319 protein-coding genes and 4 pseudogenes are annotated in these 378,150 nt (G+C 40.6%); 177 read left to right on the forward strand and 146 right to left on the reverse strand.

Annotated features, from left to right (window positions below; translation table 11 throughout):
- Positions 1-228: DUF3693 domain-containing protein (locus tag AOG27_RS12340; protein WP_235523697.1), on the forward strand; the 228-nt coding region annotated here is incomplete at its 5' end.
- A 102-nt stretch (positions 229-330) separates the two neighbouring features.
- Here the strand turns inward: AOG27_RS12340 and AOG27_RS12345 are convergent.
- A complete protein-coding gene (locus AOG27_RS12345; protein ID WP_054553327.1) occupies positions 331-894 on the reverse strand; it encodes a YSC84-related protein in 564 nt (187 codons plus the stop codon).
- Positions 895-1,028: 134 nt separating this feature from the next.
- Between AOG27_RS12345 and AOG27_RS12350 the strand changes: the two genes are divergently transcribed.
- Both AOG27_RS12350 and AOG27_RS12355 read left to right on the forward strand, forming a co-directional pair.
- On the forward strand, positions 1,029-2,240 hold the full coding sequence (locus AOG27_RS12350) for a tyrosine-type recombinase/integrase (protein WP_054553328.1): 1,212 nt from the start codon (positions 1,029-1,031) through the stop codon (positions 2,238-2,240).
- Positions 2,240-3,427 (forward strand): cation:proton antiporter, encoded by a 1,188-nt coding sequence (locus tag AOG27_RS12355; protein WP_054553329.1) that lies wholly within the window; start codon positions 2,240-2,242, stop codon positions 3,425-3,427. The genes AOG27_RS12350 and AOG27_RS12355 overlap by 1 nt, the downstream gene beginning before the upstream one ends.
- Positions 3,428-3,463: 36 nt before the next feature.
- Here AOG27_RS12355 and AOG27_RS12360 read toward each other — a convergent pair whose 3' ends face one another.
- Positions 3,464-6,508: an FAD-binding and (Fe-S)-binding domain-containing protein gene (locus tag AOG27_RS12360; protein ID WP_054553330.1), complete on the reverse strand. Its 3,045-nt coding sequence runs from the start codon at positions 6,506-6,508 to the stop codon at positions 3,464-3,466.
- A gap of 147 nt (positions 6,509-6,655) precedes the next feature.
- Between AOG27_RS12360 and AOG27_RS12365 the strand changes: the two genes are divergently transcribed.
- Positions 6,656-6,865, forward strand: a complete 210-nt coding sequence (locus AOG27_RS12365) for a PGPGW domain-containing protein (RefSeq protein ID WP_054553331.1) — start codon at positions 6,656-6,658, stop codon at positions 6,863-6,865.
- A gap of 80 nt (positions 6,866-6,945) precedes the next feature.
- Here AOG27_RS12365 and ppsA read toward each other — a convergent pair whose 3' ends face one another.
- Entirely contained in the window at positions 6,946-9,321 is a 2,376-nt protein-coding gene (gene ppsA, locus AOG27_RS12370) for a phosphoenolpyruvate synthase (protein WP_054553332.1), read from the reverse strand.
- A 152-nt stretch (positions 9,322-9,473) separates the two neighbouring features.
- Here ppsA and AOG27_RS12375 point away from each other — a divergent pair, with 152 nt between their 5' ends.
- A complete protein-coding gene (locus AOG27_RS12375; protein WP_054553333.1) occupies positions 9,474-10,283 on the forward strand; it encodes a pyruvate, water dikinase regulatory protein in 810 nt (269 codons plus the stop codon).
- A gap of 63 nt (positions 10,284-10,346) precedes the next feature.
- On the opposite strand, the gene AOG27_RS12380 is transcribed toward AOG27_RS12375, so the two are convergent.
- The gene (locus tag AOG27_RS12380) at positions 10,347-11,696 is read right to left on the reverse strand and encodes a class II 3-deoxy-7-phosphoheptulonate synthase (protein WP_054553334.1); all 1,350 of its coding nucleotides are present in this window, start codon (positions 11,694-11,696) and stop codon (positions 10,347-10,349) included.
- A 436-nt stretch (positions 11,697-12,132) separates the two neighbouring features.
- On the opposite strand from AOG27_RS12380, the gene AOG27_RS12385 reads away from it, so the two are divergent.
- Positions 12,133-13,008: a DNA replication terminus site-binding protein gene (locus tag AOG27_RS12385; RefSeq protein ID WP_054553335.1), complete on the forward strand. Its 876-nt coding sequence runs from the start codon at positions 12,133-12,135 to the stop codon at positions 13,006-13,008.
- A 59-nt stretch (positions 13,009-13,067) separates the two neighbouring features.
- Here AOG27_RS12385 and AOG27_RS12390 read toward each other — a convergent pair whose 3' ends face one another.
- Positions 13,068-14,282: a hypothetical protein gene (locus AOG27_RS12390; protein WP_054553336.1), complete on the reverse strand. Its 1,215-nt coding sequence runs from the start codon at positions 14,280-14,282 to the stop codon at positions 13,068-13,070.
- 769 nt (positions 14,283-15,051) lie between these two features.
- On the opposite strand from AOG27_RS12390, the gene AOG27_RS12395 reads away from it, so the two are divergent.
- The 5 genes from AOG27_RS12395 (at position 15,052) to AOG27_RS12415 (ending at position 23,501) form a co-directional block, all read left to right on the forward strand.
- The gene (locus AOG27_RS12395) at positions 15,052-16,290 is read left to right on the forward strand and encodes an AAA family ATPase (protein WP_054553337.1); all 1,239 of its coding nucleotides are present in this window, start codon (positions 15,052-15,054) and stop codon (positions 16,288-16,290) included.
- Between the two features lie 14 nt (positions 16,291-16,304).
- Positions 16,305-17,267 carry a hypothetical protein gene (locus tag AOG27_RS12400; protein WP_054553338.1) on the forward strand — a complete coding sequence of 321 codons (963 nt, stop codon included), beginning with the start codon at positions 16,305-16,307 and terminating at the stop codon, positions 17,265-17,267.
- 415 nt (positions 17,268-17,682) lie between these two features.
- Positions 17,683-20,826 (forward strand): DEAD/DEAH box helicase, encoded by a 3,144-nt coding sequence (locus AOG27_RS12405; protein WP_054553339.1) that lies wholly within the window; start codon positions 17,683-17,685, stop codon positions 20,824-20,826.
- 229 nt (positions 20,827-21,055) lie between these two features.
- Positions 21,056-22,522: a DNA recombination protein RmuC gene (gene rmuC, locus AOG27_RS12410; RefSeq protein ID WP_054553340.1), complete on the forward strand. Its 1,467-nt coding sequence runs from the start codon at positions 21,056-21,058 to the stop codon at positions 22,520-22,522.
- A 1-nt stretch (position 22,523) separates the two neighbouring features.
- Complete coding sequence (locus tag AOG27_RS12415; RefSeq protein WP_054553341.1) at positions 22,524-23,501, forward strand: hypothetical protein; 978 nt, start codon at positions 22,524-22,526, stop codon at positions 23,499-23,501.
- A gap of 29 nt (positions 23,502-23,530) precedes the next feature.
- On the opposite strand, the gene AOG27_RS12420 is transcribed toward AOG27_RS12415, so the two are convergent.
- Positions 23,531-24,235, reverse strand: a complete 705-nt coding sequence (locus AOG27_RS12420) for a hypothetical protein (protein ID WP_054553342.1) — start codon at positions 24,233-24,235, stop codon at positions 23,531-23,533.
- A gap of 126 nt (positions 24,236-24,361) precedes the next feature.
- Between AOG27_RS12420 and AOG27_RS12425 the strand changes: the two genes are divergently transcribed.
- Positions 24,362-24,937 (forward strand): DJ-1/PfpI family protein, encoded by a 576-nt coding sequence (locus AOG27_RS12425; RefSeq protein WP_054553343.1) that lies wholly within the window; start codon positions 24,362-24,364, stop codon positions 24,935-24,937.
- Here the strand turns inward: AOG27_RS12425 and AOG27_RS12430 are convergent.
- Positions 24,932-25,813, reverse strand: a complete 882-nt coding sequence (locus tag AOG27_RS12430; protein WP_054553344.1) for a LysR family transcriptional regulator — start codon at positions 25,811-25,813, stop codon at positions 24,932-24,934. The genes AOG27_RS12425 and AOG27_RS12430 overlap by 6 nt on opposite strands.
- A gap of 100 nt (positions 25,814-25,913) precedes the next feature.
- Between AOG27_RS12430 and AOG27_RS12435 the strand changes: the two genes are divergently transcribed.
- The 4 genes from AOG27_RS12435 (at position 25,914) to AOG27_RS12450 (ending at position 30,382) form a co-directional block, all read left to right on the forward strand.
- Positions 25,914-26,402 (forward strand): DUF2938 domain-containing protein, encoded by a 489-nt coding sequence (locus AOG27_RS12435; protein ID WP_054553345.1) that lies wholly within the window; start codon positions 25,914-25,916, stop codon positions 26,400-26,402.
- A 9-nt stretch (positions 26,403-26,411) separates the two neighbouring features.
- Complete coding sequence (tmpT, locus tag AOG27_RS12440; RefSeq protein ID WP_054553346.1) at positions 26,412-27,044, forward strand: thiopurine S-methyltransferase; 633 nt, start codon at positions 26,412-26,414, stop codon at positions 27,042-27,044.
- Between the two features lie 112 nt (positions 27,045-27,156).
- Positions 27,157-27,957, forward strand: coding sequence for a DODA-type extradiol aromatic ring-opening family dioxygenase (locus tag AOG27_RS12445; RefSeq protein ID WP_054553347.1), 801 nt, complete (start codon positions 27,157-27,159; stop codon positions 27,955-27,957).
- Between the two features lie 94 nt (positions 27,958-28,051).
- On the forward strand, positions 28,052-30,382 hold the full coding sequence (locus AOG27_RS12450) for a S9 family peptidase (RefSeq protein ID WP_054553348.1): 2,331 nt from the start codon (positions 28,052-28,054) through the stop codon (positions 30,380-30,382).
- Positions 30,383-30,509: 127 nt separating this feature from the next.
- Here AOG27_RS12450 and AOG27_RS12455 read toward each other — a convergent pair whose 3' ends face one another.
- Complete coding sequence (locus tag AOG27_RS12455) at positions 30,510-31,619, reverse strand: hypothetical protein (protein WP_054553349.1); 1,110 nt, start codon at positions 31,617-31,619, stop codon at positions 30,510-30,512.
- Positions 31,620-31,847: 228 nt separating this feature from the next.
- Complete coding sequence (locus AOG27_RS12460; protein WP_054553350.1) at positions 31,848-32,858, reverse strand: alpha/beta hydrolase family protein; 1,011 nt, start codon at positions 32,856-32,858, stop codon at positions 31,848-31,850.
- A 133-nt stretch (positions 32,859-32,991) separates the two neighbouring features.
- On the opposite strand from AOG27_RS12460, the gene AOG27_RS12465 reads away from it, so the two are divergent.
- The gene (locus AOG27_RS12465) at positions 32,992-33,498 is read left to right on the forward strand and encodes a hypothetical protein (RefSeq protein WP_054553351.1); all 507 of its coding nucleotides are present in this window, start codon (positions 32,992-32,994) and stop codon (positions 33,496-33,498) included.
- A 79-nt stretch (positions 33,499-33,577) separates the two neighbouring features.
- Here AOG27_RS12465 and AOG27_RS12470 read toward each other — a convergent pair whose 3' ends face one another.
- Positions 33,578-34,036: a GyrI-like domain-containing protein gene (locus AOG27_RS12470; protein ID WP_054553352.1), complete on the reverse strand. Its 459-nt coding sequence runs from the start codon at positions 34,034-34,036 to the stop codon at positions 33,578-33,580.
- 191 nt (positions 34,037-34,227) lie between these two features.
- Here AOG27_RS12470 and AOG27_RS12475 point away from each other — a divergent pair, with 191 nt between their 5' ends.
- The 6 genes from AOG27_RS12475 (at position 34,228) to AOG27_RS12500 (ending at position 38,928) form a co-directional block, all read left to right on the forward strand.
- Positions 34,228-34,854 carry a fused MFS/spermidine synthase gene (locus AOG27_RS12475; protein WP_054553353.1) on the forward strand — a complete coding sequence of 209 codons (627 nt, stop codon included), beginning with the start codon at positions 34,228-34,230 and terminating at the stop codon, positions 34,852-34,854.
- A complete protein-coding gene (locus AOG27_RS12480; protein WP_054553354.1) occupies positions 34,839-35,729 on the forward strand; it encodes a spermidine synthase in 891 nt (296 codons plus the stop codon). The genes AOG27_RS12475 and AOG27_RS12480 overlap by 16 nt, the downstream gene beginning before the upstream one ends.
- Positions 35,726-36,202, forward strand: a complete 477-nt coding sequence (locus tag AOG27_RS12485) for a TlpA disulfide reductase family protein (RefSeq protein WP_082389267.1) — start codon at positions 35,726-35,728, stop codon at positions 36,200-36,202. The genes AOG27_RS12480 and AOG27_RS12485 overlap by 4 nt, the downstream gene beginning before the upstream one ends.
- Positions 36,203-36,337: 135 nt before the next feature.
- Positions 36,338-36,814 carry a MarR family winged helix-turn-helix transcriptional regulator gene (locus tag AOG27_RS12490; RefSeq protein ID WP_054553355.1) on the forward strand — a complete coding sequence of 159 codons (477 nt, stop codon included), beginning with the start codon at positions 36,338-36,340 and terminating at the stop codon, positions 36,812-36,814.
- 4 nt (positions 36,815-36,818) lie between these two features.
- Positions 36,819-37,880 carry an HlyD family secretion protein gene (locus AOG27_RS12495; protein WP_054553356.1) on the forward strand — a complete coding sequence of 354 codons (1,062 nt, stop codon included), beginning with the start codon at positions 36,819-36,821 and terminating at the stop codon, positions 37,878-37,880.
- 13 nt (positions 37,881-37,893) lie between these two features.
- Positions 37,894-38,928: a DUF2955 domain-containing protein gene (locus AOG27_RS12500; RefSeq protein ID WP_054553357.1), complete on the forward strand. Its 1,035-nt coding sequence runs from the start codon at positions 37,894-37,896 to the stop codon at positions 38,926-38,928.
- Between the two features lie 25 nt (positions 38,929-38,953).
- Here AOG27_RS12500 and AOG27_RS12505 read toward each other — a convergent pair whose 3' ends face one another.
- Complete coding sequence (locus tag AOG27_RS12505; protein WP_054553358.1) at positions 38,954-39,271, reverse strand: hypothetical protein; 318 nt, start codon at positions 39,269-39,271, stop codon at positions 38,954-38,956.
- 135 nt (positions 39,272-39,406) lie between these two features.
- A complete protein-coding gene (gene arfB / locus AOG27_RS12510; RefSeq protein WP_054553359.1) occupies positions 39,407-39,820 on the reverse strand; it encodes an alternative ribosome rescue aminoacyl-tRNA hydrolase ArfB in 414 nt (137 codons plus the stop codon).
- 112 nt (positions 39,821-39,932) lie between these two features.
- On the opposite strand from arfB, the gene AOG27_RS12515 reads away from it, so the two are divergent.
- Positions 39,933-40,490 carry a hypothetical protein gene (locus AOG27_RS12515; protein ID WP_054553360.1) on the forward strand — a complete coding sequence of 186 codons (558 nt, stop codon included), beginning with the start codon at positions 39,933-39,935 and terminating at the stop codon, positions 40,488-40,490.
- A gap of 45 nt (positions 40,491-40,535) precedes the next feature.
- Here AOG27_RS12515 and AOG27_RS12520 read toward each other — a convergent pair whose 3' ends face one another.
- Genes AOG27_RS12520 through AOG27_RS12535 form a run of 4 tightly spaced genes read right to left on the reverse strand, consistent with a single transcriptional unit; the run spans position 40,536 to position 42,939 of the window.
- Positions 40,536-41,270 (reverse strand): phytanoyl-CoA dioxygenase family protein, encoded by a 735-nt coding sequence (locus AOG27_RS12520; protein WP_054553361.1) that lies wholly within the window; start codon positions 41,268-41,270, stop codon positions 40,536-40,538.
- A 3-nt stretch (positions 41,271-41,273) separates the two neighbouring features.
- The gene (locus AOG27_RS12525) at positions 41,274-41,855 is read right to left on the reverse strand and encodes a uracil-DNA glycosylase family protein (protein WP_054553362.1); all 582 of its coding nucleotides are present in this window, start codon (positions 41,853-41,855) and stop codon (positions 41,274-41,276) included.
- A gap of 19 nt (positions 41,856-41,874) precedes the next feature.
- On the reverse strand, positions 41,875-42,237 hold the full coding sequence (locus tag AOG27_RS12530; protein WP_054553363.1) for a VOC family protein: 363 nt from the start codon (positions 42,235-42,237) through the stop codon (positions 41,875-41,877).
- A 9-nt stretch (positions 42,238-42,246) separates the two neighbouring features.
- The gene (locus AOG27_RS12535) at positions 42,247-42,939 is read right to left on the reverse strand and encodes an aspartate/glutamate racemase family protein (protein WP_054553364.1); all 693 of its coding nucleotides are present in this window, start codon (positions 42,937-42,939) and stop codon (positions 42,247-42,249) included.
- 200 nt (positions 42,940-43,139) lie between these two features.
- Between AOG27_RS12535 and AOG27_RS12540 the strand changes: the two genes are divergently transcribed.
- The 3 genes from AOG27_RS12540 to AOG27_RS12550 are packed head-to-tail and all read left to right on the forward strand — an operon-like array spanning position 43,140 to position 45,414.
- Complete coding sequence (locus AOG27_RS12540; RefSeq protein ID WP_206004023.1) at positions 43,140-43,484, forward strand: hypothetical protein; 345 nt, start codon at positions 43,140-43,142, stop codon at positions 43,482-43,484.
- Positions 43,481-45,082 (forward strand): PepSY-associated TM helix domain-containing protein, encoded by a 1,602-nt coding sequence (locus tag AOG27_RS12545; protein ID WP_054553365.1) that lies wholly within the window; start codon positions 43,481-43,483, stop codon positions 45,080-45,082. The genes AOG27_RS12540 and AOG27_RS12545 overlap by 4 nt, the downstream gene beginning before the upstream one ends.
- Complete coding sequence (locus tag AOG27_RS12550) at positions 45,079-45,414, forward strand: DUF3325 domain-containing protein (protein ID WP_054553366.1); 336 nt, start codon at positions 45,079-45,081, stop codon at positions 45,412-45,414. Before AOG27_RS12545 ends, AOG27_RS12550 begins: the two co-directional genes overlap by 4 nt.
- Positions 45,415-45,626: 212 nt before the next feature.
- Here the strand turns inward: AOG27_RS12550 and AOG27_RS12555 are convergent, their stop codons facing one another.
- Entirely contained in the window at positions 45,627-46,160 is a 534-nt protein-coding gene (locus tag AOG27_RS12555) for a lipocalin family protein (protein ID WP_054553367.1), read from the reverse strand.
- A 104-nt stretch (positions 46,161-46,264) separates the two neighbouring features.
- Here AOG27_RS12555 and AOG27_RS12560 point away from each other — a divergent pair, with 104 nt between their 5' ends.
- From AOG27_RS12560 to ggt, 4 genes are all read left to right on the forward strand, one after another.
- Complete coding sequence (locus tag AOG27_RS12560) at positions 46,265-46,714, forward strand: YaiI/YqxD family protein (protein ID WP_054553368.1); 450 nt, start codon at positions 46,265-46,267, stop codon at positions 46,712-46,714.
- Positions 46,711-47,253: a DUF6942 family protein gene (locus tag AOG27_RS12565; protein ID WP_054553369.1), complete on the forward strand. Its 543-nt coding sequence runs from the start codon at positions 46,711-46,713 to the stop codon at positions 47,251-47,253. The genes AOG27_RS12560 and AOG27_RS12565 overlap by 4 nt, the downstream gene beginning before the upstream one ends.
- Positions 47,254-47,372: 119 nt before the next feature.
- Positions 47,373-48,185 carry a substrate-binding periplasmic protein gene (locus AOG27_RS12570; RefSeq protein WP_054553370.1) on the forward strand — a complete coding sequence of 271 codons (813 nt, stop codon included), beginning with the start codon at positions 47,373-47,375 and terminating at the stop codon, positions 48,183-48,185.
- A gap of 136 nt (positions 48,186-48,321) precedes the next feature.
- Positions 48,322-50,019, forward strand: coding sequence for a gamma-glutamyltransferase (ggt, locus tag AOG27_RS12575; RefSeq protein WP_054553371.1), 1,698 nt, complete (start codon positions 48,322-48,324; stop codon positions 50,017-50,019).
- Between the two features lie 9 nt (positions 50,020-50,028).
- Here the strand turns inward: ggt and AOG27_RS12580 are convergent, their stop codons facing one another.
- The 5 genes from AOG27_RS12580 to AOG27_RS12600 all read right to left on the reverse strand — a co-directional run bounded on the left by AOG27_RS12580 (position 50,029) and on the right by AOG27_RS12600 (position 56,260).
- Complete coding sequence (locus AOG27_RS12580) at positions 50,029-50,691, reverse strand: class I SAM-dependent methyltransferase (protein WP_054553372.1); 663 nt, start codon at positions 50,689-50,691, stop codon at positions 50,029-50,031.
- A gap of 9 nt (positions 50,692-50,700) precedes the next feature.
- Entirely contained in the window at positions 50,701-54,354 is a 3,654-nt protein-coding gene (locus AOG27_RS12585) for an SbcC/MukB-like Walker B domain-containing protein (RefSeq protein ID WP_054553373.1), read from the reverse strand.
- Positions 54,351-55,583 (reverse strand): exonuclease SbcCD subunit D C-terminal domain-containing protein, encoded by a 1,233-nt coding sequence (locus AOG27_RS12590; protein ID WP_054553374.1) that lies wholly within the window; start codon positions 55,581-55,583, stop codon positions 54,351-54,353. The genes AOG27_RS12585 and AOG27_RS12590 overlap by 4 nt, the downstream gene beginning before the upstream one ends.
- 69 nt (positions 55,584-55,652) lie before the next feature.
- Positions 55,653-55,889, reverse strand: a complete 237-nt coding sequence (locus AOG27_RS12595; RefSeq protein ID WP_054553375.1) for a hypothetical protein — start codon at positions 55,887-55,889, stop codon at positions 55,653-55,655.
- 137 nt (positions 55,890-56,026) lie between these two features.
- Positions 56,027-56,260, reverse strand: a complete 234-nt coding sequence (locus AOG27_RS12600; protein WP_054553376.1) for a hypothetical protein — start codon at positions 56,258-56,260, stop codon at positions 56,027-56,029.
- Between the two features lie 267 nt (positions 56,261-56,527).
- Here AOG27_RS12600 and AOG27_RS12605 point away from each other — a divergent pair, with 267 nt between their 5' ends.
- The 4 genes from AOG27_RS12605 to AOG27_RS12620 all read left to right on the forward strand — a co-directional run bounded on the left by AOG27_RS12605 (position 56,528) and on the right by AOG27_RS12620 (position 61,069).
- Positions 56,528-58,966 (forward strand): M1 family metallopeptidase, encoded by a 2,439-nt coding sequence (locus AOG27_RS12605; RefSeq protein ID WP_054553377.1) that lies wholly within the window; start codon positions 56,528-56,530, stop codon positions 58,964-58,966.
- Entirely contained in the window at positions 58,966-59,469 is a 504-nt protein-coding gene (locus AOG27_RS12610) for a DUF6702 family protein (RefSeq protein ID WP_054553378.1), read from the forward strand. Before AOG27_RS12605 ends, AOG27_RS12610 begins: the two co-directional genes overlap by 1 nt.
- 124 nt (positions 59,470-59,593) lie before the next feature.
- The gene (locus AOG27_RS12615) at positions 59,594-60,211 is read left to right on the forward strand and encodes an HAD family hydrolase (RefSeq protein ID WP_054553379.1); all 618 of its coding nucleotides are present in this window, start codon (positions 59,594-59,596) and stop codon (positions 60,209-60,211) included.
- Between the two features lie 132 nt (positions 60,212-60,343).
- Positions 60,344-61,069, forward strand: coding sequence for a YebC/PmpR family DNA-binding transcriptional regulator (locus AOG27_RS12620; RefSeq protein ID WP_054553380.1), 726 nt, complete (start codon positions 60,344-60,346; stop codon positions 61,067-61,069).
- A 371-nt stretch (positions 61,070-61,440) separates the two neighbouring features.
- On the opposite strand, the gene AOG27_RS12625 is transcribed toward AOG27_RS12620, so the two are convergent.
- Positions 61,441-63,615: a malate synthase G gene (locus tag AOG27_RS12625; RefSeq protein WP_054553381.1), complete on the reverse strand. Its 2,175-nt coding sequence runs from the start codon at positions 63,613-63,615 to the stop codon at positions 61,441-61,443.
- Positions 63,616-63,845: 230 nt separating this feature from the next.
- On the opposite strand from AOG27_RS12625, the gene AOG27_RS12630 reads away from it, so the two are divergent.
- The gene (locus AOG27_RS12630) at positions 63,846-65,447 is read left to right on the forward strand and encodes an isocitrate lyase (protein ID WP_054553382.1); all 1,602 of its coding nucleotides are present in this window, start codon (positions 63,846-63,848) and stop codon (positions 65,445-65,447) included.
- Between the two features lie 749 nt (positions 65,448-66,196).
- Here AOG27_RS12630 and AOG27_RS12635 read toward each other — a convergent pair.
- Positions 66,197-68,218, reverse strand: a complete 2,022-nt coding sequence (locus AOG27_RS12635; protein WP_054553383.1) for a prolyl oligopeptidase family serine peptidase — start codon at positions 68,216-68,218, stop codon at positions 66,197-66,199.
- Between the two features lie 162 nt (positions 68,219-68,380).
- Between AOG27_RS12635 and AOG27_RS12640 the strand changes: the two genes are divergently transcribed.
- The 3 genes from AOG27_RS12640 (at position 68,381) to AOG27_RS12650 (ending at position 70,718) form a co-directional block, all read left to right on the forward strand.
- Entirely contained in the window at positions 68,381-68,758 is a 378-nt protein-coding gene (locus AOG27_RS12640; RefSeq protein ID WP_054553384.1) for a VOC family protein, read from the forward strand.
- Positions 68,759-69,279: 521 nt separating this feature from the next.
- Positions 69,280-69,540 (forward strand): hypothetical protein, encoded by a 261-nt coding sequence (locus AOG27_RS12645; RefSeq protein WP_054553385.1) that lies wholly within the window; start codon positions 69,280-69,282, stop codon positions 69,538-69,540.
- Between the two features lie 197 nt (positions 69,541-69,737).
- Positions 69,738-70,718: a WD40 repeat domain-containing protein gene (locus AOG27_RS12650; RefSeq protein WP_054553386.1), complete on the forward strand. Its 981-nt coding sequence runs from the start codon at positions 69,738-69,740 to the stop codon at positions 70,716-70,718.
- A gap of 49 nt (positions 70,719-70,767) precedes the next feature.
- Here the strand turns inward: AOG27_RS12650 and AOG27_RS12655 are convergent, their stop codons facing one another.
- Genes AOG27_RS12655 through AOG27_RS12675 form a run of 5 tightly spaced genes read right to left on the reverse strand, consistent with a single transcriptional unit; the run spans position 70,768 to position 75,866 of the window.
- Positions 70,768-71,625: an aminotransferase class IV gene (locus AOG27_RS12655; protein ID WP_054553387.1), complete on the reverse strand. Its 858-nt coding sequence runs from the start codon at positions 71,623-71,625 to the stop codon at positions 70,768-70,770.
- A gap of 2 nt (positions 71,626-71,627) precedes the next feature.
- Positions 71,628-72,491 carry a glutamate cyclase domain-containing protein gene (locus tag AOG27_RS12660; protein ID WP_054553388.1) on the reverse strand — a complete coding sequence of 288 codons (864 nt, stop codon included), beginning with the start codon at positions 72,489-72,491 and terminating at the stop codon, positions 71,628-71,630.
- The gene (locus AOG27_RS12665) at positions 72,476-73,207 is read right to left on the reverse strand and encodes a 5-oxoprolinase subunit PxpA (RefSeq protein ID WP_054553615.1); all 732 of its coding nucleotides are present in this window, start codon (positions 73,205-73,207) and stop codon (positions 72,476-72,478) included. The genes AOG27_RS12660 and AOG27_RS12665 overlap by 16 nt, the downstream gene beginning before the upstream one ends.
- Positions 73,208-73,213: 6 nt before the next feature.
- Complete coding sequence (locus AOG27_RS12670; RefSeq protein ID WP_054553389.1) at positions 73,214-74,011, reverse strand: putative hydro-lyase; 798 nt, start codon at positions 74,009-74,011, stop codon at positions 73,214-73,216.
- A 46-nt stretch (positions 74,012-74,057) separates the two neighbouring features.
- Positions 74,058-75,866, reverse strand: coding sequence for a glycoside hydrolase family 3 protein (locus AOG27_RS12675; RefSeq protein WP_054553390.1), 1,809 nt, complete (start codon positions 75,864-75,866; stop codon positions 74,058-74,060).
- A gap of 350 nt (positions 75,867-76,216) precedes the next feature.
- Here AOG27_RS12675 and AOG27_RS12680 point away from each other — a divergent pair, with 350 nt between their 5' ends.
- Entirely contained in the window at positions 76,217-79,090 is a 2,874-nt protein-coding gene (locus AOG27_RS12680; protein WP_054553391.1) for an FAD-binding and (Fe-S)-binding domain-containing protein, read from the forward strand.
- A 50-nt stretch (positions 79,091-79,140) separates the two neighbouring features.
- On the opposite strand, the gene AOG27_RS12685 is transcribed toward AOG27_RS12680, so the two are convergent.
- On the reverse strand, positions 79,141-80,328 hold the full coding sequence (locus AOG27_RS12685) for an acyltransferase family protein (RefSeq protein ID WP_054553392.1): 1,188 nt from the start codon (positions 80,326-80,328) through the stop codon (positions 79,141-79,143).
- A gap of 195 nt (positions 80,329-80,523) precedes the next feature.
- Here AOG27_RS12685 and AOG27_RS12690 point away from each other — a divergent pair, with 195 nt between their 5' ends.
- Positions 80,524-82,149 (forward strand): sensor domain-containing diguanylate cyclase, encoded by a 1,626-nt coding sequence (locus tag AOG27_RS12690; protein ID WP_235523699.1) that lies wholly within the window; start codon positions 80,524-80,526, stop codon positions 82,147-82,149.
- A 52-nt stretch (positions 82,150-82,201) separates the two neighbouring features.
- Positions 82,202-82,903 (forward strand): M15 family metallopeptidase, encoded by a 702-nt coding sequence (locus tag AOG27_RS12695; protein WP_054553393.1) that lies wholly within the window; start codon positions 82,202-82,204, stop codon positions 82,901-82,903.
- 257 nt (positions 82,904-83,160) lie between these two features.
- On the opposite strand, the gene AOG27_RS12700 is transcribed toward AOG27_RS12695, so the two are convergent.
- Complete coding sequence (locus tag AOG27_RS12700) at positions 83,161-83,655, reverse strand: hypothetical protein (protein WP_054553394.1); 495 nt, start codon at positions 83,653-83,655, stop codon at positions 83,161-83,163.
- Positions 83,656-83,782: 127 nt separating this feature from the next.
- Between AOG27_RS12700 and AOG27_RS12705 the strand changes: the two genes are divergently transcribed.
- Positions 83,783-87,787, forward strand: a complete 4,005-nt coding sequence (locus AOG27_RS12705; protein ID WP_054553395.1) for a rhombosortase-dependent M36 family metallopeptidase — start codon at positions 83,783-83,785, stop codon at positions 87,785-87,787.
- Positions 87,788-88,111: 324 nt separating this feature from the next.
- On the opposite strand, the gene AOG27_RS12710 is transcribed toward AOG27_RS12705, so the two are convergent.
- Positions 88,112-90,277: a M3 family metallopeptidase gene (locus AOG27_RS12710; protein WP_054553617.1), complete on the reverse strand. Its 2,166-nt coding sequence runs from the start codon at positions 90,275-90,277 to the stop codon at positions 88,112-88,114.
- 432 nt (positions 90,278-90,709) lie between these two features.
- Between AOG27_RS12710 and AOG27_RS12715 the strand changes: the two genes are divergently transcribed.
- From AOG27_RS12715 to AOG27_RS12735, 5 genes are all read left to right on the forward strand, one after another.
- Positions 90,710-92,041, forward strand: coding sequence for a dihydroorotase (locus AOG27_RS12715; RefSeq protein WP_054553396.1), 1,332 nt, complete (start codon positions 90,710-90,712; stop codon positions 92,039-92,041).
- An 11-nt stretch (positions 92,042-92,052) separates the two neighbouring features.
- Entirely contained in the window at positions 92,053-92,937 is an 885-nt protein-coding gene (folE2, locus tag AOG27_RS12720; protein ID WP_054553397.1) for a GTP cyclohydrolase FolE2, read from the forward strand.
- Positions 92,938-93,082: 145 nt separating this feature from the next.
- Positions 93,083-95,242, forward strand: a complete 2,160-nt coding sequence (locus AOG27_RS12725) for a S46 family peptidase (protein WP_054553398.1) — start codon at positions 93,083-93,085, stop codon at positions 95,240-95,242.
- A gap of 264 nt (positions 95,243-95,506) precedes the next feature.
- Positions 95,507-95,716, forward strand: coding sequence for a cold-shock protein (locus AOG27_RS12730; RefSeq protein ID WP_054553399.1), 210 nt, complete (start codon positions 95,507-95,509; stop codon positions 95,714-95,716).
- A gap of 168 nt (positions 95,717-95,884) precedes the next feature.
- Positions 95,885-96,592, forward strand: a complete 708-nt coding sequence (locus tag AOG27_RS12735; protein WP_082389280.1) for a substrate-binding periplasmic protein — start codon at positions 95,885-95,887, stop codon at positions 96,590-96,592.
- A gap of 121 nt (positions 96,593-96,713) precedes the next feature.
- On the opposite strand, the gene AOG27_RS12740 is transcribed toward AOG27_RS12735, so the two are convergent.
- The 3 genes from AOG27_RS12740 to udk form a co-directional block, all read right to left on the reverse strand.
- Positions 96,714-97,442: a substrate-binding periplasmic protein gene (locus tag AOG27_RS12740; protein ID WP_082389269.1), complete on the reverse strand. Its 729-nt coding sequence runs from the start codon at positions 97,440-97,442 to the stop codon at positions 96,714-96,716.
- Positions 97,443-97,599: 157 nt separating this feature from the next.
- Positions 97,600-98,823 carry a NupC/NupG family nucleoside CNT transporter gene (locus AOG27_RS12745; protein ID WP_054553401.1) on the reverse strand — a complete coding sequence of 408 codons (1,224 nt, stop codon included), beginning with the start codon at positions 98,821-98,823 and terminating at the stop codon, positions 97,600-97,602.
- 18 nt (positions 98,824-98,841) lie between these two features.
- Entirely contained in the window at positions 98,842-99,471 is a 630-nt protein-coding gene (udk, locus tag AOG27_RS12750) for a uridine kinase (protein ID WP_054553619.1), read from the reverse strand.
- A 191-nt stretch (positions 99,472-99,662) separates the two neighbouring features.
- Between udk and AOG27_RS12755 the strand changes: the two genes are divergently transcribed.
- From AOG27_RS12755 to AOG27_RS12770, 4 genes are all read left to right on the forward strand, one after another.
- The gene (locus tag AOG27_RS12755) at positions 99,663-100,892 is read left to right on the forward strand and encodes a phosphopentomutase (RefSeq protein WP_054553402.1); all 1,230 of its coding nucleotides are present in this window, start codon (positions 99,663-99,665) and stop codon (positions 100,890-100,892) included.
- The gene (gene deoD, locus AOG27_RS12760) at positions 100,892-101,593 is read left to right on the forward strand and encodes a purine-nucleoside phosphorylase (RefSeq protein WP_036972525.1); all 702 of its coding nucleotides are present in this window, start codon (positions 100,892-100,894) and stop codon (positions 101,591-101,593) included. Before AOG27_RS12755 ends, deoD begins: the two co-directional genes overlap by 1 nt.
- A 189-nt stretch (positions 101,594-101,782) precedes the next feature.
- Positions 101,783-102,523 carry a ferredoxin--NADP reductase gene (locus AOG27_RS12765; protein WP_054553403.1) on the forward strand — a complete coding sequence of 247 codons (741 nt, stop codon included), beginning with the start codon at positions 101,783-101,785 and terminating at the stop codon, positions 102,521-102,523.
- A 71-nt stretch (positions 102,524-102,594) separates the two neighbouring features.
- Positions 102,595-103,302, forward strand: coding sequence for a nuclear transport factor 2 family protein (locus tag AOG27_RS12770; RefSeq protein ID WP_054553404.1), 708 nt, complete (start codon positions 102,595-102,597; stop codon positions 103,300-103,302).
- A gap of 174 nt (positions 103,303-103,476) precedes the next feature.
- On the opposite strand, the gene AOG27_RS12775 is transcribed toward AOG27_RS12770, so the two are convergent.
- The 3 genes from AOG27_RS12775 to AOG27_RS12785 all read right to left on the reverse strand — a co-directional run bounded on the left by AOG27_RS12775 (position 103,477) and on the right by AOG27_RS12785 (position 106,088).
- Positions 103,477-104,688: a type II toxin-antitoxin system HipA family toxin gene (locus AOG27_RS12775; RefSeq protein WP_054553405.1), complete on the reverse strand. Its 1,212-nt coding sequence runs from the start codon at positions 104,686-104,688 to the stop codon at positions 103,477-103,479.
- A complete protein-coding gene (locus AOG27_RS12780) occupies positions 104,678-104,977 on the reverse strand; it encodes a helix-turn-helix transcriptional regulator (RefSeq protein ID WP_054553620.1) in 300 nt (99 codons plus the stop codon). The genes AOG27_RS12775 and AOG27_RS12780 overlap by 11 nt, the downstream gene beginning before the upstream one ends.
- 220 nt (positions 104,978-105,197) lie before the next feature.
- The gene (locus AOG27_RS12785; RefSeq protein WP_054553406.1) at positions 105,198-106,088 is read right to left on the reverse strand and encodes a tetratricopeptide repeat protein; all 891 of its coding nucleotides are present in this window, start codon (positions 106,086-106,088) and stop codon (positions 105,198-105,200) included.
- Positions 106,089-106,359: 271 nt separating this feature from the next.
- Between AOG27_RS12785 and AOG27_RS12790 the strand changes: the two genes are divergently transcribed.
- Together AOG27_RS12790 and katG are read left to right on the forward strand one after the other, a co-directional pair.
- Positions 106,360-107,733, forward strand: coding sequence for a GAF domain-containing sensor histidine kinase (locus tag AOG27_RS12790; protein ID WP_054553407.1), 1,374 nt, complete (start codon positions 106,360-106,362; stop codon positions 107,731-107,733).
- A gap of 573 nt (positions 107,734-108,306) precedes the next feature.
- Positions 108,307-110,484, forward strand: a complete 2,178-nt coding sequence (gene katG, locus AOG27_RS12800; RefSeq protein WP_054553409.1) for a catalase/peroxidase HPI — start codon at positions 108,307-108,309, stop codon at positions 110,482-110,484.
- Between the two features lie 235 nt (positions 110,485-110,719).
- On the opposite strand, the gene AOG27_RS12805 is transcribed toward katG, so the two are convergent.
- From AOG27_RS12805 to AOG27_RS21600, 4 genes are all read right to left on the reverse strand, one after another.
- Positions 110,720-112,645 (reverse strand): hypothetical protein, encoded by a 1,926-nt coding sequence (locus AOG27_RS12805; RefSeq protein ID WP_054553410.1) that lies wholly within the window; start codon positions 112,643-112,645, stop codon positions 110,720-110,722.
- 136 nt (positions 112,646-112,781) lie between these two features.
- The gene (locus AOG27_RS12810) at positions 112,782-114,380 is read right to left on the reverse strand and encodes an ABC-F family ATPase (protein WP_082389270.1); all 1,599 of its coding nucleotides are present in this window, start codon (positions 114,378-114,380) and stop codon (positions 112,782-112,784) included.
- Between the two features lie 613 nt (positions 114,381-114,993).
- Positions 114,994-115,668 carry an IS110 family transposase gene (locus tag AOG27_RS21595; RefSeq protein ID WP_268795046.1) on the reverse strand — a complete coding sequence of 225 codons (675 nt, stop codon included), beginning with the start codon at positions 115,666-115,668 and terminating at the stop codon, positions 114,994-114,996.
- Positions 115,669-115,680: 12 nt separating this feature from the next.
- A complete protein-coding gene (locus AOG27_RS21600) occupies positions 115,681-116,028 on the reverse strand; it encodes a transposase (protein WP_200909096.1) in 348 nt (115 codons plus the stop codon).
- Positions 116,029-116,232: 204 nt separating this feature from the next.
- On the opposite strand from AOG27_RS21600, the gene AOG27_RS12820 reads away from it, so the two are divergent.
- Entirely contained in the window at positions 116,233-117,858 is a 1,626-nt protein-coding gene (locus tag AOG27_RS12820) for a methyl-accepting chemotaxis protein (RefSeq protein ID WP_054553411.1), read from the forward strand.
- A gap of 55 nt (positions 117,859-117,913) precedes the next feature.
- On the opposite strand, the gene AOG27_RS12825 is transcribed toward AOG27_RS12820, so the two are convergent.
- From AOG27_RS12825 to AOG27_RS12840, 4 genes are all read right to left on the reverse strand, one after another.
- Entirely contained in the window at positions 117,914-118,321 is a 408-nt protein-coding gene (locus AOG27_RS12825) for a hypothetical protein (protein ID WP_054553412.1), read from the reverse strand.
- Positions 118,322-118,333: 12 nt separating this feature from the next.
- Positions 118,334-119,479, reverse strand: coding sequence for a porin (locus AOG27_RS12830; protein WP_054553413.1), 1,146 nt, complete (start codon positions 119,477-119,479; stop codon positions 118,334-118,336).
- Between the two features lie 310 nt (positions 119,480-119,789).
- Positions 119,790-120,791 carry an alpha/beta fold hydrolase gene (locus AOG27_RS12835; RefSeq protein WP_054553414.1) on the reverse strand — a complete coding sequence of 334 codons (1,002 nt, stop codon included), beginning with the start codon at positions 120,789-120,791 and terminating at the stop codon, positions 119,790-119,792.
- Between the two features lie 346 nt (positions 120,792-121,137).
- Entirely contained in the window at positions 121,138-121,908 is a 771-nt protein-coding gene (locus AOG27_RS12840; protein WP_054553415.1) for an EAL domain-containing protein, read from the reverse strand.
- 677 nt (positions 121,909-122,585) lie between these two features.
- On the opposite strand from AOG27_RS12840, the gene AOG27_RS12845 reads away from it, so the two are divergent.
- The 4 genes from AOG27_RS12845 to AOG27_RS12860 all read left to right on the forward strand — a co-directional run bounded on the left by AOG27_RS12845 (position 122,586) and on the right by AOG27_RS12860 (position 124,832).
- Positions 122,586-123,605, forward strand: a complete 1,020-nt coding sequence (locus AOG27_RS12845) for a hypothetical protein (protein ID WP_054553416.1) — start codon at positions 122,586-122,588, stop codon at positions 123,603-123,605.
- Between the two features lie 59 nt (positions 123,606-123,664).
- A complete protein-coding gene (locus tag AOG27_RS12850) occupies positions 123,665-123,955 on the forward strand; it encodes a hypothetical protein (RefSeq protein ID WP_138618980.1) in 291 nt (96 codons plus the stop codon).
- A 165-nt stretch (positions 123,956-124,120) separates the two neighbouring features.
- Entirely contained in the window at positions 124,121-124,468 is a 348-nt protein-coding gene (locus AOG27_RS12855; protein ID WP_054553418.1) for a hypothetical protein, read from the forward strand.
- Positions 124,469-124,487: 19 nt separating this feature from the next.
- Positions 124,488-124,832, forward strand: coding sequence for a hypothetical protein (locus AOG27_RS12860; RefSeq protein WP_054553419.1), 345 nt, complete (start codon positions 124,488-124,490; stop codon positions 124,830-124,832).
- Between the two features lie 498 nt (positions 124,833-125,330).
- Here AOG27_RS12860 and AOG27_RS12865 read toward each other — a convergent pair whose 3' ends face one another.
- Positions 125,331-125,831 (reverse strand): lactoylglutathione lyase family protein, encoded by a 501-nt coding sequence (locus AOG27_RS12865; protein WP_054553420.1) that lies wholly within the window; start codon positions 125,829-125,831, stop codon positions 125,331-125,333.
- 95 nt (positions 125,832-125,926) lie between these two features.
- Between AOG27_RS12865 and AOG27_RS12870 the strand changes: the two genes are divergently transcribed.
- From AOG27_RS12870 to AOG27_RS12890, 5 genes are all read left to right on the forward strand, one after another.
- Positions 125,927-126,793, forward strand: a complete 867-nt coding sequence (locus AOG27_RS12870; protein ID WP_054553421.1) for a LysR family transcriptional regulator — start codon at positions 125,927-125,929, stop codon at positions 126,791-126,793.
- A gap of 198 nt (positions 126,794-126,991) precedes the next feature.
- Positions 126,992-127,585 (forward strand): class I SAM-dependent methyltransferase, encoded by a 594-nt coding sequence (locus AOG27_RS12875; protein ID WP_054553422.1) that lies wholly within the window; start codon positions 126,992-126,994, stop codon positions 127,583-127,585.
- Positions 127,586-127,840: 255 nt separating this feature from the next.
- Entirely contained in the window at positions 127,841-128,911 is a 1,071-nt protein-coding gene (locus tag AOG27_RS12880) for an HNH endonuclease (protein ID WP_419177734.1), read from the forward strand.
- Between the two features lie 412 nt (positions 128,912-129,323).
- The gene (locus AOG27_RS12885; RefSeq protein ID WP_054553424.1) at positions 129,324-130,196 is read left to right on the forward strand and encodes a nuclease-related domain-containing protein; all 873 of its coding nucleotides are present in this window, start codon (positions 129,324-129,326) and stop codon (positions 130,194-130,196) included.
- A gap of 152 nt (positions 130,197-130,348) precedes the next feature.
- Positions 130,349-131,074 carry a hypothetical protein gene (locus tag AOG27_RS12890; protein WP_054553425.1) on the forward strand — a complete coding sequence of 242 codons (726 nt, stop codon included), beginning with the start codon at positions 130,349-130,351 and terminating at the stop codon, positions 131,072-131,074.
- Between the two features lie 41 nt (positions 131,075-131,115).
- Here AOG27_RS12890 and AOG27_RS12895 read toward each other — a convergent pair whose 3' ends face one another.
- Complete coding sequence (locus tag AOG27_RS12895) at positions 131,116-131,970, reverse strand: LysR family transcriptional regulator (RefSeq protein ID WP_054553426.1); 855 nt, start codon at positions 131,968-131,970, stop codon at positions 131,116-131,118.
- A gap of 159 nt (positions 131,971-132,129) precedes the next feature.
- On the opposite strand from AOG27_RS12895, the pseudogene AOG27_RS21975 reads away from it, so the two are divergent.
- From AOG27_RS21975 to AOG27_RS12905, 3 genes and pseudogenes are all read left to right on the forward strand, one after another.
- Positions 132,130-132,273, forward strand: a pseudogene (locus AOG27_RS21975) (DUF2798 domain-containing protein); the annotation flags it as partial.
- Positions 132,270-132,551 (forward strand): putative quinol monooxygenase, encoded by a 282-nt coding sequence (locus AOG27_RS12900; RefSeq protein WP_054553427.1) that lies wholly within the window; start codon positions 132,270-132,272, stop codon positions 132,549-132,551. The pseudogene AOG27_RS21975 and the gene AOG27_RS12900, both read left to right, overlap by 4 nt.
- 610 nt (positions 132,552-133,161) lie before the next feature.
- Complete coding sequence (locus tag AOG27_RS12905; protein ID WP_138618960.1) at positions 133,162-133,857, forward strand: hypothetical protein; 696 nt, start codon at positions 133,162-133,164, stop codon at positions 133,855-133,857.
- A 237-nt stretch (positions 133,858-134,094) separates the two neighbouring features.
- Here AOG27_RS12905 and AOG27_RS21610 read toward each other — a convergent pair whose 3' ends face one another.
- Positions 134,095-136,479 (reverse strand): hypothetical protein, encoded by a 2,385-nt coding sequence (locus AOG27_RS21610; protein WP_054553429.1) that lies wholly within the window; start codon positions 136,477-136,479, stop codon positions 134,095-134,097.
- A 109-nt stretch (positions 136,480-136,588) separates the two neighbouring features.
- A complete protein-coding gene (dgt, locus tag AOG27_RS12915; protein WP_054553430.1) occupies positions 136,589-138,046 on the reverse strand; it encodes a dGTPase in 1,458 nt (485 codons plus the stop codon).
- A 219-nt stretch (positions 138,047-138,265) separates the two neighbouring features.
- Between dgt and AOG27_RS12920 the strand changes: the two genes are divergently transcribed.
- Genes AOG27_RS12920 through AOG27_RS12935 form a run of 4 tightly spaced genes read left to right on the forward strand, consistent with a single transcriptional unit; the run spans position 138,266 to position 144,984 of the window.
- On the forward strand, positions 138,266-139,678 hold the full coding sequence (locus AOG27_RS12920) for a glycerophosphodiester phosphodiesterase (protein ID WP_054553431.1): 1,413 nt from the start codon (positions 138,266-138,268) through the stop codon (positions 139,676-139,678).
- A 10-nt stretch (positions 139,679-139,688) separates the two neighbouring features.
- Positions 139,689-142,004: a carboxypeptidase-like regulatory domain-containing protein gene (locus tag AOG27_RS12925; protein ID WP_054553432.1), complete on the forward strand. Its 2,316-nt coding sequence runs from the start codon at positions 139,689-139,691 to the stop codon at positions 142,002-142,004.
- Positions 142,005-142,020: 16 nt separating this feature from the next.
- Positions 142,021-143,778 carry a hypothetical protein gene (locus tag AOG27_RS12930; protein WP_054553433.1) on the forward strand — a complete coding sequence of 586 codons (1,758 nt, stop codon included), beginning with the start codon at positions 142,021-142,023 and terminating at the stop codon, positions 143,776-143,778.
- Positions 143,779-143,790: 12 nt separating this feature from the next.
- Positions 143,791-144,984, forward strand: a complete 1,194-nt coding sequence (locus tag AOG27_RS12935; RefSeq protein WP_054553434.1) for an alkaline phosphatase family protein — start codon at positions 143,791-143,793, stop codon at positions 144,982-144,984.
- A gap of 177 nt (positions 144,985-145,161) precedes the next feature.
- On the opposite strand, the gene AOG27_RS12940 is transcribed toward AOG27_RS12935, so the two are convergent.
- The gene (locus tag AOG27_RS12940; protein ID WP_054553435.1) at positions 145,162-145,698 is read right to left on the reverse strand and encodes a hypothetical protein; all 537 of its coding nucleotides are present in this window, start codon (positions 145,696-145,698) and stop codon (positions 145,162-145,164) included.
- Positions 145,699-145,893: 195 nt separating this feature from the next.
- Here AOG27_RS12940 and AOG27_RS12945 point away from each other — a divergent pair, with 195 nt between their 5' ends.
- On the forward strand, positions 145,894-146,850 hold the full coding sequence (locus AOG27_RS12945; RefSeq protein ID WP_054553436.1) for an ATP-grasp domain-containing protein: 957 nt from the start codon (positions 145,894-145,896) through the stop codon (positions 146,848-146,850).
- Here AOG27_RS12945 and AOG27_RS12950 read toward each other — a convergent pair.
- From AOG27_RS12950 to AOG27_RS12965, 4 genes are read right to left on the reverse strand one after another with little or no spacing between them, the layout of a single operon-like run.
- The gene (locus AOG27_RS12950) at positions 146,847-148,169 is read right to left on the reverse strand and encodes an ATP-binding protein (RefSeq protein WP_054553437.1); all 1,323 of its coding nucleotides are present in this window, start codon (positions 148,167-148,169) and stop codon (positions 146,847-146,849) included. The genes AOG27_RS12945 and AOG27_RS12950 overlap by 4 nt on opposite strands.
- The gene (locus tag AOG27_RS12955; protein ID WP_054553438.1) at positions 148,169-148,852 is read right to left on the reverse strand and encodes a response regulator transcription factor; all 684 of its coding nucleotides are present in this window, start codon (positions 148,850-148,852) and stop codon (positions 148,169-148,171) included. Before AOG27_RS12955 ends, AOG27_RS12950 begins: the two co-directional genes overlap by 1 nt.
- A complete protein-coding gene (locus AOG27_RS12960) occupies positions 148,852-149,385 on the reverse strand; it encodes a hypothetical protein (protein ID WP_054553439.1) in 534 nt (177 codons plus the stop codon). The genes AOG27_RS12955 and AOG27_RS12960 overlap by 1 nt, the downstream gene beginning before the upstream one ends.
- Before the next feature lie 57 nt (positions 149,386-149,442).
- Positions 149,443-150,747 carry a DUF5666 domain-containing protein gene (locus tag AOG27_RS12965; RefSeq protein ID WP_054553440.1) on the reverse strand — a complete coding sequence of 435 codons (1,305 nt, stop codon included), beginning with the start codon at positions 150,745-150,747 and terminating at the stop codon, positions 149,443-149,445.
- A gap of 209 nt (positions 150,748-150,956) precedes the next feature.
- Here AOG27_RS12965 and AOG27_RS12970 point away from each other — a divergent pair, with 209 nt between their 5' ends.
- Positions 150,957-152,105, forward strand: a complete 1,149-nt coding sequence (locus AOG27_RS12970; protein ID WP_054553441.1) for a benzoate/H(+) symporter BenE family transporter — start codon at positions 150,957-150,959, stop codon at positions 152,103-152,105.
- A 60-nt stretch (positions 152,106-152,165) separates the two neighbouring features.
- On the opposite strand, the gene hemH is transcribed toward AOG27_RS12970, so the two are convergent.
- Both hemH and AOG27_RS12980 read right to left on the reverse strand, forming a co-directional pair.
- Positions 152,166-153,188: a ferrochelatase gene (gene hemH, locus AOG27_RS12975; RefSeq protein ID WP_054553442.1), complete on the reverse strand. Its 1,023-nt coding sequence runs from the start codon at positions 153,186-153,188 to the stop codon at positions 152,166-152,168.
- Positions 153,189-153,266: 78 nt separating this feature from the next.
- The gene (locus AOG27_RS12980; RefSeq protein ID WP_054553443.1) at positions 153,267-154,574 is read right to left on the reverse strand and encodes an HD domain-containing phosphohydrolase; all 1,308 of its coding nucleotides are present in this window, start codon (positions 154,572-154,574) and stop codon (positions 153,267-153,269) included.
- A gap of 95 nt (positions 154,575-154,669) precedes the next feature.
- Here AOG27_RS12980 and AOG27_RS12985 point away from each other — a divergent pair, with 95 nt between their 5' ends.
- The 3 genes from AOG27_RS12985 (at position 154,670) to AOG27_RS12995 (ending at position 159,205) form a co-directional block, all read left to right on the forward strand.
- Positions 154,670-155,617 (forward strand): sensor histidine kinase, encoded by a 948-nt coding sequence (locus tag AOG27_RS12985; RefSeq protein WP_054553444.1) that lies wholly within the window; start codon positions 154,670-154,672, stop codon positions 155,615-155,617.
- Positions 155,618-155,697: 80 nt separating this feature from the next.
- Complete coding sequence (locus AOG27_RS12990) at positions 155,698-156,348, forward strand: UPF0149 family protein (RefSeq protein WP_054553445.1); 651 nt, start codon at positions 155,698-155,700, stop codon at positions 156,346-156,348.
- 313 nt (positions 156,349-156,661) lie between these two features.
- Complete coding sequence (locus tag AOG27_RS12995; protein ID WP_054553446.1) at positions 156,662-159,205, forward strand: TonB-dependent receptor plug domain-containing protein; 2,544 nt, start codon at positions 156,662-156,664, stop codon at positions 159,203-159,205.
- Between the two features lie 191 nt (positions 159,206-159,396).
- Here the strand turns inward: AOG27_RS12995 and AOG27_RS13000 are convergent, their stop codons facing one another.
- The gene (locus AOG27_RS13000; RefSeq protein WP_054553447.1) at positions 159,397-159,717 is read right to left on the reverse strand and encodes a hypothetical protein; all 321 of its coding nucleotides are present in this window, start codon (positions 159,715-159,717) and stop codon (positions 159,397-159,399) included.
- 443 nt (positions 159,718-160,160) lie between these two features.
- Positions 160,161-162,038, reverse strand: coding sequence for a monovalent cation:proton antiporter-2 (CPA2) family protein (locus AOG27_RS13005; RefSeq protein WP_054553448.1), 1,878 nt, complete (start codon positions 162,036-162,038; stop codon positions 160,161-160,163).
- A 234-nt stretch (positions 162,039-162,272) separates the two neighbouring features.
- On the opposite strand from AOG27_RS13005, the gene arfA reads away from it, so the two are divergent.
- The 5 genes from arfA to AOG27_RS13030 all read left to right on the forward strand — a co-directional run bounded on the left by arfA (position 162,273) and on the right by AOG27_RS13030 (position 171,673).
- Positions 162,273-162,464, forward strand: a complete 192-nt coding sequence (gene arfA, locus AOG27_RS13010) for an alternative ribosome rescue factor ArfA (RefSeq protein ID WP_054553449.1) — start codon at positions 162,273-162,275, stop codon at positions 162,462-162,464.
- 463 nt (positions 162,465-162,927) lie between these two features.
- Positions 162,928-166,092, forward strand: a complete 3,165-nt coding sequence (locus AOG27_RS13015) for a glycosyl hydrolase family 18 protein (RefSeq protein WP_054553450.1) — start codon at positions 162,928-162,930, stop codon at positions 166,090-166,092.
- 52 nt (positions 166,093-166,144) lie between these two features.
- Positions 166,145-167,752, forward strand: a complete 1,608-nt coding sequence (locus AOG27_RS13020) for a lytic polysaccharide monooxygenase (RefSeq protein WP_054553451.1) — start codon at positions 166,145-166,147, stop codon at positions 167,750-167,752.
- A 65-nt stretch (positions 167,753-167,817) separates the two neighbouring features.
- Positions 167,818-170,451 carry a glycosyl hydrolase family 18 protein gene (locus tag AOG27_RS13025; RefSeq protein WP_054553452.1) on the forward strand — a complete coding sequence of 878 codons (2,634 nt, stop codon included), beginning with the start codon at positions 167,818-167,820 and terminating at the stop codon, positions 170,449-170,451.
- Positions 170,452-170,920: 469 nt separating this feature from the next.
- The gene (locus AOG27_RS13030; protein ID WP_054553453.1) at positions 170,921-171,673 is read left to right on the forward strand and encodes a substrate-binding periplasmic protein; all 753 of its coding nucleotides are present in this window, start codon (positions 170,921-170,923) and stop codon (positions 171,671-171,673) included.
- A gap of 18 nt (positions 171,674-171,691) precedes the next feature.
- On the opposite strand, the gene AOG27_RS13035 is transcribed toward AOG27_RS13030, so the two are convergent.
- The 3 genes from AOG27_RS13035 to AOG27_RS13045 all read right to left on the reverse strand — a co-directional run bounded on the left by AOG27_RS13035 (position 171,692) and on the right by AOG27_RS13045 (position 174,724).
- Complete coding sequence (locus AOG27_RS13035; protein ID WP_054553454.1) at positions 171,692-173,197, reverse strand: T6SS phospholipase effector Tle1-like catalytic domain-containing protein; 1,506 nt, start codon at positions 173,195-173,197, stop codon at positions 171,692-171,694.
- Between the two features lie 129 nt (positions 173,198-173,326).
- Complete coding sequence (locus AOG27_RS13040; protein WP_054553455.1) at positions 173,327-173,728, reverse strand: Hpt domain-containing protein; 402 nt, start codon at positions 173,726-173,728, stop codon at positions 173,327-173,329.
- Positions 173,729-173,782: 54 nt separating this feature from the next.
- Complete coding sequence (locus tag AOG27_RS13045) at positions 173,783-174,724, reverse strand: diguanylate cyclase (protein WP_054553456.1); 942 nt, start codon at positions 174,722-174,724, stop codon at positions 173,783-173,785.
- A gap of 145 nt (positions 174,725-174,869) precedes the next feature.
- Between AOG27_RS13045 and AOG27_RS13050 the strand changes: the two genes are divergently transcribed.
- Positions 174,870-177,185 (forward strand): EAL domain-containing protein, encoded by a 2,316-nt coding sequence (locus tag AOG27_RS13050; protein ID WP_235523701.1) that lies wholly within the window; start codon positions 174,870-174,872, stop codon positions 177,183-177,185.
- Between the two features lie 36 nt (positions 177,186-177,221).
- Here the strand turns inward: AOG27_RS13050 and AOG27_RS13055 are convergent, their stop codons facing one another.
- From AOG27_RS13055 to AOG27_RS13065, 3 genes are all read right to left on the reverse strand, one after another.
- Complete coding sequence (locus AOG27_RS13055) at positions 177,222-177,794, reverse strand: manganese efflux pump MntP family protein (RefSeq protein WP_054553622.1); 573 nt, start codon at positions 177,792-177,794, stop codon at positions 177,222-177,224.
- 85 nt (positions 177,795-177,879) lie between these two features.
- Positions 177,880-180,009: a hypothetical protein gene (locus AOG27_RS13060; RefSeq protein WP_054553458.1), complete on the reverse strand. Its 2,130-nt coding sequence runs from the start codon at positions 180,007-180,009 to the stop codon at positions 177,880-177,882.
- 120 nt (positions 180,010-180,129) lie between these two features.
- Positions 180,130-181,434, reverse strand: coding sequence for an NAD(P)/FAD-dependent oxidoreductase (locus AOG27_RS13065; protein WP_054553623.1), 1,305 nt, complete (start codon positions 181,432-181,434; stop codon positions 180,130-180,132).
- A 258-nt stretch (positions 181,435-181,692) separates the two neighbouring features.
- Between AOG27_RS13065 and AOG27_RS13070 the strand changes: the two genes are divergently transcribed.
- Positions 181,693-183,627, forward strand: a complete 1,935-nt coding sequence (locus AOG27_RS13070; protein WP_054553459.1) for a RecQ family ATP-dependent DNA helicase — start codon at positions 181,693-181,695, stop codon at positions 183,625-183,627.
- A 7-nt stretch (positions 183,628-183,634) separates the two neighbouring features.
- Here the strand turns inward: AOG27_RS13070 and AOG27_RS13075 are convergent, their stop codons facing one another.
- The 4 genes from AOG27_RS13075 to AOG27_RS13090 form a co-directional block, all read right to left on the reverse strand.
- On the reverse strand, positions 183,635-184,555 hold the full coding sequence (locus tag AOG27_RS13075) for a nucleotidyl transferase AbiEii/AbiGii toxin family protein (RefSeq protein WP_054553460.1): 921 nt from the start codon (positions 184,553-184,555) through the stop codon (positions 183,635-183,637).
- A gap of 1 nt (position 184,556) precedes the next feature.
- The gene (abiEi, locus tag AOG27_RS13080; RefSeq protein WP_235523702.1) at positions 184,557-185,123 is read right to left on the reverse strand and encodes a type IV toxin-antitoxin system AbiEi family antitoxin; all 567 of its coding nucleotides are present in this window, start codon (positions 185,121-185,123) and stop codon (positions 184,557-184,559) included.
- A 69-nt stretch (positions 185,124-185,192) separates the two neighbouring features.
- Complete coding sequence (locus AOG27_RS13085; RefSeq protein ID WP_054553461.1) at positions 185,193-186,560, reverse strand: TrkH family potassium uptake protein; 1,368 nt, start codon at positions 186,558-186,560, stop codon at positions 185,193-185,195.
- Positions 186,557-187,216, reverse strand: coding sequence for a potassium channel family protein (locus tag AOG27_RS13090; RefSeq protein WP_054553462.1), 660 nt, complete (start codon positions 187,214-187,216; stop codon positions 186,557-186,559). Before AOG27_RS13090 ends, AOG27_RS13085 begins: the two co-directional genes overlap by 4 nt.
- A 177-nt stretch (positions 187,217-187,393) precedes the next feature.
- Between AOG27_RS13090 and AOG27_RS13095 the strand changes: the two genes are divergently transcribed.
- The 3 genes from AOG27_RS13095 (at position 187,394) to AOG27_RS13105 (ending at position 190,355) form a co-directional block, all read left to right on the forward strand.
- Positions 187,394-188,698 carry a DUF4118 domain-containing protein gene (locus tag AOG27_RS13095; RefSeq protein WP_054553463.1) on the forward strand — a complete coding sequence of 435 codons (1,305 nt, stop codon included), beginning with the start codon at positions 187,394-187,396 and terminating at the stop codon, positions 188,696-188,698.
- Complete coding sequence (locus tag AOG27_RS13100; RefSeq protein WP_054553464.1) at positions 188,691-189,359, forward strand: response regulator; 669 nt, start codon at positions 188,691-188,693, stop codon at positions 189,357-189,359. The genes AOG27_RS13095 and AOG27_RS13100 overlap by 8 nt, the downstream gene beginning before the upstream one ends.
- Before the next feature lie 126 nt (positions 189,360-189,485).
- Complete coding sequence (locus tag AOG27_RS13105) at positions 189,486-190,355, forward strand: diguanylate cyclase (protein WP_161804351.1); 870 nt, start codon at positions 189,486-189,488, stop codon at positions 190,353-190,355.
- A gap of 1 nt (position 190,356) precedes the next feature.
- Here the strand turns inward: AOG27_RS13105 and AOG27_RS13110 are convergent, their stop codons facing one another.
- From AOG27_RS13110 to AOG27_RS13125, 4 genes are all read right to left on the reverse strand, one after another.
- Complete coding sequence (locus AOG27_RS13110) at positions 190,357-191,052, reverse strand: class I SAM-dependent methyltransferase (RefSeq protein WP_054553466.1); 696 nt, start codon at positions 191,050-191,052, stop codon at positions 190,357-190,359.
- A gap of 124 nt (positions 191,053-191,176) precedes the next feature.
- Positions 191,177-191,680: a GNAT family N-acetyltransferase gene (locus tag AOG27_RS13115; RefSeq protein WP_054553467.1), complete on the reverse strand. Its 504-nt coding sequence runs from the start codon at positions 191,678-191,680 to the stop codon at positions 191,177-191,179.
- 57 nt (positions 191,681-191,737) lie between these two features.
- Positions 191,738-192,355 (reverse strand): glutathione S-transferase family protein, encoded by a 618-nt coding sequence (locus AOG27_RS13120; RefSeq protein WP_054553468.1) that lies wholly within the window; start codon positions 192,353-192,355, stop codon positions 191,738-191,740.
- Positions 192,356-192,402: 47 nt separating this feature from the next.
- A complete protein-coding gene (locus AOG27_RS13125; RefSeq protein WP_054553469.1) occupies positions 192,403-193,434 on the reverse strand; it encodes an NADP-dependent oxidoreductase in 1,032 nt (343 codons plus the stop codon).
- Positions 193,435-193,600: 166 nt separating this feature from the next.
- Between AOG27_RS13125 and AOG27_RS13130 the strand changes: the two genes are divergently transcribed.
- Both AOG27_RS13130 and AOG27_RS13135 read left to right on the forward strand, forming a co-directional pair.
- Entirely contained in the window at positions 193,601-194,035 is a 435-nt protein-coding gene (locus AOG27_RS13130; RefSeq protein ID WP_054553470.1) for a hypothetical protein, read from the forward strand.
- An 11-nt stretch (positions 194,036-194,046) separates the two neighbouring features.
- Positions 194,047-194,889: an SMP-30/gluconolactonase/LRE family protein gene (locus AOG27_RS13135; protein WP_054553471.1), complete on the forward strand. Its 843-nt coding sequence runs from the start codon at positions 194,047-194,049 to the stop codon at positions 194,887-194,889.
- Here AOG27_RS13135 and AOG27_RS13140 read toward each other — a convergent pair.
- The 3 genes from AOG27_RS13140 to AOG27_RS13150 form a co-directional block, all read right to left on the reverse strand.
- On the reverse strand, positions 194,886-195,119 hold the full coding sequence (locus AOG27_RS13140; RefSeq protein ID WP_054553472.1) for a helix-hairpin-helix domain-containing protein: 234 nt from the start codon (positions 195,117-195,119) through the stop codon (positions 194,886-194,888). The two genes, AOG27_RS13135 and AOG27_RS13140, sit on opposite strands and share 4 nt — an antisense overlap.
- Positions 195,109-196,104 carry a hypothetical protein gene (locus tag AOG27_RS13145; protein ID WP_054553473.1) on the reverse strand — a complete coding sequence of 332 codons (996 nt, stop codon included), beginning with the start codon at positions 196,102-196,104 and terminating at the stop codon, positions 195,109-195,111. The genes AOG27_RS13140 and AOG27_RS13145 overlap by 11 nt, the downstream gene beginning before the upstream one ends.
- Positions 196,105-196,263: 159 nt before the next feature.
- Positions 196,264-198,999 (reverse strand): TonB-dependent receptor domain-containing protein, encoded by a 2,736-nt coding sequence (locus AOG27_RS13150; protein WP_054553474.1) that lies wholly within the window; start codon positions 198,997-198,999, stop codon positions 196,264-196,266.
- Positions 199,000-199,258: 259 nt separating this feature from the next.
- On the opposite strand from AOG27_RS13150, the gene AOG27_RS13155 reads away from it, so the two are divergent.
- Positions 199,259-200,464, forward strand: coding sequence for an anhydro-N-acetylmuramic acid kinase (locus AOG27_RS13155; RefSeq protein WP_054553475.1), 1,206 nt, complete (start codon positions 199,259-199,261; stop codon positions 200,462-200,464).
- Between the two features lie 3 nt (positions 200,465-200,467).
- On the opposite strand, the gene AOG27_RS13160 is transcribed toward AOG27_RS13155, so the two are convergent.
- Together AOG27_RS13160 and AOG27_RS13165 are read right to left on the reverse strand one after the other, a co-directional pair.
- Positions 200,468-200,944, reverse strand: a complete 477-nt coding sequence (locus AOG27_RS13160; RefSeq protein WP_054553476.1) for a hypothetical protein — start codon at positions 200,942-200,944, stop codon at positions 200,468-200,470.
- A 191-nt stretch (positions 200,945-201,135) separates the two neighbouring features.
- Complete coding sequence (locus tag AOG27_RS13165) at positions 201,136-201,927, reverse strand: helix-turn-helix transcriptional regulator (RefSeq protein ID WP_054553477.1); 792 nt, start codon at positions 201,925-201,927, stop codon at positions 201,136-201,138.
- A 147-nt stretch (positions 201,928-202,074) separates the two neighbouring features.
- Between AOG27_RS13165 and AOG27_RS13170 the strand changes: the two genes are divergently transcribed.
- The gene (locus tag AOG27_RS13170; protein ID WP_082389271.1) at positions 202,075-202,974 is read left to right on the forward strand and encodes a DMT family transporter; all 900 of its coding nucleotides are present in this window, start codon (positions 202,075-202,077) and stop codon (positions 202,972-202,974) included.
- An 8-nt stretch (positions 202,975-202,982) separates the two neighbouring features.
- Here AOG27_RS13170 and AOG27_RS13175 read toward each other — a convergent pair whose 3' ends face one another.
- Positions 202,983-203,867: a LysR family transcriptional regulator gene (locus AOG27_RS13175; RefSeq protein ID WP_054553478.1), complete on the reverse strand. Its 885-nt coding sequence runs from the start codon at positions 203,865-203,867 to the stop codon at positions 202,983-202,985.
- 110 nt (positions 203,868-203,977) lie between these two features.
- Between AOG27_RS13175 and AOG27_RS13180 the strand changes: the two genes are divergently transcribed.
- Genes AOG27_RS13180 through AOG27_RS13190 form a run of 3 tightly spaced genes read left to right on the forward strand, consistent with a single transcriptional unit; the run spans position 203,978 to position 206,473 of the window.
- Complete coding sequence (locus tag AOG27_RS13180; RefSeq protein ID WP_200909097.1) at positions 203,978-204,883, forward strand: DMT family transporter; 906 nt, start codon at positions 203,978-203,980, stop codon at positions 204,881-204,883.
- Positions 204,884-204,898: 15 nt separating this feature from the next.
- Positions 204,899-205,225: a gamma-glutamylcyclotransferase family protein gene (locus AOG27_RS13185; RefSeq protein ID WP_054553479.1), complete on the forward strand. Its 327-nt coding sequence runs from the start codon at positions 204,899-204,901 to the stop codon at positions 205,223-205,225.
- Between the two features lie 30 nt (positions 205,226-205,255).
- On the forward strand, positions 205,256-206,473 hold the full coding sequence (locus tag AOG27_RS13190; RefSeq protein ID WP_054553480.1) for an MFS transporter: 1,218 nt from the start codon (positions 205,256-205,258) through the stop codon (positions 206,471-206,473).
- 65 nt (positions 206,474-206,538) lie between these two features.
- Here AOG27_RS13190 and AOG27_RS13195 read toward each other — a convergent pair whose 3' ends face one another.
- From AOG27_RS13195 to AOG27_RS13215, 5 genes are all read right to left on the reverse strand, one after another.
- The gene (locus AOG27_RS13195; RefSeq protein WP_054553481.1) at positions 206,539-208,881 is read right to left on the reverse strand and encodes an arylsulfatase; all 2,343 of its coding nucleotides are present in this window, start codon (positions 208,879-208,881) and stop codon (positions 206,539-206,541) included.
- A 221-nt stretch (positions 208,882-209,102) separates the two neighbouring features.
- Complete coding sequence (locus AOG27_RS13200; protein ID WP_200909098.1) at positions 209,103-209,339, reverse strand: diguanylate cyclase domain-containing protein; 237 nt, start codon at positions 209,337-209,339, stop codon at positions 209,103-209,105.
- 149 nt (positions 209,340-209,488) lie between these two features.
- The gene (gene arsH / locus AOG27_RS13205; RefSeq protein ID WP_054553483.1) at positions 209,489-210,199 is read right to left on the reverse strand and encodes an arsenical resistance protein ArsH; all 711 of its coding nucleotides are present in this window, start codon (positions 210,197-210,199) and stop codon (positions 209,489-209,491) included.
- A 63-nt stretch (positions 210,200-210,262) separates the two neighbouring features.
- Entirely contained in the window at positions 210,263-210,799 is a 537-nt protein-coding gene (gene sigZ / locus AOG27_RS13210) for an RNA polymerase sigma factor SigZ (RefSeq protein WP_054553484.1), read from the reverse strand.
- A gap of 95 nt (positions 210,800-210,894) precedes the next feature.
- Complete coding sequence (locus AOG27_RS13215) at positions 210,895-212,469, reverse strand: arylsulfatase (RefSeq protein WP_054553485.1); 1,575 nt, start codon at positions 212,467-212,469, stop codon at positions 210,895-210,897.
- A 313-nt stretch (positions 212,470-212,782) separates the two neighbouring features.
- Here AOG27_RS13215 and AOG27_RS13220 point away from each other — a divergent pair, with 313 nt between their 5' ends.
- Positions 212,783-213,604: a hypothetical protein gene (locus AOG27_RS13220; RefSeq protein ID WP_228482476.1), complete on the forward strand. Its 822-nt coding sequence runs from the start codon at positions 212,783-212,785 to the stop codon at positions 213,602-213,604.
- A gap of 42 nt (positions 213,605-213,646) precedes the next feature.
- Complete coding sequence (locus tag AOG27_RS13225; RefSeq protein ID WP_054553486.1) at positions 213,647-214,123, forward strand: hypothetical protein; 477 nt, start codon at positions 213,647-213,649, stop codon at positions 214,121-214,123.
- 34 nt (positions 214,124-214,157) lie between these two features.
- On the opposite strand, the gene AOG27_RS13230 is transcribed toward AOG27_RS13225, so the two are convergent.
- The 3 genes from AOG27_RS13230 to AOG27_RS13240 all read right to left on the reverse strand — a co-directional run bounded on the left by AOG27_RS13230 (position 214,158) and on the right by AOG27_RS13240 (position 216,985).
- Positions 214,158-214,493, reverse strand: a complete 336-nt coding sequence (locus AOG27_RS13230; protein ID WP_054553487.1) for a hypothetical protein — start codon at positions 214,491-214,493, stop codon at positions 214,158-214,160.
- A gap of 465 nt (positions 214,494-214,958) precedes the next feature.
- Positions 214,959-215,996, reverse strand: a complete 1,038-nt coding sequence (locus tag AOG27_RS13235) for a methionine synthase (protein ID WP_054553488.1) — start codon at positions 215,994-215,996, stop codon at positions 214,959-214,961.
- Between the two features lie 11 nt (positions 215,997-216,007).
- Positions 216,008-216,985 carry a DUF1852 domain-containing protein gene (locus tag AOG27_RS13240; RefSeq protein ID WP_054553489.1) on the reverse strand — a complete coding sequence of 326 codons (978 nt, stop codon included), beginning with the start codon at positions 216,983-216,985 and terminating at the stop codon, positions 216,008-216,010.
- Between the two features lie 380 nt (positions 216,986-217,365).
- On the opposite strand from AOG27_RS13240, the gene AOG27_RS13250 reads away from it, so the two are divergent.
- The 3 genes from AOG27_RS13250 to AOG27_RS13265 all read left to right on the forward strand — a co-directional run bounded on the left by AOG27_RS13250 (position 217,366) and on the right by AOG27_RS13265 (position 221,903).
- A complete protein-coding gene (locus tag AOG27_RS13250) occupies positions 217,366-218,175 on the forward strand; it encodes a sulfite exporter TauE/SafE family protein (RefSeq protein ID WP_054553491.1) in 810 nt (269 codons plus the stop codon).
- Positions 218,176-218,305: 130 nt separating this feature from the next.
- The gene (locus AOG27_RS13255) at positions 218,306-219,442 is read left to right on the forward strand and encodes a serine hydrolase domain-containing protein (protein ID WP_054553492.1); all 1,137 of its coding nucleotides are present in this window, start codon (positions 218,306-218,308) and stop codon (positions 219,440-219,442) included.
- A gap of 499 nt (positions 219,443-219,941) precedes the next feature.
- Positions 219,942-221,903, forward strand: coding sequence for a TonB-dependent receptor plug domain-containing protein (locus AOG27_RS13265; RefSeq protein ID WP_054553494.1), 1,962 nt, complete (start codon positions 219,942-219,944; stop codon positions 221,901-221,903).
- Positions 221,904-221,942: 39 nt separating this feature from the next.
- On the opposite strand, the gene AOG27_RS13270 is transcribed toward AOG27_RS13265, so the two are convergent.
- The gene (locus tag AOG27_RS13270) at positions 221,943-222,854 is read right to left on the reverse strand and encodes a LysR family transcriptional regulator (protein ID WP_200909099.1); all 912 of its coding nucleotides are present in this window, start codon (positions 222,852-222,854) and stop codon (positions 221,943-221,945) included.
- A 97-nt stretch (positions 222,855-222,951) separates the two neighbouring features.
- Here AOG27_RS13270 and AOG27_RS21520 point away from each other — a divergent pair, with 97 nt between their 5' ends.
- Genes AOG27_RS21520 through AOG27_RS13285 form a run of 4 tightly spaced genes read left to right on the forward strand, consistent with a single transcriptional unit; the run spans position 222,952 to position 225,411 of the window.
- Complete coding sequence (locus AOG27_RS21520; protein WP_161804352.1) at positions 222,952-223,110, forward strand: hypothetical protein; 159 nt, start codon at positions 222,952-222,954, stop codon at positions 223,108-223,110.
- An 11-nt stretch (positions 223,111-223,121) separates the two neighbouring features.
- On the forward strand, positions 223,122-224,225 hold the full coding sequence (locus AOG27_RS13275; RefSeq protein WP_054553628.1) for an alkene reductase: 1,104 nt from the start codon (positions 223,122-223,124) through the stop codon (positions 224,223-224,225).
- The gene (locus AOG27_RS13280; RefSeq protein ID WP_152967146.1) at positions 224,222-225,169 is read left to right on the forward strand and encodes a polysaccharide deacetylase family protein; all 948 of its coding nucleotides are present in this window, start codon (positions 224,222-224,224) and stop codon (positions 225,167-225,169) included. Before AOG27_RS13275 ends, AOG27_RS13280 begins: the two co-directional genes overlap by 4 nt.
- Positions 225,166-225,411, forward strand: coding sequence for a hypothetical protein (locus AOG27_RS13285; RefSeq protein ID WP_054553496.1), 246 nt, complete (start codon positions 225,166-225,168; stop codon positions 225,409-225,411). Before AOG27_RS13280 ends, AOG27_RS13285 begins: the two co-directional genes overlap by 4 nt.
- An 87-nt stretch (positions 225,412-225,498) precedes the next feature.
- Here AOG27_RS13285 and AOG27_RS13290 read toward each other — a convergent pair whose 3' ends face one another.
- Both AOG27_RS13290 and AOG27_RS13295 read right to left on the reverse strand, forming a co-directional pair.
- Positions 225,499-226,497 (reverse strand): AraC family transcriptional regulator, encoded by a 999-nt coding sequence (locus AOG27_RS13290; protein WP_054553497.1) that lies wholly within the window; start codon positions 226,495-226,497, stop codon positions 225,499-225,501.
- Position 226,498: 1 nt separating this feature from the next.
- Positions 226,499-227,281 carry an SDR family NAD(P)-dependent oxidoreductase gene (locus tag AOG27_RS13295; RefSeq protein WP_054553498.1) on the reverse strand — a complete coding sequence of 261 codons (783 nt, stop codon included), beginning with the start codon at positions 227,279-227,281 and terminating at the stop codon, positions 226,499-226,501.
- Positions 227,282-227,457: 176 nt separating this feature from the next.
- Between AOG27_RS13295 and AOG27_RS13300 the strand changes: the two genes are divergently transcribed.
- The 8 genes from AOG27_RS13300 to AOG27_RS21460 all read left to right on the forward strand — a co-directional run bounded on the left by AOG27_RS13300 (position 227,458) and on the right by AOG27_RS21460 (position 233,996).
- A complete protein-coding gene (locus tag AOG27_RS13300; protein ID WP_054553499.1) occupies positions 227,458-228,222 on the forward strand; it encodes a metalloregulator ArsR/SmtB family transcription factor in 765 nt (254 codons plus the stop codon).
- A 9-nt stretch (positions 228,223-228,231) separates the two neighbouring features.
- Positions 228,232-229,254 (forward strand): ACR3 family arsenite efflux transporter, encoded by a 1,023-nt coding sequence (gene arsB / locus AOG27_RS13305; RefSeq protein WP_054553500.1) that lies wholly within the window; start codon positions 228,232-228,234, stop codon positions 229,252-229,254.
- Positions 229,255-229,267: 13 nt separating this feature from the next.
- Entirely contained in the window at positions 229,268-229,768 is a 501-nt protein-coding gene (locus tag AOG27_RS13310) for a dual specificity protein phosphatase family protein (protein ID WP_054553501.1), read from the forward strand.
- Between the two features lie 2 nt (positions 229,769-229,770).
- Positions 229,771-230,781, forward strand: coding sequence for an ArsJ-associated glyceraldehyde-3-phosphate dehydrogenase (locus tag AOG27_RS13315; protein WP_054553502.1), 1,011 nt, complete (start codon positions 229,771-229,773; stop codon positions 230,779-230,781).
- Positions 230,782-230,786: 5 nt separating this feature from the next.
- Complete coding sequence (gene arsJ, locus AOG27_RS13320) at positions 230,787-231,995, forward strand: organoarsenical effux MFS transporter ArsJ (RefSeq protein ID WP_054553503.1); 1,209 nt, start codon at positions 230,787-230,789, stop codon at positions 231,993-231,995.
- A 140-nt stretch (positions 231,996-232,135) separates the two neighbouring features.
- The gene (locus AOG27_RS13325) at positions 232,136-233,317 is read left to right on the forward strand and encodes a MerR family transcriptional regulator (protein WP_054553504.1); all 1,182 of its coding nucleotides are present in this window, start codon (positions 232,136-232,138) and stop codon (positions 233,315-233,317) included.
- Complete coding sequence (locus AOG27_RS13330) at positions 233,314-233,853, forward strand: GNAT family N-acetyltransferase (RefSeq protein ID WP_054553505.1); 540 nt, start codon at positions 233,314-233,316, stop codon at positions 233,851-233,853. The genes AOG27_RS13325 and AOG27_RS13330 overlap by 4 nt, the downstream gene beginning before the upstream one ends.
- A 5-nt stretch (positions 233,854-233,858) precedes the next feature.
- The gene (locus tag AOG27_RS21460; RefSeq protein WP_200909100.1) at positions 233,859-233,996 is read left to right on the forward strand and encodes a hypothetical protein; all 138 of its coding nucleotides are present in this window, start codon (positions 233,859-233,861) and stop codon (positions 233,994-233,996) included.
- Positions 233,997-234,045: 49 nt separating this feature from the next.
- Here the strand turns inward: AOG27_RS21460 and AOG27_RS13335 are convergent, their stop codons facing one another.
- Both AOG27_RS13335 and AOG27_RS13340 read right to left on the reverse strand, forming a co-directional pair.
- Positions 234,046-234,447: a hypothetical protein gene (locus AOG27_RS13335; RefSeq protein ID WP_054553506.1), complete on the reverse strand. Its 402-nt coding sequence runs from the start codon at positions 234,445-234,447 to the stop codon at positions 234,046-234,048.
- Entirely contained in the window at positions 234,422-235,306 is an 885-nt protein-coding gene (locus AOG27_RS13340) for an alpha/beta fold hydrolase (RefSeq protein WP_054553507.1), read from the reverse strand. The genes AOG27_RS13335 and AOG27_RS13340 overlap by 26 nt, the downstream gene beginning before the upstream one ends.
- 74 nt (positions 235,307-235,380) lie before the next feature.
- Here AOG27_RS13340 and AOG27_RS13345 point away from each other — a divergent pair, with 74 nt between their 5' ends.
- Positions 235,381-235,743: a MerR family transcriptional regulator gene (locus AOG27_RS13345; protein ID WP_054553508.1), complete on the forward strand. Its 363-nt coding sequence runs from the start codon at positions 235,381-235,383 to the stop codon at positions 235,741-235,743.
- Between the two features lie 127 nt (positions 235,744-235,870).
- Here AOG27_RS13345 and AOG27_RS13350 read toward each other — a convergent pair whose 3' ends face one another.
- Positions 235,871-236,770 (reverse strand): LysR family transcriptional regulator, encoded by a 900-nt coding sequence (locus AOG27_RS13350; protein ID WP_054553509.1) that lies wholly within the window; start codon positions 236,768-236,770, stop codon positions 235,871-235,873.
- 101 nt (positions 236,771-236,871) lie between these two features.
- Here AOG27_RS13350 and AOG27_RS13355 point away from each other — a divergent pair, with 101 nt between their 5' ends.
- From AOG27_RS13355 to AOG27_RS13370, 4 genes are all read left to right on the forward strand, one after another.
- Positions 236,872-237,771: a hypothetical protein gene (locus tag AOG27_RS13355; RefSeq protein ID WP_054553510.1), complete on the forward strand. Its 900-nt coding sequence runs from the start codon at positions 236,872-236,874 to the stop codon at positions 237,769-237,771.
- 63 nt (positions 237,772-237,834) lie between these two features.
- A complete protein-coding gene (locus AOG27_RS13360) occupies positions 237,835-238,803 on the forward strand; it encodes a hypothetical protein (protein ID WP_054553511.1) in 969 nt (322 codons plus the stop codon).
- Between the two features lie 467 nt (positions 238,804-239,270).
- Complete coding sequence (locus AOG27_RS13365) at positions 239,271-240,242, forward strand: calcium/sodium antiporter (RefSeq protein ID WP_054553512.1); 972 nt, start codon at positions 239,271-239,273, stop codon at positions 240,240-240,242.
- 36 nt (positions 240,243-240,278) lie between these two features.
- On the forward strand, positions 240,279-241,115 hold the full coding sequence (locus tag AOG27_RS13370) for a mechanosensitive ion channel family protein (RefSeq protein WP_054553513.1): 837 nt from the start codon (positions 240,279-240,281) through the stop codon (positions 241,113-241,115).
- 54 nt (positions 241,116-241,169) lie between these two features.
- Here the strand turns inward: AOG27_RS13370 and AOG27_RS13375 are convergent, their stop codons facing one another.
- On the reverse strand, positions 241,170-241,505 hold the full coding sequence (locus AOG27_RS13375; RefSeq protein ID WP_054553514.1) for a zinc ribbon domain-containing protein YjdM: 336 nt from the start codon (positions 241,503-241,505) through the stop codon (positions 241,170-241,172).
- Positions 241,506-241,677: 172 nt separating this feature from the next.
- Here AOG27_RS13375 and AOG27_RS13380 point away from each other — a divergent pair, with 172 nt between their 5' ends.
- The 5 genes and pseudogenes from AOG27_RS13380 to AOG27_RS13400 all read left to right on the forward strand — a co-directional run bounded on the left by AOG27_RS13380 (position 241,678) and on the right by AOG27_RS13400 (position 244,886).
- On the forward strand, positions 241,678-242,130 hold the full coding sequence (locus AOG27_RS13380; protein WP_054553515.1) for a TlpA family protein disulfide reductase: 453 nt from the start codon (positions 241,678-241,680) through the stop codon (positions 242,128-242,130).
- A gap of 82 nt (positions 242,131-242,212) precedes the next feature.
- Positions 242,213-242,799: pseudogene (locus tag AOG27_RS13385) on the forward strand (DUF4202 domain-containing protein).
- Between the two features lie 20 nt (positions 242,800-242,819).
- Complete coding sequence (locus AOG27_RS13390) at positions 242,820-243,335, forward strand: zf-TFIIB domain-containing protein (RefSeq protein WP_054553516.1); 516 nt, start codon at positions 242,820-242,822, stop codon at positions 243,333-243,335.
- A gap of 65 nt (positions 243,336-243,400) precedes the next feature.
- Positions 243,401-244,144 (forward strand): hypothetical protein, encoded by a 744-nt coding sequence (locus AOG27_RS13395; protein WP_054553517.1) that lies wholly within the window; start codon positions 243,401-243,403, stop codon positions 244,142-244,144.
- Positions 244,131-244,886 carry a hypothetical protein gene (locus AOG27_RS13400; protein WP_054553518.1) on the forward strand — a complete coding sequence of 252 codons (756 nt, stop codon included), beginning with the start codon at positions 244,131-244,133 and terminating at the stop codon, positions 244,884-244,886. Before AOG27_RS13395 ends, AOG27_RS13400 begins: the two co-directional genes overlap by 14 nt.
- A 96-nt stretch (positions 244,887-244,982) precedes the next feature.
- Here the strand turns inward: AOG27_RS13400 and AOG27_RS13405 are convergent, their stop codons facing one another.
- The 11 genes from AOG27_RS13405 to ndk form a co-directional block, all read right to left on the reverse strand.
- Positions 244,983-245,282, reverse strand: a complete 300-nt coding sequence (locus tag AOG27_RS13405) for a hypothetical protein (protein WP_054553519.1) — start codon at positions 245,280-245,282, stop codon at positions 244,983-244,985.
- A gap of 148 nt (positions 245,283-245,430) precedes the next feature.
- Complete coding sequence (locus AOG27_RS13410) at positions 245,431-245,811, reverse strand: VOC family protein (protein ID WP_054553520.1); 381 nt, start codon at positions 245,809-245,811, stop codon at positions 245,431-245,433.
- A 115-nt stretch (positions 245,812-245,926) separates the two neighbouring features.
- Positions 245,927-247,396 (reverse strand): ribosome biogenesis GTPase Der, encoded by a 1,470-nt coding sequence (der, locus tag AOG27_RS13415; RefSeq protein ID WP_054553521.1) that lies wholly within the window; start codon positions 247,394-247,396, stop codon positions 245,927-245,929.
- Between the two features lie 75 nt (positions 247,397-247,471).
- Positions 247,472-248,650: an outer membrane protein assembly factor BamB gene (bamB, locus tag AOG27_RS13420; protein ID WP_054553522.1), complete on the reverse strand. Its 1,179-nt coding sequence runs from the start codon at positions 248,648-248,650 to the stop codon at positions 247,472-247,474.
- 9 nt (positions 248,651-248,659) lie between these two features.
- Entirely contained in the window at positions 248,660-249,280 is a 621-nt protein-coding gene (locus tag AOG27_RS13425; RefSeq protein WP_054553523.1) for a YfgM family protein, read from the reverse strand.
- Between the two features lie 24 nt (positions 249,281-249,304).
- Complete coding sequence (gene hisS, locus AOG27_RS13430) at positions 249,305-250,579, reverse strand: histidine--tRNA ligase (RefSeq protein ID WP_054553524.1); 1,275 nt, start codon at positions 250,577-250,579, stop codon at positions 249,305-249,307.
- Between the two features lie 132 nt (positions 250,580-250,711).
- On the reverse strand, positions 250,712-251,830 hold the full coding sequence (gene ispG, locus AOG27_RS13435) for a flavodoxin-dependent (E)-4-hydroxy-3-methylbut-2-enyl-diphosphate synthase (protein ID WP_054553525.1): 1,119 nt from the start codon (positions 251,828-251,830) through the stop codon (positions 250,712-250,714).
- A gap of 5 nt (positions 251,831-251,835) precedes the next feature.
- Positions 251,836-252,720 (reverse strand): RodZ domain-containing protein, encoded by an 885-nt coding sequence (locus AOG27_RS13440; protein ID WP_054553526.1) that lies wholly within the window; start codon positions 252,718-252,720, stop codon positions 251,836-251,838.
- Entirely contained in the window at positions 252,717-254,504 is a 1,788-nt protein-coding gene (pilW, locus tag AOG27_RS13445; protein WP_054553527.1) for a type IV pilus biogenesis/stability protein PilW, read from the reverse strand. Before pilW ends, AOG27_RS13440 begins: the two co-directional genes overlap by 4 nt.
- Positions 254,505-254,618: 114 nt before the next feature.
- Positions 254,619-255,749, reverse strand: coding sequence for a bifunctional tRNA (adenosine(37)-C2)-methyltransferase TrmG/ribosomal RNA large subunit methyltransferase RlmN (locus AOG27_RS13450; protein ID WP_054553528.1), 1,131 nt, complete (start codon positions 255,747-255,749; stop codon positions 254,619-254,621).
- Between the two features lie 170 nt (positions 255,750-255,919).
- Positions 255,920-256,351 carry a nucleoside-diphosphate kinase gene (ndk, locus tag AOG27_RS13455; protein WP_036972405.1) on the reverse strand — a complete coding sequence of 144 codons (432 nt, stop codon included), beginning with the start codon at positions 256,349-256,351 and terminating at the stop codon, positions 255,920-255,922.
- A gap of 767 nt (positions 256,352-257,118) precedes the next feature.
- Here ndk and yegQ point away from each other — a divergent pair.
- On the forward strand, positions 257,119-258,504 hold the full coding sequence (yegQ, locus tag AOG27_RS13465; protein ID WP_054553530.1) for a tRNA 5-hydroxyuridine modification protein YegQ: 1,386 nt from the start codon (positions 257,119-257,121) through the stop codon (positions 258,502-258,504).
- A gap of 38 nt (positions 258,505-258,542) precedes the next feature.
- Here the strand turns inward: yegQ and AOG27_RS13470 are convergent, their stop codons facing one another.
- The 10 genes from AOG27_RS13470 to AOG27_RS13515 form a co-directional block, all read right to left on the reverse strand.
- Complete coding sequence (locus tag AOG27_RS13470) at positions 258,543-259,448, reverse strand: AraC family transcriptional regulator (protein WP_054553531.1); 906 nt, start codon at positions 259,446-259,448, stop codon at positions 258,543-258,545.
- A gap of 15 nt (positions 259,449-259,463) precedes the next feature.
- Entirely contained in the window at positions 259,464-260,084 is a 621-nt protein-coding gene (locus tag AOG27_RS13475) for a flavodoxin family protein (RefSeq protein ID WP_054553532.1), read from the reverse strand.
- A 108-nt stretch (positions 260,085-260,192) separates the two neighbouring features.
- On the reverse strand, positions 260,193-261,128 hold the full coding sequence (locus AOG27_RS13480) for an alpha/beta hydrolase (RefSeq protein WP_054553533.1): 936 nt from the start codon (positions 261,126-261,128) through the stop codon (positions 260,193-260,195).
- 57 nt (positions 261,129-261,185) lie between these two features.
- A complete protein-coding gene (locus AOG27_RS13485) occupies positions 261,186-262,100 on the reverse strand; it encodes an alpha/beta hydrolase (RefSeq protein ID WP_054553534.1) in 915 nt (304 codons plus the stop codon).
- 387 nt (positions 262,101-262,487) lie between these two features.
- Positions 262,488-262,901 carry an Rrf2 family transcriptional regulator gene (locus AOG27_RS13490; RefSeq protein WP_054553535.1) on the reverse strand — a complete coding sequence of 138 codons (414 nt, stop codon included), beginning with the start codon at positions 262,899-262,901 and terminating at the stop codon, positions 262,488-262,490.
- Between the two features lies 1 nt (position 262,902).
- Positions 262,903-263,823 carry a DMT family transporter gene (locus AOG27_RS13495; protein WP_235523703.1) on the reverse strand — a complete coding sequence of 307 codons (921 nt, stop codon included), beginning with the start codon at positions 263,821-263,823 and terminating at the stop codon, positions 262,903-262,905.
- A 98-nt stretch (positions 263,824-263,921) separates the two neighbouring features.
- A complete protein-coding gene (locus AOG27_RS13500) occupies positions 263,922-264,629 on the reverse strand; it encodes a helix-turn-helix domain-containing protein (RefSeq protein ID WP_054553536.1) in 708 nt (235 codons plus the stop codon).
- 62 nt (positions 264,630-264,691) lie between these two features.
- Positions 264,692-265,294 (reverse strand): LysE family translocator, encoded by a 603-nt coding sequence (locus tag AOG27_RS13505; RefSeq protein WP_054553537.1) that lies wholly within the window; start codon positions 265,292-265,294, stop codon positions 264,692-264,694.
- Between the two features lie 26 nt (positions 265,295-265,320).
- Complete coding sequence (locus AOG27_RS13510) at positions 265,321-266,151, reverse strand: AraC family transcriptional regulator (protein WP_054553538.1); 831 nt, start codon at positions 266,149-266,151, stop codon at positions 265,321-265,323.
- Positions 266,152-266,245: 94 nt separating this feature from the next.
- Positions 266,246-267,022, reverse strand: a complete 777-nt coding sequence (locus AOG27_RS13515) for a DeoR/GlpR family DNA-binding transcription regulator (protein ID WP_054553539.1) — start codon at positions 267,020-267,022, stop codon at positions 266,246-266,248.
- Between the two features lie 200 nt (positions 267,023-267,222).
- Between AOG27_RS13515 and AOG27_RS13520 the strand changes: the two genes are divergently transcribed.
- Complete coding sequence (locus AOG27_RS13520) at positions 267,223-268,371, forward strand: MFS transporter (protein WP_054553540.1); 1,149 nt, start codon at positions 267,223-267,225, stop codon at positions 268,369-268,371.
- 127 nt (positions 268,372-268,498) lie between these two features.
- Complete coding sequence (locus AOG27_RS13525; protein ID WP_054553541.1) at positions 268,499-269,353, forward strand: DUF417 family protein; 855 nt, start codon at positions 268,499-268,501, stop codon at positions 269,351-269,353.
- A gap of 38 nt (positions 269,354-269,391) precedes the next feature.
- Here the strand turns inward: AOG27_RS13525 and AOG27_RS13530 are convergent, their stop codons facing one another.
- From AOG27_RS13530 to AOG27_RS13560, 7 genes and pseudogenes are all read right to left on the reverse strand, one after another.
- On the reverse strand, positions 269,392-270,276 hold the full coding sequence (locus AOG27_RS13530) for an alcohol dehydrogenase catalytic domain-containing protein (RefSeq protein WP_054553631.1): 885 nt from the start codon (positions 270,274-270,276) through the stop codon (positions 269,392-269,394).
- 60 nt (positions 270,277-270,336) lie between these two features.
- Positions 270,337-271,143 (reverse strand): annotated as a pseudogene (gene dkgB, locus AOG27_RS21740) (2,5-didehydrogluconate reductase DkgB); the annotation flags it as partial.
- A gap of 9 nt (positions 271,144-271,152) precedes the next feature.
- Positions 271,153-272,055 carry a TIGR03571 family LLM class oxidoreductase gene (locus tag AOG27_RS13540; RefSeq protein WP_054553542.1) on the reverse strand — a complete coding sequence of 301 codons (903 nt, stop codon included), beginning with the start codon at positions 272,053-272,055 and terminating at the stop codon, positions 271,153-271,155.
- A gap of 169 nt (positions 272,056-272,224) precedes the next feature.
- Positions 272,225-273,427 carry a low temperature requirement protein A gene (locus AOG27_RS13545; RefSeq protein ID WP_054553543.1) on the reverse strand — a complete coding sequence of 401 codons (1,203 nt, stop codon included), beginning with the start codon at positions 273,425-273,427 and terminating at the stop codon, positions 272,225-272,227.
- A gap of 12 nt (positions 273,428-273,439) precedes the next feature.
- The gene (locus tag AOG27_RS13550; RefSeq protein WP_228482482.1) at positions 273,440-273,805 is read right to left on the reverse strand and encodes a hypothetical protein; all 366 of its coding nucleotides are present in this window, start codon (positions 273,803-273,805) and stop codon (positions 273,440-273,442) included.
- A gap of 9 nt (positions 273,806-273,814) precedes the next feature.
- On the reverse strand, positions 273,815-274,363 hold the full coding sequence (locus AOG27_RS13555) for a redoxin domain-containing protein (protein WP_054553544.1): 549 nt from the start codon (positions 274,361-274,363) through the stop codon (positions 273,815-273,817).
- A gap of 9 nt (positions 274,364-274,372) precedes the next feature.
- Positions 274,373-274,954, reverse strand: coding sequence for an NAD(P)H-dependent oxidoreductase (locus tag AOG27_RS13560; RefSeq protein ID WP_054553545.1), 582 nt, complete (start codon positions 274,952-274,954; stop codon positions 274,373-274,375).
- 127 nt (positions 274,955-275,081) lie between these two features.
- Between AOG27_RS13560 and AOG27_RS13565 the strand changes: the two genes are divergently transcribed.
- Positions 275,082-275,438, forward strand: a complete 357-nt coding sequence (locus AOG27_RS13565) for a winged helix-turn-helix transcriptional regulator (protein ID WP_054553546.1) — start codon at positions 275,082-275,084, stop codon at positions 275,436-275,438.
- Here the strand turns inward: AOG27_RS13565 and AOG27_RS13570 are convergent.
- On the reverse strand, positions 275,435-276,337 hold the full coding sequence (locus AOG27_RS13570; protein ID WP_054553547.1) for a LysR family transcriptional regulator: 903 nt from the start codon (positions 276,335-276,337) through the stop codon (positions 275,435-275,437). The genes AOG27_RS13565 and AOG27_RS13570 overlap by 4 nt on opposite strands.
- 110 nt (positions 276,338-276,447) lie before the next feature.
- Between AOG27_RS13570 and AOG27_RS13575 the strand changes: the two genes are divergently transcribed.
- Positions 276,448-277,416 carry an NAD(P)H-dependent oxidoreductase gene (locus tag AOG27_RS13575; protein WP_054553548.1) on the forward strand — a complete coding sequence of 323 codons (969 nt, stop codon included), beginning with the start codon at positions 276,448-276,450 and terminating at the stop codon, positions 277,414-277,416.
- Positions 277,413-278,477, forward strand: coding sequence for an ankyrin repeat domain-containing protein (locus AOG27_RS13580; RefSeq protein WP_054553549.1), 1,065 nt, complete (start codon positions 277,413-277,415; stop codon positions 278,475-278,477). Before AOG27_RS13575 ends, AOG27_RS13580 begins: the two co-directional genes overlap by 4 nt.
- An 84-nt stretch (positions 278,478-278,561) precedes the next feature.
- Here AOG27_RS13580 and AOG27_RS13585 read toward each other — a convergent pair whose 3' ends face one another.
- Both AOG27_RS13585 and AOG27_RS13590 read right to left on the reverse strand, forming a co-directional pair.
- Positions 278,562-279,623: a fatty acid desaturase family protein gene (locus AOG27_RS13585; protein ID WP_054553550.1), complete on the reverse strand. Its 1,062-nt coding sequence runs from the start codon at positions 279,621-279,623 to the stop codon at positions 278,562-278,564.
- Entirely contained in the window at positions 279,620-280,663 is a 1,044-nt protein-coding gene (locus AOG27_RS13590) for a flavin reductase family protein (protein WP_082389272.1), read from the reverse strand. The genes AOG27_RS13585 and AOG27_RS13590 overlap by 4 nt, the downstream gene beginning before the upstream one ends.
- A 323-nt stretch (positions 280,664-280,986) precedes the next feature.
- Between AOG27_RS13590 and AOG27_RS13595 the strand changes: the two genes are divergently transcribed.
- The 4 genes from AOG27_RS13595 to AOG27_RS13610 all read left to right on the forward strand — a co-directional run bounded on the left by AOG27_RS13595 (position 280,987) and on the right by AOG27_RS13610 (position 290,210).
- Positions 280,987-283,101 carry an EAL domain-containing protein gene (locus AOG27_RS13595; protein WP_082389273.1) on the forward strand — a complete coding sequence of 705 codons (2,115 nt, stop codon included), beginning with the start codon at positions 280,987-280,989 and terminating at the stop codon, positions 283,099-283,101.
- An 87-nt stretch (positions 283,102-283,188) separates the two neighbouring features.
- On the forward strand, positions 283,189-284,457 hold the full coding sequence (locus tag AOG27_RS13600) for an ABC transporter substrate-binding protein (RefSeq protein WP_054553551.1): 1,269 nt from the start codon (positions 283,189-283,191) through the stop codon (positions 284,455-284,457).
- Positions 284,458-284,466: 9 nt separating this feature from the next.
- Positions 284,467-286,725: an ATP-binding protein gene (locus AOG27_RS13605; RefSeq protein ID WP_054553552.1), complete on the forward strand. Its 2,259-nt coding sequence runs from the start codon at positions 284,467-284,469 to the stop codon at positions 286,723-286,725.
- Between the two features lie 20 nt (positions 286,726-286,745).
- Entirely contained in the window at positions 286,746-290,210 is a 3,465-nt protein-coding gene (locus AOG27_RS13610; protein ID WP_054553553.1) for an ATP-binding protein, read from the forward strand.
- A 296-nt stretch (positions 290,211-290,506) separates the two neighbouring features.
- Here AOG27_RS13610 and AOG27_RS13615 read toward each other — a convergent pair whose 3' ends face one another.
- Genes AOG27_RS13615 through exbB form a run of 5 tightly spaced genes read right to left on the reverse strand, consistent with a single transcriptional unit; the run spans position 290,507 to position 293,728 of the window.
- Positions 290,507-290,923 (reverse strand): YbaN family protein, encoded by a 417-nt coding sequence (locus tag AOG27_RS13615; protein WP_082389274.1) that lies wholly within the window; start codon positions 290,921-290,923, stop codon positions 290,507-290,509.
- Between the two features lie 13 nt (positions 290,924-290,936).
- Complete coding sequence (locus tag AOG27_RS13620) at positions 290,937-291,542, reverse strand: biliverdin-producing heme oxygenase (protein WP_054553554.1); 606 nt, start codon at positions 291,540-291,542, stop codon at positions 290,937-290,939.
- Positions 291,543-291,565: 23 nt separating this feature from the next.
- A complete protein-coding gene (locus AOG27_RS13625) occupies positions 291,566-292,420 on the reverse strand; it encodes an energy transducer TonB (protein ID WP_054553555.1) in 855 nt (284 codons plus the stop codon).
- Complete coding sequence (locus tag AOG27_RS13630; protein ID WP_054553556.1) at positions 292,420-292,851, reverse strand: biopolymer transporter ExbD; 432 nt, start codon at positions 292,849-292,851, stop codon at positions 292,420-292,422. Before AOG27_RS13630 ends, AOG27_RS13625 begins: the two co-directional genes overlap by 1 nt.
- Positions 292,852-292,855: 4 nt before the next feature.
- Positions 292,856-293,728 carry a tonB-system energizer ExbB gene (exbB, locus tag AOG27_RS13635; RefSeq protein WP_054553557.1) on the reverse strand — a complete coding sequence of 291 codons (873 nt, stop codon included), beginning with the start codon at positions 293,726-293,728 and terminating at the stop codon, positions 292,856-292,858.
- Positions 293,729-294,014: 286 nt separating this feature from the next.
- On the opposite strand from exbB, the gene AOG27_RS13640 reads away from it, so the two are divergent.
- From AOG27_RS13640 to AOG27_RS13780, 29 genes are all read left to right on the forward strand, one after another.
- Positions 294,015-294,518: a sigma-70 family RNA polymerase sigma factor gene (locus AOG27_RS13640; RefSeq protein WP_200909101.1), complete on the forward strand. Its 504-nt coding sequence runs from the start codon at positions 294,015-294,017 to the stop codon at positions 294,516-294,518.
- 6 nt (positions 294,519-294,524) lie between these two features.
- Entirely contained in the window at positions 294,525-295,490 is a 966-nt protein-coding gene (locus tag AOG27_RS13645) for a FecR family protein (protein ID WP_054553558.1), read from the forward strand.
- A gap of 101 nt (positions 295,491-295,591) precedes the next feature.
- Positions 295,592-298,096 carry a TonB-dependent receptor gene (locus AOG27_RS13650; RefSeq protein ID WP_054553559.1) on the forward strand — a complete coding sequence of 835 codons (2,505 nt, stop codon included), beginning with the start codon at positions 295,592-295,594 and terminating at the stop codon, positions 298,094-298,096.
- A gap of 17 nt (positions 298,097-298,113) precedes the next feature.
- Positions 298,114-300,048 (forward strand): choice-of-anchor tandem repeat GloVer-containing protein, encoded by a 1,935-nt coding sequence (locus AOG27_RS13655; RefSeq protein WP_054553560.1) that lies wholly within the window; start codon positions 298,114-298,116, stop codon positions 300,046-300,048.
- Positions 300,049-300,154: 106 nt separating this feature from the next.
- Positions 300,155-300,793, forward strand: coding sequence for a heme acquisition protein HasA (locus AOG27_RS13660; RefSeq protein ID WP_054553561.1), 639 nt, complete (start codon positions 300,155-300,157; stop codon positions 300,791-300,793).
- 54 nt (positions 300,794-300,847) lie between these two features.
- Positions 300,848-302,743, forward strand: a complete 1,896-nt coding sequence (locus tag AOG27_RS13665) for a hypothetical protein (protein WP_054553562.1) — start codon at positions 300,848-300,850, stop codon at positions 302,741-302,743.
- Entirely contained in the window at positions 302,740-304,452 is a 1,713-nt protein-coding gene (locus AOG27_RS13670; protein WP_054553563.1) for a type I secretion system permease/ATPase, read from the forward strand. The genes AOG27_RS13665 and AOG27_RS13670 overlap by 4 nt, the downstream gene beginning before the upstream one ends.
- On the forward strand, positions 304,449-305,732 hold the full coding sequence (locus AOG27_RS13675) for an HlyD family type I secretion periplasmic adaptor subunit (protein WP_054553564.1): 1,284 nt from the start codon (positions 304,449-304,451) through the stop codon (positions 305,730-305,732). The genes AOG27_RS13670 and AOG27_RS13675 overlap by 4 nt, the downstream gene beginning before the upstream one ends.
- Before the next feature lie 112 nt (positions 305,733-305,844).
- Positions 305,845-306,360 carry a sigma-70 family RNA polymerase sigma factor gene (locus tag AOG27_RS13680; RefSeq protein WP_054553565.1) on the forward strand — a complete coding sequence of 172 codons (516 nt, stop codon included), beginning with the start codon at positions 305,845-305,847 and terminating at the stop codon, positions 306,358-306,360.
- 5 nt (positions 306,361-306,365) lie between these two features.
- Positions 306,366-307,346 (forward strand): DUF4880 domain-containing protein, encoded by a 981-nt coding sequence (locus tag AOG27_RS13685; protein WP_054553566.1) that lies wholly within the window; start codon positions 306,366-306,368, stop codon positions 307,344-307,346.
- Positions 307,347-307,423: 77 nt separating this feature from the next.
- Complete coding sequence (locus AOG27_RS13690) at positions 307,424-310,126, forward strand: TonB-dependent receptor (RefSeq protein WP_054553567.1); 2,703 nt, start codon at positions 307,424-307,426, stop codon at positions 310,124-310,126.
- Between the two features lie 29 nt (positions 310,127-310,155).
- Positions 310,156-312,591 carry a PKD domain-containing protein gene (locus tag AOG27_RS13695; RefSeq protein ID WP_054553568.1) on the forward strand — a complete coding sequence of 812 codons (2,436 nt, stop codon included), beginning with the start codon at positions 310,156-310,158 and terminating at the stop codon, positions 312,589-312,591.
- A 372-nt stretch (positions 312,592-312,963) separates the two neighbouring features.
- Positions 312,964-314,082 carry a CRISPR-associated ring nuclease Csm6 gene (gene csm6 / locus AOG27_RS13700; protein ID WP_054553569.1) on the forward strand — a complete coding sequence of 373 codons (1,119 nt, stop codon included), beginning with the start codon at positions 312,964-312,966 and terminating at the stop codon, positions 314,080-314,082.
- 67 nt (positions 314,083-314,149) lie between these two features.
- Positions 314,150-317,593, forward strand: a complete 3,444-nt coding sequence (locus AOG27_RS13705; protein WP_054553570.1) for a DEAD/DEAH box helicase family protein — start codon at positions 314,150-314,152, stop codon at positions 317,591-317,593.
- Between the two features lie 54 nt (positions 317,594-317,647).
- The gene (locus AOG27_RS13710) at positions 317,648-319,228 is read left to right on the forward strand and encodes a type I restriction-modification system subunit M (RefSeq protein WP_054553571.1); all 1,581 of its coding nucleotides are present in this window, start codon (positions 317,648-317,650) and stop codon (positions 319,226-319,228) included.
- On the forward strand, positions 319,225-320,427 hold the full coding sequence (locus tag AOG27_RS13715) for a restriction endonuclease subunit S (RefSeq protein WP_152967147.1): 1,203 nt from the start codon (positions 319,225-319,227) through the stop codon (positions 320,425-320,427). Before AOG27_RS13710 ends, AOG27_RS13715 begins: the two co-directional genes overlap by 4 nt.
- Before the next feature lie 32 nt (positions 320,428-320,459).
- On the forward strand, positions 320,460-321,794 hold the full coding sequence (locus AOG27_RS13720) for a hypothetical protein (RefSeq protein WP_054553572.1): 1,335 nt from the start codon (positions 320,460-320,462) through the stop codon (positions 321,792-321,794).
- Positions 321,795-321,818: 24 nt separating this feature from the next.
- Positions 321,819-321,959, forward strand: a complete 141-nt coding sequence (locus AOG27_RS21525) for a hypothetical protein (RefSeq protein WP_161804353.1) — start codon at positions 321,819-321,821, stop codon at positions 321,957-321,959.
- Between the two features lie 454 nt (positions 321,960-322,413).
- Entirely contained in the window at positions 322,414-325,191 is a 2,778-nt protein-coding gene (locus tag AOG27_RS13730) for a hypothetical protein (RefSeq protein WP_054553574.1), read from the forward strand.
- Between the two features lie 106 nt (positions 325,192-325,297).
- Entirely contained in the window at positions 325,298-325,834 is a 537-nt protein-coding gene (locus tag AOG27_RS13735; protein WP_200909102.1) for a hypothetical protein, read from the forward strand.
- A 1-nt stretch (position 325,835) separates the two neighbouring features.
- Positions 325,836-328,841 carry an ATP-binding protein gene (locus tag AOG27_RS13740; protein WP_200909103.1) on the forward strand — a complete coding sequence of 1,002 codons (3,006 nt, stop codon included), beginning with the start codon at positions 325,836-325,838 and terminating at the stop codon, positions 328,839-328,841.
- Positions 328,842-328,855: 14 nt separating this feature from the next.
- Positions 328,856-329,506, forward strand: coding sequence for a hypothetical protein (locus tag AOG27_RS13745; protein ID WP_200909104.1), 651 nt, complete (start codon positions 328,856-328,858; stop codon positions 329,504-329,506).
- Entirely contained in the window at positions 329,507-329,983 is a 477-nt protein-coding gene (locus AOG27_RS13750; RefSeq protein ID WP_054553575.1) for a hypothetical protein, read from the forward strand.
- Positions 329,984-329,985: 2 nt separating this feature from the next.
- A complete protein-coding gene (locus AOG27_RS13755; RefSeq protein ID WP_054553576.1) occupies positions 329,986-330,801 on the forward strand; it encodes a hypothetical protein in 816 nt (271 codons plus the stop codon).
- Positions 330,802-331,011: 210 nt separating this feature from the next.
- Positions 331,012-332,577 (forward strand): DUF262 domain-containing protein, encoded by a 1,566-nt coding sequence (locus tag AOG27_RS13760; protein ID WP_054553577.1) that lies wholly within the window; start codon positions 331,012-331,014, stop codon positions 332,575-332,577.
- Positions 332,570-334,618, forward strand: coding sequence for a DUF262 domain-containing protein (locus tag AOG27_RS13765; protein WP_054553578.1), 2,049 nt, complete (start codon positions 332,570-332,572; stop codon positions 334,616-334,618). The genes AOG27_RS13760 and AOG27_RS13765 overlap by 8 nt, the downstream gene beginning before the upstream one ends.
- A 383-nt stretch (positions 334,619-335,001) precedes the next feature.
- A complete protein-coding gene (locus AOG27_RS13770) occupies positions 335,002-339,960 on the forward strand; it encodes an AAA domain-containing protein (protein WP_054553579.1) in 4,959 nt (1,652 codons plus the stop codon).
- A gap of 5 nt (positions 339,961-339,965) precedes the next feature.
- Complete coding sequence (locus tag AOG27_RS13775) at positions 339,966-341,363, forward strand: hypothetical protein (RefSeq protein WP_054553580.1); 1,398 nt, start codon at positions 339,966-339,968, stop codon at positions 341,361-341,363.
- A gap of 524 nt (positions 341,364-341,887) precedes the next feature.
- On the forward strand, positions 341,888-342,322 hold the full coding sequence (locus tag AOG27_RS13780) for a hypothetical protein (protein WP_054553581.1): 435 nt from the start codon (positions 341,888-341,890) through the stop codon (positions 342,320-342,322).
- A 54-nt stretch (positions 342,323-342,376) separates the two neighbouring features.
- Here AOG27_RS13780 and AOG27_RS13785 read toward each other — a convergent pair whose 3' ends face one another.
- Complete coding sequence (locus AOG27_RS13785) at positions 342,377-343,051, reverse strand: hypothetical protein (protein WP_054553582.1); 675 nt, start codon at positions 343,049-343,051, stop codon at positions 342,377-342,379.
- Between the two features lie 539 nt (positions 343,052-343,590).
- Here AOG27_RS13785 and AOG27_RS13790 point away from each other — a divergent pair.
- The 4 genes from AOG27_RS13790 to AOG27_RS13805 all read left to right on the forward strand — a co-directional run bounded on the left by AOG27_RS13790 (position 343,591) and on the right by AOG27_RS13805 (position 348,467).
- Positions 343,591-345,288, forward strand: coding sequence for an AAA family ATPase (locus AOG27_RS13790; protein WP_161804354.1), 1,698 nt, complete (start codon positions 343,591-343,593; stop codon positions 345,286-345,288).
- A gap of 58 nt (positions 345,289-345,346) precedes the next feature.
- Positions 345,347-346,312: an HNH endonuclease gene (locus tag AOG27_RS13795; RefSeq protein WP_054553584.1), complete on the forward strand. Its 966-nt coding sequence runs from the start codon at positions 345,347-345,349 to the stop codon at positions 346,310-346,312.
- Between the two features lie 15 nt (positions 346,313-346,327).
- The gene (locus AOG27_RS13800; RefSeq protein WP_082389277.1) at positions 346,328-347,302 is read left to right on the forward strand and encodes a WYL domain-containing protein; all 975 of its coding nucleotides are present in this window, start codon (positions 346,328-346,330) and stop codon (positions 347,300-347,302) included.
- Positions 347,303-347,363: 61 nt separating this feature from the next.
- Entirely contained in the window at positions 347,364-348,467 is a 1,104-nt protein-coding gene (locus tag AOG27_RS13805; RefSeq protein ID WP_235523704.1) for a cell division protein FtsZ, read from the forward strand.
- A gap of 69 nt (positions 348,468-348,536) precedes the next feature.
- On the opposite strand, the gene AOG27_RS13810 is transcribed toward AOG27_RS13805, so the two are convergent.
- Complete coding sequence (locus AOG27_RS13810) at positions 348,537-348,899, reverse strand: hypothetical protein (protein ID WP_054553586.1); 363 nt, start codon at positions 348,897-348,899, stop codon at positions 348,537-348,539.
- A 375-nt stretch (positions 348,900-349,274) separates the two neighbouring features.
- On the opposite strand from AOG27_RS13810, the gene AOG27_RS13815 reads away from it, so the two are divergent.
- From AOG27_RS13815 to AOG27_RS13825, 3 genes are all read left to right on the forward strand, one after another.
- Positions 349,275-349,520 carry a YfhL family 4Fe-4S dicluster ferredoxin gene (locus AOG27_RS13815; protein ID WP_054553587.1) on the forward strand — a complete coding sequence of 82 codons (246 nt, stop codon included), beginning with the start codon at positions 349,275-349,277 and terminating at the stop codon, positions 349,518-349,520.
- An 88-nt stretch (positions 349,521-349,608) separates the two neighbouring features.
- Positions 349,609-350,928: a methyl-accepting chemotaxis protein gene (locus AOG27_RS13820; protein ID WP_054553588.1), complete on the forward strand. Its 1,320-nt coding sequence runs from the start codon at positions 349,609-349,611 to the stop codon at positions 350,926-350,928.
- 277 nt (positions 350,929-351,205) lie between these two features.
- On the forward strand, positions 351,206-352,522 hold the full coding sequence (locus AOG27_RS13825) for a methyl-accepting chemotaxis protein (RefSeq protein ID WP_054553640.1): 1,317 nt from the start codon (positions 351,206-351,208) through the stop codon (positions 352,520-352,522).
- A 2-nt stretch (positions 352,523-352,524) separates the two neighbouring features.
- Here the strand turns inward: AOG27_RS13825 and AOG27_RS21465 are convergent, their stop codons facing one another.
- Both AOG27_RS21465 and AOG27_RS13835 read right to left on the reverse strand, forming a co-directional pair.
- Positions 352,525-352,776, reverse strand: a complete 252-nt coding sequence (locus AOG27_RS21465; RefSeq protein WP_054553589.1) for a TIGR03643 family protein — start codon at positions 352,774-352,776, stop codon at positions 352,525-352,527.
- 45 nt (positions 352,777-352,821) lie between these two features.
- Positions 352,822-353,706 carry a LysR family transcriptional regulator gene (locus tag AOG27_RS13835; protein ID WP_054553590.1) on the reverse strand — a complete coding sequence of 295 codons (885 nt, stop codon included), beginning with the start codon at positions 353,704-353,706 and terminating at the stop codon, positions 352,822-352,824.
- Positions 353,707-353,808: 102 nt separating this feature from the next.
- Between AOG27_RS13835 and AOG27_RS13840 the strand changes: the two genes are divergently transcribed.
- The 3 genes from AOG27_RS13840 to AOG27_RS13850 all read left to right on the forward strand — a co-directional run bounded on the left by AOG27_RS13840 (position 353,809) and on the right by AOG27_RS13850 (position 356,245).
- Positions 353,809-354,438, forward strand: coding sequence for an NAD(P)-dependent oxidoreductase (locus tag AOG27_RS13840; RefSeq protein WP_054553591.1), 630 nt, complete (start codon positions 353,809-353,811; stop codon positions 354,436-354,438).
- Between the two features lie 68 nt (positions 354,439-354,506).
- Entirely contained in the window at positions 354,507-355,529 is a 1,023-nt protein-coding gene (locus AOG27_RS13845; RefSeq protein ID WP_054553592.1) for a Kelch repeat-containing protein, read from the forward strand.
- A complete protein-coding gene (locus tag AOG27_RS13850; RefSeq protein WP_054553593.1) occupies positions 355,526-356,245 on the forward strand; it encodes an SIR2 family NAD-dependent protein deacylase in 720 nt (239 codons plus the stop codon). Before AOG27_RS13845 ends, AOG27_RS13850 begins: the two co-directional genes overlap by 4 nt.
- A gap of 34 nt (positions 356,246-356,279) precedes the next feature.
- Here AOG27_RS13850 and AOG27_RS13855 read toward each other — a convergent pair whose 3' ends face one another.
- Positions 356,280-357,872 carry a carboxylesterase/lipase family protein gene (locus AOG27_RS13855; RefSeq protein WP_054553594.1) on the reverse strand — a complete coding sequence of 531 codons (1,593 nt, stop codon included), beginning with the start codon at positions 357,870-357,872 and terminating at the stop codon, positions 356,280-356,282.
- Between the two features lie 253 nt (positions 357,873-358,125).
- On the opposite strand from AOG27_RS13855, the gene AOG27_RS13860 reads away from it, so the two are divergent.
- A complete protein-coding gene (locus AOG27_RS13860) occupies positions 358,126-358,737 on the forward strand; it encodes a MarC family protein (RefSeq protein ID WP_054553595.1) in 612 nt (203 codons plus the stop codon).
- Between the two features lie 40 nt (positions 358,738-358,777).
- Here the strand turns inward: AOG27_RS13860 and AOG27_RS13865 are convergent, their stop codons facing one another.
- Positions 358,778-359,776, reverse strand: coding sequence for a DUF4382 domain-containing protein (locus tag AOG27_RS13865; RefSeq protein WP_054553596.1), 999 nt, complete (start codon positions 359,774-359,776; stop codon positions 358,778-358,780).
- A 229-nt stretch (positions 359,777-360,005) separates the two neighbouring features.
- Between AOG27_RS13865 and AOG27_RS13875 the strand changes: the two genes are divergently transcribed.
- Complete coding sequence (locus tag AOG27_RS13875; RefSeq protein WP_054553598.1) at positions 360,006-360,446, forward strand: hypothetical protein; 441 nt, start codon at positions 360,006-360,008, stop codon at positions 360,444-360,446.
- A 37-nt stretch (positions 360,447-360,483) separates the two neighbouring features.
- Here AOG27_RS13875 and AOG27_RS13880 read toward each other — a convergent pair whose 3' ends face one another.
- The 6 genes from AOG27_RS13880 to AOG27_RS13905 form a co-directional block, all read right to left on the reverse strand.
- Complete coding sequence (locus AOG27_RS13880; protein WP_054553599.1) at positions 360,484-362,172, reverse strand: methyl-accepting chemotaxis protein; 1,689 nt, start codon at positions 362,170-362,172, stop codon at positions 360,484-360,486.
- A gap of 98 nt (positions 362,173-362,270) precedes the next feature.
- On the reverse strand, positions 362,271-362,780 hold the full coding sequence (locus AOG27_RS13885) for a GNAT family N-acetyltransferase (RefSeq protein ID WP_054553600.1): 510 nt from the start codon (positions 362,778-362,780) through the stop codon (positions 362,271-362,273).
- A 3-nt stretch (positions 362,781-362,783) separates the two neighbouring features.
- Positions 362,784-364,127: an N-succinylarginine dihydrolase gene (gene astB / locus AOG27_RS13890; protein WP_054553641.1), complete on the reverse strand. Its 1,344-nt coding sequence runs from the start codon at positions 364,125-364,127 to the stop codon at positions 362,784-362,786.
- Positions 364,128-364,175: 48 nt separating this feature from the next.
- A complete protein-coding gene (locus AOG27_RS13895; RefSeq protein ID WP_054553601.1) occupies positions 364,176-364,406 on the reverse strand; it encodes a helix-turn-helix domain-containing protein in 231 nt (76 codons plus the stop codon).
- 714 nt (positions 364,407-365,120) lie between these two features.
- Entirely contained in the window at positions 365,121-366,134 is a 1,014-nt protein-coding gene (locus AOG27_RS13900; protein WP_054553602.1) for a zinc-binding alcohol dehydrogenase family protein, read from the reverse strand.
- A gap of 93 nt (positions 366,135-366,227) precedes the next feature.
- Positions 366,228-366,659, reverse strand: coding sequence for a MarR family winged helix-turn-helix transcriptional regulator (locus AOG27_RS13905; protein WP_054553603.1), 432 nt, complete (start codon positions 366,657-366,659; stop codon positions 366,228-366,230).
- A gap of 123 nt (positions 366,660-366,782) precedes the next feature.
- Here AOG27_RS13905 and AOG27_RS13910 point away from each other — a divergent pair, with 123 nt between their 5' ends.
- A complete protein-coding gene (locus AOG27_RS13910) occupies positions 366,783-367,211 on the forward strand; it encodes an organic hydroperoxide resistance protein (protein ID WP_054553604.1) in 429 nt (142 codons plus the stop codon).
- A 27-nt stretch (positions 367,212-367,238) separates the two neighbouring features.
- On the opposite strand, the gene AOG27_RS13915 is transcribed toward AOG27_RS13910, so the two are convergent.
- Positions 367,239-368,972 carry a GMC family oxidoreductase gene (locus tag AOG27_RS13915; protein ID WP_054553605.1) on the reverse strand — a complete coding sequence of 578 codons (1,734 nt, stop codon included), beginning with the start codon at positions 368,970-368,972 and terminating at the stop codon, positions 367,239-367,241.
- Between the two features lie 151 nt (positions 368,973-369,123).
- Between AOG27_RS13915 and AOG27_RS13920 the strand changes: the two genes are divergently transcribed.
- Positions 369,124-371,247 (forward strand): methyl-accepting chemotaxis protein, encoded by a 2,124-nt coding sequence (locus AOG27_RS13920; RefSeq protein WP_054553606.1) that lies wholly within the window; start codon positions 369,124-369,126, stop codon positions 371,245-371,247.
- Between the two features lie 1,020 nt (positions 371,248-372,267).
- Here the strand turns inward: AOG27_RS13920 and AOG27_RS13930 are convergent.
- The gene (locus AOG27_RS13930) at positions 372,268-373,740 is read right to left on the reverse strand and encodes a diguanylate cyclase (protein ID WP_054553608.1); all 1,473 of its coding nucleotides are present in this window, start codon (positions 373,738-373,740) and stop codon (positions 372,268-372,270) included.
- A gap of 400 nt (positions 373,741-374,140) precedes the next feature.
- Here AOG27_RS13930 and AOG27_RS13935 point away from each other — a divergent pair, with 400 nt between their 5' ends.
- Positions 374,141-375,604 carry a DUF3360 family protein gene (locus AOG27_RS13935; RefSeq protein ID WP_054553609.1) on the forward strand — a complete coding sequence of 488 codons (1,464 nt, stop codon included), beginning with the start codon at positions 374,141-374,143 and terminating at the stop codon, positions 375,602-375,604.
- Between the two features lie 33 nt (positions 375,605-375,637).
- Here AOG27_RS13935 and AOG27_RS13940 read toward each other — a convergent pair whose 3' ends face one another.
- Positions 375,638-376,219, reverse strand: coding sequence for a TetR/AcrR family transcriptional regulator (locus AOG27_RS13940; RefSeq protein WP_054553642.1), 582 nt, complete (start codon positions 376,217-376,219; stop codon positions 375,638-375,640).
- Between the two features lie 102 nt (positions 376,220-376,321).
- Between AOG27_RS13940 and AOG27_RS13945 the strand changes: the two genes are divergently transcribed.
- Positions 376,322-376,864, forward strand: coding sequence for a carboxymuconolactone decarboxylase family protein (locus AOG27_RS13945; protein WP_054553610.1), 543 nt, complete (start codon positions 376,322-376,324; stop codon positions 376,862-376,864).
- A gap of 75 nt (positions 376,865-376,939) precedes the next feature.
- Here the strand turns inward: AOG27_RS13945 and AOG27_RS13950 are convergent, their stop codons facing one another.
- Positions 376,940-377,464, reverse strand: coding sequence for a hypothetical protein (locus tag AOG27_RS13950; RefSeq protein WP_054553611.1), 525 nt, complete (start codon positions 377,462-377,464; stop codon positions 376,940-376,942).
- 52 nt (positions 377,465-377,516) lie between these two features.
- Here AOG27_RS13950 and AOG27_RS13955 point away from each other — a divergent pair, with 52 nt between their 5' ends.
- Both AOG27_RS13955 and AOG27_RS21615 read left to right on the forward strand, forming a co-directional pair.
- A complete protein-coding gene (locus AOG27_RS13955; protein WP_054553612.1) occupies positions 377,517-377,876 on the forward strand; it encodes a DUF1294 domain-containing protein in 360 nt (119 codons plus the stop codon).
- A gap of 165 nt (positions 377,877-378,041) precedes the next feature.
- Positions 378,042-378,150, forward strand: a pseudogene (locus AOG27_RS21615) (transposase domain-containing protein); the annotation flags it as partial.

Genomic DNA, 378,150 nt, shown 5'->3' on the forward strand with positions numbered 1-378,150 from the left:
AAAAAAGGTAATCGTCGTCATTTAACTGCGAACCAGTGCATCGCAATGGCTAATGCTGTTGGTATGGATCAAAAAGAAGCTTTACTAAAACTTGCTATCGAAAAATCAAAATCCAAGGAAGAAGGTAAGATCTGGTCGGATATTGTAAAAAAGATTAGTGCGGCATGTGTAGCGCTAACACTTGTTGCAGGACTAGCAAACGCTCCAACTGAGGACGCTTTTGCGTAATAGCGGATAGCCCATAAATTACGTTATGTTAAATTGCTTAAACTAATGAAAAGTGGGAGTTAGGTTACTAACTAGCCCACTTTTAGAAGGGTTTAAAATAGCTTAATTTAGCTCAGAATCTACCCAAAACTTAGTGCCTTTAAGTACCGCTTGTAAAGCAAGGCCATTTTCGGTTAAGGAATAAACAGTTACTTGGTCGGCAATTGCTTCGGCAACTAAAGCACCACCTTTATCTTCATATTTTGCTGCTGCATCTGCATTTCCACCGAATGCCCAACCATGTTCAATAAAGCGATTTACTGCTGCTTGATTATGAAAAACCATCACAACATTAAAGTCTTTAACACCTAAACCTAAGCCTAAACCTGCTTCACCCATATTCATGTAAGTTGATTTACCGGTTAAGTTATTTTTTACTACACCATAACCACCGCCAAAACTGGCTAAAACAACATTTACATTGGCATTATCAAAAACCGCATAACCAGCAGAGTTAGCAATTTGTTGTTTAACATCAGGTTTTTGAGCGTAAAGCTCACTTAATGTATTGTTTTTCATGCTTTGTACTAAAGCACGTTTTTCATCGGGAGATGCACTTCCTGTTGTAGCACAACCGGTTAAAATTGTAGTGATTAAAACTAAACTAATAGCGATAAACTTTTTCATACATATTCCTTGAATATTAGTATGGCAATCTAGTTAATGTTGCAAATACTATAGATATATTAAGTCCAATACTAGACAGTATCGGACTTTATGGTAATCTTATAACTAGCTATTTTACAAGATATTACATCATTATGCTCGTTGCTCTCGTCGATACACTAAAACAACTGCGTTACCAAATTGCCCATCTTGAAGATGATACTCTTGCAACAGAATATCCAGAACTTGAACACTTTATACATCAAGTTGGATTGACTGTTGCTGAATCAAAAAATGACTTAGCTTTTGTTTATCAGTTTTTATATGTGTATGGCCGAAAATCAGAAGCCACATTTAATCGTTTTCGAAATGAGCTTGAGCGTTTTTGTTTATGGTCGTGGTTGTTTGCTGAAAAATCGGTATTTGATCTAAAACGTGAAGATATTGAAGCCTATGTTGATTTTATGGTTGAACCAGATTCAGCCTGGTTGTCAAGTTCAGTGCAATGGCGTTATAAAGATGAACAAGGCATAAGACGACTAAATACAAATTGGCGCCCTTTCATCAATAAAGAAAATATTGCTAGCCAACAAACACTCGCAGCTATGTTTACAGCTTTAAATGTTTTTTATAAGTTCGCAATTTTAGAAGAAAAAACCTTTGCTAACTTTGTACCGGTTGTTAAAAAGAATAGCCCTTACTTAGTTGTGCAATCGCAAATTAAAATTCCCGATACACTTAGTGATATTCAATGGGAATATGTTTTTGGTGTTACTCGTGATTTATGTGAACAACAACCTGATTTAGAAAGAAATTTATTCACACTTGCTTGCTTAAAAGGATTGTACTTACGAATATCTGAGTTATCCGAGCGCCCTCAGTGGTCACCCGTTATGTCACATTTTTGGCAAGATAATGATGGTTTTTGGTTTCTAAGAATTATGGGTAAAGGCAATAAATTACGTGATGTTACCTTAAGTGAAGATTTTATATCATATCTAAAACGTTATAGGCTTTACCGTGGTTTACCTGCCCTGCCCCGCGTTGATGAAGCTGAGCCGTTAGTTCATAAAATTCGTGGTAAAGGTGGAATGACTGTTCGTCAAATTCGTCGTTTGGTTCAGCAAAGTTTTGATTTAGCAAAACAATCTCTTTTAGATGACGGCTTTAAAGATGATGCGGAACAACTTGAAGCGGCCACTGCTCACTGGTTAAGACATACCGGTGCAACACACGATGCCCAAACAAGACCGCTAAAACATTTATCTGAAGATTTAGGTCATGCAAAAATTGCTACGACAGATCAAATCTATATTCAAACAAATATAAAAGAACGTGCAAAGTCCGGAATAAAAAGGAAAGTGTAATGGAATATACAATACTGGCATCAGTTGGCTTAGCTTTATTATTTTATTCACTGACGATTCGGCAATTAGAGCGAACAGAAATTACCGGGCCAATGTTTTTTGTGTTGGTCGGAATTGCAATGTCTTACTTTTTGCCGAGTGAGTTTAAGTTAGGCGAAGCCGGACTCAGTGACATTTTACCTTTGGTTGAATTAACCTTAAGTATTTTTTTATTTACCGATGCCGCCAAATCAAAACTTCCCGTATTAAAACATAGTTATCAGTACCCTAGCCTGTTACTTTTTGTTGCTTTGCCGATGACATTACTGTTAGGTGTAGCTGGCGGGTTGTTTTTCTTTTCGGAGTTATCACTTTTTCAATCTGCTTTGATTGCGGTAATCTTAACGCCGACTGATGCCGCGCTTAGCAAAGGAATTTTAGAATGCACATCGGTTCCAGAGAAAGTTCGCGAAGGAATAAATACGGAAAGTGGTTTGAACGATGGCCTTTGCGTACCCATCTTTTTAATTTTACTTTTATTAGCTCAAAATCCAGAAAGTGCTGTAACGACAATTGATACTTTACTTGTTTTTGCAAGAGAGTTAGGTGTAGCACTTATTGTTGCAGGCGTGTCGATGGCTGTGTTTATTCCACTTTTAAAAATAGCATTAGCACGTCATTACTTTGCAAATAATAGCAGTCCATTTTTATTGATTGGCTTAGTCATGGCTATTTTCTCTTTAACACAAAATTTTCATGGCAGTGGCTTTATTGCTGTTTTTGTTTCGGGGCTTTTATTTGATTACTTAGCACCTAAAAAAATTCGTTCAACACTAGTTAAAGACTCTGAGCATATCGCTGAATTTGTTGCGCTACTAATTTGGTGTTTATTCGGTTTTGTATGTGGTCACTTAATTGTGAATGATATCACTTGGTCAATTATTTTTTATGCGTTATTAAGTGTGACGATTTTTAGAATTGTGCCGGTACTCCTTTCACTTATGTTTACTAATCTAAATTTCAAAGACAAATTTACTTTTGCGTGGTTTGGTCCAAGAGGTTTGGCGTCTATCGTTTTCACTTTAATGGTGATGGATACAGTAATTGAAAACAAAGAACAAATTGCCACAGTAACATTAACAACCATTTTATTTAGTGTGTTCATTCATGGCATGAGTACCAAGCCCATAGCAAAAAGTTACCAATAAAAAAGGCGCGTTGAGCGCCTTTTTTATTTTTACAACTTAAAGTAGCTCTGCAATTAATTGCAGTGGATGCTTTGGTTTAAATTTTTCATAGCGCTTCACTTGGCTACGACAAGAAAAGCCAGTTGCTAAAATAGTTTCAGGCTCATTACTTGAAATAATTGGTTGCCAACTCATTTCATAAAGAGCCCGTGAATTTTCTTGGTTTTGTTTTTCATGGCCGTACGTTCCTGCCATACCACAACAACCCGTACTGGTAGTTTCAAGCTGTAAATTTAGATCAGCAAAAATGGTTTGCCAAACTTTAGATGCATTCGGCATTGCTGTTGTTTCAGTACAATGACTCAACAATTTAAATGGCGAACTCGTTGTAGTGGCAAGAGTAACTTGTTTAAAGCTTTGCGTTTGAAGCCATTCATGCGCAAGCTCAACTTTAAAATCTCCACGGTTCTCTTTTAAAATTGATACATATTCATCTCGGTAACACATAACCAAAGATGCATCGAGCCCAACTAAAGGAGCATTGATTTCACTGAGTGAATTTAAAAACTCAGCTGCATTTTTTGCTGTTGTTTTAAATTCATTTAAAAACCCTTTTACATGCTGAGCTTTACCATTAGGTTTAAATGGTAATAGCATAGGTTTTTTGCCTAACGCTTTAATGACTTTAATAAAGCTTTCGACTAATTCGGCTTCGTAAAAACTCGTGAATGGATCTTGTACTATCAGTACATATTCTGCTTGTTGTTCTTTTGAAAGCGAATTAAGTAATTCAAAATTAAATTGCTGATCTTTTGAAATACGTTTAGAAAGTTGCGGTACGCTTAAACTTGGCGTATCAACATAACCAATGGTATTTTTAATTAATCCTGAAACAAGTTTTGTATTTACTATTGGATTTACCACTTTAGCAAATTTTGCCATCACCGGCGCAGTTTGTTCGATGCCTGCTACTAAATAATCTTTTGCTGGTCGAGCATAATAACTGTGGTAAAAATTTAAAAAGCGTGAGCGAAATGTTGGTACATCAACTTTTATTGGGCATGCAGTAGTACATGCTTTACAAGCTAAACATTCATCCATTGATTCTTTTACTTCATGAGAGAAATCATAAACGCCTTTTTTCTTATCGCGACTATGTTGATAGCGCTCCCACCAAGTGATCACTTCACCATTAACTAATTCTTTTTCGACATTGAGTAAATCAATATTTTCAGACTCTTGAAGGCGCAACCACTCGCGCATTAAACTTGCGCGACCTTTAGGTGAATAACGGCGGTCACCTGTTACTTTATAAGATGGACACATTGGTGATTTTTCATCGTAGTTAAAACACAGACCATTACCATTACAGGTAATCGCGTTATTAAATTCTGTTTTAACATCGATAGAAATTTCTTTGTCGAACCAGGCACGCTTTTGATCGTCAACAGAAACGAGTGAGTCTTTACTTTCAATTGGCGTACAGATTTTACCTGGGTTTACTCTGTTATTTGGATCAAATGCCGCTTTGATTTTTCTAAGTTGTGTAAATAAATGCTCGCCGAAAAATTCAGGGCCATATTCACTTCGATACCCTTTGCCATGCTCTCCCCACATCAAGCCGCCATATTTGGCAGTCAGTTTAACGACTTCATCTGAAATATGGCGAAGCAATTTTTCTTGTTCAGGGTCACACATATCGAGTGCAGGTCGTACGTGTAAAACACCAGCATCAACATGGCCAAACATACCATATTGAAGGTTGTGGTTATCGAGAAGTTCACGAAACTCGACTATAAAATCGGCTAAGTTTTCTGGTGGTACTGCAGTATCTTCAGCAAAAGCTAACGGTTTTTGACTGCCTTTTACATTTCCTAAAAGGCCCACTGACTTTTTACGCATTGCATAAATTTTTAATATATCAGCTTTGTCATTCGTTAACTGATAACCGATCACGCCATTAGTTTGTTTTTCAACACATTCATCGAGTAGCTTACAAAGAGTGTCTACTTTATCTTTAATGTCTTCTGGTGAAACCGCATTAAACTCAACCATGTTGAGCCCTTGCATATCTTTGTTTTCAACATCGGTTATTAAGTCCGATACTGAATGCCAAATGATATCTTCTCGAGCAAGGTTAAGTACTTTGCTATCGACTGTTTCTACAGAAGTTGCATTTGCTGCAACTAGAAATGGTGAATGACGAAGTGCAGAATCAAAGCTATCGTATTTAATATTGATTAATGTTTTAAATTCAGCAATGGGCGTAATATTTAGTTTTGCTTCAGTAACTATACCTAATGAACCTTCGGAGCCAGTAATTAATCGGCTCATATCAAAGGTTTGTAAATCATCAGAAAAAATATGTTCTAAATCGTAGCCGGTCAGAAAACGGTTTAAACGTGGGAATTTTTCTAAAATAGCGTCTCGATTCTCAAGGCCAATATCAAGAACTGTTTTATATAACTTACCTACTGTCGTGTTTTGTTCAGCAATTACTTTTGCTTTTTCAATAGGCATAGGGGTTGTTGACATTTCAGTGCCATCAACAAGATAAGTTGTTAGGCCTAAAACGTGATCACTTGTTTTGCCATAAACCAAAGAGCCTTGACCTGATGCATCTGTATTTATCATTCCACCGATTGTTGCACGGTTACTTGTTGATAAATCGGGCGCAAAGAAAAAACCGTAAGGACGCAAAAAGTCGTTTAATTGGTCTTTTATTACACCCGTTTGCACGCGCACCCAGTTTTCTTCGACATTGATTTCTAAAATTTCACGCATGTAGCGAGATAAATCAACAACTATACCTGGGGTTAGCGATTGACCATTAGTACCTGTACCACCTCCGCGTGGACCAAAAGTCAGTGATAAAAACGGATCACGAGAAGCAATTTGCATAGCAAGTTGTATGTCTTTTGCTGACTTTGGAAAGATGACACCTTGAGGTACCTGTTGGTAAACGCTGTTATCGGTTGATAAACTTAAACGTGTAGAAAAGCTTGCATCGGTATCACCACTAAAACCTTGTTTTTGTATTGTATCTAAGTAATTAGAAACGAGTTCTGTGGTGGCTTGTTGTTGGCTTATTGTTGCTATCATGACGGTGATAAATTAAGGCATTTTGCAAATTATATCATGCTAATAGCTAAGATAAATTGAAGATTTTACAGTTTGTAACACTCTTTTTATCGATTTCGGGGGCATTACTTTTATACTGTGTATTAAAGCAGCAAATGAGATAGTCAGATGAAAAAAATTGCATTAATCAGTTTAGGTGCCTTGTGCATGTTATTGGGTTTAGTTTTTGTTATTATTCCCGGACCGTCGCTGATCTTCTTTATTGCAGGACTTTTCTGTTTATCTTTTTACTATCCTAAAGCGCGTGATTATTTAACCTTGTGCCAAAAGGCTCTGACTAAGTCATGTGCTTATATCGATAAAAAACTTGCTCGCTGATTTCTAATTGAGCTACAAAAATGCCAGCTAAGTGCTGGCATTTTTTATATCAGAATCTTTATTTTAATTAAATAAAGTACTTAGTCGGCTAATTTCTTAGCAAGATATAACCAAGTTTCTAATACTGTATCTGGGTTTAGAGAAACAGAATCAATGCCCTGCTCAACTAACCAAGCTGCAAAGTCTTCATGATCTGAAGGACCTTGACCACAAATACCTACGTATTTGCCTTTTGCTTTAGCTGTTTGAATAGCCATTGATAATAGTTTCTTGATTGCAGGGTTACGCTCATCGAATAGATGCGCAATTAAACCTGAGTCACGGTCAAGACCTAATGTTAACTGAGTTAAGTCGTTTGAACCGATAGAGAAACCATCGAAATACTCTAAGAACTCATCTGCAAGTAACGCGTTTGATGGTAATTCACACATCATGATTACTTTCAGACCATTTTCGCCACGTTTAAGACCATGTTCTTCAAGTAATTCAATAACGCGCTTACCTTCTTCAAGCGTACGAACAAATGGGATCATGATTTCAATATTAGTCATACCCATTTCGTTGCGAACACGTTTAATCGCTTCACACTCTAACGCGAAACAGTCACGGAAATCTTCAGAGATATAACGTGCTGCACCACGGAAACCAATCATTGGGTTTTCTTCTTCCGGCTCATATTGCTGGCCGCCAACAAGGTTTGCATATTCGTTTGACTTAAAGTCAGACATACGAACAATGACACGCTCAGGTGCAAACGCACAACCTAGTGTTGCAATACCTTCAACAAGCTTAGAAATATAGAATTCTACAGGTGATTCATAACCTGCCATCATTTCTGAGATTTCAGCTTTTAGCTCGTCAGATTGCGCATCAAAATTAAGAAGTGCTTTAGGGTGAACACCAATCATTCGGTTGATTACGAATTCAACACGCGCAAGGCCAACACCGGCATGAGGTAAGCGAGCAAAGTCGAATGCACGATCAGGGTTACCTACGTTCATCATAACTTTCATTGGTAATTCTGGCATTTCATCAACACGTGAAGTAAGTACTTCGTAATCTAAAATACCTTCGTAGATATAACCTGTGTCACCTTCGGCACACGATACAGTTACATCTTGGCCTGCTTTAATTAAATCAGTTGCATTACCACAACCAACAACTGCAGGAATACCTAATTCACGAGCAATGATTGCCGCGTGACAAGTACGTCCACCACGGTTTGTAACAATCGCAGCGGCACGTTTCATGATTGGCTCCCAGTCTGGGTCAGTCATGTCAGTAACTAGAATGTCGCCTTGTTGTACTTTGTCCATTTCATCAATTGAATCTAGTACGCGTACAGTACCTGAACCAATCTTGTGACCAATTGCACGGCCTTCAGCAACAACTGTGCTTGTACCATTTAATTGGAAACGCTCCATAACGTTAGCGTCTTCGTTTGAACGAACTGTTTCTGGACGTGCTTGAACGATGTAAAGTTTACCGTCGTTGCCGTCTTTTGCCCACTCGATGTCCATTGGACGACCGTAGTGCTTTTCAATAATAACAGCTTGCTTTGCAAGTTCTTGAACTTCAGCATCTGTGATTGAGAATTTGTTTGAAAGTGACGAATCTACGTCAACAATTTCAACTTGCTTACCATGTGATTCATCCGCTGAGTAAATCATTTGGATTGCTTTTGAACCAATATTACGGCGAACTACCGCTGGTTTACCGTTAGCTAGAGTTGGTTTATGTACATAAAATTCATCTGGGTTTACAGCACCCTGTACAACCATTTCACCAAGACCATAGCTTGAAGTTACAAATACAACATCTTCAAAGCCAGATTCAGTATCAATACTGAACATAACACCTGAAGCTGCTTTATCTGAACGAACCATGCGTTGGATACCAGCTGAAAGTGCAACACCACGGTGATCATAACCTTGGTGAACACGGTAAGAAATAGCGCGGTCATTAAATAGTGAGGCAAACACGTGTTTGATTGCAGTCATTACTGAATCAATACCACGTACGTTTAAAAACGTTTCTTGTTGTCCTGCGAATGAAGCGTCTGGCATGTCTTCTGCTGTAGCAGATGAGCGAACTGCAAATGAAACATCTTGTGATGCGTCGCCGTGTAGTTGGCTATATGCGTCGCGGATGGCTTGGTCTAGGTTAGGTTGGAATGGTGTATCGATAATCCATTGGCGGATTTCGGCACCGACTTTAGCGAGTGTATTTACATCATCCACATCCAATGTGTCTAAAATATCGTGGATTTTTGAGTTTAATCCAGATTGCTCTAGAAACTCATTGAATGCATCAGCGGTTGTAGCGAAACCACCTGGCACTTGAACACCAGCGTTAGCTAGGTTTGAGATCATTTCACCAAGTGAAGCGTTTTTACCGCCAACACGAGGAACATCTTGCATACCAAGCTCTTGATACCAGAGAACGTATTCTTGCACGGATCTTTCTCCATAAACAAATTGTAGTACTAACTGTGAGAGTTAAGAAAGAAAACCTTCTAAAAAGGTCGTAGTCATTCTACACTGGCAACAGACCTCACGTAAACCGTGAAGCCCCTATTTTGCAGATAAAGGTAATAAAAAGGTTAAATATGAGAACTGCATTTTATATTTCTGATGGAACAGCAATCACCTCTGAAGTCTTTGGTCATGCGACCTTATCTATGTTTCCTGTTGAGTTTAATCACAAAACAATTCCTTTTGTTGAAACAGAAAAAAAAGCAATTGAAGTTAAGAACTTAATTAATTCAACAGCGCAACGTGATGGAGAACAGCCACTCGTGTTCTTCACTTTTGTAAACCACGAGCTAAGTGAAATTATTAAATCGTCTTGCGCGGTGTGTTATGACTTTTTATCACAATACAGTGATAAAATTTCTCAAGAGTTAAAAGTTGCGCCAGTACCAAAGGTTCATAGAACGCATTCGATGCACGAGAAAAGTTATGATTTTCGTATTGATGCGGTTAACTATGCGTTGACCAATGATGATGGCGCTAACATTAAAAACTATGCTGAAGCCGACATTATTTTAGTAGGTGTTAGCAGAAGCGGTAAAACACCAACTAGTTTATACCTGGCATTACAATATGGTATCAAAGCGGCGAATTACCCGCTGACAGAAGATGATTTAGAAAGAGGCACCCTGCCTGAGTGTTTAAAAGCTTACAAACATAAACTTTTTGGTTTAACGATTGACCCTGTTCGCCTTGCCGATATTCGCCAGCGTCGTATGGCTAATTCAAAATATGCGTCTTTAAAACAGTGTCGTATCGAAGTGCGTGAAGTAGAAATGCTTTATAAAAAACAGAAGATTCAATTTTTAAATTCGACTCATCATTCAGTAGAAGAAATTTCTGCAAAGATTATATCTGATACTGGTCTTGAAAGACGTAAGTACTAACTTATTTTAGTATCGGACATTAAAGAAGGCTGCAATATGCAGCCTTTTTTGGATAACTTAGTGTTACTTACGTGTGTCTTTTAATAAATCAGCAACTAAGAAACCTAGTTCTAAAACTTGATCTGCATTTAGGCGTGGGTCGCACTGAGTGCGGTAGCGCTGTGCTAAATCTTCATCAGATAAGCCATATGCACCACCAGTACATTCAGTCACGTGCTGGCCAGTCATTTCAAGGTGAACACCACCTGGGTATGAACCTTCAGCTTTGTGTACTGCGAAGAACTGGCTAATTTCACGAAGAATATTATTAAAGCTACGTGTTTTATAACCTGAGCTCGCTTTCTCAGTATTACCATGCATTGGATCTGAGCTCCAAATAACTTTACGGCCTTCTTGTTGTACTTTACGTACTAGTGCCGGTAGTTTCTCTGGCAGTACATCAGCACCCATTCGCGTAATTAACGTTAAGCGACCTGGAATGTTATCTGGGTTAACTGCATCGATAAGTTTGATTAGCTCATCTGGGTCCATACCTGGCCCAACTTTCACACCAATTGGATTTTTAATACCTTTAAAGAATTCGATGTGTGCATGATCAAGTTGACGTGTACGTTCACCAATCCAAACAAAGTGTGCAGAACAATCGTACCAGTCACCTGATAAGTGGTCGCGGCGTGTTAGTGCTTCTTCGTAGCCTAATAATAATGCTTCGTGTGATGTAAATAAGTCTGTTTCTTTTAAGCTTGGTGCAACAGTTGAGTCGATACCGCACACTTCCATAAATTCAAGCGCATCTTGAATTCTGTCAGCTAGCTGTTGGTATTTCTCTTTAAGCGGATTTGCTGCAACAAAACCCATGTTCCAGCGGTTTACTTGATGTAAATCGGCTAAACCACCTTGCGCGAATGCGCGTAATAAATTTAGCGTTGCTGCACTGTGATGATATGCTGTCATCAAACGCTGTGGGTCGGGTACACGTGCTTGCTCAGTGAACTCGAAGTTATTGATGATATCACCACGGTACGAAGGCAGAGATACACCATCGATCGTTTCGTAATCTGATGAGCGAGGCTTAGCGTACTGACCTGCCATACGCGCAATTTTAACTACAGGGCATTTACCACCATAAGTTAAAACAACGGCCATTTGTAAAAGTGTTTTAAATGTATCGCGGATATTTGCTGCATTAAAGTCACTGAATGACTCTGCGCAATCACCACCCTGTAATAAGAAGGCTCTGCCTTCACATACAGCTTCTAGTTGTTTGTATAAGCTACGCGTCTCTTCGGCAAATACCAGAGGTGGTGCGCTTTTTAATTGCCCTTCAACTGATTTAAGGGCTTCTTGATCTGGGTACTCTGGCTGCTGAAGTATCGGCAGTTTTCTCCAGCTGTCTGGGTTCCACGATTGCATGTTGTTTCCTCATTCCTAACATAGACCATTTACGAAAACTAACTTATTGCACGTACTAAGTTCAAGGACAATATTCAGCTATTTACGATTATTTCGTTATTTGATAAACAGATTCGATATTAACTAGCAGATACTTAGCATCTTTCCATTTTGAAACAGTGAGTTATAGAGCTTTTTTTGTTTTAACAATTAACCCAAAGGCCAAGAACACATCTTACCTAGATTAAGACCTAGTGTAACCTCTGCTTTACACACTTATATTGAACAATTTATATCTAACATTGATCAAGTTGAAAACCTGTACTAAGTAACATAGTAAAGAACACATCATACTTAAATTAATTCATAAGTAAGGTCAGCTATGAAAATAAATTTATCTATTAATTTTCAGAGGATAAGGTTAAAATTGAATAAACGTTAAGTAAGATGTGTTCCTATGAGTACAAAGTTAGAGATACGCAGTCAGTTTGATTTAGTCAGTGAATTGACTCATTTGTTTTGTGAAGAATTAAAAGAAGTGGGTTTTGATAAGGCTTCATATTATCAACTGCCAGATATCGATGTAAACGACGAAAAGAAAGTTCCTTCTTCAATTAGTGTACATAAAATTGAAGGCGATGATGCTCATAAATTAATTCTAAATTCCTTTGGTGATTTTTATAAAAAGTCAGGATTAAGTAGTCGAGTATTAAAAAGGCATCCAGGTTTATTAGTTTTAAAAGATGTCGATAAGCAACATTTCATTGCAAGGATAAATCAATTAAATAAAGCCAAAGCTGATTTTAAAAATAGTGTTATAGCTATCGATAATAATGATGCGAGGTTTGAAGCTGTTCACAATGCTGTTCCAAATCTCATTACCCTTGCAGCATATCGTAAGATCCATTTTGAAACTGAATCGCCCTACTCTGTTCGTTTTACTTGGATGCACAAACACGCAACTAAAACGCTAACAAAAAAAATGGCCTTAGCAATGTTGGATAAATCGGCTAGTTATTCTAACCCAAGAATGATCGACCAACACGCTTGGCAAGCGCTAGTTGCACAAGAGCAAAGTCGTGTTGCAAGTTTAGGTGATAAAGAAAAATTGCGAATTCGTAGACCAACAAGAGTTAGCCCACAAGTTAATGTAAGATATACAGCTAAAAATCGATATCATGTTAGTGCTGCTTTACCTTTTATTTTGATAAACCCAGAACCAGACGTAAAACTGGGTACATTAACTGATTATCAAAAACCTGAAAGCCACCCTCGAAAAAGAGAATATGATTTCTTAGTTGATAGACTTTACTTAGAACAGGTGACAGATTGATTATGTTAAAAAGGCCACATATGTGGCCTTTTGTATATAGTAAGTAAGTATAAAAGAAATTAGTCTTCGACTATTTCTTCAATTTTATCTTCATCGATTAATACCGCATTCTCAACAATGCGTTTCCCACCTTGAATTTCGATTCGTTTATTATGCTTATTAAGCGTAAGAATCTCATCACAAAATTGATCAGATGGATGCATTTCATATGTGTAATCAATAATATTACCCGTTTTGTCATCTTTGACATTGGTAATGTTATATTCAGAGATTGCACCTTTCTCAATTAAGTCTTTCATTGTCGTAGTCATATCACGACGCAAAGCTTTTAATTTATTCTCGGTAATTTCGTCTGTTGAATAAATAGAGCCATATTTTTCCATAATCGATAATAGTCGGAAATGGTAGGTCTTACCCGGTGCCGCATAACGCCATAAATGATATAAACGAAGCATCATCCAACGAGATAAACCACGTTTTAATTCTTGAGCACTATTAAAGTAGTAACCTTTGTATTCAAGGTTATCGATCATGTTATGAACGAAGGCATTCAAACAAGCCACACATTTTACGTTACCACCTTGACCTTTTTTTCCACTAAAATGAAGTGACGATAAAAAGTTCATGTTCGATTCGTAAAATGAGTCATCAATATCAGAGTTACGCGTATCTGTTGCTGAATATTTGAAAGAAAGTTTAGAACCTTGTAATGCTTCTAATGATTCTTTGATTTGCGGATAAGGCATTGACTGGCCAACCGCTTTCAGTTCTTGCGCTAATTCATTCATTGAAAAAACAACTGCGTATTGAATGCCAGACTTAAAATTGATTTTTACAATTTTACCTTTAGAGGCTAAACGAATTAAGGCACGTTCGACTTTTTCTTCTCGATCAGATGGCCAAACAAGATATTCAACATCTTCACCATCTTTTCTTGTGCTTACTACCGCAGGTGTAATTTTGATTTCGCCATCATAAAGAATGCCGTCTACTTTTTCAGAGATTCTTCTTGTGACGATGGTTTTCTTTGGTGCTTCTTCAACCGGAAGCTTCTTATGACCAGAACGGACAAAACGTCCCCATAAATCATAATGATTAAATGTATTTGAGTAAGCTCTCAAACCATGTGCAGCATTTTCAATTGAAACACGCACATCTTTGTTGTCTGTAAATAGTGCAAGACTTTCATTATCTATTGCACTTTCCACCCCGTGGATCTGCCCGCGTAATGTATCGGGTAAGTTATCTACCGAGATGTTGACCTTTCGGCTCATTGTTCTTATTTCCAATTTTTCTTCGACAGTTAATAACAACACATAAAACTTCAAAAGTTAAATGTTTAAGTTAGTATAAACTTGATCCGATCATAATTTATTTCTTCGGATCAGTTTTATACTAACTGTTTCGTAATTGCTGATTTTCAGATCAGATTTTTACTAAGTTATAGTTGATAGGTCGCAATTTTACTAACTCAGTTCAATTTATGTCCTGTTAATCACCTTTTTAAAGCAAATTAACACGACAAAAATTGCTTTTTTAAAACAGCATGTGGATAAACAGCTCTTTAGTTAGCATAGATCTGATCTGTACCAACTATAGATCAGATCCATACCAACTTATTGAGCATTTTAGTTATCCTCTCAGTGTATAACTTTATAATTTAGTTAGTAAAAGTTTGATCTACACAAGCATTTTTGTGTGTAAAGCAGTGACTAAGCTGTGCATAAGTCGAAAGCTCATTTTTTGCTTAGTAATATGCTGATCTGCGAGTCATTATAGATCTGATCTTTACCAAGTAAAAACACGATCTGGCTTTTTAGTAAATATTCAATAAAATCAGTGATATATTTCACTATTTTAGCATCTTAACCTTATATACCTATATACTTAACCGATATTAAACTTACTTATTTATACTTAGCATCAGTAAAGTTACAAATTTTTATTAAATGTCTTATAAATAAAAGGTATGTCGTCTTAAATACTTGTTTACAGCAATTTGAATGGACATTATACTTAAAGCATAACTTTGAGGAAGAAAGTATGTCTATCAATAATAATGCGCTAGCCACTTACAGGTTACTAAAAGCGACAGCAGAAGTTGCTGAAAAATCGCTAGAAGGACGTATTCAACATTATCGTGCCCATTTAAAGTCTGAAGAAAAAGAACTTCGTACTTACACGCAAAAAGCAGCCGCTGACTTATTAGGCTGTAATAATCGCACCTTGAAACGACGTCATGATAATGGTGACTTTGATGAACTAAATATCAAACGTGGTGCTAATGGTCACTACGCATATACCTTAGTAAATATATTTGCTATGGCTGATATCATGGATATAAAGCCAGATCACCGTACCGTTGATGATAAATTACAAGTTATCGTTATTAACTCATTAAAAGGTGGTTGTGGTAAAACAACCAGCATGGTGAACATAGCCGCTGCACTTGCTACTACTAACATTAAACGATACAGAATTGGTATCATTGACCTTGATCCACAAGGTTCTTCATCAAGTTTTTTCCCGCCTAGTGAGCCAGACCCAATTACTGTGGGCGATTTAATGCGTGACTGTATTGAACTCGATGAAAACGAAACCTGGGATGAATTAGTATCAAACTCTTTCTTACCTACCCATATACCTAATATTCGTATTTTGCCTTCTGGTATGGATGACTTTTATTTTGAGCATGAAACAGCAACTTTATTAAAAGATAGCTCTAGTTATGATAAAACTCGTCACTATCATAAATTGCTCGAAAAAGTTATTGAACCGGTAAAAGATCAATTTGATATTATTCTAATTGATACAGCGCCTTCTCTTAACTTTTTGTTTTATAATGCATTAATGGCCTCTACCTCGATGCTTATTCCAGTTCATCCTGAAGCTGTAGACTTTGATGCAAACAATAAATACTTAAAACGATTAGGCGAGATTTACCATACAGTTGCTGCGCTTGGCCACCAAGGTTGGGATTTCATGCAATTCTTAGTGACTAACTATGTTAAAGGGAACCATTCACAGCGCGACATCGTTAAAGATGTTCGTAGTGCATTTGGTCGTCAAGTAATGAGTTACCCAATCAATCATAGTTCAGCAATTACCGCCAGCTCATCTTCTTTTAATACTATTTTTGATCAAAAAACGTCAGACAGCTTAGCTAGTCGTGAGTCACTACTTCGTGCGCAAGAAAATATCAAAGATGTGGTTGATGAACTAGAAATGTTGATCCGTTCTAATTGGCAGTCAACTCAATCAACGCTAAATTCAGCTAAGTAAGGTAATTAATAAAAATGGCTAAAAAACGTAAAAACGATACCAGCTTAGACCCTTTTTCAACGTCTATCGAAAGCAGTAGTTTAGATGCTTTGCTAGAACAGGCTTCTGCTGGTGATGTTATCAGTATGCCTGCTCCAAGTGATCCTACTCGTCAAATTACATTGGTTTGTAAGGTTATCGCAAGTTCAGAAATTGAAGCTAAAACAAAAGTTTATGGTAAAAACCGCCGTGTGCAATCATTATTAAATGAAAAGTCAGTTGCCGATATCCTACCTGCAATTGCCGAAGACGGTCGTAATCAGCACCCTGCCCTATGTTGGGATAAAGGTGACGAAATGCTTGTATTAGCAGGCTCTCGTCGTCGTAAAGCATGTATTTTAAGCAACTCTGATTACTTAGTTTTAAGCTCGGAAGACTTTACAGATCAAGATGCTAAAATACTTGCTGTATCATCTGATCAATACATTGCCCCGAGCCTATGGGAGCTTGGTCAAGCGTATCAACAAACCCGTGATGAGCTTATTGCTGAAGGTAAAAAAGGCTCTTATCGTGAGATTGCGGCAATTGAGGGGGTATCACACACAGCTATTGCTGATGCTATCAAAGCGTATGAGAACCTACCTTCAGAGGTTTTAAGCCTTTACCCAACAGCAAATCATGTCGGCCGTGAAGTAGCTAAAAAGCTTATTAGTGCCAAAGAACGAGATGAGCAGTTGTTTACCAAGCTTGTAAATGACGTTAGTAGTGATAGCGAATTATCGCAAATCAGTAGCGATGATAAACGCGCTCTAGCAATTACTAAGCTATTAACTGCTGAACCAGCAGCGCCTAGCCGTCGTGAAGCACTTATCGACAGTGAGTTTGTTAGCGTACAGCGTAATATTAAAAGCGGTGATTTATCTGTCAAAATCGATAATAAAGTGATGACAGACAAACGTTTAGAGCAACTAACTAAATTGTTAAATAGCTTTAATTAGTTAGTAAAATAATGATCTCTCACGCTTTTACAGTTAGTAAAAGCGTGATCTCCCCTCCCCTTTCGTTAGTAAAATAGTGATCTTTGGTTGGCTAATTTGGTCGTTATTACACTCTCAGATCAGTTTTTTACCAACTAATCGCCCCTTTACAGTTCTGTTACCCTGTAAATTTGTTTACTTAGTAAAAAATCGATCTGTAAAGCCCCTTCCTTGTTATTAACCTGTTTATATCTTGTGCGATTGTTGTTTGTTAAATGCTCAGTATGTCACTTTTCAACTTTGATTTTATTTTAAAGCACTTTTTTACTAACTAATCAGCTCCAACCAGTCCAATATTGCCCAATAGTGCTTTAGCTCTGGGCCGATAGATCATATACTGGCAGAATTATTTTTTGTTTTTACTGCCAAAAGCGTTATGTCTGCTAACTTATCCAAAAATGACTTATTAGCTATCTTTGAAGAAATCAAACAAGAGCAAGAAACTCAGTTTCCTCTGTCTGAGCGCTTCATTAAACAGCTGTTTAAGCCACATGTGTTAAGTAAAGCAAAAGAGTATCACCAGAACGGCCAAATCAATTGGTTAGAACATAACAGTGATTTTAGTGTTATTGATGCATCTATGTTTGGTAACGAAGGAAATACCTTCACTCAGCATATTGAGATCAGTAAATTACCAAGTGGCTTTTCGGTCGATTCGCATTGTACTTGTGGCTCTAAAACCAAATGCCGTCATATTGCGGCTGTGCTCCTAAAGCTGAAAATTGAACATTCAGGTGACTATGGCGAAGATTACATCATTAATGATTGGTTTAGTGAGCTAAAAACGCTTAAGCAAGTTGCTAGTGACAATGCCAAACAGGTTTTATTATTCGTCCTTGATGTAGAGAAGTCTGTAGTAACCCTTACCCCTAAAATTGCTAATTACGATCCTGAGCATAACTATACGCTTGGTCGTAACCTAACCGAGCAGCAGTTAAATAGTTTTGTAACTCCCACTGATTTATTAGAATCGGATTTTCGTTTATATAGCTGGATCCGTTCTCAAAATGCCCTTGGTAAATTAGAGCTAAAAGGCCAATGGGGTTTTGCAGCACTGCAGCAATTAATTGCTACTCAGCGTTTGTTTTTAGGTCGTTCGCGCCAAGCAATTAAAGCTGACAGTATGCAAGCGTTAGAGTTTGATTGGAAACAAAACAAAGACTTAACATCATTGAGCATGACGCTTGCTGGTCAAGATAATTGGTTATTGTTAAAAACAACCCCCCCTACTTACCTTGACCCTGAAAAGCTAAAAGTGGGCCGAATTCGTACTCCGTTAACGGCTGATGAAATAGCGTTACTAGCCAATATGCCTGCTATTCACACAGAGAACTTTGATCGCGTTTATCAACAGCTCAATGATAATTTTGGTGAAGGTGTGATCCCTCATGCATTTAAGGAAAGCAAAAAAAGCCTAGCTCGAACTGTATTCCCTGTCATCAGTATTAATAATGACGAGGGCACAATCCGCTTAGGATTGCAGTTTAATTATCAAAACTCTTTGTATGATTTAAGCCAGGCGCCAGCTGATATATTAAACCAGTCATTAGAAAACACCGTTGTAAATGAATTAACTAACCTTGGCTTTGAATTATGTAAAGGGGCTTTACAAACTGATTTTATCTTTAATAAACAATCAGTTATTCATGAGCACTGGTTAAAGTTTGAAATAATTCCAAACTTATTAAAACGCGGTTGGAAAATTAATGATGAGTTAGACGTAGGCAAAGTTCTAAAACAACTTTCACTGCAAGTTGAGCGAGGTAAAGGTCATCAGATAGTTAGTAAAATCGTGATCTCTGGTGTCAAAACTCAACAGTTGTTTGTCACTGATAACAATACCTATCAATCGCTTAATCGACAAAGTGAGCGCTTTTATTACTTTACTGTAGGAAAACGCTTTGCTGTGGTTGAAAAGGCCGCGATGATGCAGCTTAATGATTATCGTGAACGTTTTGAGCATATTAAAACCCGTGACGAAATCTTAATGCCTTTGTCGTTTTTGCCTAAGCTTATCGAGCAAAAAGCAATTAAGGTTAATATTGTTGACGATGCACTCGATGCTTATTTATCTGAACTGAATAGCTCACAACAGCTTATTAAAAAGTCCGATATTCAAGGCTTAAACTCTGGTGTGCAATTACGAGAGTATCAACAACACGGTATTGATTGGCTCAACTTTCTAAAACGTCACCAGCTTGGTGGTATTTTGGCTGATGACATGGGGCTAGGTAAAACCCTACAAGTTATTGCCTTTTTAGCTAATGCCAAGCAATCACCACAAGCAGGCCCCACGTTAATTGTTTGCCCAACCAGCTTGGTTGGTAACTGGCAAAGTGAAATTAATAAATTTGCCAGCAACTTAAAAATTACGACTGTCTTTGGTGCTGCGCGCAGCGACCAATTACAACAGTTGTCGCAAGCAGATTGTATCTTAACAACTTACCCACTATTAAAGCGGGACATTGCCTTTTATTCGCCGCTGTATTTTGAAAACATCATTCTTGATGAAGCGCAATATATCAAAAACGATGCCGCGCAGGTTTCGCGGTTAGTTAAGCGCCTTAATGCTGACTTTAAGCTCTGCTTAAGCGGCACGCCTATTGAAAATAACTTATTTGAGCTTAAATCTTTGCTCGACTTTGCAATGCCTTCTTTACTTGGTTCGCAAACACACTTCAAAAGCTATTTTCAAACGCCTATTGAGCGTGATAACGACGTTGCCCGTGCAGATGAACTTAAATCGTTGATCATGCCATTTATTTTGCGACGTACTAAAGCACAAGTAACGCAGGAACTACCAGAGAAAACTGAGCTAGTTAAAGAGTTTGAATTTGAAAGCAAACAAAAGGAAATTTACTCAGGTATCACTGAATCTTTAGAACAGAAATTAGTTGACCTATTTGCGCAGCAAGGTGTGCAAAAAAGTAAGCTTGCCTTTTTAGATGCATTATTAAAGCTAAGACAAATCTGCTGTCATCCAAAATTGATCGATCCTAGTTCACAGGCTGGCAGTGCTAAGCTTGAGTGGTTATCAAAGCATTTGCCTATTATGCTTAGCGAAGGACGTAAGGTGATTATATTTAGTCAATTCACCATGGCACTTGATGTGATAGCTGAGCGATTAAATGAACTTGGCATCCGCTTTAGTATGCTTACAGGGCAAACGCGACATCGCGACCGTGTAATTGAAGAGTTTACTCAAGGTGATACATCCGTATTCTTAATCAGCCTTAAAGCCGGCGGCACCGGATTAAACCTAACTCAAGCCGATACAGTGATTCATTTTGATCCTTGGTGGAACCCTGCCGTTGAAAAACAGGCGACAGATCGTGCCTATCGTATTGGCCAAACTAACCCTGTGTTTGTTTATAAATTGATTATGGCTAACTCAATCGAACAAAAAGTATTTAAAATGCAGCAGCATAAACAAGCCCTTGTTGATGCATTATTTACCGAGAAATCAATGAGTTTTACTCAGTTTGATGAAGAGCAAATGCTTGCACTGATAAAAAATTAAATTTTTTTAAAGTTTTTTTGAACTAATCAAATTTTGGGGCGTCTATTATTATGCTTGTTGTTAAATTGCAGTTTACATAAGCATTATGTTGATTTCCCATTTGGTTACTAAATTTTAGTAATGTTAGAGCCAGCTCACCTTGAGCTGGCTTTTTTTATGCCTAAACCCCCTACTCTGCTGAGCGCTAATTCGTTATGATGATGTGTCTTTAAGTTATTGAGTTTTCATTATGATTATAGAGCTAATTGCACAGATTAATTGGCAAAGTGGTGTGCTTGGTGCTGCTGTAGGTGCTGTTGCAAGTGGTGTTATTTTTGCCCTACAAAATAGTCGCTTAAAAAATCAGTTAACCGAACTTCAAAATAGCCAGCAAATCCTGCAAAATCATTTAGAACAAAAGCAGCTGCAACTTGAACAAAGCCAGCTTACACTTTCGCAGTTACAGCAAGATTACGCAGAACAACGTGATGAGTCTCAACACTTTAAAACCCGCTTTGTAGAACAAGAAAAACAAGCACAACAATATAGTCAGTTTTGGCGCAAGGTCGAAGCTGAGCTTGCTGATACAAAAGCTGCACTTAATCAGCGCGATGTTGATTTAAGTACCTTACGAAGCACTATAGAACAAAAAGAACTGCATTTTAAAGAGCAGCTTAGCCATATCAAAGAAAGCAAAGAGCAACTCAAAAAAGAGTTTGAAAACCTCGCTAATCAAATCCTTGAAGAAAAATCGCAACGTTTTAAAACCTTAAACCAAGAGAGTATTGAGCAACTTTTAAAACCGGTTCAGGGTGAGCTAAAAGGCTTTCGCGATAAGATGGAATTGATCCACGTTGAAGATCTAAAGCAGCGTGCAGCACTAAAAACTGAGTTATTGCATTTACAGGCTAAAAGCCAAGCTATCACCGAACAAGCTGATAGGCTGAGCACCGCATTACAAGGGCAAAAGAAAACCCAAGGTAATTGGGGGGAGTTAATGCTTGAAAATGTACTAGACAGCGCAGGGCTGCGTGCTGGAGTAGATTATCAGCGAGAAGTATCGTTTAACACCGAAGATGGCCGTTTACGACCAGATGTTGTGGTGTATTTGCCTCAGCAACGTCATTTAGTTATCGATGCTAAAACCTCTTTAAACGCGTATACACGCTATGTAAATGCCGATACAGAGCTTGAGGCGCAGCAAGCGCTTAAAGAGCATGTCACTGCGGTGCAATCACGTATAAACGAGTTAGCAAGCAAAGCCTACGACAGACTACCAGGTATTAACTCACCAGAAGTGGTGATCATGTTTGTCCCCATAGAATCTGCATTTGTTGAAGCGCTTAAGTACCAGAGTGATATTTATCAGCAAGCAATCGAAAAAAATATCTTAGTTGCAACTCCAACGACCTTATTGACTAGCTTGAATATCGTAAAACAATTGTGGCGTTTTGAAGAGCAAACTAAATACTCTAAAGAGCTTGCCGCCCGTGCTGAGCGTTTTTACAACAAGCTCAATAGTTTCCTAACCAGTATGGAAGGGGTTGGTAAGCAGTTAGACCGCGCCAAAGAAAGCTATGATAAAGCGTTTTCTCAGCTGTACCGCGGTAAAGGAAACTTGATTAAGCAGGCCTCTGAGTTCAAAGAGTTGGGGGTTTCTGTTCAAAAAGAGTTACCCACGGAAACTGTTGAAAAAGCCCAATTAGAGTTAGATTAATATGCAGGTTTTAAAGCGTATCGGGTTTGTTGTTTTGGCATCTGTATGTTTTGCAAGTACTGTCAAAGCTGCAAATTATGATTACGACAGCCAACTTAATAAAGCGTTACACGCTAATAAACTCGTTGCGATTGGTGATGTTCATGGCAGCGAGCATGTTGTTACTAGGCTTATTAAATACTTCGATGAGCCTAATAACTGGCAGCAGCTTGATGATCTTGTCGTTGAATTTGGCAATGCGCGGTATCAAGATTTAGCTGATCAATATTTGTTAAGCAAACAGAATATAAGCATTGATGACGTAAGGCACATTTGGCGAGACACCTTGTATTTTATGGCATGGCAATATGATGTTTATGAGCAATTAGTTTTAAAGTTAAAACAGCTTAATAGTACCCGTTTACATAAAGTTCGTCTTGTCCTTGCTGAGCCTGCAATGAATTGGCAAACCCTCTCTAAAGAGGATTGGCAAAAGCTAGAGCGTAGCCGTGAAACTGGCTATTTAGAGGCAATAAATCAGCATGTTGTCGCTAAGCAGCGCCGTGCAATCTTACTTTTTGGTGCATTTCACACCTTTAAGCAGCCAGTGGTTATAAGTACTCAAGCTTCGCCTTTTAATTCAGTTATTACATTACTTGAACAGCAAAAACCAGGTTCCACATACACTGTTTGGCCAGCGATGAAAAACGATGGTATTGCATCATCATACCCTGCGGATAGCTTGATCCCTTTATCGGCTAATAGTTCGTTGAATAAGCCGTTAGCGTCAATGTCTAAGCGCTTTGCTACAAGCAATAGTGTTAGCCTTGCGGATGTTGCGGACGCTTATTATGTGCTAAAAAACACAGATAGAAATGCGCCATTAAGTGATGCGGTTTTAAATGATCAGGCATGGCATAAAGAATTAAAACGCCGTGCAGAAATAGTATCACCAAGAAGTGCTAAACAAATCCACTCTTGGCTTAGCCAACATAACTAATAAAAAGCCAACGTCATGTTGGCTTTTTATTAGTTAATAAGTTCAGCTGACACGATATCGTTAAGCATCAAAAAGTGGTTAAGTACAGACTCTTCAAGTTCAAATACCTGCGCTATTTTTTCGCCACTTGCTGACATCCCCGTTTGCGCACCTGCAAACTCGATATGTAGCCCTAAACGTTTTAGGGTTTGGGTATCGTAACTATAAATAGCAGTATCACATTTCTCGGTAATACCTGGCATCATCCCTATGATAGTAACCGCTTGTTCAACATTGATGATATCGAAAAATTGTCGCTCTGCAGTTTGCCATTTAGCTATATAACTAGCTACCTCGGGCGGCTGCTCCATGGGCACGTATAATGGCTGTAATGAGCCGCCATGCCAGCCTACAACGGCTTGCTCTTCAACGAGGACATGTGGACTTGCGGTAACGATATAATTAGCGCAAGACGATGCACAAAGCTCGCGTACCACAACATTGAGTTGATATTCATGAACTAAGCCCCCGAAATGGAGACCTGCCATCACATCACCACCTTCGCTATTAATAATTAAAGTGTTGATTTGCTGATCGCTATTTACTAATAATTGTTCAAACTTTTCAACATTTTGCTTTGATGTTTCGCCCTGAAAATAAATAGTGCCCGGCGATACTTCAATAATTTCAGCAACGCTTTGCTGTGTTGTTTTACAACCAACCAGCAGCATGCTCAATAAGAATAAAAAACGCATTAACAATGCCTTGAAGTTTTGTTTGTATACAGTGCGCAATTTAATAATATGTCATTAACGAACTGCAAAAATGGCATAGTACGTTTTTTTACTTGAGAAATAAATCCACATAATAGGAACAATTGTATGAATATTGGAATTTACATCTATGATGATGCCGAAGTGCTCGATTTCTCAGGTCCGTTTGAGGTGTTTAGTACTGCCAAGCGCCTAGCGAATAATGACTGGCAAGTGAGTTTAATTTCCGAAAATGATAGGCTTGTACTTGCCCGTGGTGGTTATAGTGTAAACCCCCATTACAGCTTTGCTGATTGCCCTTCGCTTGATCTCCTTGTTGTGGTTGGTGGCGACCATACACGAGAGCTAGAAAAAGCAGAGGTTATTACTTGGTTAAAACACACAGCCACTAACACCAAGCGTGTTGCGAGTGTTTGTACAGGGGCGTTTTTGCTTGCCAAAACAGGGCTTTTAAACGGTAAAAATGTTACGACTCATTGGCAAGATCAACCTGAGCTGGCTGCTTTGTTTTCTGATCTCAATGTGATTGCAGATACTCGTTGGATCACCGACGGTAAGTTTACCAGCTCAGGAGGAATTTCTGCAGGCATTGATATGAGCCTAGCGTTAGTCGCTGAATTTATTAGTTACGAGAACGCCCTACTGACCGCCAAACAGATGGAATATCAATGGCAGACGTTATAATTGTTCAGCAATATAGTCGGTTATAAACTGTTTTAAACAGACAGCCTTTTTACTCAGTAAACGTGCGCTTGGCCAGATAGCGTAAATGTCGCGGTTTTCTCCTCGCCAGTGTGGCAGTACTTGAACTAGCTGCTGAGATTTTAATTCATCTATAACCTCAAACCGAGGTAACAAAGCGATACCTTGCTCATCACAAACTAAGTATTTTACAAATCCGGTATCGTTAAAAGTAGTAGCAAATCGGCACATGTGAGTATAAGTTGCATTCGTTTGTGTATTGGTTAGCTGCCACTTATTTCGCAACGTGGTACCAATTAACCTATGTTGTTTTAAATCAGCAGGCTCTTCTATGGCAGATGCCGAATTAAGGTATACTTTAGTGCTTACAAATAAGGTATCAACACTGCCTAACTTTTTCTGATGGAGCATAGAATCAGCCTGCGGCCCGACTCTTATTGCTAGATCAGCTTGGCTTTTACTCAGATCTTCAAGTTTATTATTAAGCAATAACTCAAGTTGAATATCAGGGTACTGTTTAGTAAATGCGAGCCACATCGGCTTTAAGAAACCATGACTAATATTCAGAGGTGCTAAAACTTTAAGCTTTCCTGATAATTGTGCTTTTTGATCATTGAGCTGGCGGTGAGTTTGTTCAAACTGCTCAATTAATTCAACATAACTTTGAAAATATACCTCTCCTGCTTGTGTTAACGTGCATTGCCTTGCTGAGCGATTTAAAAGCTGCTCGCCTAGGCGTTGCTCAAGCCGTTGCAAGCGCCTCGATACTGTTGCGGTAGGCAACGACAAGCTCTCAGCCGCATTACTTAGGCCGCCTTGTTTAACAATCTGTATGAATAGGGCAATATCGTCAATCATGTTCTCATTTATGCAATCATAGTTTGTTTATCTTGCTATTTTTAGCATTTTTGCAATTAGATATCATGTCTTTTATTAAATCATTTAAGAGCATCTAATTATGAGTGTTAATGATATTTATGTGATAACTTTTGTAGGCATAGCGGCGACTTTGTTCATTGATCTTTATGCTTTTTTGCTGGCTAAAGTGTTTAAGATACCGTCATTAAACTTTTGTTTAGTTGGCCGTTGGGGCTTGGGTTTATTAGCTGGAAAGTTTAAGCACCTGAATATAGCAACTAGTCCAGTTAAGCAGTTTGAGTGCGTGTTTGGCTGGTGTTTACACTACTTTATTGGTGTTTTATTTTCGTTTCTATTTATATTATTGGTCGGTATTGCTTGGCTTGAACAGCCCACCTTAATCGCTGCATGTATATTTGGATTAGCTAGCGTATCTATGCCATTTTTTGTTATGCAGCCCGCTTTAGGGATGGGGATAATGGCTACGAAAACAGCAAACCCACTTCAAGCCCGCTTAAAAAGTGCTGTAACTCACCTACTTTTTGGTGTCGGAATATATTTATCAGCTCAATTCATTCAATTTATTTAGGAGTATGTAATGGACGCAAAGCATTGGCATCAACGTTGGGAAAATAACGAAATTGGTTTTCATGAAGGAGACGTTAACCGTTATCTAGATCAGTTTTTTACTAACTTAAATTTACAGCAAGGCGATACTGTTTTTGTGCCACTGTGCGGAAAAACTCACGACATTCATTATTTGCTCGCGCAAGGTATGCGTGTTGTTGGGGCAGAACTTAGTGAGATAGCCATTAAGCAGTTATTTGATGAGTTAAAGCTAGAACCCGAAATTAGCCAACACGGCGAACTATTACGTTATCAAGGCGCAAATCTAACCGTTTGGGTAGGTGATATTTTTGCACTTACCGCGAATGAACTTGGCACTATCAACGCGGTTTATGACCGTGCTGCCTTAGTTGCGCTGCCAAAGCCCATGCGCATTCGCTATACCCAGCATTTACTAGAGTTGACCAATAGAGCTAAACAGTTAGTGGTGGTCTTTGAGTATCAGCAAAGTGAGTTTTCGGGTCCGCCGTTTAGTGTGGTCGCCGATGAGCTACATCAGCACTACGATGCTTTTTATCAACTAACATTACTGTGCAAAGAACCTCTCGAAGGTGGCTTAAAAGGGCAAGTCCCGGCTATGAACGTAGCTTGGCATTTAAGTTAGTACATACAAACTGGTGGTGTGTAAATTCACACCCTAGTTGTGCGTTTTTGTGGCTAGTTATTGTACCTCTGTGCGTGCACTATAGTGGTAAGCGTATTTAAGGAGTACATTTATGCAAAAGCCACGCGTTTTATTTGTTTCACATGGCGGCGGTCCTATGCCATTGCTTGGCGATCCAAGTCATGCCGATATGGTTACTTGCTTACAGTCTATTGCTGCAAAAATTCAAAAGCCGTCAGCTATTTTGATGGTGAGTGCGCACTGGGAAGCGAACCCTATTAGCATTACTTCGAGCGCAGCTCCTGAGCTAATTTATGATTACTATGGTTTTCCTGACCCTGCTTACAGTATTGAGTACCCAAGCCCTGGCGAACCAGCCCTTGCCGAAAAAGTACATCAAGCATTGGCAAAGGCTAATATCGATAGCACATTAAACCCATCTCGTGGCTTTGATCACGGTATGTATGTGCCTTTGAAGATTATGTATCCAGAGGCAGATATACCTTGTGTGCAATTGTCGTTACATCCAAGCCTTGAGCCAAGCTTACACCTAGCGATAGGTGAGGCTTTACAACAGCTTGATTACGATAATTTATTGATCATTGGTTCTGGCTTTACTTTTCATAATATGCGCGCATTTTTTACGCCTGAAACAGCTGAAATTAAAGCGCAAAATATCGCTTTTGAGCAATGGTTAGTCGATGTATGTGGCAATACTGAGCTGAGTGAGCAGCAGCGACAAGCTAAGTTATTAGAGTGGCAAATGGCCCCTGCGGCGCGTTTTAGTCACCCCCGTGAAGAGCACTTATTGCCGTTACATGTTTGCTATGGTGCGGCGATGCGCCCTTGTAGTGATATCTACGAACTACGTATTGCCAACAAGCAAGCCAGTATGTTCTTGTGGGACGATTGAGTTTAAGTTCAACCCCCCTGATAACACGATAAAAGCTCAGATTTTATAAGTTTATTTTGGTACGCTAGGTAAGTTAAAACCTAGGAACAACAAAATGAACTTAATAAAAACATCAACCCTTGCGTTTGCTGTGGTTGCGGGTTTAGGTTTGCAAGCATGCTCAAGTACAGAGCAAGCGAGCACGCCATCAGCAACAGTGAACGCAACGGCTAATCCGCTCTCGCTTGAACAAATTTATAAAGAAAAAGACTTTAAAGCTGAGCGTAGCACCTATTTTACGTGGCTCGATGATGGTACTGGTTATACGGTACTTGAAGAGCGCGAAAGCGATAAAAACAACCAAGACGACAAATCTAAAGACGATGAGCACGGCGTAAAAGGCAATGATATTGTATTTTATAACGCCGATGGCACGGGTCGTAAGGTACTTGTTAGCTACGAAAAATTAATTCCCAAAGGTGATAAAGAGCCACTCACCGTTGAAAGCTACCAATGGTCTAAAGATGGTAAATGGCTGATGGTTTTTACCAATGGCGAGCAAGTGTGGCGCTCACGTAGCCGTGGTGATTTTTGGCTTTTAAACCTCGAAACTGATTCGCTATATCAGTTAGGTGGCGAAAACATCGAAGCGAAAAAGCTGATGTTTGCTAAGTTTTCACCTGATAGCTCAAAAGTAGCTTACGTGCGTGATAACAACATCTACATGGAAAAAGTGGGCAGCAAGGCTATGACTGCTTTAACCACTGATGGTAACGACACCATTGTTAATGGTAATTTTGATTGGGTATACGAAGAAGAATTTACTATTCGTGATGGTTTCCGCTGGAGTCCAGACAACAAATCAATTGCCTATTGGCAGCTTGATACCAGTGGCGTTAAATACTTCACCATGATCAATAACACCGATGATCTCTACCCTACCCTTAAAGAGTTTCCGTATCCAAAAGCTGGCGAGATGAACTCAGCGGTTAAAGTGGGTGTGGTCAGTCTTAGCGACAAGAAAACCCGTTGGGCTGAACTAGGTGGCGATAATCGCGATCGTTATATTCCACGTATTAGCTGGGCAGGCACAGGTGAATCTTTGATGATCCAAGATCTTAACCGCCCGCAAAGCCACAATAAGGTTTGGTTATTCGACTGGCAAAAACAGCAGCTGACTAAAATTCTTGAAGATAAAGACGATGCCTTTATTGAGTGGTTTTATAAAGCAAACTGGTCAAAAGACGGTAAGTTCTTTATTTGGCACAGTGAGCGTGATGGCTGGCGTCATTTGTACCGTGTATCTCGCGATGGCAAAACGGTTGTTGATTTAACACCGGGCGAGTACGACATCATAGATATGTTAGCGCTCAACGAAGATAAAAACGTTATGTACTTTACTGCATCACCGGATGATCCAGGCCAGCGTTATTTATTCCGTACCTCGCTTGATGGTAGCACTAAACCTGTGCGCGTAACGCCTGCGTCATTCGATGGCTCAAACAGCTATTACATGTCTAAAGACACCTCTTGGGCGATGCATACCTTCTCTAAATTTGGCACCCCACCAATGAAAGAGATCATCAAAGTAAGCGATCACAGCAATGTGAAAACCTTAGTTGAGAACAAAGCATTAAAAGAGAAATTAGCGACTGAGCAGTTACCGACTCACGAGTTCTTTACGGTTAATGCGCGCGATGCTGTTGAGCTTGATGGTTACATCATGTTCCCAGCGAATATGGATAAAAGTAAAAAATACCCAATCGTTTTCTATGTTTACGGTGAGCCGTGGGGCTCAACAGTACAAGATCGCTGGGAAGGTAACAGTTACTTATACAAGTCGTATCTAACTCAGCAAGGCTTTATTGTTGCCTCAGTTGATAACCGCGGCACGCGCGCACCAAAAGGCAGAGATTGGCGTAAGTCTATCTACAAAAAAATAGGCTCTATTACCGTACGTGACCAAGTTGACGCCCTTGATGCAATGGCAAAACGTTGGGATGTCATTGATACCGACCGTGTTGGTGTATGGGGTCACTCAGGTGGTGGTAGTTCAACGCTTAATTTGTTATTCCGCCACGGTGATAAATATAAAGTTGGGATTGCCTCAGCCCCAGTGCCAGATATTCGCTTGTACGATACTATCTACCAAGAGCGCTATGCAGGTAACCCAAATACCGATCCTGAAAGTTACGACAATACGTCTCCGATCAGCTTTGCAAAAGACCTGCAAGGTAAGTTGCTACTGATCCACGGTACCGGAGATGATAACGTTCACTACCAAGGCTCAGAGCGCTTAATTAACGAATTAGTTAAGCACAATAAACAGTTCGAGTTTTTTTCTTACCCGAACCGTTCTCACAGCCTACGAGAAGGTAAAGGCACTACCCTGCACTATCACACTATGATGGCTAACTTCTTCGAAAAGCATTTACTTAACAAGTAAATATGCTCTATAAAAAATACCGCAGCTTAGAGGTTAAGCTGCGGTTTTTTTATGCAAACTGTAAACCCCCGTTACACAAAAACATTACGATGAATATGTATAAATTTTGATAAGGAAAAAGTTTTGTCTATTGTAATTCTAAAGTGACATGGTCTGAATTTTTATCAGCTTGACTTTGTTGGTGTAGGCGGTTGATCGTATATTTTTCTGAGGCACATTGTTCAGAGTCTAAATTCGATACGTAGTTTAAAATCTGATTTAATGCTGTGCTATTTTTTCGTACTTTTAACGCAAACTCCTCTGCGCTTATACAGCGTCTATTGTCATCATACATAATTTCTAGCGCTGGCTTTAATTCTTCAATAGTTTTCGCCTTACTAAAAAGAGATAAATACTTTTCTCGACCATTATTAACTATATTTTTTGAGTCTAATTTAATTGTTGCTATTTTATCGAGCCATTTATCATCAAAACCAAGTAAAACATAGTTAAGCAAATATTCGCTGTCCTCATCACAAACACCTGACTTAGCTGTGTGAGTTGCTAATTTTGCTCTCAGCTCTGAAGCTGCATCTAGCCAAAAAGATGTTGATTTATGAGTCTCTATTCCTATTGTATTAAGGACTGCTAACCGACGTGCTGAAAACAGTCCTGCACACATCCAACGTATACCGGTATTTACTGTTTTGGAGTGCCAATAGACTGCTTTTTCAAGATCTTGCTCCACAACAAATTCACCACTTTCGTAGCTGGATGCTAGTATATTCATACATCCAGCATGGCCTGCCTCCCCACACGTTGACCAGTAAAGATATGCTAAACTGTAATTATCTAATTGATGAGCTGAAATTTGTCCCGCAGTATATTCAAGGTCACCTAGATATGAGTCAGTTACTTCTTTTAAGTCATCTAAGTTATTAAGTAGTTTTTGTACTTGAGAAACATCGATAGGAAGTTTATTAAATTTGTACTTTCTATTAATAGCTTCGGCGGCATTTAACTGAGCGCGTAATATGATTGCAAAATCTTCAGGAGAAAATGTGATTTCTCGAGAGCCTGACTCAAGGATATCAATGTTATTTTGAAGGCGTTTTTCATCGATCTCTGTGATAGATTTATAAGAATGTAAATAATTGAAAGTATCATTAATTGCTACATTCACATCCTCAATAGTTACCGCAACGACTGCGCTTGAAAAAATACTGCAGCATAATGCAAAAAGCCATTTCCTTGTCATTTTTAGTTTCCTTAATAGAGACTCATTTATTGTTTTAGCTTGTTGATAGATAATATGTAATTGTCTATAAAGCCTGATTTGATAGTATTAAAAAATACTGACCATAACACCTTACTTAATAATAATCTTATCAAGATAAAATTTATTCAAGATTTTACCTTTTGATTCATAATGGCTTTAAAAAATTTGTTAGCTAGTTTGTTAGAGAGGGGTTTTGCCCCTTTAAACTTACAAATAGGTGTTAAACCAATTAACTAGTTCTGATTCTAGTTGTTCTTTATGGTTCATTAAAAAGTGATTGTCACCGTCATACACCACGAGTTTATGGGGTATTTGATGCTTATCTAGCGCTTTGGCAAATTGAATTGAGTTCTCGACCGATACTCGTTTATCTTCACTGCCATGAATAAGTAATATGGGCACTTTAGGCGATAGATTATCAACCCAGTTCATAACAGAGCGAGCTTCAAGCTCTGCTTGTTTGTTCTCTTTATAATTGGGAATACGACGCACATACACGTTTTTTTCCATGTTAGGTCTAAACGTAAGCTCTTTGACTAAATCGGTCGCCCCCGCAATGGTTGCAATAGCTTTAACCTTGTTTGTGAGTTGCATTGCAAGGTGGGTTTGCATGCCGCCTCTACTTACTCCTAACATACCAATACGGTTTTCATCTGCACTTGCTATGTGCGGAATAAAATCAATAAGCGCAAGTACGTCGTTAACGTCTCTGCCACCAAACTCATCTAAATCATCATTTTTAGTTGATGTACCGCGGTATTGGCTGCCGATAACCACAAAGCCTTGCTCTGCTAAAGGAAATAAATTACGCATCATTGCTGCAAAATAAACACTGCCAAAATTACCGTTACCGCCGCGGTTATAAATTAATACTGGAAGCTTATTCTTGATGACTTTAGGTTTGATGATATAACCAAGCACCTCAACATTATCGACCTGATATTTAAAATTATGGCAGGTTAAATTAGCTTTAAAGTTATCGAACATATCTTGTGGAAAGGTTTCTTCAAAGGCTTTAATGCGCTTTAAGTATGCTTCTTCGTTTTTAGCTTTGCGTTTATTCTTTTGCGCAATAAATTGATGCCACGAATCATAGTCAGCAAAGATACCTGTGAAGCAGTCTGTTTCTTTTGTTACGTGTTCATCATCGATAATTTTTGCTGCGCTGGTAGAAAAAACAGCGAGAAATAGGCAGGCAAAGAGTAGTAATTTATACACAACAACATCCTTATTGGTGAGTAAAAGTTACGAATCCACAGTAACTTAAATGATGGTTATTTGTATATAACTACTTTTTTACGTATCAAAACTTTTATATTATGAAAGTTAACTTATTGAATTGGAAGTCATAATGAGCAATAAACCGCCGCATATATTAGAGTTGCTACCTAAGCGTTACACCTTGTGGGGGTTATTATGCTTATCCTTGGTATTCGCTATATTTGTAATTATATGGTCTCGAGCTCCTGAATACCGGCCTTTGATACAAGATATGCGCTTAGTCAATGCCGTCAAGATAGTTGATGTACTGGACGTTGAAGAGATCCCTTACAAGGCTGATATTAAAAATCATATTTTGTACGTCGATGTTCTTCACTCAGACCAAGCAAAGCTAGCACTTGCTAAAGTAGGTTTCGTCTTTGATTATCCAAATAAAGATGCATTTAGTTCAATACCACAAGCATGTGCCTTACTTGAATCACAAGAAGTAAAGGAAAATAGGCCTATTTATCAAACTGAATGGTTTTTCCGATTAGTTCGCATGACAATGGCCGCGATAGTACTTATTACTTTAATCTTGGTAGTTGTACGACCCATTTTAAAGAATCTTATTCTTGAAGATAACAACAAGGATTAATATACCCTTTAGCAAATAAAAAGCCGCAACAAGCGGCTTATTTTGTAATGGGGCTTTACACTAAAAAATGGGTTTAGTGTTATTCAACCGAAATGAATACCTCAACTTCGTCACTGTTTTTATAAAACTCATAGTCAGTTTTATATGCTCGAATGTGCGGGCACTGTTCATTACTAAAGTACTGCCAAACTTGACCCCAAACATCGATAACGGTTTGTGGCATTGCCCCTTTGCCGCTAAAGCGAAGGTAGTTACCTGTGGCGAGTGTCGTTTGTTCTATCTCTGATGACGTGACTTGCAGATCAGTACACGCATATACATCAAACTCCCCTGTGACATCAGATTCATAATGAGTGTACACGCCATAAACTTGGCTCGATGGGGTTAATTTGGGCGCTATGTCTGTGTAAAACTGCTGCCATAAGCCAGCGATTTTGGCACCTTCACCACTCATTTCATTCATATTACAGGTGCGAACTTTGAGGCCAAATAAGATCGTAGGGTTGTCTATATTGATTTTCGTTACTTGCTGATCCATTGCATTTATCCTTGTTAGTTTGTTCCCGGTAAAATATCAGAGCATGTGTACTTTAACCTAGCCTTTTTAATTATTTATTTTAAAAAGACTATATTTTGTCAACGGCCTTTACAGCTTAAAAAACAGTCATGGCATCCTTATCTGCATCAGGTTAAGATGGGTAAAATAACAACAAAATCAGCGGGTGTTTAATGAATAAAATCAATGCGCTTATCTACTTTTTAGCCTTTAGTAGTGGCTTTTGTATTATGGGAATTGAGCTGTTAGGCGGGCGAATTTTAGCTCCATATTTTGGTAGTAGTGTGCATATATGGGGCAGTATTATCACCGTCTTTATGTTGAGCTTATCTATCGGCTATTTACTTGGCGGCAAGCTCTCTACTCGCAATCCTTCGTTAACTAAATATGGACTCATTTTCTTTGTAGCAAGCATTATGGTGGTGCCAATTGTATTGTTTGCTGAGCCAATTATGACCTTTATTTTCACCCATATTGAAGACAGTCGCTACGGCTCGTTATTGGCATCAACGGCGTTGTTCTTTATTCCTACAACAATACTCGGCATGATCTCACCTTACTCAGTGCGATTATTGGTTACCGATCATGAAAAAAGTGGCCAGGTTGCCGGTGGTTTGTATTTTGTGAGCACCCTAGGAAGCGCCCTTGGCACGATTATTACCTCTTTTTATATGGTGCTAGCGTTTGATGTTAACGACATCATTAAAACCTTTGCAGCGGTTTTAGGCGCGCTTGGTTTGCTTGCAATTGTTGTTAGTCAAATTAAAACAAAGGAGCGTGCTGTATGTTTAGAATCTTAATGCTTTGTTTACTCATGACATTGCCTTTTAGCAGCTTAGCCGAAGTAATACATAAAGAGCGCTCGCTTTATCGCAATATTTTAGTGGAGAAGACTGGCGATTTACTGTGTTTAAAATTCAACGAAAAAAACCGTAAAAGTACGCAAAGCTGTATGTATGAGAGTAAGCCTAAAAAGCTGGTGTTTAATTACACCAAAATGACGTTCGCAAGCTTACTATTTATTAATGATCCTCAAAATGTACTGATCATAGGTTTAGGGGGAGGTTCACTCTCTAATACCATTCATGAGCTTTACCCTAGCGCTCATATCGAAAATGTCGAAATTGATCCTGCGGTGATAAAAGTTGCCCGCGATTATTTTAACTTTATAGAAACCGATAACGTGACGTCAAAAGTGCAAGATGGCCGTATTTTCATTAAGCGCGCCGCACTTAAAAAACAAAAGTACGATTGGATTATTCTTGATGCCTTTAATGGCGATTATATCCCTGAGCACCTCCTCACTAAGGAATTTTTTGCGGAAGTAAAAAGTGTTTTGGCTGATGGCGGAATTGTCGCTGCAAATACTTTTTCATCGAGTAAGTTGTACCAGCATGAGTCGGCAACTTACTTCGATGTGTTTGGTGACTTTGTGAATGTTGTGACCGATGAAAACTCTAATCGTATTATTTTAGCAGGCTTCGAGACTATGCCTAGCCAGAAGCTTTTAATTGAGCGCGTCAACAAACTCGCAAATAAGTTAATCCCTTACGATGTTGATTTGCAGTTACTTAGCGAGCATTTGTTTTATACTAAGGGTAATCAAGATTGGCCAGCGGATACCAAGGTGCTCACTGATCAATATTCACCAGCGAATTTATTAAATTACCAATGATCAAATACGCCTTAATTGCATTTCTTTTCATTACGAGCTCTGCTGCTAAGGCAGAGCGTCTTTCGAGCCCTCCTTTAGCTGCCAGCCAGCAGCAATTGTCTAAACTACTGAATCAATACAAAGGGCAAGTCGTGTTACTCGATTTCTGGGCGTCTTGGTGCAGCCCGTGTCGACGGTCGTTTCCTTGGTTTATAGCCATGCAGAGCAAGTATCAACAGCAAGGGCTTAAAGTGATTGCTGTAAACATTGATGTTGAGCGTAGTGATGCCGATGCTTTTTTAACTGAGTTTGCAGTGAACTTTAATATTATTTACGACCCAGACGCTGTTATTGGCAAGCAATATCAACTCAAAGGGATGCCGAGCAGCTTTTTAATTGATAAGGAAGGCATAGTACGGTTCCAACACACAGGATTTGTTGCTGATAAATTAGACCTCTATGAAAGTCATATCAAAGAGTTAATCGCTAAATAGTGTTATCTAGCAGATAACTTTTGCAGTTGTTCGCTTTTATCGAACAAAGCTATCTATTTAATTAATTGCACTAATATTTACTTAGCATGCTAACTACATTAAAATATTTAGCATGCTAAGTAAATGGAGCGCATCATGTCTTCCACTCCCCCTTTTCACGAAACTCTTGATTTAACATTATGCGGCAGTATGGGCCGTGTGCATCGTTTATGTCGCGATGCTGTCACTTTGGCGGTTGAGCCTTTGGGTCTTACCCAATCTCGCTGGACCGCGATGATGCACCTGTTTCATTTAAACCAAGGTTGTACGCAACAAGAGTTAGCAAATAGCTTAGGCATTGAAATGCCTTCACTCACTCGTACGATTAAGCAGCTTGAGCAACAAGAGATTATTGCTCGCAAAGCTGACGCTGAAGATAAACGCAGTAAACGTCTGTACTTCACTGAGCAAGGTCTACAATTGTTAGACACATTGCAGGTGATTATTGCCGATGTGAAACAGCATCTTTATGCCGACTTAACCACTGAGCAACTCGATACCATGGCGCATGGTTTAATTCAGATGGAACAGAATGCTCGCCAGTGTATCCGCCATTATTCAGGAGATAAGTAACGTTATGACACCAGATCAAAAGTTTGCCCGTTACGTAAAAATCTCTTTAGCGGGTTTTATTGTTTTATTTTTATATTTTGTGATTGCCGATTTGTATATGCCTGTTACACCGCAGGCCCGTGTGTATCACCCAGTGGTGCAAGTGACCCCGCAGGTAAGTGGTCGCGTGACTGACGTACTTGTCACCAATAATCAAGCCGTCGAAAAACAGCAAGCCTTGTTTAAGATTAATGACGAGCCTTTTGAGCTTGCCGTGCAACAAGCTGAACTTGCATATGATGATGCAAAACTACAAAACCAACGTTTAGATAGCAGTGTGAAGGCAATAGAAGCACAGCTTGCAGCTGCTCAAGCTAAGCTGCATGAACAAACATTACTGTTCGAACGTGGTGAGTCGTTATTGAAAAAGCGCTCTATTTCAGAGCAAGAGTACGAAACAATCAATGCGAACTATCAATCAAGCAAAGCCAATGTGGCTGCAATTGAAGCCCAGCTTAGCGAGGCTAAATTAGCGCGCGGTAAAATGGGGGATGACAATTTAGCGCTTCGTCATGCTCAAAACCAGCTTGAACAAGCGAAGCTAAACCTGTCTTACACCACAGTGACAGCTGATACCGACGGTAAAACTGCAAACTTACAAGTAACACCGGGTACGTATGCTAATAAAGGCCAACCGCTAATGGCGATTGTTGCTAATAAGGCTGATTTGGTTGCTGATTTTCGTGAAAAGTCGTTAGTTCACGTGCAAATTGGTAGTACTGCAAAAGTCAGCTTTGATGCGCTACCGGGCAAAGTGTTTACAGGCAAAATTATTAGTTTTGAAGCCGGTGTGAGTGATGGTCAGCTTAACGCGAACGGTTTACTCAGTGCGACTGAAAGCAGCAACCGTTGGGTACGAGATGCACAGCGTCAACGTATCCATATTCAACTAGATGAGCACCAGATGCTGGCTAAATTTCCAAGTGGTGCGCGTGCAACTGTACAACTTCTGCCTGACTCTAGCATCGGTAGCTGGTTTGCAAGTATGCAAATTCGCTTCATTAGTGTTCTGCACTTCATTTACTAAGGCTGGGTGAGTTATGTCAGTATTGCAACTCGATGGTAACGGCTTACGCCAAGCGCTACGCATTGCTACGGGCTCAGCACTAGGGTTTACACTGGCAAAATTGATGAACTGGCCTAATGGCATCTTTTTTACTGTTTACCCTATGCTATTGCTCGGCTTAGTGCCTGTGCTTAACATGCATATTATTTGTCAGTTTTATGCAGGCGCGGTGTTCAGTGCGCTGTTCGTATTGGTTGTACAAGGTTTGTTTTCACACCTGCCTGTTGTTATGACAATGATGTGCTTTATCGCTTTTGCTTTTTTGTTTTATCAAATGAGCCGTGGCGCTAATTTTTTATTTGGCGCCACAACGGTGGTGAGTTTGTCTATTCAATTGCACTTTTCGACCTACACTGGCAGTGGAGTGAGTATTTATCCGTTGATCATTAGTAACGCTGTTGCCGTTGTGGTCACAGTGGTGTTCTCGATGCTAATGCATGGTTTATTTCCTGATGTAGCACCACGCCAAGGTCGGGTAATGCCAGAAAAAGCAAAAGAAAGTGTGCGTCATGAAGTATTACTTTGCTCAACTGTAGCTACCTTGTCATTCGTTGTTTTTCAGGTCTTTGATTTACAAGATTCAATCTCTGCTCAAGCGGCCTCGGTACTGATATTGTTTTCGTTGTGCTGGAAAGCGGCAGGTATGGCGGCATGGCAACGTGCTATAGGCACCTTAATTGGTTGTAACTTAGCGTTAGTGGCACAGTTATTTTTGTATAACCATACCGATATTTTAATATTTCCTGCGTTAATTCTGTGGATTTTGACCTTTATCTTTAGTCGTTATCACATAATTGGTGGCGGTATTCCGGGTGTAGGCTTTGGTATTATCACCACATTTGGTATTTTGTTTGGCCAGTCATTAGGGCCGGGACAAGATCTCGTATACAGCGCTCTGTATCGTTTTTCGTCAGTGTCTGTGGCAATACTATTGAGCTTGTGTGCGGTGTATATAATGCATCACATCTTAAATCGCTTTGAAATGACAAGGCATCATACGTTTGATTAAAAATAAAAATGCACAAAAAAGGGAGTTAATCAGAACTCCCTTTTTTATTATTTGGTTCGAAAATGGTGGGTAAAGACTTAAGTAAATCGTCTTGTTTCTTTACAACACTCTGTACACAGGTTTTTGAGGCGACATCTGCAACCCAAGCCCCCCATTGCGAACTGCCAGGTTCTTCACCTGGAGTTGCCCACCATCTGGCTTTATAAAGAATCTCGTTATAACAGGTTTCACTACCTTGGGGATACGCGTTTCCGGCTTGCCATGAATCTACAGCAAAGCCCGACATAGGCAAAGCTGACAGCGTTATCATTGCAGCGGCAAAAATGCGTGATTTCTGGCCCATAAGCGGCTCCTTCATTAGTGGTGAGTTTGTATGACTATTATAGTCGCGGTAGGATTAACCATCAATTAACTTTGTTAACAAGTTACACTTCTTTACAGTTCTGCTTATTTTTGACACGATTATCTGATGTGAAAGTTAGAATTTTACGTTTTTTCTTAATACTTTTGTTTGCCCTCTTTTCGTTTTAGAGTCCATGCGTTTTCTCTGAGAGCTTTTGCTTGGTTTTGTCGCTCTTCGCGCCTTTTGTACTTGAGTGGCATTAAGGATTAATTCTTTCAAACGATTAAGCGCATCCTCTTTGTTCATCTCTTGCGTGCGATGACTTTGCGACTTAATAACAATAACGCCCTCTTTGGTAATTCGAGAATCATTCAAATTAAGTAAACGTTGTTTGTAAAAGTCAGGTAACTTTGAGCGTTTAATATCAAAGCGAAGGTGAATAGCTGTGGCCACTTTGTTGACATTCTGCCCGCCCGCGCCTTGTGAGCGGATCGCACTAAAGTCGAGTTCCCATTCATCAATTGTAACGGTATTAGAAATAGTTAACATCAGGTTCATTTAGCTGTGGTAAAAAAGGTATTGTAACATTTGTAATTGGTCAAACATAATAGCTCGACTATTTGCGCCGGTTACTAACCATTTTGAAAGAAAGGAGATCACGATGAAAGCACTACTTATTTCTATGAGTCTACTTGCGATGAGTTTTTCTGGCTTCGCAGAAGATATTTCTGAAAATCAGCTACAGCGTTACATTAAAGCCTTACCTGCAGTTGTTAATTGGTCACAAAGCCAATCTGAGTTAGATAATGTAAACCTTGGTGGTATGCTAGGTAGTTCTGATGGTGTTGATAGTTCGGCAGTGATGTCTGCATTAGGTCACATCAAAGAGCATGAGCTTTATACTGAGTTTGCAGCCCTTACCAAACAATATGGTTTCACACCAGAGCAGTTAGTCACGGTTGGCTCAGAAGTATCAATGGCGTATTTAGAAAATCTTAAAGCGGGTATGTCTGAAGAGAACAAGCAGCGTGTAAACCAAGCAATGAGTGGTTTACAAAGCCTTACAGCATCATCATCTGATGCGGGTACTCGCTCAATGGCTGGTGCTTTAGAAGGTATTAAAGCAAGTACTGCAACAGCAGATGTTAGCGAAAGTAACGTTAACTTAGTTAAGCAGTATATGCCGCAGTTAAAAGAATTGTTCGCAATGTTGCAGTAACTGCAAAACGAAAAGAAAGCGGCTAGGTAGCCGCTTTTTTTATGCTTACTCGAATACCACAGCGTTTTTTAGATGCAGCTTTTGTTCTTCAGTTGGTAAAAATCCAGTTTGTACAAACTCGCTAAGGCTTGGATGACGTTCAAAGTATAAAATATCAAGGGCGAAACGATTCATGCCGTACAAGCCCCGATGGATCATGTTTGCCGAAAATATGAGTAAGTAACCTTTTTTGAGTGCCACACTTTTACCACGAACGAGTGAGTCACTATTTCGAGCGCCCTGCTGTTCTAATCTAACTGTTAACTCTTCATCTGAATCCCAGTTTTTATGACTCCCCGGTATAAGTTCTATTCCTGGTTCATCTTCAAAAGCAACGCGGCAATGTAGTACTTCAGGGCCGTTAAGAGCTACTTTTTGCGCATCAAGCTCTAAGTGATACTGCATATCGCGATGCCAATAATTTGCCTGTTTAGGGTTGTAAGGGTTAAAGAATAGTTGAGTATTCATAAACTGAGGACCAGCAACAATACCTTTAACCTGTTTCAATAGTGTGTTGGCGCTGACAAACTTAAAAAGAGTAAACTTTTCCTCAGCACTTAAACATGCAGCGCCAGTCAAACCTGAGCTATTAATACCTCTAGATTGATAAAAAGATTGGTTTTCTTGCAACCAGTGTTGATGAAATTTATCGAGAATTGGCCTTACTTTACTAAGCTCACTCTCTGTGTAAAGGCCCTTTACATGGTAGTAGCCGTTTTCAGCAAAAAAGTTATTTTCCATTTTTTACCTTGCTAAAATTGCACGTATTTTACTACTAAGCTCAGGCAATACTTGTTGCTCAAACCACGGATTTTTCTTTAGCCAGATATTATTGCGAGGGCTTGGGTGAGGAAGTGGCAAGTAATTTGGCCAATATTCACGCCACGATTTTACTAACTCAGTTAAGGGTAGCTGCTTAGTGTGGGGTAAATGATATGACTGCGCGTATTTACCTAAGATAATGGTGAGCTCAATATTATTTAGTTGCGCTAAGAGCTTTTCACGCCATGCAATCGCGCACTCTTTTCTTGGCGGTAAATCACCTGACTTACCTTTGCCCGGGTAACAAAAGCCCATCGGCAAGATAGCAAAATTGTGGTCATCGTAAAACTCATCACTCGTAACACCAAGCCAAGAGCGAAGCCTTTGCCCGCTTGCATCATTAAAAGGTTTGCCACTTTCATGCACTTTAATTCCCGGTGCTTGACCAGCAATTAAAATGCGAGCCTGTGGATTAAACTGAATAACGGGCCGCGCTCCGAGTGGTAAATGAGGTTCGCAGATCACGCATTTACTAACTTGTTTTAATAATGATTGAGTACTCATGAGTTAGTAAAAATATGATCTATGCTTGTTTTGACCAAACTGCTAACTCGTTACCACTTGGCTCTGTGAAGTGAAACCGACAGCCTCCAGGAAAATCAAACAAGGGCTTAATAATTGTTCCACCATGTTTTTCTACCTGCGCTTGCGTCTCTTTAATATTATTTGAATAAAGCACCAGTAGCGCGCCGCCATTATTGGTTAAGCTAGCTAATGGGGCTTGATAAAACCCGCCATCAAGCCCCGCAGATTCAGCGCTAAAGGCCGTGTATTCAGGGCCATAGTCGGTAAATTGCCATTTAAAAACCTGATGAAAAAATGCCTTTGTTGCGGCTAAATCTTTAGCAGCAAATTCAACATAATTTAGGCTATGGTGGTTCGACATGGTGAGCTCCTAATTTAAACTATTCTCAAGCGCCATCGCGCAATGAAGTGCTGTACTATCAAGTAATGGAATCGATGTATCTGCTTGTTGAACTAATAAGGCTATTTCGGTGCAACCAAGAATAATGGCTTCAGCACCTTGCTGAGTTAGATTATCAATAATGGTTAAATACTCGGCTTTAGATTGTGGGCTGATGATGCCTTTACATAGTTCATCATAAATCACACGATGCACTGTTTCACGCCCCTGTGCATCAGGGATTAACACGTCTATGGCGAATTTATCTGCTAAACGCTGCTTGTAAAAGTCTTGTTCCATAGTGAACTGGGTACCCAACAAAGCCACTTTTTTAAAGTTATGTTGGATCAGGTTTTCACCAACTGCATCAGCAATGTGTAATAAAGGAATTGCAACCGCAGCTTGTACTTGCTCAGCTAGTTTATGCATCGTGTTGGTACAAATTAATAAATAATCCGCGCCCGCGGCTTCAACTTGCTTAGCGGCCTTAATGAGTATCTCGGCCATCTGTGGCCAATCTTGTTGCTGTTGAAGCATAGCTATTTCGGCAAAATCGAGGCTAACGAGTACTATCTTGGCACTATGCAGCCCCCCAAGTTTGTTTTTAATGCCTTGATTTAAAAGCTGGTAGTAACTTTGTGTAGACTCCCAACTCATGCCACCGATTAAGCCTATTGTTTTCATTGCAGCTCCCTTTTATTTACTTAACACCATATGATATTGCACAGAACAAAGCTAGCAGATCATTATTTTACTAACAGATCGACTTAGTTGGTTCAGTTTCACTATTTAATACGTGCATGCAAATGATAACTACTATCTTTTCTGTTTGTCGGCGATATAATACGGGGTTTTCTTCTCGTGTTATTTTTTAAGGGATTATCATGCATTCTCAATCATTAGATGCAGTGACTACCAATCGCCCTAAAAATACAGCTAAAAAGCGCTCTGTGAGCCTATCTTATCGTGTTGCTGTGTTTTTGCGTTTCGTTGCAGCCATCATTGGTGGTTACGCCTTTACCAGTGTGCTTATTTCATTACTAGCTGTGTTATTACCACTTAATAAACTCGACAGCGTGCTGTTAACCACGACTCTATCGGTATTTTTTTACTGTTGTGTGTTTATTTGGGTGTTTGCAGTTAAGTCTTTAAAGACTGTTTGGATCACTATTTTACTAACAACTGGTGGGCAATTGCTGGCCCTTTCATTGATTAAGGATTGGTTATGAAAGAGAGCTTTTTCCGCTCAATGACTTGGCTTCATACCTGGGTTGGCTTGCTGGTATGCTGGTTACTGTTCTTAATCTTTTTTGCTGGCACCATCAGCTTTTTTAAAGATGAAATCACTATTTGGGCTAAACCCGAAACACACAATGTGCAGCATCAAGCACAACGGGTTCAGTCTCAAGCCGAGCAAATTAATTATGTGTTTGCGCAATTACAGCAACAGGCACCTAATTCATTATCTTGGCGGATAAACTTACCTGAGCCACGTAACCCTGTTTTAAGCTATGGGTTTGCTGAGCCTAAACAGCCAGGCCAGCGCCGAGCACCTTTCAACTATACACATCTAGATCCTAATACCTTAGAGCAATTACCCGAACCTCGTGAAACAAAAGGCGGCAACTTTTTCTATCGCTTACACTTTGATTTACATTACATAGATGTATTTACTGCACGGATAATTGTTTGTTTAGCCTCATTATTTATGTTGGTAGCGCTTATAACAGGCATCGTGATCCACAAACGTATTTTTAAAGATATGTTTAGCTTCAGAGCAAACAAAGGTAGTCGAAGTTGGCTTGATGCACATAATGTTTCGTCAGTGCTGGCATTACCATTTCATATCATGATCACCTACACGGGTATTATTACACTGATTTTTATGCTGTTCCCCTACCCTGCTGAGACTGTATATGAAAATGGCTTAAGGCAAATGTTTGATGAGGCATTGCCTATTAATAAACGTGCAAAGCCCAGTGAAGAGCAGCGCCCTATGGTGGCAATCAAAGATGTGTTAGATCAGATTTATACTAAGTCACCGAATGCTGATATTAGCTACGTGTTTGTAAGAAATGCGAATACTGCTTCCTCACAAATCGTGGTTTATTTGGCAACCGGCAAAGAGGTTGTAGATAACGGACCACGCTACTTATTCAATGGTGTAACGGGCGAGCTTGAAGCGAGTTCTGGCGAAGATTGGAGCGCTTCGGCGCAGTTTTATGACTCAATGACGGCATTGCATAGTGGTCGCTTAGCGGAGCCTTTACTGCGTTGGTTATATTTTTTCTGTGGCGTAGCTGGCTGTGCCATGATCGCTACAGGCTGCATTATGTGGGCAAAACGCTTACGCGAGAGGCTCAAAGCAGAGCAAAAACCAAGCTTTGGTTTAAAGCTTGTTGAAAGTCTTAATTTAATAACTTTAATGGGCTTACCGCTAGCAACTTCAGCGTTCTTCATTGCTAATCGTTTATTGCCTTTAGAGTTAGCTGGGCGTGCCGATAAAGAAATACTCGTGTTTTTCTTAACTTGGCTTGCGGTGGCGCTTTCGGCTGTGAGCAGTATAGAAAAACGCCACTGGCGCTATAATGCATGGCTCAATGCAATAGCTTGCTTTCTCGTGCCCGTGGTAAATGCACTGACAACAGATGGTAATTGGATCACGTATTTACTAACTAATCAATGGGCCTTATTCGGTGTTGATAGTGCGTTTATTTGTGCTGGCGTATTGTTTTTACTACAAAGCAAAAAAATAGCTAGTCACAAAGCTGTTATTAACAAGGCAAAACCAAGTAAAAATAGGGTGTTAAAGGAGCAACAAGGATGATGGAGTTACTGCAATTTAGTCTCTGCTTTTTAGGGTTTAATTGTTTTGCGCTGGCAAAATTCAATCATTTTCGTGATGTATTTAAAAAGAAATTAACCGAAAAACAACGAAATAGCTTTTTAGCCAGTGGCTGGATCAGTATTTTACTAAGTTTGGTACTTTGTGTGCTGTCTGATGCTGGGTACGGCGCATTGCTGTTTTGCGGCTATATGGCTTTAAGTGTGCTTATGCTCATGATTTTATACAGTTTTACTGTTTCATGGGTAAAGCATGTCAGTGTATTTACTATGTCTATTTTACTGTTGAGTGGCTTTTCGGTGATGATTTTGTAGTTTAGTTAGTAAAAAACTGATCTGATAGCAATTTGCAATAATGCTTAATTGATCAAATTTGTTTAAAAAAATGGGTAGGCAATGCCTACCCTAGCAGGGGATTAAATTGGGGGATCACATGTTGCTTCAATTTAACGACGCTAAGTTTGCCTAGCATCCATTACAGTTGTGTTGCACATTCGTGATAGTTTAAAGACAGTTGTAAAGCCCCTTTACAAGCTATTATGGTCAACATAGATAAGTTCATCTGTTTTAAAGCCATATTCTTTTGCAGTGTTTATAAAGTCCTGCATTTGCTGTTTTGTCACGGTCGGTGTGCGCGACAAAAACCATAAATACTCTTTGTTATAACCTGTGATATAAGCGTATTGATAATTTTGCTTATCTAATTCAAACACCACGTAAGAGCTGTAAAATGGTCCAAAGAATGAGACTTCTAAGTGGCCTATGTTTTGTTCCTCTGCAAACTTCGCTTTACCTTCAGCTTGCTGCCATTCTTTATCTTCGGCGCTGTAACCCTTGTTGATAACCTTCACACTGCCATCTGGGTTAATTGAGTATTCGGCGGTAATGCCCTCAAGGCCGCGTTCAAATGAATGATCTAAACGTGCAATTTCGTACCATGTTCCTGTGTATCTGTTTAACTCAAAATTATCGACGGGTTTGATGTTGTCTGGCACGCCTGTACACGCAGATAAAATGACTGTGATACATAAAACCCCGATTAACTTTAATGATGTTTGCACGTTTTTACTCCCTTTAAAAATTAAACAAATTAATACGTTAATAGCACTAATTTAGTTCAATTACGGTAAACTATTAATGTCTAAAATTAAAGATTGAGAACAGCATGAAGATTTGGGTTGATGCAGACGCCTGCCCCGTCGTTATTAAAGAAATATTGTTTCGTGCCGCAGAGCGCACACAGACCTTTACCACATTAGTGGCGAACCATGCGATGCGAGTACCACCCTCAAAGTTTATTAGCCGTTTGCAGGTATCTTCGGGTTTTGATATTGCCGACAACGAAATCGTTAAACGTATTGAGCCGAATGATTTGGTGATCACCGGTGATATTCCCTTGGCTGCAGAAGTCATCGAAAAAGGCGCACAAGCTCTTAATCCGCGCGGTGAATTATATACGACCGAAAATATTCGCTCACGTTTAAACGTTCGTGATTTTATGGAAACTATGCGCTCAAGTGGCGTTGAAATGGCCGGTGGCCCACCGCCTTTAAGCCAAACAGACCGCCAAAACTTTGCAAATAACTTAGACAGAATCCTCGCTAAAAAGTCATGAGTATCGATAATAGTGCGCCACTGCAAGGTTTTGGTGATGAAGCCTTTAAAGTCGCTGTTTATTTAGAAAAGCGCCCGCCGATGCCTGCTTGGCAACAGCTTGATCATTTGCATGCAATGCAACCCGGCCAAATAAACGAAATAAACCAAGCATGTGGAAATGGTTGGCGCAAAGTTTTTAACGTGTATGGCAAAGTGCTGTTTGCACTACCAAGTGAATATTATAATTTCGCTAAAAAAGCAGCTGATTGGCAGAGCTATCGCGATGAACAACTGCTGCAAGCACACAGCCAAACTACATTACTGTTTAGTCCGCCGATATTAGGCAAACCAGAGCAATTGCATATAATTGCAGGGCGAACACATGCTAAACAGCTTATAAATGACGGACTTTTGCATTGCCAATTAACTTGGCTTGATGATGAATTTGCTATTAGTAAATCAGATAAAGTGATTGTTTGCCCCTATTTTGATTATCGCCAGTTAAGTAATATTAAAATTGCACGACTTAGCCAGCTTGTTGCCGATATTTTTTCTTAGTTTCTGGTTTATTGCGTTATTGAGTTAGCAAACTAAGCTTTAAATACTGTAGAGCTTAATAGGAGTTTAGATGAAAACTCTGATCGAATTGTTAAAGTGTGAAAAATGGAGCTAAACCGATGTTTAAGCATTTACCAATAGTGAGTTTGTTTACAGCTAGCTCTGTTATGGCGAGTGCTGAACAATTGACTTTATATACTGAAGTGTTCCCACCCTATAATTTTGTGGAGCACAATCAGCTCACTGGTATTAACACCAAAATCATGGAATCTTTGTGCGAAAGAGCCAAGTTGAGCTGTACGTTTAGTGTATTGCCTTGGAAGCGCGCAATATCACTAACCCTTGCCCAACCGAATGCAGGAATTTACTCTACTTCACGTACCGCAAAGCGAGAAACTCAATTTTACTGGGTTGGCCCTTTGGTATCTGGGCATTCATGTTTCTATCGCTTAAATGACCGAAACGACATTAAAGTAACGAGTACACAGTCGTTGCAAAACTACACCATTGGCGTATCTCGTGGTGATGTATATCAAACCGTTCTTGCTGATTTTAACCTTACTGAAGGCCAGCAATTTTTAACTTACTCAAAAAAGTTCGAAGAACTTAAAATGTTTAAGCAAGGCAAGCATGATTTACTGATTGGCTCCTCTCTCACTCTGTCAACACAATTGATGAATGTAGGTATGAGCACAGACCAAGTCACACCGGTATTTGAGTTAAAGCACCCTGCTTTAGTGGGTAATTATTTAGCACTTAACAAAAACACATCGCCGGAGGTAGTTACTAAGCTGCAACACGCCCTCGATACCATGAAGCAAGAAAACCTGATTGACCCTTTTGTTGATCAGTTTGTCGAAGAGGATAGGCACTCTCACGGCGAAGTATCCAAAGTCTCAGAGCAGTGCTTAAATGGCTCTGCCATTTACTAAGTTGGATAGGTTTTAGGTAAGTTAGCCGCTATTTTTCTTATTTTTGAAGTCAATCGTGATTTTTCGCGCTCGAACGCAAAGCCATTGCCTGATCTTTAATTGCTTTTTATAGTGACAAATAAAAAGGGCAAAAACTATGAAACCAACTCCACTCTTTAAAAGCTTAGTGCTAGCAGTATGCTTAGGCACAGCAGGCGCTGCTCAAGCTTACGATCGTATCACAGGCCATAACTTTGCTAGTCGTTCTGAAGTCATCGCACAATCAGGGATGGTTGCTACATCACAGCCGTTAGCTACGCAAGTAGGCTTACAAGTTTTAAAAGACGGCGGTAATGCTATTGATGCGGCTATTGCGGCAAATGCAGTGCTAGGCCTAGTTGAACCAACAGGATGTGGAATTGGTGGCGATTTATTTGCCATTATTTGGGATAACAAAAGCAAGCAACTTTACGGTTTAAATGCCTCTGGTCGTTCACCACAAAGCTTATCTTTTGATACTTTAAAAGCACAAGGTGACTACATTCCTGCTTATGGGCCATTGCCTGTGTCGGTACCTGGAGCGGTAGATGGTTGGTTTGAGTTACATAAAAAGTTTGGCAAAACACCAATGAAAGCCTTACTCCAACCTGCTATCGACTACGCTGAAAATGGCTTCCCTGTGTCTGAACTGATTGCCTATTACATGCAAAAAAGTGTGGCTGCGCGTGGTAAATACCCAGGCTTTAAAGATGTATATATGCCTGATGGGGCAATGCCAGAAAAAGGAGAGATCTTTAAGAACCCTGCCCTTGCAAACACCTATCGTAAAATTGCCAAAGGCGGCCGCGATGCTTTTTACAAAGGCGATATTGCTAAAGAAATAGGTCGCTACATGAAAGAAAACGGCGGCTATTTATCGTATGAAGATTTAGCTGCCCACCATAGTGAATGGGTTAAGCCTGTGAGAGCCGATTATAGAGGGTATACGCTTTGGGAGTTACCACCAAATGGCCAAGGTATTGCCGCACAGCAAATTCTTAATATTCTTGAAGGTTACGATATCAAAGCAATGGGTTTTGATAGCCCAGAATACGTACACACCTTTGTTGAAGCGAAAAAACTCGCGTTTGCAGATCGTGCAAAGTACTACGCCGATCCTGCGTTTAACACTATTCCCGTACAAACACTTATTTCGCAGCAATATGCTGATGAAAGGCGTAAACTGATAGACCCTAACAAAGCTGCAAAACGTGACCACGCAGGCCCAGTAGAAGGCGATACCATTTATATGACGACCGCCGACAAAGACGGCAACATGGTTTCGCTTATTCAAAGTAATTATCGTGGCATGGGCTCAGGTATGACACCTGCAAAATTAGGCTTTGTATTGCAAAACCGTGGCGAAATGTTTGCCCTTAAAAAAGGCCACATGAATCAATATGAGCCAGGCAAACGACCATTTCATACAATCATTCCAGCGTTTGTCACCAAAGATGGCAAGCCATATATGAGTTATGGCGTAATGGGCGGTGCCACACAGCCACAAATGCATGCTCAAATACTTATCAACATGATTGATTTTGGCATGAACCTACAAGAAGCCGGTGATGCACCACGTATTCTGCACACAGGTTCATCGCAGCCAACCGGCGAGATCATGGAAGACGGTGGTTTTGTTAGCTTAGAGTCAGGTTTTTCGATGGAAACCCGCCGTGAGTTAATGAAAAAAGGCCACACCTTACAAGACGCGGTTGGCCCATACGGTGGTTATCAAGCAATATTGAAAGACCCAAAAACCGGCGTTTATTACGGCGCATCTGAAACCCGCAAAGATGGTCAGGCCGCGGGGTATTAGGCTTAGGAGCTAACTCCCAACCACATATCCAGCAAAACCAAGCACTTTAAAGTATTGTTTTGGGGTGCTGAAGCGGGTTTCATTCATTAACTCTGAAAAACGAATGCGGTCTAATGGGTAAAACTCGTGCTCTAGGTTGTGGCGCATGCGTTCTACGCCGACTTCAGTTAAACCTAACTGCAAACACAGCTGTAGTTGAGATTCGCGCTCAAAAGCGGTTTCAGGGCGCATTAAATCGGCAATGTATAAGTTGCTCGATTTTTTAAGTTTGCTGTGAATCGCTTTTAACAGCGCTTTTTTATCGCCGTTATCTTCAACAAAGTGCATTACCAGTAAACACAGTGCGGCGTCACATTGAGTGTCGATGTCGTTGATATCACCGCAGTGCACTGTTACGCGATCGCTAATGTTATGCTGGCCAAACTGTTGCTCGGCAATATCGAGCATGTCTTGTGAAATATCTTGAGCAATAAACTGCCAGCTTGGTTTTAGCGCCGCTAATTCAATGATTTCTTTACCTGTTCCGGCACCAATCACTAAAATGCACGCTTCATCGCTCAGCGTGGTTGCAAGTTGTGCTGCGGTTGCTTGATGTAATAGCTCATAACCTGGAACTAGGCGCAAAATGCGTTCGTCGTAATGATTTGCTTCTTCGTGGTTAAAAGTAGGCATGCTAATCCTTTAAATAACTGAGATGGTCGAATAACCACCTGGTTTTTTCGCCACATGCACTTGCGTGGCAACGCGTTCGGTCATTTCTGATACGTGCGAAATAACCCCTACTTTGCGGCCTTGTGCTTGTAGTGAATCAAGAGCATCCATCGCGATGCTTAACGTTTCACTGTCCAACGTACCAAACCCTTCATCGATAAACAAAGAGTTTATTTGCACTTTATTCGACGACAACGAGGCAAGCCCTAGGGCCAGTGCTAACGACACCAAAAATGACTCGCCGCCCGATAATGTATTAACAGAACGCTGCTCATCGGCCATGTCTTTATCGATAATTGCGATATCGAGCGTTTGCCCTATGGCTGTTAATTTGTAGCGTTTATTTAGTGTCTGTAAGTGACTATTCGCGTAGTGCAGCAGTATTTTTAAGGTTTGCGTTTGCGCTAAATTACGCATGGTTTTGCCGCTGGCATCCCCTAAGACCTTATTGAGTAAATGCCAGTGCTCATAGCTTTTTTGCTGCTCAACTAATAGCTTTTGTTTATCTTCAAGTGCTTGGCTATTTTGTTGATGGGTTTTAAGCTCAGTCGCAACTTGCAATAGTGCATTATTCGCTTGTACTTGTTGCTTTGTGGCTTGATTAAGCTGTAATTGCAGCTCATCTTCACCGAGAGATGGCTTGTCTTTTTGGTGCTGAGCCAGCGCCTGCTGTCGCTGTTTTAAAAGAGCCTCAGCGTCTTTTAAGCTGCTCTCGGCGGTGTGGTAATCCGCCAGAGTTTGTTTAATTTCAGCGGGACTTATCGTTAATAGCTGACTAACTGCTTGCTCATCCAAACTTGGGTGCTGCGCTTTAAAATCATTAAACCAAAGGCTAAATCGCTCATTAAGCGCCGCTTGCTCTGCGGTGAGCTCTTTTTCACGCTCGTCAATATTGGCGATTTGAATGGCTTGTTCGTCACGCGCTTTTATCGCGTTACTATGGGTTGCTTGGGCAAGTTGCAGTGCCTGCTGCGCTGAATCTATCGCCTTTTCAAGCTCTGCTATAAATTCATCTACCGATATCGCTGCGTTACTAAATAAGCCCCCGCGCTTTGATTTTATCTGCGTGAGTTCGTTTTCAGTTTGGCTTAGTTGCTCGTTGCACTGAGATAAAGAGGTATGTGCTTCGTTAAGCTGCGGCGTTACATGTGCAAGGTGCTGCTCAATGGCTTTTAAGCTAGTTTTAAGCTCATCTGCCGTTTGCAGCGAAGCTTGATAAGCCTCAACATGCTCTGCAATGACCTCTAAAGAAATGCTTTGTGTATTGAGTGCCTGCCACCATGGTGCACTGGCGAACTGTTGATTCAGTGTCGTGTAAAGCTGCTGATGCTCATCATTGAGCTCGTTTAAACGTGTTTGCTGATTATTCAGCTGTTGCTGTAATTCGTTTAATTGCTGCTCTTTGCTATGTAGCGCTTGCCCTTGCTGATTATAGTCAGTTTGCTTAACCGCAAGCGTGTTTTGCAGCTGCTGTTGCTGTTCAAGAGTTTTGTAGTATTGCTGTTTTTGCAGGCTGAGCTGTTGTTGACGCTCGTTTAACTGATCTTCGGTTAAATCATTTAGCTCAGTACGATTAGCTGCCATGGTTTCTTTGAGGCTCTGTTGTTGAGCGCTCAGTTCTGAGATTTGCCCAGTTAACGAGCTTATCTGTTGGCTGCATGCCGCCAGCTCATTACTTTTAGCTTGCTGTAATGCTTGCTGAGCTTTTAAGTGCTGTTTGGCGTTAGTTAGTTGGTTGGTAAAGTCGTTAATAAGTTGACTAAATTGCTCGTTAACCATTTCTTCATGCATAAAGGGGTGCTCTTTTGAGCCACATACTGCACACGGCTCCCCTGCCTTTAAAGTGGCGCGTAACTGGCTAACCCCTTCACTGGCTCTTAACTGCACTTGCTGTAAGTTTTGCTCACAAAGCGAAACCTGCTGCTGTGCTTGCTCTGCCCTTTGCTGCGCATCTTTTAATGCCGTTTGTAGTTGCTGCTCAGTTTGGCTTAATGTGTTTAGCTGGGTTTGCCAATTTTTTAACTGCTGATGATTAGTTTGCCATACTTGGCGCTTTTCAATCAGGTGTTTAATCGCCTCAAGCCCCGCATCAATATCCGCCATTGATTGGGTGTTTAAACTCGATTTAAAGGCGGTATCTTGCTCATTTAGGCGCTTAATTTCTTGCTCAAGGGCTTGGTATTGAGTTTTACACTGCTGCGCAGCTGTTTGCTGCTCATCAATTTTAGGTTGAAGAGCTTTTACGTTTTGCTGTGATTGGCTAATTGTGTGCTGTTGCAGGCTAAAGCGGCTTAACTCACTTTTAAAGAATGACCAGTCTTTTGCTAATGGTTGCCATTGTGCATGTATTTCTAAATAGCTATTTATTTGCGCTTGTTGATCGAGCTGTTTTTGCTGCTCTGCTTTATGGCTATTTAGTGTATTAGTCAGCTCTTGATGATGGTGTTTAGCTTTCTCTGCTTGTACTTTTTGCGCGGCTGTTTGCTGGTTTAATACAGCAAGTTGCTTATCTAACTCTCGGGCCTGGCTAATAATAGGCTGCGCGTCTTTTTGTGCTTGCTTTGCTTGGTTTAGTTGCGCGGTTTGCTTCTCAAGCGTTTGCTCAGCGTCTTTGATCAGTGTTTTATGATCAACATTTAAAAGCTGCTCACGGTTTTTAATAAGTTGCCCATGTTGAGCAGCAATCGAAGTAACGCGCTCGCGGTTATCTTTTATTTCTAGGCATTGCTGGGCTTGTTTCGCTTCAGTGGCTTTTTCAGCAAGCGCGTGCATTTGTTGCTGTAATTCTTGCTTTGCTTGCTCTGCCTGGTTTAGCTGTTGTTGCTGCTGAGATGCTTGCTTGTACCACCCTTGGTACTGTTCAAATTGTTTTATTTGCTTTTGCAACTCAGCAAGTTTAGCTTCAAGCGCTTTTTGTTCTGCTTGTTTCGTTTCGACCTGTTCAGGGCTTAAAACCTGATAGTTACTTAAACTTAACTTTAACTGCTCTAATGCTTGCAGCTGATCACGATGGCGTTCAAAAATTCGCTGACCAATACGGCTAAATTTATCGGTGCCAGTTAAGCATTCAAGTAGTTGCGCACGCTCATCTCCGGTCGCTTTTAAAAATGCCGCAAATTCATGTTGCGCAAGAAGGACTGCTCGTGAGAACTGCTCAAAGCTCAAACCGATAATACGCTCGATTTCTTTACCTGCCGCGCTTCGATCGGCGATTAGGGTTTCATCAGGTAATGAATAAAGGCTATGTTGCGCGGGCTGTAACTTGCCATCGGCTTTATTACGCGCTCGGCTAAAGCTTAACCTTGCTCGGTACTGCTGTTTATCTTGGCCAATAAAGTCGACTTCGGCATAGCCCTGCCCTGCCCCGCGGCGTAATAAGTTTCGCGAGTCATTGAGTTTGATATTGTCGCCGTTAAAGTCAATTTTATTGCCTGTATCGCCGCGTAACCTTGCTGTTTTGTTATAAAGTGCTAAGCAAATGGCATCGAGTAATGTGCTTTTACCGGCGCCGGTATCACCGGTGATGGCAAACAACCCTGCTTCTTTTAAAGGCGAAGCGCTAAAGTCGACTTCGGCGTCTAAGATAGAGGCTAGTTGGTGAACACGAATCGCTAAAATTTTCATAGTAGGTCCTCTGCATTCAATTCATCGATCACTTGGCTTAGTAAGCTTTCTAATTCTTTTGGCACCGCCTGCCCTGCCATATCTTTATTGTTTGCAAATGCTTGCTCTAAAAGTGAATGTGGATTTAGCGCTTCAATTTGCGAGACATCTTCAAATAGGGTTTGTTCATCGTCTTGCTGGTTGCTTTGCTGACGTACTCTTTCAATGCCACAAAACTTAACCTGCTTACCTTCAAGGGCTTGTTCTATTTGTTCTCTGAAAGTGGTGTCAGTGTCATGGGCGCTCAATTTAACCCGCAGATAGGGCGCTAAATCTTCATCTGTTAAATCGAGCTGTTTTATAAGCTCACAGAGTTCGTTAAGTGGTACGCAGTCTTTTTCTGGTAGCAACATGACTTTACAAAAGCTAGGAATGTAAAGGGGGTTTACAGAAGTACCGGAGTCACTAAGCTCGACTAGCACAACTTGATGCTGATAGCGTCTTTCAGAAAATGACATGGGCATTGGCGTGCCACTGTAGCGAATGGTCTCTTTCTTCGCGACGCTTTGAGCTTTATGAAGATGCCCTAGTGCAACATAATCAGGCTGATCAGTAAATATGCTTGCCGATATCGCATCTTCACCACCAATCACTAAGTTACGTTCAGAATCCGATGAGATGTCTCCGCCTTTTGCATGCAGGTGGCCCATGGCAATTAATGGCGCGCTTGGTAATTCGCTTGCCGCTTGTAATGCATCTTTGTAAGCAAAGGCAACGGCTTGGTTGTAACTTAACGGTTGCTCTTGTTGACGGTTATAACTGCTTAAATCACTACTTCGTAAAAACGGCATAGCAACAACATTCGCATCGCCGTTTTTTGTGCTGATTGGCAGTACTACTTCATGAGGAGCATTACTATCAAAGCGGCCAACAACATAGGTATCAAACTGAGCCAATAAAGGCTTTGCCGCCATAATGCGATTTGCTGAATCGTGGTTACCAGCAATAATCACTATGTGTAAGTCAGGGCAATGCTGCTTAGTGGTTTTAATAAATTGGTAGAGTTGGTTTTCTGCGCTGGCAGGAGGTGTTGCCGTATGATAAATGTCACCCGCAACCAGTAGTAAGTCGATCTGTTCTGACACAAGCGTATCGGTTAACCAAGCTAGAAATGCTTGATGCTCATCGAATCGGGAATGCTCGTAGAATTGTTGGCCTAAATGCCAATCAGATGTATGAAGGACTTTCATTAAACGCTCTTATTATTTATTAAGAGCGTCAATATACCTAAGCTGAGCCAAGATGCCCAGCCTGGTTTGTTAACTTAAGCTATACCAAGCAAAAACCACCATTGGCAAAGCTAACAATGCCATTATCATAGGTACTTTAAGCGCTTTAGTTTGCTTAGCTTGTAAAATCTTAAGGGCATTTGTTTCATTACATGCCGCTACTTTGTCGATATAAAAATACCCTGAATCTAGGTACTGTTTACAATTTTGTTCGTCCGCTGGAATTGCAATTAGTTCTTGTTGTTTTTTTAGGATATAGAAATCCATACGCTCACCGAATTCTATGCTGATTACCAAACATTTTGGGGTTAAAATGCATGCTGCGTAGACCCCAAAATCAAAAAAGTGGGCGATTTTAAATATAAATGGCAGTAAATTTCAATAGCAAATGCTACAAAAATTACTTAATTGCAAAAAATAATTATGGATAGGGTCAAAATAACCAATGAAGATGACCAAATTAGCCATTTGTTAGCTCTTTTAATCTCTGGTTTTGTTCGTGATAGGGCGTCTGATTCATCACATGCATTGATGACCTCAACAAACTTAAAACCACGTTCTTGGTACTCATTTAAGATTGATTCTTGCGCAGGAATGGCTGCTAAACGAGAGTCTTTTTTTACAATATAAAACTTCATCTAATCACCCTTTCATCATTAACTAGAATTTAAGTAGATTACCTTCTCTTTAACTGTAATGCTTTGGAATGAATTAGTGCTGAATTAAAATTAATCAGTTTTTGTAAACCCCCTTTACAAGATATTAATTAAAAAAAGCAACAATTAATCTTGATTAGTAATAACCGATGAATACTACCTGAAAAATACCGCAATTTATCGTGATAATGTTGCAACTTTGTTTTTAGTTTGCGATGTTACGGTTGCAAACTAATTACAGGATAAACAATGAAAAAAGCAGTTCTCAAATTGAGTGCTTTGGTATTGCCTTTAGCAGTATCTTCAGCTGTTATGGCGTCATCTGTTGAGCAAACTAAAGGCTCATTCGTTGACAAGTTCCGTCAGCTAGATGAAGCACTTCCAACTCCAAACGTATACCGTAGTGCGGCCGGTGAGCCTGCTGAAAATTACTGGCAACAGCAAGTAAACTACGACATCGATGTAAAGCTAGATGAAAAGAAACGTCGCTTAACAGCAAGCCAAACTATCGAATACAAAAATAACTCGCCGCACACCTTAAAGTATCTTTGGTTACAGCTAGACCAAAATATCTTTAAATCTGACTCAATTGCTGAAATGACATCTACTTTCAATGGTAAAACATTGCAAGGTGATCCTCAGCCAAAATCAACTAAATTGAGCTTAGGTCAGTTACGTCGTCAGCAATTTATGGCCGACAACGAGCTGGGTTATCAAATCGCCAATGTTAAAGACGAAGACGGAAAAGAGCTTAAAGTTACTGTAGTAGATACCTTAATGCGTATCGACTTAAACGAGCCGCTTAAACCGGGAAAAGACGTTGAGTTCAGCATGGACTTCGCCTTTAACATTGTTGAAGAAGACGCCGTTGGTGCACGTTCAGGTTATGAACACTTTGAAGAAGATGGTAACGATATCTTCTTATTAGCGCAGTGGTTCCCTCGTCTTGCTGCATACACTGATTATGAAGCGTGGACTAACAAAGCTTTCTTAGGCAGCGGTGAGTTCACACTTGAGTTTGGTGATTACGATGTAGAAATTACAGTACCTGCTGACCATATCGTATCGGCAACGGGTCAGCTTGATAACCCAAGCAGCGTTCTGACTAGCACACAGCGTAAGCGTCTTGAACAAGCTGAAGATGCTAAGCGCCCTGTTTTCATCGTGACTGAAGAAGAAGCGTTAGAAAACGAAAAAGAAGGCACAAACAAAACGAAAACATGGCACTTTAAAGCTGAAAATGTACGTGACTTTGCGTGGGCTTCTTCACGTAAGTTTATGTGGGATGCAAAAGGCTACCATCAAGGCGGTAAAGATCAGCCGTTAGTAATGGCTATGTCTTTTTACCCTAAAGAAGGTGGTGACCTTTGGAAGAAGTACTCTACTGAGTCAGTAGTTCATACAATGGAAGTGTATTCACGCTTCTCGTTTGACTATCCTTACCCAGTTGCTCAATCTGTAAATGGCCCTGTAGGCGGTATGGAATACCCTATGATCACCTTCAATGGCCCGCGTACAGATCTACAAGAAGATGGAACTCGTACCTACTCGCAAGCAGAAAAACGCTTCTTGATCGGTGTGGTTATCCATGAAATTGGCCACATTTACTTTCCTATGATCGTCAATTCTGATGAACGTCAATGGACGTGGATGGATGAAGGCCTTAACAGCTTTTTAGATGGTGTTGCTGGTCGCGAATGGGATCACACTATTCCTTGGGGTGTTGAGCCTCGCGACATCGTTGAGTACATGAAGTCTGAAAACCAAGTGCCTGTTATGACACAGTCAGACAGCGTATTACGTTTAGGCCCTAATGCTTATACTAAGCCTGCTGCTGCACTTAACATTTTACGTGAAGTGATCCTTGGCCGTGAGCTATTCGACTTTGCATTCAAAGAATATGCACAGCGTTGGAAATACAAGCGCCCTACTCCTGCTGATTTCTTCCGCACTATGGAAGAAGCGTCAGGTGTTGACCTTGATTGGTTCTGGCGTGGTTGGTTCTACACCACAGATCACGTTGATATCTCGCTAGACAAGGTTTACCAACTTCGTTTAGATACCAAAAATCCTGATATCGACTTTAATCGTTTACGTGATATCGAAGCTGACAAGCCAATGCCGTTATTCGTAAAACGTAATAAAGAAGAAGGTAAAAAACTGTGGGTTGAAGAAAACCCAGATGTAACTGACTTCTACGACGAAAACGACCGTTTCACAGTAACTAACAAAGAGCGTAACGCGTATAACAAATTCCTTAAAGGATTAGAGCCTTGGGAGCGTAAAACGTTTGAGCGTGCAATCAAAGAAGATAAAAACTACTACGTACTTGAGTTCTCAAACTTAGGTGGTTTAGTCATGCCTATCTTATTAGAGCTTACTTATGAAGATGGTACGAAAGAAGAGCAGTACATTCCGGCTGAAATCTGGCGTCGTAACCACAAGCATGTACAAAAGCTAATTGTTACAGAAAAAGGTAAAAACCTAGTGTCTGTTACAGTGGACCCTCGCTGGGAAACAGCGGATGTTGATGTAGAAAACAATAACTACCCGCGTCGTATTATTCCATCACGTATTGAAGTGTACAAACGTGAGAAGAGTAAAGCGAAAGTCAGCCGCGATATCATGCAAGATATTAAAACTGAGCTGAAAAAAGACGACGAAAATGATGCCCAGGAGCAACAATAATGCGCTTTATAGCCATTATTTTTGCTTTATTACTGAGTGCGCCAACCATGGCGCACCAGTTAAAAGCGTCTGTGACTACCGTGTTATTTAACAAACGCACCAACAATATTGAGCTGATGCATCGTTTTTATTTACATGATACAGAGCACGCCGTTGAATATTTGTTTGACGGCAATGCTGATATTTTATCAAATAAAGAAGATCAGAAGCGTTTTGCAGATTATGTTGAGTCACATATTGCTCTACAAACTTTAGATGGCAAGCCGCTTGAGCTTAAAGATGTGGGTGCGCAAGTTGATGGTAAATTCTTTTGGGTTTATCAAGAAGTCATGATCCCTGAGGGAATTCATGGTATTCGAATGAGCAACGGAGCACTTCGCGACCTATGGCCAACACAAGTGAATATGGTAAATATTGAGGGTAAAGGTAAGGTAAAAACGCTGACCTTTAGCCAAGATGATACTTGGCTTGAAGCTAGATTTGAACCGGTCAATCCAGAGTAATAGCAGTCCTAAAGGATTAAAAAAGTTACTTTTTTAATCCTTTGATCCTTTAATAAACCCATTTCGTAAACTATCTTATTAATGGGCATCAACATTTTCCCACTTCTCATATACAGGGATTTATATGACTATCCATGACAACAATATCCGTGGCGTAATTTTTGACTTAGATGGTACTTTGGTTTCATCGGAGTTGGATTTTTCACTGATCAAAGCACAGGTAGGCTGTCCGCTTGATAATGACTTACTTGCTTACATTGCTTCGTTACCTTCGCCTTACATGCGTGAAGAAGCGATGAATATTGTTCATCAGCATGAACTTATTGATGCGCAGCATGCGCATTTATTGCCAGGCGTTGCTGAGGCAATTACGAGGCTGAAAGAAAATAACATCCCGATGGCGATTGTGACTCGCAACTACGACCGTGCAGCTGCCATTAAATTAAAGAATAATCCCTTACCAATAGAAACCGTGCTGACTCGCTCTGATGCGCCTGCTAAGCCTGATCCAAGTGCTTTAAATGCGATTGCGACATTATGGGAGCTTGATCAGTCTGAGTTACTTTATGTCGGCGATTATTTATTTGATATACAAGCAGCTCACAATGCCAACATGCGTGCTTGCTTGTACGCGCCAGATGAAATTCCTGAATATGCGAATCAGGCCGATTATGTAATGCATCATTTTTCAGAATTGCCTACTTTGGTTGACTCTTTTCAAGAAAATAAAGTGTTATGTTAAATAGCTTTGTTTTTTATTTTTCCTGAGATTTATTGTTAGTTTTTTATTTTTCAAAATGCCCTAGTACTAGCCCAAGCGGTCATGAGTTGCTAAAATATCGGCAATTATCAAATGTATTCATAGAGGCATAAGATGGGCAGAGCATTTGAAGTCCGCAAAAACGCCATGGCTAAAACAGCCAATGCAAAAACTAAAGTAAATTCTAAGTACGGTAAAGAAATCTACGTTGTTGCTAAAAATGGCGAACCAGATCCAGAAGTAAACCAAGCGCTAAAACGTATTATTGAGCGTGCAAAAAAAGACCAAGTTCCAGCACACGTAATCGATAATGCAATCAAAAAAGCAGCCGGTGGAGCAGGGGAAGACTACTCTCCAGCACGTTACGAAGGCTATGGCCCGGGTAACTGTATGGTTATTGTGGACTGTTTAACTGATAACCCTAACCGTACTATTAAAGATGTACGTTTACCGTTCACTAAAACAGATTCAAAAATTGGTACACCGGGCTGTGTAGCGCATATGTTCGACCACTTAGCTGTTTTAGGCTTTGAAGGCGATGACGACGAAGTTGTACTTGAAGCACTAATGATGGCTGATGTAGACGTAACAGATGTAGAAGTAGAAGACGGCAAAGTATCTGTATTCGCTCCACATACTGAGTACTACAAAGCAAAAACAGCTCTTGAAGAAGCATTTGAAGGTATCAACTTTGAAGTAGACGAAATCACGTTTGTTCCACAAGTTCATACTGACATCACTGATCCAGATGATATCGCAAACTTTGAAAAGTTTATTTCTATGCTTGATGACTGTGATGACGTGCAAAACGTTTATCACAATGCGATTGTTAAAAACTAATTTTTAAAAAATTAGTACGTATTAGTACGTATTAGTACGTAAAAAGGGGCATTTGGTAACAAATGCCCCTTTTTTAATAGATTTTCATTATGCCATGAATGGTGGCTATTCACTGTCGTTATGAGTTTATACCAATACGCTTAATTTAGTGGTCTATTTTGAGGCAATAAAACCTCGTTGATAACAAGGCAAAAATTTCGTTATTTAGTTGTTCTAAATCAGAAATTTTTAACGCAGGTAGCGACAGGTTTAATCCCTCAAAATAATTAAGTATTATTGCGGATTGGTATCAGTTGATATTAGTCAAAAAAAAAGCAGCCCTTGGGCTGCTATGAACGACACATGAAACTCGAAGGGGAGTTGTGTAGTGGCTAAATTAACGATTTATACTTTATACGGAACGCATGCAATAATGGTTCAGTATAGCCACTAGGTTGTTTAACTCCCTCTAATACAAGGGCTAAAGCTGCTTGATAAGCAACACTTTGTGCTAAAGTTTCGGCTGAATCAGCCATATTATTGTAGGCCGGATCACCTTCATTTTGACCATCAACAACTTTCGCCATACGTGCCATGGTTTTTCTAATTTGCTCTTCAGAACAAACGCCATGATACAGCCAGTTGGCCATGTGCTGGCTTGAAATACGCAGTGTGGCACGGTCTTCCATTAAACCGACATGGTTGATGTCTGGTACTTTTGAGCAACCAATACCTTGGTCAATCCAACGCACAACATAACCTAAAATACCCTGAGCGTTGTTATCAAGTTCGGCTTGAATATCTTCTTTGCTTAAGCTGCTGGCATCTTTCATAAGCGGCGGAGTGAGTAAGCTGGTAAGGCTTGCTTCTTTGCGGTCCATAAGCGCTTTTTGGCAGGCAAATACATCAATATCATGATAATGCATGGCATGCAGTGTTGCAGCAGTAGGAGAGGGCACCCACGCGGTATTTGCACCACTTTTCGGGTGACCACTTTTTTGTTCCATCATTAACGCCATTTTATCTGGCATTGGCCACATACCCTTACCAATCTGTGCTTTACCACTAAGGCCAGTTGCAAGACCAATATCTACGTTGCGATCTTCGTATGCGCTGATCCAAGGTTCAAGCTTAATAGCGCCTTTTGGCAGTACTACACCTGCTTGCATTGAAGTATGAATTTCGTCACCAGTGCGGTCTAAGAAGCCGGTATTGATGAATACAACACGCTTTTTAGCTTCGAAAATACAGGCTTTTAAGTTAGCTGAAGTACGACGCTCTTCATCCATAATACCCATTTTAATGGTGTTTGTAGGCAAGCCTAACAGCTGCTCAACGCGGGTAAACAGGGTATTAGTGAAGGCAACTTCTTCTGGACCATGCATTTTTGGCTTAACAATATTAATACTATTAGCCGTTGAATTTTTAAGGCTACCTGTACCTTTTAAGTCATGAAGTGCAGCGGTGCTAGTGATAATGGCATCCATAATGCCTTCAAACACGTCATTGCCTTCACTATCTTGGATAGCTGGATTAGTCATTAAGTGGCCAACATTACGCACAAACATCATGCTGCGGCCTTTTAGCGTGATTGTTTCGCCATTGACACCTTGATATTGGCGATCTTCTGCTAAACGGCGTTCAATGGTTTTACCTTCTTTGTTAAATGCTTCTACTAGGTTTCCTTGCATTAAACCAAGCCAGTTTTGATAGACGTTTACTTTGTCTTCGGCATCAACGGCAGCAACGGAATCTTCACAGTCCATAATCGTTGTAAGGGCTGCTTCTAGTAGTACATCTTTAAGGCCTGCTTTATCTGCTTGGCCTATTGGGTGATGATGGTCTATTTGTAGCTCAATATGTAAGCCATTATTTTTCAATAAGATAGCGCTTGGATTTTGCGCTTCACCTTGGTAACCAATAAGTTGTTCAGGGTTTGCTAGGCGAACCTGACTACTATCACGTAATGTGATTAAAAGCTCATTATTAACCACTGCATAGCTGGTGCTTTCGATGTGTGAGCCGTTTGCTAAAGGCAGTGCTTTATCAAGGAACTGGCGGGCATAAGCCATGACTTTAAAGCCACGCACAGGGTTGTATGTAGAGCCTTTCTCAGCGCCGTCGTCTTCACTTAATACATCTGTGCCGTATAGCGCATCATACAGTGAGCCCCAGCGCGCATTTGCGGCGTTTAAGGCAAAGCGTGCATTACTCACTGGCACAACAAGCTGTGGCCCAGCTGTGTTTGCGATTTCAGGCTCTACTTGCTCTGTTTCTATGCTGAAACTAGCTGGCTCAGGAACAAGGTAGCCAATGTCTTCAAGGAATGCTTGATAGTTCGCAGCATCCCATACCGGCTGCTGCTTATGGTAGTCATCAATCTTAGCTTGTAGTTGTTCGCGTTTTTCTAAAAGCGCACGATTGATTGGCGTTAGTTCATTGACGATATCAGCAAAACCTTGCCAAAAAGTGTCTGTGCTAATGCCTGTTCCTGGTAAAAGTTGCTGTTCAACAAACTGTGCAAGTTGTTGATCAACGCTTAAACCGTTAAGTGAGAGAGTGGTCATAATAATGTCCTTTAAACGAGCTTAAATTGATCATTCATGGTTCAACCATATCGTAAAAAAGGCTAATAAGCAGGCTATTTGCCATTCACTAAAAATATAGTGGTAATAACAACTATAAATTTACTAAATCAAAGAAATCCGCCTAATGTTGAATTAAGCGCTACGAAGCAAACGCCAAGTAGCCACTCTCACTAACAAAAAATAGATAACCCGTTCGAAGGACTTTTATTATGACAACATATCAACGCGAAACCGATAACCTAGCTACTTTATGTCAAACACAAGGCAAAACGTGGCAGTCAATCAACCCTGAATACGCAAGCCGTATGCGCTTACAAAACCGTTTTCGTACGGGTCTAGACATTGCTCAATACACTGCAGACATTATGCGTGCAGACATGGCAGCCTACGATGCTGACCACAGCCAATACACACAATCATTAGGTTGTTGGCATGGTTTCACGGCACAGCAAATGATGATGGCAATTAAACGTCATAACAAAACAACTAAACGCAGCTATGTATACCTAAGCGGCTGGATGGTTGCGGCACTTCGCTCTGAGTTTGGTCCATTACCTGACCAAAGTATGCATGAAAAAACGTCTGTTCCAGCGCTAATCGAAGAAATCTACACTTTCTTAAAGCAAGCTGATGCACGTGAACTTGACCACCTTTACAAAGACCTAGACGAAGCGAAAGCAAACGGCGGTGACGTTCAAGCTGTGCTAGATAAAATTGATAATTTCGAAAGCCATGTTGTGCCAATTATTGCTGATATCGATGCGGGTTTCGGTAACGAAGAAGCAACTTACCTACTTGCTAAAAAGATGATTGAAGCGGGTGCATGTGCTATCCAAATCGAGAACCAAGTATCTGACGCAAAACAATGTGGTCACCAAGCTGGTAAAGTAACTGTACCGCATGAAGATTTCTTAGCAAAAATTAACGCAGTTCGTTACGCATTCTTAGAGCTTGGCATTGATAACGGTATTATTGTTGCTCGCACAGACTCATTAGGTGCAAGTCTTACTCAAAAAGTGCCTGTATCTAAAACACCTGGCGACCTTGCTAGCCAATACACGTCGTTCCTTGAAACAACACCTGTAAACAGTGTGGATGACTTAAATGAAGGCGACACAGCAATGAAGCTGAATGGTCAGCTTTGCAAACCAACACGTTTAGATAATGGTTTATACCAGTTCCGTGAAGGTACAGAGAAAGACCGCGTAGTTCTTGATTGTGTAACTAGCTTACAATCAGGCGCAGACTTACTGTGGATTGAAACAGAAAAGCCAAACGTTAAACAAATCGCTGAGCTTGTTAACCGCGTTAAAGAGCAAGTACCCAATGCTAAGCTGGTATACAACAACTCACCATCGTTCAACTGGACACTTAAATTCCGTGAGCAAGTTTATGCTGAATGGCAAGAACAAGGTAAAGACCTATCTGCTTACCCAAGCATTGATGACAATAAGGCATTAATGGCGCCAGAAATGGATGACACAGAGCTTGCTGCGGCAGCAGACGTACTTGTACAAAACTTCCAAAAAGATGGTGCACGTGAAGCGGGTATCTTCCATCACCTAATCACGCTACCAACTTACCATACTGCGGCGCTAAGCACTGATATTCTATCAGAAGGCTATTTCGGCGACCTAGGCATGCTAGCGTATGTTCGCGACGTACAACGTCAAGAAATCCGCCGTGAGCAAGCATCAGTGAAACACCAAGACCTAGCAGGTTCAAACATTGGTGATACTCATAAAGAGTACTTCTCTGGTGAAAATGCGCTTAAAGCCGGTGGTGAAGCAAATACCATGAACCAGTTCTAACCAAGTTGTAATGTAGTTTCTTTTATAGCTATTCAATAATGTTGTTAGGGGCCTTCGGGCCCTTTTTCGCTTTTTAGCTATCAGCTTTCAGCCGTCAGCCATCAGACTCGCATCTCTCACCTCGCATCTCGCACCTCGTATCTCGGATCACTCTTTAACCAAGTCTTGGATCAGCCATTTACTAGCTTTATAAAAATACAGATCACGCATTTACCAGCCTAAGAATTTTAGATCAGGATTTAACTACCTCCGCCGTATAAGCCTTAATTTAGGGCCTATTGCCTAATTACAGCCTCTAGAATGGTTAAAATTGGCTCATATAAACGGCAATTTAATGTTGTTTTGTAGAATCTAGCGATTTACAAACCGATTTTTTATTAACTCACTCAAGCCATAAACCGATTTTTTACCAACTCAACACCCTTACAAACCAAAATTTTACTAACTGAAGCTAGGTTTCTAGCGGCACAAACCGATTTTTTACTAACTCAAGTTACTGATTTTGGCTATAAACCGATTTTTTACTAACTGCTTTTGGATTAATGTCCGATATTTGAGAAATGTATGTAAGGAGTTACTCATATTTTGACTGTAAAGGGGGTTTACAGAAAAGAGAGCTGTCAGCTTTCAGCCGTCAGCTATCAGATTGAAATTCAAAAGTTAGAAAATAGCAGCGGGTTTATCCCGCGTTATGGTTTATATATGGCGCGGCATAAAGCCGCACCTAAACTATTGCTCGCAACCCGCAACTACTTACTATGTTTATCAAACCACCATTGAATATAGGCGACTTTGGTCATCAGGTTTGATGGGCGCGCGGTAATACCATGTGAGGCATTAGGAATACGCACCATCGCTGTATCAACGCCTTGAAGCTTTAACGCTTGGTAAAATTGCTCGGTTTCAGAAATCGGCGTGCGATAGTCTGATTCACCAGTTAACAGCATAGTGGGTGTTTTTACATTGCCCACATAGCTAATTGGAGAGCGCTTCATATAATGCTCAATGTTGTCCCATGGTTTACCTGGGAACCAATAGTCAGCAAAGAAAGGGTAGAAGTCAGCAGTTAGTACAAAGCTGATCCAATTGATTACAGGTTTAGCAACAACAGCGGCTGCAAAGCGGTCTGTATGACCTACAATCCATGCAGTTAAAACACCGCCACCTGAACCGCCGGTGACAAACAACTTACTCTCATCAATAAAGCCCTTATTGATGACAGCATCAACACCTGTCATCAAGTCATCAAAGTCATTACTTGGGTAGTTATGATGAATTGTTTGCGCAAACTCTTTACCGTATGAGTCACTGCCGCGTGGGTTCATATACAGTACAACATTACCTTTGGCTGCGTATAATTGTACTTCAGGGCTAAAGTGAGGGCCGTAGTTTGCAACAGGACCGCCGTGGATCTCTAAAACAAGTGGATACTTTTTCTTTTTATCAAAGCCTGGCGGGTAAGCAATCCAACCTTGAATAGCCAAACCGTCGTGGCTTGATTTAACCCAAATTTCTTCAACCTTAGCCAGCTCTTTGTCGCCCAGCGCATCTTCGTTTAATTGTGTTAAACGCGCCGTTTTACCACGCTTAATTAATGCTACATCTGCTGGACGTTGGGTATCTGCAAGTGTGAATGCAACTTCACCATCTTCGCTCACATCAAAGTCACCACCTGAATATGGGCGACCAAAGGCGACACTACCAATCTCTGAGGTAATCACCTTATGTTTACCACTACGCGGCTGGTAAGCTAGATGAGTTTTACCTTCACTATCGTAGCTAAAATAAAGACCTCTGCCGCTATCATCCCATTTAATGCTTTCGACACTACGGTCTAAATCAGCAGTGAGTACTGAGGTTTTACCTGATTTTAAATCAAGTAAATAAATGTCGTTATTTTCATAGTTAGTTTTTTTGTCGTCGTAGCCTGTGTATGCAAGGTAACGACCATTTGGCGAGACTTTAGGGCGTGAATCTGGGCCTTTACGGTCTGTTATTTGGGTAATTGAACGATCCGCTAAGCTAAGTTTATAGATTTCAGATTCAGTTGGGTGTAATTCATTGTCTTCATAGCGATTAGCCGAAAAATAAAACGCATCGCCTTGTTCGTTAAAGCTAATAGCACCACCATGATCAAAATCACCAGAACTCAATTGACGTGCATTGCCGCCCGTTGCACTGATGATAAAAAAGTGACGATAACCTTTTTCAGAGTAGCCACCGCCATCGGCACGGTAATAGGTATCGTCAATATATTTAGCTGGCTCTGCCCACTTAGCGCCTTCAGGCTTGCCCGGTAAAGACACTGGGCTTGCTGATTTTGCTGGCACAAACTGACTAAACACCAATTGTTTGCCATCTGGCGTCCAAGTTAATCCGCCAGGGCTTTGCGTTAGGTTACTAATTTTTGCTACGTTACCGGTTTTTAACCATTTTACATAGATTTGGCTGCTACCATCTCGGGTAGAAATAAACGCTAAACGAGTTTCATCTGGTGACAATACCGGAGAGTAATCCATATGCACGCCAGATGTTAGCGGTAGCATGGTTTTACCATCTGGGTTTACTGACCAAATATTACTGACTTTACGGTCGCTTTTGATATCCATGCGATTACGCACAAAGTAAATTGTATCACCATTTTTTGTCATTTCTATTTGGTTGGCGTATTCAAGATCAAAAACATTTTCAAGTTGAAAGGTATTGCTAGCTCCTGCATGGCTGTAAAAGCTGGCTGCTGCAAGCAGTGCTAAAGACGTTTTAAACTTCATTTTATTTCCTTGTTAGTGAGCAGAAATTAGGGCGTGTTAACCTGTTATAAAGTAACAACCATCAGAAATATAGTCCATTGCGATGAATGGAGAAATCAATAGACAGATGGTCATTTCCCTTTTATGTTGAGTACAGAAACTTTTAAACGTAAGGAGCACACAATGATAGGTTACACCATGTTAGGCACTAACAACCTAGCTAAAGCAGTAAAGTATTACGATGAATTGTTCGCCACTTTAAACGCCGAGCGCTTTTTAGAAACTGACCGCTTTGTCGCATGGAGCACTGGTCAAGATAAGCCCGGTTTTGCTATTACCAAACCTTATAACGATGAAAAAGCCACAGTAGGTAACGGCACTATGATTGCTCTGGCAGTCGAAACCCCCGCCCAAGTAGATGCCTTTTATAAAAAAGCCATAGAACTAGGTGGCACAGACGAAGGCGCCCCCGGTCCACGTGAAATGCCCGGCTTTTATGCGGGATACTTTAGAGACTTAGACGGTAATAAACTTAATGTGTTCTGTTTTACGCATGGGTGAGGGGAGTGAGCGAGGGAAAGTGAGCTGTAAGCCTATCAAATTGAAAGTTAACAGGCGCTAGGCTCTAGGAAACAGGGCCTAGCTTATGTATCTTTATGCCGCGTAACTCTTAACTCTTCTTTGCGCTATGCTCACATGGCACGCCAGTAACATCGCATACCTACCGGCTCTTCGCGCGAAATAAATTTCACGCCTACAAGAAAATTGTAGGGTAATCTTAAGCTGTGATTAGGAAGTTGTTGTTCGGCGCTAAAGCACCTCCTACCTCACATCTCGGTCCTCGCATTTCGCACCTCGAATCTCATACTTCGCATCTCGAATCTCGTACTTCGCACCTTAAAAACACGCATCACAATACGGTTGTATTTTTTTTCGGGAAAGTTGTCTTTTTCACTATTTATTGGTGGAAAAATTAACTATGCTTTTGCGTGAATAATCCATTTTATTGATTTATATGAGGTTATATTGTTGGTTCGATAATTGCTCCAGACTTTTTACCAACACTTTTAAAGGAAATAAAAATGAAAAATACACTAACGCTTACCCTTCTCGCTGTACTGCTTTTGGTTCTGTATTCACAGTTCACAGAATTAGCCTATAAATTTGGTTTTGCTGAGCTCAAACTAAATGCGGTTTTGGAAAACAGTGAACATATGAAAGTAAAGTGTGATGCATACTCACTAGGCTTTTTTGATGAAATAAAACTTCAAAATAAATTTCAAAAATGCATCAATGATTATGAAGCTGAAGGCTACGAAATCGTGAGCAGAACAGACCAATAATCGTTTTGAGTAAGCGCCATGCTCGCATGGCGCGCCGCTGCATCGCACAGCTGCCAGCGCTTCGCGCGAAATAAATTTCACGCCTACAAAAACTGATGGCTGACGGCTGAAAGCTGACAGCTAGTTCCCCTACCAACTTCCGCTTATTTTCATTACACTGCGCCAATACAAAAATAATTATAAAATTGAGAATAATCATGACGTCGAAACTTTTTAAACCTCTTGCTTGTGTATTTGCACTGAGCCTTGTGGGCTGTGGTGGAGGTGAGGTGTTTACTGCCCCTGCTAGTAGTGAGTTTGCCCATGGCAATGAGTTACTAAGTGCCACGGCACTAACCGAGGATGCTAGTCACGCGTTAGTGGCAACCCAATCTGAGGTGTGCGTTTGGGATAATCAGTTAAAAGCGCGTCTATACGATTGTATAACAGGGCAGGGCGCTGAACATGTTGAGCTTGTGGGTTTTAGCGCTAATAAATCTCGTTTTTTCATTTCAAATCGATTATCGGTGACTTTATACGATACTCGCACTGGGCGTAGTATTGGTACTTGGCTCACCGGGCAAGAAATCGCTAGAGACATCGCTATTTCAGCCGTAGGCGATACGTTGGTTATCGCTTATCGTAGCGGCAAGGCTGAGGTAATAAATACCCGCACAGGTGATACTAAGCGTTTTAATATTCATCGTTTAGATATTAATAGCGTGGCGTTATCGGCTGATGGGCAGTGGGCGTTTACCGGCTCGAGCGACAAGTACGTAAAGCTTTGGTCAACGAGCGATGGCAGCACTCGCTTTGAAGAGCGTTTAGCGACCAGAGTTAATCACGTTACTTTAAATAAAACAGCAAGCTTGGGCTTTGCAATTGACTCGGTTGATGATCGTGTATTTTTTGATTTAGCCAATAAAAAAGAGCTATCAGAAGTGGCTTCATATTCTAACTTTATTGAGTTCACTGCATCGCAATTTATTAATCAAGATAAATGGCTATTAACGGGCTCGCCAAAAATGAAGATGCGTTTATATCGCGTTGCAGATGGTGAACTAATCGCTGAATACGAAGCTAAACAACAGCGCCAGCGAACGTCGGTTCTGAGTGTGGCTTACGATGGTAAGCAACTATATTCAGAAACCAGTGACGGCCTCTTGCAAGCTTGGCCTTATAAAGCAAATAAAAGCTAAAACAAAAACGCCTACTTGCAGTAGGCGTTTGTTTTTGAGAGCGATTAAATTAGTAATCAAACTTATGCTTGGTAAACAAGCTTTGCACTTGTTGCCAAACTGCACCAGGCTTACCATCGCCAACTAACTTGCCATTTACTTTTACAACTGGGCCAACTTCTTTAGTGGCGCTGGTGATCCATACTTCGTCGGCATCAAGTAACTCGTCTTTACTAATAATGCGCTCTTGCACTTTAAAGTTACTGTAACTGTGAAGAATATTGAGGATTAACCAGCGGGTGATCCCCGGTAAAATTTGGTTATCAAGTGGTGGCGTACTGATCACACCATCTTTAACAATAAACACGTTACTTGAACTAGCTTCGGTTATTTCTTCTAAGCGGTTAAAAAGAATGGTTTCTTTGTTGCCCGCTGCTGCACCGTGCTGGTAATGTATCACGTTGCCAAGCAGTGCCGTTGATTTAATATGGCAACGTTGCCAGCGACGGTCTTGCTCAAGTGATACGGTGTAAGTTGTTGCATTGTCGATATCGCCTTTTGGCTCTGCCGGAATTTCAAAAGCAAACGCGAATACGGTCGGGGTAATATTAGTTGGGTAACCGTGGGCACGTTTAGTATCAGCGCCACGGCTCACGTGTAAATAAATCCCTAGATTATCACCTTGGTTTTTCTCGCATAAATCATTACAGATTTTACGCCACGTATCGGCACTGTAATCGAGCTTAATTTCAAGTTCGTTTAAACCGTTATTCATACGCTCAATGTGTGCGCCAAAGCCAAGCATTTTGCCTTGGTATGATGGGATCACTTCATAGATGCCATCGCCAAATAAGAAGCCGCGATCCATGGGTGAAATCTTTGCTTCATCAGCGCCAAGGTATTCACCGTTTAGGTATACCGTGCCCATTGTTAAACCTCATTCTCTGTCGTAAAGCCGCCAATTTGGCGAAGCCGAGTTATTAATTGTTGACCATGCATTGCATGCAGGCCGTCTTCGGTGAGCTCATTTTTATGGGTGACGCCATCGACACTACCGCGCTCACTTAGGTAATGTAAAATGTTGAGTGGCTCAATATCAGCCAACAAATCAGTGTTATGCCAGCGACTTAAAAAGGCAATGAGCCCGTATGCTGCCCAGTTAGATACATCGGCGAGTAACAGCTCATCACAGGTTGTTAAACAAGGAGTGATGTTTAGCGCTTGCATATGCTGTGCAAGGTTACCCATGCCTATTTCGTTACCGCCATCACCAATCGCTATGGTGGGGCAAGGTGCTTCTGTCACAAAAAAATCAAAGCAGCCGCAATGCTCCGAAATATCAATACCGCGCATATTATAATAACGCTGATGCTCGTTAAGCCCCGGGCGTTCTATTGATAAAACACACTCAGGTTTTAGCTGCGCAAGGGCTTTAATGCTAAAAGTGTGTGCATTATCAATGCTATTTATAGGTAGCTCAAAACAGTTAAAGTCATTTTTCAGGGCACTGTAAAGGGGGTTGCCAGTAACCAAAATAGGCTGTTTACCAAGCTTTTCGAGTACCTTGTAAAGTGCAATTGCACCAACCGGACCATCAGTCTCGAAGGTATTGTTGACCGCAAAGCCCGTACCTATCAACACAGTACCTTGTGCTTTATAAAGGTATTTTGCTGCGCGTAAATACGTACCCGTTAGTTGTTTTGCGTATAAATGCTGCATACCACGTGGGTTTTGTTCAACCATCATGGTTTCAATGTGTTGGCTGAGCGCAGCGTCGCTTAGGCTTGCTGACATAGTGCTTTGATCTCTTGAATGAGTGCAATACCCGCTTCATTATCGCCATGTACACACAGGCTATCGGCATTAAGTGCCAGCTGCTGACCACTTCGCGTTGTAACTGTGCCATGTGCAACTAACTGTTTTACCTGTGCCATTAGCGCCGCTTTGTCGTGTACGCTGCCCGCTAAAGAACGTGCAACAAGTTTACCTTCGTCTGTGTATTGACGGTCGGCAAACGCTTCTAAAATGAGTTCTAGTTGCAGATCGTTGGCTTGTACTTTGTGTTTGGCAGCTTGGTTGGTAGCTAAAATCATTAATTTTAATGGTTTTGCATAACTTGCCACTGCGCGCATGACAATATTCAGCGTTTGCTCGTCACTCATCATGTCGTTATACAGTGCGCCATGTGGCTTAACGTATTCGAGCGTTAAACCATGTATTGCAGCCATACCGTCAATTGCAGCAATTTGATAATGCAGGCAATTAGTCAGCTCTTTTTCGCTCATAACCATTGAGCGGCGACCAAAACCTTGCTTATCTGGGTAACTTGGGTGCGCGCCAACCATTATTTTGTGCTGCTTGGCTAGGGCTAGGGTGTTTGCCATCACATCGGCATCGCCAGCATGAAAGCCACAAGCAATATTTGCCATATCAATATGTGGCATAACTTGCTCATCTAAGCCCATTTTCCACATGCCATAGCTTTCACCAAGGTCGCAGTTTAATTTCATCGTCATTTATAACGCTGCCATTTTACTATTTGGAATATCAGTGATCAGCATGTGTCCTGGACTATGTGTGATACAAAAATCAGGAGCCGCGTTGGCAATCGCGACTTGTGGAGTAACACCACAGGCCCAAAATACGGGCACTTCGCCTTCTTTAATGGTCACCGCATCACCAAACTCAGGTTTGTTAATATCTTTAATGCCAATTGCAGCAGGGTCGCCAAAATGCACTGGCGCACCATGTACACTTGGAAAGCGGCTGCAAATTTGGATAGCGCGAATGGCATCGGCAGGTTTCATCGGGCGCATACTCACAACCATATTGGCGTGGAAAATTCCCGCACTCTGGCACGCCATATTAGTCACATACATAGGCACATTCTTTTGCTCGCTGATGTTTCTGATTTCAAGACCTGCGGCAATCAGCGCTTCTTCAAATGAGAACGAGCAACCAATTAAAAAGGTGACTAAATCGTCGCGCCAGTGACGGGTAATATCGGTTACTTCTTCAACCATTTGGCCATGTTTGAAGACGCGATAACGAGGTAAATCGCTACGAATATCAATGTCTTCACCAACACTTGGCATATCGGCAACGCCCGGTAAGCGACTAGAGGCAATAATTGGGCACGATTTTGGGTTTGCTTGACTAAACTGCAAAAAATCAAACGCGTACTGTTTGGGTAAAATGACTAAATTAGCCTGCACAAAGCCCGGTGCAAAGCCCGATGTATTACCACTGTAATCTCCTGCGCGAACCATTTTTCGTATAGCTGCGGGAGTGGTTAATGATGCATTTTTTTGCATATACCGATCCTTACCAAATGCTTAACTGATAGTTTTACAATAACACTCAGTTCAGATCATTAATAGTAACGGGTAGCTGTCCTTTTGCAGGAGCTTTTCCTAGTAATACTTTTGCCAGTGCTGTGAAAGCTGGCCCTGCAATTTTCTCATCAGTATCTACATCAATATTGTAAGCATAAGTAGCAAGTACAGCGTCGCTAAATTTCCCGAATTGGGCAATATCGTAAGGGGCACGTAAGCTTACAAATATAGTCTTCTTATGGGCTAATTTTGCTTGTTTTAGCAATGACTCTAATGCCGCAGATTGGTCGGCTTTAGCAATTGCAAACTCCGGGTTGTCAGCTAAGTCATCCATCCCGCCGACTTCAACAGCACTTTGTTTTGGTGACGCATTGGCGGCAATGATTATATCCGCTTCGTTAATTTCTTTTAATGTTGCAAGCGGCTCATAACCTTGCAAACTTGTGCAGCTAAAGCTGATTAACTTATCGGTGGTGTCAATTAACGCCTGCTGCAGAGCATAGCATTTACGGGTATCTGGCATAATAATATGCACTTTGCTGTTCGATTTAATGCTAAGCGGTAAGGTGTTTTTCTCGTTTTTCACTTCAGTGATAGCAGCTAATGCTAATTCGGCTTCTACTTTTCTATGGCTTTGATCACCGAGTAAAAGCTGCGCTTTTTTGATGGCTGCTTTGTCATCAAGCAACGAAGTGAGCTTAAACTTTTCTTTAAGTTTTAAAATGCGTGTAGCAGAAGCACTTATTTCGTTGGCATTTAACGTGCCGCGTTGTACTTCTTGTTCTAATCGCTCAATCAGGGCTTCAAGCACAGCTAAGTCTTTAGGGCTTCTGATTTCGATTGGCATCAGAGCAATATCAACACCCGCTGCAAAGGTATTTACGACCGCTTCAATTGGTTCAAAAAAGTGGCTGATCCCCGCCATATCAAGAGCATCTGTGATCACCACACCTTGATAACCAAGTTCGTCACGTAATAAGTCGGTGATGATTTTGCGCGACATCGTTGCAGGTTTGATCATGGTTTTGCCTTCTTTACTGACAAACGTGCTGTCGTCAAGGGCAGGGTATTGGATATGTGCAGTCATGATCATACCCGGCTGTTGATTTTTAATAATTTCTTTAAAAGGGGGTAAGTCTTGCTGCCAAATGGTTTCTTTATCATGCATTACTTTTGGCAGGCCTGTGTGGCTATCTACATTGGTATCGCCATGCCCCGGAAAGTGCTTTAACGATGAAATAACGCCGTTGTTTTCAAACCCAGCTACTTGGGCACCACCTAGTTTTGCAACCAATTGCGGATCTTCACCGTAAGAGCGCACGTTAATAACGGGGTTATCTGGGTTCATGTTTACATCAACCGTGGGTGCATAGTTAACATTAACACCCAGTGCTAATAGCTCGTCGGCAATAATGCGGGCAGACTCAGTCGCGAAGTGGGTACCATGCTCTTTATAGGTCGCGCCAATCGACATGTTACCGGTAAACGATGTACCTACATCACGAGGAATACGGGCAACTCGGCCGCCCTCTTGGTCTATCGAAATAAACAGCGGTAAGCCTAACTCTGACTTAGCAGCGGCTTTTTGTAGGTCATTGTTAAGTTTGATCACTTGCGGCACAGTATCGATATTTTCTGCAAATAAGATCACCCCACCAATGTTATGTTTAGTGATGATATTTGCTAAATCGGCCGGCAGTTCTGTCACCGGTGTACGGCATTTTTGCTCACCCGGGTCTTGCTCGCAGTAATAACGTAGGTCAAGCATGAGCTTTTGCCCTAACTGTTGTTTTAAAGTTAATGCAGACTCAGCAAATGATGATTGTAATGGCATGAAACATCCTAATCCGATAACCAGTGACGATAGTGCAAACTTATTTAACACAGCAAGCTCCAAAGCAAAACGCTTATTTAGTTTTTAGAATAAATTATTCTTGATGTTAATGGGTTTTTAAATATAAATACAGTATTTTTTTGCTACCCTAGCGGTTTTTGAGTCCGACTGCAAAAAGCTAAGTTAGATCACCAAATAGGGCTAATAAGCTTAAGTAACCAAACCTTTATACTGATGAAAAGCGTGGCAAGTTGATAATTTATCAATTTAATGGGTCGCTTTTTAGTACAATTTAAAGTAATAATATATTCCATAATCATCAGCGTAAATATGACAAGCCTGGGGGCGAGATGGCTTTTACTCGATTGCACGCATTTAAACAGCAAATTAAACCTTTTTTACCAGAGTCTGCATTAATAGAAGATTACTCGCGCCGTTATGCGTACGGGACTGACGCTAGCTTTTATCGATTAATCCCTGAGTTAATTGTATTAGTGAGCAATCAAAATCAAGCACGGCAAGTGATCATTGCTGCCAACGAGCAACAGGTTCCCATTACTTTTCGCGCCGCTGGCACGAGTTTATCTGGGCAAGCAATTACCGATTCGGTATTAGTTTTATTGTGCGATAGTTGGAGCAAGTTTGAGATTATTGATGACGCCGAGGCAATCCGTTTACAACCGTCGATCATTGGTGCTCGAGTAAATCAAGTATTAGCCCCGTTTGGTAAAAAAATTGGCCCTGATCCCGCTTCAATTAATAGCTGCAAAATAGCCGGAATGGCGGCAAATAATTCATCGGGTATGTGTTGTGGGGTGGCGCAAAACAGCTACCACACAGTAAAAGATATGACCCTCATTTTTGCCGATGGCACTGTGCTAGATACGGCTGATAGCCAAAGCTGTAATGCCTTTTTACAAAGCCATAGTCTTTGGGTTGATGAGCTAATGAGCCTTGTTGATAGGGTAAAGCAAAACCCCGATTTGAGTGAGCGCATCGCCCATAAATACCGTTTAAAAAATACCACGGGTTATGGTTTAAATGCACTGCTGGATTTTTCTGATCCAATCGAAATCATTAAGCACTTAATTATCGGCTCTGAAGGCACCTTAGCTTTTATCGCCGATATCACTTACCACACCGTGGTTGAGCATAAGTACAAACACACAGGTTTCTTTATTTTTGACGATATCAGCAAGGTGTGTGAGCTGGTACAAAGGCTGAGTGAAGTTGATGTTGCGGCCGTTGAGCTGCTAGATAAACGTGCCCTGATGTCGGTATCTGAACACGCCATAATGCCAAAAGAAGTGGCCAGCTACCCAGAGCAATCAGCGGCACTGTTAATTGAGTTAAGAGCTGAAAATGCACAGGCTCTCGATGTGCTCACAAAGGTCACCGAACAACTTCTTGCCGAGTTTAAGCAAAGCCAACTGGCAGCGATTGAGTTTTCAGCAGACAGCGCCCGTAATGCGGCCCTTTGGAATATCCGAAAAGGCACGTTTCCTGCGGTTGGCGCAGTGCGCGAAACAGGCACTACAGTGATTATTGAAGATGTTGCTTTTGCTCTTGATAAATTAGCTGAGGGCGTGAATGCGCTGCATCGATTATTTATCAAATATGGTTATGATGAAGCCATTATTTTTGGGCATGCCCTTGCCGGAAATCTGCATTTTGTATTCACCCAAGCTTTCGATACACCAGAGCAAGTAAGCCGATACGAACAATTTATGGCTGATGTGGCGAACTTAGTGGCGGTTGAACTAAAAGGGTCATTAAAAGCTGAGCATGGTACTGGGCGTAACATGGCACCGTTTGTTGCCACCGAATGGGGAGACGATGGCTTTGCGGTGATGGTTGCGCTTAAAGCATTATTCGATAAACAAAATATTCTTAACCCTGGGGTTATTATAAATCACGACAAAAATGCTCACACTCAGCATTTAAAAGTCATGCCAAAAAGTGATGATATTATCGATACCTGTATTGAATGTGGTTTTTGCGAAGTTGTTTGCCTGTCAAAAGGGCTTAGCTTAACACCGAGGCAGCGTATTACTTTATGGCGACACCGCACTGAGTTACACAATCAATTGCTAACAACCGAAGATTTAGCAAGCAAGCAGAAGTTAAATCAAAAGCTCAGTGTTATCGAGGCCGACTTTAAATACTTAGGTATTGATTCATGCGCGGCAACGGGCCTTTGTGGCCTTAAATGCCCGGTGGGAATAAACACGGGCGAATTTATAAAATCGCTCAGAGCAGAGCAAGCCTCATCAAACAAAGTTGCGCGATCATTATCACGTTTTGCTAGCAAGCATTTTGCGGTTGTTGCTACGGGTGCACGGTTTGGTTTAACTGTGATGCAGTTGCTCGAAAAAGCAATCGGCAGCAGTAACCTAAGAAGCCTAAGCAAGCCTGCTAATAAGTTGCTTGGCACACCGCTGTATTACTCGGCATGGCCAAGAGCTGAGCAACCAATTAATAAGCAATTCAAGCAGCTCCAACAAACGAAAAAGTTGGTGTATATGCCAAGCTGCGCAAGCCGGATTTTTGCGGCTGATAAACTTGCCGATGATAAGCGCCCACTGCTTGATGTAATTTATTCGCTCGCTGCCAAAGCAGGTTATGAAGTGCTACTTCCGCATCAAGTAGATTCACTTTGTTGCGGTATGCCATTTGCTAGTAAAGGCTTTAATGAAGAGTCTAAAAATAAAAGTGAGCAGTTACTTACTGAGCTCGAGGCGCTTTCAAATAATGGCCAATATCCCATTGTTTTTGATGCCAGCCCTTGTGCACTTACTACTCTTAATGCCGCGCAAAATACGGCACTCAAAATTTATGAAAGTGCTGATTTTGCAGCCCAACATTTACTGCCTAATTTGCAGGTAACCCCCGTAAATGAGCCGGTGATGCTCCATGTTACTTGTAGTTCTAAGCGATTAGGTAAAGAGCAAAGCCTAGTATCACTTGCTAAGGCATGTAGTAATGAGGTGATTATTCCAGCTGATATTGAGTGTTGTGGTTTTGCAGGTGATAAGGGCTTTAACTTGCCAGAACTCAATGGCAATGCGTTAAAAACCCTTAAACAACACGTGCCAAAAAACTGTAGTCGGGGTGTGTCTAATAGCCGTAGTTGCGAAATTGGTTTAACTGAACACAGTGGCATTAGTTATCAGTCAATTTTGTATCTACTCGATAAGCAAAGCCATGCAATAAAACAGGCTTAATTGCTAATTTGATGAGCCAGTTGCTGACTGGCTCATCTATTTTTTAAAGCTTACACTTTCCAAAAAATGCCTTTGCGGTAGCAGCCGTACATCACCCCATAAGACACCATTAAAAACAGCAGTGAAAAGCTAAATGAAGCGAGGTAATCATTGCTGATCACTAATTGTATTAAGCCATAAATACTGCCTTTTAAACTGCTATCGCCGAGCGGGATCATAATTAATAGCCGTGCAAACACGCCCGCAAACATAAAAAATAATATCGCATTCGCACCAAATACAATAAACGGAGCGCCCCAACTACGCAGCTTATAAATATCTAAAATAGCACTGCACAGTGCATAGAAAATAGCTGCAAGCCCTGAGCTGAGTAGCACATAGCTCGGCGTCCATAAGGCTTTATTGATAGGCGTTATTGGTGCAATCGCATAGCCGGCAATAACGGCTAATGTGCCCAGTAAGATAAGTGTACGGGCTTGTTTTTTAAGTTCGGGTTGCTTAGTTAAATAAACCGCAGCCAATATGCCGCTTAGCGCACTTGCAATGGCAGGCAGTGTTGAGAACAGTCCTTCAGGGTCAAATGGTAATGGCTTAGCGTTGGCATAATACAGGTGATGACTACCAAGTACGGCATTGTCTATGAAGGCACTTAAGTTATTGCCATGTAACCATAATCCACTCACTACCTCGCCGTTTGGCAAGGTATAAGGGATATAAAGCATGGCTGCGCCGTAAAACAATAAAAGAGCGATGCAAGTTATGGCTATTTTCTTAGGTGATAAATAAAGATAACAACACAGAGCTACTAAATAGACCAAACCGATACGTTGCAGCACGCCTAACACGCGCAGCTGCAATAACTTGCCATCAACCCAGCTAAAAGAAGGGTCTCGAAAGTTGTAATAAAATAGAGCTAAAAACCAACCGAGGGCAATGAGTTTCATGGTACGAATAACCCCTGCTTTTAGTATGTGTTGATTACTGATCCCTTTAGCACGCAAGCTATTTACTGATAGCGTGATAGACATGCCGACAATAAAAATAAAAAAAGGAAAAATTAAATCGGTAGGTGTCCAACCATGCCAGTCAGCATGCTTCAAAGGCCAATACATAGCTCCCCAGCTGCCAGGGTTATTCACTAATATCATGGCGGTAATAGTCAAACCGCGCATTACATCTAACGCCATCAGGCGATGTGAAGGGAGTTTATTGATGATCGCAGAACTATGTTTAAACATGAAAAATTTCTATATTTTTTCTTTATTGTAATAAATTATTCCTTTTGAGCAAGTTTATTTGTCAATATAAATTTTGATTTTATTGCATCATCATTGAGCTAAATCAAATTATGACGAAAGTTTTATAGAGGCTGTAGTGATAAATTGCTAGTATAAATGTATTAGATGTACCCGATATGGACATTGGGCTTTGATGTGAGAATTACAGTGCTTAATGGTCTTAAGGCAGGTTTAAATCTGCGCCGCTTAATTTTATTATTAGCGTTTTCGGCAACGCTAATCACCTTTCTAAACAGTTATTACTCGAGCTATCAAGTTCAAAAGCAACAACTAATAGATAAAACGCTTGAAAATCACAAAGCTTACGCAGCTAAACTGGTATCGGCCACCGATAATTTTTTATTGGCGGCGCAGCAGCAACTGGCTTATGTAGGTAAAATTCTTGAAAATGACTTTAATAATCAAGGGTTGATAAATGCTGAAGCAGAACGATTGAGGTTACAAACTAACAGTTTTAACTCGACCATTATTGTTAATAAACAAGGTGATATCTTAGGGGTATCACCGCAATCCTTAAAACTTAAAAATCGCAAAGTTGATAGTTTTGGGACTAAAGCTGCGCTTTCTTATCGAACCCCGATGATCAGCGAACCGTATATTTCGATGGCGGGAAATTTGCTGATTTTTATTTCTCAGCCTTTATTTGATAAGCAAGGTGAATTCATTGGCTATGTCGGCGGTACATTATATTTGAAGCGCACAAGCATTCTAAACCAGCTTTTACAAGTTCACTATTATCGCGATGGTTCATATTTATATGTTGTTGATGAGAATCATCGCTTGCTTTATCACCCTGATACAAAAAGGATAGGGGAGCAAGTTTTTGAAAACCCTGTGATCAAGGCTGTTTTGAAAGGGCAAGCCGGAACTGAACTGTTAAGTAATAGCAAAGGGGTTGAAATGTTGGCTGGCTTTGCTCCTTTAACCGTTGCTCCTTGGGGAGTCATTGCACAACGACCCCTTGAAGACACATTAGCACCGCTTGATAATTTAATGTGGCAAGTCTTCATAAAAACGGCGCCTGTGGGTGTCATCACTTTAATATTAATTTGGGTATTAGCTAGAAAAATAGCGAGCCCATTGAGGCAACTTGCTGAAACCGCAAATACGCTGGATAGGCCAACCACAACACGCGAGTTAATGCTAATCCGCTCATGGTATTTTGAAAGTAATGAGCTTAGAAAAGCAATGTTAAAGGGAGTTGGTTTATTACACAGTAAAATTGGTTTGTTACGTCAAGAAGCACAGACAGACTCACTAACAGGGTTACACAACCGTAGAAGCTTTGATGCGCAGTTAAGTCATTTTATTGCACAGCGCTGCCCGTTTGCAGTTTTGGCAATCGATATTGATCACTTTAAGCGGGTTAACGACGAGTTTGGGCATGATATTGGTGATGTGGTATTACAGTCGCTTGCTAAAATTTTGTTAGATGTAACTCGTGATAGCGACGTTGTTGCTCGTACTGGTGGAGAAGAATTTATTGTGATCATGCCAAGAGTTGAGGTCAAACGGGCGTATCAGCTTGCAGAACGCTTGCGGATGCGGATATCTGAAAGCTACATTGACCCTGTTGGCTGCATTAATGTATCTATTGGTATATCTGGTTGGCCGATTGAGCAACTGAACATTGATGAAGTACTTAAACTCGCTGACCAAGCCTTATATGAAGCTAAAAAAACGGGCCGCAATCGTTCTGTAGTTAATGCAAGTTATGGCCAAGATTTCACAACTATTTCTGAGTCTCCAATCTTGGAATAAGTTATTTAATGTGCAATAGTGAATGTTATTAAGTTATTTATGGAAAACCAAAATGGCACTCACTTTTTTGACTCGTTTAACTAAATCCACTTCCTTGTTAAGTATTGCTGTTATTTTAACAGGCAATGTTTATGCAGACTCAAGCGATGATAAACGCAGCGAATTTGTGGATGTTGGTGCTTTGCTACCTAATGCTGTGTTAGATATTCGTTATTTTGGCCATCACAACTTTGTTGGCAAACCAGTTGATGGTTACAACGCGCCAAAATGTTTATTGCACAACAGTGCTGCTATAGCCCTTAAAAAAGTGCAAGTAGCAGCGCAAACCCAAGGCCTGAGCTTGAAAATATATGATTGTTATCGCCCGCAGCGCGCTGTTGATCACTTTGTACGTTGGGTTAACGATTTAGAAGATACCCGCACTAAAGCTGAGTTTTATCCAAACTTGGGCAAAGACAAACTGCTTGGTGATTACATCGCTGCTAAATCGGGTCATAGCCGTGGTTCAACGATTGATTTAACCTTAGTTGATGCAAAAGGCAATGAGCTCGATATGGGCTCACCATTTGATATGTTCGACACTCTTTCTAACACCGACGACCCACGCATTAGTGCAGAGCAAAAAGCCAATCGATACAAATTAAAAAGCCTGATGACTGAGGCCGGCTTTGCGCCTTATTCAATGGAATGGTGGCATTTTACTTACAAACCGCAAGCATACCCCGCAACCTATTTTGATTTTGTGGTGGAGTAGGTAAAACAGCTTTAAGCTTTCAGCTGTAAGTTTTAAGCCGAAAAGTGTTGTTTTTGAATGTTGAATCAGCTTGATAAAATAGCGTTGAATGTTAGACACGCCATGCAAGCATGACGCCTACGGTTTGATGTAGGCGTGAAACTTGTTTCACGCGTCTGACAGCTCCTTCTAGAACCTAGCGCATCATGACGCGGGCTAAACCCGCTGCTACAGGCTGACAGCTTCTTCACGTTGGGTTTCGCTGCGCTCTACCCAACCTACATCACCTCTTTTACCGGTGAATAATCAACTTTAATTTCAACAATATCGACATTGGCATTTTGTTTAAAAGCGTTTTGCACTTGCAGTAAATCAGTGTCTTTTTCTGCAAGGTAACGGTAGCTTTTGTTGGTCATTTTTTTCAGCGCATATTGACTGCTAAGCTCTACCGGTAAGCTATTTTCTTTTAGCGTTAAGTAAATTGCACCCGTTGTAATGCCGCGCTCTTGCATTGCGTGATTAAAGACTTCTGTGCCCTTGGTTAAAGTAGGTGCATCAAAGGTAATTTTTTCGCCATTATTACTAAAAGCGTTCGTAAATTTTTGCTTGTTGATTTCGACTGATTTTTTAACATCTTTAACTGAAATTTGTTCTTTTTGTGAACTGGTTGTTGGTTGTTGTACTGTATCTTGCTCGCTTATTTCATTTTTTTGACAGCCAGTCATTAGAGCTAAAGTCAATGTAATGAATTGTATTGTAAGTGTTTTTTTCATATCCCACCTGTTTTTTTGTTACTTTTTTTTACAATTAATTCTGTTTTTTAATTGTTCTATTAGGTACATTGGAATTGGTTATGATTGTTAACCGAAAATAAAAATATAACAATAGGGAACGTAAATAATGTCACAATTTAAAGTAACAGCAGTTGCTACTATGGTAACGGCTATTTTGGCATCATCTCAAGTACAGGCAAGCGAACAAACTCGTTTTTATAATACTTCAAGCGTTAGCTCACAAGTGCAATTCAACCCCCAAGTATCTCAACAACGTGCATTAGCTGAGCGAAGAACTGTTTCGGGTCACAAATCAATTTTCGATGAGCAGTTAGGTAAAGCTACGTTCTTATGGAAAGCAGTTGGTCAAGCTAAACCTGATATGGCGATGGTGCTTCCTGAGCAACGCAATGCCTATGCTGCAGATTTTTATTTAAATGCCTTAACGGGTGTTAGCACTGCGAAAAAAGGTTTTTCAAGTGCTGTATTAACAGATTTATCTGAGCAAAAACTTGGCTCAATCACAGCTAAATACAAGCAAAAAGTACTCGGCGTTGAAGTTTTCAACCGTGAATATAACCTGATTATGGACAAAGAGCATAATTTAGTTGCTGGCTCTGGGTATTTCGCAAATAAAGTGACGAGTTCAGTTGCTCCTCTAGGTGAGTTCACAAGTGCTGAGCAAAGCATTAAACGTGCAATTAAAGAACTTGCTGATATCAATGTGTCGTTAACTAAATCAACTGAGCAAGGCGACTATGTTAAGTACACTGTGTCTAACCAAAACGGTGACAAAGTTGTATTAGGACAGCCACGTGCTAAGAAAGTATTCTTTGAAGTAGCGGGTGAGCTGCAATCTGCATACTATGTTGAAGTAGAAGTTGCTGATAAAAACAGCCTAGAAAGCGATTACTTCAGCTACGTTATTGGTGCGCAAAACAGCAAAGTTTATTTCAAGAAAGACTTAAAAGCACACGCGGCAGACTTTAACTACCGTGTATGGGCTGACGAAGATGGTTACCCGTGGGAAGGTCCACACGGTGACGTGATCCCAGCTGATGGCCCAGATCAAATTGATGAAACTGAAATCCTAGATGCACCACTTGTAAGCCTGTCTTACTACAAAAAATTAAGCACGATGGATCCATGGCTTGCTGATGATGCTACAACAACATCAGGTAATAACGTATTTGCTTATGCTGATGTTATCGCACCACAAGGTTTTACAGAAGGTGACTTCACAGCTGAAACCACATCAGATTACACATTTGACTACCCTTATCAAGTTGATCAAGTAGCAAACAGCTACGACAACCGTAAAGCAGCTATCGTTAACTTGTTCTATATGAACAACTTCTTACACGATTTCTTCTATGACCATGGTTTTGACGAAACATCAAATGTTGCGCAAGTATCAAACTACGGCCGTGGTGGTGTAGAAGGCGACCCTATCGAAGCGCAAGCGCAAGATAATAGCGGTTTAAATAACGCTAATATGGCAACCCCTGCTGACGGTGCAAGCCCACGCATGCAAATGTATTTATACAACTCGAAAGATGCGAAAGTGGGTGTAGATTTTGGTGTGGTTGTTACATCTGACGAATCAATTGGTCTTCTAGAGTCTTCTAAAGTATCAGGCTTTGGTCAAATGCAATTTGCTGATATCGCAGGCGAAGTTGTTCGTCTAGTTGATGGCGATGATGCCGATTCTGGTAGCGTAACAGATGGTTGTCAACCAGCAACAAATGCAGCTGAACTTGCTGGCAAAATTGCGCTAGTTGATCGTGGCTCTTGTAACTTCACAGCAAAAGTACTACACGCTCAAGAAGCGGGTGCAATTGGTGCAATCGTTGTAAACAACAACCCTGATACAGATGAACCAGCGCCGATGGGCGGTGAAGATGATGCCGTTATCATTCCTAACATGGGTCTGAACTATGCTGACGGTCACGCACTTTACGATGGTATCGCTGCAGGCGACACTGTTACTGTGAACATGTTCAACAAAGCAACGTTAAAAGACGGTACGCTAGATAACGGTATTATTGCTCACGAATGGGGTCACTATATCAGTAACCGTTTAGTGGGTAACTCATCAGGTCTTATTAACTTCCAAGGCCGTGCGATGGGCGAAGGTTGGGGTGATTTCCACTCACTTATGTTCATTGCTAAAGCTGATGACATTAACATTCCAGGTAACGACAAGTTCCAAAAAGCCTACGGTAGCGGTACTTTCGTAGAAGATTTCTACTACGGTATCCGTCGTGTTCCATATTCAACTAATATGGAAGTAAACCCGCTGTCTTTCCGTCACATTACTGAAAATGAAGGTGCTGATGTAGGCATTGCACCAACAAGTGTTGCTTCACCACACGCAGCAGGTGAAATTTGGGCAACTATGCTTTGGGAAAGCTATGTAGCACTTATCAACGAGCACGGCTTTGAAGACGCACAAAACCGCATGGCTAACTACTTAGTTGCTGGTTACAAGCTAACTCCTGTTGCTCCGCTATACACAGAAGCACGTGATGCTATCTTAGCTGCAGCGTACGCAGTTGATCCTGAAGATTACAAACTAATCTTAGGTGCATTTGCTAAGCGTGGTATGGGCTTAGGTGCTGTAGCACCAGAGCGTTTCAGCGAAGATTTAACCGGTGTTGTTGAATCAGACAAAATGAAACTTGCTAGCTTCACATTGAAAGATGTGGCAATGAATGCAAACTACAACGGTGCTGAATTAGGTTATTGTTCAAACGATAACGTGCTAGATAAAGGTGAAACAGGCACATTAACTGTTAGCATCATGAACACAGGTAGTGAAGTACTAACGGGTACACAAGCACAGTTAACAGTTGTTAGCGGTCACGATGTAACGTTCGAAAATGATGGTTTAATTACATTCGACGATACAAACCCGTATGCTTCACAAACAAGCGCGCCTATCACGTTTACGCTAAATGATGCAGGCACTGCTGATACACTTGAAATCGAAGTGTCATTCCCTGAACTGTCTGCTGATGACGAAATTGTTGAAGCAGCAACCGATAAAGTATCTTACCTTGTGAACATGGACTTTGAAGATAAAGCACCAGTTAGTTCACAAACTGCTGACGATATGGAAATTGCAGGTGCATCATTACGTGACTGGAAAGAAAACGTAATGACAGGTGATGACCTAGCCGTTGGCACGCAAAGCATGGCAAAAGGTGGTTACGTTCCATTTTTTGATAGCTTTGGGTTTGGTCTTGGCGAGCAAACCATGTACCTAAATAACAATGACTTCCAGTCTGATGTTGCAATCGAATCAAGAGAGTTTGATATCGGTTTTGCGGGTGACTTTGAAGTTTCATTCTGGCACTTCTACCTAATCGAAAACGAGTGGGATGGTGGTGTTGTAGAAATCAGCGTAAACGGCGGTAACTGGGTTGATGTTACTGAAATGGGTGGTACATTTGATGTGGGTTACGATGGCCCTCTAATCGAAAACGACGCGCAAGCACTACAAGATCGCGATACCTTCACAGGTAACAATGTTGATGAAAACGATGTGTATGGTAACTACGAAACAATTCGTTTCGGAACTGAACTAAACGGTAACCGTGCCAAGCTTCGTTTCCGTATTTCATCTGATAATGCCGTTAGTAGCTTTGGCTGGTGGATTGATAACGTAACTGTTAGCAATGTAACGACACCAATCTTCTCAAATGTGATTGCTGGTGATACATTCGCTTGTGATAATGCACTACCATTACTTTCGGTAGCAGGTGATGCGACAGTGTCTGAGTCAGCTTCAGGCACATTAACAGCAACAGCGTCAGACCGTAACAGTGATGACACACTAAGCTATGCATGGACGCAACTAAGCGGCACAACTGCAACACTTACAGGTGCTGATACTGCGACTCTAGGCTTCACGCCTGGTGCTATCTCAAGTGATGACGAGTTAGTATTTGAAGTAACAGTGAGCGATGGTACAGACTCTGTATCTGAGCAGTTCACTGTTGCCGTAACTAACGAAGCTGAACAAGAAGAAAGTAATGAAGAGAAGAAATCTAGTAGCGGTAGCTTTGGTTTCTTAACACTACTACTTGCACCACTAGCGCTTATCGGCCGTCGCCGTAAACGTAAATAAGACTTTTAAATAGTGATAACAAAGCCCTTACAGTTCGCTGTAAGGGCTTTTTTGTTTATAAGTTAGCGAGAGTAAAGTTAGCGAGGGGAAAGTTAGCAGCGACTTTACATCGCGTCCTAGAGCCCAGAACCTAGCACCTTTTCGTAGGCGTGAAACTTGTTTCGCGCGTCTGACCGCTGATAGCTGAAGGCTGACAGTTTCTTAATGTTGTGTTTCGCTGCGCTCTACCCAACCTACGTGGAGAGTCAACAGGTTGAATGCTGTGGGGTTATAAACACTCGATAACCCCACACTTCTGACTTACAGCTTAAAGCTTAAGGTCAGCTATTGAACGGTTGCTTTTAGGCCGCGGCGTTTTAATAATGCTGATGTGTCTGGCTCTTGACCGCGGAATGCTTTGTACGATTCCATTAGGTCACGTGAGTTACCGACTTCTAAAATTTCTTTACGGTATTTATCACCGATTTCACGTTTTAGACCGCCTTGCTCTTGAACAAAGGCAAAGGCGTCTGCCGCTAAGATTTCACTCCACATATAAGCATAGTAACCCGCTGAGTAACCGCCGCCCATTGAGTGTGAGAAGAAGGCTGACTTATAACGAGGTGGTACAAATGCTACATCAACTCCATGTTTTGCAAGCGCTTGTTGCTCAAACTTTTCAATGTCTTGTAAAGGAGCATCAGCTGAGAGTGAATGCCATTCCATATCAAGTAGTGCAGCAGCAACGTATTCTAGGGTATCAAAACCTTGGTTGAAGCTACGTGATTGAATTACTTTTTTCAGTAGCTCATCAGGAATTGGCTCGCCAGTTTTATGGTGTTTTGCATAGTTAGCGATAACTTCAGGGTACATGGCCCAATCTTCTTCAAATGTTGATGGGAATTCAACGAAGTCACGTGATACTGAGGTGCCAGATAGAGTAGGATACTTCACGTTTGAGAACATGCCGTGTAAGCCATGGCCTAGCTCGTGGAAGATCGTTGTTGCTTCATCATAACTGATAAGCGTAGGTTCGCCATTCGCGCCTTTTTGAATGTTCATTACGTTTACGACAACTGGCTTTTGTTCTTTAAGGCCTGATTGTTTAACGAAAGAAGTCATCCAAGCACCACCACGTTTACCTTCACGCGCGAAGTAGTCAGCAAAGAAAATGGCTAAGCTTTTACCATTTTCATCAAATAACTCATAGGCTTTTACATCCGGGTGATAAACCGGAATATCGTTACGTGGTTTAAAGGTGATACCGTATAAACGGTTCATGGTGAAGAATACGCCGTCTTCTAAAACACGGTTGAACTCGAAATATTCTTTCACTGCATTTTCGTCAAGGTTATATTTATCTTTACGCACTTGCTCTGCGTAGAATAACCAATCCCATGGCTGTAATTTGAACTGCTCACCTGACTCATCAATCTTAGCTTGAATTGCAGCGGCCTCAGCGTTGACGTTCTGCATTAATGCAGGGATCATGCTCGCAAACATATCAAATACAGCTTGTGGTTTTTTCGCCATTTGCGACTCTAAACCAAAATCAGCCCAGCTGTCGTAACCTAATAGTTTTGCTTTTTGAGCACGTAAGTGAGCAAGTTCTGCCACGATATCACGGTTACTATTTTCGCCCGATAATGCACGCTCAGCTGATGCACGCCATACTTTTTCACGTAAATCGCGGTTTTTCAGTGTTGCCAGAATAGGCTGACGCGTGGTGTTTGTGATCTTAATTAGGTATTTGCCTGGATGGCCAGCTTCTGCAGCGGCATTGGCAAGCTGCTCAATTTGACCTGCTGGTAAGCCCTCAAGCTCTGCTTTGTCATCCACTAAAACAACATTTGTTTTAGTCAGCGCTAATAAGTTTTGTGAGAACTGAGTTGTTAAGCTCGAGTGCTTTGTATTGATATCACGAATTTGTTGTTTTTGCTCTGCACTTAATTTTGCACCAGCACGCACAAAACGTTTGTAGTAAACGTCTAATAAACGCTTTTCTTCAGCAGTTAAGGCAAGGCTGTCAGCTTCGCTGTGAATAGCCGCTACTTTCTCAAAAAGTGCTTTATTTAAGAAAATGTTGTCGCTATGAGCCGCTAGTTTTGGCGCTAACTCTTTTTGTAATTCACGACGTGCCGGGTTTGAATCCGTACCCGCTAAGTTATAAAAAATACTGCGTGTGCGTGTTAATAGCTCACCACTTTTCTCAAGCGCAACAATCGTATTGGCAAAATCAGGCTTTGCTGGATTGTTGATAATAGCTTGCACTTCAGCCATTTGCTCAGACATGCCTTTATTAAATGCCGGCATGAAATGTTCATCTTTAATCGCACTGAAATCAGGCGTTTCGTATTGTAATACGCTTTTCACAAACAGTGGGTTAGCTTGCTCATTTGCAGCAACAGGCGCTGATTGCTCTGATTTAGGCGTTGATGTTGTTGTTTGCGGTTCTGAACAGGCTGTAAGTAACAGCGCAGAACTGATCGCGGTTGCGATTAGGTGTTTCATAGTTTTTCTCTTGTCATTTTTAAAATTAAATTGTGTCGATATAACCTTGCACATACGTTTTATAAGCTCTTGATTTGCATAGCGGTTAAAACGAATTACAAAAAGTGCTACAAAAAAGCACTTATGTGAGGCAGGTATCACCATGTGATCAATGAGCCCAGCATACTGTGTCTTACTACAATTGACCTCATACGTTGCGATAAGGTGATTATTGGCTGCGATAAGTCGTTAAAATTCTCTAAGATCGGAAAGCCACTTATTACTTTGCAGCTTAAATAGCCTGATCCAACTAATCTTTTTGACTCATAACAGTGTCCAAATAAAAATCTTATGGTATGTTATATTGTAACAATTTAATCTGCAATCAATCTTGCCATGGAGTGCATTTTTTTACGATAAGTTGCAAATGTTGCTGAATAAGCAAGGAGTCATATGGCTATCATAATCAAACACGCCTGTGTTGTTAATGAAGGACAGCGCGAATTAAACGATGTACGAATTGTTGGTAATCGAATCGCTGAAATTGGCAAAGATATCAGTGCCAAGGCCAATGATGAGGTAATTGATGCAAGCGGTCTGTTGCTATTACCAGGCATGATCGACGATCAAGTACATTTTAGAGAGCCAGGTTTAACCCACAAAGGTACGATCGCCAGTGAATCTGCCGCGGCAGTGGCAGGTGGCATTACAAGCTTTATGGAAATGCCTAATGTCTCACCTTCGACTACCACGGCAAAAGCACTTGCTGATAAATACGCGATAGCAGCGCAAACGAGCGCTGCGAATTATGCGTTTTACTTTGGCGCGACCCCAGACAACCTCGATGAAATTAAAGCTCTTGATGCTAAAAATGTATGCGGCGTTAAAGTGTTTATGGGGGCATCAACAGGCGATTTACTAGTTGAACATCCTCATGCCCTTGAAGCCATTTTTCGGGAAAGCCCAGTACTCATTGCAACCCATTGCGAGCAAGGGGTGGTTATTCAACAAAACCAGCGCCGAATAGAAAAACGCTATGGTGAGTTACGAATAGAACATCACCCATTAATTCGTGATGAGTTAGCGTGTTATGCATCATCATCGTACGCCGTATCGCTGGCAAAACGATATGGCTCGCAGCTGCATGTTTTACACCTTACAACAGCAAAAGAGCTAGAGCTATTTAGTAACGCACCTATAGAGCAAAAACACATAACCGCCGAAGCTTGTGTGCATCATTTGTGGTTTAACCAAGATGATTACACACACTATGGTAATCAAATTAAATGTAACCCTGCCATAAAATCAGAGCAAGATCGCCAAGCGCTACTCGCAGCAGTACGCGATGGTCGCATTGATATTATTGCCACCGATCATGCCCCTCATACTTGGCAAGAAAAGCAGCAACAATACAGCGCTGCACCAGCAGGACTCCCGCTCGTCGAGCATGCATTACTATCGTTACTTGAGCAGGTAAAACGTGGTGCGTTGAGCCTAGAGCAAGTCGTTGAAAAAACAGCGCATAACGTGGCAAAGCGATTTGCTATCGAAGATCGAGGGTTTATCAGAGAAGGTTACTTTGCAGATTTAGTCCTGGTTGACCCAATCGCAGAAAAGCACGTTGAGCACACAAACACACATTACTTATGCCAATGGACCCCTTTCAATGGCACTACTTTTTCACACCGAATAACACATACCTTTGTAAATGGTGAGTGTGTCTTTGATGGACAGCACGTATACCCGCACAAGCAGGCCGCTATGGCCTTAACATTCAATCGTTAAAAGAAGTTGATATGCAATTACCCGATATTACCTCGCACTCTAATGTAGATTTTCAGTCGCCTTTAAAATGGGTTGGCATGGAAAAAATAGCATTGCCTTTGAAACTTGCACAACCTCATGTTGATGTGCACCTGAATGCCAATGCCGATATTTTTGTTAGCCTTGATAGTGATGCTAAAGGCATTCATATGTCGCGTCTTTATTTATTACTTAATCAGCTATTGGCTAATCAAAGCTTATCGACTAAGCGTATTAACGAGTTTATGGAAGCCGTTTTAGCATCACAAAAAGGCTTAAGTAAAGGCGCAAAACTGGTGCTGCATTTTGATTTACCGCAGCTAAAACCAGCACTCCTTAGCGACAATACAGGTTACAATGCTTACCCTGTTGTTTTAACGATAACTAAGAAGCAGTCGATGACTATCAACTTAAAAGCTGATGTAGCCTACAGCAGTACCTGCCCGTGTTCAGCGGCATTATCGAGGCAGCTTTTGAGCGAAGCCGTCGATAAACAATTTAGCGATGAGCATATAGATAAAGCCTCTTTACTCAGTTGGCTTGCAAGTGAACAGGGCTCTATTGCAACCCCTCATAGCCAGCGTTCTTATGCTTATATTGATGTCACTTTTAGTAATGAGAAGCTCCCCGATATTGGCGGCTTTATCACAGTATGTGAGCAAGCTATTGGTACCCCTGTACAAACGGCCGTGAAGCGTGAAGATGAACAAGCATTTGCTGCCCTTAACGCAAAAAACTTACTGTTTTGCGAAGATGCAGCAAGGCGATTAAAACAGTGTTTCGAAACCATGCCGAGTATTGCTGATTACCAGTTTAAGGTCGAACACCAAGAAAGCTTACATGGCCACAATGCCGTGGTTCATGAATCTAAACATTAAGCTGATGAGTCTAAGTGTTAGGCTCATGAACCTAAAATGGTTTACAAATTTTGACATTAGCGGTCGCAAATTATTGCTATTCATCTTCACAATGATAATGATATGACCGCTAAAAATGATAAACATAATAATATAAAGGACGACTATGCGTTTTAAATTTATTGCTGCTGCAGTGGGTCTCGCTGTAGCAAATGTTGCTGTTGCCGACGAAGGCATGTGGCAACCTCACCAGCTACCAGAGCTTGAATCAGTGTTAAAAGCGAAAGGCTTGAGCATTGATGTAGAGTCAATTTCTAAATTAACAGAGTTTCCGATGAACGCGGTAATTAGCCTTGGTGGCTGTACTGCTTCGTTTGTTTCACCGAAAGGCTTAGTCGTAACTAACCATCACTGTGCCTATGGTTCGATTCAATATAACTCGACCACCGAAAACAACATTTTAGAAAATGGCTTTTTAGCAAAAACAACGGGCGAAGAAGTGCCTGCAGCGCCGGGTTCTCGTGTTTATGTAACCGAGGAAGTGGTTGAAGTAACTGATAAAGTAAACCAAGGTACTGAAAAGCTAACGGGTAAAGCACGTTTTGATGCTATTCAAGCAAATGAAAAAGCACTTGTTAGTGAGTGTGAGCAAGACCAAAGCTACCGCTGTAATGTGTATACTTTCCACGGTGGTCTTGAGTATTACCTGATCAAATCGCTAGAAATCAAAGATGTGCGTTTAACATATGCACCCGCTATGGGCGTCGGTAAATATGGCGGCGATATCGACAACTGGATGTGGCCGCGTCACACAGGTGATTTCTCGTTCTATCGCGCGTATGTTGGCAAAGATGGCAAGCCTGCTGAATATTCAGAAGACAACGTGCCATACCAAAGTGATGCGTTTTTAAAAGTAAGCGCTAAAGGCGTTCAAGAAGGCGATTTTGTGATGGTGACCGGTTACCCAGGCAGCACAAACCGTTACCGTATTTCGCCTGAAGTTGACTATGTTTTTAACACGGCCTACCCATTAGCGCGTAAGTATAATTCGAAATATGTCTCGTTAATCGAAGAAAATGCACCAGAGGGTTCAGAGGCACGTATCGCTTACGAAAGCACGATTGCGGGTTATAACAACTACATTAAAAACTACGGTTCAATGATTGAGAGCTTTAACAAAGGGTCAATGTATAGCCGTAAGCAACAATTCGAAAAAGATCTCACCGCGTGGATCAATGAAGATAGTAAGCGCAAAGCTAAATACGGACAGGTACTTGCTGATTTATCTGCGCTAGTTGCACAGTCGCAAGAGCATAACCAGCGTGACCGTATGTTAGGTTACGTACACCGCTCACAAATGATTTCAACTGCTCGACGTTTATACCGTTTAGCTTACGAGAAACAAAAGCCAGATGCTGAGCGCGAAAGCGGTTATCAAGAGCGTGATATGCCACGTATCGAGTCTCGTTTAAAAAGCATGAGCCGTCGTTATGATGAAGCCGTAGATAAAGCTATTTTACTGTATTTTATTGAGCAGTATGCAGCATTACCTAAAGACGAGCGAGTTGCAGAGGTTGATGAAGCACTGGGTCTAACAAACGGTTTTGATAAACAAAAACAACAAGCCATGCTTGATGATATGTATGCTAAATCGGTTCTTGCAGATGAAAGCAAACGTTTATGGATGGCAGATCTTGACCTTGCTCAGTTAAAGCAAAGTAGCGATCCATTTATTCAATATGCGCATGCAATTTTTGCGGTCACAAAAGATATTGAAGATGCGAAAAAAGAACTGGCTGGTAAACAGCAAGCTGCTCGCCCTGCATTAATGGAAGCAATCATTGCTTATAACAAGGCACTTAATAAGCCTGTTTATGCTGATGCTAACAGCACCCTGCGTGTAACTTACGGTACGGTAGGCGGCTATTCGCCGCAAGATGGCTTAGTGGCAACCCCCTTTACATCGTTAGAAGGGCTACTTGCTAAAAACACCGGTGTTGAACCATTCAACTCACCAGAGAAACAAAACGAGTTAATTAAGCAAAAACTTTATGGTGATTACACCGGCGGTATGAATACGGTTCCGGTTAACTTTTTATCGAACGTCGATACTACAGGTGGTAACTCAGGCTCTCCAACATTAAACGGTAATGCTGAGCTCGTTGGTTTGTTATTTGATGGTGTTTACGAAAGCATTATTGGTGATTGGGATTACGATGAAAACTTAAATCGCTCAATTCACGTTGATTCACGATACATGTTGTGGGTGATGGATAAAGTTGATAATGCTCAAAATTTACTTAAAGAGATGACTATCGTTAATTAACCTGAGTTTAACGTTAATTTTAGTATTAAAATGCCAGTCACACAGACTGGCATTTTTGTTTTTAACATTAAGATATAGTATTTGACTTATTCTGGTAACTCTATATAGTGAGCGGTAGCTAAAAAGCGTGTAATTAAATCTTTATTTCGTTGTTGTATAAGTAATACTTGTAGTACCGTCCTGAAGTTTTTAAGTTCCATCTGATTTTTTGCTACACCCGCCCACTACGGGCAATATTTAATTTTTTATATCAGGAATAATACTATGTCTAACATCGTATCAGGTACAGTTAAGTGGTTTAACGAATCTAAAGGTTTTGGTTTCATCGAGCAAGAAAATGGTCCAGACGTTTTCGCTCACTTCAGCGCTATCCAATCTGAAGGTTTCAAAACTTTAGCTGAAGGCCAACGTGTAGAGTTCACTCTATCACAAGGTCAAAAAGGCCCTCAAGCGGACAACATCAAGCCGCTATAATTTTACTGAAAAGTAAAATAGAGAAGAAGCAAGCTACGGCTTGCTTTTTTTATGTCTAAAAATTGACTGGACTAGTTAATATTTCTATATTTAATGCAGCTGTGTCATTAGAGTGTATTAATTATTTTAAAATATTTGTTGTTAGCGTGCCTAAGCTTTGCACCTGTAGTGTTTGCAAAAGAAAGTGTCACCATTTACACCGAGCATTTCCCGCCATATAACTTCTCAAATAAAGGGCATTTAGAGGGTATTAACTTAAAGTTTGTTAAGGCCATGTGCATCGATGCCAAAATTAAGTGCAATTTTGAGCTCTTACCTTGGTCAAGAGCATTCCACTTGGCGCAACAACAGCCCTTGTCAGGGTTAGTCTCTACAGCCCGAATTACGCAAAGAGAAAAGCTGTTTAACTGGGTAGGGCCGTTGGCCTCATCGCGAAATTTCTTTTATAGATTAAAATCAAATGAGCGTATTAATCCACTTGATCTACCCCAGGTAAAAGAACATAGCCTATGTGTTGTGCGTAATAGTATCTATGAGCAATTTGTAGAAACAATTGGTTTTAGTGATGGTAAAAATTTGCTGAAAGTGAGTCATAGTTATGAGTGTCTTAATTTATTTTTCAAAAATAAAATCGAGCTAATTATTGGTTCAGATCTATCATTTGATTATCAGCTAACTCAATACGGGCACCCTGGACGAGAAGTCGTTAAGCTAGTTGAGCTTCCCCTTAACGATACATTAGGGAATTATTTAGCATTAAATAAAAACATACCCATCGATGTAGTTGAACGTTTGCAATCAAGTTACGAAAAGCTAATTGCTCAGGGTAAGTTAGACTTTTTTATTGAGCAATATAGTAATACCAATACAAAATAATTTTTATTAGTCATCGTTAGCCGTTGAAGCTATCGGTAGCTGAGTACTACTATCATGGTGCGGTGTAAAAGGCACTGGGGGTTGTTCAGAGTAGCAAATAACGAATTTTTCTTGCTCTTACTTAAGGCCTATTTGTTCGCATGACCTGACTATATAGCGTTGATGCCTGAATCTCAGCAAACGCATTTTTTAATGCATTGATATGGTGTGGGTTAGTATTTTTGTTTGCAGCTAGGAACCCTTTCATCGCTAAAAAATCAATTGCAAAGGCAAAGTGTAAGCGCGATTCATCAAGGCCTAATTCATTAGCCATCGCGGCGATATAGTTTTTATCGTCAATGATTAAATCAACCTTCCCCGACATCAACAACTGATATGACTTATTGATGTCTGAAGTATACACAACAGTGTAACCGCGCTCAGTTAAGCGTTGTGCTGCTAAGTCATGACGCTGAACTGCTATCTTGTATTGTTTGGCTTGCTCATTGGAGGTGATGTTTATATCGCGGCGTTCGCTTAATTTCACAAAGCCCATTTCATAGGTGGCTACTTCACCAATCCAATAGAAATGATGTTCACGCTCTGGAGTTTTAGCCATGCTGTAAATGAAAGTATTCGGCTTTTTTAGTGCCATATTGTAAGCACGGGCCCAAGGGTAGAGCTCTATATTGGCATTTAAGTTTGCTTTGGCAAAAATAGCTCTTACTAATTCAGTGCTTTTACCGGCAACTTGGTTATTGATCAAGGTTTGATTGGGCGGTGATAGTTCGGTAACAACGGTTAGGGTCGGCTTGCAAAGGGCTGGCCAACTTAAGAAAAAGGTTAGTATATAAATTCTAAAATAGTTCATTTATGCACTTAAAAGGATTTAGTAAATAAATCTTAGCACATAAAACGATAAAAGGGCCTTGCGGCCCTTGGTGAAGTATCGTTCAAGTCAGATAGACCTTTAACCCCTTAAAGTCCTATCCTATTGTTTTGCAACTACGGCTCATCTCATTAAGTTTCTAAGCTAGCGAGAGGAAAAAACCTGCAATTGCTGCACTCATGAGGTTAGCCATAGATCCTGCTAACACTGCTCTGAGCCCTAAGCGTGCGATATCCTTTCGCCGACTAGGCGCCATACCGCCTAATCCACCTAGTAAAATTGCTATCGATGATAAGTTAGCAAACCCACATAACGCGAATGTGACAATCGCTTGTGTGTGCGCACTTAACGTATCGCGATAATTAATAAAGTCGAGGTAAGCAACAAATTCGTTAACTACAACCTTCTGACCTATAAAACTGCCTGCGATTACTGCTTCGTCCCAAGGTACACCTAATAACCATGCAACCGGAGCGAATACGTAACCTAAAATTTCTTGTAGCGTTAATGTTGGATGATCAAACCAACCACCAATACCGCCTAATAACCCATTTAGAAGTGCAATAAGTGCTACGAAAGCAAGTAACATCGCACCTACGTTCAGTGCTAGTTGCATACCGTTTGCGGCACCTGATGCGGCAGCATCAATTACGTTTACCGGTTTTTCTTCTTGTACGTCTAAATCAGCTAAATCTTCTTTTGGTGTTTCGGTCTCTGGCACAATCATTTTTGCCATTAAGAAACCACCTGGTGCCGCCATAAAGCTGGCTGCAATTAAGTATTTAAGCTCTACACCAATTGTTACGTAACCTGCCATAACAGAACCTGCTACGGTAGCAAGGCCACCTACCATTACCGCAAATAGCTCTGACTTAGTCATGCTGGCGATAAATGGCTTAACAATCAATGGTGCTTCTGTTTGACCAACGAAAATATTGGCGGTTGCAGAAAGCGATTCAGGGCGCGAGGTTTTCAATAGCTTTTGTAAGCCACCGCCTAGAATCTTGATTATCCAATCCATCACCCCGATGTGATACAACACAGCAACAAGTGCTGAGAAGAACACGATAACGGGCAATACTTGTATCGCAAAAATAAACCCTAAGGTATCTTGCGATGCCAGTGAGCCAAATAAGAAGCTAATCCCGTCATTGGCATAACCAATAACTGATGAGACTCCTCGTGACATACTTGCCAGTACGTTTTTGCCCACTTCGAAGAACAAGACAAAGCCACCAATTAACACTTGAAGTAAAAAGGCGATGCCTACAGTTCTTAAATTAATTGCTTTACGGTTCGTTGAAGCCGCAAAAGCAATGCCTAGTAGCACAACAATGCCAACTAAGCTCATAAATGTTGTCATACTGACTGTTTCCCGTTGTTATTGTTGCAGTAAATATTTTATTTTACTTTTAATTATATCAATGGCAACGCGATTCATACCGCCGCGTGTGACTACGAGATCAGCTTTGTGCTTAGATGGCTCAATAAACTGATAAAACATAGGTCGCACTGTCGCTTGATATTGATCAACAACGGACTGTAATGTTCTGCCACGCTGCTCCATATCTCGTTGCATACGGCGCATAAGGCAGATATCTAACGGTGTATCAATGAACACCTTAATATCAAATTCTTTTCGAAGTGCCGGATCACTCAGTAGCAAAATACCTTCAACGATAAGTACTTTTGCAGGTGCCACTCGACGCGTTTCATCGCTTCGGGTATGCATTGCATAGTCATAAGTTGGTACGTCTACTGATTTTCCAGCGCGCAATTGAAGTAAGTGCTCATGCAAAAGCTCATGCTCGAAAGCATCAGGGTGGTCGTAATTGGTTTGCGTTCGATGGTCAAACGGCAAATGCGACTGGTCTTTGTAATAAGCATCTTCTTCGATCACTGCGATCGCGCCCGGTTCAAGCTCATTGACTAATTCGTTATAAATTGTCTTGCTAAAAAGAGACTTGCCCGACGCAGATGCGCCAGCAATAGCTATAATTGTTCGTGTCACTAAAGTTCTCGCCCACACAGAAGGAAACATTGTTAGGTAGATCACAATAGCAAAAAAGACACGATTAATCTCTTTTGCTTCGCTTAGAGATGCAAATTTATAATGTTTCCGTTTTATGAAACAGGACTTATGTCCTGTACCAAAAATTCAAAGAGCATATAAAGTATTCACATATTGATAACGAGGTACCCATGGCAAGAGCACTCATCTTAATGGCAGATAGCCTAGGAATTGGCGCAGCACCTGACGCAGAAAAGTTTGGTGACGTAGGCGCAAATACCTTCGCTCATTTACTTAAAGCCTATGCAGAAGAAACTGGTGAGCACTTATCGCTTCCTAATCTTACCCGTTTAGGTTTAGCTGATGCATGCGAAGCCGCAGGTAAAGAACCTTGTTTAGTCAGTGACCGCCAAGCACCTGTTGGCGCATGGGGTTACGCTAAAGAGTTATCAAGTGGTAAAGACACGCCTTCAGGGCATTGGGAAATGGCCGGTGTACCTGTGTTATTTGATTGGGGTTATTTCCCTAATACACAGCCGTGTTTTCCACAAGAATTTGTTGATGAGCTAATTGCTCGTGCAGAGATTCCTGGCATTTTAGGTAACTGTTATGCCTCAGGAACGACCATTTTAGAACAGCTAGGTGAAGAGCATATGCAAACCGGTATGCCGATTTGCTACACCTCAGTTGATAGCGTGTTTCAAATAGCCGCGCACGAAGAATCATTTGGACTGGAGAAACTTTATCAGGTTTGCGAAATCGCACGGGCGCTGCTTGATGAAATGAACATAGGAAGAGTGATTGCGCGGCCATTTTTGGGTTCGAGCCGTGACGATTTTGCCCGTACAGGCAATCGTCGTGACTATTCGGTGTTACCACCGTCGCCAACCTTGCTTGATAAATTATCGCAAGACGGCGGTGAAGTGATCAGTATTGGTAAAATTGCCGATATCTATGCGCACCAAGGCATCACCCAAAAACACAAAGCGCCAGGGTTAATGAACTTGCTTGAGAAAACCTCAGAAGTAATCGCAAGCGCACCTGACCATAGTTTGATTTTTACAAACTTAGTTGATTTTGATGAAAAGTACGGTCATCGCCGTAATGCAGTTGGCTATGCTAAAGCATTAAAAGAGTTTGATGATTACCTACCGACCATTTTAAATCAGCTAAATAGTGATGATGTGTTAATTATCACGGCCGATCACGGATGTGATCCAACAGCAGCAGGCACTGACCATACACGTGAATACGTGCCAGTACTTGCATACCAACCGGGAATGACAAACACCCCGCTTGGAGAACGAGCTAGTTTTGCAGACATAGGTCAAACCCTTGCCCAGTGGTTTAATCTTCCTGCACTTGAATACGGTGATAGCTTTAACGACAAGCTATTAGCGAACAAAAAAGGAAACCAATAATGAGTACTCCTCATATCAGCGCCAATGTAGGCGAATTTGCAGAAACGGTATTAATGCCGGGTGATCCGCTTCGCGCTCAATACATTGCTGAAAACTTTTTAGATGACGCAAAACAAGTAACAGGCGTTCGTAATATGTATGGTTTTACCGGTACCTACAAAGGTAAGCCAGTGAGTATTATGGGTTCTGGGATGGGTATTCCATCAATGTCAATTTATGCCCGTGAATTGATCGTTAGTTACGGTGTTAAAAATCTAATCCGTATTGGTACCTGTGGCGGTATTGGTAGCGATATCAAAATCCGTGACGTTATCTTTGCACAAGGTGCAAGCACAGATTCAAATGTAAACCGTGCACGTGTACGTGGCTACGACTTTGCCGCAATTGCTGATTTTGGTTTATTACTTAACGGTGTAAACGCAGCAAAAGAATTAGGCATTGAAGCGAAAGTAGGTAATGTATTTACAACAGATACATTCTACCAAGCAGATAACACATTCTATCAAGAGTTAGACAAGCTAGGCGTACTTGCTGTTGATATGGAAACAGCTGGCATGTACGGCGTAGCTGCTGAATACGGCGCAAAAGCGATGGCACTATTTACTGTAAGTGACCACGTAATCACTGGTGAAGCAACACCAAGTGAAGAGCGTCAAAGCACCTTTAACGAAATGGTTAAAATTGCTTTAGAATCAATTTAAATAAGTTCCTTGGTAACGTATTCACTGAAATTTGGAAACACGCCCAAAGTGAAGTGAGACTAACCTCAAAGCCGCATTTATGCGGCTTTTTTTATGACTATGTATTTATGCTCGCAACCGCCCCTTAAAACTTGAAAATTCAAGCAATTGTTGCCACTTTTAGTAGAGGAACAACAATTAAGGATGTGTATGTCTAATTGGGTTGAAGCTAAAGTTAAAGATGTTAAATGGTGGACCGACTCACTATTTAGCTTAATTGTTAATGCCGATGTTGAACCATTTGTAGCAGGGCAGTTTACAAAGCTTGCTATGCAAGTGGGTGATAAACGGGTTGCACGTGCATATTCTTATGTTAATGCGCCGAATAATCCCGACCTCGAATTTTATCTGATTAATGTTAAAGACGGTCAACTTTCTCAACAACTTGCGCAATTAAAGCCGGGTGACTCAGTGACTATAGAGCGCCGCGCGACAGGCTTTTTTACCCTTGATGAAGTGCCAAGCAGTGAGCAGCTTTATATGCTGAGTACAGGTACTGCGCTTGGGCCTTTTATATCAATATTAGAGCAGGGCGAAGTGTGGCAAAAGTTTGAGCATGTTCACTTAGTGCATGGAGTTCGTTTTAATGAGGACTTAAGTTATCAAGCGCGCATTAAAGCACTACAGCAGCAGTACCCAAATCTTTACTACTCACCTGTAGTCAGCAGAGAGTCAGCCACAATCGGTTTTAATGGCCGGATCACTGACGTAATAAAAGACCGTCGCTTATTTGATGTAGTAGAGCTTCCTGTTAAACCTGACTCGACACAGTTCATGATTTGCGGTAATCCAGAAATGGTAAAAGATACCACGGCCATTTTGTTAGAGCTTGGTTTTAGCCGCAACAGACGTCGTGAGCCTGGGCAGATCACCGTTGAGCAATATTGGTAAAAAACTATGCCAAACTGTGAGAATTTGCTACCTTAACGCCTTAAATCAGGCATGATGTATTTAGGAAAAGTATGAAACCGTTATTTTTGGCAATTAGTTTATTATTCTCTTGGCAGTCATTTGCTAGTGAAGAAACCACTGAACAAGCCGAGCCTCAAACTAGCCATGAACAAAAAGCCGAAAAGAAAGACGTACCTAGTTTAGAGTTTATTGAAGAAAAGCCAGTAACAGAGCAAAAAGTAATTTCTGAATCTAAGAAAGAGGTCGCAGAAGTTGATGATAGTAAAGTACTCGGTACTCAAACGCCTACACCTGCCGAGCAACCAAAAACAGTTGAAGAAAAGCAGCAAGCAGTTGATGAGGCTGAAAAGGCTGTAAAGCAAGCAAAAGAGGCGCTAACAGCCAAGCAACAAGAAAAAGCGCGTCAGTCACGAGAATCAATCGCTGTAATTGAGCAATTAATAGCAGCATATAATGCTCGTAATATTGATGCATTTATTAAAATGTATGATGAAAACGTCGAGTTTTACACATTCCCAAATGAGTTAATGTTCACAGGGAAAGAAAAGCTTATAGCTCGTTATGGCATCATGTTTAAAAAGCTTAAATGTATAAAATCGTCTCCAATTAAACGAATTGTGCATGGAAATATTGTGATTGACCATGAGCTATCAGAGACTTGTTCACAAGACCCTAAGGTGGTTGATAAGCGAGCTGAATTTGTCACTAGTTATAAAATAGAAAATGGTAAAATAACCAAAGTGTTATTCTTCCGCTAGAAAAAGAGCAGCCCAGCTGCTCTTTTTTTATGGGTGAAAGTTAGTGGGTTCAAGCTAGCGAGTTTCGAGATATGAGGTAGCAGCGATTTTACATCGCGTCCTAGAACCTAAATCCCAGCGCCTATGACGCGGGATAAACCTGCTACATGTAGGCGTGAAACTTGTTTCGCGCTATTAATCTTCATTAATTTCAGGAATTACACCGTTTAAACGGGTGATATCTTCATCACTAACGTCTGCAAAATGTTTAAAGTGAGTCGGCCAATCTTTGCAATATTCTTCAATCTCTTTAATGATGTTTTTTGCTGCTGAATTTGCTAACCCAAATCGCTTAGCCTGAGATAAAAAATTGCTTTTACTTGCATAACGGCCATCATCACCAAAGCCAAGACCATGTTGTTTTGAGTTGTTTATTGGAGTGATGTCATAGGCTGGACTTAATCGCCAATTTTTTTGTGAAAATGAATATAGGAATGCATGATTGCGAGTGTGATCATCTGTATTACCAATATACGCATTGAACACCATTCGCTTAAACAACTCTTCAGCATCACCTGCATTTTGCATTGTTTGATGCCTTATAAATTCAGCTAATTGACCATATGAGTAGTCACTTGAAAGATCACTCATAGCAACTTTGGGTTTTTGAAGTAAGCTATTCGCACTTAAAAAGTGGTGTGTTGGTAACCCATTACTAACATCAAACCGCTCAACAAGTAGCACATCACCGGTATGTGTTTTATGAATAAAGGTAGGAGCCGTTCGAATACCAAGCTGTTCCGCCATTTTCATTGCAGCATGTTCAGCTCTGACTAGATTGAATAAATCATCTTGGCGATTGAATTTTGCTAAGTAGAGTTTGTTGTCAATTTGGATAGAAGTTTTTGGTCTAGCTCCCCCCATGCTTTGGCCAAACTCAAATGCTTTCTTAGCTTCATCAGAAATTGTTTTATTCGCCAGCAAGTCATCTTTAGCTTGGTCTAGCAAGGCTAAATCAGACAAGGTGTTTTTGTTAGTTTTATGCTTAGAGGCACTTCGCGAGAGACTAAAAACAAGCGCTCCTACGCCATATCCAGACCCAGCTAATAAAAATTCTAACTCGTTTTTGGGTTTTGTAGTATGAAGCGAAAGAATTAACTTGCGCCCCCACGAGTCAGCTCCTGCATCACTCAATACGCCAAATACACCTCTGTTTGCACTGTAATTGAAAATCCCCGACTTTAATGGCAGATGTATTGGATCTAGAGCAAAGGCATCGCTTCGGGCTAAATAGCTCTTACCATAGTTGAACTCACCTCGACCTGATTGATTATCTAATTTAAAGTAACCACAAATAACGGGTTTTTCTTCTAAACCATCTATAAAAACATAGCACTCAGAAGTCATCATTGATTTCCTGTGGTGAATTTCGTTTGCGTTGGCGAGCATTGTATCCACCTACGTCGGCCGCTAATTCATTTATTTCATCGAGAAGCGATCCCTGTAAGTTAAGTACAACCAGCGCTTCAAAAAGAATGTCACTTTTCACAACATCACCTTGCTCTAACTTTTGTACTGTCGAACGTGATACCCCAATCATTTTCGCAAATGTACTTTGCGTATAATGAAGAGTTCGGTGCTGGCGAATCAAATCTCCCAGCTTTTGTGCCATTTTTGCAGCCTGTTCAGAACGCATATTGATTACTTTTTTAATCATTAGATACTTAATGATTAGTTTAGCGGTATTTGGTTTTTTTTGCAATAGAGGGGGATTAAGTTAGTGGGTTCAAGTTAGCGAGAGTAAAGTTAGCGAGTTTCGAGGTACGAGGTAGCAGCGATTTTACATCGCGTCCTGGCGCCTAGGACCTAGAACTCGCCTATGACGCGGGATAAACCCGCTGCTACATGGGGTTCGGCTATGCCGATTCATTTAACAACGAATTAAAGCTGTCGTTGTCGTGTAGGCTGGCAAACGCGCTTTCGTGTAGTAGCTCGTTACGTAGGTTAGGAGAATATTCAAGAGCCATACGAATATCAGCCATTGCATCGGCGTGTTTGTGTAGTAATGCATAGGCACAAGCACGTTGCCAGTATGCGTAGCCGTAGTCGCTATCAATTTCTAATGCTTGATTACAAAGCTCGATAGCCTCACCTGTTTCGTTAATTTCTAACAGAGCATCTGCTTTATAGGCAATGGCTTCTACGTCTTCTGGTTTACGTTTTAAGATCTCGTCAAAAATCTCAATCTTATTCGCAACATCGCTTTCTAAATTGGCACGCATCCATAAAGAATGAACTTCATTGGTGATTGAGATCTTTTGTTGGTTTAATAAGATCTCTTCAGATCGCTCACGTAGTTTTTCTTCGAGTACTTTTAGGCGCTCTTCATATTCTTTTGTAATCGCACTCACGCGTGTATTAACAATATCTTCTACTTTATTTTTCACATCACGTAGGGAATTCCAACCGACTAAGACCAAGATTGAAGCGGTAATGGTAATAATGAAAAACACATTATTAATGGTGTCTGTTGTATAAGTTAATGCACGGTCGGCAGTATCAAGTTGTGTATGAGCAACTTGTTTTGTCACATCTTCGCGTAGTTTTTGTTGGTCTTGGCGCACCGCTTTTAATTCATCAAGAATATAGCGCTCTAACAATGGTTTATACATAGGTTCTTGAAGCTTATCGAGTCCTTGCTGTTGCTCTGCTTCAGTTAATGCTGGGCGGTTTTGTGGCTCATTTTGAGCTGCTACAAATGGGCTAAAGCTCATTAAAAAAGTGATTAAAATTAGGGTATAACGCATAACATATTAATTTTTGGTGATTACTGAGGTAACTGTAACATGCGTGAGCACTAGGGACTAGGCAAAAAAAAACCAGCTCGGGGGAGAGCTGGCCAAACTGCTTAAACAACATAAAGTCGTAAGGGGTATCAACAGGAGTTAGGTACAATATACTCATTTTTATCTGAACAACTACTTAATACTTAAAGAGTTTCTAAAAAAAATTAATCTATATGCGATATTGAGTTTGTTCGTCTAAACTTAAAGGATACTAAAACTAAAAGGTGAGAATATGCGCCAGCAACTAGTACAACTGCTTTATGGTGTATCAATTTCGTCTGATCTCGATAGTGGAAATGTTGAATTAGCTGAACGGCTAATCCTTAATGCTGTACTCGATGGACTCGAAATCGGACGTGCCGGCATTTGGTTACTTAATAAAGAAAATACAGCAATAGAGTGCCGTTTATTACTCGACAGAGAAAATGGTAAAGAAATTCAAATGCTAGTGCTTCCCCGGGACGCATACCCTGACTATTTCAAAGCACTTGATACGCAACGCACAATAACAGCGGTTGATGCGCATACTGATCCTGCTACCTACGAATTTAGCGAAAGCTACCTAACACCACTTAATATTGGCGCTATGCTCGATGCACCAATTCGCTATAAAGGAAAAATGATCGGTATATTTTGTTGTGAGCACATTGGTAGTGAGCGACATTGGACAGAAGATGAATGCTCATTTATAGGCGCATTAGCAGATCTATACGGCAGAGCGCTATCAGCACAAGAAAATGAACGTATAAACGCAGAGCTTGAACGCGCTAATCAGCACCTAGAGGAGCGTGTTGTTGAACGCACTCGAACGCTCGAGAAAACCTTATCTGAACTTACCGAGATGCAAGAAAAACTAATTGAAGCAGAAAAAATGGCTTCATTGGGTAATCTGGTTGCTGGAATTGCACATGAAGTTAATACGCCAATAGGTATCGCGGTGACTGCAAACAGTTCGGCAAAAGACAAACTCTCTGAAGTTGATAAGCTTATACAGTCAAATACGTTAACTAAGGCTGCGCTGATAGAGAGTATTAATCATTTAAACGAATGTTTTAAAATATCATTCACTAATTTAGAGCGAGCAGCAAAATTAATCAGCGACTTTAAACAAACGGCAGTAGATCAATCTTCACTCGATTTATTAGAAACCAACATTAAAGACTACTTAGAAAACATTCTACACAGCTTAATGCCTTTAACCCGTAGTCATAACGTCAGTGTAAATGTGAATTGTGTCGATGACTTTGAGTTGATCACAGTCCCTGGAGCTTTGAGTCAAATCATAATGAATTTGGTTAATAATAGTTGCGTTCATGGTTTTGTGGGACGCCAAGACAACCAAATAAACATATCGGTTAATATTGACGAAGCACAAGGTGTTTATTTGCTTTGCTACAAAGACAATGGCCTTGGCATGGATACAGAAACTTTGCATAAAGTGTTTGAGCCCTTTTTTACAACGAAGCGCGGCTCAGGTGGAAGTGGATTAGGGATGTCAATCGTTTATAACCTTGCAACGCAAGCATTACAAGGTGAAGTGAGTGCTGCGAGTTCACCTTCTAATGGCATGACAGTTAATTTTAAACTGCCTATAAAACTCGCATAACTAATTAATATTTATACAAGTTGAGGGCTAAATAATCTGGTGACTGGGTAATAAAATTAAAAATTAATCAGTTTGCTTAGCGAGACATGATATATCGGTGCACTTGTTGTTTTTGCAAAACTGCTTTATACGTTTTTTCGAGTATAAATAATTAATGCTTAAAGGTGTAACCAATAGTGTCAGCCAAAACAATAATGAGCTTCTAAACGTTAACCCCACAAGCGAAGCAACTACCAGCCCAGTTAACATTAAAATAGGTAAATTGGCGATAAAAAAGTTAATGCTTAATTGTCTAGCAACATCAGGATTAATTGTTTTCATAAGGGCTACTCGCAGTAAAAAGACCTTTATAAAATGGACTGTTTTGTAAAATGAATCAAATCGTATTTTTCTATCGAATCAATCGATTTAAAACCATGTTCAAGATCTAGCTTTATTTATGTAGTGCTCCTATAGTTTTAAACAACAGGAACTTTTGAGTTATTAGTTATTCAAAACCAATAGAAATCTTTATTTATGATGATGCTAAGTAAACTAGCTTTCGTCGTATTTTAAGCTTATGAGGAGCAAGCAATGAGTAATGGAAAAACGGGCCAGTGCCCAGTAATGCATGGTAGTAACACTGTCACCGCTCAATCAAATACTGACTGGTGGCCAAACGCACTCAATTTCGACATTCTTCACCAACACGACAGCAAAACGAACCCTTACGGCAAAGATTTTAATTACGCTAAAGCATTCAAATCTCTTGATCTTGAAGCCGTTAAAACCGACTTAAAAAGCTTAATGACTGAAAGCCAAGAATGGTGGCCAGCTGATTGGGGCCATTACGGTGGTTTAATGATCCGTATGGCGTGGCACTCAGCGGGTTCATACCGTTTAGAGGATGGACGCGGTGGCGGCGGTACAGGTAACCAACGCTTTGCACCATTAAATTCATGGCCAGACAACGCAAACTTAGACAAAGCACGTCGTTTACTTTGGCCAATTAAAAAGAAATACGGTAACAAGCTTTCTTGGGCCGATTTAATGATCCTAGCCGGTAATATGGCTTATGAGTCAATGGGTTTAAAAACCTTTGGTTTCGCGGGAGGCCGTGAAGATATCTGGCATCCTGAAAAAGACGTTTACTGGGGCGCTGAAAAAGAATGGCTAGCACCAAGTGACGAGCGTTACTCGAATGTTGAAAAACCAGATACCATGGAAAACCCATTAGCAGCGGTACAAATGGGCTTAATTTACGTAAACCCAGAAGGGGTGAATGGTAACCCTGATCCACTTAAAACAGCAGAACAAGTTCGCGAAACTTTTGCCCGTATGGCAATGGATGACGAAGAAACTGCCGCACTTACAGTTGGTGGTCATACCGTGGGTAAAACCCATGGTAATGGTAGCGAAGAAAACGTTGGCCCTGAGCCAGAAGCCGCGGATGTGTTTGAACAAGGTCTTGGTTGGAACAACCACAACTCACGCGGTATTGGCCGCGATACCATGACCTCGGGCATCGAAGGCGCGTGGACTACTCATCCAACTAAGTGGGATAACGGTTATTGCTACTTATTGCTTAACTACGAATGGGAACTTAAGAAGAGCCCTGCAGGTGCGTGGCAGTGGGAACCAATCGATATTAAAGAAGAAGACAAACCAGTTGATGTTGAAGATCCATCAATTCGTTTAAACCCCATCATGACCGACGCCGATATGGCGATGAAGATGGACCCAACCTATCGTAAAATTATTGAGCGATTTAACGATGATTTTGAATATTTTAGTGATGTGTTTGCACGCGCATGGTTCAAACTGACGCACCGTGACTTAGGCCCTAAATCACGTTATTTGGGTGCCGATGTACCAAGCGAAGATCTGATCTGGCAAGATCCGATCCCTGCGGTTGATTACACATTATCTGACAGCGAAATTAGCGAACTTAAAACCAAGCTACTTAACTGTGGTGTAAGCCAAGCAGATTTAATCGCAACAGCATGGGATAGTGCGCGTACTTACCGTGGCTCAGACCATCGCGGTGGTGCAAACGGTGCTCGTATTCGTTTAGCACCGCAAAAAGATTGGCAAGGAAACGAGCCAGAGCGTTTAGCTAAAGTATTAAGCGCACTGGAATCAGTGAAAGCGGGTTTAAGCAAACCAGTAAGCCTCGCCGATTTAATTGTACTTGGTGGGTCAGCAGCGGTTGAACAAGCAGCAAAAGCAGCGGGCGTTGACATCACCGTGCCATTTGCGCCGGGTCGTGGTGATGCCACAGACGAGATGACAGATGCAGACTCGTTCGACGTACTTGAGCCAATTCATGATGGTTTCCGTAACTGGTTGAAGAAAGATTACGCGGTATCAGCAGAAGAGCTAATGTTAGAGCGTACGCAATTAATGGGCTTAACAGCACCAGAAATGACCGCTCTTGTTGGTGGTATGCGTGTACTTGGCACTAACCACGGCGGCTCTAAGCATGGCGTGTTTACAGATAATGTAGGCACACTTAGCACCGACTTTTTCGTAAACCTAACCGATATGGCTTACACATGGAAGCCAACAAGTAAGGGTCTTTATGATATTGTTGAGCGCAGCACAGGTGCAACTAAATGGACAGCAACACGTGTTGATTTAGTGTTTGGTTCAAACTCAATCCTTCGCTCTTATGCAGAGTTTTACGCACAAGACGACAACAATGAACGTTTTGTAAAAGACTTTGTCGACGCATGGGTGAAAGTAATGAACGCCGACCGCTTCGACATTTAATTTAAAATTCCGTTAAGTACAAAGGCCACACAGTTTAACTGTGTGGCCTTTTTTATTTAGAGAAGTTAGCGAGTTACAAGGGGAAAGTGACGAGATGTAGGTGGCGTTTTAACGCCGAACAAGTAGCAGCGATTTCACATCGCGTCCTAGCGCTTAGAACTCGCCTATGACGCGGGATAAACCCGCTTCTACAAAGTAGGCGTGAAACTTGTTTCGCGCACCGCTGTAAGCTACTTTATTTCTCAATCCCAAACCAATAGCTATTTTGAAAAATACTCTCTTTTAATTCTCTTTCGCTGTAAGCATACGTACTTTGCCAAAACAGGCGGTCAAAAAGGTATTTATTACCGTCTTTAGCAAGAATTTTGAAATTAAATAATGATGAATAGGCAACTTCTTGATTTGCTAATACTTCATCTTTACAGCTAGCGTAATCAACTGCATTTGGGCACTGCGACATCATTGCAAAGCTAATGCTGTTGTCAGCTTCTAATTGCCAATAGCTACTTGGTGTAAAGTCAGCTCTATTTTCAAGGCCATATTGGTCAGCATAATAGAAGCTGCCTTTACCATCATCATTTATATACCAGTATATTTTCTGGCTACTGCTGGTATAATTTTGACGTAAGTAGCTAAATAGATGCTTATAGTCATCGAGTGTGATGCTTGAATCATCAACTACTTCTATGAACTCATACCCTAAGCGAGCTTGGCGCTGCTCTTTATTACGCTCGCGTGCCATGATCATTTTGCCATCAGGCTGAGTGAAAAATTGTAAGCTCGTTTCTAGGCCATTACCCATTACTTTAACGGTTTCGCCGTTATTGTCTAAGTTGTAATGCCATTTAAATGAGTCAGTACTTTTAGGTGTATTGAATGTGACCGTTGCTGTGTCGGCTGCAGTGATTGTAAAAAATGTGGGTACATAACGGAACGTTAAACCTTCGCCCGTATCTGAATTTTTATTATTGAAACGACCAGTATATGATTTACCTACTGTCAGCTCAGGAACTGTAACAGGGGTAAGTTTTCGAAGTGCGCTAATCGATGTTTTTTCTAGCAGAGCTTCAGCCAGTTCGGTTGATTCATTAATAATATTCTGTGCACTTTCATCTTTATAAGTTAAAACATGACGTAGTTTTAGCACTAAAAAGTCATCAAACTGAGCAATAACTTCTGCATCAATTAGATTAAGATCAAATGCGACATCTACTTCATGACCAAGGTTACTCAATTGCTTTGTGTTTTGAGTCGTAACTAATGTATCACTGTTAATTTTTAATACTTTACCCTCTAACGTTGCCGAAAAGTCAGCATAAGTATACGACGTAGTGCTTCCTGAAGCCGTTGGAATATAGCTTGCTAGCGATACTTCAAAGTAACTTTCCTCGCCCGTTGTACTTAAATAATTAACAGAGTGGAACGAGCTTTGATCCACATCAGCGTAGTACTCAGAGCTAAACTCTGCATTTGATTTATAAAGGGTGACAACTTCGCCTTTATCGGTTGAAACATTAAATAGCTCAACACGAATAGCATCATCGCGCTTAGCCAACACTTCCATTTCAAGTAAGGCTTGTTGATTACACTCATGCAAGCAATCAATCGCTTGGGTATTTAACGCAATGACATCAGGGTTCGACCATTCAAAACGACTTAACTCACCATTTTGAGCGATTACACCTGCATCTTCGCTAGCAAATACCAACTGTACACTGCCATCGCTTGATTGCCAGTTACCTATCACTTCGTTATTGCTAAGCTCAATAGGTTGCCATGCTGCACGGTTTTCAGCGACATTTACGGTTAAAGCGTATTGATTACTTGCCTTACCGTCAGACACTTCTACAGTAAAAGAATGGTTAGCTACTTCAAATAGGCTCGGCTCAGCATTAAAAGTCACTTGATTGCTGCTGGTCGTGACACTTAGCCACTGTGGCTTATCAATAATCGTGGTTGTCACACTGTCGTTTTGCTCATCTTTAATATCAACAACTAAGCTGGCTGATTCAAGTGCTTTGGTAGAGAGTGTGAGTGATCCAGATAGAGTAGGGGCGGTATTTTTTGTCGTTTCTGCATCTGGCTTTTTGTCTGTTGATGACCCGCCACCACAGGCTGTTAGAGCCAGAGTCAATGCCGATACGCTAAGTAGCTTATTCATTTACATCCTTTAAAATGTTGTTTTCTGTGTAAAAGAAATGCAAATTACCCAAATAAGGTAAGTCAGTCAAAGGTAATATGTAACTGAACGTAAACAAAAAGGGTGAGCAAACTTGCTCACCTATTTGAAGAGGGGGTTATTGCGCTTGTTGCGCGACATGATCCATATATTCGTCAAACGTGCCCTGAAAATCGATAAGCTGTTGATCTTTAATATCGATGATGCGAGTCGCTAATGACGATACAAACTCACGGTCGTGGCTCACAAAAATCAGCGTGCCTTGGTAATCTTTTAATGCGTTATTGAGTGCTTCAATGGCTTCCATATCCATGTGGTTGGTTGGCTCGTCCATAATGAGCACGTTGATGTCTTGCATCATTAACTTACCAAACAATAGGCGGTTCTTTTCACCACCCGAGCAGTTACGTGCTTTTTTGTTAGCGTCGTCTGCGGTGAATAATAAACGGCCTAACATAGCACGAACCATTAAATCGTTGTGCTTCGCGGTGCGCCACTGCGACATCCAATCAAATAAAGTTAAGTCGTTATCAAAGTCTTTACTGCTGTCTTGCGGGCAATAACCAATGCTGGCATTTTCAGACCACTTAACCACACCTTCGTTACTTTGTAATTCATTCACTAGGCAACGTAATAGGGTGGTTTTACCAACACCGTTTTCACCAATAACCGCAAGCTTAGCGCCGGCTTCTAGTAATAAGTCACCACCGCTGAACAGGGTTTCACCCTCAAAACCATGACCTAGCTTAGTAAGCTCTAATGCTTGGCGATACATCTTTTTGCCTTCGTCAAAACGAAGTGATGGGCTAATACGGCTTGATGCTTTTACTTCATCAAGCTTAATTTTATCCATGCGCTTAGCACGAGAGCTGGCTAATTTTGCTTTTGATGCATTGGCACCAAAGCGATTTACGAACTCTTGTAGCTCGTCTATTTCAGCGCTCTTCTTTGCGTTTTCAGCAAGTAGTTGTTCGCGTTGCAAGCTTGAAGCTTCAATCCACTTTTCGTAGTTACCAGGGTAAATTCGTAGCTCACCGTAATCTATATCGGCCATATGTGTACATACCGAGTTTAAGAAGTGACGGTCGTGCGAGATAATAATCATCGTACACTTACGCTGGTTAAGCTCGTTAGCTAGCCAAGTAATGGTATGAATATCAAGGTTATTGGTTGGCTCATCAAGTAGCAAAATATCTGGGTTTGCAAACAGCGCTTGTGCTAAAAGCACACGTAGTTTCCAACCTGGCGCGACGTTTGCCATTAAGCCGTAATGAAACTCTTGCTCAATACCCGCTTGGATCAAAATTTCTTCTGCACGACTTTCTGCTGTGTAGCCATCCATTTCGGCAAAAATGCTTTCAAGTTCAGCGACTTTCATACCGTCTTCTTCACTCATTTCTGGTAGTGAATAGATACGGTCGCGCTCTTGTTTTACTTTCCAAAGTTCTGCATCACCCATGATCACCGCATCAACCACAGTGTATTGCTCAAATGCAAACTGGTCTTGGCTTAGCGTACCTAGCTTTAAACCCGGTGCAATCGACACATTGCCAGACGTTGGCACAAGCGCACCACTTAGAATTTTCATAAAGGTCGATTTGCCGCAGCCATTCGCGCCAATTAAACCATAGCGGTTACCGTTACCAAACTTAGCTGAAATGTTCTCAAACAGAGGCTCTGCACCAAACTGCATGGTGATATTAGCGGTTGAAATCAACGAATTATTCCTAGAAAAATACTGACAGGGTTATGGGCGCAGCAACTGCGAAAATAAACAAGCAATAGGGTAAATAATAGGCCGCGGATTATACAGTTCAGCCCCTAATAACGCTATTAAAAAGAAATGAAAGTTGTGATTTTACATCGCGTCCTAAAACCTAATATTTCCCCGTAGGACTGGCTTAAGCCGGGAAATGACTAAGTTAGCGAGTTTCAAGTTACGAGGGGAAAGGTGCGAGTAACGAGATGTGAGGTAGCAGCGATTTCACATCGCGTCCTAGCGCCCATGTTTCATTCGTAGGCGTGAAACTTGTTTCGCGCGTCTGAGAGCTGAAGGTTGAAAGCTCATTATTTTTGGTTCGGCACTGAAGTACCTTATATGGACTCCTCCTATTGCACAATACCCTTCGTTAATTTTGTCAGACTGCGTGCTTATATGCGGGCTCATAATGAGGAGCTACCTCGGCCCTTTGATGTATTCGCGCCCTTGTGCCTCTTCTCCTACTCGGTGTTTTAACACCCAGGCACTTTACAGGCTATCAAGGGTGGGTCTAACCGCTTAACGCAGGTTCTTGGTCAATACTGTTGTTTCTGTTATTGAAGGCTAAATATTAATTGGCTAATAAACTGGGTTCATAACTCGTGCCCTTTTTCAGCATGGCATACGCCGTCCTAACTGTTTTATTTGCTAATGCAATGGCGGCACACTTCACACCCCGTCTTTCAACTAATGCTTTGAGCCATTGTTCTTTTTTCGTTTTTGCTTCTCGATGCTTTAGCTGACTGATGACCGCTCTGGCTCCCAGAAACAAGTGGCTGCGTAATGTTATCTCGCCACGGTATTTGGCTATATGACCTATTCGTACTTTTCCACCACTTGAGTGTTGGCGAGGGGTGACACCAACATTGGCTGCCGCATTGCGTCCGCTCGTAAAATGGGTTGTGTCACTTAAGCTTATTAATAAACCAACCGCTGTGATAGGCCCGACACCCTCAAGTGCCAGTAAACGTTCACATTGCTCATCTTGTTTTACTAAACCTGTCAGTAACTCATTTAATGTTTCTTTTAATGTTGATTGCGCTTTAAATAATTCATAGCACTGAGCTAGACACTGCCTTAAACCAGCGGTTAACCCATTATCGCTATCCTCTAGAATCTCAGGAATAGCTTGCCTAAACGCGCATTCTGATTGCTTGATTACAATCCCAAATTCAAGTAACAAGCCTCTGATTTGATTAGCCAGCTGTCGTTTCTGCTTTTCAGCTAACGCACGCATTCGCTCTATCGACTGTAAGCTTTATTGTGCTTGTGTCAGTGATTTACACGGGCGAACATTAGGTGAGAAAGAAGCGGCAGCTATTGCAATGACATCATTTGCATCTGTTTTCTGGCCAACTCTAAATGCTTTGACAAATCGAGGATCTAGAATCACGACTTCATGACCAACACTACGTGCTTTGCGTGCCCAATAATGAGCACCACCACATGATTCCATAACAACTTTACAGCGAGGTGACGTAGTGAGTATGGTCAGTAGCTCTTTTCTGCCCACCGCTTTATTACTTTGAAGTTTTTGATGAAAAAACTTACCGACTTGAAAAACATTTTTTGCCAAGTCGATGCTAATTAGGTTAAATTTTGACATGTATGGATTCCTTATTGGTAAAAGTAATTGTCCAATCTCTTTATACCGTACTCACCCTGTTTGGGGGAGGAGTCCATACATCTCCTACAAGACTTCCACAAACTGAACGAATTACGAAAAAAACCTGAAAATATATAAATATAGTTAATACTTTAGGGAAATCGGGCGATAATACTAAGTAATATGACAGCAAAGGTGGATTCAATGTCTGCAGGTATTTCTTTCAATAACTTGAGCATCACAAAAAAAATACACGCCATAACATGTATTGCCATTACGGCATTCGTGATCATAGTAGTAACCAATTTTATAGCCATGAATGACAACAAGATCTCGCTCGACGAGCTGGAAAAGTCATCATATCAGGTCGTTAAACTCACTTCAGCAAACGTTGCGCTACTCGAAAAACTAGATGAATTATACACTCAAGCGGTAACATTTGGTGAGTCAGATTTAGTTGATAGTGCAGCGCAAACGTATAAAACGATTAATGAAAATCTACAAAATATCATCAGTATCAACGACAGCTACGTGCATGCCGATACCAAAAAACAATTAGAGCTTTATGCACAAACCTCGTCAAGCATAGCAACTTCAATGATCGACGGCACCGCTGACTTTAGTAAAATTCAGCAACAAGCACAGCAAAAAACGCAGCAGTATGAGGCCGTTCTAGCTGGCTTTAAACGAGCACAAACCCGCGCAGATGATCGCTTTTTTGAACTTGTACAAGCAACCAAAGCGCGTTCAGACAACGCACTAAATTTAATGCTTGTAGTGTCTGTAGTATCACTTATTTTATTGGTTGTTACCTCAATTTGGATTGCCCGTGGAATCGGTTCATCGGCCAGCGCAGCGGCAGATAACTTACGCCTATTAGCAGACGGCAAAGGCTCTCTAAGCACACAACTAGAAGTACACGCTAAAGATGAAATCGGTCAAGTCTCGATTAACTTCAACGCGTTTATACAGCTGTTAAAAGCTGCGGTACTTGAGGTTATAGCGGTTTGTGAGCCATTAATGGAGAACTCAACACGACTTGTACAAGGCATGGAGCGTGCCGAGCGTGCCACAACTAAACAAACATCAGATGCTGAAATAGTTAAGCAATCAATGGAAGAAATGCGCCAGAGTGTCGCTGATATTTCTCATTCAGCAGCAAATGCATCACAAGCTGCGCAAACAGCCGAGCGAGAAGTTGAGCAAAGTCGAACGCAAATACAGCGTTCTGTGACAGAATCAAAAACACTAAGTGAAGAGATAAATCAAGCAGCATCAACTATTAATCAACTCGCCACTGACACCAAGAATGTGACGCAAATTTTAAACGTTATTACCTCGATTGCAGAACAAACTAACTTACTCGCGTTAAATGCTGCGATTGAAGCTGCACGTGCAGGTGAACAAGGCCGAGGCTTTGCGGTTGTAGCTGACGAAGTGCGTGAGCTTGCTTCAAGAACATCGCAGTCGACGAATGAAATCAGAGAGCTGCTTTCTACATTAACCACAGCAGCAAGTCATGCAGTAAATGCAATGAACTCAGCCCGAGATATGGCTACAAATAATGCAGAGGCCGCTGAAAATACAGGGCAATCGATTGATAAAATCTCTGAACAGATATTAGAAATTAACGGTATGAATTCGCAAATAGCCGCAGCTACCGAAGAGCAAACATCTGTTGCTAGTATGGTAGTTGATAATGTGACGAATATGCATATGTCGTTTGAAGAAACAATGGATTCATTATCGGCAGTACGTGATGTAGCGAAGAACCTTCATTACCTCTCTGATTCGTTACTCGACGCCACAGCTAAATTTAAAGTCGAGTAATTTTAGCGCAAAAAAAACCAGGCATCGCCTGGTTTTTTATTAACCGTAGTAGAACTTAAAAAGTACCAACCACTTTAACTTTATCAGTTACTTTTGCTGCATCGATATAACCGATACCATCTGCATTACCTGCAACAAAGTCAATCACAGCTTGATCATTAGCTAGTTTCTCAGGTGGAGTACCTTTACCTGTAAATACCAGTTTTGACCAATAAGCATTTAGCTGGCTGCTCGATTTACCAACCACCTTATCGTTAAACTCATCGCTTACGCTGGTGCCATCTTGGTTTACTGGGTTTACTTTTGTGCCATCATCAAACGACTTTGCCTTACCAAGGTAAATCTTTTTGATCATACCTTCGTCAATAGCACTGCTATTTGCTGGGTTCACAATGACTGCAACGTCAGCAAGTACAGCGTGCGAGCATAGTGTTAGTGCTGTCGCGATTAACAATTTTTTCATTATGAACTCCAATTAAAAAACTAAATCAACAGCAACAGCAACAACGTCGGTTTCTGTATCTGAAATGTCATCTTTAAAGCGGCTGAAATCTACTTTTAAAGCAGCAGATGGGTGGAAGTCATAACGCGTACCAATGGTATACACGTTGCTTTTTGCTTTCACGCCCTCAAGCACTTGATTAATACCCGCATTTAAAGCTGGTACTGCAGGTAGCGCGTTGTAGCGGTTGCTATCGTGTTTGTCGTCATTATTTTCGTAAGTTAAGTGCACAATCCACTCATCCATACGGTAACCAATTGACGTGTAGTATTGAGTTTGTTTAGCAAGAGCACTGTTTTCTACTTCAAACTCAGTGTATTCAGCATCAAATAGAATGTCGTTGTAATCAATTGAAAAGCCCACAGCGAAGAAAGAGCCATCATCTTCGTTTACAGCAATATCATCGGCTTGATCAACAAAACCGGCTGCTCTAAGAGTCTGCTCAAGGCCATTAAGTGCAACACCTGCATCGGTGTCGTTTTCAATATCAATTGTTGTATCTGCAACAAAGTATGCAGCACGAGCGCTAAACCAGTCATAGCTCATTGTCCAATTGATACCAGCAATATCATTAAGCTCTGTATCGCCATTAACCGATACCACAGCAATGTTGCCATCGAAGCTACCGTAAATAACTTGAACGGTTGAATCCCAATCACCTAATTGTGTGTTGTGTAACAGGCTAAGACCTTCATACGTTGAAAACGGAAGGTTATAAACAGATTGCGGTGGACGAACCCAGCGGTAAGTGTAACCAACGTCTAAGAAGTCTGAATAACGGTAAAAAGGTACACGCATTTTACCAGCACTTACTTGAAGCTCATCGCTGAACTCATAAGTTAGATAAGCCCATTCGAACTCAGCATCAAAATCATCACTACCACGCGCCACAATTTGTGCCGTAGCGCTTAGCTTTTCTTGTAAGTCTGCAGAAAGCTGCAATGCAAACATACTTTCGTTTTTAAATGAAATATCGTCATCGTAGCCGTAAAGCGTTGCGTCGTCGTCAAGGGCTTTACCGCCAACAATAGAAGCAAAGCCGTTTATGCGAACCTCTGCCATTGTGTTTGCAGACACAAAAGCAGCACATAGAGCCAATGCAATAGGAAGTTTTTTCATTGTGTATCCCTAGTATTTAGTATGAAAATGTTGATTTCGCTTAATATTATAGTAGTGCGTAGCGAAATGGGCGACACAAGTTACATATAAATTGTAATTACATCAATGAATAAGTCGTTATTTTTCACAAAAACGGTACTAAAAGTGGATAAAGTTGCTAGATAAAAGCGATAAGGGGAAAGGGAAGTTAAAAGATGCGAGTCTGTAGCAGCGATTTCACATCGCGTCCTAGAGCCTAGAACCCTGACTAATGACGCGGGATAAACCCGCTGCTACACGTAGGCGCGAAACTTGTTTCGCGCGAGCAACATTAAAATGATAAAGCTTTGTCTAATGCGCCTTTGAAGCGGTCAAAATCCTCGATGTGAGGTAAGTGGCCAATATCATCTAATTCAATTAATTGCGATTTTGAGATCATACTTGCCGCGGCTTTGCCTAACTTATCGTAACGGCCAAGCTCATAGTCAATATTTGCTTTTTTCCAATTACGGCCAGGGCCAGTCCTATCGCGTGTGCCTATAATTAATGACACTGGCATGCTTAACTGAGCAAACTCAGTTATTACAGGTTGTGTAAAAATCATATCGTAGGTTTTAGCATTAACCCATGCGACCTGCTTGTGATCAGGGCCTTGAATTTGACCACCGATAAAGTGGGTTAATTGCTCGTAAGTGTCATTCCATTTACCGTCATAATAGTTTTTCTTCTGGTAAGCAATAACCTTATCAGGTGTTTTAGCCAATTCATTTTTATAGAAAAAATCGGTGTCTTTGTATTGCGCATAATTTAAATAGTTCTCTAAACCAATTGGGTTTAGCAAAATAAGTTTACTAACTTGGCTAGAAAACATCAGGCTGTAACGACTTGCCAGCATGCCGCCCATTGAATGGCCAAGTACAATAGGGTTTTCAATATGCAAAGATGATACTAATTGATGAGTGTTATTGGCTAATACAGCAAACGAAAATTGATAATCAGCAGGCTTTGACGATTTACCAAAACCAATTTGATCCGGTATCAATACGCCATAGCCTTTGCTATTAAGGTAGTTGGCAGTATTGGTCCAATAATGGCCATTAAAGTTTTTACCATGCATCAGTATAACGGTTGGCATGTTATTGCTTGGTTTAAGGTAAGAATAAGCCATTTTTAATGGCGTATTTTGTGATGAAAAATTAAAAAATTGAACGGGTAAGTCGTATTGATAATTGCTTAATTCAGCATCAAAACTAAGAGGCTGTTCTTTTGCGATTAAGTTAGCAGAAGAGCATAAAACAAGTGCTGAGACTAACAGTATGCGTAAAAACATCATTATCCTTTCTTAACATGCTTAAAGAATATTCAGCCTAGCATCCTAAATAAAAATTTATAATATAAATACGACTAAATACTAAAAGAAGTTAGCAAGTTCAAACATGGAATTCGTAGGACTGGCTTTAGCCGGGAATGGTTTAGGTTAGCAAGAATTCAACGAAAAAGAGTAAAGTTATGAGAAACCAGCGACTTTACATCGCGTCCTAGCGCCTAGAACCTAGCACCTAAAACCTAGATGATGACGCGGGATAAATCCGCTGCTACACGTAGGCGTGAAACTTGTTTCGCGCGTTTGAAGGTTGACAGCTCTTGCCTTGTCTAAATTCGATTCTCGTTATAACCACTTAACCCAACTTACTAAAGTCAACGTCTGGCAAGCTCTCAAACCCAGGGTGGGCGAAAAAATAGCCTTGCATTAAGCTAACACCAGCTTGGCGCAACCACTGGTATTCTTCAACTGTTTCAACGCCTTCTGCAAGAGCAACAATATTGAGCTCTTCAAACATGGCTATACAATGGTTAACAATAATTTGTCTTGCTTTGTGAAGGTGTATATCTCTAATTAAACTCATATCGAGTTTAATTATATTGCTCTGAAAATCAGCCAACAAATTTAATCCAGAATGACCTGACCCAAAGTCATCGGTCGCAGTAATAAACCCCAAAGATTGGTAATAATCAACTACACGTTTGATATGTGTAGTATCTTCAACTTTTTCAACCTCGGTAAACTCGAACATAATTTGTTCTACCGGAAAATCATATTGCTTAGCAGCTTCAAGTGTCGTTTTTATACAACGCTCAGGTTTATAAATTGCATTAGGTAAAATATTAATGCTCACGATTGAATCAATTTTCAGCTGGGCAGCAAGTGAAATAGCTTTAATACGGCAAAGTTGATCGAATGTGTAGCGATTCTCGTCGGTTACTTGCGAAATGACCGAATAAGCCGACTCATTATTAAGGCCTCTAACTAATGCTTCGTAGCCAAAAATATGTTTATCGGTGCAATCAACGATTGGCTGAAAAGCCATTGTAAAATCAAAACCAAGTGCTAAATGGTCTTCGCAATGTTTACAACCTGTTGGCTGACATTGAGTTTGCTCTTTGTGCATTTAGCACCTCTGAATGAAGTCTTAATAACTCAATAGTGCTAGTAAATTATCAATTGTGCAATGTTGTTGAGTCAAAAGTATAAAACTATAGAGAAAATATGTTGCTGCCGTTTTACATAGCGTCAAACAGGCATTTATTTACTGTAGGTTCTTTCTTCACAGAGAGAAGTGAACGAGAAAATAATGAGGTATAAAAACTTACTTCTCTGAAGCGCAGCGTCTCTTATCCTCTTTGTAAGTATCTGTTTTTCTCTGTGAAGCGCGAAGCGCCTCTATGTGCTCTGTGGTTCAAATATTCTTATGCACAATGAGAAGTTAATGAGAAAACAATGAGGGTTTATCGTATTTACTTTACGTATGTTTTCATAGACATATTAGATCTTCTCTAACCATAGAGGACATAGAGAACACAGAGGAAGACAAGGAGGTATTAAAGTGTACTTCTTTAAAGTGAAGTGTCTTGTGAGTATTTGTCTCTCTGTGCAGCGCAAAGCGCCTCGGTGCCCTCAGTGGTTCAAAACGTCACGCACAAAGATAAGTGAACGAGAGAATCATTAACTATTAGCAAAAATCATTTGCCACATAACATGTACCCATTTTATTTATTCTTCATTGACTCATTACAGTGATGAAGATAACCTCTAAATAAGGATGATTAGTTAGTATGGATACTACTTATGGCTTTAGAAATTAGAATTTGTATTGATTCAGTAACCGCTGAATTTGTGAAATGTAAAGAAGATAAAGAAGACAGCTTTACCAAAGACAATAACCATATAAAAAATCAAGTTATTACTTCAGGCACGCCATATATATGGCGAAGAGAATACTCTGACTCTTACACTCCGCCTACAAATGAACAGCAAAGTATAGTTCGTCAATTCGATTTATTGCCTGCGCAATCCCGCAGAAACATTGCATATATGCTTCGCGATTTTGGCAGTGAAACGCTTATGGCAATCTCTGATTTTCAAAACCAAGTTATGCCATTTTTGTCTGAAAATACACATGGAATAGTTGGGTCTGGAGCAACATCAATTCAGGCTCGTAGCTCAAAGTTCGCTACCTATGCCAACAAATATGAAGCCGCTTTAAGAGATATTCGTATGGCTCATAAATCAGGAATGCCCAAGTATCATATGGTTGCATTAGAACAAAAAGCATTCAGTATATTCAAAGAGTTGAACGGTCAGTTTCGTGCAGAATTGCAACGTTTTATGAGTGTAAACCGTGCAAGCCGTCGTGGCACGGTTTGGTCTAATCCGAATCGGGGAATCAATATAGCTAAATCAGCAAGGCATTCTGCCAAGCTCGATATAAATAGCACCGCTGAATTCAATAAAATTAAGCGGATTGAAAATACCGGACGCTGGCTTGGCAATGGCATGATTTTACTTGATGGTGCATTTAGAGCGAACAAAGTTTACAACGACTATAAAAACAATAAGGACTGGCAGCGAAGTTTATCTACAGAGTTAGCTAGTTTTGGGGCTTCAACATTTGCAGGTATCATAACAGCATCATCAGTCACCACGGCCCTATCTTCATTTCTAATGTTAACCCCATATGGATGGGTGGTTGCTTTAGGGGTTGGGTTAGGTGCTGGTTTTTTAATGAGCCTAGCGGTTAATACAAAAAGCAAAAAGCTAACAGAAAACATATATGATAGGCAGCCTTTGATGAAAGATTTGTTTTAATGTTGATACTCAACTCAATTCTATACTGCACCATTTTCTTCTTTTTCCTAATGATGATAATGACTGTTATATTCCCGAGAATATCAGTAAGGCATATTAATAATAGGATGCTAGAAAATGGGGCTTCCCCACCTAGTTGGGATAAAGGGCTTGGAGCAAGCGCTCCATTTTATGCACTTGCTATTTTTTTAAAAAGAGCTCGTAAGCCTACACCACTATTTGATGGTAGGTTTGTCGCCAAACATGCAAGGCCAATTGATAAGTTTCTCGCTTTTTTACATCTTCTTTCTACATTTGGCTTTATTCTTAGTATTTCAATTATGGTCTTATTAGAATATGTTTTGTTATAACTAACACCACAAGTTAGCAGCAAGCACACTTCTCATGCTAACGCCTGATGTTTGGGTTGTAGCTATAGGAACTGGCTTATATACAGAATTTAAATCATCGTTTTTTGTGAACGAAAAAGTGAAGTCGCTAACTGAAAAAATTTATGACAGAGAGCCGTTATTATAATGCCTAGTATAGATAAGTTTGCTCTGGCAAGTATGTTCATCTTTATGGCTTTAGCGTTTATTTTTGTGGTCTTATTTGCACGCATTTCTATCAAACACATAAATAAAAAAATGCTAAAAGATAATATTACCCCTCCGCTTTGGGACAAAGGTGTTGGCGCTAGCGCCCCTTTTTACGCTATGGCAATATTTTTTAAACGCTCGCGATTACCCACACCTCTTTTTGATGGCCGTTTTATAGCAAAACATGCAAGGCCGGTAGATAAAGTTTTAGCATTCTTGCACCTTTTCACAGTGGCAGGGCTCACAATCAGTGTGTTTACAGCCATGTATTTAGATACAGTCTAAATAAAAGAGAACTTGCGAAATGGGTTTTAAAATCTTTATTTTCTACTCCCTACTCGTATTTACAGTAGTTACTTTTGCTTCAGGCGTGCTGTTTTATAGAGTATCAGTTAAGTATATAGATAAGCATATGGAAAAAGATGGAGTATCTCCGCCTAGTTGGGATAAAGGCATCGGCGCAAGCGTTTCGTTTTATATATTTGCTATGTTTTTTGAACGTTCTCGTATACCGACGCCTATGTTTGACGGCCGTTTTGTCGCAAAGTACACAAGAACATTAGATAAAATTATTGGTGCAATCCATTTGGTTTCTATTATCGGAGCTGTACTCAGCCTATGTATAATAACTTTTTTAAAGCATAGCTAGATCTACGCGTTTATTTACTAAAATATAAGTAACCGGGTGAAGTATATTAAAAAATTTTTATACTCAACTCAATTCTATACTGCACCATTTTCTTCTTTTTCCTAATGATGATAATGACTATATTCTCGAGAATATCAGTAAGGAATATTAATAATAAAATGCCAGAAAATGGGGCTACCCACCTAGTTGGGATAAAGGGCTTGGAACAAGCACTCCTTTTTATGCACTTGCTATTTTTTTAAAATAGCTCGTCAGCCTACACTACTGTTTGATGGTAGGTTTGTCTCCAAATATGTAAGGGCAATTGATAAATATCTCGTTTTTTGCATCATCTCTCTACATTTGGCTTTATCGCAATGTTAAGTGGAATAAAAAGACTCAAGTACATCGAAGTTTAACTTTTCATCATTTTGGTAAATCCAAATGATAAGTAACGATCTACTTTCGTAAATCGTTACTTACTATAATGGCTAGCTAATTACTAATTTATGGGCTTAATTAATAAGCGCCCTCACTGTAAGTTAATTCGTAGCTGTGGCTATAAATTTCTAAAATATTGCCAAACGGGTCTTCCATATAAATCATGCGGTATGGTTTTTCACCTGGGTAATAATAACGTGGTTTTTCCATACGTTTTTTACCACCTGCAGCAACAATGCGTTCTGCAAGCTCTTCAACATTAGGATCTTGAACACAAAAGTGGAAAATACCTGTTTTCCAATACTCAAAGTTATCTTCTGGATTTTGTTGGTTTTTAAACTCAAAAATCTCAACCCCAATTCGATCACCCGTTGATAAGTGAGCAATTCGGAACTTATCCCAGTTAGCACCAAAAACATCAGTACACATCTGGCCAATAGGGCTATCATCTTCGGTAATTTCCGTTGGCTCCATAATAAGATACCAGCCTAATACTTCGGTATAAAACTTAACGGCCGCATCAAGATCCGGAACAGAAATACCAATATGCGAAAAAGTACGTGGGTATGTATTACTCATAATTAACTCTCCTAAATAAGAATGAGTTTATAGTTTACGAGTGCCTAGGTATTAAGTTAAATTATCATTTAACATTCAAATAAGTATATTTTGTTATGATAAATCCGGTTTGGTTAAAAACATTTTGTGAACTAGTCGAAGTCAATCACTTTACAAAAACAGCTGAGCGACTGTTTATGACCCAATCAGGCGTAAGCCAGCATATTAAAAAGCTAGAACAGCAAGTTGGAGCTTTATTGCTAGAGCGACACGGCAAACAATTTACACTTACTCCGCAGGGCCAAAGCTTATACAACAGAGGTAACCAGTTACTAAAAGAATGGCAATTTTTGGAGCAACAAATAAAAAATGATTCACCTTTTGAAGGCCGCGTAAAAATACAATCGCCGGGAAGTTGTGGGCTTAAGTTTTATAACGAATTGTTAAGCTTGCAATCAAAGCACCCAAAACTTTTTATAGAATATGCGTTTGCGCCTAATTCGGGGGTCGAAAAGGCCATAGCGAGTCATCAAATAGACATTGGTTTTATGAGCCAAGCACCTACAATGCTTGAGGTTACAGGGCACAAAATCGCTAATGAACCCTTGTTATTGATAACGCCAGCCCAGTTCAAAACTATAGATTGGCAGCAACTTTGCCAATTAGGTTTTATTAATCACCCAGATGGAAAACATCATGCACAACAGTTATTAAGTGCGAACTTTGCAGAGTTTGAATCAATAGCTCAGTTTGAGTGCAGTGGTTTTTCGAATCAAATCAACTTAATTCTAGAGCCAGTAAGTTTAGGGCTTGGCTTCACTGTACTCCCTGCTCATGCTGTTAGTGCGTTTCATAATCAAGAAAAAATACACGTGCACACACTAACGCACCCCGTTTGTGAAGATATATATGCATGCCATCATCGCAATAGGCCATTAGCCAAGCGAATGAAAACAGTTATAAATGAAATAAAAAGCCTTTAATCAAGCGATACTAAAATTGATCATCTTTTTTATTCTCACACCTCGTAACTATGATCTCCTATTTCTCTCCAACTAACTTCTAATGCCTACCCTAAAACCCTTGATTTTTAGCATTTAAAATCACATTTCATCCTTTGCGTTACCTTGCTTTAATGGTATTTTAGCGCCAAGCAATCTTGCCCCTATAAAGGAAGTAAAATGGCATCCCAAACCGTCGAATACTACAACCAAAATGCGCAAGCATTTGTAGATGCCACACTCGATGTAGACCTCAATGAACTTTACGACGAATTCTTACCGCTGATCCCAAGAAAAGGCGCTTTACTCGATGCCGGTTGTGGCTCTGGCCGCGACGCTTTCATCTTTAAAGAACGTGGTTATAACGTAGATGCATTCGATATCAGCCCAGCTATGGCAAAGTTGGCGTCAGAATACTTAAACCAAGACGTAGCTGTAAGCAGCTTCCTAGAGCTAAACGAGGTTGCCAAATACGATGGCATTTGGTGCTGCGCAAGCCTTATTCACGTAGCAAAAAACGACTTAACCGACGCATTCAATAACCTTGCCCGCGCATTAAAGCCTCAAGGCATCGTGTATGTATCGTTTAAATACGGCGACGGCGAGCGCGAACACAACGGTCGCGAATTTACCGACCTAAACGAACAAGCCCTTGAAAGCATTATTAAAGGCACAGACCTATTTATCCTCAAGTCATGGCAAAGCGCCGACCAACGCCCAGAGCGCGCCACAGAAACATGGCTAAACGCCATTCTGCATAGAAGAACGATTTAATAATTTATATGCGGTATAGCAGGCTATACCGCAACTCTCCTAATATTGTATGGGTTTTAGAGTATAGCTCTACCTAAAATCCTATATTTTCAATAGCTTTTCATGCTAGATTGTTCCTAAACTAAATCGCCAATATTCAAGCTACAACAATGCGTTATGAGCATAAGAAGCAAATATGTCGGCGTAAACAGGGAACAGTTCATGAACTTTAAAGCACTTTTCAAAAGTACACATAAGGCTTGATTGATGATGGCCATGCAGCAGCAACTCGATTTTATTGCTTACATTCAGCGTATGCTGGTGGAAGGCGATTTCAGTGCTACCTATAAGTTTGCACTATTGCATGCGTTGGCTGATGTTTGTGTTGAGCAACCAATGATGTATGAAGCTAGCGAGTTAAACATTGATCTTGCTAAGCTTGCTGAAAAGTTAATAGAGCTTTATTGGCACCATGCTGTACCATTTTCTTCTGCTCATAGTGGTGAAAGTGCTTTACTAAAACAAAACTCGGGTGCGCAATCAAAAGTAATTGCGGTGCTATATGAGTGCCAGCAAAATAATATTCGTAGCTTGCGCCAGCTCAAATTAAGCCCTTACTGGCACACCACTTACAAAGCTGCATTAGACACGTTAAAAACAGGCCCTTTGTGGCGCTTACAAATTCTCGCTAAGCAAGAAGAGTGCTTTTTATATCCGCACACAAAAGGCAAAAGCTATATCACTCTAAACGCAGGCATAGCCGCTTGTTTTAGACGCTTTTACGATTTAGTTGTCTATTTAGCTAAGAATGCATGGCTACAAAAGATTCAAAACATTAAGCATAACCAAGCGCTTATTGGCCCTCAAAGCCAACTGCATGACTTTTTATTTGGTTTCGACCGCACAGCACTTAATAAAGCAAAACCAGTTTTAGTCGAAATACAAAAAGGCCAGTGCTTTTATTGTCAAAAGCCACTCACAAGTGCTATTGAAGTTGATCACTTTATTCCTTTTGCTCGCTACGCTAACGATTTAGGCCATAACTTTGTTGCCGCCCATCGAAGTTGTAATAACAGTAAGCGTGACTTTTTAGCAGCCCAGCTTCACCGCGAACGTTGGCAAGATCAAAATCTAGATCGTCACAGCCAGCTGCTTACTAATGAACTAACTCGCTATTTTCATTGTGATGTAGATAAATCCCTTGCAGTAAGCAACTGGGCATACCAAGTTGCAAGCAGCAATGGCGCAAAACTTTGGCTTGCAAAAGATAGGTTTGAGTTGGCGGGAAGTAAAAATGTCCAAGCGTTAGATTTAGTCGCGCAGACAAAATACAAATATGATTCTTAATGAGCTTAGATACAAATTTCACATAACTTTTTTAAATGAAAACAAGCAATAACTCAATGCTAAAATTAAAAGCTGCTGTTAAAAATATTCCCCGTGTTCAAACCCGAAATTGAATTAATTTAGAGGCATGGATGCTATAAAAAGCGTAGCTTGGCCACGGGTGAGAAGCGAAGCTTTGAACGAGAGGATATGGATATCCGAACTGGGGTGCGTACAGGGATGTGTAAGTTGTGCCTATCTACGCTGTTTTCGTTCATTTAATTAATTCAAATTGAAGGAACAGTGTGAACCTCGGGGCGCCGATAGATTCCAAAGAGAAGTCGGCGTTTACTTCTCTTTGGTTGCCGTCGCCAACGCGACATTATTAAATAATTGATGTATAAAGAGGGAGTTAACAGAACAAGGACCTGAAATGGATAACTTCATAGCACAAGGACTCAGCCTCTTATTTGTAATAGGAGGAATATATTCAATATTAGGTGTTATTTTTTTAAGAGTATGGCTTCATCAGAAGCAAGCCAAGTTACCTGTAGATCGAAAAAAATTTACTCGCGTAGCTGCACAAACACTTAACGATCAAGTAAACGATAAGGTCTTTAATGTTGTTGGTTACATAGGTTTAGCTGCTTTGATTATTACAATGCCGTTTGCCCTCAAAGGGATTACCGAAATGTTGGCAAGCGGTCAATTGAACTACTTTTTTATAATTGTAATTATTGTCGGCTTAATTTACACCGCCAGAAAATCGTGGTTTGAATCAGACCTGTTAATTAAACTAAAACTAGGGCGAGACGCTGAGTTAGCTGTTGCATCTGAATTAATTGAGCTTCAATCTCATGGGTATCAAATATTTCATGATATTCAAGCTGATGGGTTTAATATTGATCACTTAGTTATTGGGCCTAATGGTGTTTTTGCGATTGAAACAAAAGGAAGGCATAAGCGCGTTAAAGATGATACAAACTACAAAGTCCGATTCGAAAATAATCTACTTGCCTTCCCATCTTGGAATGAAAACAAGCCAATTGAACAAGCAGAAATACAAGCAAATTGGGTTTATAAATGGTTAAGTGAAGCAACTGGTTTTCAAACAAAAATAACCCCAATATTGTGTTTTCCAGGTTGGTTTATAGAGTTGAAGCAAAGACCACCATTTCCTATTGTTTCCCATAGACAGTTAGCAAAAACTATATTGTCGATGCGCCAAAACCAAATAGATGGAGCTATGCAAAAAGCTATCTGCTATCAAGCTGTGCAAAGAAGCTTAAATATTTCTAAGGTTTAATTGATAGAGACTAAATTTAATGCTTATTTTGAGTAGGCAATTTGCATCGGAAGTTTTCTAAAGCGATTGTTTTGGCTAGCTTCTATCGAATAAATATCTCCCTTGCTAACACATAGGGAGTAATTACAACCAAATTACACAGAAGTAATGTTATGAATAAATGGATTTTATTACTCGCTACTTTGCTTGCGAGTTTCAACACGGTTGCTGATGAGCAATATTCAAAAAGTCGCTGCGATAGTATTGAGGCTGAGCGCGAGAGCATTCGTAAAAGAATGAATCGTAGCTACACGGCTAAGCAAGGTGAGCGGTGGAATCAACGTTTAGATGAGCTTTTTACGCTGCTGGCGAGACACTGTAAACACCCAAAAAGAAGTTCTGGTAATGGCGGTAATTATACGTATCGCTCTAACCTTACCGCACTTTTAAACACCAAAGTACATAACTCTACGGTGTATTCAAATTCATATAATGACGATAAAAAGCGCCAAGCTTGGGGGCAATTTTATCAATTACCAAAACGTTGTAGAGCGAAGAAAATTCTGCAAGCTGATTTTGTATGGTGTAGCGAAAATAAAGCTGAGCAAAAGGCGCTATTTGAATCGGCTTGGAGCGGTAATTCAAAAGCAAGCCATAAAGATATTGTTATTACAGTAAAGCCAACCATTACAGAAATTAATGCAAATAAAACTACAAGCCAAGCCGTGATAAAGAATCCGGTAATCGAAGCACCTGTTAAACAAGTTTCAACTCCTTCAAATGAGAGTGTTGGTCCGCAAGTGACAAAGTTGAATGATCTTAAAATTTGGCAATTAGCCTTGGCAGGCATTGCGGCCATGTTGTTTGTGTTTGGTCTTTATCGTTGGTTTAAAGATTGAGTTATTTGACGGGCTAAAGCCCGACCTACGATGCCTCGCAACTACAGTTTCAACACCTCTCCTTGTAAACTCGGTGAGTTTGCAATACTGGTTTGGAGTTGCTCTATCAACAACTGGGCATTCGCTGATGGTGTGCGTGAATGTGGCCAGAGGGCGTAAATTGGCCTTGCGGGAATATCGTGGGGGGAGTCGATATAACTAAAGTTGCTGGTGTCGTTTATACAGCAAATTTCGCTCATGGGTAATAAGCCAATGCCATAGCCTGCTTCAACCATTCTTCTGGCGATTGTAATATCAAAGCAAAAGCTTGTATGTTCATACTCGGTTTTTAGTTTGTTAAGTAAGCCGCTGGGGAGTTGTGACTCTGAATAGGGCAATATCAACCTTGATGCTGGCGCATCTTTCTTTTTAATTAGCTTAATTGCGATCATGCCTAGGCGCTTTTGAAAATAGCTTGAGTCTTGTTGTTCGCCGATGCGAATAGCTAAGTCAAAACGTTTTTGGCTTAGTTGGCTGTTGGCATTACTTGGGTAAATGTGGAGGTTTAGCGCAGGGTTTGCCATCGCAAACTGATTAACTGCCCCCATCAGTGGGCCCGCAATGATGTTTTGTGGGCACAACAGGTAAAACTCTTTTGCGGCGGGTGAGTCATTTAGTTGCTCAAGCTGGCTGTTAAGAGCAAGCACCTGCTCGCCTAATTCGTTATAAAGAGATTCGCCTTTGGCGGTTAACACAATGCCGCGGGCTGTGCGTTGCAGTAATGGCTCGGCGAGTTTTTCTTCTAATGCCTGAATGCGCCTTGATAGGGTTGATAGATTCAGTCCTAAATCTTTTGCTGTTTGGCTCATGCTTTTACGGCGCGCTATTTCAATAAATAAATGCAGATCATCCAGCATACGACTCCCTCAATCTTAGTTTGCATTTTCGTGACTGTTGCCACTTGGCCTGTGCAAATATAGTAACGCCAAGGAGGACATATGAAAATTCATTTTACTTTTACTGCGGCATTTTCGTTTTTAATGTCGTTTTTACTTTCGGCGTGAGTCACTTATGTCAACTTAGGGCTGAGCGATACATTTTTTCTAAGTTGGATGAAGGCATTTGCTAATGCGTGGCCTGCTGCGTTTGTGGTGGCTTTTACGGTTGCCCCGCCAATTAGGGCATTGATTTTAAAGTTATATAGTAAGGAGTCAGTATGATTAATATCGTGGCAAAAATTACCCCAAAGGCGGCATTATTTGACGACTGTAAAGGGCGTTTACAGGGCATATTAGCAGCCACTCGTGCAGAGCCTGGTTGTAATCGTTTTGAATTGTTTGCGAGCAAAGAGCAGCGTTGTTTGTTTTTAGTTGAGCAGTTTGAGTCGCAAGCCGCCCTTGATGAGCATTATGCTCAGCCTTATACCCAAGCGGTGTTCGCATTTTATGAAAATGCGTTGGCAGAGCCAGTTGAGGTAGAGAAAGTGGAAGAGCTTTAGTTTAATATGCACAAAGAGGATTAAGAGGCGCTGCGCTTTAGAGAAGAACATTAATTGGCTGTATCTCATTGTCTTCTCATTCACTTCTCTTTGTGAATAAAAATATTTGAACTTTAGGGAGCACCGAAGCGCTTCGCGCTGCATAGAAAAACCCATTTAAACCTTTCAAATTTCATACTCTCAAAATACAAAACAAGTTTTACGCCGACAGGTAAAAAAATAGGCTACTGGGTAAGTACTGCTATTCGTAGCCTAGTTTACAAGGTTGAAATGGTTACAGCATATGCAGAATTTGTTTGGCTTTTTCGCGGGTTAAACACGCGGCCATTGGGCGTTTTGCAAACAGTTTGGCTGAGACTGTTTGTTCTTTGCCTATGTATTGGTTATGCAGCTGTTTAAAGTGTGGTTACTTGAGCAATATGCATTGGATGATAAACAGTTTTACTTTGGCAAGAATTAATATTCAGATTTGTTATTGCTCTTTCACTTTGTGAGAACATAAATCGAACTAGCAATTTATCAGTCTTTCAGGTGAATTTAGCGCAGATTTGTTGCAGTTTTATTTGAAGCTGTTAGTCTGTACCTCTAAATTTTACAGTGACGTAAATTCATGTTTAAACGGACTTTAATGCTTACAGTGCTATTGCTAGTAGCTGTATCTACACGGGCGAAAGAGCCAATCCTTTCTAATGAGTGCAAAAGTATTCAAACTGAGCGCGCTGAATTGCAATCTGCGTTAAGAAAGTCTCATGTACTTGATAAAATAGAAATTTATAAACAGCAAATTCAGAACTTATCTGCTCGATTTGCTGAAACGTGTTTTACCAATGAACAAATAGCTGACCGTAAAGCTGCGCTTTTTAATCCTGATATTAGTTTACTTGAAAACCAACTAGCTAAACCGTTGTCTCAAAAAGCTTATTTAGAAAAACAAGCTGCGTGGCAACGTTTTTACGTGATGCCAACACGCTGCTTTAATCAGCCTCTTGAGCTTAAATATCTAGATTGGTGTATTGACAATAAACAGTTTCAATTTCAGAAATTTGATACGCTCTGGCAGCAAAAGAATACACAAATCGCGCGTTCTGAAGCTAAGCTGACAGATTCGTTTCATGAGTTTGTGCTGCCAAGTAAAACAGAACGAGCAAAACTGAGTGCGCAACAGCAATTAAAGCGCTACAGCAACACAACAGATTCCTTCTTACCGACCAATATAATTGTATTATGTGTTTTAGCGGTATCAGTGTTTTTTGGGCTGATTTTTATATTTCATTGGTTGATGCGCCCACGACCTGTGGTGAAGTGAGTATACAGTAGGCGTGAAATTTATTTCGCGCGCCATGCAAGCATAGGCACTGGGCTTTAGGCGCAAGGACGAGATATGAAATCGCTGCTACACATTCGTCTCTCGAAACTCACTTCTCGTTATTTACTCAAACCATTCCCGGCTAAAGCCAGTCCTACGGGGGAAACAATAGGCACTGGGCTTTAGGCGCTAGGACGCGGCGTAAAATCTGCTACAGGTTCGTTTCTCGTTACTTAATCACTCATCTGTTTTAAGCTGTTTAGCGCGTTCTTCTGCATCAATAAGAGCTTGTGATTTTGGCTGTTTGGTTTTACTTTTTATCACAGGCTTTTCGTCAGAATTTGGATCCCACGTAGGATCAAGTGATAAGTTTGCAAATGGATTATACGGCTTATCATCTTGTTGCTCGGTCTCTAAATTTGTTTCTTTATCAGCTTCATCAGAGTCACTAGACATCTCTTCTAGCATATCGTCGTTACTCAGTTCGACAGACAAATCAACCGTATCTTCAGCAGGTTTTGTTGGTTCTTCAGGGCTAAATGACGCAGGTTCGTCCTGTAGCTCTTGTTCAAGCGCTTGTAAGGCTTTTGCTAAATCATCATCGCTGATGTCGTCGTGATCGTCTGTTGTGCTTGGAGCCGTGACTGTTTGTTTATCTTCAGCAAAATGATCAGCAAACGATAAATCATCACCCATCAATGACGATAAGTCATATTCAGGCACGTCATCTTTAGACGGCTCGTCGTCGGCAATAGGCTCTTTTGTTGAATACTCATCAAAACCAAATGATGACGAACTCGTAAAGCTTGGCTCGTCAAACTCTGGTTTCTCAAGTTCATCAATTTCAGGTTTTTCTAGCGCTTCGATTTCAGCTAAAACAGGTTCATCGTCAGCAATAGGCTCTTTTGTTGAGTATTCATCAAAACCAAACGATGACGAACTCGTAAAGCTTGGCTCGTCAAACTCTGGTTTTTCAAGCTCATCGATTTCCGGTTTTTCGAGTTCTTCTATCTCGGCTAACACTGGTTCATCGTCAGCAATAGGTTCTTTAGCTTTATACTCATCAAAACCAAACGATGACGAACTTGTAAAGCTTGGCTCGCCAATCTCAGGTTTCTCAAGCTCATCGATTTCAGGTTTTTCTAGCGCTTCTATCTCAGCTAAAACTGGCTCGTCGTCGGCAATAGGCTCTTTTGTTGAATACTCATCAAAACCAAATGATGAAGAACTTGTAAAGCTTGGCTCGTCAATCTCTGGCTTCTCAAGCTCATCAATTTCAGGTTTTTCTAGTGCTTCTATCTCAGTTAAAACTGGCTCGTCGTCGGCAATTGGTTCTTGAGTTGTGTACTCATCAAAGCCGAATGATGACGAAGCGGAATCTCTCGGTTCTTCTAGTTCAGGTTCCTCTGCTTTTGGATCCGTTTCTTCATTGATGCTGTAAGATGAAGCAAGGCTCGCTAATTTTAGCTCTTGCTCTAGGCCTCGTTGCTCATCTAAGAAGTCGTCATCAGAGTCGTTTACGTCTTTATCGTCGTAACCAAGTTCAAGATCATTAAATTGCTTGGCGTCAGCAAAATCATCAGCTGTTTGTGTAGATGGGGTTTGTGGCTTTTCACTATCATGCTGTGCACTAAAGTGCATTAGCTCAGAGAGATCGTCGTTATCATTTTTTTCGGTTAATTCGTTTGTGAAGTCAGGTAATGAATCAGTGTCTTGCTGTGACTGCTCTGAGTTTTCATCTAGCACGGCAGCCGTTGCTGCTTGAAGTTCTTCGGCTTCTTTTTCTGCTGAAGCTTGCGCTTGGGCCGCTGCTTTTAGGGCTTTAGCTTGCATTAAGCTTTGCTCAAGCTCTGAGTCTGCATCAGTATTTTTATTTTGACGAATACGAACAATCACTAAGCCTGCAACAAGTAGTACTAGCAAGACAATTAAACTTGGCATTAATAATGAGCTTGAAGAACTATTTTCACTTTCATAAGGAGCAGCAGGCTCCGGTGTAAATGCTGGCTCAACAGGTTCTGCCTCGACAGCTTTTCTTACATCTGTAGTTTCACTGTTTTGCGAACTATCAGGCGCTGCGTTATCAAGCTGTTGTTCCATCACAGGAGAGGTTACAGGCTCGGCCACAGTTTCTGTCGGGGTATCAGAGATTATAATGCGATCAACGTCAGCGGGCTCTTCTGTTTGCTGCACTGGTGGTGTTAGCTGTGTATTTTGCGTTTCTAGTGGTTCTGGCTCTATTTGTAATTGTTCTGCAGGCTGTTGCGGCTCAATAATCTCTGATGCTTGCTCAACTGTAGGCTGTGTTGGTTCTTCAGGCGTACCTTGTATTGCTCCTGAATGTCGAGTTGAGCGGGTGCTATTACCCTGAATTACTGGTTCAACGGGTTGTGTTGGCTGTTGCTGAACTTTAAGGTTTGAACCATTATTGAGTGGGGTAGGATTTTGGCAATTTTTTTCGTAATTTCTGGCAGCTGAACGATAATTTTTGTTGCTAGTGTTGTTACGATACTCATGCATTTGTTGCTTTAACAAAATACACATAGCTTCGTTGTACTGTGCTTTTGATGTAAAGCTCAGACTTGCAAGTAATAGTAATAAAGTTGTTTTTATAATTGGCATAGTTTCCTGACCAGTAAGGTTTATCTGGTTACCCAAACAATGAGTTAATTCTAAGCCCAGTAGGGCAATTTATCCACATTCATTAAATAATTTCAGCGAAATAGCAAAGTCAATCGATCACCATGAGCGCTCGGTATTCGTCATAAGCAAATTGGTCGGTCATTCCGCTGATGTAATCTTGAATTAAACGGCAGCGAAAATAGAACTCGTAGGCGGTAAAATGATCCGGTTCGGCTTTTAGAGCATCAATGGCTTTTTGATAGCTATTTAAATGTTTGTTAGATAGTTTTTTCACCAAACGAGTTTCAATTAAGTAGTGTTGATCGCCTTTTAAAACCCGTTTAAAAGCATCGGCGTCAAGGGCAAGTAAGGGCTTGTAGCAATCAAGTAAACCGCTAATGATTCGATAACCTTGCAGCTCTAAGCGCTCTACCTCTTTGTGGCAAAAAACGTGCTTTAATGCCACTTGTTTTAAGGTGAGCGTGACGGCGTGCAGGTGGCTACGATCTTCTAATAAAGCTTGATTAAAATCACCGTGGTAAATGGCTTCTATGTTGCTGATAAACCGTTCTGCTGCGTAGCTTACTAATGGGTGTAGCAAGGTCACGCGTAAGTAGATAAAAAATTCGCTGTTAAAATTGTAAGGCTGTTCTTGTGCTTTACTTAACGCATAATCAATGGCTTTTTCGGCAAAGTCGCTGTGTTTGGTATCATCAATCGTTAGGTTTGTGAGTGTGCGGGTGTATTGCTCTTTTAGCTTGTTGCATAGCGACTCAACACTAATAATGCCTTTTTCTACCGCATCTTCTATATCGGCCAAACAATACGAAATATCGTCAGCGGCTTCCATAATGTAGCTTGCTGGGTGGCGGCAGTATTGTTCAATTTCGAGTTCAGTTTGCAGTGCTTCTACAAAGGGTTTTTCGCTAAAGTAGTAGCCCACTTTTTTCATTAAGTAGTTTTTATCTTGCGGGCTGTCTTTTTTCGCCATGCTGGCTGGGCGAGTATATTTTAAAATTCCGGCACTTTGGCTGTAGGTTAAGTTTAGTGATAACAATGAATGAATTATGCGAATACCTTGGGCATTACCTTCAAAGCTTTTTATATCTTGGGCTAAGTGTTTAAAAATCACGCTGATGCCAATGCCTTTACAGCGCTCTGGGGTTAGTGTGTCTAAGTGTTTCTCGAACCACTGATTAATGGCTGCTTCGCCAAAGTGACCAAACGGTGGGTTGCCAATATCGTGCATTAGGCAGGCCATTTCAACGAGGCTTTCTAGTGGCCGCTCAAGTCCAGATAGGCCATATTCTTTTTGCTTTGCATCACTAAGCTTATTAAAAATGGTTTGCACAATAAAGCGGCCGACCTGTTGCACTTCAAGCGAGTGAGTCAGCCGTGAACGCACTGCAGCATTGCGCTCAAGTGGAAATACTTGGGTTTTTTGTTGTAAGCGGCGAATTGCTGCACTGTTAATAATGCGGCCCCGATCACTTTCAAGCGCAGTGTGTAAATTATTGGTAGAACGCATTTCGCGTGCTGGGGTAATTTTTTTACCAAAATCGATCATTTTTCGTTCCCACAAAGCGGTAAAAATCGGGCTTTTATATGTTGTTAGCAAAACTTTGCTAGTTATTAAATTTAATCTAACAGCTTGTATCTTAAATTAAAATATTCATTTTTATTAAAGTTATTACTTTAAATTAAGTCCTTTATTCATATATTATTCAGTTTCACGCACTTCTTCATTATCTTGAATTAGAAAGGAAAGCCTTTTGGCTGTATAGCAATGATGCAAACTCTGTCTAAAAAAACATGGCTGCTAGCCAGTATTCTTTTGTATTGTATTGGTTTAACTGCTTGTAAAAGTACCCCTGAAACAAATACTGAAAACACCTTAACAGTAGTCGAAAAAAATGCCATTAAGGCCAAACAGGATGCACTTCGCGCCCGTGGTTTTTACGAAAGCCAGCTAGGTAATATCAATTACGCTACAACGAGGCAATGCAGTAACTTTAATTTACAAAGTCACCGTGGCTCAATTCGCTACGCCGAAAATTCGCTTAACGCAGTAATTGATGCTATCGACAACAACTTTGATGTTGTTGAAATTGACGTGCGTATTACCCGTGACGATGTGTGGGTTGTGCATCATGATGCTCGCACCGGCCGCGAAACAGGCACGGTTGATAATAAGCGTCGTAAAATTGAGTCGATGAACTACAAAAAAGAGTGGGGCTATTTACGTCATCGTAATCAAGATACTGGGCTACTTACCGATAAAATGCCGCCATCATTTAGAGAGCTTGCTGCTACGTTTGCACGCTATCGTAAACCCCATCAAAAACTGAATATCGAAATAAAATCAAAGGCCTCAGTTAACGATTTAAAAATGCTTGATTACTTGGCATATGAGTTTGTTGGCGGCGGAAACTACTTTTTTAGTAGCTTAGAAATGCGCAACCTTACTCGTATGCGCGACATTAACCCAGACATTTATTTGGCATTTATTCAATCACCGGCAAAAGCCTCAATGAATAAGCTAGCAAGTGATCTAAAACGCGGTGCTGGGAGCGATCCTATTTATGAGCGTAACAAAGAAGAACTTGAAAGCTTGCAAGCACTTGGAAATCGTTACCATCGTGAAAAGCGTTACGACAGCCCTGTTAAGCTTGATAAATTGGCAAAGCAGCTAAAACGTAACTTTGGCTATGTGCTTGATATTCGTCATTACAAGCAAAGTGCAGCTCGCTTGAAACCAGTTGCTAAAGCGCGCGGCATTATGATTGCTACATATTCAATTAATGGTCACGACTATCATGAGCGCAGCTTATTAGCGCAGTCACGTTCGCTGCGTCCAGACTCGGTGATCATGGACGACACCGTATATGGTTTTTGTTCTGTGTTCGAGTTGCCAAAAATGCAGCCGTTTTTTAGTGATGACCCAGAAGCTAAGTTAATTGCTAGTATGCCTGCAGACCTTGATTTAGAACGCTTAGATGAGCTGTATGCTTATAAAGCTAATCAGCTTTATCCTGCGGTGGGCGGCACGCTTAAATCAACGCAAGCACAAACTTATATTCCCAAAGTAACATCGACTCCTTCAGCGCCTAATTTAGAAATAGGGACTCGCCAAGCCGATGAAGACTTTAGCCTAGAAACAGATCCTGCTGTTGAACTAGAACTACGTAAAAAACAATAAGAACAAAACTATGACTGATTTAATAAAGCCGTTTTGGTGGCGCTGCTTGCTACTTGTTTTAGCTACTTTATATTTATTACCCGAAGCAATTTTTAATGCCCAATTAGTGTCATTAGTGGGGTTAGGCACTCCTTCAGCAGAAGATCTTGAACACCTTGAAATTTATGGCCGAGCAGTGTCTGGAGTAGGTGTTGCGCTGCTGTTAGCTGACTTTTTACCTAAAGCCATGGTTGCTAAAGTTGGCCGCGGACTTATCTCGTTTATCGCTTTACTGTGTTTAGTTTGGCCAGTGGTGTTTTTTGGCCAGAAGTATGTAATTGAAAAGACCTTGATTGAGCCCTCTACAGCAGAGCAACGTCAGTTTGCTACGTACAGTGCAGCACTGCGTGATGCTCTAGCAATTAACTCGATTAAAGTGAATGATCTCGATTATAACCCTGAGCAATTACATAGTTCAGAGAACTTAACCTTTTTGGCGCTATTTGGTGGCTTACTGTATAGCGACGCCGCACTTTCAGATAATTTAGAGCAAGATAAACGTAAGATCATCGCTGCTTTTGTGCAGAAGAAAGCGTATCAAGATTTTGATAAACATTATAAAAACTACAGCCAGCTATATGATGAGCTGGTGGTTAAATACAAAGCCTATGCTGATGGCAGTAAAAAGTATAACAACACTTTGGCTGGAATAGGTGAACGTGAACAAGGTTATTGGCAGCAAGTTGAGCAAGAGATCAACAGTGGCTGGAGCAAGTATCAGCAAGCACAAAAAGCCCACATTGCCAAAGCATCGGCACGAGCGCAAAAGTATGGCCCTAAGATTTATGATTACCATCACAGTATAGCTAAATGCCGTGAGCGTTATGATAAGAGCAGCGAAAAAGATCGCCGTAATCGCTGCTATGAGCGCGAAGCAGCAGACTACCGAAGCACTATTTTAAAAGCGGGTATTGGCTATATAGAGCCTGATTACTGGCTTATCGAAGAAGAAATCTCGGCTGCAGAAAATGCCGCAGGCACTATTTTGATGGGAGTGCTCACTGGCGGTGTTTATACAGCTCTGCAAGCGGCAAGTTTAGCAACCGGTGGCGATGGTGGTCTTAAGGATAAACGCTACAAATACACCGATGATCCCGATCATTATCAACTGCGTTTTTTACAGCATCCGAACTTTCATAAGATGTTTGTTAGCGAGACAGGTTACCCGTTTACGGTTGAAAACTTAGTGGCGTTTCGTACTCACGAAACAACGCAAAACAAGCTTAGAGCACACTTTGCTAGTAAAGGTTTACAACTTGAAAGCAATTGGAATGTGAATCAACGCCAAGCGTTTGCTAATGCAGTCGCAACCAAAGTTACCAACGAAGCGAATGCACAATGGCAAAGCGAAATGCGTAAACGTGGCATGAGCATAGAGCCAAACTTAAGCTGGGTTGCGTTTCAGTTACACCCGCAAATTCAAGCTAAAATTGCCGACAGAATGGGCGATTTATATGTGAAAAACATTCGCGCCGATTGGAACAAAAAGAACTTTAAAGACAAGGTGCTTGATCCAAACATTGCAAAACGCACCGACAAATACCTAGCTATGCTTAATAGTTCAGAAGGTAAATTTGCAGATGGTGGCGAGTATGCTGAGTACGGTAAACAAGCACTCCGTTCGGTGATTATTCCGCCTATTTCGATGTCGTTGTCACTGTTTTTGATTTGCTTAACCTTTAGCAAGCTGCCGTTAAAACTATGGCAATTGATTAAACCTCAGCAAGAAAAGCAACCAACCACTGCTGTATCTGTTTTGCAAAAGCTGATTATGCCAGCGCTGATTTTGATAGTGCCAGTAATGTTTGTGCATAACACCTTTACTGAAGACGACCAAAGCCCTGTTAACTACTTTTTAGACAAGGTCGATGAATCGAGCAATCCGGTGTTTAGTTATGCGATTCGTTGGACTTTGCATGCGCAGCCTTTGCTGCATCCTCTAGGCTTAGAATTTGAAGAAAAACTGCATATTTACGAGAGTTTTAGTCCAGTGAGCCATGCTTTAGCTAAGGTTGATATTTTGCGTCATGGAGATGCCAACTTAAGTGCAGAACAACAGCAGCGCAGACAATACATGGTTGAGCAAAAAACTAAGTTAACAATCTCCACGAATGCGGCGAATGCCACAATTCGTATCATGAATATCGGCCCGAAGTATCGTCCTGGCATGACGTTAAAAACGGGTGCTTATGATATTCAAGTATCGGCGCCTGGATATAAAACGTATCGACGTTGGCACCAAGTTGATGCTGGTGAACAAACATTAACCATTGATTTAAGCAAGTAATTAGCAAGGAATGAAAATGCAACATTGCCAAAATACGGTGTATGCCACCGACCTCCACTGTTGTGATTGTGGAGAAGCACTTGAGCAAAAAAGACAAATGCACACGGTTGAGGAACTCAACCCTGATTTACTGGTTGATGTAAAAAACTATGCGCCACAAGCGGGTACGATCACAGGTGTTGTGAAGTCAATGTATTACTATAAGCGCCGCTATAAAACCAATAACGACAACATGTTATATGGTTATTGGTGGCTAGAAGTAGAAGACAAAGACGGCATTATTCATGAGTTTAGTGTTGATGCAGAAAAAGATGTAATTGCTAACCTACAAAAGGGTAATGTGATCACTGCTTTTCAGGAAACACCGTTAACGCTTAATTATCGCATTGCTGATGGCAATGCTAGGCGGATAGTTAAAAATGACCGCTTTATGCCAGTTGTGATTGTGCATTTTGCCGATCAACAATATCGCAGCTGGGACAAAACCATTAGCCGAAACTACACTGGTGGAACGATATTGTGGCTGGTGCTAAGTGTTATTACATTCTTAATCATGTTGTTAGCTGCAAAGCTTGAGTTTTTGCCTGCGCTACTTGCGTCATTGCCTGTGGCAATTGGGGTGTTTATGGCAGAGCAAAACTACCATAAAAAAGCCAAAGCCAAACAAGAAGCAAAGTATGATGCGATTTTAGCGGCAACAGATGTGATGCTATCGACCACCCTAAATCAATTGGGTTATAACATGCTGGCAAGAACGCCGAGTAAGTCAGATGTTATTTGTATCTCGTGTCAGCAGCGTATCAGCCAAGATGCGGCACATTGCTATTGCTGTGGTGCTAAGCAACATGTTGAAGCGATTGCTGCAAACGAACAGTCGCTTGCAAAAGATGATGAGCAAGCTATTAGCATTCAAAAAGCGTTAGAGCCAACTATAACCAAACCAACTAGTATCGCTGAGCTTGAGCATGCCATTATGGATGAATATAGTCTTGCGTATGAAAACGATTACGTGCATAAAAATGTTTGGGCACGTAACGAAAAAGGCACTATTCGTCATCGTGCTGTGCTTGGTAAAGTATTAGAAAAAGAGCAAAGCGCACATGCCAATGAAACACGTGAAACAGTAACCACCACTGAAACAACAACCACCTATCGAGGTGGCATGTATGTGGGTAGCGATGTAAAAGAGCGCGTAGAGGTATATCGCAATCGTAGCACGACTTTAAAAGGCGAAATTATGCTTGAAACGGCCACAGGTGAGCCGTTTGTTTTTAAAGCCGGTGAAGATTTATTGGGCTCAGTTGATATCGGCGATTGGGTGTATTACGCCTACAGCAGTGTAGACACAAAGCGTTATTATAAGTATTACCGAGAGTATGCGGTTAATGTGAGTAAAGACATTGCCTATGGCAACTCATCAGTACGTAGCTTTGGTATGGTACATGGTTTTAACCGTATGGTACTGCTTGGCCTTACGTCAATAGGGCTAGCGTGGTACTTTGATGCTCAAGATTTTTACCCGTTGATAAATACACTCGTACCAGAGGCCGGGATTGATTTACTCAATAATTACCCGCAAGTGGTCGAACATTTAGATGGGCTTCCGGTTGCTGTGTTTATTGTATTAAGTGTGGTTACAGGCATTTGGGGCTTTATTTATAGCCTAATAAACGGCTCACGTTTAAAGCGTAGTGTGAAAAAGCTTGAGAGCATGATCACAAAATTTTCAAAACAGTTTGGTAACGTTTCTGAGCAAATTAACAAATTGAACTAAAAAGGGTTTCGCATGCGTATTTGGCAATTAGTTTTAGCGGGTATATTAGTGTTTAGCTCGGCTGTAAAAGCGGAGCAAGAGCAATCTGTGGTCCTTATTTCGATAGATGGCTTTCGTTGGGATTATATTGAAAAACACCATGCAAAACACTTAAAAGCAATCAGTGAGCAGGGCGTACGAGCTAGCAAAATGCGTCCTGTTTACCCGACCAAAACCTTCCCGAATCATTTGTCGATTATTACCGGCTTGTTGCCGGTTAATCATGGCATTGTCGAGAACCGCTTTTGTGATACTGAGCGCAACGACTGTTACAAAATGGGGAAAGGGAAAGATGATAGCACTTGGGTGAGTGGTATTCCGCTTTGGAACCTAGCGCAAATGCAGGGCTTAAAAGCCGCAACCTATTTTTGGCCTGAATCAGATGCGCGCTTTAACGGTATGTTGCCTGATTACTTTTATCATTATTCAAAACACAGTGATTACCAAAAGCGTGTTGATCAAATTATTCAGTGGTTGAGCTTACCAAAAGCGCAGCGTCCACGTTTGGTTATAAGCTACTTTTCGCTGGTGGATAGCATGGGGCATGAGTTTGGCCCAGATGCCAAAGAGACTTATGACGCAGTGCAAAAGCTCGATAGTTTAATGGCTGATTTATCGAGCCGTTTAAAAGCGCTTGATGAAAACATTAACTTGGTGATTGTGTCTGATCACGGAATGACCTCTGTTGATCCAAGCCTTAGTATTAAAATTGATAGCTTGCCGCAAGATGAAAACTTCATAGTGCAAAACACCGGCCCTCGGGTTTTATATTATGCAAAACCAGATAGCAAAGCAGACATCAACGGGTTCAGCAAAAAGCTTGCTAAAGCCGCAGATGGTCGTTACGTCGTGCTAAGCGAGCAGCAAAAGCGTGATTATCACTATAATAAAGGCCCGCGCGTTGGCGATATTATTTTACAAACCGACGCACCTCGTGTGTTTACCGACAGTAAAATGGCTGGTTACCTAGGCACTCATGGTTACGCTTACAGCGAAGATATGGCCGCAACCTTTATCGCCACTGGCCCCGCCTTTAAACAAGGCCTTCGTTTAGACGAAGTAAGTAATTTAGATGTGTACCCGCTGATCGCTAAAATACTTGGCCTTGAGATTTTAAGCCCAATCGACAGCGACGGCGCAAGTTTGTGGCCGGCTATGAAGCAGTAAGCTTTGAGTTAGTTTGTGCCAGCACATTACTAAGGCTAAATACGATACCGTAGGCGTGAAATTTATTTCGCGCGAAACAAGTTTCACGCCTACGAATTAATACATTAGGCACTGGGCGCTAGGATTTAGGTTCTTGGACGCGATGTCAAATCGCAGCTACAGACTCACACCCGTTACCTACAACTTCGTTACCCACCCGTACTCACCATGGCTTTGAAACTTGTAGCTTTGATTACCGGCATCAAATTGGCCTTGTAGGGTGTTTTCTGTGAGGGTCATCACGGCTTGATGACCTGTTTTAGTTTGATCATTGACCTTGCCAAATACACTTCTATCGCCATTGCTGGCTTCAATAATGTTACTAATTTCGACGGTGTAACTAAGGTATTCATCGATCACTAAAATAAAGTGATCGCCGGGTTGTAAGGTTTTTAGGGTGTCTAAATCAAATTCGCTGAATGCGGTGTTTGCTAATTGGTCAGGCAAACGGCCTTGTTTATATAGATAATCGTGCGCATGATTAGATAGCTGATTAAGCGGCGCAGTTAAGTTCACAATGGGTTGTGGGGCTATTTGGTCGGCCTGCGCTTTGTAAGAGGCAACAAACTGCTGTGTGCTTGGTTTTGTTTTAAAACCATCACTTTGAATGTGCCATTCATTCAGTGCAAATGCTGTAAGTGGCAGAATGAAGATTAATGCAAGCGTCCTGTTCACATGTTTCTCTTACGGGTTTTTATGTTAACTCATTGTTAGTTTTTACCTTAAGTTAACAACCCGGTCAATGGTTAATCACTAAGTAGTGGTTTTTATTATCGTGTCGATAAAATTAATTTGTTTTACTCGGCTTTGAATGCTCAGCATAATCCGCGTTTTTTTGTCACCGAAACTCAAAGACCAGAGGTACCAAGCATGCGCGGGTGGATCATTTATAAAGATAGCCAAGGCTTGTTAAAACAAGAAACCTATGAAGTAAAACGTTTACTTGCTGCAGCCGAAGAAGAGGGCATAGATTTACAAGTTTATTCGCCTGATCAATTTGACCTGACAATTACCCGTGAAGACGGTAAAAGTATTTTAATTGATGGTAAGTCAGTTGAGCTCCCCGATTTTGTTATCCCTCGCATGGGGGCAAGTACAACTTATTTTGCGCTAGCGATTATTCGCCACCTTGAACGTTTAGGTGTGTACTGTGTTAACAGTTCGCAATCCATCGAAACAGTAAAAGACAAATTATTTGCACAGCAAATTCTTGCAGAGTGTAATTTACCAACGCCAAATACCATGTTGGTTAAATTTCCGGTGAATATTGATTTGGTTGAAAAGCAAATTGGCTTTCCTGTGGTTATTAAAACCTTATCGGGCTCGCAGGGGAGTGGTGTATTTTTATCAAAATCAAAAGAAGAGTTTGATGACTTAATGCAGCTGATTGAGGCTGCAAATCCACAAGCAAACATCATTTTACAGCAGTTTGTTAAGTCCAGTCATGGCCGTGATTTGCGAGTACTTACTATCGGTGGTCGTGCTGTTGCATGTATGGAACGTAACTCACAGGGTAAAAACTTTAAAGCCAATGTTAGTGCAGGTGGCACAGGTAAGTCATTTCCTATTACGCCAGAAATCGAATGGCTTGCAACCCAAACAGCGAACGTACTCAACCTTGATGTAGCAGGCATCGATTTATTGTTTGATGAGCAGCACTTTAAAATTTGTGAAGCAAACTCAAGTCCAGGCTTTGAAGGCTTAGAAGGTGCGTTGGGTATTGATGTCGCTAAAGAGATTTTGCACTTTATTCGCATTCGTTTAGGTATTTTTGATAAACCCACAAAACCAGAAGCGCAAGAAAAAGCAGCTGAGAGCGCAGCTTAATCTTCGGTTATTTTTGCACAAAAGCCATTTTCTGAACTTAGAAATAAGTTGAGTGAATGGCGGTTGCAAATTGCTTGTACGGTTGCAAGGCCTAAACCAAACCCTTCTTTTTGACGCGCCGGATCGCTGCGATAAAAGCGTTTTGTGAGCTGTTGTAAATCATGTTCGTTGACACCCTTACCATTGTCGACAACTGATATACTTTTTTCAGCAATTATTATTTTAATCGTTGCGCCCTTACCAGCGTACTTTATAGCATTTTCGACTAGGTTAAAAATTGCTTGAAACAACAGGTTTCGATCACCGCTTAATTGCCAAGGTGAAGAAATAGCGACATCAATTGATTGACCGTTTTGTTCGGCACTGGGTTGTAGAATTTCACTAATATCATTGGCAAGTTGACTACTATCAATTGTTTCGAGCTGCAGCGGAAACTGTCCATGTTCTAAACGTGTGAGCTTTAGCATGGCGTCAAAGGTGTTAATGATACTATTGAGCTGTTCAAGCTCGTAGCCCATTTCTGGCAGCTTTTGTAAACGCTGCTCTAAATTAAGTTTTAATCGTGTCAGTGGGGTTTTTAGATCATGAGCGATATTATCGGTAATTCCCTGTACCAAAGCGAAATTTTCCTCTACTGCATCGAGCATTGTATTGATGTGAGCTGCTAAACGATCAAATTCATCACCTGTATCTTTATGGGATAAACGCGCGCTTAAGTTGCCATTTTGGACTTGTTCGGCTGTTGCATTGAAGTAGTTTACACGACGCAAGTGTCGACGAGAAAATAGGTAACCAAACAAGCCTGTTAACGCTATTGCTAAGATAAAAGTCCAACTAGCGATTGATTTGAAATCGATGATTAAACGTTGTAAATGCTCTGTGGCAGTGGCGAGCACGATATTGCCATAAACGGTTTTAACTTTGCCTGTTGTGAGTAGGCGTATTTGACCTCGTCCGGTATCAAGAACAGGAAAAACAACTGTTTCGGGGAGTGAGGGGATATTATCGGGTAAAAAGCTTAGCTGCTGGCTTTGTTCATAATCACTCTGCCAAAAAATTAAAATATCACCTTCGCTTCTGAAAACATCCAGCTGTTGAAAAAAGCTTTGCTTGTCAAATTCGGAGGCGAGCGCTTCGATACGTGTTTTTTCGGCATCAAGGCGCCGTTCAACTTGACGGCTTTGCTCGCCAAGTAACAGTTGGTAGATTAAAGTAATCGCAAGTAATAAAGTAACAGCGGTAATTGCTGCAAAGGCCAATGTTAAACGCCAAACTGAGCTTTTTCTTGGGTCGAACAAACGTAGGTTATTTTCGTACATTAACTCTCACTAGCTTTTAAGCGGTAGCCGACACCGCGAACTGTTTCGATTTCTAATTGCGCGGACGCTTCTGTGAGCTTTTTACGAAGCCTCGCAATATGCACGTCAATAACGTTGGTGCCAGGATCAAAATGATATTCCCATACCGATTCAAACAATAAGGTACGGGTGACTAATTTGTCTTGGTGATCTAATAAATACCTAAGCAATTTAAATTCTTTGGGCTGTAAATTAACAGTTTTAGTGTTTACTTCAACTCGTTGATTACTGTAGTCGAGCGATAAATTGGCAAGACTAATTTTAGTGCTCAGTGGGGCATGAAAGGTATGCCGTTTTATTAAGTTTTCGACTCGAATAGCTAATTCAGAAAAAGAGAAGGGTTTTGTTAGATAATCATCACCGCCGGCTTTTAAACCTGTCACTCTGTCGTCTACTTTATCTAGTGCTGATAGTATTAATACTGGCGTTGTTTTGCCGGTTGCTCTTAATGCTAACAATACCTGTAAACCATCAAGCTTAGGAAGCATACGATCTAGAATAATCGCGTCGTAATGTTCACACGTCGCTAGCATAAGCCCTTGTTGACCATCTTCTGCGCAATCTAATGTGTAGCCTTGCTCAATAAAAGCCTTGTATAAAAACTCGCGATTTTGCTGGTCGTCTTCAACTAATAATAGTTTCATTAATTGCCCCAACGAAGCAAAGGTAAGTTCTTACCCGTCTCAAGATCAATCGCTTTTTTGTGACGCCCTTTGCTGGTTACGAATGTGGCGACCATGTATGTGATACCCATGTCTTGCTCTAATTGGGCTTCAATTAGGTAGTGTGTTGGCTCACTATCTAGTTGTGTTACTAAACCATGTAATGTGTAACCTTTACGGCTCATCAAATTAGCAGCTGCTATTTCTTCTTGTTCATCAAGCTCCGGAGCTTCATACTCAAGCTCTATTACCTTTCCCGCACTGTCTAAAAGTAATTCGATAAATCGTTGTTTTTTAGCTTCATATAAAGTGACTTCGAATACGCTTTGACCATTTTCAATTTCCAGCTCAAACTCAACAATAACGGCATTTTTCGCATAGTGCTGTTCTATGTTATATAAAACTTCAGTCGGGGCGGGGGCTGTGCTTGAATCTAGCATATTAAAAATGGCTGAACTTGCAGCAAAAGCAAGGCCAGAAATTAAGCACAGGCAAGTTAAAACTAGTTTTTTCATAATATTTCGACATTAGTTTGGCTGCACGTTTAGTGCTGCCATTGTTGTATTTTGTTGTTAATCATCAAGCTTACATGCACGTACAATGTTATCTTGTACCCACTGGCATTCTAGATCAACATATTGTTCTGTAAAACTCGCTAAGCTGTTATCTTCACTGATGTAGCCGAATAAACTAGCCTGTTGCGATTCAGTTACTGTTACTATGCCTTTTAATTCAAGAGGTTCATTGCTGTTATCACGTTCGATTTCACTGACAATATAGCTCTGTCCATCAATAAGACCTTCAAGCTCTAACCATTCACCTGAAAGAGTATCTGCTGTTAACCCATCTTCAAAAACGGTTCTATTTGTGATTTTCAAGCTGATGCCATTGATAATAATGTTGCCATTGCTGTAATTGGCAAAGCCAGAAACACTAAAATTACTGCTTAAATTAGGCGAAGTGTGGCTTTTCTCCAGATCTATTTCGTGGGCTAAAAACCAATTATTAGCTTGCTGCCAGATGGCATCTACTTCTATCGTATCTCCTATGGTTAATGTAGCGCGAGTGGTATCTTCAAATTTAGTTTGATCGGTAATACTCACTTGCCATTGATTGTTCAGGGTAACCAAGGAAGCGTCATTGTTGATGAAGGTAATTGTACCAAAAAGCGCTGTATCTAGATCGTCATCAGCTGTAAAGTTATGTTCAGCGTCAACCTCTTGTGCCATTAATAAGTTACCTTCTAAGCGGCCCTCTACTTCAACGAATTGATTGTTTTCTAATGCGCCGTCGATGTCTGTCTGTTGATATTGAACAGTTAAATCACCTAGTTTAAAAGTATAAGAGGCAGTGTTTAGATCTGTTATGAAACCTTCGAGTTCTAATTCTGCGCTGTTAGATAATGGTTGTTGGTAGGTAACCGTAAATTCACTATGGCTATTGTTATAACCGCTTAATTCAACCAGGCTACCATTTGAAAGGTTTTCGGTATTTAAATTATTTAACTTGAAGCCCGCAATTGTAGCGCCTTGTTCATTGATACTAACAGGCCCTTTAAAACTTGGATCATAATCAATCTGAGTTGCTTCTTTACCATTTGTTTCAACTTCAACCATCATACCCACTTTTAGATCGCTGATTAATGCGTGGTTGTCATCCACCTCAATGTCAGCATTATTTGTGGCTATTTGATGTTGGTTAACTGTAATACTGTTACTTGATATCGCACTTACCTCACCGACTAATAAGCTTGGCAAAGTGAGAGTATTTTGTACTGGTTCCTCACTCTTACTACTACTGCCACAGCCTGAAAGTAGTGCACTGATTGTTGCTAACGAAATAATAGATAGGCGATTTTGATTGATTAGTTTTGTCATGATTGGTCCTTAAATTAGTCAGTGTTTGCAGTTTAACTAAGTAAGGATTGCTTGAAGGTGGAGAGAAAATTAAATTTTGTTAATGTTTGGCATTGCAGTAAATGCCTCTTCTGTATAGTAAATTAATCTTAAAATACTACAAAAGTGTACAGTGCCATCTGGCAAATCATAGGATATGGTAGATTTTTAATTGCAAGGAGTGTGTGTACATGAGTCAGCTCATCAGTCGAGCAACTGCGGGGTTAGTGGCCGTTATTATTGGCTTTACTAGCTCAATTGCGCTTATTTATCAGGTCGTTATGGTGTTAGGTGGCACACCTGATTTGGTTGCTAGCTGGGTATTAATGCTTGGTCTTGCTATGGGCGTCAGCTCAATTGCGTTGTCTTACTACTACAAGGTGCCTATTCTTATCGCGTGGTCAACAACCGGAGCGGCACTCCTTATTTCAAGTGCCCAAGGCTATAGCTTAAATCAAGCTGTTGGCGCGTTTATGTTCTCCGCTGCGCTGGTGTTTTTGTCTGGCATTACTGGCGTGTTCGAAAAAATGATGAATAAGATCCCAAGTCAACTGGCCTGTGCAATGCTTGCAGGCGTGTTGGTGAATTTTGGTATTGATGTGTTCAACTTTATGAACGAGCTGCCTTTAGTGATTGGGTTAATGGTGGCTGTTTATTTATGTGGAAAACGTTACTTTCCACGCTTTGCTATGCTCGCAGTGGTTGTGGCGGGATTTTTAATAGCAGGTGTAACTGGGCAAATTGATACCTCTAGCTGGCAGTGGAAAATGAGCGAGTTTGCTTACATTGCACCTGAGTTTGATTTAAACGCCATGATAAGTGTTGGTTTACCGCTGTTTATTGTGACTATGACGTCGCAAAACTTACCGGGTATTGCTGTATTAAAAGCGCATCACTATAAAGCCCCTGTGTCGGCAGCGTTAAATGTAACCGGGCTATTAAATGTATTTATTGCACCATTTGGTGGCTATGCCATTAATCTAGCGGCTATCACCGCTGCCATTTGTATGAGCCCTGAGGCTGATAAAGATCCAAGAAAACGTTATTGGGCAAGCATTGCTGGTGGGGTGTTTTACATTATTATGGCGCTACTCGCGGCAACCTTGGTTGGTTTGGTAGCAAGCTTGCCACAGGCATTGATTTTGGCGTTGGCGGGTATCGCACTATTTGCCACTATTGCCAGTAGCTTACAGCAAGCTTTAACTGAGGCGTATTATACCGAAGCCGCTATCGTGACCTTTTTGGTCACAGCGTCTAATCTAACTTTGTTCTCGGTTGGTTCTGCATTTTGGGGAATTGTTGCAGGTACGGTGACTTTGGTTATGACACGCAAAGATTAGTGACACGCTTCAATAATAAAAAAGGCCCTAGTTACTGTATATAATAGCTAGGGCCTTTTGTTATTTAAGTAGTGGTTTTATCACTTCAAACATTGCATTGATATGGTCATCGCGGGTATTCAATGCTGGAATGTAGCGGTACTTTTCACCGCCTGCATGCTCAAAGTTTTCGCGGTTTTCGCCTTCGAGCTCTTCTAGTGTCTCTAAACAGTCGGCACTAAACGCAGGGCTTAAAATTGCAACGTCTTTAATGCCTTCAGCAGGGTAGCTTTCAAGGGTTGCGTCTGTGTATGGCTTCAACCATTCAGCTTTACCAAAACGGCTTTGAAAGGTTGTTACAGCAAAGTCTTTTTCAAAGCCAAGTTTCTCAGCCACTAAACGGGTGGTTTGCATACAAAAACAGTAGTAAGGGTCGCCGTTTTCTAAAAACAGTTTAGGTGTACCATGGTACGAAAACACCAACTTTTGTGGCGTGCCATGGGCATTTAGATCTTCGCTAATGCTAGCGGCTAGAGCATCAATGTAAGTCGGGTTGTCGTGATAACCATTAATAAAATGTAGCTCTGGCACCCAGCGCCACTTGCGAAGCACATTTGATACTGCATCAAATGTTGAGCCAATGGTCGTGCTTGAATATTGTGGGTACATAGGCAGCACAATCACGCGAGTGATACCTTTTTCGCGCAGCTCTTCAAGGCCTGCTTCAATTGAAGGGTTACCGTAGCGCATGGCCATAACTACTTCGGTGTCGTGGTGTCCTTTGTCTTTTAAAAGGGCTGCTAACTTTTTGCTTTGCTCTCGGGTAATATGAGTAAGCGGTGAGCCGTTTTCAGTCCAGATACTTTTATAAAGTGCTGCTGAACGTTTTGGGCGTAACGTAAGTACAAAGCAATAAAGGATGATCATCCAAATGAAACGCGGGATCTCGACAATTCGTGGGTCTGATAAAAACTCGCGTAAATATGTTCTAAGTGCCGCGGTAGTAGGGGCGTCTGGGCTCCCTAAGTTGGTCAGTAAAATGCCCGTTTTTTTGTTGAATCGGCCGTCGTGCGGCTTATCGGTAATGGCGGAAAATCGCGACACTGAGTGCTCCTGTATGAAGTAATCGTAATATAAATCACATTGTAACGAAGTAAGCTGACTATGTGATCACTTTATTCGCTAATTTTTGATCATGATCCTGAAAGGGTTCGGTTTTTTCGATTCTAGTTGTTGCAGTTTATTAATCGATTTAGGGCCAAATACATGCCCTTTTGGCAACAGTAAAATACCGTCGTAATTTCTGAGCGCGTGACCAAGCACCATGCCATTTTTAAGGTTTTGTGCTGAAAGAATTTTCATAGTGCCAACATTTTGGACACTCGCACAGTTAATTTCTAAGCTATTAAATATTTCTAAAATTTTTGGGTGATAGTATGTTCCGCTATAGAGCTGTAATTGATCGCGAGCCCTTTCAAAATTACTACTCTCTGAGCTTGAAAGTTGTGCAACGGCTTGCCAAAAATCACGGGCTACAGCTAATATCATCGCGGCTTTTGGAATCTCATTCCCTTTTAACCCTTTCGGTTTTCCTGTCCCATTATAGTGTTCAAATTGGTAATAAATTGCTTCAGATACATCACTTAAGTGAGGCGCAGGCATGAGCATTAATTGTGCTGTGCTTGGGTGCGTATAAAATAGTTTTCGTTGTGTTTCAGTGAGCTCTCTAGTTGGTTTTTTATAAAGCTCTGGCTCCATTGCAAGTAGACCTATTTGTGATAAGTATCCTGCAATTTCTGTCATTTCTATAAGTTGATTGTCTAGACCAAGGCGCGTGGCTAGTTGTTTACAGGTAGCAGCAATATTTTGAGCTTGTGTTCCATCTAGGTAAGGGTTGGCATTTATAAAGTTATATAAAATCTCAAAAGTAGCGCGATGCTCATGCTTCTCTCGTTCATTTACTGTTTCAAGTTGTTTTAATACTTTACGGATTTGTTGTGTGCGCTTTTCTACCATTTGCTCAAGGTTGTTGTTTAACTCTTTTAGTTGGCTGTTTTGCGCTTTAATTTTTTGCTCTAACTGTTGATTCTGGCGTTTCAAAGATGTTTTTTCTATCGCATCATTTATATTGCTTAGTAGTAATTCGTTTTGCCATGGTTTTTGTATGTAAGTATGAATTTTACCGATATTGACTGCAGCAATCGTGTTTTCTATATCTGAGTAACCGGTTAGCAAAATGCGCTGTGGTTCAGGAGCAATGGTGAGTGCCTGTGCGAAAAACTCAGCCCCATTCATGCTTGGCATACGCATGTCGCAGATAATTACATCAAAACTATAATTAGCTAGAGTTTTAAGTCCATCTTTGGGATCTGAGCAGGCTTTTACGGTGATATTGTTAGCTGATAATAACCGCAAAAGAGTTCGCAGCACTATTTCATCATCATCAATGCATAAAACCTGAATATGTTGTTTGCTAATTTGCTCTGCCATGCCATTTTACTATGAATCATCGTTAATCAATAACATAGCCTTAAATTAAGCCTTGTGCTAGGTTTTAAAAGAGACAAACACAGTTTGAGATTAAAATGGATGATTTTAAACAAGCATATTTATTAGAGAAAGCGGCCAGAGAAGAGGCCGAACAATTGCTTGCCGATAAAAGCCGGATTCTGGTAGCTGTTAATAGTGAGCTTGAACAAAAAGTTGCTGATTTAGAGCATCATCAAGCTATGTTTATTCAAGCTGAAAAAATGGCAACTTTAGGCACATTGTGTGCTGGAGTCGCACATGAAATTAATAACCCGCTTGCTTATAGTATGAGTAACCTTGATAGTTTGAAAAGCTACTGTGGTTTCTTCAGCAAGCTACTGAAATTATGCAGCGAGTTTAGTGAAAATCACATAGACAAAGAGGCTTTTCATCAACAGCTGGTGGATCTAAACCAAGTACACTCTTTTGCGTTTGTTGCTGATGATTTACCTGATTTAATTGATGATACAGAACAAGGTTTGCAACGGATTAGTAAAATAGTGTCGAACTTGTTGAATTTTTCTCGCCCTAAAAGTCAGGATATGCAGTTTGCTGATATGACAGATGCAGTGACAAGTGCGGTGAAACTTCTTACTAATCAATTAAGAAATTGTCATTTGCAATCGCAATATAGCCCAATATCTCAAAGCTGGTGTAATCTAGCTGCTATTAGCCAAGTAATTGTTAACCTTTTAATTAATGCTAAACAAGCTTGCGATAATCAAGACTCTCAAACAAAAATTACTATCAATGTTTATGAGCTAGAGCAACACATATATATCGACATTGAAGATAATGGCATTGGTATGTCAGCAGAGACCATCGCTAAAATATATGATCCTTTTTTCACTACTAAACCAGTAGGAGAAGGTACCGGCATGGGTATGACGATGGTGTATGCTATTGTGCATGAACATAAAGGTCGAATTGATATTCAAAGCTCGCAAGGAATTGGCACAAGAATGAGTTGCGTATTTCCTGTTTTGAGTCAGGTAACTAGTTGACAATATTTCAGTTGTTGCAAAAATTTGTGGATTCGCTAGTGTAGAACTAAACCCATTTAAAATTATTGAAAAGGCACGTTATGCTCAATCAACAAAGTTCAGATGTTTTTAACAACTATCTCGCCAGTCAAAGTACAACGAATCAAGTGAGTTTGGATCAAGTGCTTGGCTATATGTCTGGTTTGTTAGCCTGTTCAGAGTTTTTTGGAGAGTCAGAGCTTGCCAATTACATTGCTGATAATGATGAAGCGGTATTCAACACCTTAATGACGGATTCTGAGCCACGCGATGCAATGATTGAGCTGCTCGATAATGTGACCGAAGCACAAGTTGAACAAAAGAAGATTTTAGCCGAATTATATCCAAATGAAGTAAACAGCAATGAGCCAAGCCAAGCACTGCAAGATTTTTGTAGCGGCTATATTGCAGCTTATATCGTGAATCAAGAAATTTGGCACAGCGATTTACAATTTTTACTGCAAGCGGATGGTCAACAAGAAAATGAAAGCGAAGATGGTCAATTGTTTATTGATAATTTTGAAGCAACTCTCGATTTGCTTACAACCTTTGCAATGTGGGATCAGGCGCTAGCAAACCACCCTGAACCAGATAAACTAGGCGAAGGGTTTGTGACCTTCTTTAACGCACTAGACGAGAGTTTATCTGAAATTGCCACTATGGCGTTAATGCTTGAAGATGAAAAGCTGGCAATGTTGGAACAAGATAAGTAAATACTCCTCACCTCAGTAGAAATAAGCTGATAGTTGCATTATTTTGCTTATTTCTGCTGTAAAGTGAATAATTCCCACCACTGAAACTCTATTAATACTATAAATAGAAATATTTATACCTAAGTAGTACCTCTTTTTTCTTTCATTTTGTGGATTTGTTGATAGGATGTTTTGTAAAGGTTAACTCGCAGGCTTGAGTTAGCTTTCAAATTTGTGATTTTAAAATCAATAATACGTGCTTAGTGCTTTTCTAAATTTCTCCAAAAGGGGCGTCTTTTGTTTTAAGGAAAGCCAGAATATCAACAGGATACACATGACAACACATTCTTTAAGTATGCTGGCCGTTGCGGTCAGTGTGGCTGTTTCTGCGACTTCAGTGCAGGCAGCTGAGCAAGCACCTGCTGCCAAAGCAGATAAAAACATCGAACAAATCTCTGTATTAGGCTCACGGGTTGCTAATCGTACGGCTACCGAATCAACATCACCCGTTGATTTAATTGATGCAGATGACCTAAACAAAGGTGGTTTTACTGAGCTCGGCCAAAGTCTGCAAGCGACGGCTCCTTCATTTAACTTTTCACGCACGCAAGTGTCAGATGGCTCTGACTTATTTAGACCAGCGACTCTTCGTGGTTTACAGCCTGACCAAACGTTAGTGCTTATCAATGGTAAGCGCCGTCATAACCAATCTATTTTTGGCTTAAATGGTACTGTAGGTGCCGGTGCTGCAGGTACCGATATGAACGCGATTCCGCTTACCGCTTTAAAAGGCGTTGAAGTACTTCGTGATGGTGCTGCGGCGCAATATGGCTCAGATGCGATTGCTGGTGTTATCAACTTATCGTTAAACGATTCAACCGGTGTTACAACGGGTTATGTGCAAGCAGGTAGCACAGGTGAAGGCGATGGTGACACTATTTCAATGGGTTTAAACCGGGGTTTTGATTTAGGTGATGAAGGCGGCTTCATTAACTTTTCTTTAGAATACCGTGATGCTGATGGCACCAACCGCGCAGAGCGTGATACTGGTGGCTCAGTTGATGTACCAGCAGGTACGCTATCTGACGAGGTTCGTTGGGGGCAAGGTAACGCTGATAGCGAATTTACGTCTGTGTTTTATAACATGGCGTTACCATTCGGTGAGACTGAGCTTTACTCATTTGGCGGATACTCAAACCGTACTGCGCTAGGTAATGGTTTTTATCGTAACTTTGACCAAGCAGCGAAGAACGTGGTGCAAGTATATGGCGATGGCTTTTTACCTCGTATCGATAACGAAGCTGAAGATATTTCGTTTTCACTTGGTTTACGCGGTGAGTTAAATCCAGATTGGAGCTATGACGTATCTGCCGTATATGGTGAAAACAGTTATGATTTCACGTCAAAAAACACCCTAAATGCGTCGTATGCTGCTGAATATGTTGCGAATAACCCTGATGCAAGCGATGCTGATATTGTTGCAAATGCAGGCCCTAATGGTGGCTACTCAGGTGGCTTTAGGTTTGATCAAACAACAGTAAATACAGACCTGAATGGTATTGTTGATATTGGCCGTAGTGAGCCTTTATATGTATCAGTGGGTGCTGAATACCGTAAAGAGAATTATGAAATCGTGCCGGGCGAAGAAGCGTCTTATGCGTGTGGTTTAGCTAATTCAGATACCTCATACCCTGCGGTAAACGACAGCAGCGTATTTGCTGAGTGTGGTTTCCAAGCTTATAACGGTTTACGCCCTGAAGCGTCAAACAAAGAGAGCCGTCACAGCTATGCATTTTATATAAATGCCGAAACGCTGATAACGGACGCATGGCAAGTAAGTACAGCGCTTCGTTATGAAGACTTCTCTGATGCCGGTGATGACATCATTGGTAAGCTAGCTACGCGCTATGAAATTACCGATGACTTTGCCGTGCGTGGTGCGATTTCGTCTGGCTTTAGAGCGCCATCATTGCAACAAAGTGCGTACACTGCTTACACTACAAACCTAGGTGCTGGTGGTGTGTTATTGCAGTCATTCACAGCAACTGCGGGCTCTGATTTCCCATCAGCACTTGGCGTTGATAGTCTAGGCCTTGAAAGCTCTGAAAACTTAAGTGCGGGTTTTGTTTATAACGTAACCAGCGATTTATCATTAACTGTTGATTTTTATCATGTAGAGATCAAAGACAGAATTACCCTTGGCAGCTTAATGTCGGCGGACGATGTGGCATTTAGTGCCGAGGCTGTGGCTGCGCTTAATGCAACAGGGGCACAGCAAGCCAACTACTTCTCAAACTCAGTTGATTCAACCACTAAAGGGGTTGATATTATTGCTTCGTACCGCACCGATTTATACGACGGTAATTTCTCAGCAACCTTCGCGGGTAACATTAACGAAACTGAAATTGATGATGTAAATGCACCAGAGGGTATTCCTGAATCAATCGCCCTTGATGATTTACAACGTAGTTTCTTAACCGACGGTCAACCAGGTGAGCGTGCAACGCTAACGTTTGAATACGATCGTGGCGATTTCAACAGCATGCTACGCTTTAATTACTATGGTGAAACAGACGTTAAATACTTTGGTAATGACCACATTGGTTTGCCTGATGAGCTATCACCTACCGGTGAGTTTAAAGACACAAGCACGGTAGAATCGGCGGTATTAGTGGATGTTAATGTGGGCTATCAGCTAACTGACGAACTCATGCTATCGGCGGGTATTGATAATATCTTTGATGTAACGCCAGACGAACTAGGCGAAGATGAAGCGCTTGATTTTATTACAAATAAAGCATTCAAATACCCTGTTCGTGCACTACCTTATGGTTTTGATGGTATGACCTACTACGCAAAATTAAGTTTTAGTTTTTAATTCCTAAGTTGATATGAAACTTAAATAGCGCCTTACGGCGCTATTTTTTTGCTTAATTGTAGTGTCCGACATTTGTCTTTAATTAGAGAGTTGCAAGGGGAAAGTTTGCGAGTTTCGAGATACTAGATGCGAGTCTGTAGCAGCGATTTCATATCGCGTTTTATTTCGCTTTTTTGAGTTTTCATCTGCATTTAAGCACTCCAGAATCTATTTAGTAGAATGCTTCCAAATAACAAAATCCAACCTGCAACTATAATTGTGTAGTAGACAGTCGAATTAATTATTGGCTCTAAAGTGAAGCGTGGTGAAAATAATTTTTTTACCGGTTTAAAGAATAGCTTTGGGTTTAAGCTACCCGCTAAAATTATAAGTGAAATTGCTAGACAACTAATGAACTCTAACCAGTCTAGGCCTTGTAATATAAGCGAATAAACACCGACAGTTAAATTAATAATTGCTGCCAATCCGAACAAAATTGATAGCAGCTTTTCCTTTTTATTAAGCCTTTCCATGCTGTAATACTCCTTATTACATTATTTAATATCTTCACATTCAGGTAAGTTACGAGAAACGAACTTGTAGCTGCGATTTTAATCTCGCACCTTATAATTCGCATCCATCACCAATGTCGCGGCATAAAGCCGCTGCTACGTAGGCGTAAGCTTGTATGGCGCGCGAAATAAATTTCACGCCTACGTCTAGTTGTTTTACATAGGTGTGGTGTTTGAGAGTTCATGGCTGAAGCCATTCCTACGAACGACATCAAATTTGTAGCAGCGATTTCATATCGCGTTTTATCCTATTCAATGCGCAGCCTCTTTGAGAGTTTTTGTTTTCTCTGTGTACCGCGAAGCGCCTCTTTGTTGTCTGTGATTAAAATTATTTTCACAAAGAGAAGTTTATGAGAAGAAAAAGAGGAAGTGAAAACACCTCCTCCATAATTGTAATATTTTTGCTATTTCGAACCATTAACCACTCGGTCGCAAATCTCGCGCATTTGTTGTTTTATTTCGGGTTCTTTTTCATCGAATATCTTGTTGATCCGCTCGATATAGGCATGGTTTTCTTCGAATGGCACGCCGATTTCGTAGACATCGGCGGCTTCGCGTAGCATTTCTTTATCGAACTCACTGAAAATATCGACCATCTCTTGGGCTTTCTCTTGCTCAATACCGAGTGCTTCAAAAGCTGAGCGGCCCATACGCATGGTACTGTCGTATGTTTCGCGAATAATATCTCGACAACCGTAAGCCCATAAATCGTATACATGATGGCGGTCTACAGCGCGGGCAACCACATGTAAATGCGGGTAATTTTGCATCGCATAACGAACTAATTTAGTGATTTGTTCGGCATCATCAAGCGCAACAACCAGCAGTTTTGCATCTTCAATGCCTGCAGCACTGAGTAAGTCTGGTCGAGTTGCATCACCAAAGAAATTACGAATACCAACACGCTCTAAGGCTTCGAGTTGCTTGTAGTTGTAATCAATCACAGTCGTTTTATAGCCGCCAGCTTGTAAAATACGGTCAACCAGCCCACCCATTCTGCCTGAGCCTGCAATGATCACATGGCTATCATCGGGAAACTCGTCTGTTTCTTTTCCTGGTTGCTCACAAATGAAACGGGGTGCTATCACACGCTGATAAAGGATATATAACCCAGGTGAAAGTAGCATGGATAAAGTAACAACCAGTAAAAGTTGGTCGGCGATGTTGTCTGCCAATACATTATTAGAGACACTGTAAGCAAGTAGTACAAAACCAAACTCACCAGCTTGAGCAAGCCCCAGTGCTAGCAACCAGAGTGCGGCGCCTCTAAGACCAAAAATACGACCTAAAATAAGCAGTACAGCTGTTTTTGTTACAATCAATGCACTGGTTAAGAGCACAATGGTAGCTAGGTTATCTGCGAGTAATTGAAAATTGATACTAGCGCCAACGGTGATAAAGAATAATCCTAGCAACAGCCCTTTAAAGGGATCGATATTACTTTCGAGTTCGTGTTTATAAGGTGAATTTGCAAGCACAACACCCGCTAAAAAAGTACCAAGTGCAGGTGATAAGCCTACTAACGACATCATCAAAGCGATACCAATAACAAAGAATAGGGCTGTTGCAGTAAATAATTCGCGAAGCCGTGCTTGTGCTACAAATCTAAAAATGGGTGCGGTTAAGTAGTTACCACCAAAAACAACGAGCGCTATCATACCTAAAGTAACCAGCGCTGCTTGCCAGCTCTCAAGACCCGCCACCAAGCTTAAACTAGCATGAGTGTCTTCACTTGTATGAGCTGTATCTGCAATGGCTGGCGCTAATTCAGGTAAAGCAAGCAAGGGAATAAACGCAAGCATAGGAATAACGGCTATGTCTTGAGTAAGTAAAACGCTAAATGAGGCTTGACCACCATCTGACTTTAATAGCCCGCGCTCTGAAAGCGTTTGCAGCACAATCGCGGTCGATGAAAGTGATAAAATTAAGCCTATTGTAAGTGCAGTTTGCCAAGCATGACCAAATGCTAAACCAATACCCGTAAAGGCGGCAGCTGATAAAACTACCTGTCCGCCACCAAGGCCAATAAGCTGTTTTCGCATTGACCAAAGCGCTTTGGGTTCAAGCTCTAAGCCAACAATGAACAGCATCATTACCACACCAAATTCAGCAAAATGCTGGATGGCAATCACATCAACATTTAAAAATGTCAGTGTTGGCCCAATAACAATACCAGCGAGTAAGTAGCCAAGTACTGAGCCTAACCCCAGTTTGCTGGCAATAGGCACGGCAATAATGCCTGCAATAAGGAAAATATAGGCGATTAAGAGAAAGTCAGTCATCGTAATCCTGTTTGTTTTTAATTAACTATGGATGGTTTCGCTAGTTTTGCCAGTAGTTAGGTAGTGAATGCAATCAAAAAGCGAATTTAGTCAGTAAAATGACAACAAGGAATGGTGTTTAGTCAAAACGAGTAAGACAAAATAAGGGGTAAAAAATCATCGTTTTTTTATTAAAAATACTTGCGTAGCGCTAGGCTAGGTATATACTCGCAGCACGTTTAATAGGAGTAAAAAATGAGCAAAAAGAAACAACGCGCGCAAGGCCAAGTTGATACTGGTCGTGGTGTAATCAACGACAATGTGTACGCCGCAATGGTGACATCTAAGCTGTTCACAGCAAAAGTAGAGAAACCTAAAAAAGGTAAAGGTGCATATCAACGTAAGGCTAAACATGCAGGACGAGAGTCCTATTTAATCGCTGCTTAATTAAGTTGTGATCAAATAGGATTTTTGTGAAAAGCAAACACTGAGTGTTTGCTTTTTTTATGACTAAAATTCGTGTTAAGAATAAATTTCCCCCAATTTTGATAGAAATTTTTACCTAAAAACTAATTTATTCGTTATATACCCAGAATCGATACGGTAATTATTTTTGTTTTACCTCACATAACCTCTGACTATTTTGTGCGCAAACCAGATAAACCGTACTTTTGCGGTTAAAATATTGTTAATTTTATGTTCATTTTTACACTGTAGAATCATCCTCGTTTTTGCTTTTCAATAAAAATAATTAATTCTTTTTTAGTGTTTATATTTAAATTTTGCATCAAAAAGTGTGTTTATTTTACCCTTTATAGGTAAATGCAAACTTGACGTAATAGCACTTTGTGTTACTTTAAAGTTGGATTTGTAAAATAAATGTTATTAAAACTTTGGGCGGAGGGAGCGAATGAGCTCGCATAAATTAATAAAAAATGCCTTTAAACTGAGTGCGCTGTCACTAGGTTTATACGGCTTTACAGCACAGGCTGCGATTGATTGCAGCAACTTAGAAGTGTGGCAACAAGGGCAAACTCATGTTGGTGGTGATCAGGTTCAAGCACAAGGTAGCGCTTATGAAGCCAAGTGGTGGACGCAAACTAACCCTGTGGAGACTTCTGGTGTCGATCAAGAGTGGCGTTTATTGGGTGTTTGTGACAGCGTTGTCAATGAGAATCAAGCACCTCAAATTAGCAGCTTAACACCCGCAGAGGGTTCTTTATTTACCACAAGTGACAGCGTTGTCATAAGTGCGATTGCCGCTGATCCTGATGGTAGCGTGGCAAGTGTTGAGTTTTTTGTTGATGGAACATCGCTGGGTGTTGTGACAAGCACACCTTACTCTGCGAGCTGGCAAGCAACCCAAGGCAGCCATGTGATCAGTGCGGTCGCAACGGATGATTTAGGGCTAACCTCTACAGCGGTTGCACATTCAGTGAGTGTGTCTGATGACGTTGAGCCGGATAACCAAGCGCCAGTGGCAAGCATTGAATTTAGCTCACTGCCATCACAAGTAACGGTGGGTGACAGTGTGGTGTTTGCGCTTTCTGGCACTGATAGCGATGGCCAAGTGACTGCGTTATCGTTAACTGAAAACAGCACTGAAGTTCATCAAGCAAGTGCTGCTTCTTCAAGTTACACGTGGCAGGCTCCAGCACTTGGGCAATTTTCATTTACCTTAACGGTGACCGATAACGAAGGCGCGACGGATACACAAAGCAAAGTTGTGAATGTTGTTGAAGCAACAGAGCCAGGTACAGATTGTAAACCACAAGGCTTATACCAAACACCGGGTGTCAATACCCCATACTGTAGCGTGTATGATGCAAATGGCCGCGAGAAAATGGGCCCAGATCATCCACGCCGCGTTATTGGTTATTTTACGAGTTGGCGAAATGGTGCCAATGGTCAGCCAAGCTACTTAGTTAACGATATTCCTTGGGACAAGATCACCCATATTAACTATGCCTTTGCGCATGTTGATGGTAATAACAAGGTCTCGATTGGTGATCCAAATGCAGCTGGCAACCCAGCGACAAACATGACTTGGCCGGGCGTTACAGGCGCTGAAATGGATCCAAGCTTTAGTTACACAGGTCACTTTAACTTACTCAATAAATTCAAAAAACAACACCCAGATGTAAAAACCTTAATCTCTGTAGGTGGCTGGGCTGAAACAGGTGGTTATTTTGGTGAAGACGGTACTCGCGTAAACAGCGGTGGTTTCTACACGATGACAACCAATGCCGATGGCTCAGTGAACCAAGCGGGGATTGATGCCTTTGCGAAAAGTGCCGTTGAGTTTATTGAAACCTACGGTTTTGATGGTGTCGATATTGATTACGAATACCCATCGTCAATGAATGACTCAGGCCACCCTGATGATTTTCCTATCTCTAATGCTCGTCGCGCAGGTCTTAACGCCTCGTATCGTGTATTGATGCAAAAACTACGTGAAGAGCTTGATATTGCAGGTGAAAAGGCAGGTAAACATTACTTACTAACGATTGCTTCGCCATCTTCAGGTTACTTATTACGTGGCATGGAAACATTCCAAAGCGTGAAGTATCTCGACTACGTTAACATTATGTCTTATGACTTACATGGTGCATGGAATTCACATGTAGGCCATAACGCAGCCTTGTTTGATACCGGTCTTGATTCTGAATTAGCGCAATGGGGCGTTTATACCACCGCTGAGTTTGAAGGTATTGGCTACTTAAATACGGATTGGGCTGTGCGTTACTTCCGCGGTGCGGTCTCTGCAGGTCGAATCAATATTGGTATTCCATATTATACCCGTGGCTTTAAAGATGTATCCGGTGGTACTAATGGTTTATGGGGCCAAGCAGCGCTACCAGATCAATCAAAATGTGCGAAAGGGACTGGCGTTGGTGAGAAAAATCAATGCGGTAATGGCGCACTCGGCATTGATAACCTATGGCACGATAAGAACGATGTTGGTGAAGAAATGCCAGCAGGTTCTAACCCACTATGGCATGCGAAAAATCTTGAAAATGGCATTAACCCTTCTTACCTTGAAATCTATGGTCTAACGCCAGAAACCGATGCAGATGATGTATTAACGGGTACTTATACACGTTTTTACGATGATGTAGCGGTTGCTCCATGGCTTTGGAATGCAGAGAAAAAGGTATTCTTATCAATTGAAGATGAGCAATCAATGGCAACCAAAGTTGATTATGTTATCAACAATGGCCTTGGCGGCATCATGTTCTGGGAGCTTGCCGGTGACTATGATTATGACTCAGCGAAAGGTGAGTACTTCATGGGCTCAAGCTTAACCACACTTGCTTACGATAAATTTAACCAAAGTGGTGTGGCTTACAACACTCATCAAGGCAATGTCGATTTTACCCTGCCAAGCGAGGCGGTTGACGTAAGCTTTACAGTGAAAGACTTCCCAATTGGTGATGATAACTACCCAATTTCACCTACATTCGCATTCACGAATAACTCAGATATCGACTTAAGCGGCGCGAAAATCAGCTTTGATGTGCCCGTTTCTACCTCGGCAATTTTCAAATCAAATTGGAATGCACAAGAAAAGCTCGGCATGGCTGTTGAAGCGAATGGCTCTAATGCGGCTGGCGATAATATCGGCGGCTTTGAAAATGAGTTCCATCGTTTTTCAATCACCTTAGTGAATGAGTGGGGCGGTATCGAAAAGTCATTTAACACAGGTGAAACCGTTGAGGCGCAAGTTATGTACTACATGCCAATTACGGGGCCAACTAACTTCACCATTGAGAAAAATGGCAAAACCTATGCCTTCAAATACGAATACCCAATGCTACCAGATGGCACAGCTGGCAGTGGTGATACTGGCGGTGACACCGGTGGTGATACGGGTGGCGAGGGAAGTTGTAATGGTGTTGATGTAGCAAGTATCCCTGTGTATCCAAATTGGCCGCAAACTGATTGGGCTGGTAATCCAAGCCATGCTGTTGGCGGCGACCTAATGAATCACAACAACGTGATTTACGAAGCAAAGTGGTGGACGAGCACAGAGCCAGGCACATCTGCTGACTGGACGGTGAGTTGCACGCTTTAACCAACTAAGCGGAGCAAGCACTTTGCTCCGCATTTCTACAGCGAGAACAACAATGAAAGTAATGAAATCAAAGGCATTGTCTTTATCGGCAGTGGCAACCAGTATGCTGCTTGCCTGTGCATCAAGCCATGTGAATGCCCACGGATTTTTAGAAAGCCCGAAGGCTCGTCAAGCGATATGTAATGCTGATGGTGGGTACTGGTGGCCTGCTGATGGCAGTGGTATTCCTAACCTAGCTTGTCGTGCAGCGTTTGTTGAAGCAGGGCATGTACAGTTTGTTCAAGACATTGAATTTTCAGCTAATACCATTGATTACACAAGCCTTGATGCAGTAAAGCAAAGCGTGCCTGATGGCCGATTATGTGCCGCAGGCGACCCTGAAAAACGCGGTATGGATTTACCTTCAGCGCATTGGCAACGCAGTGAGGTTATTCCTAATGCGAATGGCGATATTTTAGTGCGTTTTTTAGCAAGTACGCCGCATAACCCGAGTTTCTGGCAGTTTTATTTAACAAAACCGGGCTTTGATAGTGCGACTCAAGTGCTTACTTGGGACGACCTAGAGCTTGTTGAAGAGTACGGTAATCTTGATTTTAGCATTGATGCTAACAACGGCCGTTACTATGAAATGAGCGTATCTATTCCACAAGGGCGCAGTGGCGATGCCATTTTATACACGCGTTGGCAACGAGATGATGCCGGTGGCGAAGGCTTCTACAACTGTAGCGATATTAATATTGTCAGCGATGCGACCCCGACAGAGCCAACCGATTGGGCAGCAATTAGCTACTTTGTTCGTCAAGGACAAGACGCTGAGGTTGGCGGTAGAGTGTCAGCGAGGTTATTTGATGAAAATGGCCAAGAGTTACTCACTCAACAAATGCAGATCACAGCTGATAACCAAGCTAATTGGCAGGCTGAATTTGCAGCACTGTTAAACCTTAATTACGCGCACTTAGTTAATATTGGCGTGCAAAATAGCGCTGGAGATATTGCCTTTGATGCGTCTGATTTAATGACTAATCAGGTCTTTACAACGAATGCAAATTACAGCTTTGCACTAAGCGTACAAGCGGCTCCTGACAATACCGCGCCAATTATTCATCAACCAGATGACCTTCAAGTCGAAGAAGAAAGCAGCACCGCGATACACCTACACGCCTTTGATGATCAACAAAGCACATTAACTTATAGCTGGGATGTACCTGCACCACTGAGCTTTACGGGTAGCGATGCCAACATCACGCTAAATGCCCCCTCTGTAGATGCTGATACAAGCTACACCGTAAGAGTATCGGTGTCAGATGGCGAGCTCACAAGCCAAGTAAGTTTTACCGTGACTGTGCTCAATAGCACTGTGGTCGACCCTGACCCTGTTGATCCGAGCGTGCCTGCTTGGAATAGCACAAGCCAATACAACACGGGCGATAAAGTGAGTTTTAACGGCGGAGTTTACAGTGCGAAATGGTGGAACCAAGGCGCACAACCAGACAGTAGTGATGCATGGCAGCTTGAATCAGGCAGTGCATCAATCGAGTGGAACAGCGGCAAAGCCTATCAAGGCGGCGACGAAGTAACCTATCAAGGACAGCGCTATCGAGCGCAGTGGTGGACCCAAGGAGATGTACCGGGTGCCAGCCAAGTATGGACAGAAATCTAAAGTTTTGTAGTTCAAACTTTATCAATAACAGCGTAACGCTATATAAAAACAGATAAGAGAGAATCATGAATATAAAACAATTAAGCGCAGCCATTGGTGTTGCACTCTTTGCAAGTGCAGCGAATGCAGCACCTTCAACACCCACCATTATTTGGGAGCCACAAGAGTACTCATTTGTTGAGGTTGATCTTGAAGGTACAGGCTCATACAAGAGCTTAGTGAACCGCGTTGATGAAGTCACTATCAGCATTGAATGGAACGCATGGAGTGGGGATGGCGGCGACAGCTATAAAGTGTACTTCGATGATATGTTGGTTAATGAAGGCTCGCTGGCAGCAGGCACTAAAAGTGGTGTTATTAGCTTCCCGTATGATAAAGCAGGTCGTCACACATTATATGTAGAACTATGTGAAGGCGGTACCACCTGTGCGCGCAGTGAAGGTAAGCCAATTGTTATTGCCGATACAGATGGCGGTCACTTAGCGCCATTGCCGATGGATTATGATCCAAACAACCAAGATATTGGCACCAAAGATGGTCTTGTTACCGGTGCCTACTTTGTTGAATGGGGTATTTATGGTCGCGATTTCGACGTAACCAATATACCAGCACAAAACCTCAGTCATATCTTGTATGGGTTTATTCCAATTTGTGGACCTAATGACTCGTTAACAGGTGGCCCTAAAAACGCGCTAAATACTGCCTGTGCGGGTTCGCAAGATTTTGAAGTTGTGATCCACGACCCATGGGCTGCGATTCAAAAAGCGCTACCGGGTGTTGATAGTAATGACCCAATTCGTGGTACATATTCGCAGTTAATGGCGTTAAAGCAGCGCTATCCTGATCTGAAAATTTTACCATCAGTGGGTGGTTGGACTTTATCAGACCCATTTGCCTACTTTACCGATAAAGCAAATCGCGACACGTTTGTGGCATCAATGGAAGAGTTTTTAAGAACGTGGAAGTTCTACGACGGTGTTGATATTGACTGGGAATACCCGGGTGGTCAGGGTGCTAATCCAAACTTAGGCGACCCAGTTGCTGACGGCCCTGCATACGTTGCGTTAATGCAAGAGCTGCGCGCAATGCTTGATAAGCTTGAAGCCGAGACAGGTCGTGAGTATGAATTAACATCAGCGATTGGTGCGGGTTACGACAAAATTGAAGATGTTGATTATTCACAAGCTCAACAATATATGGATTACATTTTCTTAATGAGCTATGACTACTATGGTGCATGGAGCAATGTGACAGGCCATCAGGCTGCGCTTTATTGTTCATCGCATTTCCGTGTTGGTCAGTGTGATGGCACAGGTGTCGATGAAGAAGGCGTTCCATATAAAGGCCCTGCTTACACAACTGATAACGCAGTGCAAAATCTACTTGCGCAAAACGTACCATCGAAGAAAATCGTGGTAGGTGCCGCTATGTATGGCCGTGGCTGGGAAGGCGTTTATCCAGAAAATGCCACTATCGCTGATAACCCTATGACAGCACCGGGCAACGGCAAACTTAAAGGCACTACAGCGCAAGGCGTATGGGAAGACGGTGTTATCGATTATAAAGGCATCAAAACTTACATGCTGGGCACTGCAGAAAATGGCATCAATGGGTTTGAAACAGGTTATGACGAACAAGCCGAAGCCGCTTATGTATGGAACCGCAGTAACGGTAAATTAATTACATACGATAACCGTCGTTCTGTTTTGGCAAAAGGTGCTTATGTTAATCAATATAACCTAGGTGGCCTATTTGCATGGGAAATTGATGCTGATAATGGCGATATTCTTAATGCCATGCACGAGGCACTTGGCGGCACAGTCACTGAGCCTAGCAATAGAGCGCCAGTGCTATCTGTATCAAGCACAGTATCTGTAAACTCTGGCGAAAGTGTATCTGTTAGTGCATCGGCAACAGATGCTGATAACGATCCACTAAGCTTTAGCTGGGCAGCTGACAGCGCATTAACAGTAAGCGGTGAAAATTCAAATACCCTTGTTATCACAGCGCCATCAGTGACTGCTGATACGCAATACACGGTTGCTGTGAGTGTGAGCGATGGTGAGGCAAGTGTAAGCCGTAACGTTACTGTAAATGTTGTAGCACCAACAACAGGCGAGAACCAAGCACCAGTGGTTGCGGCAATTGCTGATAAAACAGTGGCAGAAGAGGCGAGTGTGGACGTGGCTGTTTCGGCATCTGATGCTGATGGCGATGCTCTTTCATACAGCTGGACAGTGCCAGCAGGTTTAACGTTAGTGGGTTCAGGTGCTGATGTGAGCTTACAAGCGGGCAGCGTTGATGCTGATACAAGCTATGTTGTGTCGGTTTCAGTAAGCGATGGGCAAACAGCGACTGCAGTGAGCTTTAATGTTACCGTGACAGATTCTGGTACAACAACTCCGCCAGATGGTGAAACCACATGGGATGCAGCGGCGACTTATGTTGGTGGTGATACGGTGATTTATAACGGCATAGAATACACAGCTAAATGGTGGACACAGGGTGACCGCCCTGATTTAGGCGGCCCATGGGAAGCTAGCTCACAACCAACAGATGGGAACGGTGATGTTGTATGGCAAGCTGCGGGTATCTATAACGGTGGTGACCAAGTCACTCACCAAGGTAATAAATACGAAGCGAAATGGTGGACTCAAGGAGACGAGCCAGGCGTCGCGGATGTATGGAAAGCACTTTAAGTGTAACAACCACATTTAATGCCCATCATTAAAATGTGATTTCCCTTTAAAGCAGCCGCATGGCTGCTTTTTTTGTGGGGGAAGTAGGTTGGGTAGAACGGAGTGAAACCCAACATAATCCATGTAAACCTTTGCAAATTTCTTATCTTCAGACGCGCGAAACAAGTTTCACGCCTACGGGGGAAAACATAGGCGCTGGGGTTTAGGTGCTAGGGCGTGATGTAAAAACTCTGCTACAGACTCGTATCTCGCACCTCGAATCTCTTAACTTTACTCTTTCCCCTTGAAACTCGCTAACTTAAGACATTTCCCGGCTAAAGCCAGTCCTACGGGCTGCCACCTCGCATTTCGGAACTTTCCCCTTAAAACTTACTAACTTTCTGTTTCTCATTTCATACACTGATCTTTCAGGCATTATCAACCATACTTGAATAATATGATCTGTAAGTATTAAAGCTAAGGTGGATAAATGAGGTTAAGCGTGTTGTTTTTACTTACCGTTTTTGTATTTAGTAACTCGGTATTTAGCTGCGATAAAACCTTAAAAGTGGGAATTAGTCAGCAGTGGGCGCCTTATGTCTTTACGCAAAACGGTGAACTCACCGGCATAGATATCGATGTGGTCAACTTAGTACTAAATGAGGCAGGGTTTTGTGCAACATACGTCGTCATGCCTTCATCTAAACGCGGGTTTACAGAGCTTAAACACGGTAAAGTCGATTTACTACCTGCCGCAAGTTATAGCACAGAGCGTGACTCTTTTAGTTTTTTTTCAGAGCCTTACCGTAATGAAGTGATGCGCTTGTTTTGGTATCCTCATGGCCGGTTAGAGTCTTTAGACTTGCAAGGTTTGCTCGAACATCAGCAAGTTATTTTAACTAACAGCGGGAGCTACTTTGGATCTGACTTTACTCATTTAAAAGAAGAACCAAAGTATAAAGAGCTACTCGTTACTGTACCCTCTTTGCGCCAGCGGCTAGCTATGCTGGTTGCTAAGCGGGTCGATTTTTTTGTTGATGATGAATTAGCCGGTTTATATTTAATTCAAAAAAATAACCAGCAGGGGATCGAGTTGCATCCGTATATTGTCAATAATGACAGCGTCCATTTTATGCTGAGTGAAACAACCCTTTTAGCAGAAGACAGAGCAGCTATTAACTCAGCAATTATAAACAACCAGCAAGCGATAACCGAGATTATCGCTCGCTATGTTAAGCACTAAGCTAGCCTAATCACTAAATTATCCTAAACGAGTCACACGCAATTTAATTCGCCCCGCATTCGCCCCATAAAAGCGGTTTAGGTCGTTGGCAAAAGGACAAAACTCACCTGATTTAGCAATACGAATATCAGCACCCTCAGCAATTTCAAATAAATGATCGTCGTTGTTATCGATAGCACCAATTAGCGCAAACCATTGTGCGTGGGGTAAACGTCTAAACGGTTCAAGCACGGCCATTGGGATTTCTTTCACCCCAAGTTGGATATTGTCGCGGTGCCAACCTGCAGGTCCGCAACTAATGCCGTCGTCATACCAAGTTTGCTCTGGGTAAGGCGTAAATCGGTACGTGCCACCTTGCTCTAACATTAAGCCTGTGTGATTGTACTTTTCAGCGCCATACACAAGCACATCTTTACTTTCGTCTATGCCCAACACCGTCATATTTTGTTTATCAAGCGCAATATGTGGGCTTAAGCCTTTAAATTTCAAGCGGGTTTCATCGCTATAAAGTACATCGTAATGAAGGCTTTTTAACGACTCCGGACGATAGCTCGTTAGGCGATTAATGCGCTCTGCTACTGTGTAATGAATGGTTGGTGCGAGCGTGCTTTGTTCGTTATCAACCAATACACAGCATTCGCGATCTACCAGTTTGAACAACGGGTTAAACCAAAAATAGTTTTGTTGATGACTAAGAGCTAGCGGATCTGGGGTAACGGTTACATCATCTTGTGCAATGAGGTTACGATGCTCTTCTGGGAGCAGAGTGTTGTAATTGATATCCGCGCTGGTAAGTAAGTTTAATGCAACGGTTTGTTCAATCAGCCACTCAATCGCATAGCGCAGACAAATGTCTGCTAAGCCATCACGATAATAGCCGCCACCCACATCAGAATGGGCGCCTGCAAACCAGATCTCTTGCACATGCGGTGCACTGTTTATAAGTGTGGGTTCAAATGCACGGCGTTTTTCATCAAGTGCCACGCAATGAAGGGCAGCTTTTATATTGCTTGCTAGTGTGTAGTTTTCAAAAATGACATGCTCAGCACCGCGGGTTGCTTTTGTTACTTTCGAAAAGCCTATTGATGCAACGGTATCGAATACACATAAGTACACATCATCACTGATAAGTGGCTCTAAACATTTGGCAAAGCGCCTAGCAAGAGCAGCACCGCGGCTAAAACCAGTTAGAAGTATCTTGTCGCCTACATTGTAATAGCTTTTAAAGTCGCCCATAGCCCGGTTTAAAATGCTGGCAACATCATCACCTCTTGGCGCAAGGGCTTGATTGAATAAACGTCGAAAGCGACTACCTTGGGTGCCTATACCTTGATAATAAAAGCTAAGTTGAGCTGGAAATGGTGTTGCGGGTTCGCTATTGAGTGCGCCGCCAAACAATAAATGAAGTTTAAGAATATTAGAAATACTGGCGTCTTCTTTGAAATGTGCGGCGCTGAATTGTTCAGCATCACGAGGCTCACTGCCTGTGCCATCAAAGTTGAAAATCAGCGTTTTAGCGGTCATAGCGTCATTCCTTTAGTGGTTTGTATAAACATACTCCCACTTTATGAAAATTTGAAGACAAAGATTCACCTAGACGAGCATTTTTGACGCTACGCTAACGTGGTTGCTAAATTAAAACTAAGTGGTTTATCAAGAGGTGTATTTTTGTAAGATTGTCAGTAATACTTGGTAGTCTTTTTTTATTTCAAATAATTTCGATTGTATCTCCTCAAAAGGGTGACGCTCATTGGCGATTAATACAATTAATTCGCTTAGGTGTTGATCTAATCTTGTAGCACCTAAATCGCCGCAGGCTCCTTTAAGTGAATAACTGGCTGATGTAGTTGTTTTAAAGTCTCTGTTCTGTATGGACTGAGATAGTGACGCTAATTTGACATGAGAACTATCTAAAAACATTTTGCTTACTCTAATGAGCAAGACCTCATTGTTCATGAGTCGGTAAAGTGCAGCTTTTTTATTCCAATGGTTCAATTCTAAACTTTCGCTTTTCGAGTTTGTTGTTTGCTGCTTCCCTGACATCTCACTGTTCATTTTTTATTTGCCTGTATAGTTATGTCATTTTGAAAAAATCTACAAAAATTTAAATTATTCACTGGTTGCGATAATACAAACGCAGCGATTTCTTCCTTGTTGTTTAGCCTGATATAGCGCTGTATCTGCACTGTTGATTAAATTTTCTGGAGTAAAATTTTTATCATCAGACAGTGTTGCGCTTCCCACGCTTATCGAGACTATTCCTGACTCTGTAGTTGGGTGTTTAATAGCTAGATTTTTAATGTTGGCCAATAGCTTATGAGCAATAAACTGTGCTCCTTGAATATCGGTATCAGGTAAAATACAGAGGAATTCTTCACCACCGTAGCGAATAGTTGTGTCTGTTGGTCGGTTAATACTATTTTTGATTTCTGTAGCTACTTTTATTAAGCAGTTGTCGCCTTGTTGATGTCCAAGCTGATCGTTGTATTGTTTAAACCAGTCTATATCAATCATCAGCACAGATAGCGCCTGACTATGACGTTTCGCAAGTAATAGATTTTGCGTCAGAGTCGTATTTAAAGAACGGCGGTTTTTTAATCCCGTTAGGCTGTCTTGCTGTGTCTGTTGTTTTAAAAGATCTGCTTGTTTCTTTAATGTCAGGTGTGCAGTCACTCTGTTTAGAAGGGTTACACCATAGACTGGCTTAGCTACAAAATCCACAGCGCCGGCTTGCCAGCATTGGTTTTGATCTTCTTGATCCATAATTGCAGTGATGAATATAACCGGAATATCTTTATAAGAAGGGTGAGCTTTTAGCTCTTTACACACATCAAGACCACTCATAGACCCTAACATGACATCTAACAATATTAGATCGGGTTTAATAGAGTCACAAACAGACATCACTTCTTCACCACAATTAATCGTGTGGGTTTTAAAATGTGATGCTAGTAGGCCTTCAATGACAGTCGCATTGATTGGCTCGTCATCGACTATCAAAATGATGGAATCATCAATCAGTTTGTTGTTATTTACTTCATTAGATTGCAAATTATCTTCTCCCTGAGTGTTGATTAAGCATAGACTGAATTTTTAGAATTTCTACAACTAAAGAATGGAAAATTATATTTTTTATTGGCGCTACTGATGAGATAGGACTAGAGTTTTTTTAGTTACATTAATTGAGGTCATAGTCTTGCTTTTTTCTCATCTAAATAATCGGCAGAGTAAAATACTCGTTGTTGATGATGAACCTACAAGCCTATTGGTGATGACTGAGGCTCTTGGTGATTTAGGTGAAGTTATTGGATGTGCGTCAGGAGTTGAAGCCTTAGGCGTAGCATTTTCATTCAGGCCCGATATTATTTTACTTGATATTGAAATGCCAAATATGAATGGCTTCGAAGTATGCAAAGCTATTAAACAAAACCCACTAACAGCCCTATCAATCGTTATTTTTGTTACCTCGCATAATGAACAAATATTTGAGTATCAGAGTTTTGAGAATGGTGGGGTTGATTTAATTCATAAGCCTGTAGACTTAAATCTATGTCGGTTGAGAATAGTAAATCATCTAAAAATGAAGCAACAGGAAGCGCAAATAAGTACTGCAAAAGATGACGTTGCGGCACTAATAGCTCAAGTTCCGGTATTTATTTCTTATTGGTCAGTGCAAGAGCTAAACCTTTTTAATAATGACATGACTTGTCAGTGGTTTGCCGTAAGTGGCAATGAGATGATTGGTCACAGAGCTAAAGATATTCTTCCTGATGATCTATATCTTGCTTTGCATAACTGTTTAGAAGAGCAAAAGCTGCAGGAAGTGTTAAATGTACCGTTTGTCGATCCGAGCGATAATATTGAGCATGTTAGGGCACAAATTAATTTACAATTTCATGAAGGACAAGCGGTAGGCGTTATATTGACGCTTACGGATATAACATCAATTAAGCGCACTAAAAAGTTATTAGCTGCTGAGTCTGAGCGATTGCGAGTAATGCTCAACTCGATTGGTGATGCGGTTATCGCAACAGATAATGAAGCCCATATTACGTTTATGAATCCCATTGCTGAAAAGCTAACGGGTTTTTCAGCACAGCAGGCTCAGGCAAAACATATTGATGACGTGATGAAGTTGACTGATGCGTATTCAGGACAAAACCTAGTTAATCCTGTCCTACTTGCTTTGCGAGAAAATCGTATTGTTGCTATGTCGTTAAATACCCAATTAACAGCATTAGATAACCGTGTTTATCGAGTCGAAGATTCTGCTGCGCCAATTCGTGATGATGATGGTCGTGTCAGTGGTGGGATCATCGTTTTTCACGATGTTAGTGAGTCAGTGGCAATGGCAGTTAAAATGAGTCACCTTGCTAATCATGACTTACTAACCGACTTGCCTAATCGAGTCTTGCTTTATGATAGAGTCTCCCATGCTTGCAAAGTAGCCAAGAGCAAGGAGCAACAAGTTGCTTTAATTTTAATTGATATTGATCATTTTAAATACTTGAATGACACACTTGGTCATCAACAAGGTGATTTAATAATTAAACTTGTTGCGAAGCGATTAGAATCTTTAATTGATTTAAACTACACATTAGCGCGGATCGGCGGTGATGAATTTGCGATATTAATCCCTGAAATAAAGCTAACATCAATTATTGATGTGATTGCTACTGACATCATTAATACAATGAGTGAACCATTCAAAATTGATGAACAACCTTATATTTTGTCAGTGAGTGTAGGTATTAGCATTTATCCTAGAGAATCAGTGACAGCAGAAGATATGATGACTCATGCTGATGCCGCTATGTATAAAGCGAAAGAGCAAGGACGTAATCGCTTTTGTTATTACTCAGATGATTTAGAGCATCAGTTTAAACAGCGCCAAAGTGTTGAAAAACTGATTCGTACTTCGATAGAAAACGACAAGATAGAAGTTTATTATCAACCCAAGGTCGCACTGGGTTCACAAAAAATAGTCGGTGTTGAAGCACTTGTTCGGTTACGAGATACTAATAATCAAATTATATTGCCAGTTGAATTTATTCCTTTAGCTGAAGAGACTGGACTTATTAACGCTCTTGGTGAGTCAGTTTTAAAGCAAAGTTGTTACGCAGCAAAGGAGTGGTTAGATAAAGGCTTTCGTATCAAGGTTGCTGTCAATATTTCAGCAAAGCAGTTTACGGATAAAAACTTTTGCAACTTTGTGGCGCAAACTCTCCAAATGTCGGGCTTACCGAGTGAATTGCTCGAATTAGAAGTTACAGAAAGTGCGTTAATGGAAGATTTTGAAGTAACTAAGAGCATGCTGAATGATTTAGCGGTGCTTGGCCTGACTATTGCGATTGATGATTTTGGAACGGGTTATTCCAGTCTTTCATATTTAAAGCTTTTTCCGGTCGATGTTTTAAAAGTAGATCAATCATTTGTTAGAGACATGATGGTTGATTCGCAGAGTATGGATATAGTCAAGACAATAACAAGCTTAGCTCTACTATTTTTATAAGCCCATGCCCAAAGAAGAGTTTGATAAGCTATTAGTTTAAGTCACGGTATGGCTGTATAGGATGCCACAGCCGATAAAAATAAGTGCAACACCGCCAATTGCTTCGGCTTTTTTGCCTACCCAGCCACTCATTACGTTACCAAGTAGCGCGCCGATGGTAACCATAATTGTGGTTGCTAGGCCTATCATGGCGGCGGCTAAGTAAATATTCACTTTCATGAAAGCAAGGCTGATACCTACTGTCATAGCATCTATACTGGTGCCAACGGCAGTTAGTAGTGTGGCAATGAAAGAGCGCTTGGTATTCGGTGCAAGTTCCTCTTCATCGTCGTCATCTTCTTTACGACTCTCAAGCAACATATGAACACCTAAACCCACTAACAACACAAAGGCAATCCAGTGATCAAAGGCTTCAACGTAATCTGCACCGGCACTGCCAATCAGCCAGCCAACAATCGGTGCGATAGCTTCGATACAGCCAAACAATAAACCAAGCTTGATTGCACTCAGAACACGAGGATTTTTAAGTGTACTGCCTTTGGTGATTGAAGCTGCAAAAGCATCAGTCGACATAGCAAGCGATAAAACGCTTAGTGTAATAATATTCAATTTTTGCGCCCCACAAAAAGTGGGCATTATACGCGGCGAAGCTCAAAACAGATAGGTTAATTTACGGCTCAAATAGGTAAGGAGCTTAATAAGCGCTGTACAGATAGTTATTCATTACAGTGCCATTTTTGGGTGCAAGTTTTGGCTCAAGTTTAATAAGCTCTTCATAAACATCAGGAACAAAAACTTTTAGACGCTCGGCACGACGAAAGTGGTTAGGCTCATACTGGTCAACAAGTTTTAATGCGCTTGGCATATAGTCAGCGAGGGTTTGTGTGTTATAGCTTTGCTCCAGTGCTTGGTCGAGAATATCAAGCCCGGGTTTAGAAAAATCATGCGTAACTGCAAGGCTCATTAAAAACTTAACAGCTGCATTTGAATGCATGCTTGCATAAAAATACATGTCGTTGTTTTGCATGTCTTTTAATGAAAAATCAAAGCCGTTATCTGCCAATATTTGCCATTGTGCTAATGGCAATTTAGTAAAAACATAAAGATTCTTAGGTGCAGTTGGGTCGACTCTGTTTTGCCAAATAGACGTTAATTGTTGAGTGTTTTCTACTGTTGCTGCGAGCAACATATTTGTCTGGTGGGTACTCAGTTTTGCTGTTTGGGTGATACTGGCAATGGTATTAAAGTCTTTTTCAATAATTGCTTCTTTGTAGGTTTGGTACTGCGTTGAGGTTTGATATTTATAATCATTTAAATGCAAGAATTGCCAATTATGAACCTGCACAGGGTCGATGGCTTGAAGGGTGTCCAGGGTAAGTAAGCCTTGTTGCGCTTCGAGTGTTTCTAATTCTTTGAGTGCTTGAGAGCGTGTTTTTATCGCTTCTAGTGAATTGATCCGCTGATCTATCGTGTCACACTCAGGAGGTATTTTTTTGGCTTGCTGTTTTTGTAGTTCATAGGCGCTGAGTGCTTTTGATATTGCTGAGTTATCTTTTTCTTTACGTTGAAATGCTAGGTTATTTGGGATTAGCTTTAAATCTATAAACTGAGAAAAAGCATCATTAGCAACTTGGTCGCCAACAAATAAAAGGCTACTCGGTAAGAATGAAGATTTAAGCATCAGTAGTCTATCGTTCGGTGTATCGCGCACAAGCTCGCCGTGAGCTCGATAACCTTTATTTTTTAGATAACTTAGTGTTTCTAAGTGTTTGCTCTCTAGTGGCTGCACTTCGCTATTCGAGCTGCCTTTTAGGTTTACAATGGCAATATCCATAGCCGTAAATACATTTGGCTGATTAGTGGGCTCAATACCTCGCTCACTTAATAACTTTAAAATTGGTACGTTAAATTCACTCACAGCGACATCTGCAAGGTTTAAATACAGTTGTTCATCGATAAAGTCATCACTCATTGCTGTAGGCGAGCCGTTTAGCTGTGCTGTTTGAGAGATGAGCGCTGTTAGGTAATCATTAGGTAAGTTGCTTTTTAAAGCCACAGCAATGTCGTTAACAGTAAACTCTTTGCTAGATATTGCGTTTTCAAACTCAGTTAAACTAAGCGCATGAGCATTAACAAGAAACAAAATAGATGGTGAAATGAGCCTTGATGGGCCGATTTTAAACGGCGTTTTTAAATAGGTATTAAAATCATCGTTGTTATCCAATAGTTTGTACAATGCTGTTTTGTTTACTTGCTCAGGTAATGGCACATTAAACATCATTGAGCCAGTATTTTGACTAAGGGGTCCATCAATTGCCGTTAGTTGATTGATTGTATCTATATCAAAATAATCAATGACCTCAATCCCTTGCCAGCTTTTTAATATGTTAACTGATGAGGCATATTGAAATTGCTGTTCTGCATTTTGTTTGATGGCGTTAATAACTAAGGTACTAAATGAACGGTAGGATATTTTCACAAGTTCCGAATAACTTAAAATATCTTCAAGGGAGTCGCCGTCTTTTAGTGCTTGTTTAATCGCTGCTTCTATTGGGCTGTGATCAGCTGCAGCTTGAGTGGCTTTTAAACTTTGTTGCTTACACTGGCGTTTGGCTAGCTTGAGTTTAGCCAGCTCTGTTGCTTTGCTATTAGTCTGGTTTGATGGTTTAAAGAGGCTCGTAGCCTTTTTTTGTTCAGCGACAGTAGCAGAAGATGTCGAGACTTCATTGCTTATCGCTTCGACGGGTGTGGGTTTATCTAATATCAGGTAGGCCCCACAGGCACAAAGCACTGCAAAAGCGGTTAGCGAAATACCTTTTTTCATCTTCAATCCATGGATCTATCTTGCTTGAAGTGTATGACTTTGTAGAGTGATGTCAATTACCTAGGGACGAAGTGCATAAATAGCCGACAAACAACTAATTTGCCGGCTTTATGCCGTAGCTTAATGCAGTTTCATTTTTGGCCTAACAACGCGTAGTACTTTTTCGCTGATCCACAGTGCAAAAGTTTTTGCACTGCCATGGATGGCACGTTGATGCATACGATAGAGCGAAATATACATGAATCGCGCTATTTTACCCTCTATAAAAAAGCTATTACTGGTTAGGTTGCCCATTAAACTGCCTACCGTGCTGTAGCGTGACAAGTTAACTAAAGAGCCATGATCACTGTAGGTAAAGGCACTGAGTGGCTGCCCTTTGAGTGTGGCTATAAGGTTTTTTTCAACACATTGCGCCATTTGATGAGCCGATTGCGCTCTGGGTGGCACTTGCGTGCCATCTTCTTGAGTAAATGCACAGCAATCACCAATCACAAAAATATCGTCGTTAACGCTACTTTGCAGATATTGGTTCACCTTAATTTGGTTATTGCGGGTAAGTTCAAAGATACCAATGCCTTTAATGAAATCAGGGGCTTTTACACCCGCAGCCCAAACCATAATGTCGGCTTTGATATGTTCATCGTTTTTGGTAATAAAGCTGTTTTCTGTGGCTTCTTTTACTTGCGTGCCTTCGCGGACTGTTACTCCTAATTTAACCAGTTCACGCTTAGCTGAGTTTGCAATGCGCTCGGGTAATGCGGGCAAAATTCGCGGCCCCGCTTCAATTAAATCAATGTGTAAGCGTTTCGCGGTCATTTTATTAAGGCCATACATTTTTAGCATGTCTGACACATGATAAAGCTCTGCCGACAGCTCAACCCCGGTTGCACCACCCCCCACTATAGCAATGGTTAAAGAATGCTGTGGATCGTCATCTTGATGTAAACGGGTGAAGTTATCGAGTAGAGCATGCTGAAAGCGTTCAGCTTGCTGGTTTGAATCAAGGTAAAAACAGTGCTTGTTAACGCCAGGGGTATTAAAGTCGTTACTGACACTGCCTATAGCAAGTACAAGGTAGTCATAACTGACTTGGCGCTCGGGTAAAATTCGGTGGCCAAGCTCGTCTTTTAACTCGCTTAAAGTGATGGTTTTGTTGGTTTGATCTAAGTGGCAAAAGCTGCCGAGTTGAAAATTATAATGATGTTTTGCTGCATGAGCTGAGTATACAACGCCGTCTAAATCGGCATCAATCGACCCCGTCGCTACTTCATGAAGTAACGGCTTCCAAATATGGCTGCGGTTTTTATCGATTAAAAGTATCTCTGCTTGACGTTTTTTCCCGAGTTTGTGTCCTAATTGTGTTGCTAGTTCTAAGCCACCAGCGCCACCACCGATTATCACGATTTTAGGAAGTTGGTTAATCATTACGTTGCCCTCAAAAGTATAATACCTAAACACTCTTGCGAAAAAGCGCTTAGGTATTGCAAGTCCATCCATCAATACCCCATGGCAACGCGCCCATTGTGCGCCTTTTTACTGGTTTTGTCAGTACCTGTTAAGAACAATATAGTGCGCTTAGTTATATCAATGGCCTTGGGAGATTGAGTTAAACACGTTAACATGGCTAATTCGCAGTAAGAGACCTATCATTACCTGAAAAGGGAATGAAAGTGAGGGATCAGGATGACTACACCACTACACACTTCGTTGAATCAATACTTTGGCTTTAATGAGTTTCGCCAAGGTCAGCAACAAACCATTGAGCAGCTATTAAATCAGCAATCGTCGTTGGCAATTTTTCCAACTGGCTCAGGTAAATCTTTGTGCTATCAATTAACCGCATTGCACTTACCCAACTTGACCTTAGTGGTATCGCCATTATTGGCACTGATGAAAGATCAAATCAGCTTTTTAAATAGCAAAGGTATTTACGCGGCAAGCCTTGATTCAAGCCAAACCAGTGAGCAAAGCCATACGGTAATGAGTGATGTGCGCGCAGGAAAGGTGAAAATTTTAATGGTCTCAGTTGAGCGTTTTAAGAATGAGCGCTTCCGTGAATTTATTAAACAAGTGCCTATTTCGATGCTGGTGGTTGATGAAGCACACTGTATATCTGAATGGGGCCACAACTTTAGGCCTGATTATCTAAAACTGCCGCGCTATCGTGAAGAGCTTAATATTCCGTTGGTATTGCTACTTACCGCCACCGCAACTAAAAAAGTAAAGCGCGATATGTGTGAGCGTTTTGCCATTGCCCCAGAATGTGTAGTGCAAACTGGCTTTTACCGAAGCAACCTCGATTTATCAGTGCTCAGTGTTGCAAGCCAAGAAAAACCTCAGCAATTAGCAAATATCATAGCCAGCCAACAAGGGGCAGGGATTGTCTATGTCACCTTACAGCATACCGCTGAGCAAGTGGCCGAAGGCTTGGCAAGAGCGGGCTTTAATGCAGTGGCCTATCATGCAGGCCTTGAGGATGATAAACGCTGGCAAATTCAAGATGATTTTATGGCGGGTAAAATCAATATCGTCGTGGCAACCATTGCTTTTGGGATGGGGGTTGATAAGTCTGATATTCGTTTTGTGATCCACTATGATTTGCCAAAATCGATTGAAAATTATAGCCAAGAGATTGGCCGTGCAGGGCGAGATGGTGCGCCATCAAACTGTTTTACCCTAGCAAACCTTGATGGCTTAAATACCGTTGAGAACTTTGTTTATGCCGACACGCCCGAGCAAAGTGGGATTGACTATGTCATTAATAACATTCGTAACGAGCAAACGAATAACCAGTGGGAAATGCAAGAGTACAGCTTATCGAGCGAAAGTAATATTCGTGCTTTAGCATTAAAAACCTTACTGGTGCAGTTAGAAATGCAAGGGGCTATTACGCCTTTATATGCCTATTACGCCGATTTTAAATATAAGTTTTTAACGGATCAAAACGAGCTACTTAGCCAGTTTGATGCTGACCGACAAGCGTTTTTACAACAGGTATTCAAACACACTGAGTTTAAGAAAATTTGGGGCACACTTAATTTTGATGCGTTAACCCGTGCCACTCAAGTTGATAGAAAACGTGTGGTTGCAGCGCTCGATTATTTGGCCGAGAAAGGTCATATAGCCCTTGAAACTAAACGTATTACGCAAGTGTATGAGGTGAATAACATGGTAATAAACCACGCAGATTTAGCACCGCAACTTCACCAATATTTTATCGAAAAAGAACAGGCCGAAATTAAACGTATCGCCACTTTAGTGCGCTTTTTTGAGCTAGATAGCTGCTTAAGTTATAACTTAGCCCGCTATTTTGATGACCAGAATGCACCCCAGCAATGTGGCCATTGTTCAGTGTGTAGAGGCCAGCAAGTAAAGCTTAGCTATTCATTAGTGCATCAAATGCCTGAGCAAAATGTGATTGCCAGTAAAGTTGCAGAGCTTAAACAGCACTTAGCCGCTAAAGGAATTAGTGATGTCAGCATCGATACTCAGTGCCGCTTTTTAGCGGGCATGAGCGTGCCTTTATTTACCCGTAATAAAGTCAGGCAGCTTTCAGGTTTTGGCCTTTGCGAGCAGCAGCGCTACAGTGACATTAAAGCCTTGCTACAGCAGTTGTAGCAGGGTCTTACATTTTAAAATCAGGCTCTTTAGCTTCGGTAAACATTTTTGACAGAACTGTCTTGAATAACTCTGTCAGGGTGTTTTGTAAGTACAACTGAAACTTTTCTTTACCGAGAGTTCTATCGAATACTTCGGTATCTAAAAAGCGTTTCATTTCACCGATAAACTCAGGGCTCGTGGTAAGTTCGGGTAACCTATCAATTAAATGAGAGAGCATGGGCTGATATTGCTCAAGTTGATAGTCAGCAACTTTATTTTTAACTAGTTCAATATCTAATTGAGCCCCTTGCTGTTGCAACCAAGCAAGATCCCAAATGTCTCGATGTCGCACATACTTTGTTGTGGCTGGTAATGAAATTATTTTGTCAGCCATCACCTCATCGAGTGTTTCAGCTAAGATCAGTGTATCGCTGTATCCATCAGGCAGAAAATCATAGTTCACATTAAGTGGTAAAGGCTGCTTTGTGTAGGCCGGAATATTGGCAACTTCTAACTTAATTTTTTGTTTGGGTAAATCCTTTCTTTGTGGTGCAGTTACTACTGCAACTTGCCACTTATCAATTTTTAATTCTGAGTATTTAGGGTCTTTTTTTAACTCTTTCGGTTCTTTAACCGTCACCTCAAGGCCATATCTTTCGCCAATATACTTTTCAATACATGCTTTGATATCTTTTAACATGAGTGAATTGAATTCTTTACCACCAGCAAAATCTAAATCTTCACTAAAGCGATTTCCGCCGTAACATAATCTTAAAGAAGTACCTCCTTGAAATACCAGCTTATCAAGAAATCCACCTCTTTCGAGAGCAAATAGGATGTCGTAATGCAATAACTCTTTTTCTATAACAGCCCGCATATGAGAAACATTTGTGGTTTGCATAGCGAGATTTACCAGTTGCGCAAAGTTCTCTTGTTCAGTTTTCATCTTATGCTTCCTCTGCAATTAAATGAGTATTTCGGCCAACTCTTTTTAAATCCCTTAGAGCAGTATTTTTCGTTGCAAATCTCAAAGAGCGATCTGTTTTCATTGTGTTTTTTAGAATGTCTAAACGGTCTCGCTTAGTGTGAGTAAATTCAATTGTACCAAAAGGCGTTTTATATTCACCCGAGCGTCCTGTTGTCATAATGGTCAATCTGCCAACGGGGATTTGTGAAATAATTCCATACTCTGAAAGTGCAGACTCTAAACTAACGTAATTGTACTCACCACGGCGGATTGTTTTTGCAATTAGCTCCAGCGTATCACTTCCTTTTGACTGAGCAAGAGCGTAAATAAAAATGCCATTTGCAACTCTAATTAAAAAGCCATCATCGATGAGTCGAGAAATCCCCGCTCTCAAGCTCCTATTAGTATCATCAAAAAAAATCTTTGCAAAATCAGACATTGTAAAAATATAACGTCCTTGTTTATCAAATTCTGATAGCTTTTTGATTGCATCTGACTTTTTCAATTTATTTCTCAAGTAATGATTAATGGCATATTTATATGTCATTATTGTAGACTTATTTTAGTGCTTTTCAAGTTCACAAATTTAACACTAAAAAGTGTCAAAACTGTACACTTAACCAATTTGAATACTGGTAGTCGGGTAGGTCAAAGGTTGGCTGTGCTGGCGAGCAAAACAATAAGCAAAGGTTAATGGCCCAACCCGACCTATCAGCATCAGCAGTATGATGATGAGCTGACTAGGCGCACTTAAATCCCCAGTTATACCCCGCGAAAGGCCTACGGTACTGAGTGCCGAAATTGCCTCAAAGGTGATATCAAGTAACGACCCTTGTTCAAGCTTGGTGATGATCATAATGCTGGTAAAAGCGATAAATAAGTACAGTATCATGACGCTTAATGCCTTGATCACTAACTTGTCGCTCAGCTGACGGTTAAACACGGTGACCGTGGTTTGCTGTTTTAAATAGCTGCGCATCGCTAAAATTAGGATCACAAAGGTGCCTAGTTTTATGCCGCTCGCCGTACTGACTGAACCACCGCCAATCACCATCAGCAGCATAGTCAAAAGCGTTGAATCTTGACTCAAGCCATCAATCGGTAGGGTATTGAACCCTGCGGTACGAGGTGTCACCGCTTGAAACCAAGCCGTTAATATTTGCTCAGACGTTGATAGCGGCGCTAATGTCGCGGGATTGGCGTGTTCAAAGAAAAAAATCAATATAAATGCGATGCAGTTGAGCACTAAGGTGGCAATTAACACCAGGCGGGTATTGGTTGATAGTAATGACCAGCGCTTTTGTTTGTAGATATCAATCAGTACAGTAAACCCTAAACCACCGATGATAAACAAAGCGGTGATCACTACGTTTACGGTTATATCGCCCTTGAATGCCGATAAGCTATCGCCACTTAACGCAAAGCCCGCATTATTGAACGCCGAAATCGTATAAAACAGACTGTGATAGGCGCTTTTTAGTGCGCCATAGTCATCGAACCAACTAATAAAGAGTAAGCAAAATGCCACCGACTCAATCACTAATGAATACACTAAAACATACTTAGCAACCTTGATCACCGAGGTTAAATCGTTAGTGTCAAAAGCGCGGCTAGCGAGTAAGCGTTGTTGTAAGCCTAGGGTTTTTCCTAAACTTAGTATTGAAATCACCGCCACGGTCATAAAGCCAATGCCACCTATTTGAATCAGCAGCATGACCACGCTTTGACCAAATACAGTCAGATCAGTACCTGTGTCGATGACCACCAGCCCTGTTACTGTAACCGCAGAGGTTGCCGTAAATAATGCATCGAGCCAGCTGATCGGTTGGGTGCTTGCCATTGGTAGCATAAGCAAGCCCGTGCCGAGCATAATTAACACAATAAAGCCGATAGTAAGCACTAAAGGTGGGTTTATTTTTTGCCGCTTACGGCACTTTACACCGCTAAATTGTTTTGGATAAACGTTGGCTTGCCAGTTGATCATAATGCACGAAACCGTTTTGCTAATTTAGTTAAGTAAGTTTTAGAGCCCAGTAGCACCAGACTATCGCCGTGACGCAGTTCGGTGTCGTTAGTCAGCTCTGTATTGAAGTAATCATCACGTCGTAGTGTGAGTGGTTTAATATCGCTATTACGTTCTTTGAGCAGCCAGCCAATTTTGCGACCTGAAAGCTGCAGATCAATGCCTAGTTCAACAATAAACGTGGATTGGTTAAGCGGGAAATATTGATTAACCATTGGGTAGTTAAGCGCTTGCGCAACCCTCACGCCCATTTCTTCTTCAGGGTGAATTATGCGGTCAACGCCAAGTTTACTTAGTATTTGATGGTGGCTTTTGGTACAGGCTTTTACCCAAATTTGCTTTACGCCTAAGTTTTTTAAGTGCAATACACATAAAATACTGGCTTCAATATTCTCGCCAATGGCCACCAATACGGCTTGGCAACTGGGTAAATCGAGCCGTGCTAATTGTGTTTCATCACTGGCATCAACCACCACGGTAAAACTGAGTTGGTCGGCATAGTGATTAACGGTGCTTTCGCTAATATCGGCGGCACACACTGTATGACCTTGTTTTGAAAGTTCTAAACAGGCGGTTACGCCAAAACGTCCTAATCCGATTACTGCAAACTGAGCCATAGTCTTTCTCGCTATTGTGGGTACGCGCTAAATGCTAATGGCAAAAAAACAGAAGTCTCTAGAGAGCTTGAAAGCTTTATAAAGATTTTATGCCGAGATAAAAAAACTTTATAAAAACTTTATAGTGACAAAATTGAAAACCCTTTAATCTAATAGGGATAAACAATAAGTGAAAAGATGATGCAGTCAGTATTCAAAATACAGTATTTAAAAGCCGCATTTTTAAGTGTGTTGATGCCACTTGTCGTGGTGCTTGTGATATTCCCATTTCGAGAACTGTTTACAACCACCGATATTGTGATGCTTCAGCTTTTGTGGGTGACATGGGTTGCGGTGCGCAGTAATCGCCGTGTTGCAGCGCTTACCACCTTGGTGAGTGTTGCCTGCACGGACTGGTTTTATGTGGTGCCGTATTTTACTTTTCATATCGAAAATATTGAATATGTGGTCACCTTTTTGGTGATGTTGATTGTGGGTTTAGTGATAAGTCACTTAGCCGGGGAGCTCAATACTAAGGTTCGCGATGTGCAAGCCCATGCAAGTAATAGTCGCTTATTGTATGAGTTAGCAAAAAAGCTTAATGATCTCGATAGCCTTGAGGAGCAAAAGCAGCTGTTTTTAACAACCATGACCGCGCATTTAAAGGTTGCGTGTGATTGGCAGCTAACAGCGTCAAAGCAGTTTATTTATTTAAACGAACAACAAGCGGAATTTGGCGGTATTGCGTTTGCTAAAGCGCTAAATGCAGAGCAACAGGCTTTGGCGAATACAGCGTGTTCTTTACTGTATCAGGTTCAAGAAAAAACCCTATTACGCGAGCAATCTGCGGCGATAAAAGTACAGGCTGAGCTAGAGAGGTCAAAAAACACCTTGTTGCGCAGTTTATCCCATGACTTACGTACGCCATTAGCGACCATTATGGGCGCATCAAGCATGTTGGCCGATGATGATATCCAACTAAGCTCTGAGGTTATCAAAGAGCAAGCTGCTAACATTTATGAGCAAAGTAAAATACTTAATCAACACTTTGATAAAGTCATGGAGCTCAGTAAAGTTAATAAGTTAGCTGAGAATATTAAATGGCAAAAACTGCCTATTTTGACCTTAATTAGCGAGGCAAAATCTCGTCGTCAGCAGCAACTACAAAACTTTAAACTGAGCATCGAGGCTCAGCAACAAAGCATCTGTTTTGGCGATGAAACCCTACTAGAAATTGCCTTTGCCAATATGCTCGAGAACGCAGCTCGTTACGGAGATGGTTCGGCGAATATGCAATTTATTGAAACACACAATGAATATCAAATTGTGCTAACCAATCCTTTTGCGAATAAGCATGAGACGAGTCAAGATGAAGGTGTTGGACTAGGGAGTGTGATCTGCGATGTGGTTGCTAAATGTCATCAAGGGCGCTTTGAATTAACCCTCAATGAGCAAACAAAGCAAGCAACAGCTATATTAATTTGGAGTAACAGTCGTGGCTAATATTTTGGTTTTAGAGGATTCACCACCTCTGCAAAGTTTTTTAAAAACACTATTAAAAGCCAGTGATCATGAAGTTAGTGTGTGCGCCAAAGGGCTTGATGCGTTTGCACTATTAAGCCAGCAGCAGTTTGATTTAGTGCTGCTTGATTTAGGCTTGCTCGATATGGATGGGCAAGATTGGCTGGTGGAGTTTAGGCAGTGGAGCCTGCTCCCTGTATTAGTACTTTCTGCACGCGACGGCGAAACAGAAAAAGTCACCGCCCTTGATAACGGCGCCAACGATTATCTAACCAAACCATTTAGTGCAAACGAATTACTAGCGCGCATTCGGGTGCTACTTCGCACACAAACAACACCCAGCCTAACTTTGCAATGTGGCGATATTCACATCGACCCACATAAGCACGTGGTCCGTAAAGGCGCTGAAGAAGTCAAACTAACTAAAAAAGAGTACGCTATTTTACTGTTGTTGTTTCAGCAAAAAGATAAGGTGTTAACGCATAACGCTATTTTATCTGAAGTGTGGGGAGAGCAGTATATTAACCGTCCTGAATACGTGCGAGTACATATTGGTCAGTTAAGACAAAAACTTGAACAAAATGCGGCGAGCCCTAAACATATCTTAACCGAGCCCGCCGTAGGTTACCGCTTAGTTGAATAAACTATCTCTTTACATCGCTTTGGGTTGAGTTTGTAACATTCCTTAGGTACTGTTTTAGAGAATAATAATAAAGCGGAAGTCCCTTCATTGGCCATGCATCAAATTAACAGACAAGGTATTAGTTCATTGTCAAATACACAGCTCGAAGATGTGATTGCAGAAATTGAGCAAGCTATTGAGTGGCACCAGTCATGGTATAAAAACTTATTAAGGTGTCTAATTGCAGATACTCCCGCAAATGAACAAGACTTAGCAGATAATGCTCATAACTTTTGTCGCTTTGGGCAGTGGTTTAATAAGCTACCTGATCAGACTATAAAGCTTCACCCTCACTTTTCTGAAATCGCTTCTGCACATAAAAAAATGCATCAAGGAGCGAAAGTCTTGTTGTCGTTAAAAGAGTCTAAGACTGTTATTCCAGTAAACTTATTAGACCAATTTCATGCGGATTTAGATAGATTACGCGAGTTATTTGACTGCCTTATCGATGAGTTTACTGAAGTGCTTCACACACGCGACCCTTTAACGGGTGCATCAAATCGTACGAACTTATTAGAAAACCTGCAAAAAGAACACGAGCTGTGTAAGCGCAAATCACTAAGCTGCGCACTGATAATGATCGACCTTGATCACTTTAAGCAAGTAAATGATGAATTTGGTCATGCTGCGGGCGATAAGGTGTTAATAGCCCTCGTGAAATGCATTAAATCTCAGCTAAGAAAATACGATCAATTATATCGCTATGGTGGCGAAGAGTTTTTAGTCTGCTTACCACAAACAGAGCTTGATGATGCTAAGTCATTTTCTGAACGGCTAAGAGCTGGCGTTGAGGCTTTAAAAATCGACATTAGCAACGATAATCACATTAATGTTACTGGCTCATTTGGCGTAACGCTGATAAGCGCCGATGATAATATTGAAACGGCAATCGAAAGGGCCGATGAAGCTATGTATCAAGCTAAAAAGTCAGGCCGCAATCGAGTGTGTGTGGCTTAAACTATTCTTTAACGGCGGTAAATGCTTTTATTAGGCCAGCTTGATAAAAAGAGTAAACGCCTGTAAAGCCTGATTCGGCAATGATGCTTTCGATGACTTGAGATTCTTTTAAAGCAACGTCATTTTCATAAGCTAGTTTTACTTTTTCAATTTGTTCAGGACTGACTGTGGCTGATGACATAACGCTTAACCAGTGACTAAGCAGCAGTGGGTAAGTTTTGGCACTTTGATTAGCACTTAAGTCTGCGCTGACAAGTAACCCACCTGCTTTTAAACGTTTGTGAATATCTGCAAAAAATGCCACTCGTTTAGGTTCATCCACAATAAACTGCGATACTAACACGGCTGTCGCTGCATCAAAGGGCATCAAGTTCTTAAGTGAATCTACGTAACCATTATGAAACTGGCAGCGATGTGCCACCCCTGCTTGCGTTAAATTGTGTTTGCATACTTTGATCATTTCACTCGAGGGTTCGACTGCGGTGAAACTAAATGTAGGGAAGGCCTGTGCTAAATGCAAAATTTCATTTCCGGTGCCCGCTCCAACGCAAAGAATATGCGCATTGCTTGGTAGTTTGCTGAATAAAGGTGTCATCATAAAATACAAGGCCTGGCTAATGGGGGCCATGTTTTGCCATTGTGAATCATAATTAGCTGCTTGTTGATCAAATAAGGCGGTGACTTCGTGTTGTTGCATAGTAAAAACCTAGTAGGTAACTTTAAGTGTTACAGAAGTGGATAGCTTACTTTATTTTAGGAAACTTTAAAAGTTACTTAATGGGGCATTCAAATGATTTGGTAATGTATGCATACTCATTTGCTTAATTTTTAGGTTTTAACAATGAAAAAAGGTGCGCATTAAATAAGTGTCCTTTCTTGAACATCGCGTTTTTTAAAACTGCATCTTGTTCGAAGCCTAATCTTTGCAGAACCTTCATTGAGGCAGGATTATCTTCGCACACGTAAGCAAACACTCTGGCGATTGTCGTTTTAGAGAATACTGTTTCGAGTAGCATAGATGCAGCTTTTACAGTGATACCTTGCCGCCAGTACTCTTTTGCCAGCCAGTAACCTAACTCACCTGAGCGATCAAATTCAAACTCACCTGGGTGCACACTCACGCATCCAATAAGTTTATCGTTAAATATAACGGCTTTAATGAGCTGACTTTGACTACCTTCATTAATCCACCACTGAGCATCCTCGTAACTATAAGGAGAGGGGATTTTAGTTGATAGGTATTGTGTAACATTTATGTCGTTAAGAATTGCAACAAGTTGTTTTGCATCTGACTCTACGAAGTCTCGAAGTGTAATCACGCTCATCCTTTGGAGTTTTGTAAGTGTGTGTGCGAAGGCATTGGAGTATGCCTTTGCTTGTCTTTATCCGTATTTGGCTTCTAACTCATTTGCTGTGCGATAGCTCTCATAGGTGTTTAATCGCTCGAAATACCGCTCTATTTCTGCAAAATGAGACAGCATGCCAGACTCAGCGACTTTCTCTATGACGAATGACATCATAAAATCAGCGCCAGTAAGGTTGTCATCAACAAAGTACTTTCTACCTTTCAGATGTTGATTAACATAGCTGAGTATTTTACCAATTTCATGGTCGGCATAATCAGCAATGAAGTTAGTTTTACAGCCATCTTTTGTAATAAATAGTTTTAATAAAAAAGGCACCATTGCTGAGCTTTCAGCAAAATGGAGCCATTGTTGATAATCAATGTAACTCTCACTTTGCTGGTTTGGCATAAACTTACCTTTGCCATACTGAGTTATTAGGTAGTCAGTTATCGCACCCGATTCAGTAATTACTTTACCGTTATCTTCAATCACAGGAGCTTTACCGAGAGGATGAATTTGTTTTAACTCATCAGGTGCTAAAAATGTCTCTTTATTACGTTGGTAGGCAATAATGTCGTAATCAACGCCAAGCTCTTCGAGCAGCCAAATAATCCGCTTAGAGCGTGATTTGTTTAAATGGTGTAATTTAATCATTTGTTATCCTTAATAGTGGCGCAACATTATTTGTTGCGCCTAATTTTTTAAATTGGCTGCTGAACTTGCACCACGGTTTTACCAAAGTTTTCACCATTTAACATGGCGTTAAAAGCATCTAGGGTTTTTTCGAAATCAGTTTCAAGGTGCTCTTTGTATTTTATCTTGCCGTCGTTCAGCCATTGTTGCATATCTTGTGCAAACTCACCGTAACGATCGCTGTAATCATCAAAGATAATAAAGCCTTGTACTTTAATACGTTTTCTAAGAATTAAGCCCATCAACATAGATAGGCGATCAGGCCCTGGTGGTAACTCAGTTGCATTATATTGTGATACTAATCCACATAGTGGGATTCGTGCTTTTGTGTTAAGTAAAGGCAGTACCGCATCTAAAACATGACCACCGACGTTCTCGTAGTAAACATCAATACCTTGATCACAGGCGTCCTTAAGCTGTTCTTCAAAGTTATCGGCTTTATGATCTATGCATGCATCAAACCCTAAGTTCTCAATCGCATGCTTACATTTTTGAGAGCCTCCAGCGATACCAACGACTTTACAACCTTTTAATTTGGCTATCTGACCGACGGTTGCTCCAACCGGCCCTGTTGCTGCAGCTACAACCACTGTTTCGCCTGCTTTTGGTTCACCAATATTTAGTAGTCCCATATAAGCAGTAAACCCTGGCATACCTAAAATACCGAGTGCATAGGAAGGAGTATCTGGACTTTCTCCTAACTTCATCAGTCCTTCAGTATTACTTATCGCATACTCCTGCCAACCAGTATAGGCAAGTACCCATTCACCTACTTTATAATCAGAGTGCTCTGATTGCTCTACCTGACACACTGTCGCACCAACCATCACATCGCCAACTTCAACAGGGTCAGCATATGATTCTGCATCGCTCATACGGCCTCGCATATAAGGGTCAAGAGATAAATAAATTGTTCTTAGTAAAACTTCACCTTGTTTAGGTGAGGCAAGAGTAGATGTTTTTAAAACGAGGTTATTCTCTGTTGCAGGGCCTGTTGGACGTGATTCAAGAATATACTGACGGTTTTTAATTTCAGTCATACTTATCTCCTATGATTTGTTTTAAATCCTGTTTAATAAATAGGTGCGGGCATGTAATTAGAAATCAATGGCGAAATTGTTACCGAGTAGAAAATGATAATTTCATTCAAACGACAATCCATTTTGCACGGTATAGTGTAAAGGTGTATGCTGGAAAAATAATCAAATGGCGAAACAAATTGATATGAAAGGTATTTCTCTTATAGCTTTTACGCTTGTTGCGGGTTTTATGGCAAGGAGTGCGCATGCTAATACAAGTGTTTTATCGGTTGATCCTATCACTCCAGGAAACGTATTTGCGTTTGAAAACGACGCAAGACGTTATCCAAAGCAAAGTGAGTTTAGTATTGTTCACAGTGTTTCGATGAGCAGTGAAAGCGGCCGACGATTAGCTGTCGTAACTGTTGAAAACAAAGCATCAGGATCGCGTATCTTACAAGCAGACCATATTATGGCTTTATTTGCCGATGGGCGTCGCTTACACCCGTTAGCTTTTGATGAAGGTATCAAGTTAGATGATGGTGAAAAGCGCTCACTGACTTTATCTTTTGGTGAAAATGAATACCCCATTTTAGCGGTATACACGAGTTTAGATGAGTAAAAGGCAGGCCCATGAAATTACCTAAGCCACTGGCAATAACACTACTTTTAAGCTCACCGTTAGGTTTTGCTATTGATAGCCAAGACTTTGTTAAAGATAACGTGTTCACGCAAGGCATTGAAGGGCCAACCATGTATAACGGTGCCCTATACGCGGTGAACTATGCCCAGCAAGGAACGATTGGCCGCGTAGATAACATGGGCAAAACATCGTTGTTTGTGCGGTTACCGAATGACAGCGTTGGTAATGGCTTACAGTTTGACTCACTAGGTAATTTATTTATTGCCGATTACGTTAACCACAATATTTTAAAAGTACCTGCTGGCAGCAATAAAGCAGAAGTGTTCGCCCATAATAGCAAGATGAATCAACCCAATGACATTGCTATCACCAAAAGTGGGGCGCTGTTTGCAAGTGACCCTAACTGGGCGAACGAAACGGGTCAGCTATGGCGTATTAATGCGGATGGCAGCACCCATTTACTCGAAAAAAACATGGGGACTACCAATGGAGTAGCGGTTAATAACGACAATACCAAGCTCTATGTGAACGAAAGTGTGCAACGAATCGTTTGGCAATACGACTTAGATGACAACTTAAACATTAGTAATAAAAAAGTTTTGATTAAATTTGCTGATCATGGCCTAGACGGCATGCGCGTTAATAATCAAGGGCATGTGTTTATTACTCGTTATGGCGCAGGGAAGGTACTTGAAGTCTCGCCTACCGGCAAGCTTTTAAATAGCTATCAATTAAAAGGCCAGCATCCAACGAATTTGGCTTTCAACGAGACGCAAAACAAAGTGTATGTCACCATGCAAAAGCGCGGGGCAATCGAAGTGATTGAACTTTAGCCTTGCTTTGCTCGCGTAATAGCAGCGGTGATTGCCGCTTTTGCTTGCGGACTATTCTTCCAGCAATTTGAATGCAGCATCGACGCTACTCGCTCAGCAATAGTGTTGGCATCAAACCCAGCTAAGTCTTCAAACGATTCAATCCCAACTTCTTCGAACCGTTTTATAACCGTTGGTCCGACACCTTTGAGTGCTAAAAGCGCGCTGCGTTCTTGTTCGTTAAATGGCATGTTTTTGTTCCTTGTTCATTGCGTTTATAAACTGATGAGGGTCATCTAGCCCCAGGAAAACAGTGTTAATATCACCCATAGGTTCATTGAGCTTAATTTTAATATTCGGGTAGCCAGAGTAGTTGTAACGTTTGATTGAACGAGCGCGTGCAATAAAGTCGGTATTTAAATCAATGGATTTGATATTTTTTAAAGCAATATTGTAAGCAGGATAGAGCCCATAGCGAATAATGAGTTGCGATTTACTAATAGAAACAGGGCGCTTTGCAACTGCTCGGTATTCTGCAATGAAGAATAAAAGGCTAAATATAGTTAAACCAGTGATTATGTTTGCTGCTGTTGATGACCACACAAAGTGTATGAAGAAGTGCATCATGGGCAGTTCTAATAAGATAATAAAAATAAAGCCAAGTAAGTTAGCTTGTGCACCGTCTTTATTATGATAACTAAAATGCTGTTCACCAGTGAAATAACTAGGTTTAATGTGTTTAGCGTAAAAAAAGAAAGCCCACATCCGTGTTTCGAAACATAAAAAGTTTGCAATAGCACTTTGTTTGAAAAGCTTGTTAATTGGCCGTTCGATAGCTATATCAGGATCTGTCTGCTGGCTTAAAGCGGATTTTATTGCCAGGTACACAGTAATGAGAGCACTTAGCTCTAAAATTACAATCAAAGCTAAAAGCCCGTAACGACCTTGCTCTAAGTAATTCATTAAAAATTTGTTTTGTTCGGGAATAATGTAACTCCCCACTAAAATAGCGAGTGAGCACATCATCAATGCTTTAAAAGCCGCTTCTTTCTTATTTTTAATTAATATTAAGCAAAGTACAGGTAATACTATCAGTGCATCAAGCAGGTATAACCATTCAAAATTTGCTTTGCCAAAGTCATTTAGTGGATGCTTTCCCTGATAATAAATGCCCCAAAAAAGACTAATACTGATTAGGAAAATAAATGGAATTTTTGACTTTATTGATTTGAGCATAACACCTTCCTTGCAGTTTTACTGCTTATATCTTAAACAACAATCTATGCGCTGTCCCTTTTTATTCTGGATATATTCGTACTTTCTAAAATAAAAAAGCGCACCGGGCAGGGTGCGCTTGAGGGGATCAATCCTGTGTAGCTAAAACAGTAGGATTAATTAGAAGCTTGGGGCATATCTCAGTGAAACACCGACTGAACGGCCAATCACACTGTAATCACTCACGGTGTTAAAGTGGTTTGCGCCTACCTCAGGTGTTGGTGGTTCACGATCTAATAAGTTATCGACACCAAAGTTAACAGCAAGTTCCTCGTTAACTTGCCATGCAGCAGCAAAATCTAAGTAATTTTGTGCTGAGATTGTTTCTGAACGGTCGACAGCATACTCTACTTCACCTATTCTGCGCCAGCCAAGTTGGAAGTTCATGTTATCTAACTGCCAATCAATGCTTGTGCGATGTTTGTAGTCAGCTTGTAAAATGCTCGCAAAGTCACCCGAACAGGCGCTGCCGTAAGTTCCCTTACAGTCAACTTCAGGCACTGTGCTGTTGTTTTGACGGGTTTGTTTAGTAACAAAGTTACCTTGGTACGAGAATCTAAAACGACCACCCATTTGCTCTGGTGCATCAATCACATAATTTGCTGCAACGTCGATACCTTCTTGCTCAATGGCGGCTAAGTTAAAGTCATTAACGATGGCTGTGCTAATAAACCCCGTGTTTGGATCGCGAAGTACCGCACCACACAATGGGTTGTTCGGATTCGGGTCATCAACATAACAGCTTTGTAGTGCCGCACCTGGCTGAATTTGGCTTACCGCATCTGTAACACGAATACTGTAGTAATCGAGTGATAAATCAAAGCCTTCTAAGTAGCCAGGTGTGTAAACAATGCCTAAGGTGTCTGATTCGGCTTGTTCAGGTTTAATATTCGGGTTACCACCATAGGTGTACTCTGCGGTACTTGAATCAAACTCGGTGCCAACAGGCGGCGCACCAAACGCAGCACATTGAGCCGCATCACCGGTGCCCAGTAAACATGGATCGCCGTTATAACGCCCTGCTAGTCGTGGCACAAACTGGTCGCTATTTTGGTCAAATAACGATAACGAGAGCGCTGTGATTGGGCTGGCAAACTCACCTAAGTTAGGTGCTCTAAATGCGGTTAAGCGGTTGGCGCGAATACGAATGTCGCTGTTTATTGCCCAGTTGATACCTAGTTTGTAAGTGTCTTCTGCTTCGGTATTTGAGTAATCAGAAATACGGTAGGCACCTTCAAAGCTAAGCTCTTCAGCAAACGGTTTATCAACTAAGATAGGCACTAAAATTTCAGCGTAGAACTCTTCAGAGCTAAAGCTTGCATCCATATCAAATGCGCTGATAGACGCAAAGCTGGTGCCGTTCCTAAATGCATCGCCCGGTGTTTGTTTACCGGTTTCTTTACGGTATTCGTAACCGATTGCAAAATCGATAGCACCGGCTGGTAATTCAAATAAGAACCCAGAATCACCCGATAGTGTTGCTGAGATGACACTTTGAGTACGGTCGCGAGTGGTATAAAGCAGCGGATCGCTAAAGTCGCTGAAATCATGGTTGGGATCAAAAATATCGACTGAATTTGCAAGGGCAGCAAAACGACTATTACCGCTGTTATCATTGCGGTATGCGTTGTTGTAAATGGTGGCTACTTCGTCCGTTTTGCCGTACTGACCATATACTTCATAACGTAAGTAGTCAGTTAAATCACCTTTTAAGCCCAGTTGAAATTGCATTGAATCACGCACCGCTTCGGTGTGTTGCACGCCTAAACCTAGGTTACGTTCAACATTAACAAGGGCATTGCCTTCGCTATCAAACGTAAGTTGGTCGCGTAGTTCATCTGGAATATACGCATTGTCTTGCGTGAGGGTCACTTGCTCGTTTACAAAAATCGGTGTTTGACCACTGGCACCCGCACCATTTACGGTCACTTTAGAATACATTGCGCGGCCATAGGCAATGGCACTGTCGCTTACATCAACGTCAAATAATAAGCCCGCAGAAAAACGGTCCATCGGTTGAGTTAAATAACGGTCAGCTGTGAAATCAGTTGTTTGACGCTCACTTGTTACAGCACCAGAATCAGCAATACCGATGCTGTTGCCAGAGGCAACGTCAGTATAATAACCACCGCTGTTGATCATTGCCGTTGAGTTTTCAAGCGCATAGTCACGCTCGCCGGCTAATAGCTCTTTTCGTTCGGTGTAACCAATATAGCCAGTGACGTGGCCGCGACCGTCGGCGATATCACCACCAAAAATTGCTTCAAAGTTAAGCTTTTCGTTACCGCCGTCGGCACTTTCGTAACTGGTTGAGAATTCAGCGCCAGTAAAATCATCGTCTAAAACAAAGTTAACAACACCGGCTACCGCATCGGCACCGTAAACCGCTGCTGCACCACCTGTTAATACATCAACGCGTTTTATTAACCCGGCTGGAATAGTATTTACATCAACCGAGTTACGAAAACTAAATGGTACCGCGCGAGTGCCGTCAATAAGTACCAATGTGCGGTTTTGACCAAGGCCGCGTAAATCAATCGTTGATGAGCCAAATGAGTCACCGACTGTGGCGCCGGTGCTGTTGGCACCGGCCGCAGCTTGTGGCAGTTTCGCGGTAATATCTTCAACGTTCACTGCACGGTCTAGGTGAATTTGTGCTTCATCAACGCTCACTACAGGACTACTTGAGACCAGCTCAGTACGTTGAATACGTGAACCTGTTACGGTGATCACTTCAGGTTTTTTTGCTTCAGTGCTTTGCTCTGCGTGTGCATAACTAATTACTGAACTTACAGCGAGAGCTAAAGGTGATAGCAGCAATAGCGAGCGATGCCCTGTTGATGTATTTGCTTTCATGATGATTCCCTTGCGTTTTATCATTTAAATCAACGCAGGTTGGTGTCTGACCTAGACCATTTAGTTAATTTAATGAGTCATACTTTTTGTTATGATGCTTGTGTGCTCTCCTTTTGGGGAGCTCACCGGTACAGTTTTAAAGCAATTTAAAAGTCTTTGCAATAATTATTCTTTAAATCTATTATTTTAAAATATAAACTATTCCAAGCCGTTAACCCGCTTATTTACATCTAATAAGCTGATTTTAAGTGATTTATTTATGCATCAACATATTGAAAAACTGTATTTAAGCGCAAAAAAAGAAAGAAAATTAATAATTGGTCTAATGAGTGGCACCTCATTAGATGGTCTTGATATTGCGCTATGCGAAGTATCAGGGCAAGGCATGGATACTCATGTCGAAGTAGTAAAGTTTACGACGGTCGACTACGACGATGATTATAAAACGCGTGTAAAGCGAGTGTTCGCCAAACGCGAATGTGACCTTGAAGAAGTCACTTTACTCAATCCTTGGATTGGCCAATTACATGGGGAAATGGTTGCCAAAACGTTAGCCAGCTGGGGAGTAGCAAAAGAACTTATTGATGTGATTGCCAGTCACGGACAAACTATTTATCACTGCCCTAAAAACCAACACAAGCGTGCAGAATATGGCAATGCAACACTACAAATTGGTGACAGCGATCATTTAGCCGTGACTGCAGGTATTACAACCATAGCTGATTTTAGACAAAAGCACATTGCAGCGGGTGGTGAAGGTGCGCCGCTTGCGGTATATGGTGACTACTTGTATTTCACAAGCACCAGCGAAAACCGTATTTTGCTTAATATGGGCGGCATTGCAAACTTAACCTATTTACCTAAATCGGCAGACGCACGAGCAGTTTTTAGCTCTGATATAGGCCCCGGCAATACCATTATGGATGCTTATGTGCAGCGTTATTTTACACCACTTCATTATGATAAAGATGCCGCTATTGCAGCAAAAGGCACGGTAAGCGAAGATTTGCTCGCAGCGCTGTGTGATGATGCATTTTTTGCTTTAGGGTTTCCAAAAACCACCGGGCCAGAAGTGTTTAATCTAGACTATTTAGCTGCAGCACAAGCACGCTCGAATACGCAGAACTTATCGCACTTTGATGTGATGGCAACCTTAGTGCAGTTTTCAGGAGCAATGATTGCTAAAGCAATTAACCAATGCAGCGAAGGTTTGACCGATGTGGCTGTATACGCCAGTGGTGGTGGGGTCCATAACCCATTATTAATGGACATTATTTTGGCTAATTGCCCAGCGCTTTCTGAGATAAAAAATACCGATTCGTTGGGGATTAATCCAGATGCAAAAGAAGCTGTGTTATTTGCTATTTTAGCGAACGAATGTCTGTCGGGTGGGCAACAACGCTTTGGTAATACCGAGCAAGGGATCCCCGATATTACCATGGGTAAAATTAGCTTTGCTGACTAGGCCCTAGAAAAAGGCTAAAAAGCTTGCGCCAATATTACTAATGTAATGGCGTAAGCCCTGGTTTTTAGCTTGCTCAGAAGTTAATAGCTCTGGTGATGTGCTAGCTGCAATGCTGACATCAAACTGGGCGCTGTCTTTAAGTGTTGCATGCAAGCCGTGTAGCATTAATTGCAATACAAATTCACCACTGTGAGTAACGTTTTCTAAGGTAAGCATTATAACGTGCTGTTCTAGATCGTGTTGCGTTAAAGTGTGTGCAGTAAAATACGCCGATTCGCGCGCATCAGGGCGGGTTGCACTGATAGAGATCACATCGCCTTCATGGGCATCATCTGGTAGCACACAACAAAACACAACACGCTTTTGCTCATTAGCCGCAAAATGCAATTGTTCGTATTCCATAGTATGCGCAAGTGCAGCACATAAAGGGTCTTCACTAGAGGGGAGTGCAAACGAAAGTTGCACCAAGGCACTGTCCATTACTTCTTCATTACGTTAGGTGATTAAATTAGCGTCAATTATTGATCAGTTAAATGACAGAATTATGACTATTGTCATATTGCGGATTATATATTTTAGAAACAGAGAAAAGTTGTACTTTCTAGAACGAGTAGCAAGACTAATTTCAATTTGCTCAATTATTTGTAGTATTAATAGTCATATTGATTAAGCTACGGGTTTGATAATTTTTCTTTACTTTCAATATAGTAAATAACAAAGGTATTAGAATAATGTTCGGGTTTTAATGATACATATTTATAGTGCCTAAGTGTTCCTTTGTCATCTAGCACAGACTTTTCTCCTTCCCGAATTCTCTTTACTTCATAGTCTTGCCACATTTGGCAAAACAACTCACTACGAGATTTAAGATCGTCTAAGACGGCTTTAAAGGCTGATTTGTCTGTAGCTAAAGCAAAGTAAGAGCGGAATGAGGCAATGGTGTTTTTTGCTGCCTGCTCCCATTGAGGAATACGTCGCTTATACTCATCATTTAAGAACATAAGCTTTAATGAGTTTCTATCAGCTTTAGGAAGGGTAGACCAATCGAATATCTTTTTGGAAGCCGCCTCATTCCAGTACTCTATATCCATATTTTCTCTGCGAATAAATGCAGGATTCGGTTCAAGTGCACGAATTAGCGCTTTTAATTCTTCCGACACTTCCTCTTGCTCTTCTAGAGCAGGTTTATTCCCGAAAACAATCGCGTTTAAATACTCTTGTTCATCGTTAGTTAGTTTTAATACTGTGCCAATGCGATTAATAGCTGCACGCGATATACTGATTTCTCGTCCTTGCTCTAACCAAGTGTACCAACTGACACTTATAGCAGCCAATTGCGCGACTTCCTCTCGACGAAGCCCTTTTACACGCCTTCTTCCACTGGTAAAACCATAATCTTCAGGGTTTATTTTTGCACGGTGTTTGGTAAGGAAGGTTTTTAAGTTTTCGTGTTTAGTCGTCATAAAATGTTTAGCCTATGACTATTTATCACAGTATAAATGCCCATATTTTACGCTTATCTTGACTGCTATATAGTGCCACCATCTTACACCTTCCACTGCTTTTGAGCTAGTTAGGTCCTTACAATTCAATGAGTCAGAGGTGGATCAATGTCTCAAGAAAATGTTTATTCGGCATCTCCAAATTACTGGAAACCTATCTTATTTGTTGCAGCACCATGGGTATTTGTTTTTTTATGGAGTACAGGGTTTGTTGGCGCAAAATTTTCGCTTCAATATAGTGGTCCATTTCACTTACTGTTTTTTAGAGGGCTATTTTCATGTGTTATTTTTTTATTTTTATCGGTTGTGCTAAAGGTTAAGTTTCCTTCATTGAAGAGCGTTAAACAGCAATTAATAGTAGGGCTTTTTCTGCAAACCTTTTTTCTAGGTGGCTGTTTTTTCGCAATTAACAAAGGGCTTCCTGCATCAGTTGTGGCATTAATTACGGGTTTACAACCAGTGTTAACGGCGGTGCTGGCATCAATAATACAAAGCAAGCAGTTAAAGAAGTTGCAATGGCTAGGGATTGTAGTCGGATTTTTAGGTGTTTTTCTTGTGCTTTCGCCAACTAAATTAGGAGGTGAATTAAGTTTAATTGGTCTACTTGCAGCATTTTTTGGTTTAACAGGTGTGACGGTTGGTGCAATGTATCAAAAGAAAGCGGTAAGTGATGGGCATATTTTTGCATCTACTTTCTTTCAATATATTCCCCTTGCTGTCGTGATGGGAGTGGTGTCATTTTTATACGAGCCAAACACACCGACTTGGAACGCACCTTTTATTATTAGTATATTGTGGCTTGTGGTTGGTGTGTCTGTAACGGCCATATTGTTGCTTATGTTTATGATAAAAAATGGAGAATCGACAAAGGTAGCATCCTATTTTTATTTAGTACCAGTACTCACAGCTGTCGAAGCATGGATTTTATTTGATGAAAAAATCAGTTTTGCAATGTTGTTAGGTATGGGCTTATCAATTATAGGGTTACTGCTTGTACACAGAAAGTAGCGACCAAGCTATGGCTCTCCTCTTAAATGGTCAAATAAAACTTTAGATAGCGCACCAATTTGTGCACCTTTTTTAATGCAAAGAGTTAAGTTTCTTTTTGACCATTTTTCATCCACTTCTATGATTTTTATATCTAAAGAGCGCCAGCAGCCTATTGAATCATATGGCAATAAAGCAATGCCCACACCAGAACCAACCATTCTACATACAGCATCAAAACTTTTAACTTGCGCTCGAATATTTAGATGGCAATTTAGGCCTGCGGCTTTATTCATCATAAAAGTATGGATTGCAGAACCTTCGTTCAAGATAACAAATGGAAAACTGACAGCTTGAGAAAACTGTATTTTGCTAAATTTAGCAAGAGAATGCTCGCTTGGAACAATGATGACCAATCGATCTTTCTTATAAGGATAAAACTCCACATTATCATAAAGGCCATTTTCAGCGACGATCCCTAACTCAACTTCTCCTTGTGCTACGGCTGTAATTATTTCTTCGCTTGTGTGTTCTTCTAAAGCAACTCTAACACCCTGATTATTTTCTAAAAAGGTCCCAAGATCTTCTGGCAAGTATGTATGAATAGCATTGGTGTTTGCCCATAATTTTACTTGCGATAATGCACCTTTAGTAAAAGGAGCAATATCAGATTGCATTTGCTCTAACGTAGCTAATGTTCTTTTGGCATATCGAAGAACGATTTCACCTGCTTTTGTAGCAGACACACCTCTTGGTTGACGCTCCAATAATTGAGTACCTAAATTATCTTCGAGTAGTTTAATTCGATGGCTCGCTGATGATGGTGCCAAGAATACTTGCTTAGCTCCTTGAGTTAAGTTCTTTTGTTCTACCACAGCGATAAATAGTTTTAAGTCAGTAAGATCAAATTTCATTCTAAGTTACCATTCGTTATTAACGAACTCTTATTGGTTAATTAGCAATTCTAATGTTGAGCAGTTATGTGGCATTGTAGCGTCACTTTTTACAATGAAAAAGAAATTCTGTGGGTTTAAATCGTTTAACAAGAAATGAAATCGGTATTATCTTAGCGATTCTTTCTGCTGCAGGTTTTTCTCTAAAGGCAATATTTGTAAAACAAGCTTACTTAATTGCTAATGTTGAACCTATTACTCTTCTTAGTTTACGAATGCTCTTTTCATTCCCTTTATTTATTCTTATTGGCTATTCAAGCTTAAAAACAGGCTTTTCATTGACTAAAAAAGAAGTTCTTTTACTTATTTTGCTCGGTGTTGCCGGCTATTACGGCGCATCAATTTTGGATTTTATGGGCCTAGAGTATATTTCAGCAGGATTAGAGCGCATTATTTTATTCTCATATCCCATCCTCACGATTTTTATGGGGATTTTATTTCTGGGTAAACAATTTGAAAAGCGGTTGGTTGTACCTACAGTGCTATGCACATTAGGGGTTGTTTGCGCATGCTTGAGTGATTTCAAATTTGCTGGAGGTAGTCACAGCATTTGGCTTGGCGCTGCTTTAGTCTTTGGCTCTGCGCTATGCTACGCATTTTACCAAGCTTTTTCAGAGCCAATGATTGAGAAACTAGGCGCAATGCGGTTTTCTTTATTGGCTATGTTTGTATCTATTTTTGCCGTTCAGCTACATTTTTTTATTCAATTACCAATAGAGAGCCTAATCCAACCTACTAAAATTTATACAATTTGCTTTATGATGGCTTTATTCTCAACTGTTCTCCCTGTCTTTTTGCAATCAAGCGCTATTAAATATATAGGAGCGGCAAGGTCTGTACTTGTAAGTACTTTAGGGCCTATTTTGACTTTAATTCTAGGGTGGATATTACTTGATGAAAAAATCACTTTGTTGCAAGTGTTGGGTATGTGTTTAGTTTTAATTGGTGTTTTGGCTATAAAACGTAAGAGAGTTTAATTTAAGAGGAAACAGATGGAATCATTATTTATATACGGCACCCTTCGTAAAGGTTATCCAAATGAACACATACTAACTAACATTGGCGGTAAGTTCACAGATGCTTCTGTATTTGGTCGTTACATAAATGTTGGGTGGGGAGTCGAAATGGGCTGCCCTGCACTGAGTCTAGATCCTCAGGGCGAGGAAATTAGAGGGCAAATATTTAGTTCATCACATTTAACTAAACATTGGGAGTTTTTGGATGAATTTGAAGGCAGTGATTATCATCGTGTTGAAACAAGTGTAAAGCTTGAAAATGGCCAAATGTGCACTGCGTTTGTTTATGTTGCTAAAGAATAAGACTAATTAACAGAATACAGAGGAACTAATATGTCTGCCCCCATCAAGCTTTTGAGCTTTTCTATTGCCTTTGTTTGTATTTTATTATCATTAAATTTTGGCCTGAGATCATCAATGGGCTTTTTTATGGCCCCGATTTCTGATGAATTTGGTTATGGTAGAGAAGTTTTTGCTTTCGCACTCGCTTTACAAAACTTATGGTGGGGTTTATCACAACCCTTTGCAGGAGCACTCGCTGATAAATATGGAACATGCAAAACAGTCATTGTTGGCGCGCTTTTATATGCGGGTGGTCTTTATGTAACAGCATCATCAAATTCCATATTGAGTTTGAATTTGGGTGCAGGCTTACTTATGGGGATGGGTATTGCTGCAACAGGGTTTGGCGTTGTTTTACCTGCTATGGCAAAAATGGTTTCTCCGGATAAGCGAGCATTTGCACTTGGCTTAGGGAGTGCTGCTGGCTCCGCAGGGCAATTAATATTTGTTCCCGTTGCACAGGATTTTATTGCAGCTTATGGCTGGAGTAATGCTCTAATGTTATTAGCTGGTGGTGCATTATTAATGGCTTTAATGGCTGGGGTATTTAAAGAAAATACAGACCCTGAACAAATGTCACAACCAATCACTGCAAAGCAAACAGTGAAAGAAGCGTTGAATGAAGCACTCAGCTATCCACATTACTGGTTAATAGTGATCGGCTTTTTTGTATGTGGTTTTCAATTAGCGTTTATTACAGTACATATGCCAGCATTTTTAAGTGACAGAGGTTTTACCGCAAACGTTGCCGTAGCAAGTTTAGCTCTTATTGGCTTGTTTAATATTTTCGGCTGTTTGGTCTCTGGGGCTTGGTCTGGTAAGTATTCTAAAAAGAATTTATTAACGCTTATATATGCACTGAGAGCTATTGCTATAGCGCTATTTATGCTTTTACCAATGACTGAAACATCAGTAATTTTATTCTCAATCTTAACAGGCTTTTTATGGTTGGCCACTGTACCGCCAACTTCCGGACTCGTAGCACAGCTTTTTGGTTTGCCACATATGGGGTTACTTTACGGTATCGTATTTTTAAGTCACCAACTTGGTTCATTCAGTGGTGTTTGGCTAGGCGGTTATCTATACGACTTAACAGGATCATATGATGTCGTTTGGTGGAGTGCTTGTGTAATTGCACTTGTTACGGCTGCAATTCACGTGTTTATAGATGAGAGACCAGTTGAGCGGTTACGTATTACTACAAATTAAATAACACCTAGTCTTGTTTTCATAAAGTGAAAGGTGTGCTGCAGCACACCTTTTAATTTAGTTATTTACTTCAAAACATATTCAATTTTATGTAATTGACCAGTAAAAGCGAATGGTGCTTTATCGTAGTAGCTTCGGGTAACTGTTGAGCCAAGATCCTGACCAACATCAAGCGTTTCAGTGGCTGAATAGCGAACCGGAGGCACTTTATCCACTTTGCCAGAGGCAACCTTTTTACCGTTTACTATCAGTGTCGCTTGGCCGCCGTTAGGTGCTTTTCCTTGTTGGGTATATTCAAGGGTAAGCGTGACCTCGCCAGTAGGTAAAGCTTGTTCAGATTTAACAACATAGTGGTGCTCGTTAAAGAAATTCATCACGTAAACAGGTTTACTGTCTTCAACATATAAGCTGTAGCCAGCGCTTGAACCTCCTACAGCAACTAATACACCTTCTACACCTTGCTTTGGTACATTAAACGTTGCCGTAATAGAATGCGAACGGCCATAAACAGCAGGTGCGCTCCCTTCAGGGATACGATTAGTACCAGCTAAATAAGTAAACTGAGTTTTTCCTTTGGTTACACTGGGGCGTTCAGGATTAGTTGCACGTTCAACAAAGCGGTCATCTAATGGGTAAACATTAAATTTTTTCGCTTCTTGATCAAAAATTGAAATTAAAGTTCTTAATTTATCTGGGTATTTAGCAGATAAGTCAACAGCTTCAGAAAAGTCTTCTTCAATATTGTAAAGCTCCCATTTATCATTATCGAAACCAACAGAACCATTCAAAGCCCATGGTACTCCATGAAACGAAGCAGCCACCCAACCGTCATGATAAATAGCACGATGACCACCGGTTTCAAAATACTGAGTCGTACGTTTGCCTTTAGCATCTTTATCGTTCAGTGAGTACAGCATGCTCACACCAGCCATCGGCGTTTGCTCTACACCGTTAACAACTTTAGGCTCAGGAATGTGGGCTGCATCAAGTATGGTTGGTGCTATATCAATCACGTGATGAAACTGTGAGCGCAAGCCACCATGCTCTTTAATATATTTAGGCCATGACACAACAAGCCCATTTCGGGTGCCACCAAAATGTGAAGGGACACGTTTCATCCACTGGAATGGTGCTGAGCCTGCCCATGCCCAGCCAACAGGAAAGTGGTTCTCGTGCAGCGGGCCACCTAGCTCATCTATTTTAGCTAGTTGCCCTTTGATTGTGTCGGCAATGCCATTTTGCGTCATCATATTGTTAAGTGTGCCAGTGACGCTGCCTTCAGCACTTGGGCCATTATCACCAGCGATAAAAACAATCATGGTGTTATCAGCATCAGGTAACTGCGAAACCGCATCCAGTAATCGACCAACATGATAATCTGTGTGCGCAGTAAAGCCTGCGAACACCTCTTGGTGACGGCTAAATAGCTTTTTCTCGTCAGCAGAAAGAGAGTCCCATGCTTTTATTTCTTTAGGTCGTTCTGTAAGTTTAGTATTCTGTGGGGCTATACCAAGCGACTTTTGCCGAGCTAATGTTTCTTCGCGAACTTTATCCCACCCCTGATCAAATTGACCTTTAAACTTGTCGTTCCACTCTTGTGGTGCATGAAGCGGGGCGTGTGTTGCGCCTGTTGCAAAATACATAAAGAACGGCTTTTCGCTATCGATAGATTCTTGTTGCCCCATCCATTTGATTGCGTCATCAACCAAGTCTTCGGTTAAATGATAACCTTGCTCAGGCTTTTTAGGTGGTTCAACCGGTGTGGTGTTTCTGAATAATTGCGGTTCCCATTGGCTAGTTTCACCACCCTGAAAGCCATAAAAATATTCAAAACCTAGGCCTGTCGGCCAATGGTCAAATGGACCAATAGGGCTGGTTTCCCAGTCTGGAGTGTTGTGCCATTTACCCCAAGCCGCTGTGTTATAACCATTTTCTTTTAGAATCTGGGCAATACTCGCAGTTTCATCAGGCCAAACACTATGATAGCCAGGGTAGCCTGTTGAAAGCTCAGTAATTGTTCCCATGGCAACTTGATGGTGGTTTCTACCAGTAAGAAGAGCTGCGCGTGTTGGCGAACAAATAGCTGTGGTATGAAAGCGGTTAAACTTTAAACCTTCATTGGCTAGTTTATCGATTGATGGGGTTGGAATTGGGCCGCCAAAAGTACTTGGGTGACCAAACCCAAAATCATCTAATAAAATAACCACAACATTAGGTGCACCTTTTGGTGCTTTTATTGGTTGTGGATAATCTTGTTTAGAGTTTTCAAACGTTTTGCCAATCTTTCCTTGAAACTCTGGTGCGGCTATTGGTAAAACACTTCTATCTATTTCAGATGCGTTCACTTGGGTAAACCCAGAAAGCAATAGCAATGAAATAATACTACCTACTCGTTTTAAACGATTCATCCCTTTCTCCATGGTAATAATTACCGACATGTTGGTATGTAATAGTGAGTATTTAGTCACTAACTTAGTAACTATAGTCCAAGGTAATTGTTTAAATAAAGTACGTTTTGTGTTTTTAAAGGTTGTTTTTAGTGGTAATTCATTTTGATTAATCCATTAGGGTTGGTTCTTTGGATTTGAGCTTAATAACGGTTTTTAAATTTAATTTGAATCTATTAAAGTTAAGAAAAGACAGTATTTCTGCCGCCTCTTTTTGCTTCATAAAGGTGTAAGTCGACTCTTTTGGCAGCCTGTTCTGACGTTTCGTTTGGTGCAATTTCAATAACACCTAAGCTTATCGTTGCGCTTATATCCTCGGCTTTTGTTGTAAAGCCTTGAAAAACTTTGTTTATTTCGTTTTCTACTTCAGTAGCAGCAAGCTGAGAAGAGAATAATAGAAAGCAAAAAATCCTAAACATTTTAAATGTTACTCCGTCAGGAATTATTATCCATAATATTAATTTTGCAGATGTTCTGGCTAGCATTCATAGTGAATGTAGCAGGTTTGTTTTGGTCAAATAGCATAAGGCTGAACTTCATTGAACAGCCTTGTGGAAAGTTGTTAAAGCTAAGAGTTTGGTTCAAGCACTTTACTGTCATCCACTAATTTAGTTGTTTGTAAGTTCGCAGCCGCTTGTCTTTCGCTATATCGGTCTACGAGCCAGTCCAACTTGTCTCTGGTTAGTAAAGTAAATTTAATTAACTCTTCCATCACATCGACAATGCGCATTCTAAACGACGACTCTTTCATATTGCCAGCCTCGTCAAACTCTTGCCAAGCTTTTGCGACTGATGACTGATTTGGTATCGTTAACATACGCATCCAGCGACCAAGAATGCGCATGTTATTTACAGCATTAAAGCTTTGCGAACCGCCAGATACCTGCATTACGGCTAGCGTCTTACCTTGTGTTGGTCTAACAGCACCATCAGTGAGTGGGATCCAATCTATTTGATTCTTGAGCACAGCTGACATATTGCCGTGAATTTCAGGTGAGCACCAAACCTGTGCTTCTGACCATTTCACAAGCTCTCGCAGCTCTTGTACTTTTTGATTGTTTACAGACTCTCCATTATCAAATAATGGTAATCCATCTGGGTTAAATATTTTAACTTGAGCACCTAAGTGTTCAAGTATTCTTGCGGCTTCTTCACTAGCAAAACGGCTAAACGACGTTTCTCGTAAAGACCCGTATAAAATTAAAACTCGAGGTTTGCTTGTGCTTGCATTATCGAAAGTCGGGGTTACGTCAAACTTTGCATCATTTAAGTATTTCATTACATCTCCTGAATGATTGAGGCTTACCTAGTAAGACGTAATGTTTTTCAAAAAGACGAAGTGTTAGCAGAACTTTTTTTGTTTGGGGTGGTAATCAACTAAGTTGCCGTACTTATCGATTTCAAAGTCACAACAACAATCGAATAATGCCTTCAATTTTGAGCGACTTTTTTGCAGCCTTGATTTGTAGGTTGAGTAGCTGATGTTTAACTTCAAAGCTTCCTCTTTTTGAGAGTATCCTTCGAGATCTATTTTTCTAATTAGATCCGCTTCTTCTTCAGGCATAGCTTGTAAAAAAGGTTCAATGCACTTTATGAGTTCAGCTTTTACGGTTTTGTTTTCTTGTTGCGAAATAATATCATCAAGCTCTATTTCTACATGCTTATTTTGACGCCTATAAAAGTCAACAATAACATGGTGTGCTATTTGAAATAACCAAGCCTTTAAACTTCGCTGATCTTGTAAGTGATGAATATTAAGGTGTGTTTTTAACAGAATATCTTGTAAAAGCTCTTCAACATCAGCAGGGTTCGATATTTTTGTGGTTAAAAAAGCACGTAAACTATTTTTGTATTCAAGCCAGATTTGTTCGATGGACATAATAGTATTGTTGTTGGGATTTAATCGTTAGTTTATCAAAAATAGTACAGAGCCTGCATGTGGCAGGCTCATTTTAATTACTATACCAAATAAGATTAGAGTCCGAGTCCTATATCCGTATTTGGGTATTTTTTCATTGTGGCTATGTGTGCTTTCATAAACTTAGTCGCTTGAGGCATGCCCCATTCAAAATATTGGTGCCCTGTGCTTGCCATTTCTTTAGGGTCCATATTTAAATTGAAAACCCAAGGCGCCGTTCCGATATCTAATAAGAATGATGCATCAATGTTGCGTCTTGGCACTGCAGTATTGAACACTTTAAAATGAATTTTGTAGTCTAACCAGCGAAGTGCTGTGAAATCTTCACGGCTCCACATATACACAACTTGACGTCGTGATTTGCCATTATCAGCTAGTAAGAAAGCTGTTTGATCTATGCCATCGAAATACATATTACTCGGAAGCTCATCAATAACACCACCTAATCGTAAAGAAGTCATGTAGATATCGGTGAGGTCCATTAAGCCATTATTGACCTGCCCAGCAGATATCATGCCTTTCCAGTAAGCAATGCCGGGAATTCTAACTCCTCCTTCCCATGTTGTTCCTTTACCACCACGCCACGGCGAATAGCCACTATCTGGCCAAGTATCTTCATTAGGGCCATTATCTGAAGTGAAAATAATTAGTGTATTTTCTAGCTGCCCTTTTTCTTTTAATAGAGCAACAAGTTCACCTGTAATATCATCAACTTCGACCATAGCATCGCGAACGGGCATTGCAGCTGGGCTTGCGCCTTTGTATTTTGGAGCTGGGTAGTTGTCGTTATGGATCTTTGAAAAAGAATGAATTAAATAAAATGGTTTCCCTTCATCAACAGCTTGGTTTATAAATTTTACAGACTCATCTCGCAATACCTGATCAATCATTGAGATATCTTCAATACTATTAATTGGATACGCAATTTCACGCTTACCACCTTTGCGGCCTTTTATCAGGCCTTCAGGACGCAGCTGAGAAGCTTTAGTGTAAAGCTCTTTGTTCGTCATCATGTCGGCATATTGGCGCTCTACCAAAAATTGGGTGTAATCTGATTGAACTGATGGGAGGCCATAGAAATAATCAAAACCTACCTCATGAGGAAGCATTCCCTCAGCTTCACCAACATGCCATTTACCGATTAGCGCCGTTTTATAGCCCACTTTAGATAATAGCTTACCTTGAGATACTTCTTTCTCCCACGGATTTTGTGTCACTTTATCGCCAGTTAGAATAGGGCGAACTAAGCCACTTCTTACGGGTAATCTACCAGTTGTCAGTGCAGCTCGAGAAGATGTGCAAGTTGGTTGTGAATACATTGATGTGAGGCGAAGCCCTTCGTTTGCCAGTTTATCTATATTAGGAGTGGGAGCACCTATCGCTGCACCGCCACCATACACTCCAGGGTCACCCCAGCCTAAATCATCTACTAGTAAAACAAGAACATTTGGCTTTCTGCCTTGCTTAGCTTCGAGATTCTTTAGCTTTGAGACCGCAACTTTCTCTTGTTCAGGGCGAGGAATGGCTGGCTCCATATTTGCCTTTTCAACGATTGCATCATTGAATACATTTTTTTCTGCAACCACAGAAAATGATGCGATTAACAGACTGAGAACTAAAAACCTTTTCATACTTTACTCCTTGTTAAGAGGGATGAATTCACTCATATATATTAACTGTTTGATATAAATCTAGTTATTCTGAATTTTTAGTCTTTATTAAGAATATCAGCTGTTGGAAATATGGCCAGTTTTATTGTGCTAGTTTTGCGAGGAACTGAACTTAATGGCGAGTTTATTAATTCTAGAATGAAATATGAGTTCATGTTTTTTTATTATTACTAAAGGTATGGCGCTGCTATAAGTTTTATCTCAAAAATATGATTTTTGTGCCTTAAATGGTATTGTCCTCAGTGTAAATTTAATTAAAAGGAATTACTTTTTTATGCTAAATAAAATGCTTCTTAGTGGTGCTTTTCTATTTTCTGTTACTGCAATGGCTGACATGCCAGCCTACTTTAATAATGAGATAGATCAAGAGTATCGCGCGGTTTTAAAGCACATGGATGAAATGATGCCGCAAACCGATTTAGAGCTTGCTTACTTACCCTCTTTTTACCCGTTTAGCATCTTTGATATTCATGCCACAAAATTGAAAAATGACAAAGATAAGCAAGCGTTTACTAACTTTAATTTAGGCGTGCTTGGTAGTCAGTTTTTAAATGTAGAACCGCAGGTTGGAACAAAACTTCCTAATTTAGTTATTTGTAAAAAAGATAAGTGTACGGAACAAAGGCTAAAGCAAATTAGCTCATTTTTAGCTGTATCGGAGGAGCAAATCTTAGCTTTTAAAAATAACATTAGCTTGAACCTTGTACAATTAACTGCGCCGAATGTTTATCGTATTAACAATACTTTTTACTCCCCAACTCAATTATTAAGCTATACACCATCAAAGTATGCGGGTTTTGTACCATCTGCCGATTATAAAATTCTATCACCTGATACAGCCTCTAGTTTGATGGAGCTATCAGCTTATTCTCAAAAGCTCAGAGATTTAATGATTAAACATAAAGTTGCAGCTGTCACAAAAGATAAGAATGACAGCGTAAATGTAATTTTTGGCGGCCTTAGCGATAATCATTGGGGGGTGGTACTTTTAGACAAAAGTAATATACCTAGGAAAGGTGATAGAAATGCAATTGGCCTTGAGTATGACGTAATAAAACCACTCTCTGAGACAAGCTTTTATTATCAAACAAATTAAGTCTATTTTTATCAAAAAGTGTATAAATCAATAGAGTGAATTATGAGCTCATTTAAAAAATATAGATTAAAGAACTCTCGGTTTGGGTTGAAAAGTTTTGGTTTAATAGCACTATTTGTATCTTTAACAGGGTATGCCACCGAGCAGCAAATACAGCAGCAAGTTGATGCGTTTATTCAAAACCAATATAAAGATCATTTTCCAGAGTTAGTCTCTGATGATGAAGTTGGCCGGTTAAAGCGTTTTTATGAGCATATTGATGGCAGAGTCTCTATATTTTGGACTTATCAATCAGGCAATGTTTGGTTAGAGAAGCTGACTCTTATTGAGGTTCAAAATGACGGTTATAACGAGTTGTCGTCTATTTCTTTTAACGGAGTTGTAGAAAGTACAAATAAGGTAGGCGAAGAGCTTGTCATACAATTACGTACATATGATGAAAATGATCCTCGTTGCTGCCCCAGCAAGAAAACCACGTTACGCTACAGTATTTATAATGGTGAGCTAATTGAGTTATAGCCTGATAATTTGTCACCAGGCTATAAATCAAGAATTAGCAAATATGATATTCACCACGTGGTTTGTTGCTGAACATAAAGGCCTGTAACTCAGATTTGAGTACTTCGATAATATCAGTTGTAAAGGGCGTTCTGATTTCGCCAGAGTCTAAATATCTAAGCAGATCAGTTTCATGCTTGAGTGCCGATTGAATAGAGTAGCTAATAGGATAAGTCACTTTAAACTGTTTGCGCGATATCACGTTATCGTGGTTTTCAATATCAACATAAAAAGTTAACTGTTCGTCTTCTTCGCAAATATCACTGCAGGTGCCTTGTTCGCGAATACAATCTAAGACAATATTTCTGATGAAAATATCAAATTCGTTCATATTAATCCTTTAATCTTTGCCCTTCCATTGGGTACAAATAAAACTAGCAAAAAGTAATTAATTTAGCCAATCCAATTTTGCATCTTTTGGATTAACTCTTTCTGAATGGGTTGATTTAATAGTATTAGGGGGTGGGCAGTAGTTAGTTGATAGAGGATAGGATGCGCGATACACGTTTCACGCCTACGTTGTAGCAGCGGCTTTATGCTGTGGCATTGATAAATTTTTACGAGAAACGAGAAACGAGAAACGAGAAACGAGGGGTGAGGTAAAACGCGATGTGAAATCGCTGCTACACAAGCAGGTTCAGACTAAATTTAAAATCTGACGGGCTAAAGCCCGACCTACCATGTAGGTCGCTATTTATGGCGACAAGGCTCGAGGGAGATGCGCACCTCGCCTCTCGAACCTCGCACCTCGCAACTTTCCTCTTTCACCTAGTAACTCGCTAACTACCTCTAGAACCTAGCTTCTCGCCCCTAAAACCTCGCCTCTTACAATCTCTGCACCTTTACTTAGCGCACTGAGTTTGGCGCTTGCTATGTGGCGAGGGAGGGGAGCCATACCGCAGTTTGTGCATGGGTAAAGCTTGTTGGCATCAACGTATTTCAGAGCTTCGCGTAATGTGTGTGCGACCTCTTCAGGGGTTTCAATTTCATTGCTCGCTACATCAATGGCGCCAACCATCACTTTTTTTCCACGTATGAGTGCTAATAGCTCAATGGGCACGCGAGAGTTGTGGCACTCAAGTGAAATAATATCGATATTCGATTTTTGAAGTTTTGGGAATACTTCTTCATATTGACGCCATTCATTGCCCAGTGTTTGTTTCCAATCAGTGTTGGCTTTGATGCCATAGCCGTAGCAAATGTGCACGGCGGTTTCGCATTTTAAGCCTTCGATTGCTCTTTCGAGGCACTTAATGCCCCAGTCATTAACATCATCGAAAAACACATTAAACGCAGGCTCATCAAATTGAATAATATCAACACCCGCAGCTTCGAGTTCTTTCGCCTCTTGATTGAGGATTTTGGCAAATTCCCATGCTAGTTGTTCACGGCTTTGATAGTGGGCGTCATACAAGGTGTCAATCATGGTCATAGGCCCTGGCAACGCCCATTTTATAGGTTGCTTGGTTTGCGAACGTAAAAACTTGGCGTCTTCAACAAACACGGGTTTGCTGCGTGACACCGGGCCAATCACACTTGGTACACTGGCTTCGTAACGATTACGAATGGTCACTGTTTTACGGTTCTCAAAATCAACGCCATTTAAGTGTTCGATAAAGGTCGTTACAAAGTGTTGGCGGGTTTGCTCGCCGTCGCTCACGATATCAACGCCAGCTTGTTGCTGCTCTTGTAAGGCAACACGCAGTGCGTCTTGTTTGCCGTCAATAAGTTCTGTTCCTTGCAATTTCCAAGGTGACCATAAGGTTTCAGGCTCAGCAAGCCAAGCTGGTTTTGGTAAGCTGCCAGCTGTTGATGTTGGTAATAATTTTTTCATTTTTAATCTCATTAAATTGCGTAGTTGGCAGACCATTTTTCAAGTACTGATTGATAAGGCTTAATAAAGTGTTGCTCTGTAAATTTACCTTGTGCAATCGCTAGTTGACTGCGCTCTTCACGGTCGTAAACAATTTGCGTAATAGAGTGATCGGCGTTTCTTAAATTGGGTTGATAGCAACTACCCGCCACGGCATTGGCGTTATAAATTTCTGGACGGTAGATTTTTTGGAATGTTTCCATAGTGCTAATCGTGCTGATCAACTCTAAGTTGGTGTAATCGTTCAGCAAGTCACCAAAGAAATAAAACGCCAGCGGAGCAACTGTGTTTGGTGGCATAAAATAGCGCACCTGCAAGCCCATTTTTTTAAAGTATTGCTCGGTTAATGAGGACTCATTTGGTTGGTACTCAACACCTAAAATTGGGTGTTGGTTTTCTGTGCGGTGGTACGTTTTGTTATCAGACACGCTTAAACAAATAACCGGTGGCTTTTTAAAGTGCTGTTTGTAAGTTTCTGAGTCAATAAAGTATTTAAATAGTTTACCGTGTAAGTCACCAAAGTTTTCGGGAATGCTAAATTCGCTTTTTGCTTTGTTATGATCAAGCAGCAGGACGCTAAAATCATAATCGCGCACGTAAGATGAAAAGTTATTACCAACAATACCTTCGATACGTTCATTAGTTTGGTGATCAATGATATTCGTTTTTAGTACTTCAATTGACGGGAATGCCTCTGCGCTTTGTGCAATTTCTAAATCAACAGAAATGATCTCAAGCTCTACTGAGTAGCGGTTGCCTTGCGGGTTATCCCAGTTTGCTAGCGCATTAAAGCGACTATCAATCATTTTTAAGGCGTTACGTAAATTCTGCTGGCGACTTTCACCGCGAGCTAGGTTCGCAAAGTTTGTGGTAAGTCGTGTGCTATTTGACGGATGATAATTTTCGTCGAGGCAAATACTTTTAATTGTAAATCTGAAATCGTTGTTCATGGCAATGTATCCAAAAGTCCTGAGATAAATGATTGCTGCTCACCTTCCTTAAATCGCTAGGTCATTAACCTTAGGTTGCTCTGCAGCGCTAATAAATTTATACGTTCTTACTATCATGAAGAAAAACGTTTTTATTTCAGGTAAAACATGAGGCAGATTCATGCTGCTTTGTTGTCTTAGTTCTAAAAACAGCAACTGGGAATGAAAAAATGCTTTAAAGTTATTTTGGACGTCTAGATTTCTAAAGTCATATGTTGAAGTTGCAGTAATTTCATATAAAACGTGAGTAATATTCACTAGTTAACAGGACTTTTGAGAGCAACCCCGTACTTTATTGTTGTTATACTCGGTTTCACAAATCAACAACACAGACAAATACAATGAATGAATTAATCGTGCTTATTATCGCTTGCGCCATACTTGGTAGCGGGGTTGGCTTTTTAGCTGGGCTGTTAGGAATTGGTGGAGGCCTAGTGATCGTGCCTATATTAAGCATGATCTTGCTGTATTTTCAGGTGTTACCCGCAGAGCAAGTGGTGCTGGTGGCGATTGCTACATCGCTCGCCTCAATTCTTTTTACTTCAACGTCATCAGCTATCGCTCACCACAAAAATGGTAATGTGCCTTGGCAATTGGCTCCGTGGGTAATGACAGGGGTTGCACTAGGCGCACTTATCAGTGGCTTTTTGGCTTCGCTATTACCCGCAAATGTGGTGCGAATTGTATTCGCTGTGAGTGTGGTGCTTATTGCATTAAAAATGATTTTCAGCAGTAAAAGCGACAGCCAAACATCACGAACGCTACCTAATAAAGGCCTTTTGACACTTTATACATCCATCACAGGGGGTCTATCTGCCATGATAGGTATTGGCGGTGGTGCGGTACTTGTGCCGCTACTGACGTTTTTCTCGGTTGATATGAAAAAAGCCATTGGCTGTGCTTCGGCGTGCGGTATTGTCATTGCGCTATTTGGCTCTGTGGGTTACATCAGCTCAGGCAGTCAGTACTTTACATTAAAAGAGGGCTTTGCTGGATTTGTTTATTTGCCAGCCTTGTTTGGCATTGTGTGTACTTCGTGGTTTACCGCACCATTAGGTGCAAAAGCAACGCATCATTTACCCGTCTCTACTATTAAAAAAATATTTGCTGGGCTGTTGGTTATTATGGCTGTGAATATGCTTACAAAATAGTGTTAACTTATTAATTCGACAACGCAAAAACGGTTTGTTAATGTCAGTTAAGTAGTAATTAGGCTGCTTAACTGCGCGCTTATTTTGGCTTTAGGCGCTAATAAAGGATTCATTTTTTAAGGAACCTGTTATGGATCGTCGGTGCTCTCTAGCAAGTAAAAAAACGCTAAGCTCTTTATTTGTTGCTCTATCAATGTTGGCTTTGCCAGTGACTGCTGAGCCTACAAAGCCACTCGAAACTCACCACGCTTTAATGGGCCAAGTTCTCAATGCACACCAACAAGCTCCCCTTACAGGTTTTGCACTTCATGTGATTGTTGATGATGGACATACTTTTTCAACGGTAAAGCAAAGTAAAGAAAATGCGCCGCAAGTTATTAACCCCAACAGTTTATTTAGAATTGCCAGCGTGACTAAAACCTTCACTGCAGCAACGGTGCTACGTTTGCATGAAGAAGGTAAATTAAATCTTGATACAACACTTGATAAGTTAATTTCTGACGACTTTTTTGCGCTTCTTGAAAGCGATGGCTATGTCCTTGATAAAATGACGCTTAAGCAAGTGCTGAGTCATACAGCAGGGCTATACGATCACGCTCAAAGCGATCAGTATTTAGCTGGCATAATGGCAAATCCGCAGCAAGATATTACGATGCGCGAGCAAATTAAAGGGTGTGTAGAGTGGGGCGACCCAGTTGGCAAACCTGGCGAGCTTTTTTCATATTCAGATACCGGATATGTGTTACTCGGCCATATTATTGAAAGAGTGACAGATTTACCCTTGCCTGAAGCGGTTCGAAAGTACTTAGGTTTTGACAAAAATCATATCGAAAATGTGGTCTGGGAACGTGGTGATTCAGTTGCTGTGGATGATTCGCGACGCGTGCATCAATACTTGCACAGCACCGACACCTTTAATTGGAGTCCAACTGTCGATTTATATGGTGGCGGTGGGCTTGTTGCCAGTCCAATCGGTATGGCTAAATTTTATCAGGCTTTATTTTCAGGTAAGGTCTTCAAACACCCAGAAACGCTCAAACTGATGCTCTCTAATAAAGGCTTACCTGCAGGTAGCCCTTATCGTTTAGGTGTATTTGCAAAAGAATATAACGGCACTTTGGTTTATCAACATGGTGGCTTTTGGGGCACTTTGGTGATGTATGAACCAACGACGCAGGTGGTGGTAGCAGGAGCTGTTACTCAGCAAAAAGACTATGCCCAGCTTGAAAAAGTGATGAGTGATTACTTAACATTACAAGCAAAATAAGCGCAATGAGTGTTACAATGACCCGTAACTTATTTCAGATTTAAATTAAATGTCTAAGCTTTGTTCAACTTGGTTGGTGATAATGTGTGTTTTGCTCTCTTTTATAGGGCAGGTTATTGCGTCGCCGTCTGAGTTACCTTGTGAAAGTGAAGATATTTATCAGCTCGCTGCACTTGATAGCGCAACCATCCAAATCAGCCTGAGTGAAACTAATGATTGCTGCAATATCGATTGCTGTGAATTAGGGTGTTCTTGCATAGCAAGTTTATGCTCACCAATCTTGTATTTAGACCTTGAAGTTAAAAAAATTAAGTTGCCCTATTTTGCTGGTTTTCGATTCAGTGATCAGCAACAACCCCCCAACTTAATTGCACGGCAATTATATCGCCCACCCATTTTTACCTCTTAACCAAAACCTATAAGTTGGCATTTGCTCGCCTATAGGTGCTGGTTAATGAAAATTTATTTGTCATTACAATAAGCATTCTAAGAGGTAAAAATGCGTCAAAGACTATTTAAATTAGCCGCGGTTACACTGCTATTGCCATCGGCTGGTTATACAAGTGCACATGAAGATGAACATCATCATGAAGAAAAAAGTATCGAGCGAATTCAGGTCAGAGCGTCACGTTTAGGGCGTATTGTGACAGAGTCAGCTACTCGCACTGAGATTATTAACGGTGAAGAAGTTCAAGAAAAGGCATTAATGCGGCCTGGAAATATTTCGATGTTAGTTGCTGAAACAGGGGGGGTTAGGGTGCAAACAACATCACCATCACTAGGCAGCGCGAATATTCGTTTGCAAGGTTTGTATGGTCGATATACCCAGTTACTAAGCGATGGCTTGCCACTTTATGGTGGGCAAACGGCTTCGATTGGCCTTTTACAAATTCCACCTACTGACCTTGCAAATGTTGAGATAATTAAAGGTTCTGCCTCATCTTTATATGGTGGTTCAGCACTTGGTGGTGTAATTAACTTAATTTCGCGAACACCTGCCGACGAGTTTGGCGGCGAGGTATTGCTTAATGCGACATCTAAAGATGGCCAAGATGTAACAACCTATTTATCGGCACCGCTCAATGAGTCGTTCGCAAGCTCTCTGACGGCGGGCATTCATCATCAAGCAAAACAGGATCTGGATGACGATGGTTGGATAGATATGGCACAGTATGAACGGGTCACTGCAAGGCCTAGGTTTTACTATCAAGGCGAAAATGGAGAAAACCTTTACGTAACACTTGGAGGGATGAAAGAACAGCGTAAAGGTGGCACAAAAGCTGGGGCTTTAATGCCTGATGGTCTGCCATTTGTGCAACAGCAAGATACACTCAGAGCAGACTTAGGTTTTGTTTATGATCAAGCATTAGCTGAAGAACTTGATTTAAATGTTCGTGGCTCAGCAATGGAACAAGATCATGATCACCAGTACGGTCAGGTATTTGAACAAGATAAGCATAATAGTTATTTACTTGAGTCGAGTGTGTCAGGTTATTTGCACAATACTGCTTGGTTGGTAGGTGTTGCATATCAAACAGAGCAGTTTTCCTCACAGACATTTTCGGCGTTTGATTATCGTTATGAGGTGCCAGGACTGTTTTCACAAATTGATTACCAAGCAACGGATGACTTATCAATGTCAGTGAGTGCTCGTGCAGATGATCACAGTGAATATGGCAATCAATTTAGTCCTCGACTTTCTGTACTCTATAATCCAGAAAACTGGCTATTTAGAGGTGCATATGGCAAAGGGTATTTTGCACCAACTCCTTTTATTGAAGAAATTGATGAGGTCGGTTTATCACAGCTTGAGCCCATTAATGACTTACAAGCAGAGCAAGCAGATACAGCTTCATTCGATATTAGCTACATTGCTGGTGATTTAGAAACCAGCATAACGTTGTTTTCATCAAATATTGAGCATGTTACAGAGCTTGAAGCCTCTCAAGTTGGCAGTGAAAAAGCCGTTCGACTTGTAAACAGCCAAGGGCAAACACAAATCAGAGGCGCAGAGTTTTTAATGCGCTATCGCTGGCATGATATTAAGTTTACCGGCAGCTATTTATATACCGATGCAACGAAGCAAAATCAGGCAGGGTATGGTCGCGAAAAACTCACTCTAACACCAGAGCACTCGGCTGGGCTTGTTGTAATGTGGGAAGAGCATGGCAGTCATCTAGTTGGTTTTGAAGCCTATTATACGGGTACTCAGCACCTTGAAGACAACCCTTACCTTGAACGAAGCAAACCATATTGGCACTTGGGGTTGTTAGGTCAAATAACCACGGGTAACGTAAGCTGGTTTGTAAACGCAGAGAACTTACTTAACGTTCGTCAAACAAAAGAACATCCGCTCACCTTGCCTGAGCAAGCTGCAAGTGGAAGCTGGACAACTGATATATGGTCTCGAAATGACGGTTTTACCGTTAATGCAGGCATGCGAATTCAATTTGGTGGTTAATTAATAAATACCCAAGCCGCTCATACTTTGTTGGGCGGCTTACTTATTTTTAAACCAACGCTCAAAAAACTCTATAAACGCTTTCACTTGCCGAGGTTGAAATTGCCTGCTCGGATATATCACCTGTAGGCCGACACTTTTTTTATCGCTGTGGCTAAAGCCTCGAACATACTCATCTAGTATCAAAATAAGGTCGCCTGTTTTGAGGTCATTTTTGATATCAATGTATGATTTTAAGGCTATGCCATGGCCTTGATTTGCCCAGCGTCTTACCACCTCACCGTCTGAGCATGAAAGGTGGGGAGCTACTTTGATAGAAAAGTGCGTGTTATCTACCTCAAAATGCCAGTCATTTAGTGGTTGCCCGAGTCGCTCAAGCACAAGGCAACGATGATTTTTTAAATCTTCAGGATGTCTTGGCAAACCAAACGATTTTATATAGCTAGGTGAGGCGCATAGCACACGGCGGTTATTACATAGCGGGCGGCTAATCAAGTTACTATCAGGCAAATTGCCGAATCTAAATGCCAGATCAATGCCTTCCTCAACAATATTGGTAACCCCATCTGTCAGTACTAAATGCGGTTTAACATTTGGGTGGTTATTGATGAATTCTGCTAATGCGGGTGCAACAAACTGGCGACCAAAGTCAGATGTTGCAGAGAGTTTTAGCTGGCCTCTTAGGCTTTGTTGTGACTCTTGAAGTATGTTTTCAGTATTTTCGACTTCTGCTAATACTCTTAAACAGCCACTATAAAAACGTTCGCCTGCATCTGTTAAGGCAATACTGCGCGTATTACGCGTTAATAATCGCGTATCGTAATTTTGCTCAATTTTATTAATTCGTGCTGTCATGCTTGCAGGCGAAAGCCCCAATTTTCTTCCCGCAGCGGCTAACCCTCCCGCTTTTACAACGTGAACAAAAAGCGCCATATCATCAATTTTTGACATTATTCTTCAGTTTTAATGAATACTGATTTAACTCTAAGGCTAATTATCAATTTAGTCAAAATAGTTAAACTCATTTCATCACTTGAAGGAGATTGAAATGCAGCTTAATCATGCTCTGCTATTAGCAACGAATATCCAGCACATGGCTCAGTTTTTAGAGTCGTCGTTAGGCCTTAAAAAGGGGCCAAGGCCAGCATTTGGTTTTGATGGTGTTTGGTTATATGACGACTTGGATACGCCATGTATTCATATTTAAAAGGTACACACATGAAAAATAGAGTATTTAATCCAGACCAAATAGGTCATCATAAAACCGCAAATAAAATAGTAATGGCTCCTATGACCCGTTCACGTACGGCTCAACCAGGTGATATTCCGACAAGTCTAATGGCAGAATATTATGCGCAACGAGCCAGTGCGGGTTTTATAGTATCAGAGGCGACGCAAATTTCTGCACAAGGAAAGGGCTACTCATTTACCCCCGGGATTTATACTGAAGAGCAAATCAACGGATGGCGCAAAGTAACGCAGGCTGTTCATCAGCAAAATGGACTCATTTTTTCTCAGTTATGGCATGTTGGCAGAATGTCGCATAGTGTTTTTCATCCAGACGGCTTGCCGGTTGCGCCAAGTGCTATTGCTCCAAATGCGCAAGTGTGGGTGGTTGATGAAAATGGCGAAGGCCAAATGCTTGATTGTCCTACACCACGTGAATTATCGACCAATGAAATAAAGGGCATCGTTCAAGACTATAAACAAGCTGCTTTAAATGCGATTGAAGCAGGGTTTGATGGCGTTGAGGTACTTGCAGGCAATGGCTATTTAATCGATCAATTTCTAAGGCAAACATCAAACAAACGTACCGATGAATACGGCGGTAATATTGAAAATAGAGCAAAGTTCGCGCTGCAAATCATTACTGCGATTAGTCAAGCTATCGGCCCAGAAAAAACGGCTATTCGATTAGCACCTTTTATTACACAAAGAGGCATGGATGATCCACAAGCAATCGATGTCATTCTATATTTAGCTAAAAAGTTTGATGAACTTGGCATTGCTTATCTGCATTTAGCGGAAGCTGATTGGGATGATGCTCCCCTCGTAACCGATGAGTTTAGAGTGAAATTACGTGAAAGCTTTGGTGGCAAAATAGTGGTGGCAGGAAACTACACATTAGCAAAGGCTGATAAACTTATTGGTGAAGGTTTAGTTGACTATGTTGCATTTGGCAGAAAGTTTATTGCAAATCCAGATTTACCTTATCGCTTAGAGCACAATTTACCTCTGAATGAAATATCAGATCCTACTACTTTATTTGGTGGTGATGAGCGAGGTTACACAGACTACCCAGTATTTCAGGGGAATAAATGATGAAATTTTTAAAGCCAATTTTAATTGCGTCGCTGTTTTTTCTAAGTTGCTTAGGTGTTGCTCAGGCTAAGGAGGCAACATCTGCATTTTGGCCTGATGATGCTCAACTTGTGATCTCTATTTCGATGCAGTTTGAGGCCACAGCGCAAGATCAATCAGATCCGGGCCCGTTTCCACCGCAAGAGGTTGGGTATCCTGACACCATTTCGCCTTCTTGGTACCAATACGGCATGAACGAGGGCATTCCTAGGCTGCTAGATTTATGGGATAAGCATGATATTAAAGTCACCTCTCACATGGTTGGCAGAGCTGTTGAGTTAAACCCTGAGTTAGCAAAAGAAGTGGTTCAACGCGGGCATGAAGCATCAGGGCACGGACAAACATGGACCCCTCAATACTCTATGAGTGAAGAGCAAGAGCGACAGTCATACATAAAAAGTGCAAATATCATTGAAAAAGTAACAGGGCAGCGGCCTGTGGGCTTTAACGCTTTTTGGATGAGGCATTCAAAAAATACCCTCAAAATTCTTAAAGAATTAGGTTTTATTTACCACATAGACGATTTATCTCGTGATGAGCCATCGCTAACACCTGTTGGAAGTGACGACATTGTTGTTGTTCCATACACGTTTAGAAACAACGATATAGTTCGGTACACTGGCAGCACAGCCATGACTGGTAAGGCATATTTACAAGAGCTTAAAGACGAGTTTGATGTGCTCTACAAAGAAGGCAAACAACGTAGAAGGATGATGTCTATCAGTGCTCACGATAGATTAGCGGGCACTCCCGCCAGAGTGAAAGCGTTGGACGACTTTATAACCTATGCAAAGCAGCACAAAGGGGTTAAGTTTATGCGTAAAGATGACATAGCAAAATGGATGTTACGCCAAGACAATGTGCCAAAAAATCAGCCCCGTACTTTTACAGAGGATTTGTTATGAAATACACCGTAACCTTTATTGCACTACTTTTATCTGGTTGCGCCTCACAGCAGCAAACGGGTGAGTTTGAGGATGTAGTAATCGCAGATCATCACTGCCCAGGGGAAATAGATCGAAGCTATAACACCACGATTTATAGCTCTGATGAACCTGAAAAAGTTGGCAAAACTGAAGTTATAACGCGTTGCAATCCAGTTAAAACAGAAACTGAATTTGAAAGAGATTTAAAGCAGAAACATTAGCTTTTACGTATCGGTTATGGTGTGTCCAGTAAGGCTGCTATTGTTAATCAGCCTTTAGCTAGGCTTTTAGTTGGCTTAACAAAAAAACTAGTGTCTCACTTGTGTGCGCTTATGGGCGGGAGAAACACCCGTCCAGCTACTGTATGCGCGAACAAACGAATTTGTTTCGCTAAAACCGAGTAAAAAGGCGATTTCGATAATTGGTAACTCTGTTTGCATTAAGTAGTGCTGCGCAAGATCTTCTCGTACTTGTTGTAAGACTTTTTGATAACTTTGCTTTTCAGCTGTTAGTTTTCGTTGTAGAGAGCGTTTGCTGAGTGCCAACTCTGAGGCAACATGCTCAATGTTACTTTGCCCTTGAGGTAGGGATTTAAACAAAATACTTGATACCTTGTCAGTAAGGCTTTGTTCGCTGATAACATCTTGCAGCTTACGTTTTAAATCTCCCTCAAAGCACGACAACATTACTTGATTACTAGTTAAAAATGGCGCTTTTGCATCTTCTGCTAAAAATGTCACGCTAGGGGTATTCCCCACTCTCAGCGGGCAACCAAAGTAGGCTTCGTATTCCATGAGCTTTTCAGGTAGCTCTGGCACAATAACCGTAACAGGGTTAATTTGTTTTCGAGTAGCAAGGCGAGTGAGTTGTGTAAAAAATACCAGCTCTGCCAAGCTGTAGCACTTGGGCAGCGTATCAATAAAACCATAACAGCTTACTTGGGCTTTTGTATGAGTGTTGGTAATTTCAAGTGCTAGCTCCATAGGGCCAATTAGTGGTTTGTACTGTTGTAACCTCGCTAAAGCAGCATTTAAGTTTGGGCTACAAATCGCGGCAAAAATTGGTACGTCAAATGATTCTATTGTCATGACTTCGGCAAGTTTTAAGGGTAACTCAATGCCGTTTGCTGCTGTCTCTACACCCTGCCATAATTGGAAGTATTGAGCGGGCGTTAAGTATACTTTATCTTGAGAGAATAAACCTGAAGGCAACTGGGCATAAGCCAGTGCCTCTTCTAGGTTGATTTCTAAATCATTGAGTAATACTTGCCAGTTGGGAGGGATCAAAAACTTGCTGGCTCGTTTCATATTAGTTTCCGCTTTTTTCCATAAACTGACGAGAAATTTTTAACACAGTTTTGCGAGGCAATAAAGGGATCACCCAATTGAGCATAAATTTAAGCGGCGCTTCATTAAAAGCAATTAACTGACCTTTTTGCATTGCCTTGTAACCACACAGTGCCACAGAATGCGCTGATTTAGCATTCTTCCAAGCATCTACCCCTTGTAGATCACCTGCTTCAACAAAGCCTGTTGCTACTGTTCCTGGGCATAACGCGGTGACCGTAATGTTTTTATCTTTTACTTCTTCTGCAATTGCTTGACTGAATGAAGTCACAAACGCTTTCGTTGCATAATATACCGCTTGCAGTGGGCCGGGTATAAAGGAAGCTGTAGACGAAATATTTAAAATTTTGCCACGATTTCGCTCAACCATGCCTTGTAAGTAATAGTGGCTTAGGTTTGTTAATGTCACAATATTAAGTTGCATCATCGTTTGTTCTGCACTGAGATCACGCTTATGAAACTTGCCATGTCCGCCAATGCCGGCATTATTCACCAAAATATCTATGTGCAAACTAAGTGCCTCAGTACGTGTAAAAACATACTCAGCTGAATCTGGCTTAGATAAATCAGCAGCAATAACCGTAACCTTTACGTTGTGCTTTGATTCAAGCTGTTGTTTAAGATCATTCAGTTTGTCTTCTGAACGAGCTACCAGCACTAAATTATCGCCATGCTGTGCGTGAATATGCGCAAGTTCTAAACCAATCCCGTTTGAGGCGCCAGTGATCAATGCTGTTGATGTCATATTTGTACTCCATTAATTTGAGCTGTTGTTTTGTTATATGCATGGTAGGCCATCTTTTGGTGTCACATGACATCAGATCGCGCCATCGTTATTGCAAAACGCGCCATTTATAAAATTCAGCTTGCAAATGGTATATAACAAAAATATTATATAACGAAATTATTATGGAGTAAGCCGTGAAAGTCCTCTTTTTATGTACAGAAAATTCAGCCCGTTCAATTATGGCTGAAGCATTGCTTAAACATCATGGTAAAGGTGAGTTTGAGGTATTTAGTGCGGGCACAGAACCTTATGCGGTAGACCCTCGTACGCTTGCTACGATTGAGCATTTTGGCCTAAAAACCGATGACTTACACTCAAAGCACTTAAATGATGTAACTAACCTGCATTTTGATTATGTCATTACATTGTGCGACAAGGCAGCTAAAGAATGTGCAAATCGTGTTGATGGCACACATTGTTTAGGCTGGGACTTTGTTGATCCAAAAACTCGCCCCGAACCTCATGCCTTTGAAAAAACCTTGCAAGAGATCAATGAGCGAATTAAGCAGTTTGTGCAATCCCATAACAAAGAAAAACCAGTATCGATTTCGCCAACTACATTTTATAAAGCGCTTGCAGATGATATTCGTTTAAAAAGCTTATTGCTTATCGCTGTTGAGCAAGAGGTTTGCGTATGCGAACTAATGACGGCACTTAACGAGCAGAGCCAACCAAAGGTTTCAAGGCATTTAGCGCAACTTAAAAAGCAGGGCATTTTGTCGGATAGAAAACACCAGCAGTGGGTGTTTTACTCTTTAAACCCGACTCTACCTATGTGGATGAAACAAACAATTACCTCGACCGTGGTAAACGAACCAAATTTCATAGAAAACGAGTTAGCAAGGCTAAATGCGATGGGCGATGATCGCCCAACCCGTGTTGCTCGTTGCTGCAATTAAGGACTAAAAATGGGTGTTTTTGAACGATATTTATCTGTATGGGTTGCTGCTGCTATTGCCATTGGTGTGGCGCTAGGGGTGATGTTTCCGCCTTTATTTGAGCTAATAGCGAAAGCCGAAGTGGCGCATGTAAACATTGTTGTTGCACTGTTTATTTGGGTAATGATCTACCCGATGATGGTGCAAGTTGATTTTTCAACGATTAAAGAAGTCGGTAAGAATCCAAAAGGGCTGATGCTCACTTTAATCATTAATTGGCTTATCAAACCGTTTTCAATGGCCGCATTAGGTTGGTTATTTTTTGAAGGGTTATTTGCTGATTTTGTTAGCCCTGAAACGGCGCAAGAATATATTGCAGGCATGATTTTACTCGGTGTTGCACCTTGTACGGCAATGGTGTTTGTGTGGTCACAACTAACCAAAGGCGATGCAAATTATACCTTAGTGCAAGTATCTGTGAACGACATCATTATGATTTTTGCCTTTGCACCTATTGCGGGGTTGTTGCTGGGTGTGTCTGATATTCATGTACCTTGGCTTACACTGATGATTTCGGTTGTGTTGTATGTATTGCTACCACTCATTGCCGGGGTATTAACACGCAAAGCTCTTAATAATTCAGCGCAAAATGAAGCTGCTGTGCAGTCATTTTTAGAGAAAGTTAAACCTTACTCAGTTATTGGTTTACTGGCCACAGTGGTCTTGCTATTTGGGTTTCAGGCGAACACGATTTTAGCCCAACCGCTTAACATTGTACTGATTGCTATTCCGCTTGTTTTGCAAACCTACGGTATTTTTGTAATCACCTATTTCATTGCGTTAAAGCTTAGGCTTAAGCACAACATTGCAGGGCCAGCATGTTTAATTGGTACTTCTAACTTTTTTGAGTTAGCGGTCGCAGTGGCTATTTCATTATTTGGTTTGCACTCTGGGGCAGCATTAGCAACCGTTGTTGGGGTGTTGGTCGAAGTACCTGTAATGCTGTCGTTGGTTGCAATCGTTAATAAAACAACACATTGGTTTAAAGAGTAATTGGGGAATCATAATGCAATCACATCCATTTGATATTTTACAGCTAGAAACTGGGGCATTTATTTTTACCCCTTGCCCTGGCACAAAAGGCGTTGGCTTATCACAGTCTGTTGCTGATTTAAAAGCGGCAGGTGCAAAAGCCATTATTACGCTAATGTACGATGAAGAGCTTGTTAAAAATGGGGCGCAGCAGCTTGTAATCGAATGTGAGCAAGCTGGCCTTAGCTGGTTTCAGTTACCTATTTTGGATGATGACGCGCCAAACGAAGCGTTTAGTCTCGCTTTCAACAAACACCTTAACGACATTCTTGCCATCATAAAAAGTGGTGGTAGCGTGGCTGTACATTGTAAAGGCGGCTCAGGCCGTACAGGCTTAGTTATTGGTTTATTAATGCATGAGCTTGGCTATGCTAAAAATGACATAGTTACTCAAGTGCAGGCTATTCGCCCTAAATCGTTGCATAACCCAGTACAACGTTCATTTTTCGACAATTTTCAAAAAGTAGGAGCTTAACAATGGCAATTAAAGTAGGCATTAATGGTTTTGGCCGCATGGGTCGTTTATCACTAAGAGCAGCGTTTGCATGGGACGACGTTGAGTTTGTGCAAATTAATGACCCAGCGGGTGATGCAGCTACACTGGCTCACTTACTAAAGTATGATTCGGTACACGGTATTTGGCCTCATGAGGTTGAAAGTAACGACAATGTTGTGATTATCGATGGCCACGAAATTAACGTTACGCAAAATAAAGCGATTGCAGACACTGATTGGTCTGGTTGCGATATCGTTATCGAAGCCTCAGGTAAAATGAAAAAAACCGAATTACTGCAAGCCTATCTTGATCAAGGTGTGAAAAAAGTTGTTGTCACTGCGCCTGTAAAAGAAGACGGCGTGTTGAACGTTGTAATGGGTGTAAACGATGATTTATATGATGTACAGCAGCACGATATTGTGACTGCGGCATCATGCACTACCAACTGTTTAGCGCCTGTGGTTAAAGTATTGCAAGAAAAAATTGGTATCAAACATGGTTCAATGACGACCATTCACGATATCACTAACACGCAAACTATCTTAGATGCGCCCCATAAAGATTTACGCCGTGCTCGCGCATGTGGCATGAGCTTAATTCCAACTACAACCGGCTCTGCAACAGCGATTACACATATTTTCCCTGAACTTAAAGGCAAATTAAACGGCCACGCAGTTCGTGTGCCATTAGCAAATGCATCAATCACTGACTGTGTGTTTGAAGTTGAAAAGCCAACTACCGCTGAGCAAATTAACCTATGGATGCAAGAAGCCGCAGCAGGGGAGCTAAAAGGCATTTTGGGCTATGAAGAAAAGCCACTTGTTTCTATCGATTACAAAACCGACCCACGCTCAAGCATTGTTGATGCGTTATCAACCATGGTTGTCAACGAGACTCAAGTTAAGCTGTATGTTTGGTACGATAACGAATGGGGTTATGCAAACCGCACCGCCGAACTTGCCCGTAAAGTTGCGCGATCACTACAAGGTTAAAAGTAATGACGCGTTTGGCTAATCTTCCCGCTGATATAAAGCAGTACTTAATTGTCACCGGGAATTACTGGGCATTTACGCTAACAGATGGCGCATTGAGAATGTTGGTGGTACTGCATTTTCATGCGCTTGGCTACTCGCCTTTGAGTATTGCCATGCTGTTTTTGTTTTATGAGATTTTTGGTGTTGTCACTAACTTAGTGGGCGGCTATTTAGGCGCAAGGCTTGGTTTAAACAAGACCATGAACATTGGCCTTGCCATACAGGTTGCAGCCTTGTTCATGTTGGCAGTCCCCCCTGAATGGCTGAGTGTTACCTATGTGATGCTGGCGCAAGCACTGTCGGGCATTGCAAAAGATCTCAATAAAATGAGCGCTAAAAGCTCAATTAAAATGTTGGTTGCTAGTGGCCAAGAAGGCACCTTGTTTAAATGGGTAGCGATACTAACAGGCTCTAAAAACGCATTAAAAGGTGTGGGCTTCTTTTTAGGTGGCTTACTACTGACATTAATGTCGTTTAAAGGCGCAATGCTAACCATGGCTGCCACCTTGCTGGTGGTGTGGTGTTTTAGTATTTATGCAATTAAAAATGATTTAGGCAAAGCTAAAAACAAACCTAAGTTTAACGAGATATTTTCAAAGAGTAGTTCAATCAATATCTTGTCGGCCGCGAGGTTGTTTTTGTTTGGTGCGCGTGATGTTTGGTTTGTAGTTGCACTTCCGGTGTTTTTATCACAAGCCTTTGATTGGGATCACTGGACTGTGGGTGCCTTCTTAGCTAGTTGGGTCATTGGTTATGGGGCTGTGCAATCTTTTGCTCCTAAAATCATTAAGCTCAATAAGCAAACATCACCAAGCGCAGAAACAGTTAAGTGGGCATCCTTGCTTGCTGTAGTCACCTTAGCCATTGCCCTTGCTATTGGCTTTGAGTGGGCTGTAAAACCAATGCTGATAGGCGGGTTGATGTTATTTGGTGTGTTATTCGCGATTAACTCATCTTTGCACAGCTACTTGATTGTGAGCATGGCTGACGCCGATGGCGTATCACTTGATGTTGGGTTTTACTATATGGCTAATGCCATGGGTCGCTTAATTGGCACTGTGTTGTCGGGCTTAGTGTTTCAACTTTATGGCTTAGCAGCTTGTTTAGCTATCTCACTGTTATTTATTGTAATTACCGCCCTTATATCGACTAAATTGCCAAAACAAATTTAGTTGAATCTAAACACGCCCTATAAAGGTAAGCTTTCTTGCTTACCTTATTTTCTTAAATTATTTTGCAAAAATATTTGACCTGTCTACAGCTTTACACTTCATACTTATTGTATTCAAAAGCCTTATAGGCCTATTTCATCATGTATTTAATTTCAGAGTTAGCAGCAAAGCTGGGTTTGTCGCGCACGGCTGTGTTGTATTACGAGAAGCTTAAAATTATTCAAGGGCGCAGGCTTGCAAATGGTTATCGCTATTATAGCGAGGCTGATTTACAACGCTTGGTTTTGATCCAGCAGTTACAAAGCGCGGGGTTAACCTTAAAAGAATGTCAGAGCTGTTTAGATGTAGAGCTAGATAAAGTGATTTTGCAACAGCGCTTAGCGCAACTTGAAGATGAAATTACCGCTAAGTTACAAGCCAAAGATTTATTACTGAGTTTGCTTGGCGAACGCTCTCAAAAACACTTACATGATGAGCTGAATAAGCGTGCGCCAAGTGCGCATTTAAATTGGTTGTTAAAGCAAGGATACACAGAAAAAGAGGCATTGCGGCTTCGTTGGTTATCAAAAGATATGAGTGACCATGAAAGCTACATGCACGATTTTATGACTGTGTTTGAGCCATTAGAGCGATGGGGGCCTGGTAGCGAAGAAGCTACATTAAAAGCTTTTGCTGCTGTTCCTAACAATGCCAAACAAATTTTAGAAATTGGCTGTGGTAAAGGCTCATCAACATTACTAATCGCCAAGCAAACTGATGCCAAGATCACGGCTTTAGATAATGAGTCATCGGCACTTGCTTATTTACAGGAGCGATTGCTCGAAGAGCAATTGGCTGAGCATGTGTCTTTGACGTGCGCATCGATGACTGCGCTGCCTTTTAAAGCAAGTTCATTCGATGTTATTTGGGCTGAAGGGTGTGTATATGTCATGGGTATGCAAAGCGCACTGTCAAGCTGGAAACCGTTTCTTCGCCGTGATGGGGTGATTGTGGTCAGTGATTTAGTTTGGCTTAACAGCCAGCCTGAAATGGCGGTTAAAGAGTACTGGCAAGCGAATTACCCAGATATGCAATCAATCGAAAGCCGCATAGCCTTATTTGATGAGCTTGGTTATGAGCTTATAGAGCAGTTTTCGCTGGATCAGCAAGCTTGGAAAAACTATTGGCAACCACTCAAGGCGCGCCTTGCTGAGTTAGCGCCATCGATAAGTGAGTCTCAAGCTGTGAAAGACATACAAACAGAAATTGCCCTTTACGAAAATGAAACCGGGCAAAACTTTACTTATCACTATTTTATTTTAAAACTTAAGGAGTCTAAGTGAATTTTTCAATTTACGAACAGAGCCAAAAAAACGAGATTATTGCGCTTTACTTGGCAACATTTAGTGCATCAGAGTCAAAACAAGAAGGCGAGCAAGTTGCCCGTTTAGTCACTGACTTTTTAGCTGAGCCATATCCATCAACTGATTTATATGTGTTTGTCGCGACAGATGAGCAACGGATCGTGGGCGCTATCGTGATGTCGCGTTTACAGTTTGCGCACGCTAAAGAGGTGTTTTTACTCTCACCTGTTGCAGTGGCAACGAATTGGCAGGGACAAGGCATAGGACAAAAGCTGATCCAATTTGGCTGCGATAAGTTAGCTGAACAAAATGTCAGCCTAGTGATGACCTATGGTGATATCAACTTTTATGGAAAAGTCGGTTTTTCCGTTGTGAGTGAAGAAATTATTCAAGCTCCTCATAGCTTATCATACCCAAAAGGCTGGCTTGTTAAACCGGTTTTAGATGACGAAATTTTGCCAATTACTGGTAAGCCAAGTTGCCTAAAACCACTCGATAATCCACAGCTTTGGTAAACACTATGCAAACACCTTCACTGATAGAATTAGGCATGCGACCTTTCTTTCAACAACAGTTGAGTTTAGATGAGCTGGAAAACAGCCATTTAGGACGTGTTGTTGAGCATAACAAAACAGAGGTCGTTTTCAAAAATGGTTAAGACTGTTCAAAAGCAAAATAGGTCAATTAAAAAGACTCAAGAGTGACCGCTAGTTGGATGTTGCTAAGCGTGTTTTTGCAACGAAAATAATGAGCCAAATAGCAACAACGGTTTCCAGCCAAATTAATACATGCATTGCGGTTGTCATAACGTTATCGCTATCAACCGCATAATGCAGTACCGATAACATGTTCATCGCAGCATAAAGATGGAGCAGCCACATGGCGTGTTTAATGCGTTGCTTAGCTAAACAGAGCAGCGCATATAAGCCAACAAAAGTCATGATAAACCAAAAGTAGTCGACCACGTTTGCTGCAAGCCAATCAGGTTCAGGATAGTGCTCAAAATACATAATATTGTGCACATAATGCAAAATACTGGCGATAAAGTTCGCGAGTACAATAAAGAGTAAACGAGCGTGTTGTTTAAATAGCACTGCTTTGTTTGGCATTATGAGTCTCATTTAACGCGGTTAATATGTCATGCCAAATTGCTTGATTATGTTTTCTGAAATAGCCAAAGTGGCCTACTTTTTTAGCGGGTAATTGTGCAGATTGATAACGCTTAAAAGCAATTGGGTGTTTGCTGGTTACATTGCGCCAAAAGTTATGCACGTTTTGCTCGGTACAGATTTCATCATCGTCAGCGGTAAAGACATAGGTAGGAATATCAAAGTTTTTATAGGTACCTTCGGCAATCGATTTACCGTAAAATTTATTCGAGAAAAACAACTGCTTTTCTCTACACCACGCTGACCATTCACGCGTAAAGCCAACGGGTAAGTCTTCCATAAAATTCATTTTTTTAGCAGGCACGTATTTAAATAATGCCCCCGTAATCGGCGAAAATAAACGAAAGAAGAAGTTAGCTTTAATACGGTAACCGGTTGGCATATAACCAAAGTATCCGGCAGAAACTGCAACCGCAACAAGGGCATCAAGCTTTTGGTAATTGGCAGCTAAACCTATTTGCTGACCGCCAGCACTATGACCAACGCAATAAAGTGGCAGAGAAGGATTGATGCTTTTAGCTTTATCAATCATGGCAGGCATATCAAAGCGGCCAATGTCTGAATATTGATAAATACAGCCTTTTAACTGGCTTGTTTTCGATTCGCAAAAGCCACGGTAATTCCAAACAACCACATCGAAACCTTGGCTGACTAAGAACTCCGCAAACGGTAAATAGTAGGTGGTTTTTGTTGCTGTACCTGGGTTTAATAGCACCGTTGCTTTAGGGTTGTTGGCCGCAAAATGAGTGCCATTTAAAGTGACGTTATCGGCTGTTTTAACACTAATCGATGTATTCATTTTTTTATTAGTATTGATAGAAGAATGCGTTGAGCATAAACTGTGGAGCTTACTCTACAGTCAAGCGTATTTTTATGAAAACCAAGCAAGTCACGCAATTAACCGGCCTCACAAAAGACACCATTCGTTTTTATGAAAAAGAGCAGTTGATCCCGCCACCTTCAAGAGATGTGAATGGCTATCGTATTTATAGTGAAAAAACAGTTGAGCAGCTCAACATGATCACAATGGCTAAAAACCTAGGCTTCACTTTAAAAGAGATTAAAGATCTCACACAGCTACTTGGCAAAAACAACTTAACTCAGCAAGCTATGGCCGCCAAATTGATTGAAAAAAGTAAAGAAATAGACGCCAAAATCACTGAGCTGACGAACATAAAAACCTTAATCGACCATGCGTTAAAAGGCATGTGTGAGTATAAAGATAAGTTAAGCTAATCACGTTTGGCATATAACTAGCTCTAAATAAAATAGTTTTGAATTGGTCTTTATTGCTGGTGCTATATAAATGATTCAATGTAAAGCAATCAATTCTACGCGATATAAAATCGTCGCTACAATTTTGCTAACTTGCTAAAAATTCATTTTTTAGCCATGCGATCAATTGTTGAATGCTGGTATGCTTTAATTTGTCAGCTTTGCAGGCATAGAAAAATGACTGCTGCGGATGGATTACTGCACTGCCTAGCTGCACTAATTCGCCATATTCGAGCTTTTCTAAAACAAATTGCTTATGGGTAACCAGTAGGCCAAGTTCTCTCGTTACAGCTTGCAATGCTTGAGCTGTGGTTTCAAAAGAGCGGTTTTTCTGTGCTTTAGGGCTGGCAATGTGGTTATGCTCTGCCCAAATCTGCCAGTTATTGTTTCTGCGTGCATTAAGCACTTGAATGGCGGGAAAGCGGTTTAATAGTTCATTGATGTTGTTTGTAGTTTCTGGCTTTAATAATGACGGGCTGCAAACTAAAACAAGTTCATCATCTGCTAATTTCTCACAGTGGTACTTTTGCCAATTTTGCGGATCGCCCTGAAAAATAGCCATATCGATATTGCGTCTTTCGAGATCAACATCACCTACAAAGTTTGATAAGCGAATATCTAACTCAGCATAACAATTTTGTAGCTTATCAACTCGTGGTATCCACCAATGTAATGCCAAAGAATTCACCATGTTGAGTGAAATTGAATGATGATCTTTGTCTTTATTTTTAACCTCTTCGCTTGCTGAAATGATGGCCTGAACGGCGGGCGAAACGCGCTGATAATAAAGTTTCCCAGCATCATTTAAATACACTTGTCTGCCAACCCTATCGAAAAGTTTTACCTCAAGCTGTTGCTCAAGAGACTTGATAGCTTGGCTGATAGCCGAGTGACTAACGTGAATTGAATCTGCGGCTTTAACCATGCTGCCAGTCTCTGCAACAGCAATGAAACTGTATAAGGATTTGAGCGGGATATTGTGTTTCATGTGTTAGTTTTTCTTACATATTAATGCGGTTTTATTCGCTTTTTTATAATTTCAGCAGAGCGTATCGTGAGTGTCATCTACTCGCTTTATAAACAATGTAAATGAATATTAGTCACCGCTCTAGTGCGTTAATGCTGCTATCTACCCTCACTCTAGCACTGAATGGACTGGTTACCCAGCTGTTAACCCCCATGCTGCCAATTATTTTACTGTTATTCTTAAGGTTGCTCTTACCTGGTTGTTTAATGTTAGCAACAGCGCGAGCACGGTTTTGGCATTATGTTAGTTTTTCTGCATTAAAAAATGTGATGCTACGCGCTGTTTTTATCACCTTGTGCCAAGGGTTTTTTATTTTAGCGCTTTACAAACTTACGTTAATTGAGGCGGTTGTGTTATTTAGCACCGGGCCTTTGTTTATCCCACTGCTTGAAAGTGTGGTGTATAAGCGAGAAATCGACTTGTTTGTCGTGCCGACTTTGTTGTTAATGATGATAGGGCTGATCATTCAAAGTATGACCGACCAAGGGATTACGTTACGTTGGGAGCTATTAATTGGTCTGGCGGCTGGCTTTTTTAATGCTTGCTCGCAATTGTGTTTATTTCAAATTAGTAAAGAGAAAACCCCGGTTCTGGTTGCCAATGGTTTTTGCTTTTTAATTGCAGCACTATTCAGTACGCTATTTTTCATTCTGCCGCTGTTTATTGGAGGGCTAAATGCTGAACTCGCAGCAGGCAGCTTGGTGTTTGAGAGTGCTTGGTTATTATTAGGCTTATTAGTGTTATTAGCGGTATTTAGTAGTGCTACGCAATACTTTAGAAGCTCTGCATATAAACTAGTTACTACCGGCTCTGAACTAGCGCCGCTGATTTATACGTCAGTGGTGTTTTCATACCTTCTTCAGTTAACCATTCTAGATAGCCCGGTAAATGGGCAGCAATTAGTTGGGATTAGTTTTATTGTTATTGCTTGTTTAATGCAAACAAAGCGAAACCGCAGTTAAGTTTCGCTTTCATCACTGTTTTCTTGTAACTTACTGAGCAACAAAAATAATAAGTAGGTTGTTATGTCTGGGTATGCTTTTGTTAGGCAAGGAGTAAAGCCATTTTTAATTGTGGTATTGTTGTTCGTTATTTATATATATTCTTCACGAGAAGCTGCAATCTTTGCAACCAATTCAGAGTCATCAAATGATACAACAGCTTCGCAGCACGTTGAGGCACAAGTAAACATATCAGCCACAAAGCCTGATACGAGTTTGTTACCTGATGAATCTGCTGAGCAAGTGAGTGAAGCCAATGATAGCCGTGAATTTATTATCAAAAATGCACCGAAATGGCGTTTTGATGGTGTGTTTATTGACCATTTTACTGAGCTAAAGCAACGCGCTAAGCAAGGTGATGCTGAGGCTAACTATCTCATCGCACAAAATCTTAAGTATTGTTTTAATGCTCCTTTAGATGCTGAGGCGCTTGAGGCAACATTAGCCGAAAGCTATGAGTTTAGCGATGCTGGTGATACGCAAAACCGTGTTTTTGAAAAATATGAGTATTGCCAAGGGTTAGATTTAGCAACGCGGCGGTCTTTTTACCGTTATTTGGCAATGGCAGCAGAACAGGGCTCTGCCTTTGCGCAGCAAACGTTTGCTGGGCTAACTCCCGAATTTTACATGAAGTCGCAATTTCCTGAGAAGTTGTCACGTGCCGAGTTCATCAAAAATCGTGATGGTTTTAAAGAGCGTAAAACCGTATTTTTAGAGCAAGCAGCGAAGCAGGGCAGTGAACAAGCGCTGATGAGTTTAGCGAGCATGTATTACAGCGAACAAGTTGGTGAGCATAGTGCAGCAAAAGCCTACGCTATAAATCGACTCATTATGGAAATCACGCAAAATAACGATGTGTATAATCGTTATGCGTGGTTTGATCAAAGACAATACCCGACACTTTCAGATGAAGAGCTGAGTATCGCGAACAATTTGTTTGATCAATGGCTTTTGCAAATAAAGCAAAATGGTACATTATATCTAAAGCACTGAGTACCCAAAGAATTAATAACCCAAAGCAAGGATGGCAATGATGTTTGAACCAAACTATGCAAGTTACACTCTTGAAGAGTTGTGAACATTGTGAAGTTACAGGGATTGTTGTAGAACATTTGAGCTTCTAAATAACAAGTAAAAAAGGAACAATTAGAGCTTTAATTGTATGACTTTTAGTTATATAGTCTTTACCTAACCTTAGGGGAGTAGTCTCTTAGATTAAGATGAACGTCAACAGTCTCCGAACCAATGTTCGTGGCGTTCATGTCCGCAAGCCGGATTGACAAGACCTAAGGCACGTATTGGGTTCAATGGGCGACCTTGATGCGTGTCTTATTGTTCTTCGCCCTAAGGAACCGTCTCGTGCTTGTTACATTTCTAGACCATTTATATGGTTATTTCTGTCCTCTTAAATCGGTTTATTTATCACATTTTGCTTTGCAACCCTTCTGTTGGAGAGCACTATGACCTTGTTTATCCTTGCCATTTTAGTTGGTTTTGTATTGCTGATTTGGAGCGCTGATCGCTTTGTTGATGGTGCAGCTGTAAGCGCAAAATATGCAGGTATACCTAGTTTACTCATTGGTATGATTGTGGTTGGGTTTGGTACGTCGGCTCCTGAGATGTTGGTATCGGCCATGGCTGCTGCTGATGGCAGCCCAGAGCTTGCTTTAGGTAATGCGCTGGGGTCAAACATTGTCAATATTGGGCTTATACTAGGGATAACAGCGCTGATTGCCCCGATTGCTGTTCACTCTAATATCGTTAAAAAAGAACTCCCACTATTGCTTGTGGTGAGTGTGCTATTTGCATTACTGATTGTTGATGGTGGCTTATCACGTTTTGACGCAGGTGTATTGTTACTTGGATTTTTTAGTTTTATGGGGTGGAGTATTTATTCTGGCCTTAAAAGCAAAAATGACAGCTTAGCAACAGATGTTGAGCAAGAACTTAACGTGCAAACAATGTCACTTAAAGCAGCTATTGTTTGGCTGGTAGTTGGGCTTGTTGTACTCATTATTAGCTCAAGGCTATTGGTATGGGGGGCAGTCAGTATTGCTGAGATTATGGGTATTAGCGACCTCATTATCGGTCTCACAATTGTGGCACTTGGCACTTCGCTCCCTGAACTTGCAGCTTCAATTGCCGCAGCCAGAAAAGGTGAACACGACATTGCCATTGGTAATGTGATTGGCTCAAACATATTTAATATCTTGGCCGTCACAGGTATTGCAGGGATGATAGCGCCAGCTGTTAACCTTTCACCGGATCTATTATCGCGAGATTGGCTGGCGATGCTCTCTCTTTCAATTTTTTTATTAATTTTTGCTTATGGGCACCGAGGTATTGGCAGGGTAAATCGCGCTGAAGGTATTGGTTTATTACTGATTTTTATTGCCTATAACGCATGGCTTTTCTTTTCAATTTATCAATAAATGCAATTTCGAATTTAAAAAAAATCAAGGATTTTTATGAAACAAACCCTCAATGAATTTTGGCTCAATAACTCAGAAACAATCATAGCGCTAGGGTATAAATTGATACTCGCAATTGTTATTTTAATTGCCAGTGCAGTGCTTGCTAAGTCAGTGAAAAAGGCTATAAAAAACTCCAACGCGACGCTTAAAAAAGTTGATAATACCTTGCTGCCTATTTTGTCGTCTGTGGCAGGCTATGTGGTGTATATTATTGGCGGGGTATTTATTTTAGATATCTTTGGCGTGAATACGGCAAGCCTTATTGCCCTAATGGGGGCAGCAGGTTTGGCGATAGGTTTAGCCCTTAAAGACACCTTAAGTAATATTGCAGCGGGCATGATGTTGCTTATATTAAGGCCATTTAAAGTTGGTGACTTTGTTGAGATAGGCTCGATGCAAGGTACTGTCTCTGAGGTAAACCTATTCACCAGTGTTTTTCAAACGATTGATGGTCTTTATATTGCGTCACCTAATGGCATAGTGTGGGGTAACAATATTAAAAATTTCACCCGAAATGGCAAACGCCGAATGGATATTGTTGTGGGTATTTCATATGCCGATTCAATCGATGATGGCTTTGCGGTGCTAAAAGATATTGCCGCGAACGAAAGCCGTTTACTGAGTGAACCGGCGGCGCAAGTGATGGTGACAGCCATGGCTGAGAGCTCGGTGAATATTCAGCTAAGAGCATGGGCTAAAAATGAAGACTATTGGCAAACCTATTGGGATTTAAACAAACGTGTCAAAGAGTCAATCGAGAAAGCTGGCCTGACAATTCCTTTCCCACAACGTACTTTACACATACCTGAAGGCGTGGTGACAAAGAAGTAACTTTACTAATGTTAGTAAGTAAATCTGGTTAGTCGATTTACTTACTATGCTTCTTTAAGCTTTTTTAACAAACTTAGCGGTTACCATCATTTCACCAACGCCATCGACTTTACAGTCTAATTCGTGGTCTTTTTTATCTAGCACACGGCGGATCACGGCTTTGGTGCCAATTTTAATAACTTGCGAGCTGCCTTTAATTTTTAAATCTTTAGCAACGGTCACTTTGTCGCCATCAGCCAATAAAGTGCCGTTAGCATCTTTCACATTGATCACATCATCGGTATCAACCGCATTGGGGTCCCACTCGTGAGCACACTCTGGGCAAACTAAATTGTTTTGATCTTCATACACGTATTCAGAGTTACATTGTGGGCAAGGAGGAAAAGACATAAATGGCACCATGGTTAATTATAAAAGCGTATTTTAATGGCTTATTCACAGCATTGCGAGTTTATCTAAAGCACCTCATAGAAAGTAAGTATGTGCAAACTCGCAATTGTAATGCTGGAGTGTTTTCGATAATTTGGTTATTGTGAGTTAATTAGAACAAAGAGCACTCACAATGAAAAAAGTTATTTATTTCGTTACCTTATTATTCTCATCATTCACATTTGCAACGACGTCGCCGTACAGTGGGGAAATTACCGCTGAGGATTTACTCGCACAGTATCCTGCTTTTGCTAAAGAGTATAAAAACTATTCACCATCTGAGGATGATTTAAACACAATTAAAACGCTCAGTGGTAAACAAGTATTAGTATTTTTAGGTACGTGGTGTCATGACTCTAAGCGTGAAGTGCCTCGTTTACTAAAGTTACTTGATGGTTCGGGTGTAAAGCTGAAATCACTCCAATTAATTGCGGTTGGTTACGATAAGCTTGACCCTGATGGTTTAGCTAAGCAGTACGACCTTCGTTATACCCCAACGTTTATTGTAAGCTCTAACGGCAAAGAGTTACTTCGAATGATTGAAAAGCCTAAGCACAGCATCGCGATGGACCTTACTCGTTTGTAATAGAGTTGTTTGCTAGAGCAAAGTAGCTAAAGTAGTTATTGCTCATTATAATCATGGCTATAAACCAACTAGAGAATGTTATATGTCTCAAACTGTTATAGAAGCCATAGATGCAGCGAATGCTGCAGATCCCAATCGTGTTAAGCATGCTGGGCAAGCGTTAGCTAAAGAATCTTTATATTCTATGCGTATGACCGATATGCTTAACCGTTTTAATCCGCAAGCCGATGAACTAATGCACATTGCTGCACGGGGCCAACATATTGAACGCTGGCGCTCTCCTCGCAGTGACTTCCCTATGGGTAAGAAGGTTATTATCAATGGCGCACTGCTTTATATGATTTTCATGCCGAGCGTGTAACAGCCCTTATGAAAACCGCTGGTTACTCAACGGGTGAATGTGAGCGCGTATACGCAGCCGTGGCTAAAAAGAATATAAAGCGAAACCCTGATAGCCAATTAATTGAAGACATCGCAAGCCTTGTGTTTATCGAACATTACATGCTTGATTTTGCAACTAGCAAGCCTGATTACGATGAGCAAAAATGGTTGGGTATTATTCGTAAAACTTGGCAAAAAATGTCAAACGAAGCACATGAATTTGTGTTAGCTGGTAACATCAGCTTACCTGAGCCGCTTAAACCGATAATTACAAAAGCGCTAAGTTAAATTTAAAACAAGGAAGGTCTATGTTTTGCCCGCGTACTAAAACAGCACTTGAAGCAGTGAGCATTGGCGATGTTAACGTGTATTTATCAAAAAGCGGTGGTGTATTTTTTGATAATCGACAAATATTCCACTTTAGCGATCCAAGTTTAAAACCAGCGCAAGTGCTGGTGGCTCATTTACAAACTCTGCCAACAGAATGCGTTGATTTAGCAAAGCGAATTAATTGCCCGAAGTGCCCTGACGTGGTGATGATGCGACGCTTTTTCACGCCACTAAAAGTGGTTGAAATAGACGAATGTCCAAATTGTGCGGCTATTTGGCTTGATCATGGCGAACTTGAAAAGATCCATGAAAATCATTTAACGCCAAAAGAGCGTGAAATGCTGCGTATTGATATGGCCAATAATCATGGTTTTATTCAAGTTAAAATTCCCAAAAGGCGTTACTCGGTTCATGCTAAAAAGCCTGAGTCTAATGCAACGTCACCTTTAGAAAAACTAGCAGAACTTGCCTATTTATCGATTTTGAATGACTAGGAAGAGAATATTTAAAAGCTCCCATTATTAGCGCTAAATAATTTTTAAAATATAAGGTCAATAGTGTGAAAAAATTAGTGGTGTTTATGAGCGTGTTACTGGCCTGTTTGTTTACAACAAGTTGCACTACAGTACTCGATAAGGCCCATGGTTATCGCGGACCCATCGTTGTGACAATTAAAACAGAAGATGGCTCTGTGTCGGAGTTTCCTTTTTTAATAGAGTCTGTGTACACAGAGTCGTGTGGTCATAGTAGTTGTGGCATAGACTCTGGTTATAGATATCTAAAAACGAGCTATGCCAATGAGCCAATCACCTTCCCGCGAGAGCGGTTAGACCTATTGCAAGCTAATGCCTACGCAACAATTCTTTTTAAAGTTACTCATCCTAATTATCACTACAACGTCTTTACTCGAGGTTTTGCACCTACCGATGCTGATGACCCCATTTATGTAACGTTTACTGTTAAGCCGTTTGCTGAACAAATGAACAAAGTGGCTGGCTGGGCGGAAGGCCCTAAACAAGACATGCAAAAATTCGCACCAGATAGCAGAGAGTTTAAAAAAGCAGATATTAGGTATCGCCAAGCGCGTTTTAATTTAGGACAGATGATTGCAAGGCATATCACGTTGACTAAAACGGTTTACTTACCCCATTTTTCAGAAAGCATGCAACAACGTGTGATTGAAAAGTATCAACCTATTTTTAAAGCGTGGTATTACGGCGTACCTGAAACAGATTGTTGGGATATGGTTGACTGCAGAAAGCAAATTTTAAAACCAAGGGAAGCTAAATATGAAGGATTATAAGCGCAAGGTGGTGCAATTTTATTGCGTGTTACTGGCCTGTTTGTTTACAACAAGTTGCACTACAGTACTCGATAAGGCGCATGGGTATCGCGGGCCCATCGTTGTGACAATTAAAACAGAAGATGGCTCAGTGTCGGAGTTTCCTTTTTTAATAGAGTCTGTGTACACAGAGTCGTGTGGTCATAGTAGCTGTGGCATAGACTCCGGTTATAGATATCTAAAAACGAGCTATGCCAATGAGCCAATCACCTTCCCGCGAGAGCGGTTAGACCTATTGCAAGCTAATGCATACGCAACAATTCTTTTTAAAGTTACTCATCCTAATTATCACTACAACGTCTTTACTCGAGGTTTTCCGCCCACCGATGCTGATGACCCCATTTATGTAACGTTTACTGTTAAGCCCTTTGCTGAACAAATGAATAAAGTAGCTGGCTGGGCTGAACAGGGCAAAGTGATAATGCAAAATGCGGCGCCAGATAGTGATGAGCATTTCAATGGAAAAATGCTATTTTGGCAAGAGCGTTTTAATTTAGGACAGATGATTAAAAGGCACATTACGTTGACTAAAACGGTTTACTTACCCCATTTTTCAGAAAGCATGCAACAACGTGTGATTGAAAAGTATCAACCTATTTTTAAAGCGTGGTATTACGGCGTACCTGAAACAGATTGTTGGAATAAGATGACTTGTCAGGAGCAAATATTAAAACCAAGGGAAGCTGAATATGAAGGTTTGTAAGGGCAAGGGATGCTTGTTTCGGCAATCGTATTTTTTAAACTTGCTTAATAAGAAGCCTGTACCAACTCAGATACAGGCTTTATTGGTTATTAAGTGTTATAGCTTAACCAGCATTTTTCCTTTATTTTTACCTTCGAACAGACCAAGAAATGCATCAACGGCGTTTTCGATGCCGTGGTATACCGTTTCTTCAGATTTAACTTTGCCTTCGCTGATCCATTCGCTCATTTGCTCTACAAATTCAGAGAATTGAGAAAAATAATCAATCACGATAAAGCCTTTCATGGTGAGCTTTTTCGAGTTGATGTAAAAGAGGTTGCTCGGGCCTGGTTGTGCAGTGTCGTCATTATAACCTGAGATCATGCCACAAACAGGAATACGGCCGTAATCGTTCATTACATTGAGTGCAACTTAAAGTTGATGCTGAAGAATTAACAGCTAAGTTAATGGCACGCTCAAATATGAGTTTGGAGCGAATCGAGTTATTACGCGAGTTAACGCTTGAGCTGCATTCTGACCTAACAAAAGCGGACCTTACAAAAAGCTAATCTTCTACTAAACACACTAAAGTGCCCTCAATAGCCCGAACATACGCATAATGCTGGGCGTCTTTTTTAGTTGGCGGGCACAATGGCTCAGCGCCAGCAAGCACAGCTTTATCGTAACTTTCGACTAAATTATGGCAGCTGAATCTTAGCTCAAAACCAAGAGCAGGCTGCTTAGGATGGGCGCGAATATACCCTTGCTTGAAATATGCTTGCGCATGCGGGTGGGTCGCAAAGGCAAGTTTAACGGAACCTGTAACAAGCTCACCGTATTCGGCATCGTCACTGATATGGTTGGTATTTAAACCAAATGCTTGATAGTAAAAGTCGAGTACTTCTTCTACGTTATCGACGTAAATAACCTGACTTAAAAAGTCCATTTATGCTGCTCTATTTATTATTCGTTTATTAAATAAAGCATAGTTTCAGCAATAAAAAAACCTTGTAAGTCATACTTACAAGGTTTTTGCAATACTTAAAGCTTAGTCGTAGTAACTAAGACTTGTTGCGGTTTTCCTTCGCAAATGCACGAATCTTACGTTTTTGCGATAAAGTCACTTTATTAGTGCGACCCGCGTACGGGTTGTCGCCTTCTCTAAATTCAATTTTGATTGGCGTGCCCATAATACCTAATGCTTTACGGTAGTAGTTCATTAGGTAGCGCTTGTAGCTATCTGGTAAGTCATGAACTTGGTTACCGTGGATCACGATACGTGGAGGGTTATAACCACCTGCGTGAGCATATTTAAGTTTTACACGACGACCGCGAACAAGTGGCGGTTGGTGATCGGCCTGTGCCATATCCATGATACGACGCAGCATCGCTGTGCTAATACGTTTAGTGGCTGATTCGTACGCTTCGTCTACTGATTCAAATAAATGACCCACACCGGTGCCATGTAAAGCAGAGATAAAGTGTAAACGTGCGAAATCGATGAAACCTAAACGACGGTCAAGTTCTGACTTAATACGTTCTTTAACGTAATCGTCTAGGCCGTCCCATTTGTTAACAGCCACAACCAATGAACGACCTGCGTTTAAGGCAAAACCTAGTAAGCTCAAATCTTGATCAGAAATACCTTCGCGCGCATCAACCACAAGCAATACCACGTTAGCATCTTCAATCGCTTTAAGGGTTTTGATCACAGAGAATTTTTCTACAACATCGCTTACTTTCTTACGTTTACGAACACCTGCGGTATCAATAAGAATGTACTCTTTGTCGTTACGTGTCATCGGAATATAGATAGAATCACGGGTTGTACCCGGCATATCGTAAACGATTACACGTTCTTCGCCTAAGATACGGTTTGTAAGTGTTGACTTACCAACGTTAGGACGACCGATAATTGCAAGCTTTACTGGCTTATCAGCAAAGGCTTGCTGGTTGTCTTCGCCTTCTTCATCTTCGCTGTAAAGATCAACTAATTCGTCATCACTTTCTTCAAGCTCTTCAGCTTCGCCTGCAAGTTCGGCAATGACTGGCTGTAAAGTTGTTTCAAGTAGCTGCGTGATACCACGGCCGTGAGCCGCTGCAATGTGATGTACGTCACCTAAGCTTAACTGGTAGAACTCAGCACAGTACGAGTCTGCATCAATACCATCGACTTTGTTTGCCACAACAAAACATTTCTTTTGTTGTTTACGAAGGTGATTCGCAATTGCTTGGTCAGCGGCGGTCATACCTGCGCGGGCATCAACTAAAAATAACACGATATCGGCTTCTTCAATTGCCAGAAGCGATTGCTCAGCCATTTCAGTTTCGATACCTTGCTCAGAACCGTCAATACCACCCGTGTCTACCACGATAAATTCATAGCCATCGTAATCAGCTTGGCCATATTTTCTATCTCGTGTTAAGCCTGGAAAGTCGGCTACGAGGGCGTCACGAGTACGTGTTAAACGGTTAAATAATGTGGATTTGCCCACATTGGGTCGCCCAACAAGAGCGATCACGGGAAGCATAAACTACCTCTTAAAAAAACAACAAAAGGCTTCGCCAAGCGAAGCCTTAGAAAAATAACGTTTACTATTAGTAAGTTAGTTTGGAATTTTAACCGCGCTAACTTCACCATCTCGGGTGTATAAAATTAATTTGTCACCGGCAACAACAGGCTCAATAAAGAAACCTGAGCTGTCAAAGTCTTCGCGCGATACAAGCTCGCCCGTTTCTTTGTCTAACCAGTGTAGGTTACCTTCTTGGTCACCTAATGCTAAATATTTACCAGCCACAGTCGGGCCTGTTAAGTACCAGCCGCGCAGTGCTGGTTGGCTCCAGCGCTCAATACCTGATGTTTTATCTAGACTGTAAATAACACCATCGCTATCAACAACATAGATAGACTGACTATCCATCGATAGATCACGGTAGCTGCTATATTCACGTTTCCAAACAACATTACCTGATCGAATATCAACGGCTGCTAAGTTACCATTATAAGCGATTGCATAGGCGTATGGGCCGCTAATTAATGCTTGTGTATCTACATCAACTAAACGTTCAAACTCAGATGCACCCTTTGGAGAGGCAATTTCAGCACTCCATGCAGAGTAGCCGTTTTCTGAAATTAATACGCTCAATTTACCTGTTTCAAGACCTAGTAATACACCGCCGTTTGCCACAGTTGGTGAACTTTGACCACGTAATGTCAGTGGTGGTACTTCTTGTTCGAAGCGCCAACGTTCTTCACCTGTATCTGGGTGCACTGCTAATAATTTACCAGAGCCTAGGTTTACAAAGATTAAGCCGTCGCCTGCAGCAGGTTTAGCAAGTACTTCGCCAGGCATCGTTTTACGCCAAACAATTTCACCTGTTTCACGGTCTAGCGCGGTTAAGTAACCATGCTCAGAACCAACAAAAATTTTGCCGTAAGCTTGTAATATACCACCCGATAACTTGGCACTTTCTGTGGTTTCCCAAGGCCAAAAGGCAGGGTTTTCACGCACATCGGTTTGCCATAGCGTATCGCCATTTTCAAGCGAAAGGGCTTCAACTTCACCTTCGCGGTTTGCTACATACACAACATCGTTATGAATAGCCGGCGTTAAGCGCGAGAAATAATGCTGAACACCGTCACCAATTGATTCTTGCCATACTACGTCTGTCTCAAACTGATTAACAATTTCAGGCAGTACCAGTTCTTCTTCGTCATCACTTGACGAACACCCAGTTAGGGTTGCGATACACAGAGCAAGTGTTGCCGCTGTTAACTTCTTCATCTTAACCCCTTACGCCGCTGGGCTAGTTTGTGCTAAGTCATCAAGTTTAATTTGTAATAACGGGTTGTTTTCAAGGCCGCCATTATCCGCAGCAGCTTGGTATTGGCTGCGTGCTTGGTCTTTGTCGCCTTGTGCAGCATAAACATCGCCTTTTAATTCAGCGACTGCAGCAGTAAATGATGCTGGAAGCTGGGCGTTTAGCGTTGTTAGCGCTTGCTCATATTGCTTTTGCGCAAGGTGAACACGAGCAAGGCGCGTTGTTGCCGTTGCTTTAAGCTCAGGGTTTTGCTCGTTGGTGATGATCCAGTTAAGCTTTTCGCTTGCTGCATCAAGGTCATTCTTTTCTACGGCTTCTTTTGCCGCAACAAATGCTGTTAGCGTGCTGTAGCTTGACTCGTTATTTTCTTTAATAAACGTATCCGCTTTTTCTAGCACGGCACCGCTTTCAACAAGTTGTGTGAAAGAGTCAGATGCTTTCTCAGCCGTGGTGATTTGGTTTTGGTTATAAGCTTTCCAACCATATAAACCACCTAAACCTGCAACAATACCAATTGCAAGTGCTAAACCATTTTCACGGAAAAAGCGTTTGATCGCTTCTTCTTGTTGTTCTTCTGTTGAATAAATTTCCATGCTTACCTCTGTTGCTAGCTGGGCTTAAATAAGCTCAGCTAGTAGCGTTTTCGCTTCTTCTAGTTTTAAGGTGACTTGTTCTTTACGCTCACGTAAATACTTAATAGTCACAACGCCTTGTTCTAATTCATCTTCGCCGATAATAACTGCAACAAGAGCATCGCTTTTATCTGCGCGTTTTAATTGCTTTTTAAAGTTGCCACCGCCTGCGTGCACCATAACACGAAGACCTGCAACATCTTTACGTAACTGAGCGGCAATAATAGGCGCTTGAATGCTGGCTTTATCGCCCATGGCTGCCAAATATACATCAGCACTACGGCGGATGTCACCTACACTTTCTAGTGCTTGAAGTAATAACACTAAACGCTCAAGACCCATTGCAAAACCTACCGCTGGTGTTGCTTTACCGCCAAGTTGTTCAACTAGGCCATCGTAACGACCACCGGCACAAACGGTTCCTTGTGCGCCTAGGCTATCGGTTACCCACTCAAAAACGGTGCGGTTGTAATAGTCAAGGCCACGTACAAGCTTTTCATTTACCGTGTATTCGACGCCAGCAGCGTCTAAACGTTCACATAAATTTTCAAAATGTTCTTTTGATTCAGCGTCTAAGTGCTCAGATAGTTTAGGCGCATCAGTTAAAATGGCTTGTACATCAGGGTTTTTGCTATCTAACACACGTAAAGGGTTGCTGTGCATACGACGCTTAGAGTCTTCATCAAGTACATCGACGTGTTGCTCTAAGTAAGCAACAAGTGCATCACGGTAGTCTGCACGCGCTTCATTTGAACCCAATGAATTAAGCTCCAGACGAACGTGTTCATTGATACCAAACTCTTTCCATAATTGGGCTGTCAGCAAAATAACTTCTGCATCAATATCAGCAGTGGCAATGCCGAATGTTTCTAAACCAAATTGGTGGAATTGACGGTAACGGCCTTTTTGTGGACGCTCGTGACGGAACATCGGGCCCATGTACCATAAACGTTGTTCTTGGTTATACAGTAAACCGTTTTGATTACCTGCACGTACACACACTGCGGTACCTTCAGGGCGAAGAGTTAAGTTATCGCCATTACGGTCTGCAAAGGTGTACATTTCTTTTTCGACGATATCGGTTACTTCACCGATAGAGCGTTTGAATAGGTCGGTTGATTCAACAATTGGAAAACGAATTTCTTGATAACCAAACGATGAAACTGTTTCACGTAAAATGTCTTCTACTTTCTGCCAAATTTGCGTATCGCCTGGCAGACAATCGTTCATACCACGAACTGCCTGAATTTGTTTTGCCACTGATAAATCCTAAATACTGTAATTGCGCTGAAAAAATCGCGCCTCAAGAAAAACTAAAAATTGACCCGCTATTATACCGTTTGGGCTCTAAAGGTAAACGGCAAACCCAAGGGTTTGCCGAGTATATGCGAATTATTCAACGATTTTGATGTCGATTGGCGTTTCTTTCTCTTTTTTAGCGATAAAGTCACGCACATAGCCTTCAAGTTGGTCAACAATATTATCGTTATCGATACGTGCTTTTTGACGCTCACCATTGATGTATAAGCCAGAGCGACGGTTCGCACCAGCAAGGCCGATATCACTAACCAGCGCTTCACCAGGGCCATTTACCACACAACCAATCACCGACACTGACATAGGCTCAACCACGTCTTCAAGGCGCTCTTCAAGTTGGTTCATGGTGCTTACCACATCAAACTCTTGGCGTGAGCAGCTCGGGCAAGCAATAAAGTTAATGCCGCGTGAGCGAATGCGTAATGATTTTAAAATATCAAAACCCACTTTGATCTCTTGTACCGGATCGGCAGCAAGTGATACGCGTAATGTGTCACCAATGCCTTCGGCAAGTAGCATACCTAAGCCAACAGCTGATTTAACAGATCCTGAGCGCATACCGCCAGCTTCGGTAATACCTAAATGCAGTGGCTGGTCGATTTCTTTGGCAAGTAAACGATATGCACCGACCGCTAAAAATACATCTGACGCTTTAACGGATACTTTAAATTGGTCAAAGTCTAAACGTTGTAAGATCTCAACATGGCGCATAGCTGATTCAAGTAAAGCTTCTGGTGTTGGTTCACCGTATTTTTCTTGTAAGTCGCGCTCTAATGAACCGCCATTAACACCAATACGAATAGGGATGTTATGCTCACGGGCTGAGTCTACAACGGCACGAATACGCTCTTCGCTACCGATGTTGCCTGGGTTAATACGCAAACAATCCGCACCATACTGAGCCACTTTTAATGCTATACGGTAATCAAAGTGAATATCTGTTACCAGCGGAATAGTGACCTGTTCTTTAATGCTTTTAAATGCTTCAGCTGCTTCCATGGTTGGTACAGACACACGCACAATGTCGGCGCCGGCATCTTGAATAGCTTGAATTTGTGCAACCGTTGCATCGATATCTAGGGTGTTGGTGTTAGTCATCGACTGAACGGCAATTGGTGCACCATCACCAATTGGCACATTACCTACGTTAATACGGGTCGATTTTCTACGTTTAATAGGAGATTCTGAAAACATTGCGGTTACTCTGATAACGGTAAAGTAAATTTAGCTAAGCGATTTTTGGCAAAATGTGAGGTATCGACGGCTTGACCTTGAAAAGTAATATCGACTACTTGGTGTTTGCCGAGCACCACACTAAACGGCTGTGGGCCGGTTACTGTCATAACGTAACCTGCTTTTTTAACACCAAAAGCAATACGATCGCCGTTGCCATCGTGAATTTCTACCCAGCTATCTTCATTGAAGTGCATCACCACTTCGCTGTGCTCAGGATCAGCTTTTTTGGTTTGCGGCTGAGCAGTTAATTGGCTTTGTGACGCAGCCTGATTTGCTGCTTCGTTGTTAGTTATTGGCACAGTTTCTTGTGGCTCAATAACTTCTTTGTCTTCTGTAGGCAATTGAACTGTTTCTTCAACTGGCGCTTCGTCTGCTAAATTAGTGGTTAGCTCATTACTTTCAAGCTGATTTGGCATCGCCGTTGTTACCGGCTCTTCGATACTTTGATTACTATTTTGCCACCACCAAACGACCGATGAGCCTATAATGACAGCTAAAATAAAATAACTGAATAGCATTAAACGGCTATCGTTTGCTTCTTTTTCGGTGCGACGAGAGAAGCTCTGCATATTAGATTTTTTAGCTGGCTCAACATGCTCAGGTAATAATTCAAGCATGGCTTGGCTATCTATTTTTAGCTCGCGACAATAGCTTCTGATATACCCTTTTACGAAGGTTGCAGGGCCTAGTAATTCATGTTCGTCGTTTTCTAATCGTTGTAATTGTAAAACTGATAATTTTAATGCACCAGCAAGCTGCTCAAGGCTCATTCCTGCATCTTCGCGGCGTTTTTTTAGCGCCTGGCCGAGCGTTTCTTGTGGTTGTTCTAAATTGTTTTCTTCATTCATAATGCGTATGAGTCTGGATCTACCAATAAAAGTCTATGCCCAGGCTTAAGGGCAACATCTGGGCTCAATTTGTTCCAGCGCATTAATTGATCGATTAATACGCTATGCTGCGTGGCAATGTCGTACAAAGTATCACCAGCATTAATGTCGTGATAAATATTCGGATCATTTAAATAGATGCGAGTACCGTTTTGTACGCGATCCGATTCTTTTAAGCCATTCCACAGCAAAATCTTCTGTAGTTTAACATTGTATCGCACTGAAATGCTAAATAGGTTTTCACCATTTTCAATAATATGGTAGGGGATATTCAGCGCAGGTACACGTGGGTTGAGCATGGGTAATTGTATTTGTTCAGAAGTCACTGAGTACGAGGTTTGACTCGTTTGGCCTGCATAGTTGGATTCTTCGCCAAAGACATTTTCATCTTTTTCAGGCTGATAAAATATCACTGTGCTTTCATTTTTGCTGACAGCTTTTGCAGAAGTTGAAGTTTGTTGCTTAATCTCAGGAGATGTGGGTGCCCCAAAAGATACAATAGTGACTTCATCGTTAGCAGCTTTAGGTGTTGATATACTTTTCTTTTGTTCTGGTGTTTTTATTGCAAGCGCATTAACAACAGCTTCAGTATCGACAGGCTTAGTTGGAGTTGATGCTATTTTTTTTGACGATTCAGTCTTAAAACCCGAAGCTTCGGGCTGAATCTTTGCTTGCTCTACAACTAGGGCTGGCATGTTTGCAACAGATTGGGTTGATTCGACAGTTTCTTGTTCAATAATTGCAGGCACTTCTGACTTTTGCTGATTCGTAGCATATACTTCTTTTGCATTAGAAGTTTGTACATCTGTCTTATCTACAATTACTGTTTCATTCGCCTTTGTTGGGGCTTTTCTTTTTACGATTCGGATCTTTGGTTGGTCTTTGCTAACCGATGAGTTATCGCTTGAAATCTGGAGCTCTTCGAGTTGAGCTTGACGATATTTTTCTCGTAATATTTCAAACTCTGAACGTTTAACCTGCCCAGAAGAAATGGCTTTAGCTTCGTTTGAGCCGGGGTAAGTTTGTAAAATGATACCTGCAGTTGCTTCGGCTTTTTCTATGTGTCCCATACGTTGCTGGATAAGATAGCTGAGCATAAGTGCACGAGGTGTTACGCGGCCTGTTGATTCGTATTTTTCAATAATATCTTCAGCTTTATGTAGATCACTTTTTGCGTAATACAAACCAGCCAAGCTTATCATTGAAGAGGGGCGCTGCGAGCTGTGATTAAGTGCTGATTTTAGGTATTTTTCCGCATTTTCGAAGTCATCAAATTCAATCGCACATAAAGCTAAGTTTTCGTAACTTTCAGCTACACGGATATAGCTAGGAATTGAAATCGCTTTAAGAAGCTCTTCTGCAGCGCGGTCATACTCACCAATGCCACACAAAAATACACCATAATTGTTTAAGGTGTTTGGATCATTAGGGGCAATTTTTAATGCGCGCTGATAGGCTTTATCGGCAAGTTCTGGTTCATCAACCTGTTGATAGTAATAAGCTAAAGAGTAATGAACTTCAGGGAGGTCAGGTGCAAAATCTGCGGCGCGTTCTAAATTATATTTTGCTTGTGAATTATTGCCTGTTTTTAAGTACTGTAACGCAAGGGCGATACGGGTACGGGCAGCACCGGTATTGTTAACTTGTTTTTCAACAACGGGTCTGTCGCTACCTTCGTAGCTGTTTTCTGTAACACACCCTGTTAATGCAAATGCACTAACAGTAATGGCAAGTATAGAACGCATTACCTAATCTCTTCTTTGATTCCGTATGCCTATCTTACCGAAAAGCCTTTGTGTTGCATCTATTATTTTAAAAATAACGAGTTTGCCACAAAGGCTTAACTTCAAAAGTTACGCTTATGCTTGGTGAATGTTTACCGCAATTGCGTTATCTTCGCGCATTTTCTTTTTCGCTAAACGTTTAGTACGGTCAACGACATCACCCACTAATTGACCACAAGCTGCATCAATATCATCACCACGAGTACGGCGAACGATACAGGTAATACCTGCTGCTTGTAATACTTTAGAGAAGCGGTCGATACGGCTGTTACTCGAACGGCCATATTCATTACCCGGGAATGGATTAAACGGGATCAGGTTCACTTTTGAAGGTGTACCTTTAAGTGTTTTAACCAATTCGTGGGCTTGATCGGTACTGTCGTTCACACCTTGTAGCATAACGTATTCGATAGTCACATCTTTGTTTGCTTTAGAACCATCGATATATCGACGACATGCGGCTAAAAACTCTTCAATTGGGTACTTTTTATTAATTGGTACTAGTACATCTCGCAGCTCATTGTTTGGCGCATGCAGTGAAATAGCCAATGCTACGTCAATCTTCTCTTTTAATAGATCAAGCGCAGGAACCACACCTGAGGTACTTAATGTAACGCGACGTTTTGATAAACCAAAACCCCAATCGTCCATCATAAGTTCCATTGCTGGTACGACGTTTTTAAGGTTAAGTAATGGCTCACCCATACCCATCATTACAACGTTAGTTACAGGGCGCTTAGTGCTGTCGCCGTCTAAACCAATATCTTTCGCGACACGCCAAACTTGGCCGATGATCTCAGACACCGCTAAGTTACGGTTAAAGCCTTGTTGAGCCGTAGAGCAGAAGGTACATTCAAGGGCACAACCTACCTGTGAAGATACACATAAAGTTGCACGGTCTTTTTCTGGGATCCAAACAGCTTCTACTTCTTGGCCACCTTGTAGCATCAGGGCGTATTTAATAGTGCCATCAGTCGCTACTTGTTTAACTGAGATCTCAGGAGCAACAATTTCACATTCAGCTTTTAGCTTTTCTTTAAGCTTTTTGTTGACGTTTGTCATGTCGTCAAAATTGTCTACGCCAAAATGATAAATCCATTTCATCACCTGATCGCCACGGAATGGCTTTTCACCGAATGATACAAAAAGCTCACGCATTGCATCTCGGTTTAAATCTAATAAATTAATCTTTTTTTCAGTGGTCATGAAACAACCTCAATCAGTGACGGTGGTAAGTAGTTTGGGTGCGCGATTGTACATTATTTAATCGACTTAGTCATTAGCTAAACAGATTTACAATGGGCTTAGCTAATGACTAAAAAAGGGCCCGAAAGCCCTTTTTCTTCTGCATCACAGACTTAGCTGTGAACTCGAAATTAACGAGTACGTGGGCAGATTTCTTCGTCAGCGAAGAAGTATGCGATTTCACGTGCAGCTGATTCAACAGCGTCAGAACCGTGAACAGCATTTTCGTCGATGCTGTCTGCGTAGTCAGCACGTAAAGTACCAGCTAGTGCTTCAGCAGGGTTAGTAGCACCCATGATTTCACGGTTTTTAAGTACTGCGTTCTCACCTTCAAGAACAGTAACCATTACTGGACCTGATGTCATGAACTCAACTAAAGCACCGAAGAAAGGACGCTCGCTGTGCTCAGCGTAGAAACCTTCAGCTTTTTCTTTTGAAAGGTGAACCATTTTAGCTGCAACGATTTTAAGACCCGCAGTTTCGAAACGGTTGTAGATAGCACCGATGTGGTTTTTAGCAACTGCATCAGGTTTTACGATTGAAAAAGTACGCTCTAAAGCCATCTTTATGCTCCAATAATTTTAAATTTAAAAGGTTAAATATTAACGGGCGCGAATTATACGCGCTTTACGTGAAAATTCCTAATTTAATTAAATAGTCATTTGATGGCATTTTCATGAATCTAAAAATGTTCAGCAAAACGAGTATAAAATGCGAACACCTTTTACAGTTAAGCACTTGTTTCCACAATGAACTCAGCGTGGTTACGAGTATACATAGCGTGTTTGATATCACAGAAGTGTTTGTTAATGATTTTGATTATTACAGTGATGGCAACTATGCCTGTGTAGAGGACTTCGCAAGCGTATTACCCATTACAGCCCCTATATTTATTGAACTAGACCAAACCAAGCTCCTGAAGTTGGAAGTAGTCATATTTTTTATATCGCTATTCGTTTTGCAAACGGCAAAACCTTTGCGCTTGAAACTGAAGAAGTGCTGTTGTTGTAGTTTTTGTAATCAAAAAATCACATTTAGCATATAATATAACTACATAATTATTAAAGAATATATGTTGTAGCTTTTTGGGCTGTTAACATTAACAAATCCAAACCAATTACCCTGGATAGTTAATTGAGTTTGATCAAAAAAGGTGGCCATTGGATTGGTCACCTTTTTTCTTTTTATAGGCTCACAGCTGGTTTGCTGAGTTTCTATCAAGCATGATCTAGATCAATAAAATTACTGGGCAGGTTATTATACTGCCGCGCTTCATTATCGTATTAATTCATGCAACCGACTTGTACTCGGTTCGATGTGTGGAGCTTTCATGTCGTCACCTATTTTGACCCCTCGTCCTTTTACGCCTGAGTTGTTATCACCTGCTGGAAGTTTAAAGAATATGCGTTATGCCTTTGCCTATGGTGCAGATGCTGTTTACGCTGGCCAACCTCGTTACAGCCTTCGTGTTCGTAATAATGAGTTTGACCTAGATAACCTGCAAATCGGTATTAACGAAGCCCATGCGCAAAATAAAAAATTGTATGTGGTGTCGAACATTGCTCCTCACAATGCCAAGGTAAAATCGTATTTACGCGACATTGAGCCAGTCATTGAAATGCAGCCAGATGCCCTGATAATGTCTGATCCTGGGCTTATAATGTTAGTGCGTGAAAAATGGCCAGATATGCCAATTCACTTATCTGTGCAGGCCAATGCGGTGAACTATGCCACAGTGAACTTTTGGGCTCAGCAGGGTATTGAACGAGTCATTTTATCGCGCGAATTATCCCTTGAAGAAATCGCTGAAATTCGTGAGCTATGCCCAAATACAGAACTTGAAGTGTTTGTTCACGGTGCGCTTTGCATGGCGTATTCTGGCCGTTGTTTGTTATCGGGTTATATTAATAAACGCGATCCAAACCAAGGTACGTGCACTAATGCATGTCGTTGGAACTACGATGTGAAACCAGGCACCGAAAATGAAACCGGCGAAATGGTACATAAAATTGACCCTAAAGCGGTGATCCCAACGCTCGGTGATGGTGCCCCAAGTAACGAAGTATTTATGCTTGAAGAGCAGGGTCGCCCTGGTGAATACATGCCTGCTTTTGAAGACGAGCATGGTACTTACATAATGAACTCAAAAGATTTACGTGCAGTTCAATATGTTGATCAACTAACGAAAATGGGCGTGCATAGTTTAAAAATTGAAGGCCGCACTAAGTCTTTCTACTATGTTGCACGTACTGCGCAAGTGTATCGTAAAGCCATTGATGATGCCGTTGCTGGTCGTCCATTTGACGCAAACTTATTTAAAACCCTCGAAAACTTAGCGCATCGCGGCTATACCGAAGGGTTTTTAAAACGCCATGCACATCAAGACTATCAAAACTATGAGTATGGTCATTCGGTGTCAGATAAACAGCAGTTTGTGGGTGAAGTATTAGGCCGCAACGATAATGGCTTAGTTGAAATTGATGTGAAGAATAAGTTCTGTACTGGTCATTCACTTGAGCTTATGACGCCAAAAGGGAATATTAACTTCAAGCTAGACTTTATGGAAAACAAAAAAGGCGAAGCCATTAGCGATGCAAAAGGTTCGGGCCATATTGTTAAAATCCCTCTACCAGAAGATATCGATTTAGAGCACGCAATTTTGATGCGGAATCTCGATGCCGACCAAGATACCCGTAATCCATTTAATAAAGCTTAATAGAAGGTGCGCTAAGTCATACTTAGCGCATTTATCTCTTATAACTGTTGTTGCCTTAACCTTTGCATATCTTTTTGCGGAGGCAGGCCAAATAAACGGCTGTACTCGCGACTAAATTGCGAAGGGCTTTCGTAACCAACCACACCACTTGCTTGACCAGCATCAAGACCATTGATCAGCATTTGATCGCGAGCCTCTTGCAGGCGTAAGGTTTTTAAATACTGCAATGGGCTGGTGCCAGTAATGGTTTTAAAGTGCTGGCGAAATGTTGATGAGCTCATATGCGCTTGTTTTGCTAACTCTTCAATTTGTACTGGGCGCATAAAGTTGGTTTTAAGCCAGCTCACAACTCTAACGATATGACTACTTGGTGACCCCTCTGATGCCAGTTTTCTAAGGTGAGGCCCGTGAGGTCCCTGTAAAAGGCGAATAACAATTTCTTTTGCGAGTAATGGCTGTAAGCCGTCGCGAAGTGCGGGATTATATTCAAGCTCAAATAACCGAGTGAGTGCATCAGTGAGTCCTGCATCGATATTATGAATAGAAATCGGCGCAAACGTTTCGTTGCGTGATTGTTTTGGCAGTTTAAGTTCTGCGGCTGTTTGCAAAATTAAGTTGTAATCAAGCTTTAGCACCATGGCAACAAATGGCTGGTGGCGTGTTGCTTCGGTCACATGGGATACCACAGGTAAGTCGAAAGTTGTTAACATGGTTTGCCCACCAGAGCAGGGCAGTACACTGTTTTCGACTGAAAGCATTTTTGCACCTTGTAGCACCACTGCAAGGCTTAATGTGTAAATACAATGCAAGGGGTCGGTTGGTGCGTTACGAATGTGCAATGTGAGCTCTGGCGTATGAGAGGTAATATCACCCGCTTTATTAGCGAATAACATAATCTTTTGCGCGAGTGGTTTAGCAATCTCTTGATGGTTGGTGTCTATCATGTTTTAAACTCACGGTTAGTTATCTTGGCTGTCAAATTTATCAAGCATATCTTGGCTACTAATTTGAGAGCCCATACGGCCACGATTCACATACCTGTGAGAAAACGTTTTTGCGCCATTTGCCCGAACCAGCTTTTCAAAATCATCAATAAAATGCTGTTCGAACTTACTATTAAAGGTATTAAATAAAATCACATTTTTACCTGAAAAGTCATTTTTTTTTGCAAACTGCCAAATCGGTGGGGCAGGGCTATAAAGCCAAATAGGCGAGCCTAAATAAATGGTTTGATACTTCTCAAGGTTTATATTGCTCGGGGTTATTGTTGCTACCTTGCTTCTGGCATCGTTTAGAGCGGCTATCCAACCAGGAATACCTAGTTCGTAATCGGTAGCCGTTATTTCAAACAGCTCCGCGTTATGCTTTTGTGCTATGTGATCTGCTAAAACCCCAGTATTACCAGAGCGAGAAAAAACCACGACGGCTGTTTTGGCATCAAGCGTGATTTTCGGCTCCGCATTGTGTAGACGTAAGCTGTTTTTAGCATACTGTGATTTTTCGGTTTGTGTGACCCAAATGGCAACAGATAAAAGCCCTAATATTACAACTGCGAGTATTATAAATAGCCATTTAATCATTGTGTTAACTCCTAAAATCACAAATTCAAATCAACAACAAAAGTAAGTTAGGCCAAGCATGAGGCCTAACTTCTTTGCTTTATGCATGCTCAGCTTACAAGTGCCTTTTTATAAATGCTTGGTTAAAAAAGGCAGTATTTGCTGCATCGCTAACGCAACTGGTTCAGGCTTATCGTACAGGTCATAGTGCGACCAATCTTCTAGTTCAACGAGTTGTCTGTCTTTTGATGCAAATGATTTTCCGTAAATTTCTTTACCGTCACGGTACGCGCCAAAAGCCCCTACTTTTTGACCAATTACAGCCATCATAGGTTGAGTCATTAATGTTTCGGCAAACGCGAAAGCATCCCAAGTGAGGGTTTTTTGTGCATGAGAAAATAACATACGTGTTGCGCCACCTTCACTTTGACCACGCGGTGTTTTGTAGTAATCAGTCGCTTCGAAAACATCACGTTCAGTCAGGCCATTGTCGCGGGCAAACTCAATGCTTGGTGGGAGTAATTCGTTAACTTGTAAATCACCACCAAGTGCTTCAGCAGTTCGTTGTGCCGCCATCGATTCAAGTGCGCCAAGCGGGTTAAACTCGGTGAATGCTTCTCTAAATAAACGACCTAAATTAACTGGTGTGATACCGACCACGGCTTTTACGCGTTTTTCAGTCAGTGCAGAGTTAAATACATAAGCACCCCCACCACATACCCCAATGCTACCAATACGCTCGTTATCGACATAAGGCAGTGTCACCGCATAATCAATAACATGGCTAATATCTTCAACGCGTTGTGATGGGTTTTCAATAAAGCGGGGTGTACCGCCAGATTGACCTTGATAGCTGGCATCGAAGGCAATAACCACATAACCCGCTTCAGCAAGTGCTTTACCATATACACTACTTGAGGTTTGTTCTTTACAGCTACCAAATGGGTGAACACTGATCATGGTTGGGTAGGTTTTTGACTCATCAAAATTAGCAGGTGTTAAAACAAGTGCTGAGATTTCCCACGCCATATCGTGGTTTTGAATACTAACTGTTTGAATGTTCATGTTTGCTCCTAAATGCTTTTAGTAATGAGCCCTATTCGGGCTCATACAAATCAATAATTACAGATTGCTTGTAAAGAAAGGTGCTAATACGCTGATTGCTTCAGTGATTTCACTTTCGCCATCGTATAGGTCCATGTGGTTTGCACCTTCAACGATGTACATGTTTTTGCTGCTTGATGCTGCGCGCGCCATTAGGTCATCGCTCATCCACTTGCTGCCTGCATTGCTGCCGACGACGGTCAGTAATGGTTGTGTTAAAAATGCTTCAGCTTTAAAGAATGCATCATAAGTGATGATTTGATTTAAGCTGCGTGCAGTCGCAAAACCCGGTGCAGTGCAATAAGCTGCGCGGTCTGTGTGGTAGTATTCCCACGCTTGGCGAAGTTCTTCGTTTGGTGCATCTTCTTCTTTCAGCGGTGCCATTGGAATAGTCGCAATCTCGTTACCACTTGCATCCGATGTGCGAGAATCAGAGCCAGCTTGGATATATGGGATAGCGTCGCTGTCTTTTACATTGTTATCCCAGCCATTACGGAACATTTGGCCAATATTTACCATGCTTACTGTGCCAACGGCTTTAATACGGCGGTCGTTAATTGCAGCATTTGCGGTGTAACCTGCCCCCGCACAGATACCCATGGCGCCAATGCGATCATTGTCTACATAAGGTAAGGTCGTTAAGTAATCGATTACTGCACTCACATCCTCGGTACGAACATGTGGGTTTTCAAGTTGGCGTGGCTCGCCTGTGCTTTCACCTTGGTAAGATGCATCGTATGCAATAGCGACAAAACCTTGCTCAGCTAGTTTACGTGCGTAAGTCCCTGCTGTTTGCTCTTTAACACCACCACCTGGGTGCGATACGACAACGGCTGGGTAGGTTTTTGTTTCATCAAAATCAGCTGGTAAATTTAATAAGCCAGCGATAGTAATATCTAAACCGTTCGTGTTTGGAAAAGTAACTTTGTTCATGAGCGTAAATCCTCTTTGGGTTAATGAGTAAGGACAGAGACTATTCTCGATTGCAGAGCTGTTTGCTTTGCGTCCTTGATTGAGATTAAGTATAGGAGTGGGCTGAAACGAATGTTTGCCTTAAATGACAGGGTGTTTGTCTAAAATGCCGAAAAAGCACTATGGCAGGCAATCGGAAAATGACCAGGATAGATTGGGAATTTACTTAATTGCTTGAAATGGTCGGGTTTATAGGGTGTTTAGAGTGCTTGCTCTACATGATGGCAGTGATGGGATTTTATTTCTAAAATCGAAATACCGCTTGCTTTATAAGTATAAGGCTCTTAATTAGGCTGTGATTGCCTATTTTTATTGCCGTAAGCCAATTAATAGGCAGTGTAACGACGCTTATTTTTTAAATTGACTGGCAAGCTCTGCAAGCGACACTTCAGCAAAACGTTTTAATAACAGGGCTTCTGCATCGTCCATTGCGTTTTGCAGGGCGCTGTTAACTGCATGTTCGATAGGGCAGTTGCTGTGCTCATCGGTTAGACCAATTACAAACAGGTTCTTTTCGCCAAGCGCTTGGTGAATATCAAATAAAGTGATGTCTGTTAAGGGAGTGGCCAGTAGCCAGCCGCCATTGTGACCTTTGATTGCCGACACATAACCTGCTTGGCGCAGTAACGCCATTGTACGGCGCACGACCACAGGGTTGGTCATTAACATGTTTGCTAATGTCTCTGATGTAATAGGGTGGCTGTAACTGTTTAAATGGATCAGCACATGCAAAACCCGTGATAATCGGCTGTCTTTTCTCATCTTAAATCGTCAATATGCGTTTTTTGCAGTGTATCACGAACTGCTTAATATTGACCGTTTGAATTACCAAACTAACGCTCACTAAACTAATCCCAAGCCAGCCAATTTGCTGAAATTGCTCATTTAAAATCACAATAGCCAGTACGGTGGCGATAATCGGCTCAAGTAAAGTAATGAGCACGGCTTGGCTAGCCGCGATGGTTTTTAAGCCAATACTAAATAGCCAATAACCTAAAAACATCGGTACTATGGCCATGTAAAGCGCCACGCTGGTATTGGTAACCGTGGCAAAAAGCGTATCTCCAGTGATCAATAACGAAGGCAAGAGTACACATGCAGCGCCGCCAAATAAGCTTGCCATGGTCGCTCTTGAATGAACGCCGTTGCTAATTAAACGTTTGGCTGTCCATGAATAACCCGCATAGGTAAGCCCTGCAATTAAGCCAAGTAAAATGCCGATGTTTTGGCTAAACAGCCCCGTAGCGGCAAGGTTATGCTCTTTACCTGACGCGATTAAGCCAATGCCAATCGCACCAAAGCAAAAGCTGACTAGCCAGCGAGTTGAAATGGGCTTTTTCTCAATTAAGTATTCCAATAAGACGGTAAATAAAGGGGCGCTGGCAATCGAAACAACGGTGCCTATTGCCACACCAGCGCTATTCATCGAGGTATAAAATGCCAGCGGATAAATAGCTACACAAGCTGAGCCAAGTAGGGTTAGGCGGTAGTGCTTACGCAGAGTACTGGCATTGTTTATTAGCTGAGTTAGTGAGGTTAGGCAAAGTAATACGCCGCCAAATCCCATCGCAAACGCACCTATTGCAAAAGGGCTAATGTCTGGTGCAAAGCTTGCGGCTGTGCCTGTTGTGCCCCAAAACACACTGGCAACTAAAACGGCCATGGTCGCGATGGTATGGTTCATTGATGATTCGCTTTAAATATAATATATCAAAAGCATAATTAAAATCGATGCAAAGTTTTTGACAAAAAGGACGGTTTTGTTGACCTTAAAAACTAAAGTTATTTTTTAAACTTGCTTGGTGATAAGCCAAAGTACTTTGAAAAACTACGGCTAAAAGATGAAAGTTCATTGTAACCAACTAACTCACTAATACGCTGTAGCGGGTAATCGGTATGACTGAGTAAGGCTTGGGCTTTTTCCATTCTCTGTTTAGTTACATAGTTCATGACAGTCAATCCGGTTTGTTGCTTAAACAGTAGTTTAAATTGCGTTGGGCTTAAACAGGCAATGCTGGCAAGGTGTTTGATTTGAAGAGGAGTGCTTAAGTGACTGTCAATATAAAGCAGTGCCTCGCTAATACGGCTGTCGACCTTAGGCTGCATAATTTGCTCAGCTAGCAGCAAATTGAAGGTGTTAAACATGGCAAGTTCTAATTCACGATTAACCGCTTGCTCAAGCTGCTTTGCTACAAACTGCAAAAATGCCCAAAGTGATTGATTAATAGCAAACACGCAGCGCTCAGCAGTGGCCAGGTTATCTGGTAACTTTGGCATATCGGCCACCACAAATCGCGCCTCTGGCATTGCGGTAAAAAGATGCGTTTGCGAGGCTTTGACAACCACGCATTCACCGGGGGCGACTTTACCTTGAAAATCACCCACACTAATAGCAATCACACCTTTTAAGGGCAGTACAAGTTGATGATAGTCATGGCTATGGCTAACAGACTTAGTACTGTAAGAGCGGATAGATAGATTGCCTTGCATAATTTTGCGATAACCGTTTGCTGAGTAAGGCTATTATGCCTGTTTGTTTGGGATGATCAATTTTAGGCCATTAACGGGGTTAGCACATGCTCGTAGGCAATCATTAACGCGACATAAACCAACAAAACAGCCATCAGTTTATTAAACACATAAAAAACACCCGGCCGTGATACTTGTCTGCCAAGCACTAAGCCCGCTAACGAGTAACTTGTAGGCGCACCAAAGGCAAGGAAGGCTAAAATAAAAGACCAAAATACGATTGCAGCGCCAGTAATATCGGCGCTTGGGAATTGAATCGTAGCAATTGGCAAAGTGGCCACCAAGGCTTTTGGATTTAATAGCTGCATAAACAGGCCATCGAAAAAGCTAAGTGAGGCATCAGCTGACGCATCCTTCACCTGTACTTTTGCTTTTGCGACCTTCCAAGCAATATACAAAATATAGCCGCAACCAATTAAGCTCACATAAGGCAAAAACTGCGGATTGATCACTTGCAAGCCAAGGTAGCCAAGCAGCACAAATAAGATAAACATCGCGCTACCCACGCCGATAAAAAAACCAAGGTGTGAACGAGTTTGTTTATTTAAGCCGCTGCTTAAACCGAGTAAATTGATTGGCCCAGGGGTGTACATAATGCCAATAGCATATGCAAAAATATCTGCCATAACAGCTCCAAATCAGTAATTCAGCTCTATCTACGAGCCCATTGCAGTTGAAATTGTTTTGGTGTCATACCAAATGCTCGTTTGAAGTTACGATTGAGGTGGCTGGCATCAGCGAAGCCAGATTCAACCGCCACGCTGGTGGCATCACGGCCAACCTGTAACGCTTTACGGGCATAATTAATACGACAGTTCAAAACATATTGATGTGGAGTAATACCGAAGTGCTCGCGAAAGCGGCGGATAAAATGAAATTTCGACATGGTGGCAGCATGGGCAATGTCATCAATAGAAATGTCATTGTCGATATTTGCCAAAATGTAGTCTTTTGCACGCAGAAGCAAGCTATCAACACGGGTGCTTAAAGTTGGCAAATCAAGACTGCCGTTGAGCCTGACTAAAGACTGTGCCATTTGCAATACTGCAGCTTCTCGCTCTATTTTGCTGGTGCTATTGGTTTGTAAAAGCCTTGATAAGTTAATCACCTGATTACGCAGTAATGGATCAGCATACAAGGTGTTTGCCATACGTAACGTGCAATCTTGCTTATACCCAAGCGCTTTGAACAAAGGCTTAAATTCATCGGGATGAATGTACAGCATTAGATACTCTAGGTTTTGCTCAGTGCCAGAGTGACCATCGTGAATATCTTCTGGGTTAAACAAAATGACATTGCCAGGTACGCTTTTATAAAACGCATTACGACAAAAGAAATCTTGCCGCCCTTGTAGAGTAATACCAATTGAATACTCTTCGTGAGCATGTTTTGCATAGGTAAAATCACTCATAGTCGCCGTCAACATCGAGATGCTCTGATGCTGTTCGTTGTTAATGTACTTAAAGTGATTGTCTTTGCTCACAGGTGCTCCTGAAGGGTGTGCGCTTCGTTATTATTCCTACGCCAATATAGCGAAGCTGGCAACCTAAAAACTTGAACAAAATTGCTGTTTTAATTTATTCAGAGGTACAGACAAGTTCTAATTCAGTGTCTTTAAATTCAGCGAGTTTTATATCGTTTTTCTTGGCATCAGTAATTAAAACAGAAATAGCGTCTAACGCTGTCACTTTATGCCTTGCGACTGAAGACAGTTTTTCTTCAGTAACGGCGATTAATACATTATTGCTTTGTTTTACTATAGCGTGTTTAAACTGTGCATCTTCAACGTCAAACGCTGAAACACCCACCTCGACATCGATTGCGCAAGCGCCTAAAACTGCTAGGTCAAAATGCATTGTTTGTAATTGCTTTAACGAGCAACTACCAATTGCAGCGCCTTGTTGCTTACTTATTTTTCCACCTAATAGAATTACATCACATTGTTGATGTGATTGTAGTGCAATAGCAATTGCAGGCGTGTGGGTAACCACCGTTAAGGTAAGATCGTGTGGGATCATACTTGCAATGGCTAAATTGGTACTGCCAGAATCAATAAAAACAAATGCATGCTCTTTAAAGTAAGGAATACACGCTTTAGCTAAAAGCTGCTTACGGTCACTATTTAAAACCATTCGTTGCACTAAACTGCCATCATTTTGTGCATTAATGACAGCGCCGCCATACACTTTTTTACACACCCCTTGATTTGCTAATTCTTGCAGATCTCGGCGGATCGTATGTTCGGAGACATTAAGTTCTTTGGCTAATTGAACACACACAACTCGGCCGGTTTGTTGTAAATGATCTTTGATCAGTGCTTGCCTCTGATCTGGGAATGAAGCATAATCGAGCATAAATAATCATAATTGAGCAGTTTAAACTGAGTCTAATGTAGCATTGCATGCTCGTTTTAGCAATTTTGTGATTATTTAGAGTTAAATAGCTCAATAACTAAGCCTTAGTTTAGTTATAAACTGGAATGAGGGAAGGTGACGGGTTTTAACCTAGTCACTTACCCTGCTCGATTGTGATGTTTTATGGAAGGTTTTGCTTGATGTTGTTAGAAAGGTATCCGTTTAAAAAGCGCGAAGTACTCGTTACAAGGTTACTATTTTTGTGTGCAGGTTTAGCCACGGCTACGTGGGCATCGCTCATACCAGTAATTAAAGCGCATATTGGCATTGATGAGAGTACTTTAGGGTTGTTGCTTTTGTGTCTTGGTGCAGGTGCAATATTTGCTATGCCTGTATCAGGTGCGCTCGCAACTAAGTATGGTTGTAAACGTGTATTACAGCTCTCAACGATGATGATTATTTTTTGCCTACCATTTTTTGCTTTAGTAAATAGTGTGGCTAGCTTGGCAACTTTACTGGTGATTTTTGGCCTTTCTATCGGCGCAACTGATTGTGTTATGAACATTCAGGCTGTGTTGGTTGAAGAACGTTCTAAGCTTTCACTTATGTCTGGTTTTCATGGCTTTTACAGTTTAGGTGGTATTTTAGGGGCGGGTGCTGTAGCAATGCTGCTAATTGCTGGTTTTTCGGCATTCGAAATCTGTATGCTAATGGCGGCGATAGTATTACTGTGTTTGATCTTCGCAAAGAGAGACTTACTTCCTTTTGCAAGCCCCAATGAAGGTCCTGCATTTGCGCTCCCAAAAGGCCCGGTGATTTTAATTGGCATTATTTGCTTTGCAATGTTTCTCGCAGAGGGAACCGTTTTAGATTGGAGCGGAATATATTTAATTGATTATCAAAATGCATCAACAGGAATGGCGGCATTAGGGATTTTTAGCTTTTCAGTCACAATGACTTTAGGGCGCTTATTTGGCGATCGCATTATTGCAAAGCATGGGCAAAGGGCTGTTCTGACTATAAGTGGTTTAGTAGCAAGCCTTGGCTTGATAATCGCTATTGTATCAATGAGCTTTTATGTTGCGCTATTTGGTTATGTGTTAATGGGAATAGGTTGTGCCAACGTTGTACCAATTATGTTTTCTGCGGCAGGGAAGCAAACCTACATGTCGCAAGCTACGGCAATTCCTGCTGTAACAACATTTGGTTATTTAGGTGTATTAATGGGGCCTGCAAGTGTCGGTCAAATTGCACATTTTTCTTCACTTGCGTCTGCATTGGTCGTAATAGCGATGTTAATTGCTTTGGCGACTATCTTTTCACTCTTTGTGAAAGTTTCACAAGACTAACTTTATAATTCTTATTATTCAAAATGTTATATGTATTTAACAGGAAAAGGTGATAGTAAATTATAAAATGGTGAATGTTTTTATCCCTAACTTAGGTCTTCTAATTGAGTTTTATAGAGGGGTTTAAATGAATTTACGTATATCAAATAATTTAGTGATTGCACTTATTACTATCAGTTTTTCTTTATTGGGTTTGTCTTTTATTTTGGGGGCAAACCCCAATGCTATTGGCAGTATATTTTCGTTTTATGGTTTAGAGACTCAGGTACCTGACCATCTCATGAGTATGATTGCAGGCTTTGCACTTTGTTTTGTAGGTATTACCAGCCTTCATTCTCATTTAGGATTTATTAATAGGGCGCTTCCCACCGTGACAGCTCTTATTATTGCACTTACCTGTTTACTTACATTGTTCAGTGCAAATCGTTGGCTTGCAAGTGAAGGTGGTTTTCCAGTAATTGGTTCGGGGCAGGGTATTATTAAGTATTTTGCTGTTATTCCTTTATTTTTATTTGTGTTTTACAAAGATGTTTTGAGTGATAAAGCGCATGTTGCTTTGAATTATGCATCGGTGGCATTAGTGTTGGTTTGGATTGGCGCAATGAAGTTTTTTGCTTTTGAAGCAAATGCGATTGTTAGCCTTGTTGAGTCTTCACCGTTTATGTCTTGGTTGTATATTGTTTTTAGCGTGCAAGGGGCATCAAATGCGATTGGCATATTTGATATTTTGAGTGTGGCGCTGTTAGGTGTTGGCTTGTATATCAGAAATGCGAAACTTATTTTACTTGCTGGACTAGCTTGTTGCTCGGTATTTATCATGACACAAACATTTTTAATTACCGCACCTAATGCGCTTAGCAGCGTTACAGTGTTTGAGCGATTAGGTCAGTTTGTAATTAAAGATCTGTGGTTTATAGCGAATTTAGTGATTATTTATCATTTAGCTGTATTCAACAATACACCTAAAGAAACAGCAGAATAAAATAAAAAAGGCCTCAGAAGAGGCCTTTTAAATGATAACTAAACAACCACAACGGCTTTTTGCTTTTGAACTTTAGAAAACTCAAGGGCATCATTGAGATTGTTAAATTCAAAGTCAGTGGGTTCTTCAACATTTAAAGTACCCGACGCAATGTCATTAAGGAGCTTTTCGCCATCACTTACAAGACGTTGCCATTGCTGTGTATCACCATAATCGTGTAATGCACCAAGGGCAATTTCATGATAAGAAATAGTGCGAGTGAATGGTTCATCGACGGGTGTTTCAATGCGTCCTAAAATACTGACTACATGACCATTTGCCTGTAGAAGTGGCACTAACTTTTTAGCTTCTTCAGGACCATTAGCATCAAAGAGTGCAAAGTAGCCACCTTCAGATGGTGCGTCGCGTAATACTAACTTAACGCCAAGCTTTTCGGCTTGCTCAGTCGTTAGGCTTTTTGATAAAGCATGTACTTCAAAGCCACTGTGATTCAGCATTTGTGTCAGCAGTTTATTAACAGCTCCCATGCCGGTTACTAATACTTTTTCGTCTTTGCGTAATGGTATTTTGCTAAAAGCTTGCCATGCAGTAAGCAGTGGGCAAGGTAATGCAGCAGCAACATTGATAGCTAACCCTTTTGGCACCTGCATAACACGCTCTGCATAAAGTACTGTGTGTTTTGCAAAGCTGCCGTTTTCACTCAAGCTATGATGATAAGCGACTGTTTTACCGATTAGTTTGCTATCGACGCCATCGCCTACCAGCTCAACAACCCCAGCACCGTCTACGCCAGGTGTATGTGTATCTGCCCAATTTATAGGGTCAGCTTGAATAAACTTCCAATCAACTGGATTAATACCAACCGCTAGGTTTCGGACCAAAATTTGCCCTGCTTTAAGTGCTGGTAAAGCTTTCAATCCCAAAGCGAGTGCTTTATCAGCACCTTGAAACTGCCAAGCATGAGTTGTCTTTACTTCATCATGATCCCAGTCAGGAGCAAAATCCGGGTTTGCTTGCCTGTCGCCGCAACTAAGGGCATCAATTTGATTGATCTCGTCTTGGCTTAAGCTAAGCGAAAGGGCTTTTAAGTTGGTAGCCATATTTTCGCGTTTGGTAGATGACGGTATCGTTACCATGTCATGCGCTAACTCCCAAGCAATGACTACTTCAGCGGTGCTCACTTGGTGTTTGTCTGCAATCGCTTTGATGGTTGGATCTTTAAGTACTTTACCTACCGCAAATGGCATATAGCCGGTCACGAGAATGTCGTTTTGGGCACAAAAATCACGTACCTTTTGGTTGGTTAGGTAGGGGTGAACTTCAACTTGATTGGTAAATAACGCGCCTTTTGGCAAAATACTTAAGGCTTCTTCCATTTGTGCAATGGTAAAGTTTGAAACACCAATTTCTTTCGTTAAACCAAGCTCTTTTGCTGATTGTAATTCACTCAAATACTCATGCATGCTTTCGCCATTGGCTGGGCTTGGCCAATGAATAAGCAGTAAGTCGACGTAATCTAGTTGTAGTTTAGTCAGGCTCTCTTTTACGCTGTTAATAAAGTCCGTTTTATTTAACTTATCATTCCATACTTTGGTGGTAATAAATAACTCACCACGTGCAACACCACTGTCTTTAATCGCTCGGCCAACAGCTTCTTCGTTACCGTAAATTTGCGCAGTGTCGATGTGTCTAAAGCCCTCTTCAATAGCTGTTAGCACACTTTGATATGCAACTTCGTCTTGTAATCTAAATGTACCAAAACCCAGTTTTGGCATAATTGATTGTGACATCATAACTCCTTAATTATGGAACGTGGGCAAAACATGTTCGCCGATGTGCTTTAATGCCCATTCAATGGGTAATTCGTTACGTCTAAAGTGCAGGCCAATGTGATTCACACCGGCATTTCTCATTGCCTTTAGCTCTGAGATGAGTCCGTTGACGCCTGTTTCAACCCCAAAACGGTGACGTTTTATAGGTGCATCAGGATCATCTAATAAATTTAAATGAATAAAACTAACGTACGGCTTATTTCCTGCGACCTCTCGCCACAAAGCGACACGCTTTTGCTGATCATCTGGTGTGCCTGGGTAAGCAAGCCAGCCGTCCATGTTTTCGCCAACCCATTGAGGGCTTTGCTGAGCAAGACCTGCTACATAAAGTGGGAAATCTTTCACTTCTGGTAGTAGCTTTTGACCCGCTTCTAAAGGTCGCTTAGGGGCGCCTTTAAGTAGCGAAACAGATTCACGTAGTTGCTCACCACGGCTTGCAAAATCAATATCGAATAAAGGGTATTCAATGGGTCTATCACCACTGGCAACACCTAAAATTAGCCGATCATTACTTAGCGCTTGCACAGTATTTGCTGCCTTTTTAACAAGCCAAGGTTGGCGCAATGGCAATACCACCGCTGCGGTGCCAAGTAATATATTCTTGGTTTTAGCTGCTAAGTAGCCAAGGTAACTGAAGGTTTCATAAACTTGGGCGGCATCACCAAATTGCGGGTCATAAATCGGTACGTCGCGAACCCATGCCGCTGCGTAGCCAAGCTCATCAGCAAGTTGAACACGTGATTCATGGTTAGCTAAATTAGGGATCCCAAATGATTGATTTGATTGTTGATTGAAATGTGCCCAATCATTATCAAGTGGAAGTTCAACCCCAATTGAGAATGGCTTTTGCGCTAATTTATCAAAACTCATTATGACTCCAAACTTTAAGGGACATAGCTAAGCAATACTTAACAATTTAATGCCGCCCTGAAAGTGATTTATGATTAAGTAATGAGGGTATTGTGGCGCTAAATTTATTTGCGAAAAACAGCAAGGATAACAAAACACCTTTGTCGTTTTTGCAAAGGTGTTTTAATCGTTATGAATTAGCTTCTTCTTTTGAAAGGGTAAAGTATGCGCGAGTGACTGGGTAGGCAATTTGTGAAATCAGTGCAGTGCCCCAAAGTAAGTTGCCAATGAGCGAAGGCACATGGGGTAAAATGGGAATGGTAACTAAAGCAAGTATGACGCCAAACATCCTTACTTTGGCTGTAGCAAAACGATGGGCTACGCGATGTTCGATCATTAGCTGGATCCACAATAAGCTTAATAAGTAGCCTGCTAACCCTACACAACCAATGACACCATATTTTAGGGGGTACGGCTGCCAGAACCCGGCTTTCACTTCGCCGGCGAGTGCAACGCCAACCATAACTGCACATAGCATTAAAAATAGGTGAGCTAACCACCAACTTACGAGTGTCCATTTGTGTTGATTTTTAGGTTTACCATTGCCAACAAAATCAAAGTAAATCCAGCATTGCACAAATACCGCAATACCACCAAACATAAAGTTAGCCAGTACAGTGGGGTCGACTTTATAAACTCCTTTTTCAGATAAAGTAATCACCAATTTAAAGAAACCTTCGCCTACGACAATAAGTAGTAAAAGGGCGAAGCGCTCAGACATATGCCCAAGGCGTGGTAAAAAGCGTTTATTTTCAAGTACACCAATTTTTGGAGCCATATATAAAACTTGGATAGCGGCAATCGCAGCGCCAAACACCCAATAACGATAGGGGGCAGGCATAAATGCTGTGGTAGCAAAAATGATGGCAAGAGCAAAGTAGTTACGGCTCACACTGCGTGCTAATTTTGTTGATTCGACCCCCAATTGATTGGTGCGATGAAATAAATAAGCTGTAATAAGGCGATTAGCAGCATAGGCTAATGCAAAATATGTCCAACCTTTATCAAGTACATGAGGGATCGAGGCAGCCATAACCATGGCGGTAACAATTTGGCAGGCCATGATCAGCCGGTGTTTTACATCAGTACTGACATAGAGTGAATTAAAAACGCTGGAGTCAGCCCACGCAAACCATACGGTGATGAACAAACCTGCAAATGTAAGAAAACCACTTAAATGTAAGTGGTCGCTCAAAAAATTACCTAGCAAAAAAATGATTACCACATGGATAAGGTCATAAAATAATTCAACCCAATGAACATGGTCATGTGAACTTTTTAAATCTAGGTGATGCTTAGGTAAGCGCCACATTGGGTGGTTTTCTAATGCCATAATTGATCCTACCTATTTCCTTTCGACAATAATTGCAGTGATGGTGGTTTCACCCTCATTTTTGACTTGATGAGTCCATGCGTCATGCCACATCACATAGCCATTAGGGATCTCAATTGTTGTTTGTGACTCTTTAGTACTGATGGTCGCTTTACCGCCTGTCTCAAAATAGACTGTTTCAGCATTATGCTTATGCCAATTATCTTGCTCACCTGGTGCTAAAGTCATACGTAAAACAAGTACTTCACTGTTATCTAGCAATACTTCATAGTGATTGGGTGAAGCAATATGTGCATGGGGAAGTTGTGCTGAAAAAGCATGTTGTGAGCACATAATTGTGCTCACCAAGCCAATCAGCAAAGCTGTCATTTTGCTCATGGCTACACTCTACTTATGCATACCGCGAATTGGGTAATTATTTTTTGGGTCGCGTATCCAATTAAGCCCGCTTACCAAAGTTGCTAAATCAGGTCTTACAAATGGATTATTAGAATAATCAACCACATGTACTTTACCTTGCTCGTTAACCACAAACAGTGCGGGCTCTGCGAAAGGGTGATCCGTTTCTTGTGGTGAACGGGGATCAGAAATGTAAGTACCTAATGCTTGCATTTGCTCTGTAGTCAAACCGTAAGCAAGTGGAAATGACACAGATAGCTGCTCTAAATGCGCTTCTAGCTGCTCTTTGCTATCACCTGAAACAGCAATTACATCAACACCCGTTTCTAATAGCGCCGCTTTGTACTGCTCGAGGCTATTTAAATAGCGGGTACATAAAGGGCAATGCTTACCACGATAAACAACAACAAGCTGCCAGCTTGCACCGTGTTGAGGTTGACCAAGAACAGCCTCTTCACCATTCAAAAGTGCAGCACTGATACTAGGAAATGCACTGCCCGGATGGAGTTTATTGCTATAAACAGATTCGTTACTCATGAGTGTTCCTTAAAAGTTCTCGTTTAAGTGTTTTTCAAAGCGCGCAAAGTCGCTGTCGATGTCTGCATTTTTCATCACGTCATAACAGGCGAAAGTTGGCATCGCTTGCATACCGAAAAACTTAAAGTTCATATGCATTGGGAAAACAAGGTCATCAACACTTTTACCTTCAAAAAAGTCAGCGGCATCTGCAAATGATTCTGCAGGCGCATTTAAAGTCAGCGACATCATATATTGAGTGTTAGTCAAGGTGCCGCCTTTACCGTAATTGGCTTTTGGATTGTCTTGATGACGACCATCACCATGGCAAAGCGCTCCCCCCATACCCGCTGTGTACACTTCATCCATGTATTTTTTGAATGACCATGTCATGCCCATCCAATTAATAGGTGATTGCAAAAAGACGATATCTGCCCATTGATGGTTCTCAAGTTCAGTTTCTACATCAAATTCGTCTTGTGTATTAACCACGCGAGTTTGATAGCCTTTTGCTTTAAAAAAAGCGTCAGCTTTTTCGATTAAAGCAGCATTTAACTTACCTTCAGAAAAAGGGTAATAGTGATGTGCGTTAAGAATTAATACGTTTTTCATAGTTGAGTATCCGTTTGTTAATTACTTTATCGTGTTCAAAATATATTCTGTGGTATATAATAGTAACCTAGATTATTAAATCAACCAGTCACCTTTTTGTAACTAGTCTGAAAAATGCGAGGATGTTTTGGAAAGTTCAGTAGAAACAGATAGTAAGGGTAGAAAAAAAGTTTTAAATGCTTGCATGGAACCGTGTGCAATTGAAAAAGGCATGCGTTTGATTGGCGGTAAATGGACGGGATCTATTATCTATCATTTAAAAGATGGCCCTGTGCGTTTTAATGATTTAACGCGCATGCTCGGTGGCGCAAGTAAAAAGATGATAGATCAACGTCTAAAAGAGCTTGAAAGTAGAGCGATGATCACCCGTCATGTTATTAGCACCCGTCCGATAGCGGTGACCTATGAGCTAACTGACTTTGGCCGCTCAGCACTGCATATACTCGATGAGTTACGAGTTTGGTCTGAATCAAATGAGATTTAAAGTTTGCGATTCTTTTCTAGAATAAAATCTATAAGAACTCTCACTTTTCGCGCCTTTTGACTGTGCTGCTGAAAGTATAAGAAAAGCCCTGAAAAGGGATACCAATGTTCTTCAAGGATTGGAATTAAAGTGCCTTCTTTAAAGTGACTATGTAACATTGGCTCTACCATTCGCCCTATGCCAAGGCCTTTTTTCGCCGCGTTAATCATCAAATCCGTATCATTCACGACCATCGCAAATGGCATTGTTACTGACGTTGTCTGCCCTTTATTTAATAAGTTAATGGCTACTAACTTTTTAGATGTTATATATCGGTATTGGATTAATTTATGGTTAGCTAAATCTTCAATAGTTTTAGGGATCCCATAGGTTTTAGCATAGCTCGGTGAGCAAAAAAAGCCCTCTTTGGAAGGTGCAGTAAGTGGTTTAGCTACCATGCCAGGCTCAATTTTGTCTCCAAACCGAATACCTATATCCATACCATCAGTAATCAAGTTAACAGTTGCATCATTTATTGATATTTCTAATTGGATCTCAGGATAGCGACGACAAAACTCCTCGTAGTATGGCTCTAATAATAATTGGAATGCAAAACGAGGGGTTGTTAATCTCACTGTCCCTTTTGGTGTTGCACTAAACTCTTTTACACTTTCAAAAGCATCTGACAATTCGCTTATAGCTGTTTTTGTCTGCTGGCGAAGTTGTTCGCCTGCTTCAGTTAGTTCGATTCGCCGAGTGGTACGATTAAATAATGGTACGTGTAGCGAGCGTTCAAGAGATTTTAATGCATGACTTACTGAAGGTGCCGTCATTTCTAGTCTTCGGGCTGCGCCACTAATACTGCCTTCCATAGCAATTGCATGAAAAATAAGTAATTGAGAGTAGTCGGTACCGTTCATTATTGTTAGTTTCTATCTAATAATTATTGTTGATAATATCATCTAAAACTAATTAATAGTATATCTTATGCTTATCGAATTCGTTCCTTATATACCTTGAAGGCAAATTCATGAGTAAAATTTTAGTTATTTCAGGCCACCCAAACCTATCAGAATCAAATGCGAATACGACTGTCATCGAGACATTGTTATCGCGGCATGATGATGTAGCTATAAGACGGTTAGATTCACTATATGGTGAAAAACAGATCGATATAGTTTCAGAACATGAAGCACTGTTAAGCGCTAGTGTTGTTGTTTTACAGTTCCCATTTTATTGGTACTCTGTTCCAGCGCTTATGAAACGTTGGATTGATGAAGTGCTATCTTACAATTTTGCTTATGGGCCTAAAGGTGACAAGTTAGCAAACAAACATCTAATTTTATCAGTTACTGTCGGTGGCCCTGAAGAAGCATATTCACCTCTTGGCTATAATCATTTCAGTGTGGAAGAGTTTTTGCGTCCACTAGAACAAACTGCTTACCTTGCAAAAATGCAATACCATAGGCCAATCTATAGTCATCGAATGGTTTATATAGAGGGGGTGTACAATGAGTTATCGGATGTCCAAAATCGAGCAGTCGAACATGGAGAGCGCTTAGCGGCTAAAATTGCTGATTTATTACATTCGCCAGAGAGTATAATTAAGCAATTTGTAAATAAATGGTTCGATAAGTTAGATTCTTTGTCAGAAAAAACCGAAGCATTTTTACCCCATTTATCAAAGCAACTTGTTTTGTGCTTGCCAGAAGGAGACTTTTTGGGGCACGCGGGCTTTAAACAATGGTACCAATGGGCATTATCAACATTTAAACCTAATTGTAGGCACATAGTTGAGCAAATAGATATTACTGCTGACGGAGAATATTTTAACCTTTCTTTGAGAGTTAATTTGAGCGCACACACATACATTGATTCTGATTTTGCTGGGCAAAATGTTGAAGTACAAGTCAAAGAAAATTGGCGTTTAAGAATAATTGATGGGCAACATGTGCTCATTGAGCAGTACTTAGTTTCATCATTGGGCGATCAATTATGAGAAAGAGATTAATTTCAGCACTACTGTTAGCAAGCCTGACAGGATTTAATGTACAAAGTAAAAGTACACTTTATTCCCCAATTGTTGAGCATAATATTAAGCAAAATTTATCAGATTTACATAAAGCGGTTATTGCCAATGATATATCTCAAGTAAAATTACTGATCGCGCAAGGAGCCGATGTTAACCAGCTTGATAAGTTAATGGGGATTGCCCCTTTACACATAGCAGTACAAGGCCGGAATCTAGCGATGGTAAAATTATTAGTAGAGAATGGAGCTTATGTTAATTTACAGTCTGTTAGGCTTGGCGGAACTCCTTTGTTACTAGCTGTGTGGCATCGCAATGTTGATGCAGTAGCGTATTTACTCAGTCTAGATGATATTGATACTACAGTCTTATCAGCTGCGGGAGCTACAGCCTTACAGTTTAATCGCTCAGGAGGAAAAACAAATGATGCCTCACTTAATGAGGATGTATCAAGGATAAATCAGTTGTTTACTGAACATCACGCACGCACTCAAGCTAAAGCAATTGAGAAAGCAGCAATTTATTTGGTAGTTGCAGATAGTTCAATATCGCAAGCACGAAAGGTTGAGAAAATAAAAGACTTAATTTCAAAAGGCTATGATGTTAACGCTTTAGCACCTGTGCTTAAAAACGGTAGTGACTTTCACAGTGCCCTATTATTAGCTGCTATGCAGGGACAGTTAGCTGTCGCTAAAATACTACTTGAGAACGGTGCGGATCAAACTCTAACTGGGGCCTATATGGCCGCGATTGCTTTGCACAAGGCTGCTTATTTTGGTCGGGCTGATATGCTAACTCTTTTAAGTCAATACCCTGGATTTAAAAGTGTCCTAAATGCTCAAGGTCCTAATAATGGTTATACGCCTTTACATGATGCTGTATGGCATGGACATTTTGAGGCCGTGAAGGTATTGGTAGAAGCTAAAGCAAGGCTTGATTTAACAGGTTATGATGGTAATACACCTGAGCAGCTCGCTATTCAAAATGGTTATACTGAAATAGCGCATTTCTTAAAAATGGCATCAAATTAGTTTTGATAGCCTCTGCGAGAAAGAGCGTTTAAAGGGAAGTATACCTAAAGCTATACGCTAGCAGAATTTGCTAGCGTATTTCAATTAAGGAAAAGAGTAGCGCACAATTCGTTTTACGACAGAAAAGTACTGGCGAAAGAAGCCGCCGGTATTGTAGTGGATGCCGTGCTCTTTAAAGATAGCTTGCACCTTAGGGGCAATTTCGCGGTAGCGTTTTGCGGGTAAATCTGGGAATAAGTGATGTTCTATTTGATAGCTCAAGTGCCCAGTCATTACATGAAACAGGTTACCCCCTTTGATATTTGATGAGCCTAACGCTTGGCGGTAATACCACTGGCCTTGTGATTCATTTTCGCAGTCTTGTTGGTTAAATGTTTCTACTTCACCGGTAAAGTGCCCACAAAAGATAATGGTTGAGGTCCATAGGTTACGTAATAAATTAGCGGCAAGGTTGCCTGTTAAAACCCACAAAAATAAAGGCCCAGCAAGCATCGGAAAGAGCAGGTAGTCTTTCACTAGCTGGCGTGCACCCTTACTAAAAAAGCGCTTTTTCAGTTCGCTGTGCGATACTTTGTAATCACGGTCATCTTTTTTCTTGCCAAAAAATACGCGCTCGGCTGCCATTTCATGGTACGACACACCCCATTGGAACAGCACACTGAGTAATAGGTAAGTGACAAATTGCCACAGGTTTTTTATCCGCCAACGAAAGTCATTCGATAAGCGCAGTAATCCATAACCGAAGTCGCGATCTTTACCAATAATATTGGTATAGGTGTGGTGCTCGTAGTTGTGAACGCGGTTCCAGCTAGCCCCATCGCACGCTATATCCCACTCGTAAGACCTTGAATTTATGTATTTATCATTCATCCAATCGTATTGGCCATGCATCACATTGTGGCCAATTTCCATGTTATCGAGGATTTTTGCAGTGGCTAAACTAAGCACACCCACGAGCCATAAAACAGGCTGAATAAAGCCTAGCATTAATAGAATTCGGCCACTCCATTCAAACACTCGCTGGCAAACAATAACGCGGCGAATGTATTTCGCGTCTTGCTCACCGAGTTTTGATTTTACATCTGCTTTAACGCTATCGAGTTGAGCTGCTAATTTTTCATAATTGACTGTTTTTGTTGTGTTCATGCTGATAACTCCACGTCACTGACTGGTTGCGATATACAAAGTTGAATTAACTGCTCTGAGCTATCAGAGAGCTCACCGGTACGAATATCACGCACGATGCCTTGCTTTTTGACGCATTGGCATTGATGGCAAATTCCCATACCACAGCCAACTGTCACAGGTTGCTTATTCGCTTGTAAGTGGGTCAGTAAGGTTTGTTGGTTATCAATCGTGAATGTTTTGCCCTGATGAGTGAGTGTTAATTCGTGCTTATCAGAGGTTACTACAGCAGCAGGGACTGCACTGAAATGCTCACTGTCGATTGGCGTATTTAATTGCTTGGCTAAAGCGGCTGCTTGCTTATACAAAGCAGCTGGGCCGCACACTAACCAGTGTTTATGCGCGTTTGTTGTCAGCCATGTCGTCGCATCGCCGTCTTTGCTGCGCTCAAGTAAGTGATAATCAAAATTTCTCAGTGATTGCTTTAGTTGCTCAAGTTCATCTTTAAGCCAGTGGCTGTTTGGCTTTGCATAATAAAGCAGGGTTATAGTTTGTTTGCTATCAGCAGGTATTGATTTAAGCATGGCTATAAATGGTGTAATGCCTGAGCCACCGGCAAGCATGATTAAAGAGCGCGCGGTATTTGGCATAACAAACTGGCCTTTAGGCTCAGAAATATTAAGCCATTGCCCTGTTCTCAAGTTTGTAAGCTTAGACGTAAATGCGCCGATTTCTTGGCTGCGGATCAATAAACGAATTTGTCGCTGCTGCCTTGCTAATTGTGGTTCGCTTGCGATGGTAAACACGCGCGTAAGCAATCGTCCATTTGTTTGAATTGTTAACGCAATGTGCTGGCCTGCTTGATGAACTGGCCATGCTTTTTCTGGCTCAATAATCAGCTCAATGCTTTGTTCAGCAAACACCTGTACATGTTTTACTTGTGCACGGAAGTAGCCTTCGCGCCAGCCTGGTTTAAAGCACTGAACCACCGGCTCCCAATACCCATTCCATGACTGATGATGCAATAAATGTTTTGATAATGAATTTAATAACGCTCTCATTTTTCGCCTTTAGCTTACAGGTGTACGCCCACTTAGCGCACAAGTGTAAGCTGAAATGTGATAATTGCAAGTCTAATTTGAGTAATTATTCTAAAAAGCAGTTGACCAAGGTTTTTAAAAGCGGCATCGAAGCAAGACTATTTAGAGTAAGGCCAAGCAAAGCGCTCTTTTAGCTAGTTAAAAGGAATTGGCTTTGGCTTAGAAAGTTAAAGCAGTTAATGAAAATGGATTTAATTTTAATTTTTCTAATGAAAAAGTGTTGCCGCTTTTTTGATTTTCGAACTATGTTTAATCAGGTACAAATACGTAGTAGAGGGAAAAAGATGGTCAATAATTGCACTATTCTTATCATTGATGATGAAGAGATTAACACTTTACAACTTGAACACGCACTAGAAGATGTTGGTAACATAATCACCTTAAACGACAGTACCCAAGCACTGGAGTTAATCCATAAAGCAAAACCTGATGTTTTGTTACTTGATTTAGAAATGCCAAAAATTAGTGGCTTTGATATTTTACAAGAACTTCAATTCAACCCAGTGTTTGAACAGCTACGAATTATTGTTATTACTTCACATGGTGATCCACAAATTGAAGAATCAGCATTGTCTTTAGGCGCAATCGATTTTATTTCTAAACCTCTGAACTTAAAGTTATGTCGATTGCGAATAGAAAATCACGTTAAAGTTAAAGCGCAAGAGAATATTTTACAAAATACCCAAGCTGCTTTATTTGCTGAAAAAGAGCATTTGCGTATCACAATTGATTCGATAGCAGACGGCGTTATTTCAACGGATCAACATGCCCAAATTACTTATATGAACCCTGTAGCGCAAAGGCTTACGGGCTGGTCTCAAACTGCTGCAAAGGGTCGTCATATTGAAGAGGTGATGAAATTAGCTGACTCCACAACAAAAACACCTTCAATAAATCCACTTACTGTTGCTCTAAAGGAAAACCGCCCTGTGGCGATGGCAATAAACACGCAACTAACGAGTAAACAAGGGGTTGAACACCGAGTTGAAGATAGCGCAGCACCAATTTTAAATGAAAAAAAACAACAATGCGGTGCTGTTATGGTTTTTCAAGATGTTAGTGAAACGCTCGCTATGTCGGTTCAAATGACGTACTTGTCACATCATGATCAACTAACCTCACTACCAAACCGCGTATTACTGCATGATAGATTAACTCAAGGTATTGCCAGAGCCTCTTTTAATGACACTAAGCTAAGTTTATTGCTGCTCGATTTGGACAAATTTAAGTTTATAAATGATGCGTTAGGCCATCATATTGGAGACGAAATTATTGCTCATATTGGCCACTCTTTAGATTGCTTTGCTTGTAACGATATTACAGTTGCACGTGTCGGGGGGGATGAATTTGCGCTTGTTGTCCCTCATGAGTCACATTCTTTGAGTCTAGAGCCTTTGATAAATCAAGTGCTTAATGTAATTAGTAAGCCATTTCGCTCTGGTGGCGAACAACATATTCTTTCTGCAAGCTTAGGCATAAGTGTTTACCCTGATGATGCTAATTGTGTTGAAGAAATGCTTCGCCATGCAGACTCCGCTATGTATAAGGCAAAGAACGAAGCGGCAAATAGTTATTGCTATTTCAGCACAGACTTACAGGTTGAAATGAATAAACGCCTTGATGTAGGTAATAAGTTAAGAAAAGCCCTCGAAAATAACGCCCTTGATGTGCACTATCAACCTAAATACGATTTACGTAGTGGCGAAATGGTTGGCGTAGAAAGTTTAGTTCGTTTAAGTGATGATGAGGGCGGATTTATATCACCACTGAATTTTATTGAGTATGCTGAAGAAACGGGCTTAATTTTTAGGTTAGGCGAGCAAGTTTTAGAAAAAAGCTGTATTAGTGCAAAACGCTGGTTAGATGCAGGTGTGCCGACAAAAGTGGCCGTAAATATTTCCGCTAAACAGTTTACCGACTCAAAACTTGTAGACACAGTCGCGATGATTTTAGAGAAAACTCAGCTACCGAGTAAATATTTAGAGTTAGAAGTGACAGAGTCAGCGCTAATTGAAAACTATGAGTATGCGGTCAACCAACTTAAATTAATTGCCAAAATGAAAGTGAGTATTGCCCTTGATGATTTTGGTACAGGGTATTCTAGCTTGTCGTATCTAAGGCTGTTTCCTTTAAATGTATTGAAAATAGATCAGTCCTTTGTACGTGATATGCTAACTGATTCGCAAGCGCTTGATATTGTTTCAACGATTATTGAACTTGCGCACTCTCTTCATCTTCAAATTGTTGCTGAAGGAATAGAAACGGCTGAGCAAAAAAACAAACTAGATGAGCTGGGCTGTGCCACAGGGCAAGGCTACTTGCTTGGTAAGCCAATGAATTATGAAAGCCTAACGCAATTGCTTTTACCTTCGTTGCACAATAACGACCAGTATGTTTGAGCTTAAGTTTATCTTTTGTATGTCTTTTGAATCAATTTTTGAAATTTATTCTACACTTTAAAAACTATAAATTCGTTGGAACTTCAAATGACTAACTCAGTTGATCGTCGGCGTTTTCTTAAAGGTTTAGGAGCTGGCGCGGCCGTCTCTACTCTTGCATTTAAAGCACCTTATGTTTTTGCTAAAAATAAAGTCACATTAAGGGTGCTTGGCACACATGTTACATTGCAAGAAGAACTCAGAAGCAGGGCAATGCGTGAATTAGGCATTAACCTAGAGTTTACGCCAATGGGAAGCGCCGCCGTTTTACAAAAAGCAGCAGCAAATCCAAGTTCATTTGATTTGTACGAACAATGGTCAGACTCAATTAATATTTTATGGCAAGCGGGGGCAATTCAACCTATCGATATAGATAGGCTTGTTTATTGGGATGAAATAAACCCATTAACAAAAACCGGAAAAATAGTCCCTGAAGCTAAGCTTGGCGCGGGCGACTCTCCTAATAAACTGCTTTATGTTCAAGACGACGGTACGCTATCGCAAACTCCGAGCAAAGCAATTAGCTTTATGCCTTATGTTCATAATGTTGACTCATTCGGATACAACACCCAAGTGATAGAGCAAGGGATCCCTTACCAAACTGAATCATGGGCTTGGTTACTTGATGAAAAACACAAAGGAAAAGTTGCGCTAGTAAACGCCCCTACAATAGGTATCTTTGATGCGGCCCTTGCTGCGCAGGGTCAGGGACTAATGACTTTTAATGACATGGGCGATATGAGTATTGCCGAAATTGATCAACTTTTTGCTATTTTATTAGAAAAAAAACGACAAGGGCATTTTTCTGGCTTTTGGACATCGGTTCCACAATCGGTGGACTTTATGAAAACAAAACGAGTAAACATCCAAAGTATGTTCTCGCCAGGGGTGAGTGCGTGTCGTGGAGCAGGCATTCCCGTGGTTTATGCATCTCCAAAAGAGGGCTACCGAGCTTGGCATGGTGTTATGTGCTTATCAGCCAATACACAAGGGCATGTAAAAGATGCAGCATACGATTATATGAATTGGTGGTTATCTGGTTATCCAGGAGCTTTTATCGCAAGGCAAGGGTACTACATTTCAAACCCAGAGCGAAGCCAGCCCTTAATGTCAAAGCCGGAGTGGAGTTATTGGTATGAGGGTAAAGAAGCCGTTGTAGATTTACGCGGTACCGATGAAAAGGTATCTGTAAAAGCGGGTCAAAAGCGTGATGGTGGTAGCTATATTCAGCGATTTTCAAATATCGCAGTATGGAATACTGTGATGCCTAATTACGATTACAGCTTAGATAAATGGTTTGAATTGTTAAATTCATAAGGGCTTAGATTGCTTAACATCTTTTCTAAATCAATTGCTGCAAAGATGTCGCTGGCGCTGCTGCTATTATTATTAGCATTGAGTGCTAGTTTTTTTGTAATGGATAAGCGATTAAAAACCATAGAAACGGCATTTATAGAGATTAGCCGTATCAGTAATTATGCGGTGAGTATCTTAAGAATAAATAAAGACATTGTAGAGATGCAGCGTGATATTTCTGTGTACGGCAACTCAGGGAGTAAGTCTGTTTTTAATAAAATAGAAGATAACTTTCAAAGTATAAAAAAACGTTTAGGTAATATAAATTTTAATCAAAATGAAGCAAACAGTCAGGTTTACTTAGATTCGATGTCTGAGCTTTTGAGTCGATACGATGAGAACCTAGCAGTACTTACAAAACGCTATGAGGCCAGGGCACATTTAACCTATCAGGTGTTACCAAGTATCTACACTAATGCGATAGCAGAACTTGAAACTTTGAAATCAAATAGCATCAATACAGAAGATAAATTAAGTATCGCAGAGCTCACTAATCTATGGCATTCAATGCATCACGATGCGTATCAATTTTTATCGAAGAAAGACTATTCAAAAAGGGCTAAAGTGAATACTACACTGCGCTTGCTTAATCAAAAACTACAAGTGCTTCAAGGTCCTGCGATAACACTCGATAAAATGTCCCAGTTTACTGCTAATTATCAGCAGCAATTCTCTAAAAGTATTCAAGCTAACCGTCATTACTTAAGTTTAGTCAATGTGGTTATGGCAGGTGATGCTATCGAATTTAGTACCTTATCAAACCAGCTAAGAGAGCTTTCTTTATCGAGATTAAAACAAATTAAATCGGAGGCTGAAAAAACAGTTTCAAATTCTGAGCGTATTTTAAAGCTCCTTGCGATCGGTGTTGTTATTTATATTGTGGCTTTTGCAATTGCGTTTCATTTGCAAATTTCGCATGCAATTAAGCGCCTTACCGTTAGTTTTAAATACTTTTTGAGTGGTGACCTTTCGGCCAAAATTTATGATTTAAATCGCAAAGATGAAATTGGTGTTTTAGCGAATGCAGCAGAACGATTCAGGGTTTTAAGTAAAGACCTTGCAGATGCAAAGCAATCAGCTGAGCGTACAGCGAAAGTAAAATCTGAATTCTTAGCAAATATGAGTCATGAGATCAGAACTCCTATGAATGGTGTTTTAGGTATGGCTCGGCAGCTAAGTCGCACACCATTATCGGCAGAGCAAGCAAAGATGCTCAATATCATTAAATCATCAGGTGCAAGTTTACTGGTTATTATTAACGATATTTTAGATTTGAGTAAAATTGAGGCTGCTAAAGTAGAGCTTGAGTCAGGTCCAATTGAATTAAGCTCCTTGTTGAACGAGTTAACGCATTTATTTTCGCAACAAGCTGAAAATAAAGGTATTGAGTTATTTATTACGACAACGCCAGAGCTCACCGACTTTATATTTTTAGGTGATGAAACTCGGCTCAAACAAGTACTCATTAATTTATTAGGCAATGCAATTAAGTTCACTCATCGTGGTAGCGTGTTACTCAACGTCATTATTGAAGAAGTAGTGAATGATGAGTTTAAAGTAACTTTTAGTGTATCTGACACGGGTATTGGTATTGCCAATGAACAGCTAGATTCTTTGTTTGACGCTTTCTCTCAAGCAGATGCTTCTATTACTCGTCGCTTCGGTGGCACTGGGCTTGGCCTGACTATCTCAAGCAAGTTGTTACATTTGATGAGTTCGTCATTAAAAGTAGAAAGTGAACCTGATAAAGGCTCTATGTTTTATTTTGAGCTTAATGTTACCCGAACATTCATAACCCCTGCTATTAGTGAAAACCTTCTTGAAGAGAGTAGTGAAAAGTCCGTTGATTTTTCCCATGTAACTGCACTGGTGGTTGAAGACAATGATATTAACCAAGTGGTAATCGAGTCTATGTTGGCTGAGTTTAATATAAAGTCGATCAGTTTAGCTGATGATGGGGAACAGGCCATAGCACAGTGTGAAATAGGGGCGTTTGATATTATTTTTATGGATATGCAAATGCCGGTATTGGGTGGCCCTGAGGCAACATTGAAAATTAGAAAACTACCTGCCTATAAGCACACACCCATAGTGGCATTAACCGCAAATGTGCTTGCAGCAGACAAACAGCGATGCTTTGAAGCGGGTATGAACGACTTTATTGGCAAGCCAATTAAGTTCGAAAACTTAAAACGTGTTTTGGTTAAGTGGTGCTCTCAGCATCATTAATAAACTAACAAGGAAGCAATGTGAACAGTCTCAATATAGATAATAAAAGCACAATGTCATCTAAAACGTTTTTGTTATTTGTTTCATTAATTTTTAGCGTTTTTGCTGCCATCGCTGTCTACTTTTTCGAGGGGCATGTTAAACGGGATGCGTTAAACTCAATTGATCAGGAGTTTACAGAAACAAACCAGCGTTTAAAGAAAATACTCACATCTTCAATATTGCAGTCGAAATCTGATTTACGATTTTTATATTCAACGCCCCCTATAGCTGGCCTACCTCGGGCTCATTATAGTGATGGAATTGACCCCTACGATGGTACAACCTATCAGCAATGGAAGGAGCGGCTTGAAACCATTTTTATAGGCTTTATGGAGAACAACCTTGCGGTTGAACAGCTGCGCATAATAGCTGTGAGCGCAGAAGGAAAAGAGTTAATTCGTGTGCAACGTGTTGGCGCTTCAGTAGAAGCTGTACCTGACTATTCTTTACAAGCGAAAAGTGCAGAACCTTATTTTTTGCCAAGTTCATTATTAGAAGTGAACCAAATATACATGTCGCCTATGTCGCTAAACAAAGAGTTTGGCGAGGTAGTGTTTCCTTACAAACCCATGTTGCGTTTTTCTATACCCATATACAGTGATAAAGGAAAGCGTTTTGCTTTTTTAATCATGAATGTAAATGCCACCCCATTAATACAGAAGCTAAAAGAAACTATTTTTGATTATTCTCAGTTAGTGATCAGCAGTTCAGAGGGAGATTTTATTTATCACCCTTATGAAGGGTATCAATTCACGAGAGACTTAGATCCGTCTATTACATGGCAGTCAGTGTACGATCAGCCTGTTCAGCACCAAGGGCTATATTTAGTCACTGCAACTTCACCAACAACTCAGCAGTTTTATGTTCACTCAGAAAAAGTACAAACAAGACCAGGTAAAAGCTATGGCTTTATCAATTTTAATCTTTTAGTGGCTAAGCAATACGTTGATAAAGTAATAAATGAAAAGCGGGTCATGACCTATAGCTTATTAATTTTGATAATTCTTTTTACGGGGGTATTACTGTTAACGTTTTACCGAAACGCAAACCGGAGCCAGTTACTAGCAGAGGCTAGAAGAGAAGCGTCTGCTATCGTTGAAGGGTCGATAGATGCCATTGTTGGTTTAAATCTAGAAGGTAAATTGACAAGTTTAAATAAAACAGCTGAAAACCTATTAATGTTGGCAAGTTCGATGTCGATAGGAAAAGCGAGTAAAGATATTGATTTTTTGGCCCGATTACCTATTCCTGATTACATTGCGGATATTCAAAACTCAAAAACACAAATCAAAGATGAATGCAGTATTTCTGAAAACGGTGTGGTGAATTATTTCGCTATTTCGGTCAGCCCTGTTTTTTCGGATCAGCGCGTTTTAATCGGGGTTGCATTGATTATTAGAGATATTAGCAAAGAACAAGAAGCTGCGAATAAAGTTAAACGTTTAAATTCGGAGCTTGAGGCAAAAGTAAGGCAAAGAACTCAAGCACTTGCTGAAGCTAAAGATGAAGCAATAAAGCACAGCGATATCAAAAGCGCATTTATATCTAATATCAGTCATGAACTACGCACGCCATTAAATGGAGTGATTGGCACGTTGAATATTTTAAAACGTCAAACATTGCCCGATAATGCCCGTAAGCTTGTAGATATGATGGAATTAAGTGCTTCAAATTTAAGGCTATTAATAAATGATATTTTAGATTTATCTAAAATTGAGTCGGGTAAACTCGATTTAAATATTCAAAAAATCAAACCTCAATTACTGATCGAAAGTTTAGTCGAGTCATGCTCTGTGAGGGCTTTTGATAAAGGTCTTGATGTTTATTTAGATACGAGCGGGCTGGCTTGTTACGAAGTTAAGACTGATCCACTTAGGCTTACTCAGATCATTAATAATTTGATTAGTAATGCGATTAAGTTTACAGAGCAAGGCTTTATCAAAGTAACGGCATCATCTGAGCAGGTTTCTAATACAGAGCATACCTTAAAAATTACCGTTCAAGATACGGGGATAGGAATAGAGTTAAATACTCAACGTCATTTATTTGATGCATTTCAACAAGCTAATAGTTCTATAGCCGACAACTATGGCGGAACAGGGCTTGGTTTATCAATATGCAAACAGCTGTGTAATATAATGAATGGTGATATTGCAGTTAATTCTGCAATTAATGAAGGGAGCGCATTTAGCTTTTACATTAAAGTTGGGAGTAGCCAAGCCCCTAAACCAGATGTTTCAGACTATTATAATCATAAACGTATTTTATTGATCAGTAACAACTCGCAATGCCATGATGTGATGCAAAAGTTACTAAAAGTATATGGGGCTGATGTTAAAGTTAGCGACATAAACACACTTGCTGATGAACATACAAGCAATGTTGATTATGTTTTTATTGATTATGAAAGTATTCAAGCGATAAACCCTCAATCACTGGTAAATAGCCTCGCGAATACATTAGAACAAGGCCGTATAATTTTACTGCATCTACCAACTAACCCCCTTCCAAAGGCGCTCGATACAAAAGTTACATCCCTTAATAAACCAATTACACAAACTAATTTATTGAGAGTTGCAGGTTTTGAAGTATCAGAAAATGAGCCACTTTATTTGCTGAGTGAAAACAGAACGACAGAAAATGACATAACAGCAGATGTTTTAACCCAACTTAAAGGCTGCCGAATATTAATTGTGGATGACAATGATATAAATATTGAAGTTGCACTTGGCGCCTTAGATGGATTGCCTATAGAGGTTATTACTGCTCAAAATGGTCAAGAAGCACTGGAAATTTTATTAAATTCTAAAGCGAGTAACGAAGTTATTCATTGTATTTTAATGGACTGCCAAATGCCGGTTCTCAATGGTTATGAAGTGTGTGAAAAAATCCGAGCCGCAGAGGCTGGTCAATACTATGCACAAATTCCCATCATAGCAATGACGGCAAGTGCTATGGCTGGTGAGAAGGAAAAGTGTATTGCAGTTGGTATGAGTGATTATGTTAGTAAACCTATCCAAGCTCACGAAGTTCAGTCAAAAGTTGTTAAGTGGTCTTTATCGAATTACGAGGGAGATTCGCTTAGTACTGAACAAAGTAATTTAGAGCCTCTTTGGGATCGTGAGCAAGCATTGGTTAGACTTTTAAATAAAGAAGCCTTATTAATCAAAATATGCGAGATGTTCATTACTAAAGCGCCGCTAAGGCTTAAAGAATTGCAAAGCCAAATTAATGCTAAAGATAGTGAGCAAGTTCGTCAGGTTGCACATGCCTTAAAGGGGATGTGCGGAGAAATAAGTGCCAGTCACTTGAGAAGTTTATTCGCTGACGTTGAAAAAAAAGCGAGCCAAGGCAATTTAAACCTTGAGAAAACTATTACAGAAATAGAGCAAATACTTACCCAGCTTATTACTGATATCACTCAATGGTTAGAAGAAAATTAGTTTATGTTTCATTCAAAGAGCAATTTAAAAATAAACACAATTTTACGATATCGAATTATACCAATTCGCTTAATAAAGTGGTCTATTTTGAGGCAATAAAACCTCGTTGATAACAAGGCAAAAATTTCGTTATTCAGTTGTGCTCGGCAATTGCCTCTTGATTGCTCTACCTTCTGCATCCATGCGCTCGTAAAGCAGAAATTTTTAACGCAGATAGTGGGTTTAATCCCTGAAAATGATTAAGTATTATTGCAGATTAGTATTAGCTGTAACTTTAAACAGCTAACGTGAGTTTCTTACTCAGCTGCAACCGGCCTTGATAAGACATACCAAGCTGACAATAGCATGAACAAAGCGACTGCTGTTGTAAGCGGCCATGATGGTGACGCACCAAGATAAAATAATATGAAGCCTACTGCCATCCCCACACAGGCAATACATTTAACTTTACGCGAAATCGCGCCATATTGTTGCCAGTTTCTTAATGTTGGTCCGTAATGGCGATGATTTAAAAGCCAGGCTTCGAACCGCGATGAAGAGCGCCCAAAGCAATAAACAGCAACAATTAAAAAAACAGTCGTAGGCATCACGGGTAGGATCGCACCTATAATTCCAAGACTTGTAAAAATTAAACCTGTGAGAAAGAATAGTACTTTCAGTACTTTGGAACCTTCAGTCATTCCGTGTGCGTTTTTTATTTTGTTGCTGCTCATTTTTATTTTTGGCTTATGCAAATGTTTTATCGACTAGCTCACGAACAAACGAAAATGCTTGTTGAGCAGCAATAAGCGCATTTTTCCGTTGTAAATCATCAAGCTCTATTTTATTGATTGAATTAGAAAACTGTTGCCATGCAGCACCGCGGCCTTGCTCGGCTGGTGCTAAATGTCTAGCGCCAAATGTCTCTGATAAATCAATACGTTTGGCGGCTTTTAATAAATATTCTGCACCGAGGTTTGAGCCTTCAACTACATACAACCACGCTAAGCCTTGTTCAAATGAGAATGTGCGCTTATCAGCGTATTGCTTAAGAATTTCATCGGCCTGCTGCTTAAATGATAAATCGCATAAATCATCGTACACAGCATCTAAGCGCTGCATACCTGCAAGCCCTGCAATGCAATCTTGAAACCTTTTATCATGATATAAAGGGGCGACCGTAATATGAAATGCTAGCTGTACTTGTAAAAACAATGCATAGCGTTCAATGCTTGAAAAAGGCCTTTTAGTCATAATCGCTTTATCTAAACCATCATGAATAGAAGTTGTTTCTGCTTTAAACTGGGCTGTTAAAGTGTTCTCTTTAATTGTTTCCATATCCAATGAAGACATGATTAACTCCGTGTAGCTAATATTTAATTTATAAAAAATTCAACAGGTAAGGTGAGCGTTAATGTAGTACCTGTTATTTCGTCTGGGGGTAAAGGTAATGGTTCTGCGCGTTTGACCAGAGCAAGTACCTCTTCATCAAGGGATGACACACCGCTTGCTCTAAATAAAGAGACTGCAATTACTTGGCCTTCTCGATCCATTGTAAATTTGACCCAAGGCACGCCCTGCTGACGTTTCAGTTTTGCCATTCGAGGATAGCGTTTACGTCTTTCAAGGTGAGCTGATAATTGCATTTGCCAGCGCTGCTTAGCCTCAGCTTGTTGCTTGCTAAATACATTACTTACTGGGCCTGTACGCTGTTCTGCTGGTGCTACATCAATTGATTTTGGTGCAGTTGTCTGCGCAACAGCGCTGTCGTTCCGGGAATTTTGTTTTGTCTGTTCAACTTTCTCTTTAACAGGCTTAGCGTCATCAACAGCTGTTTCTTGAACTTTTTCAACTTTAGCTACTTTGGGTTTTTTAGTTACTTTAGGCTTTGTAATTTTAATTTCAGACTGCTTGGCGATAAGCTCTGGTTGCTCGACTTTTGGTTGTTCTTTTGGTTTGGGTTTAGGCTTACTCTCAGCTGAGGAGTGACTTGCCATCTGTTGTTCAGGCCCCTCAGGTAGTGCATTTTTGGGTACTTTAGGTGCGGCTACCATACTAATGACGACGGCATCAGGCATTGCTGCATTTGCAGTTTGTGTTATTGCAACTGCTGGGCTCATAATAAAGTAAGCTGCAACCAATAGATGAACAACTAATACTGTTGAAACACAGAGTAACTGTAATTTACGATAGCCTGTTCTAAGCGTTGGCTGGCCAGCTATCATGCTCATTACTGCTGACTCGCTTGTGTTTTTTCTAGCCCAACTAACGCAATGTTCTTATAGCCTGCTTTAGAAAGAATATTCAGCAAATCAACAAAGTCCCCGTAATCCACACTGCGATCTGCGCGGATCAAAATTGCGTGCTCATGAGTGATTTTTTGCTGCAATAACGCTTCAACTAGTTCGGTTTTCGCGACAGACTGCTTTTCACCAATAACCAAAGACAAATCTTTTTGTAATGTAAGGTAAGTTGGTTTTTGTTCAGAGGCTTTCGTTTCAGAATCAATACTGGGTAGTTCAACAGGCACGCTAACTGTTGCTAATGGTGCAGCAACCATAAAAATAATCAGTAAAACCAACATAACATCAATAAACGGCGTGACATTAATGTCATGTTGTTCAACTAGTTCTTCATCATCTTGTTGTAAGTTAAAAGACACGGCTTTATTTCCCTGCAGCTTTGATTTGCTGATAGTCAATTAACTGCTCTAATGGTTTTGCTTGAGAATCTTTTGCTGATAAATCTCGGCTAAGGATTGTCATTATGATAGTCACTGTGTCTAACAATTGCGATTTATAGGCTGTTATAGAGCGTGAAAAATAGTTGTACATTACAACTGCGGGAATTGCTGCAACTAAACCAAGAGCTGTTGCAAGTAATGCTTCAGCTATGCCTGGCGCGACAACAGCAAGGTTGGTTGTTTGTGTTTTGGCGATGCTAATAAAGCTATTCATAATCCCCCAAACAGTACCAAACAAACCAACAAATGGAGCAACAGAACCAATGGTTGCTAAAACCCCCGTTCCTTTGTTCATATCTGCAGATAGCTCGGCTTTTACCCTATCTAATCGAGCTGCAACACGCTCTTTTAATGCATCACTTGTCGTTGCGTTATTACTACTTAAGTTAAGCTCATGTAGGCAAGCTTGAATTAATAGTTTTGCCGTACTTGGCTCTTGAGTTAAACCTTGTTCTGCCATTTTTAAGTTATGACTATTTAATAGTTTGACTAATAAAGCCCTGCCTTCACGTTTACTTTTATTAAGATAAATAAGCTTCGCGATAAAAATACCCCAACACACAATTGAAGCTAGTAGTAGGCCAATCATAACGGTTTTAACAATCACATCGGCCGCTAAATACATACCCCAAGGCGACAGATCATGACTAACAAAAGCTGCGCTATCGGCTAATTGTGGGTTATCTAATTTAGTTACTTGGCTTACTATTTTATTTGCTGGGTCTTGCTCAGATGAATAACTATGCCCGGAAAAAAAGCCAACAAGAGCCACAAAAAGCACTACTCCAAATTTCATTAAATCTACTCCAGCCAACTGACAAAAATGGCGAAAAAAATAAACGTCATATTTAATAAGACGCACCAAAATCATTTTCCCGTAATAAAAATTAAAATTTTTTGTCGACGGCGGGCACTTGCCTTAAGCGATTCGTTGTAATTCTCTGATTGAATGGAATGTTTTGAAAAGAGATTAGCCAAAAGTAGTAATTATCATATTTTAAACAACAAACTTGCCTTGAATAAATAACAATGATACGGTAATGATAATTGTTATCATTTGCCGTTGTTGGTAGGGAACCGCAGTGCTTAATTACACCGGTATGGATCTATTTGTTCGCGACAATCAATTTTGGTTATTAAGGTTTTTACAGAAGAAACTTAACCTTCATTGCCATCATGATGCACAAGACCTTTCACAAGACACATTTATTCGTGCTCTGACTTCGTCAATTGATTTATTTGAAGTGAAAGAACCCCGTGCTTACCTTGCTACAATTGCAAATCGTTTAATTATCGATAAAGCAAGACGTAAACGCATTGAGCAAGCCTACCTTGAAGCCCAGTTAGAGTCTTCACAAGAATATGCCCCTTCGTGTGAAGAAGTGCATGAAATGATTCAAAAACTAGAGGCGTTATCGCGCTTACTTGAAGGGTTAGCAGATAAACCAAGGCGCGCATTCTTAATGGCAAGGTTAGATGGTCTGAAGTATCAAGAAATTGCTCAGGAACTGAATATATCGGTGAGTATGGTGCAAAAATATATCGCTCAAACATTGCTTCATTGTCACAGTCAATTACTCGATTAAGCCATAATGTCCGTACAGTACCCAGACTACAAATCTAAGCTTGAACAAGCCGCAAATTGGTGTGTTTTACTCAATTCTGACAACTTCACCGATGCCGATATTCAAGCCCATAGTCAGTGGCTCAAAGCCGATCCTGAAAATCAAAAAGCTTACTCAGAATTGCAAGCACTGTGGCGCGAATTTGACAGCACTGATAACTGCCATTTTGATTCGAAAATCCTCAATAGGGTACTAGATAAAGATAAGCCTAAGTCTAATCATTTTGCTAAATCGGTCGTTTTATCGGCACTTTTTGTCGGGTTTGGTCTCATAGCCAGTCATGTAGGTTTAACAGGAATCAGTTCTGATTATTACACTCTAAAAGGGGAGCAAAAAACTGTTGAGCTTAAAGATGGCTCCATACTGACTCTCAACGCGCAAACCCAAGTGGATATAGAATTTAGTTCTAAGCAACGATTGATTAAGTTGAATCAGGGAGAGATACATTTAGTGGCAAAAACTAATTCAAGTTGGCCATTAGTGGTGGAAACAGATAAAGCAACGGCAACAGCCTTGGGGACACAATTTACTGTTAAACGCCACGAACAAGATACCTTTGTCGTTGTGAGTGAATCAAAAGTAGAGCTGTGCTATTTACCTGCTCAAAAATGTGTCGTAGGTAAGGAAGGTCAAGCAATGTCAGTGGCTAATAGTCACCTCATTGGGCCAACAGCTGCAAACCCCGATATAGAATTAGCATGGTTAAATAATAGGTTAGTTGCTAATAATATGAGTTTAGCTAGGTTATTAAGTTTGCTTGAGCCTCATTATCAAGGCGTTTTTATTTACAACCAATCCGCACTTGAACATATCCGAGTTTCAGGTGTTTACCCAACAGACAATATTGCTATGGCGCTACAGATGATAGCGTCAGAACCCGCGGTGACCCATACCTCTGTCGCTAAGTATTTTGAATATATCTCATTGAAATAAAATAAGTTATAAAATTATTTTCATTAATTAATAAATTTTATTACTGCTTTTTGATTTTGCTGCGTCCTATTAATAGCTCTAAAAAATAATGAGAACTATTTATGTTAAAAGGCCGCTTATCGCGTTTAATTTTTACAGTCTTGCTATGCCTGCAATTTACATTTTCTGCAAAGGTGTTAGCGGATCAAGCCCACCAACTTGATATACCGCAAGGTAGTTTGGCTGAGGCACTTAATACATTTGCCCTCCAAACAGGCATCTTGCTGCAGTTTGATCCTAAGCAAGTTGGCGATCTGCAATCAACTGGTCTAAAAGGGGAATTCGAACTTGATACAGGATTCCAACAGCTTCTCTTAGGGACTGGCTTGTATGCCGAGAAAACGGCTAATGGAAGTTATGTTATACGTGTACTCTTAGCCCAATCAAATGGTGATATTTTACTCGATACCTTAGAAGTTCAGGCTACATCTAATAAGCGTATAGAAATTTATCAATCAGCCTCTTCAAATACTCAACTTGATCAAGCTCAGCTTCAACGTATTGCCCCACGTGATACATCAGATATTTTCTATAACGTTTCAGGTGTTACCACTTCCCAAACTCGGCAGGAGCCTGGGGTTGCAGTAAATGTTCGTGGCTTACAAGATTTTGGTCGAGTTAATGTGATGATTGACGGAGCTAGGCAGAACTTCAAACGAAGTGGTCATGGTGCTAATGGGATGGTTTATTTAGATCCTCAATTACTGTCGAGTGTCGAAATTGCAAAGGGACCAGTAGGCGAAAGTGGTGGTGCTGGCGCGATTGCTGGTGTTGTAAATTTTAAAACGCTTGAATTTGATGATTTGGCGGCTCCCGGTAAAGATCATGGTACTAAGCTAGCCATTTCATCTGGCAACAATGCCTATCACATGCAAGGCTTATTAGCGTCTACTGTGCGTGTGGGAAAAGATCTAGAACTTGTTGCTGCGGTAGGGCATAAGAATGTTGGCCGTTTTAAGCCAGGCCAACATGGTGGTAATGCTGATTCTAGTAATTACTTTAGCGCAATGAGTAACTTTACCGAGCAAGATAACTGGTCGTCATTACTCAAAGCTGATTACACAATAAATAAAGAGCAGTCAGTAAAACTTAGCTATATCGGCTTTTATGGCAACTTTGAAGAAGGCTCAACGACATCAGTAGATGCAGAGCCCGAAAGTAGCAGTTCACTTAATAACGATACGATTAAATTAGATTACACATGGGCTGCAAACTCAAATTACCTCAATCTTAATGCCAGTGTTTATTACAACCGCACTCAAATGCGTCAGCATGTTTATGAAATGGGAGAAAGCAGCAATCCCTACGGCGAGTTTAAATTGCAATATGAAACCAACACCCTAGGTATGGTTGTTGATAATCTTGCCTTTTTTAGTCTCAAGCATGATTGGTTAACACAACATGAGTCATTGTTATTAGTTACTTTAGGCGGCGAGTATTTTAAAGACTGGACAGAGCCTCAAGCAATACAGCAAACGCCTGGAACTGGCGACCCATCTTGGTTTACAGGTGCAACCCCTGAAGGTGATCGCTCTCTTGGCAGTGCTTATATTCAAGCTGAGTGGCAATACGGCGAGCATTTTTCTTTTGAATCAGGTTTGCGCTATGAGCAATTTTCACTGCAAGGAGGTGGAGAAATATACTCTGGTTACATTCTTAACCCTCCCGGAGTTTCGCCTAGTCGCACTTTGATCTATACCGACTTTGAAGTTGACCGGCATGAAAATTACCTTTCACCAAATATGCGTTTAGCCTATCGCTTTAACGATAAAATACAAGGCTACTTAAGTTCAGCTCAGGCAGTCAGGCCGCCTGAAATCACAGAGACCTTATTATTTGGTGCTCATGTTGGTAACTCTTTCCCTTTTTACCCAAACCCTGGACTTGAAGCTGAAGAAGCTTGGAATAATGAAATTGGTCTTAATTTTGAGTTGCTTGATATAGCCAAAGGCCACGATTTATACATTAAAACAGCGTGGTTCGAAAATACCATCGATAACTTTATTGTCCAAGGTCGCGTGATGAGACCTACTTCTATTGATGACAATGGAATGACACTGAGTTATGTCAATTTACAAGATGAAATCCGTTTTGATGGCCTTGAACTGCAAGCTGATTATGAATCAAAAAGGCTATTTGCTGAGCTTAATTACACCAAAATGAATGTTGACCTTGGCAAGGGAGGCTATGATCCATTTCCTCTAGGCAGCCAAGTAGGTTATCCAGAAACAAGTATGGGTCAAGCTGGATCGGGAAGCTTGAACTATATCCCTCCACCAAAACACAGTGGTGCATTGACCCTAGGCTTAAAGTTATTTGAAGACACTTTAAAGTTAGGCGCTCGAATGCGTTACGAAGATAACGACGGTCGTGGTGGCAGCGCTTATGAAGACGTTGTTGACTGGCAAGTTTATGACTTTTGGTTGGAATATCAATTCACATCACAGTTTAAATTACGTATGTCGGTCGACAACCTGACCGATCTCAATTATGCCGAAGCAAATGGTACTTCATATTGGATTGCGCCTGGGCGCACCGCCACTGCTCAATTAACCGCAACATTTTAAATAATAAAGGAATAAAAATGCGACATACCTTTAAGCTAGCCCTTATTACCAGTGCATTGTTTAGCGCAAATCTTGCAAGTGCAGCTGAAATTAACCTACAACAATTACATGCATTTGGTACACCGCAGACCATTATGATGGGCGGCGATAAAGGCATGATGCCTGCAAAACCACCGACATTAAATACCCATAATGGTAAATTGATAGGTACTTTTCTTTCTGGTGGTGGTAGTGACTTTGCCACGCTAACGCAGTCGGGTATTTATAGCTTCACTCCCCAATTAACCGAAGGCGAGTTGACCGACTACATCACATATATAAACGAAGTTAATAACGACACGCTAGCCTTTGTAACGAATACCGTGGTTGATAGTCAGGGAGTTGTTTACGGTGGCGCAAACAGAACATTATTCAAATGGAGTGAAGGCGAAGTAATAGAGGATGCACTATCGCATTTGGATCTCTCTAGTATTAATGGGGGAGACTTCCGAGTACAAGGCTTGATGACGATAGATGCACAAGACAACATCTATTTTGCCGCTTATGAACGAGGTAGTGATTATAGTGCATTACTGCGCCTTAATAGTGAAGGTGAAATCGCTGTACTGATTGACTTTAGCCGTGATGAATATAAACAAGGCAATATTTTTACTAAAGGTGAAGCGCCTGCCTCACTGATATACAGTGAACAAGATAATGCGATTTATGGCCTTGCACATAAATCTTCAAAGTCTGATGGAGCAGGCAGTACCGAAGGCTTAGAAGATGGCGACTTCCCAAGCGGCACCCTGTTTAAGCTAGATTTAACCAATGTTAAAAAGGATGGCAGCTCAGAAGTACAAATTTTAAAAACCTTTTCTAATAACCTACATGGTCTTATCGATGACCATACCTTAGCAACTAATTCGTTAGTCGAAAGCGGTGATTGGTTATACGGAACGTCAGCTAAAACAGTATGGCGTGCCCACAAAACCAATTTACACGCATTTACCGTGTTACATACATTTGGTTCAGAACAAGATGAAGCAGAAATAAACCTAAATGGTAAAACACCGGCGGGTCAACTTGTAGTTGCAGCAGATGGAAATATTTATGGTACAACAACCGCCGGAGGCAGTGACGATAATTCAGGTGTGCTATTTCGCATTAATCTAAGTACAGACGCACGTGACCTTGATAAAGAGCAAGACAATTTTCAGCTTGTACTCCACTTTGCAGATCAAGCCTCACCTTTACCAGTAGGTTTAACTGCTGGTGCGCTAGTGAATGGCGAACAAATTATTTACGGTGCCACCAATGGCGACGCGATAAACGACACAGGAAGCGTATATCAATTCACTTTAAAAGAGCATGCCTTGGAGTTTAATACTCAAACCACTGAAATAACTTTAGGAGAGAGTGTTGAAGTCAACTGGCAGTCAACCAACTTAAGCCAATGTACTGCCAGTGGCGATTGGCAAGGTGCAAAAGAAGCCAGTGGTACTGAATCAATTGAGCCAAGCTCTGAAGGTGAAAAATCTTATTTATTAAGTTGCCAAGACACTGACCAAAAACCACATGTTCAGTTAGTTAATGTGGTTGTAAATCCAAAACCAGAGCTGAACTTTACTTCTTCAGTTACCGAAATCACCTTAGGAGAAGGCGTAGAGTTAAATTGGCAAACATCTAACTTAAGCCAATGTACGGCTAGTGGTGACTGGGAAGGTACAAAAGAAACCAGTGGTACCGAAACTATCGAGCCAAGCACTGATGGCAACAAATCATACATTCTAACTTGCCAAGATAACGACCAAACTGACTATGTTCAAACTTTGGATATTTTAGTTAATCCTGCACCAGAACCAGAGCCTGAACCAGAAGATAATAGCAGCAGTGGTGGGGCATTTGGCGGTGTAATCTTGGCTCTTGGTTTATTAATTGGTAGACGCTTTCGTAACAAAATTAAAAGCTAAATTAGCAACCAGTTTTGCTAATTAACCCAGTCATATCAATCTGGCGCGCAATTGATATGACTATTTCAGACCTCTTGGTCATTACAAAAACAGAAAAGGAAATATTATGTCTATACAAGTTTCATATGGTGCAAATTATAGCTACGGCAGTTTAAATGACTTTTTCACCTACGCAAGTGAGTTTTTTACCGATACAACTTACGATGAAAGCATTGGTAGTTTCGCTGGTACTGAAAATCCAGATCCTATTGTAGATTTAGGTTTTTGGGGGAGCTTTGGCACATTCTCTGGCACGCAATTTGTGCAAGAGGGCACTTCAAGCGATGGCAGCCTAGGCTTTATCATTCAGGCTGCTGATGGCTCTTACTTAGATTACACCTTCTTCTCTAGCCCATCTCATACAATTTACGGTGAAATTGCCTCAATTTCCTTTGGTTACGGCATCACTCAAGATGCTAACGGTGAATACAGCTTCACTGATGAGTTAGTTAGTTTCGATGGTCTAGATACCATAGGCCTAAATGCCGGTATTGATGCAAGCGGCAATGTGATTGACCGTACAACCGGTGACAATACCACCCATAACATTGTAGATGGCTTAAAAGATGCGGAGTTTGATTACTTCACTACTTTACTATCTGACAATGGAATTGACTTAACCCTAAACGACACTGGTGCTGCTAGCTTTGCATCACTTGAGACTATTGGTGTTTCAAGCTTTGTCGAATACGAACTCGTTGCATAATCTAACTGCACTGTAGCTTTGCTGCAGTGCTACTTAAAATTTATTGAGCTAGCTATGAAAACACTCTGCATTTTTTTATTCACTTTGCCGCTTTCTTGTTTTGCTACCACGGCGGTTGACGATGTTAGTGTAAATTACCTGACTTCACTTCATTATAGTGGCCCTGAAGGTTGGCCTACGGCAGGGAAACCCTATGCCCCCCCTATCTATAATGCTGAGCGAGACCAACTGCTGGGAATATCATCCACAGGACATGTAGATATTTTTGGTAACGACACTAGGGCAGCAAATATGTGGGGGCTGGCGCCGGTGCAAGGTCATTATTTTTCTTTGGCTAAAGATATTAAATCATACGTGGGTTTTGCTGAGCATCCACAGCTCGATAGGCTTTATAGTATTGATTTAGATGGTAACATTTTTTATGTCCACTCAGATGGCAGCAATAAAAATATTGTTTTTGATAACAGTGAGGAAGAGCTTAGCAGTCAACCTAACGTTCAGCCTATTTTTGATCAGCAGGGGAGGCTACTGTTTATAGACACTGACGGAGAATCTTACTCGCGGTTAATGCGCTTAGACGCCGATAACACCCTGATTGAACTGCATAGTTTTAACAATAACCCGCATGGCTATTATACTGGTGCGGGAGGTATGTTATTGAGTGGTAATACATTATTTGGCTATTTGGCCTACCCCAGAGGCACACCATTTTTAGATACACTCTCGATTGATGATGATTTTATTGTCGGCGCCCTCTACGCAATGGACTTAAGTAACGACCCAGTACAAAGCCCTGAAATTATACACGAGTTTACCTTAGCCGAGGGAGAAGTTCCGTGGACAAGAGGTGAAGCTGCGCGTATAGCCACCTATTTGGTTGAAGACCAACAAGGTTATTTATACGGCACCACGTCGGTAGGTACATGTAAAACAAAAGGAATAATCGTTCACAATCAGCAAGAGGCAAAATTTGATAATGGCATTTGTGGTGGTAGCTATGACTTATATTCTGTGACCGATAAAGAAAACCTCATCCATACAGAATATCCTCATTATGATGGCAGTAACCCTTTTGGCTCTGTATTTAGAGTAAAAAAAGATGGTTCTGATTTTGTGTTAGTGCATACATTTAGTGACCTAGATGGCAGTCAGCCCCGCGGACCAATGGCTATTACGGACAATGGCTACCTTTATGGTACAACGATGGGGGGCGGTGTCCATAAAGATGAAGTTATAAACGTAAAGCAAGGTAACCCCTATCCTTCACAATTTGGGGAAGTAACCGGGAATGGCACCATTTATCGCATTCGCCTCGCAGATATTAAAGTTGAAAATGGCGTGGTCGTTGAAAGTGGTTTTGAACATGTACACTCTTTTAAAGCGGGGATAGATGTTGATGCCGACGGCAAAGTGCCAACCGGTATTATGTTAGCTGCAAACGGTAACTTATACGGCACCACCTTATATGGTGGCCGAGGGTACACCGATAATTCTGGTAATAAATACCTCAATGATAAATTCGGTACTGTATTTGAAGTAGATTTAAGTGCTCAACAGCCGACAGGCTCAGTGTCAATCAGCATAACTCCAGGGTCTATAAAGCAAGGAGAGCAAGCCGAAGTGACTTGGTCCAGTTTCAATGCAACAGACTGTAAAGCAACGGGGGAAACAGTGATTGGCGACTGGCAACCTGATTCGCCACTAGAGCCGCAAGGCAGTATGGTTATTTCGCCACAGACAGGGGTTTATACATTGACAGTTAATTGTAAGGATAGCGATGTGAATAGTCGTTTTGCTGCCCTAGCAACCTTGTATGTGGATGCAGAAGCAAAAGCAAAAGACAGTGAGTCACTTAGCTATGGTAATGGCGGCAGTTTAGACTGGCGTTGGCTGTTTTTGTTAACTGCGGCAGCATTGTTTAAACCAGTTCGTACAACGAGGTTTAAATGAACGCTTCGCAAGCGCTTAGTAAATCACTTAAAGATGCTTTAAAGCTGCAAATGCGCAGTTTTTATCATGTTGCAGGGTTTAGTGCGGTCATTAATGTATTAATGCTGTTGCCTGCAATCTACATGTTGCAGGTTTATGATCGCGTTTTGAGCTCAGCAAATTTAGACACCTTATGGCTAATCTCTTCGATGGTTGCGGTATTTTTCTTATTAATGGGGGGGCTGGAGTGGATCCGGAGCCGAGTATTAATAAGCATTAGTCAACAATTTGATAAAACTTTACACAACCGTGTATTTAATGCGTTATATCAGCATCAACTTAAAACTGGTAACGCTAACTCAGGACTACTGATTAACGATCTTAATCAAGTTCGTCAGTTTATGACAGGGAGTAGCGTGTTTGCCTTTTTTGATGCGCCTTGGGCGCCTATTTTCTTAGTCATTCTGTTCTTTTTTCACCCTTTATTGGGCACGCTCGCATTGGTTGGTAGTTTAGTGTTATTTGCTTTAGCTTTAGCAAATGAATTATGGGCTAAACAGTCTCTAGTTTTAGCCTCACAAGCAACTACAAATGCTAACAGACTCGCCAGCGATATCATTAATAATGCCGAAGTTGCTCAAGCCATGGGTATGCAGCAAAATTTACAAGAACGATGGCAGTCAGAACACTGGGCTGGAATTTGCCATCAAAGTGAAGCGAGTAATTTTAGTTCTGTGCTTACTGCAACCAGTAAAGTTTTACGACTAGCATTACAGTCAATGATGCTAGGTGCAGGCGCATGGTTAGCTGTTGCGGGAGAAATAACAGCTGGAATGATGATTGCGGGCTCTATTTTGGCAGGACGCATGCTCTCGCCAGTTGAGCAATTGGTTGGTGCTTTTAAACAATGGCAATCAGTAAAGCAATCACAACAACGTTTAAATGGCTTGTTATGTCAATATCCATCAGTAAAGGAAGGGCTTTGTTTACCTAAACCAAGCGGTAAATTAACCATTGAGAACGCCACTTTAATCCCACCAATGGCTCAGCATCCTGTTCTTAAAAATATTAGTTTTGAGCTTGAACCTGCAGAAATTTTGGCCATTATAGGCCCCTCAGGTGCTGGTAAATCATCAATTGCGAGAATGCTATGCGGTATTTGGGAGCCGCGTATAGGTAAAGTGCGTTTAGATGGCGCAGATGTATTTCAGTGGAATAAACAAAGCTTAGGCCCTTTTATTGGTTATTTACCACAGAATGTGAGCCTTTTTGCAGGCAGTATCGCGCAAAATATTGCACGATTTGGCGAGGTGGATGATCACTTGGTGATTAAAGCCGCGAAGTTGGCTGGGGTCCATGACATGATACTCAAGTTAAGTAATGGTTATGAAACGCAACTAGGTGAAGCAGGAACCGGTTTATCGGGCGGCGAAAAACAGCGCATAGGTCTTGCAAGAGCAGTGTATGCTGATCCTAAGGTGGTTATTTTAGATGAAGCAAATGCGAATTTAGACGACAGCGGTGAGGCTGCGTTAGCAGCAACAATCAAAACGTTAAAGCAAGCTGGCAGTAGTGTGATATTCATAACTCATAGAGCGAATATTTTAGCTATGAGCGATAAAATATTGTTACTAAACAAAGGCCATGTTCAGGTATTTGGCGCTAAAGAAAACGTATTAAACGCCATGCAAAGAGCCAAACAAAGTCAACAGGGAGTGGCAATAGCATGAATGCTCAACACGGCATAGCAGGTCGTAAATACATTCTTTGGGGCTGGATTATGACGGCACTAAGTTTGGGTGTTTTTTTACTTTGGGGAGCCTTTGCACCACTGGATAAAGGTGCTGTGATTGAAGGTCAAGTTATTGTATCTGGAAGAAAAAAACAAATACAAGCTCCACAAAGTGGGGTGCTTGCCCAGTTGTTAGTGCAAAATGGTCAGTGGGTTGAGAAAAATCAGCCTTTAGTGATCCTCGATAACCGAGTCGCTAAAAGTCAGCTTGAGGCCGCAACAACTCAATACTATATGGCACTGGCAGAAAAAGAACGTTTATTTGCTGAGTTTACACAAACGCCGAAGTTGCACTATTCATCAGCGCTAACCGAAATAGCATTACCACAAGCCGAAGAGGCTATGCGCTTGCATCAGCAATTGTTTGTACAAAGAAAAGCAACGCAGGATGCTAAACTCTTGCTGTTAGAAAATAACAAACACACTACGCAATCGAGAATTTCAGGCCTACAAAATGTGGTTGCCAGTCAGCAACAGCAATTGGCGGTATATAAAAACTGGCTTAGAGACACACAAGCTTTAGTTGATAAAGGCTATCAATCACAAGAAAAACTTTATCAATTACAAGCACAAGCTGCGGAGATCAGCGCTGATTCAGCAAATTCACAAGCAGAACTAAAAGCACAACAGGCCAGGTTATTAGAGCAAGACACTCAATTACTACAGACAATAAAAGCTTACAAACAAGATCTCAGTCAACAGATGGCTACCAATCAAGCAAGTATTAGTCATTTCAAACAGCAGATCATTACGGCTCAATTTAGCCTGGATAATAGTGAAGTTCGCGCACCAGCAGCGGGGCAAGTCGTAGGCCTTAATGCGTTTGGTGATGTAGTATCCCAATCACAATTATTAATGGAAATAATGCCTAAAGGCCAAACTCTTATTGTCGATGCGAAAGTACCAGTTCATCTAATTGATAGCATCTTACTTGGTCAAGAAGTTGATTTGCTATTTAATGCTTTTAATACCAGCACCACGCCAAAGGTAAAAGGCAATATAGATAGCCTGACACAAGATATTGTCAACGACCAACGAACTGGGCAACCTTATTATCAAGTAACTATTCGCGTCAATGAACAAGCGCTGCTAAAAGATTTGGTGTTACAGCCAGGGATGCCAGTTCAAGCATTTGTTAAAAATGGAGAGCGTTCGATGCTGAGTTATTTGTTTAAACCTTTTATTGATCGTATTCCTCATGCAATGGCTGATAATTAAAAAGAATTTCACTTTAATTAATAATTAAGAAGGTTTACCTAATAAATTAGCTTGAATGAGAATGATTATTGTTTATAATGTCCGCCTGCCACGCAACGGGACTTTGTAAATTTTGACTAGCAAGACCACTAACAGAACTGGGTTCAACTCGCTGTATCAAGAACACCACGAATGGTTAGTTCGTTGGATTGCTAAGCGAACAAGTAGTGCTGATAATGCTCAGGATCTGGCGCAAGATACGTTTATAAAATTGTTAAATAAGCCAATGCTTTATGATGATATGCGTAGCCCTCGTGCCTGGCTTACGAAAGTTGCTGGTAACTTGATGACAGATCAATTACGCAGGCAAGTGCTTGAACGTAATTATCAAAGCATGCTCGAATCAATGCCTGAGTCTGACTACTTTTCGCCCGAAGAGCAATTAGAGTTGCTTAACTTACTTGAGCAAATTGACAAGTTACTCACGGGTTTGAAAGCAAAAGAAAAAAAAGCTTTTTTAATGGTTAGATTGGATGGCATGAGTTATAAAGATGTCGCAAGCGAACTAAAAGTAAGTTTATCTTCAGTCGAAAAATATATCGCTAAAGCAACACTACAGTGCTACCAACTTGTTTATTTTGACAGCTAAATCTGATGAATTTTAGACTCAATCACAATCAAGCTCATATTCCAGAACACATAGTTCAACAAGCAATTCGATGGCAAATTAAAATTGAATCTGGCAGCATCAGTGAGGCAGAGCAGGCACATTTTGTGAAGTGGCGCAGTGCAGATCCATTACATGAGCTGGCATGTGCTCGGTTACTACACCTTGATAAAGCATTTAGTGATGTTGCTGTTAAGTCCGCCGGGTATGCACGAGAAACATTACAAAAAACAGACCATGAAATTGATAATCTGCAGCGTAGACGTTTGCTCAAAAGCGCGCTTGGTACGACACTAAGTGTAGCCGGTGTGGCTTTTTTAGTTGAGCAGCAAGGCGTTCGTCATTATTTAAGTGCCGATTTATCAACCAGGGATAGTCGCGAAGAATTTACTATTTTCAAAAATAGCCAACTGTGGTTAAACCGCCATAGTACGGTAGAAATTGATGAGCACAAGAGTAATTCTATTACGCTCACGCAAGGTGAGTTATTTTTAAAAACCGCAGCTATTGATGCACCAGTACAACTGCACACTCCGCATGGTGTATTTGCTACTCAAAACGCAGAAGTATTTGTTCGTCATGAGGCAAGCCATGCGATTGTACAAGTAAACAAAGGCCTACTGCATTATAGTGCAGCGGCAGGTGAAAACAGTTTATCCCTACAAGCAGGCTCAACGTATCAACTCTTTTCCAATAAACAATTTACGTTAAATTCTGGGGTTTTTGATTACAGTAGTTGGCGTCAAAATCTACTCACTGCCAGAGCCATGCCGCTTGCCGATTTTTTACACGAATTGGCTCGTTATCGAAGCGGCCATATTCGTTGCCATCCAAGTTTAAACGACACGCTAATTTCTGGTGTATTTCAGCTTTCAGATACAGATTTAATTTTATCAACTGTTGCACAATCAGTGGGTGCAAAGCTTAACTATCTGACCCGTTTCTGGGCTGAAATTTTGCCAAAGTAAAATAATTCTCATTTATTTTTACGGCTTTTCATTTTTCGTTCGGCTTTATAGGTATGTAACGAAAAAAGGAAACTCACATGCCGTCTCGTGTATTGCTTTCTAGCTGTGCCATATTTGTTTCGAGCCTGTTGTCTGTGGCCCCAATTTATGCGGCGCAATCATCAGCTAGTTCAGCTAATTTCACATTAGTTCAATTTGACTTACCTGCAGGTAATTTAGGTGATTCATTAACGCTTCTTTCACGACAAGCAGGGATCACACTGAGCTTTGATGAGCAAATCGTAAAAAATATCTCTGTATTAGAGCTTAAAGGACGCTACAGCACAGAAACGGCTTTAAATAAACTTTTACAATCAACCTCATTAGAAGCGTTTTTGATTGCTCAAAACGCTTGGATCATTAAAGCTAAGCCACAATCAGATGTGATTGCTCTTGATACTATTCAAGTTCAGGGACAACACAATAAACTAAAAAATAAAACCTATACCGAGGCAAAATCGGTAAACGTCATCACTCAGCAAGATATTGAACGATTTCGCGGTACCAGTGTTGGCGATATATTCCAAGGTACACCTGGGGTATTAGTCAGTGAGAACCGTAACTCAGGTGGTTTAGACATCAATATCCGCGGTATGCAAGGTCAAGGCCGTGTGCCAGTTACTATTGATGGAAGTCGCCAAGAAACAACTGTTTATCGAGGGTATTCAGGTGTCTCTAGCCGCAGTTATATTGACCCTGATTTAATTGGCTCAATGACGATTAGTAAAGGCCCTGTTATGGACGCGCAAGGGACCGGTGCGACGGGCGGATTAGTGAGTGTTAGCACTCTTAATGCAGACGATATTGTCAAAGAAGGGGAGCTGTCAGGTGTGCGTTTAAGAGCGAGTGCCATAGGTAATAGCTCAAGCGTACCTCAGCCTGGAACCTATGCAGGCTATTATCTACCTCGTAATGCCTATCGCTCAGATTGTCGCTTTTCAACATATTGTACTGAACAGTACTTGATGCCAGAGCATTTTGCCCCCGAAGAAGGAATGGACAGACCTAGTTTGTTAGAGTTTTCGAGTTACGCGGGGAGTGTTGCTGCAGCAAAACGCTTTAGTTGGGGTGACTTAGTTGGTGCTTACGCTAAGCGTGAACAAGGCAATTATTATGCAGGTAGCCATGGCCCTAAACCCGAATTGATTTATGGTGAGCCGGTTAAAATGGCTTGGTATACCGAGACTCCAGTCTCTATGGAAGGTGCGTCAAGATTTCGTGCTAATGAGCGTATACCAAATACAAATTTCAATAGTGAGTCGGTATTACTTAAAACGAACTTGGTGATGCCAAAAGATCATAGCTTAGAGATGAGTTATATCCTTTATAACAGCGAATATGGCGAAATGATGCCTTCGCAAATCCGCTCTTTTGGTCAAGCAAGACAATGGCTTGACAGCGAAGTAACAAACCATACCTATACATTAAAATACAAATGGCAACCGCTTACTTATGATTGGGCCGATTTTTCGGCTAATTTGTGGCACACAGATGCGATTACAGATCTTAATACACCTCGTCCCGGCTCAGTTGATATTGCCGACAACATAGCCCGAGAAGATGACTATCAGCGTTGGGGTGCTGAATTTAGTAATAAAATGATGTTCTACAATTATGGCGAACTTGCATTGAGCTATGGCATAGCCGGGCAGTGGGAAGATATGGATACCGATACGGTCCAAACAGATAATTCTTATGCAGGTTCACGAAGCGGTTGGCGTAAAGAGTTTAGTGCTTTTAGCGCTGTCGATTGGCAAATTACAAAGCAGTGGCAATTAGAAGCAGGGTTCCGCTTTAGTCATTTCTCTTCAAAAGATAATAACCCTTTAGAACTTAAGCCTAATAACCCTGCATGTACACCTGATGGGCAAGGAGGCTGTGTTCCTGTCAATTATCAGAATAGTCACTCAGGTGGTGCGCCGATTATAGCTTTAACGTGGCAAGCGTTAGACGGTCTTCAATTATACATTAGACACGCAGAAGCTTTACGTATGCCAAGCTTGTTTGAAAGTACCTCTGGTTTGTCTGCGAGCCCTGTGCTTGATATATCTCTGAAGCCTGAGCATGCCAAAAACCAAGAATTGGGTATTAATTATTTAAACGAAAAAATAGCGAATAACACAGAGCAACTGGCTATCAAGCTTGCCTATTTCGAGAATCATGTAGATGACTATTTAACTCGAACACAACCAAATGCGTGGGAGGAATCACAAGGCGGTTTGCTCGATTTATTTCGTATGCGCAATATCGACAGCTTAGATCTTAATGGTGTTGAGTTTAACTTTAGTTACACAGCACCTTTTTGGTTAGTTGAATTAAGTGGTACTAAATATTCTTATATTGAAGTGTGTAATGATGGTAGCTACGTGCGTTATGAATGTACTGATTGGGGGATCACACAGAGTTACATCAATAATATGATCCCGCCTAACTGGCATGCCAGCCTGCATTTAGGGTTACGTCTTTTTGATCAAAAATTCGAGACTGGTTTACGCGCTACCTTTATGGGCAAAAGAAACCCAGTTCCTCGATATAACGCACCAACAGGTTTTAATGAGCCTGTGCTATGGCACAGCTATAACCTTTTAGATTTCTACAGTTCATACCAATTTAACGATACGGCGACCCTTGATTTTACTATCGATAATATTACCGATCGTTACTACTTAGACGCATTGAGCTTAGGACTTGTGCCAGCCCCAGGGCGCACAGCCAAGCTTAGCTTAACTTTACAATTTTAATTGCCAGAAAAACCTGCAAGGAGACCCCGATGAAATTGATGCTACATACATTCACCGCTATAGGGCTAGCTTTAGCGCTAACCGCTTGTGGTGGAGGTGGTGGTAACGACGATAGCACCCCTGTTGTTGTTGAACAAAAACCGACGGCTGTTATCACTAGCAGTACAGAACAAACAACGTTTTCACTTAAAGATGGTGCAGTACAAATTCAACTAAGTGCTGATCAAAGTAGTAGCGCAGATAACAAAGAACTTAGTTATCAATGGCAACTTATTTCTCGCCCAGAACAAAGTGAAGCGGCTTTAACCAGTAACGATAGTCTTAGCACCGATTTTGTGGCTGATCTTCCTGGTGAATATGTCATTAGTCTTATTGTTAATGATGGTGTTAATAACAGTGAAGCAACACGCATTACTTTTAATGCAACATCACCATATCCGACAGCAATCACTGAGCCTGTATACAGTGTAAGTTTGGGCACAACGAGTGTCGGCCTAGATGCAAGTGCTAGTTTACCTCCAACAGGCGAGACAGGCAGTTTAGATTATCAATGGAAGATTGTTGAAAAACCGGCTGAGAGTGCGGGTTATTTAAGCAATGAAACACTTAGTTTAGCTACTCTATTTGTTGATGTAGCTGGAGATTACAAACTAGAGTTAGTTGTTTATTACGGAAATATTGCCAGTGAACCAAAAACGGTTACCGTAACTGTTTCATCAGGTAATGCTCCACCTGTTGCGATTGCTGATGATGTGACGATTAAGCTTGGGCAAACAGTCACGCTTGATGCATCACAAAGTAATGACCCTGAAGGAGCGTCTTTACAATACCGTTGGAAATGGGCTTACAGTCCTGTTGAACCTGATGCTATTCCATTACCTGAATTAACAGGAAGAACAACAGATACACTTACTTTTACGCCAGCTGCAGCGGGAGAGTATTCATTGGTACTGTTTGTGTTTGATGGTGCAAGAAAAAGCGAAGAGCGTGAAGTTCTTGTAACTGTAGAGAAAGATCCTGAGTCTAATGAAAACAAAGCACCCGTTGGCGAGTTACTCGCAACAGGCTATTTCCCTTCTTATAGTATTGGTGAACAAGAAGTTGGTTTACGCGCTGAGTTTAATTTTTCAGGCTATGATCCAGAAGGTGAAGCACTGCAAATAATCAGTGCGGAACTTATAGAAAAGCCAGAAACAAGTACTGTTGAGTTAGTTGATATTGGTTCTTGGAAGCCAATGGGCAAAAAGATCCAAAAGCTTGATGTTGAAGGCATGTATAAAGTACGAATGGTTGTATCTGATGGTGTTAATCAACTAACAACCAATGCAACAATGGAAGCTAAAATTGGTAATGTTAATGGGCAGCCTTCAACACGCGGTGTAGATGCTCAATCTAAATCAGTTATTGTAGGTGATGCACTCGTATTCGATGCATCAAGTGAAGACCCAAATGATGATCCAATGACATTCCATTGGGAACTTGTTGATCGTCCAGATGGCAGTAACGCGGTTATTGAGCCAGTTATTGAACCTGAAACCCAAGAGTATCGCCGTGCTCGCGTGGTAACTGACGTACCAGGCTCATATACTGCGCGCTTGATTGTTGAAGATGACCGCGGACTTTTTGCAAAAACTTATGCAGAAGATGATGGCCTTGCAAAACTTACCAATACTGCGCCTGAAATTCGTTCTGTTGTGTGGGCACGTAGCTGGGGAAGACTACAGCCAGGTGAAGATTACTATCAAATCTTACCGTGCATGTCATTATTACATCGCCCTGTTACGGTTGATGCTGATGGTGACGAAGTATTCACCCATGAAGAGTTAATTAGCACGCCTGAAGGTGGAGAATTCACAAGTTATCCTGATGAAGCTGATTGTCCTGCCACACGCGGTCAAGTGTTTACCAAACCAGGTACTTATACATTCCGTTATTCAGCGACTGATTTAATAGACGATGCACCACAATATGATTTTGTTGTTAAAGTTGATCCATTATCAGAAGCGAAAGGTGTTCGCTTACGAAGCATTAATGAAGATGGCGAAAGCTTATGGCACCCACTACCGTATGAAACAATTCCACCATTTGCAAATGGCTTTAGTGCAAGCTCGCGTCCATTCTTAGAAGAAGGCTATGTGCAGTGGGAGCTAAGTGCTATGGACAGTGCGTATACAGTTGAAAATGTTAAGGTGAGCCATATTAATGGTGGTCTTGCGAGTCTTACCCCTCGTTTTGAAAACCTATATGAAGGACGTGTTATTCAACAAGGCGAAAGCTTAGCATTTCAAACCGTAGTACCTGCAGTGCCTTGTATTCGTAATGACGATAAGTCTGAAGGCTTCCATTTCTCTTTCAATATTAGAGAAATCCCAGAAATTACTTATGTATACGAAATATGGCGCACAGCCAATGACGACAGTCTTTTCAATGAGTGGGAAGAGTGTGAAGAAGGCCAGCTAAATTAAACAGCCAATTTAAAAACTTAAACAAGCGAACCTTCGGGTTCGCTTTCTTAATATTACCCCTTCCACGTTCCTTTAGACCATATCGAAAATCAAACAAACGCATTCAGAATTCACTCTGATAATACTAGTGAGGGAATTGTACGCAAATATACTTTTTCATTGTGGTAATGCAAAAGCGTATTGCTAACGATAATGTAAGGCGAGGCTTAAGGGCAATGAAGGAGTAGCGTGCTACTCCTTTTTTAAATTTAAGTATTAGAGAAAGTTCGCAAAACATACATCGTCAATAAATCATAAAAATAGCATTCGTCTCATACTTTTTGATTTTATTTAATATTCAGATATTATTCAGTTTCATCAAAAGGAAATTGAATGAAACACATATTACTCATCATCACAGGGGCTAGTCCTCAAGTACTTACAGAAACCTTGTTTGCTATCCATAAGCAAGGCAAAAGTCTGCCAAACGAAATCTATGTCATCACAACGGAAAGTGCCAAACCTTTGCTGGTAGATGGGCTATTCAACCAAGGTCATTTTCAACAGTTATTAACAGACTACAAATTGCCAGAGATTGAGTTTTCTGAGAAAAATATTTGGCTTATTGAAGATCAAAATGGTCAACCTGTTTTTGATGCCAGTACTGAGGTTGATCAGGTCTATATGGCAGATTTTATAACCCGTAAGGTAGATGAGTTAACCAAGCTTGAGAATACAGCAATACATGCATCAATTGCAGGTGGACGTAAAACAATGGCGTTTTACTTAGGATATGCCATGTCTCTCTTTGGGCGTGAGCAAGACACTCTAAGTCATGTATTTGTAGATGAGAGCTTTGAATTTCTAAAAGACTTTTGGTACCCGACACCCCATTCAAAGTTTGTAAAAAATAAAGCAGGGAAATCGGTCGATTGCAAAAATGCCAATATTACTTTAACGAGCATACCTTATGTTCGCATGCGTAACCTAATTGATAACTCTGTGCTTACCAGTATCAAAAATGTATCTTTCAGTAAAACAGTAGCAAGTCTTAATACAGTCAACTCAAGAGTAATTTCATTAGTTATAAACCCTTCTGCTAAGCAGTTAACATTCGCGGGGATTGATATAAGCTTAACGGCAAAAGAAATGGCATTTTACTTATGGTTACTTGATCAGTACGAACTCAATGTTGATCGTTATTTTGAAGATACAACAAGTTATTCAGAGGCTTACTTAACTCAGTTTTCTAGGGTAGGTACTGACTTACGAGTGTTTCGTGATACATTTGGAATCGAGCCGGAAGATTTTAAAATTAATAACTTAAGTGGCCTAAAGCCAATGGAAAAAACGCTTGTTCAGCAAACTCGTAGCCGAATTAATAAAAAACTTAATAATGCCTTGCCTATTGAGTTAGCAGAAAAGTTGTTAATTGATTCAACCACCGTTGACGGTGGGACTATCTATCAAGTTAATGCACTAAATGGCAAAGTAAAAATAGAATTGGTATAGCATTTTACAAGCTTGTAAAAGTATAAAAATAGTACAAGCAAGTAGTATGAAAAAGGGATTAGCAACAATGAAACACTCAATGAACTTTGAACATATCAAACAACGATGGCCTGAATTACACCAACTTGCAGCATTTGCTGAAGAGTATGCTATCAGCGATCCTCAAAGCTCATTGGTAAAATTGCGTTGCTTTGCAGAGAAAGTTGTTGGCTTTTTATATGAAGAGTTATGCCTGCCTGTTTTACCAAATTCTAATATATTCGATAAACTCACTACCGATGACTTTACAAGCGTAGTGCCAAGACAAATTACGGATAAACTCCATGCAATTCGTAAAAGTGGTAATCAAGCTGCCCATCAAGGTAGAGTAGATCAACAGCAAGCTATATGGATATTAAAAGAAAGCTATTTTATTGCCTCTTATTTGTTTATGGCTTATGCAAAAGGGTCTCAACAAGAGTGTCCAGTGTTTAAAGTACCTGAACAAGTTCAGCCAAGTAATCAAAGTGATGCTGAGTTTGCTAAAAAGAACAAACAGCTTACAAAGCAATTAGCCGAGAACCAAGCTCGTTTAAAGCGTGCTCTAGATGAGCTTGAAGCTGCAGAGCTTGCACAAAAATTAGCACAACAGCAAGCTGCAAAGCTAAAGCAAGCGATCAATCAAGAAAAACTAAAACAAGTACAAAATCTTAATAAGCAAATAGTTAGTTCTAGCTTTGATTTTAACGAGGACGAAACACGTAAACGAATTATTGATTTAGATCTTCGTAATGCAGGCTGGCATGTTGCACTTGATGATGAATCAACAGAAGAAGTTGGCAAAGAAGTAAAAGTGAGTGAGCAACCAACACCAACAGGTATTGGTTATGTTGATTACGTTTTATGGGATAACGATGGTCAACCTCTTGCTGTTATTGAAGCAAAACGATCTCGTGAAAATATTGAAAAGGGTCGTCAACAAGCGACTCTCTACGCTGATGCTTTAGAAAAGCAATATGGCCAGCGCCCTGTTATTTTTTACTCGAATGGTTGGGACATTAAAATACTCGACGATGCACAAGGCTATAATAGCCGAGGCTTATATAGTTACTATTCTAAAGACTCTTTGCAATATTTAATCAAGCAACGCGCACTTAAAAAAGACTTAAATAAAACACCTATCGATACCAATGTAGCGGGGCGCTTGTATCAGATTGAAACAATAACTCGGGTGTGTGAGCGTTTTAATGATAAACACCGCAAAGCTCTGATAGTGCAAGCAACAGGAACAGGTAAAACTCGTGTCTCTATTGCTCTTGCTAAACGTTTGCTCGATGCTGGCTGGGCAAAACGGGTATTATTTTTATGTGATCGTAAAGAGTTACGTAAACAAGCAAGCAACGCATTTACTGAATTTACTAATGAACCAGTCCACATTGTTGGTAAAAGCGCTAAAAGCAGTGCTGGTAGTGCACGTGTATTTATCGCTACCTATCCGGGTATGCTTCGCATAATGAACAAGTATGATGTGGGTTTTTTTGACCTTATTGTCGCTGATGAATCACACCGCTCAATTTACAATATTTATGGTGATATTTTTAAATACTTTGATGCGCTTGAAGTTGGTTTAACCGCTACACCTGTTGAAATGGTATCGCGTTCAACCTGTGATTTATTTGGTTGTGATTACAAACTACCAACCGCTAACTATCCCCTTGAGGATGCTATAGAGCAAGGTAACTTAGTACCTTACAAAATTGTAAGTTACACCACACAGTTTTTACGAGAAGGTATTAAAAAAGACAATCTTACTGATGAGCAAATAGCACAATTAGAAGATCAAGGTATAGACCCTAACGAGCTTGACTTTGATGCAAAACAAATAGACGAAGCCGTTAAAAATAAAGACACCAATCGGCTAATACTGCGTAACCTGATGGAAAAAGGTCTACGTGACAAAGACGGGCAGCTACCAGGTAAAACAATTATATTTGCCCGTAACATAGCTCATGCAGAACTTTTAGCACAATTGTTTAGCGAACTTTACCCACAACATGGTGCTAACTTTTGCCGCGTTATTCATTCAAAATATGAACGTGCCGAAGAACTAATAGACGATTTTAAATCGAGTGACGAAAATAGTGTTCGTATCGCTGTGTCGGTAGATATGCTTGATACTGGCATTGATGTTCCTGAGTGTGTCAATCTTGTGTTCGCTAAGCCAATAAAATCAAAAGTGAAATTTTGGCAAATGATTGGTCGAGGCACACGCTTATGTGAGCACTTATATGGCCCAGGTAAGCATAAAACACACTTCTTAATATTTGATCATTGGGCAAACTTTGAATACTTTGACGAAAACCCAGAAGAAGAAGACGTTAAACAAGCTAAATCACTGTTGCATAAACTGTTTGAAACGCGCATAAACCTCGCACAAACAGCGCTTAAAAAAGCCAATATGGATGTGTTTGATCAAACTATATCGTTACTTCACCAAGATATTAATTCTTTACCAATGGAATCAATATCAGTGCGCGATAATTGGCAAGTAGTAGAAACCTATAAAGACCTAAAACGCCTAAATCAATTTACACCAAATACAGTCAGTGATTTACTTGAAAAAGTTGCACCACTAATGCAATGGCGCAATATTATGGGGCAAAGTGATGCCTATAAACTTGATTGCGAAATAACTGTTATTCAAACATTATTATTAACTGATACAAGTCAAATTGATCTAGCAAAGCAAAATGTCATGGCTAAAGTTGAGTCGCTACAAATGCACTTAAACGAAGTGCGTGCAAAAGCACCAGCAATAGCAGAGATCCAAACAGATCAATATTGGCAATATTTAACACATACAGCACTTGAACAAAGCCGTGTTGATTTACGCAGTATTATACATTTACGAAATAAAAGCGTGACGCCGCCAACAAGCGACTTTGTGCTTGATATAAAAGAAGATTCAAATCAAATACACGAAACCGACAGGCTAACAAAAATAGTCTCGATTGATTATCAGATATACCGCCAAGAAGTAGAAAAAACTCTTGCGCCACTATTTGAAACAGATGCTGTATTGAAAAAAATTCGTGCCGGAGAGCCCGTAACAGAGGCTGATCTTGCTCAGTTAAGTTCACTAGTTCACACCCAAAACCCCAGTGTTGACTTAAATACACTGAAAGAATTTTTCCCTGACTCAACAGCGAGCCTAGATAAAATACTGCGCACTATAGTGGGTATGGATAAGCTGGCAATTGAGCAAAGCTTTACAGAATTTGTGCAACAAACTCACACGCACATGAATGCCAAACAACAGCGCTTTATTGGCATGTTAAAAAATCACCTTGTTCGCTATGGCAGTATTAATATTGAGCAGCTTTACGATGCGCCATTTACTCAAGTTCATGATATGGGGCTCGATGGCGTATTTAGTGAACAACAAGCCGACGTAATTGAGCAATTTATTGCGCAATTTAATGTACCATTGGGCACCAAAATTAATGCAGTAGAAAAGCAATTACAGCCTTAAGCCTATTTTTCAAACTGCGCAGCAACATATAAAAGCATTAGGAATTGAATATTAATGATCACAGGTCAACTTAAAAGCAAAATCGATAAACTCTGGGAAGAATTTTGGACCGGTGGTATTACTAACCCGTTAACGGTTGTAGAGCAAATCACCTTTTTAATGTACGCCCGTATGCTTGATATGAGCGAGCAAGCTGACGAAAAACGCAGTGCACGTACCAATAAACCATTTACCCGCCGTTTTAATGATGACGAGCAACACTTACGTTGGCAAAACTTTCGCCATTTAGGGGCCGAGGAGCTTTATAAATTAGTGAAAGATGAGCTATTCCCATACTTTTCAAAAGCAGGGGATGACGAGTCAACCGAGGGCGCAATTTTTAACGAGTTTATGAAAGATGCGCAACTGATGATCCAAAAGCAGTCGCTATTGGTTAAAGCGGTTGAAATGGTCAACGACCTGCCACTTGAAAACTCCGACACCAAAGGCGACTTATACGAATACTTGCTAAGTAAGCTCACCACTGCAGGCATTAACGGCCAGTTTAGAACACCGCGCCATATTATTCGTGCAATGGTCGAAATGATGGATCCAAGTATAACTAGCCGCATTTGTGACCCATCAACAGGAACCGGTGGCTTTTTAACTAACGCTTACGAATTTCTGCTAGAAAAATACACCTCAGCGGAAGGGGTTGAGCGCGAGCCTTTATACGATACAGACGGCAATCCATTACTTGATAGCAACGGCAAACCGTTAGAAAACCTGTTGTACTCAGGCGATTTAATCGACCCAGAGCAGCGTACACATATAGACACCGATATGTTCCACGGTTTTGACTTTGATGCCACTATGCTGCGTGTAGCCGCCATGAACCTCGTGATGCATGGCATAAAACAGCCCGACATACACTACCAAGATACCCTAAGCCAAAGTTTTGCTGAGCGCTTTCCAAACGAGGCAAAAGAAGGCATGGACATTATCCTTGCCAACCCGCCATTTAAAGGCAGCTTAGACGAAGAAGACGTATGCCCTGAGGTACTTCGTAAAGTAAAAACCAAAAAAACCGAGTTGCTGTTTGTCGCCTTAATAGAGCGCATGTTACGTGTGGGTGGTCGCTCAGCCACTATCGTGCCCGACGGCGTATTATTTGGCTCATCCAAAGCGCACCAACAACTGCGACAATTGCTAGTCGATAATAATCAGCTTGAAGCGGTTATATCCTTGCCTAGCGGAGTATTTAAACCTTATGCGGGTGTATCAACGGCGATTTTAATTTTCACCAAAGGTGGTACTACCGACCATGTTTGGTTTTATGATGTGCAAGCGGATGGCTTCTCGCTCGATGATAAACGCACACCGATTAAAGATAACGATTTGCCAGATTTGGTTGCCCAGTTTAAAGCCCGTGATAAAGCTGTAGCTGAAACCGAAGCAAATGATAAAACCCAAAAGGCGTTTTGGGTGAGTAAAGACGATATCACTTCAAATAAATATGATCTTTCCATTAACCGCTACAAAGAAGTGGTATATGAAGAAGAGCAGTACGATCCGCCAAAAGAAATCTTGGGCAAGTTAGTGTCATTGGAAAATGAGATATTGGCTGATCTTAAAGAGCTGGAGGCGATGCTGTGAGTTGGCCAAAGGTAAAGCTTGGAGAAGTCTGCCATTTTGTTCGCGGCCCATTTGGTGGAGCACTTAAAAAGGATTGTTTTATTGAAGATGGTTATGCGGTTTATGAGCAACAGCATGCTATTTACAATCAATTTGAAGATATTCGATATTTTATAGATGAAGATAAATTCAATGAGTTGAAGCGTTTCAAACTAAATGCTGGTGACCTAATTATGAGCTGTTCTGGAACGATGGGTAAAATCGCTATCGTTCCAGAGAATATTAAAGTGGGTGTTATAAATCAAGCACTGCTAAAGTTAACTCCTTCTGACAAAGTTGATATTAAATTCCTGAAGTATTGGCTGGAAAGTGAGTCTTTCCAATTTGTGTTAAATGGAAACACTCATGGGGCTGCAATTAAGAATGTTGCTTCAGTATCTGTTTTAAAAGAAATTGAAATTCCACTACCACCACTCGAAGAACAAAAACGTATCGCCGCTATTTTAGATAAAGCCGACAGTGTGCGCCGCAAACGCCAACAAGCCATCGACCTCGCCGACGACTTCCTCCGCAGCGTATTCCTAGATATGTTCGGCGATCCTCAGACGAAAGGTTGGGAAATTACTACTGTTGAAAAAGTAGCTGAAAGGACAAAAGGGAGTATGAGAACAGGGCCATTCGGTAGCCAGTTATTGCATAGTGAGTTTGTTGAAAAAGGTATTGCAGTATTAGGTATTGATAACGCAGTTGAAAATAAGTTTAAGTGGGGAAAACAGCGGTTCATTACAGAAGAAAAGTATCAACAATTAAAGCGATATACAGTCAAACCTGATGATGTAATTATAACTATTATGGGCACTTGTGGCCGATGTGCAGTTGTACCTGAAGATATACCTACTTCAATTAATACTAAACACATATGCTGTATCACTTTAGATAAAGATAAATGCTTACCTAGTTTCCTACATTCATATTTCTTATATCATCCAGTTTGTCAGAAATATTTAGCCACTAATACAAAAGGTGCGATTATGGCCGGTTTGAATATGGGGATTGTAAAAGGCATTCCAGTTCCTTTAGTTCCTTTGAGTCTGCAAGTTAAATATGATTCTATAGTTAGGCGATTGAATGAATTGACTGAAGGTTCATCAGAGCACAAAGAAAATGGAAATTCATTATTCAACTCATTAAGCCAAAAAGCTTTCGCAGGCAAACTTTAGAGTTTGATTCATTTATACACGCAAGGGTTTTTATGAATATTTATGTAATTGTTATTGTGGTTATTTTGATTATTTCTTTATTTTTAATGATTTATTTGATCACCGAAAATAAAAAACTTAAGTCTTATAAATTCGATAAAGAAGAAACGAAAAGAGAAGGTACCCTTAAATTAGCTTCTGATGTTGGGGAATCGGATGAAGTAGATGGTTTTAAACATGGGCAAGATGAAAATATTGCTTCTAATTTTAAAGTAATAGACTCATCAGGAAATAATATAATTACTGCTCACGAAATCTATAAACTTCCTACAAACTCTGTTGATATTACTAATGACAGTGCGATGAATGGTTGGGCAACTCACTTTTTAGCTGATGCAACAAAAGCTGGTATGTCTATACCTAATAGGACAATTGAATTGGCGTTTAAAGCAGACATACAAAAAGGTTTAGATGCTGGTAAATATACAATTATGACCACAAAAACCAACGAGAGACTAGCTGATGTAATTGATGTGAAGACAAAAAAAATAGTGGGCAAAGGTCGTATTGTTGAAGGAGGAAAAGTAAAACAATTTGCGGCAGGCGCTTTTCATATAGCTAGCATTGCAGTTGCACAATCTCATTTAGCTGATATAAGCAAAAATTTAAAAGCTATTAACTCTTCATTAGGTGATATTAGTAAGCATTTAGAGGTATTAGATACAGCTAAAATTAAAGGAGCTATTTCATATTATGAACAAGTTGCTGCACTTATAGAAAAGAACAATAACCCTGAAAGCTTAGGTAGTTCAATTAAAGTCAACATAGAAGCCAATATTAAGGACTCCCATGCGTGGGTTTCGTCTGTATTTGATAAATTTAATTATTTAATCAAGCAAATTGAATGTTTGGACGATGCTGATAATTTCGGTACAAGCTCAACTTATGCAGACTTTAAAAATAGAGTAAAGCAAGTTGAATCTATTGGTAGAGATTACGATTTATTAATGAAATTTAACAATATGTCTATCGCCATCCTTGGTTATTTAGATCCTAAAAATACTGAATATACAAGAATGGATGTTAAAGAAGCAGATTGGAAAGAATTAGTTAAAAAGTATGTGGTTGCATGTCGAGAAAAATCTATTCAATATTTTCAAGATAAAGGGTCACTATTTAACTCTACAGAAACTTTAGAGACGCGATCTGAAAATATAAATAATACAGCTGCTTTAATCTCACACTCATTACTCAGTGATCTGAATTTAATGGCTAAACAAAAAGAAAAAATTGAACAACACCTAGAAATATTTAAACAAGATGAATTGAGAATGAGTCTTAAGTTTAATAGTGAAGGCAATATTGAAAAATCAGTATTACTGAAATAAATATTATTGGGTTAAGGAAAAACGATGAGAATAAGTAAGTTATCATTTACTAACTTCCGTTCATTTAAAGAAAAGCAAACGATAGAGTTCGCACCTGTTACTTTATTTTCTACACCATTTTTCATGTATAGCTTTATTGATTATGATTTTTTAAAGTTGACCTAAGGAGGGGCTATGCCAAAAAAACCACAGCCATTTAAACAAATTTGTAAAAATTGCCTTTGGAGTGAGATTGTTGCTCCTAAGTCAGATGTTTTACTCCCAAATACGATAAAAAGTGTTTGTCCAAAGTACTATTCAACTCTGATAGAGAGAGCTGAATTAAATATCCTCGATTATGTTAGATTAAAAATAATGTAAATTTATTAGACGTTGGTTAATGTATGGCTAGAGTTGCAGTTTTAATAGTTAGAGCTGCTTTGACTTTTTAGTTTTATTTCAAGTTTTTAGACTGTGTGATGTATTTCAAACTTGTAAAAGGGGTTATTTACAAGCTTGTGAAAATAAACTCGGATTAAAATTTTAGTAACCTATTTAGCAGTTTAGTTCTCTTAAATTTCTGCAATATGTAACTGTTAAATAGGTTATTTCAGGATCAAAATTTAGTTAAGGATAAACAATGGATACAAAAATAATTTCTCAATGGACACTGTCAAATAAAGAAGCACAACAAAAAGGGTTGGATGCGTCGTTTGAGAACATGGTGGCGAATTCAGGTACAACAATGCAAGAAGAAATTGCTGCGTTCATAAATGGTCAAGCCAATAAAAATAAGCCATTACTTAAAGCTTTAAATTCATGTTATTCAATTGTTGAGAGTGAATTCTACGCAAACCGTTGGGTCAGTTTTGAAGGTGATATTTTCTTCGATAAGGATGCTAAAGGCTTTTGGATGCTTTGCGAAGATACAATAAAAAAATTCAATAAGAATGATAGGTTTAGTTCTGGGGAACTTTATGCGGATGTTATCGAAATTATAAATTCAGTGGTTGAAGATGCGTTTAATGTATGGGATGTGCCAAGCTTATCAACTTTAAATTGCTTAACTAATTTATCAAATACACCTTTTAAAATTACAAGTGGCTACTTTTATCTAGATAGATACTATCTTTATAAAATTGATTCTAGGACTCAAGGGTATGATTGTCACTGGTCACAAGATGACAGAGGGGGATATTGTTTACCGTATTTACCTCAGAGAAATGTGGCTGAGAATGGCGGTAAAGGAGTGTTTATTAATGCTATATACAATGGCTTTGTTCCATTTAAGCTCAAAGATAATGAATTGTATAAAGCTTTAATTGTTGCGCTAAATTACAACAATAAAGCGGCGGTTGAAAAGCTTAGAGATAAAACACAGATTTTAGAACAACTTATACATAAAAATATAACTAACACATTGCTTTTAGATGACTTTATTCGTGCTGATATTGCCCCTTATCAAAAAAAAATACTAGAAGATACCGAGCTTGGTCATTGGTCTTTATGGACTGAGAGGCTTGAGAGTGATGGTGGGCAAGTAATTGACTTACCCATCCCTATGGTTGCTCGAGATCCAAAATCGAGTATTAATGATGGTGTTGTGGCAATTGACTTTGGCACAAAAAGTACTGTTGTGGTGTATCAAAAAGATAATGTGAATATACATCCAATGCGTATTGGAACAGGGGATTTAAGCAAAGATATACAAGCTCATCATTATGAAAACCCAACCATTATGGAATTTAGAGACCTTGACGCGTTTATTTCTGCATATAGTGAAAAAGCCAACAAGCCTTATACACGCTGGCAAGATTTAACAATTTCACATACAGCAAAAAATGCAATGGAAGGAACGGATTCTAGTAAATTCAATACATTTTTAGATGAAATAAAACAGTGGGCAGGCGATAAAAACAGAAAATTAAAAGTAGTTGGTCAACAAGGTAAAGTGATTGACTTACCACCGTTTTTAGAACTTACAGAGGGTGACTTTAACCCGATTGAAATTTATGCCTACTTTTTAGGTTTGTATATTAACAACTTAAATAACGGCATTTTTATGGATTACATACTCTCATTCCCCGTGACTTATGAAATGCCAGTGCGGGATAAAATAATCGATAGCTTTGAAAGAGGCATTAAAAAATCTCTACCCAGTGAGCTCGGAGCTGATGTCATTGAGCAGTTAACAGTAACAAAAGGCACAAGCGAACCTGCAGCTTACGCACTAACAGCATTTAAAGCTCATAATTTTGACCCTGTAGACGATGAGCGTATTTTTTATGGTGTATTTGACTTTGGTGGTGGTACCACAGATTTTGACTTTGGTATTTTTAGAGAGGCGCAAGGTGCCAAAGAGCGCCGATTTGACTATGTGATAGAGCATTTTGGGGCGGGAGGAGACAAATTTTTAGGGGGCGAGAATTTACTTGAGCTTTTGGCGTTTGAAGTATTTAAGAAAAATAAAGTTGCACTTTTAGAAGCAGGGATTCAATTTGAGAAACACCCTGAAAAAGATGCGTTTCCAGGAAGTGAGCAGTTATTAAGTTATTCACAAGAAGCCAAAAACAATACTAAGAAGTTGTGTATCGCGTTACGTCCATTTTGGGAGGAGCATGAAGACTTCAGTATTGATTCTTCAGACTCTTTAAGTATTACACTAACTGATAGTAGTGGTATTCAGCATTCTGCTTTTAACTTAGTTGTTGATGAAGAAGAGTTAAGGCAATTGCTTTCAAATCGAATTGAACGTGGGGTCGAAAACTTTTTTGATGCTTTGCGTTTGGCATTTAGCCACAGTGAAGCACAGCTTAATGACATAGAAAATGTAAATATATTTTTGGCTGGTAATTCAAGCCAATCAAGCTTTGTTACATCATTATTTGAAAAGCACATTGTGTTACAAGATGAGGAAATAGGAACTGATGAGCAAAGCCATTTTGAATTATTTGCACCACTTGGTGCAGATAAAATGAATATAGAAAAGCCAACGTGCAAAACTGGCGTTGCTTTTGGTCTAATTGAATCACGAGAAGGTGGCAATATTAAGGTTATTGACCGTAATGTTAATGGTGAGGATATTCGTTTTAAATATTATTTAGGCGAAAATAGGAAGGGTAGATTTAAACCTATTGTTGACCGCGAAAATAAGTTTAATGAATGGATAGAGTTTATTGATGCAGGGTATCAAAAATTTGAACTATATTACTCAGAACAACCTACTTCAAGTACTGGAAATGTACTTGCCTCAGATGACAGTATTAAAAAGAAGAGTATCAAACTTGATTTGACAGATGATGATGCAATGGTGTTTATAAGAATTACATCACCTACTCAGATTGAGTACGTCATAGCTGATGAGCTTGATATTAAGAAGAATATTTATCTAAATGAACCTCAAAGCCTAGAGCTTTAATTATTTAAGGAAGATTATGTTAGCTCCCCCCCTTATCCCGACGATAATAACAACAATTAGTAAACTAGCGACGACCCTAGGGCCAATGATAGCTAGGACCGCACCTATGGTATTAAAAATAGTAGGTGAAAACTTACCTAAGGTGGTTCAAGTTATCGAGAAAGTAAGTATTGCATCTAGCGTTCTTAAACCGAATGAAAGCGTTAATGAACTAGGCGCTAAAGCTATCTCAGCAGATAAAGCACCTGAAGACTTTAATCAAATTAATGATTATATCGATTACTTACGTAATGATGTAACAGAAGTAACTCTTCCTGATGAGCTAACAGATGTTTTAGCTTGTCAGGTGATAGGGAGTGCCATTTTACTGCAAGCCTTAAATACTGAATTAAAGACCGATATCTCTTTACCATTTTTAAATAACGTGGCTGAAATTGGTTTAGGTTCAAAAGTAGTTTTTGAGATTGCTAAAGCATATTCAAACAGTGGCTTAAGTATAGAGAAAATAGAAGCATACAGTGACGGCCAATTATCATTGAATGAAACCAAACGCCATAGTGATTGCTTGGTTAGTGCTTATAAAAATGCTGAACCATCTATGACTCAACAAGAAGCTGAACAATCAGTAATGAAGGACTTTTAAAGTGGCAAGGATAAAAAAATCGCTTGTTGAGCTTTTAAAAGCAAATAGTGATGATGGAAAAGTGCAAGTACCAGCAATCGAAAAGCCATTTGTATTAGCTGAGCATGAATTTTCACTTTATCACATAAAAGAAGTTACCTTTGATGAAGATCTACCTCGGAAAGAGGCGTTTGAGAATGTTTTAAATTCGTTAAATATTGAAGGCATTCTTTTTCTTTATTTACTCATTGGCGATGGAGAAAGTGTTAAGTTTTTATTTGGTATTGCAAAAGATAAACGTTACAAAGGGGATTTATCGCTTGATGTTGACGATATAGGCGAGAGTATTTTAAAGCCATCTTTAGAGGGAAACTTTAGAGGAAGCATAGTTAAAAAGCTCGATAAATATGAACGAAAGCAAGTTAAAAGCGACGTTGATGCTTTTTCTAAAGTCTCCAAGCTTGAAGGTGTACCAAGTGTTCATGAAGATAACGAACAGTTTCAAGGTGTTGACCGATTGGTTGATATAATGAGTGGCGATAGATTCTGCTTGGCTGTTCTGGCTGACCCACTTTCATTGGCTGAAGTAAATGAACTTGAAGGACAGTTACATGAAATTTATGACAAACTATTGCCTTTGTCTAAAAAAAGTATTCAAGACGGAACAAATAAGGCTAAGACTGAAGGAGCCTCGGAAGGTTCTAGTACCACTAAAACAACCAGTACAAATGATGGTAAATCTATAACAACTAATACCGGTAAATCGGTTACAACAAACAAAGGGACCAATAACACTGAAGGCAGTAAACAGTCATCATCAGGTTTTTCTGAGAGCGACCACAATCGTCATATAAATGGTAATGAAAGTACGACTAAAGGTACTTCAGAATCAACGGCTACAGGCAGTAACCGAGGAACAAATACATCGGAGCAAACAGGTAGCTCATCTAGTGAATCTCGAGAGTTTTCCGATAAAACATTACAGGACTGGGTGAGTTATATTGATGAGGTATTATTAAAGCGTATTCAAATAGGCAAAAATAAAGGACTTTATTTGTCTAATATTTACTTATTATCTAACTCTGAGGCCAGTGTTTTAAAGTTAGGAAATACTGCAAAATCAATATTTTCGGGTGAAGAGGCAAATAAGTCACCTTTACAACTTAAAAAATTGACCGTTAAAAATGAAATTTCTACATTAAAGAATTTTCAATTACCTGTAATACAAGCAGCAAGCGCTGATGTAGCGAAAAGTGATAAAAATATTCATCAATTAAATCTTTTGCTTTCTAAAAATCCTTTCAATCGATACTTATGTAATTGGCTCTCTACCAATGAATTGAGTGTTGTTGCTGGCTTACCTCAAAAAGAAGTCGTGGGGTTAACTTTAAAAGAAGAAGTTGAGTTTGGTTTGAATATGACGCAACAGGCCAGTGATGAAAACAAACTCTTTTTGGGTAACTTAGTTAAAAGTGGTTTAAAGCAAAGAACAGAGGTGAGCATAGATAAGCGTGACCTAGACAAACATACGTTTATAGCGGGTGTTACTGGAAGTGGTAAAACGACAACTTGTCATCGATTATTACACTCAGCTCAAATGCCATTTTTAGTTATTGAGCCAGCTAAAACAGAGTACAGAGTACTAACAAAAAAAGATAAAAGCATTTTAATTTTTACCTTGGGTAATGACAGTGTTGCGCCCTTCAGGCTCAATCCTTTTGAGTTTTTCCCTCATGAAAATATTACCTCTAGAGTTGATATGATAAAGGCGAGCATAGAGTCGGCTTTTGACATGGAAGCAGCTATACCACAATTAATCGAAGCTGCTATTTATCGGTGCTATGAAGCGAAAGGTTGGAATATCGCTAACTCTAAAAATAGCTATTATCAAAACCCATTTGCGCCTGGTGTGTATGCGTTCCCTACACTCGCAGAATTAATTGATATGACGGAGGTCGTTGTAAGTGAGCAAGGCTTTGATGATAGGTTAAAACAGGATTATGTAGGGTCAATAAAAGCCCGCTTACAAGGATTACTGATAGGCTCTAAAGGCCAAATGCTAAATACACCGCGGTCTATAAACTTTAAAGATTTAGCTAAACGTAATGTAATTCTAGAACTTGAAGAGATACGCAACCCAAGTGAAAAGTCTTTAATAATGGGATTTGTTTTAGCTAATCTAAATGAAGCTATACGTGCTAATCACGAAGAGTATCGTAAACGTGGTGAAAAGTTTAGACACATTACATTAATTGAAGAAGCGCATAGGTTATTATCTAAATTTGAGGCAGGAGATAGCTCGAATAAAAAACAAGGTGTTGAGACCTTCTCTGATATGTTGGCAGAAGTGCGTAAGTATGGAGAGTCACTAATAATTGTTGACCAAATTCCAAATAAATTAACACCAGAAGTTTTAAAAAATACGAATACAAAAATTATTCATAAACTTTTTGCTCAAGATGATAAAGAAGCTGTTGGGAATACTATGGCGTTAACTGATGAGCAAAAAGGCTTTTTATCTAATCTTGAGCCTGGACGTGTGATTCTATCAAGTTCGGGCACGACAAAACCCTTGCAGATACAAATAAAAGAGTTTGTTAGCACAACAGAAGAAACAGATGTCGATCCCGATAATATTAGAAAAATAGCACTTCAATATTACGCAGATAATTACAAGTCAGGTTTAATAAAAGGTTTAGAACTATTAGAAAGCCCTCCTTCAGGTGAGGTAATTCAGGATATTCTTCAGGGGAATCCGCTATTAGCTTGGGTTGAAACATTAAAGAAACGAAAATCAAATAGCGCGCTACATAACTACATTCAAAGTTATGGCGTTGAGTTTATGCACCAATATATTCTTGCCTCTTGTTATAAACCTCGTGCTGAGTCAAAAGAAAATATAAAAGAGCAAGACTCTAGAAGTAATTGTTTAGGTCACTACTTATCTGAGGTCAAGCTAAACCCTGATGTTGCATTTACTTTAGAGCAGAAAAATGCGCTATCAACCAACAAGAGTATTAACGTTTAACTAAGGAAGTTTTTATGGGAGTTTGGAGTAATCTTTGTAGCGTTGTTAGCAGTGCTTGTAGTGTTATAAGCAGTGTTGCCTCAAGTATTGGTAATAGCGTTGTAAAATCAGCAACCAGTATTGTTAGTTTGGGGGTTTCACTTGCGGCTAAAGTGACAGATGCAATTAGAAGTGTAGGTGTTTCGTTAGGTATTATTCGGCCAGAAGATAGTCTTGAGGAACTAGGTGAAAAGGCTATTTTAAGTGAAAAAAAACCAGAAGATTTTGACTCAATCAATGAATATATTGACCATCTTAACAATAATGTTCCCTTTGATAAGGATAAATTTGACAGATTAGATGACAAAGAACTTTTAGCTCGCTCCTCAATAGGTGCTTCTATTACTTTAAAGGGAATTAACGAAAAATTAGATACAGTAGTTACGCCTGAGTTTATGGCTACGGTGGCTTCGCAAGAACTTGAAACAAAAGAGATAGTTAGCACTATTAAAGCCTATAAAGAGAATGATTTAAAACTAGAAGATTATGATCTTTATTTAAATGATGAGCTTACTCTTGATGAAACAACGAAACATAGCTCGGCTTTGGTAGAAGCATATCAAAAGTTAGAGCCAGAGTTATCGATAGAAGAAATTGAAAATAAAGTAATGGGACTAAGTAATTAAATGACAGACTTTTACGTTGAAAGTAAAAATTGCAAAGTTAGAACGTGCAGAGTTATTGAGGGTGAATTAGAGGATATTCGGTTTTCAGGTGAATTATGGATTGATAGTGCTAACTTTTGGGAGCAATTTAAACGTAAAGTTGAGTACATTGAGAATGAGCGTTTAGCATTTATTATTGTTTCTGATGATGAGGTATTTGATGTTGACCCTGACATTTGTATTGCTGACGATTTTGCGACTGGAAAAAGTGAATTAAATAGGCTGTTGGCGCAAATAGATGCTATTTCTTCATTTATTAAACTTTACCCAAATTTATCTGAAATTCTCACTGTAGCCTTAAGTGATAAGCCAGAAGCACTTTATGTAATGGAAGATGATAGCACCAGCGAAGCAAAAAGTAATGCAATAGAAGGCTGTTCAAATGGTTTACAGGCTCATTATCTTAAAAAGACTAATGAGCTTAAAAAGGAAGGTTAGTTATGGATAAGAGCAGTTTAAAAGCAGAGATCTTAGTTCTTCTAGAAGATGAGGACATTAGAAATAAAGTTTGTGAAATAGCATTTAAACATCCAGAGAAACACTTAACTACTTTGTTGCCTAACAAAGCTGAAGAATTAAGCTTAAATGAGTATCAAGCTATGCAGGCTAAAAATGATATTTTGAAGGACGAAAATGCAAAGCTTAAATCTATGTTGGGAATAAAAGACTCCGCTTTAGCTGATAGTGAGCATGTAATTGAATCTTTAAATGTTGAGAAATCAGGTCTTGAGAAAAATTTATCTGTAGTCTTGAATGATTTTGAAAAGAAAGAAAAAGAACTATCAGAAACTTTAAGTTTGTATGAAGAACTGAAAAGAAAAATTACATTTTATAGAGATAACTTTGAGGAAGATCTCAGGATTAAAGAGGTTTATGAGGGGCTCTCTTCACAAACTAAACTATCAATTAAAAATATTTTCAAAGATACGACACCAAAAGGGTTGGTTGTTTGCGGAACCCAAGAAAAGTTTATATTTAGTCTTTGGGACTATATTAAAGCTGAAATAAACAATAGCAGTAATCAAGATGATAAAAAATTAATTTGCTTATTTGAGTTATTGTTTGCTCGATTTAAGTTAGCCTTTCCAATGTTTGAGCTACAACAAGTTAAAGAGGGGGATGTGTTTGATAATCAAAATTTTGTAAAACATCACAGTAGCCAAAATATGAGTGGGCCGATACATAAGTTATTACTTAGAGGCTGTGTTAACAATCAAACCGGGAAAGTTCTAAAACAATCCATAGTTGTTCTTTAGCTATCAAGAGCTTTCTATTCTCAGTTAAACGAAACTTAAAATTTGCATGTAGTTGGTGATTTAGTTAGTAATCACTTATTCAGCGGCTGTTTATTTCGTTTTTTAAATATATTAAGTTTAGTTTTACTAATTGTGTTGAATTAATAAAAAATTAACAGGAAAGTTCGTTCTTTAGCAAAATTTCTATTGCGCGACCTTAAAAGGAGTTTTATGTCAGTTGAAGTCGCATCTTGTACTTTAGCACAGTTATTCAGTGGCAAAAGTATTATTAGTTCTAGTAAAGCGGAAATTGCTGGTGAGTTAGCAATACCTGAGTATCAACGACCTTATCGTTGGGGCGAAATACAAATAAAAAAGTTGTTGAGTGACTACCAGCTTTTTTTAAACGATTTAGCACAAAGCGATAGTGCCTATGGGTATTACTTAGGCAGTGTAATCTTGCATCAGTCAGCAGAAAGTGGGCAGCTATATATTATTGACGGTCAGCAACGTTTAACAACCTTAGCGTTGATTTCCTATGTGCAATATCTATCTTATACGGTTAATAACGCTCACGAAGCGAATGAATCACATAGCTTTGCTCTTAACCTAAGTTACGATTCGCCAGAATCACAACAACAAATCGTTAAAAACCTTGCTTGGTTACAGGCATACTCGACAACCAGTAATGCTAGCCAAATAGCCACTTTTGATGCCAATAAAATCAATTTAACTCTGGTTGTTACTCGTAGCGAAGACGATGCCTATCGCTTCTTTGAAACTCAGAATACTGGTGGTGTTAGGTTAAGTGGACCTGACATTATTAAAGCACATCACCTCAGAGCCATTGCGCGACAAAACCAAAATGAATTTGCTGCAAAATGGGAAGCATTAGGCGATTTAAACCCCGTTGTTGGATCATTACTTAAAGGGCGCTATTGGCAAAAACTTTATAGTCGTAATGTACCTTCTCACCGCCAGCCTAATCTAGTAAGAAGCGCTGTTGTCAATGAACTTGGCGAAAGTACGGGTAAAGGTGAAGATATTGCTTTTGGGCGCTTTAAACGTACATATTTGCCAGACGGTGGACAAATAGATAAACAAGCACAGCAAGGTTATGAACTGAGACAGCCATTAAATAGCGGCATTAATACTATTCATTATTTAAGCTACTTTGAACAATTAAGGTGTAAGTATTTAACGGGCGGAATTAATAATAAGGCTAACCATAGAAAGGTTACTTCACATTCTCTAACGAATACAGAAAACACTCTTGTTAGCTTTTTTCATTTTTATCAAAACATGATCTGCCAGCTTGAGGGTTGTAGTTATGTAAAAGGGTTATACGATACAGCACTGCTTATATACATTAGCCAATTTGGCGAACAACAGTTAGATATTGCAGCGATGAAGCTGTTCCGAGTTATCTACTCACCTCGGGTAAGCAATCAAAAAGCGGTGAGAGAAAATTCTATATCAGCCTTTGTCCGCGATAACCCTGTACTTGACTGGATTACAGCTAGCTACACACCAGCCATGTGTTTTGATTATTTAGACCGTTTTAGCTTTAAAGCAGACCCAGCTAATTTAGCTGTTAATAAAAATAGCGTTAAAAAACGCTTTATACATAAAGTATTAAATAACTTTGGACTAGACGTTGTTAATAGCCTTTCAGCAGAAGAGCTCGCAAACACTTACACTACAAAGTTAGATGCTTACATTCTTCCTCTAGACACTGAAAAAATGGCTATGCATCAGATTAGCAAGCGCACAAATCAAGGAGGTCAAAATGGCTAATGTATTTTCAGGTGAAGCTAATAATGAAGGAAATCAGATAACACAGCATCACGTTGAAACGCAGGTTCTTACGTTAAATTACATTCAAACGAATCAATATCAATTTAGTATACCGAGTTATCAACGTCCCTACGTTTGGCCAGATGAAGCAGTATTAAAGCTATTCAACGATATTAACGATGCTCGTTTGGCGGAAGAGCCTATTTATTTTATTGGTACAGTGCTTACCTCAGTAGAACTAGATGAAGGTGGTAATGGTATTTATGAGCTAATCGATGGACAACAACGCACTACCACGCTAATGCTAATTGCGCTTGCATTTAAAATAGCAAAAGTTGATTCAGCCATTGCAGATATTGCCGCCTTTAAAAAGCAGCCGAGACTTCAATTTACTATTCGAGATCAAGTACAGCACTTATTAGGTAGCTTAGCTGGCCTTGATGATTATGTATTTCCAGGGCTAGAAGCGATTGGTGAAAATCCATATTTAAAGCGTATATATGCAGCGTTACAAGTGTTAGAGCAACAAGTAAAAGCGCTCAAACATGAAGAACGTATTTTATTAGGTGATTATATTTTTGAAAATGTGCAATGGGTGAATAATATAGTGCCCTCTCAAATGGACTTGAATCGTTTGTTCGCTACCATGAACACTACTGGCATACAGCTTGAGCAGGCTGATATATTAAAGTCAAAACTGCTTAAACAAGTTTCTAAAGATAAAGCTTTATTCGATGCTATGTGGTTAGTGTGTGAACACATGGAAAATTACTTTGAGCGCAATGTGCGTAAAGTCTTCCCAAACGCTCCGTGGGATAGAATTGAGCCAGAGCATTTGGCTTGTTTTAAGGAGGAGCTTTTTGTAAAAGATGAGAGTGCTAGTAAAAGAGCTAAGCAGAGCTTGACTATTATGCAACTAGCAGAACAATTAAATTCAACTACAGTAAGTGGTAGCGAAGGAAATCAAGATAATAAATCTAATATTGAGCTAGGTGATGTCGCCCATGATTTAGACACCGAAACTGTATATTGTCGTCCCATTATTGGTTTTCCATTATTACTTATCCATGCTTATCGTATTTATTTGGCTAACCGAGCTGTTGAGCTAGGCGATGGCACTAATGATGTTGCTCCTCGCGTGCATGCTGACAAGTTACTAGAAACCTTTGAGCCACTCATTACAGCCAGTGAAAACGAAGTTAAAGAATTTATCAAAACCTTGTGGCAAGTGCGTTATCAGTTTGATCGTTGGGTGGTTAAGTGGGTTGAGCGTGACGATAGCGATGATGAACAATTACGTTTAACTAATATTAGTCAAAGTGATTCAAATGGGAAGCGGTACATTAATCGTACTCAGAAAGAAATAAATGAATTAGTAATGCTGCAAAGTATGCGTAACTTTACTGGTGAGCGAAGTGCGCAGTATTGGATAACCCCATTTATTGCAGGTTTGATAAAAGACAATATTACTCAAGATGCACAAGCCATAGCCTTACTTGAAAATATTGATAATGACTTATCGTTGGCGGCTAAGCCTGAAACTCAAAAAACAGCTAGCTTCAAGCTAGCGAAGCAACATCAGCCGGAAGTTTACTCATGGCAGGCATACGAAAATTATTTTGCCAAACCAAGAGGAACAAGTTTTGAGCATTATTGGTTTCAAAAGCTGGAATATATTTTGTGGAAACAAGAATCTGATAGGCAGCGGCAACAATTCAAAAACTATCGTATCACGGCTAAGAATTCTGTTGAGCATGTTTACCCGCAGCATGAAGAATACCAAAATATGTTGGAGCGAGACTTTTTAGATGCATTTGGAAATTTAGTTTTATTAAGCCCTGGTGAAAACTCTTCATATAGTAATCAAGCAGTCAAGAAGAAGCTTGTCGATTTTGAAGCAAAACTTCAATACGACTCTTTAAAGTTAAAAGCTATGTTTAAAATATTAAAAGAACAAAACGATTGGCAAGAAACTCAAATAAAAGAACACCAAAAAGACATGTTAAGTGCATTAGCAAAACATTACGATGCGGTATATTAGCTTAGACTTGATCTGACAGTTACCTATTCGTGAGGTGGTAACTGTCAGTTCAATGTAGGGTCATCTGTACTAAGCATGACAACTTAAGTACTTAATAGCTTACAAATGCTTTTTCCTTTAGTAGTAGTTCTTTCGAGGTTTGATAGAGTAATTAAAAATTACTTTAACAAGATAGACTTCAACAAATTAAATATAAATCAACTTGAAAGTTTAGAAATACTTAGCTACCCACCTATCTCAGGTGAATTACAAATACCGAACTTGGCAAATATTAGAAAGAGCAATACATAACACATAAAAGTAAAGCTGTAAATTTGTATGCTTAAAGCTAAATGCAACTAAGTAACTACAATTTAAATAATTAGAAACAGTAAGAAGTAAATATGGATATAAAATATTGGCAGGGCGGCCTTGAACGTCATGAAATAGATGCAATTGAAAAAATAAAAAATGTATTAACTGGACCAAAAAAACAAAGCAACAAGGGTAAAAATAATAAAAAAAGCCAAGGTTTTGAGGCGCTAAAAACATTAAAAACCTCATTTAATGAGGGCTGGAAAGGGTATGCGGGTTTTAGGTTTATTAATAAAAATCAGCAAGGCGAAATAGATTTACTGATTGTAACTCACTGCAATATTTTAATTGTTGAATTAAAGCATTGGAATGGACAACCTATTACCTCAAATAATGGTAAATGGTTTTTTGGTAATGATGACAGAGGCAAGTCGCCTGTTGAAATAACCCGTAATAAAAAGTTTTTGTTAGATAATTTGCTCAAACCTTTTAGGGGCAGGTTTAGCAATGGTAAGCATATACCTCGTGTATACCCATTAGTGGTTATGACCGGTACGAGTGATTTTACTAAGTTACAAAAAAATGATTTAGCCGAGACGATGAGCTTAAATGACTTTTGTAAGTTATGTACCAATGAACATGCTTTTAATGAGCGTTTTAGGCCTCATCCTGATTCAGCCGTTTTACTTAACGATATTCCTTTATTAGAAAAACAGTTACTAAGTGCTAATAAAGTAGAATCGAAGCCATTAACGGTTGGTGGTTGGGTTGGGCAAGATGAAATATTTAAACATCCAAATAACATATACACAGAGTTTTATGCGCAGAGTGAGTCGGATAAAAACGATCATGCCATTATTCGTCGTTGGGAATTTGATAAATTAACCAATACAGAGGCTAAAACGCCGGATGGCCGCTTTAAAATAGTATCGCGTGAACGTGAAGTATTAACCAAAATAAAACGTGAAAACCGTGACTTATACGATCACTGCGTATCGTCACTTACTATCCCATCTAAAGACAAAATAACCTCGCAATACAACGAGGTAGTTGAGCTACCCGAAGGGCAAGAGCGCCTTAACGATTTTATTACTACCTATGGGGAAAACTTATCACTAGATGAGCGAATAAACTTAGTAAGAGTGTTAATTGCCCGCTTTGCAGATTTACACCAATTACATTTGGCCCATCGAGATATTGGCAGCCATAGTGTATGGTTGAGTACAGGGCAGCGTGTAGCGCTTTCTAATTTTATTTCAGCTTTTGAGCGTAAAAAAGAAACGATTGGTGAAATACGTGATGAGCTTTCGGTTTATGAACAGAAAGAAAGCTTCAGAAGCCCTTATATTCATGACGTTTCTCGTTTGGCCATTATTGCTTGGGCAATTATTAAGGCTGAACGTTTAACGCCTAAATTTGAAAAAAATATAGCACAACAGCTTAGTGATTGTGATGAGTGGTTTGGCCCTGTATTGCTTAATGCGTTTACTGATAAAAGCTATGCTAATGCAGGTGAGTTATTTGATGCGTTAATTGATAGCGCGCCAAGCCAAGAAGAAGCTTTTACGTTTTCTAGTAATCAGCTTGAGCGTTTTGTACAACATAGCAAAATAAGCAGATTACATCCTGAACTTGAGTTTATTAAAGAAACTGATAGTAAAGAAGTTTACAAAGCCGAAAATGGTTTAGTTAAGGTTTGGAACAATATTAACCCAACTGATATAAGTCCAGGGCTTGGCCAGCGAACGCTGTTTTTTTTAGAGCGAGCTGAAAAACTACAAAACTTGAATTTGAGTTTTGTGCCAAAAATAGTTGATATTGGTATAACCGCTCGAGATAGCGCTTTATTTTTGGTTGCACAATGGATTGAAGGAAACACCCTTGATACAAGCTTGAGATTTAGGGGAGCAGATATTATTGCCAAAGCTCTTATATCAAATGTGAGGCATATGCATTCACTTGGTTTTGCTCACGGAGATTTAAAACCAGAGAATATTATAGTTAATGGCGGCGATATTTTTATTATTGATGTACTCGATTTTCATCACGATGCTAACGAGGTATACAATTCAGAATATAGTCCTATAAATAGCGAAAACTGCACGGCATTTGAGCGAGATAACTTTGCAGTTATGAAAATATGCGCAGAGTTATTGAGAATTGACTGGGGTGAAGAAAGCTCAAGCCATCCTGCTTTAAGCAACGCAATAATTAAAGAACTACAAGATGTTGATTATGGCTTTAAGGAGCTTACGCGCTTTGAGGATGCTTTTTTAAATCCAGAACAAAGTTTAGAAGTTAAAGCAGAAACCATAAATATTGAGATTGGCGGCGCGCGAACTGATTTTGAAGATATTACTATTTATCCGGATAACGGTAAGTTGTATGTATCAATTGAACAAAGCAATAAAAACCCAGCAGACTTAGTTTTAAGTTTTTGCGGTTTAGGTGGGATACAAAAGTTATTTTTTAATAGAGCACAGTTTGAATTTGAACACGGTATGCCGCCTATTAAAAGAGAGAGTATTTCAAGACGAGATATTACTAGTGCAGACTTTGAGGTGCCTTTTGCAATTAAAGTTACACAAGGTAGGGCAAGTAACTTAGGTACTTTAAATCGTAGAATTAAGCAGCTTTATAGCTTTGAAAATGCGATTAAGCAGTTTGAATTAAAACGAAAAGAAACGAACTTACCTGCTGATACTACGAGCAGTAATAGCGTTGAACCATTAGTTGGCTCGGAGCTTAAAAGTGATGAAAGTGCAGTTGAGCCAATTTCTACACGTGAGTTATGGAGAGCCATTATACAAACAGAGTCGGAGTCTCATCCTTATGTTGAGCTTGCCAGTGAACCAATGGCTTACAAAGACAATAAAGACTTTATTATTTTGCCGTATGAAGCAGACAAAGATCCGCTAGATGCTTTTACTGCAAAAGACGACGTTGAAGCTTATATAGTTGATGGGGATGATGAGTTTATTATTGGCCAAGTGAATCTATCAAAATCAGGGCTTAATAAAGCGACACTATCAAATAGTTCATTTCACGCTAAAAGACTAAAAGAAGAGGATGTGATCTTTTTTAGGAGTAAGGCCGATAAGTCTTCTTTTGTTAAGCGTAAAAATGCACTTACCCGCATAATTGAAAACGACTCTGTTATTGAAAATTTAGCTGACTATTTTGAACCTGATTGCCAGCATGATCCGATTGATTACGAACATAATGTTACAAGCGAGGACTTTGCTCGCTACGACAGAAACGATGATAATGGCAACACAATAAAACTAAACGATAAGCAACGAATCGCGTTTCAAAAATTATTACGCTATGGTCCGCTGTCAATGTTGCAAGGGCCGCCAGGCACAGGTAAAACAGAGTTTATTGCTGCTTTTGTACATTACTTAGTAGAAAAGCTAGGGACGCAGCGTATTTTATTAGTTAGCCAATCACATGAGGCGGTAAATACTGCGGCAGAACGTATTCGAAAACACTGTAGCAGATTGGATACTCCGTTAGATGTGGTGAGGTTTAGTAGCCGTGAGGCGGCTGTTTCTAGCTCGCTACGAGATGTGTTTTCACCCAATATGGTTAATAAAAAAGCGGAGCAATTTTCTTCTCATTTAAAAAACCGTGTAATGTCTTTAGCTAAATCATTAAAAGCACCTAAAGAATATTTAGAGGCGTTTGTAGAACTAGATAAAAAAGTTCTCTCGATTATTGATGAACAACTCAGTGCATTAAAAGAACTAGAGAGCAAAGAGTTAGAGCCGAAAGATAAAAAAGAGCTTAAAAAGCAAATCAACGAACGAAAAGTATTAATTAATAACCGACTACCAAATGAGATCAAAACTAACAAAGATTGGCACGACGATTTAAGTATTGTGGGCGATACCTTAGTTAAGAACTTGAACTATGAGCATGCAGTACAGGCTAATGTTGCTGATAGCGTTAAGCGTTTAATAGCATTATCGAAAGATATGCTAAAAGTAATGAATTCTGGTAATGCAAACTTAGATGAATTTTTTGCTCGGTCTCGCCAACTCGTAGCCGGTACATGTGTGGGTATAGGTAATTGGCATATAGATATTGCAAGTAACCAGTATGATTGGATTATTATTGATGAGGCAGCACGTTCAATAGCGAGCGAATTGGCAATTGCCATGCAAGCCGGTAAAAGGGTTTTATTGGTTGGTGATCATCAACAATTACCCCCTTTGTATTCAGAGCCGCATAAACAAGCACTGGCTAGAAAGTTAGGGATTAAATCGGGCAGTGATGTTGATGAGTTAATTGAAAGTGACTTTGCTCGAGCTTTTAATTCTTATTACGGTGAGCAGATAGGCGCTAAATTACTAGTGCAATACCGAATGGCTCCCGCCATTGGAACTTTGGTATCGCAATGTTTTTATAAAGGCGAGCTTGAGAATGGTGAACGAAAAATTCCAGATATTTACGCAGATGTTCCTCCCCAATTAGATGCTGCTACAACGTGGTTAGATACTTCTTCATTAGGAAAGAAAGCGCATCACCAAGACGGCTCTGGTACAAGTATTTTTAATGATACTGAGGCTCAAGCAATTGTGGGGTTGTTACAGAAAATTGACGAAAATCTAGAGTTTGTTAACAATCTTAGTAAACAAGTAAAAGAAGGTGAAGCAGCTATTGGTGTTATTTGTATGTATGGCGAACAGAAAAAGCGTATACGACAAAAAATTAAAAAAGCAGGGATTTCAGAGTCACTTATGTCGCTGTTGAAAATTGATACTGTTGATAGCTACCAAGGTAAAGAAAACCGGATAATTATCTTATCAGTGTCACGTTCTGAACAAAGGCAAAGCCCAGGCTTTTTAAGATCACCAAACAGGATAAACGTTGCATTATCGCGAGCGATGGACAGACTTGTCATTGTAGGTGATAAGAGAATGTGGCAAGGAAAAAATAGTGACTTACCATTTGGTCGTGTAATTAAATTTATGGAAGAAAATAACACCCCAGGTGATTATGCTTTCGTTGATGTAAACCCTCAAAAGCATAAAAAGGCGGTGTAATTGTTATGGAAAATAATTATATAGAATTTAACGAAGTTGATTATATTGTTCCTGCTGAAACATATCGTATTGAATACTCTTACTTGAGTAAGCAAGGGTTTGCGTTTACAAAAGATTTTTTACTTCGTGCTTTGCATATATCTCCATTGTCTAAATTTGAGTTAGCATCGTTTTTTGGATTCAATCCACGTGAGCTTGATGTAGCTTTAGAGGAGCCCATTAATAAAAATGAAGTGACTTACTTAGAGGATGGCAGATTATCTCTGACTGTATTAAGTAAAGGGTATTTTTCTTCTTTAGACGATAAGCCTATGGTAGAAAAGCCTCAACCTGACTCAACTAATATCTCTTTTGAACTACTAGGATTTAATAAAGTAAATAAGCAACATGGAGGTTGGAGCACCGGGCTGAGGTTAGCGGCTAATAATGAGATTAAAAGCATGAGCGAACAGCATGCAAAAAGCATGTTTAGTAAACATTTTCACCGTTTAGTTGAGTCGGGTGACTTAGGCAAAATTAGGACTGAGGGCAACTCGTTACCAAGCCTTTACTCCGTAGATACAGTAACAAGAAAAAAAAGTGTTGCCCATAGAATAAAACGAAAGTTTGAAATAGATTTTGATAATAAAGTTAAGCCATTTTATGTTAATAAGATATATGAGAATGATGAGGCAATTAGTCAAGCGATCGCTCAGGATACGGATAACCTTAGGTTGAGTGACAACCTGCAGAGCATAAAACATGCTTGGGATGCGTTTAAGGATATGTCAGTAGAGCGTTTTGTTAAAAGTGGTGAAATTGATTTTCGTTCAATGATTGCGGAGATGGCTGATACTTCAGGGAGTAAGCCATATGAATTATTAATAGGCTCATTGTATAGTCGTCAGCCGTGGAGAAAGATTGAGGAGCACCTAAAGCGACTTAAGCCTTCAAAAAATCAAGGTGGACTAAAAAAATTAAAATGGATTGGTGCGAATACGCGTTATTGGGGTGTGAGTGAAAGCTTTACTAAAGCCAAAGACAGTTTGTTGTCGCATCAAAAGAATAAGAACGAAAACTGTTATGATTTTATGATGTACCTACCATGTGATGACAGGCCTAATGCTGCAGTTAATGGTAGAAAAGCATGGAAGTATAAGCTTGGTCAGTTATCGACTAGCTCAGGTATTTTAAACGGTTTATTTGATGGCAATGTTGAAGTTATGTTACTGGATAATGAGTTTGCAGCGGTTTGCTATCACCTTTTAATTCCTGACTTAAGCCCAGTACATATTCCTTTGGGTTTTTTTACTAGGGATAAGCAATTGGTAAGGCAGGTATCTAGTGTTGTAGATGATTACTTAGAAGGCTCAGCAGCATATGATAAGCCTAACTTAATAGGTTTGTTAAGCTCAGGTAGCTAACTAAAGGATTGAATTATGAAATGTACTGAAGCTAAGTTAGAGTAAGCGGAGGTTGAGTTACTTGGTGAGCAAGACTACTCGCAATTATTGGGCGGAGGGTTTACGCGAAATAACAGCTCAGCTTGAAAGCAGCCTGCCAGTGATTTATACGAGAGCAATGAAACCTTTTGTAAGTGGCTGAGTGATGGGTCCTGACTTAAACGGAAGTACTTACATATGAGCTAGGCATTGAAATTGAAGAATAAGGCTTATACGGCTCATGAAAAGCACTCGTGGTAAATATGACTTTGACTGCCCTTAAGATAAGCTTATTGAGCTTGCCAAGCGGTAAAAGTAATTGTAGATGACAAAGTAAAATTTGTTGATTGGAATCACCGCGACGATATTAAATCAGCTTTATAAATTGAGCTGATTTTAATACTCGCTAAATTTAAATACTCATCCATCAGCCGCGATGAAGTGTACTGAGAAATATTTGAGCAAACGCAGAGATTTAAAACTAATAAAGTTAAAGGATAACAGTTATGACTTATAAAAATAGAGATGCAAGCATTCGTTCTGAGAGTATGAATAAGTGGATTGGGCGCATTGAAGAAGAAACAGAACTAGACTCAATAGGCGATACACCTACTGCGAGGATGGAAGACTTAATAGAAAAAATTAAATGTGCTATGGGACAAAATGTTGATAGTGAAAGTTCAGAAAATAAAGCTGTAGATGATTCTATAAATACATTAATTGCTGAAGTTTTCGAGCAAGGTGTTAAGCGTGGTTTTAACCGTTCTTTAGATCGCTTTATGAGTGGAGCCATTAAAACAAAAAAAGTACCTCACGAAGATAAATGGAGTTTACACAGCTCATCGAGACACTATCAAATAAAAACTGATTTACCTACGGTTTGTGATGGCAGCCAATCAGTAACAGTAAAAATTAAGCTTTCTGAATGTGGTTTTGAATAAGCATGCTTTAGAGCAAGCAGGCTCGGTTTATAAATCGAGCTCAAAACTCGCACTTTAATCTTTGGCAAGCCATATATTTGTTAGATTCTTAAAGTCCATCAGTTCATTTATTTGTATTATTTTTAAATAAGCTCGCTGGTTTCTATTGTGCTTTTGACTAATACCAAGCTTGGAGTTTTCGAATGTAACCGGTGTGACACTGATATAGTGAAAACTATCTAACCTAATGAGTATTTTATTAAGCTTTTCGTTGCTAATAATTGTATTGAGTGCTTTTCCTAATAATTGATAAAGTGGCACGTTATTTACTTCTACTAGAGTCTCTGTATTTCCCTCAGCTATCCAAAAACCATAATCATCCCCAAAGTTATCAAGGTTTACTTTATTGGAGCTACAGATATATACCATCTCACAAGACGAATGTTCTTGAAAAAGTTCATTGAGTGCCAATAAAACTTTGATCTCTAATGGTTGTAAGTGAGGGTTGGAGATAACATTTTTTGTAAAGCAGTCTTGGTCATCTCTTAGTTTATGAAAAGCAAAAAGGCCACTTTCTGGGTCATCTTTGTCTAGTTCATGATTGTTTTTAGTATGTATCTGTAGAAGAGGCCTGTGAATATACACTTCTCCGTTTTTATGTCTGGCATAGTATTTTTCGGACTCGGAATCTTGATGCTTATTTTTAAGGATTATAGGGTTTTCTGCCGATCCTAAATTTATATTTTCCATAATAGTCCAAAAAAACGTTATAGCTTTATTTATGCCTCTGCAGGGCCTAAAAAACAAGGGGGTCAACTAAAGAATAAAACAAAAGAAAATAAAAAAGCAAAAAAGCTTTAATTATTAATATATTCTGCGTTTGTTTTGAGATGGAAGTGTGGGTACGTTACTTCTTTTTACTTAGTAATATAGCTGCATAAGTTAATGACTACTAGGTACATAGCATGAACAAAACACCTCAATTAAAACGTATTGTGGCACACTTTGCCACTCAATTATTAGAAGAGTTTGACGTAGAAGAGCTTTGGCACGATAAGCTATTTAGAAAGGCTTTGTGTGAGGTTGCTGGACTTAATTATTCAAACCTTCAAGGTTTAGGTGTTGATGATTTAGTTGCTCGATTAGATCATTTAGCAATAAACACAATGCCTAAAACGTTACAAAAAAATGTACACATATTTTGTAAAGCGTTTGGGCTTCCAAAAGCGGCTACTCCTTTGGTTATTTTCTCGTGCTTTATGACGCTCAGTAAACCTTTACGCGAACTTGTGGATTATTTACGTGATGATTACACGAACGTTATTGCAGAAAAAATAGCTCATGTTCTTGATATTGATGAAACACTACTCAACAAGCAAATTGGGTTAATTATTGAATCTGGTATGTATTCAATGGATTTGGAGATATTTGCAGGGGAAGATGAGTTTTTAATATTACCAAACGCAATTGCTAAAAGCCTGATTGAAGGTAAGTTAAAAAGTGAAAGTGATATTTTATCTAGTTTAGTAATCCCCTGTGAGGCTTCTGAGCTTTGCGCTACTGATTTATCTCACTTAGATTTAAAAACGTTACTTAAAGCTACTCAGAATGCAACTAATACCGCTGGGCAACCACTGAGTATTTTACTTTATGGTATTCCCGGTTCCGGCAAAACTTCATTGGCGCAATATTTAGCAAAAGCTTGTAGTTCGCAGTTGCTTATGGTGCAAGCTAAGGGTAGTGACTTAATAAACCCAACAAACGAACTTGATAGTAGAAGCGCAAGCTCTGAGCTACGCTTAGAGCACTTTAATATAGTAAGTAAGCTAGTTGCAAAACGTAAAAAAACAATGCTGTTACTAGATGAGTGTGAAAACATTTTTGAGCGTGATTTATTTTCAAAAAGTTTCTCAAAAGAGCTGCTTCATAGCTACATTGAAAATCAACCTGTGGTGAGTATTTGGATAACTAATCATCTAGAAGACTTACCTCAAAGCATTATTAGGCGGTTCAATATCGTTTATGAAATACCTGAGCTAAGTAAAACAACCAAAGAAAAAATGATTGGCAAATATGTTAAAGGGTTGAACGTGGGTAACAACTTCATAAGTAAGTTAGCAGCTCAACGAAATTTGCTGCCAGCCCATATTGCAAAAGCAGTACATGTAGCTAGGTTATGTGGATTTAAAGCACACACTGCGCGTGAATGTATTGAAGAGAACATCCAAAATACCTTAACTGCATGCGGCTTTTCAACTCATGAGCTGACTTATCAAGCAGAGCAAAAGTTTAATCCTAAAATGGTGAATATAGAGTCTGAATATGCATCTCTCGAACAGGTAGAAGAGGCTGTAATAGAGTTTTCGAGTTCACGAACTTTGCTAACTGGCCCGCCGGGTACCGGTAAAACAGCCTTTGTAAATTATTTATGTGAAAAAGCTGATTTTAAACTCATCTCGGTCAAAGCATCTGACTTGTTAAGCAAGTGGGCTGGCGAAAGTGAGCAAAATATCGCTCAACTATTTAAACAAGCTACACAGGAGATGAGTGCAATATTAATTGATGAAGCAGATAGCTTGTTATGTAGCCGTGAACAAGCGATGGCAAATTGGGAAGTGCAAATAGTTAATGAATTATTATGTCAGATGGAGCAATTTCAACTCCCACTTTTTGCAGCTACTAACTTCGCTAAAAACTTAGATAAAGCAGTAATTAGGCGATTTGATTTCAAGTTAAACCTAGCTTATCTAACACCCATACAGTGCAAAGGTATGTTTAGGCAGACACTGGGTAGAGGTGTTTTAAAAAAGACAGTTATAAATGAATTGCTTGGGTTATCAAAGCTCACACCGGGTGATTTTGCTATTGTAAAGAGGCAAATGAAGTTTTCGAAACGTCGTATGACTCAAGAGAGTATGCTGTCAATTTTGAAAGAACAAAATGCTCTCAAAGGTGATTCAGAACGCAAGATTGGATTTGTTATTTGAATTTACAACAATGACTTAAATAGAAGTATTGATTTTAATATTATTAGGAAACAGAATTATGAGTGATAAAAAAATATCAGATTCATCAGAGTCAATAAAAGTTAAGAAATTAAAAAAGGAGGCAAAACTAACAAAAGGAAAAAAATCAAGAAGAACGCCTGATTTATCAAAGAGAAAGAAGACTAAAGAGTGGCTCGAAAAACACCCTAAAGTTTATGAGCTGGCTAAAGAGTTACTTGGCTTTCTTGAGCAGTATAGGGAGCCTAGCTTTCCGTATGGCTGGTTTGATCGAACAAAAAGTCATGTTTTCAAATTCGGTAGGGACTCTGTCGGCCCACGTTTAAGTATCCGCTGTAACGAAAATGATTGTACAGTTACTATAACATTGCCAAACGACAATGAGCTTCTAGACGAGCTTGGGTTTTCAAGTTCTTCAAAGAAACCAGATCAAAGTAAATTAAAGTTGAAATTTGAAGTAGAATCCAAAAATCAAGCTAATTATGAACACTTAATTAAAGTACTTTCAACAAATTTGGTCACACCCTTATCCGCTGGGCAGGATATCGATGTTGATGTAATACCAGAAGCTAAAATAGGTGAAGCTATCGATGAACTTGCTGATTTTAAAGGTTTAAATGAAACGGAAAAAGACGCTCTTGTGAAAGTAAGAATAGGACAAGGAAGCTATAGAGACGCTTTGGATGATATTTGGAAAGGCTGCGCACTAACTGGCATAAAATGTAGAGACTTACTTCGAGCTTCACATATTAAAGCTTGGCGTGATGCTGAGGCTCATGAAAGATTAGACCCATACAATGGTCTATTGCTTGCAGCACATTTAGATGCTTTATTTGATAAGGGCTTAATAAGCTTTGACTCAAATGGCTTTATCTTAATATCAGACTCTATAAGCGAATCAGATTTAAATAAACTATCATTTGATAAAACTATGCAACTTCATATACCACAAAAAACGCATGAATACATGAAATACCACCGAGAGAAATATGGTTTTGGATGTTGATATAAAAGTTTTTCAATGAATTCCCAGCGCCATTTAGCAATTCTAGAGCTTGTGCCTTCAAAGCCAAGCTCTATCACTATTATCCAACTGAAACAAAAACTTTTTAATAGTGGCTTGAACCTCTCAACACGCATGTTGCAGCGTGATCTTCAATCTTTATACGATCAAGGCTGTTTTGGCCTTGAAAAAGATACACGAACAAAACCTTATGCATGGTCTATTAGTAAGGATTGGCGGGGAAGCTCACCGCTACTAAGTATTGAGCTTGCTCAGCATTACTTACTGCTTGAGCAGCTTCTGCCACAGAATATCCCTGTAGATATTAAACAAACAATTCATGCTAAAGCTGATATTGCATTACAGCGACTAAATGGCATCAAACCTGAATGGTTAAACCTAGAAAATAATAGCTCGATTAAGGTGAATCTTGACAGCAAGGTTGTTGAACAAATCGAGCATGCAATAAAACATAATCGTTCAGTTAGTGCTGAGATTTATCGCGCTTTATATGATCAGGCACACTGGTTAGCTTTTACTGAACTTAGCTTCTATGGTCTTGAAGAAGACAACGGAATTCTTATGGCGCAGTTTATGGTAGGGACGCTGCATGACAAGTGCTATCAGATGCCGGTTTATCGTATTCGTAATGTGAAAGTATTACAAAAGACACGGCGTGAACCAAATTTAGAGCAGTTAAGCTCATTAAGATCTGCGATTAATAAAGGAAAGCGTCAGGACACTATTAACTTGATTATCAAAGTGCCGTCTCAATCTTCATTGAATCTGGGGTTTGTACAATTTGGTGAGTTAATAGAGCAGAAAAAGTTAGATGCTCAAACATCACTGCTTAAATTCAATGTGCAGGACACTGAGCAATTAACAAGTGAATTGTTTAGAGCATCACATTGGCTTGAGGTAATAGAGCCTCAAGCTGTACGCAACAGAGTCATCAAAAAACTAAATGAGGCTTCAAACACTTATAACTTGTGATTTTCAGATGCGTCAAAAATTGACGCACCTTGTTGTTATGCTCTTTAAAAAATGAGGAGCAATGATGTTTGAGTTAGTTGAGAATTTAGATGGCTTGTCTATTGGCGTATTTGGTATTGGTGGCTGCGGTTGTAATACCGTCAATACTATTTTTAATGAGGTTCAAAACCCGCAAACTAAGTTTTACTGCGTTAATACTGATAAGGTTGTATTAGAGCACTCTCAAAGTGATGACTTTGTGTTGATAGGTGCTGAGCTTACAAACGGCTACGGCGCTGGCGCAGACCCAGCAATAGGATTACTCGCCGCACAAGAAAGTGAAGAGCAATTATTAACGCTTATCAAAAGCTGCGATATTCTCCTATGCGCAACTGGCTTAGGAGGTGGCACTGGTACAGGAGCTAGTCCATTCATAGCTAAGTTAGCCAAAGATCTTAATAAGCCCGTAATCTGTGTTGCCACTTTACCATTTACCAGTGAAGGGGATTTTAGGCGAAAAGTAGCTGAGCAAGGGCTTGATGAATTAAAGCAGTTCGTTAATGCTGTTGTCACTTTACCAAATGATCAACTTATTGAGGTGCTTGGCAATGAAATTGGCTTATTTGATGCCTTTAAGCACAGTAATCAAATTTTACATTCTTTAATTACCTCACTCATTGATATGCTGTGTTATCAGGGATTAATTAACGTAGATCTACGTGACTTTCAAAGAGTAATGGACGCCCAAGGAGATGCTGTATTGGGGGTTGGAAAGTGTGCAGATGAAAGCGATTTACAAATGGCTCTTACGCAAGCCCTGAGCAACCCTCTGGTTAGCAGTGTTGATATGAGCACAAGTACAGGTGTTATTGTACAAATCAATTGTGTTGATGAGATCTCATTAGGCAGTTACAACACCATAATGGATACAGTACGTCATCAAGTTAGCCCAAATGCAGTGGTTATTTGTGGTGCATCTAAAATTACGAGTTTGGCGAATAACTTTGAAATACTCATCATAGCCACAGGTGCAAAAAGTCAGTTAATTCATGCCAAAAACATAGATGAAACAATACCTAAAGTAGAGCAAACAACAAAAGCTAAAGCTGTTGTATCTAGTCAAAGTGATATTTTTGATATTCCGGCTTTTATACGCAGTCAATCATCAGCTCCCTCTGTTAAGTAGTTTCACAAGGTTGCTACCAACCTAGCTCTGCGTATCTGTGCTCAGTTATTTGGTAGTATTTTATTCGTTCTAAATACTACCAAAGCAATTGTAATGAGGATCAGTAAAGTACCTGACACTTGTATCTAGTAAAGAAAAATTAGCTTTTATCTTTTTGACTATATGCTTTTTAAACAAACTTTTGTCTAAATATACGTATGAGGTATTTTGATCAACATTAAAAACAACTCGACCTCTGGGAAAGTTGTAGTAGTCAGTGTTGTCTAGCATTAAACTAAACAATTGATAAATATTATTATCTTCCCACTCAACTTGGTGTTGCAGCGTGCTATCAATAAATCCAAGTTGATCTGGCTTTAAGTCGATAGCACTTTGAGCTTTAAAGACTAATGTGTTTTCAGCAAACCAAAAGATGCCAACTTTGATATTCATGAAGGGCTCCTAAACTTATTTTTCCCGACATTACTCGGTTAAGTCCAATTTAGAACCCTTCCTCATTGCCTCTTTCTGAGAAAATTTATACTTCTGATGAGGTGCTTATTATCGCTACTGGTATGGGTAGGCAAAATCTAAATGCTAAAAACCTCTCACTTATCTCATCACATAACTTAGTTCGGTAGATAATCAATAATTGCATTTATTTTTGCAGTATCGGACTTGGAGATTCCAAACAGGTTTTAAGCTTGATCTAGATCAAAGAAACTTAATACGCTGCAATTTATAGTGCGCGGCTGCAATTTTCGTTGTTTTTAAAAACTAGATTAGATTTTAAAAACAATACCCATTTATAGTGCTTAAAGGTGTGTCATGGCATTACTCATCAATAACAAATGTATTAACTGCGACATGTGTGATCCTGAGTGCCCGAATGAAGCTATTTATATGGGTGCAAAAATCTATCAAATCGATCCTAATAAATGCACTGAGTGTGTTGGGCATTATGATAATCCTACCTGCGTTAGTGTATGTCCTATCGACTGTATTAAGCCCGATCCTAATCATCGTGAAACCTTAGATGAGCTTGCTGAAAAGTATATTAAGCTGACTGAGTGAATTAAAAATAAAATTTACTGCTTATTAGTACACCTTGATTCAAATGTTCTACACTTACTTTAATGCACGTTAATCTCTTGAGGATCCTATGTTTTTCAGTAAGTCAGTAAACTCTGAGCTTGTGTCGTTAAAGACTGAGTTATTTCATCTACAGCAGGTGCGTGATGGCTTGAATGAAGAAATGATTTCGCTTAATGTACTTGAAAGCGGCGAGGTATCCTATATAAATCAGAACTTTATCAAAGCACTTGGCTACGATAAAGATGCGTTCCCTGGCACGCACCTATTTGACATCATTACAAATGAGTCCAAATCTACTGAACAATTTAGCCAATTCTCTTCTGCTTTAGAGCATTGTAAGCACTGGGTTGGGGCGCTGCAGTTTTATCACAAAAGTGGTAAAACAGAGTGGCTTAGAATTATTTCGCACCCAGTAAAAGGTCCTCAAGATCAAATTCTATTTTTCGCAATTTATGCCACTTTACTAACCGATACAATTGCTACCGCAAGAGAGCATAAAGACATTATTAAAGCGTTACACCGTGCTATGGCGGTTATTGAATTTGATTTAGAGGGTCATGTTTTAAGTGCAAATAGTCATTTTTACAATGCGATGGGTTACTCCGAAAAAGAGATAAAAGGTAAACATCACAGAATGTTTTGCGAACCAGAAGAAGCAAACTCTACTGAGTATGAGCAATTTTGGCAGCGTTTAAAAAATGGTGAGTACATAGCATCTCGCTTTAAACGTGTTGATAAGTTTGGTAATACCGTTTGGCTTGAGGCCTCTTACAATCCGATTTTTAATGATTTTGGGGATCTCTATAAAGTAATGAAATTTGCAACTGTGATCACTGAACAAGTGAATCGTGAGCATGCAATTTCTCAAGCGGCAGAGATTGCTTACGGTACCTCAACAGGAACCGACAAACTCGCTGTAAAAGGAGCTGAAGTACTTAAAAACACAGTTGCTGTTATGGATGAACTTGCTTTACAGATGGAGCAAGCGGCGCAAGAAATCGCAGCCTTAGATAAGCAGTCGCAACATATAGCAAGTATTGTACAAAGCATTAGTAGTATTGCTGATCAAACTAATTTATTAGCGCTTAACGCTGCAATTGAAGCAGCTCGTGCAGGTGAGCAAGGCCGTGGTTTTGCGGTGGTTGCAGATGAGGTTAGGCAATTAGCATCTCGGACATCTAAAGCAACTGAAGAGATTGTGGAAGTTGTTCAGCGAAATCAATCATTAACTCAAAATACAGTAAAGGTTATAGAACAAGGGAAAGTCAAAGCAGAGCAAGGTCTTGCTTTGTCGAATGAATCAGGACAAGTAATGGAAGATATTCAACATGGAGCACAGCAAGTTGTTGATGCGGTTGGCCAGTTTGCTAACCAGTTAAATAAGTGATTCTAATTTGCAATAAGCCTTAGGCATCTGCATTGATGCAGCTGTAGAGTATTATAAGCAACCTAATAACGAAATTTTGCTGTGTTATCAATGCGGTTCAATTTCCTTAAAAGATCCTCCTATTTTTTGCGAATTGGAAGGAATACCTTGTCTCACTTCTTGAAACTCCATATCATAGAAATATAGGGATATATTGTAATAGTTTAATATTCAGTAACTTTTTAAGTAAATGAGTTCACTGTTTGAATTTTAATTTAGCAATGAAGTGATGTACCCCATGTTTTCTACCAAGCCACTAAAAAATAAAATAACTAATCTTGAAGACGAATTATTTAGGGTTTCTCAAATAAAGCAAAATCTTGATGAGCTAATGCTTACATTAACGCTTGATGGCAAAGGCTGTGTTATTGATACTAATCCCCAAGTTCAAATTGAACTGGGTTTTAGCGCAAATCAACTTGATGGGATTGCATTACTTGATTTAGTGCCGCAATTGGCGCGAAAAACAGAACACTATCTGAACTTTAAACACGCACTACAAAACAAAAAGCCATGGGCAGGAGCCGTTCAGTTGGTCAATGCTAAAGGTGAAGAGGCTTGGCTAAGAGTGTTCGTTCATCCTGTGGTAAATAAGCAAAACCAATTTCTTCATTTTACATTGCATGCAAATGCACTAACACGCACGATTGAATCGTCACGCGAAAACCAGGACTTAGTAAAAGCAATTCATCGCTCTATGGCCGTAATCGAGTTTGATTTAACGGGTCATGTATTAAAAGCAAATCAGCAATTTTTACTGGGTGTCGGCTATAAAGAACACGAAATTATTGGTAAGCACCATAGTATGTTTTGTTCACCTGAAGAAGCAAGCTCATCAGAGTACGCGGCATTTTGGCAGAAACTACAAAAAGGTGAGTTTGTTTCCTCTCGATTCAAACGTGTTAATAAATATGGTGATCCCGTTTGGTTAGAAGCCACATATAATCCTGTGTTTAGTGAACAAGGGGAGCTTTATAAGGTTGTTAAGTTTGCAACGGTGATTACTGATCAAGTAAATCGTGAAATAGCTGTGTCTCAAGCAGCTGACATTGCTTATAGTACCTCGACTGAAACTGATCAAATCGCTCATCAAGGAGCTGAAGTACTCAGTAATATGGTTAGTGTTATGGATGAACTTGCAAATAAAATGGAACAAGCAGCAAATGAGATCACAGCACTTGATAAACAGTCTCAGCAAATCGCAAATATAGTTCAAAGTATCAGTAGTATTGCTGATCAGACAAACCTATTAGCGCTTAATGCAGCGATTGAAGCAGCTCGTGCTGGCGAACAAGGAAGGGGCTTTGCTGTTGTTGCTGATGAGGTAAGACAGCTCGCTTCACGTACTTCAAAAGCGACTGTTGAAATTGTTGATGTTGTACAGCAAAACAGGGCACTGACTCAAAATACAGTTGAAGTTATAGAACAAGGTAAGAGCAAAGCTGAACAAGGCTACAGCCTAGCAACTGAATCTGGCAAAGTTATGTCAGATATTCAAAATGGCGCACAAAAAGTGGTCGATGCGGTTGGTCAGTTCGCTGACCAACTTAAATAGTGTTACCTGTGCTTATATTGAGTTTTGCAATAACCTCTTAAAATATCGGGATGGCGAAGTTTAATATGTTTACTTTGTCTCCCTGATACGCGCTTTCGCCAGAGTTTAAAACTCGAGCTCGTTAATTGCTCACGCATCAGTGCAATAACGTTTTTTTCATTTAAACCAAACTGTTGGTTTATTGCTTCAAACGGGGTTCTGTCTTCCCACGCCATCTCTATGATGCGTGATACTTCATGATCTAAGTGCTGCATTCCGGCTCCTTTTTGTAGCTTATACGTATTTGCAGCAGGTTTAGATTATAAAATATCGTGTTGCCAGTGCTCTGCTAAAAAGTCGATGAACGCTCTGACTACATTTTGTTGGAAGTTACGCGATAAATACACCGCCCATAAGTGAGAGCCCATAGTAGTATGCTCTGGCAGTACTTTTACAAGCTCACCCGATGCCAAATAGTCATTGGCGAGATCGCATGGTAGGTGAGCCACCCCGATTCCTTGTTTTGCTGCTTTTAGAAGCACCCCCATATCGTTGGCAACAATGTTGCCCTTCACGGTCACTTTTTGTGTGTTGTCGCCGTGTTGAAATTGCCAAATAGTGTGTTTGTTATGAACAAGACAATTGTGAACAGATAAGTCACTCGGCTCAAAAATCTGTGGGTGCACAGCTAAATAATCGTTAGAGGCACATACGGCGGTTGCGATATACATTAGCTTACGGGCAATAAGACCTTCATCGGGCTGGTGGATGTAACGCAAAGCGATATCAACGCGGTCATCAACCAGCTGCGATAAACTATCAGAAAGTAACAGTTCAAATCGCGTCTGCGGGTGGCGTTTGGTAAACTCTTCGATGGCATCAAATAGCTTATGTTGGCCAAGCCCAATCGGGGAGGCAACGCGAATGGTACCTACCAATTCGTTGTTATGACTGTGTGCTCGGCTTTGTAAATCAGACACTTGATTTAATATTTGCTGGCAATAGCTAAGGGCTTCTTCGCCTTGAAGGGTCAAACTTACTTTGCGTGTTGTGCGATGAAACAACCTTAAATTTAGCCACTTTTCAATGTCTTGAATATGCCTAGAAACTTGTAATCGGCTTAAACCTAGATGCTCTGCAGCCTGAGTAAAACTGCCTGTACGGGCAACTTCGACAAAGCTAGTAATTGAAGTGAGTTTATCCATTGGTATCTTAAAATGAAACAATTTGTATCTATATAGTGTATTTATCAGTAATTGGTGAACAAGTAAACTGCAATCATTGAAACAAACAACGGAGAATTCCTCATGAAATTAGCAGTTATTGGCGCAACAGGTTGGATTGGCAGCCACATTACTTCAGAAGCAATCGCACGTGGTCATCAAGTTAATGCATTAGTTAGAGACGCAAGTAAAGTAACCCAAGATAACGTCACTGTGACTGAATTTGATTTAACTAAAGACGATATCGCAACTGCAGCTGCAGGTAGTGATGTTGTTATTGCGGCAATTGGTGGTCGTGCTTTAGGGAATCATGAAATTGTTGCAAACACAGCAAAGCAATTATTAAACGCGCTTGCAGGTACTGGCACACGTATTTTATGGGTGGGCGGAGCTGGTAGCTTAGAAGTGGCACCCGGTGTAACTCTGGTATCAAGCCCAGACTTTCCTGCTGAATACAAAGCAGAAGCCATTGCTCAAGGTGAGGCACTTGATGTATTTAGAGCATCAGCAGCAGATACAGCTTGGACTTTTGTTTCACCGGCAGCGGTCATTTACCCTGGGGAGTCAGAAGGCCCGTACCGTGTTGGTGGCGACAGCTTCTTTACTGATGCAAATGGCGAAAGCAAAATATCAGTTACTGATTATGCTAAAGCGATGCTTGATGAAGCACAGTCGGCAGCGCATTTAAATCAACGTATTAGTATTGCTTACTAATAGCGAGCCTTTATTCAGGCTCATAAAATGGTATTCTTAAGAGACGTGTTAAGTTACCTGTTTAATTTATGAGCCTGTTATTTTCTATTGCACTTGCAACCATTCCTGCTTTACCTGAACCCGTCGCGAACAATGCTGTCGCCAAAGTTGTTATTGATGAGCAAGCCTACTTTTTAAGCTTTATGGGCTTGAGCTCAGGCAAGGCACATACCGATGTTCATAATAAAGTGTGGGTCCTTAAAGTGGGCGATAACGCCTGGCAAGCGGCTAAAGCTGTGCCAAGTACGTTGCCCCTTACTGGGCGCTTGGCAAGTACCGCAGTGGGGGTTGGTAAGCATGCCTATGTATTTGGTGGGTATACCGTTAGCGCCGATCATCAAGAAATCTCTACACCCGATGTATATCGCTATGATGTGCTCTCTAATTCATATACGCAACTTGCCAGTATGCCTGTTCCGGTGGATGACAGTGTGGCACTTAAGTACCAGCAGCGTTATATCTATTTGGTCAGTGGTTGGCATAACGATGGTAATGTTAACTTAGTACAAGTGTATGATACGCAAACAGATACTTGGCAACAGGCATCGCCGTTTTTAGGTCAACCGGTGTTTGGCCAAGCAGCGGCAATTAGTGGAAACACTCTATTGGTGTGTGATGGCGTTAAAACACAGGCGAATGCTGATAAGCGCCGCTCTTTTGCTGCGGTTGCACAGTGTTTAAAAGGCACGATTGATGCTGATAACCCATTAAAAATAGATTGGCGTACCGTGCCGCACCCTACAGGTGTTGCCCATTACCGTATGGCAGCAACCAGTTTTAATGGCGATATTTATATGATGGGAGGCTCTGATAACCCATATAACTACAATGGCATGGGATACGATGGCAAACCAGCACCAGCGAGTGATCATGTTTGGCGCTTTGATATTGAAAAAAACACATGGCAAGTAATGCCAAAAGCCGATACCGCGAGCATGGATCATCGAGGTTTATTAGAGCACCAAGGAAGTTTGTATCGTCTGGGTGGTATGGACAATAATCAACAAGTGACAGCCGATGCGCTTGGTTACAAGGTAAAGTTATCTCTATGAATACACTCTATATTACTGGAGCGGGAGTGAGTGCCGCTAGCGGTATACCAACCTTTCGTGGTGAAGATGGTTATTGGACCATTGGTAGCAAAAATTATACGCCGATGGAAATGGCAACCCGTGCTATGTACCAAAACAACCCTCGCGAATTTTTAGCTTGGTATTATCATCGTTTTGCAACCTACCGCCATCACGGCCCTAATGAGGTTCATCATTGGTTGAGTGATAAAAATCTCATTACGCAAAATATTGATGGCCTTGATGGTAAAGCGGGAAACACTGATTTTATTGCTATTCATGGTCGCTTAGATCAAATGACACTGTTTCACCATCAAGGTGACGATGTGATGGCTTTTAACGCACCGTGGGATAAAGTCAACGAAGACAACCTCCACCACTCCTTGCTTGAGGTGTTCAATATTAATAATGAAAGCCCCAAGCTAAACGAATCGTTTAAGCCGTACGTGTTGTTATTTGACGAATACTACACTGAGCTTTATCGAATCTCTGAGGCGCAACAGCGTATGCTCGATGCCGATAAAATCGTCTTTATCGGCACCTCGTTTAGCGTCAACATTACGCAAATGGCACTCGATATTGCACGCAGTCAAGGCACGCCAATTGAAGTAGTAGACCCAGATCCTACTCATGTATTTCATCCTAATGTGACATACCACAAGATGACAGCGCTTGAGTATGTTCAGCAGCAAGGATAAAAATAAGGCGCTTATTAAGCGCCTTATTTAATTATTACTTTTCAGCTTTTGTTGCTGTGATGTTTAACCGCGCTTGTATGGGGTCCGGTAAAAACTCTGCAGTCCCTGACTTACTCATTTGCAGTATAAAAGATTCATCATTTTGATATGCTTGCCAAGTCGGTAAACCTGGGCCATTTGGTGTGCCTAATTTAATAAAGTTCGTCACATAACGGTGCATTATTTTAGCGGCTTGCTTATCTTGCTCAGTGGTAACGTGCCCATATTTAGCAGCCACAGTATTAAAGAAGTACGGAATTTCGCTGGCGTGCTCTGCACCAGGTTTATTTAAAGTTTGCGCCACATAACCAAAACGATATAAAAAGGCATCTTTTCCCATATCTGTCACACGTTTTGCAACGAACCTTGCTGGCTCTTGCATTAAAGCGTCTTGACCAACTTGGTAATTAAGTAAGGGTAAAGGCATTTGGTCATTTGCATCGTAAGTCATTTTTGCTTGTGTACTGTGCGGGGCAAAACTTGCGAATAGCGCATCTTTAGAAGCAAAATTAGCAAAGCCTAAATCCATATCTGTTGTGCCAACCATAGTCGCGACATGGCTAAATGTACCTTTACTCAAGCGTGCTTCTGTCGCCGAATTGATGATAGTGCCATCAATAATTGGCCCGCCAACGTACGTAGACTCATCATTATTTTGTCGATTTAATGTGCTCAAATTTAGGTTATCAACCACGTCTTCGGCAGATAACTCACGTAGTGCAGCAAGGGCATTTTCATCACTGCCTAAAATGGTGTGTTGTTTAGCAAAGTTTTCGCCAATTTTTTCGGCGCTTAATACGGTGTCGTCATCACTAGTTAGAGGCAACTGCTTAAAAAGCTCACGTCCGCCCGCTGACATAATAATCGCTTGCTGGAATAAGCCGCTAGCTGCAGGGGTTTGCATCATCGCATGTACCGATGCGCCCCCTGCAGATTCCCCCATGAGTGTCACTTTTGCAGCATCACCACCAAATTGAGCGATATTTTGTTTCACCCATTCAAGTGCCGCAATTTGATCCATTAAAGCGTAGTTGCCAAGCGCATCGTTCTCAAAACGACTCAGAGCAGGGTGCGCAAAAAAGCCAAATCGGCCTAAGCGATAATTAAAGCTAACAAAAATAACCCCTTGTTTAGCAAAGCTCTCACCTGAATAAACAGCAGGTGATGCGCCACCATTTACAAAACCACCACCGTGTATCCACACCACAACAGGGTAAGGAGTATCGCTGGGTTTAGTGGGTTTAAATACATTTAAATAAAGGCAATCTTCCGAAGGGGTTGTTGTCAGCGGTGCTGCATCGGCTGCAAACGGCTTTTGCATACAGTCAGGCGCGTAATCGTTAAGTATTTTTACATCTTGCCACTTGGGCACAGGTTGCGGCGCTCGCCAGCGTAACTCTCCCACCGGAGCTGCAGCATACGGAATGCCTTTATAGGCAATAAAACGTCCTTCTTTTTGCCCTTGGATAAGCCCGCCGGTGACGGCAATTTGATCTGACTGAGGTTGTTCTTGGCAACCTTGCAAAAATACAGCAGAGCCTAATAGAAAAGATGAGTAAAAAATCGATTTGAGAATACGCGATGTCATAACAAAGCCTAGGCTATTTGGGTAAGGCTTATAATATTAACATATTCAGATAGTAACAACGAGAAAACCAGCATAGCTACAAGGGGAGGCTATGCCGGTTTTAGTATTTGGCTAATAAAGAGTTTTCCTGTCATTAAATCGTTACAAAAAGGCTCTAAAAATCTGCAGCTCAATAACTTAAGGATCTGTGTAATACTTATTAGTGCAAAAAATTGCTAATGTAAAAGGAGTGTATTCTCATTTTAAGGTACATATGTTAGATAAAGTTTTGCATGATTTTTTAGTCATTTGGGCAACAATAGACCCTATCGGCACAATGGCGTTGTTTGCTGCTTTAACAGCTAAATTGCCTGCCGATAGGCGGCGAAAGACTGCTTTTAAAACGGTGGGTTATGCTGCCATTGTATTAATTGGAGCGATTGTCATAGGGCAGTTGCTGTTAACTGCAATGGGTATTAGTTTGTTGTCGTTCCAAGTTGCTGGTGGCATTATTTTATTTCTGTTCGGTCTACAAATGATTTTTGCTGAGGAGGCCCAGCAAGGTGATGTTGAGTCACAGCACGATATTTCTGTATTCCCTTTAGCAATTCCCGCAACAGCATCGCCGGGTGCAATTTTAGCGGTTATTCTAATTACCGATAACCATATTTATAGCGTTCAGGAACAAGTAATTTCGGCAATAACAATGCTGGTAGTGTTATTGATCACTTTATTATTGCTGTTATTAAGTGAGCGAATTTTGAAAGTTATTGGGGTTGGCGGTGCATCGATACTAACGCGAATTATGGGGTTAATTTTAGCTGCATTATCTGTTGAGTTTGTGATGGAAGCACTAGGAGTCGCTAAATGGGTGGCCAATAATTAAAAAGCCCGCAGTGCGGGCTTTTTAATGGGGTATGCCAATATTATTCAGAAACAGTGAAAGATACGTCTAAGTCTTCACCCGATGTTACTGTAATTGGTTTTACTTGATAAAGCGTAAATGCTTCGTCTTGCGTTTCAGCGTCATCGATGTGCGCTGCACAGGTATAAGCAAGTTGATAATCACCTGGTTGAATGAACGCAAGTTCAAATTCGAATTGGTTATCTTCGCTATCGAACACAACATCCGCCGTTGCAAGAGGTGCATCTAATGGTGTTTCATCTTCGTTAACTTCATAGTTGTCCATTGGCATTTCAACATCGCTGCTATATAGGTAAACAGCATGACCGAATGAGCCATCTTCTAGTGCGATATCGATATTATCTGTTTCACAGTTAGCGATAAGTACGTCGCTTACAGTGCCTTCGATATCTTCAGATTCAGCAAGGTTTTCTAAGCGAACACCGCGTGGTTTTAAGAAGATCTCATCACTATTTTGTGGATCAACTAATGACTTTTTAAGGTCAAATTCAATAACAAACTCGTTACCAGCTTGGTTTAGGGTAAGGCCATCAAGTTGAATTTCACCGATACCATCGTTGCCTTTACGTTTAACAACCAGTGGTGCAATGCTGTCATCTTCGTAAACAACATGCGAAGTCATGGTTAAATCGTTTGTGTCACCATTGATCACATCTGCACGGATCCATTGATATTCGCCAGCAGGCACTTCTTCATCTTCTAATAAAGAAAATACATCATCACCTGTGTAGTCTAATAAGTTAACCATTTCAGGCATGGTTTCATCATTATCTTCACGGGTCTCAAACGTGAATTCTTCACCACCTTGGGTTTTCAATGTGATTGAATCAAACACAACATTTACAGCTTTTAAACCTGTCACTGGTGCATCAGACACACCTAATGTGAACTGTGCAGTTTGCGGCTGAGGATCAACCGAGTCGTTCTTGTCGTTATCTGAACCACAACCAACAAGTGCAAATAAAACGGCGCTGCTAAGTAATGTAGATTTAAAGTTCATCATTTCTTCCCTTTGTGTTCTAAAAATTTATTAGCAGTGTAATAACTAAAACTTAATGTAACTTGAACTTCTAATGATAAGTTTCGATTAACACCTTTGTACCTTTTATGTAACAAGCTGAAAGTCAGAATAAAAAATAACTGCAAGTTTAGAATGCTTTTTAGGTAAATCCATTTTTCTTCCACATTTTGCTGACACCATGACAAAAAATAAGAACCTAGGAACGAAAATGAAGGTTATTGACTTGGAAAAGCGCTTTGAGCTTATGAGCTGGGCATTATTAAGTGCAGTAAATATGCTTTTACTAGTGGGGTTTATGAATAGTAAATCGGAGGTAAGTAATTTACTTTTTAGTTTTTTGTTGTGCTCTGTTTCATTACTATTAGCGGTACTTGTATTCAATTCAAAACGCAATTTAACGGTATGCCGCCACGGTGTGCATTACCGCAATTTATTCGGGCAATGCCGCCATATGCATGCAAGACAAGTGCAATTTATTCACCATTACTCGTTTTTTGGTTTGCGATTAGTGCTTGTTATGGGCGAAAAATATATTTGCTTTGCGCCTTTTTATAGCCTTAATGACAAACACCAACAACGCTTAAAGCGCTACGATAACGATTTGTTTGATTGGCTAAAGAACTTACAAAAGACTAATGATTTTTGTTAAGCAGGCACATTTACCTGCTTAACCATGGCGCTAGATATTAGGTTTTATAACGACTTACATTTTGTTCTAACTGAGTTGCTGTGTCTGTCAGCTCGTGCATGTACGATGTGGCTACATCGGTATCATTGGCGGTTTTATTCGCAATATCGACAATGGTCGTCATGTTTTGGTTAATCGCTTCAGACACTGATGTTTGCTCTTCAGCAGCTGTGGCTATTTGTGCATTTTGTGACGTGATAGTGTTAACCGAAAGCAATACTTCATTGAGTGCTTTTTCGACTTCGCCCGCTTCATTAACACTGGTTGCACTGCCTGATTTGATTGACTGCATAATGTTATTTACAGTTGTTGTTCCTTGTTGTACTTGCTCAATCATCGCCTCTATTTCATGAGTGCTATCTTGCGTGCGTTTTGCTAGCGTTCGCACTTCATCAGCCACCACCGCAAAGCCACGACCAGCTTCACCAGCTCGGGCAGATTCAATTGCCGCATTTAGTGCTAGTAGGTTTGTTTGCTCGGCAATGTTTCTGATCACATCAAGCACACTACCAATTTGACTCGATTGTTGATTAAGCTGATCGACCGCATTCGCCCCTTCATCAACTTGTTTAGCAAGGCCGTTAATCACCTTTATGGCAATGAGCAACTGGTTGTTAGCCTGTTTGACTAAATGATCGGCATGCTCAGCAGCCGTTGAGGCCTCTTGCGCACTGCGTGCAACTTCCATTGACGCCGCCGACATTTCGTTTATTGCGGTTGCAACTTGTTCACTTTCTTCATGTTGGCGATTAATACCTGCATGCATATTGGCAAGTAGCTCGTTGAGCCTATGTGACGCTTGATTCATCGATTGCGATGATTGGCGAATATCAATAACCATTTTACCAACGTCATCGGCAAAGCGGTTAAACGAACTGCCAAGCTTGCCGAGTTCATCGTCTCGTTTCACCATTAAACGTTGGGTTAAATCGCCATCACCTTGTGATATATCGTTCATTGCTAGTACGGTTGTGTGCAAAGGGCTAGTAATACTGCGCGATACCACCACTGCAATCGCTGCGGTAATTGCGACAGCAAATACAGAAGCGATGATGGTGTTTATAAAGGCATTATCGATACCTTCATTAACGCGTTGTTCTGTCGCTGCGACTTGTTGCTCAAGACCACTGATCCAAAAACCTGTTCCTAGCACCCAATTCCATTTTGGTACCAAAGCGGCATAGCCGAGCTTAGGATTCACACTGCCATTGGTATTTTTCCAAGAATACTGCACATAACCACCGCCGTTCTTGGCAGCATCAATCAGTTCTCGAATGAGATAAACCCCATTAGGATCTTTGAAATCATAAAGGTTTTTACCCTCAAGAGAGGTGTTAACCCCATGGGCAATGTTGACACCTTTTACATCATAAACAAACACATAGCCAGTATCGCCAGCATCATCAAAACGCAAATTACGTAAAATGCTTTTTGCTTGGTTTTGTAGTTGCTCAGTATTAGAGCCATCATCTTGTGCGATGAGGTTAGCAATCGAGCTCATGGCAATTTTTTGGTAATTGCTAACTTCAGACTTACGGTCGTTTTCCATTTGTGTTGCAAAACTTTCAACGGTTTGTGCACCACTGTGTTTTGATTGCACATAGTTGTAGAGTGTCAGCATAATTGCAATGAGTAGGGGGGGAAGTAGGGCTAGAAAGAGTACCCGTTGCTGTATTGATAGCGCCATTTATCGCTCCTAATAAAAATCCGCAGTACTAGTTTAGTACTTTTCAAAAGTTTTATTAGTCGACTTTATGGTTAGATCGATAGGCTATTGAAGCTGGTTTATGCGACCTGCTTATAAAAATACACTGTTGCATCAAATTCACCGGAGGAACTTTTCGCAAATCCAGGAATAGTGCCCGCTTCAATATAATCGAGTTTACGATACAAATATGAGGCAGTGTCACCTTGGCGGGTATCAAGTAATAGTAATTGAATACCTAAAATACGCGCGTCGGTCTCTAGGCTATTCATCAATTGTTTTGCAATTCCTTGGCCTTGATATTCGCTGTGCACCATGAGCTTTTCTACTTCACCGCGGTGAGCGCCATTAGCTTTGGCGCATAAAGAAAGCTGTACTGAACCAATCACCGTATCACCATTTAGGGCAAGGTAAAGCCTACGGTAAGGCGTTGCTAAATCTCTATCAACCCCTTGCCAGTAGTCGTGTGCTGACTGTAATGATAAAGGAGCAATAAAGCCAATTGACGCGCCACTGGCCACGCTATCAATTAGCAAATTATTGAGGGATTTCGACACCCCTTTTATAGAATGCACTGCTTTAATTTTCATTATTTATTCTTGTTGAAATGGATACACAGAACCTAAATTAAGTAAGCTGGTTAGCTCATCAAGTGCCTGATAGCTTTCGGTTAAAAGCATCGGATCGGCAAAGTCGTCACTACTTAACGAGTCACGATAATGCTTATTCGCCCAATTTACTAGTTGGGTATATTTTTCTTCGCTGAATCGTACTGCCGGATTAACCGCGGCTAGTTCGTCAGTATTGAGTGCAACACGCAAGCGTAAACAAGCAGGGCCACCGCCATTTTGCATGCTTTGGCGCAAGTCAAAAAAGCGCACTTGCTGAACAGGGTTATCAGCCAAAATCATTTCTTGAATGTAATCGTGAACAGCTTGATTGCGCTGACACTCTTTAGGTGCAACCAGTATCATGCTGTCATCACTTAAGGTAATTAATTGGCTATTAAATAAATAGCTGCTTACAGCATCTGTAATGCTCACTTTATTGGTTGGCACTTCAATAATATGTAGCGGCTTGTTGCCAAGGTAGGCTTGTTTAATTTGTTTCAGCGTATCTGCTTGGTGCAAAAAGGCTTGTTCGTGGCATAAAAGTACATTGCCATTGGCCACAGCGATCACATCGTTATGAAAGACACCTTGATCTATCACATCAGGATTTTGTTGAATAAATAACTGATTTTCTGGCTTTAGCTGATGTAAACGGGCTATTGCTTGCGAAGCTTCAAGAGATTGTCTTGCAGGAAATTTAACAGGTTTTGGTAAGGCGCTATTAAAACTACTTGCCCCATAAACAAAGATCTCAAGCCCTGTATCTGCATGGCTGTCGCATAATCGATTATGATTTGCGGCGCCTTCATCACCAAAAAAGCCTTGAGCAGGTAAATGCGTATGATGGCTAAAGTAACGCTCATCGTTAAACATGGCTTTTAATAATGCTGTAGTTGTAACGGGTTCTAGCGAGCGGTGAAACTTATTATTTAAGTTAGCAGCCGTAAAGTGTACTTTGCCATCAAGGGTATCGGCTGAAGGCGAGATAGTGCCAGCATTGGCTGTCCACATGGCCGATGCACTGTAACAAGCTCGCAGTAAAACTGGATCGGCTTTAAATGCTTTTTCGATAATTTGGCTATCGCTGCCTGTAAAGCCCAGTCGTTTTAGTACGTTCATGTCGGGGCGAGCATGAGGTGCAAAGATACCTTGCTCTAGTCCTAACTCGTGCATCGCCCTCATTTTTTCAAGGCCTTGTAGTACAGCCTCTTTAGGGTTTGAATGTGAAGAGGCGTGACTTAGTGAAGCGACATTGCCATACGATAATCCCGCGTAATTATGGGTAGGCCCCACTAAGCCATCAAAATTAACTTCTACTGCGTGCATACTTTGTCCATCATTTTTGTGCATGTATTTTAACCATACAGAAGTTATTTAGCTGAAGCCAGCTAACTCTAATTCGACATGACGCAAACTTTGTTGAAGGCGTTTCTGAGTAGCAATTAAATACGCTTTTTGTTTGTTCTGTTTAACTTGTTGCTGTCGTGCAGCTTTATATAACACACGCTTAGGAATGTGGTACTGCTCAGACGCTTCGGTGATTGTCAGTTGGTGCACCGAAATTTTTTTTAGCGCTTCAATAAATGCAGGATCATTATTTAACATAGCGACGCTCCAAATCAGCAACATTATGCGGATCGTTTGCTTCATGTATATGCCATGTGCTGATGTCTAATCGCCAAAGTAGATAAAGAGTGTGAAAGAAGTTAGTCACGTTAGTCTCCTTGTTAGTGCCAGTTCACACTCACTATTGGAAGATCTGTGCCAACCCTTTATTAAATTAAAATTCATTAAAAATCAATAGGTTAACTTGTGGTGGTTTGGGTGTCCCTAAAATCAGGCACTAAAATAGTGAAAGGCAAATGCAGTAATGCACTTTAATGATGCGTGCTTTTATTGTTGAACGAGGAAATACGCGATGTGAAATCGCTACTACTTACTCGTATCTATTTCTCGTAGGAATGACTTTAGTCATGAATAATTAACCACCACACAAAAGTAAAACCTTGGCCGTAGGCGTGAAACTTGTTTCGCGCGCCAAGCAAGCGTGACGCCTACAGGTAGTACCGGCTTTATGCCGCGACATGGCTAAGGTCGGTGCGATACGAGAATAAAACGCGATGTGGAATCACTGCTACATGCTCGCCCCTCACATCTCGTAACTTGAATCTTAATTTTTTGTTTCGCGCGCCAAGCAAGCGTGACGCCTACAGGTAGTAGCGGCTTTATTCCGCGACATGGGTGAGGTCGGTGCGATACGAGAATAAAACGCAATATGAAATCGCTGCTACGTGCTCGCACCTCGTTTTTCATTCCTCGTTACTCAAACCCTTCCAACACAAGCTTTCCGCGAGCTTTGTGAGATTCTAAAATCCCATGGGCTTTAATAAGGTTTGCTACGTTTATCTTACCTAAATGCTCACCCAATGTTGTTTTAATTGTGCCGTTATCAACCAAGGTGGCAAGTTCTGATAGAAGCTGATGCTGGGCAATCATATCCTCTGTTTGGAACATTGAGCGGGTATACATAAACTCCCAATGCAACGAAATACTTTTACGCTTTAACTTCAAAATATCAAAGCTTGCAGGGTCGTCGATCAGTGCCAATTTACCTTGTGGCTTGATCACTTCCATAATGCTATCAAGGTGTTGGTCGGTGTGCGTTAAGCTCACTACGTAATCAAATTCATTCAGGTCGGCCGCAAGACGTTGCTCGTTAAGGTTTTTGCTATGATCAAGCACATGATCAACACCTAAACCTTTAAGCCAGTTGGCGCTTTCTTCTCGTGCGGCGGTACCAACAACGGTTAAATTGGTAAGCTGTTTGGCAAGCTGCACTAAAATTGAGCCTACACCACCTGCGGCACCTATTACTAATACAGAGGCTGGCTTATTGTTTTGAGATTTTTCAATCTGTAAGCGGTCAAACAATAGCTCCCATGCCGTAATACTTGTTAAGGGCAGGGCGGCTGCTTCACTATTACTCAGGCTTGTTGGTGCAAGACCGACAATGCGTTCATCAACAAGTTGCAGCTCAGCATTACTGCCTTGGCGCGTTAAGTCGCCAGCATAAAACACACGGTCACCGACATTAAATAACGATACTTTGTCGCCAACAGCTTTAACCGTCCCCACGGCGTCCCAGCCAATAACTTTGTAGCCATTGTCTGGTGAAACATTAGCGCGAATTTTAGTATCTACAGGGTTTACTGAGATTGCTTCTACGGCGACAAGAATGTCGTGACCTGTCGCAACGGGATCAGGTAATTCAATCGCTTGTAATGATGAGTCAGATAACGTTGGGGTTGCTGTTGTGTATCCAATTGCTTTCATGATGGTGTCCGTATTGATGAGTTTTAAACACTATAGCGTATAGAATTATATTAAAAAGAGGTGTAATCCAAATTCACTTTCAAATAATTTTTGTTAATTAAGGTCACTATTTACTAAATCGAGTAATTCAATTAGTTGCAGTGCTTGTTGTTCGTTAATGCTCGGGAAGCGACAACGAATTTGCGACGGTATCTCAGCGGCTTGATCTTGCATCGCCTTGCCTTTGGCTTCGAGCTGCACGAGTCGTTTGCGTTTATCATGGCTATCCTTAGTGATTGACAACAGTGCTTTATCGCTCATTTTTTTCAAAATTTGCGTCATCGCACCGCCATCAATGGCGGTTTTTTCAAGTAATTCAGCAATACTGATCTGATCTTTTTCCCACAGCGCCATCATCACTACGTACTGCGGGTAGGTTAAATCTAATTGATTGAGAGAATCTCGATACGCACGGGCAATCCCATTCGATGCCATATACAAGCGGTGGCATAGCTGGTTATCTAATTTTAGTTGTGGGTATTTCATGCACGATCCTCAAAATTCAATACGAGTATTTTAATTTGCATGCAAAGTATTTGCAATCCCGAAAAAGCTGATCTAATATACTTTGCATGCAAAATATATTTTCACTCAATTAGGAGAGTAATCATGAAAGAACTACAAAGCGTCGCATACACAGCAAAAGCAACAGCAACAGGTGGCCGTGAAGGCACAGCAAAATCAGACGATGGTCGTTTAGATGTGGCACTATCAACTCCTAAAGGGTTAGGTGGTGATGATGGTCAAGGTACAAACCCTGAGCAGTTATTTGCAGCTGGTTACGCGGCTTGTTTTATCGGCGCATTAAAGTTAGTGGCAGGCCAAGCAAAAATTAAATTACCAGCAGATACCCACATTAATTCTGAAGTATCAATTGGTCCTATCGAAGGTGGTTTTGGTATTGCAGTTAAGCTTGCGGTATCGGTAGGTGATCTTGATAAAGACACCGCCCTTGCACTGGTTAATAAAGCGCACGAAGTATGCCCATACTCAAACGCAACACGCGGTAACATTGCTGTAGAGTTATCAGTGATCTAATCGCTATTTACCAAAATAGGCCGTGCTTTATGCACGGCTTTTTTGTTTTTCAGCAATCGATTTTGCTAAATCGCCTGAACCAGTAAGTGCTGATACTAGACCTTCGCGTGGTTCACTAAATTGTATTGGCTTTATCTTGCTTGCTCGGGCTGCATCGAATACCGGTATTTGGCTCATTGCGTATTCTGACAATGCGGTAATGGTTAATGATGGGTTTACCCCTAAATTTCCGGGTATGATTGAGCCGTCAATAACACGTAGGTTTTGATAGCCGAACACTTCACCTGAGCTATCAACAACGCCGTTAGAGGCATCAGTGCCCATGGCGACTCCACTCATTATATGCGCCGTCATTGGGGCACCAAAGAGCACTTCAGTTAAGGCTGAACCGGGCACGCCACCGAGTTTTTCGGCGTAGAGTTTGGTTGCTTCTTCTGCTTTTGGAAAACTAACGCTAAGCGGCGTGTCATTGTCTTTTTGCACCGCAGTAATGCTGTTTTTAAATAACCGATACCACTTGCGTCGCCATTCAAGGTGAATAAACGCCTCGGATTTTTGCATCACCAAAAATACAATTGAGCTGCGGGCTTTGCCTTTTGGCCGCAATACTTTAGCTGTTTTTATTGGATGGCGCAGTGTATTCACTAAAAACTTAGCAATACGCTTGAGGCCTTTGCCTGTCACCATAGGAACGTAAGGTAAATATAGCCATGTGCCATCAGCGCCTTCTCTAAACCGGCAAATTTCAATGTTGGTGTCTTTGTCGACCGAAATAAATGAGCTGATCGCAACGCCATCATCAACTTTTTTAGTGGTATTGTTCGCGGTGGTGAGGGTTTCTGAGTTAGTGCGAATTTGCTGACCTAGCCAAGCTGAGATATTGGGCAGTGTTTTGTCTTTATCGCGCATTTTTAAAAGCAAAGGCACAGTGCCCATGACCCCTGCGCTTAGCACGACGCCCCGTGTTGTCAGCGTGTAAATATGGCTATTGCGATGGCTGGTATCTTTAATTTTAATTTTGTATCCGGCGCTGCCATCTGCATTAAGCGGGATGATTTTGATTACTTCAGAGCTAGGTCTTATCTCTACACCGTTGCGTTCGGCAAAGTACAGGTAATTTTTCATTAAAGTATTTTTGGCATTATGGCGACAACCAATCATGCAGCTACCACAGTAATGGCAGGTATTTCGCCTCGGACCATCGCCATTAAAGTATGGGTCGGGTAGCTCTTTTTTATAGGCTTCGCCGGGTTTTGCAAAAAGCACCCCGGTGTTCACGGTTTTGAATGAGTCGCCTTGCCCCATCTGATCAGCAATGTCTTTTAGTGTGTGATCGGCAACATTGGTATAGGTATTTTTGGCGCTACCTAACATGCGCTGTGCAAGGCCATAGTAGGGCATGAGGCTGTCTTTCCAGTCTGATTTTATCCGTGTCCAAGCAGGAGATTGAAAGACTTCATCATCAGGAATAAGGTGCACATTAGCATAAATTTGTGAGCCACCGCCAACACCAACGCCATGTAACACTGCGACTTTGCTGGTAAACGAAAATTGAATGCAGCCTTTAAGGCCAATTTCTGGCTGCCACATATAGTTTTTGATATCTAGGTTGGTCTTTGGAAACTCTTTATCTTCGCGGCGAAGACCTTTTTCAAGTACTAAAACCCGGTTACCTTTTTCGCTTAGGCGAAGCGCACTCACAGAGCCACCAAATCCCGAGCCTATAATAATTTGGTCAAAATCAAATGTGTGTTGCTGCATTGTTTTCGCCTATTGGTGTTTATTATTAATTTAGCTGATTATTAACTTACTTTTTAATTATTAGAAATCATACTTTTTTTATATTTATCCTAATGAAACCAGTCAAATGGTCTAAACTAAAGGTGATTTATAATAGTAGCAGGAAGAATCAATGCGGCAGTTAGCGTTAGCGAAAAAGTTGTTATGGCTTACAGTTGGAAGCATTTTCATAACCGTTTTTGTTTTATCAAGTGTTTTATGGTGGCAATTATCGAGCAGTAACCAAGATTTAGCTGCGCAATCAGAAAAGCTGATTGTCGCCGAAGTTGAAGAAAAGCTAGCATCAAATGCCGTAGCGTATGGTGAACAAGTTGCAGGTTTTATAAACGAAGCCTATCGAGTACCTTATTCATTTGCAGCAATCTTAGGGGATCACGATGCAGCAGGCACCTTAACTCGAGATGCGGTGGTTGAGTTAAATCGCTCTTTGCTACAAAAAAATACTATTCTTTCATCTATTTATTCGCAATTTGAAGCAAATGCGTTTGATGGCCGAGATGCTAATTTTATTAGTGGTTATGATCACTCAGTTGCTGGTGTAGGTACTTTAGAAATCTACTTTACTCGTAATAGAGATGGCAGCATAGAACAGCAGGCAGTTGACGATGCGGCTGAAAAATATGTGGATACGCTCAATGAATTTGGTCAGCGTGAAGCTGAGTGGTACTTGTGTGTAAAAGACACCAAAGTGCCATGTATTATGGAACCCTACTTATACGAAATCACCCCTGGTTATTCTGAAATGATGACCTCTTTAACTGTGCCCATTCTTCGTGATAACGAATTTATTGGTGTTGCCGGGGTTGATTTAACATTGCCTGTATTTCAAAGCATGACCGAGCAACTCTCAAAAGAATTGTATAACGGCAAAGCCCGCGTCACTTTATTAAGCTCACTCGATTTAGTGGTTGGTAGCAGCCATTACAAAGATAAGCTTGGCAGACCGTTAAAAGAGGCGGTGGCTAAAAGCACTTTAGACAATTACGTAAAAGCGAAAAAGCAAAGTGGTGTATTTAAAGTCGGTGATGAGTATTTAGTTAACTACCCAATTACCATAAAGCTTGCAAAAACACAGTGGAACTTACTGATAGAAGTACCCGCCGAGCTTGCCCTTGAAGGGCCTCAAGCGCTAGCAAATAGCATGAGTGAAAATGCCAATACACTAGGCGGTTTGATTTTGGTGACGGGTATTATTATTGCTGGTGCAGCCTTTGTGATCATGACCTTAGTGATCCGTACAATTGTGGCACCATTACAGCAGATTCAAAAGCGCGTTGATAACCTTGCCAGTGCTGAAGGTGACTTAACTCAGACCTTACATGTTGATACTCACGCTGAGCTAATCGCATTAGCAACTGGCTTTAATGCGTTTCTTGCTAAATTGCGCGATTTAATTGGTGAGCTTAAGAATGTATCAACGCAAACCAAAGAGCAGGCTCACCTAGCGACTAGTGTTGCCGTTGATACTAAGCACAACGTTCAAGCTCAATTCCAAGAAATTGAGAGCGTAGTGACCGCTATGAACGAAATGAGCGCAACAGCCCTTGAAGTTGCAAGAGCCTCAGAGCAGTCAGCGCAACAAGCCGATGAAATAAATGGTTTAGTTGTTAGCAGTGAATCGAGCTTGTCGTCTGCGGTTACCCAAGTTAAAACCATGTCGGACGAAATTAAAGAGGCTAATCAAGCGGTCGAAAAAGTTGCGGCACGCAGTAACGATATTACACAAATTTTAGATGTGATCCGAACGATTGCAGAGCAAACAAACTTACTTGCACTGAATGCTGCAATTGAAGCAGCAAGGGCTGGTGAACAAGGTCGTGGCTTTGCGGTGGTGGCTGATGAAGTAAGGGCTCTTGCTTCAAAAACGCGTTCATCAACCGATGACATCAGTGGTTTAATTGACAGCTTACAGCTAGAAGTAGGTAATGCGTCTAAGGTTATTGAACAAGGTGTTGTGCGTGCACAGACCGCGGTAGATGAAACCTCAGTTGCATTTGATGCATTACACGAAGTTGTAGTTAAAGTAGACGAAATCACGCAACAAATTACCCACATTGCAACGGCTGCAGAAGAGCAAAGCTCGGTCACAGAAGAAATAAACCGCAACCTGACGTTAATTTCAGATGCCGCATCGCAACTCGCTGAGCTATCTACCCAAGCCGGTGATGGTAGCCAAACTCTTAATGCACTTGTTGCACAACAAGATGATGAGTTGAATAAGTTAAAAACGAAATAGAGAGGAAGCTATAAGTTCTAGTTGCGAGATAAGAGATGCGAGAAAAACGCGATGTGAAATCGCTGCTACAAGCTCGCATCTTGTATCTATTTATCGTAGGAATGACTTTAGTCATGAATGATTAATCACCACACAAAAGTAAACCTTGGCCGTAGGCGTGAAGCGTGTTTCGTGCGCCAAGCAAGCGTGACGCCTACAGGTCGCAGCGGCTTTATGCCGCGACGAAGGGTAAAAATATCGTTATGCGATGAAGTAATCGAATCTGAAATCGATTAAAGGTGGTTATACATCGCTCGTAATTGTTAGATATTTATTTTTACCAAAAGTAACGTAATAAATGGGTAAAAATAGACCCGATAGTAAGTTACTGCTCATAGTGTTCGAAACAGTTACTTTATTTGATTGAATATCTTTGACAGAAAGTTTAGGGCTAGAGCACCAATCAATGGAGAACCAGATAAATCTAGCGTCGTCAGGTATTGTGTAGTTGGTTAAAGAGTTGGGTTTGATTTTTCCGATCTTTTTAGAATCGGCCCATAAAGTGTAATCTCTAATTTTATCATGATGTTGTTTTGGTCTGGTTACTTCAATTTCCATTTGAACCTCACTAGGATAGTAATTCCATTAAACTTAACGGGCTTATAGCTCGTTTTCTTCCATATTCAGTGTATTTTTATCAGAGCCGTTAATTAATTACTAGTCGTATAGTGCAAAGAAACTTAAGCTCATGCTCGCACCTCGCACCTCGCACCTCGCACCTCGCACCTCGTTTCTATCTCTCGTAGGAATGACTTTAGTCATGAATAATTAACCACCACTCAAAAGTTAAACCCTTGGACGTAGGCGTGAAACGTGTTTCGCGCGCCAAGCAAGCGTGACGCCTCAGGTAGCAGCGGCTTTATACCGCGACATGGGTGAGGTAAGAGCATACGAGAATAAAACGCGATGTAAAATCGCTGCTACATGCTCGCCCCTCGCATCTCGTCCTCGCATCTCGTATCTTTACTCTCGTAACTCATTCTAACTACACTGCGCTTGATTACGGCCTTGGTTTTTGGCTTGATACAATGCTTTATCGGCGCGTTTTAACATCGATTCTATATGCTGATCACTTGCTTTTAAGGTGCTAACACCAATACTCACGGTGAATTTAACGTGTTTGTTGTCGGCGATGATGTCTTGCTGTTCGATATCGGCTCTGATCTTTTCTGCGATAGCAAAGGCTGTGTGGTTATTTGCCATAGGTAAAAATAAGACAAATTCTTCACCACCAATGCGTCCCGCAATATCTGATGCTCTGCTATGTTGGGTGAGTTTATGTGCTGTGGTTCGTATTACTTCATCGCCAGTTGCGTGGCCATATTTGTCGTTTATAGCTTTAAATTGGTCTAAGTCTAACAGTAACAGGGAGCAGGTACATTGCGCGTCATGATATTTTGCAAACTGCCGATTAACCTTTTCGAAAAAGCCACGGCGATTATAAAGTTGTGTTAAATGATCTGTCACTGATAAGGCTAATGCTTCATGCTTAGCACGTTCTAGCTCATAGGTTCTTTCTTCTACTTTTTGTTCGAGCATGGTGGTCAGCTTTTGTTGTTCTTTCTTGCGCTGAATAAACACAGCTTGAATAAGCAATACCGCTGAAAGAGTAAATAAAAAGAAAAACTGCATGGTCACTTCAGCTGTTTTAGGGTGATGATAATAAAAATACCCCCATCCTTGATTACTTCCTACCCAAGCTGCAAAAAATACCAACATATTCATGCAGCTGGTGGCGGTTGGTGATAACCGCGTGGCTGCATAAAGCAGCGGAAACAACAGTAATGCAGGTTGTAAAAATGGTAATGTCATGGCTGTGTATGCGGGGCCAAAAATAAAATAACACAACAAAACCACGGTCAAAGTAAGCAACAAAAGTTTAGAAAATTCACTAGAAGTGACCGGGTGCGGCCAATTTCGCCATAAAAAGTAAAGGGCAGGGGTGAATACAATCGCCGCTAAGGCATTGCTAATACTCCAATTTAATATGCCTACATACAAGCCATTAAACCACTCGATACCAACTAGTGAGTATATGCCCACACCGAAAAGTGCAGAAATCACGCCAATCGCAATGCAAGCAACAATAAACACTCTGGCTAAACTGGTGACGCTTGTCAGCAGTGTGTGTTGTTTAAGTTTTCGGTTAATTAGCCAAAATGCTGTTAAAGCAGCGAGAGTATTACCTGTGGTTGTTGCGGCATTTATTGCTATGTGTTTAAACGTGAATGGATTTAAGTCGCTAAGATAAAAGTAACAAAGCACAACTAAACAGGTGCCTGATGCAACGCCCAACCAGGCTTTACGACCAAATAACATCAAGCCTGCTAATGCGACTCCTGCTGGTGGCCATACCGCCAGTGTTTTTAACACTTGCATAGTAAACAAGCCAAACAGCAGATAAACAGAGCAAACAATTATATTAAATTGCCAAGGCTTGAGCTGTGTGTTCATACATCCCTTTATGTGCTTATGTAAGAAAGCCACCGACTTGCGAGTTAGCATTAACCAAACTACTAATAAATTAGTATATTAGTAGTTGGAGAATAGGCAAATTCGATTAATCTAAAGTGGTTTTTCTCTAGCTGTTTGCTATTCATACAATTTATTAGACTAATAGTTAATGTGTTTGAAAAATAACCTTTAGCTTACTTTTTCAAAGCGTTTTTTATAAATAAAGCTATTTATATCAATGTATTAAATTTATTTTCGGATGCTCTCAGTTTATTAAAAACACCTATTTTATAAATTCATACCCTACCTTTTGCCTAATCGTGTTTTACGTCAGGCTGCTTTACCCTAACTGCATAATAAAAACTCACACAATTTTTCAAGATAGGTAGTAGGAGAACTTATGAATAAGAAGCAACAAAGCTATCAAGATCTTCATAAACCCAGCAGTGATTTTTCGAGTCGTGACGAATACCTTGAACACGAATTACAAATTATGCAGCCTAAGCGCTGGCGTCCTAACTTACCATTTCGTGACTATCGGTTTGAATTAGAAGACTCTATCCCTGCCATGGCAGGGACCATAGGCAAGGTGGTCATGGTGGGTGCAATTGCTGCAACATTTGCAGCGCCATTGGGCTTAGGTGAAGGCTTTATTTTAGAAAACGTGCGTTATGAGCTGTTAATTGTATCGATCTTCATTTTATTATTTTCGGGCTTCTTTTTACCAACAGCAAACTTAGCGGGTACGCATGGGCCGCTTATTCCTTTGATCCCGATAGTGGTGGCAGCGGGTGGTCACCCAATGGCCTTCGGTTTACTGATAGGGGCGTTTGGCTTATTACTGGCGCTTAGTAAAGGCGGGAGCTTACTGGCGGGTTTAACCAGCCGAGGCGTGTGTGGCGGTTTACTGCTTTACCTTGGCTTTATTGGTACGATTTCACAGGTTAAAAAGCTGTTTGCATGGGCTGAAGGCATTGATATGACCCATATTGCTTTCATTGTAATTTTATCGACTATCGTGTTGTACGCCTTACTTGAGCACTACAAAAAACGTTGGTTAGCCGTGCCATTAAGTTGCTTGCTTGGCGGTTTAATTGCATTTTTACTAGGGGCGCCGTTTGAGTTTAAAACAGCACCGGGTTTACCAAATATGAACCCAATGTATTGGTGGGGTGAAAATACCGGTTGGATGCTGGGATTACCAACCCTAGAGAGCTTTGTAGTGGTCTTGCCATTCGCGGTGCTTGCGGTTGCCATGTGGTCACCTGACTTTTTAGGACATCAAGTATTCCAAAAAATTAGTTACCCAGAACGCACTGAAAAAGTACAAATGAACATTGACGATACCATGTTTAGTGCTTCAATCCGCCAGACATTTGGTTCATTGTTAGGCGGCTCTAACTTTACCTCGTCATGGGGAACCTACATCGTGCCAGCAGCCATCGCTAAACGCCCAATTCCTGCGGGAGCGGTGTTAACAGCATTATTTTGTATCATTGCCAGTATTTGGGGCTACCCAATGGATTTAGCTATTTGGCAACCCGTGTTATGCGTCGCGCTAATAGTTGGTGTGTTTATCCCACTTCTTGAAGCTGGCATGGAAATGACCCGTGAAGGTAAAACTACGCAATCAGCTGCTATTGTGGTGTTTTCCTCGACCTTAGTGAACCCTGCATTTGGTTGGTCATTAACTATGTTGCTCGACAATTTGGGCTTAATTGGTTGTAAAGAGCGAAGCTCTGAGCTGTCTCCAATGAGCCGCTGGATTATTCCATTAGTGATGTTTGTTATCTTAACAAGCGTGATGGCAATGGTGGGGATGCTGCCAGGTATTCCGGCTTTAATGTCAGACTTTAGACATTGATATGTGAGGGTAAGGTGATAAACGCCTTACCCTTTAATAATTTTTTATAAGTGTGAACATCATACCAATAAGCTGCTCAGTCATCGGTTTCGACATTGGCCTGTGTAAATAACTTCTTAAGCCAGTAAATTGTATCTGAAATAAACGAGCATATTCTAGCGGACTATGAGTGTTGGCTAGTTCACCACGCTGTTGTGCAATATAAAATAGAGTCGATAAGTCGTGTTCAAACTGCTGCAAAAGGTCATCGGTTAACGTTTTAAGTTTAGGCTGAGTGTGATCGAATTCTGTACTTGCTTTGATTAACATACATACTTCACATCCATCTTCAGCACTTTCAAGTACCGTAACAACAAATGCATGTAAGCCATCAACTACTGTTTCGCTATTCTCAATATGGCTCGCTAGCAACAGCTTAAGTTGCGTAGCATAGACTTTTAAAGACTCTGAATATAAACCTTCTTTTGAACCAAACGCTGAATAAATACTGCCTGGGCGCATATCAACGACCGTTTGGAGATCACGGGTAGATGTTGTAGAAAAACCCTTTTTCCAAAATAGCATTTGTGCCTTCGTGATTACTTCATCGCGATTGAATTTAACTTTATTGACCATGACGAATACCAAAATTGAGCAGTTGTTCAATTTTAACTTGAACAACTGCTCAAAAACAACTAGGCTAATCATAAATCTTAGTCAGACACGATAGGAGATAACATGAAAAACTTTGAACTCTACACAAAAGAAACCGCGCCAGAGGGCTCAAAAGCACTTATCGATAACTCAGTATCAGCCTTTGGTATGTTGCCAAATTTACATGCCGTGATGGCAGAGGCACCTACACTACTTGAAGGTTACCAAGTGCTTCATGAGTTATTTCAAAAAACATCGTTTAATGCTCAAGAGCTGACAGTTGTTTGGCAAACAATTAATGTTGAACATAATTGTCATTATTGTGTACCTGCACATAGTGCAATCGCTGCGAGTATGAAGGTTGATCAAGAGATTGTTGATGCGTTAGTTAATAAAACTCCACTTGCTGATCCCAAGTTAGAAACTTTAAGAAATACAACCTTAGCAATGACGCGCAACCGAGGTGTAATTGACGAAAGTGAGTTAGAAGAGTTTTACAGTGCGGGTTATGGAAATCAGCAATTATTAGAAATTGTTCTAGGTTTAGCACAAAAAGTGATGAGTAATTATACGAACCATTTAGCTGATACGCCTGTTGATCAGCCGTTTAAAAAATTTATTAAGTAATAAATAAAGCACGGCTATATACCCAAACCACCTCAAGGTGCGAGTTTCTGCATCTTGAGGTGGTTTGGGTATAGCTTACTTAAACTTAACCGTTTTTTCGCTGCGGGTGTAAGTTCGGGTATCGGGTTTTGTCCATTGACCTTTTTTAAGGTAAGAGGTCGACACTACAAAGCTGTTATCTTTAAACTCGCTTGTCGATTTGACTTTAGTGATCCCATCTTTATTACCCGTTACATTTTCATAAGCAACAAACTGAGTAGGGCTAAGTACATTCATAGTGCCTTGGGTGTAAAACCCAGCTGTAGTGAAGTAATAAAACACCAAAGACTGCTTTTTATTGTCCCAAAAAATCATCGACTCACCACCATATTCACCTTCATTGATAGAGTGAATGGTTTTAATAGCCGTGCCATTGAGCGCGCGTTGCCAGGTACTCACATCTTGCACCGCAGGTTTACCTGCTGCGACATTAAAGTCTGACTGCCACGTGCCTAAGTAAGGTTCAAACACTTTTAGCTTGTCATCAAGTTGTTGCTCTGCTGCCATAACAGAAAGCGAACACAGGCAGATTGATAGTAAAAGTGATTTTAGGTATGCCATAATAGCGCCCCGATAAAATTAATTTGTTTTGCACAGTATAGGTGATACTTCGTTGATTAAGAAAACATTAATTACATTTTCATTGTTGTTTTTAGCGCTGCTATGGCTGACATCAAGGCAACTTAATATTACCTACTTTATTGCAGGCACTTACAGTGTAGCGAGCTTAATAAGCTTTTTGGTGTATGGCTGGGATAAACGTTTAGCAATGCAACATGGCGAGCATGTTATAAGAGTACCTGAGCGTACACTGCATATTTTAGGGTTAATCGGCGGTTGGCCAGGTTCATTCATTGCGCAGCAATGGTTGAGACACAAATCTAAAAAACGCAGTTTTATTGCCGTACTCTGGTTAACAGTTATTGTTAATTGTAGTGCGATATGGTCGCTGTATTATTTTAAGTTAATTTAAAAGAAGCTCAAAAAAGGAAAGCAGTCGCTTCAATGCCGATCAGTTAAGCAATTGACATTTGGCATAATAGGATCAAAATCCGATGATCACAGGTCATCGGATTTTTTTATGCCCCTTAATCATAGCTTCGCCAATATTTCATCATTTATCGATTCTAATATTCACAGCTTGTCGGAAATACTGGATGAGTCTTTAATACAACAAGCACTTGCAGAGTCTGGGGTCGCAACACTCAGGAAGCGCAGGCTACCTCTTGAGCTAATGGTCTGGAGTG

This window comes from Pseudoalteromonas lipolytica (assembly GCF_001306915.1).
Taxonomy (GTDB): Bacteria; Pseudomonadota; Gammaproteobacteria; order Enterobacterales; family Alteromonadaceae; genus Pseudoalteromonas; species Pseudoalteromonas simplex.

Coding starts and splice junctions, on each gene's coding strand:
- AOG27_RS12345 (WP_054553327.1), bottom strand. CDS start 894: ATGAAAAAGTTTATCGCTATTAGTTTAGTTTTAATCACTACAATTTTA.
- AOG27_RS12350 (WP_054553328.1), top strand. CDS start 1,029: ATGCTCGTTGCTCTCGTCGATACACTAAAACAACTGCGTTACCAAATT.
- AOG27_RS12355 (WP_054553329.1), top strand. CDS start 2,240: ATGGAATATACAATACTGGCATCAGTTGGCTTAGCTTTATTATTTTAT.
- AOG27_RS12360 (WP_054553330.1), bottom strand. CDS start 6,508: ATGATAGCAACAATAAGCCAACAACAAGCCACCACAGAACTCGTTTCT.
- AOG27_RS12365 (WP_054553331.1), top strand. CDS start 6,656: ATGAAAAAAATTGCATTAATCAGTTTAGGTGCCTTGTGCATGTTATTG.
- AOG27_RS12375 (WP_054553333.1), top strand. CDS start 9,474: ATGAGAACTGCATTTTATATTTCTGATGGAACAGCAATCACCTCTGAA.
- AOG27_RS12380 (WP_054553334.1), bottom strand. CDS start 11,696: ATGCAATCGTGGAACCCAGACAGCTGGAGAAAACTGCCGATACTTCAG.
- AOG27_RS12385 (WP_054553335.1), top strand. CDS start 12,133: ATGAGTACAAAGTTAGAGATACGCAGTCAGTTTGATTTAGTCAGTGAA.
- AOG27_RS12390 (WP_054553336.1), bottom strand. CDS start 14,282: ATGAGCCGAAAGGTCAACATCTCGGTAGATAACTTACCCGATACATTA.
- AOG27_RS12395 (WP_054553337.1), top strand. CDS start 15,052: ATGTCTATCAATAATAATGCGCTAGCCACTTACAGGTTACTAAAAGCG.
- AOG27_RS12400 (WP_054553338.1), top strand. CDS start 16,305: ATGGCTAAAAAACGTAAAAACGATACCAGCTTAGACCCTTTTTCAACG.
- AOG27_RS12405 (WP_054553339.1), top strand. CDS start 17,683: ATGTCTGCTAACTTATCCAAAAATGACTTATTAGCTATCTTTGAAGAA.
- rmuC (WP_054553340.1), top strand. CDS start 21,056: ATGATTATAGAGCTAATTGCACAGATTAATTGGCAAAGTGGTGTGCTT.
- AOG27_RS12415 (WP_054553341.1), top strand. CDS start 22,524: ATGCAGGTTTTAAAGCGTATCGGGTTTGTTGTTTTGGCATCTGTATGT.
- AOG27_RS12420 (WP_054553342.1), bottom strand. CDS start 24,235: ATGCGTTTTTTATTCTTATTGAGCATGCTGCTGGTTGGTTGTAAAACA.
- AOG27_RS12425 (WP_054553343.1), top strand. CDS start 24,362: ATGAATATTGGAATTTACATCTATGATGATGCCGAAGTGCTCGATTTC.
- AOG27_RS12430 (WP_054553344.1), bottom strand. CDS start 25,813: ATGATTGACGATATTGCCCTATTCATACAGATTGTTAAACAAGGCGGC.
- AOG27_RS12435 (WP_054553345.1), top strand. CDS start 25,914: ATGAGTGTTAATGATATTTATGTGATAACTTTTGTAGGCATAGCGGCG.
- tmpT (WP_054553346.1), top strand. CDS start 26,412: ATGGACGCAAAGCATTGGCATCAACGTTGGGAAAATAACGAAATTGGT.
- AOG27_RS12445 (WP_054553347.1), top strand. CDS start 27,157: ATGCAAAAGCCACGCGTTTTATTTGTTTCACATGGCGGCGGTCCTATG.
- AOG27_RS12450 (WP_054553348.1), top strand. CDS start 28,052: ATGAACTTAATAAAAACATCAACCCTTGCGTTTGCTGTGGTTGCGGGT.
- AOG27_RS12455 (WP_054553349.1), bottom strand. CDS start 31,619: ATGACAAGGAAATGGCTTTTTGCATTATGCTGCAGTATTTTTTCAAGC.
- AOG27_RS12465 (WP_054553351.1), top strand. CDS start 32,992: ATGAGCAATAAACCGCCGCATATATTAGAGTTGCTACCTAAGCGTTAC.
- AOG27_RS12470 (WP_054553352.1), bottom strand. CDS start 34,036: ATGGATCAGCAAGTAACGAAAATCAATATAGACAACCCTACGATCTTA.
- AOG27_RS12475 (WP_054553353.1), top strand. CDS start 34,228: ATGAATAAAATCAATGCGCTTATCTACTTTTTAGCCTTTAGTAGTGGC.
- AOG27_RS12480 (WP_054553354.1), top strand. CDS start 34,839: ATGTTTAGAATCTTAATGCTTTGTTTACTCATGACATTGCCTTTTAGC.
- AOG27_RS12485 (WP_082389267.1), top strand. CDS start 35,726: ATGATCAAATACGCCTTAATTGCATTTCTTTTCATTACGAGCTCTGCT.
- AOG27_RS12490 (WP_054553355.1), top strand. CDS start 36,338: ATGTCTTCCACTCCCCCTTTTCACGAAACTCTTGATTTAACATTATGC.
- AOG27_RS12495 (WP_054553356.1), top strand. CDS start 36,819: ATGACACCAGATCAAAAGTTTGCCCGTTACGTAAAAATCTCTTTAGCG.
- AOG27_RS12500 (WP_054553357.1), top strand. CDS start 37,894: ATGTCAGTATTGCAACTCGATGGTAACGGCTTACGCCAAGCGCTACGC.
- AOG27_RS12505 (WP_054553358.1), bottom strand. CDS start 39,271: ATGGGCCAGAAATCACGCATTTTTGCCGCTGCAATGATAACGCTGTCA.
- arfB (WP_054553359.1), bottom strand. CDS start 39,820: ATGTTAACTATTTCTAATACCGTTACAATTGATGAATGGGAACTCGAC.
- AOG27_RS12515 (WP_054553360.1), top strand. CDS start 39,933: ATGAAAGCACTACTTATTTCTATGAGTCTACTTGCGATGAGTTTTTCT.
- AOG27_RS12520 (WP_054553361.1), bottom strand. CDS start 41,270: ATGGAAAATAACTTTTTTGCTGAAAACGGCTACTACCATGTAAAGGGC.
- AOG27_RS12525 (WP_054553362.1), bottom strand. CDS start 41,855: ATGAGTACTCAATCATTATTAAAACAAGTTAGTAAATGCGTGATCTGC.
- AOG27_RS12530 (WP_054553363.1), bottom strand. CDS start 42,237: ATGTCGAACCACCATAGCCTAAATTATGTTGAATTTGCTGCTAAAGAT.
- AOG27_RS12535 (WP_054553364.1), bottom strand. CDS start 42,939: ATGAAAACAATAGGCTTAATCGGTGGCATGAGTTGGGAGTCTACACAA.
- AOG27_RS12540 (WP_206004023.1), top strand. CDS start 43,140: ATGCATTCTCAATCATTAGATGCAGTGACTACCAATCGCCCTAAAAAT.
- AOG27_RS12545 (WP_054553365.1), top strand. CDS start 43,481: ATGAAAGAGAGCTTTTTCCGCTCAATGACTTGGCTTCATACCTGGGTT.
- AOG27_RS12550 (WP_054553366.1), top strand. CDS start 45,079: ATGATGGAGTTACTGCAATTTAGTCTCTGCTTTTTAGGGTTTAATTGT.
- AOG27_RS12560 (WP_054553368.1), top strand. CDS start 46,265: ATGAAGATTTGGGTTGATGCAGACGCCTGCCCCGTCGTTATTAAAGAA.
- AOG27_RS12565 (WP_054553369.1), top strand. CDS start 46,711: ATGAGTATCGATAATAGTGCGCCACTGCAAGGTTTTGGTGATGAAGCC.
- AOG27_RS12570 (WP_054553370.1), top strand. CDS start 47,373: ATGTTTAAGCATTTACCAATAGTGAGTTTGTTTACAGCTAGCTCTGTT.
- ggt (WP_054553371.1), top strand. CDS start 48,322: ATGAAACCAACTCCACTCTTTAAAAGCTTAGTGCTAGCAGTATGCTTA.
- AOG27_RS12580 (WP_054553372.1), bottom strand. CDS start 50,691: ATGCCTACTTTTAACCACGAAGAAGCAAATCATTACGACGAACGCATT.
- AOG27_RS12585 (WP_054553373.1), bottom strand. CDS start 54,354: ATGAAAATTTTAGCGATTCGTGTTCACCAACTAGCCTCTATCTTAGAC.
- AOG27_RS12590 (WP_054553374.1), bottom strand. CDS start 55,583: ATGAAAGTCCTTCATACATCTGATTGGCATTTAGGCCAACAATTCTAC.
- AOG27_RS12595 (WP_054553375.1), bottom strand. CDS start 55,889: ATGGATTTCTATATCCTAAAAAAACAACAAGAACTAATTGCAATTCCA.
- AOG27_RS12600 (WP_054553376.1), bottom strand. CDS start 56,260: ATGAAGTTTTATATTGTAAAAAAAGACTCTCGTTTAGCAGCCATTCCT.
- AOG27_RS12605 (WP_054553377.1), top strand. CDS start 56,528: ATGAAAAAAGCAGTTCTCAAATTGAGTGCTTTGGTATTGCCTTTAGCA.
- AOG27_RS12610 (WP_054553378.1), top strand. CDS start 58,966: ATGCGCTTTATAGCCATTATTTTTGCTTTATTACTGAGTGCGCCAACC.
- AOG27_RS12615 (WP_054553379.1), top strand. CDS start 59,594: ATGACTATCCATGACAACAATATCCGTGGCGTAATTTTTGACTTAGAT.
- AOG27_RS12620 (WP_054553380.1), top strand. CDS start 60,344: ATGGGCAGAGCATTTGAAGTCCGCAAAAACGCCATGGCTAAAACAGCC.
- AOG27_RS12625 (WP_054553381.1), bottom strand. CDS start 63,615: ATGACCACTCTCTCACTTAACGGTTTAAGCGTTGATCAACAACTTGCA.
- AOG27_RS12630 (WP_054553382.1), top strand. CDS start 63,846: ATGACAACATATCAACGCGAAACCGATAACCTAGCTACTTTATGTCAA.
- AOG27_RS12635 (WP_054553383.1), bottom strand. CDS start 68,218: ATGAAGTTTAAAACGTCTTTAGCACTGCTTGCAGCAGCCAGCTTTTAC.
- AOG27_RS12640 (WP_054553384.1), top strand. CDS start 68,381: ATGATAGGTTACACCATGTTAGGCACTAACAACCTAGCTAAAGCAGTA.
- AOG27_RS12645 (WP_054553385.1), top strand. CDS start 69,280: ATGAAAAATACACTAACGCTTACCCTTCTCGCTGTACTGCTTTTGGTT.
- AOG27_RS12650 (WP_054553386.1), top strand. CDS start 69,738: ATGACGTCGAAACTTTTTAAACCTCTTGCTTGTGTATTTGCACTGAGC.
- AOG27_RS12655 (WP_054553387.1), bottom strand. CDS start 71,625: ATGGGCACGGTATACCTAAACGGTGAATACCTTGGCGCTGATGAAGCA.
- AOG27_RS12660 (WP_054553388.1), bottom strand. CDS start 72,491: ATGTCAGCAAGCCTAAGCGACGCTGCGCTCAGCCAACACATTGAAACC.
- AOG27_RS12665 (WP_054553615.1), bottom strand. CDS start 73,207: ATGAAATTAAACTGCGACCTTGGTGAAAGCTATGGCATGTGGAAAATG.
- AOG27_RS12670 (WP_054553389.1), bottom strand. CDS start 74,011: ATGCAAAAAAATGCATCATTAACCACTCCCGCAGCTATACGAAAAATG.
- AOG27_RS12675 (WP_054553390.1), bottom strand. CDS start 75,866: ATGCCATTACAATCATCATTTGCTGAGTCTGCATTAACTTTAAAACAA.
- AOG27_RS12680 (WP_054553391.1), top strand. CDS start 76,217: ATGGCTTTTACTCGATTGCACGCATTTAAACAGCAAATTAAACCTTTT.
- AOG27_RS12685 (WP_054553392.1), bottom strand. CDS start 80,328: ATGTTTAAACATAGTTCTGCGATCATCAATAAACTCCCTTCACATCGC.
- AOG27_RS12695 (WP_054553393.1), top strand. CDS start 82,202: ATGGCACTCACTTTTTTGACTCGTTTAACTAAATCCACTTCCTTGTTA.
- AOG27_RS12700 (WP_054553394.1), bottom strand. CDS start 83,655: ATGAAAAAAACACTTACAATACAATTCATTACATTGACTTTAGCTCTA.
- AOG27_RS12705 (WP_054553395.1), top strand. CDS start 83,783: ATGTCACAATTTAAAGTAACAGCAGTTGCTACTATGGTAACGGCTATT.
- AOG27_RS12710 (WP_054553617.1), bottom strand. CDS start 90,277: ATGAAACACCTAATCGCAACCGCGATCAGTTCTGCGCTGTTACTTACA.
- AOG27_RS12715 (WP_054553396.1), top strand. CDS start 90,710: ATGGCTATCATAATCAAACACGCCTGTGTTGTTAATGAAGGACAGCGC.
- folE2 (WP_054553397.1), top strand. CDS start 92,053: ATGCAATTACCCGATATTACCTCGCACTCTAATGTAGATTTTCAGTCG.
- AOG27_RS12725 (WP_054553398.1), top strand. CDS start 93,083: ATGCGTTTTAAATTTATTGCTGCTGCAGTGGGTCTCGCTGTAGCAAAT.
- AOG27_RS12730 (WP_054553399.1), top strand. CDS start 95,507: ATGTCTAACATCGTATCAGGTACAGTTAAGTGGTTTAACGAATCTAAA.
- AOG27_RS12740 (WP_082389269.1), bottom strand. CDS start 97,442: ATGAACTATTTTAGAATTTATATACTAACCTTTTTCTTAAGTTGGCCA.
- AOG27_RS12745 (WP_054553401.1), bottom strand. CDS start 98,823: ATGACAACATTTATGAGCTTAGTTGGCATTGTTGTGCTACTAGGCATT.
- AOG27_RS12755 (WP_054553402.1), top strand. CDS start 99,663: ATGGCAAGAGCACTCATCTTAATGGCAGATAGCCTAGGAATTGGCGCA.
- deoD (WP_036972525.1), top strand. CDS start 100,892: ATGAGTACTCCTCATATCAGCGCCAATGTAGGCGAATTTGCAGAAACG.
- AOG27_RS12765 (WP_054553403.1), top strand. CDS start 101,783: ATGTCTAATTGGGTTGAAGCTAAAGTTAAAGATGTTAAATGGTGGACC.
- AOG27_RS12770 (WP_054553404.1), top strand. CDS start 102,595: ATGAAACCGTTATTTTTGGCAATTAGTTTATTATTCTCTTGGCAGTCA.
- AOG27_RS12775 (WP_054553405.1), bottom strand. CDS start 104,688: ATGACTTCTGAGTGCTATGTTTTTATAGATGGTTTAGAAGAAAAACCC.
- AOG27_RS12780 (WP_054553620.1), bottom strand. CDS start 104,977: ATGCGTTCTGAACAGGCTGCAAAAATGGCACAAAAGCTGGGAGATTTG.
- AOG27_RS12785 (WP_054553406.1), bottom strand. CDS start 106,088: ATGCGTTATACCCTAATTTTAATCACTTTTTTAATGAGCTTTAGCCCA.
- AOG27_RS12790 (WP_054553407.1), top strand. CDS start 106,360: ATGCGCCAGCAACTAGTACAACTGCTTTATGGTGTATCAATTTCGTCT.
- katG (WP_054553409.1), top strand. CDS start 108,307: ATGAGTAATGGAAAAACGGGCCAGTGCCCAGTAATGCATGGTAGTAAC.
- AOG27_RS12805 (WP_054553410.1), bottom strand. CDS start 112,645: ATGAATAAGCTACTTAGCGTATCGGCATTGACTCTGGCTCTAACAGCC.
- AOG27_RS21600 (WP_200909096.1), bottom strand. CDS start 116,028: ATGTCAAAATTTAACCTAATTAGCATCGACTTGGCAAAAAATGTTTTT.
- AOG27_RS12820 (WP_054553411.1), top strand. CDS start 116,233: ATGTCTGCAGGTATTTCTTTCAATAACTTGAGCATCACAAAAAAAATA.
- AOG27_RS12825 (WP_054553412.1), bottom strand. CDS start 118,321: ATGAAAAAATTGTTAATCGCGACAGCACTAACACTATGCTCGCACGCT.
- AOG27_RS12830 (WP_054553413.1), bottom strand. CDS start 119,479: ATGAAAAAACTTCCTATTGCATTGGCTCTATGTGCTGCTTTTGTGTCT.
- AOG27_RS12835 (WP_054553414.1), bottom strand. CDS start 120,791: ATGATGTTTTTACGCATACTGTTAGTCTCAGCACTTGTTTTATGCTCT.
- AOG27_RS12840 (WP_054553415.1), bottom strand. CDS start 121,908: ATGCACAAAGAGCAAACTCAATGTCAGCCAACAGGTTGTAAACATTGC.
- AOG27_RS12845 (WP_054553416.1), top strand. CDS start 122,586: ATGGCTTTAGAAATTAGAATTTGTATTGATTCAGTAACCGCTGAATTT.
- AOG27_RS12850 (WP_138618980.1), top strand. CDS start 123,665: ATGACTGTTATATTCCCGAGAATATCAGTAAGGCATATTAATAATAGG.
- AOG27_RS12855 (WP_054553418.1), top strand. CDS start 124,121: ATGCCTAGTATAGATAAGTTTGCTCTGGCAAGTATGTTCATCTTTATG.
- AOG27_RS12860 (WP_054553419.1), top strand. CDS start 124,488: ATGGGTTTTAAAATCTTTATTTTCTACTCCCTACTCGTATTTACAGTA.
- AOG27_RS12865 (WP_054553420.1), bottom strand. CDS start 125,831: ATGAGTAATACATACCCACGTACTTTTTCGCATATTGGTATTTCTGTT.
- AOG27_RS12870 (WP_054553421.1), top strand. CDS start 125,927: ATGATAAATCCGGTTTGGTTAAAAACATTTTGTGAACTAGTCGAAGTC.
- AOG27_RS12875 (WP_054553422.1), top strand. CDS start 126,992: ATGGCATCCCAAACCGTCGAATACTACAACCAAAATGCGCAAGCATTT.
- AOG27_RS12880 (WP_419177734.1), top strand. CDS start 127,841: ATGCAGCAGCAACTCGATTTTATTGCTTACATTCAGCGTATGCTGGTG.
- AOG27_RS12885 (WP_054553424.1), top strand. CDS start 129,324: ATGGATAACTTCATAGCACAAGGACTCAGCCTCTTATTTGTAATAGGA.
- AOG27_RS12890 (WP_054553425.1), top strand. CDS start 130,349: ATGAATAAATGGATTTTATTACTCGCTACTTTGCTTGCGAGTTTCAAC.
- AOG27_RS12895 (WP_054553426.1), bottom strand. CDS start 131,970: ATGCTGGATGATCTGCATTTATTTATTGAAATAGCGCGCCGTAAAAGC.
- AOG27_RS12900 (WP_054553427.1), top strand. CDS start 132,270: ATGATTAATATCGTGGCAAAAATTACCCCAAAGGCGGCATTATTTGAC.
- AOG27_RS12905 (WP_138618960.1), top strand. CDS start 133,162: ATGTTTAAACGGACTTTAATGCTTACAGTGCTATTGCTAGTAGCTGTA.
- AOG27_RS21610 (WP_054553429.1), bottom strand. CDS start 136,479: ATGCCAATTATAAAAACAACTTTATTACTATTACTTGCAAGTCTGAGC.
- dgt (WP_054553430.1), bottom strand. CDS start 138,046: ATGATCGATTTTGGTAAAAAAATTACCCCAGCACGCGAAATGCGTTCT.
- AOG27_RS12920 (WP_054553431.1), top strand. CDS start 138,266: ATGATGCAAACTCTGTCTAAAAAAACATGGCTGCTAGCCAGTATTCTT.
- AOG27_RS12925 (WP_054553432.1), top strand. CDS start 139,689: ATGACTGATTTAATAAAGCCGTTTTGGTGGCGCTGCTTGCTACTTGTT.
- AOG27_RS12930 (WP_054553433.1), top strand. CDS start 142,021: ATGCAACATTGCCAAAATACGGTGTATGCCACCGACCTCCACTGTTGT.
- AOG27_RS12935 (WP_054553434.1), top strand. CDS start 143,791: ATGCGTATTTGGCAATTAGTTTTAGCGGGTATATTAGTGTTTAGCTCG.
- AOG27_RS12945 (WP_054553436.1), top strand. CDS start 145,894: ATGCGCGGGTGGATCATTTATAAAGATAGCCAAGGCTTGTTAAAACAA.
- AOG27_RS12950 (WP_054553437.1), bottom strand. CDS start 148,169: ATGTACGAAAATAACCTACGTTTGTTCGACCCAAGAAAAAGCTCAGTT.
- AOG27_RS12955 (WP_054553438.1), bottom strand. CDS start 148,852: ATGAAACTATTATTAGTTGAAGACGACCAGCAAAATCGCGAGTTTTTA.
- AOG27_RS12960 (WP_054553439.1), bottom strand. CDS start 149,385: ATGAAAAAACTAGTTTTAACTTGCCTGTGCTTAATTTCTGGCCTTGCT.
- AOG27_RS12965 (WP_054553440.1), bottom strand. CDS start 150,747: ATGACAAAACTAATCAATCAAAATCGCCTATCTATTATTTCGTTAGCA.
- AOG27_RS12970 (WP_054553441.1), top strand. CDS start 150,957: ATGAGTCAGCTCATCAGTCGAGCAACTGCGGGGTTAGTGGCCGTTATT.
- AOG27_RS12980 (WP_054553443.1), bottom strand. CDS start 154,574: ATGGCAGAGCAAATTAGCAAACAACATATTCAGGTTTTATGCATTGAT.
- AOG27_RS12985 (WP_054553444.1), top strand. CDS start 154,670: ATGGATGATTTTAAACAAGCATATTTATTAGAGAAAGCGGCCAGAGAA.
- AOG27_RS12990 (WP_054553445.1), top strand. CDS start 155,698: ATGCTCAATCAACAAAGTTCAGATGTTTTTAACAACTATCTCGCCAGT.
- AOG27_RS12995 (WP_054553446.1), top strand. CDS start 156,662: ATGACAACACATTCTTTAAGTATGCTGGCCGTTGCGGTCAGTGTGGCT.
- AOG27_RS13000 (WP_054553447.1), bottom strand. CDS start 159,717: ATGGAAAGGCTTAATAAAAAGGAAAAGCTGCTATCAATTTTGTTCGGA.
- AOG27_RS13005 (WP_054553448.1), bottom strand. CDS start 162,038: ATGACTGACTTTCTCTTAATCGCCTATATTTTCCTTATTGCAGGCATT.
- arfA (WP_054553449.1), top strand. CDS start 162,273: ATGAGCAAAAAGAAACAACGCGCGCAAGGCCAAGTTGATACTGGTCGT.
- AOG27_RS13015 (WP_054553450.1), top strand. CDS start 162,928: ATGAGCTCGCATAAATTAATAAAAAATGCCTTTAAACTGAGTGCGCTG.
- AOG27_RS13020 (WP_054553451.1), top strand. CDS start 166,145: ATGAAAGTAATGAAATCAAAGGCATTGTCTTTATCGGCAGTGGCAACC.
- AOG27_RS13025 (WP_054553452.1), top strand. CDS start 167,818: ATGAATATAAAACAATTAAGCGCAGCCATTGGTGTTGCACTCTTTGCA.
- AOG27_RS13030 (WP_054553453.1), top strand. CDS start 170,921: ATGAGGTTAAGCGTGTTGTTTTTACTTACCGTTTTTGTATTTAGTAAC.
- AOG27_RS13035 (WP_054553454.1), bottom strand. CDS start 173,197: ATGACCGCTAAAACGCTGATTTTCAACTTTGATGGCACAGGCAGTGAG.
- AOG27_RS13040 (WP_054553455.1), bottom strand. CDS start 173,728: ATGAACAGTGAGATGTCAGGGAAGCAGCAAACAACAAACTCGAAAAGC.
- AOG27_RS13060 (WP_054553458.1), bottom strand. CDS start 180,009: ATGAAAAAAGGTATTTCGCTAACCGCTTTTGCAGTGCTTTGTGCCTGT.
- AOG27_RS13065 (WP_054553623.1), bottom strand. CDS start 181,434: ATGATTAACCAACTTCCTAAAATCGTGATAATCGGTGGTGGCGCTGGT.
- AOG27_RS13070 (WP_054553459.1), top strand. CDS start 181,693: ATGACTACACCACTACACACTTCGTTGAATCAATACTTTGGCTTTAAT.
- AOG27_RS13075 (WP_054553460.1), bottom strand. CDS start 184,555: ATGAAAACTGAACAAGAGAACTTTGCGCAACTGGTAAATCTCGCTATG.
- abiEi (WP_235523702.1), bottom strand. CDS start 185,123: ATGACATATAAATATGCCATTAATCATTACTTGAGAAATAAATTGAAA.
- AOG27_RS13085 (WP_054553461.1), bottom strand. CDS start 186,560: ATGATCAACTGGCAAGCCAACGTTTATCCAAAACAATTTAGCGGTGTA.
- AOG27_RS13090 (WP_054553462.1), bottom strand. CDS start 187,216: ATGGCTCAGTTTGCAGTAATCGGATTAGGACGTTTTGGCGTAACCGCC.
- AOG27_RS13095 (WP_054553463.1), top strand. CDS start 187,394: ATGATGCAGTCAGTATTCAAAATACAGTATTTAAAAGCCGCATTTTTA.
- AOG27_RS13110 (WP_054553466.1), bottom strand. CDS start 191,052: ATGCAACAACACGAAGTCACCGCCTTATTTGATCAACAAGCAGCTAAT.
- AOG27_RS13115 (WP_054553467.1), bottom strand. CDS start 191,680: ATGAGCGTGATTACACTTCGAGACTTCGTAGAGTCAGATGCAAAACAA.
- AOG27_RS13120 (WP_054553468.1), bottom strand. CDS start 192,355: ATGATTAAATTACACCATTTAAACAAATCACGCTCTAAGCGGATTATT.
- AOG27_RS13125 (WP_054553469.1), bottom strand. CDS start 193,434: ATGACTGAAATTAAAAACCGTCAGTATATTCTTGAATCACGTCCAACA.
- AOG27_RS13130 (WP_054553470.1), top strand. CDS start 193,601: ATGGCGAAACAAATTGATATGAAAGGTATTTCTCTTATAGCTTTTACG.
- AOG27_RS13135 (WP_054553471.1), top strand. CDS start 194,047: ATGAAATTACCTAAGCCACTGGCAATAACACTACTTTTAAGCTCACCG.
- AOG27_RS13140 (WP_054553472.1), bottom strand. CDS start 195,119: ATGCCATTTAACGAACAAGAACGCAGCGCGCTTTTAGCACTCAAAGGT.
- AOG27_RS13145 (WP_054553473.1), bottom strand. CDS start 196,104: ATGCTCAAATCAATAAAGTCAAAAATTCCATTTATTTTCCTAATCAGT.
- AOG27_RS13150 (WP_054553474.1), bottom strand. CDS start 198,999: ATGAAAGCAAATACATCAACAGGGCATCGCTCGCTATTGCTGCTATCA.
- AOG27_RS13155 (WP_054553475.1), top strand. CDS start 199,259: ATGCATCAACATATTGAAAAACTGTATTTAAGCGCAAAAAAAGAAAGA.
- AOG27_RS13160 (WP_054553476.1), bottom strand. CDS start 200,944: ATGGACAGTGCCTTGGTGCAACTTTCGTTTGCACTCCCCTCTAGTGAA.
- AOG27_RS13165 (WP_054553477.1), bottom strand. CDS start 201,927: ATGACGACTAAACACGAAAACTTAAAAACCTTCCTTACCAAACACCGT.
- AOG27_RS13170 (WP_082389271.1), top strand. CDS start 202,075: ATGTCTCAAGAAAATGTTTATTCGGCATCTCCAAATTACTGGAAACCT.
- AOG27_RS13175 (WP_054553478.1), bottom strand. CDS start 203,867: ATGAAATTTGATCTTACTGACTTAAAACTATTTATCGCTGTGGTAGAA.
- AOG27_RS13185 (WP_054553479.1), top strand. CDS start 204,899: ATGGAATCATTATTTATATACGGCACCCTTCGTAAAGGTTATCCAAAT.
- AOG27_RS13190 (WP_054553480.1), top strand. CDS start 205,256: ATGTCTGCCCCCATCAAGCTTTTGAGCTTTTCTATTGCCTTTGTTTGT.
- AOG27_RS13195 (WP_054553481.1), bottom strand. CDS start 208,881: ATGAATCGTTTAAAACGAGTAGGTAGTATTATTTCATTGCTATTGCTT.
- AOG27_RS13200 (WP_200909098.1), bottom strand. CDS start 209,339: ATGTTTAGGATTTTTTGCTTTCTATTATTCTCTTCTCAGCTTGCTGCT.
- arsH (WP_054553483.1), bottom strand. CDS start 210,199: ATGAAATACTTAAATGATGCAAAGTTTGACGTAACCCCGACTTTCGAT.
- sigZ (WP_054553484.1), bottom strand. CDS start 210,799: ATGTCCATCGAACAAATCTGGCTTGAATACAAAAATAGTTTACGTGCT.
- AOG27_RS13215 (WP_054553485.1), bottom strand. CDS start 212,469: ATGAAAAGGTTTTTAGTTCTCAGTCTGTTAATCGCATCATTTTCTGTG.
- AOG27_RS13220 (WP_228482476.1), top strand. CDS start 212,783: ATGCTAAATAAAATGCTTCTTAGTGGTGCTTTTCTATTTTCTGTTACT.
- AOG27_RS13225 (WP_054553486.1), top strand. CDS start 213,647: ATGAGCTCATTTAAAAAATATAGATTAAAGAACTCTCGGTTTGGGTTG.
- AOG27_RS13230 (WP_054553487.1), bottom strand. CDS start 214,493: ATGAACGAATTTGATATTTTCATCAGAAATATTGTCTTAGATTGTATT.
- AOG27_RS13235 (WP_054553488.1), bottom strand. CDS start 215,996: ATGAAAAAATTATTACCAACATCAACAGCTGGCAGCTTACCAAAACCA.
- AOG27_RS13240 (WP_054553489.1), bottom strand. CDS start 216,985: ATGAACAACGATTTCAGATTTACAATTAAAAGTATTTGCCTCGACGAA.
- AOG27_RS13250 (WP_054553491.1), top strand. CDS start 217,366: ATGAATGAATTAATCGTGCTTATTATCGCTTGCGCCATACTTGGTAGC.
- AOG27_RS13255 (WP_054553492.1), top strand. CDS start 218,306: ATGGATCGTCGGTGCTCTCTAGCAAGTAAAAAAACGCTAAGCTCTTTA.
- AOG27_RS13265 (WP_054553494.1), top strand. CDS start 219,942: ATGCGTCAAAGACTATTTAAATTAGCCGCGGTTACACTGCTATTGCCA.
- AOG27_RS13270 (WP_200909099.1), bottom strand. CDS start 222,854: ATGTCAAAAATTGATGATATGGCGCTTTTTGTTCACGTTGTAAAAGCG.
- AOG27_RS21520 (WP_161804352.1), top strand. CDS start 222,952: ATGCAGCTTAATCATGCTCTGCTATTAGCAACGAATATCCAGCACATG.
- AOG27_RS13275 (WP_054553628.1), top strand. CDS start 223,122: ATGAAAAATAGAGTATTTAATCCAGACCAAATAGGTCATCATAAAACC.
- AOG27_RS13280 (WP_152967146.1), top strand. CDS start 224,222: ATGATGAAATTTTTAAAGCCAATTTTAATTGCGTCGCTGTTTTTTCTA.
- AOG27_RS13285 (WP_054553496.1), top strand. CDS start 225,166: ATGAAATACACCGTAACCTTTATTGCACTACTTTTATCTGGTTGCGCC.
- AOG27_RS13290 (WP_054553497.1), bottom strand. CDS start 226,497: ATGAAACGAGCCAGCAAGTTTTTGATCCCTCCCAACTGGCAAGTATTA.
- AOG27_RS13295 (WP_054553498.1), bottom strand. CDS start 227,281: ATGACATCAACAGCATTGATCACTGGCGCCTCAAACGGGATTGGTTTA.
- arsB (WP_054553500.1), top strand. CDS start 228,232: ATGGGTGTTTTTGAACGATATTTATCTGTATGGGTTGCTGCTGCTATT.
- AOG27_RS13310 (WP_054553501.1), top strand. CDS start 229,268: ATGCAATCACATCCATTTGATATTTTACAGCTAGAAACTGGGGCATTT.
- AOG27_RS13315 (WP_054553502.1), top strand. CDS start 229,771: ATGGCAATTAAAGTAGGCATTAATGGTTTTGGCCGCATGGGTCGTTTA.
- arsJ (WP_054553503.1), top strand. CDS start 230,787: ATGACGCGTTTGGCTAATCTTCCCGCTGATATAAAGCAGTACTTAATT.
- AOG27_RS13325 (WP_054553504.1), top strand. CDS start 232,136: ATGTATTTAATTTCAGAGTTAGCAGCAAAGCTGGGTTTGTCGCGCACG.
- AOG27_RS21460 (WP_200909100.1), top strand. CDS start 233,859: ATGCAAACACCTTCACTGATAGAATTAGGCATGCGACCTTTCTTTCAA.
- AOG27_RS13335 (WP_054553506.1), bottom strand. CDS start 234,447: ATGCCAAACAAAGCAGTGCTATTTAAACAACACGCTCGTTTACTCTTT.
- AOG27_RS13340 (WP_054553507.1), bottom strand. CDS start 235,306: ATGAATACATCGATTAGTGTTAAAACAGCCGATAACGTCACTTTAAAT.
- AOG27_RS13345 (WP_054553508.1), top strand. CDS start 235,381: ATGAAAACCAAGCAAGTCACGCAATTAACCGGCCTCACAAAAGACACC.
- AOG27_RS13350 (WP_054553509.1), bottom strand. CDS start 236,770: ATGAAACACAATATCCCGCTCAAATCCTTATACAGTTTCATTGCTGTT.
- AOG27_RS13355 (WP_054553510.1), top strand. CDS start 236,872: ATGAATATTAGTCACCGCTCTAGTGCGTTAATGCTGCTATCTACCCTC.
- AOG27_RS13360 (WP_054553511.1), top strand. CDS start 237,835: ATGTCTGGGTATGCTTTTGTTAGGCAAGGAGTAAAGCCATTTTTAATT.
- AOG27_RS13365 (WP_054553512.1), top strand. CDS start 239,271: ATGACCTTGTTTATCCTTGCCATTTTAGTTGGTTTTGTATTGCTGATT.
- AOG27_RS13370 (WP_054553513.1), top strand. CDS start 240,279: ATGAAACAAACCCTCAATGAATTTTGGCTCAATAACTCAGAAACAATC.
- AOG27_RS13375 (WP_054553514.1), bottom strand. CDS start 241,505: ATGTCTTTTCCTCCTTGCCCACAATGTAACTCTGAATACGTGTATGAA.
- AOG27_RS13380 (WP_054553515.1), top strand. CDS start 241,678: ATGAAAAAAGTTATTTATTTCGTTACCTTATTATTCTCATCATTCACA.
- AOG27_RS13390 (WP_054553516.1), top strand. CDS start 242,820: ATGTTTTGCCCGCGTACTAAAACAGCACTTGAAGCAGTGAGCATTGGC.
- AOG27_RS13400 (WP_054553518.1), top strand. CDS start 244,131: ATGAAGGATTATAAGCGCAAGGTGGTGCAATTTTATTGCGTGTTACTG.
- AOG27_RS13405 (WP_054553519.1), bottom strand. CDS start 245,282: ATGAACGATTACGGCCGTATTCCTGTTTGTGGCATGATCTCAGGTTAT.
- AOG27_RS13410 (WP_054553520.1), bottom strand. CDS start 245,811: ATGGACTTTTTAAGTCAGGTTATTTACGTCGATAACGTAGAAGAAGTA.
- der (WP_054553521.1), bottom strand. CDS start 247,396: ATGCTTCCCGTGATCGCTCTTGTTGGGCGACCCAATGTGGGCAAATCC.
- bamB (WP_054553522.1), bottom strand. CDS start 248,650: ATGAAGAAGTTAACAGCGGCAACACTTGCTCTGTGTATCGCAACCCTA.
- AOG27_RS13425 (WP_054553523.1), bottom strand. CDS start 249,280: ATGGAAATTTATTCAACAGAAGAACAACAAGAAGAAGCGATCAAACGC.
- ispG (WP_054553525.1), bottom strand. CDS start 251,830: ATGTTTTCAGAATCTCCTATTAAACGTAGAAAATCGACCCGTATTAAC.
- AOG27_RS13440 (WP_054553526.1), bottom strand. CDS start 252,720: ATGAATGAAGAAAACAATTTAGAACAACCACAAGAAACGCTCGGCCAG.
- pilW (WP_054553527.1), bottom strand. CDS start 254,504: ATGCGTTCTATACTTGCCATTACTGTTAGTGCATTTGCATTAACAGGG.
- AOG27_RS13450 (WP_054553528.1), bottom strand. CDS start 255,749: ATGACCACTGAAAAAAAGATTAATTTATTAGATTTAAACCGAGATGCA.
- ndk (WP_036972405.1), bottom strand. CDS start 256,351: ATGGCTTTAGAGCGTACTTTTTCAATCGTAAAACCTGATGCAGTTGCT.
- yegQ (WP_054553530.1), top strand. CDS start 257,119: ATGTCGTCACCTATTTTGACCCCTCGTCCTTTTACGCCTGAGTTGTTA.
- AOG27_RS13470 (WP_054553531.1), bottom strand. CDS start 259,448: ATGATAGACACCAACCATCAAGAGATTGCTAAACCACTCGCGCAAAAG.
- AOG27_RS13475 (WP_054553532.1), bottom strand. CDS start 260,084: ATGATTAAATGGCTATTTATAATACTCGCAGTTGTAATATTAGGGCTT.
- AOG27_RS13480 (WP_054553533.1), bottom strand. CDS start 261,128: ATGAACATTCAAACAGTTAGTATTCAAAACCACGATATGGCGTGGGAA.
- AOG27_RS13485 (WP_054553534.1), bottom strand. CDS start 262,100: ATGAACAAAGTTACTTTTCCAAACACGAACGGTTTAGATATTACTATC.
- AOG27_RS13490 (WP_054553535.1), bottom strand. CDS start 262,901: ATGAGAAAAGACAGCCGATTATCACGGGTTTTGCATGTGCTGATCCAT.
- AOG27_RS13495 (WP_235523703.1), bottom strand. CDS start 263,823: ATGAACCATACCATCGCGACCATGGCCGTTTTAGTTGCCAGTGTGTTT.
- AOG27_RS13500 (WP_054553536.1), bottom strand. CDS start 264,629: ATGCAAGGCAATCTATCTATCCGCTCTTACAGTACTAAGTCTGTTAGC.
- AOG27_RS13505 (WP_054553537.1), bottom strand. CDS start 265,294: ATGGCAGATATTTTTGCATATGCTATTGGCATTATGTACACCCCTGGG.
- AOG27_RS13515 (WP_054553539.1), bottom strand. CDS start 267,022: ATGCTCGATTATGCTTCATTCCCAGATCAGAGGCAAGCACTGATCAAA.
- AOG27_RS13520 (WP_054553540.1), top strand. CDS start 267,223: ATGTTGTTAGAAAGGTATCCGTTTAAAAAGCGCGAAGTACTCGTTACA.
- AOG27_RS13525 (WP_054553541.1), top strand. CDS start 268,499: ATGAATTTACGTATATCAAATAATTTAGTGATTGCACTTATTACTATC.
- AOG27_RS13540 (WP_054553542.1), bottom strand. CDS start 272,055: ATGAGTTTTGATAAATTAGCGCAAAAGCCATTCTCAATTGGGGTTGAA.
- AOG27_RS13545 (WP_054553543.1), bottom strand. CDS start 273,427: ATGGCATTAGAAAACCACCCAATGTGGCGCTTACCTAAGCATCACCTA.
- AOG27_RS13550 (WP_228482482.1), bottom strand. CDS start 273,805: ATGAGCAAAATGACAGCTTTGCTGATTGGCTTGGTGAGCACAATTATG.
- AOG27_RS13555 (WP_054553544.1), bottom strand. CDS start 274,363: ATGAGTAACGAATCTGTTTATAGCAATAAACTCCATCCGGGCAGTGCA.
- AOG27_RS13560 (WP_054553545.1), bottom strand. CDS start 274,954: ATGAAAAACGTATTAATTCTTAACGCACATCACTATTACCCTTTTTCT.
- AOG27_RS13570 (WP_054553547.1), bottom strand. CDS start 276,337: ATGAACGGTACCGACTACTCTCAATTACTTATTTTTCATGCAATTGCT.
- AOG27_RS13575 (WP_054553548.1), top strand. CDS start 276,448: ATGAGTAAAATTTTAGTTATTTCAGGCCACCCAAACCTATCAGAATCA.
- AOG27_RS13580 (WP_054553549.1), top strand. CDS start 277,413: ATGAGAAAGAGATTAATTTCAGCACTACTGTTAGCAAGCCTGACAGGA.
- AOG27_RS13585 (WP_054553550.1), bottom strand. CDS start 279,623: ATGAACACAACAAAAACAGTCAATTATGAAAAATTAGCAGCTCAACTC.
- AOG27_RS13590 (WP_082389272.1), bottom strand. CDS start 280,663: ATGAGAGCGTTATTAAATTCATTATCAAAACATTTATTGCATCATCAG.
- AOG27_RS13595 (WP_082389273.1), top strand. CDS start 280,987: ATGGTCAATAATTGCACTATTCTTATCATTGATGATGAAGAGATTAAC.
- AOG27_RS13600 (WP_054553551.1), top strand. CDS start 283,189: ATGACTAACTCAGTTGATCGTCGGCGTTTTCTTAAAGGTTTAGGAGCT.
- AOG27_RS13615 (WP_082389274.1), bottom strand. CDS start 290,923: ATGAGCAGCAACAAAATAAAAAACGCACACGGAATGACTGAAGGTTCC.
- AOG27_RS13620 (WP_054553554.1), bottom strand. CDS start 291,542: ATGTCTTCATTGGATATGGAAACAATTAAAGAGAACACTTTAACAGCC.
- AOG27_RS13625 (WP_054553555.1), bottom strand. CDS start 292,420: ATGAGCATGATAGCTGGCCAGCCAACGCTTAGAACAGGCTATCGTAAA.
- exbB (WP_054553557.1), bottom strand. CDS start 293,728: ATGAAATTTGGAGTAGTGCTTTTTGTGGCTCTTGTTGGCTTTTTTTCC.
- AOG27_RS13645 (WP_054553558.1), top strand. CDS start 294,525: ATGTCCGTACAGTACCCAGACTACAAATCTAAGCTTGAACAAGCCGCA.
- AOG27_RS13650 (WP_054553559.1), top strand. CDS start 295,592: ATGTTAAAAGGCCGCTTATCGCGTTTAATTTTTACAGTCTTGCTATGC.
- AOG27_RS13655 (WP_054553560.1), top strand. CDS start 298,114: ATGCGACATACCTTTAAGCTAGCCCTTATTACCAGTGCATTGTTTAGC.
- AOG27_RS13660 (WP_054553561.1), top strand. CDS start 300,155: ATGTCTATACAAGTTTCATATGGTGCAAATTATAGCTACGGCAGTTTA.
- AOG27_RS13665 (WP_054553562.1), top strand. CDS start 300,848: ATGAAAACACTCTGCATTTTTTTATTCACTTTGCCGCTTTCTTGTTTT.
- AOG27_RS13670 (WP_054553563.1), top strand. CDS start 302,740: ATGAACGCTTCGCAAGCGCTTAGTAAATCACTTAAAGATGCTTTAAAG.
- AOG27_RS13675 (WP_054553564.1), top strand. CDS start 304,449: ATGAATGCTCAACACGGCATAGCAGGTCGTAAATACATTCTTTGGGGC.
- AOG27_RS13685 (WP_054553566.1), top strand. CDS start 306,366: ATGAATTTTAGACTCAATCACAATCAAGCTCATATTCCAGAACACATA.
- AOG27_RS13690 (WP_054553567.1), top strand. CDS start 307,424: ATGCCGTCTCGTGTATTGCTTTCTAGCTGTGCCATATTTGTTTCGAGC.
- AOG27_RS13695 (WP_054553568.1), top strand. CDS start 310,156: ATGAAATTGATGCTACATACATTCACCGCTATAGGGCTAGCTTTAGCG.
- csm6 (WP_054553569.1), top strand. CDS start 312,964: ATGAAACACATATTACTCATCATCACAGGGGCTAGTCCTCAAGTACTT.
- AOG27_RS13705 (WP_054553570.1), top strand. CDS start 314,150: ATGAAACACTCAATGAACTTTGAACATATCAAACAACGATGGCCTGAA.
- AOG27_RS13710 (WP_054553571.1), top strand. CDS start 317,648: ATGATCACAGGTCAACTTAAAAGCAAAATCGATAAACTCTGGGAAGAA.
- AOG27_RS13720 (WP_054553572.1), top strand. CDS start 320,460: ATGAATATTTATGTAATTGTTATTGTGGTTATTTTGATTATTTCTTTA.
- AOG27_RS21525 (WP_161804353.1), top strand. CDS start 321,819: ATGAGAATAAGTAAGTTATCATTTACTAACTTCCGTTCATTTAAAGAA.
- AOG27_RS13730 (WP_054553574.1), top strand. CDS start 322,414: ATGGATACAAAAATAATTTCTCAATGGACACTGTCAAATAAAGAAGCA.
- AOG27_RS13735 (WP_200909102.1), top strand. CDS start 325,298: ATGGTATTAAAAATAGTAGGTGAAAACTTACCTAAGGTGGTTCAAGTT.
- AOG27_RS13745 (WP_200909104.1), top strand. CDS start 328,856: ATGGGAGTTTGGAGTAATCTTTGTAGCGTTGTTAGCAGTGCTTGTAGT.
- AOG27_RS13750 (WP_054553575.1), top strand. CDS start 329,507: ATGACAGACTTTTACGTTGAAAGTAAAAATTGCAAAGTTAGAACGTGC.
- AOG27_RS13755 (WP_054553576.1), top strand. CDS start 329,986: ATGGATAAGAGCAGTTTAAAAGCAGAGATCTTAGTTCTTCTAGAAGAT.
- AOG27_RS13760 (WP_054553577.1), top strand. CDS start 331,012: ATGTCAGTTGAAGTCGCATCTTGTACTTTAGCACAGTTATTCAGTGGC.
- AOG27_RS13765 (WP_054553578.1), top strand. CDS start 332,570: ATGGCTAATGTATTTTCAGGTGAAGCTAATAATGAAGGAAATCAGATA.
- AOG27_RS13770 (WP_054553579.1), top strand. CDS start 335,002: ATGGATATAAAATATTGGCAGGGCGGCCTTGAACGTCATGAAATAGAT.
- AOG27_RS13775 (WP_054553580.1), top strand. CDS start 339,966: ATGGAAAATAATTATATAGAATTTAACGAAGTTGATTATATTGTTCCT.
- AOG27_RS13780 (WP_054553581.1), top strand. CDS start 341,888: ATGACTTATAAAAATAGAGATGCAAGCATTCGTTCTGAGAGTATGAAT.
- AOG27_RS13785 (WP_054553582.1), bottom strand. CDS start 343,051: ATGGAAAATATAAATTTAGGATCGGCAGAAAACCCTATAATCCTTAAA.
- AOG27_RS13795 (WP_054553584.1), top strand. CDS start 345,347: ATGAGTGATAAAAAAATATCAGATTCATCAGAGTCAATAAAAGTTAAG.
- AOG27_RS13800 (WP_082389277.1), top strand. CDS start 346,328: ATGAATTCCCAGCGCCATTTAGCAATTCTAGAGCTTGTGCCTTCAAAG.
- AOG27_RS13805 (WP_235523704.1), top strand. CDS start 347,364: ATGATGTTTGAGTTAGTTGAGAATTTAGATGGCTTGTCTATTGGCGTA.
- AOG27_RS13810 (WP_054553586.1), bottom strand. CDS start 348,899: ATGAATATCAAAGTTGGCATCTTTTGGTTTGCTGAAAACACATTAGTC.
- AOG27_RS13815 (WP_054553587.1), top strand. CDS start 349,275: ATGGCATTACTCATCAATAACAAATGTATTAACTGCGACATGTGTGAT.
- AOG27_RS13820 (WP_054553588.1), top strand. CDS start 349,609: ATGTTTTTCAGTAAGTCAGTAAACTCTGAGCTTGTGTCGTTAAAGACT.
- AOG27_RS13825 (WP_054553640.1), top strand. CDS start 351,206: ATGTTTTCTACCAAGCCACTAAAAAATAAAATAACTAATCTTGAAGAC.
- AOG27_RS21465 (WP_054553589.1), bottom strand. CDS start 352,776: ATGCAGCACTTAGATCATGAAGTATCACGCATCATAGAGATGGCGTGG.
- AOG27_RS13835 (WP_054553590.1), bottom strand. CDS start 353,706: ATGGATAAACTCACTTCAATTACTAGCTTTGTCGAAGTTGCCCGTACA.
- AOG27_RS13840 (WP_054553591.1), top strand. CDS start 353,809: ATGAAATTAGCAGTTATTGGCGCAACAGGTTGGATTGGCAGCCACATT.
- AOG27_RS13845 (WP_054553592.1), top strand. CDS start 354,507: ATGAGCCTGTTATTTTCTATTGCACTTGCAACCATTCCTGCTTTACCT.
- AOG27_RS13850 (WP_054553593.1), top strand. CDS start 355,526: ATGAATACACTCTATATTACTGGAGCGGGAGTGAGTGCCGCTAGCGGT.
- AOG27_RS13855 (WP_054553594.1), bottom strand. CDS start 357,872: ATGACATCGCGTATTCTCAAATCGATTTTTTACTCATCTTTTCTATTA.
- AOG27_RS13860 (WP_054553595.1), top strand. CDS start 358,126: ATGTTAGATAAAGTTTTGCATGATTTTTTAGTCATTTGGGCAACAATA.
- AOG27_RS13865 (WP_054553596.1), bottom strand. CDS start 359,776: ATGAACTTTAAATCTACATTACTTAGCAGCGCCGTTTTATTTGCACTT.
- AOG27_RS13875 (WP_054553598.1), top strand. CDS start 360,006: ATGAAGGTTATTGACTTGGAAAAGCGCTTTGAGCTTATGAGCTGGGCA.
- AOG27_RS13880 (WP_054553599.1), bottom strand. CDS start 362,172: ATGGCGCTATCAATACAGCAACGGGTACTCTTTCTAGCCCTACTTCCC.
- AOG27_RS13885 (WP_054553600.1), bottom strand. CDS start 362,780: ATGAAAATTAAAGCAGTGCATTCTATAAAAGGGGTGTCGAAATCCCTC.
- astB (WP_054553641.1), bottom strand. CDS start 364,127: ATGCACGCAGTAGAAGTTAATTTTGATGGCTTAGTGGGGCCTACCCAT.
- AOG27_RS13895 (WP_054553601.1), bottom strand. CDS start 364,406: ATGTTAAATAATGATCCTGCATTTATTGAAGCGCTAAAAAAAATTTCG.
- AOG27_RS13900 (WP_054553602.1), bottom strand. CDS start 366,134: ATGAAAGCAATTGGATACACAACAGCAACCCCAACGTTATCTGACTCA.
- AOG27_RS13905 (WP_054553603.1), bottom strand. CDS start 366,659: ATGAAATACCCACAACTAAAATTAGATAACCAGCTATGCCACCGCTTG.
- AOG27_RS13910 (WP_054553604.1), top strand. CDS start 366,783: ATGAAAGAACTACAAAGCGTCGCATACACAGCAAAAGCAACAGCAACA.
- AOG27_RS13915 (WP_054553605.1), bottom strand. CDS start 368,972: ATGCAGCAACACACATTTGATTTTGACCAAATTATTATAGGCTCGGGA.
- AOG27_RS13920 (WP_054553606.1), top strand. CDS start 369,124: ATGCGGCAGTTAGCGTTAGCGAAAAAGTTGTTATGGCTTACAGTTGGA.
- AOG27_RS13930 (WP_054553608.1), bottom strand. CDS start 373,740: ATGAACACACAGCTCAAGCCTTGGCAATTTAATATAATTGTTTGCTCT.
- AOG27_RS13935 (WP_054553609.1), top strand. CDS start 374,141: ATGAATAAGAAGCAACAAAGCTATCAAGATCTTCATAAACCCAGCAGT.
- AOG27_RS13940 (WP_054553642.1), bottom strand. CDS start 376,219: ATGGTCAATAAAGTTAAATTCAATCGCGATGAAGTAATCACGAAGGCA.
- AOG27_RS13945 (WP_054553610.1), top strand. CDS start 376,322: ATGAAAAACTTTGAACTCTACACAAAAGAAACCGCGCCAGAGGGCTCA.
- AOG27_RS13950 (WP_054553611.1), bottom strand. CDS start 377,464: ATGGCATACCTAAAATCACTTTTACTATCAATCTGCCTGTGTTCGCTT.